This window comes from Vibrio sp. sp1, from assembly GCF_016920955.1.
In the GTDB taxonomy this organism is placed as follows: domain Bacteria; phylum Pseudomonadota; class Gammaproteobacteria; order Enterobacterales; family Vibrionaceae; genus Vibrio; species Vibrio alginolyticus.
In genome coordinates, this window is record NZ_CP060589.1 from 173,015 (window position 1) to 634,387 (window position 461,373).

General features: G+C 44.8%; 423 protein-coding genes, 6 tRNA genes, 1 riboswitch and 1 other annotated feature (1 of these 431 running past the window's edge). Of the genes, 175 read left to right on the forward strand and 254 right to left on the reverse strand.

Features of this window, described 5'->3' with window-relative positions:
- Positions 1-417: the start of a DNA topoisomerase (ATP-hydrolyzing) subunit A gene (gene gyrA / locus H9L11_RS00870; RefSeq protein ID WP_017636128.1), read on the reverse strand. 2,295 nt of this gene lie to the left of the window's left edge; only the first 417 of its 2,712 coding nucleotides appear in the window; the start codon lies at positions 415-417; its stop codon lies off the left edge, out of view.
- Positions 418-892: 475 nt separating this feature from the next.
- Between gyrA and ubiG the strand changes: the two genes are divergently transcribed.
- The 4 genes from ubiG to yfaE all read left to right on the forward strand — a co-directional run bounded on the left by ubiG (position 893) and on the right by yfaE (position 5,883).
- Positions 893-1,600 carry a bifunctional 2-polyprenyl-6-hydroxyphenol methylase/3-demethylubiquinol 3-O-methyltransferase UbiG gene (ubiG, locus tag H9L11_RS00875; RefSeq protein ID WP_005376820.1) on the forward strand — a complete coding sequence of 236 codons (708 nt, stop codon included), beginning with the start codon at positions 893-895 and terminating at the stop codon, positions 1,598-1,600.
- A gap of 502 nt (positions 1,601-2,102) precedes the next feature.
- Positions 2,103-4,385: a class 1a ribonucleoside-diphosphate reductase subunit alpha gene (gene nrdA, locus H9L11_RS00880; RefSeq protein ID WP_005376819.1), complete on the forward strand. Its 2,283-nt coding sequence runs from the start codon at positions 2,103-2,105 to the stop codon at positions 4,383-4,385.
- Positions 4,386-4,468: 83 nt separating this feature from the next.
- Positions 4,469-5,602 (forward strand): class Ia ribonucleoside-diphosphate reductase subunit beta, encoded by a 1,134-nt coding sequence (nrdB, locus tag H9L11_RS00885; protein ID WP_005376818.1) that lies wholly within the window; start codon positions 4,469-4,471, stop codon positions 5,600-5,602.
- A complete protein-coding gene (gene yfaE, locus H9L11_RS00890; protein ID WP_005376817.1) occupies positions 5,602-5,883 on the forward strand; it encodes a class I ribonucleotide reductase maintenance protein YfaE in 282 nt (93 codons plus the stop codon). Before nrdB ends, yfaE begins: the two co-directional genes overlap by 1 nt.
- Positions 5,884-5,979: 96 nt before the next feature.
- Here yfaE and H9L11_RS00895 read toward each other — a convergent pair whose 3' ends face one another.
- Positions 5,980-7,212, reverse strand: a complete 1,233-nt coding sequence (locus H9L11_RS00895) for a CinA family nicotinamide mononucleotide deamidase-related protein (RefSeq protein WP_005376816.1) — start codon at positions 7,210-7,212, stop codon at positions 5,980-5,982.
- 191 nt (positions 7,213-7,403) lie between these two features.
- On the opposite strand from H9L11_RS00895, the gene H9L11_RS00900 reads away from it, so the two are divergent.
- Together H9L11_RS00900 and H9L11_RS00905 are read left to right on the forward strand one after the other, a co-directional pair.
- Positions 7,404-8,306 carry a DUF3943 domain-containing protein gene (locus H9L11_RS00900; RefSeq protein WP_205391087.1) on the forward strand — a complete coding sequence of 301 codons (903 nt, stop codon included), beginning with the start codon at positions 7,404-7,406 and terminating at the stop codon, positions 8,304-8,306.
- Positions 8,307-8,527: 221 nt separating this feature from the next.
- Entirely contained in the window at positions 8,528-9,040 is a 513-nt protein-coding gene (locus H9L11_RS00905) for an ACT domain-containing protein (RefSeq protein ID WP_047103274.1), read from the forward strand.
- A gap of 77 nt (positions 9,041-9,117) precedes the next feature.
- Here H9L11_RS00905 and nspC read toward each other — a convergent pair whose 3' ends face one another.
- From nspC to uvrY, 10 genes are all read right to left on the reverse strand, one after another.
- On the reverse strand, positions 9,118-10,251 hold the full coding sequence (gene nspC / locus H9L11_RS00910) for a carboxynorspermidine decarboxylase (RefSeq protein ID WP_005386789.1): 1,134 nt from the start codon (positions 10,249-10,251) through the stop codon (positions 9,118-9,120).
- A 103-nt stretch (positions 10,252-10,354) separates the two neighbouring features.
- Complete coding sequence (locus tag H9L11_RS00915) at positions 10,355-11,599, reverse strand: carboxynorspermidine synthase (protein WP_205390929.1); 1,245 nt, start codon at positions 11,597-11,599, stop codon at positions 10,355-10,357.
- A gap of 18 nt (positions 11,600-11,617) precedes the next feature.
- Positions 11,618-14,494 carry a pyridoxal phosphate-dependent class III aminotransferase gene (locus H9L11_RS00920; RefSeq protein ID WP_205390930.1) on the reverse strand — a complete coding sequence of 959 codons (2,877 nt, stop codon included), beginning with the start codon at positions 14,492-14,494 and terminating at the stop codon, positions 11,618-11,620.
- Positions 14,495-15,393: 899 nt separating this feature from the next.
- A tRNA-Gly gene (locus tag H9L11_RS00925) sits at positions 15,394-15,469 on the reverse strand.
- A 13-nt stretch (positions 15,470-15,482) separates the two neighbouring features.
- Positions 15,483-15,569, reverse strand: a tRNA-Leu gene (locus H9L11_RS00930).
- 78 nt (positions 15,570-15,647) lie between these two features.
- Positions 15,648-15,723, reverse strand: a tRNA-Gly gene (locus H9L11_RS00935).
- Positions 15,724-15,760: 37 nt separating this feature from the next.
- Positions 15,761-15,834, reverse strand: a tRNA-Cys gene (locus tag H9L11_RS00940).
- Positions 15,835-16,296: 462 nt separating this feature from the next.
- Positions 16,297-16,854, reverse strand: a complete 558-nt coding sequence (gene pgsA / locus H9L11_RS00945) for a CDP-diacylglycerol--glycerol-3-phosphate 3-phosphatidyltransferase (protein WP_005394805.1) — start codon at positions 16,852-16,854, stop codon at positions 16,297-16,299.
- Between the two features lie 46 nt (positions 16,855-16,900).
- On the reverse strand, positions 16,901-18,733 hold the full coding sequence (gene uvrC, locus H9L11_RS00950) for an excinuclease ABC subunit UvrC (RefSeq protein ID WP_017820475.1): 1,833 nt from the start codon (positions 18,731-18,733) through the stop codon (positions 16,901-16,903).
- 1 nt (position 18,734) lies between these two features.
- Positions 18,735-19,379 carry a UvrY/SirA/GacA family response regulator transcription factor gene (uvrY, locus tag H9L11_RS00955; RefSeq protein ID WP_005386783.1) on the reverse strand — a complete coding sequence of 215 codons (645 nt, stop codon included), beginning with the start codon at positions 19,377-19,379 and terminating at the stop codon, positions 18,735-18,737.
- 427 nt (positions 19,380-19,806) lie between these two features.
- On the opposite strand from uvrY, the gene H9L11_RS00960 reads away from it, so the two are divergent.
- Positions 19,807-22,170 carry a DNA polymerase II gene (locus tag H9L11_RS00960; protein ID WP_205390931.1) on the forward strand — a complete coding sequence of 788 codons (2,364 nt, stop codon included), beginning with the start codon at positions 19,807-19,809 and terminating at the stop codon, positions 22,168-22,170.
- Here H9L11_RS00960 and H9L11_RS00965 read toward each other — a convergent pair.
- The gene (locus H9L11_RS00965; RefSeq protein ID WP_017635724.1) at positions 22,167-22,934 is read right to left on the reverse strand and encodes an elongation factor P; all 768 of its coding nucleotides are present in this window, start codon (positions 22,932-22,934) and stop codon (positions 22,167-22,169) included. The genes H9L11_RS00960 and H9L11_RS00965 overlap by 4 nt on opposite strands.
- A gap of 194 nt (positions 22,935-23,128) precedes the next feature.
- On the opposite strand from H9L11_RS00965, the gene yeiP reads away from it, so the two are divergent.
- Together yeiP and H9L11_RS00975 are read left to right on the forward strand one after the other, a co-directional pair.
- Positions 23,129-23,695: an elongation factor P-like protein YeiP gene (gene yeiP / locus H9L11_RS00970; RefSeq protein ID WP_005376801.1), complete on the forward strand. Its 567-nt coding sequence runs from the start codon at positions 23,129-23,131 to the stop codon at positions 23,693-23,695.
- A gap of 2 nt (positions 23,696-23,697) precedes the next feature.
- Positions 23,698-24,018 (forward strand): HI1450 family dsDNA-mimic protein, encoded by a 321-nt coding sequence (locus tag H9L11_RS00975; RefSeq protein WP_005376800.1) that lies wholly within the window; start codon positions 23,698-23,700, stop codon positions 24,016-24,018.
- A 187-nt stretch (positions 24,019-24,205) separates the two neighbouring features.
- Here the strand turns inward: H9L11_RS00975 and rluB are convergent, their stop codons facing one another.
- Positions 24,206-25,144 carry a 23S rRNA pseudouridine(2605) synthase RluB gene (gene rluB, locus H9L11_RS00980; RefSeq protein WP_005376798.1) on the reverse strand — a complete coding sequence of 313 codons (939 nt, stop codon included), beginning with the start codon at positions 25,142-25,144 and terminating at the stop codon, positions 24,206-24,208.
- Between the two features lie 565 nt (positions 25,145-25,709).
- Between rluB and H9L11_RS00985 the strand changes: the two genes are divergently transcribed.
- Positions 25,710-26,420, forward strand: a complete 711-nt coding sequence (locus H9L11_RS00985) for a calcium-binding protein (RefSeq protein ID WP_005376796.1) — start codon at positions 25,710-25,712, stop codon at positions 26,418-26,420.
- 93 nt (positions 26,421-26,513) lie between these two features.
- On the opposite strand, the gene H9L11_RS00990 is transcribed toward H9L11_RS00985, so the two are convergent.
- Positions 26,514-27,134 (reverse strand): L-threonylcarbamoyladenylate synthase, encoded by a 621-nt coding sequence (locus H9L11_RS00990; RefSeq protein WP_005376791.1) that lies wholly within the window; start codon positions 27,132-27,134, stop codon positions 26,514-26,516.
- A 59-nt stretch (positions 27,135-27,193) separates the two neighbouring features.
- Positions 27,194-28,051, reverse strand: coding sequence for a PHP domain-containing protein (locus tag H9L11_RS00995; RefSeq protein WP_005386777.1), 858 nt, complete (start codon positions 28,049-28,051; stop codon positions 27,194-27,196).
- 95 nt (positions 28,052-28,146) lie between these two features.
- Between H9L11_RS00995 and H9L11_RS01000 the strand changes: the two genes are divergently transcribed.
- The 8 genes from H9L11_RS01000 to H9L11_RS01035 all read left to right on the forward strand — a co-directional run bounded on the left by H9L11_RS01000 (position 28,147) and on the right by H9L11_RS01035 (position 36,093).
- Positions 28,147-28,272 (forward strand): trp operon leader peptide, encoded by a 126-nt coding sequence (locus tag H9L11_RS01000; protein WP_005376787.1) that lies wholly within the window; start codon positions 28,147-28,149, stop codon positions 28,270-28,272.
- Positions 28,219-28,322, forward strand: a sequence feature (Trp leader region). Its footprint overlaps the gene before it by 54 nt.
- Positions 28,323-28,448: 126 nt before the next feature.
- Positions 28,449-30,014 carry an anthranilate synthase component 1 gene (locus H9L11_RS01005; protein ID WP_025767265.1) on the forward strand — a complete coding sequence of 522 codons (1,566 nt, stop codon included), beginning with the start codon at positions 28,449-28,451 and terminating at the stop codon, positions 30,012-30,014.
- A 16-nt stretch (positions 30,015-30,030) separates the two neighbouring features.
- Positions 30,031-30,639, forward strand: coding sequence for an aminodeoxychorismate/anthranilate synthase component II (locus tag H9L11_RS01010; RefSeq protein WP_132936805.1), 609 nt, complete (start codon positions 30,031-30,033; stop codon positions 30,637-30,639).
- Between the two features lie 37 nt (positions 30,640-30,676).
- On the forward strand, positions 30,677-31,687 hold the full coding sequence (gene trpD / locus H9L11_RS01015) for an anthranilate phosphoribosyltransferase (protein WP_009700797.1): 1,011 nt from the start codon (positions 30,677-30,679) through the stop codon (positions 31,685-31,687).
- Between the two features lie 13 nt (positions 31,688-31,700).
- Positions 31,701-33,140, forward strand: coding sequence for a bifunctional indole-3-glycerol-phosphate synthase TrpC/phosphoribosylanthranilate isomerase TrpF (gene trpCF, locus H9L11_RS01020; RefSeq protein WP_205390932.1), 1,440 nt, complete (start codon positions 31,701-31,703; stop codon positions 33,138-33,140).
- A 64-nt stretch (positions 33,141-33,204) separates the two neighbouring features.
- The gene (trpB, locus tag H9L11_RS01025; protein ID WP_005376781.1) at positions 33,205-34,395 is read left to right on the forward strand and encodes a tryptophan synthase subunit beta; all 1,191 of its coding nucleotides are present in this window, start codon (positions 33,205-33,207) and stop codon (positions 34,393-34,395) included.
- Complete coding sequence (gene trpA / locus H9L11_RS01030; protein ID WP_005376778.1) at positions 34,395-35,201, forward strand: tryptophan synthase subunit alpha; 807 nt, start codon at positions 34,395-34,397, stop codon at positions 35,199-35,201. Before trpB ends, trpA begins: the two co-directional genes overlap by 1 nt.
- A 196-nt stretch (positions 35,202-35,397) precedes the next feature.
- Positions 35,398-36,093, forward strand: a complete 696-nt coding sequence (locus H9L11_RS01035; RefSeq protein ID WP_005376777.1) for a Crp/Fnr family transcriptional regulator — start codon at positions 35,398-35,400, stop codon at positions 36,091-36,093.
- Between the two features lie 126 nt (positions 36,094-36,219).
- On the opposite strand, the gene H9L11_RS01040 is transcribed toward H9L11_RS01035, so the two are convergent.
- On the reverse strand, positions 36,220-37,761 hold the full coding sequence (locus tag H9L11_RS01040; RefSeq protein ID WP_054577046.1) for a long-chain fatty acid--CoA ligase: 1,542 nt from the start codon (positions 37,759-37,761) through the stop codon (positions 36,220-36,222).
- A 543-nt stretch (positions 37,762-38,304) separates the two neighbouring features.
- On the opposite strand from H9L11_RS01040, the gene H9L11_RS01045 reads away from it, so the two are divergent.
- From H9L11_RS01045 to H9L11_RS01080, 8 genes are all read left to right on the forward strand, one after another.
- Positions 38,305-39,564, forward strand: coding sequence for a dicarboxylate/amino acid:cation symporter (locus H9L11_RS01045; protein ID WP_005376774.1), 1,260 nt, complete (start codon positions 38,305-38,307; stop codon positions 39,562-39,564).
- 156 nt (positions 39,565-39,720) lie between these two features.
- Positions 39,721-40,905, forward strand: a complete 1,185-nt coding sequence (locus H9L11_RS01050; RefSeq protein WP_205390933.1) for an acyl-homoserine-lactone synthase — start codon at positions 39,721-39,723, stop codon at positions 40,903-40,905.
- Complete coding sequence (locus H9L11_RS01055; protein WP_205390934.1) at positions 40,898-43,438, forward strand: hybrid sensor histidine kinase/response regulator; 2,541 nt, start codon at positions 40,898-40,900, stop codon at positions 43,436-43,438. Before H9L11_RS01050 ends, H9L11_RS01055 begins: the two co-directional genes overlap by 8 nt.
- A gap of 111 nt (positions 43,439-43,549) precedes the next feature.
- Positions 43,550-43,792, forward strand: coding sequence for a hypothetical protein (locus tag H9L11_RS01060; RefSeq protein WP_017634694.1), 243 nt, complete (start codon positions 43,550-43,552; stop codon positions 43,790-43,792).
- Between the two features lie 198 nt (positions 43,793-43,990).
- Positions 43,991-44,554, forward strand: coding sequence for a septation protein A (locus tag H9L11_RS01065; RefSeq protein ID WP_205390935.1), 564 nt, complete (start codon positions 43,991-43,993; stop codon positions 44,552-44,554).
- A gap of 225 nt (positions 44,555-44,779) precedes the next feature.
- Positions 44,780-45,175, forward strand: a complete 396-nt coding sequence (yciA, locus tag H9L11_RS01070; RefSeq protein WP_005376768.1) for an acyl-CoA thioester hydrolase YciA — start codon at positions 44,780-44,782, stop codon at positions 45,173-45,175.
- Positions 45,176-45,290: 115 nt separating this feature from the next.
- A complete protein-coding gene (locus H9L11_RS01075) occupies positions 45,291-45,587 on the forward strand; it encodes a YciI family protein (protein WP_005386727.1) in 297 nt (98 codons plus the stop codon).
- A 3-nt stretch (positions 45,588-45,590) separates the two neighbouring features.
- Complete coding sequence (locus H9L11_RS01080; RefSeq protein WP_005386726.1) at positions 45,591-45,983, forward strand: GspS/AspS pilotin family protein; 393 nt, start codon at positions 45,591-45,593, stop codon at positions 45,981-45,983.
- Positions 45,984-46,116: 133 nt separating this feature from the next.
- On the opposite strand, the gene metE is transcribed toward H9L11_RS01080, so the two are convergent.
- On the reverse strand, positions 46,117-48,399 hold the full coding sequence (gene metE, locus H9L11_RS01085) for a 5-methyltetrahydropteroyltriglutamate--homocysteine S-methyltransferase (protein ID WP_085569780.1): 2,283 nt from the start codon (positions 48,397-48,399) through the stop codon (positions 46,117-46,119).
- A 278-nt stretch (positions 48,400-48,677) separates the two neighbouring features.
- On the opposite strand from metE, the gene metR reads away from it, so the two are divergent.
- Positions 48,678-49,589, forward strand: a complete 912-nt coding sequence (gene metR, locus H9L11_RS01090) for an HTH-type transcriptional regulator MetR (RefSeq protein ID WP_005386724.1) — start codon at positions 48,678-48,680, stop codon at positions 49,587-49,589.
- A gap of 21 nt (positions 49,590-49,610) precedes the next feature.
- Here the strand turns inward: metR and H9L11_RS01095 are convergent, their stop codons facing one another.
- From H9L11_RS01095 to H9L11_RS01105, 3 genes are all read right to left on the reverse strand, one after another.
- Entirely contained in the window at positions 49,611-49,811 is a 201-nt protein-coding gene (locus H9L11_RS01095; protein WP_005376762.1) for a DUF4250 domain-containing protein, read from the reverse strand.
- Between the two features lie 152 nt (positions 49,812-49,963).
- Positions 49,964-50,674 (reverse strand): hypothetical protein, encoded by a 711-nt coding sequence (locus tag H9L11_RS01100; protein ID WP_064376491.1) that lies wholly within the window; start codon positions 50,672-50,674, stop codon positions 49,964-49,966.
- An 86-nt stretch (positions 50,675-50,760) separates the two neighbouring features.
- On the reverse strand, positions 50,761-53,217 hold the full coding sequence (locus tag H9L11_RS01105) for an EAL domain-containing protein (protein WP_158159707.1): 2,457 nt from the start codon (positions 53,215-53,217) through the stop codon (positions 50,761-50,763).
- A 425-nt stretch (positions 53,218-53,642) separates the two neighbouring features.
- Here H9L11_RS01105 and H9L11_RS01110 point away from each other — a divergent pair, with 425 nt between their 5' ends.
- From H9L11_RS01110 to H9L11_RS01130, 5 genes are all read left to right on the forward strand, one after another.
- The gene (locus H9L11_RS01110; protein WP_025767256.1) at positions 53,643-55,976 is read left to right on the forward strand and encodes a YgiQ family radical SAM protein; all 2,334 of its coding nucleotides are present in this window, start codon (positions 53,643-53,645) and stop codon (positions 55,974-55,976) included.
- Between the two features lie 262 nt (positions 55,977-56,238).
- Positions 56,239-59,748, forward strand: coding sequence for a T6SS effector BTH_I2691 family protein (locus H9L11_RS01115; RefSeq protein WP_182016744.1), 3,510 nt, complete (start codon positions 56,239-56,241; stop codon positions 59,746-59,748).
- A 3-nt stretch (positions 59,749-59,751) separates the two neighbouring features.
- Entirely contained in the window at positions 59,752-60,705 is a 954-nt protein-coding gene (locus H9L11_RS01120) for a hypothetical protein (protein WP_182016746.1), read from the forward strand.
- A 119-nt stretch (positions 60,706-60,824) separates the two neighbouring features.
- Positions 60,825-61,289 (forward strand): DUF2079 domain-containing protein, encoded by a 465-nt coding sequence (locus H9L11_RS01125; protein WP_182016748.1) that lies wholly within the window; start codon positions 60,825-60,827, stop codon positions 61,287-61,289.
- A gap of 3 nt (positions 61,290-61,292) precedes the next feature.
- Positions 61,293-62,237, forward strand: coding sequence for a hypothetical protein (locus tag H9L11_RS01130; protein ID WP_171344315.1), 945 nt, complete (start codon positions 61,293-61,295; stop codon positions 62,235-62,237).
- A 127-nt stretch (positions 62,238-62,364) separates the two neighbouring features.
- Here H9L11_RS01130 and H9L11_RS01135 read toward each other — a convergent pair whose 3' ends face one another.
- From H9L11_RS01135 to H9L11_RS01145, 3 genes are read right to left on the reverse strand one after another with little or no spacing between them, the layout of a single operon-like run.
- The gene (locus H9L11_RS01135) at positions 62,365-62,787 is read right to left on the reverse strand and encodes a GtrA family protein (protein ID WP_053306596.1); all 423 of its coding nucleotides are present in this window, start codon (positions 62,785-62,787) and stop codon (positions 62,365-62,367) included.
- A 4-nt stretch (positions 62,788-62,791) separates the two neighbouring features.
- Positions 62,792-64,198, reverse strand: coding sequence for a glycosyltransferase family 39 protein (locus tag H9L11_RS01140; protein ID WP_182016750.1), 1,407 nt, complete (start codon positions 64,196-64,198; stop codon positions 62,792-62,794).
- A 2-nt stretch (positions 64,199-64,200) separates the two neighbouring features.
- A complete protein-coding gene (locus H9L11_RS01145) occupies positions 64,201-65,241 on the reverse strand; it encodes a glycosyltransferase family 2 protein (RefSeq protein WP_205390936.1) in 1,041 nt (346 codons plus the stop codon).
- A gap of 152 nt (positions 65,242-65,393) precedes the next feature.
- Here H9L11_RS01145 and H9L11_RS01150 point away from each other — a divergent pair, with 152 nt between their 5' ends.
- Both H9L11_RS01150 and H9L11_RS01155 read left to right on the forward strand, forming a co-directional pair.
- Entirely contained in the window at positions 65,394-66,071 is a 678-nt protein-coding gene (locus H9L11_RS01150) for a response regulator transcription factor (RefSeq protein WP_005389368.1), read from the forward strand.
- On the forward strand, positions 66,068-67,357 hold the full coding sequence (locus tag H9L11_RS01155; RefSeq protein WP_205390937.1) for a HAMP domain-containing sensor histidine kinase: 1,290 nt from the start codon (positions 66,068-66,070) through the stop codon (positions 67,355-67,357). The genes H9L11_RS01150 and H9L11_RS01155 overlap by 4 nt, the downstream gene beginning before the upstream one ends.
- A 104-nt stretch (positions 67,358-67,461) precedes the next feature.
- On the opposite strand, the gene H9L11_RS01160 is transcribed toward H9L11_RS01155, so the two are convergent.
- Positions 67,462-68,700, reverse strand: coding sequence for a leucine-rich repeat-containing protein kinase family protein (locus H9L11_RS01160; protein WP_064354152.1), 1,239 nt, complete (start codon positions 68,698-68,700; stop codon positions 67,462-67,464).
- A 223-nt stretch (positions 68,701-68,923) separates the two neighbouring features.
- On the opposite strand from H9L11_RS01160, the gene H9L11_RS01165 reads away from it, so the two are divergent.
- Complete coding sequence (locus H9L11_RS01165; protein ID WP_064354217.1) at positions 68,924-69,820, forward strand: 1-aminocyclopropane-1-carboxylate deaminase/D-cysteine desulfhydrase; 897 nt, start codon at positions 68,924-68,926, stop codon at positions 69,818-69,820.
- Positions 69,821-69,859: 39 nt separating this feature from the next.
- Here H9L11_RS01165 and H9L11_RS01170 read toward each other — a convergent pair whose 3' ends face one another.
- Both H9L11_RS01170 and H9L11_RS01175 read right to left on the reverse strand, forming a co-directional pair.
- A complete protein-coding gene (locus H9L11_RS01170) occupies positions 69,860-70,402 on the reverse strand; it encodes an isochorismatase family protein (RefSeq protein WP_064354153.1) in 543 nt (180 codons plus the stop codon).
- Between the two features lie 150 nt (positions 70,403-70,552).
- Positions 70,553-71,413, reverse strand: coding sequence for a LysR family transcriptional regulator (locus H9L11_RS01175; protein ID WP_005376746.1), 861 nt, complete (start codon positions 71,411-71,413; stop codon positions 70,553-70,555).
- Between the two features lie 99 nt (positions 71,414-71,512).
- Between H9L11_RS01175 and H9L11_RS01180 the strand changes: the two genes are divergently transcribed.
- Both H9L11_RS01180 and H9L11_RS01185 read left to right on the forward strand, forming a co-directional pair.
- Positions 71,513-72,577 (forward strand): HlyD family secretion protein, encoded by a 1,065-nt coding sequence (locus tag H9L11_RS01180; RefSeq protein WP_205390938.1) that lies wholly within the window; start codon positions 71,513-71,515, stop codon positions 72,575-72,577.
- Positions 72,578-72,586: 9 nt separating this feature from the next.
- On the forward strand, positions 72,587-73,606 hold the full coding sequence (locus H9L11_RS01185) for a DUF2955 domain-containing protein (RefSeq protein ID WP_205390939.1): 1,020 nt from the start codon (positions 72,587-72,589) through the stop codon (positions 73,604-73,606).
- 433 nt (positions 73,607-74,039) lie between these two features.
- On the opposite strand, the gene H9L11_RS01190 is transcribed toward H9L11_RS01185, so the two are convergent.
- Both H9L11_RS01190 and H9L11_RS01195 read right to left on the reverse strand, forming a co-directional pair.
- Positions 74,040-75,068 carry a methionine synthase gene (locus H9L11_RS01190; RefSeq protein WP_033905704.1) on the reverse strand — a complete coding sequence of 343 codons (1,029 nt, stop codon included), beginning with the start codon at positions 75,066-75,068 and terminating at the stop codon, positions 74,040-74,042.
- Positions 75,069-75,098: 30 nt separating this feature from the next.
- On the reverse strand, positions 75,099-76,073 hold the full coding sequence (locus tag H9L11_RS01195; RefSeq protein ID WP_017636059.1) for a DUF1852 domain-containing protein: 975 nt from the start codon (positions 76,071-76,073) through the stop codon (positions 75,099-75,101).
- 1,099 nt (positions 76,074-77,172) lie between these two features.
- On the opposite strand from H9L11_RS01195, the gene H9L11_RS01200 reads away from it, so the two are divergent.
- Both H9L11_RS01200 and H9L11_RS01205 read left to right on the forward strand, forming a co-directional pair.
- Positions 77,173-78,090 (forward strand): leukocidin family pore-forming toxin, encoded by a 918-nt coding sequence (locus tag H9L11_RS01200; protein ID WP_005376731.1) that lies wholly within the window; start codon positions 77,173-77,175, stop codon positions 78,088-78,090.
- A gap of 75 nt (positions 78,091-78,165) precedes the next feature.
- Positions 78,166-78,849 (forward strand): topoisomerase I, encoded by a 684-nt coding sequence (locus tag H9L11_RS01205; protein WP_205390940.1) that lies wholly within the window; start codon positions 78,166-78,168, stop codon positions 78,847-78,849.
- A 67-nt stretch (positions 78,850-78,916) separates the two neighbouring features.
- Here H9L11_RS01205 and H9L11_RS01210 read toward each other — a convergent pair whose 3' ends face one another.
- From H9L11_RS01210 to H9L11_RS01275, 14 genes are all read right to left on the reverse strand, one after another.
- Complete coding sequence (locus H9L11_RS01210) at positions 78,917-79,621, reverse strand: ABC transporter ATP-binding protein (protein WP_205390941.1); 705 nt, start codon at positions 79,619-79,621, stop codon at positions 78,917-78,919.
- A 22-nt stretch (positions 79,622-79,643) separates the two neighbouring features.
- Positions 79,644-80,927, reverse strand: coding sequence for an ABC transporter permease (locus tag H9L11_RS01215; protein ID WP_205390942.1), 1,284 nt, complete (start codon positions 80,925-80,927; stop codon positions 79,644-79,646).
- Positions 80,928-80,929: 2 nt separating this feature from the next.
- Positions 80,930-82,144, reverse strand: coding sequence for an ABC transporter permease (locus H9L11_RS01220; protein ID WP_047010017.1), 1,215 nt, complete (start codon positions 82,142-82,144; stop codon positions 80,930-80,932).
- Positions 82,141-83,412: a TolC family protein gene (locus H9L11_RS01225; protein WP_205390943.1), complete on the reverse strand. Its 1,272-nt coding sequence runs from the start codon at positions 83,410-83,412 to the stop codon at positions 82,141-82,143. The genes H9L11_RS01220 and H9L11_RS01225 overlap by 4 nt, the downstream gene beginning before the upstream one ends.
- Positions 83,405-84,538 (reverse strand): efflux RND transporter periplasmic adaptor subunit, encoded by a 1,134-nt coding sequence (locus tag H9L11_RS01230; RefSeq protein ID WP_064368623.1) that lies wholly within the window; start codon positions 84,536-84,538, stop codon positions 83,405-83,407. Before H9L11_RS01230 ends, H9L11_RS01225 begins: the two co-directional genes overlap by 8 nt.
- Positions 84,539-84,765: 227 nt before the next feature.
- Complete coding sequence (locus H9L11_RS01235; protein ID WP_205390944.1) at positions 84,766-85,326, reverse strand: GNAT family protein; 561 nt, start codon at positions 85,324-85,326, stop codon at positions 84,766-84,768.
- Between the two features lie 3 nt (positions 85,327-85,329).
- Positions 85,330-85,755 (reverse strand): GNAT family N-acetyltransferase, encoded by a 426-nt coding sequence (locus H9L11_RS01240; RefSeq protein WP_161440840.1) that lies wholly within the window; start codon positions 85,753-85,755, stop codon positions 85,330-85,332.
- 19 nt (positions 85,756-85,774) lie between these two features.
- Entirely contained in the window at positions 85,775-86,530 is a 756-nt protein-coding gene (locus H9L11_RS01245) for a class I SAM-dependent methyltransferase (protein WP_005376712.1), read from the reverse strand.
- A 25-nt stretch (positions 86,531-86,555) separates the two neighbouring features.
- Positions 86,556-87,188: a class I SAM-dependent methyltransferase gene (locus H9L11_RS01250; protein ID WP_005376705.1), complete on the reverse strand. Its 633-nt coding sequence runs from the start codon at positions 87,186-87,188 to the stop codon at positions 86,556-86,558.
- Between the two features lie 161 nt (positions 87,189-87,349).
- Complete coding sequence (locus H9L11_RS01255) at positions 87,350-87,865, reverse strand: protein disulfide oxidoreductase (protein ID WP_205390945.1); 516 nt, start codon at positions 87,863-87,865, stop codon at positions 87,350-87,352.
- Complete coding sequence (locus H9L11_RS01260) at positions 87,862-89,973, reverse strand: protein-disulfide reductase DsbD domain-containing protein (RefSeq protein WP_205390946.1); 2,112 nt, start codon at positions 89,971-89,973, stop codon at positions 87,862-87,864. The genes H9L11_RS01255 and H9L11_RS01260 overlap by 4 nt, the downstream gene beginning before the upstream one ends.
- A gap of 64 nt (positions 89,974-90,037) precedes the next feature.
- Positions 90,038-90,436, reverse strand: a complete 399-nt coding sequence (locus H9L11_RS01265) for a hypothetical protein (protein WP_005376702.1) — start codon at positions 90,434-90,436, stop codon at positions 90,038-90,040.
- Positions 90,437-90,538: 102 nt separating this feature from the next.
- Positions 90,539-91,141, reverse strand: coding sequence for a response regulator (locus tag H9L11_RS01270; protein WP_047103388.1), 603 nt, complete (start codon positions 91,139-91,141; stop codon positions 90,539-90,541).
- A 25-nt stretch (positions 91,142-91,166) separates the two neighbouring features.
- Positions 91,167-92,990, reverse strand: coding sequence for a sensor histidine kinase (locus H9L11_RS01275; RefSeq protein WP_205390947.1), 1,824 nt, complete (start codon positions 92,988-92,990; stop codon positions 91,167-91,169).
- A gap of 179 nt (positions 92,991-93,169) precedes the next feature.
- Here H9L11_RS01275 and dsrO point away from each other — a divergent pair, with 179 nt between their 5' ends.
- From dsrO to H9L11_RS01325, 10 genes are all read left to right on the forward strand, one after another.
- A complete protein-coding gene (gene dsrO, locus H9L11_RS01280) occupies positions 93,170-93,934 on the forward strand; it encodes a sulfate reduction electron transfer complex DsrMKJOP subunit DsrO (RefSeq protein ID WP_205390948.1) in 765 nt (254 codons plus the stop codon).
- The gene (gene nrfD, locus H9L11_RS01285; protein WP_205390949.1) at positions 93,931-95,061 is read left to right on the forward strand and encodes an NrfD/PsrC family molybdoenzyme membrane anchor subunit; all 1,131 of its coding nucleotides are present in this window, start codon (positions 93,931-93,933) and stop codon (positions 95,059-95,061) included. Before dsrO ends, nrfD begins: the two co-directional genes overlap by 4 nt.
- A gap of 17 nt (positions 95,062-95,078) precedes the next feature.
- Positions 95,079-98,171 (forward strand): tetrathionate reductase subunit A, encoded by a 3,093-nt coding sequence (locus H9L11_RS01290; RefSeq protein WP_205390950.1) that lies wholly within the window; start codon positions 95,079-95,081, stop codon positions 98,169-98,171.
- A 229-nt stretch (positions 98,172-98,400) separates the two neighbouring features.
- On the forward strand, positions 98,401-99,012 hold the full coding sequence (locus tag H9L11_RS01295; RefSeq protein WP_017821653.1) for a c-type cytochrome: 612 nt from the start codon (positions 98,401-98,403) through the stop codon (positions 99,010-99,012).
- 8 nt (positions 99,013-99,020) lie between these two features.
- The gene (locus tag H9L11_RS01300; RefSeq protein ID WP_205390951.1) at positions 99,021-100,073 is read left to right on the forward strand and encodes a c-type cytochrome; all 1,053 of its coding nucleotides are present in this window, start codon (positions 99,021-99,023) and stop codon (positions 100,071-100,073) included.
- A gap of 303 nt (positions 100,074-100,376) precedes the next feature.
- Entirely contained in the window at positions 100,377-101,708 is a 1,332-nt protein-coding gene (locus H9L11_RS01305; RefSeq protein ID WP_205390952.1) for a paraquat-inducible protein A, read from the forward strand.
- Positions 101,701-103,347 carry an intermembrane transport protein PqiB gene (pqiB, locus tag H9L11_RS01310; protein ID WP_085569764.1) on the forward strand — a complete coding sequence of 549 codons (1,647 nt, stop codon included), beginning with the start codon at positions 101,701-101,703 and terminating at the stop codon, positions 103,345-103,347. The genes H9L11_RS01305 and pqiB overlap by 8 nt, the downstream gene beginning before the upstream one ends.
- Positions 103,347-103,925 carry an ABC-type transport auxiliary lipoprotein family protein gene (locus H9L11_RS01315; protein WP_005376681.1) on the forward strand — a complete coding sequence of 193 codons (579 nt, stop codon included), beginning with the start codon at positions 103,347-103,349 and terminating at the stop codon, positions 103,923-103,925. Before pqiB ends, H9L11_RS01315 begins: the two co-directional genes overlap by 1 nt.
- A gap of 110 nt (positions 103,926-104,035) precedes the next feature.
- A complete protein-coding gene (locus tag H9L11_RS01320; protein ID WP_205390953.1) occupies positions 104,036-104,809 on the forward strand; it encodes a hypothetical protein in 774 nt (257 codons plus the stop codon).
- A 206-nt stretch (positions 104,810-105,015) separates the two neighbouring features.
- The gene (locus tag H9L11_RS01325) at positions 105,016-105,255 is read left to right on the forward strand and encodes a hypothetical protein (RefSeq protein WP_033905728.1); all 240 of its coding nucleotides are present in this window, start codon (positions 105,016-105,018) and stop codon (positions 105,253-105,255) included.
- A gap of 60 nt (positions 105,256-105,315) precedes the next feature.
- Here H9L11_RS01325 and H9L11_RS01330 read toward each other — a convergent pair whose 3' ends face one another.
- The 8 genes from H9L11_RS01330 to sohB form a co-directional block, all read right to left on the reverse strand.
- Entirely contained in the window at positions 105,316-107,154 is a 1,839-nt protein-coding gene (locus tag H9L11_RS01330) for an extracellular solute-binding protein (protein ID WP_205390954.1), read from the reverse strand.
- A 499-nt stretch (positions 107,155-107,653) separates the two neighbouring features.
- Complete coding sequence (gene pyrF / locus H9L11_RS01335) at positions 107,654-108,355, reverse strand: orotidine-5'-phosphate decarboxylase (protein WP_017821659.1); 702 nt, start codon at positions 108,353-108,355, stop codon at positions 107,654-107,656.
- Between the two features lie 84 nt (positions 108,356-108,439).
- Positions 108,440-109,615 (reverse strand): lipopolysaccharide assembly protein LapB, encoded by a 1,176-nt coding sequence (gene lapB, locus H9L11_RS01340; RefSeq protein WP_005376665.1) that lies wholly within the window; start codon positions 109,613-109,615, stop codon positions 108,440-108,442.
- A gap of 18 nt (positions 109,616-109,633) precedes the next feature.
- Positions 109,634-109,930, reverse strand: coding sequence for a lipopolysaccharide assembly protein LapA domain-containing protein (locus tag H9L11_RS01345; RefSeq protein WP_005376663.1), 297 nt, complete (start codon positions 109,928-109,930; stop codon positions 109,634-109,636).
- Between the two features lie 281 nt (positions 109,931-110,211).
- Entirely contained in the window at positions 110,212-110,493 is a 282-nt protein-coding gene (ihfB, locus tag H9L11_RS01350; protein WP_005385816.1) for an integration host factor subunit beta, read from the reverse strand.
- A 213-nt stretch (positions 110,494-110,706) separates the two neighbouring features.
- A complete protein-coding gene (rpsA, locus tag H9L11_RS01355) occupies positions 110,707-112,377 on the reverse strand; it encodes a 30S ribosomal protein S1 (RefSeq protein WP_005385817.1) in 1,671 nt (556 codons plus the stop codon).
- Positions 112,378-112,487: 110 nt separating this feature from the next.
- Entirely contained in the window at positions 112,488-113,168 is a 681-nt protein-coding gene (cmk, locus tag H9L11_RS01360) for a (d)CMP kinase (RefSeq protein WP_172563546.1), read from the reverse strand.
- 208 nt (positions 113,169-113,376) lie between these two features.
- The gene (gene sohB / locus H9L11_RS01365; protein ID WP_025767232.1) at positions 113,377-114,438 is read right to left on the reverse strand and encodes a protease SohB; all 1,062 of its coding nucleotides are present in this window, start codon (positions 114,436-114,438) and stop codon (positions 113,377-113,379) included.
- Between the two features lie 254 nt (positions 114,439-114,692).
- Between sohB and H9L11_RS01370 the strand changes: the two genes are divergently transcribed.
- The 4 genes from H9L11_RS01370 to H9L11_RS01385 all read left to right on the forward strand — a co-directional run bounded on the left by H9L11_RS01370 (position 114,693) and on the right by H9L11_RS01385 (position 120,771).
- Complete coding sequence (locus H9L11_RS01370; RefSeq protein ID WP_005372980.1) at positions 114,693-115,439, forward strand: YciK family oxidoreductase; 747 nt, start codon at positions 114,693-114,695, stop codon at positions 115,437-115,439.
- Positions 115,440-115,568: 129 nt separating this feature from the next.
- Positions 115,569-116,261 carry a translesion DNA synthesis-associated protein ImuA gene (gene imuA / locus H9L11_RS01375; RefSeq protein WP_017821660.1) on the forward strand — a complete coding sequence of 231 codons (693 nt, stop codon included), beginning with the start codon at positions 115,569-115,571 and terminating at the stop codon, positions 116,259-116,261.
- A 4-nt stretch (positions 116,262-116,265) separates the two neighbouring features.
- Positions 116,266-117,669, forward strand: coding sequence for a DNA polymerase Y family protein (locus H9L11_RS01380; protein WP_047103405.1), 1,404 nt, complete (start codon positions 116,266-116,268; stop codon positions 117,667-117,669).
- Between the two features lie 27 nt (positions 117,670-117,696).
- Positions 117,697-120,771 carry an error-prone DNA polymerase gene (locus H9L11_RS01385; RefSeq protein ID WP_064368639.1) on the forward strand — a complete coding sequence of 1,025 codons (3,075 nt, stop codon included), beginning with the start codon at positions 117,697-117,699 and terminating at the stop codon, positions 120,769-120,771.
- 72 nt (positions 120,772-120,843) lie between these two features.
- On the opposite strand, the gene H9L11_RS01390 is transcribed toward H9L11_RS01385, so the two are convergent.
- A complete protein-coding gene (locus H9L11_RS01390) occupies positions 120,844-121,797 on the reverse strand; it encodes a chemotaxis protein CheV (RefSeq protein WP_005372976.1) in 954 nt (317 codons plus the stop codon).
- A 363-nt stretch (positions 121,798-122,160) separates the two neighbouring features.
- Entirely contained in the window at positions 122,161-123,378 is a 1,218-nt protein-coding gene (locus tag H9L11_RS01395) for an ROK family protein (protein WP_205390955.1), read from the reverse strand.
- 410 nt (positions 123,379-123,788) lie between these two features.
- On the opposite strand from H9L11_RS01395, the gene pyk reads away from it, so the two are divergent.
- A complete protein-coding gene (gene pyk, locus H9L11_RS01400) occupies positions 123,789-125,231 on the forward strand; it encodes a pyruvate kinase (RefSeq protein WP_005372972.1) in 1,443 nt (480 codons plus the stop codon).
- A 107-nt stretch (positions 125,232-125,338) separates the two neighbouring features.
- Here the strand turns inward: pyk and H9L11_RS01405 are convergent, their stop codons facing one another.
- Both H9L11_RS01405 and H9L11_RS01410 read right to left on the reverse strand, forming a co-directional pair.
- A complete protein-coding gene (locus H9L11_RS01405) occupies positions 125,339-126,490 on the reverse strand; it encodes a patatin-like phospholipase family protein (RefSeq protein WP_205390956.1) in 1,152 nt (383 codons plus the stop codon).
- 44 nt (positions 126,491-126,534) lie between these two features.
- Entirely contained in the window at positions 126,535-126,627 is a 93-nt protein-coding gene (locus H9L11_RS01410; protein ID WP_005372970.1) for a YnhF family membrane protein, read from the reverse strand.
- 127 nt (positions 126,628-126,754) lie between these two features.
- Here H9L11_RS01410 and H9L11_RS01415 point away from each other — a divergent pair, with 127 nt between their 5' ends.
- The 3 genes from H9L11_RS01415 to H9L11_RS01425 all read left to right on the forward strand — a co-directional run bounded on the left by H9L11_RS01415 (position 126,755) and on the right by H9L11_RS01425 (position 129,473).
- On the forward strand, positions 126,755-127,345 hold the full coding sequence (locus tag H9L11_RS01415) for an outer membrane beta-barrel protein (RefSeq protein WP_053349626.1): 591 nt from the start codon (positions 126,755-126,757) through the stop codon (positions 127,343-127,345).
- 569 nt (positions 127,346-127,914) lie between these two features.
- Positions 127,915-129,381 (forward strand): sodium-dependent transporter, encoded by a 1,467-nt coding sequence (locus H9L11_RS01420; protein WP_005372966.1) that lies wholly within the window; start codon positions 127,915-127,917, stop codon positions 129,379-129,381.
- Positions 129,378-129,473 (forward strand): MetS family NSS transporter small subunit, encoded by a 96-nt coding sequence (locus H9L11_RS01425; RefSeq protein ID WP_005372963.1) that lies wholly within the window; start codon positions 129,378-129,380, stop codon positions 129,471-129,473. The genes H9L11_RS01420 and H9L11_RS01425 overlap by 4 nt, the downstream gene beginning before the upstream one ends.
- 63 nt (positions 129,474-129,536) lie before the next feature.
- Here H9L11_RS01425 and H9L11_RS01430 read toward each other — a convergent pair whose 3' ends face one another.
- The 15 genes from H9L11_RS01430 to yceD all read right to left on the reverse strand — a co-directional run bounded on the left by H9L11_RS01430 (position 129,537) and on the right by yceD (position 142,685).
- The gene (locus H9L11_RS01430; RefSeq protein WP_005372960.1) at positions 129,537-129,938 is read right to left on the reverse strand and encodes a hypothetical protein; all 402 of its coding nucleotides are present in this window, start codon (positions 129,936-129,938) and stop codon (positions 129,537-129,539) included.
- Positions 129,939-130,150: 212 nt separating this feature from the next.
- Positions 130,151-131,581: a PTS glucose transporter subunit IIBC gene (gene ptsG, locus H9L11_RS01435; protein ID WP_005372959.1), complete on the reverse strand. Its 1,431-nt coding sequence runs from the start codon at positions 131,579-131,581 to the stop codon at positions 130,151-130,153.
- Between the two features lie 444 nt (positions 131,582-132,025).
- Positions 132,026-132,793: a YchF/TatD family DNA exonuclease gene (locus H9L11_RS01440; protein ID WP_005372957.1), complete on the reverse strand. Its 768-nt coding sequence runs from the start codon at positions 132,791-132,793 to the stop codon at positions 132,026-132,028.
- A complete protein-coding gene (locus H9L11_RS01445; protein ID WP_205390957.1) occupies positions 132,784-133,746 on the reverse strand; it encodes a DNA polymerase III subunit delta' in 963 nt (320 codons plus the stop codon). Before H9L11_RS01445 ends, H9L11_RS01440 begins: the two co-directional genes overlap by 10 nt.
- A 24-nt stretch (positions 133,747-133,770) precedes the next feature.
- A complete protein-coding gene (tmk, locus tag H9L11_RS01450) occupies positions 133,771-134,403 on the reverse strand; it encodes a dTMP kinase (RefSeq protein WP_005387350.1) in 633 nt (210 codons plus the stop codon).
- A complete protein-coding gene (gene mltG, locus H9L11_RS01455; protein WP_025767224.1) occupies positions 134,400-135,416 on the reverse strand; it encodes an endolytic transglycosylase MltG in 1,017 nt (338 codons plus the stop codon). Before mltG ends, tmk begins: the two co-directional genes overlap by 4 nt.
- On the reverse strand, positions 135,413-136,228 hold the full coding sequence (pabC, locus tag H9L11_RS01460) for an aminodeoxychorismate lyase (protein WP_042523095.1): 816 nt from the start codon (positions 136,226-136,228) through the stop codon (positions 135,413-135,415). Before pabC ends, mltG begins: the two co-directional genes overlap by 4 nt.
- Positions 136,229-136,335: 107 nt before the next feature.
- Complete coding sequence (gene fabF, locus H9L11_RS01465; protein ID WP_033905745.1) at positions 136,336-137,586, reverse strand: beta-ketoacyl-ACP synthase II; 1,251 nt, start codon at positions 137,584-137,586, stop codon at positions 136,336-136,338.
- A 93-nt stretch (positions 137,587-137,679) separates the two neighbouring features.
- Positions 137,680-137,913 carry an acyl carrier protein gene (gene acpP / locus H9L11_RS01470; RefSeq protein WP_004406112.1) on the reverse strand — a complete coding sequence of 78 codons (234 nt, stop codon included), beginning with the start codon at positions 137,911-137,913 and terminating at the stop codon, positions 137,680-137,682.
- A 246-nt stretch (positions 137,914-138,159) separates the two neighbouring features.
- Positions 138,160-138,894, reverse strand: coding sequence for a 3-oxoacyl-ACP reductase FabG (gene fabG, locus H9L11_RS01475; protein ID WP_031781117.1), 735 nt, complete (start codon positions 138,892-138,894; stop codon positions 138,160-138,162).
- Between the two features lie 45 nt (positions 138,895-138,939).
- Positions 138,940-139,863 carry an ACP S-malonyltransferase gene (fabD, locus tag H9L11_RS01480; protein WP_205390958.1) on the reverse strand — a complete coding sequence of 308 codons (924 nt, stop codon included), beginning with the start codon at positions 139,861-139,863 and terminating at the stop codon, positions 138,940-138,942.
- A gap of 75 nt (positions 139,864-139,938) precedes the next feature.
- A complete protein-coding gene (locus H9L11_RS01485; RefSeq protein WP_017821385.1) occupies positions 139,939-140,889 on the reverse strand; it encodes a beta-ketoacyl-ACP synthase III in 951 nt (316 codons plus the stop codon).
- Between the two features lie 5 nt (positions 140,890-140,894).
- Complete coding sequence (gene plsX, locus H9L11_RS01490) at positions 140,895-141,920, reverse strand: phosphate acyltransferase PlsX (RefSeq protein ID WP_053304235.1); 1,026 nt, start codon at positions 141,918-141,920, stop codon at positions 140,895-140,897.
- A 10-nt stretch (positions 141,921-141,930) separates the two neighbouring features.
- Positions 141,931-142,101 (reverse strand): 50S ribosomal protein L32, encoded by a 171-nt coding sequence (gene rpmF / locus H9L11_RS01495; RefSeq protein WP_005396978.1) that lies wholly within the window; start codon positions 142,099-142,101, stop codon positions 141,931-141,933.
- Positions 142,102-142,160: 59 nt separating this feature from the next.
- Entirely contained in the window at positions 142,161-142,685 is a 525-nt protein-coding gene (yceD, locus tag H9L11_RS01500; protein WP_005387307.1) for a 23S rRNA accumulation protein YceD, read from the reverse strand.
- 149 nt (positions 142,686-142,834) lie between these two features.
- Here yceD and H9L11_RS01505 point away from each other — a divergent pair, with 149 nt between their 5' ends.
- Positions 142,835-143,416, forward strand: coding sequence for a nucleoside triphosphate pyrophosphatase (locus H9L11_RS01505; RefSeq protein ID WP_005380845.1), 582 nt, complete (start codon positions 142,835-142,837; stop codon positions 143,414-143,416).
- Positions 143,417-143,474: 58 nt separating this feature from the next.
- Here H9L11_RS01505 and rluC read toward each other — a convergent pair whose 3' ends face one another.
- Positions 143,475-144,419, reverse strand: coding sequence for a 23S rRNA pseudouridine(955/2504/2580) synthase RluC (gene rluC, locus H9L11_RS01510; RefSeq protein WP_021033985.1), 945 nt, complete (start codon positions 144,417-144,419; stop codon positions 143,475-143,477).
- 639 nt (positions 144,420-145,058) lie between these two features.
- Here rluC and rne point away from each other — a divergent pair.
- The 3 genes from rne to H9L11_RS01525 all read left to right on the forward strand — a co-directional run bounded on the left by rne (position 145,059) and on the right by H9L11_RS01525 (position 151,346).
- Positions 145,059-148,148, forward strand: a complete 3,090-nt coding sequence (gene rne, locus H9L11_RS01515; RefSeq protein ID WP_053304234.1) for a ribonuclease E — start codon at positions 145,059-145,061, stop codon at positions 148,146-148,148.
- Positions 148,149-148,480: 332 nt separating this feature from the next.
- Positions 148,481-150,040 carry a SulP family inorganic anion transporter gene (locus tag H9L11_RS01520; RefSeq protein ID WP_053304233.1) on the forward strand — a complete coding sequence of 520 codons (1,560 nt, stop codon included), beginning with the start codon at positions 148,481-148,483 and terminating at the stop codon, positions 150,038-150,040.
- A 101-nt stretch (positions 150,041-150,141) separates the two neighbouring features.
- A protein-coding gene (locus H9L11_RS01525) for an IS3 family transposase (protein ID WP_104975737.1) occupies positions 150,142-151,346 on the forward strand; the annotation gives its coding sequence in 2 pieces (ribosomal slippage) (positions 150,142-150,493 and positions 150,493-151,346; 1,206 coding nt in all).
- A gap of 48 nt (positions 151,347-151,394) precedes the next feature.
- Here H9L11_RS01525 and H9L11_RS01530 read toward each other — a convergent pair.
- Entirely contained in the window at positions 151,395-151,844 is a 450-nt protein-coding gene (locus H9L11_RS01530) for a low molecular weight protein-tyrosine-phosphatase (protein ID WP_033905751.1), read from the reverse strand.
- A 117-nt stretch (positions 151,845-151,961) separates the two neighbouring features.
- Here H9L11_RS01530 and cobO point away from each other — a divergent pair, with 117 nt between their 5' ends.
- Entirely contained in the window at positions 151,962-152,567 is a 606-nt protein-coding gene (gene cobO / locus H9L11_RS01535; RefSeq protein WP_005380837.1) for a cob(I)yrinic acid a,c-diamide adenosyltransferase, read from the forward strand.
- A gap of 62 nt (positions 152,568-152,629) precedes the next feature.
- On the opposite strand, the gene H9L11_RS01540 is transcribed toward cobO, so the two are convergent.
- The 3 genes from H9L11_RS01540 to apbC all read right to left on the reverse strand — a co-directional run bounded on the left by H9L11_RS01540 (position 152,630) and on the right by apbC (position 156,804).
- The gene (locus tag H9L11_RS01540; RefSeq protein ID WP_033905752.1) at positions 152,630-154,717 is read right to left on the reverse strand and encodes an AsmA family protein; all 2,088 of its coding nucleotides are present in this window, start codon (positions 154,715-154,717) and stop codon (positions 152,630-152,632) included.
- Positions 154,718-154,905: 188 nt separating this feature from the next.
- On the reverse strand, positions 154,906-155,547 hold the full coding sequence (gene udk, locus H9L11_RS01545) for a uridine kinase (RefSeq protein WP_005380833.1): 642 nt from the start codon (positions 155,545-155,547) through the stop codon (positions 154,906-154,908).
- Between the two features lie 180 nt (positions 155,548-155,727).
- Positions 155,728-156,804, reverse strand: coding sequence for an iron-sulfur cluster carrier protein ApbC (apbC, locus tag H9L11_RS01550; RefSeq protein WP_033905753.1), 1,077 nt, complete (start codon positions 156,802-156,804; stop codon positions 155,728-155,730).
- 162 nt (positions 156,805-156,966) lie between these two features.
- Here apbC and metG point away from each other — a divergent pair, with 162 nt between their 5' ends.
- A complete protein-coding gene (gene metG / locus H9L11_RS01555) occupies positions 156,967-159,042 on the forward strand; it encodes a methionine--tRNA ligase (RefSeq protein WP_033905755.1) in 2,076 nt (691 codons plus the stop codon).
- A gap of 78 nt (positions 159,043-159,120) precedes the next feature.
- Here metG and H9L11_RS01560 read toward each other — a convergent pair whose 3' ends face one another.
- Complete coding sequence (locus tag H9L11_RS01560; protein WP_033905756.1) at positions 159,121-159,465, reverse strand: hypothetical protein; 345 nt, start codon at positions 159,463-159,465, stop codon at positions 159,121-159,123.
- A gap of 10 nt (positions 159,466-159,475) precedes the next feature.
- Positions 159,476-160,120 carry a hypothetical protein gene (locus tag H9L11_RS23500; protein ID WP_225452447.1) on the reverse strand — a complete coding sequence of 215 codons (645 nt, stop codon included), beginning with the start codon at positions 160,118-160,120 and terminating at the stop codon, positions 159,476-159,478.
- A 742-nt stretch (positions 160,121-160,862) separates the two neighbouring features.
- Between H9L11_RS23500 and H9L11_RS01570 the strand changes: the two genes are divergently transcribed.
- Complete coding sequence (locus tag H9L11_RS01570; RefSeq protein WP_017821380.1) at positions 160,863-161,672, forward strand: hypothetical protein; 810 nt, start codon at positions 160,863-160,865, stop codon at positions 161,670-161,672.
- Positions 161,673-161,782: 110 nt separating this feature from the next.
- Here H9L11_RS01570 and fadR read toward each other — a convergent pair whose 3' ends face one another.
- A complete protein-coding gene (fadR, locus tag H9L11_RS01575; RefSeq protein ID WP_205390959.1) occupies positions 161,783-162,622 on the reverse strand; it encodes a fatty acid metabolism transcriptional regulator FadR in 840 nt (279 codons plus the stop codon).
- 639 nt (positions 162,623-163,261) lie between these two features.
- Here fadR and nhaB point away from each other — a divergent pair.
- Together nhaB and dsbB are read left to right on the forward strand one after the other, a co-directional pair.
- Entirely contained in the window at positions 163,262-164,848 is a 1,587-nt protein-coding gene (gene nhaB / locus H9L11_RS01580; protein WP_005380822.1) for a Na(+)/H(+) antiporter NhaB, read from the forward strand.
- An 83-nt stretch (positions 164,849-164,931) separates the two neighbouring features.
- The gene (gene dsbB / locus H9L11_RS01585) at positions 164,932-165,468 is read left to right on the forward strand and encodes a disulfide bond formation protein DsbB (protein ID WP_017821379.1); all 537 of its coding nucleotides are present in this window, start codon (positions 164,932-164,934) and stop codon (positions 165,466-165,468) included.
- Between the two features lie 88 nt (positions 165,469-165,556).
- Here the strand turns inward: dsbB and H9L11_RS01590 are convergent, their stop codons facing one another.
- Complete coding sequence (locus H9L11_RS01590) at positions 165,557-166,165, reverse strand: SEC-C metal-binding domain-containing protein (protein ID WP_017821378.1); 609 nt, start codon at positions 166,163-166,165, stop codon at positions 165,557-165,559.
- Positions 166,166-166,335: 170 nt separating this feature from the next.
- On the opposite strand from H9L11_RS01590, the gene dusC reads away from it, so the two are divergent.
- Positions 166,336-167,295, forward strand: a complete 960-nt coding sequence (gene dusC / locus H9L11_RS01595) for a tRNA dihydrouridine(16) synthase DusC (RefSeq protein WP_205390960.1) — start codon at positions 166,336-166,338, stop codon at positions 167,293-167,295.
- A 50-nt stretch (positions 167,296-167,345) separates the two neighbouring features.
- Here the strand turns inward: dusC and H9L11_RS01600 are convergent, their stop codons facing one another.
- The 6 genes from H9L11_RS01600 to yfbV all read right to left on the reverse strand — a co-directional run bounded on the left by H9L11_RS01600 (position 167,346) and on the right by yfbV (position 174,598).
- A complete protein-coding gene (locus H9L11_RS01600; RefSeq protein WP_053304228.1) occupies positions 167,346-168,806 on the reverse strand; it encodes a sensor domain-containing diguanylate cyclase in 1,461 nt (486 codons plus the stop codon).
- A gap of 174 nt (positions 168,807-168,980) precedes the next feature.
- A complete protein-coding gene (gene malZ / locus H9L11_RS01605) occupies positions 168,981-170,807 on the reverse strand; it encodes a maltodextrin glucosidase (RefSeq protein ID WP_205390961.1) in 1,827 nt (608 codons plus the stop codon).
- Positions 170,808-170,948: 141 nt separating this feature from the next.
- Positions 170,949-171,743 carry an ABC transporter ATP-binding protein gene (locus tag H9L11_RS01610; RefSeq protein WP_005387275.1) on the reverse strand — a complete coding sequence of 265 codons (795 nt, stop codon included), beginning with the start codon at positions 171,741-171,743 and terminating at the stop codon, positions 170,949-170,951.
- Positions 171,740-172,675, reverse strand: coding sequence for an ABC transporter permease (locus H9L11_RS01615; protein WP_012841584.1), 936 nt, complete (start codon positions 172,673-172,675; stop codon positions 171,740-171,742). The genes H9L11_RS01610 and H9L11_RS01615 overlap by 4 nt, the downstream gene beginning before the upstream one ends.
- A 174-nt stretch (positions 172,676-172,849) precedes the next feature.
- A complete protein-coding gene (locus H9L11_RS01620) occupies positions 172,850-173,815 on the reverse strand; it encodes an ABC transporter substrate-binding protein (protein WP_005380811.1) in 966 nt (321 codons plus the stop codon).
- 330 nt (positions 173,816-174,145) lie between these two features.
- On the reverse strand, positions 174,146-174,598 hold the full coding sequence (gene yfbV / locus H9L11_RS01625; RefSeq protein ID WP_005380809.1) for a terminus macrodomain insulation protein YfbV: 453 nt from the start codon (positions 174,596-174,598) through the stop codon (positions 174,146-174,148).
- Between the two features lie 346 nt (positions 174,599-174,944).
- Between yfbV and H9L11_RS01630 the strand changes: the two genes are divergently transcribed.
- The 3 genes from H9L11_RS01630 to H9L11_RS01640 all read left to right on the forward strand — a co-directional run bounded on the left by H9L11_RS01630 (position 174,945) and on the right by H9L11_RS01640 (position 179,188).
- Complete coding sequence (locus H9L11_RS01630; protein WP_005380807.1) at positions 174,945-176,141, forward strand: acetate kinase; 1,197 nt, start codon at positions 174,945-174,947, stop codon at positions 176,139-176,141.
- 136 nt (positions 176,142-176,277) lie between these two features.
- Positions 176,278-178,422, forward strand: coding sequence for a phosphate acetyltransferase (gene pta / locus H9L11_RS01635; RefSeq protein WP_205390962.1), 2,145 nt, complete (start codon positions 176,278-176,280; stop codon positions 178,420-178,422).
- A gap of 343 nt (positions 178,423-178,765) precedes the next feature.
- Positions 178,766-179,188 (forward strand): hypothetical protein, encoded by a 423-nt coding sequence (locus tag H9L11_RS01640; RefSeq protein ID WP_005387269.1) that lies wholly within the window; start codon positions 178,766-178,768, stop codon positions 179,186-179,188.
- Positions 179,189-179,302: 114 nt separating this feature from the next.
- Here the strand turns inward: H9L11_RS01640 and H9L11_RS01645 are convergent, their stop codons facing one another.
- The 11 genes from H9L11_RS01645 to moaA form a co-directional block, all read right to left on the reverse strand.
- Entirely contained in the window at positions 179,303-180,250 is a 948-nt protein-coding gene (locus H9L11_RS01645; protein WP_042523110.1) for a glutathione S-transferase family protein, read from the reverse strand.
- A 167-nt stretch (positions 180,251-180,417) separates the two neighbouring features.
- A complete protein-coding gene (gene oppF / locus H9L11_RS01650; RefSeq protein ID WP_005387265.1) occupies positions 180,418-181,431 on the reverse strand; it encodes a murein tripeptide/oligopeptide ABC transporter ATP binding protein OppF in 1,014 nt (337 codons plus the stop codon).
- Positions 181,410-182,381, reverse strand: a complete 972-nt coding sequence (locus tag H9L11_RS01655) for an ABC transporter ATP-binding protein (RefSeq protein ID WP_005380792.1) — start codon at positions 182,379-182,381, stop codon at positions 181,410-181,412. Before H9L11_RS01655 ends, oppF begins: the two co-directional genes overlap by 22 nt.
- 27 nt (positions 182,382-182,408) lie before the next feature.
- Positions 182,409-183,311, reverse strand: coding sequence for an oligopeptide ABC transporter permease OppC (oppC, locus tag H9L11_RS01660; RefSeq protein WP_176311099.1), 903 nt, complete (start codon positions 183,309-183,311; stop codon positions 182,409-182,411).
- Positions 183,312-183,326: 15 nt separating this feature from the next.
- Positions 183,327-184,247, reverse strand: coding sequence for an oligopeptide ABC transporter permease OppB (gene oppB / locus H9L11_RS01665; protein ID WP_005380786.1), 921 nt, complete (start codon positions 184,245-184,247; stop codon positions 183,327-183,329).
- Between the two features lie 128 nt (positions 184,248-184,375).
- Positions 184,376-186,052, reverse strand: a complete 1,677-nt coding sequence (locus H9L11_RS01670; RefSeq protein WP_017633862.1) for an ABC transporter substrate-binding protein — start codon at positions 186,050-186,052, stop codon at positions 184,376-184,378.
- Positions 186,053-186,583: 531 nt separating this feature from the next.
- A complete protein-coding gene (gene moaE, locus H9L11_RS01675) occupies positions 186,584-187,039 on the reverse strand; it encodes a molybdopterin synthase catalytic subunit MoaE (protein ID WP_017821374.1) in 456 nt (151 codons plus the stop codon).
- A gap of 1 nt (position 187,040) precedes the next feature.
- Positions 187,041-187,298, reverse strand: coding sequence for a molybdopterin synthase sulfur carrier subunit (moaD, locus tag H9L11_RS01680; protein ID WP_042523112.1), 258 nt, complete (start codon positions 187,296-187,298; stop codon positions 187,041-187,043).
- A complete protein-coding gene (gene moaC / locus H9L11_RS01685; protein WP_005380779.1) occupies positions 187,295-187,774 on the reverse strand; it encodes a cyclic pyranopterin monophosphate synthase MoaC in 480 nt (159 codons plus the stop codon). The genes moaD and moaC overlap by 4 nt, the downstream gene beginning before the upstream one ends.
- 26 nt (positions 187,775-187,800) lie before the next feature.
- The gene (gene moaB / locus H9L11_RS01690; RefSeq protein ID WP_005388935.1) at positions 187,801-188,313 is read right to left on the reverse strand and encodes a molybdenum cofactor biosynthesis protein B; all 513 of its coding nucleotides are present in this window, start codon (positions 188,311-188,313) and stop codon (positions 187,801-187,803) included.
- 101 nt (positions 188,314-188,414) lie between these two features.
- Complete coding sequence (moaA, locus tag H9L11_RS01695) at positions 188,415-189,404, reverse strand: GTP 3',8-cyclase MoaA (RefSeq protein ID WP_205390963.1); 990 nt, start codon at positions 189,402-189,404, stop codon at positions 188,415-188,417.
- Positions 189,393-189,527: riboswitch (molybdenum cofactor riboswitch) on the reverse strand. (Overlaps the previous gene by 12 nt.)
- Positions 189,528-189,702: 175 nt before the next feature.
- Here moaA and H9L11_RS01700 point away from each other — a divergent pair.
- Positions 189,703-190,599, forward strand: a complete 897-nt coding sequence (locus H9L11_RS01700) for a YvcK family protein (protein ID WP_017821373.1) — start codon at positions 189,703-189,705, stop codon at positions 190,597-190,599.
- A gap of 137 nt (positions 190,600-190,736) precedes the next feature.
- On the opposite strand, the gene luxU is transcribed toward H9L11_RS01700, so the two are convergent.
- The 3 genes from luxU to uvrB all read right to left on the reverse strand — a co-directional run bounded on the left by luxU (position 190,737) and on the right by uvrB (position 194,806).
- A complete protein-coding gene (gene luxU / locus H9L11_RS01705) occupies positions 190,737-191,081 on the reverse strand; it encodes a quorum-sensing phosphorelay protein LuxU (protein ID WP_005380770.1) in 345 nt (114 codons plus the stop codon).
- Positions 191,078-192,484 (reverse strand): quorum-sensing sigma-54 dependent transcriptional regulator LuxO, encoded by a 1,407-nt coding sequence (luxO, locus tag H9L11_RS01710; RefSeq protein WP_005380768.1) that lies wholly within the window; start codon positions 192,482-192,484, stop codon positions 191,078-191,080. The genes luxU and luxO overlap by 4 nt, the downstream gene beginning before the upstream one ends.
- Before the next feature lie 291 nt (positions 192,485-192,775).
- The gene (gene uvrB, locus H9L11_RS01715) at positions 192,776-194,806 is read right to left on the reverse strand and encodes an excinuclease ABC subunit UvrB (protein WP_017636056.1); all 2,031 of its coding nucleotides are present in this window, start codon (positions 194,804-194,806) and stop codon (positions 192,776-192,778) included.
- Between the two features lie 559 nt (positions 194,807-195,365).
- Here uvrB and H9L11_RS01720 point away from each other — a divergent pair.
- From H9L11_RS01720 to H9L11_RS01770, 11 genes are all read left to right on the forward strand, one after another.
- A tRNA-Asn gene (locus H9L11_RS01720) sits at positions 195,366-195,441 on the forward strand.
- 351 nt (positions 195,442-195,792) lie between these two features.
- Positions 195,793-198,090, forward strand: coding sequence for a formate C-acetyltransferase (gene pflB / locus H9L11_RS01725; protein WP_205390964.1), 2,298 nt, complete (start codon positions 195,793-195,795; stop codon positions 198,088-198,090).
- Between the two features lie 305 nt (positions 198,091-198,395).
- Positions 198,396-198,974, forward strand: a complete 579-nt coding sequence (rsxA, locus tag H9L11_RS01730) for an electron transport complex subunit RsxA (protein WP_005380762.1) — start codon at positions 198,396-198,398, stop codon at positions 198,972-198,974.
- A 3-nt stretch (positions 198,975-198,977) separates the two neighbouring features.
- On the forward strand, positions 198,978-199,574 hold the full coding sequence (gene rsxB, locus H9L11_RS01735) for an electron transport complex subunit RsxB (RefSeq protein ID WP_085569756.1): 597 nt from the start codon (positions 198,978-198,980) through the stop codon (positions 199,572-199,574).
- Between the two features lie 8 nt (positions 199,575-199,582).
- The gene (gene rsxC, locus H9L11_RS01740; protein ID WP_205390965.1) at positions 199,583-202,561 is read left to right on the forward strand and encodes an electron transport complex subunit RsxC; all 2,979 of its coding nucleotides are present in this window, start codon (positions 199,583-199,585) and stop codon (positions 202,559-202,561) included.
- Positions 202,561-203,607, forward strand: coding sequence for an electron transport complex subunit RsxD (gene rsxD, locus H9L11_RS01745; protein ID WP_005390256.1), 1,047 nt, complete (start codon positions 202,561-202,563; stop codon positions 203,605-203,607). The genes rsxC and rsxD overlap by 1 nt, the downstream gene beginning before the upstream one ends.
- A gap of 7 nt (positions 203,608-203,614) precedes the next feature.
- A complete protein-coding gene (rsxG, locus tag H9L11_RS01750; RefSeq protein WP_205390966.1) occupies positions 203,615-204,247 on the forward strand; it encodes an electron transport complex subunit RsxG in 633 nt (210 codons plus the stop codon).
- Positions 204,247-204,939: an electron transport complex subunit E gene (locus H9L11_RS01755; protein WP_005396543.1), complete on the forward strand. Its 693-nt coding sequence runs from the start codon at positions 204,247-204,249 to the stop codon at positions 204,937-204,939. Before rsxG ends, H9L11_RS01755 begins: the two co-directional genes overlap by 1 nt.
- Before the next feature lie 64 nt (positions 204,940-205,003).
- Positions 205,004-205,645: an endonuclease III gene (gene nth, locus H9L11_RS01760; protein ID WP_005380743.1), complete on the forward strand. Its 642-nt coding sequence runs from the start codon at positions 205,004-205,006 to the stop codon at positions 205,643-205,645.
- A 32-nt stretch (positions 205,646-205,677) separates the two neighbouring features.
- Positions 205,678-206,094, forward strand: coding sequence for a lactoylglutathione lyase (gene gloA / locus H9L11_RS01765; protein ID WP_005380739.1), 417 nt, complete (start codon positions 205,678-205,680; stop codon positions 206,092-206,094).
- A 150-nt stretch (positions 206,095-206,244) separates the two neighbouring features.
- Complete coding sequence (locus H9L11_RS01770; protein ID WP_005384886.1) at positions 206,245-206,679, forward strand: DUF2753 domain-containing protein; 435 nt, start codon at positions 206,245-206,247, stop codon at positions 206,677-206,679.
- A 120-nt stretch (positions 206,680-206,799) separates the two neighbouring features.
- Here the strand turns inward: H9L11_RS01770 and H9L11_RS01775 are convergent, their stop codons facing one another.
- The gene (locus H9L11_RS01775; protein ID WP_005384887.1) at positions 206,800-207,681 is read right to left on the reverse strand and encodes an OmpA family protein; all 882 of its coding nucleotides are present in this window, start codon (positions 207,679-207,681) and stop codon (positions 206,800-206,802) included.
- Between the two features lie 341 nt (positions 207,682-208,022).
- Between H9L11_RS01775 and rnt the strand changes: the two genes are divergently transcribed.
- Complete coding sequence (gene rnt / locus H9L11_RS01780) at positions 208,023-208,667, forward strand: ribonuclease T (RefSeq protein WP_005439693.1); 645 nt, start codon at positions 208,023-208,025, stop codon at positions 208,665-208,667.
- Between the two features lie 28 nt (positions 208,668-208,695).
- Positions 208,696-210,021 (forward strand): Na+/H+ antiporter family protein, encoded by a 1,326-nt coding sequence (locus tag H9L11_RS01785; protein ID WP_005444668.1) that lies wholly within the window; start codon positions 208,696-208,698, stop codon positions 210,019-210,021.
- 88 nt (positions 210,022-210,109) lie between these two features.
- Here the strand turns inward: H9L11_RS01785 and H9L11_RS01790 are convergent, their stop codons facing one another.
- The 4 genes from H9L11_RS01790 to H9L11_RS01805 all read right to left on the reverse strand — a co-directional run bounded on the left by H9L11_RS01790 (position 210,110) and on the right by H9L11_RS01805 (position 212,973).
- Positions 210,110-210,739 (reverse strand): DsbA family protein, encoded by a 630-nt coding sequence (locus tag H9L11_RS01790; protein ID WP_205390967.1) that lies wholly within the window; start codon positions 210,737-210,739, stop codon positions 210,110-210,112.
- Between the two features lie 136 nt (positions 210,740-210,875).
- On the reverse strand, positions 210,876-211,451 hold the full coding sequence (locus H9L11_RS01795) for a hypothetical protein (protein ID WP_017821150.1): 576 nt from the start codon (positions 211,449-211,451) through the stop codon (positions 210,876-210,878).
- Positions 211,452-211,644: 193 nt separating this feature from the next.
- Positions 211,645-212,220, reverse strand: coding sequence for a hypothetical protein (locus H9L11_RS01800; RefSeq protein WP_033907341.1), 576 nt, complete (start codon positions 212,218-212,220; stop codon positions 211,645-211,647).
- 417 nt (positions 212,221-212,637) lie between these two features.
- On the reverse strand, positions 212,638-212,973 hold the full coding sequence (locus H9L11_RS01805; RefSeq protein ID WP_017635833.1) for a Grx4 family monothiol glutaredoxin: 336 nt from the start codon (positions 212,971-212,973) through the stop codon (positions 212,638-212,640).
- 285 nt (positions 212,974-213,258) lie between these two features.
- Between H9L11_RS01805 and sodB the strand changes: the two genes are divergently transcribed.
- The 3 genes from sodB (at position 213,259) to H9L11_RS01820 (ending at position 215,379) form a co-directional block, all read left to right on the forward strand.
- Positions 213,259-213,843 carry a superoxide dismutase [Fe] gene (gene sodB, locus H9L11_RS01810; protein WP_005396533.1) on the forward strand — a complete coding sequence of 195 codons (585 nt, stop codon included), beginning with the start codon at positions 213,259-213,261 and terminating at the stop codon, positions 213,841-213,843.
- 154 nt (positions 213,844-213,997) lie between these two features.
- Positions 213,998-214,501, forward strand: coding sequence for a VC2046/SO_2500 family protein (locus tag H9L11_RS01815; protein WP_033907342.1), 504 nt, complete (start codon positions 213,998-214,000; stop codon positions 214,499-214,501).
- A 134-nt stretch (positions 214,502-214,635) separates the two neighbouring features.
- The gene (locus H9L11_RS01820; protein ID WP_005380732.1) at positions 214,636-215,379 is read left to right on the forward strand and encodes an SDR family oxidoreductase; all 744 of its coding nucleotides are present in this window, start codon (positions 214,636-214,638) and stop codon (positions 215,377-215,379) included.
- Between the two features lie 143 nt (positions 215,380-215,522).
- Here H9L11_RS01820 and adhE read toward each other — a convergent pair whose 3' ends face one another.
- Positions 215,523-218,225, reverse strand: coding sequence for a bifunctional acetaldehyde-CoA/alcohol dehydrogenase (gene adhE / locus H9L11_RS01825; protein ID WP_005380731.1), 2,703 nt, complete (start codon positions 218,223-218,225; stop codon positions 215,523-215,525).
- A gap of 650 nt (positions 218,226-218,875) precedes the next feature.
- Between adhE and H9L11_RS01830 the strand changes: the two genes are divergently transcribed.
- Together H9L11_RS01830 and H9L11_RS01835 are read left to right on the forward strand one after the other, a co-directional pair.
- Positions 218,876-219,514, forward strand: coding sequence for a YchE family NAAT transporter (locus tag H9L11_RS01830; protein WP_005380729.1), 639 nt, complete (start codon positions 218,876-218,878; stop codon positions 219,512-219,514).
- Positions 219,515-219,549: 35 nt separating this feature from the next.
- Positions 219,550-220,413, forward strand: coding sequence for an ion transporter (locus tag H9L11_RS01835; RefSeq protein WP_005380728.1), 864 nt, complete (start codon positions 219,550-219,552; stop codon positions 220,411-220,413).
- A gap of 57 nt (positions 220,414-220,470) precedes the next feature.
- Here H9L11_RS01835 and asd read toward each other — a convergent pair whose 3' ends face one another.
- On the reverse strand, positions 220,471-221,586 hold the full coding sequence (gene asd / locus H9L11_RS01840) for an aspartate-semialdehyde dehydrogenase (RefSeq protein ID WP_005380727.1): 1,116 nt from the start codon (positions 221,584-221,586) through the stop codon (positions 220,471-220,473).
- A gap of 431 nt (positions 221,587-222,017) precedes the next feature.
- On the opposite strand from asd, the gene nhaC reads away from it, so the two are divergent.
- Positions 222,018-223,451: a Na+/H+ antiporter NhaC gene (gene nhaC / locus H9L11_RS01845; protein WP_005380726.1), complete on the forward strand. Its 1,434-nt coding sequence runs from the start codon at positions 222,018-222,020 to the stop codon at positions 223,449-223,451.
- An 89-nt stretch (positions 223,452-223,540) separates the two neighbouring features.
- Here the strand turns inward: nhaC and H9L11_RS01850 are convergent, their stop codons facing one another.
- From H9L11_RS01850 to yejK, 3 genes are all read right to left on the reverse strand, one after another.
- Positions 223,541-224,704 carry a chemotaxis protein gene (locus H9L11_RS01850; protein ID WP_033907343.1) on the reverse strand — a complete coding sequence of 388 codons (1,164 nt, stop codon included), beginning with the start codon at positions 224,702-224,704 and terminating at the stop codon, positions 223,541-223,543.
- A 104-nt stretch (positions 224,705-224,808) separates the two neighbouring features.
- Positions 224,809-226,137, reverse strand: coding sequence for an Hpt domain-containing protein (locus tag H9L11_RS01855; RefSeq protein WP_033907345.1), 1,329 nt, complete (start codon positions 226,135-226,137; stop codon positions 224,809-224,811).
- An 82-nt stretch (positions 226,138-226,219) separates the two neighbouring features.
- Entirely contained in the window at positions 226,220-227,218 is a 999-nt protein-coding gene (gene yejK / locus H9L11_RS01860; protein WP_151515024.1) for a nucleoid-associated protein YejK, read from the reverse strand.
- Between the two features lie 85 nt (positions 227,219-227,303).
- On the opposite strand from yejK, the gene H9L11_RS01865 reads away from it, so the two are divergent.
- The 3 genes from H9L11_RS01865 (at position 227,304) to H9L11_RS01875 (ending at position 229,607) form a co-directional block, all read left to right on the forward strand.
- Positions 227,304-227,531 carry a YejL family protein gene (locus H9L11_RS01865; protein ID WP_005380722.1) on the forward strand — a complete coding sequence of 76 codons (228 nt, stop codon included), beginning with the start codon at positions 227,304-227,306 and terminating at the stop codon, positions 227,529-227,531.
- 22 nt (positions 227,532-227,553) lie between these two features.
- Positions 227,554-229,362: a DUF3413 domain-containing protein gene (locus tag H9L11_RS01870; protein WP_205390968.1), complete on the forward strand. Its 1,809-nt coding sequence runs from the start codon at positions 227,554-227,556 to the stop codon at positions 229,360-229,362.
- Positions 229,363-229,516: 154 nt separating this feature from the next.
- Positions 229,517-229,607, forward strand: a tRNA-Ser gene (locus tag H9L11_RS01875).
- Positions 229,608-229,801: 194 nt separating this feature from the next.
- On the opposite strand, the gene H9L11_RS01880 is transcribed toward H9L11_RS01875, so the two are convergent.
- On the reverse strand, positions 229,802-230,725 hold the full coding sequence (locus H9L11_RS01880) for a histone deacetylase (RefSeq protein ID WP_005380720.1): 924 nt from the start codon (positions 230,723-230,725) through the stop codon (positions 229,802-229,804).
- A 271-nt stretch (positions 230,726-230,996) separates the two neighbouring features.
- On the opposite strand from H9L11_RS01880, the gene H9L11_RS01885 reads away from it, so the two are divergent.
- Together H9L11_RS01885 and H9L11_RS01890 are read left to right on the forward strand one after the other, a co-directional pair.
- Positions 230,997-231,686 (forward strand): SDR family oxidoreductase, encoded by a 690-nt coding sequence (locus H9L11_RS01885; protein ID WP_017635826.1) that lies wholly within the window; start codon positions 230,997-230,999, stop codon positions 231,684-231,686.
- A 183-nt stretch (positions 231,687-231,869) separates the two neighbouring features.
- Positions 231,870-232,076, forward strand: a complete 207-nt coding sequence (locus H9L11_RS01890; RefSeq protein ID WP_005380717.1) for a hypothetical protein — start codon at positions 231,870-231,872, stop codon at positions 232,074-232,076.
- Between the two features lie 44 nt (positions 232,077-232,120).
- Here the strand turns inward: H9L11_RS01890 and H9L11_RS01895 are convergent, their stop codons facing one another.
- Both H9L11_RS01895 and H9L11_RS01900 read right to left on the reverse strand, forming a co-directional pair.
- Positions 232,121-234,088, reverse strand: a complete 1,968-nt coding sequence (locus H9L11_RS01895) for a DNA topoisomerase III (protein ID WP_033907348.1) — start codon at positions 234,086-234,088, stop codon at positions 232,121-232,123.
- 103 nt (positions 234,089-234,191) lie between these two features.
- The gene (locus tag H9L11_RS01900) at positions 234,192-234,740 is read right to left on the reverse strand and encodes an NAD(P)H nitroreductase (protein WP_005380711.1); all 549 of its coding nucleotides are present in this window, start codon (positions 234,738-234,740) and stop codon (positions 234,192-234,194) included.
- A 173-nt stretch (positions 234,741-234,913) separates the two neighbouring features.
- On the opposite strand from H9L11_RS01900, the gene H9L11_RS01905 reads away from it, so the two are divergent.
- A complete protein-coding gene (locus H9L11_RS01905) occupies positions 234,914-236,230 on the forward strand; it encodes an MFS transporter (protein WP_064376890.1) in 1,317 nt (438 codons plus the stop codon).
- Between the two features lie 59 nt (positions 236,231-236,289).
- Here H9L11_RS01905 and H9L11_RS01910 read toward each other — a convergent pair whose 3' ends face one another.
- Positions 236,290-238,302: an NADPH-dependent 2,4-dienoyl-CoA reductase gene (locus H9L11_RS01910; RefSeq protein ID WP_005380708.1), complete on the reverse strand. Its 2,013-nt coding sequence runs from the start codon at positions 238,300-238,302 to the stop codon at positions 236,290-236,292.
- Between the two features lie 224 nt (positions 238,303-238,526).
- Between H9L11_RS01910 and sppA the strand changes: the two genes are divergently transcribed.
- Both sppA and ansA read left to right on the forward strand, forming a co-directional pair.
- A complete protein-coding gene (gene sppA / locus H9L11_RS01915) occupies positions 238,527-240,377 on the forward strand; it encodes a signal peptide peptidase SppA (protein ID WP_005380705.1) in 1,851 nt (616 codons plus the stop codon).
- A 164-nt stretch (positions 240,378-240,541) separates the two neighbouring features.
- Entirely contained in the window at positions 240,542-241,555 is a 1,014-nt protein-coding gene (gene ansA, locus H9L11_RS01920) for an asparaginase (RefSeq protein ID WP_017635822.1), read from the forward strand.
- Positions 241,556-241,650: 95 nt separating this feature from the next.
- Here the strand turns inward: ansA and H9L11_RS01925 are convergent, their stop codons facing one another.
- Complete coding sequence (locus H9L11_RS01925) at positions 241,651-241,935, reverse strand: DUF1315 family protein (RefSeq protein ID WP_005380700.1); 285 nt, start codon at positions 241,933-241,935, stop codon at positions 241,651-241,653.
- Positions 241,936-242,036: 101 nt separating this feature from the next.
- On the opposite strand from H9L11_RS01925, the gene H9L11_RS01930 reads away from it, so the two are divergent.
- Complete coding sequence (locus H9L11_RS01930; RefSeq protein WP_017821139.1) at positions 242,037-242,858, forward strand: DUF2989 domain-containing protein; 822 nt, start codon at positions 242,037-242,039, stop codon at positions 242,856-242,858.
- A 117-nt stretch (positions 242,859-242,975) separates the two neighbouring features.
- On the opposite strand, the gene msrB is transcribed toward H9L11_RS01930, so the two are convergent.
- Positions 242,976-243,383, reverse strand: a complete 408-nt coding sequence (gene msrB, locus H9L11_RS01935) for a peptide-methionine (R)-S-oxide reductase MsrB (protein WP_005380698.1) — start codon at positions 243,381-243,383, stop codon at positions 242,976-242,978.
- Between the two features lie 337 nt (positions 243,384-243,720).
- On the opposite strand from msrB, the gene gap reads away from it, so the two are divergent.
- From gap to H9L11_RS01985, 10 genes are all read left to right on the forward strand, one after another.
- Positions 243,721-244,716 (forward strand): type I glyceraldehyde-3-phosphate dehydrogenase, encoded by a 996-nt coding sequence (gap, locus tag H9L11_RS01940; protein WP_005380697.1) that lies wholly within the window; start codon positions 243,721-243,723, stop codon positions 244,714-244,716.
- A 156-nt stretch (positions 244,717-244,872) separates the two neighbouring features.
- The gene (locus H9L11_RS01945) at positions 244,873-245,757 is read left to right on the forward strand and encodes a D-hexose-6-phosphate mutarotase (protein ID WP_005380695.1); all 885 of its coding nucleotides are present in this window, start codon (positions 244,873-244,875) and stop codon (positions 245,755-245,757) included.
- A gap of 197 nt (positions 245,758-245,954) precedes the next feature.
- Positions 245,955-247,991 carry a methyl-accepting chemotaxis protein gene (locus H9L11_RS01950; RefSeq protein WP_064376891.1) on the forward strand — a complete coding sequence of 679 codons (2,037 nt, stop codon included), beginning with the start codon at positions 245,955-245,957 and terminating at the stop codon, positions 247,989-247,991.
- Positions 247,992-248,087: 96 nt separating this feature from the next.
- On the forward strand, positions 248,088-248,915 hold the full coding sequence (rlmA, locus tag H9L11_RS01955; RefSeq protein ID WP_005380691.1) for a 23S rRNA (guanine(745)-N(1))-methyltransferase: 828 nt from the start codon (positions 248,088-248,090) through the stop codon (positions 248,913-248,915).
- A 97-nt stretch (positions 248,916-249,012) separates the two neighbouring features.
- Positions 249,013-249,960 (forward strand): ChaN family lipoprotein, encoded by a 948-nt coding sequence (locus tag H9L11_RS01960; protein ID WP_064376892.1) that lies wholly within the window; start codon positions 249,013-249,015, stop codon positions 249,958-249,960.
- Positions 249,961-250,210: 250 nt separating this feature from the next.
- The gene (locus tag H9L11_RS01965) at positions 250,211-250,570 is read left to right on the forward strand and encodes a hypothetical protein (protein ID WP_005380688.1); all 360 of its coding nucleotides are present in this window, start codon (positions 250,211-250,213) and stop codon (positions 250,568-250,570) included.
- A 398-nt stretch (positions 250,571-250,968) separates the two neighbouring features.
- Positions 250,969-252,546 carry an alkaline phosphatase gene (locus tag H9L11_RS01970; protein ID WP_033907356.1) on the forward strand — a complete coding sequence of 526 codons (1,578 nt, stop codon included), beginning with the start codon at positions 250,969-250,971 and terminating at the stop codon, positions 252,544-252,546.
- Between the two features lie 136 nt (positions 252,547-252,682).
- Positions 252,683-252,982 (forward strand): ribbon-helix-helix domain-containing protein, encoded by a 300-nt coding sequence (locus H9L11_RS01975; protein WP_005384938.1) that lies wholly within the window; start codon positions 252,683-252,685, stop codon positions 252,980-252,982.
- A gap of 140 nt (positions 252,983-253,122) precedes the next feature.
- Positions 253,123-253,518, forward strand: a complete 396-nt coding sequence (locus H9L11_RS01980; RefSeq protein WP_033907357.1) for a VOC family protein — start codon at positions 253,123-253,125, stop codon at positions 253,516-253,518.
- A gap of 17 nt (positions 253,519-253,535) precedes the next feature.
- The gene (locus H9L11_RS01985; protein WP_033907358.1) at positions 253,536-253,820 is read left to right on the forward strand and encodes a putative quinol monooxygenase; all 285 of its coding nucleotides are present in this window, start codon (positions 253,536-253,538) and stop codon (positions 253,818-253,820) included.
- Positions 253,821-253,889: 69 nt separating this feature from the next.
- Here H9L11_RS01985 and H9L11_RS01990 read toward each other — a convergent pair whose 3' ends face one another.
- The gene (locus tag H9L11_RS01990) at positions 253,890-255,569 is read right to left on the reverse strand and encodes a mechanosensitive ion channel family protein (protein ID WP_005380681.1); all 1,680 of its coding nucleotides are present in this window, start codon (positions 255,567-255,569) and stop codon (positions 253,890-253,892) included.
- Positions 255,570-255,760: 191 nt separating this feature from the next.
- Entirely contained in the window at positions 255,761-256,201 is a 441-nt protein-coding gene (locus tag H9L11_RS01995) for a YcgN family cysteine cluster protein (RefSeq protein WP_005384948.1), read from the reverse strand.
- A gap of 188 nt (positions 256,202-256,389) precedes the next feature.
- Here H9L11_RS01995 and H9L11_RS02000 point away from each other — a divergent pair, with 188 nt between their 5' ends.
- The 3 genes from H9L11_RS02000 (at position 256,390) to aqpZ (ending at position 257,951) form a co-directional block, all read left to right on the forward strand.
- Positions 256,390-256,638, forward strand: a complete 249-nt coding sequence (locus H9L11_RS02000) for a GlsB/YeaQ/YmgE family stress response membrane protein (protein ID WP_005380625.1) — start codon at positions 256,390-256,392, stop codon at positions 256,636-256,638.
- A 137-nt stretch (positions 256,639-256,775) separates the two neighbouring features.
- The gene (locus H9L11_RS02005) at positions 256,776-257,024 is read left to right on the forward strand and encodes a YkgJ family cysteine cluster protein (protein WP_017820793.1); all 249 of its coding nucleotides are present in this window, start codon (positions 256,776-256,778) and stop codon (positions 257,022-257,024) included.
- Between the two features lie 228 nt (positions 257,025-257,252).
- On the forward strand, positions 257,253-257,951 hold the full coding sequence (gene aqpZ, locus H9L11_RS02010; protein ID WP_033907359.1) for an aquaporin Z: 699 nt from the start codon (positions 257,253-257,255) through the stop codon (positions 257,949-257,951).
- A 51-nt stretch (positions 257,952-258,002) separates the two neighbouring features.
- Here aqpZ and recR read toward each other — a convergent pair whose 3' ends face one another.
- The 7 genes from recR to H9L11_RS02040 form a co-directional block, all read right to left on the reverse strand.
- Positions 258,003-258,602, reverse strand: a complete 600-nt coding sequence (recR, locus tag H9L11_RS02015) for a recombination mediator RecR (protein ID WP_033907361.1) — start codon at positions 258,600-258,602, stop codon at positions 258,003-258,005.
- A gap of 30 nt (positions 258,603-258,632) precedes the next feature.
- The gene (locus H9L11_RS02020; protein ID WP_005380618.1) at positions 258,633-258,962 is read right to left on the reverse strand and encodes a YbaB/EbfC family nucleoid-associated protein; all 330 of its coding nucleotides are present in this window, start codon (positions 258,960-258,962) and stop codon (positions 258,633-258,635) included.
- Positions 258,963-259,044: 82 nt separating this feature from the next.
- On the reverse strand, positions 259,045-261,150 hold the full coding sequence (gene dnaX, locus H9L11_RS02025) for a DNA polymerase III subunit gamma/tau (protein WP_064376893.1): 2,106 nt from the start codon (positions 261,148-261,150) through the stop codon (positions 259,045-259,047).
- An 8-nt stretch (positions 261,151-261,158) separates the two neighbouring features.
- Positions 261,159-261,704, reverse strand: coding sequence for an adenine phosphoribosyltransferase (gene apt, locus H9L11_RS02030; RefSeq protein WP_005380615.1), 546 nt, complete (start codon positions 261,702-261,704; stop codon positions 261,159-261,161).
- Between the two features lie 162 nt (positions 261,705-261,866).
- On the reverse strand, positions 261,867-262,214 hold the full coding sequence (locus H9L11_RS02035) for a YbaN family protein (RefSeq protein ID WP_025767186.1): 348 nt from the start codon (positions 262,212-262,214) through the stop codon (positions 261,867-261,869).
- Between the two features lie 72 nt (positions 262,215-262,286).
- Complete coding sequence (locus H9L11_RS23625) at positions 262,287-262,418, reverse strand: hypothetical protein (RefSeq protein WP_005380608.1); 132 nt, start codon at positions 262,416-262,418, stop codon at positions 262,287-262,289.
- 223 nt (positions 262,419-262,641) lie between these two features.
- Positions 262,642-263,748: a response regulator gene (locus H9L11_RS02040; RefSeq protein WP_005380606.1), complete on the reverse strand. Its 1,107-nt coding sequence runs from the start codon at positions 263,746-263,748 to the stop codon at positions 262,642-262,644.
- 289 nt (positions 263,749-264,037) lie between these two features.
- Between H9L11_RS02040 and H9L11_RS02045 the strand changes: the two genes are divergently transcribed.
- Positions 264,038-264,913: a LysR family transcriptional regulator gene (locus H9L11_RS02045; protein ID WP_005384959.1), complete on the forward strand. Its 876-nt coding sequence runs from the start codon at positions 264,038-264,040 to the stop codon at positions 264,911-264,913.
- A gap of 66 nt (positions 264,914-264,979) precedes the next feature.
- Here H9L11_RS02045 and purF read toward each other — a convergent pair whose 3' ends face one another.
- The 10 genes from purF to fabB form a co-directional block, all read right to left on the reverse strand.
- A complete protein-coding gene (gene purF, locus H9L11_RS02050) occupies positions 264,980-266,494 on the reverse strand; it encodes an amidophosphoribosyltransferase (protein WP_005380592.1) in 1,515 nt (504 codons plus the stop codon).
- A gap of 36 nt (positions 266,495-266,530) precedes the next feature.
- Positions 266,531-267,022 (reverse strand): CvpA family protein, encoded by a 492-nt coding sequence (locus tag H9L11_RS02055; protein ID WP_005380590.1) that lies wholly within the window; start codon positions 267,020-267,022, stop codon positions 266,531-266,533.
- A gap of 61 nt (positions 267,023-267,083) precedes the next feature.
- A complete protein-coding gene (locus H9L11_RS02060) occupies positions 267,084-267,677 on the reverse strand; it encodes an SPOR domain-containing protein (protein ID WP_047104387.1) in 594 nt (197 codons plus the stop codon).
- Positions 267,678-267,691: 14 nt separating this feature from the next.
- Entirely contained in the window at positions 267,692-268,954 is a 1,263-nt protein-coding gene (gene folC, locus H9L11_RS02065) for a bifunctional tetrahydrofolate synthase/dihydrofolate synthase (RefSeq protein WP_205390969.1), read from the reverse strand.
- A 46-nt stretch (positions 268,955-269,000) separates the two neighbouring features.
- Positions 269,001-269,927, reverse strand: coding sequence for an acetyl-CoA carboxylase, carboxyltransferase subunit beta (accD, locus tag H9L11_RS02070; protein ID WP_005380583.1), 927 nt, complete (start codon positions 269,925-269,927; stop codon positions 269,001-269,003).
- Positions 269,928-270,124: 197 nt separating this feature from the next.
- The gene (gene truA, locus H9L11_RS02075) at positions 270,125-270,919 is read right to left on the reverse strand and encodes a tRNA pseudouridine(38-40) synthase TruA (protein WP_033907367.1); all 795 of its coding nucleotides are present in this window, start codon (positions 270,917-270,919) and stop codon (positions 270,125-270,127) included.
- Between the two features lie 142 nt (positions 270,920-271,061).
- On the reverse strand, positions 271,062-275,213 hold the full coding sequence (locus H9L11_RS02080) for a FimV/HubP family polar landmark protein (protein ID WP_205390970.1): 4,152 nt from the start codon (positions 275,211-275,213) through the stop codon (positions 271,062-271,064).
- Between the two features lie 197 nt (positions 275,214-275,410).
- Positions 275,411-276,424, reverse strand: a complete 1,014-nt coding sequence (locus H9L11_RS02085; protein ID WP_005380562.1) for an aspartate-semialdehyde dehydrogenase — start codon at positions 276,422-276,424, stop codon at positions 275,411-275,413.
- A complete protein-coding gene (locus tag H9L11_RS02090; protein WP_054575360.1) occupies positions 276,421-277,554 on the reverse strand; it encodes a 4-phosphoerythronate dehydrogenase in 1,134 nt (377 codons plus the stop codon). The genes H9L11_RS02085 and H9L11_RS02090 overlap by 4 nt, the downstream gene beginning before the upstream one ends.
- A 340-nt stretch (positions 277,555-277,894) precedes the next feature.
- Positions 277,895-279,106: a beta-ketoacyl-ACP synthase I gene (gene fabB / locus H9L11_RS02095; RefSeq protein ID WP_005380557.1), complete on the reverse strand. Its 1,212-nt coding sequence runs from the start codon at positions 279,104-279,106 to the stop codon at positions 277,895-277,897.
- 128 nt (positions 279,107-279,234) lie between these two features.
- On the opposite strand from fabB, the gene mnmC reads away from it, so the two are divergent.
- Positions 279,235-281,253: a bifunctional tRNA (5-methylaminomethyl-2-thiouridine)(34)-methyltransferase MnmD/FAD-dependent 5-carboxymethylaminomethyl-2-thiouridine(34) oxidoreductase MnmC gene (mnmC, locus tag H9L11_RS02100; RefSeq protein WP_205390971.1), complete on the forward strand. Its 2,019-nt coding sequence runs from the start codon at positions 279,235-279,237 to the stop codon at positions 281,251-281,253.
- A gap of 76 nt (positions 281,254-281,329) precedes the next feature.
- On the opposite strand, the gene H9L11_RS02105 is transcribed toward mnmC, so the two are convergent.
- From H9L11_RS02105 to H9L11_RS02115, 3 genes are all read right to left on the reverse strand, one after another.
- Positions 281,330-281,854, reverse strand: a complete 525-nt coding sequence (locus tag H9L11_RS02105) for an NADPH-dependent FMN reductase (protein ID WP_005380552.1) — start codon at positions 281,852-281,854, stop codon at positions 281,330-281,332.
- A 146-nt stretch (positions 281,855-282,000) separates the two neighbouring features.
- The gene (locus H9L11_RS02110; RefSeq protein ID WP_017635933.1) at positions 282,001-282,264 is read right to left on the reverse strand and encodes a YfcL family protein; all 264 of its coding nucleotides are present in this window, start codon (positions 282,262-282,264) and stop codon (positions 282,001-282,003) included.
- A 25-nt stretch (positions 282,265-282,289) separates the two neighbouring features.
- On the reverse strand, positions 282,290-282,820 hold the full coding sequence (locus H9L11_RS02115) for an elongation factor P hydroxylase (RefSeq protein ID WP_005380546.1): 531 nt from the start codon (positions 282,818-282,820) through the stop codon (positions 282,290-282,292).
- A 332-nt stretch (positions 282,821-283,152) separates the two neighbouring features.
- Here H9L11_RS02115 and H9L11_RS02120 point away from each other — a divergent pair, with 332 nt between their 5' ends.
- Positions 283,153-283,776 (forward strand): trimeric intracellular cation channel family protein, encoded by a 624-nt coding sequence (locus H9L11_RS02120; RefSeq protein ID WP_065274738.1) that lies wholly within the window; start codon positions 283,153-283,155, stop codon positions 283,774-283,776.
- A gap of 223 nt (positions 283,777-283,999) precedes the next feature.
- Here H9L11_RS02120 and aroC read toward each other — a convergent pair whose 3' ends face one another.
- Entirely contained in the window at positions 284,000-285,085 is a 1,086-nt protein-coding gene (gene aroC / locus H9L11_RS02125; protein WP_031780893.1) for a chorismate synthase, read from the reverse strand.
- Positions 285,086-285,265: 180 nt separating this feature from the next.
- On the reverse strand, positions 285,266-286,198 hold the full coding sequence (gene prmB / locus H9L11_RS02130) for a 50S ribosomal protein L3 N(5)-glutamine methyltransferase (protein WP_005380541.1): 933 nt from the start codon (positions 286,196-286,198) through the stop codon (positions 285,266-285,268).
- A gap of 62 nt (positions 286,199-286,260) precedes the next feature.
- Here prmB and smrB point away from each other — a divergent pair, with 62 nt between their 5' ends.
- The gene (gene smrB / locus H9L11_RS02135) at positions 286,261-286,791 is read left to right on the forward strand and encodes an endonuclease SmrB (protein ID WP_005380539.1); all 531 of its coding nucleotides are present in this window, start codon (positions 286,261-286,263) and stop codon (positions 286,789-286,791) included.
- Positions 286,792-286,887: 96 nt separating this feature from the next.
- On the opposite strand, the gene sixA is transcribed toward smrB, so the two are convergent.
- Positions 286,888-287,352 (reverse strand): phosphohistidine phosphatase SixA, encoded by a 465-nt coding sequence (gene sixA, locus H9L11_RS02140; protein WP_005380537.1) that lies wholly within the window; start codon positions 287,350-287,352, stop codon positions 286,888-286,890.
- A gap of 374 nt (positions 287,353-287,726) precedes the next feature.
- On the opposite strand from sixA, the gene H9L11_RS02145 reads away from it, so the two are divergent.
- A complete protein-coding gene (locus H9L11_RS02145; protein WP_047104372.1) occupies positions 287,727-290,504 on the forward strand; it encodes an insulinase family protein in 2,778 nt (925 codons plus the stop codon).
- A 167-nt stretch (positions 290,505-290,671) separates the two neighbouring features.
- The gene (locus H9L11_RS02150; RefSeq protein WP_047104370.1) at positions 290,672-290,926 is read left to right on the forward strand and encodes a hypothetical protein; all 255 of its coding nucleotides are present in this window, start codon (positions 290,672-290,674) and stop codon (positions 290,924-290,926) included.
- Between the two features lie 62 nt (positions 290,927-290,988).
- On the opposite strand, the gene fadJ is transcribed toward H9L11_RS02150, so the two are convergent.
- Positions 290,989-293,100 (reverse strand): fatty acid oxidation complex subunit alpha FadJ, encoded by a 2,112-nt coding sequence (gene fadJ, locus H9L11_RS02155; RefSeq protein ID WP_047104368.1) that lies wholly within the window; start codon positions 293,098-293,100, stop codon positions 290,989-290,991.
- The gene (gene fadI, locus H9L11_RS02160) at positions 293,100-294,407 is read right to left on the reverse strand and encodes an acetyl-CoA C-acyltransferase FadI (RefSeq protein ID WP_047104366.1); all 1,308 of its coding nucleotides are present in this window, start codon (positions 294,405-294,407) and stop codon (positions 293,100-293,102) included. The genes fadJ and fadI overlap by 1 nt, the downstream gene beginning before the upstream one ends.
- Before the next feature lie 720 nt (positions 294,408-295,127).
- Between fadI and H9L11_RS02165 the strand changes: the two genes are divergently transcribed.
- The 5 genes from H9L11_RS02165 to H9L11_RS02185 all read left to right on the forward strand — a co-directional run bounded on the left by H9L11_RS02165 (position 295,128) and on the right by H9L11_RS02185 (position 300,924).
- A complete protein-coding gene (locus H9L11_RS02165; protein WP_033907378.1) occupies positions 295,128-295,703 on the forward strand; it encodes a sigma-70 family RNA polymerase sigma factor in 576 nt (191 codons plus the stop codon).
- Positions 295,696-296,427 carry a DUF3379 domain-containing protein gene (locus H9L11_RS02170; RefSeq protein WP_033907380.1) on the forward strand — a complete coding sequence of 244 codons (732 nt, stop codon included), beginning with the start codon at positions 295,696-295,698 and terminating at the stop codon, positions 296,425-296,427. Before H9L11_RS02165 ends, H9L11_RS02170 begins: the two co-directional genes overlap by 8 nt.
- Positions 296,428-296,724: 297 nt before the next feature.
- Positions 296,725-297,984 carry an outer membrane protein transport protein gene (locus H9L11_RS02175; protein ID WP_005384451.1) on the forward strand — a complete coding sequence of 420 codons (1,260 nt, stop codon included), beginning with the start codon at positions 296,725-296,727 and terminating at the stop codon, positions 297,982-297,984.
- Positions 297,985-298,293: 309 nt separating this feature from the next.
- Positions 298,294-299,610 carry an outer membrane protein transport protein gene (locus H9L11_RS02180; protein ID WP_047104363.1) on the forward strand — a complete coding sequence of 439 codons (1,317 nt, stop codon included), beginning with the start codon at positions 298,294-298,296 and terminating at the stop codon, positions 299,608-299,610.
- Between the two features lie 109 nt (positions 299,611-299,719).
- Positions 299,720-300,924, forward strand: a protein-coding gene (locus H9L11_RS02185) for an IS3 family transposase (RefSeq protein ID WP_102949810.1) whose coding sequence is annotated in 2 segments (ribosomal slippage) — positions 299,720-300,071 and positions 300,071-300,924 — 1,206 coding nt in all. Because the reading frame shifts where the segments join, the coding sequence is not laid out codon by codon here.
- A 54-nt stretch (positions 300,925-300,978) separates the two neighbouring features.
- Here H9L11_RS02185 and H9L11_RS02190 read toward each other — a convergent pair.
- The 31 genes from H9L11_RS02190 to H9L11_RS02340 all read right to left on the reverse strand — a co-directional run bounded on the left by H9L11_RS02190 (position 300,979) and on the right by H9L11_RS02340 (position 329,846).
- Positions 300,979-301,752, reverse strand: coding sequence for an MlaA family lipoprotein (locus tag H9L11_RS02190; RefSeq protein WP_005380523.1), 774 nt, complete (start codon positions 301,750-301,752; stop codon positions 300,979-300,981).
- A gap of 216 nt (positions 301,753-301,968) precedes the next feature.
- On the reverse strand, positions 301,969-303,183 hold the full coding sequence (ccmI, locus tag H9L11_RS02195) for a c-type cytochrome biogenesis protein CcmI (protein ID WP_033907114.1): 1,215 nt from the start codon (positions 303,181-303,183) through the stop codon (positions 301,969-301,971).
- Entirely contained in the window at positions 303,183-303,668 is a 486-nt protein-coding gene (locus tag H9L11_RS02200) for a cytochrome c-type biogenesis protein (RefSeq protein ID WP_005380519.1), read from the reverse strand. Before H9L11_RS02200 ends, ccmI begins: the two co-directional genes overlap by 1 nt.
- On the reverse strand, positions 303,665-304,219 hold the full coding sequence (locus H9L11_RS02205; RefSeq protein ID WP_005380518.1) for a DsbE family thiol:disulfide interchange protein: 555 nt from the start codon (positions 304,217-304,219) through the stop codon (positions 303,665-303,667). The genes H9L11_RS02200 and H9L11_RS02205 overlap by 4 nt, the downstream gene beginning before the upstream one ends.
- Position 304,220: 1 nt before the next feature.
- Positions 304,221-306,197, reverse strand: a complete 1,977-nt coding sequence (locus tag H9L11_RS02210; protein ID WP_017635943.1) for a heme lyase CcmF/NrfE family subunit — start codon at positions 306,195-306,197, stop codon at positions 304,221-304,223.
- Complete coding sequence (gene ccmE / locus H9L11_RS02215; protein WP_005380516.1) at positions 306,194-306,679, reverse strand: cytochrome c maturation protein CcmE; 486 nt, start codon at positions 306,677-306,679, stop codon at positions 306,194-306,196. The genes H9L11_RS02210 and ccmE overlap by 4 nt, the downstream gene beginning before the upstream one ends.
- The gene (gene ccmD, locus H9L11_RS02220) at positions 306,676-306,882 is read right to left on the reverse strand and encodes a heme exporter protein CcmD (RefSeq protein WP_005380515.1); all 207 of its coding nucleotides are present in this window, start codon (positions 306,880-306,882) and stop codon (positions 306,676-306,678) included. The genes ccmE and ccmD overlap by 4 nt, the downstream gene beginning before the upstream one ends.
- Before the next feature lie 11 nt (positions 306,883-306,893).
- The gene (locus H9L11_RS02225; protein WP_005380513.1) at positions 306,894-307,637 is read right to left on the reverse strand and encodes a heme ABC transporter permease; all 744 of its coding nucleotides are present in this window, start codon (positions 307,635-307,637) and stop codon (positions 306,894-306,896) included.
- 109 nt (positions 307,638-307,746) lie between these two features.
- Entirely contained in the window at positions 307,747-308,415 is a 669-nt protein-coding gene (gene ccmB, locus H9L11_RS02230; RefSeq protein WP_005380512.1) for a heme exporter protein CcmB, read from the reverse strand.
- 1 nt (position 308,416) lies between these two features.
- On the reverse strand, positions 308,417-309,034 hold the full coding sequence (ccmA, locus tag H9L11_RS02235; protein WP_005380511.1) for a cytochrome c biogenesis heme-transporting ATPase CcmA: 618 nt from the start codon (positions 309,032-309,034) through the stop codon (positions 308,417-308,419).
- Positions 309,035-309,324: 290 nt separating this feature from the next.
- A complete protein-coding gene (locus H9L11_RS02240; RefSeq protein WP_031777229.1) occupies positions 309,325-309,819 on the reverse strand; it encodes a DUF2802 domain-containing protein in 495 nt (164 codons plus the stop codon).
- Positions 309,820-309,832: 13 nt separating this feature from the next.
- A complete protein-coding gene (locus H9L11_RS02245) occupies positions 309,833-310,327 on the reverse strand; it encodes a chemotaxis protein CheW (protein WP_005380507.1) in 495 nt (164 codons plus the stop codon).
- Positions 310,328-310,362: 35 nt separating this feature from the next.
- The gene (locus H9L11_RS02250) at positions 310,363-311,463 is read right to left on the reverse strand and encodes a chemotaxis protein CheW (RefSeq protein WP_086048338.1); all 1,101 of its coding nucleotides are present in this window, start codon (positions 311,461-311,463) and stop codon (positions 310,363-310,365) included.
- Positions 311,453-312,232, reverse strand: a complete 780-nt coding sequence (locus tag H9L11_RS02255; RefSeq protein ID WP_005380505.1) for a ParA family protein — start codon at positions 312,230-312,232, stop codon at positions 311,453-311,455. The genes H9L11_RS02250 and H9L11_RS02255 overlap by 11 nt, the downstream gene beginning before the upstream one ends.
- 8 nt (positions 312,233-312,240) lie before the next feature.
- Entirely contained in the window at positions 312,241-313,353 is a 1,113-nt protein-coding gene (locus H9L11_RS02260) for a chemotaxis response regulator protein-glutamate methylesterase (RefSeq protein ID WP_005384458.1), read from the reverse strand.
- Positions 313,354-313,382: 29 nt separating this feature from the next.
- On the reverse strand, positions 313,383-315,623 hold the full coding sequence (locus tag H9L11_RS02265; protein ID WP_005384459.1) for a chemotaxis protein CheA: 2,241 nt from the start codon (positions 315,621-315,623) through the stop codon (positions 313,383-313,385).
- 9 nt (positions 315,624-315,632) lie between these two features.
- On the reverse strand, positions 315,633-316,373 hold the full coding sequence (locus tag H9L11_RS02270; RefSeq protein ID WP_005380502.1) for a protein phosphatase CheZ: 741 nt from the start codon (positions 316,371-316,373) through the stop codon (positions 315,633-315,635).
- Between the two features lie 118 nt (positions 316,374-316,491).
- The gene (gene cheY, locus H9L11_RS02275; RefSeq protein WP_017635949.1) at positions 316,492-316,860 is read right to left on the reverse strand and encodes a chemotaxis response regulator CheY; all 369 of its coding nucleotides are present in this window, start codon (positions 316,858-316,860) and stop codon (positions 316,492-316,494) included.
- 45 nt (positions 316,861-316,905) lie between these two features.
- On the reverse strand, positions 316,906-317,640 hold the full coding sequence (locus H9L11_RS02280) for an RNA polymerase sigma factor FliA (protein ID WP_005380499.1): 735 nt from the start codon (positions 317,638-317,640) through the stop codon (positions 316,906-316,908).
- Positions 317,633-318,520, reverse strand: a complete 888-nt coding sequence (locus H9L11_RS02285; RefSeq protein WP_005380498.1) for a MinD/ParA family protein — start codon at positions 318,518-318,520, stop codon at positions 317,633-317,635. The genes H9L11_RS02280 and H9L11_RS02285 overlap by 8 nt, the downstream gene beginning before the upstream one ends.
- A gap of 14 nt (positions 318,521-318,534) precedes the next feature.
- Complete coding sequence (gene flhF / locus H9L11_RS02290; protein WP_085569739.1) at positions 318,535-320,052, reverse strand: flagellar biosynthesis protein FlhF; 1,518 nt, start codon at positions 320,050-320,052, stop codon at positions 318,535-318,537.
- Between the two features lie 28 nt (positions 320,053-320,080).
- Positions 320,081-322,180, reverse strand: a complete 2,100-nt coding sequence (flhA, locus tag H9L11_RS02295) for a flagellar biosynthesis protein FlhA (protein ID WP_085569806.1) — start codon at positions 322,178-322,180, stop codon at positions 320,081-320,083.
- A gap of 210 nt (positions 322,181-322,390) precedes the next feature.
- Complete coding sequence (gene flhB, locus H9L11_RS02300; protein ID WP_005380490.1) at positions 322,391-323,521, reverse strand: flagellar biosynthesis protein FlhB; 1,131 nt, start codon at positions 323,519-323,521, stop codon at positions 322,391-322,393.
- A gap of 3 nt (positions 323,522-323,524) precedes the next feature.
- Positions 323,525-324,307: a flagellar biosynthetic protein FliR gene (gene fliR / locus H9L11_RS02305; RefSeq protein ID WP_005384463.1), complete on the reverse strand. Its 783-nt coding sequence runs from the start codon at positions 324,305-324,307 to the stop codon at positions 323,525-323,527.
- Positions 324,308-324,315: 8 nt separating this feature from the next.
- Positions 324,316-324,585, reverse strand: a complete 270-nt coding sequence (gene fliQ, locus H9L11_RS02310; protein WP_005380488.1) for a flagellar biosynthesis protein FliQ — start codon at positions 324,583-324,585, stop codon at positions 324,316-324,318.
- A gap of 24 nt (positions 324,586-324,609) precedes the next feature.
- Positions 324,610-325,479 (reverse strand): flagellar type III secretion system pore protein FliP, encoded by an 870-nt coding sequence (gene fliP, locus H9L11_RS02315; protein WP_005394311.1) that lies wholly within the window; start codon positions 325,477-325,479, stop codon positions 324,610-324,612.
- The gene (fliO, locus tag H9L11_RS02320; RefSeq protein WP_005380480.1) at positions 325,466-325,879 is read right to left on the reverse strand and encodes a flagellar biosynthetic protein FliO; all 414 of its coding nucleotides are present in this window, start codon (positions 325,877-325,879) and stop codon (positions 325,466-325,468) included. The genes fliP and fliO overlap by 14 nt, the downstream gene beginning before the upstream one ends.
- Before the next feature lies 1 nt (position 325,880).
- Positions 325,881-326,291, reverse strand: a complete 411-nt coding sequence (gene fliN / locus H9L11_RS02325; RefSeq protein WP_005380479.1) for a flagellar motor switch protein FliN — start codon at positions 326,289-326,291, stop codon at positions 325,881-325,883.
- Between the two features lie 58 nt (positions 326,292-326,349).
- Entirely contained in the window at positions 326,350-327,396 is a 1,047-nt protein-coding gene (gene fliM, locus H9L11_RS02330) for a flagellar motor switch protein FliM (RefSeq protein WP_017635951.1), read from the reverse strand.
- A 7-nt stretch (positions 327,397-327,403) separates the two neighbouring features.
- Positions 327,404-327,907, reverse strand: coding sequence for a flagellar basal body-associated protein FliL (gene fliL, locus H9L11_RS02335; protein WP_005380477.1), 504 nt, complete (start codon positions 327,905-327,907; stop codon positions 327,404-327,406).
- An 85-nt stretch (positions 327,908-327,992) separates the two neighbouring features.
- On the reverse strand, positions 327,993-329,846 hold the full coding sequence (locus H9L11_RS02340; protein ID WP_033907109.1) for a flagellar hook-length control protein FliK: 1,854 nt from the start codon (positions 329,844-329,846) through the stop codon (positions 327,993-327,995).
- A 280-nt stretch (positions 329,847-330,126) separates the two neighbouring features.
- On the opposite strand from H9L11_RS02340, the gene H9L11_RS02345 reads away from it, so the two are divergent.
- On the forward strand, positions 330,127-330,441 hold the full coding sequence (locus H9L11_RS02345) for an NIPSNAP family protein (protein WP_005380475.1): 315 nt from the start codon (positions 330,127-330,129) through the stop codon (positions 330,439-330,441).
- 40 nt (positions 330,442-330,481) lie between these two features.
- On the opposite strand, the gene fliJ is transcribed toward H9L11_RS02345, so the two are convergent.
- From fliJ to H9L11_RS02435, 18 genes are all read right to left on the reverse strand, one after another.
- On the reverse strand, positions 330,482-330,925 hold the full coding sequence (gene fliJ / locus H9L11_RS02350) for a flagellar export protein FliJ (protein WP_005380474.1): 444 nt from the start codon (positions 330,923-330,925) through the stop codon (positions 330,482-330,484).
- A gap of 6 nt (positions 330,926-330,931) precedes the next feature.
- Positions 330,932-332,251, reverse strand: coding sequence for a flagellar protein export ATPase FliI (fliI, locus tag H9L11_RS02355; protein WP_005384474.1), 1,320 nt, complete (start codon positions 332,249-332,251; stop codon positions 330,932-330,934).
- A 3-nt stretch (positions 332,252-332,254) separates the two neighbouring features.
- A complete protein-coding gene (gene fliH, locus H9L11_RS02360) occupies positions 332,255-333,055 on the reverse strand; it encodes a flagellar assembly protein FliH (RefSeq protein ID WP_005380472.1) in 801 nt (266 codons plus the stop codon).
- A gap of 71 nt (positions 333,056-333,126) precedes the next feature.
- Positions 333,127-334,182, reverse strand: coding sequence for a flagellar motor switch protein FliG (gene fliG / locus H9L11_RS02365; RefSeq protein WP_205390972.1), 1,056 nt, complete (start codon positions 334,180-334,182; stop codon positions 333,127-333,129).
- Complete coding sequence (gene fliF, locus H9L11_RS02370; protein WP_005380462.1) at positions 334,175-335,917, reverse strand: flagellar basal-body MS-ring/collar protein FliF; 1,743 nt, start codon at positions 335,915-335,917, stop codon at positions 334,175-334,177. Before fliF ends, fliG begins: the two co-directional genes overlap by 8 nt.
- 14 nt (positions 335,918-335,931) lie before the next feature.
- Positions 335,932-336,243 carry a flagellar hook-basal body complex protein FliE gene (gene fliE, locus H9L11_RS02375; protein WP_005384482.1) on the reverse strand — a complete coding sequence of 104 codons (312 nt, stop codon included), beginning with the start codon at positions 336,241-336,243 and terminating at the stop codon, positions 335,932-335,934.
- Between the two features lie 122 nt (positions 336,244-336,365).
- A complete protein-coding gene (locus H9L11_RS02380; protein ID WP_005394318.1) occupies positions 336,366-337,775 on the reverse strand; it encodes a sigma-54 dependent transcriptional regulator in 1,410 nt (469 codons plus the stop codon).
- Between the two features lie 36 nt (positions 337,776-337,811).
- Positions 337,812-338,843: an ATP-binding protein gene (locus H9L11_RS02385; protein WP_005380459.1), complete on the reverse strand. Its 1,032-nt coding sequence runs from the start codon at positions 338,841-338,843 to the stop codon at positions 337,812-337,814.
- 201 nt (positions 338,844-339,044) lie between these two features.
- Positions 339,045-340,511: a sigma-54 dependent transcriptional regulator gene (locus H9L11_RS02390; RefSeq protein WP_005384490.1), complete on the reverse strand. Its 1,467-nt coding sequence runs from the start codon at positions 340,509-340,511 to the stop codon at positions 339,045-339,047.
- 287 nt (positions 340,512-340,798) lie between these two features.
- Positions 340,799-341,209 carry a flagellar export chaperone FliS gene (fliS, locus tag H9L11_RS02395; RefSeq protein ID WP_005380457.1) on the reverse strand — a complete coding sequence of 137 codons (411 nt, stop codon included), beginning with the start codon at positions 341,207-341,209 and terminating at the stop codon, positions 340,799-340,801.
- Between the two features lie 12 nt (positions 341,210-341,221).
- Entirely contained in the window at positions 341,222-341,527 is a 306-nt protein-coding gene (locus H9L11_RS02400) for a flagellar protein FliT (protein ID WP_005380456.1), read from the reverse strand.
- Between the two features lie 3 nt (positions 341,528-341,530).
- On the reverse strand, positions 341,531-343,525 hold the full coding sequence (fliD, locus tag H9L11_RS02405) for a flagellar filament capping protein FliD (RefSeq protein WP_005384492.1): 1,995 nt from the start codon (positions 343,523-343,525) through the stop codon (positions 341,531-341,533).
- Positions 343,526-343,546: 21 nt separating this feature from the next.
- Positions 343,547-343,981, reverse strand: a complete 435-nt coding sequence (flaG, locus tag H9L11_RS02410) for a flagellar protein FlaG (protein ID WP_005380451.1) — start codon at positions 343,979-343,981, stop codon at positions 343,547-343,549.
- A 92-nt stretch (positions 343,982-344,073) separates the two neighbouring features.
- Entirely contained in the window at positions 344,074-345,204 is a 1,131-nt protein-coding gene (locus H9L11_RS02415) for a flagellin (RefSeq protein ID WP_005380449.1), read from the reverse strand.
- 288 nt (positions 345,205-345,492) lie between these two features.
- Positions 345,493-346,626, reverse strand: a complete 1,134-nt coding sequence (locus H9L11_RS02420) for a flagellin (protein ID WP_005380447.1) — start codon at positions 346,624-346,626, stop codon at positions 345,493-345,495.
- A 263-nt stretch (positions 346,627-346,889) separates the two neighbouring features.
- A complete protein-coding gene (locus H9L11_RS02425) occupies positions 346,890-348,029 on the reverse strand; it encodes a flagellin (RefSeq protein ID WP_005380443.1) in 1,140 nt (379 codons plus the stop codon).
- Between the two features lie 146 nt (positions 348,030-348,175).
- Positions 348,176-349,078, reverse strand: coding sequence for a Dyp-type peroxidase (locus H9L11_RS02430; protein ID WP_033907102.1), 903 nt, complete (start codon positions 349,076-349,078; stop codon positions 348,176-348,178).
- A gap of 46 nt (positions 349,079-349,124) precedes the next feature.
- On the reverse strand, positions 349,125-349,610 hold the full coding sequence (locus tag H9L11_RS02435) for a DUF2919 domain-containing protein (protein ID WP_033907115.1): 486 nt from the start codon (positions 349,608-349,610) through the stop codon (positions 349,125-349,127).
- A gap of 144 nt (positions 349,611-349,754) precedes the next feature.
- Between H9L11_RS02435 and H9L11_RS02440 the strand changes: the two genes are divergently transcribed.
- Positions 349,755-350,108, forward strand: coding sequence for a DUF2956 domain-containing protein (locus H9L11_RS02440; RefSeq protein WP_005380437.1), 354 nt, complete (start codon positions 349,755-349,757; stop codon positions 350,106-350,108).
- A gap of 3 nt (positions 350,109-350,111) precedes the next feature.
- A complete protein-coding gene (locus H9L11_RS02445) occupies positions 350,112-350,444 on the forward strand; it encodes a DUF4156 domain-containing protein (protein WP_033907101.1) in 333 nt (110 codons plus the stop codon).
- A 34-nt stretch (positions 350,445-350,478) separates the two neighbouring features.
- On the opposite strand, the gene H9L11_RS02450 is transcribed toward H9L11_RS02445, so the two are convergent.
- Positions 350,479-350,766, reverse strand: coding sequence for a helix-turn-helix domain-containing protein (locus H9L11_RS02450; protein ID WP_033907100.1), 288 nt, complete (start codon positions 350,764-350,766; stop codon positions 350,479-350,481).
- A gap of 291 nt (positions 350,767-351,057) precedes the next feature.
- Between H9L11_RS02450 and H9L11_RS02455 the strand changes: the two genes are divergently transcribed.
- From H9L11_RS02455 to H9L11_RS02470, 4 genes are read left to right on the forward strand one after another with little or no spacing between them, the layout of a single operon-like run.
- Positions 351,058-351,408, forward strand: coding sequence for an ArsC family reductase (locus H9L11_RS02455; protein WP_005380431.1), 351 nt, complete (start codon positions 351,058-351,060; stop codon positions 351,406-351,408).
- Positions 351,409-351,426: 18 nt separating this feature from the next.
- Positions 351,427-352,563, forward strand: a complete 1,137-nt coding sequence (gene dapE, locus H9L11_RS02460; RefSeq protein WP_205390973.1) for a succinyl-diaminopimelate desuccinylase — start codon at positions 351,427-351,429, stop codon at positions 352,561-352,563.
- A 14-nt stretch (positions 352,564-352,577) separates the two neighbouring features.
- Positions 352,578-353,276, forward strand: a complete 699-nt coding sequence (locus H9L11_RS02465; protein ID WP_205390974.1) for a M15 family metallopeptidase — start codon at positions 352,578-352,580, stop codon at positions 353,274-353,276.
- Positions 353,273-353,476, forward strand: coding sequence for a DUF2897 family protein (locus H9L11_RS02470; protein WP_005380425.1), 204 nt, complete (start codon positions 353,273-353,275; stop codon positions 353,474-353,476). The genes H9L11_RS02465 and H9L11_RS02470 overlap by 4 nt, the downstream gene beginning before the upstream one ends.
- A 106-nt stretch (positions 353,477-353,582) precedes the next feature.
- Here the strand turns inward: H9L11_RS02470 and bamC are convergent, their stop codons facing one another.
- Together bamC and dapA are read right to left on the reverse strand one after the other, a co-directional pair.
- On the reverse strand, positions 353,583-354,602 hold the full coding sequence (gene bamC / locus H9L11_RS02475; RefSeq protein WP_005380424.1) for an outer membrane protein assembly factor BamC: 1,020 nt from the start codon (positions 354,600-354,602) through the stop codon (positions 353,583-353,585).
- An 80-nt stretch (positions 354,603-354,682) separates the two neighbouring features.
- The gene (dapA, locus tag H9L11_RS02480) at positions 354,683-355,561 is read right to left on the reverse strand and encodes a 4-hydroxy-tetrahydrodipicolinate synthase (protein ID WP_005380422.1); all 879 of its coding nucleotides are present in this window, start codon (positions 355,559-355,561) and stop codon (positions 354,683-354,685) included.
- Between the two features lie 476 nt (positions 355,562-356,037).
- On the opposite strand from dapA, the gene H9L11_RS02485 reads away from it, so the two are divergent.
- Together H9L11_RS02485 and bcp are read left to right on the forward strand one after the other, a co-directional pair.
- Positions 356,038-356,580 carry a glycine cleavage system protein R gene (locus H9L11_RS02485; RefSeq protein ID WP_005380420.1) on the forward strand — a complete coding sequence of 181 codons (543 nt, stop codon included), beginning with the start codon at positions 356,038-356,040 and terminating at the stop codon, positions 356,578-356,580.
- Positions 356,581-356,596: 16 nt separating this feature from the next.
- Entirely contained in the window at positions 356,597-357,067 is a 471-nt protein-coding gene (gene bcp, locus H9L11_RS02490; RefSeq protein ID WP_005380418.1) for a thioredoxin-dependent thiol peroxidase, read from the forward strand.
- Positions 357,068-357,144: 77 nt separating this feature from the next.
- Here the strand turns inward: bcp and H9L11_RS02495 are convergent, their stop codons facing one another.
- Positions 357,145-358,218 (reverse strand): AI-2E family transporter, encoded by a 1,074-nt coding sequence (locus H9L11_RS02495; protein WP_005389843.1) that lies wholly within the window; start codon positions 358,216-358,218, stop codon positions 357,145-357,147.
- Between the two features lies 1 nt (position 358,219).
- Positions 358,220-358,456, reverse strand: coding sequence for a sulfurtransferase TusA family protein (locus H9L11_RS02500; RefSeq protein ID WP_005380414.1), 237 nt, complete (start codon positions 358,454-358,456; stop codon positions 358,220-358,222).
- A 257-nt stretch (positions 358,457-358,713) separates the two neighbouring features.
- Here H9L11_RS02500 and H9L11_RS02505 point away from each other — a divergent pair, with 257 nt between their 5' ends.
- Genes H9L11_RS02505 through H9L11_RS02520 form a run of 4 tightly spaced genes read left to right on the forward strand, consistent with a single transcriptional unit; the run spans position 358,714 to position 361,565 of the window.
- On the forward strand, positions 358,714-360,165 hold the full coding sequence (locus H9L11_RS02505) for a M48 family metallopeptidase (protein WP_205390975.1): 1,452 nt from the start codon (positions 358,714-358,716) through the stop codon (positions 360,163-360,165).
- Positions 360,166-360,181: 16 nt separating this feature from the next.
- Positions 360,182-360,532: an arsenate reductase (glutaredoxin) gene (gene arsC, locus H9L11_RS02510; protein WP_064368710.1), complete on the forward strand. Its 351-nt coding sequence runs from the start codon at positions 360,182-360,184 to the stop codon at positions 360,530-360,532.
- On the forward strand, positions 360,533-361,102 hold the full coding sequence (gene wrbA / locus H9L11_RS02515; protein ID WP_005380409.1) for an NAD(P)H:quinone oxidoreductase: 570 nt from the start codon (positions 360,533-360,535) through the stop codon (positions 361,100-361,102).
- 22 nt (positions 361,103-361,124) lie between these two features.
- On the forward strand, positions 361,125-361,565 hold the full coding sequence (locus H9L11_RS02520; RefSeq protein ID WP_005380407.1) for a DUF2069 domain-containing protein: 441 nt from the start codon (positions 361,125-361,127) through the stop codon (positions 361,563-361,565).
- A 140-nt stretch (positions 361,566-361,705) separates the two neighbouring features.
- Here H9L11_RS02520 and H9L11_RS02525 read toward each other — a convergent pair whose 3' ends face one another.
- A complete protein-coding gene (locus tag H9L11_RS02525; RefSeq protein ID WP_033907510.1) occupies positions 361,706-362,914 on the reverse strand; it encodes a DUF2066 domain-containing protein in 1,209 nt (402 codons plus the stop codon).
- Positions 362,915-363,279: 365 nt separating this feature from the next.
- Here H9L11_RS02525 and H9L11_RS02530 point away from each other — a divergent pair, with 365 nt between their 5' ends.
- A complete protein-coding gene (locus H9L11_RS02530; protein ID WP_005389855.1) occupies positions 363,280-364,533 on the forward strand; it encodes a uracil-xanthine permease family protein in 1,254 nt (417 codons plus the stop codon).
- An 84-nt stretch (positions 364,534-364,617) separates the two neighbouring features.
- Here the strand turns inward: H9L11_RS02530 and H9L11_RS02535 are convergent.
- A protein-coding gene (locus H9L11_RS02535) for an IS3 family transposase (RefSeq protein WP_205390976.1) occupies positions 364,618-365,822 on the reverse strand; the annotation gives its coding sequence in 2 pieces (ribosomal slippage) (positions 364,618-365,471 and positions 365,471-365,822; 1,206 coding nt in all).
- 121 nt (positions 365,823-365,943) lie between these two features.
- Positions 365,944-366,570, reverse strand: a complete 627-nt coding sequence (gene upp / locus H9L11_RS02540; RefSeq protein ID WP_005380401.1) for a uracil phosphoribosyltransferase — start codon at positions 366,568-366,570, stop codon at positions 365,944-365,946.
- 179 nt (positions 366,571-366,749) lie between these two features.
- Here upp and purM point away from each other — a divergent pair, with 179 nt between their 5' ends.
- The 3 genes from purM (at position 366,750) to H9L11_RS02555 (ending at position 370,231) form a co-directional block, all read left to right on the forward strand.
- The gene (gene purM, locus H9L11_RS02545; RefSeq protein WP_005389861.1) at positions 366,750-367,790 is read left to right on the forward strand and encodes a phosphoribosylformylglycinamidine cyclo-ligase; all 1,041 of its coding nucleotides are present in this window, start codon (positions 366,750-366,752) and stop codon (positions 367,788-367,790) included.
- A 151-nt stretch (positions 367,791-367,941) separates the two neighbouring features.
- Complete coding sequence (purN, locus tag H9L11_RS02550) at positions 367,942-368,598, forward strand: phosphoribosylglycinamide formyltransferase (RefSeq protein ID WP_005394347.1); 657 nt, start codon at positions 367,942-367,944, stop codon at positions 368,596-368,598.
- 428 nt (positions 368,599-369,026) lie between these two features.
- Positions 369,027-370,231, forward strand: a protein-coding gene (locus tag H9L11_RS02555) for an IS3 family transposase (protein ID WP_102949810.1) whose coding sequence is annotated in 2 segments (ribosomal slippage) — positions 369,027-369,378 and positions 369,378-370,231 — 1,206 coding nt in all. Because the reading frame shifts where the segments join, the coding sequence is not laid out codon by codon here.
- Between the two features lie 50 nt (positions 370,232-370,281).
- Here H9L11_RS02555 and H9L11_RS02560 read toward each other — a convergent pair.
- Positions 370,282-371,127, reverse strand: a complete 846-nt coding sequence (locus H9L11_RS02560) for a class II glutamine amidotransferase (protein WP_005385395.1) — start codon at positions 371,125-371,127, stop codon at positions 370,282-370,284.
- A 51-nt stretch (positions 371,128-371,178) separates the two neighbouring features.
- Positions 371,179-371,754, reverse strand: a complete 576-nt coding sequence (gene lpcA, locus H9L11_RS02565; protein WP_033905501.1) for a D-sedoheptulose 7-phosphate isomerase — start codon at positions 371,752-371,754, stop codon at positions 371,179-371,181.
- A 376-nt stretch (positions 371,755-372,130) separates the two neighbouring features.
- On the opposite strand from lpcA, the gene fadE reads away from it, so the two are divergent.
- Together fadE and H9L11_RS02575 are read left to right on the forward strand one after the other, a co-directional pair.
- Complete coding sequence (fadE, locus tag H9L11_RS02570) at positions 372,131-374,575, forward strand: acyl-CoA dehydrogenase FadE (RefSeq protein WP_005385392.1); 2,445 nt, start codon at positions 372,131-372,133, stop codon at positions 374,573-374,575.
- A 202-nt stretch (positions 374,576-374,777) separates the two neighbouring features.
- Positions 374,778-376,553, forward strand: a complete 1,776-nt coding sequence (locus H9L11_RS02575; RefSeq protein WP_005380390.1) for a SulP family inorganic anion transporter — start codon at positions 374,778-374,780, stop codon at positions 376,551-376,553.
- Between the two features lie 73 nt (positions 376,554-376,626).
- Here H9L11_RS02575 and H9L11_RS02580 read toward each other — a convergent pair whose 3' ends face one another.
- The 5 genes from H9L11_RS02580 to dnaQ form a co-directional block, all read right to left on the reverse strand.
- A complete protein-coding gene (locus tag H9L11_RS02580) occupies positions 376,627-377,037 on the reverse strand; it encodes a GNAT family N-acetyltransferase (protein ID WP_033905502.1) in 411 nt (136 codons plus the stop codon).
- 84 nt (positions 377,038-377,121) lie between these two features.
- On the reverse strand, positions 377,122-377,514 hold the full coding sequence (locus H9L11_RS02585) for a DUF1353 domain-containing protein (protein WP_033905503.1): 393 nt from the start codon (positions 377,512-377,514) through the stop codon (positions 377,122-377,124).
- 51 nt (positions 377,515-377,565) lie between these two features.
- The gene (locus tag H9L11_RS02590) at positions 377,566-378,123 is read right to left on the reverse strand and encodes a nucleotidyltransferase domain-containing protein (protein ID WP_053304069.1); all 558 of its coding nucleotides are present in this window, start codon (positions 378,121-378,123) and stop codon (positions 377,566-377,568) included.
- A 202-nt stretch (positions 378,124-378,325) separates the two neighbouring features.
- Positions 378,326-379,576 carry a TIGR03503 family protein gene (locus H9L11_RS02595; protein WP_025768253.1) on the reverse strand — a complete coding sequence of 417 codons (1,251 nt, stop codon included), beginning with the start codon at positions 379,574-379,576 and terminating at the stop codon, positions 378,326-378,328.
- An 8-nt stretch (positions 379,577-379,584) separates the two neighbouring features.
- A complete protein-coding gene (dnaQ, locus tag H9L11_RS02600; RefSeq protein ID WP_017636047.1) occupies positions 379,585-380,307 on the reverse strand; it encodes a DNA polymerase III subunit epsilon in 723 nt (240 codons plus the stop codon).
- A gap of 59 nt (positions 380,308-380,366) precedes the next feature.
- On the opposite strand from dnaQ, the gene rnhA reads away from it, so the two are divergent.
- A complete protein-coding gene (gene rnhA / locus H9L11_RS02605; RefSeq protein WP_005380384.1) occupies positions 380,367-380,831 on the forward strand; it encodes a ribonuclease HI in 465 nt (154 codons plus the stop codon).
- On the opposite strand, the gene H9L11_RS02610 is transcribed toward rnhA, so the two are convergent.
- Positions 380,828-381,574, reverse strand: coding sequence for a class I SAM-dependent methyltransferase (locus H9L11_RS02610; RefSeq protein ID WP_017636046.1), 747 nt, complete (start codon positions 381,572-381,574; stop codon positions 380,828-380,830). The genes rnhA and H9L11_RS02610 overlap by 4 nt on opposite strands.
- A 37-nt stretch (positions 381,575-381,611) precedes the next feature.
- Here H9L11_RS02610 and gloB point away from each other — a divergent pair, with 37 nt between their 5' ends.
- The 3 genes from gloB (at position 381,612) to H9L11_RS02625 (ending at position 384,891) form a co-directional block, all read left to right on the forward strand.
- The gene (gene gloB / locus H9L11_RS02615; RefSeq protein ID WP_053304147.1) at positions 381,612-382,370 is read left to right on the forward strand and encodes a hydroxyacylglutathione hydrolase; all 759 of its coding nucleotides are present in this window, start codon (positions 381,612-381,614) and stop codon (positions 382,368-382,370) included.
- A gap of 254 nt (positions 382,371-382,624) precedes the next feature.
- Complete coding sequence (locus tag H9L11_RS02620) at positions 382,625-384,208, forward strand: LysM peptidoglycan-binding domain-containing protein (RefSeq protein WP_005391819.1); 1,584 nt, start codon at positions 382,625-382,627, stop codon at positions 384,206-384,208.
- Positions 384,205-384,891, forward strand: a complete 687-nt coding sequence (locus H9L11_RS02625) for a YIP1 family protein (protein ID WP_033905504.1) — start codon at positions 384,205-384,207, stop codon at positions 384,889-384,891. The genes H9L11_RS02620 and H9L11_RS02625 overlap by 4 nt, the downstream gene beginning before the upstream one ends.
- Before the next feature lies 1 nt (position 384,892).
- Here H9L11_RS02625 and H9L11_RS02630 read toward each other — a convergent pair whose 3' ends face one another.
- The 21 genes from H9L11_RS02630 to rpsB form a co-directional block, all read right to left on the reverse strand.
- A complete protein-coding gene (locus H9L11_RS02630; protein WP_172563516.1) occupies positions 384,893-385,738 on the reverse strand; it encodes an endonuclease/exonuclease/phosphatase family protein in 846 nt (281 codons plus the stop codon).
- A 140-nt stretch (positions 385,739-385,878) separates the two neighbouring features.
- Positions 385,879-386,217: a nitrogen regulatory protein P-II gene (gene glnB / locus H9L11_RS02635; protein WP_005380372.1), complete on the reverse strand. Its 339-nt coding sequence runs from the start codon at positions 386,215-386,217 to the stop codon at positions 385,879-385,881.
- Positions 386,218-386,403: 186 nt separating this feature from the next.
- The gene (locus H9L11_RS02640) at positions 386,404-386,718 is read right to left on the reverse strand and encodes a cytochrome c (protein WP_017636043.1); all 315 of its coding nucleotides are present in this window, start codon (positions 386,716-386,718) and stop codon (positions 386,404-386,406) included.
- Positions 386,719-386,788: 70 nt separating this feature from the next.
- Positions 386,789-388,099, reverse strand: a complete 1,311-nt coding sequence (gene tilS / locus H9L11_RS02645; RefSeq protein WP_205390977.1) for a tRNA lysidine(34) synthetase TilS — start codon at positions 388,097-388,099, stop codon at positions 386,789-386,791.
- A 106-nt stretch (positions 388,100-388,205) separates the two neighbouring features.
- On the reverse strand, positions 388,206-389,165 hold the full coding sequence (gene accA / locus H9L11_RS02650; protein WP_005380365.1) for an acetyl-CoA carboxylase carboxyl transferase subunit alpha: 960 nt from the start codon (positions 389,163-389,165) through the stop codon (positions 388,206-388,208).
- 46 nt (positions 389,166-389,211) lie between these two features.
- A complete protein-coding gene (gene dnaE, locus H9L11_RS02655; protein ID WP_205390978.1) occupies positions 389,212-392,691 on the reverse strand; it encodes a DNA polymerase III subunit alpha in 3,480 nt (1,159 codons plus the stop codon).
- Positions 392,692-392,772: 81 nt separating this feature from the next.
- Positions 392,773-393,408: a ribonuclease HII gene (gene rnhB / locus H9L11_RS02660; RefSeq protein ID WP_005380361.1), complete on the reverse strand. Its 636-nt coding sequence runs from the start codon at positions 393,406-393,408 to the stop codon at positions 392,773-392,775.
- Between the two features lie 9 nt (positions 393,409-393,417).
- Positions 393,418-394,557 (reverse strand): lipid-A-disaccharide synthase, encoded by a 1,140-nt coding sequence (gene lpxB, locus H9L11_RS02665; RefSeq protein WP_017636041.1) that lies wholly within the window; start codon positions 394,555-394,557, stop codon positions 393,418-393,420.
- 119 nt (positions 394,558-394,676) lie between these two features.
- The gene (gene lpxA, locus H9L11_RS02670) at positions 394,677-395,465 is read right to left on the reverse strand and encodes an acyl-ACP--UDP-N-acetylglucosamine O-acyltransferase (RefSeq protein WP_005380357.1); all 789 of its coding nucleotides are present in this window, start codon (positions 395,463-395,465) and stop codon (positions 394,677-394,679) included.
- Position 395,466: 1 nt separating this feature from the next.
- Complete coding sequence (gene fabZ, locus H9L11_RS02675) at positions 395,467-395,919, reverse strand: 3-hydroxyacyl-ACP dehydratase FabZ (protein ID WP_005380349.1); 453 nt, start codon at positions 395,917-395,919, stop codon at positions 395,467-395,469.
- A gap of 232 nt (positions 395,920-396,151) precedes the next feature.
- The gene (gene lpxD / locus H9L11_RS02680; protein ID WP_042521415.1) at positions 396,152-397,183 is read right to left on the reverse strand and encodes a UDP-3-O-(3-hydroxymyristoyl)glucosamine N-acyltransferase; all 1,032 of its coding nucleotides are present in this window, start codon (positions 397,181-397,183) and stop codon (positions 396,152-396,154) included.
- Between the two features lie 6 nt (positions 397,184-397,189).
- Entirely contained in the window at positions 397,190-397,699 is a 510-nt protein-coding gene (locus tag H9L11_RS02685) for an OmpH family outer membrane protein (RefSeq protein WP_199266740.1), read from the reverse strand.
- Between the two features lie 13 nt (positions 397,700-397,712).
- On the reverse strand, positions 397,713-400,127 hold the full coding sequence (gene bamA, locus H9L11_RS02690; protein WP_158174124.1) for an outer membrane protein assembly factor BamA: 2,415 nt from the start codon (positions 400,125-400,127) through the stop codon (positions 397,713-397,715).
- 44 nt (positions 400,128-400,171) lie between these two features.
- Entirely contained in the window at positions 400,172-401,530 is a 1,359-nt protein-coding gene (rseP, locus tag H9L11_RS02695; protein ID WP_205390979.1) for a sigma E protease regulator RseP, read from the reverse strand.
- Positions 401,530-402,735, reverse strand: coding sequence for a 1-deoxy-D-xylulose-5-phosphate reductoisomerase (gene ispC / locus H9L11_RS02700; RefSeq protein WP_054574847.1), 1,206 nt, complete (start codon positions 402,733-402,735; stop codon positions 401,530-401,532). Before ispC ends, rseP begins: the two co-directional genes overlap by 1 nt.
- 50 nt (positions 402,736-402,785) lie before the next feature.
- A complete protein-coding gene (locus H9L11_RS02705) occupies positions 402,786-403,628 on the reverse strand; it encodes a phosphatidate cytidylyltransferase (RefSeq protein WP_005385351.1) in 843 nt (280 codons plus the stop codon).
- A gap of 12 nt (positions 403,629-403,640) precedes the next feature.
- Positions 403,641-404,396 (reverse strand): isoprenyl transferase, encoded by a 756-nt coding sequence (locus H9L11_RS02710; RefSeq protein WP_064377181.1) that lies wholly within the window; start codon positions 404,394-404,396, stop codon positions 403,641-403,643.
- 96 nt (positions 404,397-404,492) lie between these two features.
- Positions 404,493-405,050: a ribosome recycling factor gene (frr, locus tag H9L11_RS02715; protein ID WP_005380330.1), complete on the reverse strand. Its 558-nt coding sequence runs from the start codon at positions 405,048-405,050 to the stop codon at positions 404,493-404,495.
- Positions 405,051-405,150: 100 nt separating this feature from the next.
- Positions 405,151-405,876 (reverse strand): UMP kinase, encoded by a 726-nt coding sequence (pyrH, locus tag H9L11_RS02720; RefSeq protein WP_005380329.1) that lies wholly within the window; start codon positions 405,874-405,876, stop codon positions 405,151-405,153.
- Between the two features lie 147 nt (positions 405,877-406,023).
- Positions 406,024-406,869: a translation elongation factor Ts gene (tsf, locus tag H9L11_RS02725; protein WP_005380328.1), complete on the reverse strand. Its 846-nt coding sequence runs from the start codon at positions 406,867-406,869 to the stop codon at positions 406,024-406,026.
- Positions 406,870-407,001: 132 nt separating this feature from the next.
- Positions 407,002-407,730, reverse strand: coding sequence for a 30S ribosomal protein S2 (gene rpsB, locus H9L11_RS02730; protein ID WP_005380327.1), 729 nt, complete (start codon positions 407,728-407,730; stop codon positions 407,002-407,004).
- A gap of 384 nt (positions 407,731-408,114) precedes the next feature.
- Here rpsB and map point away from each other — a divergent pair, with 384 nt between their 5' ends.
- The 3 genes from map to H9L11_RS02745 all read left to right on the forward strand — a co-directional run bounded on the left by map (position 408,115) and on the right by H9L11_RS02745 (position 412,252).
- A complete protein-coding gene (map, locus tag H9L11_RS02735) occupies positions 408,115-408,993 on the forward strand; it encodes a type I methionyl aminopeptidase (RefSeq protein ID WP_005380326.1) in 879 nt (292 codons plus the stop codon).
- Between the two features lie 108 nt (positions 408,994-409,101).
- Positions 409,102-411,726: a bifunctional uridylyltransferase/uridylyl-removing protein GlnD gene (gene glnD, locus H9L11_RS02740; protein ID WP_053304072.1), complete on the forward strand. Its 2,625-nt coding sequence runs from the start codon at positions 409,102-409,104 to the stop codon at positions 411,724-411,726.
- 142 nt (positions 411,727-411,868) lie between these two features.
- Positions 411,869-412,252, forward strand: a complete 384-nt coding sequence (locus tag H9L11_RS02745; protein WP_005380322.1) for a DUF3461 family protein — start codon at positions 411,869-411,871, stop codon at positions 412,250-412,252.
- Between the two features lie 67 nt (positions 412,253-412,319).
- On the opposite strand, the gene truC is transcribed toward H9L11_RS02745, so the two are convergent.
- Both truC and H9L11_RS02755 read right to left on the reverse strand, forming a co-directional pair.
- Entirely contained in the window at positions 412,320-413,102 is a 783-nt protein-coding gene (truC, locus tag H9L11_RS02750) for a tRNA pseudouridine(65) synthase TruC (protein WP_017636036.1), read from the reverse strand.
- Positions 413,103-413,106: 4 nt separating this feature from the next.
- Entirely contained in the window at positions 413,107-413,421 is a 315-nt protein-coding gene (locus H9L11_RS02755; RefSeq protein ID WP_005391784.1) for a YqcC family protein, read from the reverse strand.
- Positions 413,422-413,497: 76 nt separating this feature from the next.
- On the opposite strand from H9L11_RS02755, the gene H9L11_RS02760 reads away from it, so the two are divergent.
- On the forward strand, positions 413,498-414,535 hold the full coding sequence (locus tag H9L11_RS02760) for a DUF3549 family protein (RefSeq protein WP_017636035.1): 1,038 nt from the start codon (positions 413,498-413,500) through the stop codon (positions 414,533-414,535).
- A gap of 13 nt (positions 414,536-414,548) precedes the next feature.
- Positions 414,549-414,848 (forward strand): DUF3301 domain-containing protein, encoded by a 300-nt coding sequence (locus H9L11_RS02765; protein ID WP_005380315.1) that lies wholly within the window; start codon positions 414,549-414,551, stop codon positions 414,846-414,848.
- Here H9L11_RS02765 and H9L11_RS02770 read toward each other — a convergent pair.
- A complete protein-coding gene (locus H9L11_RS02770) occupies positions 414,808-415,293 on the reverse strand; it encodes a GNAT family N-acetyltransferase (RefSeq protein WP_080996677.1) in 486 nt (161 codons plus the stop codon). The genes H9L11_RS02765 and H9L11_RS02770 overlap by 41 nt on opposite strands.
- Positions 415,294-416,224: 931 nt before the next feature.
- Here H9L11_RS02770 and H9L11_RS02775 point away from each other — a divergent pair.
- The 8 genes from H9L11_RS02775 to H9L11_RS02810 all read left to right on the forward strand — a co-directional run bounded on the left by H9L11_RS02775 (position 416,225) and on the right by H9L11_RS02810 (position 423,389).
- Positions 416,225-416,518: a hypothetical protein gene (locus H9L11_RS02775; protein WP_005385336.1), complete on the forward strand. Its 294-nt coding sequence runs from the start codon at positions 416,225-416,227 to the stop codon at positions 416,516-416,518.
- A complete protein-coding gene (locus H9L11_RS02780; RefSeq protein ID WP_005380310.1) occupies positions 416,515-416,964 on the forward strand; it encodes a YaiI/YqxD family protein in 450 nt (149 codons plus the stop codon). Before H9L11_RS02775 ends, H9L11_RS02780 begins: the two co-directional genes overlap by 4 nt.
- Positions 416,965-417,158: 194 nt before the next feature.
- Entirely contained in the window at positions 417,159-418,148 is a 990-nt protein-coding gene (locus H9L11_RS02785; protein WP_005385334.1) for a ketoacyl-ACP synthase III, read from the forward strand.
- Entirely contained in the window at positions 418,145-419,131 is a 987-nt protein-coding gene (locus tag H9L11_RS02790; protein WP_042521405.1) for an NAD(P)-dependent oxidoreductase, read from the forward strand. The genes H9L11_RS02785 and H9L11_RS02790 overlap by 4 nt, the downstream gene beginning before the upstream one ends.
- Entirely contained in the window at positions 419,100-419,963 is an 864-nt protein-coding gene (locus H9L11_RS02795) for an MBL fold metallo-hydrolase (protein ID WP_017820759.1), read from the forward strand. The genes H9L11_RS02790 and H9L11_RS02795 overlap by 32 nt, the downstream gene beginning before the upstream one ends.
- Positions 419,951-421,219 carry a F390 synthetase-related protein gene (locus H9L11_RS02800; protein ID WP_205390980.1) on the forward strand — a complete coding sequence of 423 codons (1,269 nt, stop codon included), beginning with the start codon at positions 419,951-419,953 and terminating at the stop codon, positions 421,217-421,219. Before H9L11_RS02795 ends, H9L11_RS02800 begins: the two co-directional genes overlap by 13 nt.
- Positions 421,207-422,319 carry an ATP-grasp domain-containing protein gene (locus H9L11_RS02805; RefSeq protein ID WP_033905524.1) on the forward strand — a complete coding sequence of 371 codons (1,113 nt, stop codon included), beginning with the start codon at positions 421,207-421,209 and terminating at the stop codon, positions 422,317-422,319. Before H9L11_RS02800 ends, H9L11_RS02805 begins: the two co-directional genes overlap by 13 nt.
- The gene (locus tag H9L11_RS02810) at positions 422,316-423,389 is read left to right on the forward strand and encodes a hypothetical protein (RefSeq protein ID WP_033905525.1); all 1,074 of its coding nucleotides are present in this window, start codon (positions 422,316-422,318) and stop codon (positions 423,387-423,389) included. Before H9L11_RS02805 ends, H9L11_RS02810 begins: the two co-directional genes overlap by 4 nt.
- A gap of 106 nt (positions 423,390-423,495) precedes the next feature.
- Here H9L11_RS02810 and H9L11_RS02815 read toward each other — a convergent pair whose 3' ends face one another.
- The 3 genes from H9L11_RS02815 to H9L11_RS02825 form a co-directional block, all read right to left on the reverse strand.
- A complete protein-coding gene (locus H9L11_RS02815) occupies positions 423,496-425,082 on the reverse strand; it encodes an AbgT family transporter (RefSeq protein WP_005380301.1) in 1,587 nt (528 codons plus the stop codon).
- Positions 425,083-425,311: 229 nt separating this feature from the next.
- Positions 425,312-425,437, reverse strand: coding sequence for a type B 50S ribosomal protein L36 (gene ykgO, locus H9L11_RS02820; protein WP_005380299.1), 126 nt, complete (start codon positions 425,435-425,437; stop codon positions 425,312-425,314).
- Positions 425,438-425,440: 3 nt separating this feature from the next.
- Positions 425,441-425,701: a type B 50S ribosomal protein L31 gene (locus H9L11_RS02825; RefSeq protein WP_005380295.1), complete on the reverse strand. Its 261-nt coding sequence runs from the start codon at positions 425,699-425,701 to the stop codon at positions 425,441-425,443.
- 123 nt (positions 425,702-425,824) lie between these two features.
- Here H9L11_RS02825 and tsaA point away from each other — a divergent pair, with 123 nt between their 5' ends.
- The 5 genes from tsaA to H9L11_RS02850 all read left to right on the forward strand — a co-directional run bounded on the left by tsaA (position 425,825) and on the right by H9L11_RS02850 (position 429,703).
- A complete protein-coding gene (gene tsaA, locus H9L11_RS02830) occupies positions 425,825-426,520 on the forward strand; it encodes a tRNA (N6-threonylcarbamoyladenosine(37)-N6)-methyltransferase TrmO (protein ID WP_025768239.1) in 696 nt (231 codons plus the stop codon).
- 111 nt (positions 426,521-426,631) lie between these two features.
- Entirely contained in the window at positions 426,632-428,347 is a 1,716-nt protein-coding gene (locus tag H9L11_RS02835) for a proline--tRNA ligase (protein WP_042521401.1), read from the forward strand.
- A 178-nt stretch (positions 428,348-428,525) separates the two neighbouring features.
- Positions 428,526-429,194: a tellurite resistance TerB family protein gene (locus H9L11_RS02840; protein ID WP_033905528.1), complete on the forward strand. Its 669-nt coding sequence runs from the start codon at positions 428,526-428,528 to the stop codon at positions 429,192-429,194.
- Between the two features lie 111 nt (positions 429,195-429,305).
- The gene (locus tag H9L11_RS02845) at positions 429,306-429,515 is read left to right on the forward strand and encodes a YaeP family protein (protein ID WP_033905529.1); all 210 of its coding nucleotides are present in this window, start codon (positions 429,306-429,308) and stop codon (positions 429,513-429,515) included.
- The gene (locus tag H9L11_RS02850; protein WP_033905530.1) at positions 429,512-429,703 is read left to right on the forward strand and encodes a DUF4250 domain-containing protein; all 192 of its coding nucleotides are present in this window, start codon (positions 429,512-429,514) and stop codon (positions 429,701-429,703) included. Before H9L11_RS02845 ends, H9L11_RS02850 begins: the two co-directional genes overlap by 4 nt.
- A gap of 104 nt (positions 429,704-429,807) precedes the next feature.
- Here the strand turns inward: H9L11_RS02850 and H9L11_RS02855 are convergent, their stop codons facing one another.
- Positions 429,808-431,172 (reverse strand): sodium-dependent transporter, encoded by a 1,365-nt coding sequence (locus tag H9L11_RS02855; RefSeq protein WP_033905531.1) that lies wholly within the window; start codon positions 431,170-431,172, stop codon positions 429,808-429,810.
- A gap of 378 nt (positions 431,173-431,550) precedes the next feature.
- On the opposite strand from H9L11_RS02855, the gene H9L11_RS02860 reads away from it, so the two are divergent.
- Positions 431,551-434,097: an Ig-like domain-containing protein gene (locus H9L11_RS02860; protein ID WP_205390981.1), complete on the forward strand. Its 2,547-nt coding sequence runs from the start codon at positions 431,551-431,553 to the stop codon at positions 434,095-434,097.
- A gap of 90 nt (positions 434,098-434,187) precedes the next feature.
- Here H9L11_RS02860 and H9L11_RS02865 read toward each other — a convergent pair whose 3' ends face one another.
- Together H9L11_RS02865 and H9L11_RS02870 are read right to left on the reverse strand one after the other, a co-directional pair.
- Positions 434,188-434,931 (reverse strand): YggN family protein, encoded by a 744-nt coding sequence (locus H9L11_RS02865; protein WP_005380283.1) that lies wholly within the window; start codon positions 434,929-434,931, stop codon positions 434,188-434,190.
- A gap of 61 nt (positions 434,932-434,992) precedes the next feature.
- The gene (locus H9L11_RS02870) at positions 434,993-435,472 is read right to left on the reverse strand and encodes a GreA/GreB family elongation factor (RefSeq protein WP_205390982.1); all 480 of its coding nucleotides are present in this window, start codon (positions 435,470-435,472) and stop codon (positions 434,993-434,995) included.
- 76 nt (positions 435,473-435,548) lie between these two features.
- Between H9L11_RS02870 and H9L11_RS02875 the strand changes: the two genes are divergently transcribed.
- On the forward strand, positions 435,549-437,474 hold the full coding sequence (locus tag H9L11_RS02875; RefSeq protein ID WP_205390983.1) for a RecQ family ATP-dependent DNA helicase: 1,926 nt from the start codon (positions 435,549-435,551) through the stop codon (positions 437,472-437,474).
- Here the strand turns inward: H9L11_RS02875 and dinB are convergent.
- A complete protein-coding gene (gene dinB, locus H9L11_RS02880; protein ID WP_230238387.1) occupies positions 437,471-438,499 on the reverse strand; it encodes a DNA polymerase IV in 1,029 nt (342 codons plus the stop codon). The two genes, H9L11_RS02875 and dinB, sit on opposite strands and share 4 nt — an antisense overlap.
- A 112-nt stretch (positions 438,500-438,611) precedes the next feature.
- Positions 438,612-438,845 carry a DUF2789 domain-containing protein gene (locus H9L11_RS02885; protein ID WP_005380277.1) on the reverse strand — a complete coding sequence of 78 codons (234 nt, stop codon included), beginning with the start codon at positions 438,843-438,845 and terminating at the stop codon, positions 438,612-438,614.
- A 187-nt stretch (positions 438,846-439,032) separates the two neighbouring features.
- On the opposite strand from H9L11_RS02885, the gene H9L11_RS02890 reads away from it, so the two are divergent.
- On the forward strand, positions 439,033-440,250 hold the full coding sequence (locus H9L11_RS02890; protein ID WP_005380276.1) for a response regulator: 1,218 nt from the start codon (positions 439,033-439,035) through the stop codon (positions 440,248-440,250).
- Between the two features lie 158 nt (positions 440,251-440,408).
- Here H9L11_RS02890 and nqrM read toward each other — a convergent pair whose 3' ends face one another.
- From nqrM to bolA, 9 genes are all read right to left on the reverse strand, one after another.
- On the reverse strand, positions 440,409-440,642 hold the full coding sequence (gene nqrM / locus H9L11_RS02895; RefSeq protein ID WP_005380273.1) for a (Na+)-NQR maturation NqrM: 234 nt from the start codon (positions 440,640-440,642) through the stop codon (positions 440,409-440,411).
- 22 nt (positions 440,643-440,664) lie between these two features.
- Positions 440,665-441,669, reverse strand: coding sequence for an FAD:protein FMN transferase (locus H9L11_RS02900; RefSeq protein ID WP_005380272.1), 1,005 nt, complete (start codon positions 441,667-441,669; stop codon positions 440,665-440,667).
- Between the two features lie 157 nt (positions 441,670-441,826).
- A complete protein-coding gene (gene nqrF, locus H9L11_RS02905) occupies positions 441,827-443,050 on the reverse strand; it encodes an NADH:ubiquinone reductase (Na(+)-transporting) subunit F (RefSeq protein ID WP_005380271.1) in 1,224 nt (407 codons plus the stop codon).
- A 33-nt stretch (positions 443,051-443,083) separates the two neighbouring features.
- Positions 443,084-443,680: an NADH:ubiquinone reductase (Na(+)-transporting) subunit E gene (nqrE, locus tag H9L11_RS02910; RefSeq protein ID WP_005380270.1), complete on the reverse strand. Its 597-nt coding sequence runs from the start codon at positions 443,678-443,680 to the stop codon at positions 443,084-443,086.
- A 7-nt stretch (positions 443,681-443,687) separates the two neighbouring features.
- Positions 443,688-444,320: an NADH:ubiquinone reductase (Na(+)-transporting) subunit D gene (locus tag H9L11_RS02915; protein WP_005380269.1), complete on the reverse strand. Its 633-nt coding sequence runs from the start codon at positions 444,318-444,320 to the stop codon at positions 443,688-443,690.
- Positions 444,320-445,090 carry a Na(+)-translocating NADH-quinone reductase subunit C gene (locus H9L11_RS02920; protein WP_005380267.1) on the reverse strand — a complete coding sequence of 257 codons (771 nt, stop codon included), beginning with the start codon at positions 445,088-445,090 and terminating at the stop codon, positions 444,320-444,322. The genes H9L11_RS02915 and H9L11_RS02920 overlap by 1 nt, the downstream gene beginning before the upstream one ends.
- Positions 445,080-446,324, reverse strand: a complete 1,245-nt coding sequence (locus tag H9L11_RS02925) for an NADH:ubiquinone reductase (Na(+)-transporting) subunit B (protein ID WP_005380265.1) — start codon at positions 446,322-446,324, stop codon at positions 445,080-445,082. The genes H9L11_RS02920 and H9L11_RS02925 overlap by 11 nt, the downstream gene beginning before the upstream one ends.
- Before the next feature lie 5 nt (positions 446,325-446,329).
- A complete protein-coding gene (locus tag H9L11_RS02930; RefSeq protein WP_005380264.1) occupies positions 446,330-447,670 on the reverse strand; it encodes a Na(+)-translocating NADH-quinone reductase subunit A in 1,341 nt (446 codons plus the stop codon).
- A gap of 473 nt (positions 447,671-448,143) precedes the next feature.
- Positions 448,144-448,452: a transcriptional regulator BolA gene (gene bolA, locus H9L11_RS02935; RefSeq protein WP_005380262.1), complete on the reverse strand. Its 309-nt coding sequence runs from the start codon at positions 448,450-448,452 to the stop codon at positions 448,144-448,146.
- Positions 448,453-448,695: 243 nt separating this feature from the next.
- Between bolA and H9L11_RS02940 the strand changes: the two genes are divergently transcribed.
- The 4 genes from H9L11_RS02940 (at position 448,696) to H9L11_RS02955 (ending at position 452,421) form a co-directional block, all read left to right on the forward strand.
- Positions 448,696-449,850, forward strand: coding sequence for a methyltransferase (locus H9L11_RS02940; protein ID WP_182038633.1), 1,155 nt, complete (start codon positions 448,696-448,698; stop codon positions 449,848-449,850).
- A 32-nt stretch (positions 449,851-449,882) separates the two neighbouring features.
- Positions 449,883-450,452 (forward strand): YajG family lipoprotein, encoded by a 570-nt coding sequence (locus tag H9L11_RS02945; RefSeq protein WP_005380259.1) that lies wholly within the window; start codon positions 449,883-449,885, stop codon positions 450,450-450,452.
- The gene (locus tag H9L11_RS02950; RefSeq protein ID WP_042521384.1) at positions 450,452-450,997 is read left to right on the forward strand and encodes a peptidylprolyl isomerase; all 546 of its coding nucleotides are present in this window, start codon (positions 450,452-450,454) and stop codon (positions 450,995-450,997) included. Before H9L11_RS02945 ends, H9L11_RS02950 begins: the two co-directional genes overlap by 1 nt.
- A 71-nt stretch (positions 450,998-451,068) precedes the next feature.
- Complete coding sequence (locus H9L11_RS02955; protein WP_169628584.1) at positions 451,069-452,421, forward strand: MFS transporter; 1,353 nt, start codon at positions 451,069-451,071, stop codon at positions 452,419-452,421.
- 63 nt (positions 452,422-452,484) lie between these two features.
- On the opposite strand, the gene H9L11_RS02960 is transcribed toward H9L11_RS02955, so the two are convergent.
- Genes H9L11_RS02960 through H9L11_RS02975 form a run of 4 tightly spaced genes read right to left on the reverse strand, consistent with a single transcriptional unit; the run spans position 452,485 to position 455,721 of the window.
- Positions 452,485-453,144 carry a ChrR family anti-sigma-E factor gene (locus H9L11_RS02960; RefSeq protein WP_005380256.1) on the reverse strand — a complete coding sequence of 220 codons (660 nt, stop codon included), beginning with the start codon at positions 453,142-453,144 and terminating at the stop codon, positions 452,485-452,487.
- The gene (locus tag H9L11_RS02965) at positions 453,141-453,725 is read right to left on the reverse strand and encodes an RNA polymerase sigma factor (RefSeq protein WP_017636022.1); all 585 of its coding nucleotides are present in this window, start codon (positions 453,723-453,725) and stop codon (positions 453,141-453,143) included. The genes H9L11_RS02960 and H9L11_RS02965 overlap by 4 nt, the downstream gene beginning before the upstream one ends.
- A gap of 44 nt (positions 453,726-453,769) precedes the next feature.
- Complete coding sequence (locus tag H9L11_RS02970; protein ID WP_205390984.1) at positions 453,770-455,128, reverse strand: DUF4397 domain-containing protein; 1,359 nt, start codon at positions 455,126-455,128, stop codon at positions 453,770-453,772.
- A complete protein-coding gene (locus H9L11_RS02975) occupies positions 455,125-455,721 on the reverse strand; it encodes an LON peptidase substrate-binding domain-containing protein (RefSeq protein WP_205390985.1) in 597 nt (198 codons plus the stop codon). The genes H9L11_RS02970 and H9L11_RS02975 overlap by 4 nt, the downstream gene beginning before the upstream one ends.
- A gap of 323 nt (positions 455,722-456,044) precedes the next feature.
- On the opposite strand from H9L11_RS02975, the gene H9L11_RS02980 reads away from it, so the two are divergent.
- The 4 genes from H9L11_RS02980 (at position 456,045) to csdA (ending at position 459,666) form a co-directional block, all read left to right on the forward strand.
- On the forward strand, positions 456,045-456,860 hold the full coding sequence (locus tag H9L11_RS02980) for an outer membrane protein OmpK (protein WP_033905541.1): 816 nt from the start codon (positions 456,045-456,047) through the stop codon (positions 456,858-456,860).
- A 108-nt stretch (positions 456,861-456,968) separates the two neighbouring features.
- Entirely contained in the window at positions 456,969-457,859 is an 891-nt protein-coding gene (gene panE / locus H9L11_RS02985; protein WP_033905542.1) for a 2-dehydropantoate 2-reductase, read from the forward strand.
- On the forward strand, positions 457,856-458,455 hold the full coding sequence (locus tag H9L11_RS02990) for a DJ-1 family glyoxalase III (RefSeq protein WP_033905543.1): 600 nt from the start codon (positions 457,856-457,858) through the stop codon (positions 458,453-458,455). Before panE ends, H9L11_RS02990 begins: the two co-directional genes overlap by 4 nt.
- The gene (gene csdA, locus H9L11_RS02995; protein WP_064376477.1) at positions 458,455-459,666 is read left to right on the forward strand and encodes a cysteine desulfurase CsdA; all 1,212 of its coding nucleotides are present in this window, start codon (positions 458,455-458,457) and stop codon (positions 459,664-459,666) included. Before H9L11_RS02990 ends, csdA begins: the two co-directional genes overlap by 1 nt.
- Before the next feature lie 33 nt (positions 459,667-459,699).
- Here csdA and H9L11_RS03000 read toward each other — a convergent pair whose 3' ends face one another.
- Both H9L11_RS03000 and csdE read right to left on the reverse strand, forming a co-directional pair.
- Positions 459,700-460,620 (reverse strand): GGDEF domain-containing protein, encoded by a 921-nt coding sequence (locus H9L11_RS03000; protein WP_033905545.1) that lies wholly within the window; start codon positions 460,618-460,620, stop codon positions 459,700-459,702.
- A gap of 309 nt (positions 460,621-460,929) precedes the next feature.
- The gene (gene csdE / locus H9L11_RS03005; protein ID WP_005380244.1) at positions 460,930-461,358 is read right to left on the reverse strand and encodes a cysteine desulfurase sulfur acceptor subunit CsdE; all 429 of its coding nucleotides are present in this window, start codon (positions 461,356-461,358) and stop codon (positions 460,930-460,932) included.
- Positions 461,359-461,373 lie beyond the last annotated feature (15 nt).

Sequence of the window (461,373 nt, forward strand, 5' to 3'; positions counted from 1 at the left end):
GTCTAGGTCAGCCAATAGTTCATGGGCAATTTTTGCCATTCGAACTTCGGTGTAACGCATTGCCGCAGCAGAGTCGCCATCGATCGAGCCAAAGTTACCTTGACCATCGACCAGCATGTAACGAAGCGAGAACGGCTGAGCCATACGTACGATTGTGTCGTACACAGCACTATCACCATGTGGGTGATATTTACCGATTACGTCGCCGACAACACGGGCTGATTTTTTATATGGTTTGTTCCAATCGTTGCCTAGTACGTTCATCGCGAATAAAACGCGGCGGTGTACTGGTTTTAGGCCATCACGCACATCTGGAAGAGCACGACCCACGATGACTGACATCGCGTAGTCTAGGTATGAACCTCTAAGCTCATCTTCAATGTTTACGGGCGTGATCTCTTTAGCTAAATCGCTCATAGAGCCATTATCCCTCTATTATCTGATCGTAATTACGATACGTGTAAGGTGCAAAAATATAACACACAATTCATCACTTCGGCATCACTTTCCCTCTCCTTTTATCAGGTTGTGAGCTTGGTTATGAATCAAATGTCGAGAATTTGCACACTAATCCCATATCTTTCTGATTAGTGGTTATATTTCGGTCAACATTGAGCAAAATCGGACTCTTTACGCGGAAAAGCGAGGTAAATTCCTTTAACTACACAACGCGAAAATGCAGGTTTTAGAGTTATTGTCACTGGCACCAGTTCAAGGATGAACCAAAAACAATAGCGAGCGCTTTCAAAAATACAGGAACCTGTCGCTATTGCCGCGCCAGTGAACTCTGTCATTGTCCCTTAACTAAGCACATCGAGGTTGTTTGGGTATAAAACGTTGGAGTATACTGGCGCCCTCTAAAGGACTCAGATTGAATGCAATAAAACCAATTATGACTAAAGCACAAAACGTCGACCCAAGTGAAATTAAGAAATTCGAGGACATGGCTTCTCGATGGTGGGATTTAGAAGGCGAGTTTAAGCCACTTCATCAAATTAACCCACTTCGTTTGAACTATGTACTTGAAAAAGCAAATGGCTTGTTTGGCAAGCGCGCACTTGATGTCGGCTGTGGTGGTGGCATTCTTGCTGAAAGCATGGCAAAAGAAGGCGCTATTGTGACTGGACTTGATATGGGTAAAGAACCATTAGAAGTCGCGCGACTACATGCATTAGAAACAGGTACTCAACTGACCTACATTCAGAGCACAATAGAAGACCACGCTATAGAAAACGCAGGAACTTACGATGTCGTGACTTGTATGGAGATGCTTGAACACGTTCCAGATCCTCTCTCCGTTATCCGCTCTTGTGCTGCGCTAGTCAAACCCGGTGGTCACGTGTTTTTCTCAACTTTGAACCGAAACATTAAGTCGTACTTATTTGCTATTGTCGGTGCTGAGAAGCTTCTTAAGATTGTTCCTGAAGGCACTCATGAGCACGATAAGTTTATCAAGCCAGCCGAAATGATGAAGATGATAGACCAAACTGACCTGACGGAAATGGGCATTACTGGGCTTCATTACAACCCTCTAAATGACAGCTACAAACTCGGTCGTAATGTAGATGTAAACTACATCGTTCATACTAAAAAATACTGAACGCTATTAAGTTAAAAAAACGAGTTTTGTGATTGACATTTTTTAAAGAAAATGAATCGGAAGCGGTAGCACAAAGTTGCCGCTTTTTTTGTCTTTTTATGGCTAAAATTCGTGCTCTAGATTCCATTTTGACCAAGCCATTTTTCGTAGATAAAAACGGCCAAAGATCAAGGAAAATATTTTTGCATGCGGTTATTTCTAAACCGATCTCGAAACCGTACTTTTAACCATTCAAGTCTGCCCTTTTCTCATCGGTTAGTGTTCACTTACTGATTTTTTTCATTTTGTCAGTTATCCACAAGTCATCCCCGAACTGTACCTTGATAAATCAGTGTAATAGCACTATCTTGTAACCCGCAAACAAATGAACCCCTATATGTTGTGTTTAAGCGACAATATATAGATAGACTTTGATCACAAAGCCGCCGCAAGCTTTACTCATATTGCACATAAACAAACAAAAATACGGCTTTTATCAGTTTTCTTAGGGAAATAAAGCAGAATGAACCAACAACTTACCGTCACCAAGCGTGATGGCCGTAAAGAAAGTATCGATCTGGATAAAATCCACCGCGTTATCACTTGGGCTGCAGAAGGTCTAGATAATGTTTCGGTTTCTCAAGTAGAACTTCGCGCTCACATCCAGTTTTACGACGGCATCACAACGACAGATATTCACGAGACAATCATCAAGTCTGCGGCAGACCTGATCTCTGAAGAGACTCCGGATTACCAATACCTAGCTGCTCGCCTAGCGGTATTCCATCTGCGTAAAAAAGCGTATGGCCAATACGAGCCACCAACGCTTTATGATCACGTGTCTCGCCTCGTCGATATGGGTAAGTACGATCAACATATTCTAGAAGACTACACAAAAGCAGAACTCGACGAACTTGATGCGTACCTCGACCATAAACGCGACCTAAACTTCTCATACGCGGCAGTTAAGCAGCTAGAGGGTAAGTACTTCGTACAGAACCGTGTTACGGGCCAAATTTACGAAAGTGCTCAGTTCTTATACATCCTTGTAGCAGCGTGCTTATTTGCGAAATATCCAAAAGCGACACGTCTTGATTACATCAAACGTTTCTACGATGCGACATCGACATTTAAGATTTCTCTACCTACGCCAATTATGTCTGGCGTGCGTACCCCTACTCGCCAGTTCAGCTCATGTGTTCTGATCGAGTGTGGAGACAGTCTTGATTCTATTAACGCAACAGCAAGCTCAATTGTTCGTTATGTATCTCAGCGCGCTGGTATTGGTATCAACGCAGGTCGTATCCGTGCATTAGGCTCAGAGATTCGCGGTGGTGAAGCATTCCACACTGGTTGTATTCCGTTCTACAAGTACTTCCAAACAGCAGTAAAATGTTGTTCACAAGGTGGTGTACGTGGTGGCGCAGCTACTGTGTTCTACCCAATGTGGCACGGTGAAGCACGCTCACTAATGGTACTTAAGAACAACCGTGGTGTTGAAGAAAACCGTGTTCGTCACATGGACTACGGTGTTCAGTTAAACAAACTGATGTACCAACGTTTAGTTGAAGGCGGCAATATTACGCTATTCTCACCATCTGATGTACCTGGTCTGTACGACGCATTCTTCGAAAACCAAGAAGAGTTTGAGCGTCTATACGTGAAGTACGAGAACGATCCTTCAATCAAGAAAGAAACGGTTAAAGCGATTGAAATGTTCACTCTGCTAATGCAAGAGCGTGCATCAACGGGTCGTATCTACATCCAGAACGTGGACCACTGTAATACTCACAGCCCATTTGATTCTGAAGTTGCTCCAGTTCGTCAGTCGAACCTATGTTTAGAAATCGCACTACCAACGAAACCATTAACTAACGTTGAAGATGACTCAGGCGAGATCGCACTGTGTACGCTTTCTGCATTCAACTTAGGTGCTATCAAGTCTCTAGATGATTTCGAAGAGCTATCCGATCTTGTTGTTCGTGCGTTAGATGCACTGCTTGATTACCAAGATTACCCTCTACCAGCGGCATACAAATCGACTATGAACCGTCGTACGCTAGGTGTTGGTGTGATTAACTTTGCTTACTACTTAGCGAAGAATGGCGTGAAATACTCTGACGGTAGCGCGAACGGCCTAACTCACCGTACGTTCGAAGCAATGCAGTACTACCTATTGAAAGCATCTGTAGCACTGGCGAAAGAACAAGGTAAGTGCCCTTCATTCGACGAGACGAACTACGCGAAAGGCTTACTGCCGATTGATACGTATAAGAAAGATATCGACCTAATTTGTGACGAAGCGCTGCACTACGACTGGGACAGCCTACGTAAAGAAATTATGGAGCACGGCCTACGTAACTCAACACTGACTGCGCTAATGCCTTCTGAGACTTCTTCTCAGATTTCAAACGCAACTAACGGTATTGAGCCACCACGTGGTTACGTTTCAGTAAAAGCTTCGAAAGACGGTATCCTGAAGCAAGTTGTACCAGAGTTCACAGAACTTAAAGACAGCTATGAACTGCTTTGGAATATCGGTTCGAACGACGGTTATCTACACCTTGTGGGTATTATGCAGAAGTTTGTTGACCAAGCTATCTCTGCTAATACTAACTACGACCCGTCACGTTACGAGACTGGCAAGGTTCCAATGAAGAAACTACTTCAAGACCTGCTAACAGCGTATAAGTTTGGTGTGAAAACGCTTTACTACCACAACACTCGTGATGGCGCGAAAGATGAACAGAAAGACGCTGTTCAACCACAAGATGACGATTGTGCTGGCGGCGGTTGTAAGATTTAATCTTCCCGTACCTAGCGAACCCGTAAAGACAGACTATCGATAACCTCCCCCTTACGGGGAGGTTTAAAAGGAATTGAGGCATTATGGCTTACAGTACTTTTAACCAAAAAAAGAATGACCAATTGAAGGAACCAATGTTCCTAGGTCAATCAGTAAACGTTGCACGTTACGACCAACAAAAGTTTGAGATTTTCGAAAAACTTATCGAGAAACAACTTTCTTTCTTCTGGCGTCCAGAAGAAGTAGACGTATCTAGTGACCGTATCGATTACAACAAACTGCCAGATCACGAGAAGCACATCTTCATCTCTAACTTGAAGTACCAAACGCTTCTTGACTCTATCCAAGGCCGCAGCCCTAACGTGGCACTGCTGCCGCTTGTGTCTCTGCCAGAACTAGAGACTTGGATTGAGACTTGGTCTTTCTCTGAAACGATTCACTCTCGTTCTTACACACACATTATTCGTAACATCGTGAACGACCCTGCTGTAGTGTTTGATGATATCGTTGAGAACGAGCACATTCTGAAGCGTGCAAAAGACATCGCGCACTACTACGACGATTTGATTCAAGCGACGAATGATTACCATCGCTACGGTGAAGGTGAGCATGTCCTTAACGGTGAAACGGTTAAGGTTAGTCTGTACGATCTTAAGAAGAAGCTGTACATCTGTCTGATGTCTGTTAACGCATTAGAAGCCATTCGTTTTTACGTAAGTTTCGCATGTTCTTTCGCTTTCGCAGAACGCGAACTAATGGAAGGTAACGCGAAAATCATCAAGCTGATCGCTCGTGACGAAGCACTTCACTTAAACGGCACGCAGCACATGATCAACCTGCTACGTAACGGTCAAGATGACTTCACTTTCATGCAAATCGCAGAAGAGGCAAAACAGGACTGTTTTGACCTATTCAAAGAAGCGGCTGAGCAAGAAAAAGAGTGGGCAGAGTATCTATTCAAAGATGGCTCTATGATCGGTCTAAACAAAGACATCCTAAGCCAATACGTTGAATACATCACAAATATTCGTATGCAAGCGGTAGGTCTACCAGCAGCGTATCCAGAAGCAACAACCAACCCAATTCCATGGATTAACGCTTGGTTGTCTTCAGATAACGTTCAAGTTGCGCCTCAAGAAGCAGAAATCTCTTCTTACCTTGTGGGTCAAATTGACAATGAAGTTCGCGCAGATGACTTCGAAGGATTCGAGCTGTAATGGCAACACTCAAAATCAACAAACTGATCAGCATTGAATCCAACCCTTCCAATACGATTTTGGAAACAATGGAGCAAGCTGGCCTATTACCAGAATACAACTGCCGTGATGGGCACTGCGGCGCCTGTCGCTGCAAATTGGAGTCTGGTGAAGTGGAGTATGTTGGTTTTGCCATGGCTTACACACAAAGTGATGAAATATTACCTTGTATCTGTAAAGCAAAATCAGATTTGTCACTTAGCGGCGTTAACTACGCGATGAAAGAAAAGCAGCGCGCATAACGTTGACTCGACGGTATAAAATGCAAAAGCCAAGGCAATCACCTTGGCTTTTTTGTCTCTGTGTTTTGTCTCTCAGACTACTGTATAGAGCTTTGGTTATAAAGCACTGCTCGGGAGGTGCATCTCTTTAACTTTCTCTAAAAATGCATAATGCGCAAACATCGGTTTACGTTCTAGGTAGCGACGCAACAAGTCTAGTGCTGCCGTGCTGATCACTTTAACTTGATCACTGCGCTGATACTTTTTCGAGAGTTTATATAACGCTCCCCACTCGCCTGACGGTGTCGATAAAGCGACGGAAAAAACACCCTCTTCAATATGGCCAGTAACGAGTGATAAATCCGTCCCACACTTCTCTCGCGTAGCACCAGCCAGAGCAAACGTTTCTGCTAATGGATCTCCGCTGTTGGCCATCGCTTGAGTCAGGCTCGGTAGTATCCAACCATGCCCTAGTTGCTTTTCAGCGTTTTCATCACCGTTTAGCCAGTACGTTAAGTATCCTCCGCTACTTTTTTCGGAGGTCGACACTGTTAGTCCTTTATCGACCAACAACTGGCCGACATTTTCAACCATAGGTAAGTCAATACTAACGGTATTACTCTCAAGGTGTTTATTAATTATCTGTACGAGTTTCAAACGCTGTTCAAGCTGATCTGAAGGACCAAAAAGTTTCACTTCAATAAAAGGCAAGTAAGAGCGATACCCTAGCTCATAGCCTTGAGGAAGTTTTAGCTGATCTAGCTTATCTGAAATACCGGATTCAGACAGACCAAACGTGTAGATTCGGCTACAACATGAACCTTGCACATCGGGAAACACTCTTCTCAGATCGGGAAGAATTTGCGTCTCTGCCATGAGCTTAAATTCACTTGGTACACCCGGTGTGAAATAAAAAATGGCATCATTAATCAGCATTTTGAAACCGCAAGCAGTGCCTATCGGGTTGTCCAATATCTCTGCCGTTTCTGGCAGCATTGCTTGCTTTAAATTACTGTCCGGCATAGGGATGCCACGTCGAGCATACAAACTTTCTAGATGCTGCAACCACTCTTTGAATAGCACCAGTTTACAATCGGCGGCTCTCGCGGCGGCGGCGGCACTCATGTCATCCGTTGTAGGGCCTAAACCACCATTAACAATAACCACATCGTTGTTAAAGCTGAGCATTAAAAACTCTTCAACCAAACTCGATAGGCTATCGCCAACCGTTGAGCGCTTTGTTAAGCCAAATCCATGTTGATAAAACAGGCTAGACAACCATGCCGCATTAGTATCAACAATATCACCGTGGAGGACTTCCTCACCAGTACTAAGCATTGCTATTTTCACAACTGACTCCTGAACGTAAGCACAATCCTATTTTCGTTATAGCGCTTATTTTTCTTTTTATTTGGACAAATCTCGCCGAGGTTTGTTGGGACTAAATAAGGGTCAAGTGTTTAAATGATTGATGTTTTGAGGGATAATTACGAGCCCGAACATACACCATTAACTCGGAGACCTTTGTGTCAAAATCATCCATGTTCAAGACGACTCTAACAGGCCTTTGCTTGGCTTCGTCAGCGCTTGCGCACGCAAGTCGCTATGACCTAAACCGTCATACAGAGTTTTCTTACACACCTGATTGCTTGTCAGGTTACTGCGAAACGACGACTCTGTACACCTTCGAGGCTCAAAATCGCGGTGTTATGTATGAACAGAATAATGATGATTCGCTAAACCTTGACGCAGGGCTTCAGCCTAAACATCTCATCATCCCTCAAGATAAAGACTGGGATTATCTGATGGGTCAAACCTACACCATTCTAGGTCTCAGTATCGCGACCGTAGGCATGATGACTTTTCTTCCAGAAAGTATCACCAAATGGGACGAAGAAGACCGAGACATGAGTAAGTTGGGGCAAAAGTGGAAAGATAATGTCTCTGACGGCCCCGTTTGGGATCGCGATGAACATGTCCTCAACTACATCATGCACCCATATTTTGGCGGCGTTTACTACACGGCAGCACGTCACGCTGGCTATAATGAATTTCAGTCGTTTTTGTACTCCGCAACTATGTCGACGTTCTTTTGGGAGTATGGCGTGGAGGCGTTCGCAGAAGTACCATCTTGGCAGGATATTTTTATCACACCATTCTTTGGTGCTGTTGTTGGTGAAATGATGTTAACGGCTGAGCAAGACATTATTGCAAACGGCGGCGAAGTTATGGGTTCTGAAACCGCAGGTGATGTTTCGCTCGTCTTCTTAAACCCTGTTGGACATATTCATTATTGGGTAACTGATGCATGGGGCGGTAGTGCAGAACTACAATTCAATTCATCACCTTGGTTTGGAAACCAAGATGTTGCAAAATTCGCCATGGACGCAGGCGCAAACTACGACAGTCAATTTTATGGTATCGAGTTAAAAGTAACCTTCTAATCCTAAGTTGATACTCGGTAAAAAGCAGCCTTACGATGGCTGTTTTTTTGTGCTCTGAACATTGTTTTAATTATTTGCATCACGAATTAGTGTTAAAAATTGACTTTCATCAAACATTACCTGCCCTTAGCACCTACACTAAATAAAAGGATTTATTCCAATAACTTAAGTAGCACGTTTATTCGTACTGCGTCCAAACCTTGATTCCAGGAGGGGACATTATGAACACCGTATTTATTGTTAATTTTGTCGGACAAGCGTCACCCGCCACGATTAAAGAGCTCGCTGCAATCACACACGAAAACGGCGGGAAATGGCTGATCAGCAAAGTAAACTTTATCGAAGACCAAGTTGCAGGTGTCATCAAAGTAGAGCTTCCAAGAGATAATGCCGACATCGTTAAACAGGCGTTCTCTTCTTGTCAGACTCTTGTTGTTAGGTTCGTCGACTCTGAACCTCATTCATATCGTGAAGACACTATCTTCCAACTTCGTTTAGATGCCAACGATAGAGCGGGTATTGTGAATGAAATTACTCACGTTCTCGATAATCAAGGTATCTCAATTTTAGATATGGATTGTCAGCGTGTATTCATTGCTGGAGGCGGAGGGGTAAGCTCTAGCTTATTCAGCGCTAAAATGGCGATAAAACTACCTAGCGAGCTAGAAATTGAAGACATAGCCAATGAGTTAGAATCTCTGAGTGAAGACACTCGTGTAATTGTAGAAAGCTAACTGCATACCTTTAACGCTTCCCCAATAAAAAGAGCAGCAATTCAGCTGCTCTTTGTCGTTCTAATACTCAATACGTTTTATTTCACTGACCACTGAGACAGTGAACGTTTGAAATCAGAGTAGTCAAATTCATTCAGTTTTTGAATGTCACCATTCGAGCGTTCACAGTAGACCGACGGCATACGTAGACCGTTAAACCAGTTTAGTTTCACCATGGTGTAACCGGCACTATCTAGAATATGCAGACGCTGTCCTATCTCTAGAGGCTGTTCGAAGTTCGCCACGCAGAACTGGTCACCAGCCAAACAAGAGCACGAGCCGATCACATACTCATGTTCACCATTTTCAGATGCTTCAAGGATTGACGCTGGCTCATTGTAGATCAACGTATCTAAGCGGTGAGCTTCTGTGGCCGAATCGACAATCGCCGTCTTCTTTACGTTCTCTACAATATCAACCACTGTTACAACGAGATCAGTGGTCTTAGTAATTATCGCTTCACCCGGCTCTAAATACATTTGTACGCCGTGTTTCTCTGAGAACGCTTTAAGTGCTAACCCCAACTTCTCGATATCGTACCCCGGCCATGTGAAGAACACGCCGCCACCCATGCTTACCCAGTCCAGCTTATCTAGGTACTCGCCAAACTGAGCTGAAATAGCATCGAGTAAGCCGATAAACGCATCTACGTCTTTGTTCTCACAGTTCATGTGGAACATTACGCCATCAATACCATCAAAAATTTCCGGTTTGATGTGATCAGCCTGAACCCCAAGACGAGAGAATTGACGCGCTGGGTTTGCTAAGTCTTGCCCTGCATAGCTCACACCTGGGTTTAGGCGCAAGCCAATCGATGCTTTACCTTCGACAATATGACGATAAGCCGCTAGCTGTGACTGAGAGTTAAAGATCATCTTGTCACAGATGTCCGCCACATCGCGAACGTCATCTTCGCTGTAACCCACACTGTATGCGTGTGTCTCACCACCGAACGTTTCGTAGCCAAGCTTCACTTCAAACGGGCCAGAACTTGTTGTTCCGTCTAGGTAAGGCTTGATGATGTCGAATACACCCCATGTTGAGAAGCACTTCAGTGCTAATACAAGCTTCACACCAGAGATGTCTTTTAGCTGTTTTGCTTTCTCTAGATTCTCAATCAGCTTGTCTTCATTGATCATGAAGTATGGCGTTTTTAGTTCGTTTTGTTGCATTTTGATACCTTACGTCCCTTCGCCTTAGCAAAGACACTATAAAATCGAACAAAGCCGACGCAAGTGCATCGGCTTAAACGTACAAATAAGAGTCGCTAAATTCTTACTTCAATTTATGGATAACAGGTTGTCCTGGCTCCAGTTCTTGAACATGCCAATCTAGACCAATAGATGGCATGGTTTCTAGGAATGGGTCAGGATCTAGCTGCTCCATGTTGAACACGCCTTTGTCTGCCCACTTGCCACGGAAGAACTGCAAAGCCGCAGTGATCGCTGGTACGCCAGTGGTGTATGAGATAGCTTGGTGTTCAACATCTTCGTATGCGACTTCGTGATCAGCGTTGTTGTAAATAAATACACTGCGCTCTTTACCATCTTTCTTACCTTGAACCCAAGTACCGATACACGTTAGGCCAGTGTAGCCTGGCGCGAGTGATGTTGGATCTGGTAGTAGTGCTTTTAGCACGTGCAAAGGTTGAACAACCGTACCGTCGTGAAGCGTTAGTGGATCTGGGCTGAGTAGACCGATGTCGCGCATCACATTGAAGTAGTTTAGGTAACGGTCACCAAAGCCCATCCAGAATTCGATGCGTTTCGCCGGGATGAACTCTTGCATAGATCGAACTTCGTCGTGCGCCATTGAGTACACTTTGTGTGAACCACAATTCGGGAATTCAAACTCAAGCATACGTGAGTGACAAGGTACTTGTTTCCACTCGCCGTTTTCCCAGTAGAACGAATCGCCTTGAATCTCAAGCATGTTCGTTTCTGGATCAAAGTTAGTTGCGAACTTCTTGCCGTGGTCGCCTGCGTTTACATCCATTACGTCGATAGTATCGATTTCATCGAACAGATGCTTCACTGCGTATGCGGCAAACACCGATACTACGCCCGGATCGAAACCAGCACCAAGAATACCTGTAATGCCCGCTTCTTCAAACTTCTCACGGTAACCCCACTGCCAATCGTAAGCTTGAGGTACTTGTTGGCCTTCAGAGCACAAATCAACCGCAACAGATGTATCAAGGTATGACACTTTAGCTTGGTAACATGCTTCCATAATAGACATGTTCACCCAAGGAGGACCCGCGTTGATCACTAAGTCAGGTTGTACTTCTTTAATTAAAGCAACTAAAGAATCTACGTCGTCCGCGTTTACCGCTCGCGCTTCTAATTTCTTAGTTGAATCTTTCCGATTGTTTTTCTTCTGAATCGATTCGATGATTTTCTCACACTTACCTACGGTACGTGATGCGATTGTGATATCACCCAGAACGTCGTTGTTTTGTGCTGCTTTATGTGCAACTACCCAGCCAACGCCGCCTGCACCAATCTGTAGAATTGCCATAGTTTTCCGTTACCTTTGTTAAACTAGCTCTGCCGCTAGCGTATTGATTTTTGAGAGCAAAGATTCAAAGTCCGCCGTCGTCAGACACGGGTTCAAAATCGTAAATTTCAATGCAGTTTTATCGTCGACAATGGTTTCACCCAATACCGCGATACCGCGTGTTAACGCTTCTAAGCGCAACGTTTTGTTCAGTTCATCAAGATCCGCTGATTCATGTGTCGCGCGGAACAGAACCGTAGATAGTGATGGTTCAGCCAACAACTCAAAGTGTTTGTTATCTCGAATCATGTCCGCCACTTCAAGCGTCTGTTCAAGCAAATGATCATACATATCGCCTAGGGCTTTTGGCCCTACGCTTTGCATCGTCATAAACACTTTGAGCGCATCAAAACGCTTAGTTGTCGCAATAGACTTATCCACCAAGTTCGGTAGTTCGTCGTGTTCGCGGTTCAAATAGTCTGCATGGTGAAGCAGGAATTTAAAGTTAGACTTGTCATTTACCAATAGCGCACCACAACTGATGGTTTGGTAAAACAGCTTATGGAAGTCTACGCTGATGGAATGTGCACGCTCACAACCTTTCAGACGCGCTTTTTGGCTACTTAGAATCAGAGCTCCACCGTATGCACCGTCGACATGCATCCACATGCCATGTTTCGCTGCCATATCGGCGATAAAGTCTAAGTCATCAATAGCACCGTGGTCCGTTGTGCCCGCTGTGCCAACAATGGCAAATGGGATCAAACCTTCTGCTTTGGCCTGATTGAGAACTTCGTCTAATTTAGTGACATCCATCGTTCCATCGGCATTAGCATCGACAGTCATGACCGCTTTTTCACCCAACCCCATCCAAGACGCTGATTTTTGAACCGTGAAGTGGGATTTTTTCGAACATACAATACGTAGCTTGTCTGCGTATTCAGGAAGGCCAAGCTTTTGAATTGAGTGTGCACTGAGTTTGTCAGCAATCCAGTCACGCGCTAACATCAAGCCCATTTGGTTACTTTGCGTGCCGCCGCTCGTGAAGATACCGTCCGCTTTTTCACCTAACTCATATTTATCACATAGCCAGTTCACAACTTTCTGTTCAACATAAGTCGCTGATGAAGCTTGATCCCATGAGTCCATAGACTGGTTCAAAGCCGCAATCATTGCCTCTGCCGCAATCGCTGGCATCAAAGGTGGAGTATGCAGGTGAGCAATACAATCTGGATGTTGAGTAAAAATTGCGTTTTTCGCGACCAGCTCAGCAGCATCGTCGATAACGGTTTTAAGAGGCGCATTTCCATTATCAAGATCAACGTCGTGAATCGCTGCTTCCAATGCTTTTGAATCCATACCTGAATACGGTGCAGTCACTTGTTCAAACACTGACTTCATTGCCGTAGTAGTGTGATTCATCACCGAAGCAAATTCATTGCTGCCCATCTCTCCAGTGTGGATGAAATGCTTCTTCCATTCATCTTGTGGCTGAGTTTCGATGTGACTACCGCCAGCGGCTAAAATCGCGTCTTCAAATACACGTAAAGCAAAGTCGATTTGCTCAAACGAGATGATAAGAGGAGGAAGGAAACGAATTACTGCGCCTTCGCGTCCACCTTTCTCAACGATCAAGCCACGCTCAAGTGCTGCGCGTTGAATAGAAAGTGTGAGTTCACTATCCGCTTGAGGTTCACCAAATTTATTGAGCTCACCGTTTGGAGTTTTAATCTCCACGCCTAGCATCAAACCTTTGCCACGAACCTCTGCGATACAGTTCACACGCTTTTGAATACTTTCAAGGCCGTAGCGCAGGTACTGACCCGCAACATTGGCATGCTCAACAAGGTTATCACGCTGGATAATTTCTAATGCTTTCGCACCAGAGACCATAGCTAGCTGGTTACCACGAAATGTACCTGTGTGCTCGCCCGGCTTCCATGTATCATGTTGCTTGTTGATGACCAATAGCGACATTGGTAAACCACCACCAATTGCTTTTGATAAACACAGAATATCTGGAACAATGCCCGACTCTTCGAACGCGAAATTGTAGCCAGTTTTACCAACACCACACTGGATCTCATCGAAGATCAGTAAGATACCGTGTTCATCACAAATACGACGTAACTCTCGTAGCCAGAATGCTGGCGCAGGAACAACACCACCCTCACCTTGCACTGGCTCCACGATAATCGCGGCAGGCTTCATAATGCCTGACTCATCATCGTTTAAAAGACGATCGATATAACGAATACTTGCTTTCGCACCTTCATCACCGCCAAGCCCAAAAGGACAACGCAGGTTGTATGGGAAAGGCATAAAGTGCACATCCGACATCAAACCAGTTCGACGAGCTTTCGTGCCTAAGTTACCCATCATCCCCATCGTACCATTAGTCATACCATGGTATGCGCCACGGAAGGCAAACATAGTGTTGCGACCGGTAGTCTGTTTCGCGAGCTTGATAGCAGCTTCAACCGCATCAGCTCCAGACGGGCCACAAAATTGGATAACGCTGTTCTCGCTTAACTCTTGAGGAAGAAAAGACTTAACGGATTGAATAAACGTCGTTTTTGCTGATGTTGCAATATCTAGCGTCTGATATGGCAGTCCTGAATCTAATTGTTCTTTCAGCGCTTGGTTTATTTCAGGATGGTTATACCCCAAAGCTAGAGTGCCTGCCCCCGCAAGGCAGTCTAGAAAGATCTGTCCACGCGTATCTTCAACCAAGCACCCAAAGGCTTGTTTAATTGCGATCGGCAAACGACGTGGATAAGAACGTACTTCAGATTCATGCTCAGCCTGATCAATCAATACTTGATCTGGCGTTAAGTCATACGTTCCCTCAACGATAGGAACCTGAGACGAAAAAATGTTTGCGATATTGCTATCGACTTCAAAGGCAGTGCTCATACTACATAATCCCTTGAATTATAATAATTCTGTATCCTGTATTAATAATCATTAGAATGAAATTACAGGAGGTGTGAATACCCCTCCGCATTTGTCAGTGCATAAATGACAAATACAGATCATCCGCCACGATACTCGCGACTTTATATGTAAAAGGGATTAATCAAGGTTCTGTAATGCACCCGTTTTGTAAAACAGGACATTTCGGCAGTATGAAGCTGATTAGTGTGTGTTTATTCAAAGGTTTCAATGTTGGGTTTCCCATTAATATGCCGCGTTTACAGCATTAGTATCCCGTCTATCGACAAAAGGCTTTGCCGATACCTACCCTACGCAGTGTCACAATCAGCTTGAATGGTCACTACGCGTATCCCCCAGAGATCAAACGTTGTTAATTACGCTCCGAGATTGCGCGCGAATTTATCACAAAATAAAATCTTCTGGCAACGATTTTTCATATTAGTAACAGTGATGTAAATCACAACAAAACATACCCCATTGCAACTCACATGTTCATATTCATGAGCTATGCTTTTCTGCTTCTCTCAAATAGCTGTTATTTAAACAAATATTCTTGAGATATCATCACCTCATCTAAACAGAGGTTTAAGGTTGTGCTGCTTAATCGTAAAACATTCCTTTCTATATCCGGAACATTTAAAAAGATAGCATTCTCGTCACAGCTTTGCCTGGAGTAAGAGTGGTTATTCACCACAAGTGATGGTTTAAACATAGACTAGTAGGAATAGCTAAGATGTTTTGCAATGGCAGAATTAACAATCACTTGAGTCAATGAGACAAAGGGTTCGCTACTTAACGAAGTCTGTGACAGAAAAGAAGTTTGAGATTTTCAAAAAAATACGAAAAAGGCCTAACATTTTCATGTTAGGCCTTAAATCTGGAGCGACACACGAGGTTCGAACTCGTGACCTCAACCTTGGCAAGGTTGCGCTCTACCAACTGAGCTAGTGTCGCATTTAATATGAGATGGTGCCCCGGGCCGGACTTGAACCGGCACAACGCGAACGTCGAGGGATTTTAAATCCCTTGTGTCTACCAATTCCACCACCAGGGCACACAAATATTCTTTGTGATGCCTTTACAGAAAAGTAAAACACCATCTGATACCGCTAAATGCCATATCAATAAAATTTGGAGCGACACACGAGGTTCGAACTCGTGACCTCAACCTTGGCAAGGTTGCGCTCTACCAACTGAGCTAGTGTCGCATTTATTCTCGAAAGCCATTCACTCTCAAAAGAATAATGGAGGCGCCTCCCGGAGTCGAACCGAGGTCCACGGATTTGCAATCCGCTGCATAGCCACTCTGCCAAGGCGCCTCATTTGTGAATAAAGCTAAGCTTTTTCACCACCCTTTTGAGCCGTGCTCTCCTGGGTACGGGATGCATTCTACGGATTCGAGCGATCGAGTCAACACTATTTTTATTTTTTTAAATCGTTTGACTAGAATTTGTGCGAAAGACGATGGATTGCTTAGTTTTAATACTAAAAATCGCTTAAATACACTTGTTTATCATAAAACTTTGGCTACGCCTTACACTGCTGGCCGTGCGTTGCGTGCATTGAAGTATTAATAATCAGAAGACTCGCCTCTCTAAGACTCTCCAAGGACAAAAACAAGACTTAGATCACAAATGGAACTCTATCGAAGCAAAAGCCCCAGATACAAATTGTAAGCATGGCCGTTAGCAAGCATTGAAAAGCGAGAGAAGCAAAAAATGCTGTAGATTGTCTTAGATACAAAAAAGCAGGCTATTAAGCCTGCTTTCTAACATCAGAATTTAATGGTGCTCTTCATTCAACAGATCGTCTTTCGCAGCAGCCAAATATTGAATCATTGACCAATATGTCAAGAAAGTTGCCACATACAAGGCCGCAAAGCCTAGCCAAACCATCCATTCATCGTAACGCCATATCAACACCCATAAGGCGAACATTTGCGAAACAGTTTTTACTTTGCCAACCCAAGATACCGCAACACTCGCTCGCTTACCGATTTCAGCCATCCATTCTCGCAATGCTGAGATAATGATTTCTCGCGCAATCATCGTTACCGCAGGAATGGTCACCCAAATTGAATGATAATGTTCCGTGATTAGAATCAATGCCGTTGCCACTAGCACTTTATCAGCGACAGGATCAATAAACGCGCCAAAACGAGAAGTTTGGCCAAGTTTACGGGCCAACATGCCGTCAAGCCAGTCAGTAAAACCCGCTACCCAAAACACCATTGCTGCTGCAAACGGTGCCCATGAATAAGGTAGATAAAAGACAACCACAAAAACAGGGATTAGGAACAGTCTAAGAAGAGACAGAATGTTCGGGATATTCAAACGCATTTTATTATTCTCTTACACATTGCGGCTTAATGTTGCGCGATTTTCCTTATTGTTTCAATGCTTGGAAAATAATTTCTGCTAAAGAGTGACTTATTCCCGGTACTTTGGCGATTTCTTCGACACTTGCACGTTTAAGTTCTTGTAACCCACCCATGTACTTGAGTAACGCCTGACGTCGTTTAGGGCCGATTCCCTCAATCCCTTCGAGTGCACTCGTACGTCTGGTTTTACCTCGCTTAGCACGGTGCCCCGCTATAGCATGGTTATGGCTTTCATCACGAATATGTTGGATAAGATGCAGCGCAGGAGCATCGCTTGGTAAATGAAACTCGTCCCCATCGACTGTAATCAGCGTTTCTAAACCTGGTTTGCGAGTAACGCCTTTTGCAATACCAATCATGATAGGACGCTTTGGCCAATCCCCCCAGTACTGCGAAATGATGTCATGCGCACGATTTAACTGACCTTTACCGCCATCGATAAAGATGATGTCGGGAATTTTCTCTACGTCCAATTGCTTCGAATAACGGCGCTCCAACGCTTGTCCCATTGCTGCGTAATCATCACCACCGGTAATCCCAGTAATGTTGTAGCGACGATACTCTTGCTTAACGGGGCCTTCATTGTTGAACACCACACATGACGCAATCGTGCTTTCCCCCATCGTATGGGAGATATCAAAACATTCCATTCGAGCTATAGACTCCAAATTCAATGTTTCGCGAAGCGCATGAAAACGCTGATTAATCGTCATTTTGTGATTGATTTTGGTGGTAATCGCCGTTAGTGCATTAGTGTTCGAAAGCTTGAGATACCTTGCTCGAGAGCCAGTTGGCGACGTATGAAAATGAACCTTACGGCCTGCCACTTCACTTAACGCTTTCTGTATTGGCGCAATATCTTCTGCCAACTCTTGATTCAAAATAATACGAGAAGGAATTGTACGTGCTTCGTTATGGCTCAAATAGTATTGAGTCAGAAAACTATCGAACACTTCCTGCTGGCTTGTATTTTGTGGGATTTTCGGAAAATGGCTACGGCTACCAAGCACTTTGCCTTGGCGTATCATCAGGATATGGATACACGCGATACCATTCTCCTGAGCAAACCCGAGTACATCCATATCATCCATGCTGTCTTCTGAGACGTACTGCTGCTCTTGAACACGCCTAATCGCTTGGATTTGATCGCGAAATTTAGCGGCATCTTCAAAGCGCAATTGCTGACTGGCAACTTCCATTTTCTCAATCAACTGTTTGAGTACTTGCTGATCTTTGCCTTGCAAAAACATGCGCACAAAGCCAACCAACTCTGCATATTCTTCATCAGAAATGATGGTATTAACGCATGGTCCTGCACAACGACCAATTTGGTACATCAAACATGGGCGCGTTCGGTTGGAATAGACAGTGTCTTCACACTGGCGCACAGGAAATATCTTTTGCAGCAAATGCAATGTTTCTCTTACTGCACCAGAATCTGGGTAGGGGCCAAAATATTCACCTTTGCGCTTCTTGGCGCCACGGTGGATAGAAAGCCGTGGGTGCTTATGACCGCTAATAAAGATATAAGGGTAAGACTTATCATCTCGCAGCAACACATTGTATTTCGGTAAATACTGCTTGATGTAGTTATGCTCTAGGATCAGCGCTTCTGTCTCAGTGTGAGTCACCGTGACGTCTATTTTGGCGATATTACTGACAAGCGCGCGAGTTTTCTCACTGTCTACTTTTTTCCGAAAGTAGCTTGAAAGGCGCTTTTTAAGGTCTTTGGCTTTACCTACGTAGATTACAACAGCTTCGGCGTTGTACATTCTGTAAACGCCGGGCTGATGAGTTACTGTCTTGAGAAAGGAAGCCGAATCGAAAGGAGGATTCACGCTAAAGGGTCTCGGTGTCCAGCATTCCGTGGCGAATCGCTAAGTGAGTTAACTCAACGTCACCATTAATGTCCAATTTACTAAAGAGTCGGTAGCGATAGCTGTTGACTGTCTTTGGACTTAAATTAAGTTGCTCAGAAATATCCGTTACCTTTTGGCCTTTGGTGATCATAAGCATGATCTGCAATTCACGTTCGGATAAGTCTTTAAAAGGGTTCTCAGAGGCTGGAGAAAATTGACTCAATGCCATCTGCTGCGCAATCTCTGGCGAGATGTAACGCTGCCCACTATTAACTACACGAATCGCATTCACCATTTCGTCAGGGCCAGCACCTTTGGTTAAATAACCAGACGCACCTGCCTGCATCACCTTGGTTGGAAACGGGTTTTCTGTATGAACGGTAAGTACGATGATTTTCACATCAGGATTCACGCGAAGAATTTTTTTAGTGGCTTCCAAGCCGCCAATTCCTGGCATGTTCATGTCCATTAAAACGACGTCAGCATGATTACTGCGACACCATTTTACTGCATCTTCACCGCTGTCAGCTTCTCCTGCTACGTTCATTCCACGGACGTCTTCAATAATACGTCGTATCCCTGTGCGAACCAGCTCGTGATCATCTACAAGGAAAACATTTATCAAACTTGTATCTCCACACTTTGTATTGGTTCTGCACCCACATAACCATTATTTGTTAAATGTGGATATCAGTATGACTGCCTATATACTAACGTAATCGACAAAAAATTGCTTTCTATGAATATGTGCTGAAACGCAAACTTTAGCAAGAACTTATTCATAAACCACTCTATTATTTTAGAGCGTGATGAGCAGAACCGAAATCTAAGAAAAGACAATTAACAACATTAAGTACAATAAATCAAGTAACTAGGTTTCATATTGCCCAGAGAAACACGCTATAACTTAAAATGACACTGTCCCTCTTGCACCAAAGACTAACTTGTAATCACTAATTCCAGCAAAAATTTGAGACGCTTTCTTTACTGGTTATTTTTACAGTTCTTAGTGTTAAACTAACGTTCTTCAAGTTTTCTAAGGTTTCTCACATTTGAATATTCAACAAGGCTTCCTGCTAACTCGACATGCACGAGACATCAAAGGTCAAACTCAAATCGAGCTGTGGCTTTCGACAGAAGCAGGCCCTACTCAGTTACTTATTAATGGTGAGAAGCCAGTATTTTTCATCGCTCAGAAACACTCAGAGCAAGCAAAGACACTCGCACGAGAAAAAAACATATTCGTCGACATCCGCCTTTTGGATCTCAAAACGTTTGAACATACGCCTCTTGCTGCCTGCTATACCAATGTAACCAGAGACACTCTCGCACTCAAAGACACATTCGCTCAAAAAGATATCACTACGTATGAAAGTGATATTCGCCTCGCCGATCGCTACCTAATGGAACGTTTTATCAAAGGCAGTATCGAGTTTACAGGCAATGTGACTCGCACCAATGGCTACCAACACGTCCAGAGCGCAAAATGCCGTGCGGGGCAATATGAGCCGAAGTTAAACGTTGTCTCGTTAGATCTAGAATGCTCTGAGAAAGGCATTCTTTACTCAATCGGATTAGACAGCGTCATGGATTCCCGCGTTATAATGATCGGAGAACCAGAACCTTCGGAGACACCGATACAATGGGTTAAGGATGAAAAAGCGCTTCTAGAAGCACTCATCGTTTGGTTTAAACAATTCGACCCCGATGTCATTGTCGGTTGGAACGTCATTGATTTTGACTTTCGTCTGCTACACAAACGAGCAGAATGGCACAACATGAAGCTAATGCTTGGTAGAGCAGACCAAGCCAGCTTTTTCAGAAGTTCATCTCAAAGCCAACAAGGGTTTATTTCCATTCCAGGGCGAGTTGTAATGGACGGTATCGATACGTTAAAAACGGCGACTTATCACTTTCGGTCTTGGTCATTAGAGTCTGTATCTCAAGAACTCTTAGGGGAAGGGAAAGAAATCCACAACGTTCATGACCGCATGGATGAGATCAATCGTATGTACCGCTCCGACAAACCATCGCTGGCTAAATATAATTTACAAGACTGCGTGTTAGTGAATAAGATTTTCAATCACACTCACCTGCTAGACTTTGCAATAGAGCGCTCTCGTCTCACTGGTGTCGAACTGGATCGTGTCGGCGGTTCGGTTGCAGCATTCACAAACCTATACATGCCTCAGATACACCGAGCAGGCTACGTTGCTCCGAACCTACACCCTGAAAATTGGATTGCCAGCCCCGGAGGTTACGTGATGGACTCCATCCCTAACCTATATGATTCTGTTTTAGTATTGGATTTTAAGAGTCTATATCCATCGATTATTCGCTCTTTCTTGATTGATCCTATGGGTTTAGTTGAGGGGTTATTGCTCGATATTGGAAAAGAAGAAAATCAGGCTGTACCTGGCTTTCGCGGTGGGCAGTTCCATCGTACGAAACACTTTTTACCAGAAATGATTGAAAAGCTTTGGGCAGCACGTGATGTTGCAAAGAAGAACAATGAAAAAGCTTTTTCTCAGGCAATCAAAATCATCATGAACTCCTTTTATGGCGTACTGGGCTCATCGGGATGTCGTTTCTTTGATACTCGGTTAGCTTCTAGTATTACCATGCGCGGACATGAAATCATGAAGCAAACTAAGGTGCTGATTGAGGAGCAAGGATATCAAGTGATTTACGGCGATACGGATTCCACATTCGTGTCGTTGAATCGACCATACAGTCAAGTAGAAGCTGACGCTGTTGGAAATCAATTAGTTGATTACATCAACTCTTGGTGGCAAAAACACCTGCGTTCTGAGTACAACCTAACATCTATGTTGGAAATCGAGTATGAAACCCATTATCGCAGATTCCTTATGCCAACGATTCGTGGCGCGGAAACTGGCTCGAAAAAGCGCTATGCGGGTTTAATCGGTGAAGGAGAGCAAGAACGGATTGTATTTAAAGGGTTAGAAAGTGCCCGTACTGACTGGACCTCGTTAGCACAGAAATTTCAAAATACACTCTATAGCATGATTTTCCATGGTGAAGATCCAAGCGACTATGTCCGAGAGATGGTTGAGAAAACTAACAACGGTGAATTTGATGAACAGTTGGTGTATCAAAAGCGACTGCGAAGAAAACTGCATGAGTATCAGAAGAACGTCCCGCCACAAGTGCGTGCAGCTCGTTTAGCCGATGAGATAAATGCCAAGCTTGGCCGCCCATTACAGTATCAAAACAAAGGGCGAATTGAATACATTATTACCGTGAACGGCCCTGAACCTTATGAGTACCTCAATAGCCCGATTGATTATCAACATTACATTGATAAACAACTCAAACCCGTTGCGGATGCGATTCTCCCTTTCATTGGGACGGACTTTGACAGGCTTTCAGCGCCACAAATGGGGTTGTTTTAGCCGATACGAAACTCTGTTTTCTGGTACTGTTTGACTAACCAATCACCAAACGCATCAATTAGCCCGATAACAGAACGCTTGGGAATACCCCGGCCAGAAAGTAAAATTTCTAGCCGCTCGATCTCAAGCTGCTTTTCAGGATGATAAGTTAAGAATACCTTGCCACATTGTATAGGGTCATCAAACCAACGTTTATCTCGATACATCACCAAAGAGTATGACGCTCTTAGTAACTTTTTTGCAATCACGCGCTGGGCGGCCACCTGCTCTTCTATCGTCTTCGCTTGTACGATTTTTTTGCGATACACCGTAATCCAATCTTCCACATCCATATTCCAGTGCTTAGCAATTTCCCAACTTGGGACGTAATCACCGAAGCAGTCTGCTAGATCATCACCATAAACACAGACACAGCAATGCTTAAGCATAAAGCCCCAAGTAAAAATACTATCTAAATTAGCCACTTCGCTCACTAAGGCTGTACGGACCGATACACCATTAACGTGAGGGTAACTCTGCTGCGCACGCCACTTAATTGTGTTGAGCAAAGTCGCGCGATTGTGCTCAAAGGATGATTGAGTAACGACAACCAAGTCTAAGTTCGACTTCCCAACGATCGCTGTTTTGCGAGCAACACTACCGTATACATAAACGCTGTGTAAGTTTTGCCCCAGTCCACCTTTGAGACAAGCGGTGACTTCCCTAATTAAAGGCGCAAACTCTGGTTGAAATGGTTGTTTAGGATCGATAACAGGCAGAGACATGACTTAAAACGTGTTCTCAGATGGTTCAAGAAGTTGGACTATATGTTCTCTTAGCCGACTCACTGAATCAAGTCCATTCAGGTGTTTAGTCATGGGAGTAACAACAAATTTCTGCAATGAATTTTAATGCTAGGCGGCTAACTTAGCGCTATAATCACCGAGTTTTGCTTAATAAGTATGAATAGGAATATACAATGCCAAAGGCAAGTGAAATCAAAAAAGGCTTCGCAATCGAGTCTAATGGTAAAACTCTTCTAGTTAAAGACATCGAAGTAACGACTCCTGGCGGTCGTGGCGGCGCTAAAATCTACAAAATGCGTTGTACAGATCTAAACACGGGCGCACGTGTAGATGAGCGTTACAAGTCTGATGACGTTGTTGAAACGGTAGAAATGAACAAACGTGCAGTTGTGTACTCATACGCTGACGGAGATGAGCACATCTTCATGGATAACGAAGACTACTCACAATACACATTCAAGCACAATGAAGTTGAAGACGACATGCTGTTCATCAACGAAGATACACAAGGTATCCACATTATCCTTGTTAACGGTGCTGCAGTGGGTATTGAACTACCATCTTCTGTTGAGCTAGTGATTGAAGAAACTGACCCTTCAATCAAAGGTGCTTCTGCATCTGCTCGTACTAAACCAGCACGCTTCGCTTCAGGTCTTGTCATCCAGGTTCCTGAGTACATTGCAACTGGTGACCGTGTTATCATTAACACAGCTGAACGTAAATACATGAGCCGAGCATAAGCATGTCTGATTTGATTTCTTACGACGACGTCATCGACGCAGCGTACGACATTTTCCTTGAGATGGCTCCAGATAACCTAGAGCCTGCTGACGTGATTCTGTTTACTGCGCAATTTGAAGATCGTGGTGCCGCAGAACTTGTTGAAACCGGTGATGACTGGGTTGAACATGTTGGCTTCGAGATCGACAAAGAAGTATATGCAGAGGTTCGTATCGGCCTAGTAAATGAGGAAAATGACGTTCTTGATGACGTATTTGCTCGTATGCTAATCAGCCGAGACCCTGAACATAAGTTCTGCCATATGCTTTGGAAACGCGATTAACGTTTCTTCATCATGAACAAAGATACCAGCCTAGTGCTGGTATTTTTTTATCTGCTGTTTTTGTTTAGCTGAGATATTTGTTTATCCAAAACACCCTGCTCTATATCGGCTTTAGATCCTTTTGTTATGTAACAGATAAGAAAAAGGCTTGCCGAATTGGCAAGCCTTTCTGATGTTTTGCTATCGATTAACGATGCTTGTTGCGTGCGCCTTGGTCACCAGCAGTCTTCTTCGGCTTACGACGAGAAGGGTTGTTGCTGCGACCTTTTGGTGTGTTAACACGCTCTTCATGGCGCTTAACTGCGCGACGAATTTTTTGGCTGCGTGCACGCTCACGTTTGCGTGACGTGTTGTCTTTGTTCAGATCAAGCATGGTTTCTTTCTCTGGACGAAGCTCTACAAGCTCACGCAAGTAGTTTACTTCTTTCAGGTCAAGCTCCATCCAACCGCCACGAGGCAGTTTCTTGTCTAAGAAGATGTCGCCGTAACGAACACGTTTCAGACGGCTAACGGTACACTCTTGCGATTCCCATAGTCGACGAACTTCGCGGTTACGACCTTCGTTGATAACAACGTAAAACGTGTGGTTCATGCCTTCACCACCCGCGTAAACAACATCTTCAAAGCGAGCTAAACCGTCTTCCAGTTCAACACCTTTTACTAGATTACGAACTTTCTGTTCAGTTACTTCACCGAACACACGTACTAGGTATTCACGTTCAACTTGGCGGCTTGGGTGCATTAAGCGGTTCGCCAGTTCACCATCCGTTGTGAAAAGTAGAAGACCAGAAGTGTTCGCATCCAGACGACCAACTGAAATCCAACGAGAGCCACGAATTTTTGGCAGACGATCAAAAACAGTACGACGACCTTCTGGATCGTGACGAGTACACAGTTCACCCTCAGGTTTGTAGTACGCAAGTACACGACAAATCACTTCTTCTTGAATCTTTGCAGAGACAATGTGACCATCGATACGAACTACGCTGCTCTCGTCTTCAAGTCTTTCACCAAGCTTAGCGACTACACCGTTCACGCTAACGCGACCAGATTTAATTAACGATTCAATCTCACGACGAGAACCGTGACCAGCACGTGCTAATACTTTTTGTAACTTTTCGCTCATTTATCTACCTATGTGTCGTCTTCACAGACGTCTAGACCAGGATTGGTCTGTATTTTGCTATTTACCCATTTCAGTGGGATTTTTCGGTCGGACATTATACGTAACTTTCTTAGTTAATGTAAGCTAAATCGGCGCCATTCTCCACACCAAAATTCACTTCAAAAATGACCGAAATATTTGTCCTATTCTGCAACTTTTTTACTACTTAAAGCAGGCATTGCTCAACGAGAATCCCACTAATATCGGTCTTCCTGAACCACTTTAACCACGCGGTACCTGATAAAATTGTCAGGGTTACAACAATAACCACTTGGGGTGTGTTTACTGTTCGTATTGCTAGAAAGCAACGAAAAATAAGCCGTCCCTGTTTGCTGCTAAGTAATACCAATCACCGCAGACAATGAGCGCTCATAGCAAAGCAAGGTCGTGGGTAACAAGACAAAAATTGTCTTTAAGTCATTAGTTCACATCAAAAATAACACTAATGCTATCGTGTACTCTGACTCACTAGGTTCGCTCTGCACTCTCGGCGATTGGCATAAATCAGACAAAAAGGAATAGAACAATGTCTATGCTAAATCTCGACCTAAATTGGATTTTTGGGACATCTCAAGATGACGATATGACAGGCACAAAAGGCTCTGAAACAACCGATATTTTCTTCGGCTTCTGTGGTGATGATAAGTTTGTAGGATACGGAGGTAATGATATTGTCTTCGGTGGCTGGGGAGACGATACCTTGCTTGGTGGCCGAGGTAACGACTTTGTTTCTGGCGGCTTTGGAAACGATTTCCTATCCGGCGGATTAGGAAACGACAAACTCTTTGGTGGCTGTGGCGACGACACAATTTTTGATTATTCAGGCAACAACTACTTGAGTGGTGGCTGGGGTAACGACACACTCGTTGTTGGTGATGGTGAATCAGTACTGAGCGGTGGCTGTGGAGACGACACCTTCGTGCTTACAAACCGCCTGGCTATTGGTGTACCTGATCAGCCAGTATCTTCCAACGATATTGATGTCAAAGCCGACATTGTCGATTTTAATATTTTCCATGACAAACTTGTCTTTGATATGGGCCGAGACACTGATAACGATGGCATTCGAGATACGTTCTTGGATTCAGCGGATGATCTGACTTTATCTTACAATGAATGTGGCTGGGCAGTATTCTCAAGTGATGAATACAATGTTGAAGTGACACTAAACGGTGTGAGCTCTGCATACATCAACTATGCAGAACAAAATGGTATCGACATTTTCGATTTCGCTTAACCTCAATCAGTTAAGTTCAATGAGATATTCGATATGACAACTAAAATAGGAGGCGCGATGCCTCCTATTTTGTTTGACGGTGGTGTGCGTCTACTATTCGAATGGTGCAGGGTCACCAGATCCCAAACGAACCACAACAGGTTCACCTTCGCTAAAGTCAATTACAGTCGTAGGTTGTTCACCTAGGTAACCGCCATTAAGAATCACATCAACCGCATGTTCTAGTTTATCGCGAATATCCTCTGGATCAGATTCTGTTACGTCACTGCCAGGTAGAATCAACGACGTAGACATCATCGGCTCACCTAATGCTTCCAACAAGTCCAAGGCAATTTGATTGTCTGGAACACGGATACCGATGGTCTTACGTTTTGCATTCATCAAACGACGCGGCACCTCTTTTGTGCCTTTGAAGATGAAGGTGTAAGGACCTGGTGTGTTATTTTTCAGCAGTCGGAATGCAGAGTTATCCACTCGCGCATAGAGAGAAAGCTCCGACAAATCACGACACAGTAAAGTAAAGTTATGCTTATCATCCAGACGACGAATCTGACAGATTCGTTCCAGTGCCTGTTTGTTCTCCAACTGACAGCCAAGTGCGTACCCTGAATCAGTAGGGTAAACCACAACGCCGCCGTTACGAATGATTGCTACTGCTTGATTAATCAAGCGAGCCTGTGGGTTTTCTGGGTGAACGTAAAAAAACTGGCTCATTGTAATTCCTCATTATCGAGCCTCTCGGCTCTATATTTTTATGGGTTCTCGACTTCGTATTACTGAGTATTATTCAACGAAGGATCTATTCCCCAATCTTTCCAAACTGGTTCGACGCCAGCAGGCAACCATAGGTTCCTTCCTAGCTCCATCCACGGTGATGGGTAGTGAAAATCACTGCCTTGAGAGGCTAATAGTTTGTATTGTATAGCATAATCAGCCAAGTTGCGCCTTTCTTGTTGCGCTTGCTGTGGCTGTGCAACTTCCATCGCATCACCACCCGCTTCGACAAACGCTGCTAGAAGACGCTTAATCCACTTCGCTGTCAACTTATATCTACCAGGATGCGCTAATACCGCCATTCCACCAGCCGCATGGATAGCATCAACCGCATCCTTCATCGAACACCAATTCGGTGGTACATAACCTGGGTTATTACGCGTTAGGTATTTTTTAAACACCATTTGCATGGTTTTTGCGTAACCATTATCTACCAACCATTTCGCGAAATGCGCTCTTGTCACTGGAGCATCACCGGCGATTTGCCTTACCTCTTCAAGCACACCTACTCGAGTTGCTTTTTGTAGTCGCTCTGCAATTAACTCAGATCGTGTTATGCGATGCTGCTTCTGCTGTTCTATGAGGGCAGATAATTGTTCATTTTCCGGATCGATATTCAGGCCGACAATATGAATGTCTTTGTTTTGCCAGACGGTCGATATCTCAATGCCATTGATGATTTTTATCGGCAAATTATTATCTTGAACGTATTGCTTAGCTAACGCCAAACCGTCAACCGTATCGTGATCAGTGATCGCCAAAACCTCGATATCAAAACTCAGCGCCCTTTCCACTAAATCTTTAGGCTCTAACCGACCGTCCGATGCAGTGGTGTGACTATGTAAATCAATTCTCATATTTTTATCGTTTTAATGCCGTTTTGGGGTTGACTTTTTACTCTCGCACTAGTTAACTAGTACACAAATACAAAGTACGTAATTTAAGGTTCACCATGTTACAAGAATTTAACCAAAACCAAAAAGCGAAAGTTGCGGTTTGTCTTAATAAGGCAAACTCATCAGATCTTGCTTGGTGGCGCACTTGGACTAGTTCTTGGTGGGCAAACGTATACTTCTAGTTTATAGAACCAAACGTTGTAAAGCCCGCTACTTAAGCGGGCTTTTTTGTTTTGTTGCTCATTTCACATTCAACTGCCTAAACATTAATCGAATATAGCCAACTCTAGATTGGGAGAACGTTTGCTTTATGCGACTATGTACGGCAGGAAGATTTAAACAGCTACAAGGAGGTCTTGTGAACAAGGCCATTGAAATTAAGAAACTTGGACAGCTTGAAGTGCTAACGGCTTCCGTCCCTTATACTCAAGACCCGACTCGCTTGTTCCACACACTATGTGAGAACAAAACTGACAGCCTATTGCTGGAATCTGCTGAGATCGATTCAAAGCAAAATTTAAAATCCCTGCTGATCGTAGATTCAGCGGTTCGCATTGTTTGCTTCGGCCATACCGTTAGCATGCACGCCTTGACTAATAACGGTAAAAACCTACTGTCTCACCTAAACCAGAACATCCGTGGTGACGTTGAGAGCAAGTTCGATGGCGAAACGCTAACTTTGGAGTTTAACCAGCCATGCGACACGTTAGATGAAGACTCTCGCCTACGTGAAGCCTCTTCTTTCGATGCGCTGCGTTTGGTTCAGCATAGTTTTGATATTTCACAGCAAGACAAACACGCGATTTTCCTTGGTGGTCTGTTTGCCTACGACTTAGTCGCAAACTTCGAGCCGCTTGGTAATGCCGAAGCAACAAATCAGTGTCCAGATTACGTTTTCTACGTCGCGGAAACACTACTTGTTGTCGACCATCAAACGGAATCTTGCCAGCTTCAAGCGACGTTGTTTGTTGATGGTTCAGAGAAAACAGCGTTAGAGACTCGTATTGCAGAAATTAGCGCCCAGTGTGCAGCGCCAAAACTGTTGCCGAGTGCAGAGCAAATAACAGATGTAACGGTAGAACCTAGCGTGTCTGATGCAGACTTCTGCCAAACCGTTCGCGACTTAAAAGAGTTCGTAGTGAAAGGCGATGTATTCCAAGTTGTACCGTCTCGTAGATTCACTCTACCTTGTCCTTCTCCACTGGCTGCTTATAAAGAACTGAAACAAAGTAACCCAAGCCCTTACATGTTCTACATGCAAGATGAGCTGTTCACTCTGTTTGGCGCATCACCAGAAAGCGCGCTTAAGTATGAAACCGATACCAACCAAATTGAAATCTACCCAATCGCAGGCACTCGTCGCCGCGGTAAGCGCCCTAACGGCGAGATTGATTTCGACCTAGACAGCCGCATCGAACTTGAACTGCGCACCGACATGAAAGAAAACGCAGAACACATGATGTTGGTTGACTTGGCACGTAACGACGTCGCTCGTATTGCTCAAGCTGGCACTCGCCACGTAGCAGACCTTCTAAAAGTCGACCGTTACAGCCACGTAATGCACTTGGTATCTCGTGTGGTTGGCCAACTGCGTGAAGACCTAGATGCACTGCACGCATACCAAGCTTGTATGAACATGGGTACGCTCACTGGCGCACCAAAGATTCGTGCAATGCAGTTGATTCGCGATGTAGAAGGCGCACGACGCGGTAGCTACGGCGGTGCTGTGGGTTACCTTACTGGCGAAGGTACATTAGATACTTGTATCGTGATCCGCTCAGCGTACGTTGAGAACGGCATTGCTCAAGTTCAAGCTGGTGCGGGCGTGGTGTTCGACTCTGATCCACAAGCGGAAGCAGACGAAACGCGCGGCAAAGCACAAGCGGTAATCTCTGCTATCCAAGCAGCTCATAAGTCACAATAAGGAATAGGGTTCAGAGATGGCTAATATCATTTTTATCGACAACTTTGACTCGTTCACCTACAACCTTGTGGATCAATTCCGCTCGCTAGGTCACTCAGTCAAGATTTACCGAAACAACATTCCAGCAGAAACCATTGAACAAGCGATAAACGAGCTTGAAAACCCGGTGGTTCTGCTATCGCCAGGTCCTGGCGCACCGTCAGAGGCAGGCTCAATGCCGGAGCTTATCCAACGCATGAAGGGCAAAGTGCCGATGATCGGAATTTGTCTTGGTCACCAAGCGATTGTTGAAGCATACGGCGGCACCGTTGCTGGCGCGGGCGAAATCATTCACGGTAAGGTCTCTATGATGGAGCACCAAAACCATGCGATTTACCAAAACCTACCATCACCACTTTCAATTGCACGTTACCACTCGCTGGTTGCGACCAAGGTTCCTGAGAGCCTAACCATCACAGCAGAAGTGGATGACTTGGTAATGTCTGTTGTACATGAAGAAGATAAAGTTTGCGGGTTCCAATTCCACCCGGAATCTATTATGACGACCTACGGAGCAACACTGTTGGCCAATGCCATTGAATGGGCACTTGAAGAACAAACTTCAGCGAACCCACTCACTGCTTAAAAAGCACTTGGCACATAAGAAATTTATGAGAGGAAATATGGAAGCAATCATCAACCCTATTATTACCAAACTGTATGAGCAAGAATCGCTTACTCAGGAAGAGAGCCAACAGCTATTCGACATCATTATCCGTGGTGAACTAGATCCAATTTTGATGGCGTCAGCGCTGACTGCACTAAAAATCAAAGGCGAAACGCCAGACGAAATTGCAGGCGCGGCAAAAGCACTGCTGGCAAACGCAAACCCATTCCCTCGTCCAGATTATGATTTCGCGGATATCGTAGGTACTGGCGGCGACGGTCACAACACCATCAACATTTCAACCACTGCGGCGTTTGTTGCTGCAGCATGTGGTCTAAAAGTAGCGAAACACGGCAACCGCAGCGTTTCAAGCAAATCGGGTTCTTCTGACCTTCTTGATTCATTTGGTATCAACCTAGCTATGAGCGCAGAAGATACGCGCAAAGCGGTAGACGATATTGGTGTTGCTTTCCTATTTGCACCTCAATACCACGGTGGTGTGCGCCATGCGATGCCAGTGCGTCAAACCATGAAAACACGCACCATCTTTAACATTCTTGGCCCACTGATTAACCCTGCTCGTCCTAACATCGAATTGATGGGCGTTTACAGTGAAGAACTGGTTCGTCCTATCGCAGAAACCATGCTACAAATGGGTATGAAGCGCGCCGCTGTAGTTCACGGCAGTGGCTTGGACGAAGTCGCGATTCATGGCGAAACAACGGTTGCAGAAATCAAAGACGGCAAGATCACTGAGTACACGCTAACACCAGCAGACTTCGGTCTAGAAGCGCACCCACTAGAAGCAATCAAAGGTGGCGATCCTGAAGAAAACAAAGCGATCATTACCAATATCCTGACGGGTAAAGGTACAGACGCACAATTGGGTGCAGTGGCAGTGAACGTTGCTCTGCTAATGCGTCTATTCGGCCACGAAGATTTAAAAGCCAACACGCAACAAGCGATTGAGGCAATGAATTCAGGCAAGGCGTACCAATTGGTACAACAACTTGCCGCACACGCTTAAGGAATTGAAGAACATGACTGACTTCAACACTCAGCAAGCTGACAACCTGTCTGAACACGTTTCTAAGAAAGAAGCAGAAATGGCAGAAGTACTGGCGAAAATTGTCCGCGACAAATATCAGTGGGTAGCAGACCGTAAGGTGTCTCAACCGCTAAGCACATTTCAGTCTGATTTGCTTCCATCGGACCGCAGCTTCTACGATGCTCTGAGTGGCGAAAAGACGGCATTCATCACCGAATGTAAGAAGGCATCACCTTCTAAAGGTTTGATTCGTGATCACTTCGACTTGGATTACATTGCATCGGTTTACAACAACCACGCAGATGCAATTTCAGTCCTAACAGACGAGAAATATTTCCAAGGTAATTTTGACTTTCTTCCTCAGGTAAGAGGTCAAGTCAAACAGCCCATTCTGTGTAAAGACTTCATGGTAGATACCTACCAAGTTTACCTAGCGCGTCATTACAGTGCTGATGCCGTGCTACTGATGCTTTCTGTCCTTAATGACGAAGAGTACAAAGCGCTAGAGGAAGCAGCGCACAGCCTGAACATGGGTATCTTGACCGAAGTCAGCAACGAAGAAGAGCTTCATCGTGCAGTTAAGCTAGGCGCACGCGTTATCGGCATTAATAACCGTAACCTTCGCGACCTAAGTACTGATTTGAATCGTACTAAAGAACTGGCACCGACCATTCGCGAACTGGCTCCTAACGCAACAGTAATCTCAGAATCTGGCATTTATACACATCAACAAGTTCGTGATTTAGCGGAATACGCAGACGGCTTCTTGATTGGTAGTTCACTGATGGCGGAAGACAACCTAGAGCTTGCAGTACGCAAAGTGACGCTGGGCGAAAATAAAGTCTGTGGTCTCACTCATCCAGATGACGCAGCGAAAGCGTATCAAGCTGGTGCGGTATTTGGTGGCCTGATTTTTGTCGAGAAATCGAAGCGTGCGGTCGACCTTGAGGGTGCGCGCTTAACCATGAGCGGTGCTCCGCTGAACTATGTGGGCGTTTTCCAAAATCACGATATCGATTTTGTTGCTTCTGTCGTCACCTCTTTGGGTTTAAAAGCGGTGCAACTGCACGGTCAAGAAGACCAAGCTTACGTAAACCAACTCAAAGCCGAACTGCCAGCAACGGTAGAAATTTGGAAAGCTTACGGCGTGACTGATGCCAAGCCAGAACTGCTAGCAAACAACATTGATCGCCATTTATTAGATGCGCAAGTTGGCACTCAAACTGGCGGAACTGGTCAAGTGTTCGACTGGTCACTGATCGGCGACCCAAGTCAAATTATGCTAGCGGGCGGACTGTCGCCAAAAAATGCTCAACAAGCAGCGACACTAGGTTGCTTGGGATTAGATTTAAACTCTGGTGTAGAAAGCGCACCAGGCAAAAAAGATTCACAGAAGTTGCTCGCGGCATTCACCGCTATTCGCAGCTACTAAAGCTGGATATCAGCTAAAAAATTTAAAGCTATTCGTAGCGAAAAATACGAGAAGGAATATAACGATGGCAAAACTGAATGCCTACTTTGGCGAATACGGCGGTCAGTACGTTCCGCAAATTCTAGTTCCAGCACTGGAGCAACTAGAGCAAGCGTTTATCGACGCGCAAGAAGATCCAGAATTCCGCAGTGAGTTCATGACGCTTCTTCAAGAGTATGCGGGCCGTCCAACGGCTTTGACTCTAACTCGTAACCTAACCAAAGGTACGAAAACCAAACTGTACCTAAAACGTGAAGACCTACTTCACGGTGGCGCGCACAAGACCAACCAAGTGTTAGGTCAAGCTCTGCTTGCGAAACGCATGGGTAAAAACGAAATCATCGCAGAAACAGGCGCAGGCCAACACGGTGTTGCAACCGCACTAGCGTGTGCACTACTTGGCCTTAAGTGTCGCGTTTACATGGGTGCAAAAGACGTTGAGCGTCAAAGCCCGAACGTATTCCGTATGAAGCTAATGGGCGCAGAAGTTATTCCTGTCCACTCGGGTTCAGCGACACTTAAAGATGCATGTAACGAAGCGCTACGCGACTGGTCTGCAACTTATGAAGATGCGCATTACCTACTAGGTACTGCGGCGGGTCCTCACCCATTCCCAACCATCGTGCGTGACTTCCAACGCATGATTGGTGAAGAAACGAAGAATCAGATTTTGGCACGTGAAGGCCGTCTTCCTGATGCGGTTATCGCATGTGTGGGCGGTGGTTCAAACGCGATTGGTATGTTTGCTGACTTCATCGAAGAAGAAAGCGTTCGCCTAATTGGTGTTGAGCCTGCAGGTAAAGGTATTGATACTGACCAGCACGGCGCGCCACTTAAGCATGGTAAAACAGGCATCTTCTTCGGTATGAAAGCGCCATTGATGCAAGATCCAAACGGTCAAGTAGAAGAGTCTTACTCGGTATCTGCTGGCCTTGATTTCCCTTCAGTTGGTCCACAGCACGCACACCTAAACGCAATTGGCCGTGCTGAATACGACAACGTGACAGACGATGAAGCGCTAGAAGCATTCCAAGAAATTGCCCGCCATGAAGGCATCATCCCTGCACTTGAATCTTCTCACGCCGTGGCACACGCACTGCGTATGGCACGTGAGAATCCAGAAAAAGAGCAATTGCTGGTTGTTAACCTATCTGGTCGTGGTGATAAAGATATCTTCACTGTACATGCCATCCTAGAAGAAAAAGGAGCGATCTAATGAGCCGTTATGAGAAGATGTTTGCGCGCCTAAACGAAAAGAACCAAGGCGCATTTGTACCGTTCGTAACGGTTTGCGATCCAAACGCAGAGCAGTCTTACAAAATCATGGAAACACTGGTTGAGTCTGGCGCAGATGCCCTTGAGCTTGGTATTCCATTCTCAGATCCGCTAGCCGATGGCCCAACCATCCAAGGCGCTAACATTCGCGCGTTAGATTCAGGTGCAACACCAGATATCTGCTTCGAGCAAATCGGTAAGATCCGAGCTAAGTACCCAGAGTTGCCTATTGGTCTTCTGATGTACGCGAACCTTGTTTACTCTCGTGGTATCGAGAACTTCTATGAGCGTTGTGCAAAAGCAGGTATCGATTCTGTTTTGATTGCAGACGTACCAACTAATGAAAGTGCTGAATTTGTTGCTGCTGCAGAAAAGTTTGGTATTCACCCAATCTTCATCGCACCACCAACGGCAAGTGATGAAACACTGAAGCAAGTATCAGAGTTGGGTGGCGGCTACACTTACCTACTCTCTCGTGCAGGTGTTACTGGCGCAGAAACCAAAGCAAACATGCCTGTAGGTCATATGCTCGATAGACTGAACCAATTTGATGCACCACCAGCGCTACTTGGTTTTGGCATCTCTGAGCCTGCACAGGTGAAACAAGCACTAGAATCTGGTGCGGCTGGTGCAATTTCTGGTTCAGCCGTGGTAAAAATCATTGAAGCGAACGTTGAGCAGCCACAAATTATGCTCGACAAGCTAGGTGAATTCGTTTCTGCAATGAAAGCTGCCACTCAAAAATAATTTCAGTTTGATATGACATAACAACGCCCGCTTAACATTATGTTTAGTGGGCGTTTTCTTACTATCGCGTTTATACCACGTCATTTTTTGTTCAACGCCCGCACTTTCCAAATCTATCTCAAGCAGAGCACTCAAAGAGTGTTAAGCTTGGGTAACTTAACTAACTCAATAAAGCAATGTGCAGTAAGGTTGCTACATGGAAGAAGTCAAAACACTGCTAGCCAAATGTCCTGTACTATCAGGGCTGCCAGATAAAGGGCTTAGTGAAGCAGCGCAAATGACTAAGGTTCGCTGCTTCGACGAAAAAGCACTGATTTGCAATAAAGGTGCGCTTCAATCTTCTCTTATGGTCATAGCTCAAGGTGCAGTGAGAGTGAACTCAATTAGTTCAAAAGGCAAAGAAGTCACACTGATGATTTTCGAAGCTGGTGGCTGGTTTGGAGACAATGTTTTTTCTCCCGGCATGCCTCGTATTTTTGGTGCGACCGCGCATTCGGACGTGACTGTAATGGAGCTTCCTGGAGATAAATTTCGCCAATTACTCGCCAAATACCCTCAAAGTTACCCCACTATACTCGACTTACTTAGCCGCCGCTTGTGGTCTGCTATTTCTGTTATCGAAGATGACGCGATTAGAGGAATTGAAGAACGAGTCGCCAAAAGGTTGCTGCTACTTGCTGAATACCAACTTAATCAAGCGATCGATACTCGACCATGCGTTGTCAGGGTAACAAGAGAACATATCGCTAACATGATGGGGCTAACTCGTCAGAGCGTACACAAGATACTAAAACGATTAGAAAGTATTGGGATGCTAGAGCTAAACTATGGCTCAGTAACCATTACCAATCCGAAACGCTTAGAAGAATACTTTAAAGAACTCGAGCAATAGATCCATTCAACAAACGGTAAGTATTGTCTAACGATAGCTAAAAACCTTATGCATCTAATTGGTCAAGAGCACAACACCATTTGCGCTTAGGCAAGTGGCGCTGTGACACAAAAACCATTGAATTAACTAAGCTATATTCAATTCAGATTTCAACTCACGTTTCAAAATCTTTCCTGTCGCACTCATCGGGAGGTGTTCACGAATTTCGACATAACGAGGATATTTAAACGAGGCTAATTGCTCTTTACCCCACTTTTGTAATGAATCGGCGTCAATGTATTCTTTTGGTTTAAGTACAACGTAGGCTTTTATCTCTTCGCCATACTCTTCATTTGGAATCCCTATCACCGCGACCATTGAAACGGCAGGATGAGTCATGAAAACTTCTTCAATTTCTCTGGGATAAACATTAAATCCACCTCGAATGATCAGATCTTTCATTCTATCGACAATAAATAAATTACCTGAACTGTCAAAGCGGCCCACATCACCAGTATGGAACCAACCATTTTGTAGCGCAGATTCAGTAACTTCTGGGCGGTCAAGATATCCCTTCATAACATTATGACCACGCACAACAATCTCACCTTCTTCGCCTATCGGTAGTGCATTGCCTTCAATGTCGATAACTCTTACTTCGACGCCTTGAACCGGTTGACCTACCGAGCCTGGTATTCGCTCCTGATCTAAATGATTAAAACATGCAATAGGACTTGTCTCCGACAACCCGTATCCTTCTAAGATCGGCACATTAAATGTTTCTTCAAAGGTTCGAAAGATTTCGGTTGGTAATGGCGCACCACCGCTTACTGCAACACGCAATGACGAGGTATCAAATTGATGCTGCACATGAAGCAGACCGATGTACATCGTTGGCACACCAGCAAATATCGTCACCCTATGTTTTTCCACCAGCTCAAGAACATGTTTAGGCTCAAACCTAGGCACTAACACCAATGTTGCCCCGCCCAAAACACTAGCATTTAAGTGGACGGTTTGACCAAATGTATGAAATAAAGGCAAAGTTACTAAGTGAATATCATCGGCCTGGCTGCCCATAATGTTTTGTGCCACCAGAGCGTTCATTATGATGTTCTGCTGAGTCAGTTCAGCGCCTTTTGGTAAGCCTGTCGTCCCTGATGTATACAAAATCACACATGTATCATCCGCATTACGCGGTATATAATCCGGCAACGGTTGGACATCGGCTATAAACGCATTGAGAGTTATTACACCATTCCAATAGCTTTCATCTTGAGATTGAGTCAATACGACTATGCCTTCGCATGTATCGACTTGTTCAAAGGCTTTGACACCCTCTTTTGCCATTGGCAGTTCTTTCGTCCCTTCAAAGCAGAAATAAAACTTCGCTTTTGAATCTTCTAAGTGATACTTAATTTCTCGCGCTTTCAAAAGCACATTTAATGGGACTGCAACCGCGCCAGCTTTTTGTATTGCATAATAAACAAACGCGAAAAAAGGAATGTTTGGGCATGAAATCGCAACGCGGTCACCTGGCTTTACGCCTTTATTGATTAAAGACGCTGCGATCTTGCCGGCGATCGCATCAAACTGCGCATAATTTATCTTTTCAGTGCCACATATCAACGCCGTTTTATCTGGTTTACTCGCAGCATTTCTTTGTAACGCAGCAGCAAGATTCATCATAGTCTCTTCACCTCTTACTTGTCTTTCTCGTCTAATCAGCTCAGGAGCATTAACTAAGCAAGTTATCTCTAACACTGGATCGTCAGCATTTGAGTCTCACCAGTCATTACAATTTAACATTATGTTTACAACGCAATTAGAGCCAAGAATGTAAAGCAATTAACATTTCAGAAGGCAAATTAATAAAAGTGTGAGCTTGAAAGAGATGAATTGTTATAAATATCAACCCAAGTCACTAAAAACTCTGACTGCAATAGCAAATACAAAAGCGGTTAAAATTAACAAAAAGAAAACAAATAAAGAAAAATAAACTTGAACAATCCTAAGCGCGACCCTTATAAGAAAAATCAATAGCAAACGTTTGCTATTGAACAAAACTTTATCGTTCGTCAATAAAATATCGATTAATCCATCAATAATACCTTGCTGCATATTGCCAATTGTAAACGATAAGTGTAAAAAGCAAGGCGAGATAATTATCCGTAAATCCATTTATGGTTAGTGGGTAATTTTAGGATTTTACATTTTATTAGCACAGAGGTTATGGAAGTGTTAAAAGAAAAGAGTTTGCTAAACAACATTGGCGTACAAGTCGTAATCGCCATGATCGTGGGCACAGCCGTTGGTGCCATGATGGGTCATGATGCGACAGTGTTCGCTCCTTTAGGTGCTATCTTTATCAACTTAATCAAAATGTTGGTTATTCCTTTGGTCGCTGTAGCCTTGATTTCTGGCGCCGCTGGTCTTGGGAACAGCCAGTCAGCAGGTAAAGTTGGTATCGTCACTCTAGGTTATTTTGGTTTAACATCCGCCCTAGCCGTTGCGCTTGCACTATTTATGGGTGAAGTATTCCAACCAGGCATGGGTATCGACGTCTCTGGCGTTGAAGGCATGTTCTCAGCAGAATACGCTTCAAAAGGTGAACTACCTACTTTCTGGGCAACCATCACTGGTATGATCCCAACCAACGTTTTCCAATCACTAAATGAAGCAAACATCCTACAGATCCTCGTTTTCTGTATGTTCTTTGGTATTGCGATTTCTAAGCAAGCAAAAGAACGTCGTGAACCAATCATCAATGGTGTTAACTGCATCGTTGACGCAATGGTTTGGATGATCAACAAAGTAATGATCATTGCACCTATCGGTGTATTTGGTCTGATGGCAGAAGCCGTCGGTACGTTCGGTTTTGGTGCGCTAATGGTGGTGTTTAAACTGTTCGTTGTTTACGTTGCCGCCATCCTAATCTTCGGTTTCGTTGTTTACCCAGCAATGGTGCATGTTTTCACGAAGACATCTGCGAAGAAATTCCTGTCTTCAATGAAGAAACCGCAAGCAGTTGCGCTTTCAACAGCGTCTTCTATGGCAACACTGCCTGTCACAATGGACACCTGTGAAAAAGAGCTGGGCGTAAAAAATTCAACTGCATCATTTGTTCTGCCTCTAGGCGCAACGATCAACATGTCAGGTAATGCGATTTACTATGGCTTGGTTGCTATCTTCTTTGCTCAACTGTTCAATATCGATCTAGGCATGGGCGCTTACATTGCAATTATCGTAACGTCTACATTGGGTGCGGTTGGTCAAGCGGGTGTTCCTGGCCCTTCTTTCCTAGTGGTTGCCGTGCTTCTTGCCGCTGGCATTCCAATTGAAGGTCTACCGCTGCTATTCGCTCTTGACCGTATTTTCGATATGATTCGTACAGCACTGAACATCACAGGTGATGCTGCATGTGCAGTTATCGTTGATGCGCTAATTGAAGAAGAAACGGCAGAAGCTGAGCTAAAAAAGCAAGAAGCCTAACCCTTTCTTGAATAGACCAAAAACCGCTCATAATGAGCGGTTTTTTTGTCTTTTCTTGCATTACGTAACTATACAAATAGAAACCGATGGCATAAATTTTTCAAAATGATATAAACCATTACAAAATATAACAAAACGTTAGAACTAGGTTATATCATGAGTCTTGAGCAATCTTTGGAATATCTCACCAAAACAAATTTGCCGATCGAATCAAAGCAGCAGGCACTGGTTGACTCAGTTATTCTTACCCTAACGAAACAAAAACGAGATGCTCTTTTTCAACAGGTTGCTCTGTATCGAATAAAACTGCTTAAATCTCTCTTTCCTAAACACGCATCAAAAAGTCTTTCTGCACTATTTGAGTTAATGGATTATCGAGATTTAGTGCAACAGTATCCGACAGGTTTCTCCAAAGAGATTCATTTACTTGAACAACTTGCCGCAGATTGTTACCCGCATTGGATGGTTTTCTGGTGTCAATGCGAGATCGAAGCAATCAAGCAAAAATATCCTTCAAACGAAGCTGCGATTCCTACTCCGCTTCCGTTTGACGACCACAGCTATACTAGCGTGTTAATTGAAGATATCGCAGATTGCGATCTTGAGGTAATGCTGCCAAATCATGCAGCGTTAATGCCGATTTCCAAAGCGATCACACTGAGTAATCTTGAGCTTTTCGTCCAAACTGAACAATGGTTTGAAATCTTGCCTCTTTTATCACTCTCGCAAAAAGGGCAGCACTTTGCGCTCTTGCTCAAATCGTCATCTTCACCAATCATGGTCTCCTCCACTTTAGTGCAAGGCTGGCATCAGCGAAATAACTGGCTCAGTTACTCACCACAGTTTAGTAACGAACAATGGCAGTTTTGCTTTCCTAATCATGGGTACAGTGTTCTCAATCAACTGGGTATTTTGGAGTGTCGTGCTCTAACTCATGAGCACACTCTTATTGGGTTTGATGCTCAGTTTCAATCTCATGTAAAGAACACTGAAGCGGTTTGCGAAGTGCTGCGCCTTACGGTGGGAGGCAACATCCAACAAAAGCTGTATTTTTTGTATCTGGCGCAAAAAACTATGATGAGCGAGCTCTATAAAGCAGGCTATAAGCTCGGCTTTACCATTATTGAGCAAGTATTTATGTTAAATTTCTATCAATCTATTGATTTAAGTGCCTACTTTCACTCAGGATACCGCGACATTAACGGTGACGGTACCAAGACATACCGCGGTTTCTGGAATTTAGGTATGATGGTTGAAGCATTTCAAGACATACAATTTCGCGACTACAAACATTGCGTACGAACAAAAAGAATGGATAAAAAGGTGAATGAGCATGCTTGATGTTCATTTGCACGGTCTCTTTTACCCAAAAGCAATGGCATTGTACGCGACTGTACTAATAGTATTCGCTTGGCTACTGTATTACTGCTATCGCCTAAAACAGAAGAGTGAATCAATCTTAGGCTCGCATCACGCGCCTTACATCGCTTATTCCAGCTGTATCATTGTTTGGATAAGCAGTAACGCCTATTTCCATACCGATTTATTGCCAGAATTAGGCTCTGTTGGTGGCATTTTTATGGCTAAGTTAGCGAACTTAGCGTCTTTTTTCGCCTTTGCGTTTGCATTCTATTTTTCTTGCCAGTTAACCGCAGATGTTAAAAAAACAGCGGTCAAAGTCTGGCAAAAAGTCGTCTTTGTCGCACTAGCAACGTATTCACTGTACATCAACTTAGTGCCGAATCTTACTGTCGAAAATGTCACCATTAGTGGTCCAAGCCAGTTCGTCATTGAATTTGGCCCACATACCTCATATTTTTTCATTAGTTTGCTAGCTTTCGTGGTACTAACGCTGCTTAACTTGATTGCCATGCGCGCTAACAGCAGCAAGCTCACGCTAGCAAAAAGCAACTATATGATCGCTGGCATTTTGGTATTCATGTTATCTACGGCAGTGATACACCTTGGAATGACGTATTTCCTTGGCGACTTCTCCCTAACTTGGTTACCACCAGCACTTTCAATCAGCGAAATGTTGTTTGTGGGCTATGCCCTACTTACCTCTCGCTTCTACAGCGCTAAATATCTCACGTACTTAACGGTAAGCGCGCTCTTAGTCTGCGCCATTTTTGTTCTGCCGCTAGGGGCGATATTTATTCCTATCTCTGAAGATAACCAATGGCTTGTTGCGGTACCTTTATGTGCGCTTATCGGTATCACTTGGCACTTGCTTTTTAAGCGAGTCAGTCGTTTCGCTTCGTATTTTATTTATGGGAAACGACACACTCCCGTTCAGCAAATCCTTGGGTTAGAGGAAGAGTTTAAACGCTCAATAGATGATGCTATGCGTCAGTTGGCATCGTTACTTAACATACCAAACAACAATCTACAGCTAGTCACTAGCAATTACACAGAAACGTTTTACGAAGAGTACCTGCCGTCAAGCAAGTCAGTTCTCGTGCTAGATGAGTTGTCTGAAGAAATTGATTATGCCTCCTCTTCTAAAGGGTCGATGAGAAAGCTCTACGAGCGCATGCGCTCAAGCAATACTGCGCTCGTTATGCCTCTCTTCGGTCGTGGAAAGTCTGTTACTCACTTACTAATTTCTTCACATAAAATAGATAATAAGCTGTTTTCTAATGAAGAAATCTCAGCTCTGCAAACGTTATTAGTTCGCATCCAGAGCACCATTGAAGCCGATAGAAAGGTACGCCAAAGCCGTGCGCTGGCTAACTCCATTGCACATGAAATGCGTAACCCTCTCGCTCAAGTACAATTACAATTTGAAGCTTTAAAACAGCATATAGAGTCAAACGCCTCACTGGATACGCTAAAAAGAGAAATTGATAAAGGTGAAGCCGCTATACAACGCGGTAGACAACTTATCGATATTATTTTACGAGAAGTTAGCGACAGTTCACCAGAGCATGAGCCTTTAGCTCTCACTTCCATACATAAAGCCATCGACCAAGCAGTAAGCCGTTATGGTTTTGAAAACGATCAAATAATAGAGAGAATTAACCTGCCACAGGCACACGATTTTGTCGCGAAGTTAAATGAGACCCTGTTTAACTTTGTCATTTTCAATTTGATTCGTAACGCTATCTACTATTTTGATTCTTATCCCGACAGTCAAATTGAGATTCGTACCCAGACGGGGGCTTACGAAAACATTCTGATCTTCCGAGATAGTGGGCCAGGTATAGATAGCAGTATCTTACACAAGATATTTGATGACTTTTTCTCGTATCAAAAAAGCGGAGGCAGTGGCTTAGGTTTGGGCTATTGCCAACGTGTTATGCGCTCCTTCGGAGGACGAATAGAGTGCCAGTCTGAATTGAACGAGTTCACAGAATTCTACTTGTATTTCCCAGTCGTACCAAACGCACCAAAACCAGAGACATTAAGAGCACCGGACTTTGATAGCTGGAAAGCAACTGCATCACATTCTGAAAATCATTCAGCTCAACACGTACAAGTATGTAAAGATGCACCAACAGTGCTCATTGTAGATGACAAAGAGGTGCAACGCACCTTGGTACAGATGTATTTAAAAAGATTGGGAGTCAACAGCTTACAAGCAAATAATGGAGCCTCTGCGGTAGAACTATTCCACTCTCACAAGATTGATCTCGTTCTTATGGATGTCCAAATGCCGGTAATGAATGGATTTGACGCCAGCCAGCGGATTAAGCAAATCACATCCTCCGTTCCAATCATTGCCTTATCTGGTGAGTCTGGAGCTAGAGAGTTGGAGCTAATTTCGACACTCATGGATGACAGGCTCGAAAAGCCCACCACGTTAAATGCACTTCAAGTCGTCATCCAAAGATGGTTACAGAACGAGAATTTTGCACCTTCCAGCACTTTTTAATTTGCAAATATAGAATTGGCACTAGATGTGCATTATTGGAGTAAATCGAATTATCCAGAAGGTCAAGCAGGCTGCAAATGAGTAGCGTATGAGCTTGATAAGGAGATCGCCATGTTACTTCATCGACATACATACTACGGCTTGATTCATCATGGAATCAAAACACTGTTACTTGATCGCTTAGGCCACTATACAGAAGAAGAGTATCATCAATATCTGACCCTGATGACTGGTAAATCCACTTGCTTCACGATGTCCCTCGAAGAGCTAGAAGCAACGGTCGATAACTTACTGCGGGAAGGCTATTTAGAAGATGTAAAAACGCTTATTTCCCAATATCAACGTGTGGCTTAAGGTTTAAAACTCTCAACTCTATTGCCGCTTCACGCGGCAATTTTTATTCCTTCCATTTGCTGTTTCGACGTGGAAGAAGCTTGCGGGCTGTACGATATACTAAGCGTTACTATTCTTACCTTAACTTCCTCAGTATTCACATCTTGTCAGATTCCGTTAGACTGTCTTCAATTCAATAATTAGGTAGATTTTGCCATCATGAAGCAGATCCTAGACTTTATACCACTCATCGTTTTCTTCGCTTTATACAAGCTGTACGACATCTACGTGGCGACAGGTGCACTGATCGTAGCAACAGCCATTCAACTTGTCGTCACCTATGCGCTGTATAAGAAAGTCGAAAAGATACAGCTAATAACATTTGTTATCGTCACTATCTTCGGCGGCATGACCCTTTTCTTCCACGACGACAATTTTATAAAGTGGAAAGTCACCATCATTTACGCGATTCTGGCGATTGGCTTAGCAGTGAGCCACGCATTGGGAAAATCAGCCATCAAAGGTATGCTAGGCAAGGAAATTACGTTACCTGACGCTGTTTGGGCAAAGATTAACTGGGCTTGGGTTGGCTTCTTCTCATTCTTCGCTGGCCTAAATATTTATATTGCTTACGAATTGCCATTGGATGTTTGGGTTAACTTCAAAGTATTTGGAATGTTGATCGCGACATTTGCCTACATGATTGTGACTGGCTTTTACATTTATAAACACATGCCAAAAGAACAAAAAAATAACTCATCCGATGTGTCCACTGATGATTAAAAACTCAGTTTTGCTATAATCCGCGACTTCACAGCGACCTTAGGGTCGCTGTTTTGCTCCATGTATCAGTAAACCGCTCAAACAACGTACCGTTTTCAGACCATTCTTGCTGCTGTAAACCAACTTTCTCTGGTCCGGTATCTGCGGTTTTTTAAGGACCTTTGGTTCTAGGTATTTACTATGTTGGCGCTTAGTTTGAGCGCCTTTAAGATTTAGGATGTCACAATGAGTCAAGAAATTAGCTCTCCGAAAGGTCAAATGCTGCTTCGTACCCTTGCAATGCCTGCAGATACAAACGCCAATGGCGATATTTTTGGCGGTTGGATAATGTCACAGCTCGACTTAGCAGGCGCGATTCTGGCAAAAGAGATCTCTTGTGGTCGCGTTGTCACCGTTTCGGTATCAAGCATTACGTTCAAAAAACCTGTTGGTGTGGGCGATGTCGTATGCTGCTACGGCGAATGCACTAAGATCGGCCGCACATCCATGAGTGTCGATTTGGAAGTATGGGTCAAACCCGTCAAAGCTCACGGTGTTGGCGAACGCTTCATGGTTTGTGATGCGACCTTCAACTACGTAGCCATTGACAGTGAAGGTAAACCGCGTCCGGTTCAGAATTAGTCAACCTACAACGCTAACAGTTAGAAAGGATCTCACATTTTCTGTTGTTCACTTGTGAGAGACACAAAAAAGGCGTTAAATTAACACTTTACCCTACCAATTAAGGAACTATGCTATGTGGTATGTCATCTTTTCACAGGACGTTGAGAACTCGTTGGAAAAACGCATGAGCGTTCGCCCACAACACTTGGATCGCTTACAAAAGCTACAAGACGAAGGCCGCCTTCTTACAGCTGGTCCGATGCCTGCGATAGATTCTGACAATCCTGGTGAAGCTGGATTTACGGGCTCAACTGTCATCGCTGAATTCGCTTCTCTAGAGGATGCTAAAGCGTGGGCAGAAGCCGATCCTTATGTAGCGGCTGGTGTTTACGATCATGTAATCGTGAAACCGTTCAAAAAAGTGTTTTAATTTATGAAAAAATTACTGTGTCTTTTCTTGGTATTTGGTGCTCTGGCTGGCTGTTCATCAACCGATGATAATCAGCGCCAACTTGAGCTTATGGCATCAAACCGAGCAGGAGTCTTGTCTGCGGGCCTCCCTTTAGAGTACGGTCCACTGCAAATAATGCGTGTCTCATCCAACAAAAATGTTGTAGAGATGATGATGATTTATAACGATGGCGCACTCGGTGCAAAGCCGTTAAATCAAGTACTGAATACCAGTATCTATACCTACTGCAGCAACCCAGAAGTTCGCAAGCAAATTGATATGGGCTTGATGTATCGTATTAAGGTACGTAATTCTCGCGGTCAGTTGATGGCAGATGAGTTGGTTTCCGCACAGACTTGTACTCAGGTGAAGTAGCTACAGTAATTTTTGTTGCTTTCGGCATGAGACGATGATTCGCTATTATTGGATAATCTGAAAACGAAAGTTAACAATTAAGAATAGAAAAACGGAGACCACAGTCTCCGTTTTTATTTGCTGCAACGATGTGTTACGCCAGCTCAGCACGGAGCTTCTTCGCCGCTGAAACCAGATTTGCCAATGCGGCTTCTGTCTCCTTCCAGTTTCGTGTTTTCAGACCACAATCTGGGTTTACCCACAAACGTTGAGCCGGAATTTTTTCTGCCGCTTTCTTGATTAAACCTTCAATCCATTCTTCCGTAGGAATGTTTGGTGAGTGAATGTCATAAACACCAGGGCCAATTTCGTTCGGGTAATTGAACTCTTCAAATGCTTTCAGCAGCTCCATATTTGAGCGAGATGTTTCAATGGTAATGACGTCCGCATCGAGTGCCGCAACCGAATCAATGATTTCATTGAACTCGCTGTAACACATATGAGTGTGAATCTGAGTTTCTGGTTTTGCACTTGCCGCAGAGACCTTAAACGCATTTACGGCCCATTCTAAGTACGCTTTGTGATCGCGTTTTTTGAGTGGTAAACCTTCTCGAATGGCTGGCTCGTCAATTTGAATGATATTGATGCCTGCATCTTGCAGGTCAGACACCTCATCACGTAGTGCCAAAGCAAGTTGCTGCGCAATTTCTTGACGTGTGATGTCTTCACGTGGGAACGTCCAACATAAAATCGTTACTGGTCCAGTCAACATGCCTTTCATCTGTTTGCTGGTTAGCGATTGTGCGTACGTCGACCATTCAACTGTGATCGGTTTTTCACGTTCAATGTCAGCAACTACAATGGCAGGTTTCACACAGCGAGAACCATAACTCTGTACCCAACCAAATTTGGTCGTTTGAAAACCCGCCAAGTTCTCAGCGAAGTATTCCACCATGTCGTTACGCTCTGCTTCACCATGAACTAGCACATCTAGGTCGAGCGCCTCTTGACGTTTTACTGCGTCAGCAATATGTCCTTTAAGTGCTTGGATATATTCAGACTCAGATAATTGACCTGTACGATAAGCGCTGCGCTGCACCCGGATTTCATCCGTTTGAGGAAAAGAGCCGATTGTCGTTGTTGGCAACAAAGGCAAGCCCAAGACTTCAGCTTGATGCGCAGCACGCTCCGCGTAAGGTGCGCTGCGCTCGGCAAGTGACGCAGTAATACTGTTTAAACGTGCTTGAACTTGTGGCTTATTCACATGCGTTGCCGTTTTACGTGCTTTGATTGGCTGGCTGTAGGTATCACAAGCGAGAATCGCATCTTGATCACCATCGAGTGCGCGGCCAAGCAAGGCGACTTCTGTTACTTTTTGTTTTGCGAACGCAAACCAGCTTTTCACTTCCTCACTGAGTTCTGTTTCCTGTTCCAGATCAACCGGGCTATGTAGCAAAGAGCATGAGCTCGCAACCCAAAGGTTGTCGCCCAGTTTTTCTTTTACTGGCTGTAGACGTTCAAGTTGCGCACTCAAATCCGAGCGCCACACGTTACGACCGTTGACCACGCCAGCAGACAGCACCCACCCCTCCGGTAGTTTGGCAACCACGTCGTCAAGCTGCTGAGGCGCGGCAGATAAATCGATATGTAAACCATCCACTGGTAGCTTTACAATTTTGTCTAGCGTATCGCTTATAGAGTCAAAGTACGTCGTTAGCAGCACTTTTACATCGCTTCGAATCACTTGGTACGCTAGCTTGAACGCATCAGCCCATTTGCTTTCTAGCTCCAGTGACAAAATTGGCTCATCAATCTGAACCCACTCAACACCTTGACTTGCGAGCTTTGCCAAAATAGCTTGGTAAGCCGTAAGCAATCGTGGCAGTAGCGTCAGGCGATCGAACCCTTCTTCTACCTCTTTACCTAAGTAAAGATAACTGACTGGACCAAGCAAAACTGGCTTCACTTTATGCCCAGCTTGGGTTGCTTCGTTGACTTCTTCAAACAGTTGAGGCCAACTCACTTCAAATGTATCGTCCTTGCTAAATTCAGGTACGATGTAGTGGTAGTTTGTGTTGAACCATTTAGTCATATCCGATGCTGCAGCGCCCGCACAGCCGCAACCCGCTTGAGATTGACCGCGACCCACTTTGAATAGCGTATCCAAATCAGGGAAACCGTCTGCGTGACGTTTTGGCACGTGACCCAGTAACAACGTGGTCGTCAGTACATGATCGTACCAAGCAAAATCGCCAGCGGTGGTAAAACTCAAGCCAGCATCTGTTTGCGTTTGCCAGTTTTTAGCGCGCAGATCTGCTCCAACCTTTTTAAGCTCTGCTTGATCAATTTCTCCGCGCCAGTATTTTTCCTGAACGAATTTTAATTCTCGTTTTTCACCGATGCGTGGATAACCTAGTACGTGCGTTGTTGTAGCCATGTCCCTATTCCTTTTTCAATCTTGTTTAATTTGTTTGGGTCAGAGTATCTTTCGTCATGAAAGATGTCTGGATGGCTAAACTATCGCTCTCATCTGCGGTTTGAACAACGTCCATTTATTCAACTTGTTTATTAAAAAAATTCATCATGAGGCGACATGATTCGCAAATAAACACAACAAATAGACGTCTAGACGTTTACATATCCATTTTTTGTCGTTAAGTTATTTACACGATTGCTATTCTGTTCATAGCGAGCAACAAAGGATGAAAGGAATTCATGATAGAGCTAAAACATTTGCGGACACTCACTTCGCTTCGAGACACTGGCTCTCTAACGGCAACAGCGACCGCTTTACATCTCACTCAGTCGGCACTGTCTCATCAGATCAAAGATTTGGAGGCGCGAATTGGAGGGCAACTGTTCCTGAGAAAGACTCGTCCGGTGAAGTTCACTTCAGAGGGAGAAATCCTATTGCGTCTTGCAGAAGATATCCTTCCGAAACTCGCAAGAGCAGAAAATGATTTAGCGAGCTTGAAAGAAGACGTCAATGGCCGATTACATATGGCCATTGAATGTCACTCTTGCTTCCAATGGCTAATGCCTGCACTTAGGGAGTACCAACTTGCTTGGCCTAGCGTAACATTGGACTTTTCCTCTGGTTTTGGCTTTGAACCACTCCCAGCTCTATTGGCAGGCGAACTCGATCTCGTTATTACTTCCGATATCCAACCTCGATCCGAAGTCCACTACGAGCCTCTATTCGACTTTGAAATGCGTTTAATTACCGCAACCAACCACCCATTGGCGGAAAAAGAAATTATTGAGCCGCAAGATCTCGCAGATCAAACCATGCTCTCTTATCCGGTTCAAAAACAAAGGCTAGACGTCGTAAAACACTTTCTTCAGCCAGCAGGAATAGAACCTGCGAAATGGAAGCAAGCCGACAACACTCTCATGTTAGTTCAGATGGTCTCTGCTGGATTAGGGGTGGCGGCACTACCCAATTGGGCGATTTCTGAATTTTCTCGCCAAGGTCTTATTACCAGTAAACCTTTCGGCCAAGGCTTATGGCGTCGCTTGTTTGCTGCAACGCGTCACTCAGAGAAAGAAAAGCGTTACTTACAAGCTTTTTTCGCAACCGCGAGGCTACAATGTAAAAGCCACCTTGACGGAATCAAGGTGGCTTAAAAGATTTGGATTATGAAAGGCTTAGCGTTGATATGCTTTAAATTGGTTAGTCAATGGATCGTACTGATAACCGAGCATATCAAGCTTGCCGACTACAGACTCTACATCCATCTCATACACTGATACTAACTCGTCAAAACTGTCGCACTCTAAACGTAGCTTTTCGTTGACGATACCTAGCAAAATAGTGCTGTCCAGATTACCTACATTGCTTAAATCCATCGCGACTCTCCTCTTGGACAAGGTATATAAATAAGCGTAGTAGTAATCACGCGAATTTAAAGTGAGTGCGATCTAAAACGTGATCACCTTATACCCAAGCACCAAGAAAGCACTTGGATATAAGCCGTCTAGCTTTGTCTTTAGAATAGAGGTTAAGCCGCGAGAGAGAATAAACCTTGCAGGCTCGTCATCGACGCGAGTGCTAGCAACAAGGCAACGCTCAGTTGCACCTTTTCTGGTTTCTTATGCGTAAAAATATGCCAACACCACACAATAATTGAAGAAATTAACATAGCTAAAGACAGCAAGATTGGCTGTGTTGCAGCGTTCAGTGCAGCTTCATTTAACTGGTAAGAAGCAAACAACGTTGCGATGACTAATAGCATTCCAGACACAATGCCCGTAACTGGTAAAATACGGTGAAATGCCTGTAATCTGCTGCGAGCTATCGTAAGCAGCAATTGAGAAAATGACGCCCCAAGGAAAAATATCATTAGCGCTATCGCTATCGATGCTGGCCAGCTTGATTGCTCAAATACTTGAATACTCACATACGCAAAGGCCAAACCATTCGCTAAATACATCGCCCATAGTGGCCCTTTTTCACGCGTTTTCTTGGTTTGAACCTGAGAATAGAAGTAGAAAATAGCAAACACGATCATAAATGCTTCAATGCGAAGTGACGCAACAGCGAGCCACAATACAGCTACTGCAGGCAACATTTTATGAAGACGTCCTCGCTGACCAGGACAAATATCGCCCTTGATTAGAAGCAAAGTCAGTAGCGCTTGTGCGCCAAATAGCATCGGAGGGAAAGTAACCAGCAATTGTTGAATCATGTTGAATGCACGCTCAAAAGTCATTTTGGGGGGCGATAATATCAAATCAACTATCGCCAAACCACCGAAAGTCGGCCCCCAAATGAGCTAAAACGGTAAGACAATTTTATTCACAGAGAAGCAAGATACTTCAACGCGTCTTCCTGCGTTAAAACTCCACGGTACTCTTCTTTGGTATTACACAGTACCCAAGGGAAACGAATCCCGGTTTTAACCAACTCTCGAATAACAGAGACAGGTAAATCCTCATCAACCAACACAAATTCGGTGCTCATTATCTGATTAACAGGACGTTTCCAAATTCGGCTTTCTCGTTCAGTTTCTCGCTCTGTTCCCATCGAAGGCGTTAGGTGTAAATTCACCGTCTCTTTCGTAATTAACCCAACACAACGATTTTCATTGAGAACAACTAAAGGCGAGCTTGGATTCAAATTCATGTACTCCACTGCCAAGGAGAGCGGTTCTCCAGGGTCCATAGACCTGACTTGTTCATGGCTCAAAGATTGCAACACATCACTTTGCTTAGACTCAATCGCGATGTCAGAGAACAGATGCTCATAACTGTCCGCTTTATCCATCAAATCGACAGGCACGGCAGCAGAAAATAGAAAGCCCTGCATGTAATCGACACCGATTTCTGCCAATACTTGAAGTTCTTGCTTAGATTCCACGCCTTCAGCAACCACTTTTACATTCATTTGCTGTGCAAGCTCGGTGACCATTTTCACAATGTTATAGCTAGTGCTCCCTTTATGAATGTTCTTGACGAATTTTCGGTCTATTTTCAGTAAATCAAACTGCCCTTTTTCTAGATAAGAAAAAGAAGAATACCCAGTACCGAAGTCATCAATCGCGATCTCAATGCCCTCTTTCCGCACTTCCTCTAGAGCTCGAGTATGCTCCTCATCTTGTTCAAAATACGCGGTTTCTGTTAGCTCGATAGTTACTCGCTTAGGGTCTACACCACTGGCTTTAATCAAATCATGCGACCGCTGAAGGATCTGAAGAGAATCCAATTTCGTATTGAGGGAGCGATTGATGGTCACGCCCACTTCCTCGCCATAAATTTCTTGTAAGCGCGGAAAGTGCTTCAACGCAGCTTGGCAGACCACATCATCAAGTGCCGCTATGAGTTCTAGATCTTCAATAATAGCGATCATCTTTTGCGTACAATACGCATCATTTTCATCATAGAAGCGTGCGAGAGCCTCGAACTTAACCACTCTTCCGGTTTGAACGTCGATAATCGGTTGAAAGTAAACGTCCACTAGCCCACTCTCTATTTGCGCCTCCAAAAACGCCTCGAGATGTTGGCGCTTCACTAATTCAGAGTGAAGTTCACTGTCGTAAAAGTTGAAATAGCTGCCTTCACCGGAAATAGAGGACAACATCGCTTGCGCTGCATGTGCTAGCGCTTGTCTTGGTCGGTTCGTATCATAGCCAAGGATTGACACACCAGTTTGGCCTTTAACGATAGTGGCATGCATTTTTGTGCCCATTTCATTTCTAAGCTCATTAAAGAACCCTTTCATGGCAATTTGGATCAAACGAACCGGGCTCAACCATTGACAATGAGGGGTCTGCAAGCATACGACAAACACATCCCGAGATAACTGCCCCGCAATACTGGTGTAGCGACTTCGCATAATAAAATCTGCAAAACCTAATTGCTGTTCAAGCAAGTATCTCTCCGAAAACTTGGGTCTGAGTGTCATAACAATGTTGAGTTCTTTATTTCTGCTTTCATTCGCTAAGGTTGCTAATTGGAGTTCAAATTCTTTCCTCGTCGGTAAAAAGGCAGCCCAATCATGCTGTTGTTCACAACGATTTTTCATCCACAACAACGAAGCAGAAATATCCGTAGAAAATCCGAGATAAAGAATTCGTCCAGAATGAAACGTAAGTCGGTAAATACAAAGATGATGAGCTTGGTTGCTACCGTTTGCTGTTTTGCTCAGCAAGTTACCACACCAACATCCTTCATCATTAATTTGCTGCCACAGCTGATCATAAAACGCTTGGCTATGGTGAGAGGTACTGAATATATGAGTTTTAAGCCCAACCAGATCTCGGTTTTGATAGCCCATTTGCAACTCAAAGGCACGGTTACAACCTAAGATGCGCGTATCTTCATCGGCAACTAAAACGCCTACATTTGGCAAATCAAAAATCGTTTCGAGAATTTTCGCTAACTCCTCGCAACCAGTGATTGTTAATTGTGGAATGATAGTGCCTTGGATAATGCGCTTATTGAGCCTTTCAAAACTAATAGTAACGTGCACTAAGTTAACGTTTTTTAGCATCATGCAACAAGAAAACCGCCCCCGTCCGCCAAAGAGTTCCACTTCTAGAATTCGTTGTTTTAGCGTTTCTTGTTGCCCCATCAGCATATGATCAAACAAGTTATTTAGGCTGGTTACTGGCGTACTTATCCCAAATGCCTTTGCCATTCCTTGCTGATCACATTCGAACTCGCGAGTATCAATATCGTAAGACCACTCTATAACAGGAGTTAGACTGGAAGTCGTTTGCATTTTTGGATGCACTGTTGTCGTAGATTCACTCATACCCTAGCCCCTTTTTTTGTAATTAGCCCAAGGCTCAAAATTCACAGTCAATTCGCGACATTCCAGTTGGGACCTGCCGATCCTCTTTATAGATGGATTGTGTCAACGATAAGCCTATCGACTTAGAACTATTTCCAGAGCAGCTCAGCCTTTTGCATTTAATATGCACTAATTTGATTATAGGCTTTACCCCATATAAGCACACCATTGCTTATGCTTTGTATTAAGATTGCGACATTTTTCATGAACCGATCTATAACCATGAGGCTTTCAAGGTGAAATTAGACAGAAAATCGCCGATAGAGCATTGATATTTTTACAAACCAAATAAAACTCGATGAACTAAGCTTGAATAGATGAGTTTGTTATAGATACCTGATAATCAAATCGCTATAATTCGCGCTCCCTGGAACAGAGAGCAAAATATGACCAATAACATCACTCCTATTCATGAGTACAAAAAATACTGGGCAGAGTGTTTTGGTACGGCACCTTTCTTGCCGACCAGTCGCAAAGAAATGGATGCCCTAGGATGGGATAGCTGTGACATTATCATTGTAACCGGTGACGCTTATGTGGATCACCCGAGCTTTGGTATGGCTATCATTGGCCGCCTGCTAGAAGCACAAGGTTTCCGTGTCGGTATCATTGCTCAACCAGAATGGCAAAATAAAGATGCGTTCATGCAACTTGGTAAGCCAAATCTGTTCTTCGGGATCACTGCGGGTAACATGGACTCCATGATCAACCGTTACACTGCGGATAAAAAGCTTCGTCACGATGACGCGTACACACCGAATAACGAAGGTGGTAAACGCCCAGACCGCGCGACTTTGGTTTACTCTCAGCGTTGTCGTGAGGCATACAAAGAAGTACCTATTGTTTTAGGTGGTATCGAAGCTAGCCTACGCCGTGTGGCGCACTACGATTACTGGTCAGATAAAGTTCGCCGTTCTGTACTGTTTGATGCAAAAGCAGACATCCTACTTTTTGGTAACGCAGAGCGCGCACTTGTCGAAGTAGCACATCGCATCGCAAACGGCGAAGACATCAGCACCATGACCAATATTCGTGGTACTGCCGTGAACTTGCCAGCGGCGCCAGAAGGCTACACGGTTATTGATTCTTCTCGCATTGAAAAACCTCGTAAAGAAGCGTTCGTACCAAAGAACCCATACGAAGTAGAAACTCAGTGTGAAACTAAAAAAGACGAGCCAGTTGCACAACCAATCACGATTCGCCCATCACGCCACGATGCTGCGACGACTGCGGTCCGTTTACCTTCGTTTGAAAAGCTAAGAAACGATCGCATTCTTTATGCGCATGCAAGCCGTGTATTGCATCTAGAAACGAACCCGTACTCTGGTCGAGCGTTACTTCAAAGCCATGGTGATCGTGAACTTTGGGTAAACCAAGCTCCAATTCCATTGACGACCGAAGAGATGGACTTTGTGTTTGGCCTGCCTTACGCGCGTGTCCCTCACCCTATGTACGGGAAAGCAAAAATTCCTGCGTACGACATGATCAAGACGTCTGTGAACATCATGCGTGGTTGCTTTGGTGGCTGTTCTTTCTGTTCGATTACCGAGCATGAAGGTCGAATCATTCAAAACCGTTCGAAAGAGTCTATCATCAACGAGATTGAAGAAATTCGCGACAAAGTTCCGGGCTTTACCGGCACAATTTCCGATCTTGGTGGCCCGACTGCAAACATGTACCGCCTGGGCTGTAAAGATCCAAAAGCGGAAGCGAACTGTCGTCGTCCTTCTTGTGTATTCCCGGGCATCTGTAACAAGCTAAACACAGACCACAAACACACGATCGATTTATACCGCGAAGCGCGTAAAGTTGAAGGCGTGAAGAAAGTGATGGTTGCATCTGGCGTACGTTACGACCTTGCGATTGAATCACCAGAATACGTGAAAGAGCTCGTGACTCACCACGTAGGCGGTTACTTGAAGATTGCACCGGAACATACAGAGAAAGGTCCTCTTGATCTAATGATGAAGCCAGGCATGGGTACGTACGATCGCTTTAAAGAGATGTTCGAGAAATACAGTGCAGAAGCAGGCAAGAAGCAGTACTTAATCCCTTATTTTATCTCTGCGCACCCAGGCACAGAAGACGAAGACATGCTGAACCTTGCTCTGTGGCTGAAAAAGAACAACTTCGAATGTGACCAAGTACAAAACTTCTACCCTTCGCCAATGTGTAACGCAACGTCGATGTACTACTCAGAGACAAACCCTCTGAAACGCGTGAAGTACAAAAAACGTGAAGATGTACCTGTAGCAAAAGGTGAACGTCAACGTCGCCTACATAAAGCGCTGTTGCGTTACCACGATCCAGCAAACTGGCCAATGATCCGTGAAGCCCTAGTCAGTATGGGTAAAAAACATTTGATTGGTGACAAACAAGGCTGTCTCGTTCCTGCAGAAGACATTGAAGCACAAACACCTGCGCAACGTCGTAAATCTGGTCGTCACGGGGCAAACCGCTTTGCAACCAAACATACCAAAAATCAACCAGGCTTCGGTGGTCATTTGAACAAACGCTCTGAAAGCGGTTCAAAAGATGGTAAGCCATCTGGTAACCGTAACGGTTCTGGCAAAGCTACAGGTGGTCAACGCCCTGCAAGCAACGGCCAACGTCCTAGCGGCAACGGTGCAAACCGCCCGGCAGGTAGCAAGCCGCAAGGCCAAGGTCGCCCGCAAGGACAAGGCAAACCAGCTGGTCAACGTAAACCAAAGCGTCGCTAATTATTTAGAGCTTAAATACTAGAAAGGGCTCCAGAGTTAACTCTGGAGCCCTTTTGTTTTGTCGGCTCATTGAGGCATCACTCACAACTCAAACTTTGATTCAATCAATACAAAAAATGGTAAACACCAACCAACTTATTGGAAAAACAAACAATTATTTGATTGAAGCAAAACCATAAAAATCTAACTCATTGATTTTTAATTGCTTTATTTTGGTGCGATATTTGCGTAATAGAATAAAACTCTTAAACATGGGCTAACGATGAATAATCCACTTCCCCCAAAAACTTCTATGTTCTGGTATGACAACAGCTATACCTATGAGGAGGCCGTTCAGGCATTTGAAAGCGATGGTACACTGAAATCGCTGAATATCGTTCCAACCACGGAATCCGATGATCTTGCTGGCTCACCCCCAGAGCGCAGTATGTTTTGGGAGGGAGAAACAAAAAAAATCGATCCGCCACCGCCGTCTGAACCAGAGCCTCTCAATTTAAAAACTGAGAAGGAAGCAACGGAAGCATCACCTGCGCACTTTATCCCAGTCCGCTATGCCATCGATCAGCTAGAAACAGAAGAGACACAACCTTTTGGTTTGCCTGAAGAATGGAAAGGCCAAGGCCCAGCCAAACTCAATACCGTTGGTTACACCCTGCGTCAACTGCGCGACGGTTGGCTGTATGTGTATGATGCAATCAACAAAAGCTTAGACGAATACGAAATCAAAGGAACGCAATTCACGCTCTATAAGTTGGGAGAATCAGAAAGCCCAAAATCAGAGCAGCGTGGGACACCACAAGATGCAAAGCCCTTCCTTACTTACGTCAACGGAAGCGTACTATCAATTTGCTTCTCTGAGCACCGGTGGACATGGCACACGTTCATGCGCGTACTTAACAATCCGAGTAATCATATCGATCGCATGCAAACCATTGTTCTGTCCTCAAACGAGAATCAGCACAACATTGCACCAATAGATAAGTTAACCCAAGTCGCTGATATTGAATCTTCTGCCGTCGATGATGGTCGCTTTGCGGATTCTGGCATCGCCACCAAAGCAGATGAAGATGGTTCTGTCTTTAAACCTGTCGCAGTCGAAAGCGATTTAACCTCTGCGATTCCAGAAGAAGAATCAGGCTACTTCGTCGCGATAAAAGATTACGCCGCAGACATTCAAGATATGTCACTGCATTTTGTTGGTGCCGCAAGCCCTTACCGCCTTTTCACTGACCAGTTTTCAAACCAGTGGAACTTGATGCAGACTGCCATGCAACTGTGTATGTTTGGATCAAGTGACGAGATAGACATGCCAGCTAGCGTTAAGCGTAACGGCGAAGAGCTGTCGTTTTATACCGACATGGCTGACTATTATGACTCCTCTCACCAACTTAATTTGGCAGAGCAGAACAAAAGCTCAGTTCAGTCCGGCTATCCTGCTAAATTTTCCGCTGGAGCGATTGAATCACACCAACATACCCAAAGTGACATTGCTAAAGCGATACAGGACAAATATCGAATTTCTGCGAGCCGTTTTGGTAAATACGAACAATGGATAGCGACTGAACGCTGGCGTCAGCAGCTCAACTGGAAGCAAATGCTGAGCGAGATGCAAGAGCTGTCAGAACAAAAAGAAACCATGCTAGCCCAAGTGGTTTCGGTCAAACGCGACTTTATTGCTGTAATGGAATCTTTGACACCTCATCATCTTGAGAGAACCTTCGACCTATACAGCGAAGACACGCAGTACAGCTTGTATCAACTGCACAAGCAAGCCGTTGAGTCATTTACTCTGGTGATGCAAGAAGAAGACCGACAGTGGGCTGAAAGCCAATGGGAAAAACCAACCAGTTTACTTGCTCTCTATGCCTCAGGGTTTAGTCGTAGTTTATTTAAAGTGATGGAGAAGAATATTACAGAGGCGCTTGATGAACAGTCGATCGTCTCAGACAATCCTGAACCTGATAATCAGTTGATGGACCAGATATCTGATACAAGCAACCGCGTGAATATGTACTCTAAGATCATGGACTTTGTTTCCAACCCAAACACTGCGGAAACGGACTTTCTCAAGGATATCGCCAAAGGTTTCCAAGAGCTGGACATTATCTTTAAATCTGCAATAGGTGCACTTGCAAAAGGAGTTTTAGAGTTTGGCGTTAGCATGACTTCACAAGCATCGATTTTACTGATGCCTGTTTTCGCTAAACCTCTGAACCGTCAGAGCTATTATTTGTTAGCCGTTATTGCAGAGCATATGGCACACAATATGCCGGTGACTGTAAATGAAAGCTACGCTCGCGATTTTAAAAAATGGAAAACACGCGTAAATGATTACCTAAGTGAGCTCAAGAAAAACGATGCGGTCATTGCTGACTTCCAGAAAAACAACCGCAAAGCCGACTCTAAATACACAACAGCTTTAAAAAATAAAAAGAGAATTAAGAAGGCACTCGCTGTAACTACATTGGAGTACCCACAATATATTGAATTACCCGATGATCTACCGCAAAGAACCGTCGAGCTTAGAACTCGGATCGCTATGAATAAGCTCGATGATTTGAATAAACTGTTCGAGAATGCAGGTGGCCTAGGCTTTTTAGCACTAATATTCAACTGCATCGCGCTTGGTGATGCCATGAGTAGTATCCAAGACACGGGGTTAATGTCCTCAGATGAATTTTTGGATATTCAGCAAAAGCTTTTTTATACAGTAAACGCTTGGACGGGAATTCGCACCGGTAAGCTATGGGATAGCGTGAAAGGTGAAGCCCAACTCAGAGCACACTCACGGATAAGGCTTAAAAAGCTAATTGCAGATCAAGCCGATGGTTTCGAGCACCTAATAATAGACGACATAAAAACCTTCAATAAATGGCTTGCAGTTACTGGGATCATAGGTGCACTAGCGTCAGGAATAGAGGCTTATCGTGTTTTAAATAGCATCGATGACCTAGAAAGAGATGCAAGAATCGCTGGGTATTTTAACTTTTCTTCGTTGGTCGGATTAACGGTCGTTGGTGCCTTTCAGGCCATTGGTGGAATAACAGGTATATGGTCGGCAAACGTTCTCTTTGGAGGACCAGTAATGTTTGTCATTATGGGACTCACTGCGGTTTACCTTCTTAGTAATCATATCATGAGTAAACTTAAACAAGACGATTATCAAAAATGGTTAGATAAACTTCCTTGGGGCTATCACCCAGATAAAGCACGTTGGAGTCAATCCTCAAGCTTGGTAAAGAGAGAAAAGCATAATTCTTCTTTAGTACAAGAGGCCCTTTTTGAGTTAAAAACCATAATGGATAAACCTTTAATCTGCCAAACACCAATGATGCGTACCGTTCCGAATTCATCAACACAGTACCCAGCAGCAAAACAAGAATTGTTTGGTATTGAGCTACATATCCAAGTTCCCACCAATAATGCAAGAGATGGCATAAAACTTCGGACAAATACTTCTGTAACAGAGGAGGGACTGATGTCGGGAGCTTGGTACACTGGAGTAAATCTAGAAACGTTGAATAGTTCAACGGATTCCTCAGATTCTCAAAGCGTCTATAAATTAACTTTACCAATGAAAGACTCAGCTAACTATCTAGCATTTGAGATTGAATACATCCTTGATGATAAAAACGAATTAAGCCGTAAGTACTGGTTCCAAAATAATGCAAAACAGCGTGCAACTTATACGGCGATTTCAGACAATACTAAACAAGCAACGATCAGAAGTTCATTAACTTCTGATGCTAGTGAACTTAGCTTACAGGAGTAACCCTTGGCTTATTTACCTTTTTACATCACGCCAGACGAACTTTCGGCCTACCAAGAAGAACAAGAGCAACAAATTCTAAAGGGGAAAGATCTTGCAACCTGGCACAAGCACGATATTGAGGAACCTTTTCGATACTTATATTTATCGATTGCTATAGCCGCAGTTAGCCCATTATTTTTCCTTACCTATTTCCTACATGATAGTAGTGAAATGATCTTAACTTACATTTTATCGGGTCTGACGATAATCATGTCTGGAGTGTCCTATTTGACTTTTGGTTTAGACAATCGCTATGACTACACCTTGTCCGACAACGGCTTAGTGATAAAAAAGCGACGTGATTTACCTAATTGGGTAAACTCAGCAACGCAGGTCATGGGCTGGGTTGGTGCTATAGTTTGTGTAGTAATGGTAGGTATTGCTGGGCCCATGGTTCTTGTCGGTGCTGGAGGGTTTATACTGGTTTCATTTCGTATGCTAAATCGTCAGCCTGACGAACCTACGGAAGTTCGAGTAGCAGAGACAGAAGATTGGCTGTTCGCCTACTACAACAAAAAGCGTAAAGTGATTCGCTTCTACCACAAGTATGACGAGTGTTCTAAATGGAGCCTAGAGAAGCATACCATCTTCAGAGCTCAAACTCGTGGTTATAGCTACATATTCTTTAGGACTGTTCAAGACCTAGATGCAATGCTAGAGACCCTTTCAAACAAATACGACATTGAATGTATTGATTTTCCAGACCATAAAGCGTTTTTTGAAGGAAGACCTGAACCTCGAATTGAAGATATCCCTTCTCGCAGCCTTGAATTTCCGGTAGCCGATACCTTTGACCTGAGAGCTAAAAACGCCCCACTTCCTGAATGGCGACGTATTTACAACGGCAAGTGGCAAACGGAATCTGAAATCGAACGCTTAAAAGCGGCAGGTGAACAGCAAGCTACTTCCGTTTTATAGTTCACAACAAGCACTACAAAAAGGGCTCCAGGTATCAACCTGCCCCCGTACCTTATGTTTTTGAGAATGCAAAAACATGAGGTACACAAACCAAGCCTAAACTTCTGGTTAGTCAATTTATGTATTTAAGTGGTTTATTGCTCCTTGCTGGCTTAACGAGCTTCTGTTTTTACTTTGGATATCAAAAAATCTCAGCGCTAACTTCCCAAATTGGAGACGTTGCGGTTTACTCAAGGTTTGACTTAGCGATGATTCCATTTGGCTTCGTATTACTTGGAGGGTTAATCAGTGCTTTGTTTTTTGCATTTAAAAAGAAACGCTGGGATCAAGTATATGGAAACGGCTTACAATATTTGATCTTAGGTTCTCTTGCTGTTTCTATCGTATTGACTCTAATTACCCCTTGGATTTATCAAACACGATATGACAATGCTGGACTGAAAGAGTGCTCTCGTTCCCCCGAAGGCTACCTACCATTCTTCGCAACTAAGTTTGCTAGAGAAGAATCTCTTTGCATCACACCAAAAACATTACAGCAACTAGAAGACTCGGATAATCTTTATCCACTTATAAATAAGGATTAGTTCTTGGCATATTCACCATTTTACGTCACCCCAGAAGAGTTGGCAGTTTATCAAGAGGCACAAGAGCAAGAAATACTCGCAGGCGATAACGTCAGAACATGGCATAAGTATGATGTAGAGGAACCATTTCGCTATTACTTTAAACTTTTTGCGTTTCCATTTGTGATCGCCCCATTCCTATTAACTTTGTTTATACATACGAGTGACACGGTTGACGTAACTATTTTTTCTTTTATTTTATCGGTGATGGTGTCTGGAGCCTTTTACCTTACGATTGGCCTCGACTATCGCTATGACTATATTTTTTCTGACAAAGGCTTTGTGATGAAGAAACGTCGCAACATGCCTAAGTGGGTGAATACCGCCATGCAAGCCGTTGGCTGGATAGGTGCAGTGGTATGTGTGGTGATGGTAGCGATGGTTGGCCCGATGGCGTTAGCAGGTGCAGGTGCTTTTATATTAGTCTCCTTTAAAATGCTTAAACGCCAACCAGATGAACCAACAGAAGTGAGAATCGGAGAGCGTGAGGATTGGCTGTTTGCGGACTACAATAAAAAAAGGAAAGTGATCCAGTTCTATTTTAAGCATGACATATGCAGATATCGAGATACTGCTCATAAGACTATCTTTCGCTCACAAGATAGATCAGATTGTTATGTTTTCTTTAAAACTGAAGCGGATTTAGAATCCATGGTCACGCAACTGTCAGAGGTCTACAAACTGGATTGTAAAGAGGTCGATGATCATAAAAAGCTGTTTGAAGCAAAGCCAGAATCAAGGCTCTTTAGTATTCCAGTTTGTAGTAGAGAATATCAAACCGAAGAGGTATTTGATTTAAGGGCGTCAAATGCCCCACTTCCTGAGCGTGAATACCTTTACAACGGCAAGTGGCAAACGGAATCTGAAATCGAACAATCAAAATCTGAACTAACGGCAGCCAAGGTATAAACCTTGGCTTATTTACCTTTTTACATCCCCCATGAAAAGCTTTAGGTTTACTCTGATGTACAAAAAGAAAAATTGGTTCAAATAACGAATTTTTAACTCGAGGATAGGAGAGTAAGCCCGAACCTTTCTATCCTCTACTAAACACCCATTTTGCACTGAGCAAATAATTACTCATCATGCCTGCCAATATGCCTAAGCTCAAAGCCAAATAGACCATCATTCCTTGCGTTCCTAGCGCGAGCGTTACGCCTTTAAACACAATAAAATTCGGCAAAGCACTGATACAGGCACTCATCATAGACTTTTTCCATTGAGCGAAAGGGTTGGTTTTTTCTGCTTGAGAGAAAGTCAGCCAACGATTACCAAGCCAAGTCGTGGTTGCCGCAAATAAAAATGCTATCCCACGAGCCAACATCAGATCCAGACCAAACCAATGGAACAACACAGAAAAGATAAGGGTGTCGACCATAAAGCCGACACCACCTACCAGAGCAAACCTTGTTAACGAAGCATACCTTTCTGACGAAGCAAACTTTGGTAATTTGCGCATTCCGCTATCCAACCACACAGGTGTAGAGTGAGCGTTTCGATTTTGCTGTGAACTCGTTGGTACAACTCAACGCATTTTCATGAATCATGCTATCCACTTGCTGCGATTTACCAATCAGGTGGAATTTCTTCAGATTGTTTAAGTCATTCTTATGTTTAAGCTTTTTCGCCTGACCATGACTATAGAACTGGCCTGAAAACGGGCGCTTACCAATGTAGAAGACCGGAGCATTATCATTAATTTGCGCGAAGATTATGCGGTCGCTGCGGCTATCTGCTTTGCCCATATTCAAAACCAACATCGCAATCATAAGCAGGGCTGGCAACACCGCTGCCGTTCCGGTCAGCCATTTGAAATCGTGTTTATCCACCAGCATTGCAATCAAGATACCCAATGCAGGCACACCCGGTAGCACGTAAGCAGGCAAAATATTCCCAGCCATGGTGAACAAGATCATTGGTGAAATCAGCCAACACATCAGGAAGCTAAATAGACCTTGATGATCGGTTTCAATGGCTTTGAGCACCTTACGACGTTTCCACGCCAAGATAGGCAATACGATTGACCAAGGCGCAGCCGACTGCAGCCAGAATACCCAGATCATCCCACGTGGTTGATCATGAGCAGAGCCATACAGGTCCCCTTCCCAACCGCTGACAACAAAACGCTTAAAGTGCTCGCCAACAATGAAGTAATCAATAAATCCAGGCGTCGCCATTTCTGCCATGATGTACCACGGTAGAGCAATCGCCAGCATGAGCGCCAACCCCGACACAATTGGAAAACGCTGCCACAAGGCTTTGAAGGCACCAAAGAAACCATGCTGAATCACGAGCCAAGGAAATACTGCGATGCCCATGATCACGATCGCCACTGGACCTTTTGCTAACAGCCCACAAGCCAAGCCAAAGAAACCGAGGTAACCCCACAATCGGTCGTGTTTGTCTTTACCAAGCCAGCAATAGTAAAAACCGACCATCGCCATGGTCATTGCCAACGTCAGTGCCATGTCTGTCATCACCGCGCCCGCCGCGATTGAAAAGATGCCACACGTCGCCAATACCAACGCTGCGATGACAGCATTAAAGCCTGCGCGATGCGCCATGAAAGCAACAAAAACAATTGTCGCAACCCCCGCCAACCAATGAGGTGCGCGCACTGCAAATTCATTCAATCCAAACAGCTCAATGCCATAAGCACTCATCCAAGTGAACAGGGGGGGCTTCCCCCAGAAAGGCACGCCGTAATCAAACTGTGGGGTAAGCCAATTGCCGGTTTCCACCATTAAGCGCGCCATTTCGCCGTAGCGGGCTTCCGTGGTGTCCATCAAAGGGTAAGCGGCAAGTGAAATAAGACGGAGTAAAAGAGCAAACGCCAACAACAACCACAGATGGGTTTTATTAATACTCATGATTACGCGGTTTCTCCCAATTTAAACTTCATGGTTTGGATGGATTGATGTTTTGCAGGCTGCTCGTAAACAGACTGAACAAGATAAAGAGGACGTTGCTTGGTCTCGACAAAAATGCGGCCAATGTATTCGCCCAAAAGGCCAATCGACAGCAGTTGCACACCGCCCAATGCAAGTTGGACGACCATCATGGATGGGTACCCAGTGACAGGCTCACCAAACACAACGGTTTTCATCACAATGAATGCGCCATAGATAAAGGCACTGAACGCCACTAGCGCACCAGCAAGTGTCGCTAAGCGCAAAGGACGAATGGAAAACGAGGTAATGCCATCCATTGCAAGGCCAATCAGCTTGAGGTAGTTCCATTTGGTTTCACCACAGAAACGAGCGTCACGCTCAAACTGAACCGTCACTTGCTTGAAACCCGGCCAAGAGAAAATGCCTTTCATGTATCGGTTACGCTCTGGCAGCGCATTGATGTGTTTGACCACTTTTGCGCTCAGTAGACGGAAATCGCCCACATTCTCCGGCACATCCAATTTCGCCATGCTATTAAGCACTTTGTAAAAGCAAGCGGCCGAGAAGCGTTTGAACCAAGTTTCGCCGTGGCGTTCACTGCGCTGCATGTTCACCACGTCATACCCTTCACGCCATTTTGATACCATTTGCGGGATTAACTCCGGCGGGTCTTGCAAGTCAGCATCAATCACGATCACCGCTTCACCTTGGCAGTGTTCCAGCCCCGCACTCATGGCGGACTCTTTGCCGAAGTTACGGCTTAGTGCAATACAACGAACGTCGCTAGAAGATTGAGAAAAGTTTTGCGCGATCATTAGGCTGTCGTCTTTGCTACCGTCGTCCACATAAACGATTTCGCAACGCTCTGGCATTTCATCCAAAACGGTGGCTAAACGACGATGAAATTCAAGCAAGACTTCTTGCTCGTTAAAGAATGGCACCACAACAGACAAAACTGTTTTAGGCTCAGTGTGTTGGCTCACCTTTGAAAAGGTTGCAGAGTGAATGTTAAAGGTTGACATGCTACTCTTCCACTAAATCCGATGAATGAATCCAGTCTACAAACATCAATGTGAAAGAGATGTTGTTGACATCTTTTTCACGTTCTTAGTGAATAATGTTCGGTTAAGACGAAGTCTTATTTTCGAAAACCCGCCCACTTGGAGAGAAATACATGAAACGCGTACTTTTAGTCGAAGATAATCGAGAAATCGCAGGCATGCTGTTCGATTATTTTGAGTGTGCAGGTATGGAACTCGATTATGCAGACAACGGCGAGCTCGGCCTGAAGCTGGCGATGGAAAACACCTTCGACATCATCTTGCTCGACCTCATGCTGCCACGCATGGATGGCCTGACCATGTGTAATAAACTTCGCGACGCGGGCAACAACACACCGGTACTTATGCTGACGGCGCTCGATAGCCGTGACGATATGCTCAAAGGCTTCCAACACGGTGCCGATGACTATCTGACCAAACCCTTCGATCTGGATATTCTAGAAGCGCGTATGATGGCACTGATCCGCCGTTACCGTGGCACTGTCGCATCGAGTAAGTTGGAATACGGTGAAGTTTCTATCGACCAAAAAACACGTAAAGCTTACCGCCAAGATAAACTGCTAGCGCTAAACCCAACCACTTACACCATTCTGGAAATGCTTGTGAAAAGCGCGCCAGACGTAGTGACACGCGAAGAAATCGCCTTCCAACTTTGGCAAGAGAACGAGCCGAACAACGACGTTCTGCGCAGCCACATTTACCAACTTCGCAACCAACTTGATAAGCCATTTGAACAACATGTGCTGATCACCGTACCGAAAGTTGGCTTCCGCTTGGAGACAGGTGCATGATAAATCGCTTACTTGCCAGCACGCAAAGCACACAAAGTATGACAGGGCGACTCGCTCTGTTTTTCTCTTTTGTGTCGGTCGTGATTGGCATCTTCTGCTTTTTGTTGATTACCGGCTCCCTGCTTTGGTCTGAAGACCGCGTGGGCGAGCGTCGTATTATGGTCGACAAAAAAGAAGCGATTGAACATTTCCAGTCCCACCCAGAGCAAGGCAGTATTCAGCTTGACCTGCTCACCACCGCATACAACGACATCTCATTGGTTGCCGAGCGCTACCAAAAATACTTGATTGGTCAAAAGCACTTTCTTGATGAAGTAGAAGACGGTGAATACTCGCGCATGGTTTACATGAGCACTTACACCTATAAAGGCGTTGAGCATCCGGTGATTCTGGTTTCCTTGATTGATGAAATCGAGATCACCTCAGAGGAATTCATTCTCGTCGTCGCAATGGTGCTGTCCATTGTCGCCGTGCTGGTGTTCCTGTTTGGTAGCCTGCTGCTGCGTTTATCACAGCGCCTGATTGAACCCGTCAATGCGCTTAAAATCCAACTCGATCATCACCAAGGCGATGCCACGCAGACCTTTAGTGTGCCTGAGGGCTCAGCCAAAGAGTTCCAAACCCTTGCGGATGAGTTGAATGAGTACCGCCACAAAATCAACCAAGTCATCAAGCGCGAGCAAGCCTTTGCACGATACGCGAGTCATGAACTGCGTACACCGTTAACCGTGATGAAAGGCTCAAGCAGCTTACTGGCGAGAAGTGCGAACACGGATTTCCAAACCCGCCAAGTGCACCGAATTCAGGATGCAACGCAGCAGATGTCGACCATGGTGGATGCCCTACTCGGCTTAGTACGTTACGAGCGTAATGCAGATGATTCACCAGTGCGCAGCATCACCGAAGAAGAACTCAACCAAATCATCTTCCAAAGCCAAGCTCAGGCGGATGAGAAAGCACTCAGCTTTGATGTACAGATCGACGGCAACCCTAGAACGCGCGCGACCAATGCCGTGTTGACCATTATTCTTGGCAACCTGATTCGCAACGGCATCGCTGCGACACCTTCGGGATCAATTCATATCAATATGGATGAAAACACCATCTCGGTGCGCGATGAAGGTGAAGGCTTTTCGACCATTCCACATTCTGATGGGCACGGATTAGGTTTGATGATTGTGGACGATTTGTGCCAACGCTATGGCTGGCAATTTAAGATTGGTACACATCCAGAAGGTGGTTGTGAGGCGGTGATTAATCTTGCGTCAGAGCATCAAGAGGCTTGATCAGAGTAACTTCCTCAGCGCCTAATTCAATTGAGAGGTATCTACTTTGCTAAGTATCAAACGAGCAATTCGATACCTCTTTTTAATTTCGATTGAATGAAATCTTATGCTGCAAGCGCTGCTAGTCGATTGAATGCTTGCGATGCCGATTCCGACGCCTCACACACAGAAAACATATCTTCGATAAAGTACTTCAACGCTCTAGATTCAATGGTTCGGATTGCCGCTTGCTGTTCGTCCGATAAGTAACCGTAAATGCTCGCCGCACCAAAATCGCCGAAGATCATCTCACCTTGCTCATTAACCAAAGTATTGTGCGCATACAAATCGCCATGGCACACCTTGTTGTCGTGCAGGTGATTAAACACGTCCACCATCTGCTCAACAATGGAATTGACTTGCTCGACCGTCAACGTAAAACCTTGTGGGAATGTATCTCGGGTGCAAGTTTCCAACGTTGGTGGCAAACCCAAGTTGTAGTAACAGTTTGGGATCAGCTCCATCACCAAAGCAAGCTCATTACCGTCATCCACTTGCGCGATGGATTTCACCAAGTTGTTGTGATGCCCGGCTTGCAAACATGCTTCAAGTTCATCATGTGGATAGCCGTCGCTGGTCACTTCGCCCTTGAACACTTTCACCGCCACTTCATTCGGGAAGTCGTATTGAGCGTCAGTCCAGTTAGCATGAGAAATCACACCACTCGCACCTTGGCCAAGAACATGATTAAGCGAGTAACTGTTTGTCGTCACTTTCGGCACACTGTCTAACGAAGATGGGTGTTTGCAGAATGGGTTACCTGCGAAAGCAAACCATGCCAATTTAGGCAGCTTCATCAACACATCCGGGAAGTGCTCTAACTGGTTCGCAGATAAACGAATCAATTCTAAATTGACCAAGTTTTCCATGCTGTTTGGCAGTTGTTTGATGCGATTGCCCGCCAATGCAAGCTTTCTTAGGCGTGGTCTTTCACCCAGACTGTTTGGCAGAACTTCAATCTCGTTGTCGGTCAGAATCAACCAACGTAACTGAGTTGGTAGTGAGGCTTCACTCACCACTTTAATCTTGTTGGTTTTAAACCCAACCATCTCAAGGTTTGGCAATTTACCCAAGACCTCTGGCAGATGGGTGAACTGGTTGTTGGAAGCAAAGATGATTTTTAGCTTGGTCAACTGTTCCAACTCTGGTGGTAAATCTGACAGTGCGTTACCAGACAAATCTAACACTTCAAGCGTTTCTGCAAGCTCTAAAATTTCCATAGGAAACTCAGTTAGCCCTTCTGCCAACTTCAGTTGTTTCGTTCCTACTAATTGTCCTGTTTTTAATTGTTCTAGAGTTTGCAAAACCAAGCCTTCTGATTGAGTTGAAATAAGCGGCGTAGTTTACGTGGCTTGAAGCAGAAAGGCGAGCCATTGCATTACAGCCCCAGTAAAAGCGCGTCAAAACATCAGGAATAACCGAAATGGTTGTACTGAAACCCAGACTTTTTATCTGGGTTTAATGGCGTTACACTACGCGCCCTTTTTAAATGGCAAAGGTGACACGGTTTATTCCGTCAGCATCGACATGAAACTCTCAGAAAGTCCTATCACCCAACATAGCTTTAATGGGCACAAATTTTTCCTTAAACGTGACGACATGCTCCACTCCCACTTTTCTGGGAACAAAGCACGTAAGTTTATGACGTTAATGGAAGAGCACAATCCCGACATCACCACGTTAATAAGCTTTGGCTCCGCTCAATCTAATGCCATGTACTCGCTAGCGGCTCTCGCCCAGATTAAAGATTGGGCATTTGAGTTTTATGTTCATCACATTCCATCTTGGCTAAAAAGCTCCCCCATCGGAAACTATCGCGGCGCTCTCGATTTGGGTATGAAAATCACCGCCATGCAAGACATCGGTAGCGAACTCCACCCTAGTGAGTACATCCACCAGGTACGAAGATTAGATGAATCGACATTGCTTATTCCAGAAGGTGGACGTTCCCACCTCGCTGAAGCTGGCATCAAACAGTTAGCACGAGAAATTCTTGATTGGACGCGATTGAGAGGTAAAGAGCAGTTTGCGGTCGCCCTGCCATCAGGCACTGGCACGACGTCTTTATATCTTCATAAACATTTAAGTCCACACGGCATTGAAGTGCTAACTTGCCCTTGCGTAGGCGATGCAGATTACTTAACTGAGCAGTTCAACCAGCTCGGTGAAAACAGCCACCCAACCATTTTAACTATCCGCAACAAACACCATTTTGGTCGCTTGTACGAAGAAGATTACATCACATGGAAAGCACTCTTTGAGCAAACCGACCTCGAATTTGACCTGTTATACGACCCGTATATGTGGCAATGCCTCACCCCTTGGTTGGAAGAGAACACAGATAAAATGGTGATTTATATTCACCAAGGCGGGTTACTTGGCAACGAGTCGATGTTGCCAAGATATCAACGAGAATTTGAATAGCGTGTTCAGATAAAGTTGTTGTTGATTCCAGTGATTACTCTATTTGATGAGCGCCAGAATTTCTTTGAATTCAGGTGCTCGGCAATCTTCGACCATTTCATACAAACACATTTCTAGCCCAGTGAGCACCACACCGTTAGCGGTTAACTTCGCAAGAGCGAGCGCTTTATTGGCAGCGGTTCGGGAAGATACACAATCCGTGACTAATTCAACGCGATAACCGGACTGGCGCAGAGAAACCGCGGTTTGATAGACGCAAATGTGGGATTCAATACCGCAAACCAACCAGGTATCAACTTTCGCGTTCTCCACCGCGACCTTAAACGTCGCCTCTTTGCAACCATCAAACGTGTACTTGGTAATAGGTAAATGCGTGCTTTCAAGCACTTCACGAATCGGCTCCGCGGTTGGGCCCAACCTTTCTCGATTCTGTTCTAGCCACAGAATAGGCAAATCTAGTGCTTTGGCACCCTTTACCAGTTTCGTGATATTTTCAATCAGTGCGTCGCTTTCATGCATTAATGTAGCGAGTTTGCCCTGAACATCCACCACAATCAGGCCCGTGTTTCCTTTCGATAACATTTCCATCTCCTATCTTGTGCGACCACAAACCATACTCAATAAGTTGAGCAACAGTTAATGTATCAGAACCCTTTCATGTTAGAGCAATAAAACCTAGAAAGATGACCTTCGCTCACACATTTGCCCTTAGGTAAGTGTGGTTTGAACTGACTATTTAAATTTCTCTCGAATTAGCTCAATCAAGGCTTTGACTTTATTGGGCAGAAATAAGGCCGAGGGATAAATCAGAGTAAGATGCTGCTTCGGATGCGCGAATTGAGGCAGCACCTCGACCAACAAACCGTCTCTCAGTGCAGGCTTGGAATGAATTTGAGGAATAAACGCGATGCCGTTTCCTGCTATCGCCATCGAGCGCAGCAAGTTGAGGTCATCCGAACGCAACGCCACATGCAGATCTGAATCGAGCAAATCGGCATTGTAACGATTAGTTAAAAGGCGATGCTGCTTAAGATCTTCCACCGTTTTTACTGGCGGATGCGATTCTAGATAGGCTTTTGACGCAACAAAGTGACTACGATAAGGCAAAAGACTGAACTGCACATAGCTGTCATCGGTGACTTTGACCACGCTCGGAAGAAGCTGTAAATCAAACGATTGACGCTTAAGATCGACACTCTCTTGATGGTTTTCAATCTCGACCGAAATCTCCGGATACCGCGTTGTGTACTCGGTGATGATCGCGTTAAACGCGGCAGAGCTCATCAATGCGGAAGGAATGGCTAAACGCACCTTGCCCGTCAGCTCTTGTTGATATTCGTGCATGGCATTTAAACCTTGCTGAATATGGTCAATAGGCTGCCCCACCAACTCAAACAAGCGTTTCCCGTGCTCCGTCAACTCAATGCTGCGTGTTGTGCGGATCAAAAGCTGTACCCCGAGCGATTTCTCTAATTCTTGCAGGCGACGACTCACTTTTGAGCGTTGTAGTTGATTCGCCTCTGCCGCTGCACTTATACCGCCGTGAACCACCGTCTGAGTGAATAGGTAAATATCATCAAAACTAACGTTCATTGTCCTATTTTTAGGTCATTTATGTTCGTATTATCATTCTACTGAATTGTGAGTGACTTCTCTATAATTCGCTATCCAATATGTTTAACGGAACTTGTAATGACGGCTGACCAAAAATTCAAACACTGGATGCGAACTTTGATTGTCCTGTTCATCGTACTATTTTTGTACATTATCATTGCTGACCGCCACGCCCCCTTAACGACCGAAGGACGAGTGCAAGGATACGTTGTCCAAGTCGCACCCGAGGTATCTGGTAAAGTGACCGACGTTCTCATCGAGAATAACCAGTCCGTTCAAAAAGGCGATGTGTTGTTTACGATTGATGATCGTAAATACAAGATAGCGCTTGAACAGGCGGAGCTGTCTCTGCAATCCGCCTATGAAAAAGAAGCAACGCTGTATTCTCAACGCGAAGCCGCTCTTGCCAATATTGCCCGCGCACGAGCGACATTTGATAATGCACACCGCGAGTACAACCGCTTACTGACACTATCGAAGCAGAAAGTCATCTCTCAATCGACACTCGATAATGCCTTTGCCCAAAATCAGGTATCACGTGCAGCGCTTAAAGCGGAACGACAAAACTTAAAAGTCATTGAGGCGCAATTAGGCGACCAAAAAGGTCAAAGCACCGCCGTTCGAATTGCCAAAAACGGCATCGAAAAGGCGCAACTTGATTTGACAAATACCGCGGTACTCGCTCCCAGTGATGGTGTCGTGACCAACCTGCAACTAGAAGTTGGCACGATGGCAAACACCAACATGCCATTGCTGACGTTTGTACCAACAGGATCACTCTGGGTAGCCGCTGATTTTCGTGAAAAATCCGTCGCGAACGTAGACAAGACTTTCCACGCCTTGGTCACATTTGATGCCAACCCAGGTTCGGTGTACGACTTTGATTTAGCTAGCCGCGATTACGGTGTAGCAGCCGCACAACAAACGCCTAATGGCGCACTGACCAAAGTGGAAGTGAACAACCGCTGGGTACGTGATGCGCAGCGTACACGAGTGAACCTAACCAGCAGCGAAGAGTTACCACCAGCACTGTTTGTCGGCTCTCGCGCTACCATTGTTTTGTACCCAGACAACAGCATTTTCTGGCAGTTGATGGCGCAAGCACAGATTCACCTCGCAAGCTGGTTCCACTTCATTTACTAGGCGGCGACAATGAAAACCTTACGAATTTGGTTCGGCTGCTCTTTAGGGCTCGCGCTAAGCATGATCTTCGGTTGGTCTTACGGATTTTTTGCCATCATGATGCCGCTGTTTATATTGGGCAAAATGGACAACTTTAATATTTCGGCTTTATTGATCGTGTTTTTCTCTGCGGTGTGGACAACCATACAAGCCACATTTTTGCTGGAATGCTTGCAGTTTCATCCAACATTAATGACCGTTGCCGTCGGAATTATGATGCTGTTCAAGTGCATTGCAATGATGAACCAGAAAACCTATTTGTTTGGTTACATGGGGCTGTTGGTGGGTTCAATTGTGTTGAATTTTGCCAGCTATAACTTCATGGATATTGAAGAGTTCAACGTCAACATGTGGGTGATGGCGTTCAGCAATATTTTTGTTTGCGCATTCGCGTATTGGTTGTTCCCGGAGCCAAAATCCCCCGCCGAGCACCTTGAGATGTCGACCCCAGTAAAAAGCGATATTGACTACATCAGCCAAGTTGCTATGGGTTGGGTAGTGGCGATGGCTGCGTTTATCGTATTCCAAGTAGCGGACTTATATGACTCGCTATCCGCACAAGCTTCCATTTTGATCATCCTAACCCCAATGACTTTAGCGGGCTCGCTCGCCATGGCAAAAATTCGCATCATCGGCACCGCACTAGGCTGCATCGCAGGGATGGCTGTTCAGCTGATATTGGGCAGTTGGTATGGGCATGGGCTACTCTTTTGGCTCGCCTTTACCATTGCAATGGGGCCATTCTGCTTGTGGCTCACCAAGGGGCAAATTAAAGCGGCTATCGCGTTTTCTGCCATGTCTGCCCTATCGGTTCCGCTGACGACCTCGTTGGTGCCAGAACAAAAAGACGCGTTCTTTTCGATCTTGTACCGTTTCAGCTCGATTTTCGTTGCGGTTCTGCTCACCGCGATGGTGATGTGGGTGGTGCATCACTGGATTCGTGTGATGTTGCTAAAGCATCCTGAGATTAAGAACGTAGAGTTGAATTAAATCTGGCCGAGGCTGGAAACGGGAAATGTATGCCGCTCACTTTACTGTGAGCGGCATTTTTATTTAAAACGGTCACCCTGAACATCGAGGAACGAGCGTGGTTCAGGATCTACCCACCGAGTGCTTTGAAGTGCGAAAGTTATCGCTATTTCCTAGCGTGCTGTAATCAGATTCCTAGTCTCGTCTAGACTCGCTGGAATGACCCTACCTTAGAGCTGCTCTAATACCTGAGGGATGGCGAGCAATGTATCTTCCAACATCCATCATCCTGAACAGTGAGGGACGAGCGTGATTCAGGATCTACTCACCGACTGCTTTGAAGTGCGAAAGTTATCGTCATTTCCTAGCGAGCAGTAAACCGATTCCTAGTCTCATTTAAACTCGCTAGAATGACCCTAATTTTAGTTCATGGTGCGGAGCCTAAGTATTAATATCAACCCACCAACTCTTTACGAATGATCTCCGCACCCGCACTTAACGCATTGAGCTTAGCGGTCGATACTTCACGAGACAAAGGCGCCATACCGCAGTTGGTACATGGGTAAAGCTTGTCGGCATCAACGTACTTCAACGCCTCTCGCAGTGTGTTCGCCACTTCTTCTGGCGTTTCAATTTCGTTGGTAGCGACGTCAATCGCACCAACCATCACCTTCTTACCGCGAATCAACTCAAGTAACTCAATAGGCACTCGTGAGTTATGACACTCAAGCGAGATAATATCGATATTTGACTGCTGCAATTTAGGGAATATTTCTTCGTATTGTCGCCATTCAGTGCCTAGCGTTTGCTTCCAATCCGTGTTCGCTTTGATGCCGTAGCCATAGCAGATGTGCACTGCAGTTTCACATTTCAGCCCTTCAATCGCACGCTCTAAACACGCAATGCCCCATTCGTTCACATCATCGAAGAACACATTGAACGCAGGTTCATCGAATTGAATAATGTCGACACCCTCCGCTTCAAGCTCTTTCGCTTCTTGGTTGAGGATCTTCGCAAATTCCCAAGCCAGCTTTTCACGGCTACCGTAATGATCATCATAAAGTGTGTCGATCATCGTCATAGGGCCTGGCAGCGCCCACTTGATAGGTTGCTTAGTTTGCTGACGCAAGAACTTGGCATCTTCAACAAACACGGGCTTTGTGCGGCTTACTGGGCCAACCACAGTCGGAACATTTGCTTCATAACGGTTGCGAATGGTCACCGTTTTGCGGTTTTCAAAATCTACGCCGCTTAAATGCTCAATAAAGGTCGTCACAAAATGTTGGCGAGTTTGCTCGCCATCACTGACGATATCAACGCCTGCCAGTTCTTGTTCTTGCAAAGCGACACGTAGCGCATCGCGTTTGCCATCAATCAGTTCTTCACCTTGCAGTTTCCACGGTGACCAAAGTTTTTCTGGTTCGGCCAGCCAAGAAGGTTTCGGTAAGCTGCCAGCCGTTGAAGTCGGTAATAGTGTTTTCATCGTCATTCCTTTCTAGATTCTCGTTGTCGATTACGCGTAGTTTGCAGACCATTGTTCAAGCACAGATTGATAAGGTTTGATGAAATGCTCCTCGGCAAATTTCCCTTGTTCAATCGCCAGTTGGCTGCGCTCTTCTCGGTCGTAAACGATTTGAGTTAGCGAGTGGTCTAGGTTTTTTAGGTTTGGCTGGTAGCAATTACCGGCAACCGCGTTGGCATTGTAAATCTCAGGTCGGTAAATCTTCTGGAATGTCTCCATCGTGCTTATCGTGCTGATAAGCTCTAGGTTTGAGTAGTCGTTCAGCAAGTCACCGAAGAAATAGAATGCCAATGGTGCGACACTGTTTGGTGGCATAAAGTAGCGCACCTGTAAGCCCATCTTTTTGAAGTACTGCTCCGTCAACGAAGATTCGTTCGGCTGATATTCAAAGCCCAAAACAGGATGTTGGTTTTCGGTGCGTCGATATACCTTGTTGTCCGATACGCTCAGACAAATCACTGGCAGCTTTTTGAAATGCTGTTTGTAAGACTCAGAATTAACGAAAGCTTTGAACAGTTTGCCATGCAAATCACCGAAGTTCGCTGGGATACTGAACTGTGGCTGGTTTTTGTTGTGGTCCAACAGCAAAACGCTAAAGTCGTAATCACGCACGTATGAAGAGAAGTTGTTGCCCACAATGCCTTCGATACGCTCGTTAGTGTTGTGGTCAACAATGTTAGTTTTGAGCACTTCAATCGATGGGAATGCTTCTCCACTACCTTGGATATCCATATCAACAGAGATGATTTCAAGTTCAACTGAGTAGCGGTCACCTTGCGCGTTATCCCAATATGCCAACGCATTAAAACGATTATCGATCATTCGGAGCGCATTGCGCAGATTCTCTCGACGGTAGTTTCCGCGAGCCAGATTAGCAAAGTTGGTAGTGATTCGCGTGTTGTCTGATGGTTGGTAATTCTCATCAAAGCGAATGCTTTTGATAGCAAATGTGAAATCGTTATTCATCGTGAGTTGGTATCCTATTTCCTTAGATAAAGCAGACTTTTCCTAACTCTGTGCATGGGGACATTTTTTGTTTTTTGGTTTTCCCAATCGTTAGGTTGCACAGCACTTACGACGAACGGTTCGTACAAAAAACGACCGTCGCAGTGCCTAACACCAGAGCAGTCCTTTTTTTATACTTGCTTCACGAGTTGAGTAATATTGGTATTGTTTCACATTGAACATGAAGGAAATTCATAGTGGCAGTTCCAACCCTGAGAGAGCTATCGTAGATACTGTTTTTCATTGACACCAATACACGTAACTTGGCGAGCATATTGCCAATATGTGTAATTAAGAAACGGATAAGAGATTAGCAGTACGTAAACCAGTTTAAGCCGAGAAAACGCATTGTATGAACAAGGCACCAACTGGAATATAGGGCAGCGTAACTTAAATAGCACTTTTCACACTCCATCGTTTATTCAAGCATTCGTTTAATTAGAAGTACGTTACATTTTATATTCTCGAAACATGATTATTTAATAATCTTATTTATTTCTTTTTCTATCTTTACCATCTTAAACGTAAAGTTTAATTTCCTGCTGTAAAAGCACATATAACTTCATACACGAACATGGCAACTTCATTGACGGACTTTATCACTAAACTATTACATTAAGCTCTAAAAAATAATAACAAAAAAACATAAGCCACTGTTTTAATTTGAATTAAACCCATAAACCCGAGATAACCACATAACGATACTTTACTTAATTTGGTATAACAAAAACCCTAAAAATAACATGGCTAACATTTATAAAATTCACTTTTATCAATAGAAAATCTCAACACAACATTAGAAAATTAAAATTAAGCAATAACTTAAAAAGACAAGACTTAATAACCAAATTCTTATTTATTATAGTTGAGTGGTGAATTTAAAAACTATGAGACATTAATCCCACGAATCTATCCTTTTTCTTTTTTTAATAAAAAACAAGATGCACTATTTCACCGCTCATTTATTGAGCTTGAATTTATAACCTGTCCATAATTATAAAGTGCCCATCAAGATGGTTTAAAACAAAAGTCTTTATGGGCTGACTAATAGGAAAAAATAATGGAAAAGCAGCATCTTTCCGCGAGTATTATCGCACTCGCTTTACTTGGTTCTTTAGCACCAGCACATGCTGAAGATACATTGAAATCTTACACTTCGACATTGCTTCAGCTTGATGATGGTGATGCACGCTCGAAAAAAATCCGCTTAATTTATTCTTTAGAAAATGTCTGGAACCAATCTTTGCTACCAAATGGCGCTAAAGAAGCCAAGTTGATCCTAAATGGCGGTTCTGGCTTCGACATGACTAATGTTCCAAACAAAGAACAAATCTATGGTTTTGCTACTGGGGGAGATTACCGTTACACCGTTCCAACGGCTTTTAAGCTGGCACTGAGCTATTTAAATGGCGCCCCTTTACGCCACATGAGCCATGCTCCAGAAAACACCATTGCAACGGCATCTGTCAGTGAGTCGCTAGATTTTAACCTTGGATTCAGTGCTTCTACTTCTCCAAATATTAGTGGGGGAATCTCCTGGAGCAACCGTGTAACGTACGACCAGCCAGAGTTTCAAACGGTTGCCGATTTTAACCAAGCTAACGAAAGCATTAATTGGTTAATTGAAAACAAGACTATCCGCCATAATACGCCAGCTAAAGACTGGTTATTGTATCGTTGGACCAGTTGTGACATGGGTAATTTGATTGATTACAATGAGTTACCTGTCGTTATGCGTTCAGACTTTAAACCACAAGTCGGCGTCGTATATAGAAAAAATGACATTCAAGATGGCCTAGATACATCAGAGGTCAAGCTGGTTGCTGGTTGGCGAAAAACCAATTACTACTTTGGTCGCGACTGGTGTAGCTGGTATACCACTCCAGAAAATACCTGGAAGAAAAATCGTGATAGCAGTCAATGGACAGAGACTAGCCGAGCCGTAACTATCTCTTGGAATGACGATCTCTACCACTAACTTATTAGCCTGCGGCCACGGAATAAATAAGTGGCCGCCGTATTTACTAATGAAATAAACGGTAAGACATGACACATGACAAGTAACAAAAACCTCTTGACTGGATCGGCGCTAGCACTTGGTGCAGTACTCGCCATATTTCTGATTAATTCAAATAACAAGAATGCCCAGACCGAACCTGTTGCAAGCCTTGACGAGCAAATCAAGACAGAAGACGCTGCTACAATAAGTGTAACGCCTCCTGAGAGCGATGCTGCTCAAAAGGTGGTTACCACTCCAACACCACAAAGTGGCAATGATGATACTTCCGACGTCATTCCAGCTACACCTTGGATATCTGCCCCATTAAATGAACTGAGCAATGAACTGTACGATTTTATTGAAGCTGAACAGGTAAGTTACATCAGTACGACCAACTATCCATTCGACGAGCAAAAGCAAAAACAATTGCGAACATTAGCCAAGCAAGGGGTTCCTATCTTGTTTGACAATACGGAGTCATCCTATTTGGATAGCTACGGTGTCAGCGAAACCAAAATCGTATCAGAGTATTTTGGTACGGCGTCTGAAGGTGATGTCATCATCGCTACCGGAGTACAGAATGCAGATGGCAGCATTCATTATCTAGTTTTGCCTTTGAAGAGCAAAGATCTCAACGATAACAGTAAATTGATTGAGGACACTAAGCTCGCAATCACTCTACTTAAAGAACAAAAGCATGACTTGATAAAAGAGAGACAAAACGAACATCGCCAATAAAAAGTAAAGGGAGATAGCCTCTGTATCGCTATTTCCCTTAAAACTCAGTTTCTCAATTAAGAAAAGCTCATTTCTCCCTACTTACCGGCACCCTATCCGAAATTACCTTGCCGTCTTTGATAATGATGATGCGTTTAGTGCGCTCTGCCAGAGCGTTATCGTGCGTCACGATGATCAATGTTCTACCTTCGGCGTGGAGTTGGTTGAACAGAGCTTCGATCTCAGCACCAGATTTTGAATCGAGCGCGCCAGTTGGCTCGTCAGCTAGGATGATTTGCGGATCGTTGACCAAGGCTCTTGCAATCGCAACTCTCTGCTTTTGACCACCAGAAAGCTGGTTTGGTTTATGGTCTAAACGATCCCCTAGCCCGACTTGCTCTAGCAATTTAGCTGCGCGCTGGCGACGTTCTTTGGCTTTGATACCAGAGTAAACCAACGGCAGTGCCACGTTATCAAGCGCCGTCGCGTATTCCAATAAGTTAAAGCTTTGGAAGACAAATCCGATCTTTTGGTTACGAATGCCAGCCAGCTCATTCGCACTTAAACTTGCGACGTTTTGGCCGCCAAGTTGGTACTCGCCATCGGTGGGCTTATCTAAACAGCCGAGCATGTTCATCAACGTTGATTTGCCTGAACCGGACGGGCCAAGAATCGAAAGAAACTCGCCTTGATTAATGGTTAAGTCAACGCTGTCTAGCGCGCGAACTTCCGCCTCCCCGCTTGAGTAGTATTTACAGATGTTGGTCAGCTCAACAAGCGGCTTGTTCGACATGTTCTCTCCAGAGTTATTGTTGTTATTCACTTTGTAGCGCCTCCAACGGGCTGACTTTTGCGGCTCGGTTTGCAGGTAGCCATGCAGATGCCACACCAATGATCACTAAGGTGAGGATGACAATCGCGACAACGACCCACGACAACTCCGGGACAGGTTTACCCAGTTGTTCATAAAAGGCATTGCCCTCTAAAGGAATGGAACTGATGGCAGACACCAGCGCGTACGTCACGCCTAAGCCAAGCGCGCCCCCCATCATCATTGTCAATAAAGACTGCACTAAATAGTGCATGCGAATGGCCATTGGAGTTGCACCGACTGCCATGCGCACGCCGATATCACGCGTAGATCGCTTTACGGTGGCATACATCACATTGGCGATGCCAACGCCAGCAACAGCTAACGTCACGAAGCCGATAATGCCAAGGAAACTCTGCAAACCTATCAGAAACTGCTGCATACTCTTTTGCTTAAGGAACATATCATCGACTTGGACGACCTGTTCATCACTGACACTTGCCCCGTGTTTACGGGCAATCACTTGCCTGATCGTCTTTGCTAAGGCTTCTCGGTCTACATCCGCTTGTGGCTGCACATTGATGCCACCAATTTCACCGTTGACATGAAATCGCTTCCACGTCGCTAACGGCACAAAGCTGGAATAGTTGATAAGATCCCCCAGTTCTATTTGGGCGCTGTTTTTCTCCAATACGCCCACAACAGTGAACTCCTCATTGCCGATTTTTACCTTTTTCCCCACAGGGTTGACTTGCAATGTGACTGTCGCAAACCAACTAAAGTCCTCATTCGGGTTGAATAAGTCGGCTGCCAGTTCATAACCCAGTACAACGACTTTGCGCGTCTCTTTTTGATCGAGTGGGTTTAACCATCGTCCCCCCGCCATCGGCACCAAATTGGTCATGGATTGAAACTCGCTCGTGACCGCTAACGGCTCTTGCCACGAGCTTCTGTCACCAACGGTGATGCGCTCTTTCCACTTCGCCGTTGGCGCAACGCTTTTTACATCGGGTAACGTTCGAACAACCTCTGAATCGTCCATTTTTAGTGTCAGAAACTTACCTTGGTGAAAAGCACCGTGGTCGACGGTGGCCATCCCTCCGGTCAAATAAATCAAGTTGCCGTTACCATTTTGTGCGGTTTTCAATACCCCCTGACGAATGCCCTCACCTACCGCCAACATAGCAGCGATACAGAGGGTCGCCCACGCTACTGCCAGAATGGTCAAACCCAATCTCAGCTTTTCTGCGGCCATTTCTTGGAAAATTTGTCTCATCGGTAACAACATGACTAAGCCCTCGCACTCAAAGCAATGACTGGCGTGAGACGCGATGCTCGCCTTGCTGGGAAATACGACGCCATCAAGGCCAAGATAAGCGTCACAAGTAAAGACCAAGCAATGGAATCTGGCGTGATCACAGGTAAACCAATCCATTCCGGTAATGCCATGCTGCTTAGGACAGATACCACTGCATACGAAAACATCAGACCTAATGCCGTGCCCACAGCTACCAAAATAAGCCCTTCAAGAATAAACTGACTGAGTATGGATTTTTGAGTCGCCCCTATCGCCAAACGCACACCGATTTCACGCGTGCGCTCCGTGACAGATAAAAACATGATGTTGGCAACGCCAAGCGCACCGACCGCCATGGTCATCGCGCCGCTCGCTCCAAGAAAAATCTGAATGCCACGCAAAATTCCACTGATGACCGCTGCACCTTCACTAAAATCGGGTAGTTCGACCGCATCTTTATCACTTGGGTCAAAATGAAGCTGCTTGGCGAAAAAGTTCACGATATTTTGTCGAAATGACGATGCATCCATCCCTTCTCTCGGCTTCATCAATACCATCCAAGGTTTCGCATCCCACAAATCGCGGTACGTTGTTTGAGGAATGAAAACCGTGCGGCTATCGCCGAATGAAATGCCAGTGTCCTCACCAACGGTTATCCCAATCACCAAAAACGGAATGCCGTTGACTTTGAGCCTATCCCCGATTTGGATTCCGCCCATTTGCGCAATTTGATCGCCTAACACCGCCACGCGAGTGTGGTTGTCCATATCACTTGGTGACAGGTTTCTCGAACCGGATTGCAGCTTGCGTTGCATTAAAGGAAAGTAAGACGTATCAATACCGCTGACCGTACTCGATAAATTCTGTCCTTTGAGATTGGTGATATTCGCATCCCATTTGGCGTAAACGCTTGACGCCTGTTGCACGAAGCCCGACTGTTTGATCATGTCGACTTTTTCTTGTGGTATATCAATTTGGCGTCTTGAAGGTAACCCTTGCCACGGTTTACTGGTACTCGACGGAAACACCACTTGCACATTGTTGATCATAAATGAAAACGACTGAGTCTGATGGCGATAAAAGCCTTCGCCAAGTGCGATTAACACCACCACAGAGATCACGCCCCAAGCAATCGCGATAATGGCTAGCACGCTCTTCATGCGATGCGCCATCAACGTTTGCCAAGTTTGCTGCAACAGGCTGCTCATGAATGAAAAGCCCGAGAGATCAACGCCATGGTATCGTCATCGAGTTTCCCTGCGGTTTGCAGTAAGCCGATTCTCTTACGCCAGTAGCTGTACAAGTTGGTTTGCAGACTGTTTTTCGCCTCAAACAAGCTGTTGTGTGCGCTGATAACTTCCGACACTTCAAGCAGACCAGCGTCGTAAAGTTTCTCTTTGCTTTGCAACACTCTGGCGCGCGACTCAACTAGCTCGTTCGCTATCAAAACTTGATTCCAGTTGATATCGACCTGCGTAAACTGCTGAATAACTCGTTTCTGAATATCAATTTCCACTCTACGCATATCTTGCTTGGCGCTTAAAATGTTCAACGATGCTTCGTCCACTTTCGCTCGCACTGCACCATTGAGGTCAATCGGCAAACTCAAACTAATCCCAGCGTTAAACTCGCCGTTTGAACGATTGTCACCATCGCTGTAGCCCACACTGCCTTTGACGGTTGGGTAGTATCCACCTTTAGCTGAATCTTTCGCGAACTCGCTCGCTTTCACCATCTGCGCCGCCACCAACAGCTCTGGACTGCTGTCTTTAGCCAGCTTTAGCCATTGCTCCTGAGAGTCCACCAGCATCGGCGGCTGAATCAAAGAATCCGTTCGAATTTGGTCGACACTCTCCGGCATTTGATTGATTAACGCCGCAAGCTCTGCTTTTTTCACTTCGAGATCGGCTTTTGCATTGAGGATACTTGCTTGCTCAGAGACTTGATTCGCTCTCATCTCTTCGACATCAACCGACTTCACTTTGCCTGCTCGATAGCGTTTCTCAATGATGTTGAGAAGTTCTTTCCCCTCCTCCAGCTTGGACTGTGCCAATTTGAGGTCGCCCTGTGCGCTTGCCACATCTAGGTAAGCGGTGAGCAACTTCTGCGCAAGCTCGTTATGTGATTGAGATAGCTCTAACTGTGCTTTGAGATAATTGGCATTCGCTTGATCCAGTTCCGACCACAAGCTGCTATCCCAAATAGTTTGAGATAAGGTAGCGCCGTAACTGTTCGAATGGCTTGAGGACTCATTCCAATCCGCTGACACACTGGCACTTAAACCCGGCAATAACGCACTGCGGCTACTCTGTACGCCAACCTCGCCAAGCTGGACGCCGATTTTCGCTTTTTCGTAATTTGGATCGTTCTGCTTTGCTTGTTGCCAAGCTTGTTCAATAGAAATTGCGTAGGTCGGCAAACTGAGCGTGGCAGCCAACAATGCAAAGGCGATTGTTGATCGTTGCAGCTTAACCATGCGCCGCTCCCATCATACTGTTGTCGATAACCTCTTCATCAAGCTCCACGCCGTCAAGCACTTCGACATTGATGCCATCTGACAGACCGAGTTTCACAGGTTGTTTATGAAACCCTTGTTCTGAGCTATCGGGGATCAGAACATTCGGTGCGTCACCATCAAATTGCAGAGCGCGCTCCGGTAGAGTGAGCACGTTTTCAGACTTCTTCAGAATGATTTGAGCCGTCGATGAAAAACCAGAACGAAGCAACACATCTTGTGGGATCTTGAGTTCTCCCACTTCAACCTCAAAACCGTTATCAAAACTTTTTGCAGAAGCATTGCCCTCTGGTGAGTTAAGGTTCTCAGATTGAATCGCCACTTTGGTTAGCACACCAGAAATCGCCACATCAGGATAAGGCGCAACCGTCAACATAACGGGCATTCCCGGAGACAACTGCGCAGCATCATGCTCACTGACGCTACCTTTAAAAATCAGACTGTTCATGTCGGCCAATGACATCATTTCAGTCGCGGCTTGGCTTGATTGAGTCGAGATGATCGGCTCTCCGACCTCAACTTTCTGGTTGAGTACCGTGCCATCAATTGGCGCGTAGATCGTCGACGTTAAACGCGCATCACCGATAGACGCCTCACCACTGCGGATGAGTTCGAGATTCTGGCGCTTTTGCAATACGTCCGCTTGCGCAGATTTGACTGCCGAGCGCGCACTTACGTATTCGTCGTAGTTACTTGGAATAATGTCCTGCTTGACCAAGCTTTCTAAGTTGGACAGTTTTTGTTTGGCGGATTCCAGATCGGCTTCGCTACGCATGAGTTCTGCCGATGCATCCGTTAATGCTTGGGGAGTTGGGTTTGGACGCACTTTGATCAGCGGCTGGCCTTGCTTCACTTTTTCACCAACTTTCGCATAAATTTCACCGACGATACCGTCGATTTGTGACTTGATAGACACGGAGTGTGCAGGGACAATTTTACCAACAGCCACCGCTTGTTTTTCAATCGTGCCTTTTTCCACAATCAATGTAGGCAGCAATTCTGGTTGAGCAGCAGATTGGAGATAGAAATACGTACCACCGCCGAGCAGCGCGAAGCTCACAGCGGAGACAAACCAACGTTTCGTCATTATTTATTCCAACAATTATTGGGTAGTCTAATGACTACTCCTAAAACACAAAGTTGAAGGAATAATATCCTGCTTTAATAGCGGTTTGGTTGTCACAGTTGGTATGGTTTTGTCAGTCGGCTCTGACAATCAAAGACCAAAAAACCTCGACGAATCATTCAGCAAAGACGCTATCTACGATGGCGACTAACATGCTCTGTAACCGCTCGTTTCAACCACCACCCTTTTCATTCTGAACAATGTGCAAAATGGCGCTGATCTGTATCCTCCAATCGCATATCCATACAGTCTTGCGCCTCACGTCCTAAAGCAGGAAAAACCACATGCGCTTTTAAAATGCCTTGGCTGATAAAGCCGCATTTCTCCAACACACGGATACTCGCGTGGTTGCCAATATGCGGGGCGGTGCGAATGCGCGTTATACCCAAGCTTTGCAGGTAGACAACGCCAAGTTTGCAGGCTTGGGTTGCATAGCCTTTTCCCCGATAGCGAGCAGAAATACCAAAATGGATTTCACTGCTGTCTTGCTCAGGTATCAGCACCAGACAACCAATAGGAGTTTGAGAAGTGAGTTCTTCAATAGCGAAGACTAAGAGATTGGGAGACTTTTGATCATATTGAGCACGCCATCTTTCGATAGCTTCAAGGGTTTGATTAACATTTTGGTGGACTTGGCGATTGAGGAAGCGGCATGCTTGCTCATCGCCTAAATAGTTTTCAAACAGGGGAGCAGCGTCTGTTGTTTTGAGGTGTCTGATTGCCACTTGTTGAGATTCAACTCTCATCATGATTTAGCTCTGATAAACATTCGGTTTCCAGATTTGCATGAAGTTTTCTACTGGAGCAATAGGAGTGAACCCAAACTGTTCGTACAACCCATGAGCATCGCGGGTTGCAAGCATCATACGGCGTAAGCCTTGTAGTTCTGGATGAGCAACAATTTCTGAGATCAACCACTTACTGATGCCTTTACCACGGTGTACCTCCATAACAAACACATCGGCAAGGTACGCAAACGTGGTACGATCGGTAATTAACCGAGCAAAAGCAACGAGTTGATTTTCATCATCCAAAACCGCGAAACAGAACGAATGGCGCAATGACTTCTCAAGGCGTTCTCTTGGAATGCCCTTTCCCCAGTAACTGTTTGAAATGAACTCGTAGATAACGTCTAAATCCATGTCATCTAACGACGTAGTAATTTGAAATCCTTGCATTGTATCCCTCAACATTGATTTATATTTTCTTAGCCACACAGACAAGCGAGTTGGCATTCGCCTCAAATGCTTGCGCTGACCAAGACTGGTACTTCTCTATGATTCTGAATCCCGCTTGTTCAAGGAAAACCTCTATGTCTTCCAGCGGACGATATTTTAAATCAATGCTGGAATACTCAATCGTTCCACCTTCAAAATGGCGCTCTTTCTTCAAATACATGATGGATGTTTGCAAGTCATACTCGGCCTTCATACCGAAATAATTCACTTCACCATAGGTTGGAGAAACATAGGTTTGCCACAGTGCCATCTCATTATCCAGTTCTAGATTCTCTGGCGTTGGTAACCGCGTATCGAAGACAAATCGCCCACCTTTTTCGAGGTGTCTTGATATTGAGCTCAGTGCACCTGCTAGCATCTCATCACTTAAAAAGGCTTGGAATGCATTCCCTGTCATTATGGCTAGGTCAAACTTCTTACCTAACGAAAACTGGGTTGCGTCGAGATGAAGAAAACGCAAGTTACTCCTGCTTTTGGCTTTGTCCTTTGCGTGTTTGAGCATCCCTTCAGAAATATCAATGCCAATGGCTTCGTTGAGTTGCTCAGAGACTGGAATCGTGACAATGCCGGAACCACAACAGACATCCAGTACACTTCGAGCATTGGTTTCTTCGATTAACCTTGTGATAAAAGCAATGTCGTGATGGTAATGCTGGTCGTATTGAGCATCGTATTCAATGCCAGACCCGAACTCGGTTAAATCTTGTGTTTTCAAAAACAATCCTTGTTTGTTACTTATTTCATCGGTGTGACTTTTTCAGCTCTAGCATCAAGTATCGACACACATAACCAACACCAGATACGTAACCAATCACATTTTCTAGGGAAACCACTTCCAACCCCGCTTGCTGACAGAGTTGCTCAACTTCACTTTCGGTATATGCCGTATGCACGACCGATCCACTATAAGTATTTCGAGGCAAATCTTGTCCATCCGGATCGTGGTATTGAAAGCTGATAAAACATCGTCCATTCGCAGTTAGCTTATGCGAAATGCACTCCAGAAGTTGTTGAGGCTCTGCTAGAAACTCAGTAAAACCAAGTGCGGTGATAAGGTCGAAGGTTTGTTCAAACAAAAGGGAAAATGGCTCATCGAGATTATGAACCGCGACGCTTTGATAGAGGTTAGTTTGGCGCGCTTTATCAACCATTTTGGACGAGATGTCTAAGCCATGGATGGCGAGTTCTGGATAGTGACTTTTTACGACATGGCCGATACTGCCAGTCGCACAGGCTAGGTCGAGAACCGAGCCTTGCTCGATGGGAAAGGTTTTTAACTTCTCAGAAATCCAACGTGGACCGACGTAGTGACTGTCATCCACCAACTTTTGATAACGATCCGACACATCATCATACATTTTTGCTACGTTCATCGTTTCCTCCTTGATAACCAGAACGATGCTCGAATGTAGCACGCAATAAGCATCTAGACACTTATTGGTTAACTAGTTCTTTATGGTATGTGACCGACTGGTTGTTTAGGACAACAAAAAAATCCGATACTCAATATTTTGAATATCGGATTTTTATAGCGTTATCGAGCTAACCAAATTCTCGCTAGTATTCCTATCGGAGTGGTAACGCCAGTTGTGACAGAGGAAATTTCACCATTTCTTAAAACATAAATGGTTGGGGTCACGCTAATTTTCCATTCGCGCATAATATCGCTTGAAGGATCGTTTATGTTTTCGAAACGATATTCTTTTGCCTGCATAAACTGCGCCACACGCTCATTTGGCCCTGATGAGCCAGAAACACCAACTAAGGCATAGTCATCACTCAGCCAGCTCACGCTTGGGCTTACAAATTTACAAGCGGGACACCAAGTCGCCCAAAAATAAACAACGACAGGTTGTTCATAACTTTGCGCGATTGCATCGAAGTGTTCACCATCGCTCAATACGGAGCTCAATGGTGGTGACTCCTGCTTAGGAATATCTTTAGTGCGATACCAATCCATCGCGATGGAAATGACGGTGACAATGAGCACCATCTGTACGATTTGAACGAGCCAATATCGGAATGTTCTACGCCGCTTTGTCGAACTCATTGAATAGATCCCCCACTCGCTTGCTTCACCGCACTTAAAACAACATCATCAGTCAGAATCACAGGTAACGGGATACCTTGTGGCGCTGCCGGGCCATAGACGATGTTAAACGGCACACCGTAACGCCCATGAGCTCGTAAAAAGTCAGTTACCGAGCCGTCCGGATGTGTCCAATCCCCTTTTAACGTCGCCACATTAGGGCTTCGCAGCAATGAGTAGACAGGATCTTGCCAGATCACACCGATCTTGTTCGCTTTACACGTGACACACCAATCCGCAGTGACATCCACAAACACCACTCGCCCATTATTGACGTTATCTTCAATCGCCGAGTTAGAAAGCTTCTGCCACGCTAAGTCCTCAGGAAGCGGTGTCGCCCATTGGTCGGCAGTGACACTACCAAGTACCAGGCCACCAGCTATCAACACTAATGACGCAGTTCCGGATACAGCAAGCGCTTTCTCACCATACACTTTCTTAACTCTTGCCATCATTACAACAAAAGCAGCCACAGCGATAAGTGCAATCCATAACATCGGTACATGATTTGCCATTAATGAAAGTAGCCAAACGCTGGTTGCCAACATCATTATGCCAAACACTATTTTAACGACATTCATCCACGAGCCAGGCTTTGGTAGTTTCAGCGCGATATTTGGAAACACAGCGACTAAGAGCCAAGGCAGTGCCATACCCAATGCTAATGCTGTAAAAGTTGCAAATAACGTTAATACGTCGGCACCCAAAGCAAACGCCACGGCCGTTCCTAGGAAAGGCGCAGAACACGGCGTAGCAAGCAAGGTTGCAAACATCCCTTGCACATAGTGTCCAGCTAACGAGTTGTCGCCTTTCGAGGCCAGCCATGTATTGGTACCCGATGATAGACGGATTTCAAACAGCCCCAGCATATTGGCCCCAAACAAAGTGGTGACCAACACCATCAAACCTAAGAACCAGGGGCTTTGAAATTGCACGCCCCAACCAATGGCATTACCTGTTAGCTTGAGCACCAAAATAAAACCAGCGAGAATCCAGAACGACGTTAATATACCAAGTGACGAGGCAACAAACTGAGCGCGAATTTGACGACGCTCGATACCTTGAGCGGCAACAATACTACTTAGCTTCATCCCCAAAACCGGAAGAACGCAAGGCATAATGTTAAGAATTAAACCGCCGAGCAACGCGAATAGAAAAACACTCGTTAGAGACGTGCTCGGCAGCGGTTCAACTATTGCCTCAGCAGTTGCTTGAGTGGTTTCTTCTGCTAGTAAATTGGTGTCTTTGATGGTCACAAACAGCGACTGTTCATCTAACGCCACATCGCCCAGCCAAGTATCAACGATATAGCTCGCGGTGACGATGTTTCCTTCTTGATGCATTCCTTCAAGCTTGAAGCTATAGTCTCGCGTTGCTTCATCGACGCCATCCACCAGCACTTGTGGTTGTTGCCAACCCTGACTGTTCTTTAGCTTGATTTGCAGTTTCGATTGGTTCGCATCCCAACTCGCCTGAGTAACATCAATAAACGGCGATGGCTGCGGCACATTGCTCACCGCTTGGGCGTAACTGAACATCACCTGCTCGTCGATTCGCAGCTCAGAAGGCAGGAAGGTCAGTTGAATTTGATAGTCCGTCAACACACAGATGGTGGTGCAGGAAGATAGCGTGAGCACTGCATCAATCGCGACGGGTTTCGACATATTGTCGATATGCAGCGTCATTGGGAACAAAGTGTCACCTTTGTAACCGAGAGTCTCAATGCCCAATAACTCGAACTTTTGCGGATATGGCCATTGCCAATCAACCTTGCTCAGGTTTTGCGAGTTTTGCCAATCTATCGATGGCGCGACACCACCCTCGCCCGGCGATCGCCAGTAAGTTTTCCAGTCTCCGGTTAACTTGACATCCAAATAACCTGTAAGTGTTTTGGCTTGCGGATCTTGTTGACCAGTGAGCACAAAGCGCGTTTGCACTGGAGGATGTTGTGGGTTGGTTAGCCAACCTGTATCAGTAGTTTGAGCTGAAATACTCAGAGAGAGCAAACTCAAAGCAAGCGTCATAAAAAACATGAACGCAAACTGAGTCAGTTTAGTAATTTGATTCATAGTGATTCCTAGTTAAAAGACAAAGGTGCTAAATAACTGACGCTAGTGGTCAGAAAGCACGCTTTTATTCTCGGAACACACAGAAAGTCAGATGGACTCGATACTTACGGCCTATCGGTTCCGTCCAATGTTGCGCACCAATATAGGCACTGCACAACCAAATTGCCGAAGCAAAAAGACCGACAAACAGAACAACAATAAATACATCGAGTTGATGTTGAGAAAACTGAATTAACTTTTCAGACAATTCGCACTTGCTAGTTTCTTTAGTATCAATCGACTTGACGCTCGAACGCTCATCAGCAAGTGAAACCGCGGGCGATTCCGTCTCATATTTCATAGAGCATGACGATGCAAAGCCTGAATTTTGCATCAGACACACAACGACCACCCAGCCAATAATCGCCAGTAGCCATTTTGCCCGCTTATGTGGCGTGTGATGTCGTTTAGTCAACAAACTCATAAGAATTCAGATAAAGTAAGAACGAAGAAGATAATACGCGAGTCGTCATAAAGCTCAAGTTGTATCCTCTAAATAACCTTAAGAGGCTTCACTCGGTAACCTTTAATCTAGCTTGCCATAAATATATGCCAACTCTGCGACGGTTTTTGCCGAGAACTTCTTCAATAGATTAGCTCGGTGTACTTCAACCGTTCGCATTGCTATGCAAAGTTCGTCAGCAATACGAATGTTGCGCTTTCCTTCAATAATCAAACGTAAAATGTCTTTTTCTCTAGGTGTGAGCGATTCATAAGCCGATTTAGCTGCTGCCATATCGAGGTTTGTGGCAGACTGCGCCTGTCCCTGCAAAATGGCTCGTGCCAGTTCATCGCCTTTGACTGGTTTTTGGAAGAAATTGACCGCCCCAGCTTGCAATGCATCGACCGCCATCGGAACATCACCATGCCCTGTCAGATAAATAACGGCTAACGGGCTGTTGGCTTTATTTAAAATTTGGTGCACTTGCTGACCACGAAGGTTGGGCATTCGGCTATCAAGGATCACGCATCCGGCCTGATGAATGTCCACTTTATCGAGAAAAGATTGCCCATCAGCAAAAGTCGTCACGTTGAAGTCATGCTCTTCCAGCATAAAAGCGAGCGAGTCACGCACCGATTCATCATCATCGACTACAAAAACAGGTAGCTGCTTTTCACCGCTGCTCATTGAATGCTCCTATGCCTAGTTCAGATTAGTTTTGATATGGAAACACAAGCTCAACCAAACAACCATGTGGTGCTGTCGAGCTGATGACAAACTCGCCACCATGCATTTCCATCACATCGCGACAAATGGCTAACCCCAGCCCAAGCCCTTCTTCTTTGCTACTCACAAACGCTTGAGTCGGATTCTCTTGCTGCAACCCTGTACCATTGTCTAACACTCGAATGGAAAGTTGATTGACTTGGTAGTCACTATGCAGGGCAATTTTACCTTGATAACCTGACGAGTGATATTTCTCTTGGAACAAAGTACACGCATCAATCGCGTTACTGATCACATTAACTAAAACCTGTTGAACGCCCACAGCGTCGACAAGTACCGGACGGACGTTCCCTTCTATACTGGTCACAATCGAAATATTTTGCTTCTTCATTCGAAAATGGAGCAACTCAATCGTGTCATCAATGAGTACTTGAGGATCGCACGGCGCTTTGTCGACACTACGCTTGCGGATCAACGTTCTTAAGCGCTGAATAATTGCATCGGCTCGTTCAACTTGGCCCTGTATTTTCTCAAGCACTGGGACAATATCTTCATGAGGGCGCTTTTTGGCCAAGCGAAGTAAACCGCCTTCACTATAGTTGCGAATGGCTGCCAGTGGCTGATTGAGTTCATGGGCAAGACTAGTGCCGATTTCTCCGACAATCGCGACCCTTTGTGAATGTTCTAACTGTTCACTTTTCTCTTTTAATCGTAACGATGTCTGCTCCAACGCTTGCTTACTCTTGCTAAATCGATACTCAAGCCAAAAGTGGTACGCGTTCAACACAATCACAAACATGAACAGCGCCCATGCCCATTCTTGATGACTACGCAGCCAGCGTAGAGCCTCACTCCACCAGGGTTGTTGCAACGGATGGAGATCCAACGCCTGATAAAGTTTGTCGATGCTCAGCAAGCTGACGGGGGACGTCCAACCTGACGCGCCTGCCGCAATAACCGCAGGGTGTTCAGGTGGCATCGCTAACAATACTTGCGCAATCTGTTTGGCGATCTGAGCTGAGCCGCGCTCTGTTTTGGCAAATGACCAGTTAGGATAAAGCGGTGTGGAAACAGCGCATAACGAGTGCTCATTCGGCTGTTGATTTAAAACTCGGTAATTACCCGGTTGTAAAAGCCCTTCACTTAACATCTGTTCCAATAAACAAGCAGGGACGACGGCCGCTTCCACATTACCATCACGTAATTGATACAGGTTGGCATCAATAGGAAAACCAAGATAGCGGACATCGGAAAAGAAATCGTTTGGATTAAGCCCCATTTTGACTATTTGATAGCGCATCGTGAGATAACCACCAAAGGCTTTTTCTGATACCGCCGCAACGGGACGTCCTGAGACATCTTGCACCGTTTGATAACTTGAATTGGCTCGAACCACAAGCGCCGAACCAATGCCATAATTCGAGTTTTGTGGGGCTCTGCTGGTTAGCGTTGCCATCCACGACAGCGCGTATTGCCTGCCCAATCGCACTGCCTGACCTGGGTTGGTTAAGATGAAATCCATCTTCTGAAACTTCACCGCTTCGCCCATTTCATCCAAGTTAAGGGGATGAAGGACAAAATGCACATCGGAAATTTGCTGATTGAGCCAATCAATGGTCGGTTGCCATCTCTGCTCGGCATAAAGATGACCGCGTATCGCTAACACGCCCACTTCGACTTTTTTCTTGACCTGTGGCTGCTCTGCTTTTTGCTCTTGCAGATCTGCTTGTTCAGAAACTGCGCCGTGAGCCAAAGATGCAAAGGCAACTAAGCAAAGAATCCAAAGCTGAAGCCACAGTGCTTTTTTCATGATGAGTCGAATCGTTCCGTCAAGAGAGTACGACAAGAATAACAGCTACCTTCCCTAAACCACATTTGTTTTAGATCAAGTTTGATCTGAGTATGTGGAAATCCACAATATAAGCCTCGCAGTGCATTTCTCACAATGGAATCAGTCAATTCAAATACAACAAAAAAAGCAGGTGAGTTATGGATTCCACCAAACGTCGCTTTCTCAGCGCGGTCACAGCCGGAGCCGCGTTAATTCCAGTCGCAGGCATTGGCACGGCAACTGCGGGAAACATTATTCGAAATAACCAGTCCGCTGACCGAAAAGGACAAGTCGGCAAGCGTTATGCCATGGTGATAGATTTGCGTAAATGTGTCGGATGCCAGGCTTGCACTGTGGGTTGCAGCATCGAGAACCAAGCGCCTATCGGTCAATTCCGAACCACCGTAAAGCAATACGAAGTTACGTTAGATGATGGCTCTACCACGCGAGAAGCAAAAGCCTTTATGCTACCGCGCCTTTGTAACCACTGCGATAACCCACCTTGCGTGGCAGTGTGTCCGGTTCAAGCAACCTTTCAGCGCAAAGATGGCATTGTCATGGTGGATAACAGCCGCTGCGTCGCCTGCGCGTACTGCGTACAAGCTTGCCCTTACGATGCTCGCTTTATCAATGAAGACACCCTCACCGCAGATAAATGTACCTTCTGTGCTCACCGTCTAGAACAAGGTCTATTGCCTGCCTGCGTGGAAACCTGTGTTGGCGGAGCACGTGTAATTGGTGATTTGAATGATCCATCAAGTGAAGTCCGCCGCTTAATTGCGAAGCACCAAGACGATATCAAAGTGCTAAAACCCAATGAAGGCACCAAGCCACACGTGTTTTACATCGGCATGGATGAACGCTTCACCAGCCACATCGACGGACAACCTGCTATTTACGACCCACAGGGAGAGCGCGCATGAACATCACCGAAGTGTTAGTCCAACCTCAAGCGATGGCTTGGCTCCCGTGGGCAGTGCAGTATTTCTTTTACATCGGCTCGGCTTATGCGGCTGCTGTTTTATTCCTAATCGCCCTATTATTTGAAAAACACACCAGTCACAGACTGCGCGCTGCGCTTGTGCTGACGCTGGCCATCGGCGCCATCGTGGGGCCATTGGCGTTAACTGGCGACCTTCACCAACCGGGACGCGCATGGCATTTTTACGCACACATCACTCCGTGGTCATGGATGTCTTTGGGGTCGCTTTTCTTGCCTGTTTTCTCAGGTTTAGCGGTAGTGACTGCATGGCTGTATCTCCGCGAGGATCTGATCAACTTACGTAATCAATCAGGGAAAGTACTGCCTCTAATTTCAAAGCTGTCACTGGGTGACTGGGCGCTCTCTCGTAGAGTCATGCTTATGGTATCTGTTATCACGGTGCTATCAGGCATCACCATTGCAGTCTACACAGGCGCTGAAATTGCAGTCGTTAAATCGCGCTCTTTATGGCACCAACCCGCGTCGCCGGTTCTTTGGTTTGTCACTGCATTTATGGGCGCGGTCGGGTTGTCTCTGCTGATTTGGTTACTGCTGCCTAGTCAGTCAAAGACGCTGACATCTGGCGATACTAATTTACTGAAAAAATCAGTGGTTACCAGCGGTGTATTAACGCTGATACTGCTACCGATTTGGGCATCCAACAATTCCGCATTTTCGCTCTATTCTAGCGAACAATGGATGCACAACATTGCCCTGATCACTTTTGTCGTTTTAGGTTGTGTTTTGCTCGCTTTCATCTTCTTGCGCGATACCAAAAAGTCCGCATCAGCCAGATTTCGTCACGTCATAGGGCTCAGTTTTGTGTCTGCTGCCGCACTGGCAAGTGCATGGCTGATTCGCTGGTTTACCATCATGGAAGTGCAAACCATCGCCAAGTTCGATGCAGGGCTGTATCCATACCAACTCACTATGGATGGAAATGGCTGGATAGGCATTATCGGCATGCTCGGATTATGGCTTGCACTGGCACTGCTCGGCTCAGAGCTGGTTCAACCCAAACAAAATATCGAAGTAAAAGCCTCATCACTCACCTTAACTGAACGCTAATCAAAGAGGATTTCATCATGGATAACAAACGCCGTCAGTTTTTGAAATCAGGCATTGCAGTGGGTGGGCTTGGCGCATTCGCTGCGGGTTACGCCACCACCACCAAACACATGGTCGAGGGTGCGCTCGAAGGCACTGCGGGAGAAAAAACGCGTGATATTCACCACGGTAACTCGCTTGAACCAGAGTACACGGTCAACAGCAAAGGCAACCTAATCCCTAATCCAAATCAGCGCGTTGCGCCATCGATGTGCTTTGGTTGTTGGTCACTGTGCGGATTGCGTGTACGCATTGATAACCGCAGCGACGATATTTTGCGTATTACTGGCAACCCATATCACCCACTCTCTCATCAGCAACACATTCCGTTCGAAACGCCAGTCAAAGATGCTTATTTAAGTTTGGCAGGAGAAGCGGGCCTTGACGGTCGTTCAACAGCATGCGCACGTGGCAATGGGATGCTAGAAATTCGCAACAGCCCGTACCGCATTACTCAGCCACTGAAACGAGTTGGAAAACGCGGCGAAGGAAAATGGATTCCGATCAGCTACGAGCAATTGATAGAAGAAGTCGTAGAAGGTGGTGATTTATTTGGTGAAGGCCATGTTGATGGCTTACGCGACATTCGCGATTTAACAACGCCCGTTGATCCTGAAAACCCAGAATATGGACCGAAAGCCAACCAATTGTTAATGACCAACGCCGGTAACGAAGGCCGAGACGACATATTCAAACGCTTCGCGTTCAACAGCTATGGTACACGTAACTTTGGGCATCACGGCTCTTACTGCGGCTACGCATTTCGTGCTGGCAGCGGCGCATTTATGAACGATTTAGATAAGAACGCGCACTTGAAGCCAGACTTTGATAACGCGGAATACATCATCTTCATCGGTATGTCACCAGCTCAAGCGGGTAACCCTTTTAAGCGTCAGGCGCGCCAACTCGCCAATGCGCGAACAGAAGGTAGCTTGGAATACACCATCATCACACCAAGTTTGCCTGCTGGTTCATCGAGCTTGGCTGCCGGTGACAACAACCGCTGGGTACCAATCAAACCAGGCACCGACTCTGCCCTCGTGCTTGGCATGATCCAGTGGATCATCGAAAACCAACGCTACAACAAAACCTTCTTAACCCAACCGGGGGTGAACGCAATGAAACGAGCTGGCACCGCGCACTGGTGTAATGCTACGCATCTCGTGATAAGCGATAATCAGCACCCGAGAAACGGCACGTTTTTACGCGCGTCGGACTTGAATCTGCCATTCGAGGGCGAAGCGTTGTCTGACTCCGACCCGTACGTCATCGTGGATGAGCAAAGCGGCGAATTTGGTGTTCATACCCAAGCTGAGGAAGCGGCACTGTTTGTCGATAAAACGGTTTCGCTTGCATCGGGCGAAGTGCGCGTAAAATCGTCTCTACATAGACTCAAAGAAGAGGCGTTCAAATACAGCCTTGCGTTCTACAGCCAACAATGTGAAATCCCTGTCGAACAAATTGTTGAACTAGCAAAGCGCTTCACCAGTCACGGAACAAAAGCGGTGGTCGATACCCACGGTGGCAACATGCACACCAATGGGTTCTATAACTCGTTTACCATCATGATGCTCAATGCGTTGATTGGTAACATAAATATGAAAGGCGGCGCGATGGCCAAAGCGGGTGGCTACCCGACTTCCGCTGCGGGTCCTCGTTACGACTTCACCAAATTTACTGGCAAAGTCGGCCCGAAAGGCGTCTTTTTGTCGCGCAGTAAATTCCCCTACCACAAAACCAGCGAATACAAACGTCGCGTTGAGGTAGGAAAATCCCCTTATCCAACTCGCGCGCCTTGGTATCCGTTTGCCGCGCCACTGCTGACAGAGCACCTATCTGCGGCTATTGATGGTTATCCATACCGCGTTAAAGCGTGGATCAATCACATGGCGAACCCAATGTATGGTGTACCCGGTTTGAAAGCGCTGCTGGAAGACAAGCTTAAAGATCCAAAACAACTCGGTTTGATTGTGTCTGTTGATGCCTTCATTAACGAAACCACCGCGTTGTCGGATTATATTGTGCCGGACACGGTCACCTACGAAAGCTGGGGTATGGCAACGCCTTGGCACGACGTTCCGGTGAAAACCGTCACCGCTCGTTGGCCGATTGTGGAAGCGCGAACAGAGAAAACCGCCGATGGTCGTTCGATTTGCTTAGAAAACTTTTTGATTGATGTCGCCAAGAAAATGCAACTAGGCGGCTTTGGTGACAACGCGATTCAAGATGCGCAAGGGAATTGGCACGCTCTCCACAGCGCTGAAGATTTCTACTTACGTTCCGCGGCAAACTTGGCTTATGTGAAAGGCGGGGTGCCTGAAGTTTCGGCAGAAGACATTGCGTGGTCCGGCCTAGAGCGTTTAATGCCAGCCATGCAGAAGACGCTGACAGCGGATGAGACGAAACGTGTGGCGTTTATTTTTGCTCGCGGTGGACGCTTTGAAAATGCAACCGAAGCGTATCAAGGTGAGCAAATGAAGCACAAATGGACACGACCTGTTGCGATATGGAATGAACGTGTCGGCAGCGCGAGAAACACCATGACCGGTGATTTCTACACCGGTTGCCCGACATGGCATCCGCAAAAGCTGGCCGACGGCACACCAATGGAAGACCAGTTCCCAAGCTCGGAGTGGCCATTTAGCTTGACGAACTTTAAATCCAACATTCACAGTGCGGTGTCCAACCTATCGCCAAGGTTGAACTCGATTAAAGGCGTAAACCCAGTGTACATCCATCCAATCGATGCCGAGCGCGCAGGCATTAAAACGGGTGATGAGTTTGTTATCGAGACACCATCTGCAAGCACCAAAGCACTTGCGATGATAGTCAGCGGGATTCGCCCTGGCACACTCGGATTTGAACATGGGTTTGGTCATACCGAGCTAGGACAACGCTCGCACTGGATCGGCGATAAACAACAACCCGTAAAAACACGCAGCCAAGATGGCGTCAATATTAACGACATTGGCTTAATTGACCCTACTCGAGAAGGCAAAGGCGTGTTGTTGGATTGGGTAGTGGGCGCGGCGGCACGTCAGTCCCTGCCAGCCAAAATCCGCAAAGCGTAACGCCGCACGTTAAGACGTCTCTACCACTTAGAGCTGCCGATTTGTGCAGCTCTTCACCACTTTGTTTTTATCGCTTATAGAACAACCAATAAAAACAAATACGGCCATTTACACTTATTAAATATGTGGAAATCCACAATACCTTTCATTATTGACAAGGCCGACAATATCGTCCATGTGACTACCAAGTAGCACTTAGACATATTAATAAAAATTAAAGTGAGTCAGCATGTCAAAAATTCTTCCAGTGGTGGTGGCCTGTTTGTTAGCAACCACTATGGGCGCAAGCGCCTCGTCTATTCCGGAAAAAGCCAGCGTATGTAGCGGTTGTCACGGCCAAGATGGCATGGGACAGCCAAATATCGCGCCGATGATCGCTGGTTTAAACGCGAATTATCTCAACACTCAAATCGAACTATTCCTTAGTGGCGAACGCCAAAATGTGGTCATGCAAGGCATGGCGAAGGAACTCAGCGATCCCGCAGACCGTAAGGAAGTTATGGAGTACTTTGCTAACCTCCCGAGCTATGAGTTCACGAATCCAGAACAACGCGGCGACCAAGCTGATATTCGTAACCCGTATCGTAAATTAATTTTCCAAGGCGATTGGGATAGAAATATTCCAGCTTGCGCAACTTGTCATGGAGCCAGCGGTATGGGCGTCGACAAGTTCCCTCGCCTCGCAAGCCAACATGCTGATTACTTAAAAACGCAATTGATGGCATGGAAAAACGGCACTCGCAGTGGCGACCCGCTCAATATGATGGGGACCATCGCAAAAAATCTCACTGACAAAGAGATCGAAAATCTTGCTTACTACTTTGCCTCATTACGTTACTAGGAGCAGTCATGAAACGTTTCTATTCTTTGTTCGCACTGCCTTTCATTTCTACGCTCGTACTAGCTAGCGATCCATTACCGGACCGCCAGAAAGAGCTACCTGCGATAGAAAAAGAAAATCACGGTGAATACTTAAAACCGCGTGATCTCAGCACAATCCCAAACACCGCATTTGGTGAGCAAGTAAAACGCGGTTACTCGCTCTTTGTTAACTCACAACAAATGCGCGGAAAATACGTTGGCAACGAACAAAACTGTGTGAACTGCCATATGGAGGCAGGACGAAAAGCAAACGCTGCGCCACTGTGGGCAGCTTACATGGCATACCCGGCATATCGTAAGAAAAACGATCGCGTAAACAGCTATGCTGACCGTATCCAAGGTTGTTTCGAGTATTCCATGAACGGTAAAGCGCCCGCTTACGATTCGACAGAAATTGTTGCCCTTAGTGCTTACGCCTACTGGTTAGCGATGGGCGGCTTGCTTGACAAACATGGTATGGCGGATGAACCCATTCCAGAACTAGACGCAAAAACGTTGCAAATTGGTGGAAAAGCAAAAGACTTCCCGTTGCCCGAAGCCATCGCACAAGCATTACCAATTGAAAAGCGGGGTAATCTCTCTGGGCGTGGCTACCCAAAAATCGCCGCCCCTGAGCAAGAACTATCAATAGAGCGAGGCGCATTGGTCTACGAAAAGAACTGTGAAACTTGCCATCGCGCCGACGGTTCAGGCATCAAAGACACCAACGACCATTCATACATTCCACCACTTTGGGGCGAATATGCGTATAACTGGGGCGCAGGTATGCACCGGATTAACACAGCGGCCTATTTTATTTACGAAAACATGCCGCTTGGGAAAAGTGTGCAGCTGACAGAGCAAGAAGCTTGGGATGTCGCAGCATACGTCAACAGCCATGAGCGTCCACAAGATCCTCGATTCAAAGGCAATGTCACCGCAAACGCGGAGAAATATCACCAGCACCAAGGCTATTACGGCAAAACGCTCAACGGTACGCAAGTCGGCTCCAATGCCTTTAAGAGCGGAACGGTCAAGTAAAGTACAACTAAGTACCTTAAATAAAATGCTCTTTTTCCCTGCTCTGATTATCTGGGCAGGGTTACTTACCCTTAAAAACAAGTAATTACCCCCCTCCACAGACAAGCAATATCACATTATTTTCGACTTCCAACATACTCATCTTCGCCGTAAAATCTTGTACCAAACGCGACTTCGTTTATGTCTTAGATCTCCCATATCCTCTAATGCCAAAAGTAAGAAACTCGTAAACTCCTGAATCAAAACAAGCGTGCCTAGTGAAAAAAGAGTATTCTTAAAGCAAATGAATCTAAAACCTACCCGATGAGTATTCAACCTAATTCCCGTCAGTTAATTTCATGCGAAGAGTGCGGCCTTGTTGTTCGCATTCCCGATATCGAACAGGGGCAAAAAGCACAATGTCCTCGATGTTCGCATTCGCTGACTAAAGTGAATGCCAAGCCTTACCAAAGCGTGATCGCCATATCATCGGCATGTTTGATCATGTTAGTGCTAAGCATTTCTTTCCCTTTTATGTCGTTCAGCGTGCAAGGGTTGTCGCAAGAAATCACCTTGTTGCACGCTGCCAAAATGCTGGCTGAGTTTCAAAATGTGCTTTTGGGTGTGCTGCTACTCGCAACAGTTATCGTTTTGCCTGCAATCTATGTTGGTCTCATTCTCTTTCTTCACCTTGAAGCATTAAAAGCACGTAAACATACCCCCTCTAAAAAGCAGCAACGAATGGCAAAAGTTTTATGCCGTCTTCTGTTTCGAGTCGAACCTTGGTTAATGGTGGATGTATTTTTGATTGGCGTGTTGGTCAGCTTAATTAAAATCGCTTCCCTCGCAGACATAGGAATGGGCACTTCATTCTGGGCGTTTTGTGTATATACCGTTCTGGTAGTCAAATGCATATCAATGGTCGACAAAAGCTGGCTCTGGGGGCACTTTATTCCAGCTATCGAGCTACCTGATGTAAAAGAGGGTGATACGCACCATAACCACAACCATATTGGTTGTCATACGTGCCACCAGCTCAACCCTATTGAAGCTAACAAACACCAACACTGCATTCGTTGTAAAAGCCCTATTCACAAATACAACCCCGCAGACAATTTACAAAAAGCTTGGGCGCTTTTGTTTGCTTCAATCATTTTCTATATCCCTGCGAACCTCTACCCTATGATGTACACCGTAAGCCTTGGACATGCAGAAGGTTCGACTATCATGGAGGGGGTAATATTGCTTTGGCATTTAGGTTCTTACCCTATTGCGATGGTAATTTTCTTTGCTAGCGTATTTATTCCAATGGCGAAAATGCTGGCACTCGCGTGGCTGTATTACAATGCGCAAAAAGCGCGATATCTTCCGCACGAAGAGAGTATTTCACGCTTAAAGATCTACCGCATAACTGAGTTTATTGGCCGTTGGTCCATGATCGATATCTTCGTCGTCGCGATCTTAGTTGCACTGGTTCAGCTGCAAAACTTAATGGCGATTTATCCAGGTCCTGCTGCGCTCTCTTTCGCGGCAGTGGTCATTTTTACTATGCTTTCTGCAATGATATTTGACTCACGTTTGTTGTGGCAATTGCCACAAAACGAAGTGCAGGAGCCGATTTCTGACAACTTAAACGAGAAAGCCAAATATGAGTGATGAGAACAACGTAACCGCTCAAATAAAACCGCAAAAGCAGATTTCTGCGATATGGATTGTCCCGATCCTTGCGCTAGCCATGGGAGCGTGGATGCTGTTCCAATATATCAACAGTACAGGCCCACAAATTACTCTCCAACTGCCAACCGCAGATGGGATTGAGGTTGGCAAAACCGAAATCCGAGCATTGAATGTAAAAGTCGGACTGATTACTGAAGTCACTCTCAGTGAAAATTACGATCACATCATCGCTAAGGCACAAATGAACAAGGATGCAGAACGCATGCTGCGAGATGACACCATGTTTTGGGTTGTGAAGCCTCGTATTGGCCGTGATGGCGTTTCAGGTTTAGAGACCTTGCTCTCTGGCGCTTATATCCAACTTCAGCCGGGTAAATCTAAGATAGAGAAAGAGCGCTTTACGGTCTTAGATGTTCCCCCAGTCGCCTCTCCTGATGCAGAGGGGTTACGCCTTGTGTTAACACACCGCGAGGCTGGTAAGCTAGGCGTTGGTGACCCCGTCATTTATAAAGGCTTTACGGTTGGTCGTGTAGAGAAAACCAGCTTTGATGTTGACACTCGCAAAGCGTTATACCAACTCTTTATTTTCAAGCCTTATGACAGCTTAGTGCGCACTCGTACCAAGTTCTGGCTGAATTCTGGCGTAGATTTACAGCTCAACGCTGAAGGGTTCGAAGTCAAGTTTGGCTCATTAGAGAGCATGCTAACGGGTGGTGTTACCTTCGATACCGTTCCAGGTCTTGAATCCGGTGAACAGCTCACTGAAAATATGGTCAACTTCCGCTTGTACGATGATATTAAACAACTTCGAGAAGGCATGTACGATGATTATATTGAATTCGTTATGCTTTTTGATGAATCGGTACGAGGACTTAAACGTAAGGCACCTGTCGAATATCGAGGCTTGAGAATTGGTACTGTGATGCGTGTACCAATGCGACTTCCAACCCCAGAAGAGAACTTTTCTGCGAAAAAAATCCCTGTATTGGTACGTATCGAGCTCGGCCGTGTTTATGGCGATTTCCAATCCCAATCTTTACCAATGTTAAAAGATAAATTGAAGAGTGAGTTTGCTAAAGGCCTACGTGGTACTTTAAAAACAGGTAACTTATTAACAGGCGCACTGTATGTTGACGCCGACTTCTATCCAAATGACGAGCCTTACGTACCGAGTAAGTTTGCTGATTTAGATGTTTTCCCAACTATGCGTGGTGGTTTTGCGCAGGTTCAGCGCCAAGTGAACGACTTCCTAAATAAGATTAATAACTTACCGATGGAAGAAACGCTAGATTCTCTCAATTCAACGTTAAAAACGTCTGAAAAAACGTTAGCTTCAGCAGAACGCGTGGCGGACAGTATTGATAAACTTTTGAATCAAAAAGAGACGCAAGAGATCCCAACAGATATTCGCCGAAGCTTACAGCAATTACAAAAAACACTCGATGGTTATGGGCCCAACTCAACCATGTACAGCGAAATGGAAGCCACGCTAAAAGAATTAGAAAGCGTGATGACAGAGTTTAAACCCGTACTTAAACAGCTAAACGAAAAGCCAAACTCTCTCGTGTTTGGAGAAGATGAAATCAGTGACCCAATACCAGTTAAAGGCCAAAACTAATGAAACGAGTATTCTTTCTGTCTATCGCGCTATTTGTCGGTCTAACGGGTTGCAGTAGCGCTCCGCAAACTAAAGGAGCTATGTACCTTCTACCTAAGGCGGAACCAGTGACGCTGAGCTCTTCTGATATCGCTCAGCGCCCAACTTTAGTTGTTCGTCCAGTGACATTGGCGAGTTATTTGAATGATAATGGCATTGTTTATCGAACCTCTGAGACCCAAGTTATTCAGGCAAAACACAATCAATGGGCGCACAGTATTTCTGAGCAAATCACTCAGAGAGTTGTCGCGGAACTACGTCAAAAGCAAAGTCATTACTGGCCGACTGAAATGAATAATCTGTTGGATCAAAGCGGTGAAGCCAAACTACAGCTTACGTTAAATAAATTTAATGGCAGCTACAAAGGTAATATCGAAATTGAGGGAGAATGGTTACTCATTAATGCCGAAGGTAAGGTCGAAAACAGTGCGCCAATACAAATCTCAAAGCCGCTTCAAGATGAAGGCTATGAAGCGCTCGTCAACGCTTTATCCATAGGCTTAGAAAGCCTAACCTCAGACATTGCCAAACAACTCTAAGTCAATGTTAATTACAGGGAAGCAAGTTGCTTCCCTTTTTTATGCAGAGTGTAGCGACTTCTACTAAGCTGAAAGCTGACGAAAAGCCGAAAAGCCGAAAAGGAAATTGGATGAAACCATGTAACCTGCTATCACTCTCCTCACTCATTCTTGTATTACCTACATCAGTAGCGCTCTCAGCCGAGACACAAGAATCTCGTTGGCGAAATAGCATAGAAGTGTACATGCTAGGACTGAATATCCACGGGGATACCAGTATTGGTCGCTTTTCATCAGAGGTGGATGTCGATCCTAAGTTCATCGTAGACCACCTCGATATTGGGGCGATGTTGCGATTCGAGAGTATTTACCAAAGTAAGTGGGGCTACTACATAGATTATAGTTTCATGAACTTAAGTGGTGATGTTAATAATATCAAGGGCGCTCTGCCTAACGCTCGTTATCGTGCGGACATCGAAATACGGCAAGGTGTTCTAGAAGCAAAGGCATTCCAACGCGAACAATATTCATTTGGTAAACTGGATTATATGTTTGGATTACGTTGGTGGGACAATGACATCACCGGCAAGCTGTATCGTAATGACAACCGGGTACTAGAAGATAGACTGTCATTACAAGAAGATTGGGTCGATTTTTTAGTTGGCTTGCGACTCATTGATGAATTGAGCGAAAACTGGCGATTTCATGCCAGCATCGACGCCGGACTTGGCAACGATACTCACTTCACTTATGCCATTCAAACTGGTGTTCGTTATAGCTTTAACGAGTGGTCTGATCTCAACTTAGCTTACAAGTCGACCTGGGTTGATTACAAAAATGAGGGAGTATTTGAATATGATACAGCTTCTCAAGGGCTTTTAGTCGGACTTGGCTTTTACTTTTGATCAGGTGAAACCCTAGCCTATATTCAAGCGTTGTAACGTGTACTAGCTCTAGGTACACGTCTAGTGTCGCGTTACAGATGCTTAAATAAGGCAAATTGATCTTCATCAGACTATAAATTGCTCTTCGGTGTTACTCTCTGTCGCAAAATGTAAAACCCCACTCTATGACCTCATATAGGTCTTATTGATAAGGTTCCCGAGTAGCAATGTCGATTAACATTTCCGATTTAACCACCGCCCTAAATAAGGTGGAGCATATTCATAAAGTTCAGCTTGAAAACGTACATCAGTTCTTCAAAGCAAACGAAGCTTTTTCGTTGCAAACATTCAGCCAGCTGATATCCAGCGACTCGCTTGATGATCGATTTAAAACCATCGATAGAGCGTTCTCTTTGCTTGGTGATGCAAAAACCTACCTTTTAGAAGTGTCTTACCTTATTAAGTAAAAAAGAAAGCCCCGATAAAATTCATTATCGGGGCTATCATTTTCTATCTAAACTACTGATTTACAATTTGTAACGATCATCAATTACCGTTAGTTCTGGGAAGGTTTTACCCTCGTCCATCGCTTCTTCTGTCTCTTCTTTTACTTGGTTATCAATCCAGAAATTACCGATATCCATTGGATGAAGCACCCATTCTGTCGCTTTTGTCATGCCGTTTTTAGGAATTTTAACCCAGCGCCAATGAGCAACTCGAGAATAAGGCACCATGTAGCCAGGAACGATGATATTTGCTTTGCTGACATAGTTTTGGATTTGATGCGACAAGTCGTAACGCTTCTCCTGATCAAACTCAGAGTCATACGCTTCAATTAACTTGTCTAGCTCAGGGCTGCTGTAGTTGGTGTGAGCATTCGTTTGTGGTCGATTTGCATTATCCGAGTGTAGGTATTCCCAATACGCAGGGATCTCACCAGAGCCCATATTCAAAAACGCTAGCTGATGCTTTTTCTCAAGAATGTATTTAAACGCAGATGAGCCATCCACCAAGTTTAAGGTGAACTCAAGACCAGCAAGTTTCGCTTGCTCTTTCAGGTATGCAATACGCGGTGTCCAAGAGTTGTATCCGTAGGTGATGGCAAAGCTCAAGCGTTGGCCCTTGTCGTTAACACGAATACCATCTGCGCCCACTCTGTCAAAGCCCGCTTTTTCGAAGTGTTTAACCGCCGCATCAGCATCAAACTTTGGCGGTGTATTGTTAGGATCATCGTATTCGCCATGACCAAAGCCGAGTCCATGCGGTTTACGTGAATAATCTCCACGCATGATGTTTTCAATCATGCCGTCATAGTCAGTGGCTGCCATAACACCTTTACGCACTTCTAGGTTATCCAACATCGGCATCGCTGTGTTCATCCAAAGACCACCAGCTCCTTGCGGTGCTTCGTTAAAGCCCCAGTACTTTTGGATATAGCCTTTTTTGTACACATCACTATTGGTTTTGTCATGCCAAAAGCTTGGTAGCACCATCTCAAAGTAGTCTAAGTTGCCTTTCTCAAAGTGCTTCATGGCAATATCAGGATCGCGAATTACCTTAATGCGAACCTTTTCAACGTTATAACGGTTTTTATAGTAGCGGTTGTTGTATCCCCACCAATCTTCACCGACATGTTTGAATGTCACGCTCTTACCTTTCTTCACTTGATCAATGTAGTAAGGCGCTGCGGTTGGCTCAGATTTAAAGTTAAACTTTCTGACGAAGTTATCAGGCATGCCATCGTTATTTGCGTCCTTTTCTCCTTCAAAGAAGTGTTCAGGACGAGGCTGAAAACCATTACTTGGCATGTTAATCATAACCATAAGTGAGTCATGACTTTGAGCTACAGCAAGATTGACTTTGATCGTGTAGTCATCAATTTTTTCAACACTCACAATACTGTTTGTGAAGAAGTCGTTATACCACGGGTCGATAATGTCTTTTGACGTGTAGTACTTCATCATAAAGACGTAATCATCTGCTGTAATTTTTTCACCATCTGACCACTCGGCCGTTTCGTCGAGTTTAAAGAATACGGTTTTGTTGTCCTCTCCAAATGCCCATGACTTAGCAAGTTGAGGGATCCATTTGCCAGTATTTGGATGACGCTGAGCCAGTTTTGGTGAACCATCCATTAAGTATTGGCGCAAACCTGAGTTCGCATCTGGACCAACACTTCGTAATGTTTGCGGAAAGCTCTGAATGTAAGTGCGATAGGTGCCACCTCGTACCGCCTCTTCAGAGGCAAATAGAGGTTCGTTGTTGTTTGAAATCCATTCGATATCAGCTGGCAATTCTGCCGCACTCAGTTGAAAACTGGCAGCGGTCAGTGTTGCTAGTACTGAAAATGGCAGTTTTTTAGTCATGTTTCTTCCTTGTTGTGTTTGCGCACTAAGGTCGTAACAAGGAAGACAGCGTGTGAAAGCTCACAGAAAGCTGCGATTTAAAATACGCAGATAGGAAATAATAGGAACGTAATATGAAGTGACGTCCTGCCAGCTTCTATATTAATTTCAAAGAGTTTCACTAGGTCATCCTAGACCTTACAACGCAGTGAATGCATCTTCGCCATAGTATTCTTTAGATATTTGTAACGCAAGCCATCAATAACACATGATTGCATTTTCGAGGCATCACAGTGAGTTATGTTACAAAAGTGTGATCAGCATAGTACCAAGCCCTACTTTACTCAGAATAAACCGCAGAACCTTTATCTCAATTGGCCCCGATATACCAGTTACAGCGAGTAAGTGATCAGACATAGCTGGTTAAAAGGAATGGTTGTTTACCGCGATCAGTATTTTCATTCGATATAAAAAGTGAGGCATCTTAGCCTCACTTTTCTCCATACAATCGAGACAGTGCTTACATTTTAGATAAGCTCTCATTGATCGACTTCAGCACTTCTGCAGGATTTGACGCTTGAGTGATAGGGCGACCAATCACAAGATAATCTGAACCTGATTGGATAGCGTCTACTGGCGTCATGATACGGCGTTGGTCACCTTGTTCTGAACCAGCAGGTCGAATACCAGGGGTCACTAATTTAAATTCTTGGCCTAGTTCGCTCTTCAGTAGTGAGGACTCTTGCGCTGAACATACGACACCATCTAAGCCCGCGTTTTTGGTCAAGGTTGCTAGACGAATCACTTGCTCCTGAGGCGCAACATTCAAACCAATACCAGCTAAATCACTTTGTTCCATACTGGTTAGTACCGTTACACCGATAAGAAGTGGACGATCTTTACCATATGGCTCAAGAATTTCACGTGATGCCGTCATCATACGCTCACCACCGCTCGCGTGTACGTTCACCATCCATACACCCATTTCAGCCGCAGCGCGAACTGCTTTCGAACAGGTGTTTGGAATATCGTGAAATTTTAAATCTAGGAATACCGAGAAACCACGTTTATGGAGTTCACGTACAAAATCAGGACCAAATAGCGTAAACATCTCCTTGCCAACTTTTAGTCGGCATGACGCAGGATCAATTCTATCTACAAACGCAAGTGCATCTGCTTGGTTATCATAATCCAGTGCGACAATAACTTTTTGGTCGATCATTTCATCTCCTAACTGTTTTGGTTCTTATTAAATAAAAAGTTAAAAAAATGCAGCGGACAGAAACTCTGCCAGCTGCATTAAGAATTATTCACCATCCAATCCGCGGATTGGCTTGATCGTCCCCCATCCTTTACAGGACGGACAATGCCAATAAAGGGAATGGGTAGAAAATCCACACTTCCGGCATCGGTAATGTGGTTTCACTTTTAACTGTTCACCCACCATCGCTTGTAGTGTTGATAGGCTGTCTTTCGCTCGACCATCTTCTGCTTCTGCAATGTGGTAGTCAATTAAACGGTAGAAGCCCTTCATGGTTGGGTTTTTCAGCAATTGTTTCGTCAGTAACTCTTGAGCAGCCCCAACGTTCTCGTGATGAGCAACTAATTGAGCCAACATCAACTCGGCTGATACGCCTGCTTTCTTATCAATACAAGCTCGCAGAAACTCGACAAGTTCATCTTCCTGACCCAGATGATGATAGCATTCTGCAATAGTTGGCAAGACATCACTGATAAAGTCTTTATCTTGCTCAAGTACCCCTGTCAGATATTTGATGGTGTGCTTATAGTCTTCAGACTCTAGATAAATTCGTCCCAAAGCAATACTTGCTCGAACACACTTCGGGTCTTCCGCTAACGCTTTTTTAAAATGCTGTATTGCCTTATTAGTATTCCCATCAGCTTGGTCGAGCATGGCTATTTCACACCAAAAATGGGCAATATTTGCACGCATCCTTGAGCGTTTATTACCTAACTTAGCCAATTGGTTCGCGTAATAAATCGCCTTTTCCCATTCTCGTGTTTGCTGATAAATGGTCACTAATTGTTGAAGAGCCGCCTCTTTGTAATCTGGCTCTTCGACTAACTGTTCAAAGATTTTCTCTGCACGATCAAGAAAACCAGAGACCATGTAGTCTTTCGCTAACTGTTGAAGGGCGAGGTTCTTTTGGTCCAGTGTTAAGCCTGAACGAGAAATAAGATTTTGGTGAATTCTGATTGCGCGGTCGACTTCACCACGAGACCGGAACAGGTTACCCAACGCAAGGTGAGTATCGATGGTCTCGTTATCAACTTGGAGCAATTCAATAAAGTGATCGACAGCCTTATCTGATTGGTCAGAGAGCAGCAGATTAAGACCCGTCATATACTGACGAGAGATTTGATGAGATTGCTTCTGCTTGTCTTGCTGAGCGCTGCGATGCCCCATATACCAGCCATACGCAGCAGCTATAGGCAACAACAAGAAGAGTAGTTCAAGCATTAAAGTTAAGCCTTATCCTTATGCCTGTTTTTCAATGGCTGGCTTATCAGCAGCGTTGTTTGATTCAGTTGGTTCGTACTTTTTCAGTTTTTTCTTTAAACGACGGACCTGTAGCTGAGTTTTCAGTTGGATGCTACCAAAGATAACCCACGCTAAAGCAAAGCCAACCACAAATACTACACCTAATAGCGTAGATAAGTGGAACTCTCCTTTTGCTAGAAGATAGTTAAAAGTCACGAGCTCTTGGTTTTGGGAACCTAACGCCAATGCAATTAAAAAGAGAGCTAAAACAGCAACGATTTTTATAATTTTCATGTTACATCACCCTTCTAGGAGTAAGTCGGTAAGATTATGCAGGAAAATGCTTCTTCAGACTACGTATATTAGCAATAATCTATACCCAAGTAACCTCAAGATGCTTAGTTTGTAGACATGCTTAGAAGTTAAAGTTATTTGGGTATAGAAAGCAGCAAGGAAAACGGCTGAATCCACAATTAGATTAGTAAACGATCTTGGATGTATGACTAACTTGGATACATTACAAAAAAGCGGCATACACAAACGTATGCCGCTTTTTTCAAACTAATAAGAGTGCATTAACCAATATTTACACGCTCACGAAGTTCTTTACCAGGTTTGAAATGTGGAACGTATTTACCTTCCAATTCCACTTTATCGCCCGTTTTAGGGTTACGACCTACGCGAGGCTCGCGGTAATGAAGAGAAAAACTACCAAAGCCACGGATCTCGATACGGTCACCGCTCTCTAGTGTAGAGGCCATGTGCTCTAAAATATCTTTTACAGCATCCTCTACCTCTTTCGCTGATAAGTGTGTTTGCTCAGCGCAGAGTCTTTCAATCAGTTCAGACTTAGTCATAGTTGCCCTCTTTGAGTATCTTTATCACTTATTATAGTAAGTAATACTAATTCCAACAAACACTTGCTGACAATTCTAGACAAATTTTATGCAAAATGCGCAATGAAGAAATGCCTTTTATTAAGATAGTTTACTGTCATTAGTATTACTACTTAAATATGACCAAATATAAAAAAGGAGCCTTGCGGCTCCTTTTTTGCTTAAGCGAGTATATTATTCGCCTTTAGCAGCTTTGAAAGCGTCAGCCATTGCGTTACCGAATGCATTGTCATCTTGCTTGTTGATAGATGCCATTGCTTCTTGCTCGTCAGCTTCGTCTTTAGCTTTGATAGATAGGTTGATTACGCGGTTCTTACGGTCTACACCAGTGAACTTCGCTTCAACAACATCACCAGCGCTTAGGATTAGAGAAGCATCTTCTACGCGATCGCGTGATACTTCAGAAGCACGGATGTAACCTTCAACGCCTTCTGCGATTTCAACAGTAGCGCCTTTAGCGTCAACAGCAGTTACAGTAGCGTTAACTAGAACACCTTTCTTGTTGTCAGCAACGTAAGCATTGAATGGGTCATTTTCCATTTGCTTGATGCCTAGAGAGATGCGCTCACGCTCAGCGTCTACTGCTAGAACAACTGCAGAGATCTCGTCGCCTTTCTTGTACTCACGTACAGCTTCTTCGCCAGCAACATTCCAAGAAATGTCAGATAGGTGAACTAGACCGTCGATGCCGCCTTCTAGACCGATGAAGATACCGAAGTCAGTGATAGACTTGATCTTACCAGTAACTTTGTCGCCTTTAGCTTGTGCTTCAGCGAATGACTGCCATGGGTTAGCTTTACACTGTTTCAGACCTAGAGAGATACGACGACGTTCTTCGTCGATTTCAAGAACCATAACCTCAACTTCGTCGCCAACATTAACAACTTTAGAAGGGTGGATGTTCTTGTTAGTCCAATCCATTTCTGAAACGTGAACTAGACCTTCAACGCCTTCTTCGATTTCAACGAAGCAGCCGTAGTCAGTTAGGTTAGTTACGCGACCAGTTAGTTTGTGACCTTCTGGGTAACGCTTAGCGATTGCTACCCATGGATCTTCGCCTAGTTGCTTAAGACCTAGTGATACGCGAGTACGCTCACGGTCGAACTTAAGAACTTTAACTTGGATCTCGTCACCAACGTTAACGATTTCAGATGGGTGCTTAACGCGCTTCCAAGCCATATCAGTGATATGTAGAAGACCGTCAACGCCACCTAGGTCAACGAACGCACCGTAGTCAGTAAGGTTCTTAACGATACCTTTAACTTCAGAACCTTCTTGTAGAGTTTCTAGAAGCTCGTCACGCTCAACGCTGTTCTCTGATTCGATAACTGCACGACGTGAAACAACTACGTTGTTACGTTTTTGGTCAAGTTTGATAACTTTGAACTCTAGCTCTTTGTTTTCTAGGTGAGCAGTGTCGCGGATTGGACGTACGTCTACTAGAGAGCCAGGAAGGAAAGCACGGATACCGTTTAGTTCAACAGTGAAACCGCCTTTAACTTTACCGTTGATGATACCAACAACAGTTTCAGCTTCTTCGTAAGCTTTCTCAAGTACGATCCAAGCTTCGTGACGCTTAGCTTTCTCACGAGAAAGTTGAGTTTCACCGAAACCATCTTCAACAGCGTCTAGAGCTACGTCTACTTCAGCGCCAACTTCTACTTCAAGTTCGCCAGCAGCGTTCTTGAACTGTTCAGCAGGGATAGCAGATTCAGACTTAAGACCAGCGTCAACAAGAACGAAACCGTTCTCGATAGCTACTACAGTACCTTTAACGATGCTGCCTTGTTGGAATTCTGTTTCGTTTAGAAACTCTTCAAAGAGTTGAGCAAAAGATTCAGTCATTTAATTAATCTTCAATAAATTAAACTTCCACGGGTATCCTACCGCATGGGGTTATTAAATTCGCCAGTCATCATCCTTGCGACCAACGCTCTTAGCCTAGTCGAGTATTATTACTCAGCTAGCTTCGATTCGATATATTGTAGTGCCTTTTCTACTACTTCGTCGATACTCATCAACGTAGAATCTAGCACAAGCGCATCCTCAGCAGGGCGTAATGGCGCCACTGGGCGGTTACGATCTCGGTCGTCACGCTCTTGGATCTCGCTTAAAAGGTCAGCAAATCTAACATCTAACCCTTTCTCTTGCAACTGTTTAAGGCGTCGATTTGCACGCTCTTCAGCACTCGCATCAAGGAAGATTTTTGCTTGCGCACTCGGGAATACAATTGTGCCCATATCACGACCATCAGCAACCAGACCCGGAGCGGTCTCAAATGCACGCTGACGACGTAGTAATGCTTCACGAACACGTGGCAAAGCCGCAACTTTAGATGCTGCCATGCCTGTTTCTTCTTTGCGAAGCTCCCCTGACACGTCTTCGCCTTCTAGAATGACCTTAACTAAGTCACCTTCCGCGATAAATTGAACGTCTAGGTGGGTTGCTAGTGGGACAAGAGCATCTTCTGACTCGGTGTCGACACCGTGGTGAATCGCAGCGAGTGCAAGTACACGATAAATTGCGCCAGAATCTAAGAGTTGGAAACCCAACTTTTTCGCCAGCAACATACATAAAGTGCCTTTACCTGCACCACTAGGTCCATCTACGGTTACAACCGGAGTTTGAGAGGACATGTTCTTCTCCACCAATAGTTTCTTTTCAGCAATTTGCTCGGTTTTCGAGGCGCACATTATACGGGTAATCAGTCTTTGGAGCGAGGAAAAATGTCGTGTAAAGCATTACACCTAATGCGTAATTGGATTCATCAATAAACATAAAGTTCAACAAAAACGGCGAGGGCTTCCGCCCTCGCCGTTTTAAATGTCATGAACTTAAGCTCGATTAAACAATCGGCTTTTGACCACGCTCAGCTAACTTTAAAATCACACTATCAGCGACTTTACCCGCCACACCTGCTAGCTTGTCGGCCAGTTTTTTCTTTTGTACATAATGCACAGAAAGTACAGTTTTATCTTTGCATGCTGCAACAACGATATCATCAGATGTACTAATGTCATCCACCAAACCAAGCTCTTTCGCTTGTGTACCGAACCAGTGCTCACCAGTGGCTACTTTGTCTAGGTCCAAACTAGGACGACGCTCACGGATGAAGTCTTTAAACAAGACATGTGTTTCTTCAAGTTCTTGCTTAAACTTATCGCGCGCTTTATCGGTATTCTCACCGAACATCGTTAGCGTGCGTTTATATTCACCCGCTGTTAGTTGTTCGTACTCAATGTCATGTTTCTTCAACAGTTTGTTGAAGTTAGGAATTTGTGCGATAACGCCAATAGACCCCACAATTGCAAATGGTGCAGAAACAATCTTATCTGCTACACATGCCATCATGTAACCGCCACTTGCCGCAACTTTGTCAACAGAGATGATCAGAGGAAGACCCGCAGCTTTGATTCGGTCCAGTTGAGAAGAGGCAAGGCCGTAACCATGAACCATACCACCGCCAGACTCTAAGCGAAGTAACACTTCATCACCTTCACGTGCGACAGCCAAAATAGCGGTGATTTCTTCACGTAGAGACGCGACTTCTTTTGCGTCTATGCTACCGTTGAAATCAAGAACAAATAGGTGTGGTTCACGCTTGCTATCTAATGAACCGTCTTTGCTCGCTTGTTTGATTTCTTTCTCGCGAGATTTGTTCTTCTCTTTTTCTTCTTTCTTGACGGCTTTATCTCGAGCCTTGATGAAAGCATCGTCATGCAAATGATGCTCTAACTGCTCAACAGATTGTTTGTGTTGCTCTGAAAGGTTGGTAATCTCTAACTCCCCTTTCGCCGCACCCGATTTGCCACCAGCCGATTTTGCAATAATGAGCAGAACAATTATCGCAGCAACCACCGTGATAATTTTGGCCAGAAACAGACCATAATCTAATAAAAATTCCAACGAGAGCTCCTTTATCTCATTTCAGATGACGTTAGTATGTTACGCAGAAACATCAGCGAGAAGGCAGCGCGGTTTGTAACCACTTGTTCTGATTGATAGCATACCTAACGAAAGTTCTGGAATTGGTATAACACATGAATTGGTGTATTGTAACCATCTTGTCACGATTACCAAGATTTTCCATTGAGAAACAGGCGTTTTTTAGCGTCAATTAACTATCATGGACCCTCTTACAATAATAAGGATTTATCGCCGTGAACTACTCCGTTTCAGCTGATGCTCTAAAAGGTAAAGTCATTCTTGTTACTGGCGCTGGTAATGGCATCGGCCGTCAAGCCGCGCTTTCTTATGCCGAGCACGGTGCAACTGTTATTCTCTTGGGTAGAAATGTGCAAAACCTTGAATCTATCTATGATGAGATTGAAGCTGCTGGCTATCCACAAGCTGCTATCATTCCATTGGATCTCAAGGGTGCAACTCAGCAGAATTACATTGATATGGCAGAGACAATCGAAGGACAGTTTGGTCGCTTGGATGGTCTATTACACAACGCAGGTGTCTTGAGTTCGCTGTGTCCATTTGATCAAATCAAAGAGGAAGACTTCGACGATATCATGCAGATCAACGTGAAAGCCGAAGTGCTAATGACTCAAGCACTACTGCCTGTGATGCGTAAATCAGAAGCTGGGCGTATTATCTTTACCTCTTCAACCGTCGGCCACTCTGGCCGCGCATTCTGGGGGCCATACGCTATCTCTAAATTTGCCGTAGAAGGCATGATGCAAGTTTTGGCTGACGAGCTGAGTGATACACCGATCCGCGTTAACGCAATTAACCCTGGTGCCACTCGTACTCGCATGCGTGAAAAAGCATATCCGGGTGAAGATGCGAATACTCTCAAAACGCCACTGGATATCATGCCGCTATATTTGCACTTAATGGATCCTGCGGTTACCGATGTGAACGGTCAGTGCATCGACGCTCAACCGAAGCGTAAATAACTCATTCAGGTTACCTCACATAATCGATTGAAAAGGCAGCAAACGCTGCCTTTTTTCATTTCTCTCTTCATAAAAATCTTGCGACTTTCTCCCACAGAAATATACTGTATATATATACAGGTATTTATTATGCAAGATATTATTCAGAACTTAAAAAGCCAACACCTTGTTTGGCAAGCAAATTTAACGAAAGCAGATCCTCAGCAGTTGCAGACTAGTTCCGGTTTTTCTGAATTAGATGATTTGCTCGGCGGAGGCTTTCCACCTCATGGCGTAGTGGAGATGGAATCTATTGGTAGTATTGGTGAATTGCGTTTGCTCGCTCCCTATTTAAAAGCCACTCAGACCAATGGTGTGACCGCATTTATTCAACCACCTGCGCTAGTGAATTCTCTGTTTTTACACTACATCGGGTTGGATATAAACCAAGTGTGGGTCGTTACTCCAACTCACCCCAAAGACGCTCTTTGGGCTGCAGAGCAATGTCTGAAAAGTGGGGTATGCAGTAATGTTTTGTTATGGCAAGAAGAGCTTGAAATACATCAAGTGAAACGCTTACAGGTAGCAAGTGAACAAGGGAGTTGCCCTCTCTTTATGCTTAAAACAGATACTATCAACCGCTTGTCTTTGCCTGTGTCACTCAGTTTAAAACTGAAAGGCGACGAGCAAGGGATTCATGTTGAAGTGCTGAAAAGGAAAGGAGGCTGGAATAGAGGTAGCGTTAGTATCGGATTCCAACACCATTACCCGCAACTGGTGAAACCATCATCTGAAACTGTGCACTCGACTGTGGTCAACTTCCCACTGGCGAACCAAGGTTAGTGATATGTCTCTGTGGATTTACTTGCACTTCCCTCGCCTGCAGCTAGACGCACTCTTTGGTGATAACCAAGAACAACCCGTGGTGATTGTCGAAAGCCAACGTTGCCAGATTATTCAATACAACGAGATTGCCGAACAACAAGGCATTAAGCCTGGTATGGGCTTAGGCAGTGCTGCGTCCTTGTGTCGAGATTTACAAGTGCATCCTTATCATCCACAAACCGAATTAAATAAATTACAAGAGGTAGCTCAGTGGTTGTATTTGATCACATCTGACGTTGTGTTGATGCCAAACCAAGGTATTTTACTGCGTGCTACTCCAATGCTCGCTCTGTATGAAGGGCTTGAAAACTATTGGAATAAAGTCAGAGCTCACTTATCGGAGCTGAAACTGAGTTTTCAATTCGGATGTGGTTTTTCGCCTTTTGCTGCCAAATTGATGGCAATATCAGGAGCGAACGTCATCAGTGAAGACAAATCTACCATACAAAAAGTCCTATCACCATTACCGTTAACACTGGCAGATTTATCAAGCGCTACAGTAGAGAAGTTACAACGTGTAGGCGTCACCACATTGCAAAACCTGCTTGAACTGCCATTGCAAGACATCGCACGACGCTTTGATATCGATTTGGTGAACTACGTTGGTCGACTGACTGGGCAGTTTAAACACCCTGTCGACCTTTATCACCCTACCGAATCCTTCCGAGTTTATTTAGAGCTGTTGTTTGAGATCGAAAACGTTCAGTGGATTGAAAAACCGTTGGCCAAATTACTTCGTCAACTCGAAACCTTTCTTAAATTAAGAGATAAGGTCGCTTTTGAACTGTGTTTAACACTCCACCAGCGTGAGAAACAAGAGCAACACCTTCAACTCACTTCTGCGCAAGGTGATTACCTATGTCAGCGTTGGCAACAGTTAGCGAGTTTAAGCTTAGAATCACTCTCGCTTAATGGCCCAGTCACAGGGCTAACGTTAAAAGTCATCCGTCAAGGTGAGCCTCTTAGTGCATCACGCGATCTCTTTGCTGGGCAGAAAGGAAACATGAATGCTTTAGAGCTGCTCTCTTTACTGCAAGCTAAATTGGGAAAAAGTGCCGTTTTAAAACCCAATATTGCTTGCGATCCTAGACCAGAAAAGGCCAGTCAGTATCGCCCTGCTGATGCTCCGGATGAAAAGGGGCACGCCATACCATCCATACTACGCCCCGCAATGCAATTACCGACTCCCATTGTATTGCAAGAGCAAGTTTCTTTGGTCCACGGACCTGAGCGAATAGTTTCTGGGTGGTGGGATGGTGATGAGATCATGCGTGATTACTACATTGCACACACCAAGCAAGGCCGCTGGTTATGGATATTTCGCGATCAGCACAAGCACTGGTTTCTTCATGGCTATTTTTGTTAAATCGACAGTTATTTTTGTTGGGTCATTATGAGTTACGCGGAACTATTTTGTCAGTCTAACTTCTCTTTTTTGACTGGGGCTTCTCATGCAGAAGAGCTGGTACTCCAAGCTGCTTTCTATCGCTATCAAGCTCTAGCTATAACGGATGAATGTTCAGTCGCGGGCGTTGTCAAAGCCCATGCGACCATCGAACAACATAAACTCGATATCAAACAAATCGTTGGAAGTATGTTTTGGTTAAATGATGAATGCCAAATCGTACTGCTTTGCCCTTGTCGCAAGGCTTATGCCGAGTTGTGTCGTATCATCACAAACGCAAGGAGACGCAGTGAAAAAGGCAACTATCAACTGTTCGAATGGGATTTGATGTCGGTTCGACATTGTTTGGTATTGTGGCTGCCCACACATCAAGAGAGTGATCACTATTGGGGGCGCTGGCTCAATCAACACCACGCTAATCGTTTGTGGGTAGCGATTCAGCGCCATTTGAGTAACAACGATACTGAGTACATTGCGCACTGCGAGCAGTTAGCACATGAATTTCAATTACCTATAACTGCCTGCGGAGGCGTTCTCATGCATGATGTTGAACGCTTGCCATTACAGCATGTACTTACTGCTATAAAGCATGGGTGTAGCGTCGATAAACTCGGTTTTGACCGTATTTCGAATACTGAGCGAGCGCTTCGTCCTTTTAAAAAGTTGATTCGGATTTACAAACCAGAATGGCTGGAAGAAAGTACTTACATCGCCGATTTATGCGAGTTTAAGCTCTCCGATTTAAAATACGAATATCCTACCGAGCTGATCCCAGATGGTTATACACCCGACTCTTACTTACGTATGTTGGTCGAACGCGGTAAAAAGCTGCGTTTTCCTGAAGGCGTGCCAGCAGAAGTCAATCAAACCATCGAGAATGAACTGGCGCTTATTCAAGAGCTGAAATACCACTACTACTTCCTTACTATTCACGACATCGTAATGTTCGCGAAACAGCAAGGCATTCTTTACCAAGGGCGAGGTTCCGCTGCAAACTCTGTGGTGTGTTATTGCCTGGAAATTACCGCCGTCGATCCTCGACAAATCGCTGTCTTATTCGAACGATTTATCAGTAAAGAACGTAAGGAACCGCCGGATATTGATGTGGACTTTGAACACGAGCGCCGTGAAGAAGTTATCCAGTATATTTACAAAAAATATGGCCGTGAGCGTGCAGCACTTGCTGCAACAGTGATCAGCTATCGCTTTAAAAGTGCCGTGCGTGAAGTCGGTAAAGCACTAGGGATTGAAGAGACCCAATTAGATTTTTTCATTAAGAACGTTAATCGCCGAGATCGCAGCCAAGGCTGGCAAGCTCAAATTATTGAACTTGGCTTACAACCAGAATCTCTCAAAGGGCAGCAGTTTATCCAATTGGTCAACGAGATCATTGGCTTCCCACGCCATTTATCTCAGCACGTAGGTGGCTTTGTAATTTCATCTGGCCCTTTATATGAGTTGGTACCTGTTGAAAATGCCTCGATGGAAGATCGCACTATCATTCAATGGGATAAAGACGATTTAGAAAGCTTGAAGCTACTAAAAGTCGATGTACTCGCACTCGGCATGTTAAACGCCATCAAAAAGTGCTTTCAACTGGTCGAGAAACATCACCAGCGATCCCTCTCGATTTCCGAGATCACTCGCCGACAAGATGATCCACACGTGTACCGCATGATCCAAAAAGCTGACACGATAGGCGTATTCCAAATTGAATCTCGTGCACAAATGAGCATGCTTCCTCGCCTAAAGCCTGCTTGTTATTACGACTTAGTGATTCAAATTGCAATTGTTCGTCCAGGCCCTATTCAGGGTGATATGGTGCATCCTTTTTTAAAACGACGAGATCACAAAGAGCCTGTCAGTTATCCATCGGAAGAAGTAAAAAGCGTTCTGGAGCGGACTATGGGCGTCCCTATTTTCCAAGAGCAAGTCATCAAGCTAGCCATGGTAGCCGCAGGGTTTAGCGGCGGCGAGGCCGATCAACTCCGTCGAGCGATGGCATCATGGAAAAAGAATGGCGATCTCGCTAAATTCAGACCAAAACTGATCAATGGTATGCAAGAGAGAGGTTATGACTTAGCGTTTGCTGAGCGCATTTTCGATCAGATTTGCGGCTTTGGTGAGTACGGCTTCCCTGAAAGTCATTCAGCGTCTTTCGCAGTGCTGGCATATTGTTCTGCATGGTTAAAATATTATTACCCAGCCGAATTTTACACTGCATTATTGAACAGCCAACCAATGGGATTTTATAGCCCATCGCAATTAGTACAAGATGCTCGCCGACATGGCGTCGAAGTATTGCCGGTGTGCGTCAATCATTCAAAATATCAACATCATCTCGTCTCACGTCCGAATGGCAGGCTCGGCGTGCAACTTGGTTTTCGCTTGGTGAAAGGCTTTAACGCAGAAAGCGCACAAAGGCTTATTGAGCGCAAACCACTTAATGGTTACCGATCGATTCAAGAAGTAAAGCAGATATTAAGAAGCCGAAGTGACATTGAATTATTGGCTTCAGCCAATGCATTTCAGGCCTTATCGGGAAATCGTTATAACGCTCGCTGGGCAGCAATGGATTCCTTATCTGACCTACCATTGTTTCACAAGGTCGAAGAACCCAATGTTAGCTACCAGACTCAACCCTCTGAATATGAAAATTTAATTGAGGATTACGCAAGCACGGGACTATCTCTTAGCCGCCATCCAATTAAATTATTAGAAGAAACGGGCAAACTCCCTCACTTTACCCGCATGAGGCAACTGACAGAGAAACCGCATAAGTCACTGGTCACAGTGGTAGGTGTGGTAACAGGAAGACAATCTCCAGGCACCGCCGCTGGCGTGACATTTTTTACGTTAGAAGATGACACGGGCAACATTAATGTGGTCGTTTGGCAAGCGACAGCACGAGCCCAAAAGCAAGCGTATTTAGGCGCTAAAGTATTAATGGTGAAAGGCATTCTTGAAAAAGAGGGAGAAGTCACACACGTTATTGCTGGCAAGTTGATGGATTGCACGCACTACTTGAACAATCTACAAAGTAAATCTCGGGATTTCCATTAGTACAGAGGAATTAAGGAGAGAAATGTTAAAAATCAGAGAGAGGTGCGCTCCCTCTGATTTCACTAGATCTAATCATGCACTTTTAGAAAGCATCTGGCGTAATCGGTCTTGAGCAACTTCAACCAGCAGATCCGGTTGGAATTTAGATATAAAGCGATCACAGCCTACTTTTTGTACCATGGCTTCATTAAAACTACCGCTCAGAGAAGTGTTCAATGTGATAAACAACTTAGACATACGTGGATCTTGGCGCACTTCATGGGTCAGTTTATAACCGTCCATTTCAGGCATTTCAGCATCCGTAATCATCATCAACAGCTCTTTTTCTACATCTTTACCTTCATCACACCAACGTTTTAAAACCGTTAACGCTTCTAGCCCGTCACGGCACTCGATGATATTCATACCCAATTGAGAAAGCGTATCGCGAACTTGATTACGAGCTGTAGAGGAATCATCCACAATCAGAACATTACGCCCGACCATTGCTTGGGCCAATTCTTGATCGAGAATGTCCTCCGAGATAGTCACGTCGTAATGTACGATCTCTGCTAAAACTTTTTCAACGTCAATAATTTCGACAATTTGAGAGGCATCCCCCTCTTTGATTTGCGTGATAGCCGTGAGGTAATTCGAGCGACCAGACGTGGAAGGAGGCGGCTGAATTTCAGTCCATGCCGTATTAATAATGTTTTTAACCGGACCGACTAAGAAGCCCTGCACCGTGCGGTTGTACTCTGTCACGATCAAATTTTCTTCTTCCGCTTCACCACGTAAAGCAGGAAAACCAATTGCGCCTCGTAAATCAATCACTGGTACCGCTTCACCTCGTAGAGAAGCAACCCCACGAATATTGTAGTGCGATCCAGGGAGCTTGGTTAACGGTGGAAGCTTGATGACCTCTTTCACTTTGAACACATTAATCGCAAATAATTGGCGACTATTTAAAGTGAACAGCAGAAGCTCTAGTCGATTTTCACCAACCAAGTTTGTACGCTGGTCAACCGTATTTAACACTCCGGACATACTACTACCTAAATTATGGATAATTCTTATTTTACTCGAAATCAGTACAGACACAGCAAGGTTATATAACCAAATAACCTTAAAATATTTGGCTTTTCGAGCACAGCTTTAAAGTACAACAGTTTTAGCGTATTACTTCTCTTTGCATCAGACGCAAAGTCACGCAGCACATTGAAAGCCATTTTGTTTATTTACTTGAGCTTTTTAGGAAATTACATGAATGGCGCAGATATAGCAATGCAACATAACTCAAATTCCCATTCTAGTAATAGGCGATCAAAAAGGGTGAGCCGTTAAGTCTCACCCTAAATCACCTACAAATGTAGTCTCAACAGCCAGGCACATCATCATGTTAAAAAGTACTTAACCTTCCACAACCTTCATCAATAGTTGACCATCGTACAACGCTTGCTTAATCAACGCGGCACCAGGCATTGTGGCTTGCTTATAGAAACGAGACTCCACCAGCTCAAGATCTTGGTGATAAACAGGTAAACTCTGCTCTTCGATACAGCGACGAACCGCAGGATAAAGCACATCTTTTGCTTGGTTAATCACACCACCGATCAAGATTTTCTCAGGGTTAAATAAGTTGATCACAATAGCAATTGCAGAGCCTAAGTAGCCTCCAAGTTTTTCAATCACATCGACGGCCAAAGGATCACCGTTTGCAGCGGCTTCACAAATGCTCTCAATACTCATTTCTTCTTGTTTAGCAAGAATAGAGTCTTCGCCATCAGCGATTCGTCTTACGACTTCTTCACGAATTGCCTGAGAACTGGCAACGGTTTCCAAACAGCCAATATTGCCGCAATGACAACGTTTTCCATTTGGGTCAATTTGAATATGCCCGAGTTCACCAATGTTACCGTGACGGCCTTGCAAAACGCGCCCATCCAGAATGATGCCCGCACCTAAACCGTGGTGGATAGAGATAAGAACGGAGTTGTCATTATCTTGAGAATGACCAAAAAGCTTTTCTGCTAATGCCCAAGCTCGCGTGTCATTGGCAATGAAAACTGGCAAGCCTGTTGCTTTGTATATCTCTGGTCCAAGAGCAAGATTTTCGACATTGTAATGAGGCATCTGCAAAACGACACCTTGCTCTGAGTTCACGAGACCAGGCAGCGTAAGGGCAATACTGGTAACACGATCAAGTTGATCCGCGTAAGTCTGAAAGAATTCATCAATTTCGTAAAGCAGGCGCTCAAGCACATCGTCTTGATCAAGCTCGTGTAGCTCGATTTTAGTATCGATCAGTACATCACCGCCTAACTCATGCAAAGCAATGGTTAAATAACCTCGCCCCAAACGCATTGACAAAAATTGCCAGCCTTCATTATTGACCTGCAAACCGACAGCAGGTCGACCACGACTCGTCGCTTCTTGTACTGTCGTTTCATGAATCAAGTGCGCTTCAATTAATTCTCGAGTGATTTTGGTGATACTAGCAGGAGCAAGCTCACTCTGCTTGGACAAATCAATTCGAGAAATAGGACCTTTTAGGTCAATTAGTTTATATACACGACCAGCATTGACCTGTTTGATATGATCAATATGGCCCGGTTGAGCCATGTACATCTTGCACTCCGAAATTCTATAACGGGACAATTTTTTTACTTTGCGAACTAATTGTGAAGTGAATTAATAAATCCCCGTGACAAGCATCACGTATAAACCTGTTTGTTTGTGTATTCAATCAAATAACGAAGAATCTACTCCTGTTAAATTGTTTGAAAAATAACTTATTTTTATTCACTAAATTATGAAGTAATGCCTTTAAAGCAGCGTATTTTTATCAATAAGGCCATTGCCTGTCGAATATCTGTCTGTTTTACCGGGGTTACTCTTAATGTAAACATTCTGTGCATATACTTATATTCAAGTAGCTTTAAGGTGTGGGCTCAGCAACGAGGCTAACCTTGAGAGCGATTGCGTAAAGTAAGGATAGAGTTCAAGTTACCTTTACACACACATTCATCGGAGAATCTATGACTTCCAAATTAAGACGAACAAAAATTGTCACTACGCTGGGTCCTTCAACGGATAAGGACAATATACTTGAGGAGATCATCAAAGCCGGTGCAAACGTTGTCCGTATGAATTTTTCACATGGAACCAGTGAAGACCACATTCAACGTGCGAACAAAGTCCGTACCATTGCAGCAAGACTTGGGCGTCAGGTTGCAATTCTTGGTGATTTACAAGGCCCTAAAATCCGTGTATCAACGTTTAAAGACGGCCAAGTCATTTTGAATGTGGGCGATAAATTCACATTAGATAGTGATTTACCAAAAGGTGAAGGCAATCAAGAATCTGTAGGGTTAGATTATAAAGAACTACCGCAAGATGTTTCACCAAATGACATTTTATTACTCGATGATGGACGCGTTCAGCTGCAAGTTACCAAAGTAGAGGGTAATAAAGTTCATACTCGTGTGATTGTCGGTGGTCCACTGTCCAACAATAAAGGGATCAACAAAAAAGGCGGCGGATTGTCAGCCGATGCGCTCACAGAGAAAGATAAAGCCGACATTCTTACCGCCGCAGCAATTCAAGTAGACTACCTTGCTATTTCATTCCCACGTAACGGCGAAGACATGCATTACGCTCGACGCTTAGCCAGAGATGCAGGCCTTGAAGCTATGTTAGTGGCTAAAGTCGAACGAGCAGAAACCGTCGCGACCAATGAGTCTATTGACGACATTATTCTCGCATCCGATGTGGTGATGGTTGCACGTGGTGACCTTGGTGTAGAAATCGGTGACCCTGAGCTCATAGGTGTCCAGAAAAAACTGATTCGCCGCGCACGCAGTTTAAACCGTATCGTGATTACTGCGACACAAATGATGGAGTCCATGATTACTAGCCCAATGCCAACGCGTGCTGAAGTGATGGATGTGGCCAATGCGGTTCTAGACGGCACTGACGCGGTGATGCTTTCTGGAGAGACCGCTGCAGGTAAATATCCTGTAGAAACGGTCAAATCCATGGCCGAAGTATGTGTGGGGGCAGAAAAAATGTCGGAGGCAAGTCTATCAACCTATCGCTTAGATAGAACCTTCGAAACCGCTGAAGAAACCATCGCAATGGCAACCATGTACTCTGCGAATCACATGGAAGGAATTAAAGCGATGATCTCGTTAACTGAGTCCGGCAGGACTGCGTTGATGATGTCTCGCTTAAGCTCTGGCTTGCCAATATTTGCCTTATCACGGAATGAATCGACACTAAATCGAGCAGCATTATACCGAGGCGTGACACCTGTATATTTCGAGTCAAAAAGTGATGCGGGTTTACCAACGGCTCAAGCAGCGATTACTAGCCTTAAAGAGCAAGGGTTCTTGCACAAAGGTGATTTAGTCATTATTACTCAAGGCGATGTAATGGATGTTGTGGGCTCAACCAACTGCATGCGCATTCTACAAGCGTAGTCGTTATACCTAACCGGAGTTAACCACAAGAACCGCAAATAAGGCTCCGAAAATGGAGCCTTATTTATATGCTTTGTATATTGCGCACATCGTGAACGTAAGAAGGTTTATGCACTCTCTCTACCATCAATTTCAACATCCAGCTGGTCATAGAGTTGAACTAGGTTAAACCCAGCTTGAAGCCCAAATTGATAGTCATGCTCTAGTGACTCTTGGTCACTTAACAAAGAAGAAGAACGAAGTCCCTCTTTAGGCGCAACTTGTAAAATAAAAGTGTCGTCAGGTGGAGCAGATATAAAGGCCTGAGTGAGCTCAAATGTTTGATAATGAATCATCAGCATGTCGGCTAAACCTGAATCAAAATTCTCACCAATCAGATGACTTAAACGATACAAGTTATCGGCACCGAACAACCAACGACCTCCATTTAACAGCATTTTCCCTGCAAGCTTCGATTGATGTGCTGCATTAATTTTTTGTTGGAAGAACGACGCCCAATCCAGCTTCCACTGATTCACTTTTTGCTGCCATGATTGCTGTACTGAGTTGATAGACTCCCGATACCATTCGACAGGCACATCCCCCACTTCACTTTGGGCTCTCGCTTCAATCTCTGAAAACGGCTCTGTGCGAATGACAATAATGTTGCGAGCATTCTGACGCCACGCTTCTTGTACAGGGATAGAGGCAGACACGCCGCCATCCACAAACTTATTGCCATTTACGTCGACAGGTCCGTGGTACAACTTGGGAATCGCACATGTCGCTAGCATAGTGTTAAACCACGAGTCATCCAAGATTGGTAGATATTGATCTGATAGCGTCTCTATATTCGTTACCGCAGCAAACGCTCCTCGTTTTCCCAATGCACTGCGACCTAAATCAAGGTCAAGCTTGTATGGGAAATCTTGAATCCGTTCTAATGCCCACTCTAAACCTAAGTACTGCTGCTTTCGGATATAGCGAAACAGATTAAAAAATTCAGGAGACGTTGTCAGCTCGGTAATAAAAGCTTTGCCCATGCCATGTTGACGACACAAGTAAGAACATAAGTTGAGTGCTCCGGCAGAGGTGCCATAGAATTCATCGAAAGGATCGAAGTTGGAAAGTAAAAAGGCGTCTAAAACGCCAGCGGTAAAAATCCCTCTCTGCCCTCCACCTTGCGTGACTAAAGCAGTTTTACCATGCCTAAAGTGCTCATAAACTTTTACATCAAGCTCTGCATGGCTTTCTGTGATTATACCGCTGTTACGTATCATAGGCTCACGCCATTTTGTTAAAACGTTTGGTAAAAGTGGTTATCTTAAGCTGTTGTAATAGCAATGATGCCAAATGACAAAAGCACTGCAAAAACAGTCACCACAATGATTAATGCGGATTTTAGATCGTGTTCCATAAACACCTCCTTAATATGTAACAAATTAATAACACCGGTGTGAAATATGTTCAAGATTTGCTTAATTTAGTCGCGCAATTTTGACTAACCCATCACAATTAGCTTAGTCATAATAAGGAGATAGGGCATGAACCAAAAACTCAGCTGGCTAGTAGGAATCATGATGATGAGTACTGCTATCAATGCACAAGCGAATATCATCGTTACGCCATACATAGGCTATACAGGAGGCGGCCAAGTAGAGGATGAAAGTGGTAATACATACGCTCTCGACCCCGCAGTGAATTACGCTCTTTCAGTCGAGACTCCCTTAGAAAAAGGAAGGATCGGATTGTTTTACTCCAATCAATCGACGGAACTTGAAAAGCTGTCCAACTCGGCAGATATACATTATCTGCACTTCCAAAGCAGCATGTACTATCCTGTCGCAGAAAATTGGCAAACCTATATCGGTGTAGGTTTGGGCGCTTCTTATGCCGATGTGGATTGGGTAGACAAAAAATACGGATTTTCGGCTAGCGCTTTTGCAGGGCTGGAATATGAATTTTCAAAGAACTTTGCATTAACGGCCCAACTGAGATGGTTAGGAACGGTCGTTGATAACGATACATCTGGCGCCTGTACTCTACCTAATGACGGCTCAAACTGTATCATTAAGTTCGATACTGATTGGATGAACCAATTCCAATCAAATGTCGGTTTTAGTTTCCGCTTCTAATTTTTATGCATGTTCCTTTGTAGGACTCGTCACAAAGAACGCTGAACGAGTCCTGCACAGAGCCGATAAAGGATATCGTCTAAACACCATTGTTTGGCAAAGTAACGAAGCATCATCTAGATAGGTGCACAAAAGATAGCCGTACGCCCTAATTCATCAAAATAGTCTTAAACACCAAAGCAATTATTAGATCCCAGTTATTTATTCCAGACAAACAACCAACCACCCACACAAAACCACAATCAAACTCAAATTTAACAAGATTAAAACCAGACAACGCATCTGAATTAACATTTAGATTCTATTGCGCTAAGTATTATTAGAAGTTAGTCTGATCAGTGAAAACAGATAAATATTTCAGTTTTATCAAACACACATCAAAATTTTAAGATTAATAATCTACTTTCTCTTACAGTAGCCAGAATATAGCTCTATAAAATTATAAAAAGTTAGAATTAAGGATAGAAAAGCTGATGGATAACAGCGGTCCTTTCTTCCAACTGTTTGCGCAATTATTACTGTGTTACGTAGAGAGCTTCATTCCTCAGGGAGTCTTATAGGAGTCAAATATGAAGCGAGAACAATGGGGATCCCGGGCGGGATTCATCTTAGCAGCAGTTGGGTCTGCTATCGGTTTGGGAAACATTTGGCGTTTCCCATACATGGCCTATGAAAACGGTGGCGGCGCATTTTTTATTCCTTACATTTTTGCCATGATCACTGCCGGTATTCCATTTATGATCCTTGAGTTCAGTATGGGACAAAAATACCGAGGCTCGGCACCAAAAACACTAGCGAAAATTCATTCTAAATTTGAATGGCTTGGCTGGTTCCAAGTTGGTGTGGCTGCAGTTATTGCCGTTTACTATGTGGCTGTTATCGGTTGGTCGATTTCTTACTTTGGGTTGTCGTTCACTCAAGGTTGGGGAACCGATACCAACGCATTTTTCTTTAGTGAATACCTAAAGCTAGGTGACAACTCACCAACAGACTTAGGCAGTATTCAATGGAAGATTGCTTTATCCATGGTAATTGCTTGGGCAATTACTTACACCGCTATTGCCAAAGGCGTGAAATCAGGAATTGAACGAGCATCTAAAATTATGATGCCAATCCTATTCTTGATGGTGATTTTCTTAATCGGACGTATGATTTTCTTGCCAGGAGCTCTAGATGGCGTGAACTACATGTTCGAACCCGATTTCAGCAAAATTTGGGATGTGAAAGTATGGGCAGCGGCATATGGTCAGATCTTCTTTACGTTAAGTATCGGCTTCGCCATCATGCTAGCTTACTCTAGCTACCTACCAGAAAAGTCGGACATAACGAATAACGCGTTTATGACCGTGTTGATCAACTGTGGCTTCTCGATCCTAGCCGGCATCATGATCTTCTCAGTATTGGGTTACATGGCTCAAGAGCAAGGTAAGCCGTTAACAGAGGTGGTATCTGCAGGCGTTGGCTTGGCTTTTGTTACTTTACCTGCGGCAATTAACCTACTACCTGCCCCATATATTCTTGGTCCACTGTTCTTCTTTGCACTGGTGGTTGCTGGTCTAAGTTCGCATATTTCAATTATGGAAGCCGTAACTTCAGCCATTATCGACAAGCTGAAGTGGAGCCGTAAAAAAGCTGCAAATGTTGTGATTGGTATTGGCTTCGTTGTCTCTATGGCGTTTGCTACCAATGGCGGTCTGCTGCTACTCGATCTAGTAGACCACTTTGCAAACAACGTTGGCATCATGGTTGGTGGTCTGGTTGAGATTGTCTTGATGGCGTGGCTATTGAAGCGCGTGCCAGAAGTACGTAATTACGTTAACGAGCGCTCTGATTTCTCTGTTGGTCAATGGTTCGAGATCTGCTTACGCTTCGTTACACCAATCATGCTCGCCATTATCTTAGCGACCAAGCTATACGCCCTAATTACTGAAGGCTACGGTGGCTATGATCTAACTTTAGGCTGGGCACTTATCGCCGCACTCTTTATCTTTGGTCTAGTGATCAACGCAGTGAACCGCAAGGAGACAGCAAAATGACAATCAGCGCAATTATTATGATGGTTATTGGTTTAGGTATCACTTGGGGCGGCGCTGCCGTTTGCATCAAGCGAGCCATGGATAAACAATAACAGTATTGCATTCCAAACAAAAAACGCCGGTATTTACCGGCGTTTTTTTATGTTTCTTTTATTCTAGAAACTGTACTTGATGCCAACGGCGCCGCCAAGTTGCAAGTCAGCACCTTTGTAAAGATCTAGCTCTGGGTGTATTTGACCATAAAGGTCCCAGCCGCGTGATAAATCCCAGTTCACACCAAGTGGTACTCTCACACCAAACTCGTCATCCCATTCATACCAGCCACCAACGCCGACATACCAAGTCACAGGCATGTTTTGATCGAATGTTCCACGCTTAGCGATGTAATCAAACGCCATACCATCGTTTCCGATAATGCCACGATATTTGTTATCTAACTCTACAACAACACTTAATTGTTGATCGACAGCCATACCAACTGATAGATCCGTTGGTTCGCTTGCCGCCATTGCCGTACTAGAAACTAGTCCCAAAACTAAAATGAATTTGTTCTTCATACACGTTATCAATTATTCAAAAAAACATTATTCGCTATTCAAACATAATGGCATATCAATATGTCAACGATGGGTAAGCTCGATGTATGAAAAAGCTGACAAAAGTAAAGATGAGTTTAGGATCACACTAAAAAGGAACTGTCAGTTAATAAAATAGGAACTAAAAAAGGAGGCCGAAGCCTCCTTTTATGCATTACTATGAATGACTGCGATTAACCGTGGTTACGAATCCACTCATCCATTTCAGTTTTTAGGTTATCAGACTTAGTACCGAAGATAGCCTGTACACCACCAGCTACAACTACAACACCAGCAGCGCCTAGTTGTTTTAGCTTGTCTTGGTCAACAGCTGCTGTATCTGCAACTGCTACACGTAGACGTGTGATACATGCATCTAGACCAGTAATGTTAGCTTTACCGCCAAACGCTGCAACCAGTTCACCGCCCATATCAGAGCCAGAAGTTACAGCTGCACTTTCCGTTTCATCTTCACGGCCAGGTGTTTTTAGGTCAAGCGCTGTGATTACACCACGGAACACTACGTAGTAAATTACTGCGTAAACTAGACCAACGGCAATCATTAGCACCATCTTCTGAGCGTTACCAGATAGAACTAGGAAGTCGATCAGACCGTGAGAGAAAGAAGTACCGTGTACAAAGCCTAGAGTGTTCGAAACGATGTATGCAGAACCAGCTAGTAGAGCGTGGATACCGTATAGTAGTGGAGCAACGAATAGGAATGAGAATTCGATTGGCTCAGTAATACCAGTTAGGAATGAAGTCAGTGCAGCTGACGCCATGATACCCATTACTTTTGCACGGTTTTCTGGTTTAGCACAATGAGCAATTGCGATTGCTGCAGCTGGTAGACCGAACATCTTGAACATGTAACCACCCGCTAGCTGACCGAAGCCATTACCAGCAGCACGAGATGCTTCATCAGCAACTAGGTAACAAGTTAGTACACCATTTTGAGCTTCACCGGCAGCGTTAACACAAGAACCTGCTTCGAAGAAGAACGGTACGTTCCATACGTGGTGTAGACCGAATGGGATTAGAGAACGCTCAACAACACCGTAGATACCGAATGCTAGCTGTGGGTTTTGGTGTGCAGCCCAATCAGAGAATGCAGAAATTGCACCGCCAATTGGTGGCCAGATAACAGAAAGGATAACACCTAGGATGATCGCAGCAAAACCAGTGATGATTGGCACTGCGCGCTTACCAGCGAAGAAGCCAAGGTACTCTGGAAGTTGGATTTTGAAGAAACGGTTGAATGCCCAAGCAGCCACACCACCGACAAGGATACCACCTAGTACACCTGTATCGATTTTCTCAACACCCATAACGCCCGCCATTACACCTAGCGTTGCCGTCATGATGCCGTAACCAACGATAGCTGCAAGACCTGCAACACCGTCGTTGTTAGTGAAGCCTAGAGCTACACCTACTGCAAATAGAAGTGCCATTTGGCCGAATACTGAACCACCAGCTTGTTCCATAAGATTAGAAACGATTTCTGGAATAAAGCTTAGATGGGCAGCACCCACACCTAATAAAATACCTGCAACTGGTAAAACTGATACTGGAAGCATCAGAGCCTTACCAACTTTTTGCAGGTTAGCAAAAAGGTTCTTAAACATGTTTATGCTCCTGATAAATTTATAAGTATTATTTGGGCACTAACGGCACACCCCCGTAGCCTAAAGGTTAGCACCCAATGAAAATGTAACCACAACTGCATTATATTTTCCGGCTCTAAATATATATTGATGACCCTCAAACTTTCCACACAGTTACGAAATTTAGTTTCAAAACAAGTCTTGGATCACACCCAAAAACAGCCGATGAAAAGGTTTGCATTGCATTTATGTTACTGTTTTATAAGGAATTAATTATTTATATAATTAATTTTAAGGCGTAAATAAAATACGCCTCAATGTTATTTTTAGTAACAAAATTACATTTGTGATTTTTGAATGTTATTAAATCAACATTTTTAGTAAACATTAAACTCGTGAGCGTATCTGTTGTTTTTATCAACAAAAAAGGAGCCTAAGCTCCTTTTTTATGCTCTTATTATTTTTTTATCGCAAAAAAAGATTTCGGAAGTTTTCGGTGGTTTTTTGTGCCACTTCAGAAAGAGAGCACGATTTGAGTTGCGCAATATAAGAAGCGACTTCGACAACGTAAGCGGGTTGATTCTCTTTGCCACGATGAGGGACAGGAGCCAAGTAAGGAGAATCTGTCTCAATAAGAAGCTTCTCTAAAGGTAGAGTCTTCACCACTTCTTTTAACTCTGTAGCTTGACGGAAAGTAACAATCCCCGAGATAGAAATATAAAACCCCAGCTCCAGTGCAGCTTCAGCAAATGGAAGATCTTCTGTAAAACAGTGGATAACACCACCACATTTCTCTGCCCCACCCTTACGCAAAATATCTAGAGTATCCGCACGTGCGTTTCTGGTATGGATAATTAAAGGTTTGTTGAGCTCCACTGCAAGATCAACGTGTTGCTCAAAGCGCTCTTTCTGTAACGCGGCCGTTTCGGGCTTGTAATGATAATCTAAACCCGTTTCGCCAATAGCGACGACTTTTGCATTCGACGCATGGTGGCGCAATACGTCCATCGAAAAGTCGCTTTCAACATCAAGTGGGTGCACACCGCACGAAGCATAAACATTGTCATAAGGCTCGATCATTTCCATCATTTTCGGGAAAGAATCCAGCGTTACTCCAACAGAAAGTAGTTCAGTTACGTTTGCTTGTTTAGCTTTGTTAATAACGTCTTCCACATTGATGTGGAGATCGTCGTAATTCAATTTGTCTAAATGACAATGAGAATCTACGAACATAATGCCTCTCGTGATTCAATTAACCAATTCATTGATAGTAGCTCAAGGTTCAGGCCAGGAAAGGCTTGCACCTGAGCTTTTAGGTTCATCAGCGCCTTCGCTGATGAGTACAAACCGTTATAGTTGTCCGGTTGAAACTTTGTCGCGCCCGGAAGCATTTGAGCTTCTGATACACCAAACTGCGCTTTCTGAGCATCTGTCAGTAAATACCATGCCCAGTCTAGTGATTGCTCTGAGTGTTTAGCGATTAAAGAAGCACACTCAGAAACGTCTGAAACAGGCGAAGACATTGCCTTAATAAAACTGCGTTCAAAAGCCAAGTAAGCTTCGAGCTCACCATTATTTAACGCATCCAATGTTTTTATTGGAGAGCCCATATTCAGTTTTAAGGCATAAGCAGGAACTTGCTTCGCCCCTTGTTCGTGCATCCATTTCATCGCTTGTTCCGCTGACGGAGGCGCAACAACCCAGTGTTGGCAACGGCTACGAATCGTTGGGAGCAGACGCTCCTGATTGTGGGTAACGAGCAAAAACAAGCACTTTGCCCCAGGCTCTTCTAGCGTCTTTAACAGCGCATTCGATGCCGACTCGTTCATAGAGTCCGCCGGTTCTATTACAAATAGGCGGCAACCATTAAGCTGAGATGATTCCTGAGCAAGACGGTTACAAGCGCGAATTTGGTCCACCGTTATCGCCTTTCCTTCTTTCTCTGGCTTGATCCAGTGTAAATCAGGGTGGTTTTGAGATTGATTTAGCTGGCAGCTATGACAAAAACCGCATGCTTCACTCGCGTAATTTTGGCAAAGAAGTGCTTGGCTAAAAAACTCGATAAGTTTTTCGATGCCCAAGCCCTGCTCGCTTTGTAATAAAAGCGCACCTGGTATTCTGTCCGACTCTAACCCTACTTTGAGGTTATCCCATATTGGCTGTAGCCATGGATAATCATTTAACATGAGTCACCTAAATTTACGTTTCACTTATTGACGAGCTAGCCACTCGTTTAGAGCGTCCCGAATATCACGCGACACGCCTTCAATCGTCTGTTCTGCGTTAATGATAACGATGGAAGGATCGGCATGAGCAATCTCCAAATAACGCTCACGTGTACGCTCGAAGAAACTAATATCCATCTTCTCTATACGATCTAACTCACCACGCCCACGTGCACGCTCAAGCCCAACACGAGGGTCAATATCCATATAGAGAGTGAGAGCAGGTTTAAAATCACCAAGCGTTGTATCCCGGAGATTTTTCATTAACGATGCGTCAATCTGACGGCCACCACCTTGATAAGCTTGCGACGACATATCGTGTCGGTCACCAACCACCCACTGACCGTTTTCCAAAGCTGGTTTGATCACGTTCTCAACCAACTGAACACGTGCAGCGTACAGAAGAAGCAACTCCGTCATGTCCTTAAGTTCTTCGCCTTCGTGCTCTTCTTTCACCAGAGCGCGCATTTTTTCTGCTAGCGGTGTGCCTCCTGGCTCACGGGTATTTACGATATCCTCAATACCGGCCGCTTTTAGCGTATCTAAAACGGTTTTAATCGCAGTGCTTTTACCCGCGCCTTCTAGGCCTTCAACGACAATAAAGTTTGCTTTCATCATTTGTTCTTTCTTAGTTCTCTTAAATAGGCACGAACAGCACGGTTGTGCTCAGCAAGGGATTTCGAAAATACATGTCCGCCCTTTCCACTTGCTACAAAATATAAATAGTTGCTGCTTTCTGGATTCAAAGCCGCTTCAATGGAAGCTTCACCAGCCATCGCAATCGGTGTTGGTGGCAAACCATTGATGGTATAGGTGTTATATGGTGTCGGCGTACGCAAATCTTTCTTACGAATGTTGCCATCGTAGGCGTCACCCATACCATAAATAACTGTCGGATCAGTTTGTAACCGCATGCGTTTGTTCAATCGGTTGATAAACACAGAAGCGACGCGCTCACGCTCAGAATCAATAGCCGTCTCTTTCTCGATGATAGACGCGAGAATCAAGGCTTCATATTTGTCCTGTAATGGCAGCTTTTCTTGACGCGCTTCCCAGTTAGCATCCAGTATTTTATTGAGTTTTCGATGCGCTCGTTTTAATAACTGGCTTTCACTCGCACCCGCTGTGTAATGGTAGGTTTCTGCTAAAAACAACCCTTCTAGCTTTTCTCTCTCAATTCCGAGCTTCGCAGCCATTTCTTTTTCTGAAAGATCGGTTAAATCATGCTTTAAATAAGGAGCACTTTTTAGTTGATCTACCCATTCAGAAAAGCGGCTGCCTTCAACAAAAGTGATCGCAAACTGGTATTCTTTTCCAGTATTCAGATGCTCCAATGTTTGCGAAAGTGACATACCAGGCTCAAGTTGGTAAGTACCCGCTCGCACTTGCAACAATTCTGGATATAAGTGAGGAATTAAACGGATGTACTCCGATGTTTCAATCACCTCATCTTCAACTAAGGCGCGCATGACATGATGAAAGCTTGTACCACTTTCTACAGTAAACAGCTGAGGTTGTTCCAATAGAATAGGCTTTTCAACGTATTGTTTAGCCTGTGAAATTATATAAAAAACAGCTGCTGCGCCTATCACTGCGATCAGCACAACAAAAGCCAACAGTTTTTTAATCACGTAGTTAAATTCCCTTGCAGTCGTTGAGTCAATTTTCCTATCGGAAATATAGTCTTAGAGTTCGATGTCACTATGCTGCGAATAGGTGCGACACCTAATATTGAGTTACACATGAAAGCCTCGTCAGCACTCAGCAAATCTGGAAGTATAAAACGCCCCTCGATGACTTCAATATGACTTACTTTAAGTAACTCAAGCACCTTACGACGCATTACGCCCGTAACGCCTGATAAGGTCAGCTCCGGCGTAAATACTTTATTACCTTTAACCCAAAAAAGGTTGGCCATTGTAGTTTCAATGACATGGTTTTGCACATTTAACGTTATTGCATCTGCAAACTCTGTATTGTCGATTTCAGCCTTGGCGAGAATCTGCTCTAAACGGTTGTTGTGCTTATGTCCCGCAAGTAAAGGTTGAATCCCTAGACGAGTATTACAAACGCCCAAGTCCACACCTTGTTCTTGCCAAGATGAATAATGAGAAGGAAATGCAAAATTGGAAATCGTCACGATAGGGCCTTTAATCCCATTAGGGCTATACCCTCGCCCGCCAATACCGCGGCTAACGTGAATCTTCACCCCCGCTCGTGCGTCAGATAAAACCGCTTTGCTTGCCCAACCATGCACAACTTTCCAGTCAGGTGAAGAGATCTTCAAAGCGTCAAGGCAAGCACTCATGCGCTCAGTATGTTCCTGCCAGTAAACCAACTCTCCATTTTGGGTCAGGATGGTGGTAAAGCCTCCATCACCGTATTGGAATGAGCGATCACCTAGCTCTACATGCGTTTGCGGAACTCCATTTACCCAAAACATTCACGTACCTTCAAATTAGCAGACAACAAATAAAACAAAACGGCTCAATGCTAAGCATCGAGCCGTTAGAATACAAGTTTCGCTTATCTAAATTAGGTTAGATAGTGTTACTCAGCGAACTTCTTGAAGATCAAAGAACCGTTTGTACCACCAAAGCCAAACGAGTTACAGATAGCGTACTCCATACCTTCAACTTTGCGCGCTGTATGCGGCACAAGGTCGATGTCTAGACCTTCTTCTGGATCATCAAGGTTAATGGTTGGCGGAACAATTTGGTCAACCAAAGACATAACCGTGATAATTGCTTCAACAGAGCCAGCAGCACCTAATAGGTGACCCGTCATCGACTTAGTTGAAGATACAAGAACTTGCTTCGCACCTTCTTCACCAAGAGCACGTTTCACGCCTTTGATTTCTGCAACATCACCAGCTGGAGTAGAAGTACCGTGAGCATTCACATAACCTACTTGAGTACCTGTGATGTTAGCGTCACGCATCGCCGCTTCCATCGCAAGTGCACCACCAGAGCCATCTTCGCTTGGAGATGTCATGTGGTAAGCATCACCAGACATACCAAAACCAACCAGTTCTGCGTAAATCTTCGCGCCACGTGCTTTCGCGTGTTCGTACTCTTCAAGCACCATCATGCCAGCACCATCACCTAGAACAAAACCATCACGGCCTTTATCCCATGGGCGAGACGCTTTTTGAGGCTCGTCATTACGAGTAGATAGCGCTTTAGCTGCACCGAAGCCAGCCATGCCAAGAGGCGTAGAAGCTTTTTCTGCACCACCAGCAACCATCGCATCTGCATCGCCGTAGGCAATCATACGTGCTGCATGGCCGATATTATGCAGGCCAGTAGTACATGCGGTAGAAATCGCGATATTTGGACCACGAAGACCACGCATGATAGATAGGTTACCTGCAACCATGTTTACAATGGTCGAAGGAACAAAAAATGGGCTAACTTTGCGAGGGCCTTTGTCTACTAATGCGGTATGGCCAGTTTCGATAAGGTCAAGACCGCCAATGCCTGAGCCGATAGCAACACCAACTCGAGCCGCATTTTCTTCGGTAATTTGTAAGCCAGAGTTATCAAGAGCTTGAATACCCGCTGCAATGCCGTACTGGATGAAAAGGTCCATCTTACGAGCATCTTTTTTAGACATGTACTCTGTGCAATCGAAATCTTTAACAAGACCTGCAAAACGAGTTGAGAAGTTCGTAGTATCAAAGTGCTCGATATTTACGATACCACTTTGACCTTCTAGCAGGGCTTTCCAAGATGATTCTACTGTGTTGCCTACCGGTGACAACATACCCATGCCAGTGACAACTACACGACGCTTGGACACGATATAATTCTCCGGGAATTGAATATTTCTATGAGAGGATAGAAGAAGTTAGAAAGAACACAGGCGGTCTAGGAGACCGCCTGGGAGAGCTAATTACTGAGCGCTGTTTACGTAGTCGATTGCAGCTTGAACAGTAGTGATCTTCTCAGCTTCTTCGTCAGGAATCTCAGTGTCGAATTCCTCTTCTAGAGCCATAACTAGTTCTACAGTGTCTAGAGAATCAGCACCTAGATCGTCAACGAAAGAAGCTTCGTTTTTAACTTCTGCTTCGTCTACACCTAGCTGTTCAACAATGATTTTCTTTACGCGTTCTTCGATGTTGCTCATTTTTCTTTTCCTTTACAGATTTCGCCTAATGCGATGATTCCGTAGTTTATTCGAACTATTGAAAGTTGCAAGGGGGTCCTTGCTGGTCAAACCACAAAATTAGCGAATTTAACCGAATTTCAATACATTTTTGACTTAAATCATGCACAAATCTTGCGCATAAGCATGACAAGTTCATGACAGTTAACTGCAACTATAGGCTATTTTTCACAATGTAAAATAGCTTATTTTGCATAAACTGTCGCATTAAACCATGTACATGCCACCATTTACATGCAAAGTTTCACCAGTAATGTACGCTGCTTCAGGAGAAGCAAGGAAAACTACTGCTGATGCAATTTCACGTGGGTCACCTAAACGACCTGCTGGCACGTTCGACAAAGTTGCCGCACGTTGGTCATCATTTAGCGCCTTAGTCATGTCAGTTTCGATGAAACCAGGAGCAACAGTGTTCACTGTTACACCACGAGACGCAACTTCACGAGCCATTGATTTAGTAAAACCAATCACGCCCGCTTTCGCTGCTGCGTAGTTAGTTTGACCAGCATTACCCATGGTACCAACAACAGAGCCTACGTTGATGATACGACCCGCACGTTTTTTCATCATACCGCGTAAAACCGCTTTAGACATGCGGTAGATAGGCGTTAGGTTGGTATCGATGATGTCGTTCCACTCATCATCTTTCATGCGCATCAATAGGTTGTCACGAGTAATACCAGCGTTATTCACCAGAATATCGATCACACCAAATTCTTCGTTGATCGTTTTTAATGTCGCTTCTATAGACTCGACATCAGTCACGTTAAGCGCTAAGCCTTTACCGTTATCACCAAGATACTCGCTGATAGCAGCCGCACCACTTTCAGAAGTAGCAGTACCGATAACCGTAGCACCTCGCTCGACAAGAAGTTCCGCGATCGCGCGGCCAATACCACGGCTTGCGCCGGTAACTAGCGCGATCTTACCTTCTAGATTCATCATGTTGTGTTTCCTTTTCTTATCGCAAATTTATCGCTTTATGGATTACTTCGCAGCGTCTAGCGATGCGATATCATTCACTGCTGCTGCAGTTAGCGTTTTCACGATACGTTTTGTTAGACCTGTTAAAACTTTACCAGGACCAAGCTCAAGAAGATTTTCTACGCCTTGTTCGTGCATCAGTTCAACTGTTTCAGTCCAACGAACTGGGCTATGTAGCTGACGAACAAGCGCATCTTTGATTTTTGCAGGATCTGTCTCAGCAATCACATCAACGTTGTTGATAACTGGCAGCTGTGGTGAGTTAAATTCGATAGACTCAAGAGCTACAGCAAGTTTTTCCGCTGCTGGCTTCATAAGTGCACAGTGTGAAGGTACTGAAACAGGAAGAGGAAGCGCACGCTTCGCACCAGCTTCTTTACATAGCGCACCAGCTCGCTCTACTGCGTCTTTGCTACCAGCGATAACGACTTGACCAGGCGAGTTAAAGTTTACTGGAGAGACCACTTCGCCTTGCGCTGCGTCTTCACACGCTTTTGCAATCGCATCAGCAGCCAAACCGATAATCGCGTACATTGCGCCAGTACCAGCTGGTACTGCTTCTTGCATAAGTTGACCACGTAATTCAACCAGCTTGATGGCTTCTTTAAAGTCAATAACACCCGCACATACAAGTGCTGAGTACTCACCTAGGCTGTGACCGGCTAGGTTTGCTGGTTGCTCTAAGCCAAGTTCTTGCCATACACGCCAGATTGCAACAGATGAAGCTAGCAAAGCTGGTTGAGTACGGAAAGTCTCGTTTAAATCTTCTGCAGGTCCATTTTGAACAAGCGCCCATAGATCGTAACCTAGTGCGTCAGATGCTTCTGCAAATGTTTGTTTTACTACGTCATATTGTTCGCCTAGTTCTGCAAGCATACCTACAGCTTGAGAACCTTGACCTGGAAATACGATAGCAAACTTGCTCATGTTGTTTTCCTTTAAGCAAAGTAAAAAGAAATAAGATGCACCAAGTGCACCTTAAATTTTGAATTCTTGTGAAACTTAGAACTTCACAAGGGCCGAGCCCCAAGTGAATCCGCCGCCAAACGCTTCAAGAAGCAGAGTTTGACCGCGTTTAATACGACCATCACGTACCGCTTCATCTAGTGCTGTTGGCACAGTTGCAGCTGATGTGTTGCCGTGTTTATCAAGTGTAATCACGACTTGGTCTAGTGACATCGAAAGTTTCTTCGCTGTCGCTGAAATAATGCGGTAGTTCGCTTGGTGCGGCACTAGCCAGTCTAGTTCAGACTTATGCATGTTGTTGGCTTCAAGCGTATCTTTTACTAGTTTCGATAGCTGAGTTACAGCGACTTTGAATACTTCGTTCCCAGCCATATGAAGCCATTTATCCGCATCTTGCCCCCGCACAGGTACAGGTAGGCTTAGAAGCTCTCCGAATTGACCATCCGAGTATATGTGGGTAGAGATAATGCCAGGCTCTTGGCTAGCGCCTACGACAACGGCTCCGGCACCATCACCAAATAGGATAATGGTTGAACGGTCTGTCGGATCACACGTTTTAGACAAAGCATCTGAACCAATCACAAGTACGTTTTTGCACATACCAGATTTGATATGTTGGTCTGCAACAGATAATGCGTACACAAAACCAGAACAAGCAGCGGCTAAGTCAAAAGCTGGACAACCTTTAATGCCAAGCTTTGCCTGCACCTGACACGCAGATGAAGGGAAAGTATGGCTACTGCTCGTTGTGGCTACGATAATCAGGTCGATATCGTTTTTATCAATACCCGCCATATCGATAGCGTTTTCAGCTGCGTAGAATGCCATGTCTGCTACAGTTTCGTTTTCTGCAGCAATTCGACGCTCTTTAATACCCGTGCGAGCAACGATCCACTCATCACTTGTATCTACCATTTTCTCTAGATCTGCGTTTGTACGCACCTGAGATGGCAGGTAGCTGCCAGTACCTAAAATTTTGCTATACATGAAGACTAATAATGCCTCTCGAGTAAAACCGCTTCCAAACGATCGCTAATACGGCTTGGTACTTGTCGTTTGACCTCGTGTACTGCCTCGCCAAGTGCATTGACAATCGCAGATACATCCGCACTTCCATGGCTTTTTATGACAATGCCGCGCAATCCTAGCAAACTTGCGCCGTTATACTGGTCGGGGTTCAGTGTTTTTAGTTCATTAAACAGCCTAGAAAACAACTTTCTAGCTATCCAACCCTTTATCGTTGATGCCATTATGCTGGTTTTAATTTTTTCGATAAAAAGTTGAGCTGTTCCCTCACTGGCTTTTAAGCATACGTTGCCGACAAATCCATCACAAACAATGACGTCCGCAACATCATGCAAAATTTGATTACCTTCGATATAACCGACAAAGTTAATCGCATCGGTCTGAGAAAGCATTTCTGCGCAACGTTTGACTAAATCGTTACCTTTAATCTCTTCTGCGCCAATATTGAGTACAGCAACGCGAGGAGGACGACCCAAGTGTTCTTCAGCTAATGCACTGCCCATTACAGCAAATTGGAACAAGCTATCAGCATCGCACGATACATTCGCCCCCAGATCTAGCATCCAAGTACGCTTTCCGGTAATCGTCGGTAAAGCGGAAACTAAAGCAGGACGTTCAATGCCAGGAAGTAACTTAAGAATGAAACGCGATAGTGCCATTAATGCACCGGTGTTGCCACCACTAACACAAGCATCCGCTTTCTGCTCAGAAACCAAATCGATAGCTATACGCATAGAACTATTTTGGCTATTACGTAACGCCAATGAAGGTTTTTCTGAGTTCGAGATAACTTTCTCGCTGTGAAGAATAGTCAAGCGGGAACTGGTCGAGGTACCGAGTTGAGATAATTGAGACGTGATCAGAGATTGATCACCAATAAGAATCACTTTTAGCTCTGGGAAATGAGACAGTGCCTGCACGGCGGCAGGCACTGTTACGCGTGGACCGAAATCCCCGCCCATTGCATCAAGTGCAACGGTAATACTTTGCAAAGGTTCAACCTTACTTGTTGATAACCTTTTGACCACGGTAGTAACCTTCAGCAGTTACGTTGTGGCGTAGGTGAGTTTCACCAGAAGTCGCGTCTACAGATAGAGCAGCTGTAGTTAGCGCATCGTGTGAACGACGCATACCGCGCTTAGAACGAGTTTTACGGTTTTTCTGTACGGCCATTGACCCTACTCCTATACTATTGGGTTAAAAACCTGAAGAAGAATCGGCTACCACACCTATTACTTTTTCAGACTTTTCAAAACGTCGAATGGATTCGGTTTTTCTTCCTCAATTTCTTCAGGAATCTCACCAAAAACCATGTTATTTGAATCAACGCTACAATCCGCTTCATCGTGCATCGCAATTTGAGGTAATGCTAAGATGAACTCGTCTTCAACAAGTTGTATGAGGTCTAATTCACCATATTCATTTAGATCTACCAAATCATAAATTTCTGGTGCTTCCTGTTCTGTTTTCTCACCGTAGTAAGGAGTAGAAAGGAATTCAACTTCGCACTCATGTGCGAATACCTCATTACAACGCTGACACTCTAAATCGACTTCGATGTTAGCTTTACCAGAGATAACAACGAGTCGCTGTTCATCCATCCCAAATGACAATGAGACTTCTGCGTCGCGTTTTACGCCTTCAGTTGTTTCCACTAAGCGCTTGAAAAGACTAGCTTGGATGATGCCATCGTAATCCAATCGTTTCTGTGCAGCTTTAGCTGGGTCAACCGTTCGCGGTATTTTTACCTTTTGCATAGGGCGCGAATATTATCTTCCAAATCAAAATTAGTCAAAGAAAAAGGCAAAAAAGTTGTACTTTTTTGCGCTTAACATACAGAGCATTAGCCAGAATCATTTTTGATCGATTATCCTATTGGAAATGCTCCCACGAATTGTAATTCAAAATGAAAAATTACCAACTGGTTTTAGCCTCAACTTCCCCTTTTCGTAAACAACTGCTTGAAAAGCTCTCACTACCATTCGTTTGTTTATCACCTGATTGCGATGAAACACCTTTTGACCAAGAAACGCCAACTGAACTTGTGCAGAGACTGGCCCAAGAGAAAGCAATATCTTGCCAGACGGATAAAGCAAGTTTAGTTATCGGCAGTGACCAAGTTTGTGTCATTAATGGTGAAATCGTTGGCAAGCCTTTAAATAGAGATAACGCGATAAATCAACTTTTGGCTCAAAGTGGAAAAGTCATCACTTTCTATACTGGTCTTGCGGTACATAACACCGTCACAAACCATACAGAAGTCGGCTTTGATTCTTTCGAGGTGCACTTTAGAGATTTAACGCTTGAACAAATCGAACGCTACGTCGACAGGGAAGAACCTTTTTACTGCGCAGGCAGCTTTAAAAGCGAAGGCATGGGAATTTGCTTGTTTACGAAATTAGTTGGTAAAGACCCGAACACACTTGTCGGACTACCATTGATTGATTTGATTGATATGTTGCATGTTCAAGGACTCGATGTCCTTTAACCCAAATACGATAAAAGGGAGCCTGTGGCTCCCTTTTGCATCCGCGAGGAAAACATGGTTACGCGTTTCTTAAACCCGCCAACACTTTTTCTAGTTTCGGTTCCATCGGTGCGTTGATTTCCATCCACTCATCATTTGATGGGTGTTGGAACTTGATGTTTGCCGCGTGTAGGAACAAACGATCTAAACCAACTTGACCTGTATAAGCATCAAAGCGGCGATCACCGTAGCGATCATCCCAAGCGATTGGGTGACCAGTGTATTGCGTATGAACTCGGATTTGGTGAGTTCGACCAGTAATCGGACTCGCCTGAATCAATGTAGCTTGTTCGAACTTTTCCAAAATCTTAAAACGCGTTTCTGACGGCTTACCATTAGGGTTAACACGAACAATACTGTTCACTTCGTTTTTGAGCAGTGGCGCGTTCACAACCTTACAACTGCTTTTCCATTGCCCCATGACAAGAGCTAAGTAAAACTTCTTTACTGTCTTTTCACGAAACTGGGCTTGCAAGTGACGAAGTGCAGAACGCTTCTTAGCAACCAGCAAAATCCCTGAAGTATCACGGTCAATACGATGCACAAGTTCAAGAAAGCGAGCTTGAGGACGCAGAGCCCTAAGCGCTTCAATCGCACCAAACTTTAAACCACTGCCACCATGCACAGCGGTGCCAGATGGTTTGTTTAGAATCAACATATGATCATCTTCGAAGATAATCATATTTTCCAACTCAGCGACTTTGTTAAGTTTCGTACTTGGTGCGACATCGTCATCTTTTTTCTCGACGGTAACCGGTGGAATACGAACGAGATCGCCTGCTTTTAACTTGTACTCTGCTTTTATACGCTTTTTATTTACGCGCACTTCGCCCTTACGCACAATTCTGTAAATCATGCTTTTAGGAATGTCTTTTAATTGGTTGCGCAAAAAATTATCAATGCGCTGACCCGCCATATCTTCGTCAATGTCGACGAACTGGACTTTTGTTCTTATTTCGTTCATGAGCCGTATTGTAAACTCAATTTCGTGCGACTTCACATTATTCTTGTCGTAAAAGAAACACTCGGTGGCACATACTGGTCTAAATTTCGCCAAGCTTTTGTTTAAATTATTAAAACTCTCAATCAAGTTCTCAATTTGTTTTCTGTCTTGAACAGTTTGCACATCTCAATTGCTTATGAAACAGCCAGTTATAAAATAGAAATTTTGAGTTTAGCGGCAAATTTTCTATCGTTTGCGTGAAAGCAGATTGCTGATAGCCACGCGCACTGCTATAGTTCACAGCTGCTAAGGAAGGTTTGGTTACATTTTATTCATTACCAATCATTTATCCTCAAGCAATGTGAGTAGATCGTTGAAGGTCGAGTGCAGCATTGGCGTGAGACACATCGAATTCAACACTCTTGCCACCCTACTCCTCGCATATTCACGTTGAGTACCTACCGCCCAAATAGCGGGTCACAAGTCTACGTTTCCAACAGAAACTACAAGAGGCTTGTGATGACTGAAGTGCCCGAGAGCATCCCCTTCCAGCCGGGAGGCTGCAAAATACAAGCCATGGGATCAGGCACCGTGAAAGAGCGAAAAAACAGTGGCAAGTCGACAAGAAAGATATAAAAGAAAAGACAACGAGAATTTTCAATGAAAAGAATGTTAATTAACGCAACTCAAAAAGAAGAGTTGCGTGTCGCTCTGGTTGATGGCCAGCGACTTTTCGATCTTGATATCGAGAGTCCAGGTCATGAATCTAAAAAAGCGAATATCTACAAAGGACGTATCACACGTATCGAACCAAGCTTAGAAGCCGCATTTGTTGATTACGGCGCCGAGCGTCACGGTTTCCTCCCTCTCAAAGAAATTGCCCGCGAATATTTCCCTGAAGGTTACACCTACCAAGGTCGTCCAAGCATCAAAGAAGTGCTAACGGAAGGCCAAGAAGTTATCGTTCAAGTGGAAAAAGAAGAACGTGGAAGCAAGGGCGCAGCTCTTACTACTTTCATTTCTCTTGCTGGTAGTTACCTTGTTCTGATGCCTAACAACCCTCGTGCTGGCGGTATTTCTCGTCGAATCGAAGGTGACGAGCGTACTCAACTAAAAGCCGCATTAAGTACTTTGGAACTGCCTCAGGGCATGGGCCTAATCGTACGTACTGCTGGCGTTGGCAAGAGTGCTGAAGAGCTTGAGTGGGATTTGAATGTACTACTTAACCACTGGGGTGCAATCAAAGGTGCAGCGGACTCTAACCCTGCTCCATTCTTAATCCACCAAGAAAGTAACGTTATCGTTCGTGCAATCCGTGACTATTTGCGTCGTGATATTGGCGAAATCTTAATTGATAGCAACACCATCTACGAACGTGCAAAAGAGCACATTCAATTGGTGCGCCCTGATTTCCTTAACCGCGTTAAGAAATATGAAGGCGAAGTTCCACTATTCAGCCACTACCAAATCGAAAGCCAAATTGAATCGGCTTTCCAACGTGAAGTGCGTCTGCCATCTGGTGGTTCTATTGTTATTGACCCGACTGAAGCACTAACGTCTATCGATATCAACTCTGCTCGTGCAACCAAGGGCGGCGATATTGAAGAAACAGCTCTAAACACGAACCTAGAAGCAGCCGACGAAATTGCTCGCCAATTGCGTCTACGTGACTTAGGTGGCTTAGTGGTTATCGACTTTATCGATATGACCCCAGTTCGTCACCAACGAGAAGTAGAAAACCGTCTACGTGAAGCCGTTCGCCTTGACCGCGCTCGTGTACAAATCGGTCGTATTTCTCGCTTTGGTTTGTTGGAGATGTCACGCCAGCGCTTGAGCCCTTCTCTTGCAGAAGCAAGCCATCACATCTGTCCTCGCTGTAGCGGAACTGGTGTCGTTCGCGACAACGAATCTCTAGCACTTTCTGTACTTCGTTTAATTGAAGAGGAAGCGCTAAAAGACAACACAGCACAAGTACTTGCAGTCGTACCTGTGCCAATCGCCTCTTACTTATTGAACGAAAAACGTCGTTCAGTAAACCATATCGAACGCATTCAAGAAGTGAAAATTACGGTTGTTCCTAACTCTGATATGGAAACACCGCACTTTGAAGTTATCCGTGTTCGTGAAGGCGAAGAGTTCGATCTGATTTCTTACTTACTTCCTAAGAAACTGGAAGCAATGAAAGAAGCAGAAGGTAAAGAGCCAGCGGAAGTTGACGTAAAACCAAAACGAATTGAAGAGCCAGTTCTTAAAGGCTTTGCGGCTCCGTCTCAAACCGCACCTGCACCAGCAGCTAAACCAGCTCCTGAGGCGAAGAAGAAAGAACAAAACGTTGAACAAGAAGAGAAACCTGGATTGTTCAGCCGTCTGTTTAAAGCACTTGGTAGCTTCCTATTCGGTGGTTCTGAAGAAATAAAAGAAGAACAGAAACCTCAGGAAGAGAAAAAACCAAATCGCGATAATCGACGTAACAAACGTGATCGTAACGATCGTCGTCGCAATAGCAACCAGCGCGATAATCGTGATAACCGCGACAATCGCGATAACCGACGTCGTCGTAAGCCTCGTGATGAGCAGGCTAATGAGCAAAACGAAGCTCAACAACAAACAAATAAACCGCAAAACCGTAACCAAAAGCGTAAACCTAAAGCTCAACAGGCAGATAAAGCCCAAGAGCAGAAAGCAAACGCAAAAGTAGCGGAAAAAGGTCTGCAGCTAGCAGCGGAAGCTCGTACTGAAACAAAACCAGAAGAGAGCAAACCGAAGCAGCAAAATGCGAAAGCAGAAAAAGTGAAAGAGCGCCGCCAACGTCGCAAATTGAACAAGTCTGTACGCGTTAAGGACCAAGAAGCTATTGAGAAGAAAGCCGAAGAAACAGCGGTTAAGACTCAAGAAACGGTTGAAGCTAAAGTTGAAAAGCCAACAGAAGCAGCGGTAGAGGCACAGCAAGACAACAAGCAAGCAGAGTCTAAGCAACGTCGTAATCGTCGTTCGCCACGTCACCTGCGTGCAAGCGGCCAGCGTCGTCGCCGTGGCCGTGATCGCCGCCCTAACCCGTTCCGCCTACGTAAGGGAGGTGTCGCTTCTCCTGAAATGGCTATGGGTAAAGTAATGCCACGTTACATTCCGAAACCAGCACCTAAGAAGGAAGAGCGAGTTAAGGAAGAAGCTGTAGCAGCAGTACCTACAATCCAAGGTGGCTTTGCGTGTCCAGAAATGGCAATGGGTAAAGTGATTATTCGTCGCGAGCAGCCTGTCGTAACAGATGCGCCAGTTGTTGAACACAAGGTTCAAGAAACCGTTGAAGCGAAAGTGGAAGCTCCAGTAGTAGAAGCACCCGTTGTGGAAGCACCTGCTGTGGAAACAGTAATCACAGAAAAAGCTGAATCAGCAGTAATAGAAACAGCCTCGGTAGAGCCTATCGTTGAAACTCCTGTAACTGAACATGCTGAACCGGTTGATGCCATTGTAGAAACGGCACCTGCTGAAGAGCCTATCGTTGAAGCAGAAAAAGAGATTGCGGCCGAAGCGCCAGTAGATAAACCAGAGCCTAAAGTCGAAGCCATTAAAGTTGCGGCTAAGCTAAACGCTAGCGCACCGATGACAAAAGCACCTGGCCCTCAAGAGCTACGCGAAATCACGGTTGCAGCAGCACCGTTCAAAACCGAACGTTACCAAGCTAAAGGTGCTGGTAGCCAAGTGGCTAAAAACCGTGCATCGGCAGAGATGACAAAGCCTAACTTTAACTAGGCTAAATCATTACGTTCAACTGCTTAACGGCATAAATAAATTAAAGGCTACCATCTGGTAGCCTTTTTTATCTTCATATTTGCCCAAAAAATTGTTCATATAAATACCAATTCGTGATCACATTTGTACGCCATTATTCGTATCATTCTTGAACTTAATCACACTTTTCGGTAGCATGCGCCGACTCAAGTTTTCGACACCATTCTGATGCTGCTCTTTTAATACTACGGTTTACACTGCAATGTTTGATTAAAATTCAACCTTCCAGTGGCTTGTGCAAATACGAATATGTGTCGGGTTTAACTCATTGCAAAGAGAACTTAAAAACAAACATGTTCGAATTTCCCCAATTTTCTAAGCACTCCGTAAAAAATGATGTGCTATCAGGCTTAACCGTTGCGCTAGCATTGGTTCCTGAAGCTGTCGCATTTGCGTTCGTCGCAGGCGTAGATCCGATGGTCGGTCTTTACGCTGCATTCATCGTTGGTCTTATTACTTCCATTTTCGGTGGTCGTCCTGGCATGATCTCTGGTGCAACAGGTGCCATGGCAGTCGTAATGGTTTCGCTTGTCGCGACTCACGGTGTCCAGTACCTATTCGCAGCCATCATGCTCGCTGGTATTCTTCAAATTGCCTCTGGTATGTTTAAATTGGGTAAGTTCATCCGTATCGTACCTCACCCTGTGATGATCGGTTTTGTGAACGGTCTGGCTATTGTTATCTTCCTAGCTCAGTTGGGTCAGTTTAAAGCGCCAGACATCAACGGCATGCTTACTTGGCTACCACAAGACCAGATGCTGCTAATGCTTGGTTTGGTTGCGCTGACTATGGCAATCATTCACTTTCTACCAAAAATCACAACAGCTGTACCCTCTTCACTTGTTGCGATCGTAACGGTGACGGCTTTAGTGGTTGGCTTGGATCTGGAAACTCGCACTGTTGTTGACTTCCTGCGTACAATGTCTGGTGATGAAGCTGCAACACTCGCAGGTTCACTACCAACCTTCTCTATTCCTGCGGTACCATTTACACTAGAGACACTACAAATCATTCTTCCATACGCGATCATTCTCGCGGCCATTGGTCTAATTGAATCTCTACTAACACTGACAGTTTTAGATGAGATGACGAATACTCGTGGTCAATCTAACCGCGAATGTATCGGTCAAGGTATGGCAAACATGACGTGTTCTGTGTTTGGCGCAATGGGTGGTTGTGCGATGATTGGTCAGTCGATGATCAACGTAAACTCAGGTGGTCGCGGCCGTCTATCTGGTATCGTTGCGGCTATCGCTCTATTGATGTTTATCTTATTCGCTTCTTCGCTAATTGAAATGATCCCACTCGCTGCTCTGGTTGGTGTGATGTTCATGGTTGTCATTGGTACATTCGAATGGGCAACATTTAAGCTAGCACGCCGCGTACCGAAGCAAGACTTCTTCGTTATTGTTCTTGTGACCGTTGTTACTGTTCTTACTGACCTTGCTGTTGCCGTAGCGGTTGGTGTTATCGTTTCTGCATTAATGTTTGCATGGCAACACGCTAAGCACATCTATGCCGACACGTGCTTAAACGAGGAAGGTTCAAAAGAGTACAAGATTCACGGCCCTATTTTCTTTGGCTCTGCGGCTAACTTCCTGGAGTTGTTTAACGCGCCTGAAGATCCAAAAGATGTGATTGTCGATTTTGCAGACTCTCGCGTGACAGATCACTCTGCAATTGAAGCCATTGAAACACTGGCTGAGCGTTACAATGCTCAAGGTAAAACGCTGCACCTTCGTCACCTAAGCCCAGATTGTCGTAAACTTTTGGACAAAGCTGGCAGCTTGGTTGAAATTAACGTGAAGGAAGACCCAAGCTACAAAGTCGCAACCGACATACTAGCGGGTTAACACGAATAAAAAGGGATGAGCTGAGCTCATCCCTTTTTCTATTGTCTTTGTGCCGTCCTAAATAAGGTTGACACTTTCTACCCCCAAAATTGGAGAGTGTTATGAAATCAACAACTAAAAGAACTCAGCGCGATTACTCCCTCGCTTTTAAACTCACTGTAGTTGATGAGGTTGAAAAAGGAAGCCTCACTTACAAACAAGCCCAAGAGAAGTATGGCATCCAAGGTTGCTCTACGGTTTTGGTTTGGCTTCGTAAGCATGGTCGACTAGATTGGTCTAAAGGGACACCTAACTTTATGTCCAAAGGAGACTCTATGGCCGAGTTCAATTTACCTCCTACACCAGAGCAACGTATTAAAGAGCTTGAGAAGCAGCTCGAAGATGCTCAACTCAAAGCCGACTTCTTTGAAGCTGTCGTGAACGTTATGGAACGTGACTATGGTGTTAGAGTGACAAAAAAGCACAAAGAAGCGTTGTCCAAGAGAAAACCATAGTAGGTTTGAGCGTTACGAAGTTTTGTCAGTTAGTACAAATCTCTCGCCAAGCTTATTATAAGCAATGCCAAACTCAATCTCGTTGTGAACATCATGAGCATGCTGTCATTGGCTTTGTCCGTGAAGTCAGGCTGAAGCAGCCACGCATTGGCACGCGTAAACTGAAGTTCTTAGCAGCAACAAAGGGCATTCAAATAGGTCGCGATAAGCTCTTTGAACTTCTCAGAAAGCATCGGCTGTTAGTGAGAGCAAGACGAGCCTATCACCGAACGACTGACAGCCGTCATCGATTTTTCTGTCACCCAAACAAAGTGAAAGATGGGCTGACACCAACGAAGCCAGAACAACTGTGGGTTGCTGATATTACTTACTTGCCAACTCAAAATGGAGAGAGTTATCTCAGCTTGGTTACAGACGCTTATTCAAGGAAGATTGTTGGTTTTTATGTGGATGACAACATGAAAACTCAATCAGTTAAGCGGGCATTTATCTCAGCTCTCAGGCAACGGCAGAGTGAAGAAAAGCTAATACACCACTCAGATAGAGGCTCACAATACTGTTCGAAGGAATATCAAGATATCCATAAGAAACATAGAGTGACTTGCTCAATGACAGACGGGTATGACTGTTATCAGAATGCTTTAGCTGAGCGTGTAAATGGGATACTCAAAATGGAGCTCTTGCTGAAGAAACCGAAAGATCTGAAAGAAGCAAGGACGATGGTAGCAGAGTCCGTAGATATCTATAATCAAATGAGGCCTCATACGGCTTTAAAATACAAAACGCCCGATGAAGTACATCGAGCGTTTTAGTTAAAAAGTGTCAACCCATATCAGGACGGGTCACTTCAAGCACGGCGATTATAGCTTCTTCAAAATTGCGTCTGATGCCTCTTCGATTAAATCAAGCACCAGTTCAAAGCCATCTTCCCCACCATAATATGGGTCCGGGACTTCGTCGTAAACTGACTCAGAATGACTTAAAAATAACGATACTTTGTGTCGATACTTCAACGGACAAATATCCAATAAATCGGCCAAATTTGCTTTATCTGCGGCTAATATAAGGTCAAACTTTTCAAAGTCATCAATGGTGACTTGGCGCGCTTGCATTCCTTTAAAAGAATAGCCTCGCTGCTTTCCTGCTGCCATCGCTCTTGAATCCGGTCGGTTTCCTGCGTGGTAGCCAATTGTACCTGCCGACTCAACCTCTACTTCAACGCCTAGCTTTTGAGCTTTCACTCTTAACACTGCCTCTCCAGTTGGTGACCGACAAATGTTTCCCATACAAACAACAAGTATTTTCTTCATTTTATTCCCTGAATTATCGGTGGTTTTTCTTCACGATATGTTGGTCTATCATAGCGAGATAAATCAATGAACCCAAATTAGCTTGGGCACAGCACGAAAAGGAATTGAGGAAGTATTATGTCTATCGAAGAAAATAAAGAAGCACGCCATAAAGCTCGCCAACAAAAAGTCAAAGAACAGGTAGACGCAAAAATCGCTGCTGCTCAAGAGGAAAAAGGTCTGCTACTGATCATTACCGGAAATGGTAAAGGTAAATCGACATCAGGATTCGGTACGATCGCACGCGCAGTGGGTCATGGTTTGAATTGTGCTGTCGCGCAGTTTATTAAAGGTACTTGGGACAACGGTGAGCGCAACCTACTTGAGAAACTCGGCGTTGAATTCCAAGTAATGGCGACCGGCTTTACATGGGAAACTCAAAACAAAGCCGCTGATACCGAAGCAGCGCAAGGCGTATGGCAAGAATGTAAACGCATGCTGCAAGACGACTCTATCGATGTCATCTTGTTTGACGAGCTAACTTATATGGTGAGCTACGGCTACATCGACTTAGACGAAGTGGTCGAAGCGCTGAGCAACCGACCTAAAATGCAGTCGGTTATTATTACTGGGCGTGGCGCACATCGAACCCTGATTGAAATGGCCGATACCGTTTCTGAAGTGAAAAATGTAAAGCACGCATTTGAATCTGGCGTAAAAGCCCTCAAAGGCGTCGATTGGTAACACTCGCAGAGTAATTTAAAAAGGGTTGGCAAAATGCCAACCCTTTTGGTTTTCACGCACGGTTAGTTGAAAAGATTCTTCAATAAACCATCGACCGCATCTTTGGTTTTCTCGTCTTTGATTTTGTCCGTTAGCTTCTCTACGCCACGATCGATTTCTTTTTGAGCTTTCTGCTTCAGAACATCATCGAATACGAGCTTGAATTTAGGTTCTGCCCACTTACCAGACACATTGATTGGAATCGTGATGTCTTTCAGCTCATCTATATCTTTACCGCCCTGGCCTTCTAGGCTGCCTACAACTGACGTGCTGATAGTAAAGTCGACTGTTTCATTGATGTAGTTTGCGGTACCTTTACCACGAACACGTAACAATGGAGACTGAGCTTGCATATTATCCGTTGATACTACACCTTTGTTGAGTTTCAATGTCGCCGTCATCGCACTGAAGTCTGTTTTCTTAGCTTCATTGGTGCCTTCAACTTTTTGCCCTTTAAATTTCGCATAGTTTTCACGAATCAACTGAGCAACGTTGATGCCATTCACCGCACCGTCAGCAAAATTGATAACAACCGTACCAGATAGATTCTTCTTGATACCGGTAGGCGTTAGACTCTTACCTGTAACATTCACATCAATGTTACCTGTCCCTTCAAGTTTGTCGTTTTCAGCAACGTCTATAAGTAGCGGTTGAACTTTCACGCCTTTGATTGACTTTTTAACACTGTAAGTCGCTGGTGATTGGCGTGCATCTAACTTCGCTGTCGCTGAGATTGAGCCTTGGTACAACTTCGAACTAAAAGATGTAAGCTCAAACACGCCACGATTTACAGTGAAGCTCGTTTTTACCGCTTCCATCTTCGCATTTGCCGCTTTGAATTTGTCGATGGTAATGTCACCCTTTACATCTAACGTTTTCAACGCAGACAAATCAGGCTCAACCTCAGGTCCGGCAGGAGCACTCTCGCCACCAGAAGCAGGCTTATTACCTTCGGCAGCTTGCTTATCTAACCCTAAAAACTCATCAAGATCGATATTGGGGCTATGGAGAGCAAAGCGTACTTTAGGAACATCACCGAGTGTCACATCTGCCTTACCATCTAGGGCGATAGCATTCGCTGTTAACTTCTCTAGAACAAAACTCAGATGGTTTTTCGTTAGGTCGAAAGACAGATCAGACACCATGTCGACTTTCATCGGGGACTGAGGTAAAGCATCACCCTCAAAAGTCGATTTAAGAGTTAACTTATCCAACTGTACTTTGCTGATAGCCTTGTCCACACTAAGTTGACCAGCACCCTGCATATCTAACTTCATACCACCAGCGACACCCTTAATGGCATAAGTCAGGTTATTTACTTTATCGAATTCAAACGTGTCTAAACCGATCGTTGCCGATTCAATTTTATTGGCAGGGTCAGAGTATGTCGCATCAAAGTTGATGTTCTTTAGCGCGTAGTTTGCCAAACCTTTTTCTAGCTTAAAGTCTGCCTGACCTTTCGCGGTGAACTTTTGGTCGTTCATTTCGCCCTTCACGCCAAAATCAGCCGTTGTCCAGTTGTCAAAAGCGAATTCGGAAAGGTTTAATGAAATATCATAAAGTTTGGTGTAACTACCGGCTTGCTTATCCTGCATTCCTAATGAACCGTTAGAAACCGTAACGCCAGCAAGATTAATACTCCAATCAGAACCAGAAGTTTGCGTTTCACCATTTTGCGTAGGCGCAGCATTGCTCTCTTGTTCTGCTTGTTGTGTTTGGGCTTTCGTCAATGCATCAATATTCTTGCTGCCATCTTTCTTGGTTTCAATGTAGAACTCAGCACCATCAAGCGTGACGTTTCCAATTTCAAGCTGTTGACTAAAAAGTGGCATAACAGAGATGTCTACACCAACGGTATCAACTTTGAATAAATTGGGTTTACTAAAGCCTTGTGGGTTTCGCAATTCTGTATGTCCCAACTCAAAGCCAATCGATGGGAAAAATTGCCAACTGATATCCCCTTCAATCACCAACTCTAATCCCGTTTGCTTTTGCGCTTGCTCAACAATAAGGGGTTTAAACTGATTCGGATTGACGAAGATGGTTAACGCTAAAATTGCGACCAAAATGACCACAATCGGTATTGCTAGAATTAAGAGCAGTTTCTTCATTTGTTTTTCCTTGCTCGAGTGTTTTTACAATTATAAGCGCAGACTCCATTTACCGCTGACAGTTCCACAAAAGCGTGAAAAGTGTCTGGTTTTAACCTGCAACTGACTAATTTAAAAACAAAAAAAGAAGTGGCACTTAAGGTGCCACTTCTTCTCTTAAAAATAAAGCGATATAGCCGTCTATAGGCTTAAGCTTTCAAAAGTCTTGCAATGTGAGCTTTTAATACATCAATTGCGATACGGTTTTTACCACCGCGAGGAACAATAATGTCCGCATATTGCTTAGAAGGTTCGATAAACTGCATGAACATCGGACGTACTGTTTGTTGGTATTGCTTAAGAACAGACTCCATAGTTCGGCCTCGTTCTTCCACATCACGCTTAACACGGCGAAGCAAGCAAATATCTAACGGTGTGTCCATAAATACTGTCGCATGCATCAAATCACGAAGACGAGGGTCTGTAAGAAGAAGGATACCTTCTAGAATGATCACCTTTTTAGGTGTCATTGTGGTGGTGTTAATTGTTCTTGTGTGCTCAGTGTAGCTGTACTCAGGCACTTCTACTGCTTCACCACGTACCAATTTTTCTAGGTGCTCACACAGTAGGTCGTGGTCCAACGCACTCGGGTGATCGTAGTTCGTCTTTACTCGCTCTTCCATGCTTAAGTGGCTTTGGTCGTTGTAGTAGCAATCTTCCGTGATGACACCGATTTGATGATCGCCTACTTTCGCGCGAAGCTCATTATAAATAGTGCTCGCGATCAGACTTTTTCCAGAAGCAGAAGCGCCAGCAATACCTACGATGACGCATTGATTATTATCAGACATTAGTTTGCACCCGATGATGATTTCTAGTCACATAAAAAGATAAACTGCCTGATTATAGGGAGTTCACCCCATAGTTACTAGTTGGAATTAGGGTTTAGTCATAAGTTTCTGCCTGCTCAGAGGATTAACCTCCGAGCAAACGTTAAAATGTGCAATTATCAACCAACAGGCATAGTAAACTTAGTTCACCATTGTAAAGCTAATCGCATCTGGTTTTGCTTTGCCTTGCCAAAACATCGTGCTACATACGCGATCGGCAAGTTGCGTATAATACCCTGCATGCTCACTTTCTGGGCGTCTTGCTACCGTTGGCACGCCAGCGTCAATATCTTCTCGCATAGAGATATGAAGCGGAATTTGTCCTAACAATGCTAAGCCAAATTCTTGCGACATTTTTTCAGCTCCGCCCATACCAAAAATATGCTCTTTCGCGCCACATTGACTACAAATGTGATAACTCATGTTTTCCACAACACCAATAACCGGGACATGGACTTTGTTAAACATTGCCGCTCCCTTCCTTGCATCGGCAAGGGCTAAATCTTGCGGTGTTGTGACTAGCACGCTACCTGTTACCGGAATTTGTTGTGACAGAGTCAATTGAATATCCCCCGTACCTGGCGGCATATCAATCACCAAATAATCCAAATCTGGCCAATCTGTTTCAGTTAATAACTGCGACAACGCTTTTGAAGCCATTGGACCGCGCCATATCGCCGCTTCTGATTTATCCACCAAATAACCGATAGAATGAGTATAGATGCCGTGAGCAAAAATGGGTTCCATCCACTTGCCATCACGAACTTCTGGTTTAGCATCTTCTTGCCCCAACATCATAGGTACAGACGGACCATAGATATCTGCATCCAACAATCCCACTTTCGCCCCAGATTGAGCAATCGCCAACGCTAAGTTAACTGCGGTAGTAGATTTACCAACGCCACCTTTCGCAGAACTGACGGCAACGATGTTCTTAACACCCTTAACCGAGTTAGCCACTTGAGTTTCTAAAGCTTTAACTCCAAGGCGAATATTAAATGGGAATTCAGCCACTTTACCCGAGGCTTGCTGCTGTTTAATCCAGTCATGCAGTACGGTTTGAAGCTCATTACTTGCGAATGGCAACGTTATATCAATAGAACCCTGTGTCGTAATCGAAATTGCGCCATGAATATCTGCCCAGTTTTCCACCAACTGTGGATGTTGGAATTGGTTAAACCAGTGACAAAAATCTTGTTTTGAAGTGAACTGATGCATAAGCCCTCCTTTTAGATGTCATGCTACCACCGTCCAGGCTCAACCAGAACCCCAAAAAAACTAAGGCATTCCGCAGTTTGACACCTTGGAGTTAGTCAGTTCATGGGGTAGTATTATCCATCAAAATTTATTTATACCTATCAAGAAAAGCGAATATTAAGTATGGCAAACGATCCAAAAAACTTTCCGTCAAGGAAAATGCTGGTAACTTGTGCCCTTCCGTACGCTAACGGTTCGATCCACCTTGGTCATATGCTTGAGCATATCCAAGCGGACATTTGGGTTCGTTACCAACGCCTACGCGGCAACACTGTAAACTTCATCTGTGCTGACGATGCTCACGGCACGCCAATCATGCTTAAAGCGCAACAGATGGGTATTACTCCTGAAGAAATGATTGCCGCAGTTAGCGAAGAGCACCAAAAAGACTTCGCTGGATTTGATATCAGCTTTGATAACTACCACAGCACACACTCAGATGAGAACCGTGAGCTAGCGTCACACATTTATCTTGAGTTGAAGAAAAATGGCTTTATCTCTAGCCGCACTATCTCTCAGCTGTTCGATCCAGAAAAAGAGATGTTCTTACCGGACCGTTTCGTAAAAGGTACCTGTCCAAAATGTAAGTCTGAAGACCAGTACGGTGACAACTGTGACAACTGTGGTGAGACTTACAGCCCAACAGAACTGATCAATCCTAAATCTGCGGTTTCTGGTGCGACGCCAGTAATGAAAGATTCAGAGCACTTCTTCTTCGACCTGCCTCAGTTTGAAAGCATGCTAAAAGAGTGGACTCGCTCTGGCTCGCTACAAGCTGAAACAGCGAACAAAATGCAAGAATGGTTCGAATCTGGTTTGCAGCAATGGGATATCTCACGTGACGCACCATACTTTGGCTTCGAGATCCCTGGTGAGAAAAACAAATTCTTCTACGTGTGGCTAGACGCGCCTATCGGCTACATGGGCTCTTTCAAAAATCTATGTGACAAGCGCGACGATCTAGATTTCGACGAGTATTGGAAAAAAGACAGCTCAGCAGAGCTGTACCACTTCATCGGTAAAGACATCGTTTACTTCCACAGCCTATTTTGGCCAGCAATGCTAGAAGGTTCTGGCTTCCGCAAGCCTAACAACGTATTCGTACACGGTTACGTAACCGTAAACGGCGCGAAAATGTCGAAGTCTAAAGGTACGTTCGTAAAAGCAAGCACTTACCTAGAGCACCTAGACCCTGAGTGTCTACGTTACTACTACGCTGCGAAGCTAAACAGCCGTATCGATGATCTAGATCTTAACCTTGAAGACTTCACTCAGCGCGTAAACGCTGACGTTGTTAACAAGATCGTTAACCTGGCATCTCGTAACGCAGGTTTCATCGCGAAACGTTTTGAAGGCAAACTGTCTGACAACTTTGCAGAGCCTGAACTTTACAACGAATTTGTTGCTGCTGCTGACCGTATCGCTGAGCTTTACGAAACGCGTGAGTTTGGTCGTGCAATCCGTGAAATCACGGCATTGGCAGACAAAGCTAACCAATACGTTGATGAAAAAGCACCGTGGGTTGTAGCAAAAGAAGAAGGCAAAGATCAGGAACTACAAGACATCTGTTCTGTCGGTATCAACCTGTTCCGCGTACTGATGACTTACCTGAAACCAGTAATGCCATCGCTAGCTGCGCGTACTGAAGCGTTTCTAAACCAAGAGCTAACTTGGGAAAACATCGCTGCTCCACTAACAGGCCACGAGATCACTAAGTTCAAAGCACTGTTCAACCGTATCGATCCGAAGAATGTTGAAGCGATGATCGAAGCATCTAAAGAAGATGCGGCGGCAGAAATGGCGGCGAAAGAGAAAGCAGAAGCGGAAAAGAACAAGGCTAGCGAAACTGAGCTAGACAAAGAGCCAATCGCTGAAGAGATTGAGTTCGATGCTTTTGCTGCAGTAGATATGCGTATCGCTCGTATCATCTCTTGTGAAGAAGTACCAAAAGCCAACAAACTGCTTAAGTTCCAATTGGACATCGGTGGTGAAACTCGTCAGGTATTCTCTGGCATCAAGTCAGCTTACAAACCTGAAGAGCTAGAAGGCAAACTAACGGTAATGGTTGCAAACCTAAAACCTCGTAAGATGAAGTTTGGTATGTCTGAAGGTATGATCCTAGCGGCAGGCCCTGGTGGTAGTGACCTGTGGATCCTTGAGCCACACGAAGGCGCTCAACCTGGTATGCGCGTAATGTAAGTATCTTTATTGAAAAGGCTTAACTAAATCAGTTAAGCCTTTTCTCGCAGTTAAGCTTATCGATTAAGCTTGATTGTACTACAAAGAGAATTCTTCTGGACCCCAAGTAATAATCGCGCCACATGCAAGGAAAAGTACAAAGCTGATCGTGACTACAAAAGCGAGAACTCGATCAAATGTCGTTGCGTATTTTAGTATTAACTGATCATCTACAAGTGATACTTTCGCAGGTTTACCTCGCATCAACACTGAGGCGTACATGGGAAATCTAAAACCCCACCCATTTCTGTCCCAGCCAATTGGATCATGACCATCCTGCAATATTTTTGTCTCAATCCGCTTTGCTGATACACGAATAAAAACCAATGTGCTCAGTAACCATGTCCAACCAACAATCATCAGTATAAGATCGAAACAAAACACAACTACTCCTTTAAAACCAATTTACTTTAGAGCTAGTTTCATAGGTTTTTTCTGCTAAACCTTGCCCAAACCAATCACCCATTTTTGCAGCCGCATAACCAGCCCCTAAACCAACACCTATTAATACTACTACTCCAAATGGGCCAGCAGCCAAAGCGACTCCCATTCCAGATACAATCACTTTGGATGTAGTCCAAACGCCAGCAGCGTTGCTCGCACCAAACCCTGCAACTTCCATTGCTGCTCTTTTTTGCCAATTTTCTCCGTTATTCTTGGCATTTCGAACATTGTTAAAGCGAACACCAGCATCAATCATGATGATCTTTTTACCCACAATACTAGAGCTTTGTTCAAGAAATCGAATTGAGCGGATGTTAGCTATAGATGTTAAATGTAACTTAGTTATATCCCTGCCACTTCGCGCGATATTGACAGCCCTATTCGGGTTGCTCCAAATGTTTCCACGGCTACTTTTAACTCGTCCTGCATAATGGGCAAGCTCTTTTGTAAATTTGGCATTCAAAGAACTGTGAGCTTCTTTAACTCTATATCCAAGCTTCACAAGCTCCTTTTTCTGCGCACCACTTCGTGAGGCTGTACGTACATCTAGTAAGGCGTTTTGATATTTGAGCGAAGCTTTCCCGAAATTACTCAATCTGACTTGCTTTTCATTAACAGCAGTAGCGGCAGCACCTACTGCAGTATACTCATCGATTCCCCCCTCCCCATAGTATGATTAGTAGCATCTAAAAAGGCTTAATCTCTTTTTCATAGAGGAGGGCTACCGCTTGTTAGTTTTCATCGCCAAACTCACGTGTTAGATTGGCTACATTTCTTTTGGTTTCTTGTGACCAACTTTTTACAGTATCAAGAGCACAAGCTATATCAGGTCTCTCGCTACGCAACTTAGCTATGTTGTTCACAGAGCCTTCGTTCAGTATGAAAGGAGTACCTGCGGGAATAAAACTACCAAATATATGTGGGTTGTCCTTACGAAACTGAAGGTACCTATCCTCATCATTTGTATCGATAGGGAGCGTTATCTTTGAGTGAGTACTGAAGCATAGGTCGAATTTATTAGACAAATTAATTACCTCGAACAATCAACAAAATAGACAACTTATATCATATGAAGTGTTCGAGTATTTTAATTTCTAAACATTGTGACTTGAATCAGACTACAAAAAGTAATCAATATGTAACTCACAAAGAATAACGCGTACACCAAGCATCGACACCGAATAATCAACCATATTCACAAATTTGGTGAATCCATGCACCAACAACGACCATTCAAAAAGAACATTCAATATAACCAATTGTTTAAATTGAGTTTTTGTTTGGCATCAAAACTGCAATCTTCCTTGTTAGGTCCAAACACTAACAAGGAGTTGGTTATGTTTGTTTTGATTTCCACACTATTGTCCATCGCTATTTTAGCCGGAATATATCACTTATCTTCTAAACGAGAGCAGCAACATGCGCGCAAATATCAGCTGTTAACATTGTTGCGAGATGTTGTTCACCTTCTGAGACACCACCGAGCTGCTACTCACTACTCGCTTCAATTCCAACAAAACGATCAACAAAAATTGGACGCTCTTCATGATGCTCTGACTAACAAGCTGCATCTTTTAGTCGAAACATCACGGTTTGAAAACAAACCCATGTATCGCGTATTACAGATTAAAGTAGGGAAACTACTTGAACAATGGAATGACCATAGTGTTGCAAGAAACCAGATGGAGCATGGTAAGTTAATTCGTCATTGCTTGTTTTTGATGGATGAAGTAACCATCGCATGGCTAGCGGTTGAGCAAAGAGATGACTTGCATAATGAGTATCACATGAACTGGCAAAACATTATGGATAGCTTGGAGACCCTGACTCAGTTACGAATCAGCATTCAAGATTTAGGAGAACAAGGCGGAAATGAGCGTTTCAAAAACTATGCATCGGTCATGATGCGTAAGCTAAACCAACTAGCGGTTATCGCTCCACTTAGCATTACCTCTCCTGCTTCCACGCGCTCAATACAGACGCTAAATGAATACGTGACAGGGAGTCATGTCGACTTAACAGAAGCAGAGCTTTATGGCGTCACATCGGACTTGTCATTGACCATCTTCAATACTTACGACCATGTCCTTTCAGATGTCGTAGAGTCATTATATCTACCGTTACCCAGACTCTCGCTAGCAGGATAAACGTTCCATGCCTTATTATTGGTGCTAGGTCCGTCGCCGACTTATAAATAAAAACAAAAAAACCGCAGGCCTAAGGCACTGCGGTTTTCGTTTATCCAACTTGTCAGCGCTTAGCTGTCGTCTTCCGTGAAGTTCGTTGGTAATTGCTTTTTCATTTCGTTCCAGATCAACGCACTTTCCATACCATAATGACGAATCACTACTGGTAGTTGCTCACGCTGGCCACTTTCACAAGTTTCGAGCAATTGATAGTAAAACTTCAGAGCTAGCTCACGAGAAGCTGGATTTGAGAAGTAGTAGCTACCGACACGATCGTAAAGCTTCTTCAAACCATTAAAGATCAAACCGTAAATTTGATTTCCTGAATGGAATGCTAGGCGCTGGAAAAGCATATAATCGTAAAAGTTGAACGTTTTAGCAATCAAGATTTCTTGACGCTTCGCTTCATCTTTCTCGTTATCTTCTTTCACATTCTGCAGAACTTTTTCAGCATACGGCGAAGAAGCGATGAATTCGTCCCAGGAAGCCGCATTCATTAAAGCTTCACAAGATTCGATTACGTTCTTAATTGTACGCTCAGAGCTCTCTTTGTTCGCTTTAAATGCATAGCGCATAAAGATAGGACTGATGTTGGTACGTGCCGCAAGCAGATCTTCTACAATGTTTGTCGCATTATCAACGTCTAGCGTCATTAAAGTATCCAAAATATGCAGACCAGAGGTCTCCATAAATTGGTTAACTTTCGTAGGTTTGCCGTGCTGGATAGTCAGCCATCCATCACGGGCTAGTCGTTGAAGAACCTCTCTTAAAGTCGTTCGAGTAACACCAATCAGTTCGGACAGCTCGCGCTCAGCAGGTAAAATTGAGCCTGGAGGAAAACGGCCGTTCCAAATGCTCTCGATAATATATTTTTCTGCGAATCCCGCAGGGCTTTTCGCCTTTATGACCATTCTACTTTTTATCCAATATTGATTTCTGAGGGTCGATACTACTCATCATACCACTACTTAGCGGTTTGAGAAAATTTACGATCAATAGTGGAAACGACTACATAACATAGAGTTAATACTCTATATGTTGTGTCAATTTAAGAGGCTCTAACATGCGAGCGAAAGCAGTAAAATATGAATTTTCATTTAATTAAACAGCTCACAAATCTCGGAGAAATAAAGACAACCGTGTCACATTTTTATATTCAAAATATGAAAAATTACTTTGTATATCACAGTTAATATTCTTTCTTAATTTGCCTTTTCTCGTCACTGACCGTCATTTAAAATCCAAGAGGATTTTTTTAAGACTTTCATGGTATAGTAACGCTGTTTTGATCGCGTTATTACATTTAAAAAGTCATTTTAGTCGGTAGCATCACGTTTTGTTATTGACTAATAAATGCCTGAGTGTAGAGTTTGCGGTCGAAAGTGAGCGGTGCTTGAGTTCAGGGGAAGTAACTTGGCAAGACTACAATAAACAAAGGATTGTTGTTTTACTAAGTTATTGTTTTTAAAGACTAGTTAATAAGTCTAACAAACAGATACTTAAGCACTATTGTAGTGTCTATTCATAATTTTGTTATAAAGAGAATTATCATGCCGATATCGCTCGGAAACGCTTTTATCAAGAACTTCCTTGGTAAAGCGCCTGATTGGTACAAAGTTGCCATTATAGCCTTCTTAATAATTAACCCGATTGTATTCTTCCTAATAAACCCATTTGTAGCTGGATGGTTGTTGGTCGCTGAATTTATTTTCACGCTAGCAATGGCATTAAAATGCTACCCATTACAACCTGGCGGTTTACTTGCTATTGAAGCCATTGCTATCGGCATGACTAGCCCTGCGCAAGTTAAGCACGAATTAGTAGCAAATATCGAAGTACTGCTACTTCTGGTATTTATGGTTGCGGGCATCTACTTCATGAAGCAGCTATTGCTGTTCATTTTTACCAAAATTTTACTTGGCATTCGCTCTAAAACCCTACTATCACTCGCGTTCTGCTTTGCTGCGGCATTTTTGTCTGCATTTTTGGATGCCTTGACGGTTATCGCCGTTGTTATCAGCGTGGCGATCGGCTTTTACTCTATCTATCACAAAGTAGCGTCTGGTAACCCTATCGGTGACCATGACCATACACAAGATGACACGATCACTGAACTAACGCGTGATGACTTAGAAAACTATCGTGCCTTTTTGCGCTCTTTGTTGATGCATGCTGGTGTAGGTACTGCCTTAGGTGGCGTAACCACGATGGTTGGTGAACCTCAAAACTTAATTATTGCAGACCAAGCGGGTTGGTTATTTGGTGAATTCCTAATCCGTATGTCTCCAGTGACACTACCTGTATTTTTCTGTGGTCTCATCACTTGTGCTTTAGTTGAAAAGCTTAAAGTGTTTGGCTACGGCGCAAAGCTTCCTAACAACGTTCGTCAGATCCTCGTCGATTTTGATCGTGAAGAGCGTAAAACGCGAACAAATCAAGATGTCGCAAAACTCTGGGTTCAAGGTCTTATTGCGGTTTGGTTGATCGTCGCACTCGCTTTGCACTTAGCGGCTGTCGGCTTAATTGGCCTTTCTGTGATCATTTTAGCGACCGCATTTACTGGTGTCATTGAAGAGCACTCCATGGGGAAAGCGTTTGAAGAGGCCCTGCCCTTCACTGCACTGCTTGCAGTATTTTTCTCGATCGTTGCTGTAATCATTGACCAAGAGCTGTTTAAACCAGTCATCGATGCGGTGCTTGCCGTTGAAGATAAAGGTACTCAGCTAGCTCTGTTCTATGTGGCGAATGGCTTATTATCTATGGTGTCGGATAACGTGTTCGTTGGTACGGTTTACATCAATGAAGTAAAAACTGCACTCATTGAGGGTCTCATTACTCGTGATCAGTTCGACTTACTGGCGGTGGCAATCAATACTGGTACTAACCTGCCTTCTGTTGCTACGCCAAACGGTCAAGCGGCATTCCTATTCTTACTCACATCGGCTCTCGCTCCATTAATTCGTCTGTCTTACGGGCGAATGGTTATCATGGCGCTGCCTTACACCGTCGTTCTTGCGATTGTCGGTCTAATGGGAATCATGTTCTTCCTAGAGCCTGCAACCGCTTCTTTCTACGAAGCTGGTTGGATTTTACCTCATAGTGGTGATCTGACTCCCGTAGTATCCGGTGGTCACTAAAATTTGAGTTGATTAGGAAACTTATCCACGATAAAAAGCTCTGAGTATTCAGAGCTTTTTCTATTTCAGACAGGAACAAAAACGTGACTATTTTAAATTCACTTAACCAGTTTTCAAAGGGACGTTTATCGTGGCTACTGCTTCTGCTATTCGTCGTTTTCTTTGAAGCATGTGCCCTCTATTTTCAGCACGTCATGATGCTTGCACCATGTGTCATGTGTATTTATGAAAGAGTCGCGATGATGGGAGTGGGCGTCGCTGCAATGGTTGGTATATTGGCACCCAAGAACCCAATTTTCCGCTGGCTAGGTTTGATAGGCTGGGGATTAAGTGCTTACAAGGGTTTGTTACTTGCGATGCAGCACGTTGACTACCAGTTTAATCCATCACCATTCGCGACTTGCGATTTATTCGTCACATTCCCTAGCTGGGCTCCGCTCAATCAGTGGGTTCCTTGGATGTTTGAAGCATATGGTGATTGCTCTAAGGTTGTATGGCAGTTCCTTGATTTATCAATGCCACAATGGTTAGTCGTAATTTTTGCAGGCAATTTAATCGCTTTGGCATTAATTGTAATTGCACAATTCTTCCCTGCAAAACGCGTTAATCCAATTCGTTAATCCTACTGACGCGTAAAAATTAACAAAAAGCCGACCATCTGGTCGGCTTTTTGTTAAGTGGATAGCGCGGCGATTCGACTTAGCCACGTTATTGACCACAGCACTGCTTGAATTTTTTTCCGCTCTCACAAGGACAGAGATCATTGCGCCCGATACCTTTGAATGGGTTTAGGCTTTGAGCTTTATTGCCTACCATCAACTCATCCGCGCCCAGCGCGACTTCACCGACCATTAAATCAAGCTGGTCGACTAAATCTGTCAGGGCCGGTGGCGTTTCAATACCTGCGTCGCGCATCTGTTGCTGCGTTGCTGGCTCATCGATCGCCAGCATCAAAGTGGTCAGTAATGCTTGCAGCATACGCTGTAATCCATCATTGAGCTCAACGTCTTGCCACTGTTCTTCAATCATTGGCCAAACAGACATAAAGCCTTCGGCAAAATCAGCAAGTTGTTCAGGTTCTTTGCCTGTTAGCTCTAGCACGGAATATTCGTTTCGTTGAATTCGGTTATGCTGCTTGTGAATTTGCTCTTCCACAGCTGGTTGAATCGCTTTGAATCCCTCACCTAATAGCGGCTCTAACCACTTTTCAGGAGCGAGTGGTTTTGTCGTCAGATTCGCAGCTAACACTGCGCCTTCGATAAATAGGCAAGATTCATCGACGTGAACTTCACCTTTTTCAATCAATGTGTATTGCATGACATCTGGTTTCCCATAAATTTGGCGGCATTATACCTCAGAGCTCAAAAGCACGTAACCTAACGTTGTGTGTTTGACGGCATTGGGCGCTTCGACTCTTTTAATGACAAACTTGACTTACATCGCTACAATCGCCCTCCTTTTTACCACCAAACTGTATTAGGCAAGCTATGCGAGTTGTACTAGGCCCAATGGAAGGCGTTTTAGATCATTTGATGCGCCAAATCCTGACCGAGATAAACGACTATGACCTGTGTGTTACGGAGTTTGTTCGCGTAATCGACCAGCTATTACCCGATCATGTGTTTCACCGTTTATGCCCAGAGCTGTTGCAAGGTTCTCAGACTGCATCTGGTGTGCCAGTACATGTGCAATTGTTGGGACAAGAACCGAACTGGATGGCTGAGAACGCAATTAAAGCGGCAAACCTTGGCGCAAGAGGCATTGATATAAACTTTGGTTGCCCAGCCAAAATGGTCAACAAAAGTAAAGGTGGAGCAGCGCTACTCCAACATCCAGAGCTAATTCACCGTGTGGTTAAAGCTTGTCGAGAAGCCGTTCCAGAAGCCATTCCCGTAACTGCAAAAATTCGTCTTGGCTGGGAGAACCCTGAAGATTGCTTTGAAATTGTCGATGCCATTCAGTCTGCTGGCGCAAATGAATTGACCGTACACGCACGTACTAAACAAGGTGGTTATAAAGCTTCTGAGATAAAATGGGATTACATCAACCAAATTCGCGAACGTTTTGATATCTCACTGATAGCGAATGGTGAAATTTGGAATTATGAAGACGGTCAACGTTGCATTGAAACGACTGGCGTTAACTCTTTGATGGTGTGCCGAGGCGCTTTCAATATCCCTAACTTAGGCAATATGGTGAAACATAACCACCAGCCAATGTCATGGCCCGAGGTGGTTGAGTTGCTCATCTATTACTCCAAGTTCGAGATGAAAGGCGATAAAGGCTTGTATTACCCAAACCGCGTAAAACAATGGTTCTCTTACTTACGTCAGGCTTATCCTGAAGCAAAAGACCTATTTAGAGAAATCAGAACGTTCAACAAAGCCGCACCAATTGTTGAGCATATTCAACGCTACCGCGATGACTTAAACTCTCAGGTTGCATAATTCCCGAACACAAAAAGGACGAATATCTCGTCCTTTTTAGTACCTAAATCCTAGTAACAAATCTTATTTTTTCCGGTACTTTTGGCTTGATATAACTTTTCATCCGCCGCTTTAAACAACTCATCAAAGTTTTCTACTCGGCTCTCTTTACTAAACACCACACCGCCAGAGATCGTAAAGCCTTCTTTCGTTACGCGTATCGAGCGCTCATCTATGGCTTTTTTTACTCTGTTTAAAATGAGTTTAATGCCTTCTGAATCTTCGTCATAAATAGCTAAAACGAACTCTTCGCCACCAAACCTTGAGGCAACATCGGTATGGCGAATATTTTCACGTATACATTTTGCAACAAGCTGAATTGCAGAATCACCGACATCATGACCATAGGTGTCGTTGATCTTCTTGAAGTTATCAATATCGAACACTGCCAAAGCAACCTGTTTTTTTGTCATCTTATTACGCCACACGGTTTGCATACCTCGACGATTCAATAAGCTGGTCATTGGGTCTCTTGCTGCCAGTTCTTTAAAGTAACGTCGCTCGCTATGCATATTCACATAGAACAAGACGACGGTACTCAGCACGTAAATAAATAGTGCGACAATAAGGCTGTATTTTTCAAAAACCGCTAGGTTCTTAGCTTCATCCCAAAGGTTGTACTCGTAGTACATGCTGTGATTCGCACTCAATCGCTCTAATTCGACTGGTTTGATTCGTGTACTGTTTGAAGGAATGGATTGTAAATTGGAAACCAAATGAAACTGACCTACAAGACCTAGCGATGAAGCCATGAGCGTATTGATATCAAAATCAATAGACAAAACACCTTGGTGTTCTCCTTTCTCATAGACGGGTACCGTCATACTAATGACTTGACCTTCCATCGAGTCCAACACAGGCCCTGGTCCAGCCAAGGTAATGTTCACTTTATCTTGCGCGGTTTTTTGCCAAAAAGGTCGGGCTTTTAGCGTTGACAAAAGCTCTCTTGTGAAATTTTTTGCGTAGGTATCGGGTGAGGAGATAACGTAACCGCGCTTGTCAATGTAATGGATTCCAACAATGTGCGATTCAATATCGTGCAGAAATGACAATGACGGCGCAAAACCCGCCTTTTGTTCAGCTAACTGGTTAATCGTTGAACCTTGCTGACATAAGCTTTCGTCCCCTACGATCATATAATCAAGGTCAACCGCAGGTAACCCTTCACTATAAACACTTTCGAGTAATAACACATCTATAGGCCAAAGATAACAAAGCCCTTCTTTGACTAAAGAATTATGTTCTTCAAACAGTGGGTTAGCGTAATTGGTATAGTTGGTGAAGCTGTAATCTAAAGCCGTGAGTACTTTAATACCGCGAGACATTGCACGCTCGATACGCGAATACTCAGAATCGATATAGCGGTTAACCGCATCATAGTAATTTTTCGTTGTCACGAGTAAAACCACTACAAATAACGCCAGAGGAAAAAAGATGACAAATGAGAGGCTAAATCGCCTTTGGTTTACCATTGAGTACCATGCATATGAAAGGTCAATAGTCTCTTATGACTGCTATTAAATTGATACTCGTTATCTGGTGACGCATGCAATGCAGCACCAGATAACAAGAGACCAAACAAATGTGTGCGCGCTGTTTGAGACCGTTTATATATTAAAGGAGTTTAATCAATATAGAGTGTGGTGTCACTTTAGTCGCCATAATTTGCAGCTCTGTGCCGACATATTGACAGAGATATGACCTTTATAATCAACCTGTTCTGTGTCATCTAACAACGATATAACTTGGCTAACCTCCAAGCCCAGTTGCCACATAGGTAAATCGATTGAACATTCATTACCACTGAGATTAATCATTACAACGACTGCTTCACGACCCAGTACACGTGCGTACGCCAACTGGTTGTTAGTACAATGAAGCCATTGAATACAGCCCGACTGTAAAGGCTTACATTGTTTACGTATCTTGATCCATTGTTGGTAAAGCGATAGCCATTGTGAACTTTCAATTTCATTCCAAGGAAAACAACGACGATTATCCGGGTCTAGCCCTCCTTCTAGACCGACTTCACTCCCATAGTAAATACAAGGCGTGCCAACGTAAGTCATAAGCATTGCTAGCGCGATGTTCATTTTACGCTTATCACCATCAACCAATGTGATAAACCGAGCAGTATCGTGACTATCGAGTTGATTTAGCTGCGATAGCTGATTAGAAAATGGGATTTTTGCTCTGGCTTCGTCCAACCATGCTTTAAACTCCAAACCATCAATGTTGATTGGATCGTACATAATGTCTTGTCGTGCGATAAAAGCTCGGACTGGATGAGCGAAACCGTAGTAGTTCATCGCCCCATCCTCTTGATCACCTTGCAACCACTGCGTTGCTTCAAAAAAGTGCTCACCTAACACATAAGCATTCGGGTTTACTGACTTAGTTGCATGACGAAACGCTGCCACATAATGAGCATTGTTTTTCGCGCCGTCCCCTTCGCCAAGCATATGGATTACATCAAACCGCCAGCCATCAACCAAGTACGGTGGCTTCAGCCAATACTTGATGACAGACTCTTCACTTTGGTAGATGTAGTCGCGCACCTGTTCATTTTCAAAGTTCAGAACCGGTAAGTTACCAATGCCTTTCCAACCAATGTAGTGATTGGTTTCGCCTTCGAAAAAGTAGTAATCACGGAACTTTGACTGCGGATTGCCATACGCTCCTTCTCCTTTTTGTTGGATATCAAACCAAGGATGATGCACTGACGTGTGGTTAAACACCGCGTCTAAGACAATCTTCATATTCTTACCACGGATTTTCTCACACAGTTCAGCAAACTGATCGTTGGTGCCGAACATAGGGTCAACAGTGAAGTAATCGGTGGTGTCGTATTTATGATTACTTGGTGAAGAAAAGATCGGATTAAAATAAAGCGCAGTAACGCCGAGCTGTTCAAGATAGTCCAACTTTTGCTCCACACCTTTGAGGTCGCCGCCAAAGAATTCACGCGCCCCGGTATTTTGGTGAGAGCCTACCGCGTCTCCCCACGCCTTAACGATCGATGCAGAATCATACTGAGCATAAGCGTGGCGAATATCAGACTCACTTTTACTAGCAGAAAAACGGTCAGGAAAGATTTGATAGAAAACTTGCTGTTGGACCCAGCTTGGTGGTTGATGCTCTACATTCAACTTAAAGTGGAACTCTTTGGGTGGAATACGCTTTTGTACGCCTCGTGCATCGAGCCAGTATTGCTGTCCGTCTTTGAGGATCTTAAACACATAATGTGTGACATCTCGATCTCGATTTGGTCGAAACGATGCCTCCCATAGTAACAATTCCCCAGCTGTTCCAATTTGAGCCATGTCGACCAGATATTCTTCATTGTCCGGCTCAATACGCACATAGACGGAATCAAAATCCAATGTCTCGGTTTTCAGTCTGACTGTAATTTGCTCGTCATTAAAAGCTAAACCATCAATAGTTTGACTATGAAAAATAAATGGCAGGTTCATTATGGGCACTCCTCGTCATCGGATATGCCACTATGTTATTGAAGAATTAGAGACAAGAAATCCTCCTTGCGAGTTGACATATCAGCCAATTTTCTCAAGGAGGATCACACTTAGTAGGCGTAGTGACTTGTCGGATACCGCTTAGTTCAACAAGAGACTGTCATCTGCCAGCTCTTCACCACGCACTTTGGAGAACATATCCAACAAGTCTGGTACTTGCATGTTAGCGCGCTGCTCTCCAGCCACATCAAGCACAATTTCACCTTGGTGAAGCATTACGGTCCTATCGCCACATGCTAATGCGTCTTTCATCGAATGCGTCACCATCATCACGGTTAAATCGAACTCATCGACAATACGTTTAGTTAAGTCGATAACAAACGCCGCCATACGAGGATCAAGCGCAGCCGTGTGTTCATCAAGCAACAACAACTTACTCTCCGATAACGTCGCCATCACAAGGCTAACGGCTTGTCGTTGTCCACCAGACAGCAACCCAATGCTATCGCCCAAGCGGTCTTCTAAACCAAGACCGAGGATGCTAATTCGCTCTTGGAACAGCTTGCGACGTTTGGTAGAGAGCGCCAACCCCCAGCTGCGTTTTTTACCACGCATGTGCGCTAGAGCCATGTTCTCTTCTATCGTCAGTTCACCACAAGTCCCGGCCAATGGATCTTGAAACACTCGGGCGCATTGCGTTGCACGTTGGGCAACCGTCTGCTTGGTGACGTCTTTGCCATCAATGATCACCTGACCACCTATCATCGGCGTCTCACCTGTCACCGCACCAAGCAACGTCGATTTTCCTGCGCCATTAGAACCAATCACGGTAAGAAATTGATGCTCTGGAACCTCTAAAGAGACGCCTTTCAATGCACGATTTTCCAAAATCGTCCCTGGGTTGAACGTGACCTGAATGTTATTTAGTTCGATCATAATGCCTCCCCAGAACCATTTTTTGATGCCGCTTGTTTAGCATCAGTAACGCGTTGTTTCGCTCTCATGCTCTGTTTTAGCTTTGGAGCAATAAGCGCCACAGCCACCAATACTGCGGTAACCAGGTTGAGGTCTGAAGCTTGTAAACCAAACATGCCAGAGCTCAAAGCGAAAGCCACTGCAAGGCGATAAAGTACCGAACCGATGATGACCGCAAATACCGCAACCCAAATCTTGCGCCCGGGAATAAGGGTCTGCCCCAAAATCACAGCTGCCAAACCAACGACAATGGTGCCCACGCCAGAGGTCACATCCGCAAAGCTGTTCGTTTGTGCAAACAACGCGCCTGCGAATCCCACAAACCCGTTGGATAAAGCCAAGCCAAAGTAGGTATAAAAGCCAGTGCTCGCCCCTTGCGCAGAAACCATACGCGCATTCACACCCGTGGCTCGTAAACCAAGACCAAAGTCGCTGTTCAGCAGGCGAATGACAAAGAAAGCGGACAGAAGAACTAAGACCCCAACAACCAGAGGGCGAATAAACATCGCATCGCCCAATGCTTCAAACGGAGTGAGAATAGTATCCTCTCCAAGCAACGCCATATTAGGTTTGCCCATAATACGAATATTAATTGAAAATGCAGCGATCATGGTAAGAATGGAAGCTAACAGGTGTAAAATACCACACCGAACAGCCAGAAAAGCGGTTACCCACCCCGTCATACTACCAGCTATCATCGCCATTATTGTCGCAAGCCAAGGATTAATACCTGCGACAATCGCCGTTGCAGCTACCGCAGCTCCCATTGGAAAGCTGCCATCCACACTCAAATCGGGGAAATCGAGAACACGGAACGTAAGATACACACCCAGAGCGACTAGGCCATAAATCAAGCCAATTTCGAGTGCACCAAAAAAAGCAAATGCAGACATAACTGCTCCTTTCTGCATGCTCAGGCTGGCTAATACCAACCTGAACTTAAGACTTCTAACGTATACTCCCCTTCTTCTCTAGCAGAATGCTTTACACGAGAAATCTGGCGAGTATCAATTTTGGGGCAAGCCTCTATCAACCAACGTGACAGGCTTAACCCCAAAAAGCGTTACTTATTGCATGCTTGTCGCACGTTCAATCACAGAACTTGGCAGCTTGATACCGAGCTTAGATGCTGCGCTTTCATTAATTACAAGGTCAGAGCCCGTCGCGACTTTTACATCCAGCTTGCCTGGTTCTTGACCATCAAGAATCGCCGCCACGTAATCCGCGGTTTGTACACCAACCTGGTAGTAGTCAAAACCTAAGCCTGCAATTGCACCCTTTTCGACATACGACGTCGCGCCACCAAATACAGGTTTCTTCGCTTGATTCGCTGCCACAATCATCCCTTCAATCGCACTTGCAACTGTATTGTCTGTTGGGGCGTAAAGAATGTCTGATTTCGCTGCAATCGCTTGAGTCGCAGACTGAACATCAGCACTTTTTAGTGCGGTCGCTTCAACCACTTGTATGCCTTTTGCTTTTGCGCTTTCTTTTAGTAATTCAACTAAAGTCACGGCATTAGCTTCACCGGGATTAAATACAACCCCGATGCTTTTCACCTGAGGAAGAATTTCTTGGATGAGATCGACATGCTGAGCAACGGGTGAAAGATCAGACAGGCCAGTTACGTTTTTGCCTGGTTGTTCCATCGACTTAACCAATTTCGCACCAACCGGATCTGTTACCGCAGTAAAGACAACAGGAATAGAGCGAGTAGCCGACACCAAAGCTTGTGCCGAAGGTGTCGCGATGCCAACTAACACATCAGGATTTTCACCGACGTACTGACGGGCAATTTGCACCGCAATCGCTGGATTACCCTGTGCGGTCTTATAATCAAATTCTAGATTTTTGCCTTCTTCGTAGCCTTTCGCTTTCAAACCATCAAGTAACCCTTGGCGCGTCGCGTCTAACGCCGGGTGTTCGACAATCTGTGAAACTGCGACAGTTGCAGTGGCGGCCAGTACATTGGTAGAAGAGAAAATAGCAGTAGCTGATAGAACGGCGGTGGCTAATAAACGTTTCGTTTTCATCATAACTCCTTGATGTGACTTCGTCCTTGTTTCACGAGCTTTCAATATGTGTATCGACTCGTGAATTCAAATGTTTGAAGGCGGTATTGTTGTGTTCGTATAACTGTGCACTTCTTGCGCATCTTGTTTTTATTATTACTACTAAGTCTTAGTAAAGAAAAGAAAGATTTAACACTAAAGCAACATTTGTGATCGGGGGGACTTCTTCATCCGGAAAGAATCTTTGGCAAACAAAGCTTCGCTCGCTTCATCAACGACCGTCAAAGTAGGTAATAGAGGCAGGATCAAAAATGGAGCGGCCAGTGCACACTCCATTTCAAACAATTTAAATTAGAACCAACGCTCTAATGACGATTTATCGAGCTGGCGAAACGCTCGGTTCAATATTATCGCAAGCTCTTTGTAACGAGGGCGAGCTTTGACAGGCTCTAATGCAAAACCTGTTTCCACAATTTTTTGATGCAACTCCCGATACCAAGAGGCCAAAGAAGGCGGCAATTTCGTGTTGGACCGAGCACCAAGCCACCAAATGCCTTGAAGTGGCAAGCTAATCGCAAACAAGGCGACAACAATGGATTGAGGTAAAGCGTGGTAATTGTTGAATGCCATTTGAGTGAGTACGCTGATCGCAGCAACAGCTGGCATGACTTTAATGCCAAAGCGAGTCGCCTTAATGATACGCTGTTCCGGAAATATGGCGCTTAGCTCTTTACGAACCGGCCAGATCTCCATGTAATTCTGGCCATCTTTCAGGCTATGGATCAATCCGACTTTATTACTCATACCGCTCTCTCACTAAAAAATAGTTGAACATTTCAACTGAAGGTACAAAAAATTGATGAAAGTTAATATTCTTTCAAATTTTTTTTGTTATCATTGCTTATTATCGCTATCCTTTGCAGACCCTCAATCTCATTGTTGCTGTTATTTACAATTTAAGCAACTCCGAGATATCTATCTGCACGGATCGCATCATAGTGATGGAAGGGTTCATCACTATTTCTTTATATGGAATTAGAACAATTTTTGACCAGGATTAGTACGCAGCCTTCTGGGTATCGGCTATTCTTGTGATTAATTTTTCATTCTTTAACTGATTTTTTATCAGACGAATAACAGGTAGTCATACATGTCTAAGCTAGTTTTAGTTTTAAACTGCGGTAGTTCTTCTCTTAAATTTGCCGTTGTTGATGCCGAGAACGGCGACGAGCACTTGTCAGGTCTTGCTGAGTGTCTTCACCTTCCTGAAGCTCGCATCAAGTGGAAACTTGATGGCAAGCACGAAGCTCAACTAGGCAATGGTGCAGCTCACGAAGAAGCACTAGCGTTTATGGTAGAAACTATTCTTGCTTCTAAGCCAGAGCTTAAAGCTAACCTAGGCGCAATCGGTCACCGTATCGTTCACGGCGGCGAGCAGTTCACTCAATCTGCACTAATTACTGATGAAGTTCTAAAAGGTATTCAAGACGCTGCAACATTTGCACCTCTTCATAACCCTGCTCACATCATCGGTATCGAAGCGGCTAAGAAAAACTTCCCAGAGCTGAAAAACGTTGCTGTATTTGACACTGCGTTCCACCAAACTATGCCTGAAGAGTCTTACCTATACGCTCTTCCATACAACCTATACAAAGAACACGGTATCCGTCGTTACGGCATGCACGGTACTTCTCACTTGTTCATCACTCGTGAAGTTGCAGGCCTACTAAACAAACCAGTTGAAGAAGTAAACATCATCAACTGTCACCTAGGTAACGGCGCATCTGTATGTGCGATCAAGAACGGTCAATCTGTAGACACTTCTATGGGTCTTACTCCACTTGAAGGTCTGGTAATGGGTACTCGCTGTGGCGACATCGACCCTGCTATCGTCTTCCACCTACACGACGCTCTAGGTTACTCTGTTGATCAAATCAACACGATGCTAACTAAAGAGTCTGGTCTTCAAGGTCTAACTGAAGTGACTTCTGACTGTCGTTTCGTTGAAGACAACTACGGTCAAAAAGAAGAAGCAACACGCGCAATGGACGTGTTCTGCCACCGTCTAGCTAAATACGTTGCTGGCTACACTGCTTCAATGGAAGGCCGTCTAGACGCAATCACTTTCACTGGCGGTATCGGCGAGAACTCTGGCCCTATCCGTGAAATGGTTCTAAACCGTCTTGGCATCTTCGGTATCGAAGTAGATAGCGAAGCTAACCTTAAAGCTCGCTTCGGCGGCGAAGGCGTTATCACGACTGAAAACAGCCGTATCCCTGCAATGGTTATCTCTACTAACGAAGAGCTAGTCATCGCTGAAGACACTGCTCGCCTGACAGGTCTTTAATTGAATTCCTGGCTAGCCACTCGGCTAGCCAGATTTTCATTCAAACGAATTTCTTAGGGGCTCAACTCCTATTCTTCGAGCTTCATGGAATAAGAGTTGAGCTTTTATCCCCCAAATAGCTAAAGGTACTCTACGAATGTCTCGTACTATTATGCTTATCCCTACTAGCGCAGGCGTTGGCCTAACAAGCGTTAGCATGGGTGTTCTTCGCGCTATGGAGCGTAAAGGCGTTAAAGTTTCTTTCTATAAGCCAATCTGTCAGCCACGTTCAGGTGGTGATCAGCCAGATCTGACTTCAACTATCGTTGGTCGTAACAGCGATATGAAGATCGGTGAACCAATGGCGATGTCTGTTGCTGAAAGCCTAATCGGTAACGACAACATGGACGAGCTGCTAGAAACCGTTGTTGAACGTTACAACCAAATCAACAAAGACGCAGACGTTACGCTAATCGAAGGTCTTGTACCTACTCGTAAGCACTCATTTGCAAACCAAGTAAACGCGGAAATCGCGGCAACACTTGGTGCAGAAATCGTGCTAGTTGCGACTCCAGGTACTGATAACCCTGCGCAACTGAAAGAGCGTATCGAAGTAGCATGTTCTAACTTCGGCGGCACTAAAAACAAAAACATCTCTGGTGTTATCATCAACAAGCTAAACGCTCCTGTTGACGAAGCTGGCCGTACTCGCCCTGACCTATCTGAAATCTTTGACGATGCAGACAGCGCGAAACAAAACGAATTGAAAGTGATGGAAATTTTTAACACTTCTCCAATTCGTGTACTAGGTTGTGTGCCATGGAGCATTGATCTGATTGCGACTCGTGCAATCGACATGGCTAAGCACCTGAAAGCAGATATCATCAACGAAGGTGACATCAACACTCGCCGCATCAAGAGCATCACTTTCTGTGCACGTTCTCTGCCAAACATGATTGAGCACTTCAAACCGGGCTCTCTACTTGTTACTTCTGCAGACCGTCCTGATGTTATCGTTGCTGCTTCTCTTGCTGCAATGAACGGTGTGGATATTGGTGCAGTACTGCTAACTGGCGGTTACGATATCCCTAGCGAAATCGAAGGCCTATGTAAACCAGCATTCGACACTGGTCTACCTATCTTCAAAGCACAAGGTAACACTTGGCAAACGTCTCTAAACCTACAGAGCTTCAGCATCGAAGTACCTGCAGACGATAAAGAGCGTATCGAGTTCATCAACGAACACGTTGCTGGCCACATCGACGGTAACTGGATCGAGTCTATGACTGAAGGCACTCAGAAGTCTCGTCGTCTAAGCCCACCAGCGTTCCGTTACCAGCTAACTGAACTTGCTCGTAAAGCAGGTAAGCGTATCGTTCTTCCAGAAGGTGACGAACCACGCACAGTTAAAGCAGCGGCAATCTGTGCTGAACGCGGCATTGCAGACTGTGTACTTCTAGGTAACCCAGATGAAATCCGTCGCGTAGCGGCTCAACAAGGCGTTGAGCTAGGTACTGGTGTAACCATCATTGATGCAGATGCTGTTCGTGAAAACTACGTTGCTCGCCTAGTTGAGTTGCGCGGTGCTAAAGGCATGACTGAAGTTGTGGCTCGTGAGAAGCTACAAGATTCAGTATTCCTAGGCACAATGATGCTTGAGAACGACGAAGTTGACGGCCTAGTTTCTGGTGCTGTTCACACTACGGCGAACACTATCGTTCCTCCGTTCCAAATCATCAAGACGGCACCAAATGCGTCTATCGTATCTTCAGTATTCTTCATGCTTCTGCCTGATCAAGTACTGGTTTACGGTGACTGTGCAATCAACCCAGATCCAACTGCTGAACAGCTTGCTGAAATCGCTATCCAATCTGCTGACTCTGCAGCAGCATTCGGTATCGAACCACGCGTTGCAATGATCTCTTACTCTACTGGTGAATCTGGTAAGGGTGCAGACGTTGATAAAGTACGTGAAGCAACAAAACTGGCTCAAGAGAAACGTCCTGATCTTATCATTGACGGTCCTCTACAGTACGACGCTGCTATTATGGAAAACGTTGCTGCTTCTAAAGCACCAAACTCTCCAGTTGCAGGTAAAGCGACAGTATTTGTATTCCCAGACCTAAACACGGGTAACACAACTTATAAAGCGGTACAACGTTCAGCTGACCTAGTATCTATCGGTCCAATGCTGCAAGGTATGCGTAAGCCTGTAAACGACTTGTCTCGTGGCGCGCTAGTAGACGACATCGTGTACACCATCGCTCTAACAGCTATCCAAGCAGACCAAGAAGCTAAATAATCGCTTCTGACATCTAGTTGGATATAGATACAAAGCCCTCGATTCATCGAGGGCTTTTTCTATTGCTGGCCAGAACACTTATTTGTTTTTTATACCAATCACTGCACAACCTATAATTACTGGTGCGCAAAGCTTTTCTCCCTATCGCCCCACCACACCTAATCGACAATGCTCGCGCTTGTTCTTACACCGATTGACCCATTCCCCAAAATACATTGGCTCCAAGGCAGCACGGCCCCTGTTCAATTTATCGGCATTATTTACGTTTTAGCTAAACTTTTTTGCTAGGAAATACGTAAAAGCTACTGCAATGCACAAACTCATTGACTGCTAAGGAATATATATGAAGGATTTCATCAATACATCACTGATAAAGTTTGGTTTAGCTGCGTTTCTGATTAGTTTTTCTTCATTCAGCTTTTCCGCCTCGAGTATTAAAGGCGTCGATCAAGATATGTCCGGAGGAACGGTGACCGCTGAAATGGCTCATGCTGATGACAATGGGTGGATGGTTGTCCACCGAACAGACGAATCAATGAAGCCTGGTCCTGTTATCGGCTACGCTCCGTTAAAAATGGGAAAGAATGAAAACGTAAATGCAATTTTGATGGAACCAGTAGAATCAGGCGATATGCTGATGTTAATGGTCCACGGAGAGAAAGGTGGCATGAAGACTGGTGTGTTTGAGTATACGCTCGGCGCTAAAGAGGACGGTCCTGTAAAAGTGGACGGAAAGCTAGTGATGGACATCGTACGCGCTAAGTAAGGTGACGATGAATGAAAAAGTAAACTTCCTACTCCCGGTATTTAGATGACACAAAAGTACTTAACGGCATTGCTAACCGTTAAGTACTTTTTCATTTGCGATGGAAGCAGCAAACTAGCCAATCCTTTCTCTTCCATGAGGAGTATTTAGGTCTAAATCAGGCCCTTTTGGTACAACTTGCGTCGGATTAATCCCTGTGTGGCTGAAGTAGTAGTGGCGTTTAATGTGATAGAAATCCGTCGTGTCTTCGACGCCTTCAACTTGATACAACTCTTTTAAGTAGCCTTGTATATTTTCGTAGTCTGCGATGCGCTGCTTGTTACACTTGAAATGCCCCACATACACCGCATCAAAACGAATAAGAGTCGTAAACAAACGCCAATCCGCCTCAGTAATTGTGTTCCCTGCTAAGTAACGATGCGTCGCTAGGTGAGCATCGATTTTATCTAACGCATTAAACAAAGAATCAAACGCTTCTTCATACGCCTCTTGCGTAGTCGCGAAGCCACAACGATACACTCCGTTGTTGACATTCGGATAAACAAAATCGTTCCACTCATCAATAACGTGTTTTAGATGTTCTGGATAGTAGTCGTCGTGATTCCCTGTTAACGCATTGAACTCCGAGTTAAACATACGAATGATCTCTGACGACTCGTTCGACACAATAGTATTGGTCTTTTTATCCCAAAGTACAGGCACGGTTACGCGGCCCGTGTAATCGGGTTTGGCCTGCGTGTAAATTTGATACATGCGCGTGTGACCAAACAATGGCTCAGGAAGCCCCATTTGCCAACCTTGGCTGAGCATATCAGGGCAAACGACCGTGACATCAATATGTGGTTCTAAACCTTTCAGCTTGCGGAAAATGAGGGTTCGATGTGCCCAAGGACAAGCAAGAGAGACATACAAATGGTATCGACCGGACTCTGGCGTAAACTCCGCATCAGGGTCGTTTTTAACCCAGTTACGGAATCCGGCATCTTCGCGCACAAATTTGCCACCATTTGATTTTGTGTCATACCAGACATCTTGCCAAACACCTTCAACCAACTTACCCATGATTGCTCTCCTCTCGTTCTGTTTGTGTCTATATTAGCGTTTCCTATCAAACAGAGAATCATCGAACTTAGGACATCATGTTCAAGAAATTCGAATGTATAAATCAGACACATAAAAAAAGCGCGACCCGATGAAGGTGTCGCGCTTAAGCCCGTCACAGGCTGAATTTATACACTAACGTGTAAACAAGATACCGCGTGAACGTCATTACCTAAAATGGTTGGCTTCGTCTTCGCACACTCTTCGGTTGCTTGTGGGCAACGAGTGCGGAATACACAACCCGACGGTGGGTTGATAGGTGAAGGAAGATCACCCTCTAGCATTTGGATTTTCTTATTGCGCTCAATATCCGGGTCCGGGATCGGAACCGCAGACATCAGCGCACGCGTATATGGGTGCTTAGGATCAGCAAACAGAGCCTCGGCCTCGCCAAGTTCCACGGCATTACCTAAATACATAACTAAAACGCGATCTGAAATGTGTTTAACGACAGACAAGTCATGCGCAATGAATACCAGAGAAAGCCCTAACTCTTTTTGAATCTCTTTAAGTAGGTTAACCACCTGAGCTTGAATAGATACATCAAGCGCCGATACTGGCTCGTCACAAATGATCATCTTAGGCTTAAGGATAAGCGCACGCGCTATCCCGATACGCTGACACTGACCACCCGAGAACTCGTGTGGGTAACGGTTAATCACGTTAGGTAATAGGCCAACTTTCGCCATCATCTCTTTAACGCGATCTTTCACTTCCTGCTTAGACAGTTCTGGATAGAATGTCTCAAGAGGTTCAGCAATGATATCACCAACAGTCATACGCGGATTCAGCGATGCCAATGGGTCTTGGAAAATCATCTGAATTTCTTTACGCGTCTCACGGCGCTGAACGCTTTTCATTTTAGTAAGGTCTTGACCCAACCAAACTACTTGGCCGTCAGTAGCTTCAACCAGACCAATGATGGCACGAGCAAACGTCGATTTACCACAACCTGACTCACCTACTACACCAAGCGTTTCCCCTTCGTATAGTCGAACGTTCACGCCATCTACCGCTTTCAGGCTCGAAGGCTTTGACCACGGCCATGCCGACTTTGAGGCAATGCTGAAGTGAACTTTCAGCTCAGAAATGTCCAGAATTAGTTTTTTGTCTACTGCGTTCATTTGTTCCAAGCCTCCCATTCAGAAAAACATGCACGCTGACGACCATCACCAAATGGTGTCAGAATTGGCGCCTCGCGCTTACAACGATCCATCACACGGTGACAGCGCTCTTGATAAGGGCAGCCCGGCGGTAGACGAAGCAAGTTTGGTGGATTACCAGGAATGGTCGGCAGAATTTCACCCTCAGTATCGAGGCGAGGAATCGCCTTCAGCAGCCCCTCCGCATAAGGATGGCTTGGATTGTAGAAAATTTCGTTTACGTTGCCGTACTCCATAGTACGGCCTGCATACATCACCAGCACCTTGTCACACGAACCTGCAACCACACCAAGGTCGTGCGTGATCATGATGATCGCTGTGTTGAACTCAGATTTCAGCTCATTCAACAAGTCCATGATCTGTGCTTGTACCGTCACATCAAGTGCTGTTGTTGGCTCATCGGCAATAAGCAGTTTAGGACGACATAACAACGCCATCGCGATCATTACACGCTGACGCATACCGCCTGAAAACTCATGCGGGTACATCGTGATACGCTTACGCGCTTCAGGGATTTTTACCGCTTCCAGCATGCGTACTGATTCTTCAAATGCTTCCGCTTTGCCCATGCCTTTGTGCAGCATAAGCACTTCCATCAACTGATCACTCACTTTCATGTAAGGGTTCAGTGATGTCATTGGGTCTTGGAAGATCATTGCGATCTGTTCCGCACGCACTTTGTTCAGTTCTTTTTCCGGTAAGTTTAGGATTTCTTTGCCTTCAAACTTTGCGCTACCAGAAATAATACCGTTCTTAGCCAAAAGGCCCATGATTGCGAATACGGTTTGAGATTTACCTGATCCCGACTCTCCAACGATACCTAAGGTTTCGCCTTGGTTGAGAGAGAAGTTCAAATCGTTTACTGCGGTTACGATACCATCTTGCGTGGTGAATTCGACGCGCAGATCTTTGACATCTAATAAGCTCATCATTGCTTCCTTAATCTTATCTTTTAATTATCTGTCTTTTGGATCCAGCGCATCGCGCAGGCCGTCACCAACGTAGTTGAAGCAGAATAGCGTCACAACCATGAACACTGCTGGGAATGCCAGCTGCCAGATTGCTACTTCCATTGTCTGTGCACCTTCTTGTAGAAGAGCGCCCCAACTTGTCATTGGTTCCTGAACACCAAGACCAAGGAATGATAGGAATGATTCCGTTAGAATCATATTTGGGATAAGCAGCGTAGAGTATACCGCTACAATACCCAGTACGTTCGGTACGATATGACGAGTAATGATTTTCCAGTTGCTTACACCACACACATGTGCCGCTTCGATAAACTCCTTGCTACGTAGACTAAGAGTCTGACCACGTACGATACGCGCCATATCTAGCCATGCGATAGCACCAATCGCAACGAAGATCAGCATGATGTTACGACCGAAGAATGTTACCAGTACAATCACCAGGAACATAAACGGTACCGCGTATAAAATTTCTAGAATACGCATCATTACGCGGTCAACTTTACCGCCGATGAAACCAGATGCTGCGCCGTAGAGCGTACCAATCAGTACCGCTACAAATGCACCCATAACACCTACCATCAACGAAATACGACCTCCAATTAGCGTACGCACGTATAAATCACGGCCTAAGCTGTCAGTACCAAACCAATGGTCAGCATTCGGTGCAACGTGCATCGCGTACCAGTCAGTATCATCAAATGTGTACGGTGCGATCATTGGCAGGATAATAACCGCCAACGTCATTAGAACAAGAAGGAATAAGCTCACCATCGCCGCTTTGTTGCGCATGAAACGGATACGAGCATCTTGCCAAAGACTGCGACCTTCAATCTCCAAGTTTTCGGAGAATTTCTCAATCGCTTCTAGGTTTTCTTTTTTCGTTAACATAACCAAACGTCCCTGTTAGTAGCGAATTTTCGGGTCAATCATTGCAAGTAAAATATCTACAATCGCGTTGAATAGAATGAATAGGAAACCAATCAGAATGGTTACCCCCATTACTAGCGAGTAGTCACGGTTAAACGCAGCGTTAACGAATAGTTTACCAATACCAGGCAGACCAAAAATGGTTTCGATAACAACGGAACCGGTGATGATACCTACGAAAGCTGGGCCCATGTAAGAAACAACAGGGAGAAGTGCCGGCTTAAGAGCGTGTTTGATAATGATATAACGGTAACTTAGACCTTTAGCACGTGCCGTACGAATAAAGTTACTGTTTAGGGTTTCGATCATCGAACCACGCGTGATACGAGCAAAGGTAGCAACATACAGTAGCGACATACCAATAACAGGAAGCACTAAATACTGCCAGCTACCATCTTGCCAACCGCCCGCAGGGAAGATATTCCAATGAAGCGAGAATATGTAGATAAGCGCAGGCGCTAATACAAAGGATGGCATTACGACACCAAGCATCGCAGTCGACATAATGGTGTAATCAATCCAAGTATTTTGCTTGAGCGCAGCAATGGTACCGACGGTAACCCCCATTATCAAAGTAAAGATAAAGGCGATGAAGCCCACTTTAGCCGAAACAGGTAAGGCAACCGCGATCAGCTCGTTTACTGAGTAATCAAGGTATTTAAATGACGGTCCGAAATCACCTTGGATAACATTGGTCAAATACGTGGTGTATTGTTCAAATACAGGTTTATCCAAGCCATATTTAGCTTCGATGTTTGCCATTACTTCGGGTGGCAATGGACGCTCTGTCGAGAAAGGGTTTCCCGGTGCAAAGCGCATAAGAAAGAAAGATACGGTGATCAAAACCAACATTGTTGGGATCGCCTCAAATATCCTTTTTGCGATGAATTTAAGCATAAACTCACTCTTTCAGTCTGTGACAGTTAAATTAAAGAAGTCGTCCAATTCTTTTGGACTAAAGATAGGCGCTACATGCAATTTCTCACATGTAGGGCCTCATTTTTATAGTTCTATCGAGTTACGAATTACTCTGTGATGTAGAGATCTTTAGAGTAAATCTTGTCTTCCGCGTTATTTACTGGGAAGCCACCAACTTTCGGTGATAGTAGACGTGATTTCACGTACTGGTAGATAGGTGCGATTGGCATATCTTTTGCCATCAACTTCTCTGCTTCTAGGTAAAGTGCTTGGCGCTCTTCGTCAGAAGTTGAAGCAAATGCTTTGTTCATGATCGCATCGTACTCTTTGCTGTCGTAGTGAATACCACCAGTAGTGTTATTACTCATCATCAGCGTTAGGAAAGATGAAGCTTCGTTGTAGTCGCCACACCAACCTGCACGAGCAACCTCAAAGTTGCCAGAATCTTTGGTAGATAGGTAAGTTTTCCACTCTTGGTTTTCTAGCGTAACGTCTAGACCAAGTGTCTTCTTCCACATTGAACCCAGTGCAACCGCAAGTTTCTTGTGGTTCTCTGATGTATTGTATAGAAGGTTAAATTCAAGAGGGTTGTCTGCGCCGTAACCCGCTTCTTCCAATAGACGCGCAGCTTCTGCGTTACGCTCTTCTTGCGTCATTTTGCCGTATGCAGGAATTTCTGGGTTGAAACCTGCCGTAATTTCAGGTGTTAGGAAGTAAGCTGGCTTTTGACCTTGACCTAAAATCGCATCGGTCACAATGTTACGGTCAATCGCATAAGAAATCGCTTTACGCACACGAACATCATCAAACGGCTTTTTCTTCGTATTGAAGATGTAGTAGTAAGTACATAAGTTACCGGTTACAGACACTTCTTGTGGGTGCTCTTTCTTCAGACGCTTGAAGTGCTCTGTAGGCAGCTCGTTCGTGAAGTCGATTTCACCCGCTAGGAAGCGGTTCATTTCCGCTACTTGGTTCTCGATTGGTAGGAAAGTAACTTGGTCAAGCGTCGTGTTTTCGTTGTCCCAGTACTGTTCGTTACGTTTTAGAACCAAACGCTCGTTTACAACCCAGTTGTCAACAACATAAGCACCGTTACCTACAAAGTTCTCTGGCTTCGTCCATTGATCGCCGAACTTTTCAACAGTTGCTTGATGAACAGGTTTCACTGTCGTGTGGCCCATCATCATTACAAAATATGGTACTGCAGTATCTAACTCAACCACTAACGTGTGATCGTCAACCGCTTTAACACCTAACTCGCTCTTATCTTTTTTACCCGCAACAATGTCTTTTGCGTTCTTCATCTTGGTGTATTCCATGTACCAAGCATATGGAGAGGCGGTTGCTGGATCGACTGCGCGTTGGAAGCTGTAAACGAAATCACCTGCAGTGACAGGATCACCGTTTGACCATTTTGCGTCTTCACGTAAGTGGAAAGTGTATGTTTTGTTGTCTTCAGTTTCCCAAGATTCTGCAACACCAGGGATAGTGTTACCGTCCGCATCTTGGTTTACAAGGCCTTCAAGAAGATCGCGAATCACGTGGGATTCTGGAACACCTTGAGATTTATGAGGGTCTATTGTCGCAACTTCTGTACCGTTACCACGCACCAATTCTTGAACAGCAGCAAGTTTTGGCTCTTTAGAATCAGATTTAGCTTCAGGGGCTGGAGCCGGAGCAGGCTCAGCAGCTTGTTTCTCCGCAGGCTTTTCACCACAACCAGCTAGAGCGAGAGAAAGACCAGCACCAATAAATAAAGCGCGCGTGATTTTATTCTTATACATGCGTAAAACTCCAAATTTTTTCGTTAGCATCCATGACTTCTTTGTAAGGGCCTGGAACGGTCAGAGTTTTAGATTTTTTTAGTGCACTTTCTGAGCACAAAAGTCTAAAACCTTACAAAGACTGCGGCACACATTAGCAATCATTGAAGTAATTTGCCATAAAAATGTAGCAAAAAAACCAATAATGCTGACTAAACCACACATATCTAGCAGTAAACTCTAACCCCAAAGCATTCACCAGCCAAATAAAGACCAGAAGCGACATTTAACAGGCGAAACTTTCGATTAATCTGAGTTTAAACCATTTACTAGCATCTTATGCTAGATATTTACACATCATTTAACATTTATGACAAATCAAGTCTAACAAATAATTGTTTATATATTGGGCAAAAAACTTTTATTGTGAAGAATATCACCAGACAAAAGATAGGAAATATTGAAACAAAGTGAGCAATACAATGAAGATAAATACAAAAAAAGCTAAGTACCATTAGCACTTAGCTTTTTTCACTAGAATGCGGGTTAGTTCTATTTTTCCCAACGCTGTGCAGCTTGATGATCGGTGTCGCGCGACTCAACCCAACGATCTTCATTCGTCGTACGCTCTTTTTTCCAAAATGGAGCTTGGGTTTTCAGATAATCCATGATGAACTCGCACGCATCAAATGCCGCGCCGCGGTGCGCACTGGAAACGCCCACAAATACAATTTGATCACCGCTATCCATGTCTCCGACGCGATGAATCACGCGTACACCTAATAGTGGCCAGCGAGACTCAGCTTGATCGCAAATGTCGCTCAAGCTCTTCTCTGTCATCCCCGGATAGTGCTCTAGATGTAAACCAATCACATTATCCCCAAGGTTCATATCTCGAACTTTACCAACGAATGTAACGACAGCGCCGGCAGCCGTCCCTTCAGATAGACGTTGATATTCTTGCTCAACCGAAAAGTCTTCAATTTGTACAGAAACACGAGAATCCATCTTAACCCCCAGTTACCGGCGGGAAAAACGCAACTTCATCACCTGCTTTTACTTGTGTATCCAGAGGGACGATAGATTGGTTCACTGCAGCAAGTAGCTTTCCTGACTCGAGTGCTAAATCCCACTTGCCATCTTTCTTAGTGCCTTCTTCCACTAGATGTGCACGAATTGATTCAACCGTTTCAAACGGCCCGTCTAACTCAACACTGTCGATGCCAATCAGCTCGCGAGTTTGAGCAAAGAAAAGTACTTTAATCATGATTCCACCTTAAAGTGACCAGATTTACCACCCGTTTTCTCTAATAGACGAACTTGACCAATGACCATGTCTTTTTGTACTGCTTTACACATATCGTAAATCGTTAGAGCAGCAACGGAAGCTGCCGTGAGCGCTTCCATTTCCACACCAGTTTTACCCGCAAGTTTACATACTGATTCGATGCGAACTTTGTTCTCTGCTTCGATAGCTTCCAGTTGAACTTCAACTTTAGAGAGTAGTAGCGGATGACAAAGTGGAATCAAATCCCAGGTTTTCTTCGCAGCTTGAATACCAGCAATACGAGCCGTCGCAAATACATCACCTTTATGGTGCTGGCCAGAGACAATCAGTTGAAGTGTTTCTGGGGCCATGTGAACAAATGCTTCAGCACGAGCTTCACGAACCGTCTCCGTTTTTGCTGACACGTCAACCATGTTTGCTTCGCCAGAAGCATTGATATGTGTAAATTGGGTCATTGTTTTTCCTTCGCTTTTAGGAAAGGTTATACAGATAGGTGTGGCATGAAGTTACAAGGGCGATGACTTGCATCCAACTGCTGTTTAATAATTTTTGTCCAGCCTGTGCGGCACGCACCAGTTGAACCTGGCATTGCGAAGATCACGGTGTGGTTAGCAAAACCAGCAATCGCACGAGACTGAATCGTAGACGTACCGATCTCTTCGTACGACACCATACGGAACAACTCACCAAAACCTTCAACTTCTTTATCAAATAGAGGCTTAAGTGCTTCTGGCGTGCTATCACGTGAGGTGAAACCTGTACCGCCAGTAATCATGATCGCTTGTACGCTTTCATCAGCAATCCATTGAGAAACAATCGCGCGGATCTTGTACATGTCATCAATAACAATTTGCTTGTCTACTACGTTGTGACCCGCTTCTTGAGCATGCTCAGCTAGGTAACGACCAGAGGTATCGTTTTCTTCAGTACGAGTGTCAGATACCGTTAGAACGGCAATATTTGCAGGTTGGAATTTGCTTTCAGCGTGACCCATTTGTTCACCTATTCTCTTAATTAGCTTTGATACGCTTGGTATCGATTCGGAAAAAGTTAGAGCCAGCTTATCACTAAGCTCGCTCTAAAAGTTGAATGAAGTTAGCCGCCGATAGACGCGAGGTGTGGCGTCATACCAGTATTGCCATCATGCAAGAAATGGCTTACCGACTTGGTTTGTAACTGCGCCTGGATACGTTCAATAAGCTCACTCTCTTGCTCATCACGTTCCAAAAGATCACGCAATTCTACACCGTAGTCTCCAAACAGACATAGGTGCAGCTTACCCATCGCAGAAACGCGCAGTCGGTTGCAGCTTTCACAAAAGTCTTTTTCATAAGGCATGATAAGACCTATTTCACCCTTGTAACCAGGATGAACAAATACTTGCGCAGGACCATCATTATGCGAGCGTACTTTCAGCAACCAACCATTTGCAATTAGCTGGTTACGAATTGCCACTCCGGATACATGGTGCTTATTAAATAGCTCATCCATCTCACCCGTTTGCATCAACTCAATGAAACGCAGTTGGATTGGACGATCTTTTATCCAGTTAAGAAACGCTGGCAGCTCGTGATGGTTCAGATCTTTCATCAACACCACATTAACTTTTACTTGCTCATAACCGACCTCGAACGCACGTTCGATACCATTCATGACTTCAGTAAACTTATTTTCACCTGTGATTTGATGAAACATACGCGGGTCAAGGCTATCCACACTGACATTAATGTGGGTTAAACCCGCTTCACGCCAATCTGCGACTTGTTTTGCCATGCGATAGCCATTGGTTGTCGTTGCAACTTTTTGAATGCCAGGCGTCGCCGCTACTGAATGGATAATGTCGGTAAAATCTTTGCGTAAGCTAGGCTCACCACCAGTAATGCGCACTTTTGACGTGCCACAATCAGCGAATGCTTTTACGACCCGTTTGATTTCAGGGAGAGATAAAAAAGACGAGTTTTTATTGCCCGAAGGCTTATAGCCATCAGGAAGGCAATAGGTACATTTGAAATTACATACGTCGGTCACAGACAGACGCAAGTAATAAAACTTACGATGAAATTTGTCTTCGAATTGTTGCGCCACGGAACACCTTTCCAAACACGGGAGGCATGGCCATTTCCAATCATGCCCTTGTGACAGTATGCCACTGGCTCAAAACGCTTATCCAAGGACTTAGCAATAGTGAGCTCGGAGTTATGGCAACCAGAGATATGAAATCTCTGATAGCTTTGCGGTGTAAAATACTTAATATTTGTAATGGAATCCAGACTTGAGTGATAAAAAACTCTCTAGAGACACAATTTACCGCTAAGTGAGTACCTTTAAGACACTCCTTAAGATAAATTGTAGCCGTTTTTTATTAGATTATTAGAAGAACATAATGAATATCTACACAGATAAAAAAGTGGTCGCTGTTGGCGGTGGTCATGGCTTAGGTCGAATGCTGGCCGCATTACGAGATTTTGGCAGCAATGCAACTGGGATTGTTGCCACGACTGACAATGGTGGTTCAACAGGAAGAATTCGTCACTGCCAAGGAGGAATCGCTTGGGGAGACACACGTAACTGTATTAATCAGCTCATTACAGAGCCTTCGATCAGTTCTATGATGTTTGAATATCGCTTCAAAGGCACTGGCGAACTTGATGGTCATAATCTTGGTAATTTGATGCTTACTGCACTCGATAACTTATCGGTCAGACCTTTAGATGCCATTAATCTGATTCGCAATATGTTAAAAGTCGACGTTAACATCCTTCCTATGTCCGAACACCCTTCGGATCTTTCCGCGTTATCCGTAGATGGGAAGTGGGTTACGGGAGAAACAAATGTCGACGAAATGAAAGCAGACTTGCGACGTTTGGATCTTTCACCAGAAGTGCCTGCTACCAAAGAAGCCATCACAGCTTTGGCGGAAGCGGACGCGATTATTCTTGGCCCTGGCAGTTTTTTAACTAGTATCATGCCTCCTTTATTGCTGCCTGAACTCGGCAAAGCGATTGCAGCAAACACAAAAGCAAAAGTCATTTTTGTTGCTAACCTGAGTCCAGAATACGGCCCAGCAGGAAGAATGACGATGGCTCAAAAATTAGAATGGTGTGAACGTGCCTGCCAAGGAAGAAAAATAGACGTGGTTCTAACAGAGAAAACCGAGCAAGACGTCTTAAGTCAATGGAATGTAGTGACGGAGTCACTCGCCTCCTCTAACCGAGACTGGCGTCACGATAGAAACAAGCTCAAACTAGCGATTGAAAATCAGCTACAACTTTCTATCTAGGAGCACGTTACCTGACTAGCGCCCTCTTTTAAGTTGTTTATTGATAATGAAAACCCTTCTGTCATCGAAGGGTTTTAGTTCAGGCATCCAGTAAGAACAGATGTTTACTAAGAAAAATGGTTAATAGGAATAAATAGCTACTGTCGCCAAGAGCGATAAGCATCTCGAGTTTCGTGCAAAAGATCGAACATAACCTCTAACACCTCAGACTCCGCAGTTAACTCACCGGCTTTCGCTTTTTTGTCTATGGACATCGCCAGTTCACAAAGGCGATCTGCCCCAAAGCTCGCAGCACTACTTTTCAACGCGTGGCTGATTTCTTTTGAGTAAGCTAATCGCTCTGCCCCCTGTAGTTGGGATAAGTTCTCGATATAGGTATCCATTTCTCCTAGGAAGATATCGAACAGTACAGGTACGTTGTCACTGCCAATTTCCATCGACAGTTCATCTATTTTTTGCTGATTTAATACATTTACACTCATACTTTTTGCCGCTCTTCCTTGCCGTTCCATGCCTGTAACTTGCGGTAAATCGTCGACGGACTGACATCAAGGTATCCCGCCGCTCGAGGAATATTGCCATCACATGCTTCAATCGCTTGCTCGATTGCCATTTTTTCCGTCATCCATAATGGCATAATCTCAGATGCGGTCATCGCTTTCGGCTCAATTAATTTAGCCACAGACGACGGACGGTCAAGCGGTTGATTCAACGGTGGCGGTAACATGTCCAACGTAATCTCTTTACCGTTGTTTAGAACAACGATATTGCGTAGCACGTTTTGTAACTGACGAACGTTACCCGGCCACTCATAGCTGTTGAATCGCTCGATGACATCAGGCGCAAAACGTATGAAGCTTTTTCCTTCTTCGTGTGACATGTAACCTAACAGTGAGTATGCAATTTCAATAACATCTTCGCCTCGTTCGCGTAAAGGCGGTAAATGCAAAGGAATGACATACAAACGATAGTACAAATCTTCACGGAATCGACCTTCTTGTACCTCTTTCCAGGGATCACGGTTAGTGGCACAAACAAAGCGCACATCCACGCTCTTCATTTTTGAGGAACCCACTTTTTGGAATGTGCCCGTTTGAATAAATCGTAGCAACTTGGTTTGTAAATCCAAGTCCATCTCACAAAGCTCATCTAGAAAAAGTGTGCCGCCATCCGCTAACTCAGCAGCACCTTGACGATCATTCGCAGCGCCAGTAAAGGCCCCTTTTACGTGACCAAACAGTTCACTCTCAATCAAATCTTTTGGAATTGCAGCACAGTTAATTGCAATAAAAGGTTTGTCACCACGTTTACTTGCTGCGTGAATAGCCTCGGCACATACCTCTTTACCAGTACCACTTTCACCTGTGATAAAAATACTCGCTTTACTGCTCGCCGCTGAATCTATCGTACGGTAAACCTGCTGCATGGTTTGGCTACTGCCGATAAACCCCTGATAGCTCTGATTGCCTGGATTATCGGCTTCATTTTTTAGCTTGGTCGCTTTACGAATGGCATTGTTAACCGTGACACGTAAACGGTCTGCTTCACACGGTTTGATTAAAAAGTCTTGTGAGCCATGACGCATGGCCTCGACAGCGGTATCGATAGAACCATGCGCCGTCATAAAGATTATAGGTACGTCGGGATGACTCTTTTTAACGGCATGTAAAACGTCCATCCCCGTCATATCTGGCAGACGGAGATCGAGTAAAATAAGATCTGGAATTCGATGATTTAGGCTCTCAATGGCATCCCTACCTGTGCCGACAATATTGATATCTATGCCAAGCGGTGTCAGGTATGAGCGGTACAGAGCCGCAACAGATGCGGTGTCCTCGACCATTAAAAGGTAACGAGACTTTGGGCCTTCGGGTTTTTGTTGCATAACCTAGCTATTATTTTGTTGTGTTTTAAACAATAATCGCATTACGCTTTGCATTTTGCAAATAACATTAGCTAAATTATGGGCAAAGGAAAAAATTCAAAAATAATATCAATTATTTAAAAAGTGGCACAAACCATGCTGTAACGATAGTGACCCCTCGGGTCACCTAGCCAACTGACGTTGTTAGTGAACGATATGTTCACAAAACAAGCCAATAGACCCGACTGCCTATTGGCTTCTTTTTTTTACAAGCGACCTAAAATGCTTGGATAGTTAAATCGGTAAGTTTGTTCAACTATTTGCGATGAACTGCGCTCGTAGTTTTTCAATCTCGTCACGCTTTTGTGCCGCTAACTCAAATTCTAAATCTTGCGCATGCTGATACATCGCTGCCTCCAGTCGACTGATTTCTTTTTCTAGCTGCTGAGGGGACAGTGCCTCGTAAGTTTGCGAAGGCTCCGCCACTTTCGATAATGGTACCTGTTTAGTGTTACGCTGGCGTTTAGACTTAGTGATATCGCCAAGTTCCATGATGTCTTTGATATTTCGTTTGAGCGCTTGTGGCGAAATACCCATTTCTTCGTTGTACGCTTCCTGCTTCTCGCGACGACGGTTAGTTTCATCCATCGCCTTTTTCATTGAGTTGGTGATTCGGTCAGCGTATAAAATCGCCTTACCTTCGATGTTTCGTGCAGCACGACCAATGGTCTGAATGAGTGAGCGTTCAGACCGCAAGAAGCCCTCTTTATCCGCATCCAAAATTGCAACTAACGAGACCTCTGGCATATCCAGGCCCTCTCTCAATAAGTTTATTCCCACCAGCACGTCAAATTCCCCAAGACGAAGGTCACGGATAATTTCCACACGCTCAACAGTATCAATGTCTGAGTGTAAATAACGTACCTTAACATCATGTTCGTGAAGGTATTCGGTGAGATCTTCAGCCATTCGTTTGGTCAGTGTTGTAACCAGAACTCGTTCATCTTTAGCAGCGCGAATACGGATCTCAGACAATAGGTCGTCGACTTGGGTCGCTACTGGGCGAACTTCCAACTCAGGGTCAAGCAAGCCTGTTGGACGAACGACTTGATCCGCCACATCACCCGCCGATTTTTCTAGTTCGTAATTTCCGGGCGTAGCAGAGACGAAAATCGTTTGTGGCGCTAGTGCTTCAAACTCCTCAAACTTCAGTGGACGATTATCCAAAGCTGAAGGTAACCGGAAACCAAACTCCACCAGCGTTTCTTTACGCGAACGGTCACCTTTATACATGGCACCTATCTGCGGTACTGTCACGTGAGATTCATCGATGATCAACAAGCCATCATGAGGTAAGTAGTCAAACAGGGTTGGTGGCGGCTCACCTTCCGAGCGTCCACTGAGATAACGAGAATAGTTTTCGATACCGGAGCAAAAGCCCAACTCATTCATCATTTCGATATCGAATTGAGTGCGCTGGCTAATTCGCTGCTCTTCCAGTAGCTTGTTGTTATCTAGAAGCTGCTTTTTGCGCACTTCTAGTTCGACTTTAATATTTTCAATCGCTTCAAGAATGCGATCTCTTGGCGTGACATAGTGCGTCTTGGGATAGATGGTATAGCGCGGCAAGTCTCGTTGTTTGACCACGCCTGTCAATGGGTCGAACACACTGATGCAATCCACCTCATCGTCAAACATCTCAACGCGCACAGCGTCTTGGTCTGATTCGGCTGGGAAGATGTCAATCACTTCACCTCGAACACGGAATTGGCCACGCTCAAATGCAACGTCATTGCGCGAGTATTGGAGCTCCGCTAGGCGACGAAGCATATCACGCTGATCAATCACATCTCCACGTCGCAAATGAAGCATCATTTGTAAGTAGGATTCCGGATCACCCAAACCATAGATAGCTGAAACCGAAGCAACGATAATAGCGTCTTTCCGTTCCAATAAAGCTTTAGTGGCAGACAGTCGCATTTGCTCAATGTGGGCGTTAACCGAAGCGTCCTTTTCAATGAAAGTATCTGTTGTGGGAACGTATGCTTCAGGTTGGTAGTAATCATAGTAAGAAACAAAATACTCAACCGCATTATTAGGAAAGAATGACTTCATCTCACCATATAACTGAGCAGCAAGCGTTTTGTTTGGCGCAAGTAATATTGCAGGTCGTTGGGCTTGAGCAATCACATTCGCTAGTGTGAAGGTTTTACCTGAGCCTGTGACCCCCAACAATGTTTGATGTGCTAGCCCAGCATCGAGCCCCTCAAGCAACTGATTGATCGCTCCTGGTTGATCGCCCGACGGCTGATAATCGGAGACCAATTCATAGACTTTACTCATACCCTTCCTCAATTTTACTGCGCTTTGGCTGTATATATATACACCTTAGCTAATGAAATCTACGTCTATCGAGAATTTAACCATCATTGTTAATAAATTTTCTTGTTTGTCTAGAATGCTATAGCCATACAAAAGTGACTCTGATATAGTACTTCGCCCTAGTTGAAGAGCTACACACATTCTTCACATTATAGTTTCCACAACTTTTCCCCAAAAATTAGCTTAAAACTTTCTTATCCCCAAAAGATTGATTTTTATCCACTTTGAATACCTTTTGATTAACATCGATAAATCTCTGTTTTATTTGCTTATTTTACGCATAACTCTGACTAAAGATTCATTAAATAAAAACTTAGTTGCATATCAATTTTCTTTACCCAGATCTCATCAACATACTTATCCACAAATTTAGTGGATAACTAACCTCGAGCCTTTACTGGCAAGCCATACAGAAAAGTAAAGCCCTTAACTCAATATTTTTTTCTAAAAATGTATTTTTTTACTGTTGACAGTAGTTTGAGTGCTCGGTAAGATTCGTCCCGCTTTCAAGCAAAGCAATTCCTCCTTAGCTCAGTTGGTAGAGCGACGGACTGTTAATCCGCAGGTCGCTGGTTCGAGCCCAGCAGGAGGAGCCAGATTATAGAAAAGCCGTGTCGCAAGACACGGCTTTTTTTGTATCTTAATCGCCATGAAATCTAAGCCAATCTAGGCGTCATAAAATCACACCGAAATAAGTTCAAATTACAGAACTCATAACATTGTCATAGATAGTGTTCTCACAGTACCACACATTTAATTCTGTCTCTTTTCTAGCAAAAAACAATCATAACCAATTGAATCTATTATTAATGCAATTTAATCATTGAAAAAATGAAAAGCATTCATTTTACTCATACCAAATAAATCCATACGATTAAAAGGGTTAAGAATGGTTCCGTCCTACTCGTCGCCTCCATTCTAATTATCAATAACTCAGGGATTTACTTATGACTATTCCGACAACTGACATGCTAGATGCATGGGCTGGATTTACTGCTGGTGAATGGCAAAACTCTGTCAACACTCGTGACTTCATCCAAAAAAACTATACACCCTATGAGGGAGACGAGACTTTCTTAGCTGAAGTTAGCGAATCCACTTCAGCATTATGGAACCAAGTGCTTGAAGGCATAAAACAAGAAAGCCGCACACACGCCCCTATTGATTTTGACACAGACTTGCCCTCAACAATCACTTCCCACGATGCAGGCTACATCAACAAAGATCTGGAAAAGATCGTTGGCTTACAAACTGATCAACCGCTAAAACGTGCAATCATCGCCAATGGCGGGATTCGCATGGTAAAAAACTCGTGCGAAGTTTATGGCCGCGAGCTAGATCCAACGGTTGAAAAAATCTTCACTGAATACCGTAAAACTCACAACAAAGCGTGTTTCGACCTTTACACCCAAGAAATTCTGGCGTGTCGTAAATCAGGCATCATCACGGGCCTTCCTGATGCCTATGGCCGTGGTCGTATCATTGGTGACTATCGTCGTCTCGCCCTATACGGTATCGACTTCTTAAAAGCAGACAAAAAAGAGCAATACAACTCAACACAAACGTTCTTAGAACAAGGCAACGATCTTGAGAAAACACTTCGTCTGCGCGAAGAAATAGCCGATCAAGTTCAAGCGCTTGAAGACATTCGTCAAATGGGTCTGAAATACGGCATTGATATGTCGCTACCTGCAAAAACTGCACAAGAAGCGATCCAATTTACCTACTTTGGCTACCTAGCGGCGGTTAAATCGCAAAACGGCGCAGCAATGTCACTGGGCCGTACTTCGACTTTCCTAGACGTCTATCTAGAACGCGATATAGCAAACGGTTTGATTGATGAATCACAAGCGCAAGAAATGATTGACCACTTCATCATGAAGCTACGCATGGTTCGCTTCCTACGCACACCAGAATACGATTCATTGTTCTCTGGCGACCCAATCTGGGCAACCGAAGCCATGGCTGGTATGGGCGTTGATGGCCGTACGCTAGTATCTAAAACGACATTCCGGTACTTACATACTCTACATACTATGGGCCCTGCTCCTGAGCCAAACATGACGATTCTTTGGTCAGAGCAATTACCTGAAGCGTTCAAACAATATGCTGCAAAAGTGTCGATTGATACCTCTTCGGTTCAATACGAAAACGACGATCTAATGCGTCCTGATTTCGACAATGACGACTACGCGATTGCCTGTTGTGTGAGCCCGCAGGTTGTTGGTCAGCACATGCAATTCTTTGGTGCACGTGCCAACCTTGCAAAAGCACTGCTTTACACCATCAATGGTGGTATCGATGAAAAATCGAAAGCGCAAGTGGGTCCGGTAGTGGACAAAGTTCAAGATGAAATTCTCGACTTTGACGCTTTGATGCCTCGTTTCGACAATATGTTGGAGTGGCTAGCAACGCAATACGTCACAGCGTTGAACATCATCCATTACTCACATGACCGTTACAGCTACGAAGCATCACTGATGGCACTGATGGATCGCGACGTGCACCGCACGATGGCGTGTGGTATTGCAGGTCTGTCTGTTGTCGCTGACTCTTTGGCGGCAATTAAATACGCGACCGTGAAACCTGTTCGTGATGAAGATGGCATCGCCGTTGATTTTGAAATCGAAGGTGATTATCCAAAATTTGGTAACAACGATGCCCGTGTTGATGACATCGCTTGTGATCTAGTTGAGCGCTTCATGAAGAAAATTCAGAAGATGCACACCTACCGCGAAGCAGTGCCAACTCAATCGATTTTAACAATCACATCTAACGTGGTTTACGGTAAAAAAACGGGTAATACACCTGATGGCCGTCTCGCAGGTATGCCTTTTGGACCGGGTGCAAACCCAATGCACGGTCGTGATGAAAAAGGGGCGGTTGCGTCTCTGGCATCGGTTTCTAAATTACCGTTTGCTTACGCTAAAGATGGTATTTCTTACACTTTCTCAATTGTGCCGAGCGCATTGGGTAAAGATGACTTGAGTCAGAAGAAGAACCTAGCTGCGCTAATGGATGGTTACTTCCATCACGAAGCAAGCAACGAGGGCATTGCGATTGAAGGTGGTCAACACCTTAACGTCAACGTTCTAGACCGAGAGATGTTATTGGATGCGGTTGAACATCCAGAGAAATACCCTCAGTTGACGATTCGAGTGTCTGGTTATGCGGTACGTTTTAACTCTCTAACGACAGAGCAACAGCAAGACGTCATCACTCGTACCTTCACGAATAAGATATAAACACAGTCCATCAAGCACTCAGAAAGTTTAAATAATTAGCTTGTAAATATGCATTGCCCGCCTCTCTTTTCTACCTGGGAGAGGCGGGCTTTTTTTAAAATCACACATTAGATGAAAATTAATAGGTAGTATCCTCTCGCTAACAATACATTCAGCAAACGATTCAATTTCTTATTGATTCATCAAAATAGATCAAATAGACGACTATTTTTCCATCGTGTATGTAAAACCACATCGTTCACTGGTTGTTATTGGTGTCACAAAACACGATAATATCAAGATCGGATTTTAAGAACGTAATAACTATGACCGAATATGTTTTGTTGTTGGTCGGCACTGTGCTGGTGAACAACTTTGTACTGGTGAAGTTTTTGGGCCTATGTCCTTTCATGGGCGTGTCCAAAAAACTGGAAACAGCAATAGGTATGGGCTTAGCGACAACTTTTGTGCTAACGCTCGCGTCAGTGTGTGCGTATTTAGTGGAAAGCTACATCCTTCGTCCACTGGGTATTGAGTACCTTCGAACCATGAGTTTTATTTTGGTGATAGCCGTTGTGGTGCAGTTCACCGAAATGGTTGTGCACAAAACCAGCCCGACGCTTTATCGCTTGCTTGGCATTTTCTTACCGCTGATCACAACAAACTGCGCAGTATTGGGCGTGGCACTTCTTAACATTAATGAAAACCATAACTTTATTGAATCGATCATCTACGGCTTCGGCGCCGCTGTTGGTTTCTCATTGGTGTTGATACTTTTTGCATCCATGCGAGAACGCATAGCCGCCGCCGACGTTCCTGTACCTTTTAAAGGTGCATCAATAGCAATGATTACAGCAGGTTTAATGTCACTCGCCTTTATGGGCTTTACAGGTTTGGTGAAGTAAGCGATGAGTACGATTTTAATTGCGATTATCGCGTTAGCGGTTCTGGCTGCGATTTTCGGCGCGATACTTGGTTTTGCTTCTATTCGCTTTAAAGTTGAAGCGGACCCTATTGTGGATCAAATCGACGCCATTTTACCGCAAACTCAATGCGGTCAATGTGGCTACCCTGGTTGCCGCCCTTATGCTGAAGCAATTGCAAATGGCGACCACATAAACAAATGTCCCCCTGGTGGTCAGGCAACAATCGAAAAGCTCGCCGACTTAATGGGTGTTGAGCCAGAAGAATCTGCGCACGATCTCGACAGCAAAATTCCAACCGTTGCGTTTATTCATGAAGACATGTGTATTGGCTGCACTAAGTGTATTCAGGCGTGTCCGGTGGATGCAATTGTAGGCGGAACAAAGGCGGTCCATACCGTAATCAAAGACGAATGTACGGGCTGTGACTTGTGTGTTGCCCCATGTCCGACTGATTGTATTGAAATGATTCCTGTGGCAACGACCACAGAAAGCTGGAAGTGGCAACTTCACGCCATTCCGGTACTTAACATTACGGATGCTGCCGACAATGCAGCGAACGTGAAAGATTCAATTAAGTAAGGTTTCACATGTTGTCTTTGATTGAACAAATTCGTACAGGCGCGCTTTGGGATTTCCCAGGTGGTGTGCATCCGGCAGAAAATAAAAAGCAGTCCAACAAAACTGAACTCGCTCATGCGGCTATCCCGTCAGAAATTGTATTGCCGCTAAAACAGCACATTGGTAAAGCGGGTAACCTACTGGTTGCCGAAGGTGACTACGTATTAAAAGGTCAGCCATTAACGCAATCGGAGACCGGCTTTACGGTTCCAGTGCATGCTCCAACATCAGGTACGCTCACCGCGATTGAGCCACGAACTGTCGCGCACCCTTCTGGGTTAAGTGAGTTGTGCGCAGTCATCACGCCTGATGGGAAAGATGCATGGTGTGAAAGAAACCCCGTCGCAGATTACCAACAAGAAACCCCTGACGCACTGATTGATATTATTCGTCTCGCTGGTATTTCTGGTATGGGTGGCGCAGGCTTCCCTACTGCAAAAAAAATCCAATCAGGTTTTGCTCGTACCGAGATTCTTATCGTTAATGCAGCAGAGTGCGAGCCATACATCACGTCTGATGACAAGCTCATGCAAGAACATGCCGAAGAGCTTATTCAAGGTATCGAAATTGTCGAACATATCCTGACACCAAAGCTCACGATTATTGGCATTGAAGACAACAAACCAGAAGCAATCAAAGCGCTAGAAGCTGCGGCTATAAACAAAGATATCGTTATTCGCGTTATCCCAACTAAATACCCTTCTGGCGGTGAAAAACAGCTGATCAAAATTTTAACCAATAAAGAAGTACCAAGTGGCGCGATTCCAGCCGATATTGGTATTTTGGTTCAGAATGTTGGTTCTCTTTACGCTATAAAACGCGCAGTCATCGACGGTGAGCCGATGATAAAGCGCATCGTGACTCTCACTGGTAAAACCTTCAAACAACCACGCAACGTTTGGGCATTGTTAGGGACACCAGTACAAGCACTGTTGGATGAGTTTGGCTATAAAGCAGATAAGAAGTTACAGCGTTTAATTATGGGTGGGCCAATGATGGGCTTTACCCTTCCTCACTCCCAAGTGCCGATTACCAAGACAGCAAACTGTATCCTTGCTCCGACTCGTCGTGAGATCTCTCCGCACCAGTATGAGATGGAATGTATTCGCTGTAGCCAATGTGCCGAAGCGTGCCCTGCTTCGCTGCTGCCTCAACAACTGCAATGGCATGCGAAAGCTGAAGAATATGACAAACTCGATGAATTAAACTTAAAGGATTGTATCGAGTGCGGCGCTTGTGCGTTTGTATGTCCAAGTGAAATTCCGCTCGTACAGTACTACCGCCAAGCGAAAGCAGAAATTCGAACTAGAACACAAGAAGCGGAAGCTGCAGAGCGAGCAAAACTGCGTTTTGAAGAGAAAAAAGCGCGTATGGAACGCGAAAAAGCAGAACGTGAAAATCGCTTCAAGAAAGCTGCCGATCAGCGCCGTAAAGAGATGAAGTCTTCTGGCGGCGATGATGCGATAGCAGCAGCAATCGCACGAGTGAAAGCTCAAAAGACAGAAACCACAGAAAAAACAGAGCCAGCAGTAAAACCAGCCGTAGCGGCAGCCATTGCCAAAGCGAAGGCGAAACAAGCGGCAGCAGCTAAAGCAGGCTCTAGTGAACCTGATAACTCAGAAATGGCAAAACTGCGCGAAGAGCGCAAACGTCTTGCTCGCGAACGGAAAGCGCAAAAAGAACAAGGCGAAACGCCAGACAATAACGCTGATGATAAAAAGTCGGCAGTTGCGGCCGCCATCGCCCGAGCTAAAGCGAAAAAAGCACAACAAGAAGATTCAACTGAATCTGTAGAATCGGAAACGTCTGCACAGCAAGACAGCGATCCGAAGAAAGCCGCGGTTGCTGCTGCCATTGCACGTGCCAAAGCACGTAAAGCGAAGCAAGCAGACTCAACTGAAGCGGAAGAAGCTGACGCACCTGCTGAGCAAACCGACGATCCGAAAAAAGCCGCAGTTGCCGCTGCAATTGCTCGAGCCAAAGCGCGCAAAGCGAAGCAAGCAGACTCAATTGAAGCGGAAGAAGCTGACGCACCTGCCGAGCAAACCGAAGATCCGAAAAAAGCCGCCGTGGCTGCTGCGATTGCACGTGCCAAAGCACGTAAAGCGAAGCAAGCAGACTCAACTGAAGCGGAAGAAGCTGAAGCACCTACTGAGCAAACCGACGATCCGAAAAAAGCCGCCGTGGCTGCCGCGATTGCACGTGCCAAAGCACGTAAAGCGAAACAAGCAGACTCAACTGAAGCGGAAGAAGCTGAAGCACCTGCTGAGCAAACCGACGATCCGAAGAAAGCCGCGGTGGCTGCTGCCATTGCTCGTGCCAAAGCGCGTAAAGCGAAACAAGCAGACTCAACTGAAGCGGAAGAAGCTGACGCACCTGCCGAGCAAACCGAAGATCCGAAAAAAGCCGCCGTGGCTGCTGCGATTGCACGTGCCAAAGCACGTAAAGCGAAGCAAGCAGACTCAACTGAAGCGGAAGAAGCTGAAGCACCTACTGAGCAAACCGACGATCCGAAAAAAGCCGCCGTGGCTGCCGCGATTGCACGTGCCAAAGCACGTAAAGCGAAACAAGCAGACTCAACTGAAGCGGAAGAAGCTGAAGCACCTGCTGAGCAAACCGACGATCCGAAGAAAGCCGCGGTGGCTGCTGCCATTGCTCGTGCCAAAGCGCGTAAAGCGAAACAAGCAGACTCAACTGAAGCGGAAGAAGCTGACGCACCTGCCGAGCAAACCGAAGATCCGAAAAAAGCCGCCGTGGCTGCTGCCATCGCTCGAGCCAAAGCGCGCAAAGCGAAGCAAGAAACGCAAACAGAGCCTGTTGAAGAAGCAACCTCCGAAGAACCAGAAGTGGATCCGAAGAAAGCCGCGGTTGCCGCAGCAATTGCGCGCGCGAAGGCACGCAAAGCGCAACAAGAAGCTAATAAAAATAATACTGAGGAGAACGAGTAGTGTCGTTTTTTATTGCCAGTTCACCGCATACCCACAGTCGTCGTAGTACGCCAGACTTAATGAAATGGGTGGCACTTTGCGCACTTCCAGGTTTAGTAGCTCAAACCTACTTCTTTGGCTGGGGTACGCTTATTCAGCTGATTTTTGCCATTGCAGTCGCTGTATCCCTTGAAGCCTTAGTCATGATCTGTCGTAAACGCTCACCAATGAGAGCGCTACGTGATAACAGTGCAATAGTTACCGCTTGGTTATTAGCCGTTGCTATACCACCATGGTCTCCGTGGTGGATTATGGTGATCGGGCTTATTTTTGCGATAGTAATCGCTAAACACCTCTATGGTGGCCTTGGACAAAACTTATTCAACCCTGCAATGGTCGCTTATGTGGTCTTGTTGATCTCTTTCCCAGTACAAATGACGAGTTGGAGTGCACCGACATCACTCATACCTGATCATGTAAATTTTGCAGATACACTCTCTTTAATTTTTACGGGCTATGATTACGACGGCTTATCACTTCAGCAAGTTCGCTCAGGTGTTGACGGCGTGACAATGGCGACACCACTTGATGCATTTAAGACTGGCATTCTTACAGGTGCCACTCCAAGCGAAGTAATGTCGCAGCCAATATTTGATGGCTTAGGTGGTATTGGTTGGCAATGGGTAAACCTTGCTTACCTTCTTGGCGGCATAGTCATGATCAAAAAGCGTATCATCCAATGGTATATTCCAGCAGGTTTCCTTGCGAGTCTGACTCTGTTTAGCCTAGTGTTCACGTTGCTGACGCCAGGGGAAACTGCGTCGCCAGTTTTACACTTGTTATCTGGTGCAACCATGCTTGGCGCATTCTTTATTGCAACCGATCCCGTTTCGGCGTCTACCACCGTCAAAGGACGTTTAATCTTCGGTGCGCTTATTGGTGCTTTGGTTTTTATCATTCGCAGTTGGGGCGGTTTCCCAGATGGTGTTGCATTTGCAGTGTTGCTTGCAAATATGTGTGTGCCACTGATCGATTACTACACCAAACCTAGAACTTACGGTCACTGAGGTAAACATGTTAACCGCTATTAGAAAAAATGGTCTGACACTCGCGATGTTTGCATGTGCAACAACCGGATTAGTCGCCCTTACTCAGTACCTAACAAAAGACCAAATCAAGGTACAAGAGCAAAAACAATTACTTTCTGTTTTGAATCAAGTCATTCCAGAAAACATGCATGACAACGCACTCACGCAAGCTTGTACAATGGTCACGTCTCCAGATCTGGGGACATTACGTGCGATGCCAGCCTACCTCGCCACGAAGAATGGTGAACCAACAGCAATCGCAATAGAATCTATCGCGCCAGATGGCTACAATGGTGAGATAAAAGTGATTACTGGGATTGATAATCAGGGCAATATTTTGGGGACACGCGTCCTAAACCACCAAGAAACCCCTGGTCTGGGCGATAAAATCGATCTTCGTGTCACCGACTGGATCCTGAGCTTTACGGGCAAACAAGTCACGGAAAGTAACTGGAACTCATGGAAAGTTCGTAAAGATGGTGGTGATTTCGATCAATTTACTGGTGCAACGATCACGCCTAGAGCCGTCGTAAAAGTGGTGCGAAATACCGTTAACTACGTAAACCAATCTCGTGAAGACATTCTTAGCCAGCCTTTGGGCTGTGAAGGAGAGCAGTAATGAGTGAAAATAAATTGCTGATGAAAAACGGTATGTGGAGCAATAACCCTGCTCTCGTACAGCTGCTGGGTCTGTGTCCACTACTAGCGGTTTCTTCCACGATAACTAATGCCTTAGGTCTTGGTATTGCAACCTTATTAGTGCTGGTCGGCTCCAACGTCACGGTTTCTCTTATTCGTAATTACGTACCAAAAGAGATCCGCATTCCTGTGTTCGTGATGATCATTGCCTCTCTCGTTACCTGTGTTCAGTTATTGATGAATGCCTATGCGTATGGTTTATACCTATCTCTTGGTATCTTTATTCCTCTGATTGTAACCAACTGCATCATTATTGGTCGAGCTGAAGCATATGCTTCAAAAAATGATGTTGCGCCTGCAGCATTAGACGGTTTATGGATGGGGCTTGGTATGACAAGCGTTTTGGTCGTGCTAGGTGCCATGCGTGAGTTAATTGGTAATGGCACACTATTCGACGGGGCAGATCTGCTATTAGGAGACTGGGCATCCGCTCTCCGCATTCAAGTTTTCCAATTTGACAACAGCTTTCTGCTAGCGCTTCTTCCACCCGGTGCATTTATCGGTGTTGGTCTGTTGATAGCGCTTAAAAATGTCATCGATAATTCAGTCCAGGCACGTCAACCTAAAGAAGAAAAACCAACCATAGAACGTGCTCGCGTCACCAACGCATAACAAGATAAGGCTCTGTCATAGGAGCCTTTTTCATAAACCGCAGAGACGGTATTGGAAGTCAGCAATGAACAAAATAAAAAGAATCGAAATTCTTGAGCGATTACGAGAAAACAATCCGAATCCTCAAACTGAGCTTAACTGGAGCTCCCCTTTTGAACTGCTAATCGCGGTATTACTATCAGCGCAAGCAACCGATGTAAGTGTCAATAAAGCCACCGACAAGCTTTTCCCTGTCGCTAATACACCACAAAGTATTCTCGATTTGGGAGTCGATGGCTTAAAAGAATACATAAAGACCATCGGTTTGTTTAACTCAAAGGCAGAAAACACAATCAAGACTTGTAAGATCTTGTTGGAAAAACACAATGGTGAAGTTCCTGAAGATCGTGCCGCGTTAGAAGCGCTACCAGGCGTAGGTCGCAAGACCGCAAACGTCGTGCTCAACACCGCTTTTGGTTGGCCAACTATTGCCGTCGATACGCACATTTATCGCGTGTCGAATCGCACTAAATTTGCGATGGGAAAAACGGTTGATGATGTCGAGCAGAAGCTATTAAAAGTTGTGCCAAAAGAGTTCAAACTCGATGTGCACCACTGGCTCATTCTTCATGGTCGTTATACGTGCGTAGCAAGAAAGCCTCGCTGCGGTAGCTGTATTATCGAAGATTTGTGCGAATATAAAGAGAAAGTATACCCAGATAGCTAATGCTATTTGTAAATCAAAGCTAGGAGCAAAAAATGTCAAACGGTCGAATTCTCCACACTATGCTTCGCGTAGGTGATCTAGACAAATCCATCAAGTTTTACACTGAAGTTATGGGCATGCAGCTGCTTCGTACTAACGAAAATAAAGAGTACGAATACACGCTAGCGTTTCTTGGTTATGGTGACGAATCCCAAGGTGCAGTGATCGAACTGACTTACAACTGGGGTAAAACTGAGTATGACTTAGGTACCGCTTTTGGTCATATCGCCATTGGTGTTGACGATATCTACACAACTTGCGACGCTATCAAAGCGGCGGGCGGTAATGTGACGCGTGAGCCAGGTCCAGTAAAAGGCGGAAGCACGCACATTGCATTCGTAAAAGACCCAGATGGTTATATGATTGAGCTTATTCAAAACAAGCAAGCTTCAGCAGGTCTTGAAGGCTAAGCGGCACTTCTAATAATCACTTGTACTGCAAGTTGAACTCCGATTACAGGCAGGTCTGCGATCTGCCTGTCCTTTTATAAACAAAACTCTTTACTTGATAATAATTATCGTTTAGATTTATCCGCAACTTCGATATGCGGGATTACGATAATGATCAGTGAATGGGAAAAACACACACTTCTAGCCGATACGGCACTTCAACTAGATGACCCTGTTCGCAGCATTCTTCATTACCAGCAAGCCCTAAGCCTGAGTGAAGATATCAGCGAATGTGTGGAAATTGAGGCGGACGAGCGATTATTAATTTCTGTGATTTCTTGTCATAACTTAGCTCAGTTCTGGCGTTGGGCTGGAGATACTGACTATGAACTCAAATACCTTCAACTGGCCTCTGAAAAGGTCTTAACACTTATCCCACAATGCCCAAATAAAGAGTGTGCAAGCTTTATCGACTCGATAGGATGCTGTACTAAGGCGTTGATAGACTTTATGAAGCGTCACCCTAATCCGGCTATTGCCAAACAGGTTGAAAAAATCGATACCGCCACCAATTGCGAAGTCATTGCCAAATTCCGCTTAAACTAACATTCAAATTATACAGCAGGAATCACCGAAACGTGCTTGGCAAAATACCACTAAAATATTATTAACAACGTCAGTAAATCAAAAACGCCGAAGCTTTCAGCTTCGGCGTTTTTATAAGCATCACACTTGGGTTCGCCCTAGAGATATCACGACTCGGCGGTTTTTGTCTTTTCCTATTGGCGAACCGTTATCTGCAATAGGACGACGCTTGCCGTACCCTTGCACTTGAATTCGATCTTCCGGTAGCCCTAGAGACTGAAAGTAATCACGAAGTGACTCTGCACGTCGCTCTGATAAACTTTGACTCGCACTTTTACCATCGGTTGAATCTGTGTACGTCGCCACCAGCACGAGATCGATATCTTGATTATGTCGGATATAATCTGCAATTTGTGATAAACGCTTTTTAGAAGCCTTGGTTAACTGATCACCTTGTCTTTCGTAGTGCAAAATCGTAAAAGCAATGTCCTCGAAACTGTATTTCAATAAGTTGGAAATACAGTCGCTAAACGCGTTGTACTTGTTTTGAAATAGTACTGATGACAATGCGACTTCAATTCTCTGATCTCGGCTCTGCCAATCTTGGTAACTAAAAGTCGGATAACGGCCTTTTTCCAGCTCAGACAAAATGCCCCATGCTGTTTGCCCTCCGACATAACCATCAAACTGTTTAAAAAACTTTAGGTTTGTAATTCGATCGGCGTGTTCACCTGGTCGCCAAGGTGGCGGCATAGAAATGAGACTGACGTTACGTGTTTCTCCCATCGGACGACGCATTTTTAACTCAAAGTCTAAATTAATTTTTTTATTCGCACGAGATGAAAACACCGCATCTCCAAAGCTTGGAATGGGGTGTACAAGCTGACATTCTAATGGTGTATTGACCACCATTTCCCATTGAGATTGCTGTGGAGTTGCAGCATAACGTTTGCCCATCAAAGCGAAGCTGCTTGTGCTAAACAACGAAAATACAACACCACTGGTAATCAGCCATTTCTTCATCTAATACTGTCTCTTAAACGGCAGTCTGTTGCCGTCAATTTGCATCAATAAAACCACCTCAACCGGCATGCAAAAATCTCGCCAATATAGGGCTATCTGTCACACTGACATTAATGTGAGCCACCGTGTTCCAATCACCTTAACCGCCACTTAGCGTTTTACTTCCTCATGTTTTATCGGTTTACACGATGCAAAGTATAGCGAATGAACGTCTACATAATATGCAATACAAACTTATTGATTGGATGCAAAATAGAATTCCGGTTTTCTCTTAAATTGCGGTTTTTCTCATCGGTAGAATCTGCAATAATGCAGCCTTCGTCACACAAATATAAGCCAACATGACAATAGAAAATGAAGCTCTGACCCTGAAAAAACGTTTTCGTGGTTATTTTCCAGTGGTAGTTGATGTTGAGACCGCAGGTTTCAATGCTCAAACTGATGCACTTTTAGAAATCTGCGCCGTTACCCTTAGCATGGATGAAAATGGCGATTTGCATCCTGCCTCGACCATTCATTTTCATATCGAACCTTTCGAAGGCGCGAACTTAGAAAAAGAAGCCCTTGAATTCAATGGTATTCGTGACCCATTCAGCCCTTTACGTGGAGCAGTTTCAGAACAAGAAGCACTCAAAGAAATCTACAAGCTGATCCGTAAAGAGCAAAAAGCGGCCGATTGTTCACGCGCCATCATGGTGGCACACAACGCTGCTTTCGACTTAAGTTTTGTTAATGCAGCTAACGAGCGCTGCAAACTAAAAAGAGTCCCTTTCCATCCATTTGCCACTTTTGATACCGCAACATTAAGTGGGCTTGCTTATGGTCAAACTGTTCTCGCTAAAGCATGTAAAGCTGCAGGGATGGAATTCGACAATCGTGAGGCACATTCTGCCCTTTACGATACACAACAAACTGCAGAGTTATTCTGTGGCATCGTCAACAAATGGAAGGCCCTAGGCGGTTGGCCTCTTGTCGACGAAGAATAATAAATAAACACAACATATTAGGAAAAGTATGAATCCTGTCGTTATATCTGTGTGCGTCATGCTCGTGTTAGCATTGATGCGCGTAAACGTGGTGGTTGCCCTCACGTTTAGTGCCATCGTTGGTGGCCTTGTTGCAGGCATGAGCCTTGGGGATACGGTTGCTGCATTCGAAAGTGGTCTGGGTGGCGGTGCGACTATCGCGCTGAGCTACGCAATGCTAGGTACTTTCGCTGTTGCGATTTCTCGTTCTGGCATCACTGACCTTCTGGCAAAAAGCGTTATCAAACGCCTAAATGGTAAAGAGAGCTCTGCGTCGACTACAGGTCTAAAATACGCAGTATTGGTTGCTCTTGTACTTGTTACCATGTCATCTCAAAACGTGATTCCGGTACATATCGCCTTCATTCCAATTTTGATTCCACCTCTTTTGGGCGTATTCGCTAAGCTGAAGCTGGACCGTCGTTTGGTTGCTTGTGTGCTTACCTTTGGTTTGATCACGCCATACATGGTTCTACCAATCGGTTTTGGTGGCATCTTCCTAAACAACATCCTATTGAAGAACTTGCATGACAATGGTCTAACAGACGTTGTGGCAAGCCAAGTACCGACAGCAATGCTGTTGCCGGGCGCAGGTATGTTGTTTGGTCTTCTAACTGCGATCTTCTTTAGCTACCGTAAACCTCGTGAATACAAAGAGACTGAGCTGACCGTTGTTCAAGAATCTGAAGAGAAGCTAAACAAAAAGCATATCGTGGTTGCAGGCTTAGGTATTCTTGCTGCGCTAAGCGTACAGCTATACACGGGCTCAATGATCATCGGTGCACTAGCAGGCTTCATGGTGTTCACTTTCGGTGGTGTTATCGCATGGAAAGAAACGCACGACGTGTTCACTAAAGGTGTACACATGATGGCAATGATTGGCTTCATCATGATTGCGGCGGCAGGTTTCGCTGCAGTAATGAAGCAAACTGGCGGTGTTGAGACGCTTGTACAATCGCTATCAACCAGCATCGGTGACAACAAGCCTCTTGCAGCACTACTAATGCTTATCGTTGGTCTGTTGGTAACAATGGGTATCGGCTCATCGTTCTCTACGATTCCAATCCTTGCAACTATCTATGTGCCGCTTTCGCTAGCATTTGGTTTCTCACCGATGGCGACAATCGCACTAGTAGGTACAGCAGCAGCTCTAGGTGACGCGGGTTCTCCTGCTTCTGACTCAACGTTAGGTCCAACATCGGGTCTAAACGCCGATGGTCAGCACGAGCACATTTGGGAAACCGTAGTACCAACATTTATCCACTACAACATCCCTCTGATCATCTTCGGTTGGATTGCTGCAATGGTGCTGTAATCGCGTCATTAAATGGATACAATTCGTTACGAAAAAGCCGCTCATTGAGCGGCTTTTTGTTGTTTTGGCTTTGAAAACCGGTTTCGGATTATTGCGCTGGCATGTTGTCGATAATGCGCTCGCGAATCAGCTTCAACGTGTTTTCTGTCGACACATAATCCACTTCAATCGGGAAGTAAGCGTCGTTAATTTGCAGTACCAAACTCGGGTAAGAATTTACACCAAGACTCTTAGCAAGGCTCAATTGATCTTCGAACACACCTTCTAAGAAAGAGCCATCCATGTCATTCTTGAATTGCTGAACATTCAAGCCAATTTCTCTCGCTAGTTGCAAGTGAGTGGCTTCTTCATGAGGAGGCATCGCACGTAAGTAATACGCATGCTGAATCGCTTCTAGCATCTGCTCATAAGAGTCTTGAAAGCCCGCTGCAATAACCGCACGACAAGATTGGTAAGTGCTTCTAACTGGCGTACAAAGCTTCCAGAAATCGTAGTTAAACTTAGTGCCTAACTGGCGCTCAATCTGCTTCCAAATACCTTCGAGTTTTTGTTGCATCTCGGGCGGCATCGGTAAATTAGTATCTGGCGCAAGACCACCAACCACATACTCAAACTGAATCACACCTGGCAGTTGCTGTTTTAGTTTATCCAGCGTTGGTTTGTAACCCCAACACCAACTGCACATTGGGTCATGCACGTAGTAAAGCTTTATATCCACTTTAATAATTAAACCTTTAAAATCATCTCAAAATCTCAGAGTAATTATACAGTCTCATAAGTTGAAAAACTGCTTTATCTTAATAATTCGCTCTAAAGCCAGTCTATACGAGGCGTGTTAAGTTTCATTGTAGATCTTAGGTTAGATAAACAAGTCTGTCAGCTGAGAACTCTAGCCCACCTAGCTCATTTTGTTCGCACAAACTCTTAAAATGTTCAGTACAATACAGAAAGCTCGCTCCTAGCATCTTTGACTTGAAAACAACCTTTTCTGCAACGTCGCTTTCATTAAATACTAACACCTCTACACCTGCTAAGCTGCCATATTCAATTTTTTGGACGCACTTATCTTCATCTTCTTGCCCAAACTCCAACGGTGTATACAGGTACCATTCCTCTTCTTTATAGCGAATCGATAAGAACTCGCCTACTTTGCTCAATGGCTCTTTTAAAGATGCATAAGCTTTAGGGCAAAGCACTAAGAAAACCCGTAACCATAAACTGATATCAGGAAGTAATGAGTCTTTCTTGAGAACATCTTCAAACTCAATATCTACCTCACCCCATATACTTTTGAAAGAAAAGTTTTCTAATGGCTGCACAAAGATTTTTTCTATTAAATCCATGTCACCTAACTGCCTAGCTACAGAACTAGGCGTAGTGCTCACGATTTTATATTCATTGTGACAGTCGAAAATTTTATAAACCGTCATTAATCTATCAACTCCTCATGTTTTACTACCAAGTGCTACCTATGGGTAAGTTACTTTTCAAATCATTTTTCATGAAGGAAACAGGCCTAAAAAAGCTGCGTTTTAGAGGAGAAAGCTAATTTTCTCGTCGACCATTACAGTGCTTACAAACCTCAAAATCAGAGAAATAGTATTTTCATATTAATAAAAATCACTAATTAAATGGATCTGTCAAATTAGAAGAAAACATGATGCCATTGAGCTGATTTTGTTCACACAAAGCCTTAAACTTATCTGTACAGTACAAGGTGCCCGCTCCTTCTAACCGAGACTTGAAAACCATTTTGTCTTTAACATCATCGTCAATAAAAACAAGGGTATCTAACCCATCTCGGCTCCCATATGCGATTTTTTCTACACACTTTCTCTTGTTTTCCTGTCCAAAAGTCAGTGATGCATATAAATACCATTGCCCACCTTGGTAGTTAGCAGGTAAAAACTCCCCGTGTTCACTTAGATAAGCATTCAATATTTCATATGCCCTCGGAGATAAAACAAGGTATGTTCGCGCCCATAAACTAATATCAGGCAATAGAGAATTGTACTTAAATACATCTTGAAACTTTACCTCCACAGGCTTCCAAATATCTTGCAGAGATTGGTTTTTAATAGCCTGTAATAAGATCCTCTCAAAATAGTCGAAGTCACCTAACTGGCTAGCGATTTCATCGGGACCAGAGCAGACCGTTTGAAATTCTCTTAAATTATCTATTATCTTGTAAACTGTCATAATTCTCCCAAAACTTGGTTCTTAGCGTCCAATGCTGATTTATGATGGGGCTTACTCTTCGAGTGCATTTTGTGCCGAAATAAGTTGGCCTAAAAATTCTGGGGAGTTAAATTGCCTTTAGTGTAATTCCTTAACCAAATACCATTTGTAGCAACTCCCTTATCAAAGACGTGTAAGCAATGATGTTTGAAAACGACTTTACGAAATAGATGGCAGCATACATCGTAATTACACGCCAATATACATCAAAATTCATACTGGAATTTTTGTATACACTAGGCGGGATTAACATGGCTTCGCGAGGTTTACGAGATAGGCAGTTAGAACAAAGCTTTATGTTCATTCCACTAACCTAAAAAGAAAAAGGAGCCAGTACGGCTCCTTCGTATTCTATCGCTAAATGTGAGTATTTACGAATTACTCAGCTTGATCTTCAGCGCGCGCTGCTGCTTCTTTGATTAGAGGCTGCAGTTCACCTTTTTGGAACATTTCTAGAATAATGTCACAACCGCCGATAAGCTCACCTTCAACCCATAGTTGAGGGAAAGTTGGCCATTGCGCGTACTTTGGTAACTCAGCACGGATATCTGGGTTTTGCAGAATGTCTACGTAAGCGAACTTCTCACCACATGCCATTAGTGCCTGTGACGCTTGAGAAGAGAAACCACAGCTAGGTAGTTTCGGTGATCCTTTCATGTACAGCAGGATTGAGTTTTCAGAGATCTGCTGTTTGATTTTGTCGATAGTTTCCATCGCTTCCTCATTCATGGGTTTGAACTTTATTTATTTGCCACATTCTACTCAATAACGACAGAATAAAAACCATATAATTAATAAGGCTTAATTTTAGGTTGCTCATTGGCGAGCAATGCAGCACTTCACCACTGCTAACCTCTTAAAATATTTTCATATCGGGGTTTTAATAAAGTAAAAACTTGCTAAAATACTTAGCAAGTCAGCCTTAAAGGCGACATAGCTATAAAAAAACACTAGAAGCAATCGAAAGGTCATCCTTTCAAATCAATGGAGAATCGAGTAATGGCATTTGAACTACCAGCTCTTCCTTACGCGAAAGACGCACTAGAACCACACATCTCAGCAGAGACTCTAGACTACCACCACGGTAAGCACCACAACACTTACGTTGTTAAGCTTAACGGTCTTATCCCTGGTACTGAGTTCGAAGGCAAAACTCTAGAAGAGATCATCAAGACTTCTACTGGTGGCGTATTCAACAACGCAGCGCAAATCTGGAACCACACGTTCTACTGGCACTGTCTTGCTCCAAATGCGGGCGGCGAGCCAACTGGCGCAGTTGCAGACGCAATCAACGCAGCATTCGGTTCTTTTGAAGAATTCAAAGCGAAGTTTACTGATTCAGCAATCAACAACTTCGGTTCTTCATGGACTTGGCTTGTTAAGAAAGCTGATGGCTCTCTAGAGATCGTTAACACTTCTAACGCTGCTACTCCTCTAACAGAAGAAGGTACAACACCACTTCTAACTGTTGACCTATGGGAACACGCGTACTACATCGATTACCGCAACGTACGTCCTGATTACATGAACGGCTTCTGGGCTCTAGTAAACTGGGACTTCGTAGCTGAGAACCTAGCGAAGTAATATACTTCCCCCTAAGTTCAATTTAGTCTTATTCAAAAGCTCGCTATTTAGCGGGCTTTTTTGTTTCGCCTTCCCTAGCACCTTTAAATAATTCCCTCTTTTACTAAAGTTCTTCTTATTCACGCCGTTAAAAGAGCATCGAGCGAGGAACATCATGCAAATTCATACGTTAGACAAAGCTGCAATTATCAACGAACTTCAGTTCGGTAATGGTATTAACCATGCCGTACACGAAGGTCGTCGTGCGGATTTCTCGCTGATTCTGTCTATGTTCTCTAATGATGTTCGCGATGTGGTCCCAGTTGAAGAGGTCCAGGAAGTCATCACCAGTGACAGTATTCTTCGCCAACAATTGGGTTTATCGCAACCTCAAGCTCTTCGTTCTGATAGCAGCAGCTATGAACTCGCAGCTGAACAAGCGAAACAGTTTCACGATGCAGGATTGCCTTCCGCAAAGCTGAGCCATTACCTAAAACCAGATGCGCTGACTTACCTGCCTGAAGACACATTCAACCTACCAGAGGAGGTTTATCACAACCTATCTGGTCATGAGCGACGCAGATTGGGCGAACGCAACAAACAACTGATCCCAGATGCTGGGCTATATAATCAGCTAGTGACGGCTCAACGTCAGCATCAAATTCAAGCTAAAGCATAGAGATCCGCTTTTTATCCAATAGCTTGCAATACCTACACGTCAGAAATGTGACATCTTACAAATTACCGCACAATAGTCCTCACTCGAAAGCGTTAGTTTGAAGCCTTTCACACTGAACCCAACGAATTTCAACCATGCTATTAGCACAAACCACTGGTGTATTGTTTTTCACATATGGATACAGTGAAGGTGCTATGGATATCAAAGAATCAATTATTCTCGTCACGTCTGCAGGTTCGGTTATAGGAAGAACCTGTGCAAATCACTTTGCTCACCTTGGAGCAACGTTGATTCTTTGTGACCAAAATTCTAGCGCTTTGAGAGCGAGCTATGAGCAAATCAGCGCTTTCACTGACAAAGTGTATGCTATGAATGTGTGTAGTGATAACACAACGTCCATTAACTTATTGTTTGACCAGATAGAATCACAGCTACGTGCGACACCAGATGTGATTGTTAATTGCTGGACCAGCTCCCCTATGCCTGGCTTAATGGCGCCAGAACCAATGAGTACTTACATTGATCACTTGTCGTCTGCGGCACGCTTCCTTTATACCTACGGCCAAGTAGGAGCAGAGCGCTTTCGAGCCAGAAACAAGAAAGGCGTCATTGTTAACGTCATTTCTCATGACAACCATGAAGACTTTACGGGAGTTGAAAGCATGGCGGCGTTGGTGTCAGGTTTTACTCACAGCTGGGCAAAAGAACTCACACCATTCAACATTCGAGTGGGCGGCGTTATTCCCTCGGTAAATCATACAAAAGAAGAGCTCAACGAGAGGCACTGGGCTGAGATCCAAGACGAACTAGTCCGCAACACAGCATACATCGTCGCGAATGAATACTTCAGTGGCCGAGTAGTTGCGACCGAAGTGTAAGCATACACAGCAACTCTGTTTTCCCAAGCCAGATGTAACTCCTGCACCAAAATAAAAAAAGCCCCAGTCATTTGACTGGGGCTTTAACCTTTTCCCGATTAAGGTTCCGTGCTAGCGAAAACCTTGCTCACTCGATTTTTTAATTACGCGTCAGCTTTTTCTTTCTTTGCTTTAGGTGCTGCTTTTGCTGCTTCTTGGTCTGCTTTCTTCTTGATAACAGTTGTACCTTCGAAAGTTTCGCCTTCAACAAATGCTTTACCGTAGTAAGAAGCCATCAACACATCTTTAAGTTCGCTGATTAGAGGGTAACGTGGGTTCGCACCAGTACATTGGTCATCGAACGCTTCTACCGCTAGCTCATCCAGTTTCGCTACGAAATCTGATTCAGCAACACCTGCCGCTTGGATAGACATTGGGATGTCTAGGTTAACTTTTAGTTCATCCAACCATGCTAGTAGACGTTCAATCTTCTGAGCAGTACGGTCACCTTCTTGGCTTAGGCCTAGGTGGTCAGCAACTTCAGCGTAACGACGACGTGCTTGTGGACGGTCGTATTGAGAGAACGCAGTTTGTTTAGTTGGATTGTCGTTCGCGTTGTAACGTACCACGTTAGAGATAAGTAGTGCGTTAGCTAGGCCGTGTGGCAAGTGGAACTCAGCACCCAGTTTGTGAGCCATTGAGTGACAAACACCTAGGAATGCGTTCGCAAATGCAACACCAGCGATAGTAGCTGCGTTGTGTACTTTCTCACGAGCGATTGGGTCATTTGCACCGTTCGCATAGCTTGATGGTAGGTACTCTTTTAGCATCTTAAGTGCTTGAAGAGCTTGGCCATCTGAGTATTCGTTAGCAAGAACTGATACGTAAGCTTCTAGAGCGTGAGTTACTGCATCGTAACCACCAAATGCTGTTAGAGACTTAGGCATGTTCATTACTAGGTTCGCATCAACGATTGCCATGTTTGGCGTGATTTCGTAGTCAGCTAGTGGGTATTTCGCACCAGTCTTGTCGTCAGTAACAACCGCGAATGGAGTAACTTCTGAGCCAGTACCTGAAGTTGTAGTGATACATACAAGCTCAGCTTTTTTACCCATTTTAGGGAACTTGTAGATACGTTTACGGATGTCCATAAAGCGCATTGCTAGTTCTTCAAAGTGAGTTTCTGGGTGTTCGTACATTACCCACATGATTTTCGCTGCATCCATTGGTGAACCACCGCCTAGCGCTAGGATAACGTCAGGTTGGTAGCTAGCCATTTGAGCCGCACCTTTTTCTACTACAGACAGTGTTGGGTCAGCTTCAACATCGAAGAATGTTTGAACTTCCATGCCTTGAGCTTTCAGTAGGCTTACTACGTCATCTGCATAACCGTTGTTGAATAGGAAACGGTCAGTTACTAGGAATGCACGTTTCTTACCTTCTAGGTCGCCCAGTGCGATTGGAAGGCTACCACGACGGAAGTAGATTGACTTAGGTAGTTTATGCCACAACATGTTTTCAGCTCGCTTCGCTACAGTTTTCTTGTTGATTAGGTGTTTAGGACCTACGTTCTCAGAGATAGAGTTACCACCCCAAGAACCACAACCTAGCGTTAGAGATGGCGCAACGTTGAAGTTGTACAAGTCACCGATACCGCCGTGAGTAGTCGGGATGTTGATTAGGATACGAGCTGTCTTCATCTTGTCACCGAAGTAACGGATACGGTCAGCGTTAGTATCTTGGTTAGTGTAAAGACCAGATGTGTGGCCGATACCACCAATCTCAACCATAGTTACCGCTTGAGCAACCGCGTCTTCGAAGTTGTCAGCACGGAATAGACCTAGAGTTGGAGATAGTTTCTCGTGAGCGAATGCGTCATCGTGAGATACTTTGCCCAGACCTTCACCAACAAGAACTTTAGTGTCTGCTGGAACTTTAACGCCTGCCATTTCAGCGATTGCTGCTGCTGGCTGACCTACGATTTTCGCGTTTAGCGCGCCATCGATAAGAAGCACTTTACGAACTTTATCAGCTTCTGCTTTGCTTAGGACATAAGCTTTGTGAGAAGCAAAACGCTCTTTCACTTCGTCGTATACTTCGTCAACTACGATTGCAGCTTGCTCAGAAGCACATACTACACCGTTGTCGAAAGTCTTAGACATAAGGATAGAAGCAACAGCACGTTTGATGTCTGCTGTTTCATCGATAACAACCGGAACGTTACCTGCACCTACACCGATTGCTGGCTTACCAGAAGAGTAAGCGGCTTTAACCATGCCTGGACCACCAGTTGCAAGGATAAGAGCGATGTCATCGTGTTTCATTAGAGCGTTTGAAAGCTCAACAGAAGGCTGGTCGATCCAACCGATGATGTCTTTTGGTGCGCCTGCTGCTACTGCTGCATCTAGAACGAGTTTAGCTGCATCGTTAGTTGAGTTTTTCGCACGTGGGTGTGGTGAGAAGATGATACCGTTACGAGTCTTCAAAGAGATTAGAGATTTGAAGATCGCTGTAGAAGTTGGGTTAGTCGTTGGTACGATACCGCAGATGATGCCTACAGGCTCAGCGATAGTCATAGTACCTAGGTTGTCATCCTCTTCTAAGATGCCACACGTTTGTTCGTCTTTGTATTTGTTGTAGATAAACTCAGAGGCGAAGTGGTTCTTGATTACTTTATCTTCAACAATACCCATACCAGATTCTTCTACCGCTTGTTGAGCTAGCGGGATACGGGCCTGGTTAGCTGCAAGCGATGCTGCACGAAAGATTTTATCTACTTGCTCTTGAGAGTAAGTAGCGAACTCTTCTTGCGCTTTCTTAACGCGAGCAACCATTGCATCTAGTTCAGCCATATTAGTTACAGGCATAGGGAATCTCCTAAAATTAACAAATATTAAAAACTTTTTACTAAGGCTATTACTTATCGTTTTTACTGTTTATCAGTCACTTAGAAAACAAACGTCTTAGTAAATTGCTTTCAGGACTGAGTATAATATTTCATAGTGTGAAAAAAATTGACTTGGATCAGTTCTCACCACCTAAATACTACCAAAGTGGTGCCTCATCACACCAAAATGACATAAATCACTGATAAACAAATAAATTAACTTTCATTTTTTATTGAGTAAAAAAGAAGCAAATGGACAAATAAATAAAAGAAACTACAACAACCTGTAAAAAAGTTTCATTTTTGACCAACAAAATTACATGTAGGCCCAATTCTTTGTGCTACTGAGAGTATATCGAACCGAATACATCTCTCTACAAACCACCTTGGTTTTTATCAAAAATGTGCGAATGTTAACGTTTATGTAAAACAGCGCAATTTATCAGCAACTTTATACGTAACATTTCCTTTCCAGATTAGATACAGTTTATTAAAGAATTAGTTTTTCTCACTTAAATGGCAGGGAATGCGTTAGTTTTTTTCATTTCTTACAACCTAACTTTTGCCTTACATTACGCCCAAATTACCCCTTCTCCTTTTCACTAATGTGAACTTTGATGAGTACGCAACATGCAAACTTTTGAACTTGCTATCTTCTTGCAGTTTTTTCTCGGTTTGGTCGCCGCAGTAAACCCTGTTGGTATCATGCCTGTGTTTGTGTCACTAACCGGGCATATGACTCCAGACGAAAAGCGCAATACGGCAACAACAGCAAATGTGGCTGTTGCGATCATCCTGATCATTTCGCTTTTTGCTGGTCAGTTACTGTTAGACATGTTCAGTATTTCTCTGGATTCGTTTCGTGTCGCTGGCGGGTTGCTATTACTTAGCATCGCATTCTCGATGATGAGCGGTAAACTGGGGGAAGATAAGCAGAACAAACAAGAGAAAACGGAATACGTCAGTCGTGAACAGATTGGTGTGGTCCCTCTTGCAATGCCTTTAATGGCAGGTCCTGGTGCAATCAGTTCGACTATTGTTTATGGTGCACGCTACCCAAGCATGTTCGATACCGTGGGCATTAGTATTACGATTGGTTTGTTCTGCCTTTGTTCATGGCTATTATTCCGTTCTGCCCCATTGATCGTACGATTTTTAGGTCAAACTGGAATCAACGTCATTACTCGTATCATGGGTTTGATATTGGGCGCGCTTGGCATAGAGTTCATTGCGAATGGCTTACGCAACTTATTTCCAGGATTAGCCTGAGTTTCTATAAAATTGTATGATAGAGCGATTCAACAATGGATCGCTTTGTCATGACGACTGACTCTCTTAAACATACTCTATATGTCACCATTTTTGGTACTCATACCAAAGCTGGTAAAACGTTCGATATTGCTCTCATTATCGCGATCATCAGTTCGTTAATCGTACTGGTGTTAGATTCGATACCCTCCGTTCGGGCCGAGTGGGAAAAAGAGCTGAAGTTTATTGAATACACATTTACTGGCCTATTCACGATTGAATACCTTCTAAGGCTTTATTGCTCTCCTAAACCTGCCGCCTACGCAAAGAGTTTTTATGGTGTCGTCGATTTACTTGCGATTTTGCCCACCTATTTAGCACTCTTCTTCCCATCCGCTTCGTTTATGGGTGTGATCAGGGCGCTGCGAGTGATGCGAATATTCCGCATACTCAAGTTAGTCCGATACCTCCAAGAGTCCAATATCCTCTTACGTTCACTGCTTATGGCGCGCAGAAAGATTTTTATCTTCTTTAGTTCCGTCGCCATTATGGTAACGATTTTCGGCTCGTTGATTTTTATCATTGAAGGACCTGAAAACGGATTTACTAGCATTCCTAAGAGTATTTATTGGGCGATCGTGACCATCACAACGGTTGGGTATGGTGACTTGGTCCCTCAAACAGACCTAGGTAAAGGGCTTGCATCACTCACCATGTTACTGGGTTATTCCATTTTGGCGGTACCTACAGGTATTTTCACTGCCGAACTGCACCAAGAGATGCAATCGCACAAAGTATTGGTGAAATGCCCAAACTGCTCCCACGCAGGGCACGACTCTGACGCAATTTACTGTAAACATTGTGGTAGTGAACTGGCCGATCCAGACAAAAGAGTCGTTCGAACGGAAGACGACGCATGAAAAAAGAGCTCCCTACGGAGCTCTTTTATTTTGTCATCAAATAAAGGATTGATGTGATTATGCTTTCTCAGACAGAATAATTCTCAGAGTACGACGCAATGGCTCCGCAGCACCCCAAAGCAGTTGGTCACCAACAGTGAAAGCATTTAGGAAATCATCACCCATCGCCATCTTACGTAGACGACCCACTGGTACAGACATTGTGCCCGTAACTTTTGCCGGTGTTAGCTCTTGAGCAGTGATGTCACGGTCGTTAGGAATCACTTTCACCCAATCGTTATGAGTGGCGATGATTTCTTCGATTTCGTCCATTGGTACATTTTGTTTAAGCTTGATAGTAAGTGCTTGAGAGTGACAACGCATCGCGCCAATACGCACACAAGTACCGTCAATTGGGACAGGTGAACTTTGAGAACCCAAAATTTTATTCGCCTCGGCGCCCGCTTTCCACTCTTCTTTACTCTGACCATTATCGCGCTTCACATCGATCCATGGGATCAACGAACCAGCTAGTGGCACACCGAATTTATCGGTAGGGAAAGAGCCGCTGCGCATTGTATCCGCGACTTTCTTATCGATATCTAGGATAGAGCTTGATGGGTTTGCAAGTTCAGAGCTAACAGAGTCATTGATAACGCCCATTTGCGAGATCAATTCACGCATATTTTGCGCACCAGCACCAGATGCGGCTTGGTAAGTCATTGCGCTTGTCCACTCAACAAGACCTTTCTCAAATAGACCACCTAGCCCCATTAGCATTAAACTAACCGTACAGTTACCACCGACAAATGTGTTCGTGCCACCGTGGATGCCTTGTTGGATTTGCTTTAAGTTCACTGGATCAAGTGTGATGATCGAATCTTCAGCCATACGTAGCGTAGAGGCCGCGTCAATCCAGTAGCCTTTCCAACCAGCCTGACGAAGTGCAGGGAAAACTTTTTCTGTGTAGCTACCACCTTGACAGGTGATTACCGCATCAAGCTGTTTTAAGCTTTCAATATCATATGCGTCTTGCAGTAAGCCTGCGTCTTTTCCTAAGTTAGGAGCAGGAATACCAACTTGAGAAGTACTGTAGAATACTGGTTCGATTAGGTCGAAGTCTTTCTCTTCAACCATACGCTGCATAAGGACTGAACCAACCATACCGCGCCAACCAACTAAACCAACTCTCATCGTATTAACTCTCCATGTATTAAAAAACCTACCCCATAGTTAATTTTTCACAGCAAAATCTCAACCCCTATTTTGTAAATAAGCGCGTTTTTTAACCTTTTCCTCTGAAAAACAGGGTTACACGAGATTTTTTAGTGTTTGGTTTGCGGTTTTAACCATTTTTCAAGTAGGGAAAGCACTTTAGCCCCCTAATTGGTCTTACCACTCAATGAGAAAATAACACATGAAGCACAATAATTTCACATCACACAACATTTAAAACCAAAAAAGTTAAAATAAACTAACAGTTAATTTCACAAGCAAACGTTTTTACCGACGAACATCAAGATAAAACACCAAATGTTCGAAATATAATTTTTGTTAATGTATGTTATGCGCGATTACAACAAGGAGCGCCTTCCTCTATTGCTCCAAGATTGACAGAGGCACATATGAAGCAAGTTACACCACGCCTACCAAGCTTGATACAGGTATTTATCTCGCTCGGTTTATTTCTCCTGCTGGCATTTTCGTTCACAGCCAAGCTAGACCTACCGATTCAGCTAGCGCTATACATCGGTTGGTTCATTGTCATGATATTGGGCATAAAGCTTGGCCACCAGTATAAAGATCTGGAAAAAGCAGCACTAAATGGCATTTCCAATGGACTTGGAGCCGTTTTAATCCTTTTGGCCGTTGGCGCGCTTGTAGGTACTTGGATCTCTGGTGGTATTGTTCCAACCATTATTTACTACGGCCTTAAAGCCATCCACCCTTCCATCTTTTTGCTCGCGACCATGATCATCTGTTCATTGACTGCGCTAGCGACTGGCACATCTTGGGGGGCGGCTGGCACGGCAGGTATTGCAATGATGGGTATCGGTCAAGGTCTTGGTGTTCCTGCGCCAATCACTGCAGGTGCCGTACTTTCAGGCTGTTACTTTGGTGACAAAATGTCGCCTCTATCGGATTCAGTAATCCTTGCTTCATCTATGTCTAACGTTGAAGTGATGGAACATATTAAAGGCATGTTGCCGATAGCACTCATTAGCTACATTATTACAGGCATTATGTTTACTGCATTTGGCTTCCACTACGCAGGTCAAGTTGACATGAGCCAGGTAGACTCTGTCATTAAAGCGATGGAACAGCAGTTCTACATCACCCCTTACTCATTTGTTCCTGTGATCATCGTATTGTCACTTCTAGCGATGCGTATGCCTTCATTCCCAGTGATCAGTTTTGGTTCTCTGCTAGGTATTATTTGGGCAGTGATGATCCAAGATGTCGATTTCCTAACCGCGTTCAACACGGCTTGGGCTCCATTTGCAATCTCATCTGGCGTAGATTTCATTGACTCAATCCTTAACCGTGGCGGCATGTCTTCAATGCTTGGGTCGGTAGCGGTTATCGTATTCGGCCTTGGTTTTGGCGGTCTACTAGATAAAGTAGGCGTGCTAGAGACTATCGCGAAGCTGTTTGAAAAACGCGTTCAAAGTGCAGGTTCATTGGCAACAAGCACAATTGGTACGGCCTTTATGGGCAACGTATTTGGTTCAGCGATGTACGTTTCACTTATTCTGACCCCAAAAATCTGTGCGAAGAACTATGACCGTCTAGGCTACAAACGTAAGAATTTGTCTCGTAACGCAGAATTTGGCGGCACGCTAACCTCAGGTATGGTCCCTTGGAGTGACAACGGTATCTACATGGCCAGTATTTTGGGTGTTGCTACACTGTCTTATGCCCCGTTCATGTGGCTGAGTTTTGTATGTATCATCGTAACGATCTTCACTTCTTACATGGGTTGGTTTGTTGATAAGTGCGAACCAACAGCAGAAGCAGTTGAAGAAGCTGAAGGCGAATTAAAGCAGCAAACCGCTTAACTTCGCAGAGATAGAAAGAACCTCCCTTCCGAATTCAATACTAAAAAAGAGCGCTTTAAAGCGCTCTTTTTTATTTCCAAAACAAATCGTTAGCTTTGTTTGACTGACGTTTTCACGGCTGTACGCTTCCCAAACCAATAGCCCAAGCTAAGCGGTGCAAAGAATATAACGGCAATGAACAGAATAAAGTAGATGATGGTACTTTTGACAAGTTCAATCAGCTTAGTCATTGCGAGATTCACAACCTCTTGCGACACTCGATCCATATCTTGAGCAAACTTCTCGCGCTCATGGGTAATGATCTGTGCGATTTCTTGGCGCTCTCTGGCAACCATCAGCTCTATAGCTTGGCGTTCTTCACCCAACTGAGATAAACGCGCCTCCGTCCTTTGATCGATATCGTCAACCAAAGGTTGTAACTCCAGCGCCATTTGTTCTGCCAAATAACGCATGTACTCTGGGTTGTTATCGATAAAATCCCTCATCGAATCAGCGGTAACTTGCAAACTATTGAGCGCCGCATTGACTTTTTCGATACTGGCAGAGCTATTCAAGGCCAACAACTGCGCTTTCCACGTCATAATTTTTGGTGTCTGCTCTGATACCAGACTTAGACGATCAGAGACATCCCCAAGTGCTTCTGGCATCGTGCCTAGCGTTGTAACGGCTTCCTCTTCGCTAATTTGGTTTGCATCTAACCACCTACGGTAAGCCGGAGTCCTAATCATGCTTAAATCAGCGAATGGATGCTGCTTGGCGAACTCTGCAACAAACGTTTGTGTCTTGATGTATGCTTCTTTCTTCAATAAAGATTGAGCCAGTTTATCTACCTCTTTCGCTAAATAAACGGAAACTAACTTGGCCTCATCAGACGCAAAGAGCTCATTACCAGAAGCGGTAGTAAAGAACTGTTCCATTTGTAGCGTGAAAGTCCATGTATCAATCAGTGCAGCCATTGGGGACACTTGGTATGCAGAAGCTTGGATGCCTTCTTCAGCATTTATCTTCCAAAGTAAAATATAAGATTGATGAACTTTATCATGAGGCTCATATTGTTCGTGTAGTGCGTCTGCTGCTTGCTCAACCTGAGCAAAAAACTGCTGCGCATACTCACGAGTCAAAAGACGCATATTGAGCTCTTGTTTGGTAAGAGGGACGGTTTGACTCTCGATCTTGACTTCGAGCAGGGAGCACCCTGAAAGCATCATAACCAGCCCTATCAACATCATTGAAGACATTCGGCGAACGGACATGAAAACACCTTTAACAAATTGTATAGAACAGGAATAAAGCGAACTAAGTCATATAGTTCGAGCCTTTATTACCTCAACTCTTATGACATTAAGTCAGAGCAATATCAATCTGTTAGCGCTTCTGTTATCTTTTCACTATTGAGAACATTATTAGCAAAAAGTATGGTTTGTTTTAGGACATCATCTAAACATGCCAACTTCTCTTCCGGCACTTTTTGCCCTTGTTTAATCAACAGTTCAATATCACCCGAAATACAGTGCAATGGCATTGCACCTAAACTCCCTGAGACCCCTTTAAGACTGTGTGCGGCTCTTTGCGCTTGCTCTTTATCCTCTTCTAACAGCTGATACATTTTAGTGCCATCGCCAGAGTGATCCTGAATAAAGACCTCCAGTAACATCCGCACAGCGCCCTCGTCACCAGACAGAGAATCTAACATTTTATTGATATCTATGTACGGCTCACGTTCCACTACTTCCACTTGTGATGAATTCACCTCATTACAACTTTTTTCGTTCATTTGGACGTTTTGAAAATTTTCTGACTGAGCTGAGGGAACAGTGTTAGCTCCATTTTCATCATCGCCAACTTGCTCTGACTTTTTATCATCGGTTCTGGGTAGTGGTATCGGTTGAATCGTTTTTGGGGAGAAGGCTCCCCATGAAATGAGGAAAAGGAGCAAACCACTGATTACAGACAACCAAACAATAAAAGTCATTAGCTTCTGTTCCAACTGATCATTTATCGAAGTTAACTGGTTCGGGAAATCTGGATTAAGCAGTTGATTAGATAAATAACTGCCCTGTGCCTGAGCAGATAGTGCGCTTGAGGTTTGAGCAAGCTGGCGCTGAAGAGCGCTTCGCTCTTCGGGAGAGAGCGTCTCTGATTCAATAAAAAGTCGGTCTAAGTCACGGTAAGTATCGCTATTCGTTGCAGAGTCACTAAAGACAGACTCAAAAACAAGCGCACCTAAGCGATAGTACATTGCCTGAATTTTCTCAGAGTTTTCTGTTCGAGCACGGCTGCTTCGTAACTGTTCTGCTAACGAAACCAATTCACTGTCACTTCTTACAAAAGCTCGAGCACTTTCTAAAAATCGGTCGGTCGTATAAAGCAATTGAGTGATGTCTGGTGTGATTTTCCCTTCAGAAAACTCACTTTCAAGCTGTAAGCGAACTGCATAAGCCAACTGAAGTTTCAGTGAAATTTGGTCGACGTGTTTAACACGGTAAGGCAGATCGAAGTTAAAAAAGTGCCTGACTTCTTCAACTTTACTTCCTAACTCATTTACAGTCGAAATCGTTTGAATCGTTTGTTTGGCTTGCAGCCAAATGCCAAGTGCTAAAACACACCACAAAACGAACCAGAACCAAACAAACCGCCGTATTCCTTCTTTTAGCTTCAGCAACACTTGCCCCTCGCATATCTCCATTAATTACAAGCATATACTATGGATGTTTCTTATTCACATAAAAAAAGAGAGCCGTTTGCTCTCTTTATTTAACGATATGATTTTAATTGCGACTTAACTGATCTTTTAGATTTGGAGGCGTCCCTTTAATCGTTAAGGTATCCGTCTCTGGATCATAAAAAATACGCTCGCCAAGTAAGAGACTATCGAAGCTAATATTCAAACCACCACCAGCTCCAACAAATTTAGTCAGTTTGCGAACCGTCGCACGATCACCTGGGAAAGACTCTTCAAGCTCGTACCCTTGCTCTTTGGTAAAATCCATAAAGCTTGTGCCATCTTGGCTTGGAGGAAGTTCTCCAGAAAGCTCTGAGATTTGAACTTCATCACCGGATTTAATTTGCTCATTGCAGTAGTCGTAAACTTGTTTCTTGTACTCGTTCACTTCTTGCTTTTCTAGCTTCGAGTCAGCACAAAAATCATCCACCGCCTGCATCAACACTAAGTTTTGTTGTTTAGTATCTAAGCCAATATCCGCTTGCAGAAAATCTAGGAAGAAGTCCGCCACTTTACGGCCAACACGTCCTTTAATGTATTGCAGATAACGATTGGATTCCTTGTCGGTCTCGTAGCTCGACAGGTCGATGCGTGCGGCAATATCCATTTTGGTGATATCTAAGTAATCTGTCGCACTGATGTCCAAACCTTCGGTCACTTTTAAACTCTGATTCATTGGTAAGATACCGATGAACAAGTAGTCCGTTGCTAAACTCTGATACTCAGCGAAAACCAAGATACCTTCATCCGCAAATGGGTACTTAATCAACTCTTCTTTCAAGCGATTTGCACTAATTTGTGAGAAGTCGTAAAAATCTCGCTCTCCTTTGCGCATTTCTTGAAGCCAAAATTGAAATTCGCTGTCTGACTGGAAAGCGCCAAAACCTTTACCAGCTTTAGAATGGAATACTCGGTGAAGCTCAGCGACTAAGTTTTCTGTAGATGCATCGTTCTCTAATGATGCTGGACGAAAGTTTACAACCAGCTCGTCCTGATCGTTTTTGCACAGTTGATGCAGAATAACGTTTGAAAGATGAAGACTCATAGTGATTTTATCTTGCTACAAGGTTTTAGTTGATGGGCATTGTAGGTTATCATAAGCCGCTTTTACTATCATTATTAGAGTCTTTATGCCGATTACATCTAAATATACTGACGAGCAAGTAGAAAAAATTCTTGCTGAAGTAGCAACAGTTCTTGAAAAACATGCTGCTTCTCCTGAGTTGACGCTAATGATTGCCGGAAATATCGCAACCAATGTCTTAAATCAACGTGTTGCTGCTTCACAACGCAAAGCGATTGCTGAAAAATTTGCTCAGGCGCTGATGTCTTCTTTAGAAACACCAAAAACACACTAATCACGGACAATAGAACACATACATGGTAGACAGCGGAAACTCATACGGCGAACGTGTATCTCGACTAGTTGGTTGGGGTCACTGGTTTGCATTCTTCAATATCGTTGCATCGATGTTGATAGGCACACGCTACATTGTTCAGTCTCCTTGGCCCGAGACGTTACTTGGTCAGTTTTATCTGGCGGTTTCTTGGGTTGGTCACTTTGGCTTTCTAGTTTTCGCACTTTACTTGCTTGTTCTATTCCCGTTGACGTTTATCCTGCCATCGCGGAAATTGTTCCGTTTGGTGGCAGTGATTTTCGCAACCGTTGGGCAAACCATATTATTAATTGATACCCAAGCGTATCAGTCGATCAATTTGCACTTAACTCCCGTTGTCTGGGAGTTACTATTCAGCGAAGACAAAAGTGCACTCAGCACTGACCTACAACATTTATTTGTTGTGATGCCGCTGATCTTCCTTATTCAACTCGCACTATCCGAATGGGTATGGCGAAAACAGCGCAAACTATCTCATAAGCACGTAGGACGCCCTCTCGCGGCCGTCTTTTTCCTCAACTTTATGACCAGCCATTTGGTTTACATTTGGGCAGATGCGTATTTTTACAACCCAATTACTAGCCAGCGTTCAAACTTCCCGTTGTCTTACCCGATGACAGCGAAGAGTTTTATGGAAAAACATGGTCTACTTGACCGTGAGGAATACCTAAAACGTTTAGCAGAAAACGAAGGCAACGTAGAGTTAGTCAACTACCCTCTTGAAAAGCTTGAGTTTAACCGCCGAGTTAATAAGCTCAATGTGTTGATGATAAGCATAAACAATTTACGAGCGGATGCGCTGAACCAAGAAGAGATGCCTAACCTCTATGAGTTTGCTGAAAACAATCAGAACTTCCGTAATCATTACAGCTCAAGTAATGATACATACGGGGCCTTTGGTTTGTTCTATGGCTTACCGACCAGTTATGCATCAAGCATCAAGGCGCAAGGTGCTTCCCCAGTATTGCTCGATGTACTGAAAGATCAGGGCTACAACTTTGGTTTATTCAGTGGCAGTGGGTTTGAAGATGATCTCTACTCAGAAATTATTTTCCGCGACTTGAACTTAGCGGAAGACCTAGATGGCACGCAAGCTCATACCGATAAACAATCTATCGCAAACTGGAATACATGGTTAGCAGAGAAAGCAAGTCAGCCATGGTTTAGTTACATCGAAGTCACCACCGTTGATAATTTTGAATCGATTCCTTCAAATAATGACGAAGAAATGCCCGCAAGTGAGCGATTCAAAAAAGCTTATGAATATGCAGTGAAGTCGGCGGATAGAACTATCGCCGGTATTATTGATGAACTAGAAACGACGGGACAACTGACAAACACCATCGTAATCATCACTTCTAATCACGGTAGTGAATTTAACGAAACCAATACGAACAGCTGGGGAGCAAACAGCAACTACAGCCGTTATCAATTACAAGTTCCGATGGTGATCCATTGGCCTGGAATGCTGGCTGGCGAATTTAATCACAGCACAAGCCACCTGGACCTCTCGGTTACACTATTGCAAGATATGCTCGGCGTATCTTCCAACCCATATGATTACAGTAGTGGTCGCAACCTATTCGATGAAAGTCGTCGTCGCTGGATCTTGGCGGGCGATACTCGCGAGCTTGCCTTAATTACTAGCTCACAAACCACAGTGATCGATAAGTTTGGCAACTACAAGCTGTATGACAAAAACTACAAACGACTTCGAGATGATGCACCGAAGTTGCCAGTTTTGATGCAAGGTTTAACTGAGTTACAGCGTTTTTATTCTAAAAACGATTAATACCTAGCAATCCATATACTATTCAAACTCCCCTTTTTGGGGAGTTTTTGTTTATTTAAACAACACAAACCACAAATTTGCGCAGTAAACATCCAATCAGTTCAACTAGGGGTTTACAACATTTTCAAAGCCTTATATTATGCGCCTCAACAACGGAGAGATGGCTGAGTGGTTGAAAGCACCGGTCTTGAAAACCGGCATACGTTAATAGCGTATCTAGGGTTCAAATCCCTATCTCTCCGCCACTTTTAGAAAAAGCCCGCTAAGAAATTAGCGGGCTTTTTCGCATCTCCAGACTTAAAAAGATTTGTACAAATCGCTTATCACTTCTTGAACGCAACTAAGCACTCCGCCACTCTCAGAAAGAACCCACAAAAAATTAATGCCCTTTTCGTTCGTTTCAGTGTTGAATCAATTTGATATTTACGTCTAGTTGTATCTACTCATCAATAAAGACTTCTTTAGCGGCATTGATAAGCTGCAAATGAATTGGGACGAGGTCAACATGATTCGTTCGATATCCACCTCCAACGACAGCTGCGACAGGGATACCTCGAGATTTCACTGTTTGCATTAAAAATCTATCACGTTCTAAAATCCCTTGCGTCGACACATCAAAATATCCAAGCTCATCGTCTTGATGTATATCGACACCAGCATCGTAGATAACCAAATCAGGGCGATGAAGATTAAGTGCCATATCGACCACTTCTTTAAACGCCATTAAAAAATCCTCATCACCTGTTCCTCGCACCATAGGCACATCGAGGTCAGACTGAGGCTTCCTCGCTGGGAAGTTTTTATCACAGTGGAAAGAAAGCGTGATTATATCTGGCTCATCGTCACATAAAGTTGCTGTTCCATCCCCATGATGAACATCACTGTCAATGATCAATACTTTATCGACATGCTCGACTTCGAGCGCTTGCCTGGCCGCGATCACTAAGTCATTAAATAAACAAAAACCACTGCCAAACTCTTTGTGTGCGTGGTGATACCCACCACTCAAATGAATGGCCACACCGTACTCAAGTGCCTTTTTTGCGGTCAGAGCCGTGCCCGCTGCTGAAGTTAGCGTTCTGGTAATGAGAGACTCACTCCAAGGAAAACCTATTCGGCGCATCTTCGCAGCTGGCATGTTTCCACTAACAAGTAACTCGACGTATTCCTCGTCATGAACACGTTTTACTTCCCCAACAGTTAATGCTTCGGGCTGGAAAAACTGCGTGTGCTCTTTCCAGTTATCTTTCTCCATATGCACCAATACCGATTCATAGAGGTACTGGTATTTCATAATTGGGTAACGATGCCCCTCTGGCAACTCAAGTTGAGAATAAATCGGGTGGTAGATAAATGGCAGCATGAGAAATTCTTAATAACAATGGTAACGAAATAGTATCAACTTAAAGGGTTGAATAAAACGCAATTTAATTGATAATGATTTTCAATATCAATTAAATTTAATATACATATGAATTCTACTTTCTTTGCTATTCTCGGCGCACTGTTTGGCTCTCTTTGTGCCCTATCCCTATTTTCATCTCTTGTTGTTGGTGCGTGGTGGTTGGTTGATTTTATTGTGCTTAACTAACACAATGACTTTCAACTGAAATCAAAAAAACATAGGTGTTTGTATGAGTCAAACCGTCTTTATTACCGGAGCAAATCGCGGCATTGGCCTTAGCTTAACTGAGCTGTACCTGAAGCAAGGCCACCAAGTACATGCTACTAGCCGTTCCTTAGAGAACAGTTCAGAACTACAAACTCTAGCCTCACAATTCAGTAATCTGGTTTTGCACGAACTGGATGTCACTCATTACGAACAAGTCGCTAAGCTTGCCGATAAACTCCCTGCCATCGACTTACTCATCAATAATGCAGGATATTACGGCCCCAAGGGATATGGCTTTGGAAACACTGACGTAGAAGAATGGCGTAAAGCCTTCGAAGTAAACACCATTGCACCGTTAAAACTGGTTGAGCACTGTTACCCTCGCTTACAACAAGGCAAGATAAAAAAGATTGCTTGTATCTCATCAAAAGTGGGGAGCATGACCGAAAATACGTCCGGTGGCGGTTATATTTATCGCTCATCGAAAGCGGCGCTTAACTCGGTTGTGAAAAGCTTAAGTAATGATTTAACACCTGAAGGATTTACCGTTTTAGCGCTTCACCCTGGTTGGGTAAAAACGGCGATGGGTGGGCCAAATGCTTTGATAGATACGCAAACCTCCGCGCAAGGCCTAGCGAACGTGATAGAGCTGAGCACACCGCAGCTTTCAGGTCGATTTATTAACTACGATGGTACTGAGTTACCTTGGTAGCAGCATTAAGACACAACCATCACTAAACCAAATACCATCAAAGCCAGGCTTCATAATCGTGACTTGGTTGGCAAACATAATGTTCATCAGTGATCCACCAGCATAATTCACGCAATCTAACTTGAATTTATCTACATCCAATCCAGACTTAGGAAAAAGTAGAACAAATAAGGAGAAAGCACGATGGCAGCAGATAGGGATTTGGTTAATTTTAGCGAAGAGCACGAACTAAATTACTGCTTGAGAAGTGCTGGTAAACGCCAAACTCAAGCGAATCGAGATACATTAGTTGACTTGGGCAACCAGGTGAAAGAGGTACTGGACAAACGCGTGTTAACTCAAGGTGAAGTAAGAGGCGCGATCCAAAACCACGGTGATCTGTTCGAGTAATCTATTTTCAAGCATGCGCGGAGTTTAATTACGCCGCGCTTGTCCTATGCCTGCTTACCTTTGGTTGCACGAGATTTAGTCGCGCCACCATTCTTTGAATAACTGCGCTTTTTACGTTTAAACGCAGGACGTTCCACCTTGGGTAGATGACGTAATGAATCAGGGATAGGCCCTGCTTTTACTTGTGCCATCAAGCTATCAATGCGTTGTTCCAGTGCTTGCATGAACGGCTGATATGCTTGATTTCTCTCTGCCATACCTTGTAACTGGTGCTCCCAATGAGCCGTCATATCAGGGTATGTTGAATCTTCTGGCAAGGCATGAATGAGACCTCTTCCAGCAGGAGAACTGAGAATTGACTTACCTTGACGCGTAAGCAGTTGGCGTTTGAACAGCGTGTCCAAAATACCAGCGCGAGTCGCTTCCGTGCCTAGCCCATCAGTGTCACGAAGGATTTTTTTCAGTTCTTTATCCGCAACGTAACGGGCGATCCCGGTCATCGCTTGCAACAGCGATGCCTCGGTAAAATGCTTTGGTGGCTCGGTTTTTCGGTCTTTTATTTCCCCTTCACGACAAGTTAACACGGTGCCTTCGGGTAGCGGTGGCACGGCATCAATACCTTCATCTTCCTTGTCAGTTTTGCCCATTAGCGCTTTCCAACCCGGCGAAACTAACTGACGACCTTTCGCGACAAACGTACCACCAGCGATATCGAAAACCAATTTCGCTTCTGCGTAAACCGCCGCCGGATAGAACTGCATGAGGTACTGGCGCGCAATCAATTGATACACTTTCATCTCATTGCCGGAAAGCGCATTCACATTAGCTTGCTTCGGTGTAGGGATAATCGCATGGTGCGCATCCACTTTTTTATCGTTCCAGGCTTTGGACTTTAATGTTAAGTCTGCTCCCTGAACGGCAACTTGCAACTCTTTTGCGTTATTCGCAATAGCAGTTGTCACCGTCCCTGCTTGTGAGTAGTGTTCCATCGGTAAATAGCGACAATCTGAACGCGGGTAAGTGATCAGCTTGTGCTTTTCATACAATGCCTGACAAGTATCTAGTACTTGTTGCGCACTCATACCATAGCGCTTCGCGGCATCGATCTGTAAAGCAGATAACGAATAAGGTAATGGTGCTGATTGCTTGGTTTGCTTTTGTTCCGACTCTGTCACTTTTGCGGGTTGATTTGCAATACGGTTTGCAACATTTTCTACCAACTTACGGTTTAATACTCGACCTTCTTCGTCCTGCCAAGGCTTACATGCCTCACTTGGCTTCCAACGAGCACGAATATCAAAAGTACCATTGGCATCTTGATATGGGATCAGAGCATGTAGGGTAAAATAGTCCTTCGGGACAAAGTTTTCGATTTCTTCATCACGACGCACCACTAAGCCAAGAACTGGCGTTTGCACTCGCCCTACCGAGAGAACACCTTGATACCCTGCTTTTTGACCAAGCAAGGTATAAGCACGAGACATGTTCATACCATACAGCCAATCAGCCCGAGAGCGGGCCAATGCTGAAACTGAAAGTGGGATAAACTCGCGATTACTGCGCATAGAACTGAGAGCACGTTTAACCGCAGGTAAGTTCAAGTCGGAAATCAACAAACGCTGTGTAGATTCCTTCTTGGTTTTAGATAACTTGCAATAGTCCAGAACTTCATCAACTAACAGCTGACCCTCTCGATCTGGGTCTCCTGCATGAATGACTTCGTTAGCTTCTTTGAGCAATTTACGAATCACTGTTAATTGCTTACTTGCGCTTTTCCTCGGTCTGAGCTGCCATTGCTGCGGAACAATTGGTAAATCTGCCATATTCCACTTTTTATAACGCTCATCGTAAGCGTCAGGTTCGACTTGTTCGAGCAAATGGCCGATACACCAAGTAACGATATCCCCGTTCCCACAGCGGATGAATCCTTGATCTTTCTTTTGAGGGTTTGCCAGTGCAGCGGCAATCGCACGGCCTAAGCTTGGTTTTTCAGCAATAAACAGACGAGACATAACGTTTTGGAAATAAATATAATTAGGGCCACATTAACGAATGTAGCCCTAATAAATCAAGAAAAACTGTATAAATAAACAGTCAGTTTATTTAAGTTTTTAGTTATAGGAATTCAACAAACTGAGAAAGGTCACGCTCAGGAACTTTCATCGGTGTACAACCAGGCGTGCCTAAGTACAAGAAACCAACAATCTCATCGTCACCCTCTAAACCAAATGCTTGATGAACTTCTGGATGGAACATCCACTTACCTGAGCGCCAAAACCCTTGAAAGCCTTGCGCTACAGCTGCCATTTGCATCGCTTGTACAGCGCATCCCGCAGATAAGTGTTGCTCTAGTGCTGGTACTTTCTCATGTTCTGTTACTTTAGCAATCACCGTGATCACCATTGGTGCGCGAAATGGGGCATTCTTTACCTTTTCGACCACCGCTTCATCACTATTTTCAGCTTCTGCCGCTTTTACCAATATATCTGACAGTTTTTTCAAACCATCGCCCTGTGCGATAACGAAACGCCAAGGGGTTAATCCCGCATGGTCAGGCGCACGAAGGCCAGCACGAATGATGTTCTCAAGTGCTTTACCTTCTGGAGCAGGCGCGGATAACTTCGCGATAGATCGGCGATTGAGCAAAAGATCGAGAGCGTCCATGAAAGAATCCTTATTGAATATCGTTGTTATTTTGTTTACGCCACTTTAGCACAATCTGCTCCTGCGAATAACAACCGGTTTTCTGTGGGCTTGATAACGTGCTTCACTTAACATCAATCTGGGTTTAATGTTAATTTATTCGCGAAATGAATAAGTTGAACATAGGCAGGTTGATGAACAAGGACAAACAAAACAGCATTTACGAAAAGATCGTTAATGACGAAGATGCCCGTGCCTGTAAGGCGATTCCTGAATCAGCTTGTCATCAAGTTCCCGGCAACTTTCTTAAAATAATTCTCGCTCAGTTTTTAACGAAAGTCGGCGATGCGTTAATCAATCCTAAAGTCACGTTGCCGTGGATACTACAAAGTCTCGGGGCACCGGTTTACTTAATTGGTTGGCTCGTTCCTATTCGTGAATCAGGTTCCCTTATCCCACAACTTAGCATCGCGCACTACATCCGACGCATTCCAGTAAGAAAATGGGTCTGGGTAATTGGCAGCATCTTGCAGGCTCTTTCCATATTTGCAATCGGAGTGGTCGCATTAACTCTGACAGGAGCTGCTGCGGGTTATGGTGTAATTGCATGTCTTGTGATCTTCAGCCTCTCACGCGGTTTAAATTCCGTCGCATCAAAAGATGTATTGGGCAAAACCATCCCTAAAAACCAACGAGGTCAAGTCAACGGCTGGTCTTCAAGTGCTGCTGGCCTGGTTACGCTGCTTTTCGCGAGCCTTCTGGCACTAGCCTGGTTATGGGACGTAGAGCCGACAGAGCGCTTTTACGGTCTGAGTTTAGGCTTAGCGGGCGTCATATGGCTCATCGCGGCATTCGTCTATGCGCGAATTAATGAGTATGCCGGTGAGGTAGACGGTGGTCGAAATGGCGTCCTCGAAGCATTTAAACAACTCGCGTTACTTAAGACAGACGTGACCTTTCGTCGATTCGTTATCACGCGGACACTATTTTTATGTTCTGCGCTGAGTGCACCGTACTACGTTGTGCTGGCACAGCAATCTCTGGGTGGACAGCTCTGGGTGCTAGCTCTCTTTATGTTTGCGAGTGGCTTAGCCTCCTTTGTGTCAGGTCCTTTCTGGGGAAGAATGTCCGATCGCTCTAGCCGCAGTGTGATGGTCATAGGCGCAATGATGAGCGCGCTACTTGGTGTTGTGTTATTTGTTTACGATACATGGGTCACCGCTAGCCAAAGCTTCCTATTCGTGATTCCTCTGCTTTACTTTTGTGTTTGTATTGCCCACGACGGAATACGAGTCGGACGAAAAACCTATTTAGTTGATATCGCAGAAGGTGACAAACGGACGAGCTATGTAGCCGTGAGTAACACAGTGGTTGGGATAATGCTGCTTCTAATGAGCTCTCTTGGTGTTATGTCGAACTTCTTGAGCCTTTCAGCTGTGGTGTTAGTGTTCTCTTTTATTACTTTTGCTGGCGTGGTAATGGCCAAACAACTGCCAGATATCAGTGACTAGTTCTATACAAAAAAGCTGCGCTCAAAGCGCAGCTTTTATGGTAAACACACATTAAAAGGCTAGAGTTTTACCGCCAATTTAACACCTTGACGAATCGCACGCACAGCATCAAGTTCACCCGCATGGTCAGCTCCGCCAATGATATGAATCTTCTCTCCAAGTTCAGACCATTTATCTTCAAACGGACGTACAGACTCTTGCCCAGCACAAATGATAACTTTGTCTGCATTAAGTACCTGCGCGCTTCCGTCTACATGAATGTGCAAACCTTGATCATCAATTTTATCGTAAGACACGCCGCCGACTAAATGTACGCCCCGTTTTTCAAGGGTACGTTTATGGATCCAACCTGTCGTTTTACCCGGGCCTTTACCTACACGACCTTTACGACGCTGAAGTACCCAGACTTCTTTATCGCTGACCGCATCAGGGTAAGGGTATAAACCACCCGGCTGAGACATCTCCTTGTCGATTCCCCATTCATGCAACCAGTCATCCAACGTTTGTCCAACTGGCTCAGTGAGCATGGTCGCGACATCTACGCCAATGCCACCAGCACCAACGATAGCCACTTTCTCACCGACTGGCGTTTTGTCTCGAATGAGAGTTTGATAGTCGACGACTTTCTCTGGGTTATCAATTCCATCAATATTGACTTTACGTGGCTCAACACCCGATGCCATCACTATCTCATCGTATTCTGTGAGTAAGTCATAGTTCGCTTCCGTCGATAAGTGCAGATTCACGCCTGTTTCATCAATACGGTTAGCGAAATATCGTATCGTCTCTCGAAACTCTTCCTTACCAGGGATCTGCATCGCAAGACGGAACTGACCACCGATGCGGTCGTTCTTTTCGAACAAATCAACCTTATGGCCACGTTCAGCCAGTGTGGTCGCACAAGCCAAGCCCGCAGGTCCAGCACCAACAACTGCAATGTTTTTCTTTTTAAAGGCTGGTTCAACAACAATTTCGGTTTCATAGCACGCTAGAGGGTTCACTAAGCAACTGGCGCGCTTACCTTTAAACACGTTATCTAGACACGCCTGATTACAACCAATACACGTATTAATAAGCTGCGCTTTTTCCTGTTCGGCTTTAGCAACAAAGTAAGGATCGGCCAAGAATGGGCGCGCCATCGAAACCATGTCGGCATGACCTGAAGATAAAATACGTTCTGCTTCATCTGGCGTATTTATACGGTTGCAAGTGATAATAGGAACCGAAACGTGAGGTTTAACTTTTTCCGTAACCCATGTAAACGCACCGCGTGGTACTTGAGTCGCAATTGTCGGAATTCGAGCCTCATGCCAACCGATACCCGTATTAATAATCGTGACGCCAGCCTCTTCAAGTGCTTTCGCCAATTCGATAACGTCTTCAAAAGTGCTGCCCTGCTCGACAAGATCCAGCATAGAAAGACGGAAGATGATGATGAACTTGTCACCTACCGCCTTGCGTACCGCTTTAACAATTTCTAGCGGAAAACGCATACGTTTTTTATAGCTGCCACCCCATTCGTCGTAACGCATATTAGTACGTTTACATAAGAATTGGTTTATCAAGTAACCTTCCGAGCCCATTAACTCGACGCCATCATAACCAGCAAGCTGTGCTAACTCCGCACTATTAGCAAACGCGTCGATGGTTTTCTTTATCTGGCGGTCGCTCATTTCACTCGGAGCAAACTTTGCAATTGGCGCTTTAATGCCAGATGCACTTTGCGAGAATGGATGCATTGCATAACGCCCAGCATGGAGAATTTGCAACGCAATTTTACCACCGTGCTTGTGCACCGCTTCTGTCACAACTTTATGGGCTTTAGCATGTTTTGGCTTGCTGAATTCAGCACTCAACGGGTGTAAACGACCGCGTAAGTTAGGAGAAAAACCTCCGGTTACAATCAGTCCGACACCGCCTTTCGCGCGTTCTTCATAAAAAGCCGCGAGCTTCTGTAATCCTTCTTTGTGCTCTTCTAAGCCCGTGTGCATTGATCCCATCAGAACTCGGTTTCGTAATTGTGTGAAACCGAGGTCCAGTGGCTTTAATAGGTTTGGGTACATGGCAGACATCACTTAACATCCATTGTTATTATCATGGTCTGACCAGATTAAGCCTGCTCAACCAAAAAATCAAACAAGCGTTTACATTTTTGTAACACCGATCAATCTCGTGTGAAAATATGCCAATTGTTGAGTGGTCGTGATAAGCTAAAAAAATGTTATCTTTTGAGATCTTAGAGATAAGAACCCATACTTTGTTAGACTCGGCGTAACTATCTCGTTATGGAGACAAGATGAAAAAACTCTTCAAATTTATTGGTTTGATATTTAAAGGGATATGGAAAAGTATCACTTTCATCAGACTCGCACTGGCAAACCTAATTTTCTTGCTGATGATTGCCGTTTTCTACTTTGCCTTTACTTATACCGGAGACGGTCAACCTGTCGTCGAAAAAGAATCGGCATTGGTGATGAACCTTTCAGGCCCAATTGTCGAACAAAGACGTTATGTAAACCCAATGGACTCTTTTGCTGGTTCCCTTTTGGGTAATGAGCTACCGAAAGAAAACGTCCTTTTCGATATCGTTGATACTATTCGCTACGCGAAAGACGATCCTAAAGTATCTGGATTAGTGCTAGCACTGCGAGACATGCCAGAAACAAATCTCACGAAACTACGTTACATCGCGAAAGCGTTGAACGAATTTAAAGCGTCAGGCAAACCCGTTTACGCCGTAGGTGATTTCTACAACCAAAGCCAATATTACTTGGCAAGTTACGCTGACAAAGTTTATCTGGCACCTGATGGTGGTGTATTGATTAAAGGTTACAGCGCTTACTCAATGTACTACAAAACGTTACTTGAAAAGCTTGACGTTTCCACTCATGTTTTTCGCGTAGGTACTTATAAATCCGCTATCGAACCGTTTATTCGTGATGACATGTCCGATGCGGCGAAAGAGTCAGCAACACGCTGGGTTACTCAATTGTGGAGTGCTTTTGTTGATGACGTAACAACAAACCGAAACATTGATGCGAAAGTGCTTAATCCAACCATGGATGAGCTGATTAACGAGATGAAGTCTGTAAATGGCGATATTGCTCAGCTCGCAGTCAAATTGGGGCTAGTGGATGAACTTGCTACACGCCAAGACATTCGCACTCTATTTGCAAAACAGTTTGGCAGTGACGGCAAAGACAGCTACAACGCGATTGGTTACTACGACTACCTTGCAACGATTCGTCCCGATTACACACTACCTCAGCACGACATCGCCGTTGTTCTAGCAAGTGGCGCGATTATGGACGGTCAACAACCTCGCGGAACTGTTGGTGGTGACACAGTCGCAAGCTTGCTGCGTCAAGCACGCAATGATGAAAAAGTGAAAGCGGTCGTATTACGAGTAGATAGTCCAGGAGGCAGTGCCTTTGCTTCTGAAGTGATTCGTAACGAAGTAGAAGCTCTGAAGCAAGCAGGTAAGCCGGTTGTTGTATCCATGTCGAGTTTGGCTGCTTCTGGTGGTTATTGGATTTCAATGAGCGCAGACAAAATCGTTGCTCAGCCAACAACCCTGACGGGCTCCATTGGTATATTTAGTGTCATCACCACGTTTGAAAAAGGCTTTAGCAAGTTAGGTATTAACACTGATGGCGTTGGCACATCGCCGTTCTCAGGTGACGGTATTACCACTGGCCTTTCTGAGGGCGCGTCTCAAGTGTTCCAATTAGGTATCGAACACGGTTACAAGCGCTTTATTTCTCTAGTTGGCGAGAATCGCGATATGTCTCTAGAGGAAGTTGACAAAGTTGCTCAAGGTCGAGTTTGGACTGGCCAAGATGCACTATCCTTTGGTCTTGTCGATCAAATGGGTGACTTTGATGATGCTGTAGAGCTAGCGGCGAAACTAGCGAACGTGACCGATTATGGCATTTACTGGGTAGAAGAGCCTCTTTCACCTACTGAACTATTTCTACAAGAGTTTATGAAACAGGTGAAAGTCTCTCTAGGTATTGATGCAACAAGCTTGCTACCAAAAAGTCTTCAACCCGTAGCTCAACAATTCGAACAAGACGCAAGCTTGCTCCAAAGCTTCAACGATCCTAAAGGTCAATACGCATTTTGTTTGAACTGCCAAGTGCAGTAGTTTTTCCATCAATATTACAAAGGGCACTTCTACTTGAAGTGCCCTTTTTATTAGGCTTTGCATCTCCTCAGATGACTTTCTGATGCTGTGCGTATAGCCTCGCATCTCAAGGTTATTTAGGTATATAATCCCCGCCTCTGTTCCCCTACACGAAAGAAAAAACGATGACTAGAAAACACATCTACATCGCTTACACCGGTGGTACCATCGGAATGCAAAAATCCGACCACGGCTATGTGCCTGTTGCTGGCTTTATGGAAAAGCAATTAGCAAGCATGCCCGAATTCCATCGTCCTGAAATGCCGGATTACACCATCCACGAATACGACCCTCTGATTGACTCATCAGATATGACACCTGCTGACTGGCAGCAGATTGCGAATGATATTCGTGACAACTATGACAAATACGATGGTTTCGTTATCCTACATGGTACTGACACCATGGCGTACACAGCGTCCGCATTGTCTTTCATGCTTGAAAACCTTGGTAAGCCAGTGATTGTAACGGGTTCACAAATCCCTCTCGCAGAGCTGCGTTCTGACGGCCAAGCAAACCTATTAAACGCGCTACATATTGCGGCAAACTACCCGATCAACGAAGTAACTTTGTTCTTCAATAATCAATTGATGCGTGGTAACCGCAGTACAAAATCTCATGCAGACGGTTTTAATGCCTTTACTTCACCAAACCTTCCTCCACTATTGGAAGCTGGGATCAATATTCAAGTTAGCAACAGCGTAACCGTTGGTGCACAACCAGAAGGTGAGTTTAAGGTTCACAACATCACGCCACAACCAATCGGTGTGATCACCATGTACCCTGGTATTTCACACGAAGTTATCCGCAACACGCTTCGTCAGCCCGTGAATGCGATGATTCTTCTGACTTTTGGTGTCGGTAATGCTCCTCAGAACCCTGAGCTGCTTGGTCACCTGAAAGAAGCCTCTGAGCGCGGCGTTATTGTCGTAAACCTAACTCAGTGTTTGGCAGGTAAAGTGAATATGGGCGGATATGCCACAGGTTGTGCTCTCGCAGACTCTGGTGTTATCAGTGGCTTTGACATGACGCCCGAAGCGGCGCTGGCAAAACTACACTACCTTCTAAGCCAAAACCTTTCTTACGAAGAAGTAAAAGAGAGAATGCAACAAGTACTGCGTGGTGAAATGAGCCTGTAAGTTCAAGCTTTCTACGATCTAAAAAGCCCAATACAATTTGGGCTTTTTTCTTTCAAAATCAAAATAATAAAATTTTGAGAAATAAGGCGTAAGGATTAATCAATGTTCGGATTGACACGAACAATATCGCTCTCTTCTCCGCTGAATTGTTTTTTAAGCTCTTGTTTTGATTTAAAACTGATTTCACCACCGGCTGCAACCGTCATATGCTGCGCATCAGTATTATGTTTTGATTGATACAACATCACAGCTTGCATACACGAATCTCGCTGCTCTTTAGAAAGTGTTGTACCCTCAGGCCATCTTCCCGTTTCTACTGCATAGACTAAGCGATCATAAACTTCTGGAGTCATCGCTTGTAATAGTTGTTCTGCGTCCATAGTGTACCTTCTTATTACATTCTATTTACAGAACATAACGGGTTAAGAAACTGAGTCAAGAATACGAAAATGAATTGGTGTAACGGATCACAAGCAAAGCCATGAAAAGAACAAACTGGTTACTTCTCAGCCTCGCATGTTTTGCGCTATCGGGCTGTTTTGAAGGTAACGTGACAACCGAAGAGTTGTGCCAAAAAACACCAGAGCTGCGTTGCGAGCAGCTCAATATGGATGACGGCCAATGTCGAATTCCAAGAACAAATTTGGTTTGGCATCGGTTTGAGCAATTGAAAAACCCATCAGAGGCCAACCAAATCATCGAATACGGTCTGGTCGCTGAATATAGGAAATGCTTAGAACTCGCCTCCCAGATCACCCCTATTGATCAAAGTGCTCTCAAAAGACAACGCTTTAATGCATTGGTACACAGTATTGATGAGCTAGAGCGCATCGTAAACGAGTTAAAAGGCTCAGAAGACCCGGCTACTTTGTATTTCTTATGGTCTCAAACGGGAGATACTCAAGCTCGGCGCGCATTTTTACAAATGGAAGGGTCTCCCCAATTAAATAATGCTGAGATGCAATATGCATTAGCCACTTTTTATACCAACCGAGATACCAAGAAAACCCTGGAGCTTCTTAATAACGCGTTGTCTTTATCTGATGAAGACAACATCAATCCGGTCATTCTCAAGTCAATGGCAAGTATTCATCAGGGGCTTGGAGACAAAGAGCAAGCGTATCTATGGGCAATGGTCGCGAAGAGATTCGACGTACCGCTTGCTGATGAAAAGCAGCTCCAACGTATGTTCAATTTCAGTCATCCAGAGCGATATAAGCAGTTGGATGAATTAGCCGAATCGGTGGCGAAAGCCATAGAGAAAGGTATCTATTCCCCAGCAATGATACCCAGTGAGATATAAACGAAAAACTCCCGCAATGAGCGGGAGTTTTTATTTAAGTCGAGCGACACTCAGATCACTGTTGAGCATGAATCATCCTGAAAGGATAAAACAATCTCGAGCACAATTTTGTCGTTATTATTCTGATTTGTTGAAAATTAACGACACAGAATTAACACAAAAACGCTCTCCTGTGGTCTGTGGGCCATCTTCAAAAACGTGCCCTAGATGGCTATCACACGTTGCACAACGAATCTCTGTACGTACCATTCCGTGACTTAGATCTTCTAAATAACGCACCGCTTGATCGTTGATAGGCGCATCAAAACTTGGCCATCCGCAGCCAGAGTCATACTTGTTATCAGAGACAAAGAGAGGGGCATTACAACAAGTACAAGCATAAACACCAGTTTCCTTATTATGCAGTAGCTTACCGCTGAAAGGAGGCTCTGTACCTTGCTCTCGGCAAACACGGAACTCTTCATCAGACAGTTGCTCACGCCACTGTTCATCTGACTTCGTCACTTTTTTCCCGCTTTGTTCCACGACTTTCGGCTCCTTATTTACTGTTCTTGGTATTGACTTTTTTAGCAAAAAACTTGCTTCTCTTAACAGTTGTAGCACATACTTTCTCACCAGGACACCATGCGTAATTAATTTGATAAGAGCACTTATCTCACCAGTTATATTACGCCAACTGGGCTACAGAAGAATCAGTTAAAAGTTTAAAAAACGTACATTTGCAAAGAATTGTTAAAAAAAGCGTCGCTTTTTTTTGACTTTAAACAAGTTAAGTCCGATTATCACTTGCAGATGTTTACTGGATTCTGTAATTTTACTACCAGTTATCTTTAATCAGAAATTAAGTTGTGGAGCAACTATAATGACTATCAAAGTAGGTATTAACGGTTTTGGCCGTATCGGTCGTTTCGTATTCCGTGCAGCGCAAGAGCGCAACGACATCGAAGTAGTAGGTATTAACGACCTTATCGATGTAGATTACATGGCATACATGCTTAAGTATGACTCAACTCACGGCCGTTTCAACGGTACTGTTGAAGTTGAAGGCGGTAACCTAATCGTTAACGGTAAAACTGTACGTGTTACTGCAGAGCGCAACCCTGAAGACCTAAAATGGGACGAAATCGGTGTTGACGTTGTAGCTGAAGCAACTGGTCTTTTCCTAACTGACGAGACTGCACGTAAGCACATCACTGCTGGCGCGAAAAAAGTTGTACTAACTGGTCCTTCTAAAGACGCTACTCCAATGTTCGTTAACGGCGTAAACTTCGACACTTACGCTGGTCAAGACATCGTTTCTAACGCTTCTTGTACTACTAACTGTCTAGCGCCTATCGCTAAAGTTCTTAACGACAAGTTCGGTATCGAATCTGGTCTTATGACTACAGTTCACGCAACTACAGCAACTCAAAAAACTGTAGATGGTCCTTCTGCTAAAGACTGGCGCGGTGGTCGTGGTGCTTCTCAAAACATCATCCCATCTTCAACTGGTGCTGCTAAAGCTGTAGGCGTTGTACTTCCAGAAGTAAACGGCAAACTAACTGGTATGGCTTTCCGCGTACCAACTGCTAACGTTTCTGTAGTTGACCTAACTGTTAACCTAGTTAACGGTGCTTCTTACGAAGACATCTGTAAAGCGATGAAAGAAGCTTCTGAAGGCGAACTAAAAGGCGTTCTAGGCTACACTGAAGATGCAGTTGTATCTCAAGACTTCATCGGCGAAGTTTGCACTTCAGTATTCGATGCTAAAGCTGGTATCGCGCTAACTGACAAATTCGTTAAGGTTGTATCTTGGTACGACAACGAAATCGGTTACTCAAACAAAGTTCTAGACCTAATCGCTCACATCTCTAAGTAATTAGAAAGTTAGCAATTAGCGAATAACTTCGTTAAAGAAAAGGCGGCTCTAGAGTCGCCTTTTTTGTATCTGGAATTTGAGAGAATGCAGGCTCGATGTTGCATTTAATGTGCGAAGCGCGTCTAAAAGCTCTCCCCCAGCGATAGGAAACTACACATGGATTTAAAAACTCTCCCAGCCCTAACGGTGCTATCTGATAACGTCACTATCGTTGAAGTTGATCAGATAAAAATCGTCCGCGTGATTCATGACAAAGCAACGGCAGGCATCTCGCTACACGGTGGTCATGTCGTGTCGTTCACGCCTAAAGGTCAAGAAGATCTGATCTGGATGAGCGAAAAAGCTGTCTTCGATGGTAAAGCTGCTCTTCGCGGTGGTATTCCGGTTTGTTGGCCTTGGTTTGGGCGTATTGCTGCTCCAGCTCACGGCTTTGCCCGCACCGCAGAATGGGAGTTGGTTGAACATCGTGAGAACCATAACGGTGTGATTGTTGAACTTGCTCTGTTCCCGACAGAAGAAATCCACGATATTTGGCCCCATATGTTTGACGCTCGTTTGGTGATTGAAGTGGGCGATGAGCTAAAAGTGACGCTCAAAGTCATGAACATTGATGACGAGGCTTGGACCTTCTCTGGCGCATTACATACTTACCTAAACGTTGGAGACATTAAGCAAGCACAAACGACAGGCATGGGTGCCGAGTACATTGATAGCTTGAAAGCTGATGCGGTATGCCAAGGTGGTAATGTTCTACAACTAACTGACACCATTGACCGCGTTTACACGCAACCAGAAGCGAAAATTTTGGTAAAAGACCCGGTATTGGATCGTACGCTAAGCGTACACAACCAAGGCCACAACTCAGCAGTATTATGGAACCCTTGGGCAGAAGGTGCGCAAAGCATGGGTGACATGGCTGACGATGGTTATCAAACCATGTTGTGTGTGGAGTCTACTGTTCATGCACCAAGTATTGAGCAAGGTCAAACCCTCCAACCAGGTGAGACACATGAACTTGTCACTGTCATTTCAGCGCAGTAAGAATCACCATATAAAGGCCGGGATACCCGGCTTTTTTTGTAATAAAAGCTCTGCTTAGATGGTCCTATCTTTACTAACTTATTGGTTACTGGTCACTTTTGACGGTTTCATTAATAAATATCAAAAAAATTGATCATATAAACCGATAGCATACCGATACAAAACTCATAAATAATAAAAATATCAGGAATTAGTCTATGTTAGAGAGATACCGAAATCAAAGTGTCGGATTCCAGTTGAAACTGGTGATCACTTTGTGTCTATTCATTGCTTTCAGCAGTATTGCAGCGCTTGTTTACCGCAACGCTTCCGATGTTCTATTGGAAAGCACACTGAAAGAACACCAATCTAAAGTAGAATCAATGGCAAAAACCATTGCTGGCCAATTCGATGCTTACCTGCACACCGCTAAAGTCCTCGAATCTACTTTTCGCAATGGCTACCTTGCCGGTGTCTATGTCGAAAATTACACGGTTGACTTCATGGGACATGAAGTACCAAACATCACTCAATACAGTGAAAGCTTAATTAATGACACCAAGTTGGTCGACAGTTTCACACGTGATACCGGCGCTATAGCAACGCTATTCGCACCATTGGGTGACGACTTTATTCGGGTGTCCACCTCCCTAAAAGATCCACAAGGTCAGCGAGCGGTCGGAACCACGCTAGGCATCAACCATCCTGGTTATCAGCAGCTTAAAGCAGGACAACCGTATTACGCTCAAATTAAATTGTATGGCGAGCGCTACATTACCTACTATGCCCCAATCAAAGATGCGACAGGAAAGGTAGTAGGCCTATCGTTTATTGGCTTACCAGTAGACCAAGCGACACAAACCTTATTCGATGCACTCGAAGAGATAAAATGGGGCGACACTGGTTACACCATTATCGTTGATAACGACGAAAACAATCTTGGTAAATACCTACTTCATCCAGCAAAAAGCGGCTCAGATTCGTCAATACTAGAAGTCGCCGACTACAATGGTCACAAGCCTTTTGGTCAGATTTTCGAACAATCTAGTGGATTAATTCGCTACCCTTTCGAGTACCAAGGTAACGTAGGCGAAAAGTATCTTGTCTACACAGAGGTTCCAGGTTGGAACTGGAAACTGCTAGGCGGTACGTTTATCAAAGAAGTTACAAAAGGTAGCGACACGCTTCTCACACTCATTGCCATCATTTCTTCGGTAGCGGCAATCATTACTTTTGTTGTACTGACACTTTTCTTGAATCACAGCTTACAACCTCTCACGACTCTAAACTCATACATGACTCGCTTAGCCGGCGGCGAAGTCAGCTTGAACATCCCAGCGTCTCGTAAAGCATCAAAGAATGAAATTACGAACCTGAGCTCGGGTGTCGCCAGTATGGCAAGTCAGCTCAATGAACTTGTCGGTAAGATCCGTTCAACAAGCGACTTAGTGGAGAGCAACTCCACCAGCGTTGCCAACGATGCACATAGCAATTTGACCCAAGCCGACCGACAACAACAAGAAGTCGAGCAAGTTGTGACAGCGATTGAAGAAATGGCCTCTTCCGCTCAATCTGTCGCACAACAAGTCGAAAGCATTGCGGAAAACGTACGCTCAGCAAATACCGATAGCCAGTCTGGTCTCGCGATTGTTGAAGGCGTATGTATCGACGTTGCTCAACTTAACGATCAATTGGATCAATCAGCAACGGCTATCGAGCAAGTAAATCGCGATAGCGAGAGTATTCAAACCGTCACTAAAATGATTGATGAAATTGCTGAGCAAACCAATTTACTTGCCTTGAATGCCGCCATTGAAGCAGCACGAGCAGGTGAACAAGGTCGTGGCTTCGCAGTTGTAGCAGATGAAGTGCGCACACTTGCGCACCGAACCCAAAGCTCAGTTCAGGATGTCGTGGAAATTATCGAGAAACTAAAAGGGTCGACTCATAATGCAGTTAATATGATGACAGACAGCCAACGCAGTGCAAACCAGGTCTTGGACAAAGCACAAGACGCGGGCACAGCATTAGAAGCCATCGCAGTACAAGTGCAGTCGATAGCCTCTCAAGCCGACGCCATTGCAGCGACTTCAGAAGAACAAGCTCAAGTTTCACAAGAAATTGCAGCAAATGCCCATTCTATCAGTGAACTTAACCGAGAAAGCCGCAACACGAGCGCAAAAACCTCGCAAAGTGCCATTGAACTTCAACAACAAGCACGAAACTTGAAAGAGCAAGTCGACTTCTTCCACTAATACTTAATAAGAGCCGACCCAGTCGGCTCTTTTTGTTTCACTTGATACCACGCTTTTTGATAGAATTTGCCGCCCTACTTTCTGTTCGAGATCGTCATGAACTATCAATGCCCTCTATGCCACCAAGCTCTAGCGTTAAATGAAAAAACGTTTAAGTGCGAAAACAATCATCAGTTTGACTTAGCAAAAGAAGGCTACGTTAACTTGATGCCAGCGCACCACAAACGTTCTAAAGATCCTGGTGACAACAAAGAGATGATGCAAGCTCGTCGTCGATTCCTCGAAGGAGATTACTACAACCCAATGCGCCAAGAAGTGGCGCAGCTGTGTGCAACATACACTGAGGGGAGCACCCATCAATTATTAGATATTGGTTGTGGTGAAGGTTACTACACAGATCAAGTACAAAAGACGATAGAAACACAAGCGAACCATGCCACGATTTATGGCTTAGACATTTCCAAAGTTGCCATTCGTTACGCGGCGAAGCGTTACACGCACTGCAACTTTAGTGTGGCTTCTAGTCACCGACTTCCCTTCGCAAATGAATCCTTAGATGCCATTTTGCGCATTTATGCCCCGTGTAAAGCTGAGGAGCTGCAGCGCGTTGTAAAAAACGACGGCGTTGTTGTCACGGTTACTCCTGCTAGCCGCCACTTATACCAACTGCGTGAGCGCATTTATCAAGAAGTTCGTCTTCACAATGAAGAACCAGAACATATTGAAGGGTTTGAATTAGAGCACCAGCAGCATCTTAACTATGTTATGGACTTGAAAAACGGAGCCGCAATCGATTTATTGCAAATGACGCCATTCGCATGGAAAGCAACCGATGCTCTTCGTGAAGAGTTGAAATCCGCTACACTTTTCCAATGTGAGGCTGATTTTATGTTGCGTGTATATCGCAAAAAAACACTCAATTAATAAGTCAAAAAAACAACAAACGCAAATAGTTATCATTTATATTGATTCGTTGCTCAGCCTCCATTAATATCATCCGGACATTTTTGGAGGCTTTTCAATGCGCTTTTCTACTTTGAGCTTGCTCTTTGCAGGCTTACTTACTGGTTGCTCTTCATATACGCACACCAACTCTCACGCAACCTCAGCGGAAGTCACTAGTTTTTACGACTACCAACTATACACCCCTTCTGGCGAGCACATCGCTCTAAGCAAACTGCCAATTGAGCTGCAACAAGCAGATGTCATTCTTATTGGTGAATGGCACACACACGCCGGCGTTCATCGCTTTCAAACCGATATGCTCAAACAACTTACGTCCTACGACCGCTCACTCGCGTTATCTATGGAACAATTTACCCGCGACAAACAACCTGTTGTTGACGCTTACCTACGTGGGGAGATCGGCGAACAGTACTTAATGAAACAAGCCAACGCTTGGCCCAATTATGAAAGCGACTATCGCCCTCTCGTGGAGTTTGCTAAGCAGAAAAATCTCCCGGTCATTGCAGCAAATGCACCAAAGAGCATTGTCCGATGCATTGGTCGACAAGGGCTAGATTACATTAACAAGCTCGATGATGATCAGCGGATGTTCATTGCACAAGCCATCAACACTGGTAGTAGTCCGTACAAAGAAAAGTTCATGGCATCCATGCATCACGGTAAGCCAGAGCAGACGGAAAAACAGTTTGCAGCTCAAGTTACTTGGGATGAAACTATGGCGGAATCTATCGTTAGCTACCTAGACGACAACCCAGGCGCTCAGGTTGTCCATGTTGCAGGCAAGTTTCACACCGAGCAAGGGTTGGGTACGGCAGCATCAATCTTAAGCCGCAACTCGAGCTTAAAAGTGGTTGTAATTAGCCCAACAGATAACGTGCTTTCCGATAATACTGACTATCAGTTAGAGGTCCTCGCACCACCAGTACGGTATGTACAAGATGCTCACCGCATGGCGGCATATCAACATCTAACTAAACGCAATAACGATCTTCAATGTAAGTAGCTGGTCTTCAATTTAAGTTACTACCTTGCGTTGCGTTGCATCATCACACCGCTCCGAATTCATAGGGTGACAACGGTCTGCTTCCTGCTGGTCTATTTTTTGCTAATGATCACCAATAGAAACTAGAAGCGGCAAAAGCAGACCTGTTTTTATCCAAATAGCTTCAGAAATAAACTTTGCCGCCGATAAAAATATAACTGCTTTTTGCCCGCACTCAGTGACCGAGTGTCGATGTTCCAAGGAGTATTCGATGAATCCAGTAGGAAGCACTTCTGTTAATAGCTATGCCAAACAATCTGTCGCCTCTAAACAAGCAAGTATTGCACAAGAAGAAACTAGTGCTTCGCCTCTGAAAGTCGAACACAATAAGGTGACGCTTTCGACCGAGGGCAAAGCGCTACTTGCCGCTCTGCAACAAATCGAGCACGACAGCAAGAAAATAGAAGCAGAAGATAAATCTGTTGGTGAAAAGGTCGAATCTTTCACGCATGGTGCGCTTGGCATGGATCACCCTGATAAAATCGAGAAAGAAGAGGATGGCTCATATTCTGCGGGTCAATACCTGTCTGCGGCACTTACCGTTGGTGGCATCATATTGGCATTAGTCTGATAACCAGTCTGATAATCGTCACGACAACAAATCCTATTTGAACCAAACACTTACTGCAGCCCATAATTTAATAAGCCAAAGAACGATATGATGCAAACGTAAGTGAATTCGACCGCTCTTGTGGCCCGATAATACATGCTCGTTTATTGCTCCCTAAACTAGGTTTCTTGTGAAGGCACTGAATGGATAACTTTAGTCCATGCTTTCAACTCCTAAGCGTAATCCAAGCCCACGTTTGTGGGCTTTCTTCTTTCCAAACTAACGAACGTTAGAGAGCGACTCATTTTTTCTGCAAAACCAAACAAAAACGACAATTTGGTTAAACTTTTATTACCGACACAAAACCTTCATAAATCATTGCTTTAATGCCTGCGCTTTCAATAAACAAGGAAAATATAATGAAGCGCTTAGTATCTCCAATCGTTACGGCAGTGGCTGCATCTACCCTCTCTTTCAATGCACTCTCAGCTGAAATCAAAAACGTCATTTTGATGATCGGCGACGGCATGGGTCCTCAACAAGTTGGTTTACTCGAGACCTACGCAAAACACGCACCTAACTCGGTTTACAAAGGCGAAAGCACAGCGTTATACAAACTCGCTCAAGAAGGTGTGATTGGATCATCACTGACCAATCCAGAAGACGCAATTGTCGTCGACTCTGCGTGCTCAGCTACGATGCTAGCGACAGGAATCCCTACCGCTTCTGAAGTCATTGGCATTGATAGCCAAGGCAACCATGTCGAAACTATTTTAGAAAAAGCCAAAAGTAAAGGTAAAGCAACTGGGCTCGTCTCTGATACGCGTATGACCCACGCAACGCCAGCAGCATTTGCCGCTCATCAACCACATCGCTCCCTAGAAAACAGTATTGCGGCGGATATGCTCGAAACAGGCGTAGACGTGATGATGTCTGGTGGACTTCGTCATTGGATTCCAAAGTCGACAAACGACAAGGGAGAGACATACGAGCAGCTTGAAAAGCTCACTGAAGGAAATGTCTACCTAAAATCGAAACGCAAAGACGAACGCAACTTGCTTACTGAGGCGCAAGACCAAGGTTACAACCTGGCTTTCAGCCGCGATATGCTCACACAAGCTAAAGGTGACAAATTACTTGGACTTTTTGCTTACTCGGGCATGAACGATGGTATTGCCTACAGTCAAAGCAAAAACGATCCAAAACGCACGCAGCCATCGCTGAAAGAAATGACCACCAAAGCAATCGACATTCTTTCAAAAGACAAAGACGGTTTTTTCTTGATGGTTGAAGGCGGCCAAATTGACTGGGCTGGCCACAGTAACGATGCAGGTACGATGCTGCATGAAATGCTTAAATTCGATGAAGCGGTAAACTCAGTTTATGAGTGGGCAAAAGGCCGTGATGACACCCTGATCATTGTTACTGCTGACCACGAAACCGGCTCTTTTGGCTTTAGCTACTCATCAGCAAACTTGCCTAAACCACAAAAACGCGACGGCGAAGCATTCAAAAATCAGGATTACGCGCCAAACTTCAACTTTGGTCAGTTCGAGATCCTCGATGGTTTATACAACCAAAAGAAAAGTTACTACGGCATGATCAGTGAATTCCAAGCGCTTGATAAGAAAGAGCAAACTCCAGAGAAGTTTGCGGAAGTCGTGAACGCAAATAGCGATTTTTCGATTACGCCTGAGCAAGCAGAACGCGTATTAGCAAGTAAACCAAATCCATACCGACTCGCTGGACACAAATACTTAAGCGAAGAGAACGTACCGACAATCAATGACTTTGATGCTTTCTTTCCTTACAACGACCGTAGCAACTTGCTAGCGCGTGAGCATGCAACAAAGCAAAACACAGTATGGGGGACGGGTACTCATACGCATACTCCTGTCAACGTATTTGCTTGGGGACCTGCAGAAACTATCCTTCCAGTATCAAAAATCATGCACCACTCGCAACTAGGCGAGTACTTGAAGCAACAAATTAAATAATCAACTTGCACTTACTTCACAACTCGTGATGTTTCAACGCTCTCGCAAGGGAGCGTTTTTTTATGCATGAAAACAGTTGACGTTTTAAATCGTACACCACAATAATTATGGGTCTTTAATTATATGAATAAAGAAAATGTGCGAAATCTTTGCTAAGCAACCCCAAGACAACTATCAGTTCATCACCCGCTCTATCCGTATTGATGGTCACGCGACCAGTGTAAAACTTGAAGCGAGCTTTTGGACAATTCTTGAGGAAATCGCTAGTGCTCAAAACATGACGGTTCCTAAATTCATAAGCACTGTTTATCAAGAAGCACTCGAATACAATGGTGAAGTGAACAACTTTGCCTCCTTACTTCGATGCGCTTGCCTCACTTACGCCCGCCAACCTCAAGAGACCACTCGTCAAGCACTTGCGCAACTTAACAGTTAATAGCAACCAACCGACCAATAACCATCCTAGGCTATGCATCCGTATTATAAACCCTTGAGCATCTTCTAATTTGTCGTACTAGAGTACTACCCAGACTCCTTTTGAAATCGCTAACCTGTGCGGACTATCAAGGAGTACCTATGACAAAAATGATTCACACCATGATCCGAGTAAGTGATCTGGACCGCTCTCTACAATTTTACTGTGACATACTTGAACTAGAAGTCGCTGATCAATACATCTTTGATGGCTTTTCTCTAACCTATCTAGCCAACCAAGAAACTGGCTTTGAATTGGAACTGACGCACAATCACGACCAAAGTGAGCCCTACACTCACGGCTCAGGTTACGGCCACCTTGCCGTCAGCGTGGAGGACATTGAACAAGCCCACAAACGCATTAAATCTCTCGGCATTGAAACTGGTGACATCAAAGCCTTTGACCATCAACAAAAGCATTTAGCAACGTTCTTTTTTGTAACCGACCCTGATGGTTACAAAATTGAGTTCCTGCAACGCCAAGGGCGTTACCTATAACAAAAAGAGTAAACATTATGATTCACTTGACGGCTACCTTTCATGCACAACCGGGAAAAGAACAAGAGTTGAAAGAGGTACTTACCCGAGCGCTTGAACCTACTCGCAATGAAGAAGGTTGTGTTCGTTATCAATTGTTCCAAGATAAAGACAATGCATGCCACTTCGTTTTTCAGGAGCAATTTAAAGACCAACAAGCATTTGAGCTTCATGGTAAAACAGAACACTTTGCTCTTTTGATTAGCCAGATCGACAACTTGTTAGAATGCGAGCCGAAACTGGTGTTCTTCGACGAACTGTAACTATAGCGCTAACCGAAGATCAAAAAAGGCACTCTATCTAGAGTGCCTTTCACTAGTTGGGATCTGTGATTAAGCGTCTTGCTTCTCCACCATATGCAAATGCACATCTTGTTGTGGGAAAGGAATCGAAATACCTTCTCGGTCGAAGCGTAGTTTCACTTCTTTAGTCACATCCCAATATACATCCCAGTAATCATCCGTTTTTACCCAAGGGCGCACAATAAAATCTACAGAAGACGTATTTAATGTATGAACTTTGATCATTGGCTCTGGAGTGCGAAGTACCGACGGGTGAGAGGTAATGATATCAGACAATACTGACTCCGCTTTTAAGAGGTCATCCGCATAGCCAATGCCAAACACCATATCCACGCGGCGAATGCGTTCATGCGTGACGTTCTTAATAACATCTCCCCAGATTTTGCTGTTAGGAACAATAATAATTTGGTTATCAAACGTACGGATTGTGGTGTTCACCAAACTCATATGGCTTACCTTGCCATCCACACCGCCAGCATACACAAAATCACCAACATCAAATGGGCGATAAATAAGCAGCATCATACCCGCCGCGAAGTTGGATAACGTGTCTTGCAACGCGAAACCAATAATCACACCAGCAATACCGAAACCGGTTAGGATTGGCGCTAGGTTCAAACCAAGCTGAGATAAGCCCACCATGATACCGATCACCCACACGAATTTGCCGGACATCGAGATAAAGAAGTCCTGCATCAAGTGGGAAAGTTTTAAGTTTTTCGATGCAACTGCTTTACGGACGACTTTGCGAGTTAACTTAGCCAGTCCGCGAGCGATCAATAAAATCAGCGCAAAAACAAACAACTGGAAGATATGCTGCGGTGCATTCTCGGCAAACCAATCCAGTGCCGAGTTGGACCAGTGACTCAGTATTGACCACACAACTTTGGTATTCAGTAAATCATGGGTGATATTACCCGTCACTTCAAAAATTTGGCGCTTGTATTCAGACGTTTCTAAACCGACTTTATCACCAATTGAAATCAGGTTGCGTAAGCTTTCTGTCGCAATATTTAGCCTTTGTTTAGTAATGAGCTGACTAAGTTGCAACGACGCTTTTTCCGACTCTGGGCTAGACGAAAGTTGGGAGCCAATGATCTCACTTTGCTGACTCAAGTACTCAATTGAAGCAGACAGTAAGCGCATACGTTTATCAATTTTATCTTTTAATTCCGCTTCTGCGCGCTCGTTTTGGGCCCCTAGCTCCTTCAACCAAGCGAGATTTTGCCAGCTCGAATCGAAGCTAACATCAAGATAACGCTGTAGCTCTCGATAATCATTAACAAGAGCAAGCTTCTCTTCATCCTTAGCCTTATTTAAATCCTCGACGACTTTCTTTATTTTTTCCGATAGATAGTTCGTCGCGTCCTCAGAGTATTGTTCTTGTTTTTTAACTAGCAAGATCAGCTTGTCGCGAGAGATAGTTTCACGTTCAATCGCTGACGCTAACTGGCTTCTTAATTCTTCATTCTTTTGGAATAGTTGCAGTTGAAGGGCATCACGCTCGTCGCCACTCGCTTGCGAGAGGCTTTGGGATAAATCCACAATCTCTCGGTTCAAGTTGTCAATCGAGATTTCGGCAGCAGAAGGCTCTTGGATGTCGTCAGTAGCAGTCGCATGAACAGCCATTGGGGAGAACATAATGACGGCAAGTGCGAATAATGTCACCCAAGATGTCAGGCGCAGTTTCTGGGGGAAATGAAACGTCATGTTTACCTCATAGGGAACAATCCTGATCAAAACAATCAGAAATAGAAGTGTAAAGCGTTGAAATCATACTCCTAAGTTTACAACACTAAATAATAAACTGAGCAGCATTTCGTTAGCGAGACGTCAAAGTTGGGAGCCCCAATAGCAAACAAGCCTTTCATTTAATCAATGAAAGGCTTGTTTTTATTCGACTAAGGACGGTTGGGATGATTTAAAATATGGTCTTCCCAATCCACCACATCAATCTCGTAAACGACTTTGTTACGGACACTTTCCCCTGCCGCATGCATTGCGGACTTAGAGCCTGTAATCAACGGATGCCATTCTGGTAAAGGCTGCTTTTCAGCCAACAGACGGTAAGCGCACGTGTGTGGCAGCCAAGTAAAATCGTCGATGTCTTCTCGGGTCAGCTTGGTGCACTCTTCACCCGAAGTGAAACGGTTTGGGTAATCCTTACATGAACACGTTTTACTGTTCAGCCAGCTACAAGCCACATTGGTATAGTAGATTTCATCGGTATCTTCATCCATCAGCTTATGCAAACAACATTTGCCACAACCATCACAGAGAGATTCCCATTCCTCTTCTGTCATCTGCTCTAACGATTTACTTTGCCAAAATGGAGTGCTCATACTTCAGGTCTCACCAAGGGAATTTAGGGGGCGATTTATACTCTTCTCAACGCAAAAGTTCAAGTTTTGAGAAGATCTTGCATCCTTCCCACATAACGGTGGAGATATTCAACTACTTTCGTTTTACTGTTCTATCCTTAAACAAGTTTCCATTACTCAATTGATCAAGAAGGCATTAAGGAGTTTTCATGGGTATTATTTCTTGGATTATTTTGGGCTTAATCGCCGGCGCACTTGCTAAATGGCTCATGCCAGGAAAAGATGGGGGCGGTTGGATTGCAACAATGTTACTTGGTATTGCAGGGGCATTTGTAGGTGGCTTCCTTGGCGGCATTCTCGGTTTCGGCGGAGCAACTGGCGTCAACATTGGTAGTATCATTACCGCAACACTAGGCGCATTTATTCTGTTGTTTGTTTATAACCGTTTCTTAAAATAATCACGATGATTTAAAAGCAAAAAACCAAAAAGGGAGCGTAATGTTAAGCGCGCCCTTTTATTTTTTTCTTTCTTCACTCTTCCAATCCACGTCAAAATGACCATAATTGCCCCCTTAATTTTTAAGAGGTTTACATTATGGATTGTCGATTAGGATGTGGAGCGTGCTGTATTGCGCCAAGTATCTCTTCACCAATACCTGGAATGCCCAAGGGCAAACCTGCAGGTGTTCGTTGTGTGCAACTCAACGACGACAATTTGTGCAAGCTATTTGGTAAGCCTGAACGCCCTAAAGTCTGTCACGATTTTAAACCGTGTCCGATTGTATGCGGCAACACCAATCAAGAAGCACTCGACAACATCACTGAATTAGAACAATTGACGTAATGCGACTCTAGACCACACGTTTAAAGTTAGTACCTCGGTTGTTTCTCTCCGAGGCAGTAATCAAAGCCAACTCAAGATTTAGCACTCCCCCCTCAGCCTTTTATCTCACCCTTGAGAACTCTTGCCACATAGCGTCCCATTTGCGGTTTTCGCGCGATCTCCCTCACAATTTATTGACAATTCTCGACTATGTTCAGCGGGTCATTTAATTAAAGATCAGGAAAGAACATGAATAAGTATTTGGCTGAGGCTTTTGGCACGTTCTGGCTAGTGTTAGGCGGCTGTGGTAGCGCGGTGTTGGCTGCGGTTTTCCCTGAAGTGGGTATTGGTCTGTTGGGCGTTTCTTTGGCATTCGGTTTAACCGTTCTGACGATGGCATTTGCTATCGGTCATATTTCAGGTTGTCACTTGAACCCTGCAGTGACAGTTGGCCTTTGGGCTGGCGGTCGTTTTGAGACAAAAGACGTTGCTCCCTACATCATCTCACAGGTGATCGGCGGGCTTATCGCAGGTGGCGTGCTTTACGTTATTGCATCTGGACAAGCAGGATTCGATGTTGTGGGTTCTCGCTTTGCCGCCAATGGTTATGGTGAACACTCTCCAGGCCAATACTCGATGATCGCTGCACTTGTGACTGAAGTTGTCATGACGATGATGTTCCTGATTGTCATTATGGGTGCAACAGACAAACGTGCGCCACAAGGCTTTGCACCTATCGCAATTGGCCTGTGTTTGACTCTCATTCACCTGATCAGCATTCCTGTCACCAATACGTCAGTAAACCCTGCTCGTAGCACGGCAGTCGCAGTATATGTGGGTGACTGGGCGGTTTCTCAGCTATGGCTGTTCTGGATTGCTCCTATTGTGGGTGGCGTGCTTGGTGCAGTTATCTACAAAAATCTTCTTGGTAAAGAATCGAACGATTAATCGTTCCTAACTCCCAAAATCAAAAAAGCCGCTGAATTCAGCGGCTTTTTATTAAATTCTGTGTCGACCTAATAGCGAATGTGACAACGTCGTGCCATCAACAAGCTCTAGCTCCCCACCGACAGGCACACCATGCGCGATGCGGCTGGCATCAACTTGGTGCTCTTTACATAGCTCTGCGATGTAGTGGGCAGTGGCTTCACCTTCAACTGTTGGGTTTGTCGCCAAAATCACTTCGGTAACATCACCGCGACGTAAGCGGTAATCAAGGACATCCAACCCAATATCACTTGGACCAATACCATCTAATGGCGACAAATGCCCCATAAGAACAAAATACCGACCAGAATATTGGCCTGTTGCTTCAACGGCTGCGATGTCTGCCGGGCTTTCTACCACACAAATTTGACCATTTTCTTGGCGTTTTGGGTTGGTACAAATGTGACAGACTTCTTCTTCGGTGAAGGTTCGACACTCAGTACAATGACCTATTTCTGTCATTGCCTGACTAAGCGCATCTGCAAGCTGCAAACCGCCTTTTCTATCGCGCTGTAACAAATGAAAGGCCATACGCTGCGCTGACTTGGGGCCAACCCCAGGTAGACAACGTAAGGCCTCCATCAATTGTTCCAGCATATGACTGGTACGCATTAAAAGTCCGCTTAATTAAATATCAGCAGATTAGAATGGCATTTTCATGCCTGGTGGTAGTTGCATACCGCCAGTTACAGAAGCCATTTTCTCTTTTTGAGTTTCTTCAACACGACGGGCTGCATCGTTGAACGCCGCAGCGATAAGATCTTCAAGCATTTCTTTGTCGTCTTCCATCAAACTTTCATCGATGTCAACACGACGTACGCTGTGACTACCAGTGATAGTAACTTTAACTAGGCCAGCACCAGACTCGCCAGTTACTTCCATATTCGCGATTTCTTCTTGAAGCTTTTGCATGCGATCTTGCATTTGCTGGGCTTGCTTCATTAGGTTGCCCATACCGCCTTTACCAAACATGTTTATCTCTCTGGTTTAATGAGGTGTTGCATCAATTAATGGGGTTATACCTTTGGGTTTTCAACCCCATTCCATTCGATTATTAGATAGGGCGCACACTATCTTTATCAAGCTCTGCAGCAAAACGACGTTCAATAAATTGAACATTTGGATCGTTTTCTAAACTGTTCAGCGCTTGCTGTAATTTCTCTTGGTAGAGCCTATCTCTCAGTTCAAGTGGTGTTTCTCCACTCTCCCCTATTTCGATGCTCATGTGGCACTCTTCACCCAACACGGTATTAAGTGCTTTAAGCAATTCGGCTTGAGCTCTATCAGTATTCAAATGAGCTTGGCTGCTTCTCAATAGTAACGAAACGGTTGTTCCTTCCTTACTATAATGAGAGTTTAGCGCAAGTTGCTCTACCAGCTTAGGGATCTCCATTAAGCTGATTAGCTTCGCCCATTCATTATGTTCTAATGACTCATCGATGAGCTTTTGTGCCATTTCAGGCGTTTTCTCATGCTCAAGTGCCTGCTTGAGCTGCGTAGGTGTCAGTTTTGTATTTACTTTTGTCTCAACAGGCTTGCTTGGACGCCAGCGATACGCTTCCTCAACTTGTGGCTCCGTCGACTTCGGAGCTAAGTTTGGCGACACCTGCGCGGAATTGCCATGCAATTGCGCTACTCGGTCGATAACCGATTCTGGTTGTGCAGATGCCGCTTTAGGCTTTTTTGAGCCACCATTTTGAGGAGTATTCTGTTGTAGGCCTTGACGCTGAGAACGTAATTGGTGACGTAAACCGCTTAGACCACCGCGCGCTGGTGTTGAAACGCTCTCTTGCATTTGTTGAGGTGGCGTTTCATGCTGCGGCGCTGGGTTTTCACTCATCGGCGGCGCCATATCATACTGTGGTGGAACCGTCTCATATCCACTCGCTTGATACTCAGGTTGCGAACTGGATGAAGGTTGAGGCGCCACTTGTGGTGTGCTTTGTGCTGGACTCGGCTGTTGAGCTCGAGGGGCAGCTGCGGTCTGAGCTGGCGCAGCCTTTGATTGACTGGCACTTTGAACTGGGGCTGAAGCTGATTCGCAGTTACTGGAAACAACATTTGCCCCACTGTTACTTGATGGGCGGAACGCCATCATACGCAGCACAATCATTTCCAGACCGACTCGCCCATTTGGCGAGAGAGTCAAATCTTCACGACCTTTCAATGCAATTTGGTAGTAAAGCTGAACGTCTTGCGGACTTAGTGCTTTACTCAACAACTCGATTTTTTCTGCATCTGGCTGCGCTCGGTCTAGCGACGCTGGCAGCGCTTGATACATCGCAATTCGATGAAGCTGTGTTGCGACTTGCTGCAACAAACCATCCCACTCAACACCATTTGCTGCTAATTGCTGGATTTTATCCATGGCTTGTTGAGGTTGCTTGCTGCTGATTGACTCTAGTAAGTGAATCGCTTGGTCGGTATCAATCGTCCCCAACATGTGGCTGACAATATCGGTTTGCACCGCACCGTTACCTAATGCAATTGCTTGATCAGTCAAGCTGAGAGCATCACGCATACTGCCATCTGCAGCATGTGAGATCATACCCAACGCTTTTGGCTCTGCTGAAACTTGCTCTTGACCTAGGATGTAATCAAGTTGCTGGTGAATCTCATCAACGCTGATTGGTTTCAGATGAAACTGAAGACAACGCGACAATATAGTGACAGGCAGCTTTTGTGGATCAGTTGTTGCGAGTAAGAACTTCACATACTCTGGCGGCTCTTCCAGGGTTTTCAACAACGCGTTGAAAGAGTGACGCGATAGCATGTGCACCTCATCGATGAGGTACACTTTAAAACGTCCACGAGCAGGTTTGTATTGAACGTTGTCTAACAGTTCACGAGTGTCTTCAACTTTAGTACGTGATGCTGCGTCGATTTCAAGAAGATCGACAAAGCGACCTTCATCAATTTCACGACAAGTATCACACTTACCACAAGGTGTCGCGGTAATGCCGGTTTCGCAGTTCAAGCCTTTGGCAAACAGCCTACCGATACTCGTTTTACCCACACCACGAGTCCCGCTGAACAGATAAGCATGGTGTAAACGGTTTTGCGCCAGTGCGTTTTCCAACGCCGTCAGGACATGTTTTTGTCCGACAACTTGGTCAAACTGATTAGGACGCCATTTTCGCGCTAAAGCTAAATAACTCATTGAATGTATTAATGTCCTTCAAAATCGCAGATGCTGTACACGTTTAGACCTAGTGCTTCTAAACGTTTATCGCCACCGATTTCTGGTAGGTTGATAACGAACGCAGCGTGCTCAACTTCACCACCCAGTTGGCGAATCAGCTTAGTCGTCGCTTCAATAGTACCGCCCGTTGCCAATAAATCGTCGACAACCAGTACTTTGTCGCCTTCAACGATGGCATCTGTATGGATTTCTAGTGTATCAACGCCGTATTCAAGCTCATAAGATTGAGCAACAGTAGGGCGTGGTAGCTTGCCTGGTTTACGCACTGGTACAAAACCAACACCTAGCTCAAGCGCTAAAGGCGCGCCAAATAGAAAGCCACGAGCTTCCGTACCCACAACCTTGGTAAAGCCCATATCTTTGTAACGTTCAACAAGTAAGTTGATCGTCGCTTGGTATGCTTTTGCGTCTTCAAGAAGGCTCGTCACATCACGAAATAGAATGCCTGGCTTTGGGTAGTCTTGGATGCTTTTGATGCTAGATTTGATCAGTGAAATTGTTTCTGTAGTCATAATACCGATTTACTTAGATTGGCTCATCGCCCTCTCTAATCGCAGTATCACGAGGGCAACGAACAATAGGTTTTCACCACTATGTGCTTATTTTCGTAAAAGTCACAGGCGCTGAAAATACAAACGCCCACTCGAAGAGCGGGCACACTATTCTCTACAATCTTAGTGATTTTCTTCTCGGTCAGCAACCAACTCAATCACAGGCAGACGCATAAACCAGCTGAGTAAAACGATTAGCATCACTAAAAGACCAATTTTTACCCAAACGAGGGGGACAACAACGATTGAAACCATGAAACTAAGCGCAATAAAAATCGCACCACGCTTTTTTACTTTTGAAGTAACAGCCCGATGCTTATGCCAATTGTCGAGAATGGGTCCAAACGTTTTGTGGTTATGTAACCATTGATGAAATGCGGGGCTACCACGCATAAAACATGCGCTAGCAAGCAAAATAAAAGGTGTGGTGGGTAACAGTGGAAGGGCTATGCCGGCTATGCCGAGCACAATACAGAGTCCACCAACAGTATTGAAAAAGTAACGCTTAATACGAATGGTGAACTCCGGTACAAAATAGCTAGATTAAAAGCCTGCGTAACCATTCATTACACGAAGCCAGGTTAGCGTTGCAGGAAGTGTTGGGATCAAAAGAACTGCAATAAAACCTAAAAAGTAAAAAATATTATAAGGCTCTTTAAAATCTTTGTCTGCCATGATGTGTCTTCTCACTAGTTGACTTTGCTTCTCCCAAGGCACAGCGTTAAATTATCGTTGCACAAATGGGTCATTATTGTTTTAAGCGCTGACTATACATTAAACAGCCAAATCTAAACACCAGTAAAAAGTAAGGTTATTAAACTAAACGTATGTTGTGTTGGTGGTTCTAAAAAGATAATAAGCAGCGTAAGGACGCTGCTTATTGGTTTGCAAGTCATAATTATACTAGTCGGGATTTCCGGGTAATACTTAAACTAAAACTTGAAGAACCTAAACACCCGATAGATAACTGTCCTGCAACACTAAGCGGTAAATCGCGGGTGATGAAGTTTTTCATACTTCCTCCCCCTAAACGGTTACCTGCTGCGATGTGTTGATTCGTATTTCCGTCAGACCAATGGCTATCTAAACCCGCAGGCAATATAGAGACCGAGGATGAAGCGAGGTCGGCGACACCAAACACAGCATTGACTGCACCCGCACACTCCGAACACTCAATTCCTTTTTCAATGATCCCTACCATGTCCTTGAGATCAGCACTGAAACTTTTCAAGTTACGGAGATAGTCGTCAAACAATGCCCTAACGAGCAATGTCGTCGCAACTCCATCATTAGCTTGAGAAGCAGAATCAACGAGATAAAACGCAAATTGACCATTCATTAACCAACGATAATCGAAAACCAAGGGCATCACATCCGTTGATTGCAATAAACGGTACGAGCAGCGCCAATCTCCCTGAGCAGCATCCTTCTCTGGCAATAGCGCTTGCAGTAAATCTCTTGCCGCACTCGGATTCTGTTGTAAATATTCCAGATGCCAATATAGCTCTTGTTCATCTGGGATTTCACCACCATCATCAACCCTGAACCACTGACTTGAAAAGTCACGTTGTTCTGAGAAGTGGCTATCGGTATCTTCTAGCGTATTCTCTATCGCCTGAGATAGGTGCTCATAATTACCTATCGGTTTAGGAAGAAAATCTTTAATACCAAATCGCAACGCTTTCGCGACATCGGACATTTCATCCGTGCCTGATACCACGATAAGCGGCATATATGGGTATTCGAGACTAACTTCTTCGACGAACTCGATACCATCTAAGACCGGCATCGATAAATCACATAAGATAAGATCGGGTTGGCATTCCCTGAGTTGTTGAAGCGCTTCTAGGCCGTTTTCTGCTTCTACTACTTTAAAACCCTGACTTTCTAAATAGGCATTGGTTACTTTACGAAATATTGGATCATCGTCCACCAACATTATTAGTTTTTGATTAATCACTTCCTGTGCCGAGACCATTGCCGTTTGACTGTGAGTCTTAAACATACCTTTATCCCTCACAAAGCTCAGTCAAAAAAACAGATTTATTATTAAGTCATTATTTTTGTTGTGTTTACTTCCAGCAAAACGTGTCACAGCAAGACCTGAGGCCGCTTTGCCTTGTTATAAAACTTAGCTCGGAAACTGCATTAATACAAATATTACGGCGTATAACAGTATTTACTCAAACAGGGTTGCTGTGTTCAAATGATGCAACATGTTGACTTAAAGCAAGCTTTGATCACAAAGTTAATTATAAATTAACCGTAATCGGTAATTTAATGTGTCTGGAAATATGAAATTAGATGACTTAAACCTGTTTCGACTGGTTGTCGAAAATGGGAGCTACACCGCAACTTCGCGAAAAACCATGATCCCGGTTGCGACCATCACCCGACGCATTCAAGCGCTAGAAGACTCTGTCAATCTTCGACTATTGAACCGTCATGCTCGCAAACTCTCGCTCACTGAAGCAGGGGAACGTTTTTACCATGAGTGCTCTCCTTTACTACAAAGGCTAACAACCGCAGCAGAGGAAATCACTGACGACTGCCGAGGAGCATCCGGCAAGATTAAGATATCCGCGCCTTATAACTTAACTAAACGAATGATGATGCCGATGTTCAACAGCTTTATGAAGCAGTACCCGGACATCAACATTGAGCTAACGACAGAGAATAATGCGGACAAGCTTGACCCTACTGAATGGGATGTAATTTTTCGAGTGGGACCGCAACGCGACTCTAGCCTCATCGCGCGTAAGATTGGCGAAGTGAAGGATATTCTCGTTGCAAGCCCTGACTATCTAACCTCGAATCCTGCGCCACATCATGCAGAAGAGCTCTCTAACCATTCATTGCTAAAAGGGTACCCACTTATTAAGTGGACCTTGATTAATAGCAAAGGCGAGTCTGTGGTGAATGTTGATCGTGGTCGTTTTCAAGCAAACGCGCTCAATGTGGTGCGCAGCGCTTGTTCCGAAGGTTTAGGCATCACACTAATGCCAGATGTCATGATCAAAGAGTACATCGAGAGCGGCGATTTGGTACGCGTACTGCCAGATTGGAGTGCAAACCCGCGCGACATTTATATGCTTTACAACCACAAAGACCACCTGCCAGAGAAAGTTCGCCTCTTTATTGACTTTGTGATCGCTTATAACATTCACTAATTAAGTAGCGAAAACAAAAAACCAGAGCCGAAGCTCTGGTTTTTTTACGACTTAAGAAAACGCACCCTATGCGCCTTCGTTATGAAGCTCTAGGTTTGCTAAATCCTGTTGGATTTCAAGTTGTGTTTTCGCATCATCATTACGAAGACCATCCAAAAAGTCTAGGTATTGTTGGTCAATATCACCCGTTACGTATTCGCCGTTAAACACGGATGTATCGAACTGAGTAATATCTTGGTTTCCAAGACCGACCGCCTCTACCAAATCTTCTAGACGTTGATAAATAAGCGCATCGGCACCAATCTGCTTACAAATTGTATCGTTGTCACGGCCATGGGCAATAAGCTCTGTAGCACTTGGCATATCAATGCCGTATACGTTCGGGAAACGAACTTCAGGAGCCGCTGAGACCATGTACACTTTCTTGGCACCAGAATCACGAGCCATCTCAATAATCTGCTCTGACGTTGTACCTCGAACAATAGAGTCATCCACCAGCAACACATTCTTACCTTTGAATTCCGAACGAATAGCATTCAACTTGCGACGTACTGATTTCTTACGTTGTTGCTGGCCAGGCATGATAAACGTACGTCCAACATAACGGTTTTTCACGAAACCCTGGCGATAAGGGATATCGATCGCTTGAGCGATTTGCAGTGCAATGTCGCAAGACGTTTCAGGGATAGGAATGACAACATCGATATCAAGGTTTGCGTAATCTTCACGAATACGTTCGCCCAGCTTTTTACCCATTTCAACGCGAGCACTGTATACCGAAATTTTATCGATGAACGAATCTGGACGAGCAAAGTACACGAACTCGAAAATACAAGGGTTCAGCTTAGGATTATCTGCACACTGCTTCGTGTAAAGCTCACCGTCAAACGTTGCGTAAATCGCTTCACCAGGTGCAACATCACGGACGAAATCAAAACCGACCGCATCCAATGCCACCGATTCAGACGCAACCATGTACTCTGCTCTGCCGTTAACTTCACGCTTACCTAAACAGAGCGGGCGAATACCGTGTGGGTCACGAAATGCAATCATACCATGACCAATGATCATGGCGGTCACAGCATAAGCACCGCGAATTGTGCGATGAACATTGGTAACTGCGCGGAATACGTCTTCGGTCGTGACATTTCCTTTTACTGAGTCAATTTCGTGCGCCAGTACATTTAGTAATACTTCAGAGTCTGAAGTGGTATTGATATGACGGCGATCTTTTTCAAACAGCTTCTGACGAACTTCGTTAGCGTTAGTCAAGTTACCGTTGTGGGCAAGTGTAATACCGAAAGGAGAGTTTACGTAGAAAGGTTGAGCTTCTGAAGCGCTTGAACTGCCTGCTGTAGGGTAACGAACATGACCAATTCCGACCTCGCCTTGCAGGCGTTGCATGTGTCTTGCTTCAAATACATCCTTGACTAAACCGTTCGCCTTACGCAGACGAAAACGATTGCTTTCTATGGTACAAATACCAGCGGCATCTTGGCCACGATGCTGTAACACCGTTAACGCGTCATAAATAGACTGGTTTACAGGCGTTGTGCCCACGATTCCAACAATACCACACATGTCCTAATCCTCGATTTGCGACAGTAGCTGGCACTACTAGATAGTGCCAGACAGAAAACTTGATGTTGCTTGTAAATGCTCGAAGAATGGGGCGATGATACGGCTGAACTCAGGGATCAACTGTGAATCTTTCCACCAATCCGAGCTTGGGAATGCAGTAAACGCATCCATAAAAAACAGCACCGCAGAAACAATTAAGACTCCGCGTAGACCACCAAATACAATCCCGAGAATTCGGTCCGTACCTGATAGCCCTGTTTTTTGTACCAGTTGACCAATGACGTAATTCACCACTGCACCAACTACCAAGGTTGCGACAAATAACGCCGCAATCGCCGCTCCGTTACGAAACATATCATCTTCGATGTTGGTGAAGTACACCGCCAATTTGGCATAGTAATTACTGGAGATAAAAAACGCTCCGAACCAAATCACCAAAGACAAAGCTTCTTTAGCAAAACCGCGAACTAAACTGATCAGAGCTGAAAATCCGATCACACCTAAAATGATAAAATCTATCCAATTCATCTTTTCTTCATCTTAAGTTGGCGCGCATTTTAACAGAAAAAATGCTGACGCAAACGTTTTCTTATGGATTTAATGGCTTAAATTTAAGCAATTGGCCTTTTGAACCTGTAATTTTTTGTAATTCTTGAACTTGTCGTTCAAGTTTACTTTTTGACACATCAGGGCCAACAATCACTCTCGTAAACTCGTTTTCTTTCTTTGTGTGAGCTTGATAACCACGCTTTTGCAAATCCGCGACAAGCGCGACAGCATTTTCGTGATTCTTAAGTGCCATCAACTGAATGATCCAAGCTGAATCTTCATATTGATTTTTCTCTTGAACAGGACGAGTGACGACCTCAACTTGCTCTGGTTGTTTGATGACCTCAGGTTTAGATGTTGGCGCTGGCTCGGGCTCAGAAACGGCTACTTGAGCATCCTCACGTTCTTGCACTTCAGCTTCAACCGGAGAATCCGGTAACGTAATGTCGTCTTCCACTGGCTCTAATATTTCGAAGTTTTCCACATCACTATCAAGTTCTGGTTTGATAGGAATACTGGCAAATTCTTCTTTGTAGTGCAGTTTCTTACCATCTAGCACATCGGGAAGAACAATGACTCCGACTGCGACTAGAATGATGGTGCCGACTAAACGACTTTGGAATTTACTTGCCATCAAAATACCTTTGCTTATTTATTATTTGATTGCCAATGTTCCAATACCTCTCCGACGGTATGGAATGAGCCAACCACCAGAATAACGTCTCCTGCCTTTGCGTGGCTTCTCGCACTCTCGAAGGCGTCAACAGGGTTTTCAAAATGAACTTGCCCATCAGGTAAGTATTGGCACAATTCATCAGCGGTCGCCGCTCTCGGTCCAGTAAGCGACGCTGGATACCATTGTGTTGCAACTGGAGTTAGCGCTTCAATGGTTGCTTTAATGTCCTTGTCATGCAGCATTGCAACCACAATATGGATATTCTTACCCAGATATTGTTGCTTCACTCTTTCTACCAAATACTCAGCAGAGTGCGGGTTATGAGCGACATCAAGGACTATTTCAGGTTCGTGATGCAGTACTTGCATACGCCCCGCCAAACGAGCATTATTCAAGCCATTGACAATATTTATGTCAGTGATTTGCAATTCCGAAGCCCCTAGTGCCATCAGTGCAGTGGCTGCATTTTGTAATGGTAGCGATGGGATTGGTAAATCCTCTAACTCAAATGCCCCACTGCTCCATTTCCAACCATTATCAGTTAGTTGGTAATCGTACTGAATACCTACTTGGAAGAACTCAGAACCAATATCGTCAGCATGAGCCGCCACGGTCGCTGGTGGCGTCGGTTGACCACAAATTGCTGGCTTCCCTGAACGGTAAATGCCCGCTTTTTCAAAACCAATAACATTGATGTCATCACCAAGCCAATCCACATGATCGATCGCTAAGCTCGTAATAACAGAAACATCATGGTCAACAACGTTAGTGGCGTCTAGACGGCCGCCAAGTCCTACTTCAAGTAAGACAACGTCAACTTTCTCTACTTGGAAAATACGTAGCGCAGCAAGCGTACCGAATTCAAAGAGGCTAAGGCTAACATCACCACGCTGCTTTTCTACATAATCGAATGCTTCACAGTGCTTTGAATCTACAACGTCAACGCCATTAATGCGTACACGCTCGTTGTAACGAATCAGGTGCGGAGAACTGTAAACACCGACTGAATAGCCAGCATCAAGTAAAATGGCTTCCATTAACGCACACGTTGAGCCTTTGCCATTGGTTCCGGCAACGGTGATTACGGTTGGAGCTGGTTTGGTAAGATTGGCTTTGTTTGCTACCGCTTGGACACGGTCTAAGCCTAGATCAATTGCTGAGGAATGAATATTTGCTAAATAATCAAGCCACATCTCTAATGAAGATGTGGCTTGAGGAATAGGGTTTTGGGTCATCTAACTTTAACCATTAAATTCTTTGGTTTTTATGTTAGTTGATACTTTACCCTTTTTCGTCCGCTTCTGGTACAGAATATGGCTCTTCATTTGGAGATTCGTTAACCGAAACCACCAAAGGAGACTTGTGGTTAGTCATCTTAGCGATAAGACCACCCACACGCTGACGCATTTCACGACGGTCAACGATCATATCAATAGCACCGTGATCAAGTAGGAACTCACTACGCTGGAAACCTTCAGGAAGATCTTCACGCACTGTTTGCTCGATTACACGACGACCAGCAAAGCCAATCAGGGCCTTAGGTTCACCGATGTTGATATCACCCAACATAGCCAAACTTGCTGATACACCACCCATTGTAGGGTCAGTTAGAACCGAAATAAACGGCAGACCTTTTTCTGATAAACGCTCAAGCGCAGCACTGGTTTTTGCCATTTGCATAAGAGACATTAATGCCTCTTGCATACGAGCACCACCACTTGCTGAGAAACAAACAAGCGCACAGTTATTTTCAATGGCTGCATCCACGGCTTTCACAAAGCGAGCACCAACGACTGAACCCATTGAACCACCCATAAAGGAGAATTCAAACGCACACGCCACAAGCGGCAGACCAAGCAATTCACCCTGCATAACAACTAGCGCATCTTTCTCGCCGCTGTTTTTTTGTGCAGCAGAGATACGCTCTTTGTATCGCTTAGAATCTTTAAATTTCAGTTTATCCTGTGGCTCAAGTTCAGAACCTAATTCAACTCGATTACCTTCATCTAAAAATGTTTCCAAACGACGACGCGCTTTCATACGCATGTGATGGTTACACTTTGGACAAACTTCTAAGTTACGCTCTAGTTCAGCATGGTATAAAACCTGTTCACAAGAGGTACATTTAGTCCACACACCTTCTGGGATAGAAGCTTTGCGTGAACTTACTAGATTACTTTTCTCTAAAATCTTTTCAAGCCAACTCATGGAAGACCTTTTCTCTCAACTCTTCCGCTTCATTGCGAAAGATATAAATTCGACATAATACCGACGGATTAAACCATATCTTGCAGCTACTGTAGATAAAAAACTGGTTGTACCTATTTTTGATATCGTAAATAGCGTATGTTTTCCGTTCACATTCAATGTAAACACTACCGATATTTTGAAATAAGTTTGTAAAATTAGTTCAAATTATCTGGTAAAAACAGTGGACCGATCGGCACTTCAGGTAACCCAAACTCTTCTGGGTAGTCTACATCTACCAGGTACAGACCTTCCGCTTTCGCTGTCGCACCCGCTAGTTTGCGATCTTTGGCGTCTAATAACCACTTGATCCATTCAGGACTCTCTTCGCCACGTCCAACTTTTATCAAGCTACCCGTGATATTACGAACCATATGATGCACGAACGCATTGGCTTTAATATCAATAACCACATAGTTTCCATGGCGCGTAACGTTCAGATGCATCAAGTTTCGAAATGGACTGCGAGACTGACAATGCGCCGCGCGAAACGACGTAAAATCATTTTCGCCGAGTAGGAACTGCCCTGCTTCATGCATTTTTTTCTCGTCGAGCTCACCATGATAGTGACTAACCCCCGAGTTTAAGATGCCTGGACGTAAAGCATGATTGAAAATAATGTAACGATAACGGCGCGCTGTCGCTGAGAATCTTGCATGGAAATCATCTGAAACTTCTTGAGCCCAACGAACCGCTATATCGCTCGGCATGTTCGCGTTTGCGCCCATGGTCCAAGCTACCATTTTTCGAGTAACGTTGGTATCAAAGTGCACAACTTGTCCCGTGCCATGCACGCCTGCGTCTGTCCGACCAGCACACTGAACTTCAACTGGGTGATTAGCGACGACGGACAATGCTTTCTCTAGCTCTTCTTGGACACTTTTCACTTCTCTTTGGCGCTGCCAACCAAAGTAGTTTGTACCGTTGTACTCGATACCTAATGCGATTCTCATCTTAACCTTCGAACTCTAAAATGGGGCGGGAAGTATATACTCAAGTCACCTCAAGTTGCCAGTTTCACCAAGGGTGACATAAAGGTAGCATCCTACTAACGGGACACAAAAAGGGTAGCAAACGCTACCCTTTTGTTTCGGTTTATCGGCCATTAATGGCGTCAATCAGGCTTTTTGCTTCGCGGCGAATATCATCCTCACCGTAAACAATCGCCTCTTCTAGTAGTTTAATCGCCCCTTGAGAATCGTTCATCTCGAGATAGATTTTAGCCAAATCCAGTTTCCCAGCCGCTTCAGCATTGCTATCTACGTCAATATCGCCGATCTCACCGATAACATCTGGAAACTCGTTCAATCCGACATCGAGCTTAAGGTCTTCTTCTTCGAACTCACCACCTTCTCTGTCGACCTGAGCCATCAATTCATCAATCGTCATAAATTGATTTTTCTTCGGGTCGAAGTCATCCAAGTCGCTTTGCTCTGCCCAGTTTTCTTGCGCGATCTCTGGCTGACTTAGTGCATCACTCGAATTCCAAACATCACGCTGGTCCTCAGGCACTTCTTCAGTAGAACTTACGTTATCAGCAGCGGGTTTAAAGCCATCCCAATCATCTCCAACATCAAGCATGGTTTCAAAATCCATACCTGCACTTGCGATGGTGTCACTGTCTAGTTTACCTTCAAATACTTCTGAGTTTGCGTCTTCCGCAAGAAGGTTAGCCATTGATGATTCATCATCCAAATTACTGAGCGGCTCACCCTCTGTCGCTGTTGACTGCACTTCTGGGTCAGTATCAAAGCCGTTTTGCTGCGCAAATACTTCAAACAAAGCATCATGATCGTTATCGGCTTGAATAGCTGGTCTCGATGTCTCTGCTTCAACCTTAGGGCTCTCTGGCGCACCCTCGTTCATTGACGCGAGAACATCTTCCTCATTGAACTCTGGAAGATCTTGGTCGTCAAAACTTAACTCTTCATCCTCACCGGAGATTGGTTCTATATCTGCAGTCTCAGAGCTCGGTAATTCTGGCTCTTCTTCCATCGACGCCAAGGCATCTTCTTCGCTGAACTCTGGCAAATCGAGCTCATCAAAATTGAACTCTTCTTCGGACTCAGCTGGCAAGTCGGCTTCAACCTGTTCTGGCTCAACGGACTCGGACGTTTCTAACGCAGGTCCGCCAGCCATAGACGCCAGTGCATCTTCTTCACTGAACTCTGGCAAATCGAGCTCATCAAAATTGAACTCTTCTTCGGACTCAGTTGGCAAGTCGGCTTCAACTTGTTCTGGCTTAACGGACTCGGACGTTTCTAACGCAGGTTCGCCAGCCATAGACACCAATGCGTCTTCTTCGCTGAACTCTGGCAAATCGAGCTCATCAAAATTGAACTCTTCTTCGGACTCAGCTGACAAGTCGGCTTCAACTTGTTCTGGCTTAACGGACTCGGACGTTTCTAACTCCGGCTCATCCGCCATAGACGCCAATGCGTCTTCTTCACTGAATTCTGGAAGATCCAGCTCGTCAAAATTGAACTCATCTTCTGATTCAGTTGGTAAGCCTGCTTCAACTTGTTCTGACTCAACGGACTCGGACGTTTCTAACGCAGGTTCGCCAGCCATAGATGCTAGAGCATCTTCTTCACTGAATTCTGGCAAATCTAGCTCATCAAAATTGAATTCTTCTTCTGAATCGTTGGTCGACTCAGTTTCCGGCTCCAATTCAGGCTCATCCAGTAGCCAATCTTCTTCTTGTGGAACACCGAATTCATTTTCTATTGTATTTGGTGTCGGCGTGAAGGCTGGAATGTCTTCCTCTTGCTCAACGTGAGGCTGTACCTCAGCATCGGACTCCACGGATGGTTCTTGTGTTGAATCAGTATCGGTAGCCTCTTGTTGTAGTGATGAAGCTTCCTCTATCTCCGTTTGTGTTTTTTCAACTTGCTGCGGTAAATCGTCTTCACTATCAAATAGAGCGTCAAGTTCAGCAGAAAAATCCGCTTTTTCTTGTTCTGTTGGCAGAAGTTCTTCACTGTCTGACTCAAATAGGTCGTCTAGCTCGCTCATTAAAGGATCATTCTCTGGTGAGAGGTCCTCTAAATCACCAAGAAATTCATCGCTGCTAAATGGCTCTGAGGCAGCCTCTGGCTCGGTTAATGGTTGATCTTCTACAGCTTGTTGCGTGTCTGGCTGGCTTTCACTTAATAAAGCGTCGATGTCCAACCCAGACTCAATGTCCTGATCTTCATGAGTTTGTTCTGACCCAACTACGGGAGATGGCTTTTCGTCGGCGTCTGGCTCACCAAAACCAAGTGATTTCAGTAACTCTTCCTCTTCCGATTTATTCTGCTCTGGGCTCTCGTCCTCTCGAATCAGATCATCAAACGGATCTAAATCAGCTTCAGTCTCTTCATCAAGTTCAGAGGTAACATCATCAATGAGTTCGTCCAGTAAGTCTGTGCTATCTGCGTCTAACTCTTCGATCGAGTCATCACCTTCAAAACCAGAGATTGCTTCTAGCTCGTTTAGTGGATCAAACTCGTCTGTGTCATCTTCATCAAAATCAATGAGTTCATCGAGTAGCTCTGTACTGTTTTCATCTAGAACAGGACCTTCATTGGCGTCAGCTTCTCGAACTTCCGATTCACTAGCCGGTTGTTCATACTGGGCCAATAGCTTATCGATATCGTCGTCAGATGCCTCTCCTACACTAAAGTCATCATCCGAAACGGGCTGTTTTAACTCAGGCTCATCAGTATCTAAATCGAAGTCATCGTTGCCAAGTTCAGCAAACAAGTCATCAAGCATATCCTGGTCGACAGTGTCACTTGGTAACTCTTCTGACGGCTCATCGGCTGCAAGTAACTCGGCAAATGCGTCGTCTGAAAGCGAGTCTGATTTCTCATTCGCATCATCCGAAAGATCGAAGCCAGACTCATCGTCATCGAGCACTTCTAGTTCTGGAGCAACCTCATCTAAGGCTCGCTCCATTTCTTCTAAACCAAGCGCCTTTTCTTCGCCGTTGACTTGGATACCATTGTTCGATGACTCAAACTCATCCAGACCAACATCTAGGTCACCGTCATCGCCAATATCTGCAAATGGGTCATCGTCCCCTTCCAGATTGAAATCAAGTTCTTCATCCTCGAGGTTAGCAAAGACGTCTTCTTCTAAATCTGACTTCTCTTCTTGTAAAGACTGTGCGTTGATATCTTCATCTGCAAACAATTCATCATCAAGCGTGAGCTCTTCATCCAGCTCATCCGCCGCCGCTAAACCGATTGGCGCCGCAAGAGGATCAACGTTTTGCTGTTCCTGCGCAGCCGCTTCTTCCTCTTTCGCTTTAGAGCGTCGGCCAAGAAGCATAACAACTAGCAACGCAATCAAAGCACCAGGAATTAATGCCGCAAGACCAACGAGCCAACCATTAGACAAAATTTTGTCCATGGTGCTTGGTTGCATGCGCTGTTGTTCAGCAAGGCGTTGGCGCTCTTCAGCAAGCAGCTTCTCGACTTCTGAGCGAATGCGTTCTTCGTCATTCAACTCGCTTTTCAAAGTTTCGACTTCGCTTTGCACTTCTGACAGCATCAATCGAAGACGATGGTTCTTCTCTTCTAATGAGTCTAATTCACTTTGTGAGCCTTGAAGTTTGTCCTTTAGCGCACTGACCTGCTTTTCACCCTGCGGAGAGGTGGTTACTGGTGGCGCAGGGATGACGGGTATTGTTTTCGGAGTTGGTTTTGGCTCCGTTGCTGCCACTGTCTCTGGCTTAGTCGCAGGCTTGGGTTCTACTTTAATTTGTGGCTTTGGTTGCTCGGTGACTCGTTGTGCTGGCGTCGCTCTATTTGTCGGCTTCGGCTGTTTTAACTTAGCTTCATGCGCCTTCATAATCGCAACAGCTTGCGCTGTGGTCGCGCTTTGCACTTGCTCTAGAGAAGGTACTCGTAGCCGACTCCCTGGGATCAATTCATGAATGTTTTGGTTCTCAAACGCTTGAGGGTTAATTCGGTAAATGGCAAGAAGCGTTTGTTGAACGGTAACACCGCGTGAAGGTCGTAATTCTGAAGCGATCGACCATAGTGTTTGATTTTCACCAGTCGGACCAAAGAAACGTGACGGTTGAGTATTCGCAGGAGGAGCAGGTAATGCTCGCTCAATATCTTCAGCATAGCTCGGAGATGATTGCACTTCACCAGACGGTCCAACAAGACGAATTCCTTCGGCTTGAACCACTGATGATGTCTGAGTCGCGCTCATCAACACAAGGGCTGCTAACAAACGCTTATAATTTTGACGCATAGAAGGCTCAGTTTTGTGCTAAATACAATTTGAAATGGTGATCGGTTAAATATATCGGATATCGCATGCAAAACTATAGCGTTGAGAATAAAAAATGTGTGGCTCTCGCCATATTCGTACTAATCTCACACTATTTTGTTTCGTTCGTACAAAAAAGCCTCGCACTGTGCGAGGCTTTGAAACGAATTGTAAACGACTTAGTAGTAATCGCGGATCAGAACTTCTGCGATTTGCACCGCGTTAGTTGCCGCGCCTTTACGCACGTTATCAGCAACAACCCACAGATTTACGCCACTATGATGACTGATATCGTTACGGATACGGCCAACCATTACATGGTCTTTACCGCCCGCATCGCGAACTTGTGTAGGGAAGTCTTCACCGTGGAACACTTCGATACCGTCAGTTTGTTCAAGCAAGTTAACGACTTCTTGTGCATCGATAGGTGAACGAGTCTCAATGTGAAGTGCTTCTGCGTGACCGTAGAATACAGGAACACGTACACACGTTGGATTGACTGTGATTGATGGATCGTTAAAGATCTTCTGTGTTTCCCACACCATTTTCATTTCTTCTTTGGTGTAGCCGTTTTCCATCATCTGATCGATTTGTGGAATGCAGTTAAACGCGATCTGTTGAGAGAATTGCTTCTTGTCTGCAGGCAGACCGTTTAGCAGCTTCGCCGTTTGACCTGCTAGCTCATCGATACCCGCTTTGCCTGCACCAGACACCGATTGGTAAGTTGATACGTTAATACGCTCAATGCCCACCGCATCGTGAATTGGTTTTAGTGCCACCAGCATTTGGATGGTTGAACAGTTCGGGTTCGCGATAATGTTACGGTTACGAAACTCTGCAATCGCTTCTGGGTTTACTTCTGGCACAACAAGAGGAATGTCGTACTCGTAACGGAAGTGTGATGTATTGTCGATAACAATCACGCCTTCATCAGCGGCAATTGGAGCCCACTTGGCTGATAGCTCACCACCAGCAGAAAACAGTGCGATATGCGCTTGAGACCAATCGAACTCTTCTACGTTTTGAACGCGTACCGTTTTACCATTGAAGCGGTAAGTCTTGCCTTCGCTGCGCTCACTCGCGAGTAGGAAGATTTCGCCTACTGGGAATTTGCGCTCTTGAAGCACATCCAAAATTGTTTCACCGACCGCACCGGTCGCACCTAAAATGGCAACATTATATTGCTGGCTCATTGACTTACCTCAATCTGAAAACCTAGTTCTGCTAATGGAGCAAGGTTACATGTTTTGTTACCCACTAGCGTGACAGCGCTGTATTCACGGCGATCCCAGTAGTTTTTACGCATCAGGTCAAAAGCGCCTGGCTTACTGATTTCGCGGCGGAAAAGAGCGTCATCTCTACGCACATCATAGATTAACTGCGTGATGTTATGCAGTGTTGCTTCGTCCCAAGCTCTGTCCAATACCATAGTAGGAACAGGCGCGGTTGGCAGTAAATCACTGGCATGCGCACGTAATTCGTTATTTAAGAACTCACAATAGCTGTTGAAAATCATCGTCGTACCGCGAGCTTTCCCTTCCAGACCATAGCCTGCAACGTGAGGGGTTGCGAATGCTAGCAGAGGCAGAAGCTCCATATCAACCTCTGGTTCAAATTCAAATACGTCAAGTGCCGCTGTAAAGCCATCGTTTTTCAAAAGACGTTGCTTCAAAGCAGCGTTGTCAACGATGGGACCTCGAGCCGCATTAATCAAAATTTGATCGCTGCGGAGACCATTTAATACCTTCTCATCAATCAAATGATGCGTTGGGTATGGGCCATCTTTGGTGATTGGCGTATGTAGTGTAATGATGTCTGAGCTTTCAATCAGTTCTGTCAATGGAGTAAAGCTACGAGGATCACCAACCTCTTGTTTGAATGGGTCATTGATCAGAACTTTAATACCCATGCCTTTCAAACATTTCTCTAGGTAGCTACCTACTTGGCCTGCACCAATAATACCTACCGTCTTGTCAAATACCGAGAAACCTTGTTGCTGAGCGAGCACCATCATCACGCTGAACGCGTATTCCGCCACACCCACTTTGTTACACCCTGGCGCCGCAGTGAAGAAAATGCCTTTCTCTTTTAAGAGTGCTTGGTCAACATGATCCATGCCTGCCGTGGCCGTACCAACAAACTTCAGCTTGTTTGCTTTGCTGATCAGGTCAGCATTCACTTTGGTGACTGAGCGAATCATTAGGGCATCAACATCCACTAAATCATCGGCGGTCAGTGTACGACCTGGTTTTAGAATTACGTTACCGAGTTGGCTGAATAGTTCTTCAGCATACGGCATATTTTCATCAACAATAATTTTCATAGCGCCAGCGTTCTAACATCCATTTGTATGAGTTCGTTTATTCGCAAGATGCGAAACTAAAGCGATTGTGCCCTTTTCCCGAAAAATCTCAAGATATAACACCAATAAACCTCAAGGAGGTAACTCCTATAGAATCGATTGACGGGAAGCCTAGAGAAAAGCAGAAACAGAGAAAAGAAAAAGCCCGGCTAAATAGCCGGGCAAAGTTCCAGAACAAAAGGATCCTATCCCGCTCTCCATGGGATAGAGTCTGCGTCTGTTCGATCAGTGTGACTGATCAAGCTCTGGAAACTGGATTGTTGGCGTTTACAGTACTCTCGCAAGGCGCCAACAAATTCAGTTAACCTTGGTACTTTTTAATAACCAAAGTTGCGTTTGTGCCGCCAAAGCCAAAGCTGTTTGACATTACGGTCGTTAGCTCTGCATCACGTGCTTCTGTCACGATGTCCAGACCTTGTGCTGCTTCGTCCAAGTTTGAAATATTGATGCTTGGAGCAATGAAGTTTTTGTCTAGCATAAGTGTTGAGTAAATCGCTTCGTGCACGCCCGCTGCGCCGAGTGCGTGGCCAGTCATTGCTTTTGTTGCAGAGATTGCAGGGCTGTTCTCACCAAACAATTGTTGGATAGCACCAAGCTCTTTCACGTCACCAACTGGTGTCGATGTGCCGTGCGTGTTGATGTAATCCACACCATCAACGTCTTGCATCGCCATCTTCATACAACGAATTGCGCCTTCACCTGATGGCGCTACCATGTCGTAGCCATCTGATGTCGCACCGTAACCTACGATTTCACCGTAGATTTTCGCACCACGTGCCAGTGCGTGCTCTAGTTCTTCAATAACCAGCATGCCGCCGCCGCCCGAGATAACAAAACCGTCACGGTCTGCATCGTATGTACGAGATGCTTTGTCTGGCGTGTCATTGTATTTGGTTGACAGTGCGCCCATCGCATCAAACATCATAGTTTGAGACCAATCTAGCTCTTCGCCGCCACCAGCAAAAACAATATCTTGTTTGCCTAGTTGAATAAGCTCCATAGCATGGCCGATACAGTGTGCAGATGTTGCACATGCAGAGCTCATTGAGTAGTTCACGCCACGAATCTTAAATGGCGTAGCAAGACAAGCAGAAACAGTAGAAGACATAGTACGAGGAACCATGTAAGGACCAACTCGCTTTACGCCTTTGGCGCGCATCGTGTCTGTCGCTACCGTTTGGTTGTATGCAGAAGCACCGCCAGAACCTGCAACGATACCGGTACGGTCGTTTGAAACCTGCTCTTCTGTAAGACCAGCGTCTGCGATTGCCTGCTCCATTGATAGGTATGCATAAGCAGCCGCATCACCCATAAAGCGCATCTGCTTACGGTCGATGTGTTCCGCCGGGTTGATTTTTAGGTCACCCCATACTTGCGAACGAAGACCGTGTTCTTTGAACTGCTCAGATGCAGTGATGCCAGATTTGCCCGCTTTAAGAGACGCTAGAACTTCTTCGACGTTGTTACCGATACTTGAAACAATACCCATACCGGTGATTACGACTCGTTTCATTATGACATTCCTATAATTCAAAAATCCGCTAGATGATAACTAAGATAGTCAACAAAAGTGGTCAGCTTTCCCATAAATTCGTACAATCGCCCCATTCTTACCGCGCCAAATCACAAATTTGCACCATTATGACTTCAATAAAAAACGCAGAACTTGGTTGGAACGAAGCTGGTACTCCGGTTTCAGACCAATTTGATGATGTTTACTTCTCTAACGTAAACGGTCTTGAAGAGACACGCTACGTTTTCTTAAAACAAAATCATCTCCCAGAAAGATGGCAGGAATTTGACCAAAGACGTTTTGTCATTGGTGAAACAGGATTTGGCACGGGATTAAACTTCTTAGCAGTATGCCAGTGGTTTAGTGAGTTTCGTCGTCAGCATCCGGACGCAACATTGAAAGAGCTGCATTTTATTAGCTTTGAAAAATACCCATTAAGCAAAGCCGATTTAAAGAAGGCGCATGAAGCTTGGCCTGAGCTAGCTGAGTACGCGGAAAAGTTACAAAAGCACTACCCTGCCGCTGTGCCGGAGTGTCATCGCATTGTTTTAGAAGACGGCGCAATCACACTCGACCTTTGGTTTGGTGACATTAAAGACTGCATGCCGCAAGTTCCATACAACGAACAAGGTTTGATTGATACTTGGTTCTTAGATGGATTCGCGCCAAGCAAAAACCCAGAAATGTGGAACCAAGGCCTGTTCAACAACATGGCAAAGCTAGCCAAGCAAGATTGTACAGTTGCCACGTTTACCGCAGCAGGCTTTGTACGTCGTGGTTTGAACGAAGCTGGCTTTACAATGAAAAAGGTGAAAGGTTTCGGCACTAAGCGAGAAATGATCGCCGGCTCTATGGAGCAACGTGAAAAGCAGTCGAACCATCTCCCTTGGTTCAATCGCTCAGCATCTAGCAATCTTGATTCGATTGCCATCATTGGTGGTGGTATAGCCAGCGCGGCGTTAGCGAAAACGTTAGTTCGTCGTGGCCAAAACGTCACCCTTTACTGTAAAGACAAACAACCAGCCAAAGGAGCTTCAGGCAATCGACAAGGAGCCGTTTATCCACTGCTTAATGGCCCGCACACGGGTGTTTCACGAGTGTTTGCTCCTGCATTTTTGTTCGCACGTCAGTTTGTTGAACAAGCAGCACAAGAGATCGATTTTGATCATGGATGGTGTGGCGTAACTCAGTTGATGTGGGATGACAAATCCACAGACAAACTGGAGAAAATACTTGCGGGTAACTTCACTCCAGAGCTCATTCAAAAGCTGTCCGCCGAGGAAACTGCGAACACTATCGGGTTACCTATTGATATGGCGTCTGTGCACTACCCAATGGGAGGGTGGCTGTGCCCTGCCGAGTTAACGCGTGGGTTAATTAAACAATTGGAGAAGACGTCGTTACTCTCAACGAAGTTTGAACATCTTGTTGAGGCATTAGATTGGGATGAAAAGCGTCAGCTCTGGCTACTAACGGCGAGTGGTCAAACATTTGAGCACTCAACGGTTGTGATTGCGAACGGCCATGAGTTCCAGGCATTGAGTCAAACCGCTTCCCTCCCAATGGGGCAAGTGAAAGGACAAGTCAGTCATGCGCCAGCAACCGAAACGCTGAGTCAGCTGAAAACGGTGTTGTGTTACGACGGTTACATGACACCTGTTAACCCAAGTAATCAACACTTGTGTATCGGTGCAAGCTACGACCGCAGTCACCTTGACTACGAATTTGATGAAAACGCCCAAAAAGATAATGCGGAAAAGCTAGTGAAATGTGTACCGAATCAAACATGGGCAAAAGAGGTAGATATCACTGGTAATCAATCTCGCCAAGGTATTCGTTGCGTTAGCCGAGATCACTTACCATTTGTCGGAAATGTGGGCGACTTTGAGACGATCAAAACGCAATACGCCAACTTACAAAATCACAAAGCAGAAGAGGTAGAAACCATTCATCAGTACCCTAACCTATTCTGCTTCTTAGGTTTAGGATCTCGTGGACTGAGCTCTGCACCATTATTAGCTGAAGTGTTGGCCTCCCAGATCTGTGGGGACCCGCTGCCATTACCTGTTGATGTATTGACCGAACTTCACCCAAGTCGAATGTGGGTTCGTAAACTAAGAAAAGGCAAAGCCATTACCGAGCTGTAAGAGTATTCTCTCGTTTTAGTTCCCGACACAGATACGTGTCGGGAATCGCTAACTCACTAAGTTGCTCGTACTGAGATTACTTCAGCAGTGCAACTGCCTGTTTCACTTGCTCTGCCACTTCTGGGTTTACAACCTTACCCGATTCCACGTCAAAATTTTCGTAGAAGCTCGGCACAGATAACGATGCCTTTACATCCGCGCCAAAAAATTGTGCAGAACCTGTCGCCGCCGCAAGAACACTTTGCGCACCACCGGGACCTGGGGAAGTTGCTAAATAAACGACAGGCTTGTTTTGAAATACATTACGCTCAATGCGCGTCGCCCAATCGAACAAGTTTTTATAGGCCGCTGGGTACGAACCGTTGTGCTCTGCGAAGGAAACAACGAGAGCGTCAGCCTCCGCCAAGTCACGTAAAAACGCGACAGCCCCTTCAGCTTGACCTATTTCTTTCTCTTTGTCCTCGCTAAACATTGGCGCTTGATAATCGTTTAAGTCTAGAACATTCACTTGAGCGCCTTCGACTTGATTTGCTGCGTATGTAGCAAGTAGTTTGTTGATTGAGGTAGAGCTGGTAGATGCACCAAATGCGACAATTTTCATGGTTGTAATCCTTTGTTCACGTTTTATGCTGATCAGAATAAAAGTTGAACAGTTTCGCTACAACCACAAAAATTTTATGGAGAGGTTCGAATTTTTCGAAGTAGTAAATGACTAGGATTAAATAAAGGGAGAACGCTGCTTAGGGACTAAGCCTGAGCCTGGAGCTCCTGCCACAAATCACTGACAATCACGCGATCGGCCGGGCTTAACTCGGTACGCGCATTTTCTAAGCTGCTCTCAATGCGTGACTTCAGCTCAGTAATATCGCTAATCCCTTCTTCTTCACAAGACGCCGCGGATAAAGAGATGTGACCACGTAAATAACCACCAGCAAACAATTCATCGTCAGATGCTGTTTCAATTCGAGCATCAATCAGTTCCAGTAGTTTTTCTTCAAATTCAATAATCATGGTGTATCTCTGAGGTTATTAGTGGTTATTTAACGCAAAAGTCCGACGCTTCCAGTGGCTTAGTTTGATAAAATGCGCGCAGGGCATCAGAAAGCATTTTCACTCGCAAAGGCAAGCCAACGTCCAAAATACCTAGCACTTCTTTATGCACTTTTTTCATAAAGCCGAGCCTATCTGGTTCAAAATCGCCGTGTAGATTGTCACAACTCACCGTAAAAGGGAAGCCAGCGCTTTGTGCCAGAATCCATTCATAAGCTTGAGGTCGCACTTCAACTTTCTCAAACTCCGCTTGAACTTCTGCTGTTCGCCCATCGGGTTCATACCAATAACCAAAATCTTCCAGCAAACGACGCTCTGGACCAGCCACACACCAATGCGAGATCTCGTGTAAAGCAGAGGCGTAAAAACCCCGAGCAAAAATAATCCGATGATGAGGGTGTTCATCATCAGCAGGAAGATAAATAGGCTCATCACCACCTAACTCTAATTTCGTATTAAATTGTTCTAAAAAGGTGTCATTAAAAATGGTGATTAAGTCTTGGTATTCGTGGGTCATCGTCGAGTTTGTACTTCAGTTTGACATGCGCTGCATATTGTCGCTGTTTTTAGCTATGAGGTAAAGGCAACCCCACATTTTTGGTTATTAGTTGAATTTATCTGAACATCGCTTTCTCCATACAATTTCTCATTCGTCAGCGTACTTATTTACCACTACACTCTCGCCTTATTTTGATGCCGTTCAAACCGCTATTTTTAAGCCGTTTGATTACAAGCATGTTGCTGGTTTTAATCACTTTTTAAGAGAGATAGAACCGTTTGTAAGTGTTGTTACTTCGCCTACGCTGATTCTCGTAGAACGTAGTGACTTTTTACGTTGAGTGTTTCCCTATGTTGCTAAGTGTGTTGTATATCATTGGTATCACGGCTGAAGCCATGACAGGTGCGTTAAGTGCTGGTAGAAGAAAGATGGACTGGTTTGGTGTTATGTTGGTGGCCAGCGCAACGGCCATTGGTGGTGGCACCGTACGTGACATTCTATTAGGCCACTACCCTCTTGGTTGGGTAAAAAACCCAGAGTTCCTTGCAATTACGTGTGTTGCAGGTGTGCTAACAACAGGTTTAGCGAAATGGGTGATTAAGCTAAAAGGCCTGTTCATTCGCCTTGATGCGTTAGGTCTAATCGTATTCAGCATCATCGGAACAAAAATTGCGATGGGCATGGGCTTGCACCCTGGTATTTGTATGGTTTCAGCGTTAGTAACGGGTGTATTCGGTGGGCTACTTCGCGACTTAATCTGTCGCCAAACACCATTGGTACTGCATGAAGAGCTTTACGCTTCTGTCGCTCTTATCGCATCAGGAATGTACTTAGCGCTATTAGAATTCAATGTTCCCGAAGTCACTGCCACTATTATTACACTGGTTACTGGTTACATGTTGCGTATGGCTGCGGTACGCTTTAAGTGGCGTCTGCCTTCTTTCCATTTGGAAACCGAAGGCTCGATTCATTAAGCAAAAACTACTTAAACAAAAAAGGTTGCCTGATAAAATTGTGCCACCCGCGATTCAGTGAGTGGCATAATTTTATATTCAGTCATCCTGAACAGCGACGAAGGAGCATGATTCAGGATCTATTATCCGAGCACTCTGTTGTCAGAGATGTTTCTTTCTCTTTTCATCGTGCTGAAATTAGATTCCTAGTCTCGCTATAGCTCGCTAGAATGACACAAAGCTCTTAAATCTTCGGTGTTTCAGTTGTTACGCCATGGTTTTGACCACGGTGGCGTAGTAAATGATCCATCACCACAATTGCCAGCATCGCTTCTGCGATAGGCACAGCACGAATACCCACACATGGGTCATGACGACCTTTGGTGATCAACTGAGTTGGTTCACCTTCTTTTGTGATGGTCTCACCCGGCACAGTGATACTTGATGTTGGCTTAAGCGCAATGTTTGCGACAATGTCTTGACCAGTCGAGATACCACCAAGAATGCCACCCGCATGATTACTACCAAAACCTTCAGGAGCAAGCGTATCACGGTGCTGACTGCCTTTTTGGTTTACCACCTCGAAACCGTCTCCGATTTCTACGCCTTTCACCGCGTTGATGCTCATTAGTGCGTGCGCGATGTCTGCATCCAAACGGTCAAATACGGGTTCCCCAAGACCAACAGGCACGTTAGTTGCCACAACCTGGATTTTTGCGCCAATAGAGTCGCCTTCTTTTTTCAGGTCACGGATAAGTTGGTCAAATGCTTCTACTTTGTCAGCATCAGGGCAGAAGAATGCATTGTTCTCGATTTCGTTCCAATCTACCTTGTCGATAGATACATCACCCATTTGTGACAAGTAAGCACGAATCTCAACACCAAACTCATCTTTTAAGTATTTCTTCGCGATTGCACCAGCAGCCACACGCATTGCGGTTTCACGAGCTGAAGAACGGCCGCCACCGCGATAGTCGCGGATGCCGTATTTTTGGTGGTAAGTGTAATCAGCATGACCCGGTCTGAACTTATCTTTGATGTCAGAGTAGTCTTTTGAGCGCTGATCGGTGTTTTCAATTAGCAAACCGATCGATGTGCCCGTGGTTTTGCCTTCAAAAACGCCAGAAAGAATTTTAACTTCATCCGGTTCACGACGTTGTGTGGTGTAACGTGATGTGCCTGGACGACGGCGGTCGAGATCGATTTGTAGATCTGCTTCTGTAATTTCCAACCCCGGAGGACATCCGTCTACGATACATCCCAGTGCGATACCGTGACTTTCCCCGAATGTCGTCACTCGGAAATGTTGTCCGATACTGTTTCCTGCCATTACTTCCTCAAGTTTTTATCGCCACGCTCTCTCAAAACAGAGCATAGCTGCTTTCCAATTCTTCGTGGATTCATAGTGGCTTTATTACGTTTTGATGTAAAGAGTTAATATCGGCGAGGTATGCATAAAAAAAACACCGAGCATAAAGCTCGGTGTTTTGATGTTTAGTGCAAGACTCTATTAGTCTTTGTACAGTTTAAACTCTTCTGCACACTCAACCAGCTGGTCACGCGTTAGCATAAATACACCATGACCGCCGTTCTCGAACTCAATCCAAGTAAATGGAATCTCTGGGTACTGTTCCATCATATGAATCATTGAGTTTCCGACTTCACAAATAAGAATGCCGTTATCTGTTAGATAATCTGGCGCGTTAGCTAGAATACGACGCACAAGTTTTAGACCATCCGTACCCGCAGCTAAACCAAGCTCAGGCTCATGCGTGAACTCATCTGGCAGGCTGTTCATGTCTTCTTCATCCACATATGGTGGGTTAGACACGATTAGATTGTATTTCTCTTTTGGAAGATCACGGAACAAATCAGAGCGAATTGGGAACACTTGCTGCTCCATACCGTGATCTTGTACGTTTTGCTCAGCCACTTGTAGAGCATCTGTAGAGATGTCGATCGCATCCACTTCTGCTTCAGGGAAAGCGTGCGCACAAGCAATCGCGATACAACCAGAACCCGTACATAGGTCCATGATGCGCGTAGGTTCTTCCACCAACCAAGGTTGGAATTCCGCTTGAATCAATTCGCCGATAGGAGAACGTGGCACAAGTACACGCTCATCGACGAAGAACTCAAGACCGCAGAACCATGCTTTGTTTGTTAGGTATGCTGTTGGCGTACGCTCGTTGATGCGTTTTACTACGCGCTCAACAATACGCAGACGCTCGCTTGTCGTTAGGCGAGAGTTCAATACGTGCGGAGGCACATCAATCGGCAAGTATAAGGTTGGCAGGATAAGCTGAACAGCTTCATCCCACGCATTATCAGTACCATGACCGTAAAACAGGTTCGCTGCATTAAAGCGGCTTACCGTCCAACGAATCATATCTTGAAGGGTATGCAGTTCCGATACCGCTTCTTCTACAAAAATCTTATCCAAAATTGCCTCCGAAAAGCGCTACAATACTGCCAATAAAGTTTATTAATGAAATTGTTTACCTAATGAGCAAAAAAGACACCGAGAACGATGACGATTTCGCCTTGTTTCAGGAAGCAGTACAGGGCGTAAAAAAGTTGCGACAGGATACCATAATCCAGCAACCAAAAAAAAATACTAAGCAAAAAGAAATCAAGCGCTCCAACCGTGAAGCGAGTGACTCTGAATTTTACTTTTCAGACGAGTTTGTCCCTCTATTAAACGATGAAGGTCCAACTCGTTATGCACGTGACGACGTCTCCACTTATGAAGTCAAACGTCTACGTCGTGGCGTGTATGTACCGGACGTGTTCCTCGATATGCACGGCATGACACAGCAAGAAGCAAAACGCGAGCTTGGTGCGATGATAGCCTATTGCATCAAAAACGAGATTCATTGTGCGTGTGTGCAACATGGTATTGGGAAACACATCCTGAAACAGAAAGCCCCACTTTGGTTAGCACAGCATCCTGACGTTATGGCTTTTCACCAAGCGCCACTAGAATTTGGTGGTGATGGTGCGTTGTTAGTGTTGCTTTCAATTCCTGAAAAGTAACAAGCTTGCTGTAGACACGACGAAACGAAAAGGCAGGGATCTCCTGCCTTTCTTATTCGGTCTCTAATTTGCAAACGCTTATTTTGGTTTAGACACTTATGGCGTAATATGCCATAGCACTTCACCATTTTGTGTTTGTAAATCATATTCAATGCACACTAGGCCTGATGTAGGAAACATCGGAGGTGTCATGTCTTTTACAAACTCTGAAGTCAGATAACCGACCAAAGGCAAATGCGATACGAACAAAAGCGAGTCCAATTGTTCGACTTCGATTAACGCACTTGCGAAATCGAAGACATGCTCGGACTGGCCATAAGGTGTAATATCTTCACAAGTTTCAATGCTTTTTGCAGAGAAATACGCACTGATCTCTTGCCAAGTTTGTTGAGCTCTAATGTACGGACTCACCAACACTTTATCGAATTGCGCAAAACCCTGTTCTTTACAGGCTCTAGCAACCGCTTCTGATTCGACTCTGCCTCTTGGGGTCAATTGTCGTGCTGCGTCTGAATCTGCAAAATGCTCGGCTTCACCGTGACGCATGATGAATATTTTCATGTTATTTCCTAGGGATAGCTAACGCTACCAAAAGGTTGACTGCTATCTTTATTAGATAGACGGGGCTAACTTTAACAATGACGAAACAAAAATACTGATATAATTATCTGTTCATTATACCAATTCGCTTGTTAAAGATAGCGACTTTCTTAACAATCTATTAAAAGAATGTACTCAGTTCATCACACTATTTAACTGTGCAATGAGTTCAGAGCATTCACTCAAACAGTTCTTCCCCATACGCAAACGCGATGGGCCTGTGCAGAAGTCTACGAATAACAAAAATACGGCAAGCAGTATTTGTCGAAACGCAAACTTTGCGCCCCCCGCGAGGGGAGCCTAAATTACTGTAATGCGAAATCTGGAGACGCATCGTGCATCTAAGTCCTAACGATTCAAATCAATACCGCTACATTACCTTGAGCAATGAACTGCGTGTACTGCTGATTCATTCCGATACAGCTCAACAGTCGGCAGCTGCTCTGGCAGTGAACGTTGGACACTTCGACGACCCAAACGATCGCCAAGGTCTGGCACACTATTTAGAACACATGCTTTTTTTGGGTACGGAAAAATACCCTAAAGTGGGCGAGTTTCAAAGCTATATTAGCCAACACGGTGGAACAAACAACGCTTGGACTGGTACAGAGCACACTTGTTTCTTTTTCAATATTGCTCCAAATGCCTTTGAAAGTGCCTTAGATCGATTTAGCCAATTTTTTACCGCACCTTTGTTTAACGAAGAAGCATTAGACAAAGAACGCCAGGCTGTCGACTCCGAATACAAGCTCAAACTCAATGATGATTCTCGTCGCCTGTATCAAGTTAACAAAGAAGTCATCAATCCAGAGCACCCGTTTTCAAAATTCTCTGTCGGAAACTTAGATACTCTTGGCGACCGAGATGGTAAATCCATCCGCGACGAAATTGTGGAGTTTCACCACTCTCAGTATTCCGCCGATTTGATGACACTGACTCTATTTGGGCCACAGCCGCTCGATGAACAGCAAGCTTGGGTAGAAGCCATGTTTGCCGACATCCCAAATCACCATCTTCGTGGAAAATCGATTGATGTACCGATCGGCACTGAGGAAAGCACGGGCATTTTGGTTCAAGTCGAGCCGCTCAAAGAGTTCCGTAAACTGATTCTCACATTCCCCATGCCAGGAATGGATGCGCATTATAGCGTGAAGCCACTCTCCTACTTTGCTCACCTGTTGGGTTATGAAGGAGAAGGCAGTTTGATGCTTCAACTCAAAGAAAAAGGCTGGATTACTTCTCTCTCAGCGGGCGGCGGCGCGAGTGGCAGTAACTACCGAGACTTTACCGTAAGCTGCACCCTGACGCCAAACGGCTTAGATCATGTTGATGATATCGTTCAAGCAGTTTTTCAATACCTCTCGATGATCAAACAAGACGGGTTAGATGAATGGCGCTATCTCGAAAAACAAGCGGTATTAGAATCGGCTTTTCGCTTCCAAGAGCCATCGCGCCCAATGGATCTCGTCAGCCATCTGGTGATCAACATGCAGCACTATCAACCGGAAGATACGGTTTATGGTGACTACAAAATGGCGGGCTACGATGAGGAGTTACAGCGTTCATTGCTGCGATACTTAACCATCGATAATGTACGCGTCACTTTGATTGCTAAAGGCCTGGAATACAACCGTACTGCCGAATGGTACTTTACCCCGTACTCCGTCACACCTTTTAGTGAAGACCAACGTCGTTTCTATCAACAAATCGATCCAAGCTGGCAATTCGTCTTACCGGAAAAGAACCCTTATATTTGCTACGATCTCGACCCCATGCCACTCGAAAATGGTGATTCACTGCCAGAGTTGATTGAGGATCTCGAAGGGTTTCGGCTGTGGCATTTGCAAGATGACGAATTTCGCGTGCCCAAAGGTGTCGTTTATGTCGCTATCGACAGCTCTCATGCCGTTGCATCACCAAAGAACATCGTCAAAACGCGCTTATGTGTAGAGATGTTCCTCGATTCGCTAGCAAAAGAAACCTATCAAGCAGAAATCGCAGGGATGGGTTACAACATGTATGCTCACCAAGGTGGCGTGACCTTAACCCTCTCAGGGTTCAGTCAAAAGCTGCCTCAGTTGCTAGAAATGATTCTGCACCGTTTTGCTTCTCGAGATTTCAGCCCTGCTCGCTTTGAAACCATCAAACAACAATTGTTACGAAACTGGAGAAATGCTTCACAAGATCGCCCTATTTCGCAGCTGTTTAACGCACTTACTGGGTTACTTCAACCCAATAACCCGCCTTTCGCAACCTTAGTCGAAGCGCTAGAAGAAATCGAAGTCGATGAACTCTCGGTATTCGTAGAATCCATTCTTGCAGAACTGCACGTTGAAATGTTTGTTTACGGAGACTGGCAACGCCAGCAAGCCCATGACATGGCTACGACCTTGAAGGATGCTCTAAGAGTTAACGAGCAACGTTATGAAGAGGCACTTCGTCCGCTCATTATGCTAGGTAAAAATGGCAGTTTTCAACGTGAGGTGCATTGTAATCAGCAAGATTCAGCAGTCGTTATTTACCACCAGTGCGAGGATATTGAGCCTCGCAGTATCGCGCTATACTCATTGGCCAATCACCTTATGTCGGCAACGTTTTTCCACGAAATCCGTACCAAGCAGCAATTAGGTTACATGGTAGGCACTGGCAATATGCCGCTAAATCGTCACCCTGGTATTGTACTGTATGTACAGTCACCTAATGCAGCACCTGCCGAGCTGGTTACCTCAATCGATGAGTTTTTAAATGCCTTTTATATGGTGCTGTTAGAGTTAAACGATTACCAATGGCACAGCAGTAAGCGCGGCTTGTGGAACCAAATAGCAACGCCGGACACCACACTTCGAGGACGGGCTCAACGTCTTTGGGTTGCGATAGGAAATAAGGACACTGAGTTTAACCAACGTGACAAGGTACTGGCGGAGTTGAAGAAGCTGACGCGCGCAGACATGATTCGCTTCGTTGTGAACGAATTGAAACCTCGTACTGCAAATCGTTTGATCATGCACTCTCAAGGTCAAGCGCATTCGGAGGCTCCGCGCATCCATCTAGGACAAGAAATAGGATCGATTGAAGAGTTCCAACTTCGGCCAAAAGATTGCGGCTTGGGGTGATCTAGTTGCGCAGAAATAAAATTGTCGATTACTAGAATGAACCTACAAACCCATGAGGTTGTCGGTCTCATAGATTGAATCGGCACCATAATTGGCAGAAAATTGAAATTGCGCCATTGCGGCTTATGCTCTAATTACCAAACTAAAAATAACTTAATGAGGTAATCATGAAAAAAGCACTTTTACTTGTGGCTCTTATACTGCCATTGGCATCTGCTCACGCTGAAATCTCAGTCAAAGGCGATGGTTTCGAACTAAGTGACGACTGTGTGCGCCTTAGTGGAGACAATGTATCCATCAAATCAGATGATTGCTCTTCAAAGCAGTGGAATGATAAAGACAAAAAAGGTAATAGCAGCATTCATGGGGACGACAACCCTGGTAAAGGCCACAATAAAGATAAGAAAGACAAGAAGAAGTAACCATTTCTTCTTTATGAAAAAGGCTTGCCACTGGCAAGCCTTTTTCTCTACCGAAGCAACGTTTAATAGAACGTTGTCCCTTCACCAGCTCGAGTAAGCAAACCATCACATGGCGCGTAACGATCGCCATATTTCGATGCAAACTCATTCATTTTCTCTACGAGCTCCTTAATACCAAATTGGTCCATGTAACGGAACGGGCCACCCAAGAACGGTGGGAAACCAATACCAAATATCGCGCCAATATCACCGTCACGTGGCGAGCGAATGATGCCATCATCCAAACAACGTACCGCTTCATTCAGCATTGGCAGCACACAGCGCAACGCAATATCGTTATCGCTTAGCTTAGATTCAGGGTCGAGCTTAAGCAGTTTGTAAACCGATTTGTCGACATCTTTCTTCTTGCCCTTGTAAGTGTAAAACCCCTTACCACTCTTGCGTCCTTTACGTCCATCATTTAACAAGATATCAAACACATCCGGCCCTTTGAATCGGTCACCTAACTCATTAACCAGGATCGGCATAATTTTCGCGCCAATGTCGACACCAACTTCATCCAACAAGGTAATCGGGCCAACAGGGAAACCAAAATCAAGCAACGCCGTATCAATCTTTTCGATCGGTTCGTTAGCCAACAAAATATGCGCCGCTTCGTTCATGTATGGAGCAAGAATGCGGTTCACGTAAAAGCCCGCTTTGTCTTTCACTACGATCGGGGTTTTACCTTGCTTCTTAGCAAGTGCAACAACTGTTGAAACGGTTTCATCTGACGTCGTTTCATGCGGAATCACTTCCACCAACGGCATTTTTTCTACCGGGCTGAAGTAATGCAAACCCACTACGTTTTCTGGACGCTCCGCTTTTTCTGCAATTTTGTGGATAGGCAACGAAGAAGTATTGGTCGCAAAGATAGTTTCTGTCTTAGCGTTCGCTTCAATGTCCGCCACCATTTTTTGCTTAAGATCTAGGTCTTCAAAAACGGCTTCAATTACGACATCAATATGATTAAAACTGGTAAAGTCGACACCACCAGACAGTTGCAGCATTTTCGCTTGCAGGTCGGCCTTGGATAGAATGCGACGTTTGCGCTGTTTCTCAAATAACTTGTAGTTGTAGTTGAGCGCGTTTAAAACGCCATCGTTGCTAACGTCTTTGATGCGAACAGGTACTTTTGCTTTTGCAACAGACACATGGCTGATTCCGGCGCCCATCAGACCACCACCAAGCACACCAACTTTATGAACTGGTGCTGGTTTCGCATCCGTGCCATTTTCTTTCTTCATTTCTGTTGTGGCAAAGAAGATCGAACGGAGCGCTTTTGACTCTGAGCTCATCACAAGCTCACCGAAGCGCTTCGCTTCAAGTTCTTGACCTTTAGCGAAGCCTTTCTCTAAGCCATGTTGAATAACTTCTAGAATTGCAACCGTTGCTGGATAGTTACCACGGGTTTTTTGATTCGTTTTCTTCGCAGCTTGCTCAAATACAAACTTGCGCCCTAGCCCGCTACCAGACATCACCTTTTCTTTCGTCGATAGCTTTTTCGTACCCTTGTTTTTACCTTTGTCGATAAACTGTTTTGCTACGTCGAGCAAAATGGTGTCCGGCACACAGGCGTCCACAACGCCCAGTTTTTTAGCTTTCTTCGCACGAAGTTGTTTACCCGTCAGGATCAAGTCCAACGATGGTAACAGGCCAATCAAACGTGGCAGACGCTGAGTACCACCAGAACCTGGCAATAAACCAAGTTGTACTTCTGGCAGACCTAAACGCGTTTTGTCAGAATCCGTACAAACACGATAATCACATGCAAGAGCCAGTTCTAAACCACCGCCCAAACATGGGCCATGAATAGCCGCAACGACAGGATAAGGTAAGTCCGATAGCTGCTGGAATAAATCCTGACCTTGCCTTGCTAAGGCTTCCGCTTCACTTGCTGTGGTGCATGCTTCTAGCATTCGAACATCAGCACCCGCAACAAAATTGTCCGGTTTTAGGGAGTGGATGATCATCCCTTTAATACCACTGGAGTCTTTTAGCTGAGCAAAAATTTCTTTCATTTCGTCAGCAAAAGCCGCCTGCAGCGTATTCATTTTTTCATTAGGAACATCGATGGCTAACCAAGCAATATTTTGCTCATCAACCTTTAGACTAAATGCTTTTTGCTCGCTCATTACTCAACCTCCAGAATCATTGCCGCACCAAGACCACCAGCAGCACATGCGGTATTCAATGCAATACCACCGCCACGGCGTTTTAGCTCTCGTAGGGTTTGCGTCATCATACGCGCACCAGTCGCAGCAAATGGGTGACCATAAGCAATTGATCCGCCAAGCACGTTGAACTTATCCATATCAATTTCACCAATCGCTTTTGAGCGACCAAGGTTTTCTTGAGCAAACTTATCGGAAGCAAACATCTTCACATTCGCCAATGCTTGAGCAGCAAAGGCCTCGTGCATGTCGATCAACGTCAGGTCTGACAGTTCCAAGCCTGTATTTTCAAGCACTTTCGCTGTGGCATAAGTCGGCCCCATCAGCATGTCCTTTTCCACGCCGATAGCAGAGAATGCATAACCTCGGATGTAACCAAGGATCTCCATTCCGAGCTCTTTCGCTTTACCTTCTCGCATCAACATCACTGCCGCACCACCATCAGTCAATGGCGTACTGTTCGCTGCCGTAACACTGCCATACTGATGATCAAACGCAGGTCGCAATTTCGCGTATCCCTCAACCGTTGAGTCATGACGGATATTGTTGTCTTCCGAAATCCATTTTTTGTATGGTTCAGGGAAAGCCGTCATCACTTCATCTTGGATTTTTCCTTCTTTCCAAGCCTGAGAAGCCAGCGTATGAGAACGATGTGCAAGCGCATCCTGTTCTGCGCGAGAAATACCATGTGTTTTAGCCATTTGCTCTGCAGTTTGTCCCATGGATAAACCCGTAGAGTACTCTGCTACTGCTGGTGGCACTGGCATCAGGTCTTTAAAGCTCAAGTTTTTGAGGATACTAAGCTTCTGACCCATTGTTTTTGTCTTACTAAGAGCAAGCAGATTAGCGGCCAGTTTCTTTGATACGCCAATAGGCAGGACGGAAGAAGAGTCTGCACCGCCAGCAATACCAATATCGATGGTTCCCGCCATGATGCTTTCTGCGACATTAACCGCCGCTTGAAAACTCGTCGCACACGCTCGAGTCACACTGTAAGCATCAGTATGGATGTTCATACCGGTGCCTAACACGATTTCTCGTGCGATGTTTGGCGCTTCAGGCATTTGTACTACTTGTCCAAATACCACTTGTTCGATTAGCTTCGGATCAATATCTGTTCGAGCAAGCATTTCGCTTACTACCATTTTCCCTAAATCGACCGCTGGCACTTGGCTAAATTCCGTGCTTTGACGAGCAAAGGGAGTTCGAAGCCCCGCGACAATAGCGACACGCTCACCATTGCGTGTTTTTACTTCCTGCTTGCCCATTGTTTCTCCTTAAATACAAGAGGTCTGACCTGAGGCATTGTAATGAATTTGTTAAATTTATCAAACGTGCGTTTAAATAAACGTGAAGCAAGTAGTTCAATTACTCTACTTCTTTGATTCTTATGCGATTACTAATGGTTAACTATAGAGAGTTAAAACGGTAAGAGGTATACGGAAAGTAAAATCGAAGCAAAAAAAAACCACACATAACTGTGTGGTCGGAATATCTATAAAACAATTAACTTACGCCAATTGAAAAGTAATCAGTTTCCTGATTAGGAGAAAGTAAAGTCAGCCTTCAAAAGGAAGTGTCATCTTGCTCAACATGTTAGTCGCAATGACTAACGAGATGACAAGGTGTACTATAACCCCTTCACTGCTTGATATTTTGAAATAGATCAATTTTATAGTGATTTTACGAGTTTTAAGCTCACCTAGAGCGATTATTGATTCAAAACAATTCAAGAATCCACCATCAGAAGTCCCTTTTAATGCTCCATCGAGTGAACTTATCCAAGCCATTGATTACTAATGATGATATTGTTAACAATATATATCAATTCGTGTTCGATGATATCTGACATTTGCGTATACACTTTTAGGTAACCACATGGCTTATTGTGTCAAAGGGGTTGCATGACAAATCCTGCAACCAAAACCGCTAGGCGATGAAGCAAGTAAAGTCATGCTCAGAACAAATAAGAAACTCACAGAGCGAGGATGGAGGCTCCTGTGGCCATATTAAAAATGTTTGGAAAGAAAAATTCCAACAGTCCGGTCAACTCTGATATGGACAAGCAAAGAAAATACGAAGCGCTCGTCCGAGGGTATCATCGTGACTTGTACCGCTACGCATATTGGTTGTGCAAAGATAAAGCGGTCGCGGAAGATCTAGTTCAGGAAACCTGTCTTAGAGCTTGGAAGTCACTCGATAGCCTCCAGGACGAAAAAGCTGCCAAGTCTTGGCTCATCACAATATTGAGACGAGAAAACGCGCGCCGCTTCGAACGTAAACAATTTGATTTAGTTGATATCGATGATTACGGCAATGATGCTAAAGTCAGCGATGAACCACATCATCAGCAAGAATGGCTGCAGGCACAGATCATGAAGCTCGATGTTGAATACCGTGAGCCTTTATTTCTCCAAGTTGTTGGTGGTTTCAGTGGAGAAGAAATTGGTGACATTCTTGATTTAAATAAAAACACAGTGATGACTCGACTATTTCGCGCTCGTAATCAACTTAAAGAGATGTTGGATTCTCAAGATACCAAGAGAGGACAAAAGAATGGATGATTTAGAATTTCGTCGTCGTATTTTGTCGGATCCAAAACAAAAGGATGAAGAGATTCTGCAAGCTTTAGCTGGTAGCGACGCCAACAATAAGTTTGTTGATGACGTTTTGGATCTCGATGTAAAAATTAAACAAGCCATGAATGTGGATGTACCCGAAGATCTCGCAGATAAGATTTTATTTAGCCAGACGTCGAGTGCACTTGATGAAGAGAAGGTCGTAAGACCAAACTTTGTCCGCAAAGCAATGGCACTTGCCGCTTCTATTGCGTTCACCGCAGGGTTATTAGTTGGCCAAGTAAACTGGGGAAATGTTTTGGTGTCTCCAGCACAAGCCAGTTTAGCGGATACCGCGATGAAACACGTTATTCATGAAGAACCGTTTGTTCGTCATCTTGATGAGGATGTACCGAGCTCGCAAATTAATGCGAAAATGTCGCCATTTCATTACCAGTTTAGTGAAAACTTTCCATATCACGTTTACTACCTAAACCACTGCGGTTTTGGCGAATCCAATGCGGTGCATATGGTGTTCCAAGGTCCAAAAGGTAAAGTAACGTTATTTATTACTGGTATTCCAAGCGAACAAAGTACCGACTTTAGTAAGGATGGCATGACCGGAATCGTTCAGCCCGTCGGGAGTTCAAGCCTGATTTTAGTCGGGGAAGAAGGTGAAAATATTGATGCGCTCGCTACGACTCTTGCATCAATGATTAAGCCGATGTAACAACTTCGACGATTTCCAGCCTTCAAAAGGTTAAATGCCGCTAAATGATCTTATTTAGCGGCATTTTTGTATAAATAGAACACAAAACATTCACCACCCCTATCGCATTTAGAGCTTAAACTCTAAATTATGCATTTTAAGTGCAATTTCCCGTCTTTTAGACATCACTTCTGCAATTTTTATTCAATTTTATCCAATGGTCGGATTTGTCCAAGCAACTATTGATACTACTATCTGCGCCACTGAGCAAAAGCTCAATTTATCGTCCAAAGAGACGAATCTAATAAGGAAAAACAAATGACTCAGAACACGCGTCTGTTTAAAAAGACTCTCCTAGCAGTAACGGTAGCTTTTGCCTCAGGTCAATCGATGGCAGCGGGTTTCCAAATCAACGCTCAATCAGCAACTGGCATCGGCCGTGCATTTGCTGGTGATGCGGTAATCGCAGATAATGCAGCAGTAATGGCTCGTAACCCAGCAGCAATGGCTCTGTTTGATAAAATGGAACTGTCGCTAGGTTTCGAAAGCATTACTTCAATGATTGAAGTGAAAGATGCGAAATATAACGTTAATACTCCTTTGGGCTCCAATACTGTAAGTGTTGCTGATACTGATGATGTGGGTGATACGTCAATAGCTCCAAACATTCACCTAATCGTTCCAGTAAATGACAAGTTTGCATGGGGCGTAAACGCATACTCTAATTTCGGCACTAAAACTGAATTTTCAGATAACTACACTGCAACAGAGTACGGTGGTCTTACGGATGTAAAAAGCTTCAACTTTGGATTGGCGGGTTCTTACCGTTTAAACGAACAATGGAGCTTTGGTGCTGGTTTAGATTTAATCTACGGCCAAGGCACAATGAAGCGTACAACTAGCTCTTCAGTCCCAAGGGTTGGCGGTCAAAAAATTCTGGACGTAGATAAAGCTGATGGTTGGGCTGTTGGTTTTAACGTAGGTACTGTGTACGAACTAGATGAAAACAACCGTTTTGGTCTAGCGTATCGTTACAGCCCTGAATTTACGGCGAAAGACGACAAAGGTCAGGAAATCACGCTACCTCTACCAGATATGGCCGAGTTTTCCGGTTTCCACAAAATCCAAGACACTAAATTTGCTGTACACTACAGCATCCAATACATCGGCTGGAAAGATTTCGACCAAATTGATTTTGAGAACCTAAATCAGGGTTTACTTAAAGGTGGTTACTCGAAAGACTATCAATGGCAAGATGGCTGGCACTACGCAATTGGTGGTACTTACTACCTAAACAACAACTGGACACTTCGTGCTGGTTACATGTACGACACAAGCGCTCAAGATAAAGTAACGTCTATCTCGGTACCAGACTCGGATCGCCAGTGGTTCTCCACAGGTTTCTCTTACCATATTGATAATAGCTCAAACATCGATTTTGGCTTCACGTACTTGTTAGGTGAAGATGTAAAAGTTAATGAGAATACTCAATTAGCTCCTGGTCTTTCTACCGGTGTAACAGCAACAACTCATGCTGATGCAATTCTATTCGGCTTACAATACAGCCGTAGCTTCTAAACGCTTCGCTGTTAGTTAGTAGAAAAATACTTTATATAAAAGGCTGGATTTCCAGCCTTTTTTCATATCTGCGATTTATTTCCCACTCAATTTGAGTGAACACGTGTATCTAAATCTCACAATTAGGACGCACAGCTGTTCGCTGAATTCCGTTTACAAGCCTTTCACAGTTAGATTATTAAACCGCACAAATAACATTTGAAAGGATAATATTCCAAATGACCACTTACGCTGGATTTTCATTTCTAAAGTAAAAACTCTACCTTTAAACTTTCGTCCCACGTTATAAACAAATCAGCGAACATTCGAATGAAAACCAACAAGACTCTTCTATCAACAGCAGTGGCATTAAGCCTACTTGGCACAACGGGCATGGCTAACGCAGCAGGTTTCCAACTTGCTGAATATTCTGCAACAGGCCTAGGTCGAGCATATGCTGGTGAAGCTGCAATGGCTGACAACGCAAGTGCACAATGGCGTAACCCAGCAATGCTAACTTATTTGGAAGGCACTCAAGTGTCCGTTGGTGCAATCTATGTGAACCCAAATATTGATATTGAAGGTGATGTAAACTTCCACGGTAGCACTTCTTCTGCATCTTCAGATGACTTCGCACATGATGCAATCATTCCAAACTTCTACCTATCACACCAATATAATGAGAAATTCGCGATTGGTTTGGCATTTGGCACCAACTACGGCATGGAAACCGATTTAGGTAAAGGCTTTGGTGCCTCGCACTTCGGTAATGAAGCAAGCGTAACGACAATGGAAGCGAACTTAAACGCAGCTTACAAAGTCAATGAATCGATCAGCGTTGGTGGTGGTATCCGTTACATCATCGGCGAAGGCAGCTTTGGCGCAGCAGCTCCTAAGAATAACGTTGTAGGGTTAAACCCTGAAACTAATCAACCAATCAGTGTTCCTCAAGGTACCGCTCTAAAATACATGGAAGGTGACGATACCGCTTGGGGCTGGCAAGTTGGTACAGCATGGCAGATCAATGAAAATAACCGTATCGGATTCGCGTACAAATCTGAAGTTGAACTGAAGCTTGAAGGCCATGCTGAAGGTCTTGGTTTTGGCTTCGGTACTTCTGAACGCGACAACGGCTACATGTATCTAAACCTGCCTGCAACAGCTGAGTTGGCAAGCTTCCACCAAGTAACAGACCAACTTGCATTACACGCAAGCGTTAACTGGACGGATTGGAGCTCTTTCGAGAAATTGGAAGCACGTCTAGATACTGCTGGCACGCATATGGTTAAAGTAGAAAACTGGGAAGACAACTATCGCTTTGCTGTTGGTGCCACTTACCAGCTTGATCCTAAGCTAGCGCTACGCACTGGTATTGCATACGATACTTCAGCGGTAAGCGACAAAAACCGTACGATCACTATTCCAGAAACTGACCGCACTTGGCTAAGTATTGGCGCAACGTACGATTGGACGAAAGACTTCAGCCTAGACGCTGGCTTCACCTATATTTTTGCGAAAGACGCACCAATCGTTGAGTCTCGTGGTTACAAGTCAGACGACACTGCAGAACAAGTCGGTGGCCAATTTGTAGGCGAAACTACGGGTAATGTTTGGCTAATCGGTGTTCAAGCAAACTACCGTTTCTAACCAAGCTGCAAAATACAAAAAAGGCTTAGCATCAGCTAAGCCTTTTTTCATTTCTCTGTGCCGTCCTAAATAAGGTTGACACTTTCCACCCCCAAAATTGGAGAGTGTTATGAAATCAACAACTAAAAGAACTCAGCGCGATTACTCCCTCGCTTTTAAACTCACTGTAGTTGATGAGGTTGAAAAAGGAAGCCTCACTTACAAACAAGCCCAAGAGAAGTATGGCATCCAAGGTTGCTCTACGGTTTTGGTTTGGCTTCGTAAGCATGGTCGACTAGATTGGTCTAAAGGGACACCTAACTTTATGTCCAAAGGAGACTCTATGACCGAGTTCAACTCACCTCCTACACCAGAGCAACGTATTAAAGAGCTTGAAAAGCAGCTCGAAGATGCTCAACTCAAAGCCGACTTCTTTGAAGCTGTCGTGAACGTTATGGAACGTGACTATGGTGTTAGAGTGACAAAAAAGCACAAAGAAGCGTTGTCCAAGAGAAAACCATAGTAGGTTTGAGCGTTACGAAGTTTTGTCAGTTAGTACAAATCTCTCGCCAAGCTTATTATAAGCAATGCCAAACTCAATCTCGTTGTGAACATCATGAGCATACTGTCATTGGCTTTGTCCGTGAAGTCAGGCTGAAGCAGCCACGCATTGGCACGCGTAAACTGAAGTTCTTAGCAGCAACAAAGGGCATTCAAATAGGTCGCGATAAGCTCTTTGAACTTCTCAGAAAGCATCGGCTGTTAGTGAGAGCAAGACGAGCCTATCACCGAACGACTGACAGCCGTCATCGATTTTTCTGTCACCCAAACAAAGTGAAAGATGGGCTGACACCAACGAAGCCAGAACAACTGTGGGTTGCTGATATTACTTACTTGCCAACTCAAAATGGAGAGAGTTATCTCAGCTTGGTTACAGACGCTTATTCAAGGAAGATTGTTGGTTTTTATGTGGATGACAACATGAAAACTCAATCAGTTAAGCGGGCATTTATCTCAGCTCTCAGGCAACGGCAGAGTGAAGAAAAGCTAATACACCACTCAGATAGAGGCTCACAATACTGTTCGAAGGAATATCAAGATATCCATAAGAAACATAGAGTGACTTGCTCAATGACAGACGGGTATGACTGTTATCAGAATGCTTTAGCTGAGCGTGTAAATGGGATACTCAAAATGGAGCTCTTGCTGAAGAAACCGAAAGATCTGAAAGAAGCAAGGACGATGGTAGCAGAGTCCGTAGATATCTATAATCAAATGAGGCCTCATACGGCTTTAAAATACAAAACGCCCGATGAAGTACATCGAGCGTTTTAGTTAAAAAGTGTCAACCCATATCAGGACGGGTCACTCTATTGTGAAGAACAACGCTTAAAAGTCTTCTAGATATTCATCTAAATACTCTTCTTCTTCGATGTTAACTTCTTCTACCGTTTCAACTTCTGCTTTAAAGTTTTGACGCTGGATATAAACATCGCGAGTTAGAATATATGGATCCGGCGACGAGTCTAGCTGCGCTTCTTGCGGTACTAATAAAGCACGCTTCTCCATTCCTTCAAACGCCCACTTTCCCAAACTCGCCCAGAAGTTGAGATAAGAGAGGGGTAAATACGTACTATCTACGGTATCTGTCACTTCACGTAAGGTATACGGACCATAACCTGGAACCATGAAGTAAGGACCATTTCCAACACCATAGTGGCCTACTGCATCACTGAACGCTTTCTCGTCGTACTTCGTAATACCCGCGGCACTTGCAATATCGAATAAACCGAAAATACCGAACGTCGAGTTAATCCAAAAACGGTTAAAGTGGTCCACGGCTTTCGTACCATTACCCATGATTAAGTTATTAACCATGCTTGCTGGCTCATCTAAGTTCGATAAGAAGTTAGCGATACCAGAACGAATAGGAACTGGCGTGTATTCTACATACGCAAGTGATACAGGACGAACCAAATACGGATCTAAATATTCGTAGTTGAGTTCCCACATGGTTCGGTTAAAGCCTTCCAACGGGTCATACACATCAGAAGTCGTTTGATTTGTTTCTTGTCCTGTTACTGCTTCATCAGGCGCACTTGAACAGCCAACCAGTCCAACGGCTAACAGCAACAAGAAGGTAGATTTACCCTTGTTATACATTTTATTTTCCATAACGACTATTAATGTACCTAAGTCACCCCGATTAACCATTGTACGTATGTTGAGCAGGATACATAGTAAAGATGACTCAGATATGGGAATAAATAAAGGCCAGCAATCGCTGGCCTTCGGTATTCTACTCGATCGTTTAGAGTCATACCACTAAAGGCAACTGACTCTACCTCGTTGTCATGTTTCAGAGACAGATGTTAACAATTAATACTGCTGATCAATGGTCACTTCTACTGGTGCGCCAAATTCAACGACGTCACTTTCTCCGTGCCAATCTTGATCACGCGTTGCTACGTTACCGTCAGAATCTACACGCACACGGACGATTAGCTTATCGAGTGAAGATAACTTTTGCCCTTGCATCATGGCATTGCCATCATCTAATACGACTGTGCGAGGGAAAGTACCTAGCGGATAACGAGCAGCAGCCACAGGCATTGGAGAGCCATCTGAACGATGTACTGACACAATCAGAACTGCGTTTGGATCCAACTGAGCATTTGGTGCCACATTAATTGTCACAGCTACACTCTTATCCGGTAAAACCGCTTCGCCCATTTGCTTACGAGCACTCTCAATACTGCGTGACAACATCTCGTAGCGGCTATCTTCTGGACCAATCATTTGCTGCATGATTCCCCAGTACTTGATGGCTGCCGGGAAGTCTTGACGCTCAAACGCATCGAACGCTAACAAAGAAAACACACGCAGATCGACATAGTCTTGCTGCATCAGCTTGCCGAGTAATGAGCGAGCCGTCGCTTGATCCATTTCCTCTTGAGACAGCATCAGAGCTTGTGCATAACCCAACATCACATCAGGATCTTTGGGCTCTAGGCGGTATGATTTTTCCATCGCATCGATAGCTGTGGTGACATCACGATTTGCTAACGCAATACGACCTAGCAGTAACCAACCTGTCGAATCTTCCGGCTGGTAATGTAAGCGAGTTCGAAGGGCAAGGGTCAAATCCGCCATTTCATCGTCACTCAGCGGCTCAGAAGAAGCCGACATCAGCTTTTTCGATAACTCAGGTAGATTTGCAGACACTTCTTGCCATTGAACAATATCGTCTGACGCGCCAAATTTATAATACAAACCATAGCTCAGCACCACCGTCAGAATTACCGATGGAACTAAAACTGCGATTGGAGAAACCTTGGTTTCTTTTTGCGCTCTATCACCAGGGATATCGTCAAGCAGTGATTGCTTTAGATCAGAAATCAGTTCGTCTTCACTTTCAACCAGACCTTCGTCAGTTTCTTCTGCAAGCTCAGATAGTCGGTCTTTATAAAATGCCTTGTTGAGCTCATCGCGTAACACATCATCATTGTTCGCTTTTTGTTTAAGCAGCGGCAAAGCCACCAGCGCACAAGCAATAAGCGTGAGAGCAACGGTGGAAATCCAAAATAGTGTCATTACTTCTTATCTCCGTTGTTCTCTTCTTCAAGCAATGCTTTTAAACGAGCTTCTTTTTGCTCATCCCATTGCTCGTCACTGCTCGCTTTTGCCTTAACTTTAGATTTACGGCTACGCAGCACAATCAAACCAAAACCACCCAGTACTACAGCGAGTGGCCCTAGCCACAAAATCGCAGTCGCGACCGTAAATGGTGGGTTGTAAGTCACGAAGTTACCGTAACGGGCGATCATGTAATCAACAATCTCATCTTTGGACTTACCTTCTTTGGTCATTTCGTACACCTTATGGCGTAAGTCCTGAGCAAGTTCAGCGTTAGAATCCGAGATCGTGTTGTTCTGACATTTAGGGCAACGGAGCGTATGGCTTAACTCTTTGAACTGCTGTTCTTGTTCCAAATTATCAAACTCGTACACTTCAATGGCCGCATGAGCAGCAAGAGATAATGTCATCGCAGCAAAAACGGCAAGAATTAGCTTTCTCATTGCTTCGCCTCCTCAACCAATTTGTTGTAAAGCGGCTCCAGTGTTTCTGACCAATTACGTGGGTTTACATCCCCTACATGGCGATAGCGAATCACACCATTTGCATCAATAATGAATGTTTCTGGAGCACCATAAACGCCAAGGTCAAGGCCAAGCATACCACTGCCATCAAATAGGCTGATCAAGTACGGGTTGCCGAGATCATTCAGCCAACCTATTGCTTTATTGCGATCATCTTTGTAATTCATACCGATGATCTTAACGCCCTTACCCGCCAATTCGTTTAGGTATTTATGCTCTGCATAACACGTTGGGCACCACGTTGCCCAAACGTTCAAGAGCAACGGTTCACCTTTAAAAATTGATTGGTCGTACTGTTTTCCAGGCTCAGCCAGGTCTTCTAAATGAAATTCAGGAACTGGCTTGCCAACCAAAACCGACTCCAATTTAGTTGGATCATCGCCCTCTTGGTTACGCATTAATTGGGTTGCGAAAATGCCCGCTAGAATCATGAAAGCGACAAGCGGAATAAATAAGATTTTCTTATTCATGTTATGCCTCCTGCTCTTTTGACTTCGCATTTTTCTTCGGCGATTTACGGAAGCGGTAGCGTTTATCAGAAATCGCTAGTGCGCCGCCTAATGCCATAATCAAAGAGCCAGCCCAAATCCAACGAACGAACGGTTTATAGTAAATACGAACAGCCCAAGATCGGTTGTCGTCTAAACGTTCACCCATTGCAATGTATAAGTCGCGGCTAATACCACGGTCAATGGCTGCTTCAGTCATCATAGACTTAGCCGTACGGTAGAAGCGCTTCTCTGCGTGAAGCGTATTCACGTATTTGCCATCGTGTGTGATCTCAAAGTCTGCGATGTAGCCATCGTAGTTTGGACCATCTTTATCACGCAAGCCTGAGAAGTAGAAATCATAGCCTTGAATTTGGAAGTGTTCGCCAGGTGCTAAACGTACATCACGCTCGATGCTGTAGTTCTGTACCATCGCAATACCGATAACAGATACCGCCAGACCAACATGACCCAACATCATTGCCCAGTGGCTACGTTGCAGCTTGCGAACACCTTCACTAAAGCTATGACGGTGCGTTGCGCGCTCGTACAGTTCAAAGCCATGCATCGCAATAATCCAAATCGCCATCACCCAACCAATGTAAGCCATGGTTGAGAAGAAATCGGCAAACAGGTACACGCATAGCGCGGCCAAGGCGAAAGCAAGCACACCTGAAACGAGCATTGGTTTCACAAGTTTAGATAAATTGTCTCGCTTCCAACGAATAAGAGGACCAATACCAAGCAGGAAAGCGAATGGCATCATTAACCACGCAAACAGCATGTCAAAGAATGGCGCACCGATAGAAACCGACCCCAAACCAAGCTGCTTGTGTACGAGCGGCAACAGTGTCCCCACTAACACCACAACAAGAGCGGCGATAAGTAATACGTTGTTGGCTAAGAGCGCATTTTCACGTGAGACTAAGTCGAAGTTACCTCGTACACGCACTGCTGCCCCTTTTACGGCAAACAGCAATAAAGAGCCACCGATAACGAAAACGAGGAAGCCTAGAATAAACATACCGCGCGACGGGTCAGACGCGAACGCGTGCACCGATACTAAAATACCGGAACGGACTAAGAAGGTGCCCAACAAACTCAACGAAAATGCAGAGATTGCCAATAGTACCGTCCACGCTTTAAATGTGCCGCGTTTTTCTGTCACGGCAAGAGAGTGCATTAATGCGGTACCCGCTAACCAAGGCATGAATGATGCGTTTTCTACTGGGTCCCAGAACCACCAGCCACCCCAGCCAAGTTCGTAGTAAGCCCACCAAGAACCTAGTGCGATACCAAGTGTTAAAAATACCCATGCAGCGGTTGTCCAAGGACGAGACCAACGAGCCCAAGCCGTGTCAAGGCGTCCAGTCATTAGGGATGCGATCGCAAAAGAGAACGCAACCGAGAAACCAACATAGCCCATGTAAAGCATTGGCGGGTGAACAATTAAACCAGGGTCTTGAAGCAAAGGGTTCAAGTCACGTCCGTCAACCGGGAAGAACGGTAACGTACGTAGGAATGGATTTGACGTTAGGATGATAAACAGTAGGAAACCCACTGAGATCATGCCCATAACAGCAAGTACACGTGCAACCGACTCTTGCGGCATACCACGACTAAACGTCGCTACAGCGACAGTCCAAGCAGCTTGGATTAACACCCATAGCAACAGTGAACCTTCGTGTGCACCCCATACTGCGGTTAAACGGTAGTACCAAGGAAGCTGACTATTCGAGTTGCTCGCTACATACTGTAACGTGAAGTCGTTGGTATAAAATCCCCAACATAAAATGGCGAAAGAGAACAACAGCATCAGGAACATAGACCAAGATAGCGGTCGCGCTGTGTTCATGAGCATGGTGTTATTATTCGATGCTCCCCACAATGGCAATACGCTCAACAGCACTGCCATTGCAAGCGAAAGAATGAGAGCAAAGTGACCGATTTCAGCAATCATTGGCCGCTTCCTTGTTTCTGTTCGGTGCTGTATTGAAGCGGTTCATGCGTTTTCTTCATCGCTTCTGCAATTTCTGGTGGCATGTATTCTTCATCGTGCTTCGCTAGGACCTCAAATGCCTCAACTGTCGTGGCATCTTTCAGTACACCTTGAGCAACAATACCCTGCCCTTCACGGAACAAGTCAGGAAGAATACCGTCATAGGTAATCGTCACTTTCGGACCGACATCGTGCAGGTCAAAACTCACTTTCAAAGAATTAGGATCTCGACGAACTGAGCCCACAACCACCATTCCACCGATACGCAGACGCTGGCCTACTTCTGGCTTGGTGCCATCTGGCTTACCATTAACCAATTCCGTTGGAGTGTAGAAAAGGTCCATATTTTGGTTAAGCGCATAAAGTATCAAACCAATGGTGGCACTAATACCGATAAAGATCGCTAGTACAATACCTAGCCTCTTTTTACGTCTCGGGTTCATAAGGTGTTCTCCATGTTCTTCGCTGCGTCGATACGAGCTTGACGGTCAATTTTTGCTTTCACTTCTTTCAATAATGCATCACCGCGGCGAAGGCTAGTGATCAGAAGAATCAGCATGGATAAGAAAGTAATACCAAACGCACTCCATACGTATGATGCGTAGCCACCCATGGCAAAAAAGTCGCTCAGAGATTCAAAATGCATAATCAGTTACCTCACTGAGTTTGTTCTGTTGCGAGTTTGCGCACCCAAGGGCGGTGACTTTCTTTACTGATGATTTCGTTACGAAAACGGACCATCGTCACGGCACCAAAGAAGAACGCAAAGCCAAAGATGTTCAGCAATAACGGCCAAAGCATGTCGGATGAAATAGAAGGTTGCTCAAATTTCGTGATCGTCGCACCTTGATGAAGCGTGTTCCACCATTCCACGGAAAAGTGAATGATAGGTAGGTTTACTACGCCTACGATCGCTAAGATACCAGCGGCTTTTGCAGCGGTTTTTTGATCGTCAAACGCATGGTAGAGCGCAATCACACCAAGGTAGAGAAATAGCAGAATCAATTCAGATGTAAGACGGGCATCCCATACCCACCAAGTGCCCCACATAGGCTTGCCCCAAACAGCACCTGTAAGTAGAGCAATAAAAGTAAATACTGCACCAATCGGAGCCATCGCAAGTGCCGCCATATCAGATAGGCGAACTTGCCATACTAGGCCAATAAATGCAGCGATCGCCATCGACATATAAACGCCCATAGACCAAATAGCTGATGGGACATGAATGTAGATGATTCGGAAACTGTCACCTTGTTGGTAATCTGAAGGCGCAAATGCAAGCCCCCAAACCGTACCAACCGATAAGCATACGAGGGCCAATACAGAAAACCAAGGCAGAAACTTACCACTCAAACGATAAGCTGCTTCTGGCTTGGCATAAGGATGTAGCCATTTCCACATGTTTTGTTCTCACTCTTACTTCAGGGACACTGTCTAAAGGGTTGAGACCGTAGCAGTGCTTTAATAATAATTCTTTGATCAAGCGCCGCTTCATTGGCACTTTATTGAGTTAGTTAACACTAACTCGCAATGCGGCACTGATGGCAAAAGGCGTTAATGTCATCGCCCCCATTAGCATCGCACCTAAAATCGCTAGTTGACCGTTATACGCCATACCGAGTGCGGCAGCATCAATTGCCGATGTTGCGAAAATCAAAATTGGGATGTAGAGCGGAAGAATAAGCAAACTCAAAAGAACGCCACCCTTTTGCAACCCAACAGTCAACGCCACACCAATGGCGCCAATAAAACTTAGTGTTGGTGTACCGATCATCAAGGTTAATACAACCGATAGCCAAGTATTGAAGTCGAGCGAAAGTAAAACCGCCAATAATGGGCTAATTAAAATCAGAGGTAACCCTGTTAACAACCAATGTGCTATGACCTTTGAAACCACTACAAGTTGCAATGGAATCGGCATTAGCATCATTTGTTCTAGTGCACCGTCTTGAAAATCATCACGAAATAGACGCTCTAATGATAATAAGGCGGACAGCAATGCGGCAACCCAAACGATGCCCGCTGCAATACGTGCTAACAAATTAGGTTCTGGTCCAATACTCAGAGGAAAGAGAGTAATGACAATAATAAAGAACCACAGCGGGTTTAGAATGTCTGCCTGACGGCGAAATGCGATTAGGAGCTCACGACGAATGATGGTGGTCATCGAGGAAATCATATCAGTCACCCAGCTTTATTTTTCTAAGTTTCGGGCTGTCCGCAAACATATCTTGATGCGTCGTCAACACAACAATACCGCCATTATCAGCATGACTTGCGAACAAAGATTCAAGCACCTTGACGCCTTGCTTATCAATGGCAGTCAACGGCTCATCTAAAATCCATAAAATTTGCTTACTGAGCCATAACCTTGCCAATGCGACTCGTCGTTGCTGACCTGCGGAAAGTTGTGCTACAGGCACATCTTCTCGACCAGCTAATCCTACTTGAGTCAAAGCGATAAAGATTTCTTCGTCTGAAGAGCGATTATTTTGAATAGATTGATAAAAACGTAAGTTTTCTAATGCGGTAAGCTCTCGTTTCACTCCTGTTTGATGTCCTAAGAAAAGCAGATCTTGATGGAAAACATCACGAGATTTTTCAACCTCTTCGCCTTTCCATTTAATTACACCTTCTTCTCTATCACCTAACCCTGTCACAATCCGTAGCAATGTAGTTTTACCAGTACCATTACGCCCTTCGATCTGGACCAATTCACCAGGCTTAATTTCAAACTGCAGGTTTTCAAACAGAACCCTTTCATCACGGATTGCTGTCAGGTTAGACACTTCTAACATAGAGCTTCAACTAAAAAATGAACGAGCCGCTATATTAGCACAGCTTAGTTATGACAAAACAGGATAAGAGGGCTAGGTTACATGTAAGTTCATGTATTTTTGTTAATTAATCATCACACTTTAATAAAATTAACTATAAGTAGTTATAAGCGCTCATTTTGAATTTGAGAGGCCAGAGCTAAGAGCAAGAACGACTGAAGGTTATCTAGGGTTGTATTGAAGAAGAGCATTAGCGGCTAAAAACAAAAAAAGAGGCGTAATAACGCCTCTTTTTTATCGCTTGATAACCTTTAGCGTCGACGACGTCCACGCGTTGGATATTCTGCGTCATCTGATGGCTGACCACTTAATGGTGGAATCTTCTCTTTCCCCGCCAGTTTCTTCTGCAGTGAAAGCATCAACTCAGCTTCGGCTTTTGGTAGTTCGCACTCTTCAATCAGCTCGTTGATATCAGCGCCAAGCTGTACCATTTTAGAAGCACGACTATACAAGCGACCATCAGTATCAGCGTGTTCGAGTTCGCGAATTCTCTCGTTTAAGTGCTGAATAATGTCTTGTTGCTCCGTCACTTTTTGTCCAAGACCAACGACAACCGAGCGCACTTCGAGTAACTGCTTACTCAACTTTTGCACTTCTTTATCTGCGTGTCGAGATTGAGCTCGTTGTTGGTCTAACTGCTTTTGTAACCCCGAGCGAATCCGCAGTTGCAAAACAACCAATACTAACACGATAAAAGCGACGCCACCCGCAAGGAATGGAGCAGATAAAAGAGTCTCTTCAGCCATCATCATTCAGCCATTAAAGGTGAGCCATCTCGTCCCACTCGTCATCTGTTAGCAGCTTGTTCAAATCCACAAGGATAAGAAGCTTGCCGTCACGGTTGCTCACACCCTGGATGAACTTCGCACTCTCGTCGGTACCAACTGAAGGCGTCGTATCAATTTCAGAAGAACGCAGATAAACGACTTCTGCCACGCTATCTACTAAGATACCAATCACTTGACGCTCAGACTCGATCACAATAATACGAGTGTTGTCGGTGACTTCGCCTTCCATCAGGCCAAAACGTGAACGTGTATCGATAACAGTAACTACATTACCGCGTAGGTTGATGATACCAAGTACATAATCTGGTGCACCTGGAACAGGGGCAATTTCAGTATAACGAAGTACTTCACGAACTTGCATTACGTTGATGCCGTACGTTTCTTCTTCTAGCTGGAACGTCACCCACTGAAGAACTTCGTCATTCGATGCATCTTTCTTCACTTCTACTTCAAAAGCTTGAGACATAGTTAATCCTCGTTAATGTCGTTCCCGACTTAAATCTAATTCAGTGATTTGACATCTAAACCGGCGTTTAGCATGTCAATGAGCGCCTGGACATGAATTAAGGCACACATTTTTTCTTTTACCATGCCCGCTAGCCAAGGGCGTTTACCCGCCTGCTCACGCCAGCGAACCTTGTCGATATTAAGCGTTTCAGTCCCCATTAATTGGTTACTGGCCAACCCCCACATGCTCTCACCAAGCATGACGACATATTGGTAGTTATCTTTATAGCTATCATCACGAAGCTTATCTGCCATCACCCATTTCGCGGTATCGACGACATCAAACTGTTGCTCGCGATTTGTTTGTAGCCCCAAATACCAGGCGGGTTTTCCTATCAAATGGTTAAGCTCGCTAATGCGATGAATACCACCTAACTCATCAAGAGGTACAGCAAACGTGACACCATTCACATCAAAGTAAAGAACTTGGAAGTCCTCACTTCGCTTCGTGCTTTCCCAGACCGTTGGTATATCGGAATCTGCTTGTGTTTCGAGTTCAGTATCGACGTTCGATTCTATATTGATACTTTGTTCGATCACTGCGTGAGGTTCATCCACCTCTGGTTGAGCTTCCTCAAAAACTGGCTCATCAATCACCCAGTCCTGTATTTCCTCAACACCCTGAAGCTCAGGCACCTCACTAAAGGTTTGTACCTCAGGCTCAGCCGCTTTTATCTCTGCTGCAATATCAATCGTATTTTGTTCAAGAATACTATCAATATCCAACTCAGCCACTGGGTTGCTTGCTTCAAGCTGACTTAATAGCCTTTGAACATCTTCCAGGTTTGGAGCTTCCAACTCTGGCGGATATGTTTCTTGAAACTGGTACGTTTCTGGCTCCGAGTATTGTAGCTGCAATTCTGGCTCTGGCTCTGGCTCTGGCTCTGGCTCTGGCTCTGGCTCTGGCTCTGGCTCTGGCTCTGGCTCTGGCTCTGGCTCTGGCTCTGGCTCTGGCTCTGGCTCTGCAGATGATACCTCTTGAGCCAACAGGTCAAGGTCTTCCTCAAGAGTCGTTATTTCAGTTTCATCATCCAGTAATGCATTAAAGTAGTCATCAAGTGCTTGTTCACTGGACAGCACATCATTACTGCTCATCGAACGCCAACCTCTCCAGGTAAATCAGTAGCTGTTTATAGGCAAACACACCACGGCTACCAGATGCAAAATGCGAAGCTGGCAAGTGCTTTAAACTGGCATCGCGGAACTTGGTATCAATAGGCACCGCTGAGGTCCACACTTGATTTGGGTAATCTTTTTTCAGTTGCATCAATGTCTGCAATGACGCTTTCGTGCGCTTATCGTACATGGTTGGGACGATAGTCACTTTGAAACCGCCCGGGCGAGATTTTTGCATAATGGTTAGCGTACGCATCATGCGCTCTAGACCTTTCATCGCCAAAAACTCTGTTTGAACAGGAATCAAAATTCGGTCACTGGCTGCCAACGCGTTCACCATCATCACGCCAAGGATTGGCGGACAGTCAATCAACACATAGTCATAGTCTTGTGAGACAGTTTGCAGCGCCCGTTTTAAGATTAATCCCATACCACTGCGATTACCCATTACGCGATCAAGCGTGGCAAGGGACATATGCGCGGGAATGATATCCATTCCTTCCAGCTCTGTTTCTAAAATCAACGGCTTAACCGTCTCACGAGAAAACGTCTTCAACTGGAATAAATCAAATAGGCTCGAAGTTACTGCATCAGGATCATAACCGAGATAAGTAGTCAGTGAGGCGTGAGGATCAGTATCAACCATCAATACTCGATGGCCTTTCTGGCTCAATAAGCCCGCCAATGTCACTGTTGAGGTGGTTTTACCCACGCCTCCTTTCTGGTTAGCTACACTCCAAACAATCATGATGAATCCTAAGCTAGGCCAACTTCCACCAACATGCGTTCAGCAATGCGGTCAAGCGGTAAATCTTCTGAAGAAATGCCTGCTTTAGCAACCGCTTGGGGCATGCCATAAACAACACAACTTTCTTCATCTTGTGCCCAAATTGTTGAGCCTGAAGACTTCAACATGCGAGCGCCCTCACGACCGTCTGCACCCATGCCTGTCAACACTAAAGAGAGCACTTTGTCGCCATATACTTTTGCGGCAGAACCAAAAGTCACATCCACACATGGTTTGTAGTTCATGCGGTCGCCGCCATCAATAATGCGAAGACGAGCAGCGCCCGCTCGTCCATCCACCATCATTTGTTTCCCACCTGGTGCAAGGTATGCCACACCGGGCTGTAACACATCGCCATCTTGTGCTTCTTTCACTTGAATCTTACACAAGGTGTTCAAACGACTGGCAAACGCAGCAGTAAACGTTGCTGGCATGTGTTGAATCAATACAATCGGATGCGGATAGTTCATCGGCAAACGCGTCAGAATTTTTTGTAGAGCAACGGGGCCACCTGTTGATGTTCCAATTGCCGTCAGTTGATACTTCTTACCAGAAGCACGGTACTTTGTCGCAGCAGGTCGAGTTGGTGTTGGAGTCACAGGTGAAGCCGTTCTTGAACCTAATGGTCGAGTAGTCGTGCTGGTACTCGCTGTTGGGCGAGCGATAGGTCGACGCATGAAAGCGCGCTTCGAGGCAATCTGAATCACACGCTGTTGAAGTAATGACACCGCTTCTTCACGGTTACGCGCAATGTCCTCAAACTTTTTCGGTAAGAAGTCCAATGCGCCCGCATCTAGCGCATCAAGCGTAGCTTTCGCCCCGTCGTGGGTCAGGGACGAAAACATTAGAATTGGCGTTGGAGCAGCGGCCATTATTTCACGTACAGCTGTAATGCCATCCATCACTGGCATTTCAATATCCATCGTGATGACGTCAGGTTTGAGAGATTTGGCTTTCTCAACCGCCTCTCTACCATTTACCGCAACGTCAATCACTTCTAGGCGCGATTCTGAGTTGATGATTTCGCTCACGCGACGTCGGAAAAAACTCGAATCATCAACGACTAGTACTTTAATCGCCATCTTATTCCTTTTAATAACGTCAGCTTTGCTTAAAGGCGTGAAGCCGCAGCATATCGCTTAAGTAAATCAGGCACATCTAGAATTAATGCAATATGGCCATCGCTAGTAATTGTCGCACCAGCCATACCTGGAGTGCCCTGTAATAGATTATCGAGTGGCTTAATAACCACTTCTTCTTGACCAATAAGCGTATCCACAACAAAACCAACGCGCTGGTTACCAATCTGTACAATCACCACGTGACCGTGACCAGTACGCTCTTGGACGTTTTGCGATTTGGATGCCAACCAGTTTTGTAAGTAAAATAGTGGGATAGATTTCTCACGCACAATAATCGTCAGCTGACCATCTACCACGTTTGTACGACTAAGATCCAAGTGGAAAATTTCACTCACCGAAGCCAGTGGTAGAGCAAAAGGATGACCGCCAACACCAACCATCAGAGTCGGTAAAATCGCTAACGTTAGTGGTACTTTGATCGTAATCTTAGTGCCCTTGCCTAGCTCAGAATCGATATCGATTGAACCGTTTAAGGTATTGATCGCCGTCTTAACCACATCCATACCCACACCACGACCAGAGATGTCAGAAATTTTATCTTTACTTGAGAAACCAGGTGCGAAGATAAGGTTGAAGCACTCTTTATCTGTTAAACGTGCCGCCGCATCTTCATCCATCATGCCACGCTTCACCGCGATGCCACGCAGTTTGTTCGGGTCCATACCGCCACCATCATCTACGATGGATAGTTCAATATGGTCCCCTTCTTGCGATGCTGACAAAATCACTTTACCTGTGCGTGATTTGCCGGCCTTCGCGCGTGCGTCTGGCATTTCAATACCGTGATCAACCGAGTTACGTACCAAGTGAATCAACGGATCGGCCAATGCTTCTACAAGGTTCTTATCGAGATCGGTTTCTTCACCGCGCATTTCTAGCACGATGTCTTTATTTAGGTTACGAGCCAAGTCACGAACAACGCGTGGGAAGCGGCCAAACACTTTCTTAATTGGCTGCATACGCGTTTTCATTACCGCGCCTTGTAGATCCGCAGTTACCACGTCAAGGTTAGCGACCGCTTTGGACATCTCTTCGTTGTCGCTATTCAAACCAAGGCTTAATAGGCGGTTTCGAACCAATACGAGCTCACCCACCATGTTCATGATGGTATCAAGTGTCGAGGTATCAACACGAACGGTTGCTTCAGCCTGAGGTTTTTTAACCGCTGGTGCTTTGGCTTCTTCTTTTACCGCGACTGGTTTAGATTCTGGTTTTGGTGCTGGCGCTGCTTGAACGGGTGCTGGCTTAGCAACAGGCTCAGGTTTCGCAGGGCTTTGCTCTACGTTTGCTGACGCTGGCTTCGTTGCCATATCCAATTCTTCTAGCGTTGGACCTTTACCTGAACCATGTAGCTCATCGAGTAACTTTTCGAACTCTTCGTCCGTCATTAAGTCACTGTCTTGATTTGATGAAGATGCCACTGGAGCGGAAGGCTCTGCCGCTTTAGGTGGCTCTACTGGTACGGATGCAGATGCAGCAGCCTCTGCCGTAGAAGGGCTTTTTCCTACACCGTGCAGTTCATCGAGTAAACGTTCAAACTCATCATCAGTGATATCACCACTTTCAACTGATGGTGCACTCGATTGAGGCGGTTCAGATGGCGTTGTAGGTGTCGCAGACATTGAGGTGCCTGGCGCTGAACCTTTACCATGAAGCTCATCAAGTAGCTTTTCGAATTCGTCTTGGGTAATTTCATCAACAGAGCCGACACTTGATGGTGCTGACGGCGCAGCAGGTTCTTCGATGATAGGCTCGGGAATAATAGGCTCTGGAGTAGCCACTGGTTCTTCAACTACGGTTGCCGCTACTTCATCTTCTGACTCAGGTTTGCATAGACGATGAAGTTCTTCAAGAAGCTCAGGGTCCGCAGCTTCTAACGGCTCACGATCTTGAACAGCCTGGAACTGGGTATTAACCGTATCCAAGGCTTTTAGCATCGTATCCATTAAGTTTTGCGTTACCGTGCGTTGACCGTTTCGTAAAACGTCGAACACGTTCTCCGCACCATGACAAGTATCGACTAGCTCTGCCAATGAAAGGAAGCCGGCACCGCCTTTTACGGTATGAAACCCGCGGAAAATAGCATTAAGTAAGTCTTTGTCTTCTGGGTTATTTTCCAATTCAACCAACTGCTCAGAAAGCAGCTCGAGAATTTCCCCAGCCTCAATGAGAAAGTCCTGAAGAATATCTTCGTCTAAATCGTAGCTCATACGTTACCTTTAAAATCCAAGACTGGACAACAAGTCATCGACTTCGTCCTGCGATGAAACCGCATCTTCTCTCAGTTCTGGATGAAGAATCGGGCCTTCGGCTTCGCTTGTTTGTGTATTCTTTTTATCTGCCGGTTCTGACAAAACTTGAATGTGTTCTTCAAGTTTATTTCCAGAGAATACGGTTAGGATTTCCACTAAGCGGCCTTCAACTTCATTAACCAACGTAATTACGCGGCGAATGATTTGGCCAGTTAGGTCTTGGAAGTCTTGCGCCATGAGAATTTCGGTCAATTGGCCGCGCAATTCAGTGCTGTCACCTTCGACTTGCACTAATAGCCCGTCAATTCGGTGGCACAGTGCTTTAAATTCGCTTAATTCTATGCGCCCGTGCATGAGTTCATTCCATTGAGGACGAACTTTTAGAAGGCAATCATGCAGGTTATCAGCGATAGGAAGGCAGCAGTCGACCGCATCCATTGTTTTGTTGGCTGCAAGCTCTGTCTTCTCGATCACATAATTGAGACGATCCCTAGCGTTAGGGATTTCGTCTTTCGCAATTTCGGTCATGCGCTGATCGAGACTGAACTGCTTGAGTGATTCGTGAAGGTCTCGAGTTAACGCTCCAATTTCTTGCAGCATTGGGTTATCGGCACCTTCGTAGATCGAGGCAACAAGCATATTGGCTTGGTCTTGTTCCCCGTTTTCTAGCATTTGAACGAGTGACTTCGCCTGCTCTAGTGAGATCATTCTGAATAGACCCTTTTACGTTTAGTTCTTCTTATCACTTTGAAAACGCTAAACGAGTCATTTAATAGGTATTTAATAATTGGTATGAATGACTCGAATAACAAAGAGAAAGAGAGAGTTATAAACGCTCGAAAATTTTATCTAATTTTTCTTTTAATGTTGCAGCAGTAAATGGCTTAACAATGTAGCCGTTTACACCTGCTTGAGCAGCTTCAATGATCTGCTCACGCTTCGCTTCAGCCGTGATCATTAGAACTGGCAGATGCTTAAGTTCTGCATCCGCGCGGATGTGTTTAAGCAAATCGATGCCTTGCATACCTGGCATGTTCCAGTCAGTTACAACAAAATCGAAGTCACCTTTTTTCAGCATTGGTAATGCGGTTAAACCATCGTCCGCTTCTTGAGTGTTATTGAAACCCAAGTCACGAAGCAGGTTTTTAACAATACGGCGCATTGTTGAGAAATCATCAACAATAAGGATCTTCATGTTTTTATTCAAAATTGCCTCCACTGAATCGTAAAATCAGTGTTTTTAGTCATTTTGTGTCCACGCACTGAGCTTGGTACGTAAACGTTGCATCGCTTGACTCAGTATTTGACTTACGCGAGATTCGCTTACGCCTAACACATCGCCAATTTCTTTCAAATTGAGTTCTTCATCATAATAAAGCGAAAGAACCAAAGCTTCACGCTCTGGAAGCTGTTTTATTGATTCAACCAGTGCTTTTCGAAATGATTCATCAACTACCCCTTTGAATGGGTTGCTGTCATCGGTTTCATCCGCCGGTGAAATCACATCATCAGAAACGCCTAAATCTTCAATACCGACTAATTTTGAGCAGTTGATATCGGTAAGAGCACTATGATATTGATCCAGTGTCATACCGAGATGCGTGGCTACTTCAGAATCAGTAGGATCTCGATTTAATTCGCCTTCCAGCTCCGCAATCGCTTGGTTAATCTCTCGATTATTTTTATGAACAGAACGCGGTACCCAATCGCCTTTACGCATGTCATCTAACATTGCGCCACGAATACGGATACCTGCATAAGTTTCAAAGCTCGCACCTTTAGAACCATCATAATTCTGCTGAGCTTCGATAAGACCGATCATGCCGGCCTGAATTAAATCCTCTACCTGAACACTCGGCGGTAAACGGCCTAGTAGGTGGTGAGCAATGCGCTTAACCAACACTGAATAACGTTCAATGAACGCCTGCTGGCTATTAAATTTGCCATGTTGGTCATAGGTTATCGCTTTATTCACCAAAAGGGTCCTCTGCGAATTCGGTACGATTTAGCAACCTTTCCACAAAAAATTCCAAGTGTCCACTTGGTGTTTTCGGTAGTGGCCACGTCAACGCTTTGTTTGCTAGTGAGCTGATAGCTAAAGCGGCAGGCGAGCGTGGGAACGCATCAACGACAATTTTTTGTCTTTTTACAGCCTGTCGTACTTTATCATCTAATGGAATACATGCTACGAGTTCAAGGCTAACATTCAAGAATCGCTCTGTGACTAGTGTCAACTTTGCAAACAATTCTCGCCCTTCACGGTAGCTTCTGACCATATTTGCTACAACTTTAAAGCGTTGAACTTGGTGTTCTTTACTCAACAGCTTGATTAATGCATAGGCATCTGTGATTGACGTCGGTTCATCACACACAACTACAACCACATCTTGAGCTGCTCGCGAAAAACTGATTACCATGTCAGAGATACCAGCAGCGGTATCAATCAGCAGGACATCCATTTCGTCTTCAAGACTACCAAATGCTCGAATGAGTCCAGCATGCTGAGCGTGAGAAAGCTCTGTCATGCTCTGTGTGCCAGAAGTTGCAGGAATTATCTTTATACCATAAGGCCCTTCGACAATCGCATCTTTTAGCTCACATTCACCCGCTAAGACATGTCCTAGATTACGTTTTGCACGAATTCCGAGCATCACGTCCACATTGGCCAGACCTAAATCAGCGTCGAGAACCATCACCTTCTTGCCTTGGCGAGCCATACAAATCGCCAGACCCAGTGTTACGTTTGATTTCCCCACACCACCTTTGCCGCCAGTAACAGCAATCACTTTGGTCAACGATGGTTGTGTTAAGCGACGGAGGCCGCTTGCTTGATCGTGTATCATATTCTCAGTCATAGTAGTCCGCCGCCTTAGAGTCCTTCACTGTCACTGTTCCAAAAGTGAGGTTCGTTCTCTGTCGACTTCTCTAACAGTTCATTTGCTTTCGCAAGCATATATTTTGGTTGCGCTATCACAATGTCTTCTGGTACGCGCTGACCATTAGCGATGTAAGCTACTGGCATTGCGTTTTGAATCACTACACTGATGAATTCGCCTAGGCTTAATGACTCATCAAGCTTCGTCATAATACAACCCGAAAGTGGTATACGTCGGAAGTGATCCAGCGTTTCTTGTAGAACACGACGTTGTGCGGTAGCCGGCAAAACAAGGTAGCTGTGAATCACTTCTCCGCTCTCTTGCATTAGAGTGTCGAGCTGCTCGGAAAGCCTCACATCTCGTTGCCCCATCCCTGCCGTATCGACCAAAATCAGTCTTCTGTTTCTTAGCTGATATATAACATCGGCTAACTCGTTAGAATCTTTAGCAACTCTTACGGGACAACCCATGATTCTTCCGTAAATTGAGAGTTGCTCATGTGCACCTATGCGATATGTATCTGTTGTCACAAGGGCCACATTGTCGGCACCGTATTCCATGGCTGCGCGTGCTGCGAGTTTCGCTACGGTTGTTGTTTTCCCAACCCCCGTCGGACCCAACAATGCGACTACGCCACCACGTTTTAAAATGTCCTGTTTAGGAATATTGATTTGATCCGCCACCAGCGACAATAACGCTTTCCACGCTCGCGCTGGCTTTGTATCTTCCGGGATATAACAGGCCATCTGGTCTGCTAACTCCGGAGAAACGCCCATTCGCTCTAAGCGCTTAATCAGCATAGCTCTTAGCGGCTCACGGCGTTCTACTTCTTGCCACATCAGGCCAGAAACTTGGTGCTCCAACAGACGACGAATTGACGTCATCTCTTCGCGCATGCTTTCTAGCTCATCGGCCGATTCGTCACGCTCATCACTTGGGCGACGTCGGTCATAGCGCGTCGGGTCCAGCTTGGGCGTCGGACGTTCAAATCGATTGTCCTGTGCGATTAGCTTCGCCAAAGGTGAATCTGGTTGATATGGCGCTGGCTTTTCTTGGTTGTAGCCGTCGCGATGCTTATTTTGGCGTTGCAGCAAAGCAGAGAGCGAATCTTCATTTTCTGCTACGTGATCGTCAGCATCTGCTGCACCACCGCTATATTGCTTAAGCATATTAGCGAATCGCTGCGTCATTGAGCCTGTTTTTTCATTGTTACTGTTATTACTGTTCAGGCTAATTTTATCTTCATCTAAATGACGATCTTGGTAACGATCAGCAGAAGACGATGACATTTGACGATGTTCGTTATAGCGATTCGATTGAGAAGCACCGCGATTTTGCTGTGACGCTGCGCTTGCTTGAGACGGATTAGATTCACTATCTATCGCCGCAACAATCGCTACTCCACCAGCCACTTTCTTGTTTGACATGATCACCGCTTCCGCGCCTAAGTCCTCTTTCACTTGGAGCAGCGCCGTTCTCATGTCTTTGGCAAAAAATCGCTTTATTTTCAAACTATGAATCCATTAATGATGCGTGAGATCAGTTACCCACGGCTTGCACAATTCTGATCTGTTTTTCATCCGGGATTTCTTGGTAAGACAGTACCCGGAGATTAGGTATTGTGTTCTTCACAAATTTCGCCAACGTCGAGCGTAATACACCGGAAGTAAGCAGAACGGCAGGTTCGCCTTTCAGTTCTTGTTCCTGTGTCGCTTGGCTTAGTGAAGACTGCAATCGCTCAGCGAGTCCCGGTTCAATCCCCGCGGATTCGCCTCCTGATGCTTGCATAGTTTGATGCAATATTTGTTCCAGTTCGGGTATCAAGGTGATCACTGGTAACTCAGGCTCTATACCATTGATTTCTTGAACAATTAGACGTTTAAGACTAATTCGAACTGCTGCCGTCAATATGTCAGCTTCTTGACTCTTACTTGAGTACTCAGCCAAAGTTTGAACAATCGTGCGAATATCGCGGATTGGAATGGCCTCGTTTAACAAGTTTTGTAGGACTTTCACCACCACACCTAATGGTAATTGGTCAGGAACAAAGTTCTCGACCAACTTAGGCGCGCTGCGTCCCAACATTTCTAATAAATTCTCTACTTCTTCATGGCCAATTAGCTGTGACGCGTTGTTGGTCAATAGCTGGCTTAGGTGCGTCGCTAATACCGTTGATGAATCAACAACCGTATAACCCAGAGCCTGCGCGTGCTCACGCTGATCTTCTCGGATCCATACGGCTTCCAGTCCAAAAGCAGGGTCAATGGTTGGTTCACCATCAATCATGCCATACACCTGACCTGGGTTAATCGCTAGCTCTTGATCCGGACGAATCTCTGCTTCGCCCACCGCAACCCCCATCAATGTAATTCGGTAACTGTTTGGGGTCAGCTCAAGATTGTCACGAATATGAACCGCTGGAATTAGGAACCCAAAATCTTGCGATAACTTTTTACGCACGCCTTTTACGCGCTCTAGCAGTTCCCCACCTTGGTCTCTGTCCACCAAAGGGATTAAGCGATAACCGACTTCCAAGCCAATAATATCGACTGGCTGGACGTCATCCCAAGACAGTTCGCGCTGTGAGGAAGGTTCTGTACCTTCGTCTGCTGTTGCTGGTAAAGCGGGCTCTTTCGCTTTATGCTTCTGCCGTTTGTCGATGAAATATGCCGCTGCACCGGCCGCGACTGCCAGGCTCAAAAACGCAAAGTGTGGCATGCCCGGTACGATGCCCATCACACCAAGAATAGCCGCAGTAATCATCAGCGCTTTTGGGTTGTCGAACATCTGGAAGACCAGTTGTTCCCCCATGTCTTCATCGGTGTTTTGGCGCGTCACCATCATTGCCGCTGCAATCGACAGCAATAGCGATGGGATTTGTGCGACCAAACCATCACCGATTGTCAGTAAGGTATAGATTTCAATCGCTTCACCGAAACCCAATCCATACTGCGCCATACCGATCGACAGACCGCCGACGATGTTGATAAACAGAATCAAAATACCGGCAATCGCGTCACCTTTTACGAACTTCGAGGCACCATCCATCGAGCCATAGAAATCCGCTTCTTTGGTCACTTCAAAACGACGAACTCTTGCCTGCTCTTGGTCTATCAATCCGGCATTCAAGTCGGCATCAATCGCCATTTGCTTACCCGGCAACGCATCAAGCGTAAAGCGAGCACTTACCTCAGAGATACGACCCGCACCTTTGGTCACCACCATAAAGTTGATGATCATTAAGATGAGGAAAACCACTAGGCCGACCGCGTAGTTACCACCAATAACGACGTTACCGAACGCCTCAATTACGTTACCTGCCGCATTACCGCCTTCATGACCATGCAGTAAGACGACACGAGTCGAGGCAACGTTCAAAGCCAAGCGGAGCAACGTGGCGATCAGCAATACCGTTGGAAAAGCAGCGAAGTCCAAAGGGCGACGTGTGTAAACGGTCACTAACAACACCACCATCGACAGCGCGATGTTAAAGGTGAAGAACATATCCAGCAAAAATGCTGGAATCGGCAGTACCACCATCGCTAGGGTGGCCAAAACCATCACCGGAGCACCAATAGCTGGCATTTCACGTTGAGGGATTCGTGGCAATTTATCTGCAAACGGCAGGCTTAACTTCATACTGCGAGAGATCTCAATCGATTGAAGCGTCACGTAAGCTCTTACTATTAATACGCGACCGCTTTAGCCTAAAAGTTTAGGTAGGGTTGATAATTAAAGCGTTTTAAGCAATCTATGTACCATAATTAGCGCCAAAATAATGACTAAACACTCAAATAGAGCTTAGCTTTTGATCAAACGAGCTTTTTTAAGGCTTTACCGCTTTTCGTATCAATGACGGTGCTCGGGCGGGATTGGCAAATCATAATCTTGAATTTTCGGGCGCTGTCCACCTCGTTTTCGGTATTGCTTCAATTGGAATACAAATGCCAAAACCTGAGCGACGGCAGTAAATAACCCATCGGGGATCTCTTGCTCGAGCTCTGTCGTGTGGTACAACGCACGAGCCAAAGGTGGTGCGGGCACAATCGTAATGTCATGTTCGCGGGCGACTTCTCGAATCTTCATCGCCATGTGGTCAGTACCTTTAGCGATCACGACTGGCGCACGGTCTGTCTTCTGTTTATAACGAAGCGCTACCGAGAAGTGCTCTGGGTTAGTAACAATAACATCAGCTTGAGGAACGTCCGCCATCATTCGACGTTGAGCCGCTTCCCTTTGCAACATACGAATACGGCCTTTCACTTCCGGCTTACCTTCAGTCTCTTTGTATTCGTCTTTGACTTCTTGCTTGGTCATTTTTAACTGATCGGCGTGCTGCCAAATTTGAAATGGAATATCGATGGCAACCACAATCAATAGCGAGCAACTGATCAGCAAAATAAAGTTCAGCAAAATATCTAAAGCATGGAAGATGTTTTGCGGATACACATCCATGCTCAATTGAATCAGATCGGCCTGCGATGCTTGGATCAAATAGATGGCGACACCAGTGACCAGAACCACTTTAAGGATTGATTTGATCAACTCTACCCAGCTTTGCATGCCAACCATTCGCTTTAAGCCGCTAAGTGGATTCATTTTCGACAGCTTGGGCATGGCCGCTTGGGCAGAAAAACTGATTCCTCCCACACCTGCTGCTCCAATCATGGCGGCGGTAAACAATGTCGCTAACACCAAAAATAGTGGGAACAACAAATCACTCATCGCGCCCAAAGCGATATCAAACAGTTTTGCAGTATCGAAAATCTCTTCTCGTTGAAGATCAAATAAACGGCTCATGATGGAAAACAATGAACGTGCTAACGCCTCGCCAAACCACATCAATGAAATGGCGCCAACGATCAGCACAGATGCTGATGCAAGCTCTTTAGATCGAGCGACCTGCCCCTTTTCTCTGGCTTGTTGTAACCGTCGGGGCGTGGCTTCTTCGGTGCGTTCCTGACCGTCTGATTCTGCCAAATCTTAGCACTCCAAGCGAATGAGCCGACAAATCTGCGCCTCACCCACTGTCCAGAACATTTCATAATGACTGTATAGACCAGCCAGTATGTACCAACAAAGTAATAGACCCACCATCAAAGCAAAAGCAAAACCAAGCGAGAAGATATTCAGCTGTGGTGCGGCACGGGTCATTACACCAAACGACAAGTTAATGGTCAGTAGTGCAATAATGCCGGATAGAGACATACTCAATGCAGTTTGGAACATAATACCAAGCCAGCCTGCCATTTCACGGAAATCAACCGCGTTGAGCGAGCCGGAGCCAATCGGCAAAGTTTTAAAACTGAACACCACCAATTGCAGCATTTTTAAGTGTCCATCGGTGGCAAGGAAAAACATTGTCGTTAAGAACATGAATAACTGGCCAAGCAATGGCGTGTTCTGACCATTTGCGGGATCAACCATAGAAGCAAAGCCCAAACTTGATTGCATACCCAATATTTGACCAAGTAGGACAAAGGTTTGAATCATAAATTGAGTAACCATACCCATCGCTATGCCGATGATCATTTGCTCGGCAATGGTCATGAAGCCACGAAACGAGAGTAGCTCAATGTCCTGAGGTACGGCGGGGATGGCTGGCATGACAGCGAAAGTGATGGCTAAACCGAGGTAAAGGCGGATTCTTGGCGAAACAAATCGGGCCCCGGTTACTGTCATCACCATCAACATGGATGAGATACGAACATAGGGCCAGAAGTAGTTTGCGATCCAATCTAAGACAACGCTAGTGGGGTACTCCATAGGCGCCTCTAATAAAGCACCTGAGGTAAGCGTTCAATCAAGCCATAGAAATATTCCATCAACATTTGCGTCATCCAATGCCCAAACAGCATCAGGGCCAAAAGCGTGACAATCAAACGCGGTAAGAAGCTCAATGTTTGTTCGTTGATGGATGTCGCAGCTTGAAAAATCGCAACTACAAGGCCGATAAGCAAGCTTGGGATGATAATAGCGCAGACCATGATAAGCACCATCCAAAGTGCTTCACGGAAAAGCTCGACAAACATTTCTGGTGTCATGTCTTATCCTCTATCTGCGCTTATCTAAAGGGCAAAGCTGCCCGCAAGTGTCGAGAGTATCAAGTTCCAACCATCGACCAATACGAACAACATCAACTTGAACGGCAACGAAACAATCATTGGTGACAACATCATCATACCCATTGCCATCAGTACCGAAGCGACTACAAGGTCAATAATCAAAAACGGCAAGAAGAGCATAAAGCCAATTTGGAATGCAGTTTTTAGCTCTGAGGTGATAAAAGCCGGAATCAACACCGCCATCGACACATCTTCTGGATTCTCGACTTGCTCTCCTGACATGGTTACGAACGTCTCCAAATCTTTGATTCGGGTCTGCTTAAGCATAAATGCTTTCATTGGCGCTTGTGCAGCATCAAACGCTTCTCGCGCCGTAACTTGCTCGTTCAAATAAGGCTGAACAGCTTTGTCGTTGATTTCGTTCAGGACAGGAGACATAACAAAAAAGGTCAAAAACAGCGCAATACCAATAATAACCTGATTAGAAGGCGTTTGTTGCAAACCCATTGCCTGACGCAATATCGACATCACCACCACAATTCGAGTGAACGAGGTCATCAGAATCACCATGGCAGGCAAGAAGCCAAGCATGGTCATTAACGCTAAAATTTGTAGTGTAACCGAGTAGTCTTCACTGCCATCAGGGTTCGTGGTCATGGTGAATGCTGGAATACCACCGCCACTAGAAACGGACATAGCACGGCTAGCACCAGTATCACTTTGCATAGCCTGAACTGTAACACCACTTCCATCGGCTAAGTTATCTGGCAGCGCTGACTCCTCTGCTTCAGCAAAGGTAAATGAAGAAAACAGCACGCCGACAAAAAGTAACAACGTACTCAGGAGCAAACGAATTGGATTACCCTTTGTCATGTTTTTTGATCAGCTGGCTAAATTGAGTCGCAAAAGCATTGGTCGCCAACTCTTCCTCTTTCAGTGGCTTATCTAACTTGGCTAAAGTTTGGATCGATTGGCTAGTAATCCCAACCAAAAACTGTTCTTCACCCACTTGAACTACTGCGATTCTTTCTTTTGTACCCACTGGCAACTGACTCACTATACGCAAGCCCTTTTGTTGTCCCATCGCTGGCACTTGCATACGTTTCAGCAACCAAGCCAGCAAAAGAATCACGCCGATTACAAGCACAAGCGAGCCAAGTGTCGTCGCAAGATCCAGATTATTTGGTGCGGCAGCAAATGCATAAGGAGCACTTAGCATTAAGCTCAGTGCTCCAGTGATTTGCTTCAATCGCATTTTGATTGAACGACTCATCTTAACGCAGCTTCTTAATTCGTTCAGTTTGGCTGATCACATCCGTCAAACGGATACCAAACTTATCGTTGACGACCACGACTTCGCCGTGAGCAATCAAAGTACCGTTAACCAATACGTCGAGCGACTCACCGGCTAGACGATCCAACTCAACAACCGAACCTTGGTTAAGCTGCAACAGGTTCCGAATGCTAATTTGAGAACGACCGACTTCCATCGAAATCGTCACCGGGATATCCATAATAGTGTCGAGTTTACGACGCTCATCTTCGCTAATTGGGCTTGAAGTGTCTTTTAGCTCTTCCAGTGGCGCAGCCAATACTTCATCTACGTCTACAGAAGGGGCAGACGGGTCTTCGCCAAGAGCGGCTGCCCATTCGTCTGCTAGCTTTTGATCGTCACTTGGTTCCATTTTTCTATCCTGTGTTACGCCTTACTCATGCCATAGCATGTCTGTTTAATAAGGTATCTTAATGGTCTATATCGTCTTCATTCTCAAGCTCGGACATGATGTCTTTACCTAAGAAAGCTAAATCTGTTTTGACGACATGTGGGCGCTCAATTTCCTCAGAAATTTGCACCGCTAATTTGTCTTCCGAACGACCCATTTTTACGCGATAGGTCGGTAGGTCTTCTACAAACATCGTCGCATGTTCTGGCATTTCAATCGGGATGATGTCGCCCGGTTGCAGCTCCATGAGATCACGCAAAGAAATGTCTTTTTCGAGCAAGTTCACGCGGAAGTTAACCGGACAATCCATGATCTCTTCACGTAGTGCTGAGCTCCAGCGAACGTCCGTTTCCATCTTGTCGGACTGAACACCTGCATCCAATAGTTCACGGATAGGCTCAACCATGGAGTAAGGCATAACGACATGAAAATCGCCGCCACCGCCGTCAACTTCTATATGGAATGAACTCACGACAATCACTTCTGTCGGGCTGACAATGTTTGCCATGCTTGGGTTTACTTCAGAGTCGAGATATTCGAACTCTACCCCCATCACTGGCGACCACGCTTCTTTATAATCTTCAAATACAATTTTCAGTAACAACTGAATGATGCGGCGTTCCGTTGGGGTAAATTCGCGGCCTTCGATTTTGGCGTGGAATCGACCATCACCGCCAAAGAAGTTTTCTACCAGAATAAAGACTAAACGAGCCTCCATGGTGATCAACGCAGTGCCTTTTAACGGACGAAAACGCACCATGTTCAAACTGGTTGGCACGTACAATGTGTTCTGGTATTCACCAAACTTCATCATCTGCACGCCATTGATCGACACCTCTGCCGTTTTACGCAGCATATTAAACAGACTAATACGCATGTGCCGTGCAAAGCGCTCGTTGATAAGTTCGAGCGTCGGCATTCGACCACGTACGATTCTGTCTTGCGACGAGAAATCAAAATTGACGGCACCCTCAGTGTCGTTTTCTATCGGTTCATCGACGTCATCAACATCGTCAACCCCATGCAATAGCGCATCAATTTCGTCTTGGCTTAATAGATCGGTCACGTTTTACCTATTGAATAACAAAATCTGTAAACAGTACTTTTTCAATCACTGGCTTACCGACCGCAGCATTCAGCGCTGCTTTGATATCTTCGGAAGCACGATCGCGCAATTCCACTCGTCCTGTAGGAGAGCGCAATTGATCAACCGTCGCGGAAGCAAACGTTGATAGCATAGAGCTTTCAATCAGTGGCGAATGATACCGCGCCAACTCTTCATTTTCTGCACCGCGAACCATTAACTGCGCTTTAATTTGAACCAACCTATCGCGGCTATCCCCAGTAACGTTAAATACAAATGCCTGAGGAAGATTCACATACGCGATGGGCGCAGCATCCGATGCCTTCACTTGAGCCTGTTGAGACGATTCAGCCTGAGCAGGTTCATCAGAGCCCATTAGAAAAAATGCCGCTGCCCCGCCACCAAGTAGTAATACTACAACAGCGATGATGATGATAAGTAACTTGCTTTTTCCTTTCGGCGCATCGGCCCCTTGTAACTGTTCTTCTGCCATTCTTGTCTCTTATTGTTCTTTTGAGTTACCAAGACGTTTTAGTGAGTTGCTTGGTAACCGTATGCCATTGCCGTTAAACGGCCTTTTATGCGTAAAAACTAATTCCATCACGCTTTGAAGCGACATTCAAATCCAGATTGACATCAGATTCAAAACCCTCTTCGGACTGTCCAGAAAAACCGCCACTTTGCGCGCTTTGACCATGTTGTTCAGCAGTATACCTACCTTGCTGTTGCCCGCTGTTTTGTTGCTGGACGGAAGAATCAGCCAGCTGCATACCTTGTTGCGCTAGCATTTCTCTCAAACGAGGGAGCGTCTGTTCAATAATGTCACGAGCTTGCGGGTTGTTCACTGTAAAATGTACATTGGCAACGTCGTTATTCATGGTCATACGAATTTGCATACGACCTAACTCTGGTGGATCAAGACGAATATCGAGATTTTTCAGATTCTTCGACATCATCATTTGCACTTTTTCCGCAACTTGCTCGTTGGCTAGCTCTTTAGTTAGTTGCAACGGAAGCTGAGCTTGTTGTGCAGCATCAATACGCGCTTGTTGCTGTACATTAATCCCTTGCTGACCTGCCATAGCCTGAAGCTGTCCAGCGAAACCGTGTTGGAGGTCCGGCTTATCTTGTTTATCAGCAGTCGCCTTTAGCGCACCAGTCGCCAATGCTGCGTTCATCACTTTCTGGCTAATCTCTCCGTCTTTCACACCTTGAAGCGACGTCGGCACTTGCGCGGCTATCAACGTATCAGGCGTTGGAGATAATGCGACTTTATCTCCACTATGAGCAGTTTGTGGCTGGGGTACTTGAGCCGCTGTATGCTGGATTTGCTGAGACACTGCCATAGGTCCAGCCTGGCGAGTTAAATTATGTTGTACTTGTTGCTCTGCGAGAATCTGTTTAATGTCATTAGGGAGCGCAACAAATTGGGCAAGGTCTTGATCAGGAATATCCGCCGTGATCCTTCCTTGTTTCAACCCTTCAATGATCTGAGCTTCTTGCTGAGTCAGTGGTTTTCCTTGCGCCAACTTAGTATCTATAACTTCAAGCTCATCCAAGGAGACTCGTGGAAGCGCGTCGATGTTGGAACCATCAACGTCTGTTAACAACGGCGACAGATCATTAGCTACTTCACCACTGACTGCGCTCTTATCCGTCGGATGGCTGGCTTGTTTCGCTAGCTCTTGCCAAGCAGCAAACTCAGGCGAAAGTTTGTCGACATCGATAGGTTGACCATTCTTATCTAAAATTGGCTCTAAGTCTTGTCCTGGGATCATCTGTGCTTGTTCAAGCGAATGAACTGATGGCGTTTCATTCAAAGCCAGCTCATCAAGGTGTGTCGAAACGGTTGCTTGCTCGTGGAACGAATGCACTAAATTCGCGCTCTGAGGCAAAACTTTGCCACTATCGATGGATGCATTACTCGCATTCAGGGTTTGATTCGCTTGTTCAATTCGACCAAGAAGCTGTTGTCCTTCGCCCATCGTGCTTTTTACGTCCACTGTATTTGATGGGTTGCTCGTATCGATTGATGTTGATTTCACTTTTTCAATAGCTTCAACATCATTCTCCAAAGGTGTGCTGTTACTCGCCTTTTGTAAACTTGCTTCTTCACTTAAGGTTGCATTCGGTTTGTTTGCTGATATTTCATCAAAACCATGGGTCTCGTCACTGACGGATTCTTGGCTTTCTTGCGCCAACAATTCGTCCGAGACGTTAGCAGAAGAAGTACTGCCTACATCCGCTCTTTCTTTTTCTTCAACCACTGTCGATTCTGTTGCTACTTTTTCGGGCTTTTGTTTACCAGCAAACGCATCGGTTAACGTTTCTAAAAATCCCTTGCTCTCAGTGCTCTCTGCGGACGCTTTAGCGGACACATCAGAAACTGGCGTCTTGGTAGTCGCAGATACATGGGACAAATTCACACTCATTTAGAAACTCTCGTTCTCGTGGCTCTGAGTATATCGCTGGCAGGCAGCAATACTGGCGGCAAACTAAGGTCAAAAAGACCCGACACTGACAGCTAAAATGCAAAAATCACACCACAATATTGGGCCAATTCTCGGCAAGCTAATAGATGGCATGTTTATGGAACAAACATCAACAATACTATCCGATAACCTGGTTCCTAACATGATGTACAGCTACTTGATTGACTTTGAAAAACGATAAGCGTAAACAGACATTTGACTTAACAATTAAGGAATCACTTTGAAGATCACAGAATTACGCCAATATAGAATCAGAGCAGGCAAAACAGAACAGTGGCTAAGTTGGATGAAGGAAGAACTGTTGCCCTATCAACGCTCACAAGGCATGCGTGTACTGAATACTTACGTCCACACTGGTGATGATGGACATGACTATTTTGTTTGGCTTAGAGAGTTCGACAATGAACAAGCACGCCAGGCTCTCTACGAAAAAACATACAACGAGTGGTGGGTTCGCGAGATTCGACCGAAGGTATTTGAGCTAATTGAACAAGACTCAATCAAAGTTACCTTACTTGAATCGGTAGAGATGTAGTCAACTGCAACACCGTAATGCAATATCGAACCGATAACCTTTAGAAACGATGTGGTTTTCGACTGTAAAGTAAGGTGGAAAACTCGTCCATTTGCTTTTGTTCGCGCTTAGCTTCAGCAAGTTGTTTCTCTTTTTCGCGTTTGTCTATCATCCACTCATAGGATTTGCGTTCTTTACGCACGGTTAACCAATATTCTTTACAGTTTTCAACCTGCTCTTTGAAATGACTTTCTGCTTGCTTTTGCTTAGATAAAGTTTCATCTAGCTGGGTAAGGAATCGATTTAGGTGTCCATATTGACTTGCCGTTAGGCCCGCCTGACCACGGTCGACGAGTTGCTGGCAATAATCAAGCCGATACTTTTCAATTTGTTCAACCTGACGGTAATAATCTTCGAGTTCAGAACGCGCTTTGTTCAGTGCAAGCACAGCTTGGTCTTCACGATCCTTAGTTTGCTCAAGTAGAAACTCCATCGCATTATTCACGCGCTATCACCCACCCAAAATGTTTCTAAGCATATTGACGCACATATCGTATGGCACCGATTCTTTCATGCTCTGCTGCAAGTATTCGTCTAACTTCGGTTTCAAAGTAAATGCGCCATCAATAGCAGGATCGGTACCCGGTTTGTACGCTCCAATCGAGACCAAATCTTGATTCTTGCGACAAATAGACAAGACCTGTCGCACCGCTTTTGACATCAGAACGTGCTCTTCGGTCGTGATTTGCGGCATAACACGGCTCACCGACTTCTCGACATCAATCGCCGGATAATGGCCAGCATCCGCCATTTCACGAGAAAGTACAATATGGCCATCAAGAATGGCTCGCGATGCGTCCGCTATCGGATCTTGCAAATCATCCCCTTCGGTCAACACGGTAAAGAACGCCGTAATCGAGCCTTGTTCGGCACTTCCATTACCCGCTCGCTCAACCAGCGCTGGCAGCTTGGCAAATACAGAAGGCGGGTAGCCTTTCGTCGCTGGCGGCTCACCAACAGAAAGTGCGATTTCACGCTGTGCTTGTGCAAAACGAGTCAACGAGTCCATCAATAGCAGAACATCTAACCCTTGGTCCCGGAAGTATTCAGCAATCGTTAATGCCGTTTGGCACCCCTTTAAGCGCATTAGAGGTGAAGCATCGGCAGGCGCCGCGACCACCACTGAGCGGCGACGACCGTCCTCACCCAAGATCTCTTCGATGAATTCTTTAACTTCACGTCCACGCTCACCTATCAGACCGACGACCACAACCTGTGCGGTGGTACCTCGCGTCATCATGCCAAGCGTGACCGATTTACCCACACCAGAACCTGCAAACAGACCGATACGCTGACCTTTACCAACCGTCAACAAACCATTGATGGCTTTTAGGCCAACATCGAGCGGTTCAGAAATTGGTTTTCGAGCCAACGGGTTGATCGGCTCGGCATTAAAAGAGGCACGGTGATCGGTATACAAAGGGCCAAGTCCATCAAGTGGATTCCCAACCCCGTCTATCACGCGCCCAAGTAACTCCATGCCGACAGGCAAACCAGCGTCACTGGTTAAAGGGGTGACTCTCGCGCCAGGTAAAATGCCCGTAATTTGTTCGCTTGGCATTAAAAATAGGTTGTCACCTGAAAAGCCGACAACCTCGGCTTCCATCTGACCTGACATGGTTTCCACTAAGCATAAACTGCCAATTGGTGCGCGACAGCCGGTCGCTTCCAACGTTAACCCAACCACACGCACCAGTTTGCCAGAGGCGACAGGGCGCGTCGTAAGGCCTTCAACTTTGTAGCTTTTTAAGCGGTCAGCGAGTGCTTGCATGGATTACTCACCCTCTTGATGACGGTTTGCGCCACAAAAGCTGTGCAATACGCTTTTGACGCGTTCTTCCATGCGATAATTAATGCTTGATTCACCGGCTTCAATCTGGACGTCACCTCGATTGAGCGATGGTTCAGCAACTAACGTCCAGTTGCGACAATCAAGGTCTTCTTCACCATAAGCTGAACGAATAATCGCGACATCTTCTGGATTCAGGTGCAAGGTAATAGGGTGGCCTGATATTGGTAGCGCTTCAACCGACTGCTTCACTGTATCTAAAATAATTTGAGGGTTGGTTTGTACTTCAACGTGCACCACTTCTTTAACTAAGCAGAGCACCATATCCACCAGCTGCTTTTCAACCTGAGCATTCATCAACTCCAAAGGTTGAGCAAACTGATTGGCCAAGTTCATAAAAGTTTCAACTTGCTGCTGAATGTATTCTTGCCCTGCAGTTACCCCTTCAGCTTTTCCGAGCTCGAGACCTTCAGCATGGCCGGCTTGCAACCCTTCTTCTTTACCTTTGTCGTAACCTTGCTTAAAGCCAGCTTCCTGACCTTGATGTAAGCCTTCTTGATAAGCACCTTGCTTAATCAGTTCAATTTGCTCTTCAGTTAGCGCAAGTGGCTGCTCTTCTTCAGGCTCATCAAAATTCGGCACCCATCCCGGGTCATAGTTGAACGCGGTTTGTTTTGCTTGTTTGGCTTTAGGCTCGCCATAATCAGGCAGCCCCCAACGTTGAGGTTCGATCATCGAATCATCTTCATCAGGACGGATAAATCCACGTTTTCTATCGCCAGCCATGGGTTACCTATTGTGTGTTCGATTAAGAAGTGAGGGTGCTCCGCAATAGGATAATTGCGAAGCAATAGAAATTATAAGAATTCGTCAGCACCGCCAGACAACATGAGCTCACCAGCATCCGCCATTCGACGGGCAATTGCTAAGATTTCTTTCTGAGCGGCTTCTACATCTGCCACTCGTACTGGCGGCATCGCTTCTATATCATCACGCATCATATCAGCAGCACGTTTAGACATGTTCTTGAAGACTTTCTCACGTAACGAGTCATCTGCACCTTTGAGTGCTTTTTGCAACACGTCTTGTGGTACGTCACGCAGCAACTTCTGAATACCTTGGTCGTCCACTTCGACTAAGTTTTCGAAGACAAACATTAGGTCTTGGATTTGCGTCGCCATGTCTTCGTCCTGATCGCGAATTTGTTCCATTAACAAACCTTCGACGTTGTTGTCTAGGTAGTTCATGATCTCCGCTGCTGCTTTCAGGCCGCCAATTTTGGCTGCTTGTGCACCCGCTTGACCCGCGAACTGTTTCTCCATGATTTCGTTCAACTCTGCCAATGCTGATGGCTGAACTTCTTCAAGGTTGGCAATACGCATCATCAGATCCAAACGCACGCGCTCAGGGAACTGAGACAAAATCTCTGCAGATTGGTCTGCTTCTAAATAAGACAGTACGATAGTTTGAATCTGTGGGTGTTCATTGACGATAATGCTCGCCACTTGGCGTGGGTCCATCCATTTCAAAGAATCCAAGCCTTTTGAGCCCGTACCAAGTAGGATCTGGTCAACTAAGTTGTTGGCTTTGTCTTCACCAAGAGCGGCAACCAGTGCATTACGCATAAAGTCTTCGCTGCCCATACCAATGTTGGTGTATTTCTGGATATCCTCCAAAAACGCACGATGAACAGCAGATACCTTGTCTTGGCTGAGATCCTTCGCGCGAGCCATCGCACTACCAACACGCTGAACCTGTTTTGGTTCTAGGTGACGGATAATGCCAGCTGCATCTTGTTCATTAAGGCTCAGTAGCAAAATTGCCGCTTTTTCTTCGCCAGTAATGGTTGAAACATCCAGCTCTACTGGCATTCCCGCGGCGTTGTCATCTTTAGGTACGATATCGTTAGCCATTGTCATTCATCCAGTTTTTCACTACTTGAGCAGCCAGTTCAGGTTCATTCGCAACCAGAGCGCGAACCGCTTTCAATACATCTTCATCTTTATGAAGGTTTGGCAAATCAATACTTGAGCCAAACTCGAACAGTTCGCTGCTTTCGATGTCACTGCCAATCAAGCTAGTTTCACCATCCGCACCAATCGGCAAGCCGTCTGGTCCGTACATTTCGTCTTCATCATCGCTGGTAGGGTTAAGCAATTTCTTCATTGCTGGGCGAACCAGAACCAACACAACCACAATAATCACTAATGCACTTGCGAACCAACGAACCCAATCACTGAAGTTAGGGTGCTCCCAAATTGGTGGTTCTTCTAGCTGCTCAGCCTCTGGCTCAGCAAACTTTACACTCAATACATTCAGTAAATCGCCACGACCTTGATCAAAGCCAACGGTACCAATTAATACTTGGCGAATGGCATTGATTTCAGATTCGGACATTGGGGTATAAGTCACTTCACCCGTATCAGGGTTAACTTGACGACGGTCTTTAATCGCAACAGAAACGGTCTGACGAGCCACCGTCCCGGTCTGCTTTCGCTCGTGGCTGATGGTGGTATCTAGCTCAAAGTTACGCGTGGACTCTTTACGAACTGACCCCTGCCCCATGACAGAACCATCTTTCATTTGAGCCACATCTTGCGGAATTGAGGCATCCGCTGGAGGCTGATTACTCAACGCACCCGGAATACCCGCTACCATGTTACCGTTATTGTAATCTTCGAGTGCGTACTCACTGCGGGTCGCAGGGGTGTTCGGATCAAAGCGTTTGCGAGTTTGTTCAACCGCACTGAAATCCATTTGGATATCAACCTGCGCCGTATAGTTGCCATAACCTAAAATCGGTAATAGTACGGAATCAATTTTTTCGCGCAGCGCTTGCTCTTGGCTGCGTTCTAATTCTTGTTCTTTGCGTCGTGCCGCAGAAGCAGGATCTTGGGAGCCTGAGCTGAGTAAGCGGCCATGCTGATCTGTGACGGTAATTCGAGAAGTTTTCATTCCCGGCACGGCACTCGCTACCATGTCGACAATAGAATCCACTTCTTGCTGCTTAAGGTTAGTGCCTGTCGACAATGTCAAAAATACCGACGCAGACGCTTCTTGGTTATGACGCACAAACACGCTGTGCTTTGGCAGTGCCAATAACACTCGTGCTTTGCGAACTTGCTTCATCTCTTCAATTGCTTGAGCTAATTGGCGCTCTCGACTGAGTTTCAGACGCTCTTGCTCAAGACGTTGTGAAACACCAAAGCCCATGTCTTGCAGCAAAATATCATCGCCTGCTTCTGTAGCTTGGTTAACGCCGGAACGAACCATGCCAAGTTTGATCGAGTTGTACTCACTCGATTCAACAGAAACAGTATTGCCATCAAGCTTATAATTGATTTTCTGCTGGTCCAGATAATCCAGAACGGGGATCAATTCTTCGGTCTCATACGCACCAAGTGGGCGCATTTCCGGTTCTTTGACCCAAAAGAACAGCATCACGATCAATGCAACACAGATGGATATCGACAGCACAAGCACAACCTGACGAAGTAAATCGAGGTCGCCCACTGCCATATCGAATTTTGACGCACTGCGCTCCTCTAGATCTGGATTTTGACTCTCCACATCCACATCGGAACTTGCTACCAGTGCACCATCTGAGCCGCCTTCAGTGACGGTTAAATCTGTAGACTTGTCTGCCACACTTATTACCTAAATTACACTGGCATGTTCATGAGGTCTTTATATGCCTCAACGAGTTTATTGCGAATTTGAACCGTCGCATCAAAAGCGACACTAGACTTGTTACGAGCGATCATAACGTCAGAAAGGGATACATCGGCATCACCACGATCAAAACGGGTTTGTAAATCACCAGATGCTTTTTGAAGTGTGTTCACGTTATTGATGGCTTTAGTTAGGAGATCGTTAAAATCCGCTCCAACTTTCGCCCCACTTGCAGTAGGAGCCGTATTGGTTGCTTCTACCATCATGGCGCGCATTTCTGCCTGAATACCATCAATTTTCATTAGCACCTCTAAGCCAAAAGATTGACTATTAACAAAACTGATTATTGACACAGCAATTAACGTGCCATAAGACATTAGCAATCAATTTACTTACACTTTTTGTCTTATGGCCGTTGTCTGTGTTAATTCGGGATATCTATACCAGCATCACGCATTTTGGCAAGCTTATAGCGCAAGGTTCGAGGGCTTATACCCAGTTTCTCCGCCATTTCTTTGCGTCGACCATTACACTCAACCAAAGTCTCCAAAATAATGGCGTATTCTTGATCGCGCAGCTCGCTGCCTAAGCCTTCTCCACCAGTTACTGGGCGGCTGACACTCTCAGCTTGAGCAACTGGCTTAACATTGGGCACGACCATATCTGCATTTTGCACCACGTGTTGCAAGCTATTGGCATCTTGCCAATCTACGCCCTCGAGCAAAATGTGCTCTGCATCGATGTCGCCATTTTCACTTAATATCAGCGCTCGTTGAACCACGTTATCCAATTCACGAACATTACCCGGCCAAGGGTATTGCAATAGTTTTTCTAACGCAACGGTCGAGAATTGAGGCACTGGCATGCCCATTTTGCTGCAATGACGCTCAGCAAGATGCTTGGCAAGCGGTGCAATATCGCCTTTACGTTCTTTAAGCGCAGGCCACGCAATTGGGAATACATTCAGGCGGTAATATAAGTCCTCTCTGAAGTTTCCTTCTGACACGTATTGCTTAAGATCACGGTTACTCGTCGCTAACACACGAACATCTAACTTGATGCTTTTGCGACTGCCTAGGCGCTCTACTTCTCGCTCTTGCAAAACACGCAATAACTTCGCTTGCAGGTTCAAGTCCATTTCGCTGATTTCATCAAGCAAGATTGTGCCACCTTGTGCTTGTTCAAACTTTCCTGGGCATGCCTGAACAGCACCAGTAAATGCGCCCTTTTCATAGCCAAACAGTGTTGCTTCGAGCATATTGTCAGGAATCGCGGCACAGTTAATTGCGACAAAAGGACCATTTTTACGATTTGACGCGTTGTGAATATAGCGCGACATCACTTCTTTACCTGAGCCACTCGGACCTAGCACCATAACATTCGCATCTGTACGTGCCACTTTATCGGCCAACGCGAGTAAACGTAGACTTTTCTCATCAGCAACGATAGCGTCACCGTTGTCATCACTTTTTATCGGTGCATAACGACTGACCATATTTAGCAACACTTCTGGTGCAAATGGTTTCGCCATGTAGTCGATCGCGCCATCTTTCATTGCAGACACGGCATCTTCAATGTTGGCGTACGCCGTCATTAGCAATACTGGTAAGTTAGGCCAATTCTGCTTGATGCTTTTGAGCAGAGCTAAGCCACCCATACCCGCCATTTGCACATCAGAAACGACGATATCAACCGTATTCGATTTCAGCTTTAACAGTGCATCTTCAGCACAGTCCGCTTCCAACCACTCATACCCTGCCAGAGCCAGAGTATCGACTAGGGCTTCACGAAGACCTTCATCGTCTTCTACGATCAGCACTTTGCTTTGCGCCATTATGATTCTCCAGAAATTGTTATTACCAAAAGCCGCTTATTGCGCTTCTGTTTGCACTCGCTCTAGCGGAATGCACATGGTGAAGCAGGCTCCATCACCCTGCTCTGAAATAAGTTCCAATCGACCGTCATGGGCACGGCAAACCATTTGAACAACTGCCAACCCTAATCCAGTTCCTTGAGAACGTGTGGTAAAAAATGGCTCCATGATTTTGGCTTGCAGTTCTTCGGGCACACCCGGTCCGCTGTCTTGCACAGAAATGCGTAACTCACCATTTACCGGGCGGAAAAAAATATCGACTTGCGATTCTTTACCAGACATTTGAATCGCATTCATGACCAGATTACTTAATGCAGATGCAATGGCGTTCGCATTGCCTAGTAGCTCAGTTTGTTCTTCTTCAACTTCTAGGCAGTAATCAATACTGTTGTTTTTTAGCGCGGTTTCGACCATCGGCTGATATTCCGCTACCAACTGGGCAATCGTGAATGGCTTAATGACTTTATTATCACCACCTTTAGCAAAAAGCAGCATATCATTAACCTGCTTTTCCAAATCGTGCAGTCGATCCATTAATTTGGTTTGGAAGCGATCTTTTGTCGCTGGAGGAAGATTTGGCGCTCCCAAATTGGATGCATATAACATAGCGCTCGACAGCGGCGTTCTTACTTGGTGAGCAAGCGACGCAACCATACGTCCTAACGACGATAAGCGCTGTAAATCACTGACACGAGCTTGAAGTAAACGGGTTTCGGTTAAATCGGTAATCAGGATCAATTGACCTGTTGTGGACGCCGAGATGGCGAGTCGAACTTTACGGCCATTCCGCAGGGAAACTTCATGGCCATCATCTTCACGTGGGTCAAACACCGCCTGAATAACGTTGAACCATTTTTCGTTAACCAGTGGAATCTCAAGAATTCGGTGCGCTTCTGGATTTGCTTCACGCACTACTCCGTACGTATCGAGCAAAATCACTCCAGCAGGCATCACATCGAGCACCTGTTTGTAGCGCTCAACCTGATTCTCTACGGAATCTAAATGGGATTGATTGGTGTTGTTATCCATTACTGCCTGTCGAAATATCGCCGCTAAAACTAAAATAGCTTGGTAAGCAATTAGCGTACCAAGCTATTTTTTATATTTATCAGGACGTTAAGCCATCGACAATAAGTTGACACTCAGAGGTAACGGTTTTGGATGCCAGAAAAACGATGTTAACTAGCACAAGTGATAATTCAGATATCGTCTTAAAAAACTTCACTTTACCTAGCGCTGTAAGTTGTACTTACGCATTTTTTCCACCAGCGTAGTACGTCGCATACCCAGCATGTCGGCCGCTCTTGCTACAACACCACCCTGCGCTTCTAATGCTTGGCTGATCATATTAACTTCTAAATCAGCCAGCAGCTCTTTCAAATTAACCCCTTCCGGTGGCAGCGCTTGCGGGGCGTTCATGCTGTGATCAAGGTCGTCTTGATCTTCAAAGCTAAAATCTTCAGAGAAGATATCTTGGAATACATCACGCTCTTGCTCTTCCACCGAAACAAATGGATTGCTCTCTGGTTGGAACTCTGGGATGTCACTGTAGCGATATTTGGTTGGTAGATGGTTTACATCCACCAAGCTATTTGGATACAGAATAATCATTCGCTCAACAAGATTAGCCAACTCGCGTACGTTGCCCGGCCAGTTATGCTCCATCAGTGAGTTGATTGCACGAGGTGTAAAGCAGATAGGTTGTCCGCCTTCCGCCTCTAAACGTGTCATCAGTTCTTGCAGCAGCAATGGTATATCTTGTTTGCGCTCTTTCAGCGCTGGCATCTCAATTGGAAACACGTTCAGACGATAGAACAAGTCTTCTCGGAACGTACCTTCTTCAATCATATTTTCTAGATTACGGTGTGTCGCCGCCACAACTCGAACATTTACCTTGATGGTACTATTGCCACCTACACGTTCAAAGCAGCGTTCTTGCAATACACGAAGCAACTTTACTTGCATCGACATTGGCATATCGCCAATCTCATCAAGAAAGATAGTGCCACCGTCTGCGAGCTCAAATCGACCTTTACGGGCAGTTAACGCACCAGTAAACGCGCCTTTTTCGTGACCAAATAATTCGCTTTCTAGGAGCTCAGGCGGTATTGCACCACAGTTAATAGGTACAAATGCGCCATCGCGGTATGAAGAATGATAGTGGATGTTACGCGCAACAACTTCTTTACCTGTACCGGACTCACCTAAGATCAACACGTTTGCTTCCGTGTTTGATACTTGTTCAATCAGGTGTCGAACTTCTTGAATACCTCTACTTTGACCAACTAAGCTGCGAAAAAGCGTGTTTTTGCGTGCACTAGCAACAACATTCACTCCTTTTCGCCCCAGAAAATCTTTGCAGTGGCGTAACGCTTCACTAAGCTGTGGGTAATTAAGCGGCAGCTCTAGTTCACCAACAAAATTTGGAAGATCATCAACAGGCAAAGGAAAACGGCCCATGACTAGAAGAGGGATGTGGTAAGCGCTGTTTAAATGAGAGATAACCGTACTCGCCGCTTGACCTGCTGGAATATTACCAACAATACAGCACGACCATACGCTAGACCAATCAACATCGCTGAGCTGATCAGAACTGACCGCTTCGCAATTTTCTCCAACAAATTCCAATATATTGCTTAAATTTAAACGACTTGATGCGTCATCATCAATTACAAGCAGCTTTGCCAAACCATGCATAAGTAAGAATGATTGCCTTTATTTTAGGTGCGTTGCGGCCAAACCTTGATTTGCGCAATTGGGTGCTAAAGAAGGCAGAACCACCACACTCAATTTACGATAGACAAAATAGGAAAATCAGCAACAAAAAAGCCATTAGGGCTACTAATGGCTTCTATTTTATTTGAATATAAAAATAAGGCAACCAAGCAATGGAGAGGTGTGAGCTTGATAGAAACTTTGCTACACAACTCGTTGCGCAATTGACAAATATATTCGTCTAGTATCTTAACGCATTGTTTTGACTATTAAATACCAACTTCAGCAGCGGTAAGATTATGAAACTCTGTTGGGATTTGGTCCCAAGCGGACTTGATCTCACGGATAATGTCGATAACGTCGTCGATCAGCTGAGGCTCATTTTGATGGTTAGCAGCAGAAATTTGCGTGATCATAAACTCATACAGTGAATCTAAGTTTGAAGCAATATCACCACCGTCATCCATAGATAGACAGCTGCGTAGCGCGATAATGATGTCTAACGCTTTACCCAAGCGCTCACCTTTTGCTGGAATATTGCCTGCTTGCATGGCTGCTTTACCTTGAATAAGGCGCTCAATCGCACCAGCCATAAGCATTTGAATGACTTTGTGCGGAGAAGCCGCGCTAAGCTGGCTGTCGACTGATACCTTTTTGTATGCTTGCAAAGAACCGCGCATAGTAATCCTCTTTTAAATAAATTTTTTGTACTGCTGAAGTGAACGCTGGCCATAACGAAACTTATGGAGCTCTTTTCCGACCTTTGACGTTTCCGATTGCATCAGCTCGACAATTCTTTTGGTACGAGTTAGCAATGCTTGCCACTCTGCATCCTGCTTAACCAAAGGATTTTGATGAATAATTGGTAACAGGTTTTGCAATAACCGTTCCCTGATATCGACCAAGCGAAGAATTTCTTCAGCATTAAAATCAATTTTTTCTAATTCTTGCGTAATTAGTTGATCTATATCACTAATTTCCATGAGTTCTTTTTGCATTTATTAACCCAACGCACTCATCAAAGCGCCTAACTGGCCTTGCATTTTACCGGTCGCATCTTGCATCGCGGTAAACTTCGCATGAGTACGCTTCTCTAGGCTTTCCATGCGGCGATCTAATGCCGCTTGATCGTCACTCAAACGGTAGTTTTGTTCTGTGAGACTTTTTTCTCGAGTACGAATACTGCCTGTAATACCTGTGATACCGTGAATCGCATCTTCTACTCGTTTAGCAAAACCTGTGTTGCCACCGAAGAACTTTTCTAACTCGTTGAAGTTATTGTTCAACTGGCGATCTAGCATGTCATAGTTGATTTCTAGGGTGCCTTGACGTGTGGTCGTAATGCCAAATTCTGTTAAGGACTTTAGGTTTTCAGGCGCCTTATCGATTCGAGTAGAAAAGACCGATTTTAATCGTGAATCTGCACTGCGTACGGTGCTGTCACCTGACAACGGCCCTTTTTGACCAGTTACCGGATCCACACTCGCCAACGCTTGGGAGGTTTGATAAAACGAGTTATACGCTGCCACAAAGTTTTCGATATCGTTGCGTACACTTTGACGGTCGTACTCGACACCAATTTCAGCAGGCGGTTTATTCGGTTCTGATTTGCCTTTTAGTGTTAAATCAACACCTTCGATCGCATCTTCAATCACATTGTTGTGGCTAGATAGCTTTGCCACGCCATCAAGCAGAACTTCTGAATCTTGCCCTGCTTGTACTTCTGTCATTCCAAGGTATTGTTCAAAAGCAGATTGTGCCTTTGCGATTTTCGCTTCTGCTTCATCAATTTTTTCCAGACGCTCACGTTCTTGAGGATCAAGTTTAGCGCGATGAATTTGCTTAGCTTGCGCTTCGGAAAGTTCACCACGTGCCACTTTTTCGTCTAACGCTTGCTTTTCACTCGCAATTTTTTGCTCGATTTCCGCTTTTTCTTGCTCAAGAAGCTGCTTAGCCTCTTTCGTCGTAACGTAAGAATCGGTTAGGGTGCCCGATGCGGCATTATTCCAGCCTGGTACATCTGGTGCCTTCTCTATTGCCTTTTCGTCGAGTTCGAGCTCTGGTTCTTCATAAGAGTCCAACAAAGTACCTGACGCAGTTTCTGTCCACCCTGGAATTCTGTCTTCAGGGCGTAAACTCGCGCGTCGGTTGGCTTCATCAATGGCTTCTTGACCAGCTTTGGCTGCTTCTGCACCCGCCGCAGAGATTGGCGCTTGCGATGCATCATCTTGTACATCGTCTGCCGCTTTTTGCTCTTCTGGAGGTAGAGGATTGCCGTTTGCATCCAGCTCTTCTGCTGGTTGTTCCGGAAATTTAAGAGGACCTAAGACATCTTCCGCCGCTGAACGAGCTTCTTCAAGCGCGTTGACGCGGTCTTCAAGTGTTTGGTATTCGAAATATTTAAGAGGGTTGCCTTTTTCTGCCTCCACACTGACTCTGATTTGATGATCCTTACCAGAGAGGTTAGAAGCAAGGATAAGGCGTGGACCTTCGACGTCGTTAATAAGAGATGCACGAACGCCAGGGTTATCTTTAGCGCCATTGATGCCACGTACGACATCGATGAGCTTAGATCGGGAACGAACATCGATATTAAAACGCTCATCACCAAGCGAAATCTGCAGCTTACCAGGGCCAAATTTTGCGTCTTCTGGCAATACGTCAGAAGCGACTTTATGGCTCTGAGCAAGCTGCAACACATCGATAGCATATTTGCCAGCGATAGCATCTGTGGTTGCCGTGGCAGATACAATATTGTCATTGGTCGTTTCGACGGTGCGAACGGCAAATGCTTTCTCCTGACGAAAGTTCGCCATGAGATTTTTCATCGTATCCAATGATTCTCTGAGTCGCCCGTAAGCACTGATACTGGCATTAATTGTCGTGCGTTCGTTGTCGATGCGTTGCTGCTTTGGTACGCGTTCGGCATCCACAATTTTGCTGACCATGGAATTAATATCCATGCCGCCAGACATCCCCAAAGGGCCTAAACTCATCAAATCACCTCTAAAAACGACTTACACTTTTTCAGTCAACAACCCGCTGTTGGCTGTGTGCTCAGCTAGGCGACGCAATACCACTAGCATTTCTTCATCAGGAATTTGACGAATCACGTCACCGGTATTGGCTTCATAAATCGTCACCACATCTCGTCCGGATTCTTCATCCACTCGAAATGCGACTCCTTTGTTTATGGACGTGACAAATTCATTCATTTGCGCGACCAATTTTTCACGTTCTTCTTTGTTCAGTTCTTGACGGCTTTCAGCCATCTCGAGCGCAGCTTGAACAGAGAAGTCGTATTCGGTGTTTTTCGCTTTTTGCGGCGAAATCTCACCATTTGAATTTGCTGGGCTAGACGTGCCTATATCATTGCCATTTTTATTTGCAAACTTTGTGCCATTTGGCGTGCCGTAAGGCTGGATGTTCGATGCGTAGGAGGATATATCCATTACAATCTCCCTTCCACCTTATGGGCTAACGATAGAATCTATCGCTTTGGTGCCCCAGCACTAAGGTGTTGACCTCAGGCTGGGTTTACCACTTAGCCCAACAAGCTTAGCGCTGCAGATGGAGACTGCTTCGCTTGAGCCAGGATTGAAGTACTTGCTTGCTGAAGAATTTGCGACTTAGTCATCGCAGTGGTTTCCTTCGCGTAATCAGTATCTTTAATACGGCTTTTAGACGCGTTAACGTTCTCGTTAATGTTGTCTAGGTTGCTGATTGCGTGGTTGAAGCGGTTTTGGAAAGCACCGAGTGAAGCTCGTTGGCTGTCTACGGACTTAAGAGCACCGTCGATAACCGCTACTGCTTCTTGAGAGCCAGCTACTGTGGTTACGTCGATGTCTTTCACTGTTACGTCTTTCGGGCCACCAAAGCCGATCTCGTCTGCTAGGTTGCCAGAAAACTCAACATCACCTTCAACTTTTTGAGAAGAAGCAAATACTTGTAGTTTGCCATCTTCGCCAACAGAGGCTTTTACATCATCGTTTTGACCGTTGATGTATGTCGCTAGCTGCTCAATATCATCGCCTTGCTTAGCGCTGATTGATAGCTCTTTCTCTTCACCCTGCTTGTTGGTGTAGCTCATTTTGAACTCTGTTTTCTCACCAACAGTCCAAGATGCGTCTTTACCCTCTTCTGCTGCGTAGCTCTTACCACCCATTGCTGAAGTGTCTGAGCGTAGGTTACCCATAGAAAGCATCACTGCTTCACCTGAGTCCGCACCGATTTGGAAAGATTGAGTACCGTAAGTACCGTTTAGAAGCTTGTTACCACCGAAAGAGGTAGTTTCAGCAATACGGTTTAGCTCGTCGTTTAGCGCTGTTACTTCTTCTTGGATCGCTACACGTTCTGCTTTTGAGTTAGAACCGTTCGCAGATTGAAGCGAAAGATCACGCATACGTTGTAGGATGTTGGTAGATTCATTCATTGCACCTTCAGCAACCTGTGCAATAGAAATACCGTCGTTTGCGTTTTTCACTGCCATGTCTAGGCCACGGCTTTGTGCATTCAAGCGGTTTGAAATCTGTAGACCTGCAGCATCGTCTTTCGCGCTATTGATTTTATAACCCGAAGACAAACGCTCCATTGATTTTTGTTGACCGTCAGCTGCCTGGTTTAGGTAACGCTGTGCAGTCATCGCAGAAACGTTAGTATTAACGTTAATCGCCATAATTGATCTCCTTAAGGCTTTAGTGAATGTACCGTCGTGTCTCTCACCTCACTTAGGTACATCTCATTTCTCTCAGTCCCTTTAACGGCGACCGATGAATATCCTTTAGAAGAAATTTTCAATTTTTTGCGATTATTTTCTTTGGCTTACTGAAATGTGATGAAGCTCTAATGTCGTGATTCGCAGAAATCCTGGGGCCCCAAAAGACAGAAAAAAACCCAGCCGAAGCTGGGTTTACTCGCTCATCTCTCACCACGAGCCAATGAGGTTCTCGTCTTAGGTTTGAAATTAACCTAGCAGACTTAGCGCTGAGTTTGGCGCTTGTTTCGCTTGCGCAAGGATTGAGCTTGACGCTTGCGATAGAATTTGTGACTTGGTCATTGCCGTCGTTTCTTTCGCGAAATCTGTATCTTTGATACGGCTCTTCGACGCATTCACGTTCTCGTTAATGTTGTCCAAGTTGCTGATTGCGTGGTTGAAACGGTTCTGGAATGCACCTAGCTCTGCGCGGTGGCTGTCTACGTATTTCAGTGCTGCATCGATGATAGCAACAGATTCTTGTGCGCCACCAACTGAGGTTACGTCGATAGTATCTACCGTTACTTTTTTACCTTCGCCCAAACCTAGTTCACCAGATAGACCGCCTGAAAACTCGACCTCGCCCTCAACTTTGTTGTTGCCAGCGAAGATTTGCAGTTTACCGTCTTGGTCTACAGAGGCTTTCACTAGGTCAGTTTGGCCGTTAATGTAAGTCGCAAGCTCTTCGATATCGTCACCCGCTTTTGCGCTGATGTTGATTTCTTGCTCTTGGCCGTAGCTGTCCGTTAGGTTGATTTTTAGGTCGTTCTTACCTTCAGCAACGTTCCAGTCTTTACCTTTACCACTTTCAGCTTGGTAGCTCACACCGCCCATCATTTTGTTGTCTGAACGCATGTCTTTTAGCTCAAGCATCACTGCTTCACCGTTATCTGCACCGATTTGGAACGATTTCGCACCGTGTGTGCCGTTTAGTAGCTTGTTACCACCGAAAGAAGTGGTTTCTGCGATACGGTTTAGTTCGTCGTTTAGCGCGGTCACTTCTTCTTGAATCGCCACACGTTCTGCTTTCGAGTTTGAACCGTTTGCTGATTGTAGAGACAAATCACGCATACGTTGAAGAATGTTAGTGGTCTCGTTCATTGCACCTTCAGCAGTTTGTGCAATCGAGATACCGTCGTTCGCGTTGCGAACCGCTACATCCAAACCACGGCTTTGTACGTTCAAACGGTTCGAGATTTGTAGACCCGCAGCGTCATCTTTTGCGCTGTTGATTTTAAAACCTGAAGACAAACGCTCCATAGAAGTTTGTTGAGCTGAGTTTGCGTTGTTTAGGTAACGCTGAGCGGTCATCGCTGATACGTTAGTGTTTACATTCACTGCCATGGTGATTTCTCCAATTGATTTTCCGGTGTAGCGGTTTCCGACGTCTCGGAAAACCAAGTAGTTCTCTCAAAGTTACTTTTATTAACGGCGCATGCCCTGTTTTCTTTAGAGAAAATTTTGGATTTTTTTGAAAATAATTCGTTTGGAGGGGTAATCGTGACAAAGCGGATAAAAAAGCAAAAAAACTTTCATTTTTCGCTAAAGCTTCTTTTCGAATTGTCGATACAGGCAGGTTTTACGTTAAATTCGGGCAAGGCCGTTCATCAGCCAAGTAAAGTTAATGCTAGGTTGGGCGCTTGTTTTGCTTGTGCAAGAATAGAAGTACTGACCTGCTGTAAAATCTGCTGCTTCACCATTTGCGTGGTTTCTTTCGCGTAGTCAGTGTCTTGGATACGACTGTTGGAAGCAGCTAAGTTTTCGTGGATGTTATCGAGATTATTGATCGCGTGATTAAAGCGGTTTTGATACGCGCCTAACTCCGCACGACTGCCATCTACCGTTTTCAAAGCATCATCTAAAATGCCGACCGCCATCTGAGCGCCACCGACCGTGCTAATATCAATACTATCTACCGTTCTATTTACGGTGACATACTTGCCAAGTTCTAACTCATCAGCCAGGCCACCACTGAAGGTTGGTCCAGGGTATTTTATGGCGTCCTTGTGGGACATGAGTAACTGCAGTTGCCCCTCCTCATTAACAGACGCTTTCACTTTATCGGTTTGCCCATTAATGTAAGTCGCGAGTTCTTCTATATCGTCGCCAGCTTTAGCTTCAATACGGATCTCCTGCTCTTCAAAATTGTTATCACGGTAGCTGATAACAATTTCATTATTTCCGTTTTGAACCGTCCAATCTGAACTGACTCTTTGATATGAGCTCATTGAAAAGCTACCTAAAGATTCCGGCTGCATGGTCCGCAGGCCAATTTGTACCGCTTCACCAGCCGTTGCTCCGATTTGAAAAGACGATGTACCGAATGTGCCATTCAGCAATTTACGTCCGCCAAAGGAGGTCGTTTCTGCAATACGACTTAACTCATCATTTAAAGCAGAAACTTCTTCTTGCAGTGCAGTGCGCTCCGCTTTGCTGTTTGAACCATTGGCTGACTGTAGCGACAAATCACGCATACGTTGCATGATATTGGTCACCTCATTCATCGCGCCTTCCGCAGTTTGCATGATGGAAATGCCGTCATTCGCGTTGCGAACCGCAACATCTAAACCACGCATTTGCGATTGCAAGCGGTTGGAGATTTGCAGACCCGCAGCGTCATCCTTTGCGCTGTTAATACGCTTCCCTGAAGACAAACGCTCCATGGATTGGTTCAGCATGTCAGTTGCACTGGTCAAATGACGCTGTGCGACGAGTGCTGCCACATTGGTATTAACGGTGATCGCCACGAGACACAGACTCCAAATAAATTAAGGCTTTGGATACTTATCGACCAAGTAACAGAAAAGTTTAGTGTTTTTTGAAAAGAGATTGGAATAGAAATAGAAAACAAAAGCCCTCTAATTGGAGGGCTTAAGAAATAAAGTCTGAGAACTTACTTGATGGCTAGCTCTGCGAGCATTTCTTGTGAAGGAGCGAAGAAGTACGCACCAGTTACCGCTTTTGTGAAACGAAGCATTTGGTCTGTTTTACCATCTGTCACGCCGTACATACTTTCTAGCATCACTTTAATGTTATGAAGTGTATTGCAGTAAGAAATAAACAGCAGGCCATGAGGCCCTGTTACCGTCCCGTATGGCAAGCTATGACGGACAATCTTGAGACCTTTTCCTTCTTCTTTAATATCAACGCGACCAACGTGTGATGCAGCAGGAACGTCTTCTAGCTCTATAGAGTCTGGTTTGGTACGACCAATCACTTTTTCTTGCGCTTTGACATTCAAGCGATTCCAAGCGGCAAGGTTATGTTCGAAGCGTTGAGCCATGACATAACTACCTCCAGCAAATGGGCCCTCTTTTACTAGAGCCACATCAGCGCGAGCCTCCCCTTTCGGGTTTTCTGTGCCATCAATGAAGTCTGTCATATCACGAGCATCAAGGTAACGGTACCCATATGTTTCGTCCACAATGGTGACATCTTGTGCCGTCTCTTCTAGGAACTTACGCAACACGTAAAAATGCAAGTCGTGACGAGTCGAGTGACAGTGAATCAGTACATCTACGTCTGTTGCTGGAGCAACGATGTCACCTTCGCCAAGTTGAGTAAAATCAATAAGCTCTTCTGGCGCGTCTACATTAAGGTGTTCCCAAAACGATTTTGTGAATGCGATAGAAAGCGTCAGCGCTGCACCCGGCTGGGTAATGTTTAACTCTTCCACCAACTTTGGCAGTGCTTTCAGTTTTTCTAATACGTTTTCACGGTTTTGGTTCACTTTGAGTTGAGTGTACAGTGCAAATGGCCCGGCTTCTGGCACGATCGCCGTTTGAGCTTGTGACATTGAGGTTTCCTCTATTACTTTGCCCCAGAGTGGGAAGTTATTGTTTTTAATTCTTTGAATGCTGCTGTTCATCGTGCGCTAATTGTGGCACATGAAAACAGTCTTTTACCCATCTTCCATTTAGAAGATAGATCATAAACCAAGCTAATAAGGTAATGGTAAGGGCGTTTGCCCAATTAAACACTCCATGTTCTAGGTACACATGATACATGGTCTGAGCAAGTTGAATACCGCACAAGATCAAAGTGATCTCGCGACCATAGCGAGTAATTCTGTTTACCCATCCTCTGTCGGGATGACGAAGCCCCATTAACCACATAAGAAGCAAACTTGGAATGCCCATCGCCAAACCTAAATACAACGTACTTGAATCTGGGTAAACAATAGCGAGTAGCTTGCTGCCACTATCACGACTTACACCAGCCATGGCAAACACCATCCATGAACGCACAAGAAACATCCATCCCACCCATAAAATGATCGGCGCCTTTAAAAATCCATGAGCGTCATATTGGTCAAACGAATAGCGCACAACATCTTCTTCTTTATGTGATAAAAACGTCACTTTAACCTATCGTTTCAGAGTTGCAAGCCAACAAAGATGAGAACTGAAGTTCATTTCAGCACCTTACACAGGTAAACTAAACAAAGATTTACAGCGACGTTGATGAGAAACATGAAAAAAAGAACTCCTGCCACCCCTGTGCCTTCTCAAGAAACACAAGCCGAAGCGATGAGAATTGCTAAATCCACGCAAAAGCCCGGCCAAACCAAAGAGCAAACCAAGCTCATCGCTCAAGGTATCGAAAAAGGCATCGCGCAATATAAGAAACAACAAAAAGAGCGCAACCGCCAAGCCGATAAAGCGAAGAAAAAACAGCAACGTGAAAAGCAACGTCAGCATGAAGAGATTATCGAACAAGACAATATCACCGACGATGCGCCAAACCATTCATCAAGCAAACTGCCTTGGACACTACTTGTCCTGAGCTGGATTGGCTTTGCTGCTTACATAGTATTGGGGAAATAGCTAATGAAACGCCTGTTACTTGGACTTTTTGTCGTGCTTCTAATGGGTTGCACGATGCCATCTCACCTTACTCATGCTCAAAGTCAAAATGTTCATATTCGCATTGACGCGCAATTCGACCCTGAGCGATGCGAATACAAAGGCGAAGTCACCGGAAGTGAAGGCCATTGGTATAACTACATTTTCATGACTAATGACGCGATGATGCAAGGCGCGATGAACGATTTAAAAAACAATGCAGCGGCTATCGATGCGGACACCGTTTTTATGGTTTCCCCACAAGATTTTATCACTTCATTTAGCGTACTGGGTTCCGCCTACCGCTGCAATGGATGAGGCCTGAATATGAAAAAAGCCAGCAATTGCTGGCTTATGCACGAAATCCAAGACTGCTAGCGATATCGCTCTCCCGCTCTAGAACCCATTGGCTATCAAAAGGCCCCCAATCTGAAAGTTGATAATAGCCGTCATTATGACGTCGGCCATCTTGAACGAATATGAGTTCAATGCCGATCCCAGGTAACGCCTTGAGTACATCTTGAATAGTACGACGAGGCCACCCCGTTTTTTCGATCAACTTTGGCACATTCGGCCTTTCTAGGTTTTCCACCAACAAGGCCAAATATAGCCGCCTTGCAAAAACAGGACTCAATTCCATTGACACCTCCTAAAATTGTGCTGATTCATTATTTCGTTTTTGCTCAGCGAGGTGTTGCGTTTGATCAATAACTCGACTTTTCCATTTGATTTAGACGAATTTTTATTCGATTTATAGCGCATTCATCGTAAATAAGTTATGTGACATTAGTTATCTCAATCTATCTGAAAATATTTTCCACCGCATTTTGTCAGTTTGATTGCTTCTTGATAGGATGCTTTAACAGCCCAAATCACTTAAGTGCGTCTTAACCGCGCCAGTGAAAAATAGAACAAAGAAAAAGGAAACACTATGTCGATTACCATGTTTGGTATTCCCAACTGCGATACGATCAAAAAAGCCAAGAAATGGTTAGAAGCCGAGGATATTGCTTACGACTTCCATGACTACCGTAAGCAAGGCATTGATGCAGAAATGGTAAGTGAATTTTGTCGCGCTTTAGGTTGGGAACAGGTGCTCAATAAACGTGGCACAACCTACCGCCAATTAGCGCAAGAGCAGAAAGACACACTTAACGAGGAAAACGCCATCGCTCTTTTGGTAGAAAACCCTGCGATGATTAAACGCCCAATTTTAAAAGTGAATGATCAACTTCATATCGGTTTTAAAGCTGATCAATACGCTAGCATTTTCAACTCTTAAATAAAGGAATACTCAAGGATGACAGACAGTCCAGTATTGGCACTTGCTAAAGATCTGATCAGTAGACAGTCCGTAACGCCGGAAGACGTAGGTTGTCAGGATTTGATGATCGAGCGCTTAAAAGCACTCGGGTTTGAAATTGAAGTGATGGTATTTGAAGACACCACGAACTTCTGGGCTCGACGTGGTTCAGAAGCGCCGCTATTTGCGTTTGCTGGCCACACCGATGTGGTACCAGCTGGCAAATTGGAACACTGGAATACACATCCGTTTGAACCGACCATTATTGATGGTTACTTGCATGGCCGAGGCGCAGCTGACATGAAAGGGTCACTCGCCGCTATGGTTGTTGCAGTTGAACGCTTTATCGCCGAAAACCCAGATCACAAAGGCTCAATTGGCTTCTTAATTACGTCGGATGAAGAAGGGCCATTTATCAATGGTACCGTTCGCGTTGTAGAAACGTTGATGGAACGTGGTGAGAACATCGATATGTGTATTGTTGGTGAGCCATCCAGCACCGACGTGGTTGGCGATGTAGTGAAAAATGGACGCCGTGGATCCATCACTGGTGATTTAACGGTAAAAGGAACACAAGGTCACGTGGCCTACCCTCACCTAGCCAGCAATCCAGTGCACGAGTCTCTACTCGCGATTCATGAACTCGCGACGACAGAATGGGACAAAGGGAATGATTACTTCCCACCGACTAGTTTCCAGATCCCGAATGTATCGGCTGGCACTGGTGCGTCTAACGTTATTCCTGGCGAGTTCCATGTTCAGTTCAACCTACGTTTTAGTACTGAGCTTAACAATGACGCAATTGTTCAGCGTGTTACCGAAACATTGGACAAGCATGAGCTGGACTACGACCTAAAATGGACATTCAACGGAGACCCATTCCTGACCGATACGGGCGCACTGCTAGACGCGGTTGTAGCTGCTGTGGCCGAAGTCAATGATACGAAGCCAGCGCTACTTACAACTGGCGGTACGTCTGATGGTCGTTTTATTGCTCGAATGGGAGGTCAAGTCGTAGAGTTAGGCCCTGTTAACGCTACGATTCATAAAGTGAACGAGTGTGTGAAAGTCGACGATCTTGAAAAGTTGACGGACATGTACGAAAACACGTTGAAACACCTATTGGCGAAGTAATCAGCGAGAACACAATGACACCAGAGCAACTCACCGGAATCACTGATTCCCATCTTCAATCCACACTAGTGGGGCAAAAGGCATTTATGCTTCACCCTAAAGTAATCAATGACTTATTGAAGATGATTAATGCCGCAACCGAAGCAGGTTTCAAAATGGAAATCGCCAGTGGTTTTCGTGACTTTAATCGCCAAAAAGCCATCTGGAACGGGAAGTTTTCTGGTGAGTTGCCAATTCTCGACATAAACTCCCGCCCTTTGAGTAAAGCAGAGTTAAATGACGAAGAGAAATTGATGGCCATTTTGCGCTGGTCGGCATTGCCCGGAGGAAGTCGTCATCATTGGGGTTGTGATTTTGATGTCTATGCGCGCAATTTATTGCCTGCTGACACCAAACTCAAGTTGGAACCTTGGGAGTATCTTGAAGGCCACCAGCAAGCGTTCTACCAATGGTTAAAAGCCAACCTTGGTCGGTTCGGTTTCTTCTTCCCTTATCAGCATGATTTAGGTGGCGTTTCGATTGAGCCTTGGCACATTAGTCACCGCGCTGTCGGGCAGCAATGCCTCGAGCAGTTGACGCTTGATGTACTCAGAAGCCAGTTGATTAAACAAAATCAGACCGACAACATTGCAGGGATTGACGTCATACTGAATAATTTGGATAACGTCGTTGCCAAATTTATTCACAATATCACGCCGCCGGAGGCTCTATGATAGAAATACTAACCAATCCTTGGGTCATTATTATTGTAGTGTTGAGCGTGGTCATTGGTAATATTGCCGCACTCAAATATACCGCAAAAATGAAGTTTGGTCAGATGGATAAAAGCCGTAAGAACGATTTAGATAAGCTGAACACATTGGATAAACAGCGCTACGCTGAAGAAGATAAAAACAAAAACGAGCCTCGTTAGTTACTCACCAGCTTCATCTCGACACATTTAATCTAAACATCAAAAAAGGGACCACTAGGTCCCTTTTCTATCATTAAGTAAACACGCCGCGTTAAGCTCGCTTTGTTTACTGCTTCACTGTTGCAGCCAATACAGGCGCTAGTGATTTCAAAAACTCTTCTTCTACTGGCTTGCCAGAGGAGTCGGTGATATTGATAGACGTACGGTTGCCTAAATCACCAAGTAAGAATGTGTACTTACCAGCGGCTAACTCCACTGGTTTAACGCCGATATCGTTCCAGAATTCATCATCCGGAGACGCATATTTCGCAGTGATTGTGCCCTGCGACTGGCTACGCTCTTCAATCTTAAAGCCCATCTTAGGTAGAATATTAGGCAGACGTTGCCAAAGCATGTTGTATTGCGCACGCGCGATAATCACTGGAAGTCCGCTGCGGTCTTTACCCATTGTGATTGGGATCTGTTTAACCAACTCTTGCGCTTTACGCTGTGCTTCTTCACGCACTTCTTGGTCGTAGCGAGCGGTGACCAAGTTCGTCATGAATACATTGTAGCGCTCACGGTTGGTCGCCGTTACTTCTTTCACTTGATTGCCTTCACGCCAGTCAATAAGGCTCACCTTAAAGCCGTGTCGACCATTTGCTTCAGCGCGTACGATTTCATATCGGCTGCCAATTTCTAGCTCTTCATCTGGCGAATCCCAAGTCACCCATCCTGTCTCGATGCGAGAGTCTGTTTGGCTTTCAACTGGAATCTCGTTAGCCGCGACCATGTTTTGCACCGTTTGCCAAACTTTATCTAGTTCATCTTTACGAAGTAGCCAAAGTGTCACTTCACCATCACTACTGCGGTCCAAACGTGCACCGGGAATAAGCTCTAGGACTTGTTGAGGTGGACGAATGTCGACATCTTTACCTACACCACCAGCGTAGTTACCCTGAGGGATCTCGTAGTTAGGGTAAAACTGAGGCTGTGCACCCTGTGGGACATTCCACTCACCCAAATTTGGGGAGTTCAAATACTCGAAGTCATCTTTTGCTTGACGACGTTGATTGGCACCACCTGAACAGGCAGTCAATACGAATACAGCTAATGAACTTAACACTAACTGGCTTGAAAGCTTCATCTATACTCCTAAAACACCGAGGGCGCTTTGGCCCCCAGTATGAACTTCAATCCTAGTAACTCAATCTTAATAGCTCAATCTTAATAAATATGGGCGTCTGTTAGCGCCTGCTCGACGATCGGCTGCGATTTTTCAGAAAGCGTAGTTAAAGGAAGACGCAAACCACCTTCTTCAATCAAACCAAGCTTTTGCGCTGCCCATTTTACTGGGATAGGGCTTGCTTCGATGAAAAGGTTTTTATGTAGAGTCATCAAGCGTTGGTTAATCGCTTCTGCTTCTTCGTACTTACCTTCACTTGCCAAATGGAACATGTCTGCCATGTCTTTAGCTGCAATATTGTTCGTTACCGAGATAACACCATTGCCGCCAAGTTTCACAAAATCCAGCCCTGTCGCATCATCGCCACTTAGTAAGATAAAATCTTCGCCACAAAGTTCACGATGAATTGCAATTCGTTCCAAATCGCCCGTTGCATCTTTTAGAGCTACGATATTATCAAGCTTTGACAAGCGTGCCACTGTTTCTGGCTGCATATCAACAGCAGTACGGCCTGGTACGTTGTACAAAATTAGAGGCACATCACTCGCTTCGGCAATTGCCTTGTAATGTAAAAACAAACCCTCTTGAGTTGGTTTGTTGTAATACGGTGTCACACTCAGGAAGCCAGCAATACCAGAATCAGCCAGTAATTTGCTAAATGTTACTGCCTCATGGGTAGCATTTGCACCCGTGCCAGCAATCACAGGGATGCGACCGTCGGCAAACTCAACAGTTTTATTAACGACCTTTACATGCTCTTCAATGGTCAGTGTCGCTGACTCACCTGTTGTGCCTACTGCCACAATACCGTCTGTACCCGCTTCAACGTGGTACTCTACTAGCTTTTGCAGACCGTCAAAGTCTACTTCGCCATCTGCTTTGAATGGCGTAATCAGCGCTACGATACTTCCTGAAAACATGTTTATCTCCCTCATTTAACTCTTTCTGCATGGTACTGTAATGCGATTGAAAAACACAAGAGCGTAAACTCGCTTACAAAGTACAAATGAATGAATAATTATCAGTTGTTAGAGGTCTAGCAACTTAATTGCTCTATTTGGTTTGATTAACGGCAATATTGATAATCGTGTTGGGCTTTCGAGTGACTTTAGAATCTATCAGTGATTTGGAAAATACTGAAGAGCACAAGCAAGGAAAATATACTCTCTGGTCTTGTTAGCCAAGTCAGATCTAAGTGAATAAAACGGCCAGACAATAGGCAAGCACATCATGCAAACGTTTTGTTTATCCTATAGCCTGCATTTACTGTTTATTTCCCACCACTCCCCTCAAGCTCCGACTGCTTTTTTATGGACTAAAAAAGAACTGGCTCGATATTTCTTCGCAATATCTGTGCTAACATCTCTCTATTGAAGAAAGGACAAGAAGCTCATTTATGAAGCAACATCTGGTACTTACAGCAGTTGGAACGGACCGTCCAGGCATTTGTAACCAAGTCGTACAGCTCGTTACTCAAGCTGGTTGTAACATAGTCGATAGCCGTATCGCTATCTTTGGCAGCGAATTTACGCTGATCATGCTCCTGACTGGGAACGCCAGCAGCGTGACTCGAGTTGAAACGCAATTGCCCCTGCTTGGCCAAGAACATGACCTTATTACGATCATGAAACGCACAGCGGCGCACGAACTGCTCGATAACAGCTACACCATGGAAGTGTTTATTGAGTCTGAAGACCGCCCTGGGTTAACTGAAAAATTTACTAAGTTCTTCGCTGATCAGCAGATTGGTTTAGACTCTCTTAGCGCGCAAACCATCAGCAAGTCGAAAATTCAACTCGATTCTGACCAGTTTCACATTGCGATTACTGCATCTGTAAGCGCGGATTTTAATTTGATGCAGTTACAAGAAGACTTCGATGAACTTTGTAAGTCGCTCAACGTACAAGGTTCTCTGAATTTCATTAAAAACACACTATAAAGTAAAGGAAATCAAAATGAATACGCTGACAGCAGGCTCGCCAGCGCCAGCCTTCTCTTTGCTCGACCAAGACGGAAATACCGTTTCTCTTGAAGACTTTAAAGGCAAGAAAGTACTTTTCTACTTTTACCCTAAGGCGATGACGCCGGGTTGTACTACACAAGCAAAAGGCCTTCGTGACATCAAAGCTGAACTCGATGCACATAACGTGGTGGTACTCGGCGTAAGCATCGACCCTGTAAAGCGCCTAGGCAAGTTCATCGAGCGCGATGATTTAAACTTCACTCTGCTTTCTGATGAAGACCATGCCGTTGCTGACCAGTTCGGCGTTTGGGGCGAAAAGAAATTCATGGGCAAAGTATACGACGGTCTTCACCGCATTAGCTTTCTGATCAATGAAGAAGGCGTGATCGAACATGTGTTCAACAAGTTCAAAACCAAAGATCACCACGAAGTCGTATTAAACTACTTAAACGAAAACGCTTAAACGCTATTGTTTTTCTACAAACAAAAAGCCCAGCAAACTGCTGGGCTTTCTTTTAACCATCGTACCTTTGGTAACAACTACTCTTGTTCGACAGGTTCGTTTTCTTCCGTGCTTGGTAATGCATGCCATACGGCTTTGACTAATGTCGCTAAAGGAATGGCGAAGAACACCCCCCAAAAACCCCACAGCCCACCAAAGACTAATACAGCCACAATGATAGCAACTGGGTGTAAGTTTACTGCCTCGGAAAACAGAACAGGAACCAACACATTACCATCCAGCGCCTGGATAATACCGTAAGCAAGCAACAACCAATAAAACGGAGGCGTTAAACCCCATTGGAACAAACCAACGATAGCAACAGGTACAGTAACAGCCGCCGCACCGATATAAGGAATCAAAACCGACAGACCAACGGCTACGGCAAGCAACGCCGAGTAACGAAGATCTAAAAGGGCAAAAGTCACGTAGCTCACACCGCCCACGATTAAAATCTCTAACACTTTACCGCGAATGTAATTTGATATCTGCTCGTTCATTTCATGCCAAACTTTATTCGCCAATTTACGGTTTTTCGGCAGAATACCGCTTGCGATTCGCAGCATTTCTTCTTTGTCTTTAAGCAAAAAGAAGATAAGGAGTGGCACTAAGATCAAATATACCGCTAGCGTTGCAATGCTAACTAATGAAGCAAGCGACCCTTTGACGACACTTTCACCCAGCCCCAGTGCTTGGTTTTTGGCGTTCGTCACCACGGTTTCTACTATTTCTAAATTGGCTAGTTCAGGATGGCGCTCTGGCAATGTGACAATAAACTTTTGTAGCCCGTTGTACATGTTCGGAATATCGTTAATTAGATTACCGACCTGAGTCCAAATCGTCGGAACCAAGCCAAACAACGCAATTAACATTAACCCGACAAAGACCAAGATCACGATAATAACCGACAAAGTGCGCGGCACGCCCATACGACACATTTTGACAACTGGCCATTCAAGTAGATAAGCCAAAACGATCGCGACAAGTAATGGCGCAATCAAGTGTCCAAAGAAGTAAATGGTGATAAAGCCAAACAGCAAGATCGCGACGAGACTTACTGCGTGAGGGTCAGAGAAACGTCGTTTATACCAACGACTAACCATTTCAAACATCTTATGCGGATTCCTTATTGAAGACAGTCAATGTGTAGTGCTCTGATGTAGATTGGCAATCAACCGAGTACCCTTGGGCACTAAGATAGTTCACAATGTCTCGTTTAGAGCTGTTGTCCACTACTTGAATGACAAGTTGATGATACTGCTTTGCTTCTCCTTGAAAGACCTCAGCAGCATGACGCTTTGCAAGTAACAGTGCCATAGGACAACGTTGCTCACGCAAATCAAGTAACATGGATTCCATTGTATTGCTCTGCACTTATGATAGGGTTGTATTGTAACGGCTTTTTGAGCTGGTGCTAGCACTTCTGACATGATTTAACCACATGCTGAAATAGCTCGGATGTAAAATAATTTACGAAACCAATTCATTTATTTCCGGTCTTACTGTTAGCTTATATCCTCACGGATAACCAAAACGTATGTGGCGCTGTTAATAGGCTCTCGACCTGTAACCACATGCTTATGTATTTTGGAGAACCTTTTAAACGTATGTTAAAACGCACTCGCTCGCTAGTTTGCTTATGTCTTGCTGCTGCCATCAGTTCGCCGACAACTTATGCCAATAGCATTGACTTGCCAGACATTGGCACAGCTGCTGGTGGCACGCTTTCAATAGACCAAGAGTTGATTTATGGCGACGCCTATATGCGTATGCTCAGAGCCAGTAAACCTATCGTTAATGACCCTGTCATCAATGAATATATTGACTCTCTTGGGCACAAATTAGTGGCCAATGCGAATGATGTAAAAACGCCGTTCCACTTCTTTATGATTCGCGACCGTAATATCAACGCGTTCGCATTTTTTGGTGGCTATGTAGCGCTGCATTCTGGGTTGTTTCTTCATGCTCGTTCAGAAAGTGAGCTGGCCTCTGTTGTCGCTCACGAGATAGCGCACGTCACACAACGTCATCTTGCTCGGAGTATGGAAGAACAAGCACGCCGCTCTCCGGCCACATTAGCCGCACTTGCGGGGGCACTACTGCTTTCAATTGCCTCACCCGAAGCGGGGATGGCTGCAATTACAGCAGCAACCGCGGGCAACATGCAAAGTCAAATCAACTACACTCGTGCAAACGAAAAAGAAGCGGATCGCTTTGGTATTTCGACACTAGCAAAAGCCGGTTTTGATGTTCAAGCAATGCCAAGGTTTTTTGGCCGTCTTGCTGATGAGTATCGTTATGCGAGTAAACCGCCACCAATGCTCCTGACTCACCCTCTGCCTGAAGATCGAATTACCGATAGCCGTGCGCGAGCAAGAACCTATCCTCCAATGCGTGTTGTGCCTTCAATAGACTATCATCTAGCTCGCGCGCGCATTGTGGCTTGTTACGCTGGCATTGATGGACAAGCCGCCCTGAGCTGGTTTGAGCGAACTCAAAAGAAAGCCTCTGCGGACATTACACCTGCTTTTGATTATGGTCGAGCACTCGTGCATTTAGACAATAAACGCCTATCTCAAGCGGAACCAATTTTGAAAAAGTTACTGGAACAAGACCCAAGTAACCCGTTTTACTTGGACGCTATGACGGATTTATATATCGAGAAGAAGCAGCCAGAAAAAGCGACCGAGATGCTCCGTAAAGCGTTATCTCGTAACCCTCAAAATAAAGTATTAACCATTAACTACGCCAATGCGCTACTTGAGGACAATAAAAACGATCAAGCCACGCGAGTTCTTCAAAGATACACTCATGACTATCCTGAAGATACAAATGGCTGGCACCTAATATCGAAGAGCTACCACGCGCTAGGGCGTAGCGATGAAGAATTGGCTGCTCGAGCGGAAATTTTGGCATTGCGAGCAAATTGGAATAAAGCGATTCAATATTATAGTGAAGCAAGTAAAATGGCCAAGTTGGGCAGCTTAGAGCAAGCGCGATACGATGCCCGTATCGACCAACTCATGATCCAAAGAGATCGATTCATGGCATTACAATAACGAAATGGAGAAAACCATGTCAGTCGTGATTTATCACAACCCTCGTTGCTCAAAGAGCCGTCAAACACTTGAACTGCTTGAGCAAAATGGTGTTACACCGGAAGTCGTCAAATACCTAGACACACCACTTAACGTGGATGAACTAAAAGCGCTGTACGCCCAGCTTGGCTTTTCATCTGTACGTGAAATGATGCGCACTAAAGAAACTGAATATAAAGAGCTTGGCTTAGGCGAAGACTCCGTCAGCGATGAGCAATTATTCGAAGCAATGGCGAAAAATCCAAAGTTGTTTGAGCGTCCGGTAGTCGTTGCCAACGGCAAAGCAAAAATTGGTCGCCCACCAGAGCAAGTGTTGGATATTTTATAAATGGATTGCCAGATCCTTATTTTGTATTTCAGCCGTCATGGCTCGACAAAACAACTGGCAAGACAAATAGCAAGAGGAGTCGAATCGACTCCTCAATGCCAAGCAATTTTGCGTACAGTTGAAGAATTGTCACCTCACTCACACTCCCCTTCTGATCCAATTGTTACTCTAGAGGAACTGAAAACGTGCGACGGTCTAGCGTTTGGCAGTCCCGTCTGGTTTGGCAACATGGCTGCGCCTTTAAAGCACTTCTGGGATCAGACTACATCTTTATGGGTCAGTGGTGACTTAATCGATAAGCCTGCTTGTGTCTTTACCTCTTCGTCCTCGATGCATGGTGGTCAAGAAACAACGTTACAAAGCATGATGACCCCTTTATTGCATCACGGGATGATGGTTTTGGGCATTCCTTATTCCGAGCCAGAGTTACACACTACGCAGTCCGGAGGCACTCCGTATGGCGCCAGCAGTGTAGGCCATGAGGCGACCCTGAGCAGTGAAGAGATTCGCCTGGCACAACAATTAGGCAAAAGGCTGGCAACTGCAGCGTTAAAACTAAAAGTCTGTTAGTAAAATCAAGGATAGTTAATCGATGTCTGACTCTTTAGACCAAACACCACTCGGTACACAGGCTAAAACCTATCGTTACCTGGCTTTATTTGGCAACTTAGCCTTATTAGCCTGGGTCGCTATTTGGCAGCTTGCGTTATCCCCTCACCCTCACCTCAGCAGCACAACACTTGCTATTGCTTGGTGTATTCCGCTACTACTTCCGTTGCCTGGTATTTTAGCTGGTAAGCCTTACACTCATGCTTGGGCTAACTTTGTTCTTATGCTGTATTTCTTGCATGCGCTGACCATCCTTTATGTGGATGGGGGTGAACGCTGGCTTGCGGCAGTGGAACTGATACTGACTTCACTCGGTTTCGCTGGTAATATTTTGTTTGCTAGAGCGAGAGGCAAAGAGCTAGGTCTTAAGTTGAAACGCCTCTCTCAAGTAGAAAAAGAAGAAAAAGCGAAATTCAATAAATAACGCCAATCGCAGTCAATCACTGATCATTGGTTCGAATACGAATTTAGAAAACAAAAAGAGTCGCTATTGCGACTCTTTTTTATGCTTACCACATTGGTGTTTGATCCTTGCGTTTCACGCCTGGAACGCTACCAAGGAGATTACGATGCCGAGCGCCACTCGTAGATCAAGTCATACTGTTCTCGGACAGGCTCCACAATCATCGGCTGAGTTGGTTGTGTTTCGTCACTTGCTTCTGCCACAACATTTACTGGTACTTCAGGCTGCGCTTCTTTTGGCGTCGCGGCGTCTTTTGCTTCATTACTCTGAACCAATGGCTCTTCTTCTTGAGTTGAAGCTGGGGCATCAACTTCACCTAAAGGATCTTCAAAAACCATTAATTGAGAAATAGAAGAAGCTTCTTTCTCAAAAGCTTGTTGTGATGCCAAAAGGTGGATGTTGAGCGTTAACTCGTCCCCTTGAACACGCTTAATCTCTGTACCCGCAACCGAATTAAGTTGTTTTAGCGCATTCTCTAAACGGAAGAAGTCCGTGGCAGAGGTTACATTAAGGACTTTCACTGCTAGCGCTTTTGAAGACTTTCCTGAAACCACAACTGCACTCTTACTTGCATAGTAGTCTGCGATGCCATCCACCATTTCTGCAATAGCATTAGCACCTGATGCAGACCCGCTACGCGGAGAACGTTGCGCCTCTACAATTCTCGTTGGCGACTGGTCGTAGAGTGTCCAACGAATTTGTTCACCTTGAGCTCGTACAACCAAAACGGCGTCAGCTGGGTAGCGCTGGCTAGCTTGACCAATTGGCTCAATAAAGCCGCCCCAAAGATCAGAGACATTAACACCGGTTACATCATCAAAATCCCCAACCGGGATAGTGATTGGTAGGCCTCTTAGTTTCGCTGCGCTACGAAGTGCTGCAACATTTGAAGATTCAGAATGCTCCCACGCAATGTTACGATCGTAACCCTGTTCTTCAACCATCCAAACTAAAATATTGGCACGATTTGGCGACCAAGATGGCAATTGTGCTTGTGTTAAAAGAGAGCTGATTTGGTCGTTGTTAAACAACATTTTTAAGCTCGCTTTTCCATCAACCTGCCCATAGCTCAGTTGAGAAATGTAACGCGCACTTGAGCTAAGTGCCTTTTTAATCACTGGATTGCTTAAAGAGGATTGAGAACCGGTCGCTCGAACAATCACATCCTGCATACCTTGTTGACGAGCCAAAGACTCACCGTCGTTCTGCTCACTGTCGATAACCACTTCGGCACGATAGATATCCACCTGAGTTAATGCATATACTGGTAGGGACAACCAACCTATCAGTAAGAGAGCTAAATAGCGCATAGTTTTTATAATCCTCTGAACAAGAACCCGAATAATAAGCAACTATCAAATCTTGAGCAAGGTAAGTACTGAGTAAATTGTCTGTATTATGACCAGCTTTGTTAACTCGGGCCTCAACCAGCGCTTCAGTGCTATTTTTTATAATAAACTCATTGCTTATTAAGCTATCTCAACAAGTTAGGCTGTCCATTTTTCATCTTCACGCAAGACACGTAAAAGAGGACAATTTGCAAGCAAGCAACTCTCAAAAGTGCTATTTATGGGAAAAATTCAATCGAAAGTTTGATCTATGCAACATTGCAAACGATTGCAGGATGATAGTATTCGCCGGATTTGTCTGCGTATCTTGAAAATAGGGAATTATTATGAAAAACGCGTTACAAGGCGCTCAAATGCTCTTTGTCGCTTTTGGTGCTTTGGTGCTTGTGCCGCTCCTAACTGGCCTTGATCCAAACGTAGCCCTCTTTGGTGCCGGTGTCGGTACTCTCCTCTTCCAGTTAATGACTAAACGTTCTGTTCCCATCTTCCTTGCCTCTTCTTTTGCGTTTATTGCTCCTATTATGTTCGGTATCCAAACTTGGGGTATCGGTGCAACGATGGGCGGCTTGATGGCAGCGGGCTTAGTTTATGTGGCTCTAGGGGCGATGATCAAAGTGCGTGGTGTTGGATTTATCCATAAAATTCTCCCGCCCGTTGTCGTTGGCCCTGTGATCATGGTTATCGGCCTTGGCCTTGCCCCAACGGCAGTGAACATGGCGGTAGGTAAAACTGGTGATGGAGCTGCACAGCTAGTTAATGGTGATGCTGCGATCATTATCTCGGCGGTCTCACTGCTCACAACCATTGTACTCAGCGTTTTTGCAAAAGGCTTTTTGAAGCTCGTTCCTATTGTTGGTGGTATTCTTGCTGGTTACTCTGTTTCTCTATTCTACGGTGTGGTTGATTTCACTCCCGTAGAGCAAGCGGCTTGGCTAGCCATGCCAAACTTCACCGCGCCAGAGTTCAATATCAACGCAATTTTGTTCATGATTCCTGTCGCTATCGCACCTGCGGTTGAGCACGTAGGTGACATGCTTGCTATCTCAAACGTTACAGGAAAAAACTACCTGAAAAAACCAGGCCTTCACCGCACAATCGCAGGTGACGGGGTGGCAACTATCGCAGCTTCGATGGTGGGTGCTCCACCAAACACCACTTACAGTGAAGTAACAGGAGCGGTAATGCTAACCAAAGCATTTAACCCTGTGATCATGACTTGGGCAGCAATCACCGCAATCGTACTTGCATTGGTAGGTAAGCTAGGTGCGGTTCTTCAAACGATTCCAGTTCCTGTCATGGGCGGCATCATGATTCTGCTGTTCGGCTCCATCGCAACGGTAGGCCTCAACACACTGATCAAGAATAACGTTGATTTACATAAGTCTCGTAACCTAGTGATTGTTGCCGTAACACTTGTGTTTGGCATTGGTGGTATGGCTTTCGGTATTGGTGAGTTCAGTCTACAGGGTGTGAGCCTATGCGGTATCGTGGCAATTATTCTTAACCTTGTGCTACCAAACGATTTAGGTGAAAACCACGTTGTGGATAACGCACAAATGGAAGAAGAAAGCGCGAAATAGTTCGTTTGCGCCGCTTTATTAGGTGGCGTGTCTTACTCTTCTCCTCTTGTATGACCCGTCCTGATATGGGTTGACACTTTTTAACTAAAACGCTCGATGTACTTCATCGGGCGTTTTGTATTTTAAAGCCGTATGAGGCCTCATTTGATTATAGATATCTACGGACTCTGCTACCATCGTCCTTGCTTCTTTCAGATCTTTCGGTTTCTTCAGCAAGAGCTCCATTTTGAGTATCCCATTTACACGCTCAGCTAAAGCATTCTGATAACAGTCATACCCGTCTGTCATTGAGCAAGTCACTCTATGTTTCTTATGGATATCTTGATATTCCTTCGAACAGTATTGTGAGCCTCTATCTGAGTGGTGTATTAGCTTTTCTTCACTCTGCCGTTGCCTGAGAGCTGAGATAAATGCCCGCTTAACTGATTGAGTTTTCATGTTGTCATCCACATAAAAACCAACAATCTTCCTTGAATAAGCGTCTGTAACCAAGCTGAGATAACTCTCTCCATTTTGAGTTGGCAAGTAAGTAATATCAGCAACCCACAGTTGTTCTGGCTTCGTTGGTGTCAGCCCATCTTTCACTTTGTTTGGGTGACAGAAAAATCGATGACGGCTGTCAGTCGTTCGGTGATAGGCTCGTCTTGCTCTCACTAACAGCCGATGCTTTCTGAGAAGTTCAAAGAGCTTATCGCGACCTATTTGAATGCCCTTTGTTGCTGCTAAGAACTTCAGTTTACGCGTGCCAATGCGTGGCTGCTTCAGCCTGACTTCACGGACAAAGCCAATGACAGTATGCTCATGATGTTCACAACGAGATTGAGTTTGGCATTGCTTATAATAAGCTTGGCGAGAGATTTGTACTAACTGACAAAACTTCGTAACGCTCAAACCTACTATGGTTTTCTCTTGGACAACGCTTCTTTGTGCTTTTTTGTCACTCTAACACCATAGTCACGTTCCATAACGTTCACGACAGCTTCAAAGAAGTCGGCTTTGAGTTGAGCATCTTCGAGCTGCTTTTCAAGCTCTTTAATACGTTGCTCTGGTGTAGGAGGTGAATTGAACTCGGTCATAGAGTCTCCTTTGGACATAAAGTTAGGTGTCCCTTTAGACCAATCTAGTCGACCATGCTTACGAAGCCAAACCAAAACCGTAGAGCAACCTTGGATGCCATACTTCTCTTGGGCTTGTTTGTAAGTGAGGCTTCCTTTTTCAACCTCATCAACTACAGTGAGTTTAAAAGCGAGGGAGTAATCGCGCTGAGTTCTTTTAGTTTTTGATTTCATAACACTCTCCAATTTTGGGGGTGGAAAGTGTCAACCTTATTTAGGACGGCACAGTAGATACAAAAAAGGCTTGGTTTTCACCAAGCCTTTTTCTGTTCAGTCATAGTAATACATCAAAGAATTACTTAGTACCGAAGATCTTATCACCAGCATCGCCTAGACCCGGAACGATGTAGCCTTTGTCATTAAGCTTCTCATCGATTGCCGCAGTGTATAGCTCAACATCTGGGTGTGCTTTTTCTAGCGCTTCAATACCTTCTGGTGCAGCAACAAGTACCAGCACTTTGATTTGGTTACAACCTTTCTCTTTTAGGAGATCGATCGTAGCAATCATAGAACCACCTGTTGCAAGCATTGGGTCAACAACAAGCGCAATACGCTCCTCGATGTTTGAAGCAAGCTTGTTGAAGTAAGGAACTGGCTCAAGCGTTTCTTCATCACGGTAAATACCCACAACACTGATACGTGCGCTTGGCATGTGCTCAAGAACTCCATCCATCATGCCTAGACCTGCACGTAGGATTGGCACTACGGTTACTTTTTTACCTTTAATCTGGTCTACTTCTACCGGACCGTTCCAACCATCAATGGTCACTTTTTCTGTTTCAAAGTCTGACGTTGCTTCGTAAGTAAGTAGGCTACCGACCTCAGTCGCTAACTCACGAAAACGTTTTGTGCTGATGTCACCTTCTCTCATTAGACCAATTTTATGTTTTACTAGAGGGTGCTTTACTTCAACAACTTTCATGTCCATCTCCGGCTATAGTTGGCAATATTTAAACAAACCTTCAGATTATACATGATTTTCACAGGGATATCAGGATAAATCACTAAAGAAAAAAACAGACGCAAACGTTTGCTATCTATGTTTAAGCACTGTTAGAATAGCGCCGTTTTCATATCCAACTTAATACCGAGGACTTCCCTGTGAGTGGTAACAACTCTTCTCTTAGCTATAAAGACGCTGGTGTAGATATTGATGCAGGCAACGCGCTTGTGGATCGTATTAAGGGTGCGGTAAAACGTACTCGTCGCCCTGAAGTTATGGGTGGTATCGGTGGTTTTGGCGCGCTATGCGAATTGCCAACTAAATACAAACAACCTGTACTGGTTTCTGGTACTGATGGCGTTGGCACAAAACTTCGCCTAGCACTGGATATGAACAAGCACGACACGATTGGCATCGACCTAGTGGCAATGTGTGTAAATGATCTTATCGTGCAAGGCGCAGAGCCACTGTTTTTCCTAGATTACTACGCAACAGGCAAACTAGACGTTGATACCGCAGCGGATGTTGTTTCAGGTATCGCAGAAGGGTGTGTTCAAGCAGGTTGTGCCCTAATTGGTGGCGAAACTGCGGAGATGCCTGGCATGTATGAAGGCGAAGACTACGACGTAGCTGGTTTCTGTGTTGGCGTAGTAGAAAAAGAAGACGTGATTGACGGCACGAAAGTCGCTGCTGGTGATGCACTTATCGCTGTTGGTTCAAGCGGCCCACACTCAAACGGTTACTCCCTTATCCGTAAGATCCTAGAAGTATCTGGTGCAGATAAGAGCGAAGAGCTAGCAGGCCGCACTATTGGTGAGCACCTACTAGAACCAACAAAAATTTACATCAAGTCAGCACTTAAGATGATTGAGAAACACGACATCCATGCGATTTCTCATATCACTGGTGGTGGTTTCTGGGAAAACATCCCACGCGTACTGCCTGAAGGCACGAAAGCAGTTATCGATGGTAACAGTTGGGAATGGCCAGTTATCTTCAAGTGGCTACAAGAGAAAGGCAACGTCGACACACACGAAATGTACCGCACATTCAACTGTGGTGTAGGTCTAATCGTCGCACTACCGAAAGACCAGGCAGATGCAGCAGTTGCTCTTCTTAAAGAAGAAGGCGAAAACGCGTGGGTGATTGGTCAAATCGCACAAGCAGACGCGAACGAAGAGCAAGTTGAAATCCAATAATTTGCAAATCGAGCTCAAAAGATAAGAAGAATGAGGACACTAGATGACTAGGTCCTCATTTTGCTATCTAGAACACTAAAAACCATTCTATTAGTAGGTAGTTTAGAAGCTACATAACTCCAACCTACAATACCAAGGCGCTCTCGACATCATGAAAAACCATACCCTAAAAAACATTGTGGTCCTCATCTCGGGTAACGGAAGTAACCTGCAAGCTATCTTGGAAGCTTGCGAAGACAGCATGCCAAACGCACGAGTGGCAGCCGTGTTCTCTAACAAAGCAGATGCTTTTGGTTTAGAACGTGCAAAAAAGTTTGATGTGGACGGTCACTTTGTCGACCCTAAAGCATTCAGCTCGCGTGAAAGCTTTGATGCAGAGCTAATGAGTCAAATAGATGAATACCAACCAGACGTGATTATTCTTGCTGGTTACATGCGCATTCTGAGCAGCGCATTTGTTTCTCATTACATGGGTAAGATGATCAATATCCACCCTTCTCTTCTACCAAAATATCCTGGGCTACACACACACCAGAGAGCAATTGATGCTGGCGATAAAGAACATGGTACGAGTGTGCACTTTGTAACGGAAGAGCTTGATGGTGGCCCTGTCATACTGCAAGCAAAAGTTCCTGTGTTCGAAGACGATGATGCTAGTGTACTTGCGGCACGTGTTCAGGCGCAGGAGCACCGAATCTACCCTATGGTGGCTAAGTGGCTGGTAGACGAGCGGTTGATCATGAAGGATGGTAAAGCCTATTTAGATGGCGCAGAGCTTGGCGTACATGGGTACGCCTCAGATGAGTAGCCCTGAATAATAAACTCCAAGCACAAAAGAGCAGCCTGAGGGCTGCTCTTGGTTGTTTTAATACTTATAAACTTGATTCAAGAAAACCATGGTGAGACTAGAAACCTAAAACCCAGCATTCTAAAAAATCCCATAACCACTTGAGTAACATAACACTCGGAAAGTAGATTCTGCATCTGGTTCGTTCTTCACCGTTCAGACTGACGAGGTGTTTTATGAGAAATTTCTATCAGTTACGTCTTTACAGCAAGCCTTAGCGAGACTAGGACTCTACTACCAGCACTCTAGAAAGTAAGAATGCTCATCCGTATCCGCCCTCGGTTTAAAACGCATAAAAATAAAGCTCGCGATTAAGCGAGCTTTATTTTTACATTCTGTGCCGTCCTAAATAAGGTTGACACTTTCTACCCCCAAAATTGGAGAGTGTTATGAAATCAACAACTAAAAGAACTCAGCGCGATTACTCCCTCGCTTTTAAACTCACTGTAGTTGATGAGGTTGAAAAAGGAAGCCTCACTTACAAACAAGCCCAAGAGAAGTATGGCATCCAAGGTTGCTCTACGGTTTTGGTTTGGCTTCGTAAGCATGGTCGACTAGATTGGTCTAAAGGGACACCTAACTTTATGTCCAAAGGAGACTCTATGACCGAGTTCAATTCACCTCCTACACCAGAGCAACGTATTAAAGAGCTTGAAAAGCAGCTCGAAGATGCTCAACTCAAAGCCGACTTCTTTGAAGCTGTCGTGAACGTTATGGAACGTGACTATGGTGTTAGAGTGACAAAAAAGCACAAAGAAGCGTTGTCCAAGAGAAAACCATAGTAGGTTTGAGCGTTACGAAGTTTTGTCAGTTAGTACAAATCTCTCGCCAAGCTTATTATAAGCAATGCCAAACTCAATCTCGTTGTGAACATCATGAGCATACTGTCATTGGCTTTGTCCGTGAAGTCAGGCTGAAGCAGCCACGCATTGGCACGCGTAAACTGAAGTTCTTAGCAGCAACAAAGGGCATTCAAATAGGTCGCGATAAGCTCTTTGAACTTCTCAGAAAGCATCGGCTGTTAGTGAGAGCAAGACGAGCCTATCACCGAACGACTGACAGCCGTCATCGATTTTTCTGTCACCCAAACAAAGTGAAAGATGGGCTGACACCAACGAAGCCAGAACAACTGTGGGTTGCTGATATTACTTACTTGCCAACTCAAAATGGAGAGAGTTATCTCAGCTTGGTTACAGACGCTTATTCAAGGAAGATTGTTGGTTTTTATGTGGATGACAACATGAAAACTCAATCAGTTAAGCGGGCATTTATCTCAGCTCTCAGGCAACGGCAGAGTGAAGAAAAGCTAATACACCACTCAGATAGAGGCTCACAATACTGTTCGAAGGAATATCAAGATATCCATAAGAAACATAGAGTGACTTGCTCAATGACAGACGGGTATGACTGTTATCAGAATGCTTTAGCTGAGCGTGTAAATGGGATACTCAAAATGGAGCTCTTGCTGAAGAAACCGAAAGATCTGAAAGAAGCAAGGACGATGGTAGCAGAGTCCGTAGATATCTATAATCAAATGAGGCCTCATACGGCTTTAAAATACAAAACGCCCGATGAAGTACATCGAGCGTTTTAGTTAAAAAGTGTCAACCCATATCAGGACGGGTCATTCAGAGTAAGAGACCATCACTCTAACGGTTCGGTTGGCGCTTGATTGCCTGGCTTAGCCGCCGCAAACGGCACATTTACCAGTTCAGAGGCATTATTTTTGACTAGTTCACCTAGGTGAAACAAGCCGTATTCGCCAGGTTTCATACGCTGCCAAGCTTCGTTGCCCGTCAAAGGTTGAGTTGCGATCACAGAAACGATGTCGTGTGGCGTTGTTTCTTCTTGGAAGTTAATTTCCACATCTTCATCAAGCAACGCGGCTTTTCCAAACGGTGCGCGTCTTGTGATCCAATACAAATGATTGGTGCAATACGTCATTACATACTCACCATCACTCAGAAGCATGTTAAATACACCCTTCTCTTTTAGCTCATCACAACATTTAGCAACATATAAGAATACCGACTCCATATCCTTTGGTGGCTCAGGATATCGATCTTCCATTTGCTTCAACAACCAGCAAAATGCCAGTTCACTATCTGTCTCACCGACAGGTCGATGTCGACCTGTATGCAAGTCTTGGTAGCCAGAGAGCTGACCGTTATGCGCAAACGTCCAATACCTACCCCACAGCTCACGTGTAAAGGGATGAGTATTTTCTAAATTAACACCACCACGATTCGCCTGTCGGATATGACTAACGACCGCACGACTTTTGATGGGATAATTTTGTACCAACTCTGCTATTTTAGACTCACAACTTGGTTTGGGATCTTTGAAGGTTCGAAAGCCCTTCCCTTCGTAGAAGGTGATCCCCCATCCGTCACGGTGTGGGCCGGTTCGACCTCCACGCTGCATGAGCCCAGTAAAACTGAAACAAATATCCGTTGGAACATTAGCGCTCATACCGAGCAATTCACACATGGCTTAAAAAACTCCCTAACAACACAGCTCGAAACGGTGGCCGTAAAACGGTTATTCCATCTCTTTTTCAATCAACTGGATGATGATATGAATAATCTTAATATGAACTTCCTGAATGCGGTCTGCATAACCAAAGTGTGGCACGCGGATTTCAATATCTGCAAGGCCTGCCATTTTGCCGCCATCTTTGCCTGTTAGCGCAATCGTCTTCATGCCTTTAGCTTGCGCTGCCTCAATCGCTTTCAGGATGTTACCTGAGTTACCTGACGTCGACAGACCAAACAGTACGTCACCTTTTCGACCAACCGCTTCTACATAACGTGAAAACACGAAGTCATAACCAAAGTCATTACTCACACAAGAAAGGTGGCTTGGATCTGAAATAGCAATACCAGCATAGCCAGGACGATTTTCTCGGTAACGGCCTGTTAGCTCTTCGGCAAAGTGCATTGAATCACAGTGAGAACCACCGTTACCACATGACAATACTTTACCATCTTGCTTGAATGAGTCAGCAATCATTTTCGCCGCTGCTTCGATTTGCGCAATGTTATGGTCATCGCTTAAAAATTTGTTGAGCACTTCAGCAGCTTCGTTTAATTCACTTCTAATCAGATCATGGTACATAAGACGTTCTCTTTATTATTTCGGCTTCAGTCAGCTCTTGACTCACTGAGCAAATTGTTCTGATACCAATTTGGTATCGGACATTTCATAAACCTGAACTCGGGTTTGATTACTCTGAGTTTACCCACAAACGAGAATTAGTGTCGATAGTGAACCAACAGATTTAGATTAGTGATGGTAATAAACTTGTCAACTTGCTCATGAAACCATCACTCAAATCTCAACTTTAGAATTTTAACTCTACTTAGATCACTTTTTATCCAATCTTATGTTTTACATTTCCTTAATATTTTGATTACACTTAAACCAACTGGTTAGACCTCTTACCTAACATACAGACGTACAAAACTTATAAAGTCTGAAAAGGAAAATACATATGGACATCTTGCTCTCAATCATCACGATGGCGATCGTGCTAGGCATTACGCTCTACCACCGCATGTCTCTCGTGAAATCTATTAGCTTACTCACCGCAGCCATGCTGGCTCTTACAGTAGCTGGTACTGTCGGCGTTATTGGTTGGGCTATTTACGTTCTCGCCGCAGCTGTGCTCGCGGTTCCTGGCGTACGTCAGTCTTTAATTAGCCGCAAAGCGTTAGTGCTTTTCAAGAAAGTGCTGCCAGCTATGTCTCAAACCGAAAAAGAAGCGTTAGACGCAGGTACCGTCTGGTGGGAAGCCGAACTATTTAAAGGCAAACCAGAGTGGCAAAAGCTACACGCAATTCAAGCACCTAAGTTAAGTGCGGAAGAACAAGCCTTTTTAGACGGCCCTGTGAATGAAGTGTGCGCCATGGTGAGTGATTTCCAAGTGACCCATGAACTCGCGGACTTACCGCCAGAAGTTTGGCAATACCTGAAAGATCATAAGTTCTTCGCCATGATCATTAAGAAAAAGTACGGTGGTCTTGAGTTCTCAGCATACGCGCAATCACTAGTACTACAAAAACTAACGGGTGTTTCTGGCGTTCTATCGTCTACCGTTGGTGTTCCTAACTCTTTGGGCCCAGGTGAGCTACTGCAACACTACGGTACTGAAGATCAAAAAAATCATTACTTACCGCGTCTAGCTGAAGGTAAGGAAATCCCTTGTTTCGCCCTAACAAGTCCAGAAGCGGGTTCTGACGCTGGATCTATTCCAGATTACGGTGTGGTCTGTAAAGGCGAATGGGAAGGAAAAGAAGTACTGGGTATGCGCCTGACTTGGAACAAGCGCTACATCACCCTAGCGCCAGTCGCAACGGTACTAGGCTTAGCATTTAAACTTCGCGATCCTGAAGGTTTGCTAGGCGACAAAGAAGATCTTGGCATCACTTGTGCGCTTATCCCAACTGATGTCAAAGGTGTTGAGATTGGTAACCGACACTTCCCGCTCAATGTACCATTCCAAAATGGTCCAACGCGCGGTAAAGACATCTTTGTTCCTATCGATTTCATTATCGGTGGTGAAAAAATGGCGGGCCAAGGTTGGCGTATGCTGGTTGAGTGTCTGTCGGTTGGACGTGGTATCACGCTACCTTCAAATTCAACAGGTGGCATCAAAACTGCGGCAATGGCAACCGGTGCTTACTCACGTATTCGCCGTCAGTTCAAACAGCCGATCGGCCATATGGAAGGAGTTGAAGAACCATTAGCACGCTTGGGTGGTAATGCTTACGTGATGGATGCAGCAAGCAACTTAACCGTTGCGGGTATCGACTTAGGTGAAAAACCTTCAGTTATCTCAGCTATCGTGAAGTATCACTGTACGCACCGCGGCCAGCAAAGCATCATCGATGCAATGGACATCGTAGGCGGTAAAGGTATCTGTATGGGACCTTCTAACTTCCTAGCTCGTGGTTACCAAGGTGCGCCAATCGCAGTAACGGTTGAGGGTGCTAACATTCTAACACGCTCAATGATCATCTTTGGCCAAGGCGCAATCCGTTGCCATCCGTACGTTCTTGAAGAAATGAACGCGGCGTATTCTGAAGCAAGTAATGCTGTCGAGAAATTTGATAAAGCGCTTGCTGGTCACGTGAGCTTTACAATGAGTAACCTAGTGCGCAGTATCTGGTTTGGTTTGAGCGACGGTCTGGGCTCTTCATCGCCAACCAAAGATGCAACCAAGCGTTACTACCAACAATTGAACCGCTACAGTGCAAACCTTGCCTTACTATCGGATATCTCGATGGCAGTGCTAGGTGGCTCTTTGAAGCGTAAAGAGCGTCTATCAGCGCGTCTTGGTGACATTCTAAGCCAGCTATATTTGAGCTCTGCGACGTTGAAACGTTTTGAGCAAGATGGCCGCCCAGTCGAAGATTTACCATTAGTACACTGGGGTCTACAAGACAGTTTGAAACAAGCGGAAGTGGCGGTAGACGAATTCTTAGCAAACTTCCCGAACAAAGTGATTGGTCGTGCACTGCGCGTGTTAATCATGCCATTCGGTCGTGTACGCAAAGCGCCAAGCGATAAACTAGACAGTAAAGTGGCGCGCATTCTACAAACGCCAAGTGCAACGCGCTCACGCATTGGTCGCGGTCAATACCTTGAACCAACCGAGCACAACGCAGCAGGTAAGATTGAGCTTGCGCTGTCAGTCATTCTTCAAGCTGAACCTGTGTTTGACAAAGTATGTAAAGCGCAGGGTAAGCGTCGCCCATTCTTACGTTTGGATATGATTGCTCAGGAAGGGCTAGAGCAAGGCTTTATCACGCAAGAAGAAGCCGATCTACTCAGAGAAGCGGAACAGCATCGTCTAGATACAATCAACGTTGACGATTTTGAGCCGGAACTGCTTGCCGCAAAGCCGCTATACCCTCAGATGGATAGTGTCGCGTAACTCTAGAATCTGAGATCACAAACGGGAGTATCAGCTCCCGTTTTTTATTGCTTCCAGAATCGGATTCATAACACCTCACACTACAAAGCCCCCCTGCGCAATAAAATCCTCGCACTCCAATCTTTTCCCCGATTTCCAGTGATAACTAACTCACAGACGTTCCAACTAAGCGGTGTATACTTTAAGTAACTCACTCACATATATGGTAAATCCGTTGGCTAAAATATTACTCGCACAGTGGTTCCCAGGGCTTGTTCAGCTTAAGCATTATCAAAAAGAATGGTTTGTTAACGACTTTAGAGCCGCCTTTTCTGTTGTCGCGGTTGCACTGCCAGTTGCCATAGCTTACGCACAATTAACTGGTGTATCCGCAATTGTCGGTCTGTATTCGTGTGTACTGCCAATGTTGGTTTACGCCATGATGGGCACATCTCGACAACTCATTGTCGGACCCGATGCAGCAACCTGTGCAGTGATTGCTGCTGTTGTGACACCACTTGCCGCAGGTGACCCCACAAAACATTGGCAGTTGGTTATGACCATGACAGCGATGACGGGGATTTGGTGTGTACTGGCAAGTCGTTTCAAGCTAGGGGTATTTGCAGATTTCCTTTCTCGTCCGATTCTTTTGGGTCTACTCAACGGTGTTGCTCTCACAATTATCGTTGGTCAGTTTGCGAAAGTAGTCGGTTTGAAATACGAGCAACGTTATTTACTGGAACGTTTATGGGAAGCTCCACAACGATTAACCGATCTTCATTGGCCTACTGTAACTCTGAGTATCGTGACAGTTGTCGTTTATTTGCTCACCAAACGCTACCGACCAACTTGGCCTGCTGCCATGCTGGCGATCCTCGTAACTACTGCGTCAGTTTGGTTTTTCCATTTACAAGAGATGGGCGTATCGGTTGTCGGACTCACTCAAGGTGGCTTCCCTCAGTTTCAAACACCGGAATTTGAGCTAGGTGAAGTTCGTGAACTAGTAGTCCCGGCGCTCAACCTTGCGATTGTCAGTTTTGTTAGCATGATGCTCACCGCCCGCAGTTTCGCGGCTAAAAACGGTTATGATATTGATGCAAATAAAGAGTTTCAGGCGTTGGGTTTTGCCAACATTGCCTCAGCGTTTTCACAAGGTTTCGCGATAAGCGGCGCTGACTCACGCACAGCCGTTAATGATGCAAATGGTGGTAAATCTCAATTAGTTTCGATTGTCGCTGCAATCACCATTGCCATTATTGCGGTATTTATTTATGAGCCTTTACAGTTCATCCCTATCGCTTCACTTGGTGTTGTATTGATCATTGCGTCCCTATCGCTGCTCGATCTTAAAGCAATTTGGAAATTAAAATCTCGTGACAAAGATGCATTTTATCTGGCCATCATTACTTTTATTTCTGTGTTGATCGTGGGTGTAATACCGGGGATCACTTTGGCGGTATTGCTAGGGCTGTTTCAATTTTTACGTATTGTCATGCGGCCGAGTGATCAGCTACTTGGCTTGGATGAAAAAGGCACCATTCGGACCATCGACGACTCAGGAAAAGCTTCGCCTATTCCTGGAATGGTGATTTACCGCTTTAACTCACCGCTAACTTACTTCAATGCTCCTTACTTTAAACGTAGAGTGTTAGAGCAGGCAGAGCATCACAAAGACGCAAGTTGCGTTGTCATCGACGCCGTGTCGAGCTTTACTCACTTGGATCTTAGTGTGATGGCAACACTGGCAGATATTCACAATACTTTGAAAAAGAGAGGCGTACGCTTAATCCTCGCAGGAAGGAAACGACGTCTTCGTCAATGGTGTGAGCTTACTGGTATCAGCACCAGTGAAGGAGGCATCTTACTGCGAGCTGATATGTACCTTGCCATTAAACTTAGTGGCTGTTACATCAGTGCTGTGGGTGAGGGACAAATTCCTACTGTTCAAAAAGAGCCTGATTTAGAGCAGCCACCCAAACCAATTCCAGAAGTGGCTTAAATACAAATTTAATATAGAAAACAGGAAATTAAACTCCTGTTTTCTAGTGCTTATCTTCACAGCTGAATACGTGTTACGCCTTTGGCTTAAACTTTTTTGTCATCCCTTGGCTTTTAGGAGCCACCAGCCTATAACCAAGCTTTTCGTAAAAGACCGGTTCATCAGCAATCATAGAAACGTAAGAGCCTTCAAGTGCAACAGATGAAAGATAACCGTCGATGTATTCCATGACTTTTCTACCTAAACCGTTGCCTTGATAATCAGAATCAACGGCAACGTCGACAATTTCGAAGTTACACGCCCCGTCACCAACAACCCGACCCATTGCAATGAGCTTTCCTTCATCCCGAACAGATACGCCATATAACGAATTGGGTAGACCAATTTCAGCAGCTTTCAACGATTTGGGTGATAGCCCGGCTTTGACACGCATATCATAGTATTCTTTCGGGCTTGGCACATGCTCTTCATATCTTATTGTCATTATGTACTACTCCTTTGTATCACCTTGGAGCTTACATAACTAAACTGTATAAATAAACAGTTAAACGTTGGAAAGATGTTCCCATTAAGCACACAAAGTATCAGGTCTAGAAAAGAAGCCACCGACAACTCTGACGCCATAATAGATATAAGTTGCTCTGAAGCTAGACATTCCTTTTTCTAAACATGTTTCTCTCAACAACGTATCCGCATGCTTTCGAGCACTTTGTGGCAACACCTCTTCCCTCATGAGTTGGTAAAGAGCATCATGCACTAAAGAAGCTTTCATAATGTTTTTTGTGTCTAACGCTGGCCCACTCGCTCCATCCCATGCATAGCCCTTTTTAATCGTTAACACGCCTTGTTTGGACAAACTAAGAAAAGGGCTGTCATACGCGTTACTCACTGAAATTTGAGTCTCAATCTTTTCTTCAGAATGGAGAGTGTATTTATACTTCTGACGCTTTTTGTATTTCATAACCTAACCGCCTAGCTAACTTCAGTGGGAGGAACGGAGATGACTCTCAAATTAGAGTTTCTCAGAGAGTTTTTTCAAATAGGACTTAGCAAGCTCATGGTTATCTCTGCTCAACCACTTAATACAATCAAAGAGTTCCCAGATCAGGCCTTGATCACCACTGGTATAAACTGGGAAATCTTCATGCTTTGGCGCAGGTTCATCAGTAACCATGCCCCCAATCACATCAGCTTTATCAAATAAAGTCTTAAATGGCTTAGAAAGTTTGAAGGGCTCACAGAGATCTAAACAATGAATCTCTGCACTGGTTAGGTCATTAAAAATGTATTTTTTGAAACACGCATTTTCGTTGTGCTCTCCCTCAAGGCGATAAAAAATATCTTTATTAGCTTCAAACTGGGTAAAGCAAGGCTCTGAGGCTTTATGGAAGTTGTTTTGAGTAAATACAACAACATCAGCGTCCGAAATACGGTCACCTTGTCCTGATGACAAGGAGCCAAGCAATACCGCGGCAACAACGTCTTTTTCAGAACAAAAGGCATCATAAGCTGACTCAACCAAGGCCTTTTGTCGTGGTAAATGTTCTAGTCCTAACTCTCCAATTGTCATAACTCACTCCGTCGATACGCACTAAAATCAAGTCGAAACGTAAAGAGTATCATGCGAGCTTTATTATGATTAATCAACGTTAAATCATGGTGTTACTTTAAAATAAAATGATTAATGACCATGAGAAGCATCAAACTCTGTCTCAAACTTAAACTGAAAAAACGGAGCCGATTGGCTCCGTTTCTCGCTTTATGTGTTACTACTATTTCTTTGGTACTTCTAATTGCATCTCTGGCATGGCATCGCGCTTCGCTTTAATTTTGCGCCAGACTATCCATGCAATGATCACAATCAGCAGCATTATCAAATTACCCACCGCGATAATAATCATGCTGCGCTTACGCTCAGCCTCTCGCTCAGCGATAATTTGCTTTTCCATTTCAATACGGCGCTGTTCGGCTAATTCAGCTTCTTTTGCAATTCGAGCAGCTTCTAGATCAACTTCATCAACAACACTGAAGGTTTGCTCTGGGATAGGAAACACCAACGAGCGCTGAGTTGCAAAATCAGTGGCAAAGATCTCGCCGCGCCATGCGTACTTACCAAGCTCAGCATCGTTATTGAGGTTCAACGTAACTCTCATTCCATCTTTAGAGACCTGTCCTTGGCTGTAACTAATGAAACCATCGGGAGCGTCCTTTTTCACTGTGACTGCAATAGAGCCTGGTGCAATCATACCTTGCTCGCCACTCACCACTAATTGGTGTGGCTTATCGGGATTACGAGCCTGAATAAAAGTACGAGAGATTGGGTTCGGATAAACCAAGATGACTTGCTCTTGCGCTCGTAAGAATACGCCATTGCCAGACGTGATGCGCGCACGGTACTTACCAGGCTCAACGTCTATTGGGAGCTGAACCGTGAACACTCCATCCCCTGCTTTTTCATCCAAGCCTCGGCCGTCATCAGAAAACTCACCCACAACCATCGGCACTGGACGTGCTTCTTTGATCAGCTCATCTTCATTTTCGACAAACTTGGTAAATGTCACGCGCAGATTCACGCGATCAAGGAAGTCGCGCAGTACAAGAGGTTTGCCGTCGGAGGTCAGGCGAGCTGTAAACTTAAGCGCTTCCCCATTATATAATCGGTTTGGGAACAGATCCGTACTGAGCTTTAGGTGAGAAATTAAGCGGATGTTATTTTTAGGCGTAACTTTCCCCACAGCCTGCCATGGACCTGGCATAGGGTTATCAACGGAAATAATATCGAGTGAGGCTTCTTGATACCAACGTACATTGTCGTAAGAGCCCCAAGCATAGTATTTTTTACCGTCAGGACGGACTAAAACAACTGGCTGAGAACTTTGCTCACGATAAACCAAAAACGTGATCTGCTCGATGGTTGGATCAACTCGAAAGCGATTGTCTAACAAAGACATTGTAGATTCACTCGCAGCACTCGAGAGACTACTCCATATCGCTAAAAACGCGACCAACAAAGCCCTCAACATAGCTTCTCCTATTGATGCCAAATACAGTTGTTCACCAACTCTAATCTTTTTTGGTGAGCTTCTAGTTCATCGGCACTTGCGCGCAAAACCTTTAGCGCTTTTCTTCCTTCAATACGACGAATGGTTTCTACCCCACCCTCTTGTTTATTCGCGTTAAATTCTAGACTCGTTTGACCACCCGTCATAAAGAGGTAAACGTCGGCTAGAATCTCCGCATCGAGCAAAGCTCCGTGGAGTGTACGGTGCGAGTTATCAATACCGTAACGTTCACATAAGATATCAAGGTTGTTTCGCTTACCAGGGAAGATTTTCTTCGCCATAGCAAGAGTATCGGTCACCTTGCAGTAGTCGTCCGTTTTGCCGATGTTAGGATCGAGCATGCCAAACTCGTAATCCATAAAGCCGGTATCGAAGGGCGCGTTGTGGGCAACAAGTTCTGCGCCTTTAATAAACTCAAGAAACTCTTGGTGCACGCTCGCGTATTCCGGTTTATCAACCAAGAATTCATCCGTAATACCGTGAACTTCAACCGCTTCTGGTTGGATTTCACGATCGGGTTTTAAATAAACGTGGAAGTGACGACCAGTCAGCTTACGGTTGATGATCTCCACGGCACCGATTTCAATAATGCGGTGTCCCATGTAGTGAGGACCACCCTCGCGGTTCATACCTGTGGTTTCGGTATCGAGAACGACAATGCGGTTATATTCAGAATTGCTGCTGGTATTCATAAGGTTATGTATGTCAGACTATGCTTTATTAAATGTTTCGGCTAATAGTACCAAAAAATATGACCAAACACGTTGAGATTTTCACTGACGGTTCTTGTTTAGGTAACCCAGGACCAGGTGGTTACGGCATAGTATTGCGTTACAAAGACGTAGAAAAGACACTTTCCAAAGGCTATACGTTAACTACCAACAACCGCATGGAAATGTTGGCGGCTGTCGTCGCGCTACAGACGTTAAAACAACCTTGTAAAGTCACTTTAACGACTGACAGCCAATATGTGCGCCAAGGTATTACTCAGTGGATCCATAACTGGAAGAAGCGTGGTTGGAAAACAGCGGATAAAAAACCCGTGAAGAATGCCGATTTATGGCAAGCTCTAGACAAAGAAACCGCACGCCATCAAGTTGAATGGCATTGGGTAAAAGGCCACGCGGGCCATCGTGAGAACGAAATGTGTGATGAGCTAGCCCGGACTGCTGCAGAAAACCCAACTGAGGAAGATACAGGTTACCAACCCTCTTAGCGAGATTCTTTCCTCATAGTGTTACCCTCTCGATTCATCACCCCAAGTGGTGTGAGCTTTTTCTTCAAGCGCCAATGCGGTTTGATAGGCTTGAGAGGGTATGTCCGTTTCCGTGCGACTATGTAATACAAACTCCCAGCGGGTGATGCCCAATCACCAAGACTATTTTCCAACCATGTCCACATCGTACGGTAACGTTTCATCGGAAACAGCGCATAACGATCACAATGAATCACTTGATAATTAAGTAACCCTAACCAATCTTTGATGCGGTTCGACGTAAACATTCGTCCACTCCAAGGCAAATTATGTTTACGCCATGGAAGCAAACTCGCTAATCCAGTCAAGCTTAATGGGTTGAATCCAGTAATAATTACATAGCCATCATCCATCATCACTCTATCGACTTCACGCAACAAACGGTGTGGATCGCTTGCATAGTCGAGCTGATGAGCGAGTATCACAACATCAAAGCTTTTTTCCAAAAAGGGTAATTCGTAACCATCTGCAATCACATTATGCAACGGGTTCTGGATATCTACGTTGACTTGGTGTTGAATGTTACAATTACAGCTGGTTAGCTCACAGCTCAACCCGCCCAGTTTGAGCATATGGTAGCCGAAGAGTTTCGGGCACCATTCATCAAGTCGGGTCTGGATTGACTCAAGCACCCACGGACCGTTGTTCATTGCTGACCAAGTCGACGGGTGTGGTATAGTTTTGTTGCTGAGTGCTGGTTTCATTAACCACCTGACTAAAATGGGTGACGGAGAACGAATCGTGTTAGAGATCAAAAGCATACCCGCATTTAATGATAATTACATCTGGCTGATACAAAATAACGATAAGCGCTGCGCAGTCGTTGATCCGGGCGATGCGAAGCCAGTATTAGAATTTCTGCAGGCTAACGAATTAACTTTAGAAGCGATTTTAATTACGCACCACCACAACGATCACATTGGTGGCGTTCCAGACTTAGTGCGTGCCTTTCCCGAAGTCGCCGTTGTGGGCCCAAAATCAGAGCCAATTCCAACCCTAACAACACCAATGGAAGAAGGCGACAAACTGGAGTTGTTTGGTGAGATTTTCTTAGTACTTGGGTTACCAGGCCATACTTTGGGCCATATCGGTTACGTTGGAGACGGAAAACTGTTTTGCGGTGATGTGCTCTTTTCCGCTGGCTGTGGTCGTATTTTTGAAGGTACGCCTGAGCAAATGTTTGAATCACTGAGTAAACTAACGTCTCTACCAGAAGAAACTCAAGTCTTCTGCGCACATGAATACACGGCGAGTAACGTGGCGTTTGCTCTAGCGGTTGAACCTGACAATGAGCAACTTCGCCAATATCGCGACGATGTAAACCGACTGCGAGCACTCAACATTCCGACACTTCCAACAACAATACGCAAAGAAAAGTGGATTAATCCGTTCTTGCGAACCTCTAACCCTGACGTGGTTCAATCTGTTGCTAGTCGCATTAAAAATAGCGATCCATGCTCGGTTTTTACTGCTTTACGCGAGTGGAAGAACGAATTTTAACCATTTTCTGCTTGTAAGTTTGCAAGACCCCAGTATTATCAGGGGCTGATTTTTCGAGAAGCGCCACTGGCGCTTCTCTTACGTTTGGGGTTGATATAAATCTATTTGAATTTCTCCCCATTGCATAATTAGAAGCTCTTTGCCTCTATAAATTAGTTAGTGTTTAAAAGATGTCTATTATCTTGCGACTGCCACGCACATTACGTTGCGCGACAGGCAGGTGAAGATAAACAGGCCCTAAATAGGCTGAATCCATGCGTTTGAAGTATACTTGGGCGTTGGCGTTGTTATTATCTGGCTGTCAATTGACTCAGTCAGATTCAACGTCTTCTACACCAGAAACCAATAAATCTGAGCAGACTGCAAAGCAAAATGCAGTAAAAGCTCAACCGGGCAATAAATCGTCACTAGCAAAAAAATCCGCTAACGACGCGCCTAAAGTTCTCTCCCCCCAAGAACAAGAAGATGTGTGGCAACGTATCGCCATGCAGCTGGACATGGATATCCCAAACCACAAGAAAGTGGACTACTACCGTACGTGGTATTTAAAGCACCCAAATCACCTTTACACGGTATCTAAGCGTGCGACTCCTTTTCTATACATGATCACAAAACGTATCGAAGAGCGCGGACTCCCAATGGAGCTTGCATTACTTCCTGTAGTGGAAAGTTCATTCGATGCCTTTGCCTACTCACATGGTAGCGCGGCTGGGTTGTGGCAATTTGTCCCAGGCACCGGAAAAATGATGGGATTAGAGCAAAACTACTGGTATGACGGTCGCAGAGATGTGGCAGCAGCAACGGATGCAGCGCTGGACTACCTAGTACAACTAAACGAGCGTTTTGATGGTAACTGGGAACATGCAATCGCCGCTTATAACAGCGGTGGAGGCCGAGTTTCTAGCGCAATTCGTAAGAATAAAAAGCTCGGTAAACCTATCGATTTCTTCTCATTAGACTTACCAAAAGAGACCAGCAGTTACGTTCCTAAGCTATTGGCCTTGGCTGACGTTATCGCAAACCAAGACAAGTACGGACTTAATATTCCTGCAATTCCAAACAAGCCTGTTCTAACGCTTGTTGATCCAGAAGAGCAGTTAGATCTGGCTATTGCCGCAGATTATGCCGGCATTAGCGTAAAAGAGTTGCAGAGTTACAACCCAGCATACAACCAGTGGTCGACAGCGCCTGAGGGGCCGCACCAACTTTTGATTCCCGTAGAGAAAAAAGAGACTTTTCTCACCAAGGTGGAGAAAAATCGCGGTAAAGGGATGAAGGTCGCTCGCTACAAGGTGAAATCTGGCGACTCTTTAAGCGTGCTAGCTAATAAATACGGCACAACCACGAAAGTCATTCGACGTGCCAACGGCCTATCGAATAACAATATTCGTATTGGTCAATACCTGTTGATTCCGACATCAACAAAAGACGATGCAAAATACGCATTAACGGCACAAAACCGATTAAACAAGACTCAATCTCGTGCTCGTGGTCAACTCAAGCTCACCCATGTCGTTCAGTCTGGAGAAAGTTTGTGGTCAATCGCACGTAACAATAAAGTGTCGTATAAATCGTTAGCTAAATGGAATGGTATGAGCCCTAAAGATCCATTGCGTGTGGGTCAAAAGCTAGTGATATGGAAGGACTCAGACAAAGGTTCTGTGATCCGTACCGTTTTCTACAACGTTCGCTCTGGCGACACCATTAGCGGCATTGCAAGCAAGTTCAAAGTAAAAACAAACGACATCGTGAAATGGAACTCGCTACACAAGAAAAAATACTTACAACCAGGTCAAAAGCTTAAGTTGTACGTTGACGTAACGAAGGTAAGTGTATGAACCCATCAAGCAATCCACTTGTGATGCTGTTGGACATTTTTCGTTCTCCAACATCTTGTTTTCTCGCGCTTTATCAACGCGGTGGATGGGGATGGCAACCGTTCATCTTCCTGATGCTTAGTCCGTTTTTATTCTGGGGTGCTTACTTTTCGAATGTCGATTTCACGTGGCTCAGTGACCAACTTGCTGCGCAATTTCAGCAAATCGACCCGAAGCAGATTGAGCTATTAGAACCAAACACGCTAATGGCAAGCGCGATCATCAATGATGTATTCAACCGCTTTGCCACCTTAATATTGCTCGCGCTTTGGTTCTTTCTTGCAACAAAGGCAAGCAAACAACAATACGGTTACTGGAAATGGTTTGCCGCATCGTGTGCTATCTTATTCCCAGCAGTATTGGGCGATGTAGCAAGCTACGCGAGCTTGCTACTCAAGCATGGTCAGGTAATGACTTACGCTGCCGATTTAAATAGCCTCAATGGTCTATTAAAGCTGCCTCTTACTAACGAATGGTCTCATTTCGCTAGCTCGTTACCTTTGCTTCTGCCTTGGTACATTGTGCTCGGCTACGGCGTTGTACTGACGTGGACGGAGTTTGAACGTGGCCAAGCTTTGGTGATTGCAAGCCTGCCATGGGTATTCTTCTACGTTATTTGGGCACTTTATATTGTGGTAACCTAAGCTAGTCATTTAACGTAAATGACAATAACAATGGGTTATGATCGGAAGCGTCGCTCTGCGGCGCTTTTGCGTACTTAAGCGTCAGACCTCGGTAAAACACATGGTCCAGTGGTAACCCTGTTATAAATTGGACTCGATGATCCGGCAAGAACGTCACCTCTTGTAAGTCCGCAGCCTTTAAGGCCTGCCTCATCGCATTAACGCGAGATTCACTCCAGCTATTGAAGTCTCCAGCAAATAGAATTGGCCCCACATGATGCTTTAAAAGCATTTCAAGCGCCGTTAACTGAGATACATACTCTTTTGTACCCACGGTGAAGTTAATCGCATGTACATTCACCACTGCGAGTTTCTCGCCATTACTCAAGTGATACTGGCTATATAATGCAGACTTAGGTAAGCGAAGCCACGGCTCTTTAGAGGTGTAAGCGCAGGCTTTTTCTGGTTGCCCTTGAGCAATACTAATTACACCGGCACCGCTACCCAGCGCCTTAAAAGCACTCACTTGATTACTAACCCAGCGACCATCCACCAACCACTGTTTAAATGATGGTGTCATGCTGGCTTCTTGCAATAACAGTAACTGCTTATCAGCAGAAAACTCATCGAGTGCACGTTGCCAATTCGTTCGGTTCTGTTTGTAGATATTCCAGACAAGTACATTGATTTCACCGCCCTGATCCAAAGCTTTTGAGCCGCTAAATTCGATACACCTAATATCCTGCGTCAACTCTGAGCCTGTTTGAGTAATGATTTGCGGCTGATCTGGTACGGTGAAAATAACTTGGAAGCCGACCAATACCGCCATAATAAGAAAAGCTAACGCCAGAAAAAAACGCTTAAACATACGACAAACCTGAATGTAGGCACCCGAAATCTAGAACAACCAATCTCGGGTTAAATGATTTCACTAATAAGCAAACAACAAAAAAGGAGCCACTTGGCTCCCTTTTAGCATAATAAATACGAAACAAGTGACAAGAAACCTTAGATCGCGTCTTCGTCTTCTTCACCAGTACGAATACGAACCACACGCTCAATATCAGTGACGAATATTTTACCATCACCAATCTTACCAGTTTGCGCGGTTTCAATGATTGTCTCTACGCATTTATCAGCCACATCTTCCGTTACAACGATTTCGAGCTTCACTTTAGGTAGAAAGTCCACCATGTACTCTGCACCACGGTAAAGCTCGGTGTGACCTTTTTGGCGACCAAAGCCTTTCACTTCAGAGACGGTCATCCCTGTAATGCCAACTTCAGCTAGCGCTTCTCGAACATCATCCAGTTTAAATGGCTTGATAATCGCTTCAATTTTTTTCATGTTCATCCCTTAAGCTTCAATCGATTGCGCTTATTATCGTTTAGCGTTTCGCAACATTCAATGTTTGTCTCTGATCCACCAGCGAAAATCCAGGCTGAGCAAATTAACATAGCGAATATCGTGAGTTGATAAAACCCAATGAGGACTGCTCAATGCCCAATCGTCCAAGCTTTTTCAGACTCGCGTTTACTTCAAACTTGCGTAGTAAGCCGCTAGGTTAGCGATATCTTCATCAGACAACAATGAAGCTTGAGCTTGCATCACAGCAGCAAGCCCACCTGTTCGCTCTTTATTTTTATAAGCTTTAATTGAACTGATAATATATTGCTCATTTTGCCCTTTCAGATTTGGGTAACCCGGAATGACAGCAATACCATCAGCGCCATGACACGCCGCGCATACTCCCGACTTTGCTTGACCTGCTGCAGCATCTCCCGCAGCTAGAGCCTGCCCACTGAACATGGTTAACGCCACCATTGCACCCATGATTGTTTTCTTCATTGCTTCACCTAATCAATTATTATTTAAGGATTTTTATATTTTATAATCGACATTGTGGCATGAATTTTCATTACCTGCGCCAAATAAGTTCACAATCTTGACCATTAAACGCCTGATCAACGAACAGATCTGCCACAGCAACGACTCGGTCTTGGTACATTAAAATCGGAATTTGACGACGCAGCCAGCTTGGCACATTGTATTCTTGGAATAACTTCTTCAGTTTTCGACTGTGATTACGCGTGGTTGGATGCGCTGATAAGCCTTCCGGATTGAAGGTCACGCGAAGCAATTCTGGCTGACTCGGTAGCGCAATCGTTGCGTTACTAGAACTCGTCGTTAAGGTCAGCTCCCCGAGTCCCTCAGGCAGCGACAAAGTCGCATCAACTTGAATCGTACTTTGCCACTTAGTGACATCAGCCGTTTCCGTTACCCAATAGAGACGATTTCGAAAACGGCGCACTTCACCTTGTTTAAGTTGTAGTTTGGGGTTGGCATCTTGCTGAGCTAATGCGACTTCATTCCAGATAAGATTGAGTTGTACCTGAGTCGGCATACTAGTATTAAGCTTAGCCAGCCACATACGAATCAAGCGCGCACGCGCTAATCCACTGTGCTTAGCCAGTTCTTCAATACTCAAACTTAGATCCGTTTGTAAAGCGCGTTCAAACACCGCGCTCAATAGTTCATCCAATAGCGCTTCTTGTTGAGCACATAAACTTGCACTGCGCTGAACCGCTTGATGGATACTCGGCCAGCGACCAGACAATTCAGGAATAACACAATGACGAAGAAAGTTACGATCATAACGGGTATCTTGATTGCTTTCGTCTTCCACCCACTCCAAGCCTAATTTAGTAGCGGCTTCTTCGATGGTCTTCCGCTTGATAGTAAGCAATGGTCGAACTAGAGATCCGCAAGAAAACGGCATACTCTCCGCCATCGAAGATAACCCTTTTGGCCCGCTGCCTCGCTTAAGAGCAAGGAGAAAAGTCTCTAGTTGATCATCAGCATGTTGGCCGGTCAACAGTATATCGCCTTCTTGAACGTACTTAGTTAAGGCTTGATAGCGAGCTTCACGAGCAAGAAGTTCAATACTTTCACCATTGCTGATGTCTAAGCTCACTCGCTCAATCGAGCATGATATCCCCACTTGTTTTGCCCACAGTAGGCATTTATCAGCCCAATCATCGGCATTCGAGCTCAAACCATGGTGCACATATACGGCGTGGCACTCTATCGAATGCGCTTGTTGATAGCGACTGAGTAATTCGAGTAAAAGACGTGAATCCACTCCTCCGCTAAACGCCAAGACAACCTTAGTGCCTGATTGATAGTAGCGGCCGAGAACTTGAGCAAAATGCAGGTAAAGCGATTCCATAAGCGATCCGATAGGTACAAAAAAGGGCTGGACTCTCATCCAACCCTTTCTATTTTAACTGTTATCACTTGAGATATCAGCTAACGCTTAATAGCAATCACCGAAATTAACAGTAACCGTAGCTCATTAGGCGCTGGTAACGACGTTCACGTAGCGTCTCTTCATCCAATTGTTCTAGATCTTCTAGCTGACGAAGTAGTGTTGCTTTCATATTCGCTGCCATTTGAACATGATCGCGATGAGCGCCACCTAGTGGCTCTTCAATGATTTCGTCGATCAGTTCAAGCTCTTTAAGACGAGGAGCAGTTAGACCCATTGCCTCTGCCGCTTGTGGCGCTTTGTCTGAATCACGCCATAAGATTGAAGCACAACCCTCAGGAGAAATTACTGAGTACGTAGAGTACTGAAGCATGTTCACGTAGTCGCCTACACCGATTGCTAGAGCACCACCAGAACCGCCTTCACCAACAACGTTACAGATTACTGGCACTTTAAGACCAGACATCACTTTTAGGTTTTTCGCGATAGCTTCAGATTGACCACGCTCTTCTGCGCCCACACCTGGGTATGCACCAGCCGTGTCAATAAATGTGATGATCGGCATGTTGAAACGCTCTGCCATTTCCATCAAGCGTAGAGCCTTACGGTAGCCTTCTGGTTTCGGCATACCAAAGTTACGTTTCACCTTTTCTTTGGTCTCACGACCTTTTTGGTGACCAATGATCATCACAGGGCGGCCTTCAAGGCGAGCCATACCACCCACAATCGCTTTGTCGTCTGCAAACGCGCGGTCACCGGCTAATTCATCAAACTCCTCAAAAGCGTGTTGGATGTAATCCAGCGTGTAAGGACGTAGTGGGTGACGAGCCAGTTGAGCTGTTTCCCATGCACCTAGGTCACTGAAGGTTTTTTTCTTCAGCTCTAAGCTTTTCTTCTCAAGCTGTTCGATTTCTTTATCCAGGTCAATCGCAGAATCACCACCGTGACGAGAGACATCACGTAATGCTTCAATTTTCGCTTCTAGTTCTGCAATTGGCTTTTCAAATTCAAGAAAGTTTAGGCTCATCTATGAATCCTTGTTTACTCAGCGTCTAACATATTGCGCTGAATTTTTAGTTAAATTCGAGTTCTACCTGGCTTTTGCCAAGCAACTGTTTTAAATCGTCGAGTAATGTATCACTTGGCGTAACTCGCCACTCGGTGCCCAATGTTAACCGCGCTCTGGCGTCGGCACGCTGGTAGTATACATTGACGGGTACGGTTCCGGCTTTGTGCGGTTCTAAAATACGGCTGAACTGCTCAAAAAACTGATCGTTGATCTGATTTGCATCTATCGATACCGACAAACCACGAGCGTATTTCTCGCGCGCACTGCCGAGATCCATAACTTCACGCGCCGACATTTTAAGGCCACCGTTGAAGTCATCAAAGCTGACCTGTCCAGAAACGACCAAAATTCTGTCTTTTTCGAGAAGTTCAGCGTATCGATCCAGCGCATCTGAGAACAACATCACTTCCATGCGGCCACTTCGGTCATCCAGTGTCATAATACCAATTCGTGTACCACGCTTGGTCGTCATTACACGAGCGGCAATAACCAGGCCGGCTACCGTGACAGATTGATCGCGGCGAGTGGGCGTTGCGTCTTTTAGTCGACAACTGGTGTATTTGTTTAGTTCCTTTACGTAGGCGTTAATTGGGTGCCCTGTCAAATATAGACCTAGGGTATCACGCTCGCCCTCTAACCACACTTTTTCTGGCCAAGGCGGAACCTGCGTATACTTATGCTCTACTTCTTCAGGTGCATCCGTTAGCACACCAAACATATCCGTTTGACCAAACGCCTCAGCTTGGTGATGTTGACTTGCTGCTTTTACCGCATCATTGAGTGACGCCATCATCGCCGCGCGGTGTGGGCCTAGTCGATCCAACGCGCCCGCGTAAATCAGCTTCTCTATCACTCGTTTATTGACACGTTTTAGATCAACTCGAGCACAGAAATCAAATAGGTCTTTAAAGTGACCACCTTTATTTCTCGCCTCAAGAATCGCATCGATAGGGCCCTCACCAACCCCTTTTATCGCACCAATACCGTAAACAATTGCGCCATTTTCATCAACATTAAAGCGATATAGGCCAGAGTTGATGTCTGGTGGCAGCACGGTAAGCTTCATACGGAAACACTCATCGACCAAGCCAACGACTTTTTCCGTGTTATCCATATCGGCTGTCATTACCGCAGCCATAAATTCGGCAGGATAATGTGTTTTCAGCCAAAGAGTTTGATAAGAAACCAATGCATAAGCAGCAGAGTGCGATTTGTTAAAACCATAACCGGCGAACTTCTCTACCAAGTCGAAGATTTTCATCGCCAACTCGCCATCGATACCGTTCTTTATCGCACCTTCTTCAAAGATAGCACGTTGTTTTGCCATCTCTTCTGGCTTTTTCTTACCCATTGCACGACGAAGCATGTCCGCACCACCTAGCGTATAACCCGCTAAGATCTGCGCAATCTGCATTACCTGCTCTTGGTACAGGATGATGCCGTAGGTTGGATCAAGCGTCTCTTTTAGCGACTCGTGTTGCCACTTTTCATCTGGATAAGAGATCGCTTCTCGACCATGTTTACGGTCGATAAAGTTATCTACCATGCCCGATTGCAAAGGACCCGGACGGAAGAGTGCTACCAATGCGATAATGTCTTCGAAACAGTCTGGCTGAAGTCGTTTGATCAGCTCTTTCATGCCTCGAGATTCAAGCTGGAATACTGCTGTCGTTTCAGAGTTTTGCAACAAACGGAAAGAGGCAGGGTCTTCTAACGGTATGGATTCAATTTGAACCGGTTCTTTCCCTTCTCGCTCTAGGCGTGGGTTAATCAGCCCTAACGCCCAGTCAATAATGGTTAAGGTACGTAAACCTAAGAAGTCAAACTTAACTAGGCCAGCGGTCTCAACATCGTTTTTATCAAATTGAGTAACCGGAAAGTGACCTTCAGCGTCTGCATAAATTGGCGCAAAATCGGTAATTGTTGTAGGTGAAATTACAACACCACCAGCGTGTTTACCGGCGTTTCGCGTACAGCCTTCCAAAATATGACACATGTCGATGAGTTCTTTAACTTCCTCATCGGCCTCATACAATTCAGGTAGTGCAGGTTCAGCTTTAAACGCTTTATCTAGCGTCATACCTGGATCGGGCGGGATCAGCTTTGAAATACGATCAACAAAACCAAATGGGTGGCCCAATACGCGGCCAACGTCACGGATTACCGCTTTTGCCGCCATGGTACCAAACGTGATGATCTGAGACACCGCGTCACGACCGTACATTTCCGCAACGTGGTCAATAACCTGGTCACGTTTATCCATACAGAAATCGACGTCGAAATCGGGCATCGAAACACGTTCTGGGTTCAAGAAACGTTCGAACAGCAAGTCGTATTCTAGTGGATCCAGATCGGTGATTTTTAGTGCGTAAGCCACCAAAGAACCAGCACCGGAACCACGTCCAGGACCGACAGGAATTCCATTATCTTTTGACCACTGGATGAACTCCATTACGATCAAGAAGTAACCAGGAAATCCCATTTGGTTGATAACATCTAGCTCTATCTGAAGACGTTCATCATATTCAGGGCGGCGACGTTTTCTCTCTTCCTCATCTGGAAATAGGAACTCTAAACGCTCTTCCAACCCCTCTCGGGATTTCATGACTAGGAACTCAGTTTCTTTCATCCCTTCGGTTGGGAAAGCTGGTAGGAAGTACTCACCTAAGCGCACAGTCACGTTACAACGCTTCGCTATCTCGACACTGTTTTCTAACGCTTCAGGAATATCAGCAAACAGCTCACACATTTCTTCTTCTGTACGAAGATATTGCTGCGGACTGTAGTTTTTTGGCCTACGCGGATCTTCTAATGTGTAACCATCGTGAATCGCTACGCGTATATCATGAGCATCAAATAGGTCTGGACTCAGGAATACAACTTCATTGGTCGCCACTACTGGCAAGTCTTGCTGCTCTGCCAATTCAACCGCAAAGTGAAGATAAGTTTCTTCATCTGGACGACCGGTACGAAGTAGCTCAAGATAAAAGCGATCTGGAAAATGCTGTTTATAAAAATCAACACACCCCTGCACTATTTGACGGTTGCCTTTCAAAAGGCCGCGACCAATTTCCCCGCTTTTACCGCCGGATAATACAATCAAGCCTTCAGACATTTCAGCCAACCAGGCTTTATCAATCACAGGGTGGTGTTGAACATGTCCACGTAAGTACGCTTTTGATATCAATAACGTCAGGTTCTTATAACCCACATTATCCGCCGCAAGCAAAGTCACTTGAGTCAGCTCTTCACCAAACTCGTCCGACTGCATTTTAAAGTCAGCACCGATGATCGGTTTAACACCACTGCCATGCGCCGTACCGTAAAACTTCACCAAACCACATAGGTTGGTAAAGTCGGTCAACGCCATTGCGGGCATACCGAGCTCAGCAACTTTCTTTACGATTGGCGGAACTTTGTTGAGGCCATCCACCATCGAGAAGTCACTATGAACACGCAGGTGGATGAATTTGGGATCTGACATTAACAGGTACCGTGTAACTCTATTTTGTTGGGGATTCTAACCTAAAGAGGTTGGGTTTATAACAACAATTAGATCGTTTGATTATTCTATGCCTAACGCTTTTTTTACTGGCTTGAAACTCTTGCGGTGTTCACTGATCACTCCGTGTTGCTCAATCGCTTCAAAGTGCGCTTTAGTTGGGTAACCTTTGTGCTTCGCGAAGCCAAATTGTGGATGAAGTTTATCCAACTCTTCCATCTCTTGGTCACGCACGACTTTGGCAATAATTGAAGCCGCACTGATTTCGGCAACACGTAGATCGCCTTTTACTACAGCTTGAGCATCCATTGGCAGCTCCGGACAACGGTTACCATCAATCAACACCAAATCAGGTTGAACCTGTAACCCCGCCACTGCACGCTGCATCGCAACCATAGTCGCCTGTAAAATATTCAGTTGATCAATTTCTTCAGGAGAACAACGCCCGACCGCCCACGCCAATGCTTTTTCTTTGATTTCAGGAAGCAACGCCATGCGTTTCTTTTCGGTCAATTTTTTCGAATCGTTCAACCCTTCGATAGGATTGTTAGGATCAAGGATAACCGCAGCGGTGACGACGTCTCCCACCAAAGGGCCACGTCCGACCTCGTCGACTCCGGCCACAAGCTGGTAACCTTGCGGATATTCAAACGGAGGGAGTTCAACTTTGGTTTTGGTCGCTTTTGGTTTAACAGCCATGATAAATCTCTATTTTTCAATCAGTTTTAGAACCGCGTTTGCGGCTTGTTGATCCGCATCTTTACGGATCCAATGATGCATTTCCGTAAACTTATCTAACATCGGTTTATTGTCGCTTTCCAATAAGCGAGAAACCTCAGTAAACAAATTGTCTGGTGTGCACTCATCTTGTAGATATTCTTTGACGAGCTCATCATCCGCCAAGATATTCGGCAATGAAACATACTTCGTTTTCAATAGACGTTTAGCTAAGAAAGCAGTAAATGCATTCACACGATAACCCACCACCATTGGACGCTTGAGAAGCATACACTCCAACGCTACGGTACCGGAGGCCAACATCACAGCATCGGATGCGGTGATGACGTTGCGTGCGGTATCATCAACTAACTTGAAGTCCAACTCTGGCGCTAGCTCTTTCCATGCTTGTTCAAACTGCTCACGGCGTTTTTGATTAACAAGCGCGACAACAAACCCCAGTTCTGGAAATTTTTTATGGAGTAACTTGCAGGTTTCAATAAATGGCTCTGAGAGCATTTTTAACTCGCTACCACGACTGCCTGGCAGGACAGCAAGCCACTTTTTATCTTGTTCTAAACCAAGCAACTCACGTGCAGGCGCTTGTTCTGATTCTAGTGGGATGGCATCAGCCAAGGTATGACCAATGAACTCGCAAGGTACATTAAATTTGTCGTAGAACGCTTTCTCAAACGGAAGAAATGCTAGCACCAAGTTCGTTGCCGCTTCTATTTTAAAGATGCGCTTCTGACGCCAAGCCCAAACAGACGGACTCACGTAATGAACGGTTTTAATGCCCGCTTGCTTGAGGTCAAGCTCCAGGCGTAAGTTGAAGTCAGGAGCATCGATCCCGATGAAAACATCAGGCGGATTCTGAGTAAAATACTGAACGAGCTCAGCTTTCACTTTAAGAAGTCTCGGTAAGCGGCCTAAAACCTCGACTAATCCCATCACCGCAAGCTCTTCCATATCAAACAGAGACTCGCAACCTTGGGCTATCATTTTCGGACCACCAATGCCTACGAACTCTGCGTCTGGATATTGTTGCTTTACTGCTTTGATAAAGCCTTCACCTAGCGTATCGCCAGACAATTCTCCGGCAATGATGCCAATACGTAATGGTCTTTCCATATCTACTTCGCTATTTTTCCTGTGCGCTATGGATAACGGTTTGCCTTATCCATAAAACACAAAAAGATCGTAACCTCAAATTCGGTCACGATCTTTTTATTTATTGGTTCATTCGCCAATTAACGAATAATGCCACGTTCCGTCGTTTCCAGAATATCTGAGAAACGCTTCACAGCCGGCCACTCTTGAGCCATTTCAGCTAGAATAGGCTTCACTTCTTCTAGCGTCTTACCTGAACGGTAGATTTCTTTATACGCTTTTTGTAGCGCACGAATCTCTGGTTTCTCAAAGCCATTACGCTTCAAGCCAACAAGGTTCAAGCCGAATGGAGTAGCGTGGTTACCTTGCGCGAGTACATAAGCTGGGACATCTTGCACCACAGCTGAACAGCCGCCAATGTATGCGTAAGCGCCCACTGTACAAAACGGATGAATCGCAGACAGTGCCATCACACCGGCATAGTCATCAACAGTAACGTGACCACCAAGAATCGAGTTATTACCGATATGAGTGTGGTTACCAATAACAACATCATGCGCAACGTGTGCATTCACACACAATAAGTTGTCATCACCAATGATCGTGGTTGCTTTGTCTTGCACTGTGCCGCGGTGAACTTGGACCGCTTCACGAATGACGTTACGGTCACCGATAACCACAGTTGTGTCTTCACCACCGTATTTTTTGTCTTGGTTTTCTTCACCAATGACAGCATGTGGGAAAATACGGTTATCTTTGCCAATAGTTGTGTGACCTTTGATCACAACGTGAGACATCACTTCTGTGCCTTCACCAATTTCAACCGTAGAGGTGATGTACGTAAAAGGACCTACTGTTACGTTAGCACCAATTTTGGCGCCCTCTTCTACCACCGCTGCCGGGTGGATTTTAGCGGTTTCATGAATCATATTAAAACTCTCGACGAGCACACTTCAGTTCTGCAGAACATACCACTTCACCGTCAACTTTTGCTACACCGCTAAATGCAGCAATGCCGCGACGTTCTTTCAGAAATTCTACCTCAATAACCAATTGGTCGCCCGGAACCACTGGTTTACGGAATTTCGCGCCGTCTACGCTTGCAAAGTAGTACAGTTCATTTTCTGTTGGTGCACCAAATGATTTAAATGCAAGTAAGCCTGTTGCCTGAGCCATTGCTTCTAAAATCAAAACACCTGGGAATACTGGTAGTTGAGGAAAGTGACCTGTGAACTGAGGTTCGTTAACCGACACGTTTTTAATCGCGTGAAGGTACTTCTCTTCTTGGAAGTCTATCACTCGGTCGATCAATAAGAATGGGTAGCGATGAGGTAGTAGCTCTTGAATTTCAGAGATGTTCATCGTTTTCTTTTCAGTAGTCAAAGTCGTCTTCCTATATCAATTTTTTGCCGCCAAGATGGCAAACGTGGCAACAGGTCGTAAAGCCGAATCGCTTTGCAATATACTAGCAAAATACGCACCATCTTGGAGTTAAATCTACTTAGAGCGCGTCATTATAGAAGAAAAAGACCCGCATTTCGCGAGTCTTCTTACAGAATATGGAACTAGAGCTTGTTAGCCTTCGTGTTAAATACAGAGCGAAAGATAACTTGTTCTAAATTTCTTCTTTCTGTTCCAGCTGTTTTTCAACCGCTTTTAGGCGCTTATTCATCTCATCAATACGGTGAACTCGAGTCGCGGTCTTACGCCACTCTCTGTTCGTTTGTAGTGGGATACCTGATGAGTAAAGGCCTTTTTCTTCGATACTGCGCATTACCATGCCCATACCTGTAATAGCCACACCATCTGCGATAGTGATATGGCCATTCAGAACAGACGCGCCGCCAATCTGGCAGTACTTACCAATTTTTGTACTGCCCGCGACAATAGTACCACCAGGCATCACGGTACCATATCCGATCTGCACGTTGTGCGCGATTTGAAGTTGGTTATCCAGAATGACATTGTCTTCAATGATAGTATCTTCGAGTGCACCGCGGTCAATCGTAGTACAAGCACCAATCTCAACGCGGTTACCGATACGCACTGAACCAAGCTGAGGAATTTTGATCCACTCGCCTTTGTCATTCGCATAACCGAAGCCATCAGAGCCAATGACGGTACCCGATTGAACGAGACAGTCATCACCCAATGACACTTCATGATAGATAGTGACATTAGCCCAAAGCTTGGTGTTATTCCCTAGCTTGGCGTTCTTACCGATAAAACAACCAGCTCCAACGCTTACGTTATCGCCGAGTTCTACGCCCGTTTCAATCACAGCGTTAGCACCGATTGTAACGTTCTCACCCATCTTAACGTCAGCGGCAATCACAGCACTTGGTGCAATATCGTTTGCCGGCTTTGGTGTGGTATCCATCGCTTGAACCACACGAGCAAATGCGACATAAGGGTCTGAAACCACTAACGCATTTCCAACGCATTGATCTTTATGCTCAGCCTTTACCATAACAACGGTAGCTTGGCACTCAGAAAGGTGTTTTGCGTATTTTGGGTTAGACAAGAAGGTTACATCACCTTCTTGTGCTTTATCCATTGGGGCAACACGGCTTACAACGAGAGACTCGTCACCAAACAGTTCACCCCCGGTAATTGTCGCCAATTCGGCTAATGTTAATGTCTTCATAACTTCTTATTTTAGAGCTTTAATTACGTCTTCAGAGATATTGTATTCTGGCTTGCCGTACTGCAAAGCAGAGATATCAATCACAAGATCGTAACCATTTTTGTCTGCGACTTTCTTAACTGCATCTTGAATCGTTTTGAAAAGCTTCGCTTTTTCTTCAGCTTCACGACGCGCACTTGCTTTTTCAAGTGCTTGTGCTTTCACTTTGTACTCGCTGTCTAGCTTCGCGATATCGATACGTAGCTTTTCAACGTCGTCTTGACCCAAAAGCTCGCCGTCACGTTGTAGCTTCTCAATCTTTGTTTTAGCTTGTGCTTGGATTGACTTCAGTTCATCAGCTTTGCTTTTGAAGTCTTTCTGCATTTTTTGTAGTACAACTTCACGTTGAGGAAGAGCTTGGAAAACTTGAGCTGTATTTACATAAGCAATTTTTTGTGCAGCTTCTGCCGCATTTGCAAACATTGAAGAGCTCAGTACAAGAAGGCCAATCCCAGCCGCTTTGATCATTTTATTCAAAATATTTTCCTCTTTAGAAAGTTCTACCGATAGTGAATGTGAAGAACTCTTCATCATCGCCATCAAATTTCTTAATTGGTTTCGCTAGTGAGAATACTAGTGGCCCCATTGGAGACATCCACTGCAACGCCGCACCGTAAGAAGAGCGGTAGTTGGTTGGATCTGAGTAATCGTAGTAGTAACGGTCACCATATTCCGCACCTGAATCGCGGTAGTCAAACTCCGTATCCCAAACACTTGCCATATCAAAGAAGATACTGGTACGAATTTGGTTTTGTACTTCTTCTGATGCAAATGGTGTTGGGACAATCAACTCAACACTTGCTAGCGCTACGGCGTTACCACCAACAGAGTCATCTGTTGCTGTATCTGCGCCATTGTTTGAACCAGATGTATCACGGTAAACCGCTTTAGGACCAACAGAGTTTGAGCCAAAGCCACGAAGCGATGTAAAGCCACCTGCGTAGTAGTTTTCGTAGAATGGGAACAAGTTATCGTTGCCATCCGTTTGACCGTAACCATTACCGTAACCTAAGCGGCCACGGAACAAGAGGGTAAACTCGTGCTTTTTAGTCAATGGCACATACTGACGAACATCGTACTGCATTTTGAAGTATTGAACGTCAGAGCCAGGTACGGTCATTTTATAGAATGCACGCTGATGGTTACCTGCCGTAGGGAAGTAGCCACGGTTTAAGTTATTACGTGTCCAAGAGATATTGAAGTCGAAGTCGTTTGTGTTCAACGCTCCACTAGAATCAATGTTGTCTGCTTGTGCTCGTAAGAACTGCTCTACCTGTAAGTAAGGCGATAAGTTACCGATCTTGTTGTGCGTATAACCGACACCGAATTCAAAACGGTTCAACTCATCGAATGGGAAACCCCACGTTAAGCTCGCGCCATAGCTTTCGTTGGTATAGTCAACGATATTGGCTTCTTTCGCTTCAAATTCGTTATAGAAAACCTTACCACCTAAGCTTACACCGTCTAAGTTCCAGTACGGATCACGGTAATCTAGACTGATGTTTTTCTGGTAGTCATTCATCATCGCGTTGATACCAACACGGTTACCACTACCAATGAAGTTATCTTGTTGCAGGCCAACCTGGAAGCTCACACCCGATTCTGTGCCGTAGCCAACACCGAAGTTAACGCTACCAGAGTTCGCTTCTTTGACAGAGTAAACTAGGTCAACTTGATCATCACTACCAGGAACTCGAACCGTCTGTACTTCAACATTTTCAAAGTAGCCCAAACGATTTAGACGAGTTTTACCCGTTTCAATCGATTTCGAGTTCAACCAACTGCCTTCCATCTGACGCATTTCACGACGAAGGACTTCATCTTTGGTTGAGTTATTACCCGTGAAGCGAATGTCACGAACATAAATTCGGTTACCCGGTTCTACGTTAACGACCAAAGAAACTTCTTGATTCTCGTCGTCAAACTCTGGAATGGTATTCACTTGAGGATAAGCATAACCGGACTCACCAAGCACACGCTTAATCCCTTCTTCCATTGAAGTAACCAACGAGCCGTTGTATGTCTCATTGTCTTCAAATGGCACAAGTCTTTCGAACGTCGCTTCCTCGCCAATCAAATCACCACGGAACTTCACGTTCTTAACGGTGTAAACCTCGCCCTCTTCTAGACCAAGAGTAATGTATACCCCTTTCTTGTCAGGAGAGATTGCAACTTGTGTCGAATCAACGTTAAATTTTAAGTAACCACGATCTAGGTAGAATGATTTGAGTGCTTCAATATCACCTGCAAGAACTTGCTTTTGATACTTTTCATCAGAAAGGAAATTCCACCACGGCACATCAACATTTAAGTTAAAGCGCGAAAGCAGCTCTTCATCACTGAACACTTCATTACCGATAAAGTTGATTTGCTGAATTTTTGCCGACACACCTTCAGTAAAGACAAACTTAAGATCAGAACGATTACGTGGTAGTGGAGTAACCACCGCTTTTACTGTTGCGTTGTATTTACCTACGCTGTAGTAAAAGTCTTCTAAGCCTTTTTCAATGTTGCTTAGCGTGGTGCGGTCAAGCGCTTCACCTTCACGAACGCCAGACGCGTTCAGGTTTTCTTGTAGCTGCTCGTCCTTGATTGCTTTGTTACCTGAAAAAGAGATGCTTGCAATGGTAGGACGTTCTTTGACTTGAACCATCAGAACACCACCGTCACGCAACACTTTCACATCTTCAAAGTTACCAGATGCATACAGGGCGCGGATAATTTCTGCAACATCGCCTTGGCCAATGGTATCACCGACACGTACAGGCATTTTCAACAATGCAGCACCCAGTGCTACACGCTGCAATCCATCGATTTCAATATCTTGAACTACGAAGTTCTCTGCTCCATTTGCAGATACACTGGTCGCCAGTAAACTTGCAAATAGAATTCGCTTAATCGCCATACTTGTTCTAATTATTCCTTGCTACTGCTTTTGTCTCTGAACTATCACAGACGAGTAAAATCATTAAATAGCGCTAACGCCATGAGCGAGAAGATAATCGCACCACCAATTCTAAAGCCCATTTCCTGCACTTTCTCAGGAACAGGACGTCGAATGACTGCTTCAATTGCAAAAAACAACAAATGACCGCCATCCAACATTGGTAAAGGAACGAGGTTAATAATACCTAGGTTAACACTAATTAGAGCGAGAAAACCTAAAAAGTAGACCAAACCATAATCTGCTGTCGCGCCTGCGCCTTTGGCTATTGATATTGGTCCACTCAGATTATTCAGACCAACGTCTCCAACAATCAGCTTCTTAAGCATGCTGATTGTCAAACCAATGACTTGGCCAGTTTTGTCTACTGCTTTACCTATTGACTCGAATACACCAAACTGAAGATCGAAGCGATAACTTTCTGGCCATTCTGCGACTTTAGGTGCAATACCTGCAAAACCAACGACTTCTTTGTTAGCTAGCTCACGGCTACCGGGCGTCAGCGTCAATGTTTGCTCATAACCCTGACGTAACACCGTCAATTCAAGCGGTGTATCAGGATTAGAACGAACCGCTTCAACCACTTGCTTCCATTCGGTTACGCGTTGTTGACCAATTGCGACAACCTCATCACCTGGAAGCACACCGGCTTTTTCCGCCGCTCCACCTTGCGAGACCTGCTCGATAACTCGATACACCTCCGGTGTATACGGAGCAAAACCTAACGACTGCGTCGCTGACTGAGTTTCTGGGTCGAACTTCCACTCACGTAAATCGAGCGTTTTCGTTACTTCTGAACCAACTTCATTCGCTGACGTTAGTGTTACCGTCATCAAATCATCGCCAATATGAGAAATCAATCCCATATTTACTGATTCCCAATCCGGAGTTTTGATACCAGATATCGATTTAAGTTCCATTCCAGATTCAATTCCAGCTTCCGCAACAATCGAATTGGGCGTAACTTCACCAATTACAGGCTTAACAGCCGGGATACCAATTAGAAATACCAGCCAATAGGCAAAAATTGCGAAAAGAAAATTAAAGATGGGGCCAGCCGCAACAATAGAGGTTCGCTTCCATAACGGCTTCTTATCAAACGCTAGGTGCTTCTCATGTTCCGGCACCTCATCGACACGGCTATCAACCATTTTCACATAGCCGCCGAGAGGGATCATTGAGATGCTGAACTCCGTTCCGTCTTTGCCTACTTTACTCCAAATAGACTTGCCGAAACCGATTGAAAACTTTTCAACTTTAACGCCGCAACGGCGAGCAACCCAAAAATGCCCAAATTCGTGCACGGCAACAAGAATGCCCAGTGCGACGATAAAAGAAATGAGATTCCACAATATACCAGTCATCAGCTACGCTCGCGTATGGTTTCTAGGGCAATAGTTCGTGCCATTCTATCTAGCTCGAGCAAGCTTTCCAAGCTATTCGCATTCTCAGCTTTGCAGCTTGCGTTGATTTTATTCAACACAGACTCATTGATGCGAGCAATATCGGTAAAACCTAGTCTGTTATTTAAAAATGCATCAACAGCGACTTCATTAGCTGCGTTCAATGCTGTTGTTGCGTGTTGACCTTCATAACAGGCATCAATTGCGAGTTTTAAACATGGGTAACGAGCAAAATCAGGCTGCAAAAACGTCAGCTCACCAACTTTCGTGAAGTCTAGCGGCTTAACCCCAGCTTCCACTCTTGACGGGTATGACATGGTGAGCGCAATTGGCGTCGCCATATCCGCTTCTCCCATTTGTGCCAAGACCGAACCATCACGATACTGAACCATAGAATGAATTACCGATTGAGGATGAATAACCACCTTCAGTTGTTCGCGAGCAGCATTAAATAGCCACTTAGCTTCGATATACTCAAGGCCTTTGTTCATCATCGTGGCAGAATCAACAGAAATTTTTGGCCCCATCGACCAGTTTGGATGAGCAATCGCCTGCGCGGGTGTCACCTGCTCCAGTTCTGCGATGTCAGTGTAACGGAAAGGACCACCAGATCCAGTCAACAAAATATGAGAAATGCCATGTTCTTGTAAATTGCAACGACCTAGATTGGTTTGTACTTGCTGTGGTAAACATTGGAAAATGGCGTTGTGTTCACTGTCGACGGGAAGTAGCTCTGCGCCAAATTCTTCTACAGCATCAATAAATAGCTGGCCTGACATTACAAGTGCTTCTTTATTTGCCAACAAGACTCGCTTACCTGCTTTCACGGCAGCCATAGTAGGCAATAAGCCGGCTGCTCCTACAATAGCAGCCATTACACTGTCGACCTCGTCCAGCGAAGCAATATGGCATAGCGCATCAACACCACCTAGCACTTCGGTACTTGGTGAAACCGAGTGTAGCTCAGCTTGAAGTTGAGATGCCGCAGCTTTATCTGCCATGACCGCATACTTAGGTTGCCACTGACGACATAGACCGATCATCTTTTCAACGTTAGTGCTTGCCGCTAAGGCAACGACAGAAAACAGATCTGGGTTTTGTTCGACCACTTTAAGCGTGCTTGCACCAATTGATCCAGTAGCACCAAGAATCGTTAACTTTTGCATGTTGTAAGACCGTTAGAAAGCTCAGGAGCGACGACGCCGCTCCTGATAAATTAGAATACGTAGTAAAGAAGAGCAAAAACTGGGAATGCTGCGGTTAGGCTGTCGATACGATCTAGCACACCACCGTGCCCTGGGATAATGTTACTGCTGTCTTTAATGCCTGAGACACGTTTGAACATACTTTCAACCAGATCACCAAGCACTGAAATAACGACAGTCACTAGCGTAATCAGCACCATATGGACAGGGCTAGTGAACTGGATGTCGAACCAATCAGCAAATGCCCACGCTACGATTAATGCCGTGATAATGCCACCAATTAGCCCTTCAATAGTTTTATTGGGGCTTACATGAGGAGCCATCTTACGTTTGCCTAAGCTTTTGCCTGCAAAGTAGGCGCCGCTATCTGCAGCCCATACCAAGAAACAAACGTACAACACAAGCTTTGCGCCGTGGTATGGATCTACAGTGATGTCATACGCTCTGAGAATAATCACACTCCAAAGGAATGGGATTAATGTCAGAAAACCAAATACATGACGTAAAACAAAATTACTTTGCCAAGATTTCGTCGTTTTGGGGTAAGTAATCGCCATTAAGCTAGCAATAATCCACCAAACAAAACCAATACCCAAGACGACATAATGAGGTGTCGTTAAGTGATTGAGACTATATGCATCAGGCGAGATGTATAGAAAACTAAGTCCGGTAATAATGATTGCCGGCACAAGGGCAGCAATGCGAGAGTTGCTTCCTGTAAACTGAGTCCACTCCCAAAAACCTAATAGCGTTATTGCAGTTAAAGCGGCAATAAAGCCCATTAGCGGTAATTTAAAAATGCCTAAAATAACCAGGGGAGCTAAAATTAGTGCTGTTATTATTCTCTGTTTCAAACTAACTAGTCCTTATTGAGCTGCCATCAATGCCTTTATTTGTTCACCTGTACAGCCAAAACGACGTTCTCGGTTGATAAACCAAGTCACAGCTTCTACCAAACTGTCTTCATCGAATTCTGGCCAGTACTCTGGTGTAAAGTACATTTCTGCATAAGCCATTTGCCACAACATAAAGTTGCTGATGCGGCACTCTCCACTGGTGCGAATTAAAAGATCCACTTCCGGTAGGTCTGCCATGGTCAAATGCTCACTGATTAGCTGCTCATTGATATCCTCTACACGAATTTCACCGTTACGTGCTTTTAGCGCTAACGTTTTAGCAGCTTCTGTGATGTCCCATTTACCGCCATAGTTGGCTGCAATGTTGATCACCATACCCGTGTTATCTGCCGTTAGGTTTTCTGCTTCTACAATTTTCTTTTGTAGACGCTCACTAAATCGACTGGTATCACCGATCACGCGCAACCGTAAGTTATTTTTGTGTAGTTTTTTTACTTCACTAGACAGGACCGTGATAAACAGTTCCATCAAAAGACCCACTTCTTCCTCCGGACGACGCCAGTTTTCACTACTAAAAGCAAACAGCGTCATGGCTCTAATGCCTAGTTTTGAAGCAGCAGCCACGGTCTTACGAACGGCACTAACGCCTTTTTTATGACCAAATACGCGAGGTTTTCCTTTGGACTTAGCCCAACGGCCATTACCGTCCATAATGATGGCAATATGCTTAGGAAGGGAATCAGAGAAGGCTTGAGAATTTTGCATAGGGAGTTAATTGAGTTCCATCAGTTGGATAGACTAACATAAAAAAACGCTGAGCTGTGAGCACAGCGTTTTCCAACAGTGATGTGTGTGGGAGTATTAAACTTCCATCAACTCTTTTTCTTTTGCAGCAAGAACTTCATCGATCTTCTTAACTGCAACGTCAGTTAGCTTTTGAATTTCGTCTTGTGCTTTACGGTCTTCATCTTCAGAGATTTCTTTATCTTTTAGAAGCGCTTTAAGATCGTTGTTTGCGTCACGACGGATGTTACGAACAGCAACACGACCACCCTCAGCTTCACCACGGACGATCTTAACTAGGTCTTTACGACGTTCTTCCGTTAGCGGTGGAAGTGGAACGCGGATGATAGTGCCAGCTGACATAGGGTTTAGACCAAGGTCAGACGTCATGATCGCTTTTTCTACTTTCGGCGTCAGCTCTTTATCAAAAACCGTGATTGCAAGTGTACGTGCATCTTCAGCAATAACGTTTGCTACTTGGTTTAGAGGTGTTGCTGCACCGTAGTATTCTACAGAAATACCAGATAGTAGGCTTGGGTGTGCACGACCTGTACGAATTTTAGAAAGGTTGTTCTTAAGCGCTTCAACGCTTTTATCCATGCGCTCTTGCGCGTCTTTTTTGATTTCGTTAATCACAGTTTCACCTTAAAAATGTCATCTTTCCTGAAGAAAGCCTAAAACGGTTGAGCAAAGCAAGCACCACCCTAACGCTTTGGAGTGGCACCTTAAGCCAAGCTTATTCGTTGATGAGCGTACCTTCTGCTTCGCCCATTACCACGCGACGTAGTGCGCCTGGCTTGTTCATATTAAATACGCGGATTGGCATTTTGTGGTCACGAGCTAGCGTAAACGCCGCCAAGTCCATAACTTTCAGCTCTTTATCCAGAACTTCTGCATAAGATAGCTTATCATACAGCTCTGCGTCTGGGTTTGCTACAGGGTCAGCAGTAAATACACCATCAACTTTCGTCGCTTTTAGTACGACATCCGCTTCAATTTCGATACCACGTAAACAAGCAGCAGAATCCGTTGTAAAGAACGGGTTACCAGTACCAGCAGAGAAGATGACAACTCGGCCTTGGCGAAGCTCACGGATCGCATCAGCCCAATTATAGTCGTCACATACGCCTTTTAGAGGGATTGCAGACATAACGCGCGCATTTACGTATGCACGGTGAAGAGCATCACGCATCGCTAGGCCATTCATTACTGTAGCAAGCATACCCATGTGGTCACCAACTACGCGGTTCATACCAGCTTCAGCTAGGCCTGCACCACGGAACAAGTTACCGCCACCGATAACTACACCAACCTGAACACCCAGTTCAACCAGTTCTTTAACTTCTTGTGCCATACGATCAAGGACCGCAGGATCAATACCAAAACCGTCTTCACCTTGAAGAGCTTCACCACTCAGTTTTAATAGAATACGTTGATACGCTGGTTTAGGGTTCGTAGTCATGGAGTTTACCTTCCAAAGAGAGTTGTTGATTAACAGTCATGAATAGACACAACTTCAGTTATGGCTATTCATCACGGCTAATCGTTCACTGCTCATAAAAAGACCGCAGCCTTGGCTACGGTCTAATCTTTATACAGTCTCTAAGGATTAACCTTTTTGAGCTGCTGCAACTTCTTCAGCGAAGCTCATTTCTTCTTTCTTCTCGATACCTTCACCTACTTCTAGGCGAACGAACGTAGAAACTGAAGCGCCTTTTTCTTTCAGCATTTCGCCTACAGTTTTCTTAGGCTCCATGATGAAAGCTTGACCTGTTAGAGAGATCTCGCCAGTGAATTTCTTCATTCGGCCAACAACCATCTTCTCAGCGATTTCAGCAGGCTTGCCTTCGTTCATTGCGATTTCAACTTGAACCGCTTTCTCTTTTTCTACTACGTCAGCTGGTACGTCTTCTGGGTTAACGAACTCTGGCTTAGAAGCAGCAACGTGCATTGCAACGTGCTTAAGAGTTTCTGCGTCGCCTTCACCAGCAACAACAACACCGATTTTCTCACCGTGACGGTAAGAAGCGATTGCAGTGCCTTGAACGTATTCTACGCGACGGATAGTGATGTTTTCACCGATTTTAGCTACTAGAGCTACACGTGCGTCTTCGAATTGTGCTTGTAGTTCTTCAACAGAAGCTTTTGAAGCTAGAGCTGCAGCTGCAACTTCTTCTGCGAATGCAGTGAAGTTACCGTCTTTAGCAACGAAGTCAGTTTGGCAGTTAACTTCAAGAAGAACAGCAACGCCGTTTTCTTCTTTGATGATGATTGCGCCTTCAGCTGCAACGTTACCAGCTTTCTTAGCTGCTTTCGCTGCGCCAGATTTACGCATGTTTTCAATTGCTAGTTCGATGTCAGCGTTTGCTTCTACAAGCGCTTTCTTACATTCCATCATGCCAGCGCCAGTACGCTCGCGAAGTTCTTTAACTAGAGCAGCAGTTACAGTTGCCATTCTGTCTTCCTCGTTTGATTCGAAATAAGGTAAAAAACAGGGGCCTAACATTGTCGGCCCCCATTGCTAACTATAACTTAGTTTATGCTACACAAAGGTTTCACATAGACCAAGTGTGACACAGAGCCGCTATTATTCAGCTTCTACGAAACCGTCTTTTTCAGCAACTGCAGCTACGTCTTTGTTACGACCTTCAGATACTGCTGAAGCAGCAGCGTTCAGGTATAGCTGTACAGCGCGGATCGCGTCGTCGTTACCTGGGATTACGTAGTCAACGCCGTCTGGGTTAGAGTTAGTATCTACCACAGCGTATACTGGAATACCTAGGTTGTTAGCTTCTTTAATTGCAATGTGTTCGTGATCAGCGTCGATTACGAATAGAGCGTCTGGTAGGCCGCCCATGTCTTTGATACCACCAAGAGATTTCTCTAGCTTCTCCATTTCGCGAGTACGCATTAGAGCTTCTTTCTTAGTTAGTTTGTCAAAAGTACCGTCTTGAGATTGAGTCTCTAGTTCTTTTAGACGCTTGATAGACTGACGAACTGTTTTGTAGTTTGTAAGCATACCGCCTAACCAGCGGTTGTTTACGTAAAACTGGTTGCTTGCGATTGCAGCTTCTTTAACAGCTTCAGATGCAGCGCGCTTAGTACCTACGAATAGAACCTTACCTTTCTTCTCGCCAACTTTAGCTAGTTCAGCTAGAGCGTCGTTGAACATTGGTACAGTTTTTTCTAGGTTGATGATATGAACTTTGTTACGAGCGCCAAAGATGAATGGCTTCATTTTTGGGTTCCAGTAACGAGTCTGGTGACCGAAGTGAACACCAGCTTTTAGCATATCGCGCATTGATACAGTTGCCATTTTAAAATCCTCTATGGGGTTAGGCCTCCACATTCCCCATAACTCCGACCAAGCTTCTGCTCAGCACCCCGGAATATGTGACGGAATGTGTGTGATTTAAAGATAAAAGGTTATTCGGATGAAGCTTGCTTCGCCGCTTAACTTTGCTAAACGAAGAGAACAGTCCTCTATTCCGGCGCGCTTTATACCATATTTTAGCTCACTGTGGCTAGTAAAAATTATTTCTTCACCGAGCCACTTTCTCCTATTTATAAGCAAAACTTTAAACATATGATCGAATTAAGAATGATGCATATTCCTATCTAACTTGGGTTAACGCCCCGATGTCTGATAGAATGCGGCCATTCGCACGTTTACGTGCTTAGGAATAAGTAGAGAAAGCCAATGTCAATCAAGATTAAAACTGCTGAAGAAATAGAACGCATGCGCATTGCGGGCAAGCTAGCCGCAGAGATTCTAGAAATGATCGAACCACACATCAAAGTTGGTGTGACGACAGAAGAGTTAAACAAAATCTGTCATGAGTACGCTCTAGAAAAAGGCGCATACTCTGCTCCGCTTGATTACCATGGTTTCCCTAAGTCGATCTGTACTTCAATCAACCATATCGTATGCCACGGTATTCCAGCGGAAAAAGACGAAATCGGTAGCAACGGCCAAATGAAGCCGGCGGTACTAAAAGATGGTGACATCTTAAACGTTGATATTACCGTAATCGTTCCAAATGATGAGAATGCCGATCTGAGCGTGCGTCCTCAGGGGTACCATGGTGACACTTCTAAGATGTTCCTAGTCGGTGATGTTTCGCCTGCAAACAAACGTCTGTGCATGGTAGCTCAAGAAGCACTGTATGTTGGTATGCGTACCGTTAAGCCAGGTTCAACGGTTGGTGACATCGGTACAGCTATCGAGAAGTACATCAAAGAGAACAACAAGAACAATCCTCGCAACAAGTTTTCTATTGTGAAAGACTTCTGTGGTCACGGTATCGGCGATGAGTTCCATGAAGAACCACAAGTGGTTCATTACAAGAACAAAGACCGCCGCGTATTAAAAGAAGGCATGTGCTTTACTATTGAGCCGATGATTAACGCTGGTAAATTTGGTTGCTCTGTTGATGCACAAGATGACTGGACTGTTTACACGGGCGACGGCAAGAACTCTGCGCAATGGGAACATACCATTGTAGTAACAAAAGAAGGTTGTGAAGTACTAACGCTTCGTAGCGACGATACGATTCCTCGCCTAATGAAAAACGCGTAAAGCTGACGACCACTCGTTGTTTACTATATCCCTGCTTCGGCGGGGATATTTTTTATCTGCCGCAAATTTGTTAGATTGTTATTAGATTAGCTTGCACGGATGGCAAATATGACACTTCAGTCCCCTCTTACCTTTTCCGATGAACAAATCAATATCGGTGAACTCAAACGAGAATTAGAGAAGTTTAGCTCTAATCAAAACCAAGAGTTTCTCAATCATCATCCGGTAACAAGCTTGGTTTTAGCCAGAGCTGAATATATGGATCTGCTTCTCAATCGTTTGTGGCAACATTTTGGTTTCAAGGATATTTACAACATTTCCCTGGTTGCCGTTGGTGGCTACGGACGCGGTGAGCTGCATCCACTCTCCGATATCGATATTTTGATTCTGTCGAACAATAAACTGCCAACCGCGTTAGAAGCAAAAATCAGCGAATTCATTACGCTGTTGTGGGATTTAAAACTCGAGGTCGGACACGCTGTTCGCACCGTTACTGAATGTGCTGAAATTGGTAAAGCCGATCTAACGGTCGCGACAAACCTGCAAGAAGCGCGACTGCTGTGTGGAAGCGAGGACACCTTTCAGGCACTGAAGAAAGTCGTGTTATCAGACTCCTTCTGGCCAAGTGAGACGTTTTACCGCGCTAAAATTCAAGAGCAGCGCGAACGCCATGCACGTTACCACGACACGACCTACAACTTAGAACCGGACATTAAATCAACCCCCGGCGGGCTACGCGATATTCATACATTAAGCTGGGTCGCTCGACGTCACTTTGGTGCGACTTCATTGTTGGAAATGAGCCGATACGGATTTTTAACTGACGCAGAATACCGAGAATTGGTTGAATGTCAGGACTTCCTTTGGCGAGTACGTTTCGCTCTGCACATGGAGCTTCGCCGCTATGACAACCGCTTGACCTTTGCTCATCAAGCACAAGTTGCGGAAAATCTAGGCTACGTCGGAGAAGGCAACCGAGGCGTAGAAATGATGATGAAAGAGTTCTACCGCACGCTTCGTCGTGTGGCAGAGCTCAATAAAATGCTACTCAAACTCTTTGACCAAGCGATCATTAATGGTGGGGCGACAGAAAGTGCCGAGATTCTCGATACGGACTTTCAACGTCGCGGTTCTTTAATTGAAGCGCGGAAACCCGCATTGTTCCAAGCTCGCCCAGAAACTATTCTGGATATGTTCTTACATATTGCTAACGACTCAACTATTGAAGGGGTGAGCCCACCAACGCTGCGTCAACTGCGCACCGCTCGCCGTCGGCTCAACAAGTTTTTGCACACCATTCCTGCTGCGCGTGAAAAGTTCATGGCGTTATGTCGTCACCCTAATGCTCTGCACAAAGCATTCAGTCTCATGCACCGATTAGGAGTTATGGCGGCCTATTTGCCGCAATGGAGTCAGATTGTTGGTCAAATGCAGTTTGACTTATTCCATGCCTACACAGTTGATGAACACAGTATTCGCTTACTTAAACACATCAACACTTTTAGTGACCCAGAAAATCATGCGAAGCACCCAATTTGCTGTGACGTCTACCCACGGATGCAAAAGAAAGAGCTGCTGATTATTGCCGCTATTTTCCATGACATCGGGAAAGGTCGTGGCGGCGATCACTCGATTATCGGTGAAGGAGAAGCGTACGACTTCTGCATTGAGCATGGCTTATCGAAGCCCGAGGCCAAACTTGTCGCTTGGTTGGTAAGACATCATCTATTAATGTCTGTCACCGCACAGCGCCGAGACATTTATGATCCCGATGTCATTACCGAATTTGCCAAAAAAGTCAGAGACGAAGAATCTCTCGATTATCTTGTATGCCTGACAGTTGCAGATATTTGTGCAACCAACCCAGAACTTTGGAATGCTTGGAAACGAACTTTACTTGCGGAGCTGTATTACTCCACACAACGTGCTTTACGTAGAGGCCTAGAGAACCCTGTCGATGTGCGTGAGCGAATTCGCCACAATCAACAAATGGCCTCCGCAATGCTGCGCAAAGAGGGGTTTGCCGCGCGCGAAATTGAAGTATTGTGGCAACGCTTCAAAGCTGACTACTTCCTTCGTCATACCCATACGCAAATCGCGTGGCACTGCGAACACTTACTTCGCATGGAAGATCCGACTAAGCCTTTGGTGTTGATCAGTAAAAAAGCCACTCGTGGCGGCACTGAGGTGTTTGTATATACGAAAGACCAGCCTGCTTTATTTGCGACGGTCGTGGCGGAGTTAGATAGGCGTAATTTTAATGTACACGACGCGCAAATCATGACCAGCAAAGATGGGCACGTGATTGATACCTTTATGGTACTCGATCAACATGGCGAAGCGATCGATGAGTCTCGTCACGCCGCGGTGATTAAACACCTCACTCATGTACTGGAGGCAGGCCGACCAACCAAGATTAAAACGCGCCGTACTCCGAACAAACTTCAGCACTTTAACGTGAAAACCAAAGTCGACTTCTTACCAACCAAAGGTAAAAAACACACTTTAATGGAGTTTGTCGCGCTAGACACACCAGGGCTGTTGGCCAAAGTAGGCCGTACGTTTGCTGATTTAAATATCAACCTTCATGGTGCAAAAATCACCACCATTGGTGAGCGAGCAGAAGACTTGTTTATTTTAACCAGTGATGCAGGGGGAAGATTAAGTGAAGAACAACAGGATGAGCTAAGAGAGAGATTGATCGAAAAGTTATCTGATGAGGTCGCAGCTTAGATCAAACCTGCCAATCTTTTCGGTTCAGGGCGAGAGCGATCTTGCCCACAAGTTAAGCATTTTGGCTAAATATCAGCTATCTAGCTCATACATAGGCTGCTACAGTTATATCAATATCAATTCGATGTAATAGAGGTAGCCTATGTATCCCCACCTCACTGGTTTGGGTATTCACGACCCTAAGCAGATTGAACGTTATTCCCTACGCCAAGAAGCACACAAAGACGTACTCAAGATCTATTTCCACAAGCAAAAAGGCGAACTGTTCGCTAAAAGCGTTAAATTCAAATACCCGCGCCAAATCAAAAATGTTCTTGTGGACAGTGGCAGTCACAAATATAAAGAAGTAACGGAAATCAACCGTAACCTCACATTAGTCATTGATGAACTGAATAAAATCACTAAGCCAACGAAACAACCTGAGGTTGATGTAAAAGAGAAAATTCTTTCAGACCTTCGTCATTTAGAAAAAGTCGTTTCGAGCAAGATCGCAGAGATCGAAGCGGATCTTGAAAAACTAAAGTAAAACGTTAAGTCTTAAATATTAAAAAGGGTTAGCATTGATGCTAACCCTTTTTATTTGTACTCAATCATTATCTAGATCTAACTGCGCCGATTATCGGTTCATCCCACTCAAATCGAGTAAACAATTGCTGCCAAGTTTCATCAAGATTGGCCGTCATGACAATCTCTTGATCGGTAAATGGATGGACAAACCGTAACTCTGAAGCATGCAGTAGCAAACGATGAGAATCAAACTCTGTGCGATACAGCTTGTTGTGCTTTCCATCCCCGTGCGTTGTATCACCCACGATCGGATGGCGTAGATGTGCCATATGACGACGAAGTTGGTGCTTACGCCCCGTTTTAGGTTTCATCTCAACTAAGCAATAACGCGTTGTAGGAAATTTACCCGTCGAATAGGGAACCTCCACTTTAGCCAACGGCTTATATTCCGTCACCGCTTCTTGCGCTTCTTTTTCTTGTGAAGCGAACTTATCCGCAATCTTGTCTAACTCGACTTTGAGCGCGTAATCCAAGACGCCCTCTTCCTCAATCCAACCGCGTACTACTGCGTGGTATGTCTTTTCCATTTTATGTTCAGCAAACATCGGCATGACTTGTGATGCGACTTCACTCGACAACGCAAACACGAGCACACCAGATGTTGGACGATCCAGACGATGCAATGGGAACACATGCTGACCAATTTGGTCGCGCAAAGTTTGCATGACAAACTGAGTTTCGTGTTTATCTAACCAACTGCGATGCACTAACATGCCTGCAGGCTTGTTGACCGCTACAAAATATTCATCCTGATAAACGATCTCCAGCTCAACTGGTTCTGAAGATCGCGCTATTTCTTGTTCTAGCATTCGTTTACTTACACAGTTCGTCAATGGTTCGGATTGTAACAAGCAGCTCTGCGAACTGCGGTTCCTGCTTCCACGCTTCTGAAAAATAGGGCTCGAGAGAAAACCCTCTTGGCAATGGTTGGTTGTTTTCCACTAGCACGTGCATTCTGTCTATAAAGATCCACTGCAACCACTCATGAGGATGCAATGTATCAATCGCAAATGGCTCCACGCTTTGTAAGGCTTGCTCTGAAGGCCTAGTGTGTTGCCACAACTTATGTTCTTTAAGCTGCGTTTCAAGTTGGTGAAGTAAGTCGACCAATTGAGTATTTGTTACCATTAATTCTATCTCGAACCTTGAATTAGCCGAGAATGATACCATTTCTTGTGAAAAGAACGTTAGGACGTCGTATTTAATGGAAAACATTCAAACCCTCACTCAACTGTTGAACAACAGCCGCTGTGATTATCAAATCTTCGATCTTGGTCGTCGTATCAAAACCATCGCTAAGAAAGAGTTTGCCGATGTAGAAAAAGGTCAAGCACCGTACCCATTCCCAATGCAGCGTAAAGCACACCTTGCCATCGCTTATTGGAATGAACAAAAGCAGCCTTGGATTTGGTTTCTAAAGTTTGAATTGGACGAGCGCGGTTTGTTAAAGCAATCAGATATCGGCAATTTCATTAAATACGTAGTGGAAGCCATGGGAACACGCCTCAATGGTGATATCTCTGAAGAGCAACAGCAAAAGCTGTCTAATAACCCATATACGTTCAAACCTTCCGAAGACAAAATGGCCGTGTTTCATAGCCAGGTCCGCGCGAACCTCGATCTTCCTACCAGCCAATATTATGAGCACACTCAGCATTACTTTTCAGGTGGTTTAGGCTGGGATAATTGGCAAACCGTAGGTCTGCAAGGGATCACCGACATGGCCGCTCGTTTGGACAAAGAGCAAAACGGGGTAATGATACGCAAAGCGTTGAACCACCTACCAAATGAGCCACTTTATGCCCTATTAGGTGCGCTTGAGCATGTAGAGCTTCAAGAGCGTTTAGCAGAACGTATTGCGGAAAAGGCACAGCAAGAAATCGCAAGTAGCGAACCTGATCTCTTCCTACTTTCAGCACTTATCCGAGCCCTTGCTGGTGCACCAACAGAAGTCGCCTCTCCAGTATTAGATGCGATATTGCATAGCCCTCGTTTAAGCCATCAGGAGGTTTTGATTGGTGTGGCGGGTCGCGCTTGGCACTTACTCGCCAATGAAAAGGTAGCAGAACAGTTTTTGCTGCGTTTAGCTCAAACCGGTAATCAAGCCCTATTTAATCAGTTATTTGCCGATTTAGTGATGCTGCCAGAGTTAAGAATGGTGTTATTGCCTTTGCTGCATTCAAACCCATCAGAGGAACTAGCAAATGCGCTAGTAAGCTTACAACAAGCAACAAAAAGCTAAGAAAGGTTCAGGAATGATTGGTGATCTTTTAGCAATTTTAGGGCTCTGCTTTTTCTGTTACCTGTTTTGGCAACAGCGTCGCCAAGCCGAACTCGCAAAAGCGGCCATCACGCGTAAATGTGAGCAATTGGATCTCCAATTAATCAGCATCGCCTTTGGTGCCCATAAACTAAAAACGCCAGACGGAGTCTGGCGTTGGCATACGGTGTATCAATTTGAGTTTTCATCTCTTGGTGACGATTGCTACCAAGGAGAGTTAACCATGGTCGGCTTCAGGCCGCAGAACTTTCACCTACCACCGCATCGCTTGTAAATTCCATTTCAAAGTAAGGACCATATATATCCTTACTTTCTTTTGTTTTAACAAATCCCAGCTTTTTCAGTACCGCCATAGAAGCTTGATGATTGCTATTCACGTTAGCTTTCACCTTATTCAAGCCCAACTCATGGCACGCTTTGGGGAAAAATGCTTTTAGTGCTTCTGTTGCTAACCCTTTACCCCAATATGATTTATCAAAAATAAACCCTAATTCAGGTTCGGAATCGAGATTAGCAATAAACACGTGCCCCATATAGTCACGACTGGTGCTCTCTAGCACTGCCATACTATAAATGTTCTCATCATCCAGTATTTTCTCAAACATCTGTTTGGCAGACGCAACTGTATACGGACCATTCAATTCAGCACGGTTTTTCGCACAGCAATTCAGCATGACGAATTCTAGTTGCAACGACTCATTGTAGGGTAGAAGAAGCATTCTTCTGGTTACTATGGCCACATCTGTTCCTTGATTACAACAAACTTAATCTATCCGCAGATCACAAACTCGATGAGCTGAACATGCTCAATGATTGCGGGCATAACACCTTGTAGAGAAGCCGAAAGTTAAACCAACTGGTTGGAAAGGATATTGATCTGAGTTGTTTTTTATTAAGTGTTATTAGGAATTTATATATTTTGTGATATTGATATCCCCAAGCAACATCGAGATGCTTAATTCAATGAGAACACTGGATATCGTTTTTATATAAGAAAGACCCCGACACATAAGTATCGGGGTCATGGTCTTACTCGCAGCAGTCCGGCTACTAAAAGTGCTCCATGCATCATCCATAATAGTGGCTGATTCCGTCAGCTTATTCCTTACGTCGCCGTCCTAGCGGTGTCCTTATCATCCTGACTGCTAACATTCCTCGTTAGCACACGTCACTTGTTCCTTGAGCGGTGTCCCTTGCATCTTCCTGATGCTGTCCATAACCTCGATCCTAGAGGGTCCATTGTCTATCCTTAGTCATCAACATCCTATTGATGATCGTATCCTTACAATGTCCTACGCTCCATGCTTGATTAATCATCCTGACCAACCAAATCGTCTTCCTGACGATAACCAAATCCTTGGTGCTTTCCTGTTCCATGTCTGCTTCCTGCTGACAACTCTCAATTTACGCCTTTTCCAAAAATAGACAATCTATCCAAGATAAATATTTGGCTCTCACATTGGTTAACAAGTTGTTAAATCATTATTTATCATAAACTTAAGCTCTTTATCTTCTCTTTTCCCGCTTACGAAATCGTTTTCTCTCACAACCTATGTAAGAGATCTCTCACACTACACTCTCCAAAATGCCATTCGCCAAATTAGCGCACTCAACGTATGATGATAGATATATCGTTGTTAAGGATTAAAAATGTTAACTCAAGACGTTACTAAAGAATTAGAAGCGGTAATGGAACAACTGCAACAACAAGGAAAAGAACCAACCGTAGCGTTAGTGAAAGCACGCTTGAAAACGCCCGTCCCAATGCCTGCATTAATCACCGCAATAAAAAGTTGGAAAAGTGCTCAGCGTGTTCCCAAGGTTGAAGTCGCAGCACAAGCGCACACCGATAATGATCGTCTTGCAGCGCTAGAAAGCACGGTGAAAAAATTAGTGGCTCGTATTGAAGAGCTAGAAGCCAAGCTAAATGAGAAATCATCATGAAGTTATGGGTAGATGCAGACGCGTGTCCAAAAGTTATTCGCGAAACCATTGTGCGTGCCGCCGAGCGTACGGGGATTGAATGTACGTTTGTCGCTAACCACGTTGTCCCTGTGCCGAAAAGAGACAACATCCATTCGCTACAAGTCCCTGCGGGATTTGACATCGCAGACAACGAAATCGTCAAGCGTGTAGAAGCCAACGATTTGGTGATCACGTCAGATATTCCGCTTGCAGATGAGGTTATCTCTAAAGGCGCTCAAGCCCTCAGTTCTCGTGGCGAGCTCTATACAAAAGACACCATCAAAGCTCGCCTAAATATCCGCGACTTTATGGAAACCATGCGTTCAAGCGGAATTCAGACAGGTGGGCCCGCCGCGCTTTCTCAAACCGATCGACGCGAATTTGCAAACCATTTGGATCGTATTTTGGCGAAATTTAAGAAGTAACCCTCACTCTATTCAAATTGAGCCAGCAAATAAAAGCCTGGCTCATTCCTGAAAATTCATTCTCAGCATTGCACCCAAAGCGTGCTCTTACTCCCATTTGTTTTGTTCTGTTTATTTTTCATCTCGCTCACCATAGCTTCAATATGCAACGTGGTTTATTTTGAACGACGTTTTTAATAAGTGTAGAGAGAATAATGGGCTTTAACATCGTTTCCAGTGGAAGCTACCTGCCAACGAATCAATGGTCTGATCGAGAGATGGATCACTTCCTAAAATTAGCGCCAGGGACCTGCCGAAATAAATTCGACGTTGAATATCGTCATGTAGCCAATACAAAAGAGACCGCTATTTACATGGCGGTGCAGGCAATAGAGCAGTGTTTAGGAAACACACATACCTTAAGCTCCGTTGATCTCCTTATCTACGCTAGCGGTACACACCACCAGTCTCTACCCTACGACGCTTCAGCGGTTCTCGCCGCGTTAGACGCTCCAACATGGCTAGAAAGCTTTGATTTGAACAGCACCTGTTTATCCTTTCTCTCTGCGCTTGATCTTGCTCAGAGTCTATTCTTAGCAAAACGGTACCGTCGGATTCTTATTGTCACCAGCGAACTCGCCACTGGCATCACACTGAATCGAAATTTTACGCTCAAACCAGAAGTTGCAACCTTATTCGCGGACGGTGCCGCCGCATTTTTGCTCGAAGAACACAACGATGATGGATTGCTCACCAGTCACTTTGAAACGCATCATACCGGGTATTCATTTTGTCAAATTAAGGGCGGAGGTAGTCATATCAATCCGCATACCTCCGAGCATCAAGCCTATTTAAAAAGTTGCCAGTTTGAGATGGAGGGCAAAGCACTCTTTAAACATGTGCGTAAAGCCTTACCAGCGTTTCTAAAAAAAGGGTTTGACGCCTCTCCGGTAACACTCGGCGATATTGATTATTTTCTTCCTCATCAAGCCAGCGCGCATGGATTAAAAAAACTGCCTTCACTCACCGGGCTACCAACAGAGAAAACCGTTAATCACTTTTCGACTTTGGGAAACCAAGTCGCCGCCTCACTCCCAATTAACTTACACTGGCTGCGTAATCAGCCAGAAACCGCAGGAAAACATGTGTTATTAGCTGGCACCGCCGCAGGGTTGTCGCTAGGGATGGGAGTGCTAAAACTATGAAGATATTGGTCACTGGTGGCAGCGGGATGTTGGGTAGCGCAATTCTGAGAATGTTTCACCAGCAGCATGAACTGCATTTTATAGCACGAAATACAGTCATCGCTAAACAACTCGCCGAGCAATTCGATGTTATCCCCCATATAGTCGATTTAAGAGACCACTCAGCAGTTCATGCGGTATGCCAAGGTATGGATGCAGTCATCCATTGTGCCGCTCTCTCAAGCCCATGGGGAAAGTGGCAGGCGTTTTATCAAGCCAATGTAGATGCCACCAAAAACCTCGTCAATGCGGCTAATACGCATCAAATCTCGCGTTTTATCCATATTTCGTCCACCAGCGTCTACTTTGACCATCAAGACCGTTGGAATATTCGAGAAACCGACGCCATAGCTTCATACTGGTGTAATGATTACGCACACACAAAATACCTATCGGAAATTGAAGCCGTAAAAGGCCAAAGCAAAGCGATCATTTTAAGACCGCGTGGCATTTTTGGACCCAATGATCGCGCGATTATCCCAAGAGTGCTTAAGGCGATAAAAAACAACACTCTGCTTCTGCCATCGGGTAGAAATCCTGTGGTTGATCTGACCTATGTAGACAACGTTGCCCATGCAGCGATGCTCGCTTGCACTCAGGCAGGCCAACTTCAGCATGGTGATGTGTTCAACATTTCCAACAACGAACCAATGCCAATTGAGACTGTTCTGCAAGCTTTATGTGAGGGGTTAAACCTAAAAGTAACGTTACAATCATTACCATACGGTGTGGTATCACCATTATTAAAGCTCAGTGAGCAAATACGAAGGCACTTACCACATCAGCCAGAACCAAGGCTCACCTCATACAGCGCAGGATTGTTTAACTATCATCAAACTCTGGATATCAGCAAGGCGAAACAAACACTGAATTACCAACCGCTTTTTTCAATTCAAGAAGGAATACAGCAGTATGCAAACTGGTCTAAAAATAAAAATCTTTGAGGCTGGACACTGCGTACACCCAGGCTTTGTTGTCAAACCAGGTTCTGGTATCAAGCCTAGAGCATTTCCGGCAGCCGTTGCGTTAATTCAGCACCCAACACAAGGCAACATCCTGTTTGACACGGGATATCACGAGCATTTTTTTAGCGCGACTCGCCCCTTCCCTGAACGTTTTTATGCTTGGACAACACCTTGTCGCTATAAAAAAGAACACGGAATTGTTGCGCAGTTAGCAAAAGAAAGTCTCAAACCTCATGATATTGAACACTTAGTACTTTCCCACTTCCATGCTGATCACATTGCTGCCGTGTCTGAGTTTTCCCACTCTCAATTGCATTGCCAACAAAAAGGGGTGGATGCAATTACTAAAAGTGGTCGAATTGGAGGCGTAAGAAAAGGATACCTAAAAGCTCTACTTCCTCCACAACTTGAATCTAACTTATTCATTCATAGTGACTTTTCTGTATCAATCAGCCAAATTCTTCCTCAGTGCCAAGGTGTTAATTTGCTCTGTAAAGACATGTTCGACGATGGATTTATTTATATGGTTAGCTTGCCAGGCCATGCAGCTGGCCAAGTGGGCTTGCTGGTTAAAAGAGACCAAGGTTGGCTGTTCTTACTCGCCGATGCATGCTGGTTAATCGAGAGCTTGAGTGAAAATATCGATCAACATTGGCTGGCGAACATGCTTTGCGATGATACAAAAGCCTATAAAAACACCCTCTCCGAGTTGAGAAGTTGCTACCAACAAACCCACCACTTTGTTCGCTTCGTGCCTTCACATTGTCAGGAAACTATCCAGCAGCTAATCAAAGAAGGATGGATGAAGTGAGAACGCTTATCTCAGAATTCTGGCGAACCCGCTACCGCCCCTTCGGCTCAAGGGAACAAGTCGAAACATGGCAGCAACAACACTTAACGCAACACTTGGATTGGGTATGCCGTCATTCACCGTATTACCGCTCACTTCAAGGTGCACCACTCAGTGATTTCCCTATCATGAATAAGCAAACCATGATGGAGAACCTCTCGGAGTTGAGTACGAAAGGCTTAGATGCTGAACAGCTAATGCAACAAGCACTCGACGCAGAACAGTCACGCAACTTCGCCGCTTCGAAAGTTGGCGATGTTACTGTTGGGCTTTCTTCGGGCACATCAGGCATGCGCGGGTTGTTTCTTGCTGACAAACAGGAAACACAACTATGGGCTGGCAATATATTGGCTCGCCTGTTGCCCAACCTATGGCAAAAACACCGAATTGCTCTAGCCTTGCGCGCCAACAGCCCACTGTATAAATCCGTCGCGAAAGGGCCTGTAACATTTTTTTATGCCGATTTATCCAAACCTTACCAAGAATGGATAAAAGAGCTGGATGAGTTCCAACCCACGCTTTTGGTTGGTAGTGCGCAAGCTCTTCAGCTCTGCGCCCAGTTCAGCGGTCAATTTGGTCAACCCGCAATTCAACCACAGCGGATCATTTCTGGTGCAGAAGTCCTAACCGAGAGTGACCGTCACTTTATTTCTCAACGGTTCGACAGCGAACTCCATGAAGTCTATCAATGTACTGAAGGTTTTCTTGCATGTACGGATCAGCATGGACAAATGCGCTGGAATCAAGATGTTGTTTACATCGAAAAACATTGGCTGAATACCGAACGTACTCATTACAGCCCAATCATTACCGATTTTCGTCGTAAAACTCAGCCAATTATTCGTTATCAGCTCGACGATATTATTGAGAATAAACAGGATAATGGCGTATTTGAACCTCTTGGCGCAATTGCCGGACGATGTGGTGATCGCCTCACGCTAAACGCAAACCACGTCCCAGTGACGGTGTTACCAGATCTCATCTACCGCGCTATAACACTATCCGCCCAAAGTCGCGTGGATTACCGAATCACCCAAACAGGGTCACAAACCATTCAAATTGAAGCGGATGTTCACCACCATCGGGTTATACATCAAGCCTTGATAAAGTTGTTTGACCAATTGCGGCTTGATCCTGTCAGATTTAGTTACCGCCCTGCGCCTATTTGGACGCCAATGAATAAACAACGACGTGTGGTGAACATATGCGGGTCTTAATCACCGGAGCCCGATCACCAGTTGCACTAGAGTGGGCAACCATGTGTATGCATCATGGACATGACGTAACTCTCACCGATTCGCTAAAAAAACCTCTAGGATCGTTTTTGCGAGGCATCGAGTCTTATATCCCCACCGCTTCGCCTCGATTTGCGTTTCCCACCTATCAACAACAGATCCTAAAAATCATTACTCAGATGCGTATTGATATAGTGATACCCACTTGTGAAGAAGTGTATTACTTGGCTCATGTTGCCAAACAATGCCCAGAAGTAGATTTTTTTCTGCCCAATGTGGGACTACTCAATGCCCTGCACAACAAGTTGACCGTCTTTGAACAGCTTCAAAGTTTGCCAGAAATCACACTTCCAAAAACTCGTTTGGTCGCTGATAAAAGTGAGATTGAAATTAATAAGAGAACCGTTCTAAAGCCCGTTTACTCTCGGTTTGGCGGGCAAGTCATAAGAGATGTGACGACTCAGTCTATTTCTGCCGCCACGATATCGCCCCTTTACCCTTGGGTTCAGCAACAAAAAATCCATGGGACTCCGGTGTGTAACTATGCCATTTTTGAACATGGTGACCTTAAAGCACACCAAGCTTATGTGCCGAAATACTGTGTAAACGGCTCGGCCGCCAGTGCTTTTCAGCCGATCTCGTGCGAACGACTAGATACATTTATCGCAGCTTTTGGTAAACGTCATACTTATCATGGGCAAGTGTCGTTTGACTTCATCAAATCACAAGATGAACTCTACGTGATTGAATGTAACCCAAGAGCCACCAGTGGTTTGCACCTACTCTCGTCTCGATGCAACCAACTGCTTCCTAATATGGAGTTTACCAGTCCTTCCAAGCAGCGATTGCATCATTTAGGTCCAATAACACTCATCGCTGAAGGCGGGTTATCCCTGTTCAAGGCTCGAACTTGGCAAGATTGGTGGTCTGGAGTGAATGTGATGCAACAGCATAACTTACCGGTCGGGAGCCAAATCCGGAGTATGTTTGAATTACTCCGGTTAGCTAGGCAGAACAAGACGAAGTGGAGCGACGCTTCTACCGTTGATATTGAGTGGAATGGAGAGGCATTGAACTCATGACACTTTCCTCTCAAGAATGGCATCAAACCTTTATCACTCTTATGCAGTCAAATCCTATTGATGAATGCACAGCAAGCTTTGGTTGCTACTATATCGATGATGTTGCCATTCCTTACTCCGTAACACCACAAATACCAAACAACTGTTATGCAGTCTCCCCTATGACACTGCTTAGTGGCTACGCCGAAGAAGAGCTTCACAAAGTCAAAAATGTGGCTGTTCGATGGGTATGTAAGTTACTTATTAATATGACTAAACCAATCTTATCATTGGCTGGATTGGATCAAGTCCAAACGCTCAACAATCAGTGCTTGTCCACCAATATGTATAGCGAACAATGGGCAGCCTTAAATCTCGATGAACTGCGTCGCGTCGCACTCGATCAATACCCCACCTTTCCCTTGGTGCTTCGCTCCCTCAACCAGCGTCAGCATTCACACTTAATTCAGCGATTGAAGCAGCCAAAATGGCAAAGCTTGGTAACACGACAAGTGTATTTACTTGATGATTGGCAAGCGTTCAGCTTCAACCGAGATTTAACGAAAGACTTCAAACTGCTTAATGATAAAGATTGGCAGTTTAGGCCACTGACCACTGATGAAGAGTTTCAGCGTGCCAAAGAGTTATATGACATGCTTTACCTTGATAAATACAGCCTCAATAACATCCAGTTTTCAACCCAATATTTAAAACAGGCGAGCCAGAACAAATTAGTAAAGTTAGTGGGACTGTTTTATCAAGAAGAGATGCTGGCTACGTTAGGCATTGTAGAAATTGATAATGATATGACTTGCCCAATTTTTGGCTACGATACCAATAAGCCACAACGCCTCGCATTGTATCGTCGAATATCGGCCTATACCATCCGCCACGCAATGATATTCCAGCGTCGTTTTAATATGAGCTCAGGTGCTCCGGCTTTTAAACGCAACAGAAAAGCCCGGCCAGAAATTGAATTTAGCTATGTTTATATTGCGCACTTACCTTGGTACAAACGCATAATTTGGAAAAGCTTATGCTGGCTCACTCAGCACTTTTATCGCCCTTTGTTGATGCGTTTTCAGCTATAAACCGACATCTATAATCAGGTAAGCCTGCGTACACAGTCTCAATCGATAAAAAAGCCTGCGACGTTCGCAGGCTTTTTATAATGGAGCTGTGTGAGGTAACCGTTTTCTACGGTGTGTAGTATGTTGCTGCGCCAGGGCCTACTGGTAAACCAAATACGAATACCCATAGGTAGAAGAGCACACTCCAACCTACTATGAAGCAGATTGAGTAAGGTAGCATGGTCGCGATCAGCGTACCGATACCTAAGTTCTTCATGTAACGAGTCGCTACGGCAAGAATCAGACCAAAGTAGCTCATCATTGGAGTAATGATGTTTGTCGTCGAGTCACCAATTCGGTAAGCAGCCTGAATCGTTTCCGGTGCATAACCAACAAGCATCAACATAGGAACAAAAATCGGAGCCGTTACTGCCCACTGTGCCGATGCCGAACCAATCATTAGGTTGATAAAGCCACACATCAGGATGAAGGCAAAGAACAACATTGGACCAGTTAAGCCAATTTCTTGCAGGAAGCTAGCGCCAGCAACCGCGAATACCTGACCGAAGTTAGTCCATTTAAAGAAAGCAACGAACTGAGCCGCAAAGAAAACTAATACAATGTACATGCCCATAGAAGACATAGATTTCGCCATTGCATCAATTACATCGCGATCCGTCTTCATCGTGCCAACAACTTTACCAAACACAAAGCCTGGAATAGCAAAGAACACAAAGATGAATGCCACGATACTTTTCAGGAATGGTGAACCTGCAATTGTACCTGCATCAGAACGTAGAATGCCGTCTTCTGGAACAACCGTCCAAGCAAGCAGCGCTGAAACAACCAGTACAGCAACACCTGCTAGTTTTAGGCCTTTCTTCTCAATGTCTGTTAAGCCACCCATTTTGTCGTTCGACAAATCTTCTGAAGCTTCTTCTTCACTGTATTTGCCAAGCTTTGGCTCAACAATTTTTTCAGTAACAAACGCACCTGTGATTGCAATGAAGAATGTCGACACAAACATGAAGTACCAGTTAACTTCTGGACCAACAGTGTAAGTTGGGTCGATCATTTGCGCCGCCGTTTCAGTAATGCCTGACAACAGCGGGTCAACCGTACCAATAAGTAGGTTTGCTGAGTAACCACCAGATACACCAGCGAACGCCGCAGCAAGACCGGCAAGTGGGTGACGACCTAAAGAATGGAACAGCATTGCAGCCAGTGGAATAAGTACCACATAGCCAAGCTCTGATGCCGTATTTGAAATGATACCCGCGAAAACGACCGTCACTGTTACCATGCGTTGAGATGCACCCATTACTAAGCCACGCATTGCTGCAGATAGCAAGCCTGAGTATTCAGCAATAGCAACACCCAACATCGCAACCAATACCGTACCCAAAGGTGCAAAGCCGACAAAGTTTTTCACTAGATTGGTAACGATTAGTTCAAGGCCATCAGCGTTAAGCAAGCTAACGACATGAATCATGCCATCCGCGGCACGACCTTTTGCACCCTCAGGACGAGGATCAACTACGGAAACTTCGAAGTATCCTGCAATACCCGACATCACCAGAATGGCTAAACAGAAAATGGCAAATAGTGTGATCGGGTGGGGTAATAAGTTCCCCAAATATTCGACAGTATCCAAAAAGCGCGTAAACAGCGGCTTCTTAGGCGAGTTTTGTTTAATTGAATCAGATGAACTCATCTGTTCCCTCCTTGTTTTTATTCCTATGCAAATGTGACAAAAATGTCAAAAAGCGTGCGAAGGGTACTTGAGTAGAAGGTCAAATAAAAGCCCTAAATGTTACAAACTGTGACAAACAGAGGCATTTATAACCAACATTGAATAAAAATGTAGATATTTCATCCATGTAAGATAATTAACTCAACATTATCAATTAAACAAAACCATAAGTTAGATATATGCAGGTTGATTACTTTTGCACAGCTTTGAATCTCGGGTTCGTTTTACAAATGACATAAAGACGCCCTCTCCGTTTTACAATCTGGCAATCCGGATGACGACTTTTTGCACTTTTTAATGATTTTACTACCTTCATGATTTATTCCTTTTCGCTCTTAAATTGACCAAAACGACGGTTGAAGTTCGCAATGCGACCTTCGGTTTGTACAACGCGCTGTTTACCGGTGTAGTACGGGTGAGAAGCTGACGACACATCTAACGTAAAGTAAGGGTAAGTTTTGCCATCTTTCCATTCTATGGTTCTCTCCGTTTTCAACGTAGAACCAACGACAAAGTACTTATCTACACTGGTGTCGTGGAACACCACAGGACGATATTCAGGGTGGATTCCTGGTTTCATAATACTTTTCCTTTTAATTTAATTGTTATGTTATAACATTTTAATTAATAATCATTATCAACAAGAAAAGCAAGAGAAATTTGTGATACTTTTCATCTCAATGAATTCTTAAAGATGTCCACCATGTATTCCATCGAACCCATCGGCGTCATTGAGACACCGTACAAAGAAAAGTTTGCAGTTCCGCGCCAACCACGCTTAGTACCAGAGGCTAAAGCACGCGTAAAACTGTTAGGTGCAGCAAATAGCCCTGAAGCAGTGCGTGGGCTAGAACAGTTCTCTCACGTTTGGTTGTTGTTTCTATTTGATCAGAATCTGGAAGCTGGTTGGAAACCAACTGTACGTCCGCCACGATTAGGCGGCAATGAACGAATTGGTGTCTTTGCCTCGCGCTCGACTTTCCGTCCAAACGGAATCGGAATGTCAGCCGTTGAAGTGAAAGGAGTCACTAAGCAAGGCGATCAAATCTATCTTGATTTAGGCAGTGTAGATCTCGTGGATGGGACACCGATTGTGGATATTAAGCCTTATATTCCCTATTCGGATTCTATTTCGGAAGCACAAGGCGGATACGCAGACCAAGAACCAGAAAAGTCACAAGTCACCTTTTCTGCTCAAGCATTAGCAACGATAGAAAATCGACCCGATACTGACTATGTAAGATCAGTCATTGAACAAGTTCTGGCACAAGATCCTCGCCCTGCATATAAGAAAAACAAGCCGGACGACAAAGAATATGCGGTAAATTTGTTCGACTTGAACGTAAAGTTCACAGCAACAAGCAACTTAATAACGGTTACCGCTATTGAAAGCTTTTGACAAACGCAATTGGCTGATATTATAGACGGCTAACAAATTTCCCTTTAGGGAACTCCCATACTCCTGCTTATTCAAGCTTGAGTATCTAACTTAAATAAACGGATAAATTTAATGCGTACCAGTAATTATCTTCTTTCTACTCTGAAGGAGACTCCAAACGACGCAGAAGTAGTGAGCCACCAGCTCATGCTACGTGCAGGTATGATCCGTAAGCTGGCTTCAGGTTTATACACCTGGCTACCTACTGGTCTACGTGTACTGCGTAAAGTCGAAAACATCGTTCGTCAAGAAATCGACAATGCAGGCGCAGTCGAAACTTTGATGCCCGTTGTTCAGCCGTTTGAACTATGGGAAGAGACAGGCCGCAGCGAAAAGATGGGTCCTGAGCTACTTCGCTTTACTGACCGTCATGTTCGTCCGTTTGTACTTAGCCCAACCGCTGAAGAAGTGATCACTAGCCTTGTTCGCAATGAAGTGAGCTCTTACAAACAGCTTCCGCTAAACCTGTACCAAATCCAAACCAAATTCCGTGACGAACGTCGTCCACGCTTCGGTGTAATGCGTTCACGTGAATTCTCAATGATGGATGCGTACAGCTTTGACATTGATAAAGACGGCCTACAAAAGTCATACGACGCAATGCACGATGCTTACTGTAAAGCATTCGATCGCATGGGTCTGGATTACCGTCCTGTACTTGCAGATAGCGGTGCTATCGGTGGTAGCGGCTCTCAAGAGTTCCACGTACTGGCTGAAAGCGGCGAAGATATCATCGCATTTTCTAGCGAGTCAGATTACGCGGCAAACATTGAAAAAGCAGAAGCACTAGCTCCAGCCTCTGAGGCTGCGGCACCAACACAAGAAATGACGTTGGTTGATACGCCAAACGCGAAAACAATCGCTGAATTGGTTGAGCAGTTCGAACTACCAATTGAAAAAACAGTGAAAACACTGTTTGTGAAAGCATCTGACGAAGTTGATGCGCCAATCATCGCGCTTATTATTCGTGGTGATCATGAACTGAACGAAGTGAAAGCAGAAAACCTTCCTCAGGTTGCAGCTCCACTGGAAATGGCACCTGAAGAAGAAATTCGTGCGCTTATCGGTGCAGGCCCAGGGTCACTTGGCCCTGTTGGCCTTAAACTGCCGTTCATTGTTGACCGCAGCGTTGCGGTAATGAGCGACTTCGGTGCGGGCGCGAACATCGATGGCAAACACTACTTCGGTATTAACTGGGGTCGTGATGTAGAGCTTGGCCAAGTTGAAGACCTACGTAACGTTGTGGAAGGTGACCCAAGCCCATGTGGCAAGGGCATTATCCAGCTTAAGCGTGGTATCGAAGTTGGCCATATCTTCCAACTAGGTAACGCTTACTCCGCAGCGATGAACTGTGGTGTACTGGGTCCTGATGGTAAGAACGTCATCCTAGAAATGGGTTGTTACGGTATCGGTATCACTCGCGTAGTAGCGGCTGCTATTGAACAAAACCACGACAAATACGGCATCATCTGGCCAGATGCAATCGCACCATTCCAGGTAGCGATCGTTCCAATGAACATGCACAAGTCAGAAGAAGTGAAAGAAGCCGCTGAGAAATTGTACGCTGAGCTAACAGCAATGGGCATCGAAGTGCTATTTGACGACCGTAAAGAACGCCCAGGCGTAATGTTCTCTGACATGGAGCTTATTGGTGTACCGCATACCATTATTATCGGTGACCGCTCAATGAAAGAAGGCAACTTCGAATACAAGAACCGTGCTACTGGTGAGAAAACAGCAGTCGCAATGACTGACATTGTTGAGCACGTAAAAGCTCAACTAAAGTAAGCACTAGACGAGTTCGCATTTGAAGTAGTTTCAAATAGTTAAAAAGGGTTGGCTTCGGTCAGCCCTTTTTATTACAGCTCAACATCCTCCCTCCACCTTTTTCGAACTATTCACTTTGTTAATCTTTGGTTCAGCTTCTTGCTATTAAACTGATTTCATCATCTAAAGGAGGTCAGTTATGGATTTAAAAAGTCTTCTAAACCAAGCACTCAAATCAGACTTACTTAAGCAAGGTGCAGATGCATTGGGCAAACAAACCAACAACATCAAATCCTCATCAAATTCAAGTAGTCTAAAAACGCTAGGAGCAGGTGCTGTAGGCGGAGGCCTCATCGGTATGCTGATGGGCTCAAAGAAAAGTAAAAAAATGACTAAAAAAATAGGGTCAAACGCATTAAAAGTCGGTGGCGCAGCTGCGCTTGGAGCCTTGGCCTACAAAGTGTATAACGACTGGCAAGCCAAGCAATCCGGTCAAGGTGTTCAAGAAACCTTTGACCCCGATGACAGTAAACACAGTGTCTTAATTTTAAAAGCAATGATTGGATCTGCAAAAGCTGATGGTCACGTTGATGAAGAGGAAATGGCGCGCATTGAACAAGCTCTCGCGGATATGGGCGCAGATGAGCACGTTCGTCACCTCGTTCAGCAAGAGTTAAACAAACCGCTTGATCCTGCTGAAATTGCTAATCAGGCGACCTCTCCTCAACAAGCGTCAGAAATTTACCTAGCGTCTTTGATCGTCGCTGATGAACAAAACTTTATGGAAAAAGCGTATCTGCAAGAACTAGCAAAACAACTTCAACTTTCACCAGAAGTCACTCAGAAGTTAGAAGCACAAATGCAGTGATTAAATCTCGCTCAAGCAAACCTTCAACTTGAGCCAAAACAACTCTGTACTTTGAGTTTCAAATCCGCTGTGTGTATATTGAGATAAGTTATCATTTAGTGGAAAGAAAACATGCAAGTATACGGCTGTTGTGAACTGGTTCGTGAGCTTTATGCTCAGATTGGTAGTGGCGATCAAGCTTATATTCCCCAAGCAATTTCATGTGCAGTTAAAGCACTGAACGATGTTGCAGCGGATGAATCGCTACCAAAAGAAGTGCGTGAAAAAGCGGCATTTGCTGCGGCAAACCTACTGATTTCAGATTTTGAGGATAAGTCATGAATCTAACGAACTTTGAATCCATGGACCCTGTCATGCTGATGAGCATTGTGAATATGAAGCTACGCGATGACTTCGGAGGTGATCTGGACAAACTGGTGGCTTTCTTCGATATCGAGCGCACAGCACTGGAGACAAAACTGGCTTCTGCTGGTTTTGACTTTCTTCCAGAAGCAGGACAATTCCGTTAATCCACACCATGCTTGGCGGATAACCGAAACGAGAATAACCAATATGAAAAAGGGCTTGATGAGTTACCATCAAGCCCTTTTCTTTTATTCGATAGGCGTCTCGGTTAGCCAAATGAAGCCCAGATGACTGTCGCCACAAGAATTGGACATACAAACTTCACATACGCAGGCCATAACTTACCAAACCAACCTTGCGTAAACTCCGGGCAACCTTGCTCAAGCTCTTTGATTTTTGAGTTGCGATTCCATACCCAACCACCAAATAAGCAGAATAAGAGCGCAGCGGTTGGTTGTAGATACTGAGTAGCAACCGTCGCGACCATACCAAACAGAGCGCCAAAGTTATAAACAATCACCACACTGAACAAGGCAATGAGACCACCTAAAACCCAGCTCGTTGCGCTGCGCTTAGTATTGAAGCGCTCACTCACTAAAGCCACTGGACACTCTAACATTGAAATGGAGGACGTTAGCGCCGCAATCGTCAGCAATAAGAAGAACACAATAGAGAACAATTGACCAAGCAAACCTAAGCTATCAAACATCAATGGCAATACGGTAAATACCAACGTATCAGAGCTTAATAGAGAGCCATCTTCTGCATAGATCTGAACGCCTTTTTGCATTGCCACAAACATCGCTGGCATCACCACTAATCCTGCAATGAAAGCAACGGCAGTATCTACCATGGTCACGTTCATCGCCATCTTTGGTAGGTTCTCTTTCTTACTCAAGTAAGAGCCATAAATCAGCATTGAACAGCCACCGATCGTAAGCGAGAAGAAGCCCTGTCCCATTGCAGCAAGAATCAACTTGCGGTCCCATACCTTTTCAAAATCCGGCACTAGGTAATGTTTCAGACCTTCCATCGCACCGTTTTGCGTCATGATGTAAGCAAATAGCAGAGCAAACAGAACAAACAATGCTGGCATCAAACGTGTGGACCACTTCTCAATACCTTGTTTTACGCCACCTTGTACGATGAGAATCGTCAGTACATAAAAAGTAATGGTTCCGAACAAGTTACGTTCAACACTAAAGCCCTTTAGCCATTGAGTTGCAGCTTCTAACCCCATTAGATCTGTGATTGCACCCAGTAAAAAGCAGATCAACCAACCACCAACAATTGAATAAAACGCTAAGACAGCGCTTGGTACGCTTAAACCAATCCAACCCACAATGCCGCCGAGTTTTTTACCGGTAGGGTTATCTGTGATTGCACGCATACTGTCTACAGGGTTGGCTTGACCATGGCGACCAATCGCCATTTCAACCACCAGCATCGGAAATGCGACGATAAGAATCATCACCAAATAAACTAACAGGAAAGCACCGCCACCATTACTGGCTGCTTGAGTTGGGAAGCCCCAAATATTGCCAAGGCCAACTGCGGCACCTGCGGCAGCTAAGATGAACCCGAGACGAGAGCCAAAATGCTCGCGAGGCTGAGAAGAGGTTTGCTGTGTCATACTACTCACACAAAAATATCATTGAACTAGCTAACTAGTACACTATAGCAATATTCACTATTCAACAAGAGCACCTCGGTTAAATCCTCGACAGTTGAAACAATTTGTAGTCATTCAGCTTGTAAATTTTAACGTACATCTCATATTCATCGCTCAAAAGCCTCGCGACTGTTGTTCGTTTTACGTGGCTGAATTTTACCAATCCTTCTGCCGTGAAGTGAGCCGAAAAATAATGAGCTCTGGTGTAAGGGACGAACTGTTCCTCGTGATACTGTGTCGAAAAGCAGAATATTGTGCTTCGCTTTTTCCCCCTAATGTCTATTTATCAGCTAGTTATTACTCTGTTCTCATTTATACCCATGATTCAAGGAGAGGAAAATGAAGGTCACCCTACTTCACGGAGCGATGGTTGTAGCACTCAGCGCCAGCTACCAAGCTCAAGCCTATAACTGTCAAAGTTTACCCGACTGGGACAGCACTGCGACTTATACATCGGGCGCTTTAGTAAAAACGCAAGGAGCCGCTTATGAGGCTGCATATTGGACGCAAGGCAATGATCCCGTGACCAACTCAGGATCTTGGGAAGCATGGAAAGCGTTAGGGCAATGTGATGGTGGAAGCAACAATTTATCACCAACGGTGTCGTTCTCCTCTCCAATAAACAACGCACAAATTCCCGAAGGCAGTGCGATCACTTTGTTAGCCAACGCAACTGACGAAGATGGCCAAGTCACACAAATTGAGTTTGTTGCAGGCAACCAAACCGTTGCTGTGGTAACTCAAGCACCATTCGAAGCTTCTTGGACAGCTATTGAAGGGATCTCGCAATTGACCGCAATTGCGACAGATAATGAGGGAGCTGTTAGCACCACGACGATTTCTATCCAAGTTCAACCACAAGTCGAATTACCGCCACCAAGCATTTCATTGACAAGCCCAGTAGGCACAGAAGTGCTTAATGTAGGCGATAACCTAACCGTAGCCGCTCAAGCTGACGATATTGATGGTGTGGTCACACAAGTTGAGTTCTTCGTAAACAATCAATCTGTCGCCATTGATACTAGCGCACCTTACGAATATCAATGGACCGCTAGTCCAGGTACATACTCGTTCAAAGCACAAGCGACTGATGATACAAACCTCGCAACGATGAGCCAAGAAGTAGCGCTGGTTATTAGTAATTCAGAAACCGGAACGGGCGGATGTGCAGATGCAGTACCTTATGTGGCAGGCACAAGTTATCAAGCTGGCGACCTGATTTCTCACTTCAACCAAAAATATCGTTGTGATGTTGCTGGTTGGTGCTCCTCGGATGCGACATGGGCTTACGAGCCTGGTGAAGGGCTATACTGGCAAGATGCTTGGAGTGGCCTAGGTGCTTGTTCGACACCACCGCAAGTTACCATTACGGCACCAACGGATGGACAAGTCGTGCTCGCTGGCAGCAATAACGAAATCACGGCAAACGCAAGCGATGCTGATGGCACAGTCACGCAAGTTGAGTTTTTTGCGAACAACACCAGCTTAGGGGTCACCACTCAAGCGCCATATTCCGTTACTTGGAACGCCACACTTATTGGCGCTAACCAGCTTAAAGCCGTCGCAACCGATAATGATAACAACACGTCAGAGTCCCTGGTTGGTGTGGAAGTCAGCGATAAAGATTTGGTCGTCTCTCTGACTTCACCAAGCAGCGGTCAAACCGTCGGATTAGGCAAAAGTCTCGCATTAAGCGCCGATGCAACGTCTTTAACTTCAGGCATTAAACACGTTGATTTCATGATCAACGGCTCTATTGTTGCAACCGATACCACAGCACCTTACACAGCCAACTGGACACCAACTGCACTTGGTAACTTTACAGTTAGCGCCCAAGCTGTGGATTTGTCAGGAAGCAATGCACTGTCTGACGCCGCAGCAATAACGGTGGTTGAGCAAGTAGAGAAACGCCATAACCTCATCGGTTACTGGCACAATTTTGTAAATGGTGCGGGCTGTCCAATTCGTCTAGCAGATATGGCAGATGCTTGGGATGTGATTGATATTGCCTTTGCTGAAAATGATCGCAACAGTGATGGCACTGTGCACTTTAATCTATATTCAGGCGATATTTACAGCGATTGTCCAGCACTCGATCCAACACAATTCAAGCAGGACATGGCAGCGCTTCAAGCTAAAGGTAAGAAGTTTGTTCTCTCTCTTGGCGGCGCAGAAGGCACGATTACGCTGAATACCGACCAAGATGAAGCCAACTTTGTCTCTAGCCTAACAGGTCTTATCGCTGAGTGGGGCTTTGATGGTCTAGATGTGGATTTAGAGAGTGGTTCTAACTTAGTTCATGGCTCGCAAATTCAAGCTCGCCTTGGTCGTGCTTTGCTTCAAATAGAGCAAAACATGGGTGGAGATATGTACCTAACCATGGCGCCTGAGCACCCTTATGTTCAAGGCGGCTATGTGGCTTACAGCGGTATTTGGGGAGCTTACATTCCTGTGATAAACGAGACACGCAGCACGCTCGACTTGCTTCACGTCCAGTTATATAACAACGGCGGTTTGCCAAACCCATACCTGCCAGGCAGTGCACCAGAAGGCTCTGTGGATATGATGGTAGCGCAATCTAAAATGCTTATCGAAGGTTTTGAGTTGGCCGACGGCACTCAATTTGCACCATTGCGCGATGATCAAGTCGCAATCGGTTTACCTTCAGGTCCTAGCTCGGCAAATTCAGGGCAGGCTCCAACACAGAATATTATCAACGCACTAGATTGTTTAACCAAAGGCACTTCATGTGGCACCGTAAAACCAGCGTACCATTACCCGAATTATGCAGGAGTAATGACATGGTCTATCAACTGGGATCAGCATGATGGCTTTAACTTCTCAAAACCTGTCGGCGATAAACTCACCGAGATGAATGCGCAATAAGCTATCAAAGAATAAGCGAGTAAAACGCAAAGAGAGCACAATAGTGCTCTCTTTCTTTATCTCATCGAGTTTTTGCTTTTTAATGAGTAATTAAATCGTAAATACTCGGTAATCTTTTAGCTCAGGGATTTTCTTCAACAGATCGTTTTCTTGCCCTGCCATGTCATCCAGCGAATCGCACAAGTCTTCTGCTTGTTGTTCTACCTCTTTTGAATGCTCGGCTAAACGCTCTTCTACTTTCGCGCTGAGTTCAGCCATACTCTCTGATAATGCAGTGAGGTTTATCCCTCCCTCTTCCTTCATTTTTTTCGATAAAGCATCCAACGAACTGGCTAAAAACTCTTTATTGAAGATCTCTTGTGCTTTTGCAAAGTCTTCAGTCCACCCTTGTGTCATAGACTCAAAACTCTCCGCAGGCAGGATGAAATCACCATCTTTGTAGTAACGTGATTCAACATCAGCGAAAAAGTCCTTTACTGCGACTTTTACATTATCAAACGCACCAGGTGCATCGAGGCTTTCCGCAACATCATCAATAATATCATTCGCAAGCGCTAAACCATCACTCGCCAATTGCTTTGCTTGTGGAATATACGCGTTCATTTTTTCGCGATAGTCTTCAATTGCCGCTTTTTGGTCGGCATTGAGTTCAATTAGCTCACCTTTGATGAAGAGGTTGTTATCCTCATCCACGACAGCTTTATCACCTGTCGTTTGGCGAATTTCCAAGCTTTGCCCATCCATACGGACTTCATTATTGATGTCCACACGACACTGCGCTGCATAACCAGTAGCACTGACCATCAGCAATGAGAGTGTAAAAAGCTTTTTCATGTCATTCTCTTTTATTTAACATTACTCGTGTTAAACATAACACTGAGTGATACATGAGATGTCAGCAAATCGTCACGACTTCGTAACAAGTTGTTTTATCTCCTATTTTCACGTCAACCTCATCACCCTCTTCTTTCCCGAACAACGCTCGACCCAGAGGAGATTTGGCTGTTAAGACAAAGACTTCCAGAGTCTGATATTGAACAGTCAAACCACCAGAGCAAGGGCCTACAAAGAAGTGCTTTTCGATCAAATTCTCATCTGCGAGAACAACGTAAGCACCAACACCAACAGGCGCATTCTTAAAGTTACGAGTCACTAAAGAACGATATTGACGCAACTCCTCTTCACTATCTTGAATTCGCATGGCTTGTCCATGAGCAAGATACGCGGCTTCAAGTGCCAATGTATCGTACTTATGCTCGGGAACAGTTTCTTCATCTGTCGCGGCATCGATAGCTCGCTGAGCCGATGCATGGGCAACTTGAAGTTTTTCTTCCAGATGTTGGATGATAATTTGGACTAAGTCGGCTTTGTTCATACTTTTAGGACGCGCGTTTAGTATTCGGGGTGTGTTAATGTAGCCAAGTTTACCATCAAAGAAAGGTTTCCCTATTATGCAAAGTGACTCGCTGCATCAAACACTTCAATCCGTATTTGGTTTTGGCTCATTACGCCAAGGTCAGCAACCTGTTATTGAAGCCGTTATGAATGGTTACTCTGCTGCGGCAATCTTTCCTACAGGCTCGGGGAAGTCACTCTGTTATCAACTACCTGCAACCATATTACCCAACCTTACGTTGGTGATCTCTCCGTTGTTGGCGTTAATGAAGGATCAACTGAGCTTTTTACAAAGTAAAGGAATCGCTGCCGCTTCTATCGATAGCAGTCAAAGTAGAGAAGAAGCACAACAGGTCATGGCTGGCGTGAAGAATGGACAAATCAAAATCTTGATGATTTCTGTTGAGCGGCTAAAAAATGAGCGTTTTCGTGAATTCATTCGCCAAGTACCGATTTCTTTGATGGTCATTGATGAAGCGCACTGTATTTCCGAATGGGGGCATAACTTTCGTCCAGATTATCTCAAACTACCGCAATATCAACGTGAACTGAACATCCCACAGTCTTTACTTCTCACCGCAACGGCAACGCCTGCAGTTATTGAAGACATGCAAAAAAAGTTCGATATTGCCAGTGAACATATTACCGTTACAGGCTTCTACCGCTCTAATCTGGATATCTCGGTGATCCCGTGTGAGGAAACAAAGAAACAAGAACAGCTCAGTGAGATCATCGCCTCTTCACCTAAGCTTCCGACCATCGTATACGTGACGCAGCAGCAAACAGCAGAACGAGTAGCAAAGTCATTAATCCATATTGGCATTAACGCTCACGCATACCACGCTGGCATGAAAAGCGACGTTCGTGAACAAATCCAACAGCAGTTCATGGATGGCCAAATTGACTGTATTGTTGCAACGATTGCATTTGGTATGGGGGTCGATAAATCTGATATTCGCCGCGTCATTCACTTCGACTTACCCAAATCAATCGAGAACTACGCACAAGAGATTGGACGTGCAGGCAGGGACGGGCAACGCTCTGAGTGCATTCTGCTAGGCAATACGTCCGGCTTAACGGTGTTGGAGAACTTTGTCTATGGCGACACACCAGAATTTACGTCAATTAACTATGTAGTCGAGCAAGCGAAAGAACATGCTCCACAATGGGAGGTAGTGCCACTGCGTTTGTCGCGTGAAAGTAATATCCGCCAATTGCCACTCAAAACCTTGTTGGTTTATTTGGAGCTACATAACGTCATTGAAGCAAAGTACAGTTACTTTGCGGAATATCGTTTTAAGTTTTTGCACGATCAGCAATTTATTGTGAATCAATTTCAAGGCGAGCGACGTCAATTTGTGGAGGCTATTTTTTCCTGCTCACAAAAAGCCAAAGTGTGGTGCCAAGTTGATCTAGAAGCGCTATGGATGAACTATCAATCGGAACGCAGCCGAGTTGTCGCAGCGCTCGACTATTTTCACCAGAACGGCTGGATAGAACTAGAGAGCAAACAACTGACGGACGTGTACTCAGTTATGCCAACCAAACAGAGCTCGGATGTTTTAATCCAACAACTGTATGAACTGTTCCAATCCAAAGAAAGCAAAGATATCGAAAGAATCCACACCATGCTGCACTTGTTCCAGTCCGAGCACTGTTTGAGCTCACAATTGGCGAACTACTTTGCGGATCACGATGCACCAAAGCAATGTGGTCACTGCTCCGTGTGTCGTGGTCACGTCGCCACATTCACAGCACCAGAACCTGAAGATATTGAACAATCTCAAGTATCGATATGGGCGCGGGAGTTTATTCAGCTTTCCCCATCGGCCATCAGTAATGATGCCGTTGCTCGCTTCTTGTGCGGAATCAGCACTCCTTTGATTAGCCAGCTAAAAGCCTCAAAGCTAGCAGGTTATGGTGCAATGGCAAATGTAAGTTTTGAGCAGGTATTAACGCAGGTAGAAACGGTAAGGGCCTAAAAAAAGCTCAATTGACGCGCTTGGTCTTCGGGCTTGAGCATCACGTTCAAGCCTAAAAGGCGAATTTCCCGTCCATTTTGGCGTTTAAGAATATCTCTTAGCAAGATCTTGAAGTCCTCAAGCTCTAATTGCGGATGGATGTGCTCAATTGTTGTCAGTTGAAAGTCGGCAAATTTGACTTTAATACCTTGTTTAATAATCGACTTATCTGGGCTTGCACGCTCTAAACGTTTCTCGAGTTCGGGATAAAGTTTCTCCTCAATCACTTGCCAACATTCATCATAGGTTGCGATGTTCTGGCTGAATGTCCTTTCCACACCGACGGACTTTCTCTCGCGCTCAACAACGACTTCTCGATTATCAATTCCATGGCTTCGCTGCCATAAGGAGGCACCCTGACGACCAAACTGCCTCAACAACTCTCGATAGTCACTGTTTTTAATGTCCTCACATCGATAAAAACCGGCTTGGTGGAGCTTCTCAAGACTCACCTTCCCCACACCAGGAATGTTCTCTAGCGGAAGACTATCGATAACCTCTTGGACTTTCTCTGGCGGAATCACAAACTGACCGTTGGGCTTGTTCATGTCTGACGCGACCTTGGCAAGAAACTTTATCGGAGCAATGCCCGCCGATGCCGTCAACCCAAGTTCACTCCAGATATCGCGGCGAATTGACTCTGCGATCAACGTAGCGGAGCCACGGCAAGCTGTCGAGTCCGTGACATCGAGGTATGCTTCATCCAATGAGAGAGGTTCAATGATAGGCGTATAACGCTCAAAAATAGCACGAATCTGCTGAGAGACTTGCTTATATACATGCATTCTACCGGGCACAACCAACAAATGAGGACAGAGTTGCAGCGCGCGCGCCGTTGACATTGCACTGCGAACACCATATTTACGCGCATCATAATTACAGGTGCTAATCACTCCACGCTGCTTTTCATGTCCGCCAACAGCGAGTGCAATGCCACGGTAACTGGGGTTATCTCTCATCTCTACGGCAGCATAAAAACAATCCATATCGACATGAATAATTTTTCTAATTCGATCTGACATAGCCATCAAAGCACTGTTCAAAAAAACAGTATAAATCAAATCTACCTGAAGAGAAATGGGCGTGTTTAAGCGAACGTCAATCTCGAAGCATTACGTCCAATTGATCGACTAATTCGGCCCAATCTGCATCTTCTTCGATGGCTTGTTTTAGAAAGTTCGCCTGTGACATCGTCCAAAAGCTAGCTTCATGTAAAGGCGCAGAATCTCGTTTGTGTCGATGTTGATTAATAAAATCTTTCATTTCTTGAGGAGAGCTACCGAGGCCCAGTTGTTGAAATAGCTCAGCCATACCATGTTGATGCATTTCCATACTACTTTCTCCCTACGTTAGCTAAACATAATTATATAACTAAGACAGGAATAATGATGTGATGTTAACGGATGCGTGTCAAACATTTGAGTAGTTGTTCTACTTTTGGTTGACATGTGTTTTTTGATGGCGATAAGTTTAATTTTAGTTATCATTGATTTTAAACAATTAATTTTGGGGACTGCGCTTGAGTAATAAGATTCTGGTTGTTGAAGATAGTCGTGCATTTAAAAACTTTCTTTGCCAAACAATAAGCCAAGCTGGTTATGAGGTCATCGCAGCGGAAAGCTACGCGGAGGCAAAGAACTTGTTATCTTCAGCACAGGACCTCTTCTGTGCGGTTTTAGACTATTGTTTACCGGATGCTCAAGATGGCGAGATTATTGACCTCGTTTTGGAACATGGTCATCGTGTCATTGTTTTAACGGCTCGATTTCAAGAAGACACTCGCGAAAAGATGCTTGCAAAAGGTGTCCTCGACTATATTTTGAAAGACAGCATGGCGTCCGTTTCCTATCTATTACCACTCCTCAAGCGACTAACCAACAATCAACAACACAAATGTTTAGTCGTTGATGATTCACACACCGTAAGAAGACACATTGCCCAACTTTTGGAGCATCAATATATTCAGACGTTGGAAGCTGACAATGGGCAAAAAGCCCTAGAGCTTGTCGAGCAAAATCCAGATATCACTCTCGTTTTAACCGACCATGATATGCCCGTTAAAGATGGTATTACTATGGTGCGTGAATTACGTCGGAAGTGGGATAAAAATCAATTAGCCATTCTCGGCTTGTCGGGTAGTAACTCTAAGACCATGACGGCTAGGTTTCTAAAAGCAGGGGCCAATGACTTTTTATACAAGCCATTTAATCAAGAAGAATTTTTTTGCCGTATTCACCAACTGTTAGATATCAAAGACGCAACATCTGAACTGTTTAAAATGGCAAATCAAGATGCGCTAACGGGCTTATGGAACCGCCGCTTTCTGTTTGAGCAACCCCATGTAGAAAACGCTCAAAGAAACATCGCGATGCTTGATATCGATTTCTTTAAGCAAGTAAATGATACACACGGACATGAGGGCGGCGATGCAGTGTTAGTCATGATAGCGAATATTCTAAAAATCTATTTTCCAAATGATATTGTCGCTAGGCTTGGTGGCGAGGAGTTTTGTATTCAAGCCAGTGGCGACTATGACGGCTTTCTAACACGCTTAGAACAAATGAGACAGCGCATAGAAAAAACGCCAATAACTTATTTGGACAAAAACATTCTTGTGACCGCGAGTATTGGTGTAAGCAACATCGAGGGGGAGCTGGAACAACAAATAAAAGTGGCGGATGAGCGACTTTACATGGCCAAAGAGAACGGACGTAACCAAATCATTTCTTCGTCCTAATGACTATCAGTGTGGTCTTGCTCTGTAACATGAGAGAAAGAAACAACAAAACACGGTATTGGGCTCTTTCTCGGACATCTGAGCTTTGGTTAGCTGCCTAAAAATAAAGCTCAGCAGAACGCTGAGCTTTATCACTTTCTTAGTACGATTAACCAATACTAAGCAATTCTATCTTTTTCCCACGCCGCCAATTTCTCAGCACGCGCAGCCTCGCGCGCTTCACGTTTTTTACGCGCATCGCAGGGTTCTGGACAATTACACACTTTTTCGATGCCAACTGCCCCTAAGCCACCACAGCTACCTTTCACGACTTTCTTTTGGAAAATGTATCCGACAGCCATTGCAGTGATTACCGCGACAAACACAGCAAAGGTAATTAGAAATGTATTCATAAAAACATGCTCACTTCTGTTGTTATTTCTTCATGAATGGCTTGTATGCTTCCGAAGCCAACTCTTTAAAACCATCTTCCGTTTTCACAATCATGAAAACAGGAATATTATTTTCGTTCGCAATTGCCATGCCTTTGTCTTCACCTAGCACCATAAGACCAGTTGCAAGACCATCAGCAGTCATCGACGATTTATCTAATACCGTTACAGACACCACTTTATGATGAATTGGTTTGCCTGTTCGTGGATTAATAATATGAGAGTATCTCACACCATTACTCTCAAAGTAATTACGATAGTCACCACTTGTTGCAATTGCCATGTCGCCTGGTTCAATAATTTCTTGAATTGAACGTTCATCAACGGTCGGTTTTTCAATTGCGATACGCCAAGGCACACCTTCACGATTGACACCTTTGAGACGCATTTCACCGCCAACTTCGACCATAAAGTTCTGTACCCCTTCAGATTGAAGGTAGTCAGCAACCACGTCAACCCCCCAACCTTTCGCAATCGTCGATAGGTCGACGTACAAGTTAGGAAGGTCTTTGGACAGTGTATTACCATCAACAGATAGGTGGTGAATACCGGTATTTGCTTTGCGAGCAGCGAGTTCTTCATCGGTTGGAACTACATCTGGACGAGCTTCTGGACCAAACCCCCACAGGTTAACTAGAGGGCCGACCGTCACATCCAATGCACCTAAAGTAAGACCGTTAAGGCGAATTGCTTCTTTCACTACCGTTGCAGTTTGTGTCGAAACTGTAAATGGCTCGCTCGTTTGATGCTGATTAAAACGACTTAACTCTGAGTCGTCACGATAGGTCGACATTTGGTCATTAACCTCTTCCAATAAGCGATCAATTTCTGTCTGCATCGCTTTTGGCGTTGGAATACCATCTTGCTCGATATACTTGATGTTGTAAGAAGTCCCCATGGTAGGGCCACTTAAATGAATTTGATCGGCAGGCTGCTCACAGCCAGCCAAAATCAATAGAGAAGCAAATGCAACAAGCCACTTTTTCACTTGTTAACTCCCAATGTTGTTGAATTGATATGGGAAATAGGATCAATCCTTTCAATCCGATTACCTATATCAACTGTTGAGTATCAGTTTTATGTCTATAAAAAATAATGGCTAGCTCTCTTGGAGAGCTAGCCATAGATTCAATCACTTGGAGGAATTAACCACCGAAGTCATCTAGTAGGATGTTTTCATCCTCTACACCTAGATCTTTTAGCATGCCGATTACAGCAGCGTTCATCATAGGTGGACCACACATGTAGTATTCACAGTCTTCTGGCGCTTCGTGATCACGTAGGTAGTTCTCGTAAAGAACGTTGTGAATAAAGCCAGTGTAACCATCCCAGTTATCTTCTGGAAGTGGATCAGACAGTGCACAGTGCCATACGAAGTTGTCATTCTCAGCTTGTAGCATATCGAAGTCTTCTACGTAGAACATTTCACGCTTAGAACGTGCGCCGTACCAGAAAGACATCTTACGCTTAGAGTGCAGACGCTTAAGTTGGTCGAAGATGTGTGAGCGCATTGGAGCCATACCAGCACCACCACCAACGAATACCATTTCTGCATCTGTATCTTTCGCAAAGAACTCACCAAATGGACCAGAAATAGTACACTTGTCGCCTTCTTTTAGAGACCAGATGTACGAAGACATGATGCCTGGTGGTACGTCTGGGTTGTTCGGCGGCGGAGTTGCGATACGAACGTTAAGCATGATGATACCGTGCTCTTCTGGGTAGTTAGCCATAGAGTATGCACGAATGGTCTCTTCATTAACTTTAGACTCGTAACGGAAAAGGTTGAACTTCTCCCAGTCTTCACGGTATTCCTCAGGAATATCGTAGTCTGCGTATTTCACGTGGTGAGCAGGAGCTTCAATCTGGATGTAACCACCAGCACGGAAAGGTACTGATTCGCCATCTGGAATTTGTAGCTTAAGCTCTTTGATGAATGTCGCTTTGTTATCGTTAGAGATAACAGTACATTCCCACTTCTTAACGCCGAAGATTTCTTCAGGAAGCTCGATATCCATGTCAGTTTTCATTGCAACCTGACACGCTAGACGCTCACCTTCACGCGCTTCACCTTTAGTAATATGGTCAAGCTCGGTTGGTAGGATGTCGCCACCACCTGATTTAACTTTTACGCGACACTGACCACATGAGCCACCGCCACCACAAGCAGAAGATACGAATACGCCAGCACCTGCTAGAGCACTCAGTAGCTTACCACCTGGTTGTGTAACGATCGCCAGAGAAGGGTCATCGTTCACAGAAATTGTAATGTCACCTGTTGGTACAAGCTTAGACTTAGCGAAAAGAATCACTAGTACTAGTGCTAGTACGATCAGAGTAAACATCACTACACCAAGAATAATGTCCATTGACTATTCCTTAATTGTTGCGGTTTACCCGACTTACAGTTGAACACCAGAGAAAGACATAAAGCCTAACGCCATAAGACCTACAGTGATAAATGTGATACCAAGACCACGTAGACCTGGAGGTACGTCAGAGTACTTCATCTTCTCACGGATACCTGCAAGAGCAACGATTGCTAGCATCCAGCCCACACCAGAGCCGAAACCGTAAACGATCGATTCAGCAAAGTTGTAGTCACGTTGTACCATGAAAGATACACCACCGAAGATTGCACAGTTTACTGTGATCAGCGGTAGGAAGATGCCTAGCGCGTTGTACAAAGGTGGGAAGAAACGGTCTAGGACCATCTCTAGAATCTGTACAAGTGCTGCAATTACACCGATAAAGGTGATGAAGTTTAGGAAGCTAAGGTCCACGCCCTCAACTAACGCGTTCTCTCTCAGAACTAGGTTGTATACCAGGTTGTTCACAGGAACAGCGATAGTCAGAACTACCACAACTGCAACACCTAGGCCGAAAGAGGTCTTAACCTTCTTAGATACGGCAAGGAAAGTACACATACCTAGGAAGAAAGACAGAGCCATGTTTTCGATGAAAATCGATTTAACTAACAGACTAATGTAATGTTCCATGACGTCCTTACTCCTTCGCTTCTACTTGTTCTGGTTTCAGAATACGGATTACCCAGATAAGGAAGCCGATTAGGAAGAATGCTGATGGTGCTAGTAGCATTAGGCCGTTAGGCTGGTACCAACCACCGTTGCTCACTAGAGGTAGAACTTCTAGACCAAATAGTTTGCCTGAGCCAAATAGCTCACGGAAGAAACCTACAGTGATAAGAACGAAGCCGTAACCTAGACCGTTACCAATACCGTCAATAAGAGATGGTACTGGCGCAGACTTCATTGCGAATGCTTCAGCACGACCCATTACGATACAGTTAGTGATAATCAGACCAACGAATACAGATAGCTGTTTAGAGATATCGTATAGGTAAGCTTTTAGCACTTGGTCTACCACGATTACTAACGATGCGATGATTGCCATCTGAACGATGATACGCACACTGTTAGGAATGTGGTTACGGATCAATGAAACAGAGAAGTTAGACAACGCAGTTACAAATGTTACCGCTAGTGTCATTACAAAAGCTGTTTCTAGTTTAGTTGTTACTGCAAGAGCAGAACATACACCAAGAACTTGTAGCGCGATTGGGTTGTTATCCAACACTGGCGCTAGGATGCTCTTTTTAACGTTTTGTGCACTAGACATTAGTTAAGTTCTCCGTCACGAACTTTTGCTAGGAAAGGACCAAAGCCCATATCACCTAACCAGAAGTCAAATGTGTGTTGAACACCATTACTAGTGAGCGTCGCTCCTGATAGGCCATCAACACCGTGCTCAGAACCTTGCGGTGCGCCGCCTTTCACGACCTTAATCGCTGGCTGGTGATCTTCATTGTACAATTTCTTGCCAATGAATTGATCGCGCCATGAAGGGTTCTCTACTTCACCACCAAGTCCAGGAGTTTCACCTTGCTCGTAGTAAGTAATAGCAGACACAGTGTTACCATCAGTTTCAACGGCTACAAAGGCATACATCATCGACCATAGTCCTTTACCGTGCATAGGCAGGATAACTTTTTGGACTTCATCTTGATCTTTTACAAGGTACACCACTGCTGTATTCGCGCGACGACGGATATCAGCTACGTCTTCTTCTGGTGTCAATGCGATTGAACGTTCTGCATCTTTTGATGCTTCACGTTGATCGTACGTAGATGCATTACCCTCAGTAAAGTTACCTGTTTCAAGGTCTACTAGACGAGGTTCGATGTACTCAGCAAATAGCTCTGGTACTTTCTTACCGTTTGCGTCAATGCCTGCAACTTCAACGATCTTTGATTGCTTATCTAGGACAGCGTTAGCTTTTTGCTTATCACGCAGACCTACTGCTGCTGTTGATACGATGATTGAACAAACAAGGCTCAACCCGATAACAACACCCAGCGTCTTTTTAATGCTGTCGTTATTACTTGCCATAGCGTGCTAGTCTCCGCTTGATGTTCTTCTCAATCACTACATGGTCGAACAGAGGTGCGAATAGGTTCGCGAATAGAATCGCCAGCATCATACCTTCTGGGTACGCTGGGTTAACTACACGGATCATCACACACATTGCACCAATCAGGATGCCGTACCACCATTTACCTTTGCTAGTAAATGACGCTGATACTGGGTCCGTTGCCATGAAGAACATACCGAATGCAAAACCACCTAGAACTAGGTGCCAGTGCCATGGCATATTAAACATTGGATTAGTGTCAGAACCGATCACGTTAAACAGAGTCGATACTGCGATCATACCGATCATCACACCCGCAATGATGCGCCATGAAGCGATTCGCATGTAAACGATCATCGCTGCACCGATCATTAGAGCTAGAGTCGATACTTCACCAATAGAGCCAGGGATGTTACCGATGAACGCGTCCATCCAAGTGATAGGAGCGCCAGTTACTGTGTTAACTAGAGCACCGTTACCACCTTGAGCCCATTGGCTAAGAGCAGTTGCACCAGAGAAGCCGTCAGCTGCAGTCCATACTACGTCACCCGAAATTTGTGCTGGGTAAGCGAAGAATAGAAATGCACGACCTGCAAGTGCAGGGTTAAGGAAGTTACGACCTGTACCACCGAAGATCTCTTTTGCTACAACAACACCAAATGTGATACCTAGTGCCGCTTGCCATAGAGGTAGCGTTGGTGGAACGATAAGTGCGAATAAGATAGAAGTTACAAAGAAACCTTCGTTAACTTCGTGTTTACGCACCATACAGAACAACACTTCCCAGAAGCCACCAACAATAAATACTGTTGCGTAGATTGGCAGGAAGTAAGTCGCACCTAGTAGCATCTTACTGCCAACACCCGCTTCCGCACCGATAGTGCCGCCAAGCATTTCTGTTAGCCAGTAGTGCCAGTTACCTGCGATAACTGTCGCTAGTTGGTCACCAGCGTACATGTGGTTAAGTGCTGCAATAGCTTGGCCACCTGCGTTGTACATACCCCAGAACATTGCTGGGAATACCGCAAACCAAACCATGATCATGATACGTTTTAGGTCAACGCTATCACGAACGTGCGAGCTTTTATTTGTTACGATACCTGGGGTGTAAAAAACTGTTGCTACAGCTTCGTACAGGGCAAACCATTTTTCGTGTTTGCCACCAGGCTCAAAATGATGCTCGATGTCTTCAAGAAACTTTTTAAGAGCCATGAAAATTACCCTTCCTTCTCGATAGTATCTAGGCATTCACGAAGTAACGTACCGTACTCGTACTTACCTGGACATACAAAGGTACACAATGCTAGATCTTCTTCATCCAGTTCAAGCGCACCCAGTGCTTGAGCACTGTCTGTGTCGCCGGCACATAGATCACGAAGCAGCAAAGTAGGCTCCATATCTAGAGGCATTACGCGTTCGTAGTTGCCAATTGGAACCATTGAACGATCACTACCATTGGTCGTCGTTGTCATATTGAACAACTGACCTTTGAATACGTGACCAAGGAAAGAGCGAGTTACCGAGAACTTATTCTTACCAGGCATTGCCCAGCCAAATAGTTCTTTTTCACGGCCTTCACGTAATACAGAAACCTGTTGATGGTAACGGCCAAGGTATGCGTGTGGACCAGTTGCATGTGTACCTGTTAGTACTGAACCAGAGATCACACGAACTTCGCCAGGCATCAGCTCGTTATCTGTTAGGTCATCTAAGCTTGCACCCATTACGGTACGGACTAGACGAGGGTTATTCACAACTGGGCCAGCTAGAGACACAACACGATCTGTGCATAGCTCACCAGTTAGGAACAGCTTACCGAACGCGATAACGTCTTGGTAGTTGATGCTCCATGCCACATTCTCTGCATTTACTGGGTATAGGAAATGCATGTGGGTGCCAGCAAGACCTGCTGGGTGAGGGCCATCGAAGACGTGTTCTTCTACGTTAGACTGTGAAGAGCGTGGCAAGCTAGTGCCAGATTTACATACGTAAACCTTGCCTTCTGTCAGGGCTGAAAGAATGTCTAGACCAGCAATGAATGCTTCTTGTTGCTCATTAATGATCAACTCAGGCTTAGCTGCTAGTGGATTAGTATCCATTGCAGTTACGAAAATAGCCTTAGTAGAAGACTCGATTGCAGGAACCTTGCTAAACGGACGAGTACGTAAAGCGGTCCATAAGCCAGAGTCAACCAACTGAGTCTTGATCACTTCACGATCTAGACCTGAAAGTTGAGCGGCTTCGAACTTATCAAATGTCACCTGCTCTTCACCTGCCACTTCAATCACTACAGATTGAAGGACACGTTTAGCGCCACGGTTAACTTCGATCACTTTACCGGCTGCTGGTGCAGTAAATTTCACGCCTGGGTTCTTTTTATCTTCAAAAAGAACTTGCGCTTTTTTCACTTCATCACCAACGCGGACATGCATGGTAGGTCGCATGCCAACGTACTCTTCGCCAAGCAAGGCGACTTTTTTGATGGTCTTACCATCATTAATCACCTGGGATGGAGTTCCTGCGATAGGAAGATCCAAGCCCTTCTTTATTGTAATCATACGCACTTGCACTACTTTTATCGGGAAAAAGATTCTTTTGATTGCGTAACTTTTAGACACGACATCAGTGTCCGGTTTTGATGTTGTTTTAAACATCAAAATCGCAACATCCTATTAAAAATCTCGTCACAAGGAATACGCGAGATTTATCAGGTGCCGTAGTCTAGCATTTTTTAGGAACTTGATGCCATGATCAATCATTAGAATAGAGGGGTTATTTCGGTAGAATCAGGTCTAAAAGGTCAAAGAATAGTCATAACTTTGACCCATCGCACAAATGCCATATTCCATACATATCTTATGGAAAAGTGATATTCATCGCCTGAAATATTCTGCAATTTCCATTCATTTGTTGAAACACTGTTAACACATTTTTTAACCAGAATTTGTGCCACGTTAACGTCCCTAAAGAATGTAAAACGAAAAAAGATGGCCTTAAGCCACCTTTCTCTGCACCTTTATATCTTGCGTTTTTAGTGACCACCACCCATACACATCGGGCTATCAGGGGCGCCATCTTGTTCACGCTTCCACTCTTCATCAGTATATGTATGAATAGCTAATGCATGAATGTGGTTGTCCAGTTCATCTGCCAAAATTTGATGAACTTGACGATGGCGCCCAATCAAACGCTGTCCCGCGAACGAATCACTCACAACAATCACTTTGAAATGACTCTCTGAGCCTGGTGGCACATTATGCATGTAGCTCTCATTAATGACTTTGAGATAGCTGGGTTGCAGCTCACTGTGTAGTTTCTTCTCTATGATTTCTTGGATCATATTCGTTCCTCATTGATGCGAATTCCATAAGTATATACCTAAGTAAAGCAGACATGCATCACTCAAACGTCACTCTCATTATTGACGCACTTTGTAGACATATTGTCTCAAGGCGCTCGACTCCATGAGCATGCCTAGAGAGCAGCCATCACTGAACTCGTAAAATTTGACAGCTTTTTGTATCTCGACACGTCATCATTTGCGACAATAACACTTAATTTCTAAATCAACTTACATTTAGCTATGAAAACCGAACTGAACCTTCACGAGCGAAGCTTAACACTTCATCGTTTCCCAAAACGTAGTAACGAAACGCTACAAGCGTGGGATGCCGGTGATGAGTATCTTATTAATCATGTTGAAGAGCTTGCTTTGCCAGACAATCAAAACATCCTCGTGATTAATGACAGCTTTGGTGCCCTCTCCTGCTGGTTTTCGGAAAAGCACCATGTAACGCTAATGAGTGATTCATTCATCTCACATAAAGGTGCACAGCAAAATCTCGAGCAAAACCAGTGCAATAAAGTAGCGTTTGCCACCACGATGGACCTCGTTCCTGCCAATATTGATCTCGTCTTGCTGCAACTGCCCAAAAGTAACCGCCATCTAGTGTGGATACTAAGCCAATTAAGAAAGGCGCTACCGGCTTCCTGCCCCGTCATTGCAGTCAATAAAGCGAAAGACATTCATACTTCGACGCTAAAACTGTTTGAAAAATACTTAGGCGAAACAAAAACATCTTTGGCCTGGAAAAAGCACAGATTGGTGTTTTCTCAAGCAACAGTTGAGCCTCCGATTGAAGTAATGCCTTTCACGACTTGGCGCGTTGATGGCGAGGATATCGAACTCAAGAACATGCCAAATGTCTATTCAGGAGAAAGTTTAGATTTAGGTGCACGCTTTATGCTGCAGCACCTGCCTCAAGACCCTTCGATAGACAATGTCATCGACCTCGGCTGCGGCAATGGTGTTTTGTCTGTTAAATTTGGTCAGTTGAATCCAAATGCTCGGCTAACATGTGTTGATGAAAGCTTTATGGCGCTTGAGTCGGCAAAACAGAACCTACGCGACAACCTTGGTGAAAATAGAGACATACAGTGCATAGCGAACAATTGCTTGGACGGTTTTAAACACAGCAGCAACTCTATGGTTATGTGTAATCCACCGTTTCATCAACAACAGGCAATCACCGATCATATTGCTTGGCAAATGTTCTGCGATGCTAAACAAGTATTAAGTGAAAATGGCCGTTTACTGGTTATCGGAAATCGTCACCTCGGGTACGACGCAAAACTCAAACGTCTGTTTGGCGATAAAAATGTGAAACTTATCGCTTCCAACAATAAGTTTGTGATTTTACAGGCTACAAAAAATCCTGCTAAATTAAGCGCAATATAAGCTTTAGCAAAATAGTTAAAAGGAATAATAAAATGAGAAAATTGGTACTTGCGGCTTCGGTTGCGTTGCTTGCTGCGTGTTCAGCCCCTCAACAACCTCAGCTGAACCTGATGCCAGAAAGCACATTGAGCACCAATCCAATTGTTCAAGGCAAGACTTACAGTTTGACCAGCAAAGATGTACGTGCAGCGCAGTACGTGGCGTTGGTGGATAACGGCCGTTCGAACATTCTTCCTCTTCATGCTAAACAGAATTTACGTATTGCGTTAGAAGAAGCATTAGAGAAGCAATTCTCATCTCAAGGTTTCCATGCGGATCTAAACAGCAACAACGCGATTGAATTGAGCGTTCAAGAAGCGTTGGTCAACGTGAAGCATTCGGTGATGGAAAATGAGATGGACGCTAAAGTTGTGCTGGAAATCACAGCAGAGACACCTGAGGGCAAGCTCGTCAAAACTTATACAGGTACAGCAAAGCGCTCTGGCACATTGAGTGCTTCTGATGCCGATATTGAAGAGACATTGAATGATGTGGTGACATTGACGCTTAAAGAGATTGCCAATGACCCTGAGCTTCGTCAATACATGCAGGAGCGTTTCTAATGTTACGCAAAGCGATTCTGTCTTTAGCATTACTCAGCTGCAGCGTTTGGGCTGGGCCAAAAGTAGCGTTTGAAACGACCCTTGGTTCATTTACGGTTGAGTTAAACGAAGAGAAAGCACCTATCACTGTCGCTAATTTTCTGAAATATGTAGAAGATGGGAGCTACGAAGGTACTATTTTTCATCGTATTATCCCAGGCTTTATGGCGCAAGGTGGCGGCTTTAACCAAGATATGCAGATGGTGAAAACATACGCGCCAATCAAAAACGAAGGAAATAATGGTCTAAACAATGACCGTGCTACCATCGCCATGGCACGAACTAATGCACCAAACTCTGCAACTCGTCAGTTTTTCGTCAACTTAGTCGACAATGACTTTCTCAACTATGGCGCTCGACCACCAGGTTATGCTGTATTTGGTGAGGTTACTGAGGGGTTCGACGTTATCCAGAAAATGGCTCAGCAGCCGACCACGACAGTAGGCCGAATGCGTGATGTACCAGAGACGCAAATCGTCATCACCAAAACTACACTACTTAAATAGCCAAAACGATAAGCCCTTTGAATAATCGAAGGGCTTTCTCTTTCAACGGCTTCATTTTATTGGATTGATTTATGTCTTCATTACCTTCCATCACTTGGTTGGAAACGGTAAAAAGTTACCTCGATAAACGACTCATGTGGGTTTTCATGCTGGGCTGCTCTAGCGGCTTTCCGTGGGTTCTTATCGGTTCAAACATGTCAGGTTGGCTAAAAGATGCCGGCTTGACCCTCTCCGCAATTGGCTATTTTGGTAGCGTTTTTGCGGTCTATGCGATCAACTTCCTGTGGGCACCTCTGGTTGACCGCGTGAAGCTGCCAGTCCTCTTTAGACTACTGGGGCAAAGACGTAGCTGGATTTTCTTTTGTCAAAGTATCGTACTCGTCGCTACCCTATTTATTGCCGGCGTTAATCCAGCGGAAAACTTGGTGTTTGCGTCACTACTCGCCTTGTGTATTGCAACGGCTTCAGCGACACAAGACATCGCAATTGATGCTTTTCGTATTGATACTTTCCCAAAGTCAGAAGAGTCTAAACTGCCTCAAGCTTCTGCAATGGCGGTCATTGGCTGGTGGACAGGTTATTCACTACCGGGTTATTTAGCGTTTGTTAATGCTGACAGTGTCGGTTGGAATGGTGTGTATTACGGGATGGCGGTGATAGTCGGCATTCTAATGGTCTTTACGATTTTAGTCGGTGAACCGAAGACTCAACGCGAACAACTTCAGTCTGCCGCTGAACAACGACACAAAGAAGTGGTTGGTTCAAAAGTCGTAGCTTGGTTTACCGTGACTGTTGTAGAACCTTTCCTTGATTTCTTTAATCGCAATGGCGTCCGTGTCGCGATTACTCTGTTGCTGTTCGTTTTCCTATTTAAAATTGGCGAAGCGTTTTTGGGCAGGATGTCGATCGCGTTCTATAAAGATATTGGTTTTAGCAATGAACAAATTGGCTATTACTCCAAACTGATCGGTTGGGGAGCCACCATCTTCTTTACTTTTGTCGGAAGCATGTTCAACGTTAGGTTTGGTATTGTACGTGGATTAATGATCGGCGGTATTGCTATGTCTGCCAGTAACTTGATGTTTGCTTTGATTGCTTCGGTAGGCCCAAACGAGCACTTGTACTTAGCCACGATTATTGTCGATAACTTTACGACTGCTTTCTCAACTGTCGCTTTTGTTTCATTTTTGACGATTCTAACCGGGCAAGCATTTTCGGCAACTCAGTATGCGTTGCTTGCCTCTCTAGGAAACTTCGGACGGACGACTCTTGCTTCTTTCAGTGGCGAGCTAGTGGATTATCTTAATGATTGGAGCACATTCTTCGTGCTTACCGCTGTCATGGTCGTGCCAAGCTTGATTATGTTGTACTCGCTACGACATTACTTTGATGCTCTATTGGAAAAAGCACGTCACAAACATTAACGAAACATATAAAAAACCACCGAATTCGGTGGTTTTTGTTTTGCGAGATATAAGATAAGAGGTCTATGGGTATAACCCTTTACCAAACATATTAAATATACGTGCCACGCCTTGAGTAAAGATCATCGGCTCAGTCAATACGGTTAAACACAAGCAGTCTTCTCCGGCCTTAGTGTAAGGGCTGTGCTTCACTGATGCGTCTCTAATCATCAAATCGCCTTCTTCATATTGGCCATCCTCGTCACTAAATCCACCATGTAGGATCAATGTAGACTCCAGGCCTTTGTGCGTATGTTGAGGAATTTGCACATCTTCCCCGATGTACATTAAGCTGACACGAGCGTCTTCCCCTAGGTCAATCTGAGCACTGAAAACCTTGCCTCCGTAACTTCTCCATGACCCTACGAGGTCAGAGAAACGCGCTAGAGTTTTAGGAAGAGCGAAACTTTTTCCTGCCACATTAACAGCAGCAGAGTCGCGGATCACGATATTATCAGTCGCTGGCTCCGCGTTGATGATGTCATTGAACATGTCGTCAAATTCAGAAACATACTCAGAAGGTATGTCACTTACGATGTTCGCTTGACTTGCTTCGACTTGGTTCACATAAGCTCGGCACTTGGTGCATGTTTCTAAATGGGTTGCGACCACAAGACCAGAAACTGCATCAATGCTTCCCGAAGCGTATGCTTCTAACAAGCTGTTATCTGGGTGTTTATTCATAGTTGCTCCGTATGCATTGAATGCCTTAGCTTTTCTACTGCAAGCCTCAGCCTGGATTTTACGGTACCGAGGGGTATATCAAATAATTCCGCGACCTGTTGATGAGGTAACTCTTCAAGATATACCGCTTGTAAAACATCTCTCTGGTTTTTCGGTAATATATCTAAAAACTTAACCACCTGTTCTTTCAACATATCTTGTTCTGGTGAATAGTGATCAACAAGATCAGGTGGATAATACTCTGACGGCCAAATGTCATCAGAATGAATGTGTAATTCCTTACCTTTCTGTTTTCTCAGCAGATCAAAACAAAGGTTTCGGATTATGGTATATATCCAAGTCGATAACGCGCTCTTTTCACCATCATAGAGGTGCGCTTTCTGCCAAACTGTCGCCATGGTCTCTTGCACCATCTCCATAGCAACTTGCTCATTACCAACATGTTTGTAAGCGAATTGCTTCAGCTTGGGTGCGTAAAAACGGAATACAAAAGCGAACGCATCTTTGTCTCGATCCTTCACTTTATCCATGTAATCGTTCCAATCACTGCGCCCCAGTTTTTTCGGGCTATCACTCATCATAATCGGCCTTAATTTGTGGGAGGAGTCTCCTCCTCCCATTCGTCCTAATCGGTCACGTCATCGACCAACAAGTTGAAACCACCGTTGTTCCCATCATCAATGGCAACGACTTGGTACACAACACCGTTCATTACATTGACTGGTGCTGAGTCAACCGCAACAATACTTGGGTTACCAGCCACTGTTACCGTTACATAATATGTACCTTCAGCGACATATAATCCTTGTACGCTATTTTTATACGCAAAATTAGCAATAGTTGGATCACTTCCATCTATTCCTGCACTCGTAGTGAGGTAAATATCCACCATTTCCGCTATAGGATTAGCCGCCGCGTGTGTCACATTCAATGTCGCGCTAGTCGCCACAGCGCGTCTCATATCTTCAACAACCAGAGCTTCGATATCAATCGCTGGGCTAACAACACCGACTGCATAAACACTGTAATCCACTCCACCTGCAACCATTAACCCGTCAACATCTATGATCGGATTGGTTGTTGTGCCATCCACGTAAACGTCAATATCGTAAGCGCTAGCAGCAAGATCCAAATAACCACGAATCTCTTTGAACGCTAAGTCGGCAAGAGGAGCGAAGGCCGCCCCGTTAACGTTAACATCGACGACTGGCGCTCCATCGACAAGGTGTCCGACTCTTACTTCAGCTTGGCTGCCCATATCTTCAATTATAGAAGAGCCCGAACCGTCCAACACCAAGAGTTTGACAGGTGACGTGCTATTCGAATCTCCTGTGCCGATAGCGGCAATCGTCAAGTTGGAGTTAGCCGCAAGAGATACTTTGCCCGAGTCAAAAGCAACGCTGTCTCCTACGGCAAGTCGAACTTGATACTCACCAGCTGGGATGTTCAATACGTCGGTAGAAGCTTTGTAAGCAAGGTTAGTTATTGGAGTCGCGCTAGCAAGAGCAACACCTGGCTCAGTGACATAAAGATCAACAGCAGGAACGCCTGAAGCTGCATGAACAACTTGAACATCTAGACTATTGGCATCAGCCATTGAATCGGCGCTGCGAGTCACAACTAAAGGCTCAACTGGGTTTGGCGAACCATCGGCATCGCCAACAACGAACACGTTATAATTGAGGTCGGAATCAAGATCTAGTTCTGTTTTAGGTACTACGGTCGCGGTTTCATTACCTGGGAGCTGTACATCGACCTGAATCGAATTCATCCCCTCTCGCAATTTAACGTAGCCAGATCCCACACCATAATCAACATTCGTTAAAGATGGTTTATCGTTGATCCACACATTTGCAAGCGGCGCATCAGAAGAAGCGTGCACTGCTTGTAAATTGGAATACTCGATAGTGTCACTGTCGGAGCCACACGCCGCCAGTCCTAATGTCGCAACAATAGTTAGCGCAGCTTTATTAAATCCTTTCATATCCTTGCCTCTTTGTTAGTCGGGGCTTCTATGGCTTCTGTCAGAAATTGCAACGCAGGAATACAGTCCTCTGCGCCGACTAGCTGTTCGAACAGATTGCAGTCTAGGGGTAGTAACTCAAGCCAACGCTGAGTAACCCAAGCAGAGTCATCGTAAAAACGATGCTGGTAGAGGCTTCCAAGTTGAGGAAACTCTTCATAAACATGGGATAACTGCTGGCTTAAAAAGAAGAAATCTGGTGAGTTGTCTAGATGTTGCCAATTGTCTAACCATTCAACCTCTGCATGACGTAAGCCATCCGCATCTGCACGGACGCGTTTGACAATAAAGCGTTGCTCACCAGCAACTGTAATACCAAGAAGGCCATCACTGAGTGTTTCAAAATCAACGATCCTGACCAAAGTTCCGATAGATGAAACGTTACCCACGTCTTTAGGGTCACCTTCACTTCCTACCAGGCAAACTCCAAAGCCCACATTTTGTATGCTGCATTCCTTTACCATTCGCTTATATCGTGGCTCAAAAATGCGCAGATTCATTTTACCCTCAGGGAGTACAACTGAAGTGAGTGGGAATAACATGACTTCTTTCATTCAAACGTCCTCTTTGATTCACGGATACATACGAATCCCTTATCACTCCGATCACTAACGATTTATGTTGGTTAATCGACTGGCTTAAAAAGTCATAAAATCGCTTACGCAAACGATCCAAATCACACATTTATTGCAATCAAATGCAACAAACAAAAAGTTCCGTAAATAAAGATAATTTCGTGACATAACTCACCAAAAACGTTCAATTTTGCACCCTTTATCACTTTCATTTGGGATTTTTATCGCTATTATTCCCGCCAATTGGAAAGCGCAGCACAGATTGCGTGTTCTGAATCATTACAAACATAGAGAGTCCCCTTATGCGTAAATCACTTTTAGCTCTTAGCCTTCTAGCGGCTACTTCAGCTCCAGTTATGGCTGCTGACTACTCAGATGGCGATATCCACAAGAACGATTACAAGTGGATGCAGTTCAACATCATGGGCGCAATAAATGAGAAAGGTCCTTACGAATCAACTCACGATTACCTAGAAATGGAATTTGGCGGTCGCTCTGGTATTTTCGACCTTTACGGCTACGTTGACGTATTCAACCTAACTTCCGACAGCAGCAGTGATAAAGCTGATAAAGATGGTAAAATCTTTATGAAGTTCGCCCCTCGTATGTCTCTAGACGCTATTACTGGTAAAGACTTATCTTTCGGTCCAGTACAAGAGCTTTACTTGTCTACTCTTTTTGAATGGGACGGTAACAATGGCGGTGTTAACACTCAGAAAGTAGGTCTTGGTTCTGACGTAATGGTTCCTTGGTTTGGTAAAATGGGTCTAAACCTTTACGGCACTTACGACTCAAACCAAAAAGATTGGAACGGTTTCCAAATCTCGACTAACTGGTTCAAACCATTCTACTTCTTCGAGAACGGTTCATTCATCTCTTACCAAGGTTACATCGATTACCAATTTGGTATGAAAGACGAGTATTCTCAAGTTAGTAATGGCGGTGCTATGTTCAACGGTATCTACTGGCACTCTGACCGCTTCGCGGTAGGTTACGGTCTGAAGCTATACCATGACGTATATGGTTTCGAAGATGGTACTGGTCTACCATGGGATTCTTCGACAAAATCTGAGTCTTCAGGCGTAGGTCACTACGTAGCTGTAACTTACAAGTTCTAATTGAACCACTAAGTTTCATCAAAAATGGCGCCTTTCGGCGCCATTTTTATTTGCTTTCCTTTTTTCCCTCATTATCCTTGCAGCAAACCTTTTTAATGAGAGCGTTTGGTGAATATCCTTATCCTCGGTCCAGGTGCGGTGGGCTCACTCTGGGCAACAAAATTTCAGCTTGCCGGGCACAATGTTTCATTGTGGGGAAGAAGTTCAGAGAGACAACAATCACTTCAGTTGGATGACACACCCGCAATCGTATTCAGTAATCAAGATATTTCCTCCGTAAATCAAGCGGATCTCATTTTGATCACGGTAAAAGCTTGGCAAGTGGAAGACGCCATTCAGCCTTTGCTCCCTCATATCAATACAGACACGATTATCATGCTGATGCACAATGGTATGGGTACTGCCTCTGGCGTGGAGAAGGTTGTGCAAAACAATCCGATAGTGCTCGCAACAACGACGCACGGCGCATACAAACCAGATAACCAACACGTACTGCATACCGGTCACGGAACAACGCAAGTGGGTGGTTATAATGACAAAGGAATGCAGTGCGCTTTTCTGCAAGATGTTATGCTTCATGCTCTTCCAGAGGTCATTTGGAATCCACACATCCAATCTGCGTTATGGACTAAGTTAGCAATTAACTGCGCGATTAACCCACTGACTGCGATTCAGCAGTGTAAGAATGGTGAGCTTGCGCAGCCCGAGTTTAAGATACAACTCGAAAGCATCACTCAAGAACTGGTTGAAGTAATGAGTAAAGAAGGTATTGCTATCGAGTTTCGCTCTCTTTTCGATACGGTAATGCAAGTGGTGAACGCCACAGCTGAGAACTATTCTTCAATGAGACAAGACGTATTCCATCAGCGTCGAACGGAAATTGATTTTATAACCGGATACTTTTTAAAGGCTGCCGAGAAACATCGCATCAATACGCCTGAGAATTTAAAACTTTACCAACGCATCAAACAAATAGAACAAAGCTGGACAGAACAATGAGTAAGAAAATCTTAGTGCCAATAGCTCCAGGCACCGAAGAAATGGAAGCCGTCACCGTTATCGACATGATGGTTCGCGCGGGTTATGACGTTACAGTAGCGAGTGCTGCTTTTGATGGCTCATTGACGATGAAAGCTTCTCGCGGAGTCACATTAACGGCAGATTGTAAGCTAGTCGATATCGCTGATGATGAGTTTGATGCCATAGCACTGTCTGGTGGTGTTGGTGGTGCAGAAATTTTCCGTGATAGTACGGTGATGATAGAAATCCTTAAGCAGCACATCTACGAGGGAAAATTGGTTGCTGCTATCTGCGCATCACCGGCGTTGGTATTGCAACACCATGATCTTTTCCCACAATCACTGATGACCTGTCACCCGAGCTTTCAGTCACATATCCCGGAAGAGAAGTGGCGCAGCAAACGCGTGACCTTTGATATCAACCACAACCTGATCACTAGTCAAGGTCCGGGTACAGCTTTAGAGTTCGCGATGGAAGTAATCATTCAACTCTCAGGTAAAAAACACGCATGGTCAGTTGCTGAACCAATGCTCCCTCTGCCTACTCTGCACTACCACAAGCTTGGTGAAGAATAATGTTTGACGTAAATGCTGTACGTGAGCAATTTCCCGCTCTAAATCAATCCGTCAACGATACGCCCTTAGTGTATCTAGATAGCGCAGCGACAACGCAAAAACCGCAATGTGTGATTGATGTCATCAGTCATTACTACAGTGCGCAAAATGCCAATGTTCACCGTGGCAGTCATAGTTTAACGGCTAATGCTACCAGCCAATTTGAAGCGGCACGAGAACGAGTGGCAAGCTTTATTGGTGCAAACAGCTCTAAGGAAATCATTTGGACACGGGGCGCAACCGAAGCACTGAACTTAATTGCTCAAACCTACGCCCGTAGCACGTTACAACCAGGTGATGAGATCTTAATTAGCGAGATGGAGCACCACGCCAACATCGTGCCCTGGCAAATCGTGGCAGAGCAAACGGGGGCTAAAGTCATTAAAGTTCCGATGACATCAGATTGTCAGTTCGACATCAGTGCATTTGAGGCGCTTCTGTCTGACCGCTGTAAAATTGTTACTTGCGGACAAATAACCAACGTAACAGGCACACGCCAACCTATCGAAAAAATCACTGAACTGGCGCACAACGTTGGCGCGGTTATTGTAGTTGATGGCGCGCAAGGCATCGTACATGAGCAACTTGATTTATCGGCATCAGATATCGATTTCTACGTTTTCTCAGGTCACAAACTTTATGCACCAGCAGGCATTGGGGTTTTATACGGCAAGCTTGAACTTTTGGAAGCCATGCCACCATGGCACGGCGGCGGTAAAATGGTTGAACGCGTTTCTTTCGAAAAAACGACGTTTTCTGCACTTCCTGGAAAATTTGAAGCGGGCACACCAAACGTTGCGGGCGCGATTGCTCTAGCGAAAGCCATTGAGTGGTACCAAGGTTTTGACCATCACGAAGTAGAGACTCATCTCCATGCGCTTCAGGATAAGGCCTACCAAGCACTAAGCGCTTTGGATGACATCCATATTCTAGGCTATCAACCGAATGCCTCTGTACTGACCTTCGTAATGGACGGCGTTCATCACCAAGATATTGCGACGCTGCTCGATCAACAAGGCATTGCGGTACGAGCAGGACACCACTGCGCTCACCCATTGATGGATGCGCTAAATGTGAAAGGCACGGTACGCGTCTCTTTTGGTATTTATAACACGACGAGCGATGTGGAAAGACTCATCGCCGCCGTTGAAAAAGCCGTCGACATGCTATAACGCCAACGGTTTGATTTGGAGTAACCAACAAGGTTACTCCATCTGCCTATCCAGAGTCGCCACGCAATTTCTGCCATTTCTTTTCGCAGCATAAAGCGCTTTATCTGCATGCGCATACAAACGTTTGGTGGTTTCATTTCTGCCTATTTCCACCACGCCTACACTCACCGTGACCGGAATTTCAATCTTTTCAAATTCGAACTGACAATTTTGAATGTGGGAACGTACTTCCTCTCCTACCTCTTTCGCCGCCGACAGAGAAGTTTCTGGCAAAATAATCGCAAACTCCTCCCCTCCGACTCTTGCGAAAATTTCATCTTTGACGAGTAAGTGAGAAACCAAATCAGCTAACGTTTCTAAGACATGGTCTCCCGCATCATGACCACGTTTATCATTAATGACTTTAAAAAAGTCCAAATCAAACAATAACAACGCGGAGTGATAGTTCGGCTCTTGAGCTTTAATGACCTCTTCTGTGAGCTTTTCGAAAAAAACACGTCGGTTGTAGATATTGGTGAGAGCATCTATTTGGCTTTGATGGCGAAGAAGGGTTTCAACTCGGTGGCGATTGGAGATGTTGCGTGTAAGAATAAGGACAACGCGACGACCCCGGTATTTTATAGCGAGTGGGCAGATCTTGCCTTCGTAGTATAGGTCGCCTCTTGGCCCACTGTTAGCATCTATTCCCTGAATGCTGTCGGCGCACATCTTGTACTCGATCGTCACAATACTGTCTTGTTTCAGTGACCGATTTATCTGTTCGATAAACCAGTCAGCTTTATCTTTCTCGAGTACGCTGTGCAGCGTCTCACCTATCAAATTACTTCCATCGTGATAGGCTTTTTTATCTGTTCCTCCAAAAACATCAATATAGATACCATCTTCACTCAGAATAAAAGTGGGGTCTGGCATTCCGGATAACACGTCTTGCGCATGTTCCAAGGTGAATTGCATATAGGGAGGTTCCTAGCATTTGTATCTAAGTAACCCAATCGCTTCCAAGTGTGTTTCCACATTGGGGAATAGGAGCGAATGGGGCATATGTCTATTATCTAATATAGACAAATTTTAAATACAATTGAGTTTATAAAAACCAAGTGGGCAATATAATGAACCAGGATCAATAGAATGGTTAATTAACGCTAAAATAGTCGACCATTTGCATACTTTTTATCCATATGCAAAAAATATCTCAACTCAGATACAAAAAACGCCAAACAGTTAGGCTATTCGGCGTTTTTTAAGAGTTGGGAAAATGACTCGTTACACGGCGATTTGCTTAATCTGCTCTACAATAGCTTTCAAGCCATTACCACGTGACGGGCTTAAATGGGAGACAAGCCCCAGCTGATCAAAATAAGCATCAATATCAAATGCTTGAATTTGATCGGCCGTTTTACCGTCATAAGCTGCCATCACCAAGGCAATCAACCCACGGACGATACGCGCATCGGAGTCCGCACAAAAATGCCAAACGCCATCTTGCTCTTTGCTCACTAACCACACCAAGCTTTCACAACCCGAAACGGTAACTTGTTCTGATTTCAGCTCTTCTGGCATTTGTGGCAGCTTTTTACCCCACTGAATAACCTGACGGTAGCGATCTTCCCAGCCTTGAAATTGCTGCATAGTCGCTACAATGTCTTCGCTGGTGATATCTGTACCAAATGGAGAAACGGGAAAATCTGTCATGATGCGCTCTTCTTC

Bases quoted from the DNA above. Each gene is read 5' to 3' on its own strand.
- nqrM (WP_005380273.1), bottom strand. From the start codon at position 440,642: ATGAATACATTTCTAATTACCTTTGCTGTGTTTGTCGCGGTAATCACT.
- H9L11_RS01905 (WP_064376890.1), top strand. From the start codon at position 234,914: ATGAACAAGGACAAACAAAACAGCATTTACGAAAAGATCGTTAATGAC.
- sppA (WP_005380705.1), top strand. From the start codon at position 238,527: ATGAAAAAACTCTTCAAATTTATTGGTTTGATATTTAAAGGGATATGG.
- H9L11_RS01775 (WP_005384887.1), bottom strand. From the start codon at position 207,681: ATGAAGAAATGGCTGATTACCAGTGGTGTTGTATTTTCGTTGTTTAGC.
- H9L11_RS01080 (WP_005386726.1), top strand. From the start codon at position 45,591: ATGAAAAAATTACTGTGTCTTTTCTTGGTATTTGGTGCTCTGGCTGGC.
- fliR (WP_005384463.1), bottom strand. From the start codon at position 324,307: ATGGAGTACCCCACTAGCGTTGTCTTAGATTGGATCGCAAACTACTTC.
- H9L11_RS02775 (WP_005385336.1), top strand. From the start codon at position 416,225: ATGTTAACTCAAGACGTTACTAAAGAATTAGAAGCGGTAATGGAACAA.
- H9L11_RS01240 (WP_161440840.1), bottom strand. From the start codon at position 85,755: ATGCAAGGATTTCAAATTACTACGTCGTTAGATGACATGGATTTAGAC.
- H9L11_RS01800 (WP_033907341.1), bottom strand. From the start codon at position 212,220: ATGACAGTTTACAAGATAATAGATAATTTAAGAGAATTTCAAACGGTC.
- dnaX (WP_064376893.1), bottom strand. From the start codon at position 261,150: ATGAGTTATTTAGCTTTAGCGCGAAAATGGCGTCCTAATCAGTTTGAC.
- ispC (WP_054574847.1), bottom strand. From the start codon at position 402,735: ATGCAAAAGTTAACGATTCTTGGTGCTACTGGATCAATTGGTGCAAGC.
- H9L11_RS02975 (WP_205390985.1), bottom strand. From the start codon at position 455,721: ATGAAAGAAGTCATGTTATTCCCACTCACTTCAGTTGTACTCCCTGAG.
- H9L11_RS01830 (WP_005380729.1), top strand. From the start codon at position 218,876: ATGCAAACTTTTGAACTTGCTATCTTCTTGCAGTTTTTTCTCGGTTTG.
- H9L11_RS01990 (WP_005380681.1), bottom strand. From the start codon at position 255,569: ATGACGTTTCATTTCCCCCAGAAACTGCGCCTGACATCTTGGGTGACA.
- yfaE (WP_005376817.1), top strand. From the start codon at position 5,602: ATGGCAACACTCAAAATCAACAAACTGATCAGCATTGAATCCAACCCT.
- H9L11_RS02170 (WP_033907380.1), top strand. From the start codon at position 295,696: ATGGATGATTTAGAATTTCGTCGTCGTATTTTGTCGGATCCAAAACAA.
- H9L11_RS02790 (WP_042521405.1), top strand. From the start codon at position 418,145: ATGAAGATATTGGTCACTGGTGGCAGCGGGATGTTGGGTAGCGCAATT.
- H9L11_RS01185 (WP_205390939.1), top strand. From the start codon at position 72,587: ATGAAAACCTTACGAATTTGGTTCGGCTGCTCTTTAGGGCTCGCGCTA.
- H9L11_RS00915 (WP_205390929.1), bottom strand. From the start codon at position 11,599: ATGGCAATTCTACAGATTGGTGCAGGCGGCGTTGGCTGGGTAGTTGCA.
- H9L11_RS02105 (WP_005380552.1), bottom strand. From the start codon at position 281,854: ATGAAAATTGTCGCATTTGGTGCATCTACCAGCTCTACCTCAATCAAC.
- H9L11_RS01415 (WP_053349626.1), top strand. From the start codon at position 126,755: ATGAACCAAAAACTCAGCTGGCTAGTAGGAATCATGATGATGAGTACT.
- H9L11_RS02390 (WP_005384490.1), bottom strand. From the start codon at position 340,511: ATGCATGGTTTGGCAAAGCTGCTTGTAATTGATGATGACGCATCAAGT.
- cmk (WP_172563546.1), bottom strand. From the start codon at position 113,168: ATGTCCTCTCAAACTCCGGTTGTAACCGTAGATGGACCTAGTGGTGCA.
- H9L11_RS02950 (WP_042521384.1), top strand. From the start codon at position 450,452: ATGTTACGCAAAGCGATTCTGTCTTTAGCATTACTCAGCTGCAGCGTT.
- H9L11_RS02485 (WP_005380420.1), top strand. From the start codon at position 356,038: ATGAAGCAACATCTGGTACTTACAGCAGTTGGAACGGACCGTCCAGGC.
- acpP (WP_004406112.1), bottom strand. From the start codon at position 137,913: ATGAGCAACATCGAAGAACGCGTAAAGAAAATCATTGTTGAACAGCTA.
- fliP (WP_005394311.1), bottom strand. From the start codon at position 325,479: ATGACAAAGGGTAATCCAATTCGTTTGCTCCTGAGTACGTTGTTACTT.
- yejK (WP_151515024.1), bottom strand. From the start codon at position 227,218: ATGAGTCTTCATCTTTCAAACGTTATTCTGCATCAACTGTGCAAAAAC.
- H9L11_RS01410 (WP_005372970.1), bottom strand. From the start codon at position 126,627: ATGGAACACGATCTAAAATCCGCATTAATCATTGTGGTGACTGTTTTT.
- uvrB (WP_017636056.1), bottom strand. From the start codon at position 194,806: ATGAGTAAAGTCTATGAATTGGTCTCCGATTATCAGCCGTCGGGCGAT.
- H9L11_RS02205 (WP_005380518.1), bottom strand. From the start codon at position 304,219: ATGAATAAGAAAATCTTATTTATTCCGCTTGTCGCTTTCATGATTCTA.
- rpsA (WP_005385817.1), bottom strand. From the start codon at position 112,377: ATGACTGAATCTTTTGCTCAACTCTTTGAAGAGTTTCTAAACGAAACA.
- H9L11_RS01995 (WP_005384948.1), bottom strand. From the start codon at position 256,201: ATGAGCACTCCATTTTGGCAAAGTAAATCGTTAGAGCAGATGACAGAA.
- H9L11_RS01230 (WP_064368623.1), bottom strand. From the start codon at position 84,538: ATGACGAAACGTTGGTTTGTCTCCGCTGTGAGCTTCGCGCTGCTCGGC.
- H9L11_RS01170 (WP_064354153.1), bottom strand. From the start codon at position 70,402: ATGTTATCGAAAGGAAACACGGGCCTGATTGTGGTGGATGTTCAGGGC.
- csdE (WP_005380244.1), bottom strand. From the start codon at position 461,358: ATGACAGATTTTCCCGTTTCTCCATTTGGTACAGATATCACCAGCGAA.
- H9L11_RS02575 (WP_005380390.1), top strand. From the start codon at position 374,778: ATGGTAAATCCGTTGGCTAAAATATTACTCGCACAGTGGTTCCCAGGG.
- H9L11_RS01095 (WP_005376762.1), bottom strand. From the start codon at position 49,811: ATGGATTTAAGCAATGTAGGTAATCTGGACAGCACTATTTTGCTAGGT.
- trpA (WP_005376778.1), top strand. From the start codon at position 34,395: ATGAGCCGTTATGAGAAGATGTTTGCGCGCCTAAACGAAAAGAACCAA.
- H9L11_RS01985 (WP_033907358.1), top strand. From the start codon at position 253,536: ATGATTCACTTGACGGCTACCTTTCATGCACAACCGGGAAAAGAACAA.
- H9L11_RS01885 (WP_017635826.1), top strand. From the start codon at position 230,997: ATGAGTCAAACCGTCTTTATTACCGGAGCAAATCGCGGCATTGGCCTT.
- H9L11_RS01900 (WP_005380711.1), bottom strand. From the start codon at position 234,740: ATGGACGCTCTCGATCTTTTGCTCAATCGCCGATCTATCGCGAAGTTA.
- smrB (WP_005380539.1), top strand. From the start codon at position 286,261: ATGAGCAAAAAAGACACCGAGAACGATGACGATTTCGCCTTGTTTCAG.
- H9L11_RS02455 (WP_005380431.1), top strand. From the start codon at position 351,058: ATGTCGATTACCATGTTTGGTATTCCCAACTGCGATACGATCAAAAAA.
- H9L11_RS02825 (WP_005380295.1), bottom strand. From the start codon at position 425,701: ATGAAACCAGGAATCCACCCTGAATATCGTCCTGTGGTGTTCCACGAC.
- H9L11_RS01200 (WP_005376731.1), top strand. From the start codon at position 77,173: ATGGAAAAGCAGCATCTTTCCGCGAGTATTATCGCACTCGCTTTACTT.
- H9L11_RS01405 (WP_205390956.1), bottom strand. From the start codon at position 126,490: ATGATACGTAACAGCGGTATAATCACAGAAAGCCATGCAGAGCTTGAT.
- H9L11_RS02265 (WP_005384459.1), bottom strand. From the start codon at position 315,623: ATGAGCTACGATTTAGACGAAGATATTCTTCAGGACTTTCTCATTGAG.
- nrfD (WP_205390949.1), top strand. From the start codon at position 93,931: ATGAACATCACCGAAGTGTTAGTCCAACCTCAAGCGATGGCTTGGCTC.
- H9L11_RS01950 (WP_064376891.1), top strand. From the start codon at position 245,955: ATGTTAGAGAGATACCGAAATCAAAGTGTCGGATTCCAGTTGAAACTG.
- H9L11_RS01795 (WP_017821150.1), bottom strand. From the start codon at position 211,451: ATGACGGTTTATAAAATTTTCGACTGTCACAATGAATATAAAATCGTG.
- H9L11_RS02785 (WP_005385334.1), top strand. From the start codon at position 417,159: ATGGGCTTTAACATCGTTTCCAGTGGAAGCTACCTGCCAACGAATCAA.
- H9L11_RS01175 (WP_005376746.1), bottom strand. From the start codon at position 71,413: ATGAACGTTAGTTTTGATGATATTTACCTATTCACTCAGACGGTGGTT.
- truA (WP_033907367.1), bottom strand. From the start codon at position 270,919: ATGAGAATCGCATTAGGTATCGAGTACAACGGTACAAACTACTTTGGT.
- H9L11_RS02440 (WP_005380437.1), top strand. From the start codon at position 349,755: ATGAAAAAAAGAACTCCTGCCACCCCTGTGCCTTCTCAAGAAACACAA.
- H9L11_RS01315 (WP_005376681.1), top strand. From the start codon at position 103,347: ATGAAACGAGTATTCTTTCTGTCTATCGCGCTATTTGTCGGTCTAACG.
- fliQ (WP_005380488.1), bottom strand. From the start codon at position 324,585: ATGACACCAGAAATGTTTGTCGAGCTTTTCCGTGAAGCACTTTGGATG.
- H9L11_RS01640 (WP_005387269.1), top strand. From the start codon at position 178,766: ATGAAGGATTTCATCAATACATCACTGATAAAGTTTGGTTTAGCTGCG.
- H9L11_RS01505 (WP_005380845.1), top strand. From the start codon at position 142,835: ATGAAAAATTACCAACTGGTTTTAGCCTCAACTTCCCCTTTTCGTAAA.
- H9L11_RS02530 (WP_005389855.1), top strand. From the start codon at position 363,280: ATGAAAAACGCGTTACAAGGCGCTCAAATGCTCTTTGTCGCTTTTGGT.
- dusC (WP_205390960.1), top strand. From the start codon at position 166,336: ATGCGAGTTGTACTAGGCCCAATGGAAGGCGTTTTAGATCATTTGATG.
- oppF (WP_005387265.1), bottom strand. From the start codon at position 181,431: ATGGGAGGCTTGGAACAAATGAACGCAGTAGACAAAAAACTAATTCTG.
- H9L11_RS01670 (WP_017633862.1), bottom strand. From the start codon at position 186,052: ATGTATAAGAATAAAATCACGCGCGCTTTATTTATTGGTGCTGGTCTT.
- H9L11_RS02495 (WP_005389843.1), bottom strand. From the start codon at position 358,218: ATGTTTGAAATGGTTAGTCGTTGGTATAAACGACGTTTCTCTGACCCT.
- H9L11_RS02175 (WP_005384451.1), top strand. From the start codon at position 296,725: ATGACTCAGAACACGCGTCTGTTTAAAAAGACTCTCCTAGCAGTAACG.
- nspC (WP_005386789.1), bottom strand. From the start codon at position 10,251: ATGCAACAAAACGAACTAAAAACGCCATACTTCATGATCAATGAAGAC.
- fliI (WP_005384474.1), bottom strand. From the start codon at position 332,251: ATGCAAGCACTCGCTGACCGCTTAAAAAGCTACAAAGTTGAAGGCCTT.
- H9L11_RS02465 (WP_205390974.1), top strand. From the start codon at position 352,578: ATGACACCAGAGCAACTCACCGGAATCACTGATTCCCATCTTCAATCC.
- trpB (WP_005376781.1), top strand. From the start codon at position 33,205: ATGGCAAAACTGAATGCCTACTTTGGCGAATACGGCGGTCAGTACGTT.
- pta (WP_205390962.1), top strand. From the start codon at position 176,278: ATGTCTCGTACTATTATGCTTATCCCTACTAGCGCAGGCGTTGGCCTA.
- rseP (WP_205390979.1), bottom strand. From the start codon at position 401,530: ATGACTGGTATATTGTGGAATCTCATTTCTTTTATCGTCGCACTGGGC.
- H9L11_RS02815 (WP_005380301.1), bottom strand. From the start codon at position 425,082: ATGAGTTCATCTGATTCAATTAAACAAAACTCGCCTAAGAAGCCGCTG.
- asd (WP_005380727.1), bottom strand. From the start codon at position 221,586: ATGAGAGTTGGTTTAGTTGGTTGGCGCGGTATGGTTGGTTCAGTCCTT.
- nth (WP_005380743.1), top strand. From the start codon at position 205,004: ATGAACAAAATAAAAAGAATCGAAATTCTTGAGCGATTACGAGAAAAC.
- oppB (WP_005380786.1), bottom strand. From the start codon at position 184,247: ATGCTTAAATTCATCGCAAAAAGGATATTTGAGGCGATCCCAACAATG.
- H9L11_RS02610 (WP_017636046.1), bottom strand. From the start codon at position 381,574: ATGAAACCAGCACTCAGCAACAAAACTATACCACACCCGTCGACTTGG.
- H9L11_RS02525 (WP_033907510.1), bottom strand. From the start codon at position 362,914: ATGCGCTATTTAGCTCTCTTACTGATAGGTTGGTTGTCCCTACCAGTA.
- H9L11_RS01115 (WP_182016744.1), top strand. From the start codon at position 56,239: ATGAATAATCCACTTCCCCCAAAAACTTCTATGTTCTGGTATGACAAC.
- H9L11_RS02285 (WP_005380498.1), bottom strand. From the start codon at position 318,520: ATGACTGAGAATATGATACACGATCAAGCAAGCGGCCTCCGTCGCTTA.
- accD (WP_005380583.1), bottom strand. From the start codon at position 269,927: ATGAGTTGGCTTGAAAAGATTTTAGAGAAAAGTAATCTAGTAAGTTCA.
- H9L11_RS01770 (WP_005384886.1), top strand. From the start codon at position 206,245: ATGATCAGTGAATGGGAAAAACACACACTTCTAGCCGATACGGCACTT.
- fliO (WP_005380480.1), bottom strand. From the start codon at position 325,879: ATGAGTCGTTCAATCAAAATGCGATTGAAGCAAATCACTGGAGCACTG.
- truC (WP_017636036.1), bottom strand. From the start codon at position 413,102: ATGCTAGAACAAGAAATAGCGCGATCTTCAGAACCAGTTGAGCTGGAG.
- H9L11_RS02590 (WP_053304069.1), bottom strand. From the start codon at position 378,123: ATGACAATTGGAGAGTTAGGACTAGAACATTTACCACGACAAAAGGCC.
- H9L11_RS23625 (WP_005380608.1), bottom strand. From the start codon at position 262,418: ATGGCAGACAAAGATTTTAAAGAGCCTTATAATATTTTTTACTTTTTA.
- bamC (WP_005380424.1), bottom strand. From the start codon at position 354,602: ATGAAGCTTTCAAGCCAGTTAGTGTTAAGTTCATTAGCTGTATTCGTA.
- tmk (WP_005387350.1), bottom strand. From the start codon at position 134,403: ATGATGAAAGCAAACTTTATTGTCGTTGAAGGCCTAGAAGGCGCGGGT.
- lpxA (WP_005380357.1), bottom strand. From the start codon at position 395,465: ATGATTCATGAAACCGCTAAAATCCACCCGGCAGCGGTGGTAGAAGAG.
- H9L11_RS01060 (WP_017634694.1), top strand. From the start codon at position 43,550: ATGTTACTTCATCGACATACATACTACGGCTTGATTCATCATGGAATC.
- rnhA (WP_005380384.1), top strand. From the start codon at position 380,367: ATGACCAAACACGTTGAGATTTTCACTGACGGTTCTTGTTTAGGTAAC.
- dnaQ (WP_017636047.1), bottom strand. From the start codon at position 380,307: ATGAATACCAGCAGCAATTCTGAATATAACCGCATTGTCGTTCTCGAT.
- fabB (WP_005380557.1), bottom strand. From the start codon at position 279,106: ATGAAACGAGTCGTAATCACCGGTATGGGTATTGTTTCAAGTATCGGT.
- tilS (WP_205390977.1), bottom strand. From the start codon at position 388,099: ATGGAATCGCTTTACCTGCATTTTGCTCAAGTTCTCGGCCGCTACTAT.
- H9L11_RS01220 (WP_047010017.1), bottom strand. From the start codon at position 82,144: ATGAGCAGCCTGTTGCAGCAAACTTGGCAAACGTTGATGGCGCATCGC.
- H9L11_RS02980 (WP_033905541.1), top strand. From the start codon at position 456,045: ATGCGTAAATCACTTTTAGCTCTTAGCCTTCTAGCGGCTACTTCAGCT.
- H9L11_RS02945 (WP_005380259.1), top strand. From the start codon at position 449,883: ATGAGAAAATTGGTACTTGCGGCTTCGGTTGCGTTGCTTGCTGCGTGT.
- lapB (WP_005376665.1), bottom strand. From the start codon at position 109,615: ATGCTTGAACTACTCTTCTTGTTGTTGCCTATAGCTGCTGCGTATGGC.
- H9L11_RS02955 (WP_169628584.1), top strand. From the start codon at position 451,069: ATGTCTTCATTACCTTCCATCACTTGGTTGGAAACGGTAAAAAGTTAC.
- H9L11_RS01260 (WP_205390946.1), bottom strand. From the start codon at position 89,973: ATGAATCAAATTACTAAACTGACTCAGTTTGCGTTCATGTTTTTTATG.
- dapE (WP_205390973.1), top strand. From the start codon at position 351,427: ATGACAGACAGTCCAGTATTGGCACTTGCTAAAGATCTGATCAGTAGA.
- H9L11_RS00985 (WP_005376796.1), top strand. From the start codon at position 25,710: ATGTCTATGCTAAATCTCGACCTAAATTGGATTTTTGGGACATCTCAA.
- fadE (WP_005385392.1), top strand. From the start codon at position 372,131: ATGGACATCTTGCTCTCAATCATCACGATGGCGATCGTGCTAGGCATT.
- pflB (WP_205390964.1), top strand. From the start codon at position 195,793: ATGACTATTCCGACAACTGACATGCTAGATGCATGGGCTGGATTTACT.
- H9L11_RS02970 (WP_205390984.1), bottom strand. From the start codon at position 455,128: ATGAAAGGATTTAATAAAGCTGCGCTAACTATTGTTGCGACATTAGGA.
- H9L11_RS02920 (WP_005380267.1), bottom strand. From the start codon at position 445,090: ATGGCAAGTAATAACGACAGCATTAAAAAGACGCTGGGTGTTGTTATC.
- H9L11_RS01440 (WP_005372957.1), bottom strand. From the start codon at position 132,793: ATGTTCGTAGATTCTCATTGTCATTTAGACAAATTGAATTACGACGAT.
- H9L11_RS01055 (WP_205390934.1), top strand. From the start codon at position 40,898: ATGCTTGATGTTCATTTGCACGGTCTCTTTTACCCAAAAGCAATGGCA.
- H9L11_RS01785 (WP_005444668.1), top strand. From the start codon at position 208,696: ATGAATCCTGTCGTTATATCTGTGTGCGTCATGCTCGTGTTAGCATTG.
- H9L11_RS01330 (WP_205390954.1), bottom strand. From the start codon at position 107,154: ATGACTAAAAAACTGCCATTTTCAGTACTAGCAACACTGACCGCTGCC.
- nrdA (WP_005376819.1), top strand. From the start codon at position 2,103: ATGAACCAACAACTTACCGTCACCAAGCGTGATGGCCGTAAAGAAAGT.
- dinB (WP_230238387.1), bottom strand. From the start codon at position 438,499: ATGGATTGTTTTTATGCTGCCGTAGAGATGAGAGATAACCCCAGTTAC.
- rlmA (WP_005380691.1), top strand. From the start codon at position 248,088: ATGAACTATCAATGCCCTCTATGCCACCAAGCTCTAGCGTTAAATGAA.
- H9L11_RS01290 (WP_205390950.1), top strand. From the start codon at position 95,079: ATGGATAACAAACGCCGTCAGTTTTTGAAATCAGGCATTGCAGTGGGT.
- metG (WP_033905755.1), top strand. From the start codon at position 156,967: ATGGCAAACGATCCAAAAAACTTTCCGTCAAGGAAAATGCTGGTAACT.
- H9L11_RS02560 (WP_005385395.1), bottom strand. From the start codon at position 371,127: ATGTGTGAATTGCTCGGTATGAGCGCTAATGTTCCAACGGATATTTGT.
- rsxA (WP_005380762.1), top strand. From the start codon at position 198,396: ATGACCGAATATGTTTTGTTGTTGGTCGGCACTGTGCTGGTGAACAAC.
- pyrF (WP_017821659.1), bottom strand. From the start codon at position 108,355: ATGATCGACCAAAAAGTTATTGTCGCACTGGATTATGATAACCAAGCA.
- H9L11_RS02990 (WP_033905543.1), top strand. From the start codon at position 457,856: ATGAGTAAGAAAATCTTAGTGCCAATAGCTCCAGGCACCGAAGAAATG.
- fadR (WP_205390959.1), bottom strand. From the start codon at position 162,622: ATGGTCATAAAGGCGAAAAGCCCTGCGGGATTCGCAGAAAAATATATT.
- H9L11_RS01430 (WP_005372960.1), bottom strand. From the start codon at position 129,938: ATGAAGAACAAATTCATTTTAGTTTTGGGACTAGTTTCTAGTACGGCA.
- map (WP_005380326.1), top strand. From the start codon at position 408,115: ATGTCAATCAAGATTAAAACTGCTGAAGAAATAGAACGCATGCGCATT.
- upp (WP_005380401.1), bottom strand. From the start codon at position 366,570: ATGAAAGTTGTTGAAGTAAAGCACCCTCTAGTAAAACATAAAATTGGT.
- H9L11_RS01300 (WP_205390951.1), top strand. From the start codon at position 99,021: ATGAAACGTTTCTATTCTTTGTTCGCACTGCCTTTCATTTCTACGCTC.
- H9L11_RS01600 (WP_053304228.1), bottom strand. From the start codon at position 168,806: ATGGTAAACCAAAGGCGATTTAGCCTCTCATTTGTCATCTTTTTTCCT.
- H9L11_RS01910 (WP_005380708.1), bottom strand. From the start codon at position 238,302: ATGTCTGCCATGTACCCAAACCTATTAAAGCCACTGGACCTCGGTTTC.
- H9L11_RS02190 (WP_005380523.1), bottom strand. From the start codon at position 301,752: ATGTATAACAAGGGTAAATCTACCTTCTTGTTGCTGTTAGCCGTTGGA.
- H9L11_RS02120 (WP_065274738.1), top strand. From the start codon at position 283,153: ATGTTGCTAAGTGTGTTGTATATCATTGGTATCACGGCTGAAGCCATG.
- lpxB (WP_017636041.1), bottom strand. From the start codon at position 394,557: ATGGAAAGACCATTACGTATTGGCATCATTGCCGGAGAATTGTCTGGC.
- glnB (WP_005380372.1), bottom strand. From the start codon at position 386,217: ATGAAAAAAATTGAAGCGATTATCAAGCCATTTAAACTGGATGATGTT.
- nqrF (WP_005380271.1), bottom strand. From the start codon at position 443,050: ATGGACATTATTCTTGGTGTAGTGATGTTTACTCTGATCGTACTAGCA.
- H9L11_RS01270 (WP_047103388.1), bottom strand. From the start codon at position 91,141: ATGAGCAGCGGTGAAAAGCAGCTACCTGTTTTTGTAGTCGATGATGAT.
- H9L11_RS01960 (WP_064376892.1), top strand. From the start codon at position 249,013: ATGCGCTTTTCTACTTTGAGCTTGCTCTTTGCAGGCTTACTTACTGGT.
- aqpZ (WP_033907359.1), top strand. From the start codon at position 257,253: ATGAATAAGTATTTGGCTGAGGCTTTTGGCACGTTCTGGCTAGTGTTA.
- malZ (WP_205390961.1), bottom strand. From the start codon at position 170,807: ATGAACCTGCCATTTATTTTTCATAGTCAAACTATTGATGGTTTAGCT.
- H9L11_RS01655 (WP_005380792.1), bottom strand. From the start codon at position 182,381: ATGAGCTTATTAGATGTCAAAGATCTGCGCGTCGAATTCACCACGCAA.
- H9L11_RS01945 (WP_005380695.1), top strand. From the start codon at position 244,873: ATGGATTTAAAAACTCTCCCAGCCCTAACGGTGCTATCTGATAACGTC.
- dnaE (WP_205390978.1), bottom strand. From the start codon at position 392,691: ATGTCAGATCCCAAATTCATCCACCTGCGTGTTCATAGTGACTTCTCG.
- H9L11_RS02710 (WP_064377181.1), bottom strand. From the start codon at position 404,396: ATGCAAAATTCTCAAGCCTTCTCTGATTCCCTTCCTAAGCATATTGCC.
- H9L11_RS02000 (WP_005380625.1), top strand. From the start codon at position 256,390: ATGGGTATTATTTCTTGGATTATTTTGGGCTTAATCGCCGGCGCACTT.
- H9L11_RS01815 (WP_033907342.1), top strand. From the start codon at position 213,998: ATGCAAATTCATACGTTAGACAAAGCTGCAATTATCAACGAACTTCAG.
- H9L11_RS01050 (WP_205390933.1), top strand. From the start codon at position 39,721: ATGAGTCTTGAGCAATCTTTGGAATATCTCACCAAAACAAATTTGCCG.
- fliG (WP_205390972.1), bottom strand. From the start codon at position 334,182: ATGGCTAACGATATCGTACCTAAAGATGACAACGCCGCGGGAATGCCA.
- H9L11_RS02385 (WP_005380459.1), bottom strand. From the start codon at position 338,843: ATGGATAACAACACCAATCAATCCCATTTAGATTCCGTAGAGAATCAG.
- H9L11_RS02620 (WP_005391819.1), top strand. From the start codon at position 382,625: ATGCGTTTGAAGTATACTTGGGCGTTGGCGTTGTTATTATCTGGCTGT.
- H9L11_RS02640 (WP_017636043.1), bottom strand. From the start codon at position 386,718: ATGAAGAAAACAATCATGGGTGCAATGGTGGCGTTAACCATGTTCAGT.
- H9L11_RS01380 (WP_047103405.1), top strand. From the start codon at position 116,266: ATGTCTCTGTGGATTTACTTGCACTTCCCTCGCCTGCAGCTAGACGCA.
- H9L11_RS01135 (WP_053306596.1), bottom strand. From the start codon at position 62,787: ATGCGCAAATTACCAAAGTTTGCTTCGTCAGAAAGGTATGCTTCGTTA.
- H9L11_RS02470 (WP_005380425.1), top strand. From the start codon at position 353,273: ATGATAGAAATACTAACCAATCCTTGGGTCATTATTATTGTAGTGTTG.
- yeiP (WP_005376801.1), top strand. From the start codon at position 23,129: ATGCCAAAGGCAAGTGAAATCAAAAAAGGCTTCGCAATCGAGTCTAAT.
- arsC (WP_064368710.1), top strand. From the start codon at position 360,182: ATGTCAGTCGTGATTTATCACAACCCTCGTTGCTCAAAGAGCCGTCAA.
- H9L11_RS02340 (WP_033907109.1), bottom strand. From the start codon at position 329,846: ATGAGTGTGAATTTGTCCCATGTATCTGCGACTACCAAGACGCCAGTT.
- imuA (WP_017821660.1), top strand. From the start codon at position 115,569: ATGCAAGATATTATTCAGAACTTAAAAAGCCAACACCTTGTTTGGCAA.
- H9L11_RS02260 (WP_005384458.1), bottom strand. From the start codon at position 313,353: ATGGCGATTAAAGTACTAGTCGTTGATGATTCGAGTTTTTTCCGACGT.
- H9L11_RS02210 (WP_017635943.1), bottom strand. From the start codon at position 306,197: ATGATTGCTGAAATCGGTCACTTTGCTCTCATTCTTTCGCTTGCAATG.
- H9L11_RS02020 (WP_005380618.1), bottom strand. From the start codon at position 258,962: ATGTTTGGTAAAGGCGGTATGGGCAACCTAATGAAGCAAGCCCAGCAA.
- glnD (WP_053304072.1), top strand. From the start codon at position 409,102: ATGACACTTCAGTCCCCTCTTACCTTTTCCGATGAACAAATCAATATC.
- H9L11_RS01390 (WP_005372976.1), bottom strand. From the start codon at position 121,797: ATGTCCGGAGTGTTAAATACGGTTGACCAGCGTACAAACTTGGTTGGT.
- H9L11_RS01250 (WP_005376705.1), bottom strand. From the start codon at position 87,188: ATGAACGTAGCAAAAATGTATGATGATGTGTCGGATCGTTATCAAAAG.
- H9L11_RS01125 (WP_182016748.1), top strand. From the start codon at position 60,825: ATGTATTTAAGTGGTTTATTGCTCCTTGCTGGCTTAACGAGCTTCTGT.
- H9L11_RS02915 (WP_005380269.1), bottom strand. From the start codon at position 444,320: ATGTCTAGTGCACAAAACGTTAAAAAGAGCATCCTAGCGCCAGTGTTG.
- H9L11_RS01190 (WP_033905704.1), bottom strand. From the start codon at position 75,068: ATGAAAACACTATTACCGACTTCAACGGCTGGCAGCTTACCGAAACCT.
- H9L11_RS01205 (WP_205390940.1), top strand. From the start codon at position 78,166: ATGACAAGTAACAAAAACCTCTTGACTGGATCGGCGCTAGCACTTGGT.
- apt (WP_005380615.1), bottom strand. From the start codon at position 261,704: ATGACTACAGAAACAATTTCACTGATCAAATCTAGCATCAAAAGCATC.
- recR (WP_033907361.1), bottom strand. From the start codon at position 258,602: ATGCGTACCAGTCATATGCTGGAACAATTGATGGAGGCCTTACGTTGT.
- aroC (WP_031780893.1), bottom strand. From the start codon at position 285,085: ATGGCAGGAAACAGTATCGGACAACATTTCCGAGTGACGACATTCGGG.
- fabG (WP_031781117.1), bottom strand. From the start codon at position 138,894: ATGAATCTAGAAGGTAAGATCGCGCTAGTTACCGGCGCAAGCCGTGGT.
- fliN (WP_005380479.1), bottom strand. From the start codon at position 326,291: ATGGAACCAAGTGACGATCAAAAGCTAGCAGACGAATGGGCAGCCGCT.
- H9L11_RS01045 (WP_005376774.1), top strand. From the start codon at position 38,305: ATGGAAGTGTTAAAAGAAAAGAGTTTGCTAAACAACATTGGCGTACAA.
- rnhB (WP_005380361.1), bottom strand. From the start codon at position 393,408: ATGGCTGTTAAACCAAAAGCGACCAAAACCAAAGTTGAACTCCCTCCG.
- rpmF (WP_005396978.1), bottom strand. From the start codon at position 142,101: ATGGCCGTACAGAAAAACCGTAAAACTCGTTCTAAGCGCGGTATGCGT.
- H9L11_RS01880 (WP_005380720.1), bottom strand. From the start codon at position 230,725: ATGCTGCCATTTATCTACCACCCGATTTATTCTCAACTTGAGTTGCCA.
- H9L11_RS02835 (WP_042521401.1), top strand. From the start codon at position 426,632: ATGCGTACCAGTAATTATCTTCTTTCTACTCTGAAGGAGACTCCAAAC.
- nhaC (WP_005380726.1), top strand. From the start codon at position 222,018: ATGAAGCAAGTTACACCACGCCTACCAAGCTTGATACAGGTATTTATC.
- bolA (WP_005380262.1), bottom strand. From the start codon at position 448,452: ATGATCCAAGAAATCATAGAGAAGAAACTACACAGTGAGCTGCAACCC.
- flhA (WP_085569806.1), bottom strand. From the start codon at position 322,180: ATGAAGTTAAGCCTGCCGTTTGCAGATAAATTGCCACGAATCCCTCAA.
- H9L11_RS01855 (WP_033907345.1), bottom strand. From the start codon at position 226,137: ATGGAGATATGCGAGGGGCAAGTGTTGCTGAAGCTAAAAGAAGGAATA.
- H9L11_RS01865 (WP_005380722.1), top strand. From the start codon at position 227,304: ATGCCGATTACATCTAAATATACTGACGAGCAAGTAGAAAAAATTCTT.
- moaC (WP_005380779.1), bottom strand. From the start codon at position 187,774: ATGACCCAATTTACACATATCAATGCTTCTGGCGAAGCAAACATGGTT.
- H9L11_RS02430 (WP_033907102.1), bottom strand. From the start codon at position 349,078: ATGTCACAAGCTCAAACGGCGATCGTGCCAGAAGCCGGGCCATTTGCA.
- pqiB (WP_085569764.1), top strand. From the start codon at position 101,701: ATGAGTGATGAGAACAACGTAACCGCTCAAATAAAACCGCAAAAGCAG.
- cobO (WP_005380837.1), top strand. From the start codon at position 151,962: ATGTCTATCGAAGAAAATAAAGAAGCACGCCATAAAGCTCGCCAACAA.
- ihfB (WP_005385816.1), bottom strand. From the start codon at position 110,493: ATGACTAAGTCTGAACTGATTGAAAGACTCTGCGCTGAGCAAACACAC.
- H9L11_RS01000 (WP_005376787.1), top strand. From the start codon at position 28,147: ATGTTACAAGAATTTAACCAAAACCAAAAAGCGAAAGTTGCGGTTTGT.
- H9L11_RS00965 (WP_017635724.1), bottom strand. From the start codon at position 22,934: ATGTCTCTGCCTGTTATCGATCCTAAACAACCATTTCAACCAGAGTTT.
- H9L11_RS01930 (WP_017821139.1), top strand. From the start codon at position 242,037: ATGAAAAGAACAAACTGGTTACTTCTCAGCCTCGCATGTTTTGCGCTA.
- rsxB (WP_085569756.1), top strand. From the start codon at position 198,978: ATGAGTACGATTTTAATTGCGATTATCGCGTTAGCGGTTCTGGCTGCG.
- H9L11_RS02965 (WP_017636022.1), bottom strand. From the start codon at position 453,725: ATGATGAGTGATAGCCCGAAAAAACTGGGGCGCAGTGATTGGAACGAT.
- H9L11_RS01235 (WP_205390944.1), bottom strand. From the start codon at position 85,326: ATGATGAGAGTTGAATCTCAACAAGTGGCAATCAGACACCTCAAAACA.
- H9L11_RS01110 (WP_025767256.1), top strand. From the start codon at position 53,643: ATGACCAATAACATCACTCCTATTCATGAGTACAAAAAATACTGGGCA.
- H9L11_RS03000 (WP_033905545.1), bottom strand. From the start codon at position 460,620: ATGCAATTCACCTTGGAACATGCGCAAGACGTGTTATCCGGAATGCCA.
- H9L11_RS01805 (WP_017635833.1), bottom strand. From the start codon at position 212,973: ATGGAAACTATCGACAAAATCAAACAGCAGATCTCTGAAAACTCAATC.
- sixA (WP_005380537.1), bottom strand. From the start codon at position 287,352: ATGAAAATATTCATCATGCGTCACGGTGAAGCCGAGCATTTTGCAGAT.
- H9L11_RS01035 (WP_005376777.1), top strand. From the start codon at position 35,398: ATGGAAGAAGTCAAAACACTGCTAGCCAAATGTCCTGTACTATCAGGG.
- H9L11_RS01850 (WP_033907343.1), bottom strand. From the start codon at position 224,704: ATGTCCGTTCGCCGAATGTCTTCAATGATGTTGATAGGGCTGGTTATG.
- H9L11_RS01620 (WP_005380811.1), bottom strand. From the start codon at position 173,815: ATGAAAACGAAACGTTTATTAGCCACCGCCGTTCTATCAGCTACTGCT.
- H9L11_RS01630 (WP_005380807.1), top strand. From the start codon at position 174,945: ATGTCTAAGCTAGTTTTAGTTTTAAACTGCGGTAGTTCTTCTCTTAAA.
- rne (WP_053304234.1), top strand. From the start codon at position 145,059: ATGAAAAGAATGTTAATTAACGCAACTCAAAAAGAAGAGTTGCGTGTC.
- H9L11_RS01890 (WP_005380717.1), top strand. From the start codon at position 231,870: ATGGCAGCAGATAGGGATTTGGTTAATTTTAGCGAAGAGCACGAACTA.
- accA (WP_005380365.1), bottom strand. From the start codon at position 389,165: ATGAGCCTAAACTTTCTTGAATTTGAAAAGCCAATTGCAGAACTAGAA.
- cheY (WP_017635949.1), bottom strand. From the start codon at position 316,860: ATGAAGATCCTTATTGTTGATGATTTCTCAACAATGCGCCGTATTGTT.
- H9L11_RS02850 (WP_033905530.1), top strand. From the start codon at position 429,512: ATGAATCTAACGAACTTTGAATCCATGGACCCTGTCATGCTGATGAGC.
- H9L11_RS01165 (WP_064354217.1), top strand. From the start codon at position 68,924: ATGAAACTCTCAGAAAGTCCTATCACCCAACATAGCTTTAATGGGCAC.
- H9L11_RS01155 (WP_205390937.1), top strand. From the start codon at position 66,068: ATGATAAATCGCTTACTTGCCAGCACGCAAAGCACACAAAGTATGACA.
- H9L11_RS01420 (WP_005372966.1), top strand. From the start codon at position 127,915: ATGAAGCGAGAACAATGGGGATCCCGGGCGGGATTCATCTTAGCAGCA.
- flaG (WP_005380451.1), bottom strand. From the start codon at position 343,981: ATGGATATATCCTCCTACGCATCGAACATCCAGCCTTACGGCACGCCA.
- H9L11_RS02810 (WP_033905525.1), top strand. From the start codon at position 422,316: ATGACACTTTCCTCTCAAGAATGGCATCAAACCTTTATCACTCTTATG.
- fliE (WP_005384482.1), bottom strand. From the start codon at position 336,243: ATGAAAATTGATGGTATTCAGGCAGAAATGCGCGCCATGATGGTAGAA.
- yfbV (WP_005380809.1), bottom strand. From the start codon at position 174,598: ATGAGTAATAAAGTCGGATTGATCCATAGCCTGAAAGATGGCCAGAAT.
- H9L11_RS01870 (WP_205390968.1), top strand. From the start codon at position 227,554: ATGGTAGACAGCGGAAACTCATACGGCGAACGTGTATCTCGACTAGTT.
- lpxD (WP_042521415.1), bottom strand. From the start codon at position 397,183: ATGAAGACATTAACATTAGCCGAATTGGCGACAATTACCGGGGGTGAA.
- H9L11_RS00975 (WP_005376800.1), top strand. From the start codon at position 23,698: ATGTCTGATTTGATTTCTTACGACGACGTCATCGACGCAGCGTACGAC.
- H9L11_RS02625 (WP_033905504.1), top strand. From the start codon at position 384,205: ATGAACCCATCAAGCAATCCACTTGTGATGCTGTTGGACATTTTTCGT.
- rpsB (WP_005380327.1), bottom strand. From the start codon at position 407,730: ATGGCAACTGTATCAATGCGCGATATGCTAAAAGCTGGTGTTCACTTC.
- H9L11_RS01570 (WP_017821380.1), top strand. From the start codon at position 160,863: ATGTTTGTTTTGATTTCCACACTATTGTCCATCGCTATTTTAGCCGGA.
- H9L11_RS02630 (WP_172563516.1), bottom strand. From the start codon at position 385,738: ATGTTTAAGCGTTTTTTTCTGGCGTTAGCTTTTCTTATTATGGCGGTA.
- H9L11_RS02780 (WP_005380310.1), top strand. From the start codon at position 416,515: ATGAAGTTATGGGTAGATGCAGACGCGTGTCCAAAAGTTATTCGCGAA.
- H9L11_RS02805 (WP_033905524.1), top strand. From the start codon at position 421,207: ATGCGGGTCTTAATCACCGGAGCCCGATCACCAGTTGCACTAGAGTGG.
- H9L11_RS02870 (WP_205390982.1), bottom strand. From the start codon at position 435,472: ATGAACAAAGCCGACTTAGTCCAAATTATCATCCAACATCTGGAAGAA.
- H9L11_RS02450 (WP_033907100.1), bottom strand. From the start codon at position 350,766: ATGGAATTGAGTCCTGTTTTTGCAAGGCGGCTATATTTGGCCTTGTTG.
- H9L11_RS01895 (WP_033907348.1), bottom strand. From the start codon at position 234,088: ATGTCTCGTCTGTTTATTGCTGAAAAACCAAGCTTAGGCCGTGCGATT.
- H9L11_RS01180 (WP_205390938.1), top strand. From the start codon at position 71,513: ATGACGGCTGACCAAAAATTCAAACACTGGATGCGAACTTTGATTGTC.
- H9L11_RS00995 (WP_005386777.1), bottom strand. From the start codon at position 28,051: ATGAGAATTGATTTACATAGTCACACCACTGCATCGGACGGTCGGTTA.
- H9L11_RS01700 (WP_017821373.1), top strand. From the start codon at position 189,703: ATGAATATCTACACAGATAAAAAAGTGGTCGCTGTTGGCGGTGGTCAT.
- wrbA (WP_005380409.1), top strand. From the start codon at position 360,533: ATGGATTGCCAGATCCTTATTTTGTATTTCAGCCGTCATGGCTCGACA.
- H9L11_RS01540 (WP_033905752.1), bottom strand. From the start codon at position 154,717: ATGAAGAAACTGCTCTTAATTCTAGCAATACCGATTGTGGTCATTTTG.
- H9L11_RS00990 (WP_005376791.1), bottom strand. From the start codon at position 27,134: ATGAGCCAGTTTTTTTACGTTCACCCAGAAAACCCACAGGCTCGCTTG.
- fabD (WP_205390958.1), bottom strand. From the start codon at position 139,863: ATGAGCAAGTTTGCTATCGTATTTCCAGGTCAAGGTTCTCAAGCTGTA.
- H9L11_RS02875 (WP_205390983.1), top strand. From the start codon at position 435,549: ATGCAAAGTGACTCGCTGCATCAAACACTTCAATCCGTATTTGGTTTT.
- H9L11_RS01970 (WP_033907356.1), top strand. From the start codon at position 250,969: ATGAAGCGCTTAGTATCTCCAATCGTTACGGCAGTGGCTGCATCTACC.
- H9L11_RS02595 (WP_025768253.1), bottom strand. From the start codon at position 379,576: ATGTTGAGGGCTTTGTTGGTCGCGTTTTTAGCGATATGGAGTAGTCTC.
- H9L11_RS02115 (WP_005380546.1), bottom strand. From the start codon at position 282,820: ATGACCCACGAATACCAAGACTTAATCACCATTTTTAATGACACCTTT.
- H9L11_RS02765 (WP_005380315.1), top strand. From the start codon at position 414,549: ATGATTGGTGATCTTTTAGCAATTTTAGGGCTCTGCTTTTTCTGTTAC.
- pabC (WP_042523095.1), bottom strand. From the start codon at position 136,228: ATGTTTTGGGTAAATGGAGTTCCGCAAACGCATGTAGAGCTAGGTGAT.
- trpCF (WP_205390932.1), top strand. From the start codon at position 31,701: ATGACTGACTTCAACACTCAGCAAGCTGACAACCTGTCTGAACACGTT.
- H9L11_RS01645 (WP_042523110.1), bottom strand. From the start codon at position 180,250: ATGGGTAAGTTGGTTGAAGGTGTTTGGCAAGATGTCTGGTATGACACA.
- ccmD (WP_005380515.1), bottom strand. From the start codon at position 306,882: ATGCATTTTGAATCTCTGAGCGACTTTTTTGCCATGGGTGGCTACGCA.
- H9L11_RS02585 (WP_033905503.1), bottom strand. From the start codon at position 377,514: ATGAAATACAAAAAGCGTCAGAAGTATAAATACACTCTCCATTCTGAA.
- H9L11_RS01040 (WP_054577046.1), bottom strand. From the start codon at position 37,761: ATGATGAATCTTGCTGCTGCGTTACAAAGAAATGCTGCGAGTAAACCA.
- H9L11_RS01445 (WP_205390957.1), bottom strand. From the start codon at position 133,746: ATGTTAAATGATTATCCATGGCTACAGCCAATATGGGATAACCTCAAA.
- trpD (WP_009700797.1), top strand. From the start codon at position 30,677: ATGGAAGCAATCATCAACCCTATTATTACCAAACTGTATGAGCAAGAA.
- H9L11_RS02855 (WP_033905531.1), bottom strand. From the start codon at position 431,172: ATGACACAGCAAACCTCTTCTCAGCCTCGCGAGCATTTTGGCTCTCGT.
- sodB (WP_005396533.1), top strand. From the start codon at position 213,259: ATGGCATTTGAACTACCAGCTCTTCCTTACGCGAAAGACGCACTAGAA.
- H9L11_RS01195 (WP_017636059.1), bottom strand. From the start codon at position 76,073: ATGAATAACGATTTCACATTTGCTATCAAAAGCATTCGCTTTGATGAG.
- H9L11_RS02400 (WP_005380456.1), bottom strand. From the start codon at position 341,527: ATGCAAAAAGAACTCATGGAAATTAGTGATATAGATCAACTAATTACG.
- purF (WP_005380592.1), bottom strand. From the start codon at position 266,494: ATGTGTGGTATTGTTGGAATCGTGGGCACAACGCCTGTAAACCAGTCT.
- fliH (WP_005380472.1), bottom strand. From the start codon at position 333,055: ATGGCTGGCGATAGAAAACGTGGATTTATCCGTCCTGATGAAGATGAT.
- ubiG (WP_005376820.1), top strand. From the start codon at position 893: ATGACTAAAGCACAAAACGTCGACCCAAGTGAAATTAAGAAATTCGAG.
- H9L11_RS02940 (WP_182038633.1), top strand. From the start codon at position 448,696: ATGAAAACCGAACTGAACCTTCACGAGCGAAGCTTAACACTTCATCGT.
- H9L11_RS01385 (WP_064368639.1), top strand. From the start codon at position 117,697: ATGAGTTACGCGGAACTATTTTGTCAGTCTAACTTCTCTTTTTTGACT.
- mnmC (WP_205390971.1), top strand. From the start codon at position 279,235: ATGACTTCAATAAAAAACGCAGAACTTGGTTGGAACGAAGCTGGTACT.
- H9L11_RS01150 (WP_005389368.1), top strand. From the start codon at position 65,394: ATGAAACGCGTACTTTTAGTCGAAGATAATCGAGAAATCGCAGGCATG.
- H9L11_RS01520 (WP_053304233.1), top strand. From the start codon at position 148,481: ATGTTCGAATTTCCCCAATTTTCTAAGCACTCCGTAAAAAATGATGTG.
- gap (WP_005380697.1), top strand. From the start codon at position 243,721: ATGACTATCAAAGTAGGTATTAACGGTTTTGGCCGTATCGGTCGTTTC.
- luxU (WP_005380770.1), bottom strand. From the start codon at position 191,081: ATGAGTGTAAATGTATTAAATCAGCAAAAAATAGATGAACTGTCGATG.
- H9L11_RS02055 (WP_005380590.1), bottom strand. From the start codon at position 267,022: ATGAATTGGATAGATTTTATCATTTTAGGTGTGATCGGATTTTCAGCT.
- H9L11_RS01925 (WP_005380700.1), bottom strand. From the start codon at position 241,935: ATGGACGCAGAACAACTATTACAAGCGATGACTCCAGAAGTTTATGAT.
- pyrH (WP_005380329.1), bottom strand. From the start codon at position 405,876: ATGACTACGAACCCTAAACCAGCGTATCAACGTATTCTATTAAAACTG.
- udk (WP_005380833.1), bottom strand. From the start codon at position 155,547: ATGTCTGATAATAATCAATGCGTCATCGTAGGTATTGCTGGCGCTTCT.
- fadJ (WP_047104368.1), bottom strand. From the start codon at position 293,100: ATGAGCGAGCAAAAAGCATTTAGTCTAAAGGTTGATGAGCAAAATATT.
- moaE (WP_017821374.1), bottom strand. From the start codon at position 187,039: ATGGATTCTCGTGTTTCTGTACAAATTGAAGACTTTTCGGTTGAGCAA.
- H9L11_RS01065 (WP_205390935.1), top strand. From the start codon at position 43,991: ATGAAGCAGATCCTAGACTTTATACCACTCATCGTTTTCTTCGCTTTA.
- apbC (WP_033905753.1), bottom strand. From the start codon at position 156,804: ATGCATCAGTTCACTTCAAAACAAGATTTTTGTCACTGGTTTAACCAA.
- metR (WP_005386724.1), top strand. From the start codon at position 48,678: ATGATAGAGCTAAAACATTTGCGGACACTCACTTCGCTTCGAGACACT.
- adhE (WP_005380731.1), bottom strand. From the start codon at position 218,225: ATGCCTGTAACTAATATGGCTGAACTAGATGCAATGGTTGCTCGCGTT.
- H9L11_RS02760 (WP_017636035.1), top strand. From the start codon at position 413,498: ATGGAAAACATTCAAACCCTCACTCAACTGTTGAACAACAGCCGCTGT.
- H9L11_RS02445 (WP_033907101.1), top strand. From the start codon at position 350,112: ATGAAACGCCTGTTACTTGGACTTTTTGTCGTGCTTCTAATGGGTTGC.
- fliS (WP_005380457.1), bottom strand. From the start codon at position 341,209: ATGCGCGGTTCTTTGCAAGCATACAAAAAGGTATCAGTCGACAGCCAG.
- tsaA (WP_025768239.1), top strand. From the start codon at position 425,825: ATGTATTCCATCGAACCCATCGGCGTCATTGAGACACCGTACAAAGAA.
- fadI (WP_047104366.1), bottom strand. From the start codon at position 294,407: ATGGGCAAGCAGGAAGTAAAAACACGCAATGGTGAGCGTGTCGCTATT.
- H9L11_RS02865 (WP_005380283.1), bottom strand. From the start codon at position 434,931: ATGAAAAAGCTTTTTACACTCTCATTGCTGATGGTCAGTGCTACTGGT.
- H9L11_RS01755 (WP_005396543.1), top strand. From the start codon at position 204,247: ATGAGTGAAAATAAATTGCTGATGAAAAACGGTATGTGGAGCAATAAC.
- ccmI (WP_033907114.1), bottom strand. From the start codon at position 303,183: ATGACACTATTTTGGATTTCCACCGTTGCTCTCACGCTTATTGCTTGT.
- tsf (WP_005380328.1), bottom strand. From the start codon at position 406,869: ATGGCAACTGTAACTGCTGCTCTAGTTAAAGAACTTCGCGAGCGTACT.
- H9L11_RS02755 (WP_005391784.1), bottom strand. From the start codon at position 413,421: ATGGTAACAAATACTCAATTGGTCGACTTACTTCACCAACTTGAAACG.
- H9L11_RS01980 (WP_033907357.1), top strand. From the start codon at position 253,123: ATGACAAAAATGATTCACACCATGATCCGAGTAAGTGATCTGGACCGC.
- H9L11_RS00920 (WP_205390930.1), bottom strand. From the start codon at position 14,494: ATGAGCACTGCCTTTGAAGTCGATAGCAATATCGCAAACATTTTTTCG.
- H9L11_RS02885 (WP_005380277.1), bottom strand. From the start codon at position 438,845: ATGGAAATGCATCAACATGGTATGGCTGAGCTATTTCAACAACTGGGC.
- H9L11_RS02380 (WP_005394318.1), bottom strand. From the start codon at position 337,775: ATGGCGCAAAGCAAAGTGCTGATCGTAGAAGACGATGAAGGTCTTCGT.
- H9L11_RS02770 (WP_080996677.1), bottom strand. From the start codon at position 415,293: ATGCTTCTTCTACCCTACAATGAGTCGTTGCAACTAGAATTCGTCATG.
- H9L11_RS02415 (WP_005380449.1), bottom strand. From the start codon at position 345,204: ATGGCGATTAACGTTAATACTAACGTTTCTGCGATGACTGCACAGCGT.
- H9L11_RS02225 (WP_005380513.1), bottom strand. From the start codon at position 307,637: ATGTGGAAATGGCTACATCCTTATGCCAAGCCAGAAGCAGCTTATCGT.
- moaD (WP_042523112.1), bottom strand. From the start codon at position 187,298: ATGATTAAAGTACTTTTCTTTGCTCAAACTCGCGAGCTGATTGGCATC.
- H9L11_RS01425 (WP_005372963.1), top strand. From the start codon at position 129,378: ATGACAATCAGCGCAATTATTATGATGGTTATTGGTTTAGGTATCACT.
- H9L11_RS02960 (WP_005380256.1), bottom strand. From the start codon at position 453,144: ATGAATAAACACCCAGATAACAGCTTGTTAGAAGCATACGCTTCGGGA.
- H9L11_RS01210 (WP_205390941.1), bottom strand. From the start codon at position 79,621: ATGTCGAACAAGCCGCTTGTTGAGCTGACCAACATCTGTAAATACTAC.
- H9L11_RS02060 (WP_047104387.1), bottom strand. From the start codon at position 267,677: ATGGCAAGTAAATTCCAAAGTCGTTTAGTCGGCACCATCATTCTAGTC.
- H9L11_RS02240 (WP_031777229.1), bottom strand. From the start codon at position 309,819: ATGGCTGAAGAGACTCTTTTATCTGCTCCATTCCTTGCGGGTGGCGTC.
- dsrO (WP_205390948.1), top strand. From the start codon at position 93,170: ATGGATTCCACCAAACGTCGCTTTCTCAGCGCGGTCACAGCCGGAGCC.
- pyk (WP_005372972.1), top strand. From the start codon at position 123,789: ATGACTTCCAAATTAAGACGAACAAAAATTGTCACTACGCTGGGTCCT.
- ccmA (WP_005380511.1), bottom strand. From the start codon at position 309,034: ATGTTAGAAGTGTCTAACCTGACAGCAATCCGTGATGAAAGGGTTCTG.
- rsxC (WP_205390965.1), top strand. From the start codon at position 199,583: ATGTTGTCTTTGATTGAACAAATTCGTACAGGCGCGCTTTGGGATTTC.
- nhaB (WP_005380822.1), top strand. From the start codon at position 163,262: ATGCCGATATCGCTCGGAAACGCTTTTATCAAGAACTTCCTTGGTAAA.
- H9L11_RS02200 (WP_005380519.1), bottom strand. From the start codon at position 303,668: ATGAGAAAGCTAATTCTTGCCGTTTTTGCTGCGATGACATTATCTCTT.
- H9L11_RS02505 (WP_205390975.1), top strand. From the start codon at position 358,714: ATGTTAAAACGCACTCGCTCGCTAGTTTGCTTATGTCTTGCTGCTGCC.
- H9L11_RS02500 (WP_005380414.1), bottom strand. From the start codon at position 358,456: ATGTTACTTGATTTGCGTGAGCAACGTTGTCCTATGGCACTGTTACTT.
- bcp (WP_005380418.1), top strand. From the start codon at position 356,597: ATGAATACGCTGACAGCAGGCTCGCCAGCGCCAGCCTTCTCTTTGCTC.
- H9L11_RS01975 (WP_005384938.1), top strand. From the start codon at position 252,683: ATGTGCGAAATCTTTGCTAAGCAACCCCAAGACAACTATCAGTTCATC.
- H9L11_RS00900 (WP_205391087.1), top strand. From the start codon at position 7,404: ATGTTCAAGACGACTCTAACAGGCCTTTGCTTGGCTTCGTCAGCGCTT.
- rluB (WP_005376798.1), bottom strand. From the start codon at position 25,144: ATGAGCGAAAAGTTACAAAAAGTATTAGCACGTGCTGGTCACGGTTCT.
- nrdB (WP_005376818.1), top strand. From the start codon at position 4,469: ATGGCTTACAGTACTTTTAACCAAAAAAAGAATGACCAATTGAAGGAA.
- H9L11_RS02840 (WP_033905528.1), top strand. From the start codon at position 428,526: ATGGATTTAAAAAGTCTTCTAAACCAAGCACTCAAATCAGACTTACTT.
- H9L11_RS02270 (WP_005380502.1), bottom strand. From the start codon at position 316,373: ATGATCTCACTAGAGCAGGCGAAGTCACTCGTTCAAATGCTAGAAAAC.
- bamA (WP_158174124.1), bottom strand. From the start codon at position 400,127: ATGGCGATTAAGCGAATTCTATTTGCAAGTTTACTGGCGACCAGTGTA.
- H9L11_RS02930 (WP_005380264.1), bottom strand. From the start codon at position 447,670: ATGATTACAATAAAGAAGGGCTTGGATCTTCCTATCGCAGGAACTCCA.
- H9L11_RS01075 (WP_005386727.1), top strand. From the start codon at position 45,291: ATGTGGTATGTCATCTTTTCACAGGACGTTGAGAACTCGTTGGAAAAA.
- H9L11_RS02180 (WP_047104363.1), top strand. From the start codon at position 298,294: ATGAAAACCAACAAGACTCTTCTATCAACAGCAGTGGCATTAAGCCTA.
- moaB (WP_005388935.1), bottom strand. From the start codon at position 188,313: ATGGGTCACGCTGAAAGCAAATTCCAACCTGCAAATATTGCCGTTCTA.
- ccmB (WP_005380512.1), bottom strand. From the start codon at position 308,415: ATGATTTCCTCGATGACCACCATCATTCGTCGTGAGCTCCTAATCGCA.
- yceD (WP_005387307.1), bottom strand. From the start codon at position 142,685: ATGCAAAAGGTAAAAATACCGCGAACGGTTGACCCAGCTAAAGCTGCA.
- H9L11_RS02150 (WP_047104370.1), top strand. From the start codon at position 290,672: ATGAAAAAAGCACTTTTACTTGTGGCTCTTATACTGCCATTGGCATCT.
- csdA (WP_064376477.1), top strand. From the start codon at position 458,455: ATGTTTGACGTAAATGCTGTACGTGAGCAATTTCCCGCTCTAAATCAA.
- H9L11_RS02845 (WP_033905529.1), top strand. From the start codon at position 429,306: ATGCAAGTATACGGCTGTTGTGAACTGGTTCGTGAGCTTTATGCTCAG.
- H9L11_RS01320 (WP_205390953.1), top strand. From the start codon at position 104,036: ATGAAACCATGTAACCTGCTATCACTCTCCTCACTCATTCTTGTATTA.
- luxO (WP_005380768.1), bottom strand. From the start codon at position 192,484: ATGCAACAAAAACCCGAAGGCCCAAAGTCTCGTTACCTTTTAATGGTC.
- H9L11_RS01305 (WP_205390952.1), top strand. From the start codon at position 100,377: ATGAGTATTCAACCTAATTCCCGTCAGTTAATTTCATGCGAAGAGTGC.
- ykgO (WP_005380299.1), bottom strand. From the start codon at position 425,437: ATGAAGGTAGTAAAATCATTAAAAAGTGCAAAAAGTCGTCATCCGGAT.
- H9L11_RS02040 (WP_005380606.1), bottom strand. From the start codon at position 263,748: ATGTTTAAGACTCACAGTCAAACGGCAATGGTCTCGGCACAGGAAGTG.
- H9L11_RS01835 (WP_005380728.1), top strand. From the start codon at position 219,550: ATGGATCGCTTTGTCATGACGACTGACTCTCTTAAACATACTCTATAT.
- nqrE (WP_005380270.1), bottom strand. From the start codon at position 443,680: ATGGAACATTACATTAGTCTGTTAGTTAAATCGATTTTCATCGAAAAC.
- H9L11_RS02245 (WP_005380507.1), bottom strand. From the start codon at position 310,327: ATGTCTCAAGCTTTTGAAGTAGAAGTGAAGAAAGATGCATCGAATGAC.
- H9L11_RS01265 (WP_005376702.1), bottom strand. From the start codon at position 90,436: ATGAGTTTGTTGACTAAACGACATCACACGCCACATAAGCGGGCAAAA.
- ccmE (WP_005380516.1), bottom strand. From the start codon at position 306,679: ATGAACCCGAGACGTAAAAAGAGGCTAGGTATTGTACTAGCGATCTTT.
- ptsG (WP_005372959.1), bottom strand. From the start codon at position 131,581: ATGTTTAAGAACCTTTTTGCTAACCTGCAAAAAGTTGGTAAGGCTCTG.
- H9L11_RS01140 (WP_182016750.1), bottom strand. From the start codon at position 64,198: ATGAGTATTAATAAAACCCATCTGTGGTTGTTGTTGGCGTTTGCTCTT.
- H9L11_RS01530 (WP_033905751.1), bottom strand. From the start codon at position 151,844: ATGAAGAAAATACTTGTTGTTTGTATGGGAAACATTTGTCGGTCACCA.
- H9L11_RS02090 (WP_054575360.1), bottom strand. From the start codon at position 277,554: ATGAAAATTATTGTTGATGAAAATATGCCGTATGCTGAAGAACTATTC.
- ansA (WP_017635822.1), top strand. From the start codon at position 240,542: ATGACTAGAAAACACATCTACATCGCTTACACCGGTGGTACCATCGGA.
- purN (WP_005394347.1), top strand. From the start codon at position 367,942: ATGAAAAACCATACCCTAAAAAACATTGTGGTCCTCATCTCGGGTAAC.
- H9L11_RS02745 (WP_005380322.1), top strand. From the start codon at position 411,869: ATGTATCCCCACCTCACTGGTTTGGGTATTCACGACCCTAAGCAGATT.
- H9L11_RS01275 (WP_205390947.1), bottom strand. From the start codon at position 92,990: ATGAAAAAAGCACTGTGGCTTCAGCTTTGGATTCTTTGCTTAGTTGCC.
- H9L11_RS02860 (WP_205390981.1), top strand. From the start codon at position 431,551: ATGAAGGTCACCCTACTTCACGGAGCGATGGTTGTAGCACTCAGCGCC.
- H9L11_RS01325 (WP_033905728.1), top strand. From the start codon at position 105,016: ATGTCGATTAACATTTCCGATTTAACCACCGCCCTAAATAAGGTGGAG.
- H9L11_RS02110 (WP_017635933.1), bottom strand. From the start codon at position 282,264: ATGATTATTGAATTTGAAGAAAAACTACTGGAACTGATTGATGCTCGA.
- rluC (WP_021033985.1), bottom strand. From the start codon at position 144,419: ATGAACGAAATAAGAACAAAAGTCCAGTTCGTCGACATTGACGAAGAT.
- H9L11_RS02520 (WP_005380407.1), top strand. From the start codon at position 361,125: ATGTCTGACTCTTTAGACCAAACACCACTCGGTACACAGGCTAAAACC.
- H9L11_RS02085 (WP_005380562.1), bottom strand. From the start codon at position 276,424: ATGAGCCAGCAATATAATGTTGCCATTTTAGGTGCGACCGGTGCGGTC.
- lpcA (WP_033905501.1), bottom strand. From the start codon at position 371,754: ATGTACCATGATCTGATTAGAAGTGAATTAAACGAAGCTGCTGAAGTG.
- H9L11_RS02045 (WP_005384959.1), top strand. From the start codon at position 264,038: ATGAAATTAGATGACTTAAACCTGTTTCGACTGGTTGTCGAAAATGGG.
- H9L11_RS01610 (WP_005387275.1), bottom strand. From the start codon at position 171,743: ATGATCGAACTAAATAACATTCAGGTCACGTTCAACCCAGGGACGATT.
- H9L11_RS01820 (WP_005380732.1), top strand. From the start codon at position 214,636: ATGCTATTAGCACAAACCACTGGTGTATTGTTTTTCACATATGGATAC.
- H9L11_RS01100 (WP_064376491.1), bottom strand. From the start codon at position 50,674: ATGACTTTTGAGCGTGCATTCAACATGATTCAACAATTGCTGGTTACT.
- H9L11_RS02925 (WP_005380265.1), bottom strand. From the start codon at position 446,324: ATGGCTCTTAAAAAGTTTCTTGAAGACATCGAGCATCATTTTGAGCCT.
- H9L11_RS00905 (WP_047103274.1), top strand. From the start codon at position 8,528: ATGAACACCGTATTTATTGTTAATTTTGTCGGACAAGCGTCACCCGCC.
- H9L11_RS01295 (WP_017821653.1), top strand. From the start codon at position 98,401: ATGTCAAAAATTCTTCCAGTGGTGGTGGCCTGTTTGTTAGCAACCACT.
- fliD (WP_005384492.1), bottom strand. From the start codon at position 343,525: ATGAGTTTAGGCCCTTTGGGGATGTCTGGCGGCATGGATATTAATTCC.
- H9L11_RS01395 (WP_205390955.1), bottom strand. From the start codon at position 123,378: ATGTACATGGCTCAACCGGGCCATATTGATCATATCAAACAGGTCAAT.
- H9L11_RS01225 (WP_205390943.1), bottom strand. From the start codon at position 83,412: ATGGTTAAGCTGCAACGATCAACAATCGCCTTTGCATTGTTGGCTGCC.
- H9L11_RS02255 (WP_005380505.1), bottom strand. From the start codon at position 312,232: ATGATTGTTTGGAGTGTAGCTAACCAGAAAGGAGGCGTGGGTAAAACC.
- H9L11_RS02580 (WP_033905502.1), bottom strand. From the start codon at position 377,037: ATGACAATAAGATATGAAGAGCATGTGCCAAGCCCGAAAGAATACTAT.
- metE (WP_085569780.1), bottom strand. From the start codon at position 48,399: ATGGCTACAACAACGCACGTACTAGGTTATCCACGCATCGGTGAAAAA.
- rnt (WP_005439693.1), top strand. From the start codon at position 208,023: ATGACAATAGAAAATGAAGCTCTGACCCTGAAAAAACGTTTTCGTGGT.
- oppC (WP_176311099.1), bottom strand. From the start codon at position 183,311: ATGTTAACGAAAAAAGAAAACCTAGAAGCGATTGAGAAATTCTCCGAA.
- dapA (WP_005380422.1), bottom strand. From the start codon at position 355,561: ATGTTTTCAGGAAGTATCGTAGCGCTGATTACGCCATTCAAAGCAGAT.
- H9L11_RS01215 (WP_205390942.1), bottom strand. From the start codon at position 80,927: ATGTTGTTACCGATGAGACAAATTTTCCAAGAAATGGCCGCAGAAAAG.
- H9L11_RS02005 (WP_017820793.1), top strand. From the start codon at position 256,776: ATGGATTGTCGATTAGGATGTGGAGCGTGCTGTATTGCGCCAAGTATC.
- H9L11_RS02795 (WP_017820759.1), top strand. From the start codon at position 419,100: ATGCAAACTGGTCTAAAAATAAAAATCTTTGAGGCTGGACACTGCGTA.
- H9L11_RS01590 (WP_017821378.1), bottom strand. From the start codon at position 166,165: ATGCAATACACATTGATTGAAAAAGGTGAAGTTCACGTCGATGAATCT.
- H9L11_RS01255 (WP_205390945.1), bottom strand. From the start codon at position 87,865: ATGAGTTCGACAAAGCGGCGTAGAACATTCCGATATTGGCTCGTTCAA.
- rsxG (WP_205390966.1), top strand. From the start codon at position 203,615: ATGTTAACCGCTATTAGAAAAAATGGTCTGACACTCGCGATGTTTGCA.
- fliL (WP_005380477.1), bottom strand. From the start codon at position 327,907: ATGGCAGAAGAACAGTTACAAGGGGCCGATGCGCCGAAAGGAAAAAGC.
- yciA (WP_005376768.1), top strand. From the start codon at position 44,780: ATGAGTCAAGAAATTAGCTCTCCGAAAGGTCAAATGCTGCTTCGTACC.
- H9L11_RS01345 (WP_005376663.1), bottom strand. From the start codon at position 109,930: ATGAAAATTATAAAAATCGTTGCTGTTTTAGCTCTCTTTTTAATTGCA.
- H9L11_RS01105 (WP_158159707.1), bottom strand. From the start codon at position 53,217: ATGAGTGAATCTACGACAACAGTGCATCCAAAAATGCAAACGACTTCC.
- H9L11_RS01615 (WP_012841584.1), bottom strand. From the start codon at position 172,675: ATGTCTGCATTTGCTTTTTTTGGTGCACTCGAAATTGGCTTGATTTAT.
- H9L11_RS01145 (WP_205390936.1), bottom strand. From the start codon at position 65,241: ATGTCAACCTTTAACATTCACTCTGCAACCTTTTCAAAGGTGAGCCAA.
- H9L11_RS02165 (WP_033907378.1), top strand. From the start codon at position 295,128: ATGGAGGCTCCTGTGGCCATATTAAAAATGTTTGGAAAGAAAAATTCC.
- H9L11_RS02250 (WP_086048338.1), bottom strand. From the start codon at position 311,463: ATGAGCAGTAATGATGTGCTGTCCAGTGAACAAGCACTTGATGACTAC.
- H9L11_RS02080 (WP_205390970.1), bottom strand. From the start codon at position 275,213: ATGCGTCAAAATTATAAGCGTTTGTTAGCAGCCCTTGTGTTGATGAGC.
- H9L11_RS01965 (WP_005380688.1), top strand. From the start codon at position 250,211: ATGAATCCAGTAGGAAGCACTTCTGTTAATAGCTATGCCAAACAATCT.
- H9L11_RS02420 (WP_005380447.1), bottom strand. From the start codon at position 346,626: ATGGCAGTGAATGTAAACACTAACGTATCAGCGATGACCGCTCAGCGT.
- gloA (WP_005380739.1), top strand. From the start codon at position 205,678: ATGTCAAACGGTCGAATTCTCCACACTATGCTTCGCGTAGGTGATCTA.
- H9L11_RS01010 (WP_132936805.1), top strand. From the start codon at position 30,031: ATGGCTAATATCATTTTTATCGACAACTTTGACTCGTTCACCTACAAC.
- H9L11_RS01485 (WP_017821385.1), bottom strand. From the start codon at position 140,889: ATGTATAGCAAAATTTTAGGTACTGGCAGCTACCTGCCATCTCAGGTG.
- folC (WP_205390969.1), bottom strand. From the start codon at position 268,954: ATGACCCAAAACCCTATTCCTCAAGCCACATCTTCATTAGAGATGTGG.
- H9L11_RS02800 (WP_205390980.1), top strand. From the start codon at position 419,951: ATGGATGAAGTGAGAACGCTTATCTCAGAATTCTGGCGAACCCGCTAC.
- pgsA (WP_005394805.1), bottom strand. From the start codon at position 16,854: ATGCGTTTGAATATCCCGAACATTCTGTCTCTTCTTAGACTGTTCCTA.